Annotated in this window: 406 protein-coding genes, 6 tRNA genes, 2 other RNA genes, 3 pseudogenes, 1 CRISPR repeat array and 3 riboswitches (2 of these 421 cut by a window edge); of the genes and pseudogenes, 191 read left to right on the top strand and 226 right to left on the bottom strand. The window is 54.8% G+C overall.

All coding sequences use genetic code 11. From position 1 onward, the window contains the following. Positions 1-1,086 carry the 3' portion of a cysteine desulfurase NifS gene (gene nifS, locus F1E05_RS07165; RefSeq protein WP_150047645.1) on the top strand. 129 nt of this gene lie to the left of the window's left edge, so 1,086 of the gene's 1,215 nt are visible here — the last part of the coding sequence; its start codon lies beyond the left edge, outside the window; it ends in the stop codon at positions 1,084-1,086. 179 nt (positions 1,087-1,265) lie between these two features. Here nifS and F1E05_RS07160 read toward each other — a convergent pair whose 3' ends face one another. The 9 genes from F1E05_RS07160 to F1E05_RS20220 all read right to left on the bottom strand — a co-directional run bounded on the left by F1E05_RS07160 (position 1,266) and on the right by F1E05_RS20220 (position 21,684). Then, positions 1,266-1,889 (bottom strand): hypothetical protein, encoded by a 624-nt coding sequence (locus F1E05_RS07160; protein ID WP_150047644.1) that lies wholly within the window; start codon positions 1,887-1,889, stop codon positions 1,266-1,268. 8 nt (positions 1,890-1,897) lie between these two features. Further along, positions 1,898-3,604 (bottom strand): putative porin, encoded by a 1,707-nt coding sequence (locus tag F1E05_RS07155; RefSeq protein ID WP_150047643.1) that lies wholly within the window; start codon positions 3,602-3,604, stop codon positions 1,898-1,900. Between the two features lie 18 nt (positions 3,605-3,622). Beyond that, positions 3,623-4,279 carry a TonB C-terminal domain-containing protein gene (locus F1E05_RS07150; RefSeq protein ID WP_150047642.1) on the bottom strand — a complete coding sequence of 219 codons (657 nt, stop codon included), beginning with the start codon at positions 4,277-4,279 and terminating at the stop codon, positions 3,623-3,625. A gap of 4 nt (positions 4,280-4,283) precedes the next feature. Continuing rightward, positions 4,284-4,688, bottom strand: a complete 405-nt coding sequence (locus F1E05_RS07145; RefSeq protein ID WP_150047641.1) for an ExbD/TolR family protein — start codon at positions 4,686-4,688, stop codon at positions 4,284-4,286. A gap of 14 nt (positions 4,689-4,702) precedes the next feature. Next, positions 4,703-6,490 carry a DUF2341 domain-containing protein gene (locus F1E05_RS07140; RefSeq protein WP_150047640.1) on the bottom strand — a complete coding sequence of 596 codons (1,788 nt, stop codon included), beginning with the start codon at positions 6,488-6,490 and terminating at the stop codon, positions 4,703-4,705. A 107-nt stretch (positions 6,491-6,597) separates the two neighbouring features. Further along, entirely contained in the window at positions 6,598-17,151 is a 10,554-nt protein-coding gene (locus F1E05_RS07135) for a filamentous haemagglutinin family protein (RefSeq protein ID WP_150047639.1), read from the bottom strand. Between the two features lie 61 nt (positions 17,152-17,212). Then, entirely contained in the window at positions 17,213-19,009 is a 1,797-nt protein-coding gene (locus F1E05_RS07130) for a ShlB/FhaC/HecB family hemolysin secretion/activation protein (RefSeq protein WP_232056807.1), read from the bottom strand. Positions 19,010-19,260: 251 nt separating this feature from the next. Continuing rightward, positions 19,261-20,844, bottom strand: coding sequence for a type 2 periplasmic-binding domain-containing protein (locus F1E05_RS07125; protein ID WP_150047637.1), 1,584 nt, complete (start codon positions 20,842-20,844; stop codon positions 19,261-19,263). 75 nt (positions 20,845-20,919) lie between these two features. Then, positions 20,920-21,684, bottom strand: a complete 765-nt coding sequence (locus F1E05_RS20220) for a PEP-CTERM sorting domain-containing protein (protein WP_190303272.1) — start codon at positions 21,682-21,684, stop codon at positions 20,920-20,922. Positions 21,685-21,721: 37 nt separating this feature from the next. Further along, positions 21,722-21,800, bottom strand: a riboswitch (cyclic di-GMP riboswitch). Between the two features lie 402 nt (positions 21,801-22,202). Between F1E05_RS20220 and F1E05_RS07115 the strand changes: the two genes are divergently transcribed. From F1E05_RS07115 to F1E05_RS07075, 9 genes are all read left to right on the top strand, one after another. Beyond that, positions 22,203-23,498 carry an ammonium transporter gene (locus F1E05_RS07115; RefSeq protein WP_150047636.1) on the top strand — a complete coding sequence of 432 codons (1,296 nt, stop codon included), beginning with the start codon at positions 22,203-22,205 and terminating at the stop codon, positions 23,496-23,498. Between the two features lie 113 nt (positions 23,499-23,611). Beyond that, entirely contained in the window at positions 23,612-23,950 is a 339-nt protein-coding gene (locus F1E05_RS07110; protein ID WP_150047635.1) for a P-II family nitrogen regulator, read from the top strand. 79 nt (positions 23,951-24,029) lie between these two features. Next, positions 24,030-24,353 (top strand): hypothetical protein, encoded by a 324-nt coding sequence (locus tag F1E05_RS07105; protein WP_150047634.1) that lies wholly within the window; start codon positions 24,030-24,032, stop codon positions 24,351-24,353. Between the two features lie 71 nt (positions 24,354-24,424). Beyond that, positions 24,425-28,531, top strand: a complete 4,107-nt coding sequence (locus tag F1E05_RS07100) for a hypothetical protein (RefSeq protein WP_150047633.1) — start codon at positions 24,425-24,427, stop codon at positions 28,529-28,531. A 59-nt stretch (positions 28,532-28,590) separates the two neighbouring features. Then, the gene (locus F1E05_RS07095; protein ID WP_150047632.1) at positions 28,591-31,035 is read left to right on the top strand and encodes a HEAT repeat domain-containing protein; all 2,445 of its coding nucleotides are present in this window, start codon (positions 28,591-28,593) and stop codon (positions 31,033-31,035) included. After that, a complete protein-coding gene (locus F1E05_RS07090) occupies positions 31,016-32,581 on the top strand; it encodes an efflux transporter outer membrane subunit (RefSeq protein ID WP_150047631.1) in 1,566 nt (521 codons plus the stop codon). Before F1E05_RS07095 ends, F1E05_RS07090 begins: the two co-directional genes overlap by 20 nt. A 248-nt stretch (positions 32,582-32,829) precedes the next feature. Further along, the gene (locus F1E05_RS07085) at positions 32,830-33,255 is read left to right on the top strand and encodes a host attachment protein (RefSeq protein ID WP_150047630.1); all 426 of its coding nucleotides are present in this window, start codon (positions 32,830-32,832) and stop codon (positions 33,253-33,255) included. 278 nt (positions 33,256-33,533) lie between these two features. Further along, positions 33,534-34,718, top strand: a complete 1,185-nt coding sequence (locus tag F1E05_RS07080) for a WD40/YVTN/BNR-like repeat-containing protein (RefSeq protein ID WP_150047629.1) — start codon at positions 33,534-33,536, stop codon at positions 34,716-34,718. A gap of 5 nt (positions 34,719-34,723) precedes the next feature. Next, positions 34,724-35,002 (top strand): ubiquitin family protein, encoded by a 279-nt coding sequence (locus F1E05_RS07075; protein WP_150047628.1) that lies wholly within the window; start codon positions 34,724-34,726, stop codon positions 35,000-35,002. Between the two features lie 80 nt (positions 35,003-35,082). Here F1E05_RS07075 and F1E05_RS07070 read toward each other — a convergent pair whose 3' ends face one another. The 6 genes from F1E05_RS07070 to F1E05_RS07045 form a co-directional block, all read right to left on the bottom strand. Beyond that, the gene (locus F1E05_RS07070; protein WP_150047627.1) at positions 35,083-35,697 is read right to left on the bottom strand and encodes a hypothetical protein; all 615 of its coding nucleotides are present in this window, start codon (positions 35,695-35,697) and stop codon (positions 35,083-35,085) included. Positions 35,698-35,881: 184 nt separating this feature from the next. Then, on the bottom strand, positions 35,882-37,096 hold the full coding sequence (locus F1E05_RS07065) for a S8 family peptidase (protein ID WP_150047626.1): 1,215 nt from the start codon (positions 37,094-37,096) through the stop codon (positions 35,882-35,884). 8 nt (positions 37,097-37,104) lie between these two features. After that, positions 37,105-37,788, bottom strand: a complete 684-nt coding sequence (locus F1E05_RS07060) for a zf-HC2 domain-containing protein (protein ID WP_190303271.1) — start codon at positions 37,786-37,788, stop codon at positions 37,105-37,107. Between the two features lies 1 nt (position 37,789). After that, entirely contained in the window at positions 37,790-38,413 is a 624-nt protein-coding gene (locus F1E05_RS07055; protein WP_150047624.1) for an RNA polymerase sigma factor, read from the bottom strand. 288 nt (positions 38,414-38,701) lie between these two features. Next, complete coding sequence (locus F1E05_RS07050; RefSeq protein ID WP_150047623.1) at positions 38,702-39,571, bottom strand: PilZ domain-containing protein; 870 nt, start codon at positions 39,569-39,571, stop codon at positions 38,702-38,704. Positions 39,572-39,710: 139 nt separating this feature from the next. Further along, on the bottom strand, positions 39,711-40,748 hold the full coding sequence (locus F1E05_RS07045; protein ID WP_150047622.1) for a coproporphyrinogen III oxidase: 1,038 nt from the start codon (positions 40,746-40,748) through the stop codon (positions 39,711-39,713). Positions 40,749-41,095: 347 nt separating this feature from the next. On the opposite strand from F1E05_RS07045, the pseudogene F1E05_RS20865 reads away from it, so the two are divergent. From F1E05_RS20865 to rfbC, 15 genes and pseudogenes are all read left to right on the top strand, one after another. Further along, positions 41,096-41,188: pseudogene (locus F1E05_RS20865) on the top strand (toxin-antitoxin system HicB family antitoxin); the annotation flags it as partial. Positions 41,189-41,371: 183 nt separating this feature from the next. After that, positions 41,372-42,214 (top strand): IS5 family transposase, encoded by an 843-nt coding sequence (locus F1E05_RS07035; protein WP_150047621.1) that lies wholly within the window; start codon positions 41,372-41,374, stop codon positions 42,212-42,214. A 431-nt stretch (positions 42,215-42,645) separates the two neighbouring features. Further along, the gene (locus tag F1E05_RS07030; RefSeq protein ID WP_150047620.1) at positions 42,646-44,175 is read left to right on the top strand and encodes a hypothetical protein; all 1,530 of its coding nucleotides are present in this window, start codon (positions 42,646-42,648) and stop codon (positions 44,173-44,175) included. Positions 44,176-44,518: 343 nt separating this feature from the next. Then, positions 44,519-45,814, top strand: coding sequence for a TolB family protein (locus F1E05_RS07025; protein ID WP_190303270.1), 1,296 nt, complete (start codon positions 44,519-44,521; stop codon positions 45,812-45,814). A 302-nt stretch (positions 45,815-46,116) separates the two neighbouring features. Next, complete coding sequence (locus tag F1E05_RS07020; protein WP_150047618.1) at positions 46,117-46,383, top strand: hypothetical protein; 267 nt, start codon at positions 46,117-46,119, stop codon at positions 46,381-46,383. 367 nt (positions 46,384-46,750) lie between these two features. Continuing rightward, a complete protein-coding gene (locus tag F1E05_RS07015) occupies positions 46,751-47,689 on the top strand; it encodes a Gfo/Idh/MocA family protein (protein WP_150047617.1) in 939 nt (312 codons plus the stop codon). Positions 47,690-47,700: 11 nt separating this feature from the next. Continuing rightward, on the top strand, positions 47,701-48,795 hold the full coding sequence (locus F1E05_RS07010) for a DegT/DnrJ/EryC1/StrS family aminotransferase (RefSeq protein ID WP_150047616.1): 1,095 nt from the start codon (positions 47,701-47,703) through the stop codon (positions 48,793-48,795). Positions 48,796-48,858: 63 nt separating this feature from the next. Beyond that, entirely contained in the window at positions 48,859-49,590 is a 732-nt protein-coding gene (locus F1E05_RS07005; protein ID WP_190303269.1) for a Calx-beta domain-containing protein, read from the top strand. 24 nt (positions 49,591-49,614) lie between these two features. Beyond that, entirely contained in the window at positions 49,615-50,769 is a 1,155-nt protein-coding gene (gene lpxB, locus F1E05_RS07000) for a lipid-A-disaccharide synthase (RefSeq protein WP_150047614.1), read from the top strand. Between the two features lie 61 nt (positions 50,770-50,830). Further along, positions 50,831-52,465 (top strand): tetratricopeptide repeat-containing response regulator, encoded by a 1,635-nt coding sequence (locus F1E05_RS06995; protein WP_150047613.1) that lies wholly within the window; start codon positions 50,831-50,833, stop codon positions 52,463-52,465. Beyond that, positions 52,462-53,148: a sensor histidine kinase gene (locus tag F1E05_RS06990; protein ID WP_150047612.1), complete on the top strand. Its 687-nt coding sequence runs from the start codon at positions 52,462-52,464 to the stop codon at positions 53,146-53,148. Before F1E05_RS06995 ends, F1E05_RS06990 begins: the two co-directional genes overlap by 4 nt. Positions 53,149-53,178: 30 nt before the next feature. Then, positions 53,179-54,246 (top strand): dTDP-glucose 4,6-dehydratase, encoded by a 1,068-nt coding sequence (gene rfbB, locus F1E05_RS06985; RefSeq protein ID WP_150047611.1) that lies wholly within the window; start codon positions 53,179-53,181, stop codon positions 54,244-54,246. A 4-nt stretch (positions 54,247-54,250) separates the two neighbouring features. Beyond that, positions 54,251-55,147: a dTDP-4-dehydrorhamnose reductase gene (gene rfbD, locus F1E05_RS06980; protein WP_150047610.1), complete on the top strand. Its 897-nt coding sequence runs from the start codon at positions 54,251-54,253 to the stop codon at positions 55,145-55,147. A gap of 2 nt (positions 55,148-55,149) precedes the next feature. Beyond that, a complete protein-coding gene (rfbA, locus tag F1E05_RS06975; protein WP_150047609.1) occupies positions 55,150-56,034 on the top strand; it encodes a glucose-1-phosphate thymidylyltransferase RfbA in 885 nt (294 codons plus the stop codon). Next, positions 56,034-56,582, top strand: a complete 549-nt coding sequence (gene rfbC, locus F1E05_RS06970) for a dTDP-4-dehydrorhamnose 3,5-epimerase (RefSeq protein WP_150047608.1) — start codon at positions 56,034-56,036, stop codon at positions 56,580-56,582. Before rfbA ends, rfbC begins: the two co-directional genes overlap by 1 nt. A gap of 120 nt (positions 56,583-56,702) precedes the next feature. Continuing rightward, a CRISPR array of direct repeats spans positions 56,703-62,078; the repeat unit is 28 nt; unit sequence TTTCTAAGCCGCCTGTGCGGCGGCGGAC. A 131-nt stretch (positions 62,079-62,209) separates the two neighbouring features. On the opposite strand, the gene cas6f is transcribed toward rfbC, so the two are convergent. From cas6f to csy1, 4 genes are read right to left on the bottom strand one after another with little or no spacing between them, the layout of a single operon-like run. Next, entirely contained in the window at positions 62,210-62,848 is a 639-nt protein-coding gene (gene cas6f / locus F1E05_RS06965) for a type I-F CRISPR-associated endoribonuclease Cas6/Csy4 (protein ID WP_150047607.1), read from the bottom strand. Between the two features lie 3 nt (positions 62,849-62,851). Beyond that, on the bottom strand, positions 62,852-63,979 hold the full coding sequence (gene csy3, locus F1E05_RS06960) for a type I-F CRISPR-associated protein Csy3 (protein ID WP_150047606.1): 1,128 nt from the start codon (positions 63,977-63,979) through the stop codon (positions 62,852-62,854). Between the two features lie 16 nt (positions 63,980-63,995). Then, on the bottom strand, positions 63,996-64,874 hold the full coding sequence (csy2, locus tag F1E05_RS06955; protein WP_150047605.1) for a type I-F CRISPR-associated protein Csy2: 879 nt from the start codon (positions 64,872-64,874) through the stop codon (positions 63,996-63,998). Next, positions 64,871-66,109, bottom strand: a complete 1,239-nt coding sequence (gene csy1 / locus F1E05_RS06950; RefSeq protein WP_150047604.1) for a type I-F CRISPR-associated protein Csy1 — start codon at positions 66,107-66,109, stop codon at positions 64,871-64,873. The genes csy2 and csy1 overlap by 4 nt, the downstream gene beginning before the upstream one ends. A 308-nt stretch (positions 66,110-66,417) precedes the next feature. On the opposite strand from csy1, the gene F1E05_RS06945 reads away from it, so the two are divergent. The 4 genes from F1E05_RS06945 (at position 66,418) to F1E05_RS06930 (ending at position 67,926) form a co-directional block, all read left to right on the top strand. Continuing rightward, entirely contained in the window at positions 66,418-66,705 is a 288-nt protein-coding gene (locus F1E05_RS06945; protein WP_150047603.1) for a type II toxin-antitoxin system TacA family antitoxin, read from the top strand. Next, positions 66,695-67,186 (top strand): GNAT family N-acetyltransferase, encoded by a 492-nt coding sequence (locus F1E05_RS06940; protein ID WP_150047602.1) that lies wholly within the window; start codon positions 66,695-66,697, stop codon positions 67,184-67,186. Before F1E05_RS06945 ends, F1E05_RS06940 begins: the two co-directional genes overlap by 11 nt. A 76-nt stretch (positions 67,187-67,262) precedes the next feature. After that, positions 67,263-67,517 carry an AbrB/MazE/SpoVT family DNA-binding domain-containing protein gene (locus F1E05_RS06935; protein ID WP_150047601.1) on the top strand — a complete coding sequence of 85 codons (255 nt, stop codon included), beginning with the start codon at positions 67,263-67,265 and terminating at the stop codon, positions 67,515-67,517. Beyond that, the gene (locus tag F1E05_RS06930) at positions 67,504-67,926 is read left to right on the top strand and encodes a PIN domain-containing protein (protein ID WP_150047600.1); all 423 of its coding nucleotides are present in this window, start codon (positions 67,504-67,506) and stop codon (positions 67,924-67,926) included. The genes F1E05_RS06935 and F1E05_RS06930 overlap by 14 nt, the downstream gene beginning before the upstream one ends. Before the next feature lie 16 nt (positions 67,927-67,942). Here the strand turns inward: F1E05_RS06930 and cas3f are convergent, their stop codons facing one another. The 9 genes from cas3f to pip form a co-directional block, all read right to left on the bottom strand. After that, entirely contained in the window at positions 67,943-71,257 is a 3,315-nt protein-coding gene (gene cas3f, locus F1E05_RS06925; protein ID WP_150047599.1) for a type I-F CRISPR-associated helicase Cas3f, read from the bottom strand. Between the two features lie 112 nt (positions 71,258-71,369). Then, the gene (gene cas1f / locus F1E05_RS06920) at positions 71,370-72,314 is read right to left on the bottom strand and encodes a type I-F CRISPR-associated endonuclease Cas1f (protein WP_150047598.1); all 945 of its coding nucleotides are present in this window, start codon (positions 72,312-72,314) and stop codon (positions 71,370-71,372) included. A gap of 270 nt (positions 72,315-72,584) precedes the next feature. Further along, positions 72,585-72,899, bottom strand: coding sequence for a DUF2782 domain-containing protein (locus tag F1E05_RS06915; protein ID WP_232056806.1), 315 nt, complete (start codon positions 72,897-72,899; stop codon positions 72,585-72,587). A gap of 183 nt (positions 72,900-73,082) precedes the next feature. Continuing rightward, positions 73,083-74,420, bottom strand: a complete 1,338-nt coding sequence (locus tag F1E05_RS06910; protein WP_150047596.1) for a hypothetical protein — start codon at positions 74,418-74,420, stop codon at positions 73,083-73,085. 121 nt (positions 74,421-74,541) lie between these two features. Next, positions 74,542-74,817, bottom strand: coding sequence for a hypothetical protein (locus F1E05_RS06905; RefSeq protein ID WP_232056805.1), 276 nt, complete (start codon positions 74,815-74,817; stop codon positions 74,542-74,544). Positions 74,818-74,904: 87 nt separating this feature from the next. Further along, positions 74,905-76,914, bottom strand: a complete 2,010-nt coding sequence (tkt, locus tag F1E05_RS06900; RefSeq protein ID WP_150047595.1) for a transketolase — start codon at positions 76,912-76,914, stop codon at positions 74,905-74,907. Between the two features lie 138 nt (positions 76,915-77,052). After that, positions 77,053-77,700, bottom strand: coding sequence for a 3-hexulose-6-phosphate synthase (gene hxlA / locus F1E05_RS06895; RefSeq protein WP_150047594.1), 648 nt, complete (start codon positions 77,698-77,700; stop codon positions 77,053-77,055). Between the two features lie 199 nt (positions 77,701-77,899). Then, a complete protein-coding gene (locus F1E05_RS06890; RefSeq protein WP_150047593.1) occupies positions 77,900-78,481 on the bottom strand; it encodes a UbiX family flavin prenyltransferase in 582 nt (193 codons plus the stop codon). 7 nt (positions 78,482-78,488) lie between these two features. Next, positions 78,489-79,442, bottom strand: coding sequence for a prolyl aminopeptidase (gene pip / locus F1E05_RS06885; protein WP_150047592.1), 954 nt, complete (start codon positions 79,440-79,442; stop codon positions 78,489-78,491). Here pip and F1E05_RS20215 point away from each other — a divergent pair. Beyond that, entirely contained in the window at positions 79,441-79,599 is a 159-nt protein-coding gene (locus F1E05_RS20215; RefSeq protein ID WP_190303268.1) for a hypothetical protein, read from the top strand. The genes pip and F1E05_RS20215 overlap by 2 nt on opposite strands. A gap of 509 nt (positions 79,600-80,108) precedes the next feature. On the opposite strand, the gene F1E05_RS06880 is transcribed toward F1E05_RS20215, so the two are convergent. The 18 genes from F1E05_RS06880 to F1E05_RS06790 all read right to left on the bottom strand — a co-directional run bounded on the left by F1E05_RS06880 (position 80,109) and on the right by F1E05_RS06790 (position 96,195). Beyond that, the gene (locus F1E05_RS06880; protein ID WP_150047591.1) at positions 80,109-81,404 is read right to left on the bottom strand and encodes a cobyrinate a,c-diamide synthase; all 1,296 of its coding nucleotides are present in this window, start codon (positions 81,402-81,404) and stop codon (positions 80,109-80,111) included. Then, positions 81,397-81,750: a (2Fe-2S) ferredoxin domain-containing protein gene (locus F1E05_RS06875; RefSeq protein ID WP_150047590.1), complete on the bottom strand. Its 354-nt coding sequence runs from the start codon at positions 81,748-81,750 to the stop codon at positions 81,397-81,399. The genes F1E05_RS06880 and F1E05_RS06875 overlap by 8 nt, the downstream gene beginning before the upstream one ends. Further along, complete coding sequence (gene cobJ / locus F1E05_RS06870; RefSeq protein WP_150047589.1) at positions 81,740-83,512, bottom strand: precorrin-3B C(17)-methyltransferase; 1,773 nt, start codon at positions 83,510-83,512, stop codon at positions 81,740-81,742. Before cobJ ends, F1E05_RS06875 begins: the two co-directional genes overlap by 11 nt. Further along, positions 83,512-84,261, bottom strand: coding sequence for a cobalamin biosynthesis central domain-containing protein (locus F1E05_RS06865; protein ID WP_150047588.1), 750 nt, complete (start codon positions 84,259-84,261; stop codon positions 83,512-83,514). Before F1E05_RS06865 ends, cobJ begins: the two co-directional genes overlap by 1 nt. After that, the gene (gene cobI / locus F1E05_RS06860; protein ID WP_150047587.1) at positions 84,258-85,043 is read right to left on the bottom strand and encodes a precorrin-2 C(20)-methyltransferase; all 786 of its coding nucleotides are present in this window, start codon (positions 85,041-85,043) and stop codon (positions 84,258-84,260) included. The genes F1E05_RS06865 and cobI overlap by 4 nt, the downstream gene beginning before the upstream one ends. Then, the gene (gene cbiE, locus F1E05_RS06855; protein ID WP_150047586.1) at positions 85,033-86,337 is read right to left on the bottom strand and encodes a precorrin-6y C5,15-methyltransferase (decarboxylating) subunit CbiE; all 1,305 of its coding nucleotides are present in this window, start codon (positions 86,335-86,337) and stop codon (positions 85,033-85,035) included. The genes cobI and cbiE overlap by 11 nt, the downstream gene beginning before the upstream one ends. Position 86,338: 1 nt before the next feature. Beyond that, positions 86,339-87,439: a cobalt-precorrin-5B (C(1))-methyltransferase gene (locus tag F1E05_RS06850; RefSeq protein ID WP_150047585.1), complete on the bottom strand. Its 1,101-nt coding sequence runs from the start codon at positions 87,437-87,439 to the stop codon at positions 86,339-86,341. Between the two features lie 2 nt (positions 87,440-87,441). Further along, positions 87,442-88,107 (bottom strand): precorrin-8X methylmutase, encoded by a 666-nt coding sequence (locus F1E05_RS06845; protein WP_150047584.1) that lies wholly within the window; start codon positions 88,105-88,107, stop codon positions 87,442-87,444. Positions 88,108-88,111: 4 nt separating this feature from the next. Further along, complete coding sequence (locus F1E05_RS06840; RefSeq protein ID WP_150047583.1) at positions 88,112-88,960, bottom strand: sirohydrochlorin chelatase; 849 nt, start codon at positions 88,958-88,960, stop codon at positions 88,112-88,114. Beyond that, positions 88,957-89,739, bottom strand: a complete 783-nt coding sequence (cobM, locus tag F1E05_RS06835; protein ID WP_150047582.1) for a precorrin-4 C(11)-methyltransferase — start codon at positions 89,737-89,739, stop codon at positions 88,957-88,959. Before cobM ends, F1E05_RS06840 begins: the two co-directional genes overlap by 4 nt. After that, a complete protein-coding gene (locus F1E05_RS06830; RefSeq protein WP_150047581.1) occupies positions 89,732-90,412 on the bottom strand; it encodes a CbtA family protein in 681 nt (226 codons plus the stop codon). The genes cobM and F1E05_RS06830 overlap by 8 nt, the downstream gene beginning before the upstream one ends. Before the next feature lie 9 nt (positions 90,413-90,421). After that, positions 90,422-90,589, bottom strand: a complete 168-nt coding sequence (locus F1E05_RS06825) for a CbtB domain-containing protein (protein WP_150047580.1) — start codon at positions 90,587-90,589, stop codon at positions 90,422-90,424. Between the two features lie 116 nt (positions 90,590-90,705). Continuing rightward, a riboswitch (cobalamin riboswitch) is annotated at positions 90,706-90,920 on the bottom strand. A gap of 104 nt (positions 90,921-91,024) precedes the next feature. After that, entirely contained in the window at positions 91,025-91,528 is a 504-nt protein-coding gene (locus F1E05_RS06820) for a YkgJ family cysteine cluster protein (RefSeq protein ID WP_150047579.1), read from the bottom strand. Positions 91,529-91,546: 18 nt separating this feature from the next. Continuing rightward, entirely contained in the window at positions 91,547-91,867 is a 321-nt protein-coding gene (locus F1E05_RS06815; protein WP_150047578.1) for a hypothetical protein, read from the bottom strand. Positions 91,868-92,373: 506 nt separating this feature from the next. Beyond that, positions 92,374-93,660 (bottom strand): D-alanyl-D-alanine carboxypeptidase family protein, encoded by a 1,287-nt coding sequence (locus F1E05_RS06805; RefSeq protein ID WP_150047577.1) that lies wholly within the window; start codon positions 93,658-93,660, stop codon positions 92,374-92,376. Positions 93,661-93,687: 27 nt separating this feature from the next. Continuing rightward, positions 93,688-94,590, bottom strand: coding sequence for a cation diffusion facilitator family transporter (locus tag F1E05_RS06800; RefSeq protein ID WP_150047576.1), 903 nt, complete (start codon positions 94,588-94,590; stop codon positions 93,688-93,690). Between the two features lie 116 nt (positions 94,591-94,706). Further along, entirely contained in the window at positions 94,707-95,552 is an 846-nt protein-coding gene (locus tag F1E05_RS06795) for a cupin domain-containing protein (protein ID WP_150047575.1), read from the bottom strand. A 13-nt stretch (positions 95,553-95,565) separates the two neighbouring features. Continuing rightward, positions 95,566-96,195: an RNA polymerase sigma factor gene (locus F1E05_RS06790; protein WP_150047574.1), complete on the bottom strand. Its 630-nt coding sequence runs from the start codon at positions 96,193-96,195 to the stop codon at positions 95,566-95,568. Between the two features lie 337 nt (positions 96,196-96,532). Here F1E05_RS06790 and ppgK point away from each other — a divergent pair, with 337 nt between their 5' ends. From ppgK to F1E05_RS20725, 3 genes are all read left to right on the top strand, one after another. Next, a complete protein-coding gene (gene ppgK, locus F1E05_RS06785) occupies positions 96,533-97,276 on the top strand; it encodes a polyphosphate--glucose phosphotransferase (protein WP_150047573.1) in 744 nt (247 codons plus the stop codon). 469 nt (positions 97,277-97,745) lie between these two features. After that, positions 97,746-101,201, top strand: a complete 3,456-nt coding sequence (locus tag F1E05_RS06780) for a hypothetical protein (protein WP_150047572.1) — start codon at positions 97,746-97,748, stop codon at positions 101,199-101,201. A 166-nt stretch (positions 101,202-101,367) separates the two neighbouring features. Continuing rightward, positions 101,368-101,490, top strand: coding sequence for a hypothetical protein (locus F1E05_RS20725; protein WP_269473499.1), 123 nt, complete (start codon positions 101,368-101,370; stop codon positions 101,488-101,490). A gap of 36 nt (positions 101,491-101,526) precedes the next feature. Here the strand turns inward: F1E05_RS20725 and F1E05_RS06775 are convergent, their stop codons facing one another. Genes F1E05_RS06775 through cutA form a run of 3 tightly spaced genes read right to left on the bottom strand, consistent with a single transcriptional unit; the run spans position 101,527 to position 104,575 of the window. Continuing rightward, positions 101,527-102,051, bottom strand: a complete 525-nt coding sequence (locus tag F1E05_RS06775) for a TlpA family protein disulfide reductase (protein ID WP_150047571.1) — start codon at positions 102,049-102,051, stop codon at positions 101,527-101,529. Next, positions 102,048-104,288, bottom strand: coding sequence for a protein-disulfide reductase DsbD (dsbD, locus tag F1E05_RS06770; protein ID WP_150047570.1), 2,241 nt, complete (start codon positions 104,286-104,288; stop codon positions 102,048-102,050). Before dsbD ends, F1E05_RS06775 begins: the two co-directional genes overlap by 4 nt. Then, the gene (gene cutA / locus F1E05_RS06765) at positions 104,258-104,575 is read right to left on the bottom strand and encodes a divalent-cation tolerance protein CutA (protein WP_150047569.1); all 318 of its coding nucleotides are present in this window, start codon (positions 104,573-104,575) and stop codon (positions 104,258-104,260) included. Before cutA ends, dsbD begins: the two co-directional genes overlap by 31 nt. A 238-nt stretch (positions 104,576-104,813) precedes the next feature. Between cutA and F1E05_RS06760 the strand changes: the two genes are divergently transcribed. The 3 genes from F1E05_RS06760 to F1E05_RS06750 all read left to right on the top strand — a co-directional run bounded on the left by F1E05_RS06760 (position 104,814) and on the right by F1E05_RS06750 (position 108,989). Beyond that, positions 104,814-105,251: an FxsA family protein gene (locus F1E05_RS06760; RefSeq protein WP_150047568.1), complete on the top strand. Its 438-nt coding sequence runs from the start codon at positions 104,814-104,816 to the stop codon at positions 105,249-105,251. A 446-nt stretch (positions 105,252-105,697) separates the two neighbouring features. Continuing rightward, positions 105,698-107,176 (top strand): NarK family nitrate/nitrite MFS transporter, encoded by a 1,479-nt coding sequence (locus F1E05_RS06755; RefSeq protein WP_150047567.1) that lies wholly within the window; start codon positions 105,698-105,700, stop codon positions 107,174-107,176. Between the two features lie 76 nt (positions 107,177-107,252). Then, entirely contained in the window at positions 107,253-108,989 is a 1,737-nt protein-coding gene (locus F1E05_RS06750; protein WP_150047566.1) for a bifunctional protein-serine/threonine kinase/phosphatase, read from the top strand. 13 nt (positions 108,990-109,002) lie between these two features. Here the strand turns inward: F1E05_RS06750 and F1E05_RS06745 are convergent, their stop codons facing one another. Next, positions 109,003-109,266, bottom strand: a complete 264-nt coding sequence (locus F1E05_RS06745) for a DUF6316 family protein (protein ID WP_150047565.1) — start codon at positions 109,264-109,266, stop codon at positions 109,003-109,005. A gap of 417 nt (positions 109,267-109,683) precedes the next feature. Here F1E05_RS06745 and F1E05_RS06740 point away from each other — a divergent pair, with 417 nt between their 5' ends. The 5 genes from F1E05_RS06740 (at position 109,684) to F1E05_RS06720 (ending at position 115,256) form a co-directional block, all read left to right on the top strand. Further along, positions 109,684-110,472, top strand: coding sequence for an ATP-binding protein (locus tag F1E05_RS06740; protein WP_150047564.1), 789 nt, complete (start codon positions 109,684-109,686; stop codon positions 110,470-110,472). Positions 110,473-110,748: 276 nt separating this feature from the next. After that, on the top strand, positions 110,749-111,813 hold the full coding sequence (gene glnL, locus F1E05_RS06735) for a nitrogen regulation protein NR(II) (protein ID WP_150047563.1): 1,065 nt from the start codon (positions 110,749-110,751) through the stop codon (positions 111,811-111,813). 49 nt (positions 111,814-111,862) lie between these two features. Further along, positions 111,863-113,284: a nitrogen regulation protein NR(I) gene (ntrC, locus tag F1E05_RS06730; protein WP_150047562.1), complete on the top strand. Its 1,422-nt coding sequence runs from the start codon at positions 111,863-111,865 to the stop codon at positions 113,282-113,284. 90 nt (positions 113,285-113,374) lie between these two features. Further along, the gene (locus tag F1E05_RS06725) at positions 113,375-114,733 is read left to right on the top strand and encodes a P-loop NTPase family protein (protein ID WP_150047561.1); all 1,359 of its coding nucleotides are present in this window, start codon (positions 113,375-113,377) and stop codon (positions 114,731-114,733) included. A 22-nt stretch (positions 114,734-114,755) separates the two neighbouring features. Next, positions 114,756-115,256 (top strand): hypothetical protein, encoded by a 501-nt coding sequence (locus tag F1E05_RS06720; protein ID WP_150047560.1) that lies wholly within the window; start codon positions 114,756-114,758, stop codon positions 115,254-115,256. Positions 115,257-115,288: 32 nt separating this feature from the next. Here F1E05_RS06720 and F1E05_RS06715 read toward each other — a convergent pair whose 3' ends face one another. Then, the gene (locus tag F1E05_RS06715) at positions 115,289-116,089 is read right to left on the bottom strand and encodes a DUF2066 domain-containing protein (protein WP_232056804.1); all 801 of its coding nucleotides are present in this window, start codon (positions 116,087-116,089) and stop codon (positions 115,289-115,291) included. 93 nt (positions 116,090-116,182) lie between these two features. Between F1E05_RS06715 and purM the strand changes: the two genes are divergently transcribed. After that, a complete protein-coding gene (gene purM / locus F1E05_RS06710; protein WP_150047559.1) occupies positions 116,183-117,226 on the top strand; it encodes a phosphoribosylformylglycinamidine cyclo-ligase in 1,044 nt (347 codons plus the stop codon). Positions 117,227-117,250: 24 nt separating this feature from the next. On the opposite strand, the gene F1E05_RS06705 is transcribed toward purM, so the two are convergent. From F1E05_RS06705 to F1E05_RS06660, 10 genes are all read right to left on the bottom strand, one after another. Then, entirely contained in the window at positions 117,251-118,996 is a 1,746-nt protein-coding gene (locus F1E05_RS06705; RefSeq protein ID WP_150047558.1) for a sigma-54-dependent Fis family transcriptional regulator, read from the bottom strand. A gap of 221 nt (positions 118,997-119,217) precedes the next feature. Then, positions 119,218-120,900, bottom strand: coding sequence for a chaperonin GroEL (groEL, locus tag F1E05_RS06700; RefSeq protein ID WP_150047557.1), 1,683 nt, complete (start codon positions 120,898-120,900; stop codon positions 119,218-119,220). A 99-nt stretch (positions 120,901-120,999) separates the two neighbouring features. Further along, entirely contained in the window at positions 121,000-121,287 is a 288-nt protein-coding gene (locus F1E05_RS06695) for a hypothetical protein (RefSeq protein ID WP_150047556.1), read from the bottom strand. Between the two features lie 5 nt (positions 121,288-121,292). Further along, entirely contained in the window at positions 121,293-122,330 is a 1,038-nt protein-coding gene (mmoC, locus tag F1E05_RS06690; protein WP_408631328.1) for an aromatic/alkene monooxygenase hydroxylase FAD-binding subunit MmoC, read from the bottom strand. 4 nt (positions 122,331-122,334) lie between these two features. Next, entirely contained in the window at positions 122,335-122,586 is a 252-nt protein-coding gene (gene mmoD / locus F1E05_RS06685) for a soluble methane monooxygenase-binding protein MmoD (RefSeq protein WP_150047554.1), read from the bottom strand. Between the two features lie 132 nt (positions 122,587-122,718). Beyond that, on the bottom strand, positions 122,719-123,222 hold the full coding sequence (gene mmoZ / locus F1E05_RS06680) for an aromatic/alkene monooxygenase hydroxylase subunit gamma (protein WP_150047553.1): 504 nt from the start codon (positions 123,220-123,222) through the stop codon (positions 122,719-122,721). Positions 123,223-123,232: 10 nt separating this feature from the next. After that, positions 123,233-123,655, bottom strand: a complete 423-nt coding sequence (gene mmoB, locus F1E05_RS06675) for a methane monooxygenase regulator MmoB (RefSeq protein ID WP_150047552.1) — start codon at positions 123,653-123,655, stop codon at positions 123,233-123,235. An 11-nt stretch (positions 123,656-123,666) separates the two neighbouring features. Beyond that, on the bottom strand, positions 123,667-124,845 hold the full coding sequence (gene mmoY / locus F1E05_RS06670; protein WP_150047551.1) for an aromatic/alkene monooxygenase hydroxylase subunit beta: 1,179 nt from the start codon (positions 124,843-124,845) through the stop codon (positions 123,667-123,669). A gap of 32 nt (positions 124,846-124,877) precedes the next feature. After that, a complete protein-coding gene (gene mmoX / locus F1E05_RS06665) occupies positions 124,878-126,461 on the bottom strand; it encodes an aromatic/alkene monooxygenase hydroxylase subunit alpha (RefSeq protein WP_150047550.1) in 1,584 nt (527 codons plus the stop codon). Between the two features lie 276 nt (positions 126,462-126,737). Then, positions 126,738-126,947 carry a hypothetical protein gene (locus F1E05_RS06660; protein WP_150047549.1) on the bottom strand — a complete coding sequence of 70 codons (210 nt, stop codon included), beginning with the start codon at positions 126,945-126,947 and terminating at the stop codon, positions 126,738-126,740. Positions 126,948-127,051: 104 nt separating this feature from the next. On the opposite strand from F1E05_RS06660, the gene F1E05_RS06655 reads away from it, so the two are divergent. The 6 genes from F1E05_RS06655 (at position 127,052) to rimK (ending at position 130,915) form a co-directional block, all read left to right on the top strand. Beyond that, positions 127,052-127,642, top strand: coding sequence for a globin family protein (locus tag F1E05_RS06655; protein ID WP_150047548.1), 591 nt, complete (start codon positions 127,052-127,054; stop codon positions 127,640-127,642). A 145-nt stretch (positions 127,643-127,787) separates the two neighbouring features. Continuing rightward, an RNA gene (gene rnpB, locus F1E05_RS06650) (RNase P RNA component class A) lies at positions 127,788-128,139 on the top strand. Between the two features lie 26 nt (positions 128,140-128,165). After that, on the top strand, positions 128,166-128,789 hold the full coding sequence (locus F1E05_RS06645; protein WP_150047547.1) for a methylthioribulose 1-phosphate dehydratase: 624 nt from the start codon (positions 128,166-128,168) through the stop codon (positions 128,787-128,789). Continuing rightward, on the top strand, positions 128,786-129,343 hold the full coding sequence (locus tag F1E05_RS06640; RefSeq protein WP_150047546.1) for a 1,2-dihydroxy-3-keto-5-methylthiopentene dioxygenase: 558 nt from the start codon (positions 128,786-128,788) through the stop codon (positions 129,341-129,343). The genes F1E05_RS06645 and F1E05_RS06640 overlap by 4 nt, the downstream gene beginning before the upstream one ends. After that, positions 129,340-130,017, top strand: coding sequence for an acireductone synthase (mtnC, locus tag F1E05_RS06635; RefSeq protein ID WP_150047545.1), 678 nt, complete (start codon positions 129,340-129,342; stop codon positions 130,015-130,017). Before F1E05_RS06640 ends, mtnC begins: the two co-directional genes overlap by 4 nt. Positions 130,018-130,027: 10 nt before the next feature. Beyond that, positions 130,028-130,915: a 30S ribosomal protein S6--L-glutamate ligase gene (rimK, locus tag F1E05_RS06630; RefSeq protein WP_150047544.1), complete on the top strand. Its 888-nt coding sequence runs from the start codon at positions 130,028-130,030 to the stop codon at positions 130,913-130,915. A gap of 27 nt (positions 130,916-130,942) precedes the next feature. Here rimK and F1E05_RS06625 read toward each other — a convergent pair whose 3' ends face one another. Further along, the gene (locus F1E05_RS06625) at positions 130,943-131,749 is read right to left on the bottom strand and encodes a ParB/RepB/Spo0J family partition protein (RefSeq protein ID WP_150047543.1); all 807 of its coding nucleotides are present in this window, start codon (positions 131,747-131,749) and stop codon (positions 130,943-130,945) included. 175 nt (positions 131,750-131,924) lie between these two features. Between F1E05_RS06625 and F1E05_RS06620 the strand changes: the two genes are divergently transcribed. Beyond that, complete coding sequence (locus F1E05_RS06620) at positions 131,925-133,241, top strand: hypothetical protein (protein ID WP_150047542.1); 1,317 nt, start codon at positions 131,925-131,927, stop codon at positions 133,239-133,241. A 76-nt stretch (positions 133,242-133,317) separates the two neighbouring features. Here F1E05_RS06620 and F1E05_RS06615 read toward each other — a convergent pair whose 3' ends face one another. Further along, complete coding sequence (locus tag F1E05_RS06615; RefSeq protein WP_150047541.1) at positions 133,318-134,832, bottom strand: sensor domain-containing diguanylate cyclase; 1,515 nt, start codon at positions 134,830-134,832, stop codon at positions 133,318-133,320. Between the two features lie 329 nt (positions 134,833-135,161). Between F1E05_RS06615 and F1E05_RS06610 the strand changes: the two genes are divergently transcribed. The 3 genes from F1E05_RS06610 to F1E05_RS06600 all read left to right on the top strand — a co-directional run bounded on the left by F1E05_RS06610 (position 135,162) and on the right by F1E05_RS06600 (position 146,928). Next, on the top strand, positions 135,162-140,525 hold the full coding sequence (locus tag F1E05_RS06610) for a PAS domain S-box protein (RefSeq protein ID WP_150047540.1): 5,364 nt from the start codon (positions 135,162-135,164) through the stop codon (positions 140,523-140,525). 190 nt (positions 140,526-140,715) lie between these two features. After that, the gene (locus tag F1E05_RS06605; RefSeq protein ID WP_150047539.1) at positions 140,716-141,891 is read left to right on the top strand and encodes a phosphoglycerate kinase; all 1,176 of its coding nucleotides are present in this window, start codon (positions 140,716-140,718) and stop codon (positions 141,889-141,891) included. Between the two features lie 498 nt (positions 141,892-142,389). Beyond that, the gene (locus F1E05_RS06600) at positions 142,390-146,928 is read left to right on the top strand and encodes a PAS domain S-box protein (RefSeq protein WP_190303267.1); all 4,539 of its coding nucleotides are present in this window, start codon (positions 142,390-142,392) and stop codon (positions 146,926-146,928) included. 181 nt (positions 146,929-147,109) lie between these two features. On the opposite strand, the gene F1E05_RS06595 is transcribed toward F1E05_RS06600, so the two are convergent. From F1E05_RS06595 to F1E05_RS06470, 25 genes are all read right to left on the bottom strand, one after another. Beyond that, positions 147,110-148,321 carry a glycerophosphodiester phosphodiesterase gene (locus F1E05_RS06595; protein ID WP_150047537.1) on the bottom strand — a complete coding sequence of 404 codons (1,212 nt, stop codon included), beginning with the start codon at positions 148,319-148,321 and terminating at the stop codon, positions 147,110-147,112. 83 nt (positions 148,322-148,404) lie between these two features. After that, positions 148,405-149,964, bottom strand: a complete 1,560-nt coding sequence (locus F1E05_RS06590; protein ID WP_197737419.1) for an alkaline phosphatase D family protein — start codon at positions 149,962-149,964, stop codon at positions 148,405-148,407. Between the two features lie 164 nt (positions 149,965-150,128). Then, positions 150,129-152,795: a fused MFS/spermidine synthase gene (locus F1E05_RS06585; protein WP_150047535.1), complete on the bottom strand. Its 2,667-nt coding sequence runs from the start codon at positions 152,793-152,795 to the stop codon at positions 150,129-150,131. 176 nt (positions 152,796-152,971) lie between these two features. Beyond that, positions 152,972-153,595: a putative 2OG-Fe(II) oxygenase gene (locus F1E05_RS06580; protein ID WP_150047534.1), complete on the bottom strand. Its 624-nt coding sequence runs from the start codon at positions 153,593-153,595 to the stop codon at positions 152,972-152,974. Positions 153,596-153,788: 193 nt separating this feature from the next. Continuing rightward, positions 153,789-154,739, bottom strand: coding sequence for a HupE/UreJ family protein (locus F1E05_RS06575; protein WP_150047533.1), 951 nt, complete (start codon positions 154,737-154,739; stop codon positions 153,789-153,791). After that, entirely contained in the window at positions 154,736-155,614 is an 879-nt protein-coding gene (locus tag F1E05_RS06570; RefSeq protein ID WP_150047532.1) for a peptidyl-prolyl cis-trans isomerase, read from the bottom strand. The genes F1E05_RS06575 and F1E05_RS06570 overlap by 4 nt, the downstream gene beginning before the upstream one ends. A 197-nt stretch (positions 155,615-155,811) precedes the next feature. Continuing rightward, complete coding sequence (locus F1E05_RS20400) at positions 155,812-156,429, bottom strand: VPLPA-CTERM sorting domain-containing protein (protein WP_197737418.1); 618 nt, start codon at positions 156,427-156,429, stop codon at positions 155,812-155,814. Between the two features lie 30 nt (positions 156,430-156,459). Continuing rightward, the gene (locus F1E05_RS06560) at positions 156,460-158,736 is read right to left on the bottom strand and encodes a CehA/McbA family metallohydrolase domain-containing protein (protein ID WP_150047531.1); all 2,277 of its coding nucleotides are present in this window, start codon (positions 158,734-158,736) and stop codon (positions 156,460-156,462) included. A 702-nt stretch (positions 158,737-159,438) separates the two neighbouring features. Then, a complete protein-coding gene (locus tag F1E05_RS06555) occupies positions 159,439-160,128 on the bottom strand; it encodes a helix-turn-helix transcriptional regulator (protein WP_150047530.1) in 690 nt (229 codons plus the stop codon). Between the two features lie 40 nt (positions 160,129-160,168). Then, entirely contained in the window at positions 160,169-160,543 is a 375-nt protein-coding gene (locus F1E05_RS06550; RefSeq protein ID WP_150047529.1) for a VOC family protein, read from the bottom strand. Positions 160,544-161,614: 1,071 nt separating this feature from the next. Next, positions 161,615-161,914 (bottom strand): WecB/TagA/CpsF family glycosyltransferase, encoded by a 300-nt coding sequence (locus F1E05_RS06540; RefSeq protein WP_150047527.1) that lies wholly within the window; start codon positions 161,912-161,914, stop codon positions 161,615-161,617. 62 nt (positions 161,915-161,976) lie between these two features. Further along, positions 161,977-163,983, bottom strand: coding sequence for an acyltransferase family protein (locus F1E05_RS06535; RefSeq protein WP_150047526.1), 2,007 nt, complete (start codon positions 163,981-163,983; stop codon positions 161,977-161,979). A 235-nt stretch (positions 163,984-164,218) separates the two neighbouring features. Further along, the gene (locus F1E05_RS06530) at positions 164,219-165,001 is read right to left on the bottom strand and encodes a WecB/TagA/CpsF family glycosyltransferase (protein ID WP_150047525.1); all 783 of its coding nucleotides are present in this window, start codon (positions 164,999-165,001) and stop codon (positions 164,219-164,221) included. A gap of 23 nt (positions 165,002-165,024) precedes the next feature. Continuing rightward, positions 165,025-166,188, bottom strand: coding sequence for a glycosyltransferase (locus tag F1E05_RS06525; RefSeq protein WP_150047524.1), 1,164 nt, complete (start codon positions 166,186-166,188; stop codon positions 165,025-165,027). Continuing rightward, positions 166,185-167,324 carry a glycosyltransferase family 4 protein gene (locus tag F1E05_RS06520; protein ID WP_150047523.1) on the bottom strand — a complete coding sequence of 380 codons (1,140 nt, stop codon included), beginning with the start codon at positions 167,322-167,324 and terminating at the stop codon, positions 166,185-166,187. Before F1E05_RS06520 ends, F1E05_RS06525 begins: the two co-directional genes overlap by 4 nt. 17 nt (positions 167,325-167,341) lie before the next feature. After that, complete coding sequence (locus F1E05_RS06515) at positions 167,342-168,769, bottom strand: lipopolysaccharide biosynthesis protein (protein WP_150047522.1); 1,428 nt, start codon at positions 168,767-168,769, stop codon at positions 167,342-167,344. A gap of 3 nt (positions 168,770-168,772) precedes the next feature. Next, positions 168,773-169,873, bottom strand: coding sequence for a polysaccharide pyruvyl transferase family protein (locus tag F1E05_RS06510; RefSeq protein ID WP_150047521.1), 1,101 nt, complete (start codon positions 169,871-169,873; stop codon positions 168,773-168,775). A 46-nt stretch (positions 169,874-169,919) separates the two neighbouring features. Further along, positions 169,920-171,632: a glycosyl hydrolase gene (locus tag F1E05_RS06505; RefSeq protein ID WP_232056803.1), complete on the bottom strand. Its 1,713-nt coding sequence runs from the start codon at positions 171,630-171,632 to the stop codon at positions 169,920-169,922. Between the two features lie 71 nt (positions 171,633-171,703). Continuing rightward, positions 171,704-172,792 (bottom strand): hypothetical protein, encoded by a 1,089-nt coding sequence (locus tag F1E05_RS06500; protein WP_150047519.1) that lies wholly within the window; start codon positions 172,790-172,792, stop codon positions 171,704-171,706. A 172-nt stretch (positions 172,793-172,964) separates the two neighbouring features. After that, the gene (locus tag F1E05_RS06495) at positions 172,965-173,972 is read right to left on the bottom strand and encodes an NAD(P)H-dependent glycerol-3-phosphate dehydrogenase (protein ID WP_150047518.1); all 1,008 of its coding nucleotides are present in this window, start codon (positions 173,970-173,972) and stop codon (positions 172,965-172,967) included. A 5-nt stretch (positions 173,973-173,977) separates the two neighbouring features. Further along, positions 173,978-174,454: a protein-export chaperone SecB gene (gene secB / locus F1E05_RS06490; protein ID WP_150047517.1), complete on the bottom strand. Its 477-nt coding sequence runs from the start codon at positions 174,452-174,454 to the stop codon at positions 173,978-173,980. A gap of 585 nt (positions 174,455-175,039) precedes the next feature. After that, positions 175,040-175,477: a rhodanese-like domain-containing protein gene (locus tag F1E05_RS06485; protein ID WP_150047516.1), complete on the bottom strand. Its 438-nt coding sequence runs from the start codon at positions 175,475-175,477 to the stop codon at positions 175,040-175,042. 122 nt (positions 175,478-175,599) lie between these two features. Further along, entirely contained in the window at positions 175,600-175,911 is a 312-nt protein-coding gene (locus tag F1E05_RS06480) for an ArsR/SmtB family transcription factor (protein ID WP_150051834.1), read from the bottom strand. Between the two features lie 496 nt (positions 175,912-176,407). Then, a complete protein-coding gene (locus F1E05_RS06475; protein WP_150047515.1) occupies positions 176,408-176,602 on the bottom strand; it encodes a type II toxin-antitoxin system HicA family toxin in 195 nt (64 codons plus the stop codon). After that, complete coding sequence (locus tag F1E05_RS06470) at positions 176,602-176,832, bottom strand: DUF1902 domain-containing protein (RefSeq protein ID WP_150047514.1); 231 nt, start codon at positions 176,830-176,832, stop codon at positions 176,602-176,604. Before F1E05_RS06470 ends, F1E05_RS06475 begins: the two co-directional genes overlap by 1 nt. Positions 176,833-177,146: 314 nt before the next feature. Between F1E05_RS06470 and F1E05_RS06465 the strand changes: the two genes are divergently transcribed. Beyond that, complete coding sequence (locus tag F1E05_RS06465; RefSeq protein WP_150047513.1) at positions 177,147-177,404, top strand: hypothetical protein; 258 nt, start codon at positions 177,147-177,149, stop codon at positions 177,402-177,404. Beyond that, complete coding sequence (locus tag F1E05_RS06460) at positions 177,401-177,817, top strand: type II toxin-antitoxin system VapC family toxin (RefSeq protein ID WP_150047512.1); 417 nt, start codon at positions 177,401-177,403, stop codon at positions 177,815-177,817. The genes F1E05_RS06465 and F1E05_RS06460 overlap by 4 nt, the downstream gene beginning before the upstream one ends. A 111-nt stretch (positions 177,818-177,928) precedes the next feature. Here the strand turns inward: F1E05_RS06460 and F1E05_RS06455 are convergent, their stop codons facing one another. The 3 genes from F1E05_RS06455 to F1E05_RS06445 all read right to left on the bottom strand — a co-directional run bounded on the left by F1E05_RS06455 (position 177,929) and on the right by F1E05_RS06445 (position 179,658). Then, positions 177,929-178,234, bottom strand: coding sequence for a hypothetical protein (locus tag F1E05_RS06455; RefSeq protein ID WP_150047511.1), 306 nt, complete (start codon positions 178,232-178,234; stop codon positions 177,929-177,931). Between the two features lie 263 nt (positions 178,235-178,497). After that, positions 178,498-178,574: transfer RNA gene (locus tag F1E05_RS06450), tRNA-Pro, on the bottom strand. 61 nt (positions 178,575-178,635) lie between these two features. Next, positions 178,636-179,658, bottom strand: coding sequence for an asparaginase domain-containing protein (locus F1E05_RS06445; protein WP_150047510.1), 1,023 nt, complete (start codon positions 179,656-179,658; stop codon positions 178,636-178,638). A 48-nt stretch (positions 179,659-179,706) separates the two neighbouring features. Between F1E05_RS06445 and F1E05_RS06440 the strand changes: the two genes are divergently transcribed. The 14 genes from F1E05_RS06440 (at position 179,707) to trpC (ending at position 192,626) form a co-directional block, all read left to right on the top strand. Continuing rightward, positions 179,707-180,195 (top strand): dihydrofolate reductase, encoded by a 489-nt coding sequence (locus F1E05_RS06440; RefSeq protein ID WP_150047509.1) that lies wholly within the window; start codon positions 179,707-179,709, stop codon positions 180,193-180,195. Positions 180,196-180,381: 186 nt separating this feature from the next. Further along, complete coding sequence (locus tag F1E05_RS06435; RefSeq protein ID WP_150047508.1) at positions 180,382-181,371, top strand: PstS family phosphate ABC transporter substrate-binding protein; 990 nt, start codon at positions 180,382-180,384, stop codon at positions 181,369-181,371. 448 nt (positions 181,372-181,819) lie between these two features. Beyond that, complete coding sequence (locus F1E05_RS06430; protein ID WP_150047507.1) at positions 181,820-184,102, top strand: ABC transporter permease subunit; 2,283 nt, start codon at positions 181,820-181,822, stop codon at positions 184,100-184,102. Beyond that, positions 184,099-185,754 carry a phosphate ABC transporter permease PstA gene (pstA, locus tag F1E05_RS06425; RefSeq protein WP_190303266.1) on the top strand — a complete coding sequence of 552 codons (1,656 nt, stop codon included), beginning with the start codon at positions 184,099-184,101 and terminating at the stop codon, positions 185,752-185,754. The genes F1E05_RS06430 and pstA overlap by 4 nt, the downstream gene beginning before the upstream one ends. 35 nt (positions 185,755-185,789) lie before the next feature. After that, positions 185,790-186,623: a phosphate ABC transporter ATP-binding protein PstB gene (gene pstB, locus F1E05_RS06420; RefSeq protein ID WP_150047506.1), complete on the top strand. Its 834-nt coding sequence runs from the start codon at positions 185,790-185,792 to the stop codon at positions 186,621-186,623. 12 nt (positions 186,624-186,635) lie between these two features. Then, positions 186,636-187,358 carry a phosphate signaling complex protein PhoU gene (gene phoU / locus F1E05_RS06415; protein ID WP_150047505.1) on the top strand — a complete coding sequence of 241 codons (723 nt, stop codon included), beginning with the start codon at positions 186,636-186,638 and terminating at the stop codon, positions 187,356-187,358. A gap of 13 nt (positions 187,359-187,371) precedes the next feature. Then, the gene (locus F1E05_RS06410; protein WP_232056802.1) at positions 187,372-187,911 is read left to right on the top strand and encodes a GNAT family N-acetyltransferase; all 540 of its coding nucleotides are present in this window, start codon (positions 187,372-187,374) and stop codon (positions 187,909-187,911) included. A 65-nt stretch (positions 187,912-187,976) separates the two neighbouring features. Then, the gene (locus tag F1E05_RS06405) at positions 187,977-188,990 is read left to right on the top strand and encodes an IS630 family transposase (protein WP_150047504.1); all 1,014 of its coding nucleotides are present in this window, start codon (positions 187,977-187,979) and stop codon (positions 188,988-188,990) included. Between the two features lie 275 nt (positions 188,991-189,265). Further along, positions 189,266-189,685: a secondary thiamine-phosphate synthase enzyme YjbQ gene (locus F1E05_RS06400; protein ID WP_150047503.1), complete on the top strand. Its 420-nt coding sequence runs from the start codon at positions 189,266-189,268 to the stop codon at positions 189,683-189,685. Positions 189,686-189,751: 66 nt separating this feature from the next. Further along, on the top strand, positions 189,752-190,210 hold the full coding sequence (locus tag F1E05_RS06395) for a DUF411 domain-containing protein (protein ID WP_150047502.1): 459 nt from the start codon (positions 189,752-189,754) through the stop codon (positions 190,208-190,210). 31 nt (positions 190,211-190,241) lie between these two features. Further along, a complete protein-coding gene (gene trpD, locus F1E05_RS06390; RefSeq protein ID WP_150047501.1) occupies positions 190,242-191,249 on the top strand; it encodes an anthranilate phosphoribosyltransferase in 1,008 nt (335 codons plus the stop codon). Positions 191,250-191,312: 63 nt separating this feature from the next. Further along, positions 191,313-191,576: a BrnT family toxin gene (locus tag F1E05_RS06385; protein WP_150047500.1), complete on the top strand. Its 264-nt coding sequence runs from the start codon at positions 191,313-191,315 to the stop codon at positions 191,574-191,576. Continuing rightward, the gene (gene brnA, locus F1E05_RS06380) at positions 191,566-191,796 is read left to right on the top strand and encodes a type II toxin-antitoxin system BrnA family antitoxin (protein WP_150047499.1); all 231 of its coding nucleotides are present in this window, start codon (positions 191,566-191,568) and stop codon (positions 191,794-191,796) included. Before F1E05_RS06385 ends, brnA begins: the two co-directional genes overlap by 11 nt. A gap of 32 nt (positions 191,797-191,828) precedes the next feature. After that, complete coding sequence (trpC, locus tag F1E05_RS06375; RefSeq protein WP_150047498.1) at positions 191,829-192,626, top strand: indole-3-glycerol phosphate synthase TrpC; 798 nt, start codon at positions 191,829-191,831, stop codon at positions 192,624-192,626. A gap of 145 nt (positions 192,627-192,771) precedes the next feature. On the opposite strand, the gene F1E05_RS06370 is transcribed toward trpC, so the two are convergent. From F1E05_RS06370 to F1E05_RS06360, 3 genes are all read right to left on the bottom strand, one after another. Then, positions 192,772-196,077: a bifunctional diguanylate cyclase/phosphodiesterase gene (locus tag F1E05_RS06370; RefSeq protein WP_232056801.1), complete on the bottom strand. Its 3,306-nt coding sequence runs from the start codon at positions 196,075-196,077 to the stop codon at positions 192,772-192,774. 176 nt (positions 196,078-196,253) lie between these two features. After that, positions 196,254-196,793 carry a C40 family peptidase gene (locus F1E05_RS06365; protein WP_150047496.1) on the bottom strand — a complete coding sequence of 180 codons (540 nt, stop codon included), beginning with the start codon at positions 196,791-196,793 and terminating at the stop codon, positions 196,254-196,256. Positions 196,794-196,841: 48 nt separating this feature from the next. Continuing rightward, positions 196,842-197,810 carry a PDC sensor domain-containing protein gene (locus tag F1E05_RS06360; protein ID WP_232056800.1) on the bottom strand — a complete coding sequence of 323 codons (969 nt, stop codon included), beginning with the start codon at positions 197,808-197,810 and terminating at the stop codon, positions 196,842-196,844. Positions 197,811-197,982: 172 nt separating this feature from the next. On the opposite strand from F1E05_RS06360, the gene ylqF reads away from it, so the two are divergent. Continuing rightward, a complete protein-coding gene (ylqF, locus tag F1E05_RS06355; RefSeq protein ID WP_150047495.1) occupies positions 197,983-198,897 on the top strand; it encodes a ribosome biogenesis GTPase YlqF in 915 nt (304 codons plus the stop codon). A 14-nt stretch (positions 198,898-198,911) separates the two neighbouring features. On the opposite strand, the gene F1E05_RS06350 is transcribed toward ylqF, so the two are convergent. From F1E05_RS06350 to F1E05_RS06320, 8 genes are all read right to left on the bottom strand, one after another. Continuing rightward, positions 198,912-200,267, bottom strand: coding sequence for a DUF3999 family protein (locus F1E05_RS06350; protein WP_150047494.1), 1,356 nt, complete (start codon positions 200,265-200,267; stop codon positions 198,912-198,914). After that, positions 200,264-202,765 (bottom strand): DUF2339 domain-containing protein, encoded by a 2,502-nt coding sequence (locus tag F1E05_RS06345; protein WP_150047493.1) that lies wholly within the window; start codon positions 202,763-202,765, stop codon positions 200,264-200,266. The genes F1E05_RS06350 and F1E05_RS06345 overlap by 4 nt, the downstream gene beginning before the upstream one ends. A 272-nt stretch (positions 202,766-203,037) precedes the next feature. Further along, the gene (locus F1E05_RS06340; RefSeq protein WP_150047492.1) at positions 203,038-203,688 is read right to left on the bottom strand and encodes a phage tail protein; all 651 of its coding nucleotides are present in this window, start codon (positions 203,686-203,688) and stop codon (positions 203,038-203,040) included. After that, complete coding sequence (locus tag F1E05_RS20535) at positions 203,681-203,836, bottom strand: hypothetical protein (protein WP_232056799.1); 156 nt, start codon at positions 203,834-203,836, stop codon at positions 203,681-203,683. The genes F1E05_RS06340 and F1E05_RS20535 overlap by 8 nt, the downstream gene beginning before the upstream one ends. A gap of 173 nt (positions 203,837-204,009) precedes the next feature. Beyond that, complete coding sequence (locus tag F1E05_RS20210) at positions 204,010-204,225, bottom strand: hypothetical protein (protein ID WP_190303265.1); 216 nt, start codon at positions 204,223-204,225, stop codon at positions 204,010-204,012. Positions 204,226-204,367: 142 nt separating this feature from the next. Further along, entirely contained in the window at positions 204,368-204,769 is a 402-nt protein-coding gene (gene cueR / locus F1E05_RS06330) for a Cu(I)-responsive transcriptional regulator (RefSeq protein ID WP_150047491.1), read from the bottom strand. A gap of 69 nt (positions 204,770-204,838) precedes the next feature. Continuing rightward, the gene (locus F1E05_RS06325) at positions 204,839-207,052 is read right to left on the bottom strand and encodes a heavy metal translocating P-type ATPase (RefSeq protein ID WP_197737417.1); all 2,214 of its coding nucleotides are present in this window, start codon (positions 207,050-207,052) and stop codon (positions 204,839-204,841) included. Positions 207,053-207,186: 134 nt separating this feature from the next. Continuing rightward, positions 207,187-208,047 (bottom strand): methyltransferase domain-containing protein, encoded by an 861-nt coding sequence (locus F1E05_RS06320; protein ID WP_232056798.1) that lies wholly within the window; start codon positions 208,045-208,047, stop codon positions 207,187-207,189. Between the two features lie 169 nt (positions 208,048-208,216). On the opposite strand from F1E05_RS06320, the gene F1E05_RS06315 reads away from it, so the two are divergent. Next, positions 208,217-208,798 carry a hypothetical protein gene (locus F1E05_RS06315; RefSeq protein ID WP_150047490.1) on the top strand — a complete coding sequence of 194 codons (582 nt, stop codon included), beginning with the start codon at positions 208,217-208,219 and terminating at the stop codon, positions 208,796-208,798. Between the two features lie 95 nt (positions 208,799-208,893). Here the strand turns inward: F1E05_RS06315 and F1E05_RS06310 are convergent, their stop codons facing one another. Further along, positions 208,894-209,754 (bottom strand): HDOD domain-containing protein, encoded by an 861-nt coding sequence (locus F1E05_RS06310; protein WP_150047489.1) that lies wholly within the window; start codon positions 209,752-209,754, stop codon positions 208,894-208,896. Positions 209,755-209,851: 97 nt separating this feature from the next. Further along, positions 209,852-211,459, bottom strand: coding sequence for a methyl-accepting chemotaxis protein (locus F1E05_RS06305; protein ID WP_150047488.1), 1,608 nt, complete (start codon positions 211,457-211,459; stop codon positions 209,852-209,854). 393 nt (positions 211,460-211,852) lie between these two features. Here F1E05_RS06305 and F1E05_RS06300 point away from each other — a divergent pair, with 393 nt between their 5' ends. From F1E05_RS06300 to F1E05_RS06240, 13 genes are all read left to right on the top strand, one after another. Further along, positions 211,853-212,041 carry a Flp family type IVb pilin gene (locus tag F1E05_RS06300; protein ID WP_150047487.1) on the top strand — a complete coding sequence of 63 codons (189 nt, stop codon included), beginning with the start codon at positions 211,853-211,855 and terminating at the stop codon, positions 212,039-212,041. 13 nt (positions 212,042-212,054) lie between these two features. Beyond that, positions 212,055-212,555: a prepilin peptidase gene (locus tag F1E05_RS06295; RefSeq protein WP_150047486.1), complete on the top strand. Its 501-nt coding sequence runs from the start codon at positions 212,055-212,057 to the stop codon at positions 212,553-212,555. After that, the gene (locus F1E05_RS06290) at positions 212,533-213,048 is read left to right on the top strand and encodes a TadE/TadG family type IV pilus assembly protein (RefSeq protein ID WP_150047485.1); all 516 of its coding nucleotides are present in this window, start codon (positions 212,533-212,535) and stop codon (positions 213,046-213,048) included. The genes F1E05_RS06295 and F1E05_RS06290 overlap by 23 nt, the downstream gene beginning before the upstream one ends. Positions 213,049-213,118: 70 nt before the next feature. After that, complete coding sequence (gene cpaB, locus F1E05_RS06285; RefSeq protein ID WP_150047484.1) at positions 213,119-213,946, top strand: Flp pilus assembly protein CpaB; 828 nt, start codon at positions 213,119-213,121, stop codon at positions 213,944-213,946. Further along, positions 213,943-215,271: a type II and III secretion system protein family protein gene (locus F1E05_RS06280; protein WP_150047483.1), complete on the top strand. Its 1,329-nt coding sequence runs from the start codon at positions 213,943-213,945 to the stop codon at positions 215,269-215,271. Before cpaB ends, F1E05_RS06280 begins: the two co-directional genes overlap by 4 nt. Further along, positions 215,268-216,470 (top strand): AAA family ATPase, encoded by a 1,203-nt coding sequence (locus F1E05_RS06275; RefSeq protein WP_150047482.1) that lies wholly within the window; start codon positions 215,268-215,270, stop codon positions 216,468-216,470. The genes F1E05_RS06280 and F1E05_RS06275 overlap by 4 nt, the downstream gene beginning before the upstream one ends. Positions 216,471-216,837: 367 nt before the next feature. Continuing rightward, entirely contained in the window at positions 216,838-218,076 is a 1,239-nt protein-coding gene (locus F1E05_RS06270; RefSeq protein ID WP_150047481.1) for a CpaF family protein, read from the top strand. Next, positions 218,069-218,974: a type II secretion system F family protein gene (locus F1E05_RS06265; RefSeq protein ID WP_150047480.1), complete on the top strand. Its 906-nt coding sequence runs from the start codon at positions 218,069-218,071 to the stop codon at positions 218,972-218,974. The genes F1E05_RS06270 and F1E05_RS06265 overlap by 8 nt, the downstream gene beginning before the upstream one ends. Positions 218,975-218,978: 4 nt before the next feature. Beyond that, the gene (locus F1E05_RS06260; RefSeq protein WP_150047479.1) at positions 218,979-219,890 is read left to right on the top strand and encodes a type II secretion system F family protein; all 912 of its coding nucleotides are present in this window, start codon (positions 218,979-218,981) and stop codon (positions 219,888-219,890) included. A gap of 98 nt (positions 219,891-219,988) precedes the next feature. Beyond that, on the top strand, positions 219,989-220,768 hold the full coding sequence (locus F1E05_RS06255) for a tetratricopeptide repeat protein (protein ID WP_150047478.1): 780 nt from the start codon (positions 219,989-219,991) through the stop codon (positions 220,766-220,768). Between the two features lie 5 nt (positions 220,769-220,773). Further along, positions 220,774-221,115 (top strand): DUF3613 domain-containing protein, encoded by a 342-nt coding sequence (locus tag F1E05_RS06250; RefSeq protein ID WP_190303264.1) that lies wholly within the window; start codon positions 220,774-220,776, stop codon positions 221,113-221,115. 3 nt (positions 221,116-221,118) lie between these two features. Continuing rightward, complete coding sequence (locus F1E05_RS06245) at positions 221,119-222,870, top strand: TadG family pilus assembly protein (RefSeq protein WP_150047476.1); 1,752 nt, start codon at positions 221,119-221,121, stop codon at positions 222,868-222,870. After that, entirely contained in the window at positions 222,867-226,166 is a 3,300-nt protein-coding gene (locus tag F1E05_RS06240; RefSeq protein WP_150047475.1) for a diguanylate cyclase, read from the top strand. Before F1E05_RS06245 ends, F1E05_RS06240 begins: the two co-directional genes overlap by 4 nt. Before the next feature lie 98 nt (positions 226,167-226,264). Here F1E05_RS06240 and F1E05_RS06235 read toward each other — a convergent pair whose 3' ends face one another. Beyond that, positions 226,265-227,410, bottom strand: a complete 1,146-nt coding sequence (locus F1E05_RS06235) for a GlxA family transcriptional regulator (RefSeq protein ID WP_150047474.1) — start codon at positions 227,408-227,410, stop codon at positions 226,265-226,267. Between the two features lie 3 nt (positions 227,411-227,413). On the opposite strand from F1E05_RS06235, the gene F1E05_RS06230 reads away from it, so the two are divergent. Then, positions 227,414-228,202, top strand: coding sequence for a sterol desaturase family protein (locus F1E05_RS06230; protein ID WP_150047473.1), 789 nt, complete (start codon positions 227,414-227,416; stop codon positions 228,200-228,202). A 48-nt stretch (positions 228,203-228,250) separates the two neighbouring features. Further along, positions 228,251-228,982: a class I SAM-dependent methyltransferase gene (locus F1E05_RS06225; RefSeq protein ID WP_150047472.1), complete on the top strand. Its 732-nt coding sequence runs from the start codon at positions 228,251-228,253 to the stop codon at positions 228,980-228,982. A gap of 177 nt (positions 228,983-229,159) precedes the next feature. On the opposite strand, the gene F1E05_RS06220 is transcribed toward F1E05_RS06225, so the two are convergent. The 3 genes from F1E05_RS06220 to F1E05_RS06210 all read right to left on the bottom strand — a co-directional run bounded on the left by F1E05_RS06220 (position 229,160) and on the right by F1E05_RS06210 (position 231,222). Further along, on the bottom strand, positions 229,160-229,570 hold the full coding sequence (locus tag F1E05_RS06220) for an ExbD/TolR family protein (RefSeq protein ID WP_150047471.1): 411 nt from the start codon (positions 229,568-229,570) through the stop codon (positions 229,160-229,162). Between the two features lie 9 nt (positions 229,571-229,579). Then, positions 229,580-230,245, bottom strand: a complete 666-nt coding sequence (locus F1E05_RS06215) for a MotA/TolQ/ExbB proton channel family protein (RefSeq protein WP_150047470.1) — start codon at positions 230,243-230,245, stop codon at positions 229,580-229,582. 170 nt (positions 230,246-230,415) lie between these two features. After that, positions 230,416-231,222, bottom strand: a complete 807-nt coding sequence (locus F1E05_RS06210) for an energy transducer TonB (protein ID WP_150047469.1) — start codon at positions 231,220-231,222, stop codon at positions 230,416-230,418. Positions 231,223-231,428: 206 nt separating this feature from the next. On the opposite strand from F1E05_RS06210, the gene F1E05_RS06205 reads away from it, so the two are divergent. Then, positions 231,429-233,318 carry a potassium transporter Kup gene (locus F1E05_RS06205; RefSeq protein ID WP_150047468.1) on the top strand — a complete coding sequence of 630 codons (1,890 nt, stop codon included), beginning with the start codon at positions 231,429-231,431 and terminating at the stop codon, positions 233,316-233,318. Positions 233,319-233,369: 51 nt separating this feature from the next. Here the strand turns inward: F1E05_RS06205 and F1E05_RS06200 are convergent, their stop codons facing one another. Together F1E05_RS06200 and F1E05_RS06195 are read right to left on the bottom strand one after the other, a co-directional pair. Then, complete coding sequence (locus tag F1E05_RS06200) at positions 233,370-233,867, bottom strand: hypothetical protein (RefSeq protein WP_150047467.1); 498 nt, start codon at positions 233,865-233,867, stop codon at positions 233,370-233,372. A gap of 100 nt (positions 233,868-233,967) precedes the next feature. Beyond that, positions 233,968-234,840 (bottom strand): fumarylacetoacetate hydrolase family protein, encoded by an 873-nt coding sequence (locus F1E05_RS06195; RefSeq protein ID WP_150047466.1) that lies wholly within the window; start codon positions 234,838-234,840, stop codon positions 233,968-233,970. 138 nt (positions 234,841-234,978) lie between these two features. Between F1E05_RS06195 and fae the strand changes: the two genes are divergently transcribed. After that, on the top strand, positions 234,979-235,530 hold the full coding sequence (gene fae / locus F1E05_RS06190; RefSeq protein ID WP_150047465.1) for a formaldehyde-activating enzyme: 552 nt from the start codon (positions 234,979-234,981) through the stop codon (positions 235,528-235,530). A 60-nt stretch (positions 235,531-235,590) separates the two neighbouring features. On the opposite strand, the gene F1E05_RS06185 is transcribed toward fae, so the two are convergent. The 8 genes from F1E05_RS06185 to F1E05_RS06150 form a co-directional block, all read right to left on the bottom strand. Further along, complete coding sequence (locus F1E05_RS06185) at positions 235,591-237,276, bottom strand: BatD family protein (protein ID WP_150047464.1); 1,686 nt, start codon at positions 237,274-237,276, stop codon at positions 235,591-235,593. A gap of 99 nt (positions 237,277-237,375) precedes the next feature. Then, entirely contained in the window at positions 237,376-238,815 is a 1,440-nt protein-coding gene (locus F1E05_RS06180) for an efflux transporter outer membrane subunit (RefSeq protein WP_150047463.1), read from the bottom strand. 5 nt (positions 238,816-238,820) lie between these two features. After that, positions 238,821-241,979, bottom strand: coding sequence for an efflux RND transporter permease subunit (locus tag F1E05_RS06175; RefSeq protein ID WP_150047462.1), 3,159 nt, complete (start codon positions 241,977-241,979; stop codon positions 238,821-238,823). Positions 241,980-241,993: 14 nt separating this feature from the next. Continuing rightward, positions 241,994-243,109 carry an efflux RND transporter periplasmic adaptor subunit gene (locus tag F1E05_RS06170; RefSeq protein WP_150047461.1) on the bottom strand — a complete coding sequence of 372 codons (1,116 nt, stop codon included), beginning with the start codon at positions 243,107-243,109 and terminating at the stop codon, positions 241,994-241,996. Between the two features lie 266 nt (positions 243,110-243,375). Continuing rightward, a complete protein-coding gene (locus tag F1E05_RS06165; RefSeq protein ID WP_332095531.1) occupies positions 243,376-245,283 on the bottom strand; it encodes a VWA domain-containing protein in 1,908 nt (635 codons plus the stop codon). Continuing rightward, complete coding sequence (locus F1E05_RS06160) at positions 245,259-246,245, bottom strand: vWA domain-containing protein (protein ID WP_150047460.1); 987 nt, start codon at positions 246,243-246,245, stop codon at positions 245,259-245,261. The genes F1E05_RS06165 and F1E05_RS06160 overlap by 25 nt, the downstream gene beginning before the upstream one ends. Further along, entirely contained in the window at positions 246,242-246,703 is a 462-nt protein-coding gene (locus F1E05_RS06155; protein ID WP_150047459.1) for a DUF4381 domain-containing protein, read from the bottom strand. Before F1E05_RS06155 ends, F1E05_RS06160 begins: the two co-directional genes overlap by 4 nt. A gap of 322 nt (positions 246,704-247,025) precedes the next feature. Continuing rightward, positions 247,026-247,331 carry a DEAD/DEAH box helicase family protein gene (locus tag F1E05_RS06150; protein WP_232056797.1) on the bottom strand — a complete coding sequence of 102 codons (306 nt, stop codon included), beginning with the start codon at positions 247,329-247,331 and terminating at the stop codon, positions 247,026-247,028. A 600-nt stretch (positions 247,332-247,931) separates the two neighbouring features. Between F1E05_RS06150 and F1E05_RS06145 the strand changes: the two genes are divergently transcribed. The 3 genes from F1E05_RS06145 to F1E05_RS06135 all read left to right on the top strand — a co-directional run bounded on the left by F1E05_RS06145 (position 247,932) and on the right by F1E05_RS06135 (position 251,485). Then, the gene (locus tag F1E05_RS06145) at positions 247,932-249,311 is read left to right on the top strand and encodes an L-serine ammonia-lyase (RefSeq protein ID WP_150047458.1); all 1,380 of its coding nucleotides are present in this window, start codon (positions 247,932-247,934) and stop codon (positions 249,309-249,311) included. 118 nt (positions 249,312-249,429) lie between these two features. Further along, positions 249,430-250,104 carry a response regulator gene (locus tag F1E05_RS06140; RefSeq protein WP_150047457.1) on the top strand — a complete coding sequence of 225 codons (675 nt, stop codon included), beginning with the start codon at positions 249,430-249,432 and terminating at the stop codon, positions 250,102-250,104. Then, the gene (locus F1E05_RS06135) at positions 250,097-251,485 is read left to right on the top strand and encodes a sensor histidine kinase (protein ID WP_150047456.1); all 1,389 of its coding nucleotides are present in this window, start codon (positions 250,097-250,099) and stop codon (positions 251,483-251,485) included. Before F1E05_RS06140 ends, F1E05_RS06135 begins: the two co-directional genes overlap by 8 nt. Positions 251,486-251,535: 50 nt before the next feature. Here the strand turns inward: F1E05_RS06135 and F1E05_RS06130 are convergent, their stop codons facing one another. From F1E05_RS06130 to F1E05_RS06100, 7 genes and pseudogenes are all read right to left on the bottom strand, one after another. Next, positions 251,536-252,261: a hypothetical protein gene (locus F1E05_RS06130; RefSeq protein WP_150047455.1), complete on the bottom strand. Its 726-nt coding sequence runs from the start codon at positions 252,259-252,261 to the stop codon at positions 251,536-251,538. A gap of 99 nt (positions 252,262-252,360) precedes the next feature. After that, entirely contained in the window at positions 252,361-252,981 is a 621-nt protein-coding gene (locus F1E05_RS06125; RefSeq protein WP_150047454.1) for a hypothetical protein, read from the bottom strand. 80 nt (positions 252,982-253,061) lie between these two features. Then, positions 253,062-256,499 (bottom strand): dockerin type I repeat-containing protein, encoded by a 3,438-nt coding sequence (locus tag F1E05_RS06120; protein WP_150047453.1) that lies wholly within the window; start codon positions 256,497-256,499, stop codon positions 253,062-253,064. A 783-nt stretch (positions 256,500-257,282) separates the two neighbouring features. Further along, entirely contained in the window at positions 257,283-257,903 is a 621-nt protein-coding gene (gene ureG, locus F1E05_RS06115; protein ID WP_150047452.1) for an urease accessory protein UreG, read from the bottom strand. 90 nt (positions 257,904-257,993) lie between these two features. Beyond that, on the bottom strand, positions 257,994-258,668 hold the full coding sequence (locus F1E05_RS06110) for an urease accessory protein UreF (RefSeq protein WP_150047451.1): 675 nt from the start codon (positions 258,666-258,668) through the stop codon (positions 257,994-257,996). Beyond that, a complete protein-coding gene (gene ureE, locus F1E05_RS06105) occupies positions 258,658-259,089 on the bottom strand; it encodes an urease accessory protein UreE (protein WP_150047450.1) in 432 nt (143 codons plus the stop codon). The genes F1E05_RS06110 and ureE overlap by 11 nt, the downstream gene beginning before the upstream one ends. 60 nt (positions 259,090-259,149) lie before the next feature. After that, a pseudogene (locus F1E05_RS06100) lies at positions 259,150-259,822 on the bottom strand (IS3 family transposase); the annotation flags it as partial. 328 nt (positions 259,823-260,150) lie between these two features. Between F1E05_RS06100 and trhP the strand changes: the two are divergent. The 14 genes from trhP to queA all read left to right on the top strand — a co-directional run bounded on the left by trhP (position 260,151) and on the right by queA (position 276,338). Continuing rightward, positions 260,151-261,509 carry a prephenate-dependent tRNA uridine(34) hydroxylase TrhP gene (gene trhP, locus F1E05_RS06095; RefSeq protein ID WP_150047449.1) on the top strand — a complete coding sequence of 453 codons (1,359 nt, stop codon included), beginning with the start codon at positions 260,151-260,153 and terminating at the stop codon, positions 261,507-261,509. 12 nt (positions 261,510-261,521) lie between these two features. Next, positions 261,522-262,007, top strand: coding sequence for a ribonuclease E activity regulator RraA (gene rraA / locus F1E05_RS06090; protein ID WP_150047448.1), 486 nt, complete (start codon positions 261,522-261,524; stop codon positions 262,005-262,007). Between the two features lie 37 nt (positions 262,008-262,044). Then, a complete protein-coding gene (gene ispH / locus F1E05_RS06085) occupies positions 262,045-263,001 on the top strand; it encodes a 4-hydroxy-3-methylbut-2-enyl diphosphate reductase (RefSeq protein WP_150047447.1) in 957 nt (318 codons plus the stop codon). Between the two features lie 43 nt (positions 263,002-263,044). Beyond that, the gene (locus tag F1E05_RS06080; RefSeq protein ID WP_150047446.1) at positions 263,045-263,404 is read left to right on the top strand and encodes a rhodanese-like domain-containing protein; all 360 of its coding nucleotides are present in this window, start codon (positions 263,045-263,047) and stop codon (positions 263,402-263,404) included. Continuing rightward, positions 263,397-263,795, top strand: a complete 399-nt coding sequence (locus F1E05_RS06075) for an RNA-binding S4 domain-containing protein (RefSeq protein ID WP_150047445.1) — start codon at positions 263,397-263,399, stop codon at positions 263,793-263,795. The genes F1E05_RS06080 and F1E05_RS06075 overlap by 8 nt, the downstream gene beginning before the upstream one ends. 205 nt (positions 263,796-264,000) lie before the next feature. Then, the gene (locus F1E05_RS06070) at positions 264,001-265,773 is read left to right on the top strand and encodes a hypothetical protein (RefSeq protein WP_150047444.1); all 1,773 of its coding nucleotides are present in this window, start codon (positions 264,001-264,003) and stop codon (positions 265,771-265,773) included. Positions 265,774-265,781: 8 nt separating this feature from the next. Then, entirely contained in the window at positions 265,782-268,754 is a 2,973-nt protein-coding gene (locus tag F1E05_RS06065; RefSeq protein WP_150047443.1) for a DUF748 domain-containing protein, read from the top strand. A 79-nt stretch (positions 268,755-268,833) separates the two neighbouring features. Beyond that, complete coding sequence (locus tag F1E05_RS06060; protein ID WP_232056796.1) at positions 268,834-269,277, top strand: hypothetical protein; 444 nt, start codon at positions 268,834-268,836, stop codon at positions 269,275-269,277. 322 nt (positions 269,278-269,599) lie between these two features. Then, on the top strand, positions 269,600-271,192 hold the full coding sequence (locus F1E05_RS06055) for a hypothetical protein (RefSeq protein WP_150047442.1): 1,593 nt from the start codon (positions 269,600-269,602) through the stop codon (positions 271,190-271,192). Between the two features lie 63 nt (positions 271,193-271,255). Then, positions 271,256-273,523 carry a ribonuclease R gene (gene rnr, locus F1E05_RS06050; RefSeq protein WP_150047441.1) on the top strand — a complete coding sequence of 756 codons (2,268 nt, stop codon included), beginning with the start codon at positions 271,256-271,258 and terminating at the stop codon, positions 273,521-273,523. A 364-nt stretch (positions 273,524-273,887) separates the two neighbouring features. Then, positions 273,888-274,097, top strand: a complete 210-nt coding sequence (locus F1E05_RS06045; protein WP_150047440.1) for a hypothetical protein — start codon at positions 273,888-273,890, stop codon at positions 274,095-274,097. 14 nt (positions 274,098-274,111) lie between these two features. Then, positions 274,112-274,768, top strand: coding sequence for a thiopurine S-methyltransferase (locus F1E05_RS06040; protein ID WP_150047439.1), 657 nt, complete (start codon positions 274,112-274,114; stop codon positions 274,766-274,768). Positions 274,769-274,827: 59 nt separating this feature from the next. After that, positions 274,828-275,169 (top strand): zinc ribbon domain-containing protein YjdM, encoded by a 342-nt coding sequence (locus tag F1E05_RS06035; RefSeq protein WP_150047438.1) that lies wholly within the window; start codon positions 274,828-274,830, stop codon positions 275,167-275,169. 149 nt (positions 275,170-275,318) lie between these two features. Further along, the gene (queA, locus tag F1E05_RS06030) at positions 275,319-276,338 is read left to right on the top strand and encodes a tRNA preQ1(34) S-adenosylmethionine ribosyltransferase-isomerase QueA (RefSeq protein WP_150047437.1); all 1,020 of its coding nucleotides are present in this window, start codon (positions 275,319-275,321) and stop codon (positions 276,336-276,338) included. A 23-nt stretch (positions 276,339-276,361) separates the two neighbouring features. Here queA and F1E05_RS06025 read toward each other — a convergent pair whose 3' ends face one another. From F1E05_RS06025 to F1E05_RS06015, 3 genes are all read right to left on the bottom strand, one after another. Next, positions 276,362-277,180 carry a hypothetical protein gene (locus tag F1E05_RS06025; RefSeq protein ID WP_150047436.1) on the bottom strand — a complete coding sequence of 273 codons (819 nt, stop codon included), beginning with the start codon at positions 277,178-277,180 and terminating at the stop codon, positions 276,362-276,364. 8 nt (positions 277,181-277,188) lie between these two features. Then, complete coding sequence (locus F1E05_RS06020; protein WP_150047435.1) at positions 277,189-277,548, bottom strand: hypothetical protein; 360 nt, start codon at positions 277,546-277,548, stop codon at positions 277,189-277,191. Positions 277,549-278,132: 584 nt separating this feature from the next. Then, the gene (locus F1E05_RS06015) at positions 278,133-278,936 is read right to left on the bottom strand and encodes a VPLPA-CTERM sorting domain-containing protein (protein WP_150047434.1); all 804 of its coding nucleotides are present in this window, start codon (positions 278,934-278,936) and stop codon (positions 278,133-278,135) included. 422 nt (positions 278,937-279,358) lie between these two features. Between F1E05_RS06015 and F1E05_RS06010 the strand changes: the two genes are divergently transcribed. From F1E05_RS06010 to F1E05_RS06000, 3 genes are all read left to right on the top strand, one after another. After that, a complete protein-coding gene (locus F1E05_RS06010) occupies positions 279,359-280,999 on the top strand; it encodes a DUF4331 domain-containing protein (protein ID WP_150047433.1) in 1,641 nt (546 codons plus the stop codon). Between the two features lie 151 nt (positions 281,000-281,150). Next, entirely contained in the window at positions 281,151-282,320 is a 1,170-nt protein-coding gene (locus F1E05_RS06005) for a tetratricopeptide repeat protein (RefSeq protein WP_150047432.1), read from the top strand. Then, a complete protein-coding gene (locus F1E05_RS06000; protein ID WP_150047431.1) occupies positions 282,317-283,450 on the top strand; it encodes a HupE/UreJ family protein in 1,134 nt (377 codons plus the stop codon). Before F1E05_RS06005 ends, F1E05_RS06000 begins: the two co-directional genes overlap by 4 nt. Here F1E05_RS06000 and F1E05_RS05995 read toward each other — a convergent pair. Together F1E05_RS05995 and F1E05_RS05990 are read right to left on the bottom strand one after the other, a co-directional pair. Further along, positions 283,440-284,012 (bottom strand): cohesin domain-containing protein, encoded by a 573-nt coding sequence (locus F1E05_RS05995; RefSeq protein ID WP_150047430.1) that lies wholly within the window; start codon positions 284,010-284,012, stop codon positions 283,440-283,442. The two genes, F1E05_RS06000 and F1E05_RS05995, sit on opposite strands and share 11 nt — an antisense overlap. A 292-nt stretch (positions 284,013-284,304) precedes the next feature. Beyond that, positions 284,305-287,340, bottom strand: a complete 3,036-nt coding sequence (locus F1E05_RS05990; protein ID WP_150047429.1) for a PKD domain-containing protein — start codon at positions 287,338-287,340, stop codon at positions 284,305-284,307. Positions 287,341-287,513: 173 nt separating this feature from the next. Here F1E05_RS05990 and F1E05_RS05985 point away from each other — a divergent pair, with 173 nt between their 5' ends. The 3 genes from F1E05_RS05985 (at position 287,514) to F1E05_RS05975 (ending at position 289,823) form a co-directional block, all read left to right on the top strand. Beyond that, a complete protein-coding gene (locus F1E05_RS05985; RefSeq protein ID WP_150047428.1) occupies positions 287,514-288,476 on the top strand; it encodes a helix-turn-helix domain-containing protein in 963 nt (320 codons plus the stop codon). Between the two features lie 61 nt (positions 288,477-288,537). Continuing rightward, complete coding sequence (locus F1E05_RS05980) at positions 288,538-288,996, top strand: SRPBCC family protein (protein ID WP_150047427.1); 459 nt, start codon at positions 288,538-288,540, stop codon at positions 288,994-288,996. A gap of 212 nt (positions 288,997-289,208) precedes the next feature. Next, positions 289,209-289,823 (top strand): HAD-IA family hydrolase, encoded by a 615-nt coding sequence (locus tag F1E05_RS05975; RefSeq protein WP_150047426.1) that lies wholly within the window; start codon positions 289,209-289,211, stop codon positions 289,821-289,823. A gap of 3 nt (positions 289,824-289,826) precedes the next feature. Here F1E05_RS05975 and F1E05_RS05970 read toward each other — a convergent pair whose 3' ends face one another. Beyond that, positions 289,827-290,081 carry an Arm DNA-binding domain-containing protein gene (locus tag F1E05_RS05970; protein ID WP_150047425.1) on the bottom strand — a complete coding sequence of 85 codons (255 nt, stop codon included), beginning with the start codon at positions 290,079-290,081 and terminating at the stop codon, positions 289,827-289,829. A gap of 463 nt (positions 290,082-290,544) precedes the next feature. On the opposite strand from F1E05_RS05970, the gene F1E05_RS20720 reads away from it, so the two are divergent. Beyond that, positions 290,545-290,676, top strand: a complete 132-nt coding sequence (locus F1E05_RS20720) for a hypothetical protein (RefSeq protein WP_269473498.1) — start codon at positions 290,545-290,547, stop codon at positions 290,674-290,676. A gap of 61 nt (positions 290,677-290,737) precedes the next feature. Here F1E05_RS20720 and F1E05_RS05965 read toward each other — a convergent pair whose 3' ends face one another. The 20 genes from F1E05_RS05965 to rlmE all read right to left on the bottom strand — a co-directional run bounded on the left by F1E05_RS05965 (position 290,738) and on the right by rlmE (position 307,746). Next, positions 290,738-291,706, bottom strand: a complete 969-nt coding sequence (locus F1E05_RS05965) for a S49 family peptidase (RefSeq protein WP_150047424.1) — start codon at positions 291,704-291,706, stop codon at positions 290,738-290,740. A gap of 3 nt (positions 291,707-291,709) precedes the next feature. Beyond that, entirely contained in the window at positions 291,710-292,291 is a 582-nt protein-coding gene (locus F1E05_RS05960; RefSeq protein WP_150047423.1) for a hypothetical protein, read from the bottom strand. An 8-nt stretch (positions 292,292-292,299) separates the two neighbouring features. Beyond that, positions 292,300-292,818, bottom strand: a complete 519-nt coding sequence (locus F1E05_RS05955) for a hypothetical protein (protein ID WP_150047422.1) — start codon at positions 292,816-292,818, stop codon at positions 292,300-292,302. Positions 292,819-292,913: 95 nt separating this feature from the next. After that, complete coding sequence (locus tag F1E05_RS05950) at positions 292,914-293,270, bottom strand: hypothetical protein (RefSeq protein ID WP_150047421.1); 357 nt, start codon at positions 293,268-293,270, stop codon at positions 292,914-292,916. A gap of 616 nt (positions 293,271-293,886) precedes the next feature. Next, on the bottom strand, positions 293,887-295,857 hold the full coding sequence (locus F1E05_RS05945) for a cell wall-binding protein (protein ID WP_150047420.1): 1,971 nt from the start codon (positions 295,855-295,857) through the stop codon (positions 293,887-293,889). Continuing rightward, positions 295,847-296,776, bottom strand: a complete 930-nt coding sequence (locus F1E05_RS05940) for a toprim domain-containing protein (protein ID WP_150047419.1) — start codon at positions 296,774-296,776, stop codon at positions 295,847-295,849. Before F1E05_RS05940 ends, F1E05_RS05945 begins: the two co-directional genes overlap by 11 nt. A gap of 100 nt (positions 296,777-296,876) precedes the next feature. Then, on the bottom strand, positions 296,877-297,203 hold the full coding sequence (locus tag F1E05_RS05935) for a hypothetical protein (RefSeq protein ID WP_150047418.1): 327 nt from the start codon (positions 297,201-297,203) through the stop codon (positions 296,877-296,879). Continuing rightward, positions 297,200-297,586, bottom strand: a complete 387-nt coding sequence (locus F1E05_RS05930) for a DUF7673 family protein (protein WP_197737416.1) — start codon at positions 297,584-297,586, stop codon at positions 297,200-297,202. The genes F1E05_RS05935 and F1E05_RS05930 overlap by 4 nt, the downstream gene beginning before the upstream one ends. A gap of 14 nt (positions 297,587-297,600) precedes the next feature. Then, a complete protein-coding gene (locus F1E05_RS05925; RefSeq protein ID WP_150047417.1) occupies positions 297,601-297,969 on the bottom strand; it encodes a hypothetical protein in 369 nt (122 codons plus the stop codon). Continuing rightward, positions 297,966-298,625: a KilA-N domain-containing protein gene (locus F1E05_RS05920; RefSeq protein WP_150047416.1), complete on the bottom strand. Its 660-nt coding sequence runs from the start codon at positions 298,623-298,625 to the stop codon at positions 297,966-297,968. Before F1E05_RS05920 ends, F1E05_RS05925 begins: the two co-directional genes overlap by 4 nt. After that, positions 298,622-298,858: a helix-turn-helix transcriptional regulator gene (locus F1E05_RS05915; protein WP_150047415.1), complete on the bottom strand. Its 237-nt coding sequence runs from the start codon at positions 298,856-298,858 to the stop codon at positions 298,622-298,624. Before F1E05_RS05915 ends, F1E05_RS05920 begins: the two co-directional genes overlap by 4 nt. Positions 298,859-298,965: 107 nt before the next feature. Further along, positions 298,966-299,550, bottom strand: a complete 585-nt coding sequence (locus F1E05_RS05910; protein ID WP_150047414.1) for a hypothetical protein — start codon at positions 299,548-299,550, stop codon at positions 298,966-298,968. 146 nt (positions 299,551-299,696) lie between these two features. Then, positions 299,697-300,755 (bottom strand): ParA family protein, encoded by a 1,059-nt coding sequence (locus F1E05_RS05905; RefSeq protein WP_150047413.1) that lies wholly within the window; start codon positions 300,753-300,755, stop codon positions 299,697-299,699. A gap of 154 nt (positions 300,756-300,909) precedes the next feature. Then, positions 300,910-302,169, bottom strand: a complete 1,260-nt coding sequence (locus F1E05_RS05900; protein WP_150047412.1) for a tyrosine-type recombinase/integrase — start codon at positions 302,167-302,169, stop codon at positions 300,910-300,912. Positions 302,170-302,355: 186 nt separating this feature from the next. Beyond that, positions 302,356-302,440, bottom strand: a tRNA-Leu gene (locus F1E05_RS05895). A gap of 6 nt (positions 302,441-302,446) precedes the next feature. Beyond that, positions 302,447-302,836 (bottom strand): preprotein translocase subunit SecG, encoded by a 390-nt coding sequence (secG, locus tag F1E05_RS05890; protein ID WP_150051818.1) that lies wholly within the window; start codon positions 302,834-302,836, stop codon positions 302,447-302,449. A gap of 23 nt (positions 302,837-302,859) precedes the next feature. Then, positions 302,860-303,606: a triose-phosphate isomerase gene (tpiA, locus tag F1E05_RS05885; protein WP_150047411.1), complete on the bottom strand. Its 747-nt coding sequence runs from the start codon at positions 303,604-303,606 to the stop codon at positions 302,860-302,862. Between the two features lie 54 nt (positions 303,607-303,660). Next, the gene (gene glmM / locus F1E05_RS05880) at positions 303,661-305,001 is read right to left on the bottom strand and encodes a phosphoglucosamine mutase (RefSeq protein WP_150047410.1); all 1,341 of its coding nucleotides are present in this window, start codon (positions 304,999-305,001) and stop codon (positions 303,661-303,663) included. A 78-nt stretch (positions 305,002-305,079) separates the two neighbouring features. Next, positions 305,080-307,002 carry an ATP-dependent zinc metalloprotease FtsH gene (gene ftsH / locus F1E05_RS05875; RefSeq protein ID WP_150047409.1) on the bottom strand — a complete coding sequence of 641 codons (1,923 nt, stop codon included), beginning with the start codon at positions 307,000-307,002 and terminating at the stop codon, positions 305,080-305,082. A gap of 126 nt (positions 307,003-307,128) precedes the next feature. Further along, a complete protein-coding gene (gene rlmE / locus F1E05_RS05870; RefSeq protein ID WP_150047408.1) occupies positions 307,129-307,746 on the bottom strand; it encodes a 23S rRNA (uridine(2552)-2'-O)-methyltransferase RlmE in 618 nt (205 codons plus the stop codon). A 48-nt stretch (positions 307,747-307,794) separates the two neighbouring features. Here rlmE and yhbY point away from each other — a divergent pair, with 48 nt between their 5' ends. Then, positions 307,795-308,064 carry a ribosome assembly RNA-binding protein YhbY gene (yhbY, locus tag F1E05_RS05865; RefSeq protein ID WP_190303262.1) on the top strand — a complete coding sequence of 90 codons (270 nt, stop codon included), beginning with the start codon at positions 307,795-307,797 and terminating at the stop codon, positions 308,062-308,064. A gap of 33 nt (positions 308,065-308,097) precedes the next feature. On the opposite strand, the gene greA is transcribed toward yhbY, so the two are convergent. The 8 genes from greA to hrcA form a co-directional block, all read right to left on the bottom strand. Further along, the gene (greA, locus tag F1E05_RS05860; protein ID WP_150047406.1) at positions 308,098-308,574 is read right to left on the bottom strand and encodes a transcription elongation factor GreA; all 477 of its coding nucleotides are present in this window, start codon (positions 308,572-308,574) and stop codon (positions 308,098-308,100) included. Positions 308,575-308,600: 26 nt separating this feature from the next. Then, entirely contained in the window at positions 308,601-311,822 is a 3,222-nt protein-coding gene (carB, locus tag F1E05_RS05855) for a carbamoyl-phosphate synthase large subunit (protein WP_150047405.1), read from the bottom strand. Positions 311,823-311,852: 30 nt separating this feature from the next. Continuing rightward, complete coding sequence (gene carA, locus F1E05_RS05850; protein WP_150047404.1) at positions 311,853-312,971, bottom strand: glutamine-hydrolyzing carbamoyl-phosphate synthase small subunit; 1,119 nt, start codon at positions 312,969-312,971, stop codon at positions 311,853-311,855. Between the two features lie 104 nt (positions 312,972-313,075). Further along, positions 313,076-313,885: a 4-hydroxy-tetrahydrodipicolinate reductase gene (dapB, locus tag F1E05_RS05845; RefSeq protein WP_150047403.1), complete on the bottom strand. Its 810-nt coding sequence runs from the start codon at positions 313,883-313,885 to the stop codon at positions 313,076-313,078. A gap of 4 nt (positions 313,886-313,889) precedes the next feature. Then, a complete protein-coding gene (gene dnaJ / locus F1E05_RS05840) occupies positions 313,890-315,023 on the bottom strand; it encodes a molecular chaperone DnaJ (RefSeq protein ID WP_150047402.1) in 1,134 nt (377 codons plus the stop codon). Positions 315,024-315,140: 117 nt separating this feature from the next. Then, on the bottom strand, positions 315,141-317,075 hold the full coding sequence (dnaK, locus tag F1E05_RS05835; protein ID WP_150047401.1) for a molecular chaperone DnaK: 1,935 nt from the start codon (positions 317,073-317,075) through the stop codon (positions 315,141-315,143). A gap of 68 nt (positions 317,076-317,143) precedes the next feature. Then, positions 317,144-317,788 (bottom strand): nucleotide exchange factor GrpE, encoded by a 645-nt coding sequence (gene grpE, locus F1E05_RS05830; protein WP_150047400.1) that lies wholly within the window; start codon positions 317,786-317,788, stop codon positions 317,144-317,146. A 49-nt stretch (positions 317,789-317,837) separates the two neighbouring features. Further along, entirely contained in the window at positions 317,838-318,878 is a 1,041-nt protein-coding gene (hrcA, locus tag F1E05_RS05825; RefSeq protein ID WP_150047399.1) for a heat-inducible transcriptional repressor HrcA, read from the bottom strand. A gap of 372 nt (positions 318,879-319,250) precedes the next feature. On the opposite strand from hrcA, the gene F1E05_RS05820 reads away from it, so the two are divergent. Further along, a complete protein-coding gene (locus F1E05_RS05820; RefSeq protein ID WP_232056795.1) occupies positions 319,251-319,994 on the top strand; it encodes an MlaA family lipoprotein in 744 nt (247 codons plus the stop codon). Between the two features lie 168 nt (positions 319,995-320,162). Further along, positions 320,163-320,468, top strand: coding sequence for a hypothetical protein (locus tag F1E05_RS05815; protein WP_150047397.1), 306 nt, complete (start codon positions 320,163-320,165; stop codon positions 320,466-320,468). Between the two features lie 126 nt (positions 320,469-320,594). Here F1E05_RS05815 and F1E05_RS05810 read toward each other — a convergent pair whose 3' ends face one another. Next, on the bottom strand, positions 320,595-321,071 hold the full coding sequence (locus tag F1E05_RS05810; RefSeq protein WP_150047396.1) for a NifB/NifX family molybdenum-iron cluster-binding protein: 477 nt from the start codon (positions 321,069-321,071) through the stop codon (positions 320,595-320,597). A 322-nt stretch (positions 321,072-321,393) separates the two neighbouring features. On the opposite strand from F1E05_RS05810, the gene F1E05_RS05805 reads away from it, so the two are divergent. The 12 genes from F1E05_RS05805 to F1E05_RS05750 all read left to right on the top strand — a co-directional run bounded on the left by F1E05_RS05805 (position 321,394) and on the right by F1E05_RS05750 (position 334,209). Further along, positions 321,394-321,729, top strand: coding sequence for an ArsR/SmtB family transcription factor (locus F1E05_RS05805; protein ID WP_150047395.1), 336 nt, complete (start codon positions 321,394-321,396; stop codon positions 321,727-321,729). A gap of 23 nt (positions 321,730-321,752) precedes the next feature. After that, entirely contained in the window at positions 321,753-322,232 is a 480-nt protein-coding gene (locus tag F1E05_RS05800; RefSeq protein ID WP_150047394.1) for an arsenate reductase ArsC, read from the top strand. A gap of 20 nt (positions 322,233-322,252) precedes the next feature. Beyond that, on the top strand, positions 322,253-322,696 hold the full coding sequence (locus tag F1E05_RS05795) for an ArsI/CadI family heavy metal resistance metalloenzyme (RefSeq protein ID WP_150047393.1): 444 nt from the start codon (positions 322,253-322,255) through the stop codon (positions 322,694-322,696). Between the two features lie 24 nt (positions 322,697-322,720). After that, positions 322,721-323,779 carry an ACR3 family arsenite efflux transporter gene (gene arsB, locus F1E05_RS05790; protein ID WP_150047392.1) on the top strand — a complete coding sequence of 353 codons (1,059 nt, stop codon included), beginning with the start codon at positions 322,721-322,723 and terminating at the stop codon, positions 323,777-323,779. Between the two features lie 258 nt (positions 323,780-324,037). Beyond that, positions 324,038-327,208 (top strand): HD domain-containing phosphohydrolase, encoded by a 3,171-nt coding sequence (locus F1E05_RS05785; RefSeq protein WP_150047391.1) that lies wholly within the window; start codon positions 324,038-324,040, stop codon positions 327,206-327,208. Between the two features lie 84 nt (positions 327,209-327,292). Continuing rightward, on the top strand, positions 327,293-327,673 hold the full coding sequence (locus F1E05_RS05780) for a NifB/NifX family molybdenum-iron cluster-binding protein (protein ID WP_150047390.1): 381 nt from the start codon (positions 327,293-327,295) through the stop codon (positions 327,671-327,673). 528 nt (positions 327,674-328,201) lie between these two features. Then, positions 328,202-329,293 (top strand): DUF1972 domain-containing protein, encoded by a 1,092-nt coding sequence (locus tag F1E05_RS05775; RefSeq protein WP_150047389.1) that lies wholly within the window; start codon positions 328,202-328,204, stop codon positions 329,291-329,293. Positions 329,294-329,342: 49 nt separating this feature from the next. Continuing rightward, positions 329,343-330,044, top strand: coding sequence for a class I SAM-dependent methyltransferase (locus tag F1E05_RS05770; protein WP_150047388.1), 702 nt, complete (start codon positions 329,343-329,345; stop codon positions 330,042-330,044). Positions 330,045-330,051: 7 nt separating this feature from the next. Next, positions 330,052-330,969 (top strand): methyltransferase domain-containing protein, encoded by a 918-nt coding sequence (locus F1E05_RS05765; protein WP_150047387.1) that lies wholly within the window; start codon positions 330,052-330,054, stop codon positions 330,967-330,969. A gap of 1 nt (position 330,970) precedes the next feature. Continuing rightward, positions 330,971-331,957 carry a class I SAM-dependent methyltransferase gene (locus F1E05_RS05760; protein WP_150047386.1) on the top strand — a complete coding sequence of 329 codons (987 nt, stop codon included), beginning with the start codon at positions 330,971-330,973 and terminating at the stop codon, positions 331,955-331,957. Beyond that, on the top strand, positions 331,957-333,066 hold the full coding sequence (locus tag F1E05_RS05755; RefSeq protein WP_150047385.1) for a glycosyltransferase family 9 protein: 1,110 nt from the start codon (positions 331,957-331,959) through the stop codon (positions 333,064-333,066). Before F1E05_RS05760 ends, F1E05_RS05755 begins: the two co-directional genes overlap by 1 nt. Positions 333,067-333,105: 39 nt before the next feature. Further along, a complete protein-coding gene (locus F1E05_RS05750) occupies positions 333,106-334,209 on the top strand; it encodes a glycosyltransferase (RefSeq protein WP_150047384.1) in 1,104 nt (367 codons plus the stop codon). A 2-nt stretch (positions 334,210-334,211) separates the two neighbouring features. Here F1E05_RS05750 and F1E05_RS05745 read toward each other — a convergent pair whose 3' ends face one another. The 8 genes from F1E05_RS05745 to F1E05_RS05710 form a co-directional block, all read right to left on the bottom strand. Further along, positions 334,212-334,874 (bottom strand): PEP-CTERM sorting domain-containing protein, encoded by a 663-nt coding sequence (locus tag F1E05_RS05745; protein ID WP_190303261.1) that lies wholly within the window; start codon positions 334,872-334,874, stop codon positions 334,212-334,214. A 117-nt stretch (positions 334,875-334,991) separates the two neighbouring features. Further along, positions 334,992-336,476, bottom strand: a complete 1,485-nt coding sequence (locus F1E05_RS05740; RefSeq protein WP_150047382.1) for an O-antigen ligase family protein — start codon at positions 336,474-336,476, stop codon at positions 334,992-334,994. Continuing rightward, on the bottom strand, positions 336,469-337,182 hold the full coding sequence (locus F1E05_RS05735) for a P-loop NTPase family protein (RefSeq protein ID WP_190303260.1): 714 nt from the start codon (positions 337,180-337,182) through the stop codon (positions 336,469-336,471). The genes F1E05_RS05740 and F1E05_RS05735 overlap by 8 nt, the downstream gene beginning before the upstream one ends. After that, positions 337,183-338,442 carry a GumC family protein gene (locus F1E05_RS05730; protein ID WP_150047380.1) on the bottom strand — a complete coding sequence of 420 codons (1,260 nt, stop codon included), beginning with the start codon at positions 338,440-338,442 and terminating at the stop codon, positions 337,183-337,185. Further along, a complete protein-coding gene (locus F1E05_RS05725; protein WP_150047379.1) occupies positions 338,439-339,611 on the bottom strand; it encodes a polysaccharide biosynthesis/export family protein in 1,173 nt (390 codons plus the stop codon). Before F1E05_RS05725 ends, F1E05_RS05730 begins: the two co-directional genes overlap by 4 nt. Positions 339,612-339,736: 125 nt before the next feature. Next, complete coding sequence (locus tag F1E05_RS05720; protein ID WP_150047378.1) at positions 339,737-340,309, bottom strand: serine O-acetyltransferase; 573 nt, start codon at positions 340,307-340,309, stop codon at positions 339,737-339,739. 176 nt (positions 340,310-340,485) lie between these two features. After that, entirely contained in the window at positions 340,486-340,851 is a 366-nt protein-coding gene (locus tag F1E05_RS05715) for a hypothetical protein (protein WP_150047377.1), read from the bottom strand. 440 nt (positions 340,852-341,291) lie between these two features. After that, entirely contained in the window at positions 341,292-342,029 is a 738-nt protein-coding gene (locus F1E05_RS05710) for a hypothetical protein (RefSeq protein WP_150047376.1), read from the bottom strand. 257 nt (positions 342,030-342,286) lie between these two features. On the opposite strand from F1E05_RS05710, the gene F1E05_RS05705 reads away from it, so the two are divergent. Beyond that, the gene (locus F1E05_RS05705) at positions 342,287-343,201 is read left to right on the top strand and encodes a helix-turn-helix transcriptional regulator (protein ID WP_150047375.1); all 915 of its coding nucleotides are present in this window, start codon (positions 342,287-342,289) and stop codon (positions 343,199-343,201) included. A 451-nt stretch (positions 343,202-343,652) separates the two neighbouring features. After that, the gene (locus tag F1E05_RS05700; RefSeq protein ID WP_150047374.1) at positions 343,653-344,054 is read left to right on the top strand and encodes a hypothetical protein; all 402 of its coding nucleotides are present in this window, start codon (positions 343,653-343,655) and stop codon (positions 344,052-344,054) included. A gap of 195 nt (positions 344,055-344,249) precedes the next feature. Here F1E05_RS05700 and F1E05_RS05695 read toward each other — a convergent pair whose 3' ends face one another. Continuing rightward, on the bottom strand, positions 344,250-344,441 hold the full coding sequence (locus tag F1E05_RS05695; RefSeq protein WP_150047373.1) for a hypothetical protein: 192 nt from the start codon (positions 344,439-344,441) through the stop codon (positions 344,250-344,252). A 681-nt stretch (positions 344,442-345,122) separates the two neighbouring features. On the opposite strand from F1E05_RS05695, the gene F1E05_RS20860 reads away from it, so the two are divergent. Continuing rightward, positions 345,123-345,452: a Fic/DOC family N-terminal domain-containing protein gene (locus tag F1E05_RS20860; protein ID WP_197737414.1), complete on the top strand. Its 330-nt coding sequence runs from the start codon at positions 345,123-345,125 to the stop codon at positions 345,450-345,452. Here the strand turns inward: F1E05_RS20860 and guaA are convergent. From guaA to F1E05_RS05670, 4 genes are all read right to left on the bottom strand, one after another. Beyond that, positions 345,376-346,956 (bottom strand): glutamine-hydrolyzing GMP synthase, encoded by a 1,581-nt coding sequence (gene guaA / locus F1E05_RS05685; RefSeq protein WP_150047372.1) that lies wholly within the window; start codon positions 346,954-346,956, stop codon positions 345,376-345,378. The genes F1E05_RS20860 and guaA overlap by 77 nt on opposite strands. A 116-nt stretch (positions 346,957-347,072) precedes the next feature. Further along, positions 347,073-348,536 carry an IMP dehydrogenase gene (guaB, locus tag F1E05_RS05680; protein WP_150047371.1) on the bottom strand — a complete coding sequence of 488 codons (1,464 nt, stop codon included), beginning with the start codon at positions 348,534-348,536 and terminating at the stop codon, positions 347,073-347,075. Between the two features lie 179 nt (positions 348,537-348,715). After that, the gene (locus F1E05_RS05675; RefSeq protein WP_150047370.1) at positions 348,716-349,180 is read right to left on the bottom strand and encodes a hypothetical protein; all 465 of its coding nucleotides are present in this window, start codon (positions 349,178-349,180) and stop codon (positions 348,716-348,718) included. Positions 349,181-349,189: 9 nt separating this feature from the next. Beyond that, positions 349,190-349,771 (bottom strand): CPBP family intramembrane glutamic endopeptidase, encoded by a 582-nt coding sequence (locus tag F1E05_RS05670; protein WP_150047369.1) that lies wholly within the window; start codon positions 349,769-349,771, stop codon positions 349,190-349,192. Between the two features lie 85 nt (positions 349,772-349,856). On the opposite strand from F1E05_RS05670, the gene F1E05_RS05665 reads away from it, so the two are divergent. From F1E05_RS05665 to dinB, 4 genes are all read left to right on the top strand, one after another. Beyond that, positions 349,857-350,126, top strand: coding sequence for a YcgL domain-containing protein (locus F1E05_RS05665; RefSeq protein ID WP_190303259.1), 270 nt, complete (start codon positions 349,857-349,859; stop codon positions 350,124-350,126). 96 nt (positions 350,127-350,222) lie between these two features. Continuing rightward, entirely contained in the window at positions 350,223-351,242 is a 1,020-nt protein-coding gene (locus tag F1E05_RS05660; protein WP_150047367.1) for a DUF2333 family protein, read from the top strand. 4 nt (positions 351,243-351,246) lie between these two features. Further along, positions 351,247-351,549, top strand: a complete 303-nt coding sequence (locus F1E05_RS05655) for a DUF4389 domain-containing protein (protein WP_150047366.1) — start codon at positions 351,247-351,249, stop codon at positions 351,547-351,549. A 4-nt stretch (positions 351,550-351,553) separates the two neighbouring features. Further along, positions 351,554-352,639: a DNA polymerase IV gene (dinB, locus tag F1E05_RS05650; RefSeq protein ID WP_150047365.1), complete on the top strand. Its 1,086-nt coding sequence runs from the start codon at positions 351,554-351,556 to the stop codon at positions 352,637-352,639. A gap of 52 nt (positions 352,640-352,691) precedes the next feature. Here dinB and F1E05_RS05645 read toward each other — a convergent pair whose 3' ends face one another. Further along, a complete protein-coding gene (locus tag F1E05_RS05645) occupies positions 352,692-353,426 on the bottom strand; it encodes a YkgJ family cysteine cluster protein (protein WP_232056794.1) in 735 nt (244 codons plus the stop codon). A 516-nt stretch (positions 353,427-353,942) separates the two neighbouring features. On the opposite strand from F1E05_RS05645, the gene F1E05_RS05640 reads away from it, so the two are divergent. The 11 genes from F1E05_RS05640 (at position 353,943) to F1E05_RS05590 (ending at position 365,353) form a co-directional block, all read left to right on the top strand. Next, entirely contained in the window at positions 353,943-354,488 is a 546-nt protein-coding gene (locus tag F1E05_RS05640) for a shikimate kinase (RefSeq protein ID WP_150051816.1), read from the top strand. Then, the gene (gene aroB, locus F1E05_RS05635) at positions 354,469-355,578 is read left to right on the top strand and encodes a 3-dehydroquinate synthase (RefSeq protein WP_150047363.1); all 1,110 of its coding nucleotides are present in this window, start codon (positions 354,469-354,471) and stop codon (positions 355,576-355,578) included. The genes F1E05_RS05640 and aroB overlap by 20 nt, the downstream gene beginning before the upstream one ends. Then, a complete protein-coding gene (locus F1E05_RS05630) occupies positions 355,544-357,073 on the top strand; it encodes an SPOR domain-containing protein (protein WP_150047362.1) in 1,530 nt (509 codons plus the stop codon). The genes aroB and F1E05_RS05630 overlap by 35 nt, the downstream gene beginning before the upstream one ends. A 58-nt stretch (positions 357,074-357,131) precedes the next feature. Then, on the top strand, positions 357,132-358,196 hold the full coding sequence (gene hemE / locus F1E05_RS05625) for a uroporphyrinogen decarboxylase (RefSeq protein WP_150047361.1): 1,065 nt from the start codon (positions 357,132-357,134) through the stop codon (positions 358,194-358,196). A gap of 15 nt (positions 358,197-358,211) precedes the next feature. Next, positions 358,212-358,646 carry a hypothetical protein gene (locus tag F1E05_RS05620; RefSeq protein ID WP_150047360.1) on the top strand — a complete coding sequence of 145 codons (435 nt, stop codon included), beginning with the start codon at positions 358,212-358,214 and terminating at the stop codon, positions 358,644-358,646. 47 nt (positions 358,647-358,693) lie between these two features. Next, positions 358,694-359,072, top strand: a transfer-messenger RNA (tmRNA) gene (ssrA, locus tag F1E05_RS05615). A 598-nt stretch (positions 359,073-359,670) separates the two neighbouring features. Continuing rightward, the gene (locus tag F1E05_RS05610) at positions 359,671-359,946 is read left to right on the top strand and encodes a type II toxin-antitoxin system Phd/YefM family antitoxin (RefSeq protein WP_150047359.1); all 276 of its coding nucleotides are present in this window, start codon (positions 359,671-359,673) and stop codon (positions 359,944-359,946) included. Beyond that, positions 359,946-360,281: a type II toxin-antitoxin system RelE/ParE family toxin gene (locus F1E05_RS05605; protein WP_150047358.1), complete on the top strand. Its 336-nt coding sequence runs from the start codon at positions 359,946-359,948 to the stop codon at positions 360,279-360,281. The genes F1E05_RS05610 and F1E05_RS05605 overlap by 1 nt, the downstream gene beginning before the upstream one ends. A 547-nt stretch (positions 360,282-360,828) precedes the next feature. Then, entirely contained in the window at positions 360,829-361,602 is a 774-nt protein-coding gene (locus F1E05_RS05600) for an oxygen-binding di-iron domain-containing protein (protein ID WP_150047357.1), read from the top strand. Further along, positions 361,599-363,788, top strand: coding sequence for a putative bifunctional diguanylate cyclase/phosphodiesterase (locus tag F1E05_RS05595; protein WP_150047356.1), 2,190 nt, complete (start codon positions 361,599-361,601; stop codon positions 363,786-363,788). The genes F1E05_RS05600 and F1E05_RS05595 overlap by 4 nt, the downstream gene beginning before the upstream one ends. A gap of 116 nt (positions 363,789-363,904) precedes the next feature. Further along, a complete protein-coding gene (locus F1E05_RS05590; RefSeq protein ID WP_150047355.1) occupies positions 363,905-365,353 on the top strand; it encodes a phosphomannomutase in 1,449 nt (482 codons plus the stop codon). A 103-nt stretch (positions 365,354-365,456) separates the two neighbouring features. On the opposite strand, the gene F1E05_RS05585 is transcribed toward F1E05_RS05590, so the two are convergent. Further along, on the bottom strand, positions 365,457-366,536 hold the full coding sequence (locus F1E05_RS05585) for a phosphotransferase (RefSeq protein WP_150047354.1): 1,080 nt from the start codon (positions 366,534-366,536) through the stop codon (positions 365,457-365,459). Positions 366,537-366,632: 96 nt separating this feature from the next. On the opposite strand from F1E05_RS05585, the gene F1E05_RS20715 reads away from it, so the two are divergent. Beyond that, positions 366,633-366,764 (top strand): hypothetical protein, encoded by a 132-nt coding sequence (locus F1E05_RS20715; RefSeq protein ID WP_269473497.1) that lies wholly within the window; start codon positions 366,633-366,635, stop codon positions 366,762-366,764. Between the two features lie 43 nt (positions 366,765-366,807). On the opposite strand, the gene pmbA is transcribed toward F1E05_RS20715, so the two are convergent. The 6 genes from pmbA to F1E05_RS05555 all read right to left on the bottom strand — a co-directional run bounded on the left by pmbA (position 366,808) and on the right by F1E05_RS05555 (position 372,931). Beyond that, positions 366,808-368,139 carry a metalloprotease PmbA gene (gene pmbA / locus F1E05_RS05580; RefSeq protein ID WP_150047353.1) on the bottom strand — a complete coding sequence of 444 codons (1,332 nt, stop codon included), beginning with the start codon at positions 368,137-368,139 and terminating at the stop codon, positions 366,808-366,810. A gap of 31 nt (positions 368,140-368,170) precedes the next feature. Next, positions 368,171-369,610 (bottom strand): metalloprotease TldD, encoded by a 1,440-nt coding sequence (gene tldD / locus F1E05_RS05575; protein WP_150047352.1) that lies wholly within the window; start codon positions 369,608-369,610, stop codon positions 368,171-368,173. Between the two features lie 325 nt (positions 369,611-369,935). After that, entirely contained in the window at positions 369,936-370,358 is a 423-nt protein-coding gene (locus F1E05_RS05570) for a hypothetical protein (protein ID WP_232056793.1), read from the bottom strand. Between the two features lie 4 nt (positions 370,359-370,362). Beyond that, positions 370,363-371,211, bottom strand: coding sequence for a 23S rRNA (adenine(2030)-N(6))-methyltransferase RlmJ (locus F1E05_RS05565; RefSeq protein ID WP_150047351.1), 849 nt, complete (start codon positions 371,209-371,211; stop codon positions 370,363-370,365). Positions 371,212-371,333: 122 nt separating this feature from the next. After that, a complete protein-coding gene (locus F1E05_RS05560) occupies positions 371,334-371,684 on the bottom strand; it encodes a DMT family protein (RefSeq protein WP_150047350.1) in 351 nt (116 codons plus the stop codon). Beyond that, entirely contained in the window at positions 371,681-372,931 is a 1,251-nt protein-coding gene (locus F1E05_RS05555) for a multifunctional CCA addition/repair protein (RefSeq protein ID WP_150047349.1), read from the bottom strand. The genes F1E05_RS05560 and F1E05_RS05555 overlap by 4 nt, the downstream gene beginning before the upstream one ends. Before the next feature lie 46 nt (positions 372,932-372,977). On the opposite strand from F1E05_RS05555, the gene F1E05_RS05550 reads away from it, so the two are divergent. Then, positions 372,978-373,814, top strand: a complete 837-nt coding sequence (locus tag F1E05_RS05550) for a sulfite exporter TauE/SafE family protein (protein ID WP_150047348.1) — start codon at positions 372,978-372,980, stop codon at positions 373,812-373,814. Between the two features lie 55 nt (positions 373,815-373,869). Here F1E05_RS05550 and F1E05_RS05545 read toward each other — a convergent pair whose 3' ends face one another. Together F1E05_RS05545 and F1E05_RS05540 are read right to left on the bottom strand one after the other, a co-directional pair. Continuing rightward, positions 373,870-374,661, bottom strand: coding sequence for a flagellin (locus tag F1E05_RS05545; protein WP_150047347.1), 792 nt, complete (start codon positions 374,659-374,661; stop codon positions 373,870-373,872). Between the two features lie 82 nt (positions 374,662-374,743). Further along, positions 374,744-375,121, bottom strand: a complete 378-nt coding sequence (locus F1E05_RS05540; RefSeq protein WP_150047346.1) for a hypothetical protein — start codon at positions 375,119-375,121, stop codon at positions 374,744-374,746. A 415-nt stretch (positions 375,122-375,536) separates the two neighbouring features. Here F1E05_RS05540 and F1E05_RS05535 point away from each other — a divergent pair, with 415 nt between their 5' ends. Continuing rightward, a complete protein-coding gene (locus F1E05_RS05535) occupies positions 375,537-376,622 on the top strand; it encodes an AI-2E family transporter (protein WP_150047345.1) in 1,086 nt (361 codons plus the stop codon). On the opposite strand, the gene cobD is transcribed toward F1E05_RS05535, so the two are convergent. The 4 genes from cobD to F1E05_RS05515 all read right to left on the bottom strand — a co-directional run bounded on the left by cobD (position 376,619) and on the right by F1E05_RS05515 (position 381,044). Continuing rightward, positions 376,619-377,638 carry a threonine-phosphate decarboxylase CobD gene (gene cobD / locus F1E05_RS05530; protein ID WP_232056792.1) on the bottom strand — a complete coding sequence of 340 codons (1,020 nt, stop codon included), beginning with the start codon at positions 377,636-377,638 and terminating at the stop codon, positions 376,619-376,621. The two genes, F1E05_RS05535 and cobD, sit on opposite strands and share 4 nt — an antisense overlap. After that, entirely contained in the window at positions 377,622-378,515 is an 894-nt protein-coding gene (gene cbiB / locus F1E05_RS05525; RefSeq protein ID WP_232056791.1) for an adenosylcobinamide-phosphate synthase CbiB, read from the bottom strand. The genes cobD and cbiB overlap by 17 nt, the downstream gene beginning before the upstream one ends. 71 nt (positions 378,516-378,586) lie before the next feature. Then, positions 378,587-379,159, bottom strand: coding sequence for a hypothetical protein (locus F1E05_RS05520; RefSeq protein WP_150047343.1), 573 nt, complete (start codon positions 379,157-379,159; stop codon positions 378,587-378,589). A gap of 16 nt (positions 379,160-379,175) precedes the next feature. Continuing rightward, positions 379,176-381,044, bottom strand: a complete 1,869-nt coding sequence (locus F1E05_RS05515; protein WP_150047342.1) for a TonB-dependent receptor domain-containing protein — start codon at positions 381,042-381,044, stop codon at positions 379,176-379,178. Positions 381,045-381,155: 111 nt separating this feature from the next. Then, a riboswitch (cobalamin riboswitch) is annotated at positions 381,156-381,375 on the bottom strand. A 143-nt stretch (positions 381,376-381,518) separates the two neighbouring features. Here F1E05_RS05515 and fliW point away from each other — a divergent pair. Next, positions 381,519-381,974 (top strand): flagellar assembly protein FliW, encoded by a 456-nt coding sequence (gene fliW / locus F1E05_RS05510; RefSeq protein WP_150047341.1) that lies wholly within the window; start codon positions 381,519-381,521, stop codon positions 381,972-381,974. Between the two features lie 142 nt (positions 381,975-382,116). Here the strand turns inward: fliW and panD are convergent, their stop codons facing one another. From panD to pcnB, 5 genes are all read right to left on the bottom strand, one after another. Next, positions 382,117-382,497 (bottom strand): aspartate 1-decarboxylase, encoded by a 381-nt coding sequence (gene panD, locus F1E05_RS05505; RefSeq protein WP_150047340.1) that lies wholly within the window; start codon positions 382,495-382,497, stop codon positions 382,117-382,119. A gap of 176 nt (positions 382,498-382,673) precedes the next feature. Continuing rightward, positions 382,674-383,516 carry a pantoate--beta-alanine ligase gene (gene panC, locus F1E05_RS05500; protein WP_150047339.1) on the bottom strand — a complete coding sequence of 281 codons (843 nt, stop codon included), beginning with the start codon at positions 383,514-383,516 and terminating at the stop codon, positions 382,674-382,676. A 4-nt stretch (positions 383,517-383,520) separates the two neighbouring features. After that, positions 383,521-384,330, bottom strand: coding sequence for a 3-methyl-2-oxobutanoate hydroxymethyltransferase (panB, locus tag F1E05_RS05495; RefSeq protein ID WP_150047338.1), 810 nt, complete (start codon positions 384,328-384,330; stop codon positions 383,521-383,523). Next, on the bottom strand, positions 384,327-384,830 hold the full coding sequence (folK, locus tag F1E05_RS05490; RefSeq protein ID WP_150047337.1) for a 2-amino-4-hydroxy-6-hydroxymethyldihydropteridine diphosphokinase: 504 nt from the start codon (positions 384,828-384,830) through the stop codon (positions 384,327-384,329). Before folK ends, panB begins: the two co-directional genes overlap by 4 nt. Then, the gene (gene pcnB / locus F1E05_RS05485; protein WP_408631327.1) at positions 384,827-386,239 is read right to left on the bottom strand and encodes a polynucleotide adenylyltransferase PcnB; all 1,413 of its coding nucleotides are present in this window, start codon (positions 386,237-386,239) and stop codon (positions 384,827-384,829) included. The genes folK and pcnB overlap by 4 nt, the downstream gene beginning before the upstream one ends. A gap of 398 nt (positions 386,240-386,637) precedes the next feature. Here pcnB and moaB point away from each other — a divergent pair, with 398 nt between their 5' ends. The 10 genes from moaB (at position 386,638) to F1E05_RS05435 (ending at position 394,086) form a co-directional block, all read left to right on the top strand. Beyond that, positions 386,638-387,159: a molybdenum cofactor biosynthesis protein B gene (moaB, locus tag F1E05_RS05480; protein ID WP_150047336.1), complete on the top strand. Its 522-nt coding sequence runs from the start codon at positions 386,638-386,640 to the stop codon at positions 387,157-387,159. Next, a complete protein-coding gene (locus F1E05_RS05475; RefSeq protein WP_150047335.1) occupies positions 387,159-387,527 on the top strand; it encodes a DUF423 domain-containing protein in 369 nt (122 codons plus the stop codon). Before moaB ends, F1E05_RS05475 begins: the two co-directional genes overlap by 1 nt. A gap of 3 nt (positions 387,528-387,530) precedes the next feature. Beyond that, the gene (locus F1E05_RS05470; RefSeq protein ID WP_190303258.1) at positions 387,531-388,067 is read left to right on the top strand and encodes a phosphate-starvation-inducible PsiE family protein; all 537 of its coding nucleotides are present in this window, start codon (positions 387,531-387,533) and stop codon (positions 388,065-388,067) included. Positions 388,068-388,070: 3 nt separating this feature from the next. Next, entirely contained in the window at positions 388,071-390,713 is a 2,643-nt protein-coding gene (pepN, locus tag F1E05_RS05465; RefSeq protein ID WP_150047334.1) for an aminopeptidase N, read from the top strand. Positions 390,714-390,763: 50 nt separating this feature from the next. Then, entirely contained in the window at positions 390,764-391,357 is a 594-nt protein-coding gene (gene hisB / locus F1E05_RS05460) for an imidazoleglycerol-phosphate dehydratase HisB (RefSeq protein ID WP_150047333.1), read from the top strand. 40 nt (positions 391,358-391,397) lie between these two features. After that, positions 391,398-392,039, top strand: a complete 642-nt coding sequence (gene hisH / locus F1E05_RS05455; RefSeq protein WP_150047332.1) for an imidazole glycerol phosphate synthase subunit HisH — start codon at positions 391,398-391,400, stop codon at positions 392,037-392,039. 65 nt (positions 392,040-392,104) lie between these two features. Further along, entirely contained in the window at positions 392,105-392,839 is a 735-nt protein-coding gene (hisA, locus tag F1E05_RS05450; RefSeq protein ID WP_150047331.1) for a 1-(5-phosphoribosyl)-5-[(5-phosphoribosylamino)methylideneamino]imidazole-4-carboxamide isomerase, read from the top strand. A 3-nt stretch (positions 392,840-392,842) separates the two neighbouring features. Continuing rightward, complete coding sequence (hisF, locus tag F1E05_RS05445) at positions 392,843-393,616, top strand: imidazole glycerol phosphate synthase subunit HisF (protein WP_150047330.1); 774 nt, start codon at positions 392,843-392,845, stop codon at positions 393,614-393,616. Then, complete coding sequence (gene hisI / locus F1E05_RS05440; RefSeq protein WP_150047329.1) at positions 393,613-393,999, top strand: phosphoribosyl-AMP cyclohydrolase; 387 nt, start codon at positions 393,613-393,615, stop codon at positions 393,997-393,999. Before hisF ends, hisI begins: the two co-directional genes overlap by 4 nt. An 11-nt stretch (positions 394,000-394,010) precedes the next feature. Further along, positions 394,011-394,086 (top strand) — tRNA-Thr (locus F1E05_RS05435). Between the two features lie 186 nt (positions 394,087-394,272). Here the strand turns inward: F1E05_RS05435 and F1E05_RS05430 are convergent. The 12 genes from F1E05_RS05430 to F1E05_RS05375 all read right to left on the bottom strand — a co-directional run bounded on the left by F1E05_RS05430 (position 394,273) and on the right by F1E05_RS05375 (position 404,006). Then, positions 394,273-394,830 carry a hypothetical protein gene (locus tag F1E05_RS05430; protein WP_150047328.1) on the bottom strand — a complete coding sequence of 186 codons (558 nt, stop codon included), beginning with the start codon at positions 394,828-394,830 and terminating at the stop codon, positions 394,273-394,275. Positions 394,831-394,833: 3 nt separating this feature from the next. Then, positions 394,834-395,268, bottom strand: coding sequence for a hypothetical protein (locus F1E05_RS05425; RefSeq protein WP_150047327.1), 435 nt, complete (start codon positions 395,266-395,268; stop codon positions 394,834-394,836). A 400-nt stretch (positions 395,269-395,668) separates the two neighbouring features. Further along, a complete protein-coding gene (gene radC, locus F1E05_RS05420) occupies positions 395,669-396,214 on the bottom strand; it encodes a RadC family protein (protein ID WP_150047326.1) in 546 nt (181 codons plus the stop codon). Positions 396,215-396,557: 343 nt separating this feature from the next. Then, on the bottom strand, positions 396,558-397,160 hold the full coding sequence (locus F1E05_RS05415) for an SET domain-containing protein (protein ID WP_150047325.1): 603 nt from the start codon (positions 397,158-397,160) through the stop codon (positions 396,558-396,560). 234 nt (positions 397,161-397,394) lie between these two features. Continuing rightward, positions 397,395-397,778 carry a hypothetical protein gene (locus tag F1E05_RS05410; RefSeq protein WP_150047324.1) on the bottom strand — a complete coding sequence of 128 codons (384 nt, stop codon included), beginning with the start codon at positions 397,776-397,778 and terminating at the stop codon, positions 397,395-397,397. A 436-nt stretch (positions 397,779-398,214) separates the two neighbouring features. Further along, positions 398,215-400,209, bottom strand: a complete 1,995-nt coding sequence (locus F1E05_RS05405; protein WP_150047323.1) for a cell wall-binding protein — start codon at positions 400,207-400,209, stop codon at positions 398,215-398,217. Continuing rightward, positions 400,199-401,146: a toprim domain-containing protein gene (locus tag F1E05_RS05400; RefSeq protein WP_150047322.1), complete on the bottom strand. Its 948-nt coding sequence runs from the start codon at positions 401,144-401,146 to the stop codon at positions 400,199-400,201. Before F1E05_RS05400 ends, F1E05_RS05405 begins: the two co-directional genes overlap by 11 nt. After that, entirely contained in the window at positions 401,146-401,388 is a 243-nt protein-coding gene (locus tag F1E05_RS05395; RefSeq protein WP_150047321.1) for a hypothetical protein, read from the bottom strand. The genes F1E05_RS05400 and F1E05_RS05395 overlap by 1 nt, the downstream gene beginning before the upstream one ends. A gap of 140 nt (positions 401,389-401,528) precedes the next feature. Further along, positions 401,529-402,290: a hypothetical protein gene (locus F1E05_RS05390; protein ID WP_150047320.1), complete on the bottom strand. Its 762-nt coding sequence runs from the start codon at positions 402,288-402,290 to the stop codon at positions 401,529-401,531. 16 nt (positions 402,291-402,306) lie between these two features. Further along, on the bottom strand, positions 402,307-402,492 hold the full coding sequence (locus F1E05_RS05385) for a ribbon-helix-helix domain-containing protein (RefSeq protein ID WP_150047319.1): 186 nt from the start codon (positions 402,490-402,492) through the stop codon (positions 402,307-402,309). A gap of 18 nt (positions 402,493-402,510) precedes the next feature. Beyond that, on the bottom strand, positions 402,511-402,873 hold the full coding sequence (locus F1E05_RS05380) for a CCDC90 family protein (RefSeq protein ID WP_150047318.1): 363 nt from the start codon (positions 402,871-402,873) through the stop codon (positions 402,511-402,513). Positions 402,874-402,887: 14 nt separating this feature from the next. Beyond that, positions 402,888-404,006, bottom strand: a complete 1,119-nt coding sequence (locus F1E05_RS05375; protein ID WP_150047317.1) for a tyrosine-type recombinase/integrase — start codon at positions 404,004-404,006, stop codon at positions 402,888-402,890. A gap of 668 nt (positions 404,007-404,674) precedes the next feature. On the opposite strand from F1E05_RS05375, the gene F1E05_RS05370 reads away from it, so the two are divergent. From F1E05_RS05370 to F1E05_RS05360, 3 genes are all read left to right on the top strand, one after another. Further along, positions 404,675-405,807, top strand: a protein-coding gene (locus F1E05_RS05370) for an IS3 family transposase (protein WP_232056670.1) whose coding sequence is annotated in 2 segments (ribosomal slippage) — positions 404,675-404,936 and positions 404,936-405,807 — 1,134 coding nt in all. Because the reading frame shifts where the segments join, the coding sequence is not laid out codon by codon here. A gap of 345 nt (positions 405,808-406,152) precedes the next feature. Further along, positions 406,153-408,834: a C1 family peptidase gene (locus F1E05_RS05365; protein WP_150047316.1), complete on the top strand. Its 2,682-nt coding sequence runs from the start codon at positions 406,153-406,155 to the stop codon at positions 408,832-408,834. Beyond that, entirely contained in the window at positions 408,831-409,133 is a 303-nt protein-coding gene (locus F1E05_RS05360) for a hypothetical protein (protein WP_150047315.1), read from the top strand. Before F1E05_RS05365 ends, F1E05_RS05360 begins: the two co-directional genes overlap by 4 nt. 185 nt (positions 409,134-409,318) lie before the next feature. On the opposite strand, the gene F1E05_RS05355 is transcribed toward F1E05_RS05360, so the two are convergent. From F1E05_RS05355 to F1E05_RS05325, 7 genes are all read right to left on the bottom strand, one after another. Next, positions 409,319-409,756, bottom strand: a complete 438-nt coding sequence (locus F1E05_RS05355) for a hypothetical protein (protein WP_150047314.1) — start codon at positions 409,754-409,756, stop codon at positions 409,319-409,321. Positions 409,757-410,090: 334 nt separating this feature from the next. Further along, positions 410,091-410,570, bottom strand: coding sequence for a DUF2589 domain-containing protein (locus F1E05_RS05350; protein WP_150047313.1), 480 nt, complete (start codon positions 410,568-410,570; stop codon positions 410,091-410,093). A 28-nt stretch (positions 410,571-410,598) separates the two neighbouring features. Continuing rightward, positions 410,599-410,862: a hypothetical protein gene (locus F1E05_RS05345; RefSeq protein ID WP_150047312.1), complete on the bottom strand. Its 264-nt coding sequence runs from the start codon at positions 410,860-410,862 to the stop codon at positions 410,599-410,601. A gap of 113 nt (positions 410,863-410,975) precedes the next feature. Next, on the bottom strand, positions 410,976-411,659 hold the full coding sequence (locus tag F1E05_RS05340) for a DUF2589 domain-containing protein (protein WP_150047311.1): 684 nt from the start codon (positions 411,657-411,659) through the stop codon (positions 410,976-410,978). 28 nt (positions 411,660-411,687) lie between these two features. After that, positions 411,688-412,179, bottom strand: coding sequence for a DUF2589 domain-containing protein (locus F1E05_RS05335; RefSeq protein WP_150047310.1), 492 nt, complete (start codon positions 412,177-412,179; stop codon positions 411,688-411,690). A 296-nt stretch (positions 412,180-412,475) separates the two neighbouring features. Further along, positions 412,476-412,682 (bottom strand): DUF1289 domain-containing protein, encoded by a 207-nt coding sequence (locus F1E05_RS05330; protein ID WP_150047309.1) that lies wholly within the window; start codon positions 412,680-412,682, stop codon positions 412,476-412,478. 34 nt (positions 412,683-412,716) lie between these two features. Continuing rightward, positions 412,717-413,193, bottom strand: a complete 477-nt coding sequence (locus F1E05_RS05325; protein WP_150047308.1) for an FKBP-type peptidyl-prolyl cis-trans isomerase — start codon at positions 413,191-413,193, stop codon at positions 412,717-412,719. Positions 413,194-413,245: 52 nt separating this feature from the next. Here F1E05_RS05325 and greB point away from each other — a divergent pair, with 52 nt between their 5' ends. The 6 genes from greB (at position 413,246) to F1E05_RS05295 (ending at position 415,109) form a co-directional block, all read left to right on the top strand. Beyond that, the gene (gene greB / locus F1E05_RS05320; protein WP_150047307.1) at positions 413,246-413,737 is read left to right on the top strand and encodes a transcription elongation factor GreB; all 492 of its coding nucleotides are present in this window, start codon (positions 413,246-413,248) and stop codon (positions 413,735-413,737) included. A 121-nt stretch (positions 413,738-413,858) separates the two neighbouring features. Next, entirely contained in the window at positions 413,859-414,275 is a 417-nt protein-coding gene (locus F1E05_RS05315) for a gamma-glutamylcyclotransferase family protein (protein ID WP_150047306.1), read from the top strand. Positions 414,276-414,320: 45 nt separating this feature from the next. Then, positions 414,321-414,761 carry a D-aminoacyl-tRNA deacylase gene (gene dtd, locus F1E05_RS05310; protein WP_150047305.1) on the top strand — a complete coding sequence of 147 codons (441 nt, stop codon included), beginning with the start codon at positions 414,321-414,323 and terminating at the stop codon, positions 414,759-414,761. Positions 414,762-414,812: 51 nt separating this feature from the next. Beyond that, positions 414,813-414,888 (top strand) — tRNA-Ala (locus F1E05_RS05305). A 28-nt stretch (positions 414,889-414,916) separates the two neighbouring features. Then, positions 414,917-414,992: transfer RNA gene (locus tag F1E05_RS05300), tRNA-Glu, on the top strand. A 41-nt stretch (positions 414,993-415,033) separates the two neighbouring features. Then, positions 415,034-415,109, top strand: a tRNA-Glu gene (locus tag F1E05_RS05295). 247 nt (positions 415,110-415,356) lie between these two features. Here the strand turns inward: F1E05_RS05295 and F1E05_RS05290 are convergent. From F1E05_RS05290 to F1E05_RS20205, 3 genes are all read right to left on the bottom strand, one after another. Then, on the bottom strand, positions 415,357-416,562 hold the full coding sequence (locus tag F1E05_RS05290; protein ID WP_190303257.1) for a GH39 family glycosyl hydrolase: 1,206 nt from the start codon (positions 416,560-416,562) through the stop codon (positions 415,357-415,359). Between the two features lie 207 nt (positions 416,563-416,769). Continuing rightward, entirely contained in the window at positions 416,770-417,921 is a 1,152-nt protein-coding gene (locus tag F1E05_RS05285; protein WP_269473496.1) for a glycosyltransferase family 4 protein, read from the bottom strand. Positions 417,922-418,246: 325 nt separating this feature from the next. Beyond that, the gene (locus F1E05_RS20205; RefSeq protein WP_190303255.1) at positions 418,247-418,411 is read right to left on the bottom strand and encodes a hypothetical protein; all 165 of its coding nucleotides are present in this window, start codon (positions 418,409-418,411) and stop codon (positions 418,247-418,249) included. 444 nt (positions 418,412-418,855) lie between these two features. Between F1E05_RS20205 and aroQ the strand changes: the two genes are divergently transcribed. The 7 genes from aroQ to F1E05_RS05245 all read left to right on the top strand — a co-directional run bounded on the left by aroQ (position 418,856) and on the right by F1E05_RS05245 (position 424,626). Then, positions 418,856-419,317, top strand: a complete 462-nt coding sequence (gene aroQ / locus F1E05_RS05280; RefSeq protein WP_150047302.1) for a type II 3-dehydroquinate dehydratase — start codon at positions 418,856-418,858, stop codon at positions 419,315-419,317. After that, complete coding sequence (gene accB / locus F1E05_RS05275) at positions 419,307-419,756, top strand: acetyl-CoA carboxylase biotin carboxyl carrier protein (protein ID WP_150047301.1); 450 nt, start codon at positions 419,307-419,309, stop codon at positions 419,754-419,756. The genes aroQ and accB overlap by 11 nt, the downstream gene beginning before the upstream one ends. Positions 419,757-419,776: 20 nt before the next feature. After that, the gene (gene accC, locus F1E05_RS05270) at positions 419,777-421,120 is read left to right on the top strand and encodes an acetyl-CoA carboxylase biotin carboxylase subunit (protein ID WP_150047300.1); all 1,344 of its coding nucleotides are present in this window, start codon (positions 419,777-419,779) and stop codon (positions 421,118-421,120) included. 61 nt (positions 421,121-421,181) lie between these two features. Then, positions 421,182-422,066, top strand: a complete 885-nt coding sequence (prmA, locus tag F1E05_RS05265) for a 50S ribosomal protein L11 methyltransferase (RefSeq protein ID WP_150047299.1) — start codon at positions 421,182-421,184, stop codon at positions 422,064-422,066. Between the two features lies 1 nt (position 422,067). Continuing rightward, positions 422,068-422,709 (top strand): zinc-ribbon and DUF3426 domain-containing protein, encoded by a 642-nt coding sequence (locus tag F1E05_RS05260; protein ID WP_150047298.1) that lies wholly within the window; start codon positions 422,068-422,070, stop codon positions 422,707-422,709. A gap of 5 nt (positions 422,710-422,714) precedes the next feature. Continuing rightward, positions 422,715-423,911 carry a class I SAM-dependent rRNA methyltransferase gene (locus F1E05_RS05255; RefSeq protein ID WP_150047297.1) on the top strand — a complete coding sequence of 399 codons (1,197 nt, stop codon included), beginning with the start codon at positions 422,715-422,717 and terminating at the stop codon, positions 423,909-423,911. 184 nt (positions 423,912-424,095) lie between these two features. Further along, on the top strand, positions 424,096-424,626 hold the full coding sequence (locus F1E05_RS05245) for a hypothetical protein (RefSeq protein WP_150047295.1): 531 nt from the start codon (positions 424,096-424,098) through the stop codon (positions 424,624-424,626). 46 nt (positions 424,627-424,672) lie between these two features. Here F1E05_RS05245 and F1E05_RS05240 read toward each other — a convergent pair whose 3' ends face one another. Beyond that, positions 424,673-426,247 (bottom strand): peptide chain release factor 3, encoded by a 1,575-nt coding sequence (locus tag F1E05_RS05240; RefSeq protein WP_150051806.1) that lies wholly within the window; start codon positions 426,245-426,247, stop codon positions 424,673-424,675. Positions 426,248-426,707: 460 nt separating this feature from the next. Next, on the bottom strand, positions 426,708-427,025 hold the full coding sequence (locus F1E05_RS05235; RefSeq protein ID WP_150047294.1) for a transposase: 318 nt from the start codon (positions 427,023-427,025) through the stop codon (positions 426,708-426,710). Between the two features lie 290 nt (positions 427,026-427,315). Here F1E05_RS05235 and F1E05_RS05230 point away from each other — a divergent pair, with 290 nt between their 5' ends. Both F1E05_RS05230 and F1E05_RS05225 read left to right on the top strand, forming a co-directional pair. Continuing rightward, a complete protein-coding gene (locus tag F1E05_RS05230) occupies positions 427,316-429,448 on the top strand; it encodes a hybrid sensor histidine kinase/response regulator (protein WP_190303254.1) in 2,133 nt (710 codons plus the stop codon). A gap of 125 nt (positions 429,449-429,573) precedes the next feature. Continuing rightward, entirely contained in the window at positions 429,574-431,172 is a 1,599-nt protein-coding gene (locus F1E05_RS05225) for a flavin monoamine oxidase family protein (RefSeq protein ID WP_269473494.1), read from the top strand. A 30-nt stretch (positions 431,173-431,202) separates the two neighbouring features. On the opposite strand, the gene F1E05_RS05220 is transcribed toward F1E05_RS05225, so the two are convergent. The 3 genes from F1E05_RS05220 to grrM are packed head-to-tail and all read right to left on the bottom strand — an operon-like array spanning position 431,203 to position 438,305. Next, positions 431,203-435,447: an nSTAND1 domain-containing NTPase gene (locus F1E05_RS05220; RefSeq protein WP_150047291.1), complete on the bottom strand. Its 4,245-nt coding sequence runs from the start codon at positions 435,445-435,447 to the stop codon at positions 431,203-431,205. A gap of 13 nt (positions 435,448-435,460) precedes the next feature. Continuing rightward, the gene (locus F1E05_RS05215) at positions 435,461-437,035 is read right to left on the bottom strand and encodes a DUF4062 domain-containing protein (protein WP_150047290.1); all 1,575 of its coding nucleotides are present in this window, start codon (positions 437,033-437,035) and stop codon (positions 435,461-435,463) included. Between the two features lie 16 nt (positions 437,036-437,051). After that, positions 437,052-438,305: a cyclophane-forming radical SAM/SPASM peptide maturase GrrM/OscB gene (grrM, locus tag F1E05_RS05210; RefSeq protein ID WP_150047289.1), complete on the bottom strand. Its 1,254-nt coding sequence runs from the start codon at positions 438,303-438,305 to the stop codon at positions 437,052-437,054. 516 nt (positions 438,306-438,821) lie between these two features. Here grrM and F1E05_RS05205 point away from each other — a divergent pair. From F1E05_RS05205 to F1E05_RS05195, 3 genes are all read left to right on the top strand, one after another. Beyond that, positions 438,822-439,850 carry a GlxA family transcriptional regulator gene (locus tag F1E05_RS05205; protein ID WP_150047288.1) on the top strand — a complete coding sequence of 343 codons (1,029 nt, stop codon included), beginning with the start codon at positions 438,822-438,824 and terminating at the stop codon, positions 439,848-439,850. A 167-nt stretch (positions 439,851-440,017) separates the two neighbouring features. Next, positions 440,018-442,180: a hemerythrin domain-containing protein gene (locus F1E05_RS05200; protein WP_150047287.1), complete on the top strand. Its 2,163-nt coding sequence runs from the start codon at positions 440,018-440,020 to the stop codon at positions 442,178-442,180. Between the two features lie 158 nt (positions 442,181-442,338). Continuing rightward, positions 442,339-443,007: an HAD-IA family hydrolase gene (locus F1E05_RS05195; RefSeq protein WP_150047286.1), complete on the top strand. Its 669-nt coding sequence runs from the start codon at positions 442,339-442,341 to the stop codon at positions 443,005-443,007. A gap of 174 nt (positions 443,008-443,181) precedes the next feature. Here F1E05_RS05195 and F1E05_RS05190 read toward each other — a convergent pair whose 3' ends face one another. After that, positions 443,182-443,805: a TetR/AcrR family transcriptional regulator gene (locus F1E05_RS05190; protein ID WP_150047285.1), complete on the bottom strand. Its 624-nt coding sequence runs from the start codon at positions 443,803-443,805 to the stop codon at positions 443,182-443,184. A 99-nt stretch (positions 443,806-443,904) separates the two neighbouring features. On the opposite strand from F1E05_RS05190, the gene F1E05_RS05185 reads away from it, so the two are divergent. From F1E05_RS05185 to F1E05_RS05170, 4 genes are all read left to right on the top strand, one after another. Next, positions 443,905-445,140 carry an efflux RND transporter periplasmic adaptor subunit gene (locus F1E05_RS05185; protein ID WP_150047284.1) on the top strand — a complete coding sequence of 412 codons (1,236 nt, stop codon included), beginning with the start codon at positions 443,905-443,907 and terminating at the stop codon, positions 445,138-445,140. A gap of 3 nt (positions 445,141-445,143) precedes the next feature. Continuing rightward, the gene (locus F1E05_RS05180) at positions 445,144-448,341 is read left to right on the top strand and encodes an efflux RND transporter permease subunit (protein ID WP_150047283.1); all 3,198 of its coding nucleotides are present in this window, start codon (positions 445,144-445,146) and stop codon (positions 448,339-448,341) included. Continuing rightward, entirely contained in the window at positions 448,338-449,813 is a 1,476-nt protein-coding gene (locus F1E05_RS05175) for an efflux transporter outer membrane subunit (protein WP_150047282.1), read from the top strand. Before F1E05_RS05180 ends, F1E05_RS05175 begins: the two co-directional genes overlap by 4 nt. Positions 449,814-449,959: 146 nt before the next feature. After that, complete coding sequence (locus tag F1E05_RS05170; protein WP_232056790.1) at positions 449,960-450,169, top strand: hypothetical protein; 210 nt, start codon at positions 449,960-449,962, stop codon at positions 450,167-450,169. On the opposite strand, the pseudogene F1E05_RS05165 reads toward F1E05_RS05170, so the two are convergent. Beyond that, positions 450,146-450,592 (bottom strand): annotated as a pseudogene (locus F1E05_RS05165) (DDE-type integrase/transposase/recombinase); the annotation flags it as partial. The gene F1E05_RS05170 and the pseudogene F1E05_RS05165 overlap by 24 nt on opposite strands. A 13-nt stretch (positions 450,593-450,605) precedes the next feature. Here F1E05_RS05165 and F1E05_RS05160 point away from each other — a divergent pair. The 4 genes from F1E05_RS05160 (at position 450,606) to F1E05_RS05140 (ending at position 452,490) form a co-directional block, all read left to right on the top strand. Next, on the top strand, positions 450,606-450,761 hold the full coding sequence (locus F1E05_RS05160; protein ID WP_232056789.1) for a type II toxin-antitoxin system TacA family antitoxin: 156 nt from the start codon (positions 450,606-450,608) through the stop codon (positions 450,759-450,761). Between the two features lie 200 nt (positions 450,762-450,961). Further along, positions 450,962-451,189 carry a hypothetical protein gene (locus F1E05_RS05150; protein ID WP_150047280.1) on the top strand — a complete coding sequence of 76 codons (228 nt, stop codon included), beginning with the start codon at positions 450,962-450,964 and terminating at the stop codon, positions 451,187-451,189. Between the two features lie 85 nt (positions 451,190-451,274). Further along, entirely contained in the window at positions 451,275-451,643 is a 369-nt protein-coding gene (locus F1E05_RS05145) for an REP-associated tyrosine transposase (RefSeq protein ID WP_150047279.1), read from the top strand. Positions 451,644-451,767: 124 nt separating this feature from the next. Next, entirely contained in the window at positions 451,768-452,490 is a 723-nt protein-coding gene (locus tag F1E05_RS05140) for a glutathione S-transferase family protein (RefSeq protein WP_150047278.1), read from the top strand. Here the strand turns inward: F1E05_RS05140 and F1E05_RS05135 are convergent. Next, on the bottom strand, positions 452,487-453,407 hold the full coding sequence (locus F1E05_RS05135) for a LysR family transcriptional regulator (protein ID WP_150047277.1): 921 nt from the start codon (positions 453,405-453,407) through the stop codon (positions 452,487-452,489). The two genes, F1E05_RS05140 and F1E05_RS05135, sit on opposite strands and share 4 nt — an antisense overlap. 303 nt (positions 453,408-453,710) lie before the next feature. Here F1E05_RS05135 and F1E05_RS05130 point away from each other — a divergent pair, with 303 nt between their 5' ends. Together F1E05_RS05130 and F1E05_RS05125 are read left to right on the top strand one after the other, a co-directional pair. Continuing rightward, positions 453,711-454,190, top strand: a complete 480-nt coding sequence (locus F1E05_RS05130) for a tautomerase family protein (protein ID WP_150047276.1) — start codon at positions 453,711-453,713, stop codon at positions 454,188-454,190. A gap of 121 nt (positions 454,191-454,311) precedes the next feature. Beyond that, positions 454,312-455,718 carry an NAD-dependent succinate-semialdehyde dehydrogenase gene (locus F1E05_RS05125; RefSeq protein WP_150047275.1) on the top strand — a complete coding sequence of 469 codons (1,407 nt, stop codon included), beginning with the start codon at positions 454,312-454,314 and terminating at the stop codon, positions 455,716-455,718. A 120-nt stretch (positions 455,719-455,838) separates the two neighbouring features. Here F1E05_RS05125 and F1E05_RS05120 read toward each other — a convergent pair whose 3' ends face one another. Beyond that, a complete protein-coding gene (locus F1E05_RS05120; protein ID WP_232056788.1) occupies positions 455,839-456,795 on the bottom strand; it encodes a hypothetical protein in 957 nt (318 codons plus the stop codon). A 294-nt stretch (positions 456,796-457,089) separates the two neighbouring features. On the opposite strand from F1E05_RS05120, the gene thiO reads away from it, so the two are divergent. Next, the gene (thiO, locus tag F1E05_RS05115; protein WP_150047274.1) at positions 457,090-458,181 is read left to right on the top strand and encodes a glycine oxidase ThiO; all 1,092 of its coding nucleotides are present in this window, start codon (positions 457,090-457,092) and stop codon (positions 458,179-458,181) included. A gap of 4 nt (positions 458,182-458,185) precedes the next feature. Next, the gene (locus tag F1E05_RS05110; protein ID WP_150047273.1) at positions 458,186-459,199 is read left to right on the top strand and encodes a quinone-dependent dihydroorotate dehydrogenase; all 1,014 of its coding nucleotides are present in this window, start codon (positions 458,186-458,188) and stop codon (positions 459,197-459,199) included. Between the two features lie 29 nt (positions 459,200-459,228). Here the strand turns inward: F1E05_RS05110 and F1E05_RS05105 are convergent, their stop codons facing one another. The 3 genes in view from F1E05_RS05105 to F1E05_RS05095 are tightly spaced (each overlapping or abutting the next) and all read right to left on the bottom strand, a layout consistent with a single transcriptional unit that may run on beyond the window. Then, positions 459,229-460,131, bottom strand: coding sequence for a CPBP family intramembrane glutamic endopeptidase (locus tag F1E05_RS05105; RefSeq protein ID WP_190303252.1), 903 nt, complete (start codon positions 460,129-460,131; stop codon positions 459,229-459,231). Next, positions 460,113-460,841 (bottom strand): 16S rRNA (uracil(1498)-N(3))-methyltransferase, encoded by a 729-nt coding sequence (locus F1E05_RS05100; RefSeq protein ID WP_150047271.1) that lies wholly within the window; start codon positions 460,839-460,841, stop codon positions 460,113-460,115. The genes F1E05_RS05105 and F1E05_RS05100 overlap by 19 nt, the downstream gene beginning before the upstream one ends. Continuing rightward, positions 460,841-461,373, bottom strand: partial view of an adenosylmethionine--8-amino-7-oxononanoate transaminase gene (locus F1E05_RS05095; RefSeq protein WP_150047270.1) — the final stretch only. The gene runs 817 nt beyond the window's last position; only the last 533 of its 1,350 coding nucleotides appear in the window; its start codon lies off the right edge, out of view; it ends in the stop codon at positions 460,841-460,843. Before F1E05_RS05095 ends, F1E05_RS05100 begins: the two co-directional genes overlap by 1 nt.

The following is a 461,373-nucleotide window of genomic DNA, read 5'->3' as shown; positions in this document are numbered from 1 at the left end:
GCCAAGGCGATCAAGAAAGCCCGTTCGCAAGTACAGGAATTGCTAGGCGCCGAGCACGATTCGGAAATCATTTTTACCTCATGCGGCACCGAGTCCGACTCGACCGCCATTCTGTCCGCCATCAAAGCCCAACCCAACCGCAAAGAAATCATTACCACTGCGGTCGAGCATCCGGCGATTTTGAATTTGGTCGAGCATTTGGAAAAAGAAGGCTACATCATTCACCGCATGCCGGTGGACAAACAAGGCCGCTTGAACCTGGAAACCTACCAAAATCTGCTGTCCGATCAAGTGGCTATCGTCTCGGTGATGTGGGCCAACAACGAAACCGGCACCATTTTCCCGGTCGAACAAATGGCGGAAATGGCGCACGCAGCCGGCGTGATGTTTCATACCGACGCGGTACAAGCGGTCGGCAAGATTCCAATGATGCTGCAAGACACCAAAATCGACATGCTCAGCTTGTCGGGCCACAAATTGCACGCCCCTAAAGGCATAGGCGTGTTGTATTTGCGCCGCGGTACCCGTTATCGGCCGTTGTTGCGCGGCGGCCACCAAGAGCGCGGCCGCCGGGCCGGTACCGAAAACACCGCGTCCATCGTCGGCTTGGGCAAGGCCTGCGAACTAGCCATGCAGCATATGGAATTCGAGAACAACCAGGTGAAAGCCATGCGCGACCGCCTGGAGCGCGGCATCGTCGAACAAATCCCCAATTGTTTCATTACCGGCGACATCCACAACCGCTTGCCTAACACCACCGACATTGCCTTCGAATACATCGAAGGCGAAGCGATTTTGATGCTGCTGAATAAAGCCGGCATCGCGGCTTCCAGCGGCTCCGCCTGTACTTCGGGTTCCTTGGAACCGTCGCACGTGATGCGGGCCATGGACATTCCGTACACCGCCGCGCACGGCACTATCCGCTTCTCGTTTTCGCGTTACAACAGCATGCGCGAAGTCGACGAAGTGTTGAAAGTCATGCCTGACATCGTCGCCGCCTTGCGTAAACTGTCGCCTTACTGGGACAGCATCAACAACGCCCCGGTCGCCGATCCGGAGCAAGCGTTCCAGCCGACTTACGCATAAGCTCAACCCAGCTAATGCTAAGGCACAACAGCCCCTGCCGCCTCAAGGTGGCAGGGGCTTTGTTATTGGTTTGAGTAAAACGGCTTCAATGCGCCGTGCCGTTGCTTATGCTGATAGTTTTTCAGAACGAACATGGCCGAATAGTTAACAGGCGGCTTGTCCGCCGTAGCCCGCCGCAATCAAGGCTCAGCCTGGGATTGCTGCGACAAGCGCCCTTCACGCAAGCGGTCCTCGTATTCCTGCCGGATATTCTCCATGTCGACTTGCTGAAATTGCAGCAACGGTTCGTCCTGCAACAAACCGCTGAAAGTGCCTTTGTTTTGATAGCGCTGCAACAACTCTTCAGCCGCTTGGTAAAGCTTGACGTTATGCTGGCCGCATTCGTCCAAACGATGCGCGGTTTCTTGCTGTTTCGCCATGAATTCCGCCAACTCCTGTTCCCTTGCGGATTTGGTTTTGGAAAGCTTTTCGTAATCGTCCGCTAAAGATTTGTAGCGACCTTCGCTGGATTGCCAGCGATTACGATACTCGCTTGCCGCACCGCGTTGCGCATCCAATTCCACGCCTAACCCGGTTTTCGACTTTTTAAGCTCGGCCAACTCCCTATCGGTTTGCTGGAGCCGGGCGTCCAAGCTATCCGCTGCGGCAAGCGCCGCGTCGCGCTCGGCAGTCAGTTTTTTCACCATGCTTTGCAATTTCGACACGACCGCATCCTGATGACCGGCCTCGCGCGGCACAGCCTGAGCCAAACCGGGCGCTAAGCCCGCACCGCCTAATAACATACACGCAATGATCGCTTTCATGCTCATACTCAAAACTGGGTATTCAGATCCAGCTGCAGCACGTCCAATCCGTACTGCGGACCGCTGATCACATCGGCACTCAACCAGCGGCCGGTCAACCAGACGTTTTTCAACAAGGCATAGTTGCCGCCGATAAACCAGCCTTTGACGTTGGTGCCGCCCAAATGGAAATCGGAATCGGTGAAGGCGTCCAGCACCGCGTCGCGCTGCACGTATTTGTATGCGGCAAACACGTTCCAGTTTCCGGGCACCGTGTGGCGACTCCAGCCGAAATCGACCCTGGCTTGCCAGGCGGAGGTTTGCTCGTCGCGCGGCGCGCCGAAAAGGCTAGCCACCTCGCCGGCCTTATAGCCCACGTTTTTAGCGTAATCGCCGCTAAAGCGCAGATGGTAGGGGGAAAACAGCGCCAGCTCATAAGAGGCATTGATGTTGACGATATTGAAATCGGAGGCCAAGCCCACCATGCCCGGCGTGGCTTGCGGGCTGGTTTTGCTGCCTTCCCGGCAGATGGTGGCCAAGCTGTTGCCGCTTTGCATATATTCCGGACGCGACGCATTGTTGGCCACGTTATTCAAATCGCACGTGCCGACGGAAGTCGTATTGGGTTTGGCTTGTACATTGACATAATCGTAATAGGCCAGCCCGACTTTTAATTGGTCTTGATTTTCGAATCCCCAATCCACCCCGGCCTGACCGCCGAACAACCATTTGTCGCTGCTGCGGGCGCTCTCTTGCAACGGAAAGGCCCCGGCGGTTAAATACAGCGAGCGAGAAGGATCGCTGGCCGAAACCAGACCGTCCTCCTGCAAGTTGTAGCGATAAGTACCGGCAAAGCCTTCGAACGACAAGTCCACGTCCCAAACCAGCTCGCTGGCGCCGGTAAATTCGCCGCCACCGGTATACCAAGGGTTTTTGATCCGGCCGCCGCTCAGGGTTAACCATTTAAATTTATGCTCGTCCGTCCTGTCGTATTGCAAATAGGCGCGATCCAGATCGAATGCGTAACGCTGCCCGGTGTTGCCCAAACTCTGATTGGTCGAAATCGCATCGCGTTGATTGCCGGTCGCCAGCCGCACGCCTGCCTTTAAACCCTCGGTGATGTCGGCATCGATCGCCAAGCGCAGACGCTCGCGAAAGCGTTGCCTGTCTTCCCGCGTGTTCAAATAGGCATCCAGTCCTGCCGCACTCACGCCGCCGGCGTCGTTGACCGCCATCGGATCCAGATAAGTCGGATTCAAGGCATTATCGATATTGTCCTGCGCTAAATATTCGTGCTGAGAGCGCAAGCGCAAGTCGCCGGAAAGTTTGAAACGCCGCACCCATTCCGGTAGCGCATTGGGGATGCCCCATTGTTCGTTCTTGGCTTTGGCCATCACGTCGCCGACCACATCCTCGCGCAGTTCGGCGCGCACCTGCTGGCGAATTTGATCTTTCACGAAATCGGGCACGTAAGCCACCCTCACTTCATCCTCCGGCACCACTTCCTTAGCGGCGGCCTTGCTGCCGGCGGCGGCGACTTGCTGTTCGGCGTCGGACTCGGCCTGCTTGATCATCTGTTGCGCCATTTGTTCGGTCAGCACGCCTTGTTTGACCAATTGCTGGATCAAATTAGCGGTGGTATTGCGCAATTTCAAAAGTTCTTCTTTTTCGCCTGCTTGCGCGGTGCCGATTAGCCCCCAGACCGCCAGTGCCAGCAGCCGTGATTGATTCGCCATTGTGTTACTCGATGAAAGTTAAATACGTGAAGAAATTTTTAGCCTGACCGGCTGCGGCATGCCCGGCGGCGGCGACTCGGCGACCTTGTCCAGTTTGGCCAACTGGCGTTGCAACAGATCGTCGATGTCCGCGTCATTGCTGCCCCGACTTAATTCCACCCGCTCCACCGAGCCGTCCTGTCTCAGCCACAGTTTCACGACCGCGCTATAGCCTTTGCGGCGCAGTTCGTCTTTACCGCTTAACAAGTTGACGATTTGGGTTTTGAGCATGTTGCCGTACCAGGCATAAGGATTGCCGCCGCCGAACAGCCCGGTTCCGCCTTTGCGCGCCACCAGCCCGAAGCCGTCCGAGCCGGCGCTGGCATCGGCATCCAGGCCCAAATCGCGGGCAGGTGCTTCGTCCGGCGGCGTCTCCGGCTCCGGTTCCTGCTCGGGTTCCGGCTCCTCGATTTTTTCTTTGACCTCCGGCTCGGGCGGCTTTTCCACTTTAGGCGGCGGCGGTGGAGGCGGCGGCGGTTTCAACAAGGTAATCGGCTGAATCTTGCGCTCGGCCTTTTCCGGCTGCTGCTCGAGAAAATGTCTAACGACTAAAACGACGGCCAGGATAAACGCCAACACCAAACCGGCAATAATGATCCTGGGCAGATACACCCGAAAATGTGTGCCGGAACTCATCGCCTTACTTGACCAGTTTTTGCGTGACCAAGCCGACTTGGGTGATTTCCAAGCGCCCCAACAAGGCCAAGATATCGACCACGTATTGATATTCGACGCTGGCTTCGCCCTTCACGACCACCGGAAACTCCGGATTGGCGGCCTTGTATTGCATCAATGTCGCTTCCAGTTGCTCCATGGTGACCGGAAAGGTATCCAGATAAATCGTGCCGTCCGCCGTCACCGTGATCGCCTTGGTTTGCGGCTTGGACAGACTGGGCGCGTCGCTGGCCTTGGGTAAATTGACCTGGATACCCTGTACCGCCGCCGTGGTCATGATGATGAACACAATCAGCAGCACATAGGCCAAATCCAACATCGAAGTGACGTTGATCTCGTCGTAGTTATCCAATTCTTCTTGGTAACGCATCGCCGGCATTCCCCTTAGCTGTATCGTTCGGACAACTTGGCGGAAAACTCGTCGACGAAAATGTACATGTCGGCGGTAATCAACTTGATTTGGCTAGCCAGCCAGTTGTAGCCGAACAAGGCCGGAATCGCGACCAGCAACCCCGCGACCGTGGTCGCCAGCGCGGCGGCAATCCCCGGGGCTATCGCGTTGACGTTGACTTCGCCGCTGGCGGCAATGTCGCCGAAAGTGATCATCACCCCCAACACCGTACCCAGCAAGCCCAGAAACGGGCCACCGCTAATCGCAATGGTCAACAACACCATTTGACTGTTGAGTTTTTGAATTTCCCGCACCAACACCGATTCCATGGCGGCGCGGATAGAGGTGATGGCCTTATCGGACAGCGACTGTTCGGCTACGTCGGCGCCGGACGCTTTCAACAAGCGCTTGTTCAACTCTTCCACCCCGACGTGGTACAGGTTGTAGATGGACGAGCCGGCAAACCGGCCGTGACTGCCCATCAGCGACAACAACGGGGAGGCTTCGATGTCGGCATCGTCTTCCGTGGCGCTACGGTTCAAATCGCCGATGTCCGTGGCTTGCAACTGCAGGAACGCATCCTCGAACCGTTTGTTTTCCCTGGAATTTTTGTTCAGCACCAAGGCTTTGGTAATCATCACTAGCCAGCTGACCAACAGCATGACGGCCAACATGCCGATAATGACCCAACCGTCCAGCGTCACGTCGCCCAAGGTCGCCATAATGCGCGACTCGCTGCCGCCCTGCTCCGCGTCCGGCGAACTGTCTTCGCCATAGATCAACAGCTCTGCGGATTGCCCCTGCAACGCGGCGGCAAATTGCAAGGCGTTTTGCTCGCGGGCGGCTTTGGCTATGCCGAATTCGTCGATGGCGCCCACCCAGCCGCGGCTGCCGTCCAAGGCGCTACCGATGGCAATGTCGCCCTGCAAGGCCGAAACCGTATCCGGCAGCGTGCCGGCCGGCTTGCCGTCTACAAACAAGGTAAAACCGTCGTTAGTGCCGGTAATCGCCAAAAAATGCCAGGTCGCCAGATTCAAGTCGAACGGACTGACGATTTCCTTGCGGTTCAAATTCAACACCGGGGTTTGCCCTCTGACGGACAACACCAGCCCGTCGCGCTCGAACATCACCCCGTCGGTTTGCGCTTGCTCGATTTTGACCCATGCCGATACCGTCCAACCGAAATCCAGCATCATTTGGATCGAGGGACTGGCGGCGATGCGTATGTCTTGATTGCCGTCGAACCCGGCGGCGCTGCCGGCCACGCCGTTATCGACCGTACTATTAGTTGCCGACGACGGTTGATTGCCGTAAGCGGTAGCATCCTTAACCGCGCTGCCGTCGAAGTGATAAGCGACCAACTGAGCCACGTCGAAAATGCCGGGAGCATCCTGAGCGTCCACCGCCTTGGGATTTTTGTAATACATCCAAAACGCCGGCTCGGCGCTGCTCGCCAAGTCTTTAGGCAGACGCACCCAAATCAAGGCCATTTCGTTGAGTGCATCGAATTTTTCGATTGCGTATTTCAACGGGGTTTTGTCGTCGTTAGCGATAAACCGCAAGTCTTTACCCGCTTCCGCCACATCGGCGAAATAGGCGAAGTTGCCGGTATGCAATCTGACCAGCACCAAGCCCTCATTGGCTATCTTGATGCCGGTTTGCTGCAATTGCTGTGCATCCAAGCTGATTTTCTTCCTATATGCCCAATCCTCGTTCCACCAAGCTTGCGCCAAACTCGGCAGCGTCGCCAGAATAAAAACCAGGGTTACCAATGTTTTCATGCCGTCACTCTAAAAATTTCAACTTTGTGAATTATGTCAGCACAATTTGACATTTTTATGACGTTTTAACTGATTTTAATAAACATTAGTAAATACTAATAATTCAATTAAAGCGCCCCTTTCGGTTTGTTGGAACCCGAATTTCCCGCAGCGCCGCCGGCGGACTCTACGCCCGGTTCGCCGAAACCCAGCACCTCGACGCTCAACAGGCCTAAGGCCGCTTGATTGCTGCTGTCGGCCGAGCCGCCGCCGGCCTTGGTCGCGGAACTTTCCGCCATCTGCCCGACCGCGGCGTTCAAATTGCTTACCCCGGCCGGCAACGCCGGCGCTGCGGCATTCTGGTTGGGCACGCCAATGCCGCCGCCCTTGCCCACGTCGATGTTGCTGGCATTGGCCAAGGTCGCGGAACCGAGCACGCAACCCGCCGCACAGCCGATACCGGCTTCGCCGGCATCGATCTTGCCGACCGGGGCGAACAAGAACGGTTTACCGCGGCCGCTGGGCCGAATGCCGCTGCCGGACACGGAAGGCGGAAACTGGATCTGCACGTCGCCGTTTTCGTCATAGGTGATAATGGCGCTGGGCACATCCAAGGCCGACTTGGCGCCGCGACCGGCGTCGATGTCGCCGTCCGAACTCCAGGCCAGAATATTGCCGTCACCCAAGGTAAAGATGCGCGACTGGTTAACGAACAAACTGCCTTTGGCGGCATCCGGCTTTTTACCGTCGGACTGATAGCTGAGGCCGCGCAGCTCGGGGCGGAAACCGGCGATGACCAGATTCACGTCGCCTTTGCCCTGGGCGATGATGCCGAGCTCGGAATCCTTTTTAGCCTCTACGGCGGCGGCCAGGCCGACGTTAACGCTGCCGCCCGGCACGAACAAGTTGATGTTGCCGTCGTCCAAGGTCTGGATGGTGCTGAACACCATGCTCAAATCGCCGTTCCAGTCGGCCGCCGGGAATAAGGACTGAATCGCTTGGTAACCCGGCTGGTAATCGGCCAACTGGCGGGAAATCGCCCCTTGGGTACCGGCTTCTTTGATCACCGCCAACACGCCCGGCAGCAACAGGTCGTTCAGCAAGGGCTGCAAACCGGCGTATTCGTCTGCCGGCAGCGCGGCGAATTGCTGCAATGCTTCGCCTTCGCTCATGTCGGCATCGCCGCTGCTGTTGCGCACGAAGTTGACGATCAAATTCCGCGCCGTTTGCAGGCCGGCATCGTCCACCAGTGTCTGCTCGCCCGCCTTGGTATGCGCCGCCACCGCCGCCGCATAGTCCGGCAAAGCGTTGAGCGCCAATTGCAATTCCAACGTGTAAACGGACGGCAAAGCCTGAAAAGCCGCCACTTTCAAATCGCCGCGCTCGTCGAACAATTTAAGCACTTGCTCGTCGCTCAATGCGTAAGTGTCGGCATGCAATTCGCCGGCTAACTTGTCGCGCAAATAGGCGACTACCGCCTGTTTGGCCTCGGGATTGTTAGCCACCAGCGCGTTCATGTATTCGACTATGCGGGTTTTGGCCGGCGCCAGCTCGTCGCCGTAGGACGCCAAGCCGACCGTGCGGCTCACAATCTTCGCGTAATCCGGTTGGCCGCCGTTCAGCCCCACCATCACGGTGATCGAGGCGCCGGAGTCAGCCAAGCCGGTGTTGATCAAATCGCCGTCGCTGTACAGGCCTTTGGCTGCGCCTAAATCGAAATGCCGACCGGTTTGGATAAATAAATCGCCCGGCCCGGAGACATTGATTTTGGAGTTGTTGCCGTTCAGGGCCCCGTTCAGGTCGCGGCTGCTGGTAAATTTCAAATCCCGTCCGACCGCCAAGATCGATACGTCGTCGGCATTGGCGTGCTGAATTTGCAAAATCACGTCCTTGAAATCCCTGCCGGTACGTATCACAGCCTTCTTGGCCAAACTGAATTGCACGTTTTCGATGCTGCCATTTTGTGCAACCAAGTAAACCGGCGTTTCGTCACCGCTATGCACGGGAACAGCAGCATGAACCAAAGTATTTAAACCGAACGGCTGCAATCGCGCCTCTACGCTTTGTAACTCGGATCCGGCAGCAATCGGCGTCAGCGCGTCCGGCAACAATGCACGATCGGCATCGGACATACCCAGTTGAATTAATCCATCCGATTTAATATCTTGATCGGCAAAAACAACCAATTGCGCATCGGGCGAAGGGAATAAAGCAATAGCGTCGTCCAGCACCACGCTACCCGATAGCGCCCTTACATCCAGACTGGCTGGATACACTACCGCCAAATTCTTTTGAGTAGTATTTAGGTCAGCTTCAATAGCTTGGATATTCCCGCCTAAGTGTACGTCACCTCCCAACGAGAACACTGAAAGCGAACTACCGTCACTGTAACTAAAGAAGTTGGTTGACCCCTGCGCTTCTGGCTGCATGATCATCGGATCGGAAACACCAGCCAACACCACCTCGCGGTTAGCTTGCAGGGTCATTTGGGTATCACCCAACAATAGTTGTGCTCCGTTGGAATATTGCCCCCCGCCAACAATCGATCCGCCGGCTTGCAAATTGCCGCTACCAGCGCCCAGATAATACAAGCCGCCGGCAATGTCGTTTCCGGCGGTCACCTGCAGCGTACCACCGCCGTTGACCTCGACCTGGTTGGTAATAAAACCCAAGGTGCTCGGGTTGTTGGGGTCGTAGGCCGGATCGCCGGTTTGTTTACCGGTAGTCGGCATCATTACCGATAAGTCGTTGATGTCGCCCCCGGCTGAAATTTGGACCGAGCCGCCGCCGAACGAGCCTACGTTTTGTTGAAATACTCCGTTGCCGAGACTCAAACCCCAAGTCGTTGCAGCGCTATAGGCCAGACTATCCAGCTTGTATCCGTCGTAGATATGCTTCTGCAAATTATCCGGCAAGCTATCGATATAGGCTTGCAGACCGGCGGCATCGTCTTTTAGCGATGCCAGATCCGCCGCAACTGAAGCCAAATAAGCATCTTCCAGTCTATCGCTGCTGCCTTGCCGTCCCATCCAGGCATCAATGAACTGGCTGCTCTGCGCGCCTTGAATATTGCCGCCGGCGCTAATCGTCAAGTCGCCGCCGTCTACCGGGTAATACAAATAAGGCAACGCGCCAATTGCCATCAGCAGATCCATACTGCCGTAGGGATTGGTTTCGCTGATGCGCCCGGCGTTATAAACTACCGAGGTCTGATCGCTGAATACCACGTCGCCGCCGGCGCTCAAGGCGATGTCGCCGCTGCCGGTACGTATGGCAACGTTGGGACCTATCAATAGATCGCCGGCGTTCCCGCTAGCCTGCCAATCAGCACTGGCCAAATCGGCGCCGGCCACCACCCGCAGGTTCCAGGACTCGCCGCCTTGCAACATATCGGTAAACGGAATGTCGCCGAACGGCGAAGGCAGAACCCCGTCTTTGAAACCATCGGAAAGCGAGGCGTAAACGCTTACATCGCCGGCAGCGCGTAGCGTTAAACTACCCGGCATCGCCACCCAGTCGTCGCGCTCGCTGTAACGCCAGTCCGCCAAATCCCATTTGTCGACCACCATCAAGTCGCCGGCGTAAACCACTTCCACCCCGGCCAGCAAGCGGGCGCCGAAGGTATCGGTCACCGCTTGCATGTTGGCGACGCTCATATAAGCGGCGGTATCGGCTTGAATCGCCGCGTAATCGTCCGCGGTTAAAAAGCCGTTGTCGTCCTGATAGCGCTTGACCGCTTCGATGAAAAATTGCCGGTAACCGTACTCGGTCAATTGGCCGTCGGCATCGTAAACCGCGGCTTTTTCCGCGTAGCCTTTGACCGTGGCGCCGTTATCGGTCAACAGCACGCCGTTGCCGTCGCGCAAGGTGCGCAAGGTGACTTCGCCGCCTTGCAATTTAGTGGTGCCGGTAGCCGTAGCCGTGCCGTTTCCGACGTCTATCGTGGCCCCGGCCGCCAACACGATGCCGCTATTGCCGTCGCCGTCGCTGTCGGTGGCCGACAACAACACGCTGCCGCCTTTGATACCGGTCGCGCTGAGGGTTGCGCCGTTCAAGCGAATGAGGTCGCCGGCATACAGCCGGATAGCCCCGCCCGTCTCGGTGCCGTCGGCGTTCAGCGTACCGGCCGAATCGATGCTACCGTTGTCCGAGATCAAGGTAATGTTGGCGGCCTTTAGCGTGGAACCGGCCCCTTGCACTAGGTCGTCATTCCGGCTGCGCAGGTAAACCGTGTCGGTTACCCCGGCTTCCGCCAGCGTATTGACCAAACCGTCGAAACCGCCGGCGGCGAATTGGCCGACATCGACAAACGCCCGGCCTTGTTGGTTTTGAATTTGCCCGTCTATCCGCACGCTGCTTTCCACCGCGCTCAGATGCAATTGTCCGCCTTTGGCGCTGCCGCCACCGCCGTTCAGATTCAGCGTGGCTTGCTCCGCGATGCCGATCCCGCCGTGTTGCGCTGTGGCGTATAAATTGCCGCCGCCGGTATAGCCTTTGCTATCGGCTATCGCATAACTGCGGCCGGCCAAATCGATTTGCGCGTTATCGCCCAAGCTAATGTCGCCTTGCAAGGCATCGAGACGAAGCTCCCCGGTCGGCAGCGATAACCGGGTATTGAACGCGATACTGTCCGCCGTCAAGCCAATGCGGGCACCGAAGCCGCTGGCATCGGCCACTGTCTCCGCGGCGGCAGTCTGTATGTTCAAGGCATGACCGCTGGCATCGACGTCTAACTGCGCGCCGTTGGCGGCGGTGATGGCCGGCGTGGTTAGCGTCAAGTCGGCGGCGACGTTTAGGCCGCCGTCGCCGTCGGCGCGCAGCTGTTTATGCGCAGCGATAGCCACCTCGGCAAAACCTTGCAAACCGACTTTGCCGTCGCCTATCTCCACCGTATCGGCACTTAAGCGCAAATTGCCGCTGCCGCCGGCGCCGGCCGAGGTGGTGGTAAAACTGTTTTGCAAGCGCAAGCTGTCGGCTTGTATGCCTGCCAGATCGCCGTCGGCGCCGTAGCCGTTGATGATGGGACTATCTATCACCAAGCGGCCGAAACTGATCGGCTGCGCCTGACCGTTCTCATCCAATACCGCTTGACCGGCGCTATCGACCCATTGCACGTTGCCGTACAGGTTGAGGCCGTTACGTACCGACAACACCAATTCGTCGACTTGCAGGTCCAACAATTTGCGGTTGGACAAATTCAGTGCGTTAGCGTCCAAATCGTCCACTTCGCCCAGATTCATGCTGTTGGCGCTCAAATTCAACGAGCCGTGCTGCATGGCAATATCGCCCTGCAGCAAGGTGGATTGGCTGGCGTCCAACAGCATGGAGCCGGACGCCGTCAGGCTCGCCCCTTCCTGTATGCTCAATCGGCCGCCGGCTCCGGGCGCGTCTTGGCGTTGCAGCACGACTTGCTCGTCGCCGGAAACCCGCAGCAATGCGCCGTCGCCGACCACGTTCAACACGCTGTCGCCGGTATTGACTTCACCCTGCGCGCTGAGCACGGCTCCGCTTTCCACCGCCAGCGTATCGCTGGCCGCCGCGCTCAAATCCTTGACCGCCAACTGCGCGCCGGCGGCAAACACCACTTGCCGGGCAAAGACCTCGACGTTGGTGGCGCCGCTGGCTTTATCGCGTTGTCGGGCACCGCCCAGCAACAAGCTATCGACTTTGAGCGCATTCAATTGCTCGGCGGACACCTCCAGCACGCCTTGCTCCGGCGTTTCGCTCAAGGCATTGACGACGCGGATGGCGCCGGAGGCTATGTCCATCCGGGCACCGCGCCCGCCGTTAAACGCCTCCGCCAGAAACTCGCTTTGCAATACCAGCCGGGTACCGGCCAGCAATGCGATTTGTCCGCTATCCTGCGGCAGCAACGGCACGGCGGTTTCGTTCTTCGCGGCTTTGTCGGCGTAAAAATCGTTCGCGCCGGATTCGGCGTACTCCGAATGCAAGCGCAGCTGCTCGCCGGTTTCCAGCAAGAAACCGCTCCACCGTGCGTCGCGCGCATTGGTACCCGCATCGGTAAAATAACCCGTGACTACCGACAAACCCGACACGGTAGCTATGTTTTGCGTTTGGTCCAGGCTGCCGGCTTGCGGCGTCACCAAAAACGCGCCGGGCAACAAGGCGTAATGCGCGGGCAGAATCACGTATTCACCGGCCGGCAGGCCGTTGGAACCGCTTAAATACACTTTGCTGCCTATCGCGTAATCCCAGCCGACCGTGGTATTTTCGTAGTGATCGAACGGTGCCAACTCCGAACCCAAACTCGGCAGGATGGCAAAACCGCCGCTGTAGCCGGCACTGTTAGGATCCAGATAATCGTAAGTTCCGCCGGCCCCGGTCAAAAATTCGTAAGCGTATAGGTCGCCGCCGCCGCTCAAATCCACCGTGCTGCCCGCCGCCAATTCCACGTCCGGCGCTTGCAACAGCAAGGATTTTTCCGGCGGCGTATCGAATACCAGATTGCGCACGCTATCCAGGACATACAACCAATCCAGCTCGGCCTGGGTCACCCCAAAAGGAATCACCGTGCCGGCCGCCGACACCGAAGTCAAACTGCCGTCGGCTAGAACCAGCGATTCGCCGGCTTGCAGTTGCAAACTGCCCAGCGGCGCCCTTAGGGTACCGCCCTGGACGATGTTGGCCGCCTGCAAGGTCAATTTGCCGGCCGCCGACAACGGCGTCACCGAGCTGTTGCCGCTGCCGACGATAGTCAACTTACCCTGGGGGTTGTTTTCGATACGGATCAGGTACTGGCTTAAGGTCGTCGGATAGATCTGACTGGCGGTCAGGGTCAAATCGGCGGCGGTGCGCAGTTCCCCGAAATAGCCGCGGTCCGTGATGTTCAAATTGCCCACCGTCCGCATGTCGTAAGCGCTGCTCAATTTAACGCTACCGAATCCGTCGAACACGGCCGCACCCTGCAATTCCAGCCATTGCGCTTGCGCCGAAAACGCGCCGCTCCCCCATTGCGGCGCCGTCGCCGCATGGTCGGTCAACGAGGAACCCAAGCGCACCAAGGCCGCTGCTAGGGAAATATCGGCGTCGACGCCGTTCAGCGCTTCGCCGGCAATGACCGGTGCGTTCAAATCGATGCGCGCGGCGGCCGTTAAATCCACCCTCCCTTGGAACACGATGCTATCCGGCGACTGCAACCGAATGTCGCTGAAACCGCCTTGTTCCAGCATTTGCGCCGATAGCAGCGCTTGGCCGATGCGCGACTCCGGAATGTCGTCGCCGAAACCGAATTCGTCCCGGTAGTCGCCTTGTTGTTCGTCGCGGACCAATAACAACAAGGGGCCGTCCGGAAACGGAATCTGCGCAAACGGGTCCGGCAACCGTCTATCCCGGTCGAAGGTGAAACTGAAACGGCCGCCGCGCGCACCGTCGGAGCTGACCAGTCCGACGATTTTGCCGTCGAATATCGCCGCTTCGGCCACGCTAATATCCACGCTGCCGGCATCGCCGAACACCTCGGTCGGTTTGGTGACCGTCGCCGGCTTGCCTTGCACCGGCACATCCAACACCGAATGGGTACCCGATACGTCAATCAAAGAGCCCTGCTCGAACACCAAGCCGCCGCGCTGCACGTCGAAGCTGACCTCGCCACCGTCGAGCACCTCGCCGTTTTGCTTGCCGAAGGCATCGACCGGGTCGCGTATCACCGTGCCTTGGGCCAATATCTGCGCATGCTCGCCCAGCCACACCGACTGGCTGGCGACGTAGGGGTCCAGCGCGATGCTTTCTATCGCTGCCCGAATCGAGCCGCCCGGTGCGTTGATCGTGCCGTCTATGTAAATGCCGCCCCGATTGGTCACCAGCTCCACGCTGCCGCGCTTATCGACGCTGATCGAGCTGCCGGTACCTAGTACGACATCCAGCAAACCGCTCAGCGACAAATGCGTGGCGGCGCGCAAATGCTCCGGCAGCATCACCAAATCGCTGAAACCGCGAATGTCGCTATCGCTGGGTTTTTGCAAAAAGCCGTCGCGCAATACCAGGTTGGCGGTTTTCAAATTCAACACCGTACCCTCTTCTATCGAGACTCCGCCGACGTTACCGATTAATTCAACGCTGCCGAAGCCGCCCTTGGGATCGAATGCGAAACGCCCCGCGCCGGTCACCTTTAAGCGCATCGCTTCGTCGCCCGTGCCGTCGCCATTGCCGACCACGATGGCGTCGCTACTTAAAGTCAGGCTGCCGGCCTTGCCCATCGCCGCGGCGGATACGCTTCCGTCCAGACTCAAGCGGCCGGGACGGCTCGAATTGCCGGCGATCAAGGCGATACTGCCGCCGTCGCCTGCCGTCACCGTGCCGGTTTGACTGAGCCAGGCGCCGCCGTCGGCGCGGATTTGCGCGCCGGCCTGCACGGTTAAATCGCCTAGCGAGCTTATGATCACGCTGCCGCCGTTGACGGCCAACACGCCGAGCGGATCGGCGCCGAGACCGGCCGAATAGTCGTTGACCCAACGGCCGGACACATTCAAACGGCCTCGCGGGCCTATCAGCACGCCGCCGCTGCCTATATTGCTTAAGGCGATAGTGCCGCCGGCCACTTGCACTTGTCCCTGCACGTCTATGCTCGGCGCCTCTACCTTAAAATCGCCGCCGGCGGCCAACTTGATATTGGCGCTTTCGGCGACATCGACGTTACCGTAGGTTTTGACCTCGACGTGTTCGACGCCCGACTGACTCAGCATCCGGCTGGATAGGACCGTCGTCTGCGACCGGCCGAGGTCGTCTAACGGAAAATCCTGTCCGAGTGCTATGTCTTCGTTGCTGTTGCCGGCGCGAAAACTGACGTTTTGCGCGACATTGGCGTCTATGCTCGAATCGAAGCTAAACCGGCCGCCGTCCGGTTGAGCGCCGGCCGCGCGCTGGAATACCCCGGCTTGCGCCCCGGCCGCCAACGTACCGTTCCAGGCCAAATGCCGGGAGGTAATGTTGACGCTGCCGGCATCTTTGCCTTCCTTGTAGCCGGCCTGATAAATCGCATTACCCGGCAAGGGGTTTTTTTCGACCTTGTCGCCGTTCACGCTCTTGACCGTATCGAACACTTTGACGTAGGTTTCGTTCGGGTCGGCGTCGCTAATGTCGACGATACGCCCGGCTTGGTCCATCAACTTGGTGGTCGAGAGGGTGCCGGCCAAATAACGTACCGAACCGCCGGCAATATCGATTTTGGCGCCTTTGTTGATGACGGCGTCGCCGGCCGCGGTGATGTTGACCTCACCGCCCTCGGCCAAACGCTCCTCTATTCCTCGCTTTATCCTGTCCCGGGCGCCGCTGGTGTCGACGATTTCGGTCTGTTTGCGTAAATCGACCTTGACGGTTTCGCCTTTCAGCGGGCCATCTTTTTGCAACGGCGCGTCGCGCAGGTCGTAGCTTTGCACCGAGATTTCCCCGATGTTGCGCTCCATCGCCACGGTCGCTTGCGTGCTGCCGGATACGTCTATCGTGGCGCCGTTTTCCATCCAAAACCGGCCGCTGTTGCCGGCGGCCGGCGCCACTACCGAATCGCTGGCCTCGATCTCTACCTGCGCGGAAGGCCCTTGTATGGTGGAGCCGGACATCATGGCCACGTCGTGGCCGTTAACCTCGATGTAGGACTTGCGCTGTTCCTGCTCGTCCACCGCGCTGCCGCCGTCCTGATCGGCTTGCACTTCGGTGACGCTGTCTTTTTTAAAAGTGACTGTGGAAACGTCTTTTTCGCCGCGCACGGTGGAAGCGGCCGATAATTTATCGCCGATAGCGGTATGCTGTTCGCGCGCCAGCAGGCGTATCGAGCCGTTCACGTCCACCGACGTGGTGGCGGTCAGCCTACCGGATTGGTTGACCGCATAGCCGGCCAGGGTGATGTTGCCTTCTTTGGCCAATACCGAGCCGACGTTTTCCACCTTGCCGCCGGTATCGACCTCTACCAACAACCCGGAAAACGGACTAGCGCTATCCGCCGCCTGCAAATACACCTTGTCTTCGCTGGCCGCCATGATGATCTGGCCGTTGGCGTCCGCCGCCAACGAACCGTTGTTCTCGATAGTCGGCGCCGCCAAGATGATACGGCCGCCGGCATCCACATGGATCTTGGCACCGGCATCGATCAATATCTTGCTGGTTGCGGCGTTGAAGCCGCTGCCCGGTTCTATCGCCAGCGCGGCCCGCCCGTCTTCGTCGAACACGCGGGTGATCCCGCGTTGAAACACGTCATCGCTGATATTCAAGGCGGTTGCAACCAAGCTATTGGTGTTGACCACCGCGTCCTTGCCGAATAGAAAACCGTTTTGATTGAACAAATAGACTTGGCCGTTAGCGACGACTTTGCCCAGGATGCTGCTGGGGTTTTGATCGTAAATGCGGTTCAAGGCAATCGAGCTGCTGCCGGGCTGCACGAATTTGACGGTATTGTCCTTGCCGACGTCGAAGCTTTTCCAGTTCAGAATCAACTTATCGGTGTGCTGGTCGATTTGCAGCGTCTGCCCCTGGTCGACCAAGGTCTGGTCCGCCCGGCCGGACGCAACCCAGCCTCGGGCCGGATCGGGCACCGGCAATTCGGCTCTGCTCAGCGGGGCGCCCAGCATCATGCTGCCGGCCAGCACCCATTTAATCCCGGCGGCCAACGGTTTCAGATCGACGGTCGGTTGCGTAACGGCCGTCAGCCCGATGGATTTGCGATTAGCCATGATATTGCCTACTGTTCGAAGGTTGCGTATTACTCGTCCGGACCGATTGCGGTTAAGCCCGTCAGAATTCGGTTGCCACTCTAAAATCCACCCGCGGATCGCCGCTGTGCACCACGGTACCGCCGGTTAAGTCCGCATCCGGCGATTCCTTGAACGTGGTTAAGGGTATCCCCAGCGCCAGCACACCGTTGAAATGCTTGAGCATTTGAAACTGCATGCCCAAGCCTGCACTGGTTAGCACGTAGTCCTTGAACTGGCCGGACGACGGTTTTTCCACCCAACCTTTGCCGAAATCGAAAAAAGCCAGTAACTTGAGTTCGTTTAGATAATCCCATTCCTCGGCCCCCAAATGCGGGCTGCGCAGCTCCAGCGAACCGACGGCCGCGCTATCGGTCAGGGCTTGGGTCTCGTTATAGCCGCGCACGCTTTGCATACCGCCCAGCGAAAATTGTTCGTTGCTGATTAGGGGTTCGCTGGCCGCCTGGCCGGCAAAGCGGCCTACCCATTGCATACCGTAAGGCAGGTCGTAACTCCAGTCGAAATTACCGGTGACGTACATAAAATTGGAGTTGGAACCGATGCGTTTTTTATTGAATTCGGCTTCGTCGCTACCCAAGCCGCGAAACGCCCAATGCAGGCCCAAGTCCATGCCGAACGTGGCGGACTCGCCGCGATAGTGACCGCCGTATTGAGCGACAAAGGGCACATAGCTGATGGGCGTGGCCTGATCGTCGGCACCGAGCAATTTCAGATTCTGGCTGAAGTGCTTGTAATCGCCCCCGAAGCCGCCGTTATGAAGGTAGCGGCCCAGCGCTTTAAACGGCTTGATCCAACGCATACCGTAGATTTGCCCGTTACCGATCACCGACAAATCCCCGGCGCTGGCCACCTGCGCGCTGGAAGACGAGTTGACCGCGTACAACACCAGCCGCGAGTCGCCGTCGAACAACGGCATGGCGTAAGTGCCGGCCCAAACGTCCACTTCCTGGCTTTGTTCCGGCGAAACCTGATACATCAACGATGCGCTATGCATGCGTTGCCACAAATTGTCGTAACGCAACGACGCCACCAAGCGGGTCCGCGAGGTGTTGGCGGTGTTGCGACCGTTCATTTCCAGTTTGCCGTGCAAGGGCATGTCGTCTTTGACTTTCAAATCGACTTCCAAGGTACCGGGGGTTTCCCCGGCCCGTAAAATCGGCACGATTTGCCGGTCCGGGCTTTCGGTAGCCAAGTGGGCCAGCTGTTGCTGCATTTTCGGGAAGTTGGGCACCGTGCCTTCGGCCAGTTCCGGTAGCGCGGCCTTGATGTTGCCCAAGGAAAAATAGCGGGCGTCTTTAACCCGTAAGCGCGCCACCTTGCCTTCCACCACTTGCAGATAGACCACGCCGTTTTTGACGTTTTGCTCCGGAATGTCCACGCCTACAGTCTGGTAACCGTTGGTCTGATAGAGTTTTTCCAATGCGGCTCGGGCCGATTCCACGTCGTCTATGGATTTTTGCGGACCTAGGAACGGATACAGGGTGCGTTCCAGCTGGTTTTTGTCCAGAGTGCTGTTGCCTTTGACCCGCAGTTCCAGCAGATCGAAACGCGGGGCTGCCGCCGGCTGAGGATCGTTTTGCGCTGGGCCCGTTCCGGTTTCGGCATCATTAGCATTTTCGCCGTTCGCCTCTTCCGCCTGTGCCCAGGTAGGAGCACTCGGCAACCATAAGGCCGCAAGTAAGAGCAGACTGACGCATTGCCCGGATACCGCCTTCCAATGCGGTAACGATCCAGCCCCCCTATGCCATGGGTTGCTGGTGGAAATTGAGCCGATGGATACTCGCCCGATTCGGCGTTGAAGAATAAATCTATCTATCACGATGTTGCTTTCGCTAAATTCAAGGCGGTACGTCGATTTTGCTCGACGCCCTAATTTGACGACCGGCATTGGCCGATGACGAGCCAATCCCCCGCGCCCAAAATCCTTGCTCGGTAAAAATCGTAAAAGCCAATCACTTATGGAAAGCGATTGACTTGGTTGACTTCTCGAATCAGCCGCAGCGCCTAGTTGTTTCTACGGCATTCGAGAAGCGGGTTGCAGCCATCCCTGGCTGCCAGTAAGCGGGGGGCTTACTGCAATTGAATACCGCGTGAAGTACCCAAGTCGTAAACGGCAGGGATACGGCAGTTGTTGACGCTTTGCGAAGTGGTTGCGTGGCTGTAAGGGTTTACCGGATAACTGGCTGCGAACACGCCGTTGGTTTCCGGGGTGTAGTTTTTCGGCGACGCCAAGTAACCGCTTTGACCGAACGAGTGGTTGTTGGTAGCGTTCAAGGTGACGATCACGGCCGGGTTGCTGGCCGCTTTGATGAACTCGTCGACGATGGCTTTTTCGCCGGCGTCGAAGACGTGGGTTTTGCTGTATTGGAAGGTCAATTCCGCCCAATCGTGGTATTTGCCTTTGGCTACGTTTTCCAGGGTAGGGGTGATACCGTCGATTTTTACGAAACGCCAGTCTTCGGAGCGGCTGGCATTTTTCTCCAAGCCTTGAATGCCGATAGCCCAACGGGTACCGTAGGTGTTGTTGAATGCGCTGCCGATGGTGTTGGACCCTGAGTCCAGTTCGCCCATGCATTCGGACACGGTACCCGAGGATGACATTTGGTGAACTTTAGTTTCGGCTACCACTTCCGGAACGCTCGTGTTACCGGCTTTAGGCGCGGTCGCGGCGGAGGCGCAAGGATAATTCAAGAAATTGATGCCCATTTGCGCTTTGGTACCGGAACCGTCGGTACGGGTGCAAACGTGCACGCGATGGCCGGTGAAACCGGTCGGTTTATACGCGGCGCTGGCATTGGCGAAGACGTTGGAGGTGCCGATTTTCAGGTCTTGCCAGCTATCGATTTTGCCGGTCAGGATGCTGGCGATTTGATCGCGGGTCAGGCTGGGCATACAGGCCTCTGTTTCCGAACCCACGCAGGCGTTGCCGACGCCGAACTGGGCTTCTTGCAGCGCGTTGCGGAATTTCAAGGTAGCGCCTATGCCGAATACTTGGCCGCCGGCGGATTCGACGTTCAGGAAGTTCACGTCGCTTGCGCTGATTGCCTCGAATCCGCTGGGGGTGTTAACACCGCGGAATTGTTCCGGGTCGACGTCGGAGATACCGAAATCCGGCACCTTGGATTGATACTGGCCGACGGTAGTTTCGGAATAAGTACAGGTAGAGGTACTCAACACGCCGGCAGCCGGCGCCGGAGACGGTACGCTACAAATGCTGGGGTCTACGTTCAAAAATTGGATGCTCGCACTGGCGCCTTTGGCTTCGGCGATGATGGGCGATACGCCGAACGCAGAACCGCCTTTGCTGCGTTTGTAAATCATCAAATTGGTTTTGCCGCCGGCCAGACCGACCAATTGCGGGTTCAGCGGGTTCAAACTACACAGGTAAGCGTCCTGGTCTTTACCCGAACCGTTGTCTTTGAATTTAAACACCGGTTTGGTGCTGTCGCACAAGCGCTCGGCAGCGGTTACCGTGGTGCTGGTAGACAAATGCTCGATGTACTCCAAGGCCGCGGAGGCGCCGGACAAATAAATTTCGTAGGTGTTGGCCGGAGTGACAACCACTTTGCCGTTGCCATCCAGAGTAACGTCGGCTTGCGCCGCACCGCCAAACAAGGCAGCTGCAACCGCAGCGCCCAATACTACGTTTTTCATGACTTTTCTCACTATGAAAGTTTTGAAGGTAGGAAAGCGGCCATTCCCCGCTGTTTGGGGAATGGCTTCAGGCAATTACGCGTTGGCTTTGCGGCGAGCGCCCAGCAGGCCCAGCAGGCCGGTACCGAACAACCAGACCGCGCCTGGGACCGGCACGGCGGCAGGTGCTTCGAAGGTCAGGCTGTTGCCGGCCAAAGTCCATCTTTGCACAAAGGTGCTGGTGAGGTTGTCGCCCGGATTGACTACGATGTCCATCACACCCAATTGAAAGGCCACAGATTCGCCATAAGCCACTTGCGGATCTTGGATCCAGCTACCCCAAATGGAGTCGGCATAGCCGTGCTGACCGGTCATCGGCGAATCGGTGTCCAACGACAATTTGGTATCGTTCAAGTTGCGGTCTTGTACTAAACCGGCATTCACATCGATCGCGTGCCCTTCGATGGCGGATGCAACACTAGAACCCCAGAAAATGCCGTAGTCTTCGCCGGCGGTCGGGTACAGCGGTCCGTCCATGGTGATGGCTGCGCCCAAACCTACCGAGTTACCGACCGCAACCACGTATTTGATTACACTGGTGTTGGCGCCGGTAATGAAATTTTGCCAATTCGGATCGTTGCTAAGATCGTAATTCAACGCGTAAGACGTATTGAACTGGTTAGCCACCAATTCGTCGTAAGTAATACCGGTATCCAACGTGAAGGTTTTACCGGTGGTCCAGTCGTAAGCTGACAAATACGCTTCGTTGTTACCGCCGTCGTAGTACATGACGCTAGCGTTCGCTGCGCCGGCACCTGCCAGCATCGCCATCGCTACCGCCAATTTTGTAAATTTGAACATTGCTATTTCCTCATGTTTGAAAAAGTCGTAGACACGAGGTGACAGTTCAGCCGTCTTGCCGGGCAAGACCTGTAACTTTCCGTCCCCGCCTCGCGGCGGGTTTGGCTTTTACACACTCCTTAAATCGCGGGCCGAATTATCTAACAGATAAACAACGCGGCCTTTCCCCGCTACCATAAAACGAACCGCATCCAACCTACTCCCTACCTCTTCCCTCGCCCTACCCCGGACGTGCCATCCCTATTCCCTTGCCGACTCTCCCTGCACTCGGCAAATGCCTTACATCCAGCGCTGCAACAGCGCTTGGTGTTTGCGCATATTTTTCCAGAGCAAATGAGAGCTTTCAGTTACAAGTGGATTAACGTTGTGTAAAACGTAATACATTGCCGACGCCGATGGTAAGAATGGAACCGAACAGCACGAGATCGAATCGAAATTAGTTTGCCATTTGCCCCAAAGTAGATCATCATACCGGGCATTCGCACCATTACTGTGCGCTTACGCCGCTTGGAGACCGTATGACTACTCGCACCGCTTATGTCGCAATCGCGCTTGCCACTGCCGCCGGCTGGCCGCTGTCCGCCGCCGCAGATGAATTGAACGGTGCTGATACCGCGTGGATTTTAACGGCCTCCGGCTTGGTGTTGTTTATGACGGTGCCGGGACTGGCCCTGTTTTACGGCGGCCTAGTTCGCACCAAAAACGTGCTTTCGGTGTTGATGCACTGTTTTGCCGTGACCGCATTGGTCTCGGTAATCTGGCTGTTCGCCGGTTACAGCTTGGCGCTCAGCGACGGCGGTAGCTGGAATTCGCTGATAGGCGGCTTATCGCGCCTGACCCTGTTGAACATGAACGCCGACACGCTAAAAGATAATCTGCCGGAAACCGTATTTTGCATGTATCACCTGACCTTCGCGATTTTCGCGCCGGCACTGATCGTCGGCGGCATTGCCGAAAGGATGAGGTTTTCCAGCCTGTTATGGTTCGTCGGCCTGTGGGAGCTGTTGATCTACGTGCCGGTCTGTCATTGGATTTGGGGCGGCGGCTGGCTGGCCAAATTGGGCGTGATGGACTTTGCCGGCGGCATCGTGGTGCACGTGGCCGGCGGTACCGGCGCGTTGATTGGCGCGATGATGCTGGGCGCTCGCCGCGGCTTTCCGCGTGTGCCGATGCCGCCGCACAACCTGACCATGACCGCTACCGGTGCCGGCATCCTTTGGGTAGGCTGGCACGGCTTCAGCGCCGGCAGCGCCTTGATGGCCAACGGCGCCGCCGGTGTAGCGATGCTGTCCACCCATATGAGCGCGGCGGCCGGCTCGCTGGCCTGGATGGCCAGCGAATGGCTGCGGTTCGGCAAACCCAGCGGCCTGGGCTTGATTACCGGCATGGTCGCCGGGCTGGGCATGATCGCTCCCTCCGCCGGCTTCATCTCGCCTTTGGGCGGCTTGCTGGTCGGCGCCTTGGCCGGCGGTTTGTGTTTTCTGACGCTTCATATGATCAAACGCCGCTTCGCGATAGACGACACCCTGGACGTATTCGCGATTCACGGCGTCGGCGGCATCGTCGGTTCTTTATTGACCGCCGTGCTGACCCACGAGGCCTTAGGCGGCATCGGCATACTCAGCGAAAACGGCATCGCCGGCCAACTGACCGTGCAAGCGATTGCGGTCGCTAGCGTGCTGATCTGGAGCGCCGGCATCAGTTTTTTGATTTTGAAAGGGCTGGACATGACTCTGGGGCTGCGGGTATCCGCCAACGAGGAGACTGAAGGTTTGGACATTTCCCAGCACAACGAACAAGGCTACAACTTTTAGTCTCCGTTCCGACCCGCCGAAATCGCACTATCGACCGAATGGCGCCAGCCTGCTCGCTTCCGCGCGGGGATGGCCGACTGTCAACGCTTTTCGCCATAGCTAATGGAGTCCGCATGAAATTAATCACCGCCATTATTAAACCGTTTAAAACCGAGGAAGTCCGGGATGCCTTGTCGCAAATCGGCGTATTAGGCCTGACCTTGAGCGACGTGCGCGGATTCGGACGGCAAAAAGGCCACACCGAACTATACCGCGGCGCCGAGTACCGCGTGGATTTCGTCCCCAAAACCAAGCTTGAACTGGCCGTACCCGACGATATGGTGGAACGCGCGGTCGAAGCCATCCTCAAATCGGCCCGAACCGGCAAAATCGGCGACGGCAAAATTTTCGTGACCACCATCGAGCAAAGCGTGCGCATTCGCACCGGCGAAACCGGCGAAGACGCCATTTAGCCAGGCATTCGGCAAGCACATTGATATTGATTCGATATTACTATTAAGTTACAGTGAACGCCGAATTCGGAGACGACTCATGAAATACCGCTTGAAAGTATTGTTATCCGCCGCCCTCAGCCTAGCGCTAGGCCATACGGCCGCCGCCGATGACGACGCCGCCGGCAATCTGGTTAGGGCGCAGCCTTGTGTCAACGGGGAAAACATCGACGACTTGTTGAAACAAAAAGCCCGCCACAGCCAACGGGACTTGGGCTGGCATGTGTATTCGTCCGACGACGGGCTGGAAGTCGAACGCGCATACATGGTCAGTAAAGCCATGGAAATTCGCTATCGGTGGCGCGTCACCGCCGACGGCCAAGTGTTTCCGGCCAACAAACGCGCCGAGGAGCTGTGTTCCTGATGTAAGCACTGCAAGTGCCGCCAAGGAACGCACTCATCGGCAAAACCGTTATCTCGCATGTGGGGTCGCAAATGAAAGCCAAAATCCCGCCGATCGGCATCCGCCGTTGCAACCGCCGCGCCCGGGTAGTAAATGCTGCCCTAAGCGCACCCATGATTGCCTTGGAGCTATTGCTTTGGCCTTGGCGACTATTCAAGCTGCTGAATTTGCTGGTACACGGGCTGGGCCATGCGTTTGCACTGTCGCTCGCCACCCGTTCGTCGCGCTACTTGAGCCGCACGGTCATCCTGGAAAACATTCCCGCCGACAAACTTATTCTCGGCCTACTGCCCGGCGGCAACCTTACGCAGGGCGTATCGCAAACGCCGCACATCGAACTGGACAAGCTGACGGCATGGCAATGCAGACTGGGCGCTGCCGGCGGCATCGCCGCGAACTTGAGCGGGTTGACGGCTGCGGTTCTGCGACAGCCGGAGATATTGGACGTCTCGCCGTTGCCACTCGTTGCCGACCTGTATGTGCTGACCTGTTTTTACGCTACCGCACTGTTGGCGATGTGTTCGTGGCCGGACATCCGGGCCATGCTCTACGGCCGGGCCGCCGCACTGGCTTGTGGTCCGGCCTTCGCCGTGCGTTACGGATTGGATCCCGAAGATAAATCGTCACCGCAGCTGGTTTCCGACCGGCTACGGGAACTGGTGGGAATTCTGGCCCGGGAAGCCTCGACCCGCGGCGGCCAATCCGGCGGCTTTTCCATCATCGTCAAGCGTTTGGATGCCTTGTCCGTCATTTTCGACAAAGCGGTCAAGGGCAAACGCGAAGACATCGTCAAAGTGGTTTGCCGAAAAATGTCGGCGCTGCTGACCAAAGCCCGCCGCGAAGGCTACGGCAAAGCCGGCGATTTCGAAGCAATCCTGCTGCATTTGCGCTATGCCACCGGCGGCGCAACCCATTGGCACAACGCCCAACCGCATTGGTACGAACATTTCGCGCAAATGACTCAGCACAAGGTTGTGAATGGCTGCTTGCACAACGTCAACGGCGAGGTGTTCAACATGATTGCCCACAACGGCGACATGGACGGCGTGCATTTGGATTTGACCCTGAACGCCAAACCGTTCCGGCACTATTTCAGCCAGATGGAAGCGCGCGCGATATTTATGGCGGCGATGCCGGTCACCACCTCCCAAGGCAACTCCGACTCGCGCAGCGTAGCTGAATGGCTAGACTTTCATTTCACTCAAGGCCTGGCGTACAAAGCCCTGCGCTATGCCTATTTCACGGCCGGCCTGGATTACAACCGCGACATCGTCGCCGGTAAATTCAACCTAAACCCGTTACTGCACTGGGCCGAAGAGATCGACATCGAATTGAACAAACTGGGCAGCCAAAACCCTGAGCGCTGTCTGAAACCCGCCGCCCAATCGCTTGCCGACCTGAAAGATTGCCACAAGCAACGCCTACGCGAGATATTGCGGACACGCGCCCACGGCGTGGTTGCCGCCGACCTGCTCGACCAGTTCATCGCCCGCTTCGAAACCGCGTTTTATCATCACGACCTGACCTATGTGATGCGTCTGGCGTCGCGCGACCTGGTCGGCGAATTCGCCTTGATGGTGTGCAGCACCTTGGAACCGCGCTTGGGCGTGTTCTCGCTGACGCAAGCGTTTTCGATCGGTTACAACCGCAGCCGCAACGAAATCTTCGGCAGCGCTGAACCGCAGGGCGTCACCAGCGCGCTCCAGCACGGCCACGCCGACGACGATGCGCTGCAAATTTATTTGCAAGACGGTCAGTTCGCCACTGTGGAATACCGGCCGCAACCCGGCCAAGATCCGATCCGCATTTACGACCGGGCCCAAGCCGACGCCGATTTGGAGCTGTCCCCGGTCATTGCGGCCGGCACCGTCCTGAATGCACCGGCTCACGCCGAGTTCTGCCATTGGTTCGCCGTCAACGGCAACCCGAAAATCGACCGTCACACCCGGCACGAGGTCAACCCGACCGAAGACGTCGGCAAAGACATCAAAGACATCCCCTACGTGTTGCGGCGAATCAGGGAATCCTTCACCCCGCAAGGGGAAAACTGGGACACCATGCAACATTTTGCCGACTTGCTGCTCGAACGCCTGCAAGACGAAACGCGCGAACCGGACAAGCACGATCTGGTGTTGTTCGGCGTCGACTTCAATCAGGATTTGGTGCAGGAATTCAGTCTGGCCCTCCATTCCATATTGCCGGGTCTACGCATTCGGGCGGAAAACTCCGGCAATGTGTTGAAGGAAATGAAACGCACCCGCCGCGAAGGTATCGGCCGCTACAGCCCGCAAACCCTGTTTTTGGGGGTCAGCAATTCGGCGCAAACCCAATCGACCTTGGCCGCTATTCGTAAGGCACGCGAATGGGCCGGCGCGGAACGCTGCTTCGTGCTGAGTCAATGTTTTTTAAACTCCATGACCCAAGCGCTGGGCCAAGGCTTCCACCCCGAAGACCCCTTATTGCCCAACACCTTCGTCAATTTGAGCCATTGGGCGCCGGACGGCAGTTGCGGCCGACGTCGTTCGGAAGCGGCCACCTTGATTCCGGTCGCCACTCACGCGGTCCTGACCGAAATCTTGCTGCATTTGGCGCAAAGGGTACTGGAAACCCGGCAGGCGCTGCAGCAACAAGGCGATAGGGTAGGACTGAAAAAACCGGAAATACGCCACGACTTGCAACTGGCCGATTTGGAAGCCTTCCGCAATTTTCAAATCGTGGTCTATGAGGTGGAAATCGCCAACCGGGTGGGCCGCAATGCCGCCGGACAGCCGATAGACTCGCCGGACCGCGCAGCACTGGAGCACGAAGCCAAGGCCCGCGCCGAAAACACCATCGAGTTCGTGCGCGCCTATGCCCTGTTCGCCGCCTATATCGCTATCGCCACGGTATTCGGTATTCCGGTGTTCGCGCTGCTCAGCGCGCCGTTGCAAACCGTACCCGGCATCGCCACCGTCGCCCACGTCCTGGACGCCGTGCTGTTCTTGTTCGCGTTGTGGTTGATCCATTGCGGCATCCGCTATTGGCAAGGCCGGCCGCTGTGGGAACGCATCGGCGCCCGCGCCGAGCTGTATATCGACCGACGTTACATCGCCCGGATGATAGAACGCTACAACGCCACCTTGTTTGCCAACGCCCCGGCCTTCATCACGCCGTTTTTTTATTGGGCGGATACGGTACAGGACGCGCTGCATCGTTTCGGCATCCGCGCTCATCGCGGCGTGGTGACGATACACCGCACTCCGGACGAACGCATGGGCGTGGAAGAAGCCAACAACGCCTCGGAAGAAAATATGGTATTCGCCCAGATCGGCGGCATCCGCTTCAACGGCGGCCAACCGCAATCGCGCGATAAAGTGCGTTCCGGCTCGTATTACATGAACAAGGACGCCCGCGATTGGGAAGCCCGGCCTTACCAACTGGTGCTGTCGGACAATTTAGAGTCCTTGCGCCGCCAATACGACGGGCGGTTGTCGCCGGAAGTACTGCGACTGGTCAACCGGCGTCTGATCGATTTGTGCGACGGCCTGATCGTGGAATTCGTGTTGGGCGAACGGCGCAAGGCCTTGGTAAACCGCGCCATTTGGGACGTCATTCGCTGGATACCCGGCGCCATGCTGCTGTATCAAGCCTTGCTGGGCATGGGCATCGACTTGATGAATCTGACCGGCGAAGCCGATACCGCCAATCAGGCACAAATCCAATCGACCAAACACCCGGTATCGCCCATGGATTTTCACGTGCAAACCATGGCGCCGCGCCAGGCCTTGCTGTCGTTCAACCAGGAAATGCCATGCCGGGCCCACCAAGCGCTCGGCGTGGTCACGCTGGGCGGCAACGATACTTTGACCATCGCCCTCAGCCCCTTGTCCGGCGGCGTGCACGACTTGCCGGCTAAATTGCATTTACACCCCGGCGCGGGCCGCGACAAGGGCACGCTAGTCGACCTGCCCAAATTCCGCAAAGGCGGCAAATTCGTGGCAGTGTTGGGCCATGTGGCCGGCGAGGAACATTTGCTGATCCGCAATCAGCAAACGGCTTGCCGCCTGGCCATACCCACCGCCCTGCTGGACGGCGCGCAACGCCGGTTTTTGCACGATCACTTGACCCACCACAACGATGCCTGGGCCAACGTGGCATAAGACCCGGGCGCAGCAAGCCGGCGCCCGCACACTGACTTAACCGTAGGGAGAACAGCATCGTGTTGCCTATCGTCGTGACTATCGCCGTGATTCTGGCTGTTTTATTGCTGAATGCCGAACAAAGACCGAAAAATCATCGGGAAAAACTGGTTGTCCGGCTGATTTTATTCAGCGTACTGTTTTTATCCACATTGTGTTTGCTGGCTGAAAGCATCATTCCCGCCGGCGTTCAGGTCGGCGCAGCAGCTTTCGTCGCAGCATTCCTGGTTTTCAGAACCCTGCTGGCCTCGTTCTGGGGCAAGGTGTTCTTTCAATCACTGCTGATCTTGCTACTGTTTTGGTGCGGATACCTTTATACCGTCACGCAACTACCGTACGGCGAGCTACCGTTCGCGACCCTCGCAGTCAACCGGCCCAAACCTCTCGAAATCGACAAACTCAAACAACAATGGCTGCTGGGTTTGCCGCTGCAATCCGAAGCCGTTGTTCCGGCCACTGCCCAAACCGCCGCACTGCCGACACCCGGCAAGCCGGAGCGCAGTGCCCTGAGCTGGCAAGCCTTGTGGCCGTTGATGGAAAAAGACGCCCGAATTCGCGAAGTGCTGCAAAACCTTAGGGAAAAACAACAACAGGATTTGACCGCGTTCGACAATCAATTGAACGCCACCTCTGTCGCCAGCACCGCGATGCGCCGCCACGCGCTGGACAAGGAAAACGTGGACGATTTGTTGAAGGAAAACGCCATCTCCAAGGCCCGTTACAAAACCCTGCTGGAAACCTGGAGCCTTTTGGACCGCGACGAACAGGCGTTTAGCGAACGCCAGGACGAAGAACGCTTTCACGTCCTGTTGCAACTGGTCACCGATACCGAAGTTGACGAATCGCACAAAGTGGAATTCATCGACTACATGGTCAAACATTTCGCCGGCGACATTCGCCTTTTCAAACCGTTGATCAGCGTTTACGACCGTCTGGATGAAGAATATCCGCGCCATAAGCGCTTGAACCAAGCTTTCCTGGATTTATATCTGGCCAAGCGGGAAGCGGTCTTGCGCGGCATAAGGGCGATGGGCAAGCCGGCATTGCAACCTTTGCTGGATTACCGCAACAAAACCTTGCCGACCATCGGCTATTCCCAAGCCCGACTGGACGATTTCATCGAACGGCAATTCGGCGTCAAAGTACGCACGCTGTACCAAACGGCGCCGGCGCAAGCAGTGGCGGATTTTTTGAACCGGAAAAAGTATCCGGACATCGACCTGTTTTCCGGGCCGTCCTTCGAACAAGACTACATACGCCGAACCTTACGCCAGTTGCAAGCCGAAAACCGCCCGCCCGAAGCCGGCGAGGTGTTGTTGGGACTGGATCCAGTGCAATGGCAAAATCTGCGCACCGCTCTGACCGGCCGCTATTCCGAGCAATTGGATAAGCTGCTGATAGCGCCCGATCCCGCCGTGCGAGCCAATCTGGCCTGGCAATTGGCCTATTTGAAAAACCCTTACCATATGCCGTTGGTGCTGGAGCTAATGCGCGACCAAAACCCGGAAGTCCGCCGCCTGGCCGCCATTGCCGCCGGCAATTTCGCCATACGCGACACCCAGGGTTCCAGCGATCCCAAATTCACCGAAATTATCCGCATGCTGCAAAACTACCGCAGCAATTCCGATGCATTCGGCCGTGCTTGGGCCGTCACGGCGCTGGCCAATATCGGCGACAAACAAAAAGCCTTGTACGTCATCGATTTGATTTTGAACGACGGCACCGCCAGCCAATCCGTGGTCGGCGACTCGGCACCGACCTGGCACGCAGAAGACAAACAAGCCTTGGCCGGGTTGGTCGACACCTTGAAACACACCCCGGAAGAACTACTGGTCAAAACCCAGGCGCTCAACACCTTGCTGGCCTTGGAATCCCCGGAAGCCCTGGACGTATTGTTGCACTATCTGATGCACGTCTACCAAGCCCACGACAGCCGACCGAGCATCTGGCGCTATCTGGCGCCGCATCTGAGCTTGCCGCAAGCGGCGGAAAACGTCGAGGACGTCGTCTCCTACCTGGCACAAACCCAAGGGCAAGGCCATAGCCAATTCCACAAACGGCAATTGAAAGCGCTCAACGGCTATTTACAACAGGCTTACGAACAGCACCGCAGCGGCGAATTCTTTCAGCTGCTGAATTTTCTGCGCGCTTTCGATCACGACGAATATCAACTTTACTTGCGACAAACCGGCGAACACATCCGCATCATGCGCGCCATCGAATACCTAACCGCCAGCGTGCCGTTCTGGCTGGTCTGTTGGCCGCTGAATCTATTAATCGCGTTGTTCGTCAGTTACCTGATTTTGCCCTGGCTGAAACTGGAACCGGTCCGGGTCGGCCACAGCGGTAACAACCGCGCCAATCCGGCCGCCTTCGGCAGCGCGGCCACCGCCAAGGCGCCGGCAATCGTGCCGATCAAAATTGCTTCCGGCTCGGGAGACGAACATGAAGCCAAACACGCTTAACCATCCCGGAAGGATTTGCTGGCCGGCTCTGCTTGCGGTCGTTGCGCTGGCGGGGCCCATCGCCGCCCTGCTCCCGGCTTGCGCGAAATTGGGCCCGGATTTCGAGCCGCCTATTGCCGAGGTTTCGCAAAACTGGCTGGACGGCAACCATCCGGCCCTGAAGCGCGGCGAATTTCGCAACTGGTGGCAGCTGTTTCAAGATCCGGTGCTGGACGGCTTGATCGAAACCGCCTACGGCCAAAACCTGGACTTACGGGCCGCGGCCATTAGAATTTTGGAGTCGCGCGCCAAACTGGGCATCGCCAAAGGCCAACTGTTTCCGCAAAAACAAGAACTCAACCTGGGTTTGTTCCATAACCAACACAGCGGCAACGAACCCAATTTCACCACTTTCGACCGCTATTACACCTCGTTCGGCTTCGGCCTGGACGCACTATGGGAAGTGGATCTGTGGGGCAAATTCCGCCGCGGCATCGAATCGTCCGAGGCCATGCTGGCGGTATCCGAACTGGACTACGACGACATCCTGGTCAGCTTGACAGCCGAGGTCGCGGCTCGGTACACGCAAATTCGCACCTTCGAACAACGCTTGCGGTTGGCGCAAAACAACGTGGACTTGCAACAAGGCAGTCTGCGCATTGCCGAAGCCCAATACCGTAACGGCATCGCTACCGAGCTGGACGTGCAGCAGGCCAAATCGCTGCTGCATGCCACCAAGTCGTTATTGACCTCCTTGCACAGCGGCTTGCGGCAAGCGCAAAACGCGCTGGCGGTATTGTTGGGCTTGCCGCCGGATCGACTGTCCGAGCGACTCAACGCCCCCGGCGAGATTCCGCGCGCGCCGGCCGAAGTCGTGGTTGGCATTCCGGCCGACATGGTACGGCGCCGTCCGGACATTCGCCGCGAGGAAATGCGGGCGGCCGCGCAAAGCGCGATGATAGGGGTGACCAAAGCCGACCTGTTCCCACGTCTGTCGCTGCAAGGCAGCATAGGCGCGCTGGCCGGCTCCACCCAGGGCGTAGACGCTTTCGACGTGTTGGGCTCGCAAGCCATGGCCGCCAAAATCGGCCCGACCATCACCTGGCCAATACTGCAATACGGCAGGCTGAAAAACAATGTACGGGTACAGGATGCCAAATTTCAGGAACAATTGGCCAAATACCGGCAAACCGTGTTGACCGCCTTGCAAGAAGCCGAAGACGCCATGGTCGGTTACCTGAAATCCAGCGAACAGATCGGCGATCTGTCTGCCAGCGTGGACGCGTCGCAACGCGCGGTGACAATCGCTCTCAGCCAATATCAGGAAGGTATCGAAGACTACATCAAAGTGCTTAACGCCCAACAATTTCTGGTCCAGCAGCAAGACAAACTGACCCATGCCCAGGGCGATGTCGCCGGCTATCTGATCGCCTTGTACAAAGCCTTGGGCGGAGGTTGGGAAATCCGCGAAGGCCGCCCAGTATTGCCCGGAGAACTCCTGGAGCAGATGGCGCAACGCAGCGACTGGGGAGAATTGCTGGAAACCGGCAGCGCAGCCGAGCAATGATCTGTAGCGCTGCCGCTAACCGCACCCGGCCCGGCAGTGACTAAGGCAACCTAGCCGGCTCGATCGGACAGGCGTCAGATAACCGATAATAAAATTTCTTAGCCATCATTGACCCGGATCATGATGCATGCAAATTGATGCTTAGACAGGGTTGCCGGTACAGCATACAATCGGTAACAAGATAGATTGCGACACCGTACGACGGTATCTGTTTTTAGAAAATACCGATGATTTATCGAGGAGGTTTTATGAATACCCAAGTGATTGTTGCGGACAGCAGCAGAGCGCGCTTCTTCACATTGACCGGCCGGAACCAGCCCATGACCGAACTGGATGGCATGATCCACGAGGAGGGACGGATGCGGGCGCAAGACGAAACCAGCGACCGACAAGGCGGCATCGCCGGCGGCCACGGCGAAGGAGACCACACCTTCGAAGCGCCGACCGACTTCAAACACCACGAAGGCGAAGTCTTCGCCAGACAAATCGCAGCCCGTTTGGAGCAGGGCCGCGTCAACCACGAGTTCAATCAATTGATCCTGGTAGCCTCGCCGGCATTTCTAGGCACCCTACGCCAAGTACTCGGCAGCCATTTGCTGGAAATGGTCAGCCATTCGCTGGATAAAAATTTGGTTGCCGCCGACGAAGCGGCAATCCGAGAGCATATTCTATAACCCGCCGGGCGCGGCCCTCATTGCTGGGCAGGGCCGTGCCAACTCAGGTGCCGCAAGCGAGCGGGCACGTTTTAGTCCTCATTCCCTTGTGAATTTGACCTTACCATCGAGCAAACAAATCGGCCGGCCGCTTTTCTAAAGGCACAGCCGATTCAAAGCTGATTGATCTTTCCCCAAGTATCTGATTAGAATGGCCGAACGCATCCAGGCAACTTTGCTTGCACGCTAGTTTCAATTTCTAACCCGTTTGGCTCATCCAGCCACAAGAGGCATCCCCCATGTCCGACCTTATCATTCTCGGTACCCGCAAGGGTACGGTACTGATCGACCGCGCCGATTCGGCCTGGCGCGTCCGCCCGATACAACATGCCGGCATTCCGGTATGCTACGCGGCCCGCGACCCGCGCGACGGCACCTTATGGGCCTCGTTGGATCACGGCCATTGGGGGCCCAAGTTATCGCGCTCGCGCGACGGCGGTGCGAGCTGGGAAGACGTGCTGAGCTTAAAATATCCGCAAGGCGCGCGTTACATCGTCAACTATCTGCCTACGCCGGATTTCGATCCCGCCGCACCGCAGGGCGATCCCGAATACCAAGACGCCACCGTCTACAAAATTTGGAGTCTGGCCTTCGGCAATCGCGATCAGCCCGGCCGTCTGTATGCCGGCACCATCCCTGGCGGCTTGTTTGTCAGCGATGACGGCGGCGATAGCTGGGAACTCAACCGGCCGCTGTGGAATCACGAAACCCGCGGCGGCGACCTGTTTTCGGGCGGGGCCACCAGCCCGAACTGCTGGGGCGGTACCCCGGCCAGCATCGATTACGGGGTATTCGAGCCCGGCATTCATTCCATCGTGGTCGACCCGAACGATTCTAAGCATCTCTACGTTGCGGTATCCTCGGCCGGCGTGCTGGAAAGCACGGATGGCGGACTCACCTGGGGCGGCCGCAACCGCGGCATGCGCATGGACTACCTACCCGATCCGGAAGCGGAATGGGGCCACGACCCGCATTTCGTGACGCATTGCCCGGCCCAACCCGATCATCTTTGGCAACAAAATCACTGCGGGGTGTTTTACAGCAACGACGGTGCCCGCAGCTGGAGAAAAGTCAGCGCAAGCGATAGCGGGGTACATTTCGGCTTTCCGATCGCCGTGGACGCGCGCGACGGCCAAACCGCCTGGGTGGTGCCGGCTCGGGCGGACTCCGAACGTATGGCCATAGACGGCGGACTATACCTGGCACGCACCTCGGACGGCGGACAAAGCTGGCAAACCCTGCGCAAAGGCTTACCGCAACAACATGCTTACGACATCGTATTGCGGCACGGCCTGGATATCAACGGCGATTGCCTGTGTTTCGGCAGTACCACCGGTAACGTTTATTTGTCGGAGGACCGCGGCGAATCCTGGCAATGCCTAGGCAACCATTTTCCGCCGGTCTATTCGGTTCGCTTCGGCTGAGCGGCATGACGACGGTCAGACTGACTTCGCATCTCTACCGGTTTTTTCCGGCGCTGAAAGACCGTCCTATCGAGGTAGCCGCCGGTTCGGTTGCCGAGGTGTTGCGTGCGGTCGACGCCATCGCGCCGGGCTTTACCGACTACGTTTTAGACGAACGCGGCGCGCTACGCCGCCACGTTTATCTCAGCATAGACAACCGGATCGTCATCGATAGAACCACGCTATCCGACCGGGTAGCCGACGGCGCAACCGTCTATTTATTTCAAGCCTTGAGCGGCGGCTGAGCCCCACTTTGTATTAGAACGCCGGCTGATGAGGGCGGCAGCGCACCAGCGCCGCCGCCCGCGCTCGAAAGGATAACCGGCTAAGGTTCCAATTCCAGCAAAGGACCTTCCTCGTCCGGAAAAGTCGCCGTATTCAACACTTGAATGCCAGCGTTATGCTCGCCGTTGAACGGCGTGGTAATGCCCTGACAGCCGGCTTTGACCGCATCTTCCGGCGAATTGAACCAAATGCCGACATGATAGGTATGGATGGGCCCGGTTTGCGGGTTTTCGTCGGCGTCGCTATCGTGTACTTGCGGCGCAACCGTAGAACCCGGGGCTACGATAAACGTTTCCTTATTGAAGCGGCCGATGAAGCGCGCGTGGCCGACGCCGTTGCGTTTGGTCTGCAAATCGCCTTGATACCAAGACATGCCGAACGGCGGATTCGGTACTTGGATGATAAACAAATCGTATTCGGTGTTGGGGCTTAAGCCTGCGACTCTGACATCCATGATTTCCGCGTTACCGATGGAACGAACCTTGACCGTACCGCTGGCTTTCGGCAAACAGCCTTCGTTCAATAAAGGCTGCCGGGTTAACGGAAAGCGGATTTGCTGTTCGTCGTAACCGCCGGCTTGCGCCGGCATCCAGGCTGTTAAGCCTAGCAATCCCAAAATAGTGGCGGGCAACAGATAAGTTTTACTAGCTTTCATAATAATTCTCCGACGTGAAACGAAAAGTTGGTTTCAATCAGGATGCCGTATCGCATCCTGCCCTTTATTTCCAACGACGGCGAGAAAGGTTCAGATTTTTTTTAAAAATTATTCCGATTAGTTTAGCTATCGGCCATCCGGCCGGCCGTACCGCGCAACCGAGGTGGCGCACTAATAGATTGATTCAGCAGCCGCCGTTAGCGTCCAGCGCTTCCAACACTCGGCAGGCGTCGATAGATTGCGGTTGGCCCGCTTGGTGGGATGCTGCCGCCAAAATCCGCTGTATGGTTGCCGGCAGCAAGGCCCGGTCTCTCTCCAACAGCAAGGCGATGACTCCGGTCACGTGGGCGGCGGCCAGCGACGACCCGGAAACTACGTCGTAACCGGAACCCGGCGCGGTGGTGACGATTTCCACTCCGGGGGCGGCAACCGCCGCCGGCACTTGCGGCAACCAGCCGGGGCGGCTGACTGTGCCGTCCCGTTTGGCGGAAATCACCGGAACGACGAAATCCAATTGCGCTGGAAAACCGGGCTGCGGCGACTTTTCCAGCGTGGCGGCGACCAGGTTGATAGAGCGCCGGTTCGCTTCCTGCAACAGCTTCTCCAACAGCGGATCGTAAGGTCCGGCCAAGCTGAGATTGGCAATCTGCACACCTTGAGCGATGGCGGCGTCCAATGCTTTGGCTAAGGACCAACTACTGCACTTGGCGCCTGCGCTGCCCGATTCGTCATACCAACAGCTTTTCAGTACGATAATTTCCGCATCGGGAGCGATACCGTCTATACCGATGCCGTTGCCGGCGCTGGCCCCTATCACGCCGGACACCGCGGTACCGTGTTTGTCGCGGCCGAAACTTTTGTCGCCGCCGTCGACAAAATTCAGCTTTTCGGCGATGGTCGTGCTGAGCTCCGGATGCCGGTAATCGGCACCGGTATCGATCACGGCGATTTTAACGCCCTTACCGGTGGCCAGCTTATGGGCGCGATCCGCGTGCATCAACGCCGGTGCGTAACTCAAGTCGGCAAACGCCTGCGCAAAATCGCTTTGCTGACTGTCGAACACTTGGTTTTGCTGGGCCAAAACCACCCGTTCATCCTCCTGCAGGGATTTCAGCAAAGCGGGCATGGACCAGTAGTTGGGCACCTTAAACACCAAACAATCCAAACCTATGGACGCCAGCGGAAACTCGCCGGCCATTTCCAGCTGATAGTCCTCGGCAATCGCCTTGGCTATTTGCGGCCAATAACGCTGGTCCCGCTCCGGCAAGGTCACCAGAATTTGATGTTGCGACAGCTGTTTAGGCGTTTGCAGCGCAACCGGCAAACGAAACGAGCAAGCGCTCAGGCTGGCGATTAAACCGATACGCCAAGCGATTGTCAAAATCCGCAGTGTGTTCATCTACCGACTCAATCGGCCGTTTGCGCGATGCGGATATGCGGATTGCCTTGAAAGCTCGCCAATACCGCGTCCGCTTGCCCGGCCGGTACACTCAAGGTGAAAAAACCCAAGTCGCTGGGACCTTCGATAATTTGAGCTTGCGCCGAACGCAACAAGCCGATCAGCTCGACCGTATCTATGCCGTCGGCGGCGAACAAGACCCGGATGGTCTTGGTCCCGGCCGCTGCACTCGGTTTAGGATCGGACAAGGTTTGGTAAGCGCTTGGATCGACAGCCGGCTGCGGCCCCAGCCACAGCGCCAACAGGGCCAGCAACGCAACGCTTTGCGCGGCCATGGCCCAGCATACAGGGCTTGGCGTTTGCTGCAGCCAACGTTTCAGGTTGCGCAACAGGCCGGGTTTTACCGTAGCCCGTAGCGGGACGGTTTGGGCGGCCGCTTCCAGCCGTTCGACTTCGGCCAGGATGCCGGCAAAGTGGCCGGCCGACGCCTGCCACCCCTGACCGGCTTCCCGATTGACCGTCTCCTCCAGGCTACGCAAAAATTGCAATTGCACTTGGCAGGCCGGGCAGTGTTGCAGATGGCGTTCGGCCCTGGCGATTTCGGCCCGCTGCAATCCCCCGCTCACCAACCAGGGCAACAGCTCGGCGATTTCGCCATGTTCATTGTTATCGGTTCCGAGACGATCGACCATGTTAACCTCCTGTGAGCTCGGAAAGGTTGTAGCCCCGACTTTCGAGCAATTCCGCCAACCGCTTGCGGGCATGAAACATCCGGGTTTTCACGGTGTTTTCGGGGCAATTCATCACAGCGGCGATATCCTGATACGACAAACCGCTTTTAAAACAGAGTTCTATCGCGCAGCGGTGTTCCGCGGATAAGACCGACAGCGCCCAGGCCAAGGCCTCGCCCATTTGCCGGCCGGCCAACTCCCGCTCCGGGGTGGCATGGCTGGCGGCGGCCGGCAAACCCTCGTTAGTTTCCTCGTCGGCAAACGCTTCCACGTCGAGCTCGGCCACCTCGCGTTGGAAATGCCGACCGTTACGCTCCAAAATCTTCAAGCCTTTATTGTGCGCAATGCCGAACAGCCAAGTGGTGATTTTTGCCCGTTCGGCGTCGAAGCGCTCCGCCGATTGCCAAACCGTCAGCATGACGTCGTTCACCGCTTCGTCCACCCAATCGTGGCGACCGAGCATTTTCAGCAAATATCCGCCTACCGGATTGGCAAACAGAAAATAAAACTCTTCGAACGCCTTGCGGTCTTTGGCCGCCACCGCTGCTATCAATGTTAGGCCGCGTTGTTCTTCGAGCGGACTCAAGTTTTATACCCTCCCTACCGGATAGCCGGACGTTTTCTTCAGCCCGACAGCCGGCCCGCAAAACACAAACCGGTGTGTTTGAAACCCGCCGGCAATCGGCCGGCTACCCATCATAGAAGTAAGCCGACCCACCCGCAAGTTTGGGCCGGGATATTGCCGGTCCATTCGTTAACGCCGCGCCAATCCGGGTTTTAGCGTTGGCCTGACGAGCCAACTCGCTTACTTATTTCCGCCTTGCGGCATAAAGGTTCAAACCCGCCCAGGGAAATTGATAAAAAACCGGCAGCGCTAAAACGCCAAATAGAAGTAAGCCAGTAGCGTCGCGCCGGTAATGCCGATCAATTTATATTTGCCGGCAACGCTTTGTTGCTGCCAAAAATACAGGATACTGGATTTTTTACGCGAGGCGAACAGCATCAGCCAGGATAGACAGGTCCGAAACCAAGCGGGAACTCGCCGCAGGATTAGAAACACCAGACCGCCGATGATAACTACCAAAATGTAGAAAACGATCACCTGTGTCTGGTGGGTATCGGTGTGAAAAGCGTGTTCGACCAGATGATCCAAGCCGACTTCCGCATATTCGAAGGCCAGATGCAGCACGTGCAGGATAATTTCAAACAAATGGTGAATTAAACCGACCAATAGATGCCAGGCCAACTCGGGCGCTAACAACATCCAAAGCAACAAACCGCCTGCAAGCGCCGTTAACAGCCAACGCTGGCGATTTCGGCTGTCGATGTACCGGCTTATCAACGCCCTATCCGCGTCCGTGAGATTGACGAATCGGGCGCCCACGGTAAACGGAAAGCGATCGTTTTCGTAAGGATTGCTGGGTTTGCAATAAACCACTTTGGCGTGGGTGGAAATCGTGGTCAGGCTGGCCAGCAACAGAATGCGCAACTGCAAATAGTCGCCGGGCAATAGCTCTTCCCGGCAAGTAAAGGCAATGCCGCCGGCGCTGATGTTGGCTTGTAAGGTATCGTTTTCGGTCGATTCCGACAACGACAAGCTCATTTCGTCCGCGGCCGTACGCGGGCGGTAAGCATCGGCAGCGGGCGCTACGGGGAGCCTGCGATAAAACAGATTGATCCTTTCATAAATGCGCCTGGCGTCTCTACGATTCGCTTGGCTCCCGCCTGTCGTTGTCGCTTCCATCAACGCTCTCGCTGAATAATTGCAGTGCTAACAGCATAGCCAAAACCGGCCAATTCTCAACGCCAACCTGGCGAATAAAACCCGGCGGGCTTAGACAACCCGCCGCGCCGGCTCGAACAAAACACTGCCTTGTTTTTGCTCAACGATGATTGCTCACCGTCGGCGGGATGACATTGCCGCTGGCTTGCATGTCGATTGCCTCCGGATGGGACGAATAATGCGCTCTTAGACAATTCGCCAACGCCTGTTTGCTGTCGTCTTCAATCGGACAGACAACCGATTCGGGCAGGCAAGCCAGCAGGTTATGCAGCAACCGGTCTTGGGGCGGCGGCATTTTGTCCAGCCAGGATGCCAGCAAACGGCGGTCGATATGGGACGGTAGCGACGCCAAAATGCCCACGTCGTTTTGATTGTGTACCAGCAAACCCGACGTGGTGCCCCGATCCAGCGTCAACACCTGGAAAAAATACAGGGTGTGATATTCGAGCTGCCGCCTGCGGTTTTCCTCGCTCGGCGCGATGCGCGTTTCGAGCGCCGCGGCCAGTATCTCGCAGTAGGTATCTATCGCGGCTGCCCCTACCCTCTCGGCCATCTGCAAATCGCTATCGAAATCGCCGCTGGCGTAGTTTTCCAGATAAAAATGCGTGACGCCCCTATGCCGCCCCAACACCGGTATGTAGAAGTAGCGATCGCCCTGGGTTGCCGCGGCCTGATACTGTGCCGGCGCAGCCAGTCTGAGACAAGCGGCAAACCGTTCTTTGTCCGCTACGTCCTCGTGCGACGGATTCAGGTCGGCCATCACCCGCCAGTAACCGCCGCCGTCCTTCATTTCCGTCCAGCTGACATGAATATGCACCGACGGCGCCAGCGGATTGCGCGGATGGATGATGCTGGAAATCGCCGAAGCGGACGCCAATTTTTTACCGGCATCGTCGTCGTATTGCACCTGAGAGGTATTGACCGAAGCCCGGTTGAATACCGCCTCGTCCGTTGCCATATAGCGCACGCCGCCGCCGTGCATACCCCCATCCCGCAACCATTCGGTGGGTACAAAGGGCTGGCCGGCGCCAAAACGAATGGCGATTTCATCCAAACGCCTCACGAAACGCTGTTGCAAACCGCAAACCATAGTATGGGCACGTTCGGCACGCGGGGATTTTGCTTTGATTCTATTCATTGACTCTTTGCTTGTTGATGGATTGACGCTTATCCAGCGGTAACGACACTACGGCAACCGCCCAGCACATGAAGGCAGCCACCGGGAGCGGCAGTTGCGCCGCTCCCGCAATCACTTGCTGCTGCACCCGGCCCTTACATGTTCGGACCGTTCGTCAGGCTCACGGCGCGGTTATTAAACCTTTACAGGGCCGAATCAATAGTTAAATTGATGCTACGTTCAGGACGGAACTGATACCCGTTCCGCTCGAAATGACCGATTTTATCCTGTATCGACACTGAAGCGTGCTCACGCTAGCCGTCAGGCCGGAATTTCGCCGGGGATGTTTATGAGATGCTTGTCGCGACGCCGGTAAAAAACCGGTCGAATCGTTTTCCGGTAAAATCAACCTGCGCATTCCGGCCGATTTGCATGCCCGCATCGTCGGCGTTGTTGAATAAATCGGTTTTTCAGCGCTCAAGTCTACTTTCCGGCATTATCTAGGGTTTACGACTGCCATTTCATCACGACCCCATGCCCTATAAGCATCACGAAAGCCGTCGGCACAAGATCAAAAAGGCGCGTTATCAAGTGACGAACTGGCATGACTATAACCATGCGCTACGGCAAAGGGGTGATTTTCGATCTGGTTTACGGAAGAGGCTATCGCGGCTTGGCATCCTGCCAAAACGGGCGCCAGAGGTCGGCCTCAGGTGTATTCCGATCTGGCGATTGAGACGGCGTTATTGATCCGCCAAGTCTTCCATCAGCCATTGCGCCAAGCCGAAGGTTTCATGAAATCGCTAGCTCGCGTCATGAAAGCAGATATCGCCATTCCTAATTTCAGCAGCCTTTCCAAGCGAAGTATCGCTTTGCCTCGGCAAGCCTTAGTCAAAGCCAGGGAACCGGGTAGTGTCGTCATCGTCGATTCGACCGGACTAAAGGTTTACGGCAAAGACAAATGGCACCAGGAAAAACACGAAGTCGCCGCCCGGCGCACTTGGCGCAAACTGCATTTAGCCATCGATGAAAACCATCAGGTCATCGCCCTTGAGCTGACCACGCCGCAAACCGGCGATCCCACCGCGGTAGCGGATTTGCTAGCGCAAATCGATACGCCCTTTGACACCTTCATGGCCGATGGTGCCTATGATGGCGAACCGGTGGCACAAGCGGTTTTCAACAAACAACCCACGGCAAACGTGGTGGTTCCGCCGCACAAAACCGGCGTTTGCTCACTGGCTGGCAACACGCAACGCGACCCGCACATTCGCGATATTGAACAGCACGGCCGCATGGCTTGGCAGAAGAAAACCGGGTACGGTTTACGCAATCATGTGGAGCTGGCCATGCAACGCTACAAGCGAATTTTCGGCGCCGCCATGAAAGCGCGTCAACTGCCGCAACAAAAAGCAGAAACTTGGGCGAGTGCCGTTGCGCTTAATCGAATGACCGGCCTAGGGATGCCTGCGTCTGTAAAAATCTGAATGAGAGTGGCTAACGGCTAAACTCGCGTATCTTTTGATTTATTCAACAACGCCGGTAGAAACCGAAACATAACTAGGTGCCTGCACCATGCGATCTTTGCATGATTCGCAAAACCGTTCATTGGTGGGACCACCGGGTTAAGACAGGTAAAATTTCGACGGAACACGTTAGGACGCGAGAAATAAATCGCAACAGACTGCGACGGCAATCATATAATTCGGCAACGCATGCTTTTTTCGGCCAAACTACCGCGACAGCATCGACTCCAGCCATGCGAATCGTATGCGCCCAGCCCGTTCGACGAACAGGTTCGGTGTCGCCCGATGCGACATGAAGGGCTTGTGCCTGGACAACACGATGCGTCTCCATCCAACCCAACAATGCCGAGCTATCCGTAACCACTGAGGTCTCACTTCCATACCGACTCACGATGACGCCAGAACTACTCACCTATCTCACCGCCCAAGGTTTAGGCACAGGCATTGCCCTGTATTTTGCCTATCAATCGTTTCAGAAACGCCGCATACAATTAGGCGATGCGCCGACACTTCCGCAATATTTCAGCCGCAGCGCCACTTACTGGTCGGGTCTGCTGCTGTATTGCGCATTAATCGCCTGTTTGTATTGGTTGCTGACCTGGCAATGGCTGTCTTTACAACCCTTGTTCACCGTCATCGTCCGCACGCTCCGGGCCGGAGAGTGGCTGAATTTACTCAACGGCCTGGACGGCAGTACGTTGATACCGTTAATTCTGGCCGGATTGTTTTTGTTTCTGGTCGTTTGGGAAAACCGCTTTAATCCTTTGCTGATACTCAGGGACAGCGTGCACGACGCCTTTGCGATTCCGACCAAGGCCGCAAAAGTGTACAACGCGCTGATGACCTCGCGGCTGTCGGCAATAGACGACTACATCAAAACCCAAATCTCCGACCGGTTGTTGGTGCAAAGCATAGACCCCGGCGACTTCGACAAATCCAACGCGACGGTCGAGTACAAATGGGCGCATAACTGCTTGTTATTCGATCAGATTCAGCATTATGCCGACCAATCCTCTTACCGCCGGTTCTTCAACGAACCTTCTTTGAAATGGGGGGAAATTTGCATTTCTTACAACACGATGTCGGAAAAAGTGGCGGTGTGGAAAGACGCCGAGCCGCATTACACCAAAACGGTCAAGCTGATTAAAGAATTGGACGAGCTGACCGGCTTGTTGTGCCGCTTGTTAGCCTGTCTGGTGGTGTTCGGCAGTGCCAACGAAACGGAAATGTGGGAAACGGTCAAGCAACTGGGCGGCAAGGTCAACGAAGTGCGCTTGCAAAATACCTTTAAATACGTGTTGATCTTCACTGCCCTCACCACGGTCGGCGTCATGCTGGGCCGGGAAGTCGCGGTTTCCTTGCACAACGAATGGCTGTTTCCCGACAAACCGTTAAAACATTTCAGTTACACCACATTGCGCTGGATTGCTTATGCAATACCCATGTACGTATTGCCGATTACCCTGGTATTCGTTGCCAGGGCCTTGACCTTGGAACAAGAACATTCGGAACGCAATTACGGCTTTTACATGGCCATGATGCTGCTGGGCTTTTTGGTCAGCACCTCGGTAGCCGTACTGGTGTTGGAAATCACCTTTTACCACCGCGAGAACATAGAGTTTTTCGAAAGCTTTCTGCAGCACATGCGTTGGGGCATCTTACCGGCTATCGTGTGCGGCTCGGTCGCCTACCGCATGGACACACCGATTAAAGACAAGCAGACGCCGCTGCACCTCGTGACTTTCGGCACATTGCGCTTTCTCGCTTGGGGCTCAGTCGCCGTCGTCATCATGCTGTACGCCACCGACGATTTGAGCCTGGAAGTGTCCAACCTGCGGTTCACTCTGGTCGGCACGGCGTTTTTCGTCATCGGTTTGATCGGGGCTTTCGCCAACTTCAAAACGCCGGAAGGCTCGGTCTAGCCTGATCCGCATAGTCGGTTGCGTCGTTTGCCCTGCAAGGTCGCAACCGATTCTGTAGGCGCTTTTCACCAACACGCTAACGGGTCGCCTGTTGCCTTATAAATAAAAATGCTGAACCGCTAACGAAGTCGTCGTTAGCCGCTTGTTCGCCGCAACGCTACGCCATTACAGTCCGCATCGGTGCTCCAACATTCCGGTACGTCTATTCAAGCCCTCACAATTCCAGGGCTTATGAGTACGTAAGCATGGAGCGAGATGAATAGGCATATACGCGGCACATCAGTTTATGGCGAATACAACTTTTCGACTCTTACCGGGCCTGAGCCTGTCAACGGCCTGTTCCTTGGCTCGGCTTATACTGCTGCTGGCACTAGCGACCGGCGAAACTTGTTACGCCGATCTCGTCCGCATCGCCCGCAGCAACCAAATCGTACAAGGCAATGCCGGCAGTTCCAATCCGTCCATCAATGCTACGGGCAGCCTGGTGGCATTCGAATCGAACGCCGACAATTGGGTAGCGGCAGACACCAACGGCGTGACGGATATTTTCGTCAAAAACCTGAATACCGATAAGGTCGTCAGGATTTCCACCGACTCCAGCGGAACACAAGCCAACGGCGCAAGTTTCGGCCCGGCACTGAGCGCCAACGGTCGCTATGTAGTTTTCAGCTCCGCAGCCACCAATCTGGTCATAGGCGACAACAACGACGCCGTCGACGTGTTTCGAAAAGATCTCCAAACCGGAGCGACAATCCGCGTTTCCACCGACTCGCGCGGCATCCAAGCCGACGGCGCCAGCGATTCGGCCACAATCAGCGCCAACGGACGGTTCGTTGCCTTCGCCTCGGACGCCGGCCATTTGGTCGCCGACGACACTAACGCCGCTCGCGACGTTTTTGTCAAAGACCTTAAAACCGACAAGCTGGCCTGCGTTTCCTGCAACGCCGACGGACTGTTGGGTAATCGCCACAGCTTAAGCCCGTCCATTAACTCGAGCGGCCGCTTAGTCGCTTTCGCTTCGTTGGCCGATAATTTAGTGACGGGCGATAGTAACTCCGCGAGCGACATCTTCGTAAAAAACGTCGCCACCGGTGCTTTATTCCGAGTAACGACCAACGCATTAGGCGAAGAAGCCGGCGGTTACAGTCTAGCTCCTGTAATTAGCGGCAACGGCCGTTATCTGGTGTTTTATTCGACGGCCAACAACCTGATCGCAAACGGCGGCAACTTCAGAAGCGATATATACATCAAAGACTTAAAAACCGGCGCCTTAGCCAATTTATCGACCAACGCCCAAGGCGAACTCGCCGACGCGTTTAGTTTCAATCCGGCCATCAGCGCGAACGGCCGCTACGTCGCGTTTTATTCCTACGCCAGCAATCTGGCCGCCGGCGATAGCAACAGTTCAGCGGATATTTTCGTCAAAAATCTCAAATCCGGCGCGGTTACCCGCCTCTTCGACGGCTCGCTCAGCGAGCGAGTAGCCGATAAATTCACCAAGCCGGCCGTCAACGGCAACGGCCGCTTCGTAGCATTCGAATCGGAAGTGAGCACGCTGGTGGCCAACGATACCAACCACGCCGGCGACGTGTTTCGTTTCGATGCCCGCAGTGCCCCAACCAAGGGCAATACTCGCTGAAGGCCGACAGGCACGGCTGAATGGAAATCGATGTGCTCGGATCTTGTTCGCCGCAAATTTCGAAATCCGAGCCGATTTTCAGCCGCTATTTAAAGACGCAAAAGCAGATTGTAAAGGCGTGGGCCGACTCGGAACTTTAGACTAGAATGAACATGGCGGACACTGCCGCGAGCGGCAAGTTTTCGATCGGCAAAAGCATGGCCGAATCCGACCGGAACCTTCGGACACTAAGACCTATTCCGATCCGCGAATTACAAACGCTCGCTTCGCTCTATCACACTCAATCTCACCAGGAGAAACTCATGGAATTCAATGCTGACTTTGCCGCGCTGGTCGAAAACTTGAAAACGGAGCGGGACGAAATCTTAGTAAAACTGCATTTGGCTTCCATGGAAGTCAAAGACGAATTCGAGGCTTTGGAGCCCAAATGGGATGCCATCTTGCAAAATTGCGCCGAACTTAGCGACGATACATTGCAATCCTCGGACGAAGTGCTCGCCAAAGCCAAATTGATTGGCGAAGAAATCAAACAATCCTACCAACGTATCCGTTCGATACTATCCGATTAACACAGTGAACGGAACGGCTGTCATTCTCGATTGGCGCACGGAAGACGCCAATCGTTTTGCACACAGTTCATAGCGCCAGACCGGCGAATGCAGTCCTCCTTGTTTCATGCCGAACGAAAAACGATGGGGTGTCCGTGAACTCTTGCCACTCACTAAATCAAAAAAAATCATAAGCTTAAATAAGCCGGCCCGGGCTCTTAAGCGTTTCAACTCGAATACTAAAAAAGCCTCAATATTTCGGCGGCAAGGGCGCGGCGCGGCGCGGCGTTTTAATTTGTCACAGACAGTAATGATATAATCACGCGCTTTATGCCTGTCTCGCTACGAGTCGAAATGGGATGTGTAGCGGATCTACATTAGAGTGTCTATGAGTAAACTTAAATGCGCTGTAATTGGCGCCGGGTATTTGGGTAAGTTTCACGCGGAAAAATACGCCTCTTTAAGGGATTGCGAATTGGTGGCGGTAGTAGACATCAATATTGAAGCCGCCCGCACCGTAGCGGAAAAACACGGTACTCAAGCCATGGACGATTATCATGCCTTGTTAGGGAACATCGATGCAGTCAGCGTGGTAGTTCCTACCAGTTCCCACCACAAAGTAGCTCGCGACTTTTTGAACGCCGGCTGTCACGTACTAGTGGAAAAACCGATTACCGTGACGGTCGAAGAAGCGGACGAACTAATCGCCTTAGCTAAAGAACGCAACGTCATCTTGCAAGTCGGTCATTTGGAACGCTTCAATCCGGCGGTACGCGGATTGGAGGGGTTGGAGGAAAAACCGTTATTCATAGAATCGCACCGGCTATCCCCTTTCAACCCGCGCGCCAATGACGTCAGCGTAGTATTGGACTTGATGATCCACGACATCGACATCATTCTGGCTTTGGTGGATTCCGAAGTGGAAAAAATCGACGCCAGCGGCACCGCGGTACTCACTCAGGGCACGGACATCGCCAATGCCCGCATCACCTTCAAAAACGGCTGCGTCGCCAATGTCACAGCCAGCCGCATCAGCATGAAGATGGAACGCAAAATGCGGATGTTCCGCCCGTCTTCGTACATCTCGGTCGATTTTCAGAACCGGGTTCTGGTCAAGCACAAGACCGGAGAAAAAGAAATGTTTCCCGGCATACCGGAAATCGTAACCGAAGAATCGGTATATGAAAGCGGCGACGCCTTGTTGGAAGAAATAAAACATTTTATCCATTGCATCAAAACCGGCGCCAATCCGCTGGTACCCGGCGAAGCCGGGCGCAAAGCGCTAGAGACCGCAATTGCGATTACCCGATTTTTGAAACACGGCTAGAGACAGTAGTTATGATTCCCATGGTTAACCTGAAGGCGCAATACGCCGAAATCCAAGACGAAATCGTTAAAGGATTTACCGAAACTTTAGATAATTGCGCCTTTATTTTAGGCCCCAACGTGCAAGCCTTCGAACGCGAAGCCGCCGATTATTTAGGCGTCAAACACGCGATAGGTTGCGCGTCCGGCACCGACGCGCTGCATTTAGCCTTGTTGGCGTTAGACATAGGCCCGGGCGACGAAGTCATCACCAGCGCATTCACCTTTATCGCTACCGCCGAAGCCATAAAATACGTGGGCGCTACCCCGGTCTTCGTCGATATAGATCCCGCCAGCTTCAACATCACGCCGGAAAACATCGTCAAAGCCATAGGGCCGAAAACCAAGGCCGTCATGCCGGTACATTTGTTCGGCCAACCGGCGGACTTGCAGGCCATACGGGCTATTTGCGACAAGCACGGCCTGAAACTGATCGAAGATTGCGCGCAATCGTTCGGCGCCACGGTTGATAACAAACAAACCGGCAGTTTCGGCGATGCAGCCGGCTTCAGCTTCTTCCCCAGCAAAAACCTGGGCTGCTTCGGCGACGGCGGTCTGGTGGTAACCGATTCGGACGACGCGGCAGCCAAAATCAAGCGCTTTCGCAATCACGGTTCCGACGTGCGTTATTACCACGATGCGATTGGCTACAACAGCCGCTTGGACGAATTGCAAGCCGTGGTGCTGCGAACCAAACTGAAACGCATAGACCGCTACAACGCCGCCCGCCGCCACGCCGCTCATTTATATTCCGAATTGTTGGCGGAATTGCCGCTAACCACCCCCTACGAAAGCGGGGTTGGCGTACACGTTTATCATCAATACACTTTGTTGAGCGACAGGCGCGACGCCATCATGCAAGCGCTGAACGACCGGCAAATCGCCTGCGCGATCTACTACCCGGTACCCTTGCACAAGCAAAACGTATTTTTGCAGGAATGCGCCGGCCTCTCGCTACCGGAAACCGAAGCCGTTGCCGCTCGCTGCCTGTCGTTGCCGATTTGCGCCAATATCGACGATTCGACGGTCCGACACATCGCCTCGACCATACGCCAGGCGTTGGCCTAAGCCTCGTCACTGCCGGGCGCGACGGGTAAACTTAACCGAATGAAACTTCCAGGTATAAACGCGATGAGAACTCAGCGATTTTTTATTGGGCTAGCGATGTTGAGCGTTGCGCTCGGTTTACCGCTAGAGGCATTTGCGAAATACAAGCACAAAGAAATTTCCGTGGTTTACCGTTACCAGGACCTGGGAGACGGCTTATCTTACAAACAAACCCTCGGCGTACTGTATTGCAAGGACGGTTTCATCGCCAGCGCCGAAAACGAAATACTTTATTCGGACCAAGCCGGACCTACTCAGGCCGAAGTGCAAGCGATAACCGGAAAATACGTCATTCTGCTGAACATCTACAAGGCCTATGCCACGCAAAACGTCAGCTGTTTTCCGCGTAGCGAAGCAAGCTACAGCATAGACGGCGGCGAATACGTCATTGTCAACGCCCGCGACGCCAAACCGACCGCCAACATCAGCGTCGACCAAACCTCGATATCGGAAGACCCTGGCTCGCCGGCCACGGTTACCGTCAGCCTGGAACAACCGGTCGGCAAAAAGACCAAACTCCATTATCGAATTAGCGGTACCGCGAAAAACCGTAAGGACTATAAAAAATTATCCAACAAAATCGTGATTCCTGCCGGCGACACCAGCGCCAGCTTTGCAATCATCCCCAAAAGCGATACTAAAACCGAAGGCGACGAAACCATCGATTTACAGCTGAAACCAAGTCGAAGATACAACATAGGCAGCGAAGACCGCATCCAGGTCAACATCGTCGATAACGATTCCACAGCCGACTGAGGCTACATTCCGAGGATTTGAATCATGCCTGAAGCCAATCGTGCGCCCGTCGTTATGTTCAGCGCCGGAGAGTCCTCCGGCGATCAGCACGCCGCGCACATGTTTCAGGAAATACAGACGCAGCGTCCGGATATCCGCGGCATAGGCATGGGCGCCAACAAAATGCGTCAGGCCGGCATAGACATTCGCGTCGATTCATCCGGGATAGGCGTGATCGGTTTGGTGGAAATTCTCAATCACTACGGCGAAATTCGCAAAGCCTTGCAAGCCATGAAAGCGCTTCTCGCCGACGAAAGACCGGACCTTCTGGTTTGCGTGGATTACAAGGAATTCAACCTCAAACTGGCCCAATACGCCAAGTCGCTAGGGATAAAAGTCTTGTTTTACGTCAGCCCGCAAGTCTGGGCTTCCCGCCCCGGACGGGTAAAAACTTACGGCCGGGCCATAGACATGATGGCGGTGATCTTTCCGTTCGAAACCGCCTATTATGAAGCGGAAAACGTGCCGGTGCGCTATGTCGGCCACCCGTCTGTGGACAAAGTCCATCCGCAACGCGACAAGCAGCAGGATTTCGCGCTGTTCGACTTAGATCCGACAAGGCCGGTAATCGGCATTTTACCCGGCAGCCGCAGCAACGAACTGAAACGCATGCTCCCCGTCATGCTGCAAGCCGCCGGGCAATTGGCTGAGCGCCGGCCACAGCTGCAATTTGTGTTGCCGCAAGCCGATACCGTATCGGACGCCGATCTGCAGGCCTATTTGCAAAACTGTGCGCTGCCGATTCGCGTGGTGAAACAGCAAACCTACGATGCCATCCAATGCTGCGACGCCATCATGACCACCTCGGGCACCGCCTCGCTGGAGATTGCTTTATTGGGCGTGCCGATGTTGATCGCGTATCGGCTGTCGCCTCTCACCTATTATTTGGGCAGGCTGTTGATAAGAATCCCGTTCATCGGCTTGCCCAATATCATCGCCGGCCGAGCTATCGTCAAGGAATTGATTCAAACCGAAGCCAGCGCAAGCAATATGGCGACCGAAATCGAGCGTTTCTTGAGCGACCCGGCTTACCGTAGCCGTTGCGTCGAAGGCCTACAACAAGTAAAACAACGCCTGGGTTCCGGCGGCGGCTCGAAAAACATGGCTAATCTGGCATTAGAGATGATAGGCAGCGGCTGAAAGACAGTTCCGCGCAGGCCGACTAAAATTGCCCTATCGGTACCAATACATCCCCAAAAGAATGAGCTCGATACTGGCAGACAAGTCGGTCTTGATCGTCGAAGATTATTCGACGATGCGCAAAGCGATACGAGACATGCTGTATACGTTGGACGCCGAACAAGTATCGGAAGCCGACAATGGCGCCAACGCGCTGGCCGCCATGAGCAAAACTCAGTTCGACGTCATATTGTGCGACTATAATTTGGGGCCGGGCCGCAATGGTCAGCAAGTGCTGGAAGAAGCCCGCCACCGCAAACTGATAGCTTATCACTGCTTGTTTTTCATTATCGCGGCGGAGCAAAGCGCCGCGATGGTCCTGGGGGCGATGGACGCCAAACCGGACGAATACATCGCCAAACCTTTCAACGCACAGCAACTTTTCGTTCGACTGGAGCGCAATTTGCTGCGTAAAGCCGCGTTGCGCAACGTGGAAAAGGAAATCGAACGCGGCGACCTGTCGCAAGCCATACTGAATTGCGATCAGCTACTCACGGAAGACAACCCGCGCGTGCGCAGTCATCTCTATAAACTCCGCGCGGAACTGGCGCTACAAGTAGAGGACTACGACAAAGCCGCCGAAATCTATCAGCATCAGCTATTACAACGCGACCTGCCTTGGGCCCGCCTGGGCATGGGCATCGTCGCCTACCAGCGCGGCCACGTGGCCGATGCCGCCGAAATCTTTCAACACCTGCTGCAAGACAATCCGCTGTTTATGGAAGGTTACGACTGGCTATCCAAGGCACTGGAAGCGGAACGCGATTTAAGCGCCGTGCAATCGGTGTTGAGCAAAGCCGTCGAATTGTCGCCCCAATCCATTCTCAGGCAAAAAAAACTGGCCGGTACCGCCGACAAAAACGGCGATTTTTCCATAGCGGAATCGGCCTACAAAGCGGCATTGAGCTTAAGCAAATACTCGGTACATAAATCCAGCGCCGATTTCAGCAACTTAGCCAAGTTGTACTGCAAAACCCAGGCTACCGATCAAGCTCAGCACATACTGTCGCAGATGCGGCACGAATTCCCCAACGATAGCGAAGCCGAACTACGGGCGGCGGTGCTGGAAGTTGAACTCAACAAAAGCAGCGGCAACGACGAAGCCGCAGCCGCCAGTTTGCAACAGGTATTGCAGCTGAGCCGGCAATTGGGCAACAAGCTACCTCAAGAACTGCAACTGGAAGTGGTGCGCAGCTGCTACCAATTCGGCGAAGCGCAACAAGCGGATTGCTTGGTCGGCGAGCTGATCAAAACCCATATCGACGACGACGCGTTTATCGACGACATTCGTACCCTGCAAAACCAAGTCGGTGTCGGCGGCAATTCGGAAGATTTAATTCAAAAAACCAAACGGGCGCTGGTCAGAGCCAACAACAAAGGCGTGTCCTTGTACCGGCAAGGCAAATTCGACGATGCTTTGGCCTTATTCGAACAGGCGATGACCAGCATGCCGGACAATAAAACCATCGTCCTGAACATGCTGAAAATCGTGATACACGATTTGAAAGCCAACGGCCCCGATCACGACAAGCTGGTCCGCGCCAAGAGCTTGCTGCGTAAAGCCAAACAAATTCGCATCGATGAGGGCAAATTGAAAGTAATGCGCAACGAATTCGCCGGTTTGCTGAGACAACAGTCGCAAACGCGTAAGCCATGAGCAACCCGACCCGACCGGCGGAACTGTTTCCGCTCATCCTAGGCTCCACGGTACACGACATTAAAAACTCGCTGAGCAACGTAACCCGTTTGCTGCAGCACTTGGCCGAACGTTCGGCGCTGGCACAAACCGGCGACTTCAAACAATTGCAGTTCGAAACCAGCCGTATCAACCATAGCTTGATGCAGCTGTTGGTCATGTACAAAATCGACTGTCAGGCCTTCGGACTGCAGATCGATGAATACCCCGCCATCGACATTTTAAAAGAAGCCGCGGCCCAACAAGGTACACTGGAGCAACTTAACGGACAGCGTATCGAAATCGACTGCGACCGGAATTTGCTATGCTATTGCGATTTTCAGCATGTCGGCAGCGCGCTGGGAGCCGTATTGAACAACGCGCAACGCTATTCCCGGCGGCGCATCCTGTTATCGGCCGGCGAACACGCCGGATTTTGCCGGTTTTGTATCGAAGACGACGGTAACGGCTACCCGGAACACTGGCTGAAAGCCGATTTGCGTAACCCGGGCGGCAACGATTGGTTGCACGGCAATACCGGTTTGGGAATGTATTTCGCCGCCGAGATTGCCGCGTTTCACCAGAACCGCAGCCTGCGCGGCTATGCCAGTATCGATAACGCAAGCCGCTTCGGCGGGGCGCGATTTTGTTTATTTTTGCCGTGACCTAAACGGCCCGACCCAAACACAGCACTTATGACCATCTTAGTCACCGGCGGAGCCGGCTTCATCGGTAGCAACTTCGTCTTGGATTGGCTGGCCGCCAACGACGAAGCGCTAGTCAACGTCGACAAACTGACTTATGCCGGCAATCCGGAAAACCTGACCTCGCTGCAAGGCGATCCGCGGCATTTATTCGTGCAAGCCGACATCGGCGATTTTGCGCGGTTGTCGGCCTTATTGCGCGATCACGCCATTCGTGCAGTCGTCAATTTCGCCGCCGAATCGCACGTAGACCGCTCCATCCACGGCCCGGAAGACTTTATTCAAACCAATATCGTCGGCAGTTTTCGATTGCTGGAAGCGGTGCGCGGCTATTGGCACGAACTGCCGCAAGACGCCAAACTGGCCTTCCGTTTTTTGCACGTTTCCACCGACGAGGTATACGGATCGCTGGAAAAAACCGATCCGCCGTTCACGGAGCGCAATCAATACCAACCCAACAGCCCTTATTCCGCCAGCAAAGCCGCCAGCGACCACCTGGTACGGGCCTACCACCATACCTACGGTCTACCGGTGCTGACCACCAATTGCTCCAATAACTACGGCCCTTACCATTTTCCGGAAAAATTGATTCCGCTATGTATCCAAAACGCGCTAGCGGGCAAGCCCTTGCCGATATACGGCGACGGCCGGCAAATCCGCGACTGGTTGTACGTGAAAGACCATTGCAGCGCCATTCGCACCGTACTGGCAAAAGGCAAAGTCGGCGAGATCTACAACATCGGCGGCTGGAACGAAAAAGCCAACCTGGATGTGGTGCATACCCTGTGCCGCATCCTGGACGAACTGCAACCGCGTCCGGACGGACTATCCTACGCCGAGCAAATCACCTTCGTCACCGATAGGCCCGGCCACGACCGCCGTTACGCCATCGATGCCGGCAAATTGCAGCGGGAATTGGGCTGGCAGCCGGCTGAAACCTTCGAAACCGGCATTCGAAAAACGGTCGGCTGGTACCTCGAACATCAAGACTGGGTGCAAAACGTACTGTCCGGCGATTACCAATCCTGGCTGGAAAAAAATTATGCCGGCCGCGGATAAGCCGATGAAAATCCTATTGCTGGGAAAAAACGGCCAAGTCGGCTGGGAGTTACAACGCAGCTTGGCGCCACTGGGCGAATTGATCGCGCTGGACCGCGCTTCCAATCCCTACTGCGGCGACTTGAGCCGACCGGCCGCCGTTGCCCAATCGGTACTCGAGATAAAACCCGACGTCGTCGTCAACGCCGCGGCTTATACCGCGGTCGACAAAGCGGAATCCGAAGCCGATTCGGCCCGGACCGTGAATGCCGACGCACCGGCGGAACTGGCCCGCGCCGCCAAACTTTGCGGCGCTTGGTTGCTGCACTACTCCACCGATTACGTGTTCGACGGCAGCGGCAGCGTACCTTGGCGCGAACAAGATCCCGTCGCACCGTTAAACGTTTACGGCCGCAGCAAATTAGCCGGCGAGCAAGCCATCCGGGCCTCCGGCTGCCGACATCTGATTTTTCGTACCAGCTGGGTTTATGCGGCACGCGGACAAAACTTCGCCAAAACCATGTTGCGTCTGGCGGCGGAACGCGAGGAACTGAGCGTCATCGCCGACCAATTCGGTGCGCCCACCGGCGCGGAGCTGCTGGCCGATGTCAGCGCGCATGCGCTGCGACATGCCGTCTGCCACAACGACGTCAGTGGCGTCTATCACCTGACCGCCGGCGGCGCGACCAGCTGGTTTGACTATGCAGCGCACGTCTTTGCCTACGCCCGGCAGTGCGGCATACCGCTAAAGCTTACGGAAACCGGGTTGCGTCCGATTTCGACCGAGCAATACCCTACCCCAGCCCGAAGACCGCTCAATTCCCGGCTGGATACCAACAAACTCCGTACCGCGTTCGGCTTGGCATTACCGGATTGGCAATCCGGCGTCGATCGCATGCTGACGGAACTCTACGGGCGTTAACCATGAACACACGCAAAGGCATCATCTTGGCCGGCGGCTCCGGCACCCGGCTTTATCCGGTCACCAAAGCGGTTTCCAAACAATTATTGCCGATTTACGATAAACCGATGATTTACTACCCGCTCAGCACCTTGATGTTGGCCGGAATCCGGGAGATTTTGATTATCTCGACGCCGCAAGACACCCCGCTGTTCCAACAGTTGCTCGGAGACGGCAGCGACTGGGGAATCGCCTTGCAATACGCGGTACAGCCCAGTCCGGACGGATTGGCCCAAGCGTTCGTCATAGGCCGCGATTTTATCGGCAACTCTCCCAGCGCCTTGGTATTGGGCGACAATATTTTTTACGGACAGGATCTGCACCGGCTACTGCAAAATGCCAATCTGCGCAGCGAGGGCGCCACGGTATTCGCCTATCACGTACAAGACCCCGAACGCTACGGCGTGGTCAGTTTCGATGCCGAAGGCAAAGCCGTATCCCTGGAAGAGAAGCCGGCCCAACCCAAAAGCAATTACGCGGTCACCGGCCTGTATTTTTACGACCGGCAAGTCGTCGACATCGCCGCCGAATTAAAGCCCTCGGCCCGCGGCGAACTGGAAATCACCGACGTCAACAAAACCTATCTGCAACGGCAGCAGCTTGCTGTTGAGATCATGGGCCGCGGCTACGCCTGGCTGGATACCGGCACCCACGGCAGCCTGATCGAAGCCGGCAACTTCATCGAAACCATAGAGACCAGGCAAGGCTTGAAGATCGCCTGTCCGGAAGAAATCGCCTGGCGCAACGGCTGGATAGACGACGCCAAAATCGAACAACTAGCCCTGCCCCTGGCGAAAAACGGCTACGGCCAATATTTGTTGAATCTACTCAAACAACAGGTGTTTTAATGCAAGCCCAGCCATTGAATATCCCTGAAGTCGTATTGCTGACCCCAGCGGTGTTCGGAGACGACCGCGGCTTTTTTTTCGAAAGCTTTAACCGCCAACGCTTCGCCGAGCTGACCGGCGTCGCATGCGAATTCGTGCAAGACAACCATTCCAAATCGCAACGCGGCGTATTGCGCGGCCTGCATTATCAACTGCCGCCCAAGGCCCAAGGCAAACTGGTCAGGGTGGTAGCCGGCCAAGTATTCGACGTGGCGGTCGACATACGCAAAAGTTCGCCCACATTCGGCCAATGGGTGGGTGCACTGCTATCGGCGGACAACAAAAATCAACTGTGGATTCCACCCGGTTTCGCCCACGGATTCGTCACTCTATCCGACAGCGCGGAGTTTTTGTACAAGACCACCGATTATTACAGCCCGGAAAATGAACGGGCCATAGCCTGGAACGATCCCGTCATCGGCATCGAATGGCCGATCGATTATGCACCGGCCTTATCCGGCAAGGATCAAGCAGCCTCAAGCTTCCTAGCCGCGGACTATTTCCCGTAACGCGCAAACAGCGCCAGGCATAGCTTTGGTGCGGATAGGCCGACCAACAAAAACGCTCGGCTGGCACATAGCTTGGTGTGTGCCACAGACAAGCGTCGATAAACGCTTCTGCAACTCGCTTTTCTAAGCCGCCTGTGCGGCGGCGGACGAGTATTTTGCCCCATTTGTCGTGCCGAGATTTTTCTAAGCCGCCTGTGCGGCGGCGGACGCAGACGGCTCGGTATCTTACCGGGCGCAGGTTTTCTAAGCCGCCTGTGCGGCGGCGGACCATCTTGGACCGTTGTAGTATTGTGGAAACCATTTCTAAGCCGCCTGTGCGGCGGCGGACTTCGACACTTCGTCCGGATGCACGTCGGCCTTTTTCTAAGCCGCCTGTGCGGCGGCGGACAATGCTTTGGCTGCCGACATTCGTACACTACTTTTCTAAGCCGCCTGTGCGGCGGCGGACCGAATCCGCCCGGCGTGTTGTGCTGCTCTATATTTCTAAGCCGCCTGTGCGGCGGCGGACTATAACGCCCGCACGGTAGAGGTGCGGCAGGATTTCTAAGCCGCCTGTGCGGCGGCGGACCCGGTACGGCCACAAACGCCATGGGTTCATTTTTTCTAAGCCGCCTGTGCGGCGGCGGACTAATCTATGAGCCAATCGACTAGCGTTAGCCTTTTCTAAGCCGCCTGTGCGGCGGCGGACTAGCGCTAGAAATTCTAGCGGCGGAAGAAAAATTTCTAAGCCGCCTGTGCGGCGGCGGACAATTAATCATGACTTTTTTGAATGAGCCGCTTTTTCTAAGCCGCCTGTGCGGCGGCGGACTAATCTATGAGCCAATCGACTAGCGTTAGCCTTTTCTAAGCCGCCTGTGCGGCGGCGGACTAGCGCTAGAAATTCTAGCGGCGGAAGAAAAATTTCTAAGCCGCCTGTGCGGCGGCGGACAATTAATCATGACTTTTTTGAATGAGCCGCTTTTTCTAAGCCGCCTGTGCGGCGGCGGACTATCTGGCCTGCGACGTGTACGACGACATCCATTTCTAAGCCGCCTGTGCGGCGGCGGACGGTTGCAGCTCTGGCACCACACACCGGCTTAATTTCTAAGCCGCCTGTGCGGCGGCGGACCGAGCCGTGCCGTCGTTCCAATAGATCACCAATTTCTAAGCCGCCTGTGCGGCGGCGGACGTTATGACATTGCGGGTAGTGTGTTCGCTCACTTTCTAAGCCGCCTGTGCGGCGGCGGACCAACGCCGGATTCCACAAGCTCATCGGGTAATTTTCTAAGCCGCCTGTGCGGCGGCGGACATTGAGCCGGCCGTAAAAACTTTCCAGTAAGTTTTCTAAGCCGCCTGTGCGGCGGCGGACGAAATCGCCTATCGCTGCCGAATGCGTTTATCTTTCTAAGCCGCCTGTGCGGCGGCGGACGAGCTGTCCGACGTGGTTGAGCACACGGTTAATTTCTAAGCCGCCTGTGCGGCGGCGGACAAATTACTATACGCGCTACCGTCGCCACCAATTTTCTAAGCCGCCTGTGCGGCGGCGGACTATCTGAGCGCCGGTGATTCGCTCAATTATTTTTTCTAAGCCGCCTGTGCGGCGGCGGACGAACTGATGACGCCTGGATTCGCCTTGGTAATTTTCTAAGCCGCCTGTGCGGCGGCGGACCATCGCCGATCAGTAACTCGGTCGATTGCATCTTTCTAAGCCGCCTGTGCGGCGGCGGACGGATGCGCCTTACTGCGCGGCACGCTCTCTTTTTTCTAAGCCGCCTGTGCGGCGGCGGACCTTCACTTGAGAAAGCCCTAAGTCAAACTTTTTTTCTAAGCCGCCTGTGCGGCGGCGGACTTGAGGACAATATTCCGATGCCGGCTGTTAAATTTCTAAGCCGCCTGTGCGGCGGCGGACACGATTCAATAATGACGGTGTGCCGACCTGCTTTTCTAAGCCGCCTGTGCGGCGGCGGACCAATTTTAATGCTTCAAAAAGTTGCGCGCGACTTTCTAAGCCGCCTGTGCGGCGGCGGACTGTTATCTGAAAAAATAGCTAGATTGGTCACATTTCTAAGCCGCCTGTGCGGCGGCGGACCAATTTGGTTTGCCTTGGCTGGATTTGACAATTTTCTAAGCCGCCTGTGCGGCGGCGGACAAAGGACGACATACGCATGGCTGTGGCCGGAATTTCTAAGCCGCCTGTGCGGCGGCGGACCGCCTGTTTTCTCTTCTCTGTAGCCAAAAAATTTTCTAAGCCGCCTGTGCGGCGGCGGACACTCCCTTCTGCCGGTCTTGGTCCGATCAACTTTTCTAAGCCGCCTGTGCGGCGGCGGACATTTTTGGCTAAGTAATCTAATCTGTGGGGTTTTTCTAAGCCGCCTGTGCGGCGGCGGACTTGGATGATTTTTATGAGTTGGTTTGTAAAATTTTCTAAGCCGCCTGTGCGGCGGCGGACGCTTATCGCAATGATATTTTGCGCACGTGGTTTTTCTAAGCCGCCTGTGCGGCGGCGGACCATCGTGCGTGCCGACAGTTAGCGGACACGTCTTTCTAAGCCGCCTGTGCGGCGGCGGACTAGATCAGCACCTGCTAGATCAGCACTTGTTATTTCTAAGCCGCCTGTGCGGCGGCGGACTATGGCTGAATTATTAGCGGCTCCTAATTATATTTCTAAGCCGCCTGTGCGGCGGCGGACTAGCCGGCGTTGCCGGTATTACGATCAATACGTTTCTAAGCCGCCTGTGCGGCGGCGGACGGCGGATCCAATCGAGCCGGCGCCGCCGGCGGTTTTCTAAGCCGCCTGTGCGGCGGCGGACAGATAATCTATATCTTTATATGTGATTCTATGCTTTCTAAGCCGCCTGTGCGGCGGCGGACGAATCAATTGTCTAATAGCTTATTTCATGATATTTCTAAGCCGCCTGTGCGGCGGCGGACGGTTTAGCTAATCCATTAAAATTGCATTTTAATTTCTAAGCCGCCTGTGCGGCGGCGGACCTATGAGAAATACTGTTGAGCAGGCAGTTATCTTTCTAAGCCGCCTGTGCGGCGGCGGACGGGGTAATTATGGCTGAAGCACAAATGGCGGCTGTTTCTAAGCCGCCTGTGCGGCGGCGGACGCCTGCTCCATGCCGGTGTTCTGGCCGATGGCTTTCTAAGCCGCCTGTGCGGCGGCGGACGGCCACCACGGCCGTGGCTGATAACTCGCAACTTTCTAAGCCGCCTGTGCGGCGGCGGACAAGCGTGTATACCATATTTTGCGCGCCGGCTATTTCTAAGCCGCCTGTGCGGCGGCGGACCGAGCGATGCTGCTGTAGCCGGTCGAGGTACCTTTCTAAGCCGCCTGTGCGGCGGCGGACTCGCCGACCGGTGTGGCATAGTCGACGGCAAATTTCTAAGCCGCCTGTGCGGCGGCGGACAGCGGGATTATGGGCATCGCGCTTATCGGTTTTTTCTAAGCCGCCTGTGCGGCGGCGGACCGCACGCTATGCAATATCCGGTTATATTAGCCTTTCTAAGCCGCCTGTGCGGCGGCGGACAGACTTGAGTTCACCCGACGCGTTAGATAACTTTTCTAAGCCGCCTGTGCGGCGGCGGACTGGTAAAAGCCGGTACTATTTTAATTTCGGACTTTCTAAGCCGCCTGTGCGGCGGCGGACTTGATTCGACGAATTAGTTGCTTGAGTCAATCTTTCTAAGCCGCCTGTGCGGCGGCGGACGGTGTCATCAAACCTTTGCGGCCGCGTGTGCCTTTCTAAGCCGCCTGTGCGGCGGCGGACTTCGACATTGGCGCCAAACCGGCTAACAATTTTTTCTAAGCCGCCTGTGCGGCGGCGGACGACTAAATAAAAAACAGGAAAAAACCATGGACTTTCTAAGCCGCCTGTGCGGCGGCGGACCATGTTGATTCGTGGGCGCAATTCGGGCTGGCTTTCTAAGCCGCCTGTGCGGCGGCGGACCATTGCCGGCAGCGACATTGAAAACAACATGTTTTCTAAGCCGCCTGTGCGGCGGCGGACTCGCAGCGTTGTTGACAATAATATTACCGGTCTTTCTAAGCCGCCTGTGCGGCGGCGGACAATTTAATCAATTTTTCCTATTCAATTTTGCATTTCTAAGCCGCCTGTGCGGCGGCGGACAATGAAGTCATTAGTAACTTCAGCAATATGTGTTTCTAAGCCGCCTGTGCGGCGGCGGACGGCCCTGGATTATCGCTTTCCGGCACCACATATTTCTAAGCCGCCTGTGCGGCGGCGGACACATGATTGAACGAAGCCGTTTCTGTTGGTAATTTCTAAGCCGCCTGTGCGGCGGCGGACGATAACGCGTCTTTTATGGTGGCTTTGCCGTCTTTCTAAGCCGCCTGTGCGGCGGCGGACCGAATCCGCCCGGCGTGTTGTGCTGCTCTGTATTTCTAAGCCGCCTGTGCGGCGGCGGACAATCGCTAATTATCAAACGGCAATATCGTTGTTTTCTAAGCCGCCTGTGCGGCGGCGGACACCACGGATTTTGGTAACTCTGTGGAGTTTGTCTTTCTAAGCCGCCTGTGCGGCGGCGGACTCCGACTATACCGCTGATAAAATCGGCTTCTTTTTCTAAGCCGCCTGTGCGGCGGCGGACTTAAATAACCCTGTAATTATAGGCGGCGGTTTTTTCTAAGCCGCCTGTGCGGCGGCGGACCGGAGATAGCCATCTGTAATTGATCTCGTATATTTCTAAGCCGCCTGTGCGGCGGCGGACGGACATATTCCAAACTATATTGCCGCGGACATTTTCTAAGCCGCCTGTGCGGCGGCGGACATTCGGCTGTTAAGCGCGCTGTCGCTCGAAATTTTCTAAGCCGCCTGTGCGGCGGCGGACTAAATGCGAGCTAAACCGCACATCGCTATTGTTTTCTAAGCCGCCTGTGCGGCGGCGGACGACAACTGTGCGAACATCTTTAGAACCATCTTGTTTCTAAGCCGCCTGTGCGGCGGCGGACAAAGAACCATTGCGACGCCGAAGGCGTGGCACTTTCTAAGCCGCCTGTGCGGCGGCGGACTAGAATCGCCGACTTGCGGCATTGGCATAATCTTTCTAAGCCGCCTGTGCGGCGGCGGACTGGGAATGATTGTTCCCATAGCGGCGTCATGCTTTCTAAGCCGCCTGTGCGGCGGCGGACGGTGTCGGTAAAAAAGCCCAAGCCTACGCCGACTTTCTAAGCCGCCTGTGCGGCGGCGGACGCCGCGGCATTCAGCGCGTCGTACAAGGCATTTTTCTAAGCCGCCTGTGCGGCGGCGGACACGTGGACGCTAGCTTGCAAGGCGATATCAACTTTCTAAGCCGCCTGTGCGGCGGCGGACGGCGAACACTTTAGAACCAGCGCCCGCGGCATTTTCTAAGCCGCCTGTGCGGCGGCGGACATTCGTTCAGGACGATATCGTGTCCGGCTTGTTTTCTAAGCCGCCTGTGCGGCGGCGGACATTGGTTGCGAGCGTTTTTGGCGCATTTTCACGTTTCTAAGCCGCCTGTGCGGCGGCGGACTGATTATAAATAAACGGGAAGCCGGTTGCGACAAGGGTTGCGGGCGATTTGACCTATTTTCACCATCCGCAAAACCCTTAGCCGTAACCGGCTGATTTAGTTCACATTGTTAAAGAGCGCAAAAAATTTGGTCAAAATTCCGGTACGGTCGCAACACTGCTCAGGCCGTAGGCGCTGAAACCGCCGGCCACCGGCGCGACGACCTCGGTTTTGGCGATCCACAAACAAAACGTCTGGCCGCCGCTCAAGCTTTGCAAGCGAATGAACGGCCACGGCACGGAGGGCTTGAGCATGTCGCAATAGCGAAATGACAGCGGGTACGCGGGGTTCTCGCCCGCCTCTCGCAGTTCCACCGTCATGTTCAGCGCGGTCGCCAAATCCAGGCCGTGGCGCTTGGCGTAGCGCCGTGCCAGCCGCTCGGGATTGGTCTTGGGCTGCACCCGCCGGTAAACCGCATACCCGAGCAGCTTGTCCGGCACCGCCCGGATGCCGGTGCAATGCACATAGTCGCTAAGACGCGCCAAGCGCTGCTGCGCGGAGAAGCGTTCCAGAGTAGCTTCATCCTCGGCAAACAGGCGGCATTTGTCGCCCAGGCCAAGTCGCTTGCCATCCGCGCGGTATTTGGGAAATCCGACACCAATGGCGCCGCGTTTATCCGCATCCAACATTTCGACAAAACCCAAGTGCAACTGCTGGAATACTTTGGACCACAAAAAATTCAGCCCGACTTCGGGATCGGGCAGCAAGGTGATTTCCAAATAAAAGCGCATGGCTCAATCCTTGCCGCTTTCGCCGAACACGCCGCCGCGCACCAGAACCGCCATCACGTAATGCTGCTCGGTTTGGCTTAGTTCGCCGCCGCGCGCGAAGCGGTCGAACAGCGTATAAAAATCGGCCTTGGCTTTAGGCGTGCGGAAGGCTTTACCCAAATTAGTCACCGCGCCATAGGGTTCGACGGCAATCGGGCCGATGTACGGGCTGTCTTCATCCACCGGATACCAGGTGTCGATGCTGCGTAGCGCGTTGCCGATTTTTTGCGAGTGCATGCCGGCCACGCCGTCGATGTGATAGAGGATTTTGCTTTTTTTGGATTTGCTGTTGCCTTTGTCCAGCACCAATTCTTCGCTGGGGTAGACATCCTGCGCTTGACCGACTTGGGCATAGGCATCGACGGTCAATAGCAAAAATTCGGTCTGGCCGCTGAGGGCGGCGGCGATTTTGTCGGCCAACGCGGCGACATCGGAGTGGTTGTGGTCGAAGTCTTTCAAATTAAAGGCTTTAGAGTCGAAGGTCCACGCAGTTTGTTGTCCTTCGTTACGGACGCTGACCACCACTTCGATGCGCTCGGCACCCACGCGATTGCGCCACAGGAAACGGGCGTTGGCCAGGTTGGTGGCGTAGCGTTTGGCCAGTTCCTTAAAGCCTTCGGCCTGGATATAGGCGTCGGCGGCCTGTTGATAACTGGCGGCAAATTCGGCGCTGTTGCAGGCTGATGGTTTTTCGACGCCGCTCAGCACTTTTAGGGTGAAGCTGAGTTTCAAGGTGTCGTGCTCGCTACCCAACGCGCAACTGTCCACGGTTTGCAGGTTGGGCTTTTCGACTTCGGCGTCCAATTTAGCCGGGTCGTCTTGCAGGGCTTTTTTCAGGCGGTTGGAGATGGTGCCGCGCACCGATTTTTCTTGCAGTTTCAACGGCAAGGATTGAAATAGCGGCACCTTTTCTTCTTCAGGCTTTCTCGCTTGTTCATCAAAATACTTTTTTAACAACTCGGGGTTTCTACGAAGAGCATCGGTGGTACGCCCCTCTTCCCAGCGGGTGCCGTAAAGCCGGCCATCGGACGGCACCAGTTTTTTTTCGAAAGCCAGTACGGTTGCAGCGGCGATTTTGTCTGTTTTTGCCATGATGTTGTCCTTGCCGTTAAGCGTTGCGGGGGTGTTGTTCGATTAGATAGAAATTGTTGTCGGCGTCGTAGCGGCCGCGCCAAAGCAGGTCATCCAACCGTTTAAGCCGGTAAGGCATGACGAATTCGCCCAAGGTGACCAGACTTTCTGCGAAACGGTGCGGGGTATGCGGATCGCGCTGCTGCTCGGCAAGACCCAGTTCGCCGACACCGTGAAAGCCGGTGGCAATCGGTACCAGCCAACCTTTGGTTTTACGCTCGGCGCTCCACATCACTTGCCCGTCTGCATCGATTTGACTGCGGTGGTGGACGGTTAAATAGTCCAGCATGGCATCGATGGCGTCCTGACCTTCTCGCATGGCCTCGGCCATTAATTCGCGGCGTTCCAGCAACACGTAGCCGGGCATCAGTTTGCGAGTCAGTTTGCCGAATTCGATGTCGCCGTCGATTTTCAGCAATTCGGGGTTGCCGAAAGACAGGATGTCGCCGCCGGCCAGTTTCATCGTGGTTAAGTGATGCCGCACGGCGGCTAAAAAGGCATCGGTATCGCCCATACCGACGCCTTGGTATTCGATCGCCAAGGTGACATTGAGATGGCAGCGGGCTTCTTCGATGAAAGACGGCCGTTCGCCGGTTTTGTCCAACGGATTGCCGGTGCCGACGATAGACTGCACGTAATCGCCGCGGCCTTGGTAGGTTTGCAGATCGATTTGATGGCAAGACACGGCGCAAGCGCTAAAGCGCAGTTCGGTGAACGACGCGGCATTAAGCTTGCGCTGCAAAGCATGCACGCCGCCCAGCCAGGCCGTCATCGCCGGAAAGCCGATGGTGTAAGGGCTGGATAGCGCATTGGCATTGTGGACTTTCAGGCGCGGGACGATTAAAAAGCGGTTCATCGCAGCACCTCCCGGTGTTCGGCAAGCAACTGTCGAAACGCCCTGGATTCCGGATCGCCGATGGGGATGGCTTTTTGCTCGCCGACAGCTTTTTTATAGGCGATTCCCAGCCACGACACCACGGCAACGATGATTTCGTCCAGCCAATCGTCTTCGCTGTCGCGCCGCTGAGCGTTTGCCGCGTCCAGCCAGATTTTTTGCACCGGCGGTAATGCACTGGTTTCCGACCAGCCGCCGGGCAGTTCCCGAATCGCCCAGACTTTCTCCATGACTTGTTCGACGATCTGCAAAATCCAGTAATCCCGACCCTCACGCACGTCGATGTTGTTAGGCACAGTGTCGAGAAACAATTTATGTAGGGCTTTGAATTTGTCCTGATAATCCTTGAGATACAGACTTTGCAGGAAGAAATTAGTCTTCAGCGCCTGCGTGGCACGCAGTTCCAAAGTCGGCGGCAGCGACGCCAGTAGATAGGCGGTGCCGCCGTTTTGATTGTTCAACACGCTGATGTTTTGCGGTTTGGTGCCGCCGAAGCCGATCACGGTCAGGTTGTAGAGTTCATCGAAGCCTTGTTCGTGATGGATTTGATTGCGGCGGTCGCTGCGGGCTTGTTTGGCGGCCTCGGAAAAACGCAATACGTTGATGCGTTCCTTGAGCTTGAACATCAGCCCGGACGGCGTCAGCACGGATAGCAAATGGTAGCCGTCGTCGACCGGGAAATAGACTTGTTTGATTTTTTCCGAGGTTTTGACCGTTTCCGCAGCGCCGGATTTGATGCTCAGCAAGCCTTGCCGCAGGTCCTGGAAGGCTGTCGGTATATTGAATTGTTGTCTGATCAGTGGGGTATCCTGTTCGAGATGCCCCAACACCGTTTGTCCGTCGCTCAGCGGCAAGGATAGAAATTTGTGGACGTCCAGCGCCGCGGCGTTGCCGAACACGTCGAATTCGGCGGCAACGTTACCGGTGCGCAGATAGCCGTCCGCTTTACGCTCGGCGTCGGCTATGACCGAACTGGTTTTGGCTCCGGGATGGCTGAATTTTCCGGGATGTGTGACCATCGCCAATTGTCCTGCCCGCTTGGCGGCGTCCGGCAACCAATTCGCCAAGTCGAATTTATCGGCAGCGGTGCGTTCGATGTCTTGTTGCTCGGCTTCGGTTTTGGATATTTTGAGCTTTTCCTTAAGCCAAGTGACTTTGCGTTCAGACAAGTAGGCTTGTATAGCGGGGTCCAACATATAACCTCTCCTTTCAGAATACGTGACGATGCAATTGTAGCCGAACCTAATTTATAAACAACCTGTATAGTTGAAAACTTTTTAATTAAAAATTTCTTGCTCGATTCGCAAAGTCATGATTAAAATAGCCCCACTGCTGAACAAGCAGCTTAGAAATGTATTGTTGAAACTTTTTAATTTGCTTTTGACGCCGAACAGGCGGCTTATAGGTTTTCACCTCGCTTTGTATGCTTTAAGGCCTACAAAGTAAGCGAATTTACCGCGCAATGTGGGTACAATATTCCCATTATATTGCGCGGTGGTGACGTATGAAAACCGAAATTAATAAGCAAGACATGCTGAAAATCCGCATGGATGCCAGCACATTACAGCTGCTCGAGCAGGCCCGAAGCTATGTCGGCTTGGACAAAAGCAAGTTCATCCGCCAAAGCATTCGGGAAAAAGCCCAAGCCGTCATCGCCGAGCATGAACAAACCCGGTTCAGCGCGGAGGACTGGCGGCTGTTTTTTGAGTTGCTGGATAACCCGCCGGAGCCGACCGAACGCATGAAAAAAGCTTTGCAGACCTACAACAACATCGTTGCCGATGAAGTTTGAGCGGTTACAACCCGAGCTGCATGACCGAAAAGCTTTCGATTGCGGCAATGCGTCGCTCAATCTGTATCTGCGGCAATTTGCCAATCAGGACCAAAATCGCGGCTTGTCCCGCGTGTACGTGCTGGCCGAACAGCGGCGAATCGTCGGGTATTACTCGCTCAGCGCGTATTCGGTGGCGACCGACGCGTTAGCGGACCAAACCCGAACCGGCGCTTATCGCGAATTGCCATTTTTGTTGTTGGGCCGTCTGGCCGTCGATCAAGCGTTTCAAGGCCAAGGCTTGGGCGACGCGTTGATTATTCACGCCTTCAAAACCACCGTGGAAGCCGCCGAAAAAATCGGTATCTTCGGCATGATCGTCGATGCCAAGGACGAACGCGCCGCCGGTTTTTACGAACACTTTGGCTTTAAACGCCTGAACGCCAGCAAAAACCGTTTGGTACTGCCGTTTTCGGCCATCAAAAAAGCGATTCAAGTTTAGTTTAGTGCCTGAGTTCTGATTGACTGGCGAATCTGGCGGTATTACTATTTATGGATAGTAATACCGGAGATTTTTTATGCACAAATTAACCAGCAAAAGACAGGTGACCTTGCCGCAGAGCGTTTGCAATGCCATTGCCTTGCAGCCCGGCGATTATGTGGAAGTGTTTGCTCGCGACGGCATTGCGCACATCGTCAAAATGAATTCCGATAGTTTGGCCGGTAAGTTTCGCGATTTGCTCAAAGACAAAACCTTCCCTTCCGCGGAAGAAATCGAAGATGCGTTGAAAAAACGTGCCACGGAAAAATTTCTAGCCGATGATCGCGGTTGATACCAACGTCCTACTGCGGTATTTGTTCCAACCGGTCGACGCCAGAAATCCGCAATGGCAGGTCAAACAAGCTGTGGCGGTGATCGAGCAGGCCGACAAGGTGTTCGTCTCGGCCATTGTGCTTGCCGAAATGGAATGGGTGCTGGAAAGCGTATTCCAATGTAGCCGCAAGGAAATTCACACCGTCATCCGCGAGTTGGCCTGCAACACAAAATTCCAATTCGAAGATTGGTCGGTGTTGCACTGCGCATTGCTGGATTATCTGGAGTTTCCAGCGGTTGATTTGTCGGATTGCTTGATTGCCAGAACCGCGCAAAAAGCCGGTGCGACCACGTTATATACCTTCGAAAACAATAAGAAATTGGGGGCCTTGCCGGTAGCGACCAGCTTGCGGCCAGAAGGATCGTAGACAGGCATTCCCGGCGCTAATCTTTACCAAGCTTCCAAAAGCCCAATTGCTCGCAATAAGCAAACACAAAACGCTCGCCAGTCAGCAGGTCATTGTCGTCGATCCGCACATTGATTTCGCCGTAACGCAACGCCGCCTCGGTTGACGACCAACCCTTTTCCTCGGCCTGTTTTTCGAGCAGCTCGGCATAATCCCGATACAGCCACCATCTCTCCTTTTCTAAGTCGGTTAATTCCGCTCGCTGGATTTTGTAAGTATTTTCAACGGTATTGGTGCCGCCTTGCGGTAGTTTTTCGACGAACTGCCAATCGGCTTGTTCGTCCGGCAGGTCGAATAAAATCCGCTGCTTATCGGATTGGCGAAATGGCGTCAGATGTTGCGGCAAGGCCGTCAACCACCAGCATCCGCTAAGCCAGCCTTGCAAGCTTTCCGGGCCTTGTTTACCGTAGCGGGTCAGCAAATTCTGAATGCAGTGGTGTTCCAGATCGGCCAGATTCTCGGCCGGACGGAGTTCGGCGTTGCTTCGAATACGCGGCGCGGCGGTGATAGCCTGCAATTGTTCAGAGGGGATCAACCGTTTCAGGTCATGCGTTGCCAGCCGCTGGCGCGGGCTTTCGAAGCCCGGTCGGCAAAAGGCCGGCAGATCGTCGCCTTGCAACAGCGCTTTCAAATTGTATTGCAGCAAACCGATATTCGGCGCTTTCGGCGTGTGTGGTCGATGCCGCAACACCCGCCCGGCCAACTGGATGATGGAGCGATAAGACGACGGCTCGACCACCGCCCAATCGAAATCGTGGTCGCGGCCGACTTCCTCGACTGGCGTCGCTACCAGGATGAAAATCAAGTTGTCGGCTTGGCAGCAGTCGATATGCCGGCGGATTACAGAGTCGTCGAACACGGCGGTGGGCTGGTCGCGTTTTAACACCGCATCCAGATGCCGTTCCTGTTCGTGTCGCAGTAACAAGACCTGCTGACTATGGTAGGCCATGATGCGGATCTCGACGTCGTGCGGCCAATCCTGCGCTTGCGCCAGATAACGGGTCAATGCGATGCAGGGCGGAATGTTCGCCAGCCGCACCACGCCGAACGAAATCCGTTTTCCTCTGTACGGGTCCGGTTCGGCATGGCGGCGATGCTGATCGACGACGGCTTGTTGCATCGTCTTAAAATAAGCCTGTTCGAGTGTTTGGTCGTTATCCTCCGACGGAGAAAAATCGACGATCTCGGCGATGCGTTTGGCGGGGTTTTGCCGGACGTTTTGCAGCCTGGCGCTACGTTTTTCGACGAAACCCCAATGCGTTTGCCGATATGCTTGAATGTCGGCATTTTGCAGTGTAGCAATTTCGCAGTCCGATTCGTCAAGCCAGGCACAGCCGATTTGGCTGTTCAAGCCGCGAGCCTGGGCAAACAAACGCCAACCTTCGCGGTAGGCGTTGAAATAACCTTCGGCCAAGGCCGGCGGTATCGTCGCCGAGGAAATCATCACCTTGCAGCCGGACATGCCGGCCAGATGAATCAAGCGACCGATGGCAATCAAATCGTCGCCGTCAAAGTCGTCGATTTCGTCGATGACCAAATCCGACGACATCAGCCGTAAGCTCGGCAAGATGTAACGCCCGCCGCGCCGGGTCTCGGTAGCCGCCATCAAATGATCGATGGTGCAGGCCAGCACCGGGGCATAGAGGAATTTTTGCTTGCGCTGATCGATCTGGCCGGCCCTATCCGTCCATAGGGTGCTTAAGGCGCTGAGAGCTTGGTCGGGAATGTCGAAATCGACCTCGTTGTCGTCCCACCATTCTTCGGCCGATTCCGAGCCGCTTGCCTCGTCAACCCCGCTGGCTTCTGTCTGTTGCCGGGCATGATTATGCAGTTCCAGCACCGCGCGCGAACCGATCAGTACCGCCAATTCGCTGTTATCCAGGCCGATACGCTTGCGGTATTCGTCGCCGGTTTGCAGCGTCAAAGTCCGCAAACCCAGGGCTAAAGCGTAACGCAAACTTTCGCCGTCCTTGGACAAGACTTGCATGATTTTGGCGTTGGCCAGGGTTTTGCCGCAACCGGTGCTAGCCATGTTGACCGCGAAGAAACCGAAACGGGTTTCCGCCAAATTCCGGGTGGTTTTCCAGGCCTTGATGGCCATCACGGCTTGGTCCTGCCAACGAAAACGGGCATCGGCGCTTTTTTGTTTCAGTCGTTTTACGTCGTAAACCGGCGGCGGCTCGGATTCGAACAAAGGCAAGCGGCGAGCGACGGTCGCGGCCTGTTTCGCCACTCGCACCAAGTGTTCGTCCAACAGTTGCTTGGGCTCTCCGTGTTTGTCGGTATTGGCGTAAAGCGGCACGACTTTTTGCCAGTTTTGGTCGGCGTCTTGCGAAGAATAGTTGTGGTCGCCCAGCATCAGGCTCAAACGGCAATAATGCAGCACCAACCGGTAGCTGCCGTCGGCCATCGCTTGTGCCAACATCGGCAGGCAAGCCTGCAATTTGGTCGCCGCGATTTGCAATTGTGTCAGCCAGGGCGCGGACTGGCTGAGCAGACCGTGGGGAAATTCGAAACATTGCTTCAGGCGGTCGGTGTCGGCTTCGTTTTGATAGCCCCAGTCGGCTGTGATGTAGGCGAGGGTTTTGCGTAGATTCGGCGCCGACTCGTCCTGCCATTCTTTGACTTCATCCTTAGTTCTGAAATCAGGCAGTTTGTGGTGCGTGACTACCAGCCAAGCTATCAAACCCGCTGCATCAGGCAGGTTGGCCATCGGTTTATTACCAGTTTGGCGGATGGCTTGCAGGAGTGCGCTTTCATCAATGGCACCGTCCGTCAGAACCCTCAGCCATTGGTCATCTTCGGTCACGCCGTTGATCAAAGCTTTTAGCAGTAATAACGATAGCCACTCGTGCCGCAACGGATCGGGCGGTTGCTTGGACAACAATTTGTTTTGGAAACACAGCGAGGCCTTGCCCCAATCGTGAAACAGCGCAGCAATAGTAGCCAGCGCTTTGATCAAAGGTAAATAGTGCCAATCGCTTTCCCATTGATTGTTTACGACCGATTTTTGCGTGCTGTTGACCGGCACGATACCTGCCGAGTTAAAGCGGCGGCGATTGCCGACTATCCAGACCAATTCGCTCCGGCTCCTTGATCTGATCCAGTGACAGGACACTGCTGTACTTTTCGTCGCCGTCTTCCGTAGTAATTTTTTCACCGCTTGCAAGCCTTCCTCGGTGATCACGGTTTGCCAGGTGTTGTCGCCGATGCGGTTGGCGAAGGCGTCGAGGACGCGGCGGGTGCGGGCCAGGGCTTTCTTCTGGCATTGGCTGACAAAGGTGACCATCATAGGCAATCGTCCAATTTGCGGTTGCGATTCGACGAGCTCATCGCGAACGGCCTTTGAGCTCGGCATTTACGCCCTGAGATACGAACGGCGCTGTAATTTTCATTCATGCCGGTTATTCGTTTTCCCGTAACGCCTGCCGCTTGACCTGCTCGAACATGAAATCCAGCGCTTTGTGCTCGGTGAATTTTTGCAGGATTTGTTGGCGGAACTCCTGCTCGCTCATTTTTTCCTTGGCGCAGACGAAGGCCCAGGGCAGGACGATGGCGTCTTTGACCAGGTCGGCGACGTCGAACACCAGCGCGCCGCGCCGGGTTTTGCCGTGCATCACCGCGAAGCCGTGCGGGATACCCAGCACCCACAGCGTCGTGGCCGCCAGGCCATAAGCCAGGTAGTTGCCGTGGTTCAAAAAGCCGTTGGCGAGATCGCTGGCGGCGTGGTCGCGGCTGAAGTCGACATGTTGGGTGGCTTTGGCGGCATAGCGGTAGAGTTGCTTGGTCAGCAAGGCTTCGCGTTGCAGCAGGTCTCCGGTTTTGCCGGCTTGTTCGACTTGCCCGGCGTAGCCGTCCAGCGCGGCGGCGATGGCGCTGTCGTCGGCGAAAATGTTTTCGGCTTGCAGTTCGCGGTCTTTACCCCAGACCTTGCGGATATAATCGACACGGGCTTGTTGAAAGGCTTTGGCAACGGCCAAGCGTGGCGCGTCGTCAAACCAGAATTGCAGCCAGCCTTGCACGTATTCTGTGGGGCGGTATTCGCTTTGCGGGGTCAGCCATTCGATTTCGCAGCCGCTGAACAAGGGCGTGCCTCCGCCGCCGCAAAAGCCGACCAACACGCCGGCGCCGGCCAGCATGCGCATCGCCGCCTGGGTGATCGAGGTGCCGGTGCCGAGCAGGATCACGGTGGTATTGGCAATCGGGATGTTCCAATACAGGTTTTCGTCCTTGGCTTCGGTCAGGTAGAGTACACGGCCGTCTTTTTGCATCACCCGGCATTTTTCCAGGTAGTAGATGTTGGCGCGCTTGGAGTGCAGGATGGCTTTCAGGTCGGTGAGTTGTTCCATAATCCACTCTTTATTATGCCATGAAAGCATGGCAATCAGTCCGGACAATCAAAAGCGGGGGCAACACCAGCCCGGCTCGAAGGTTAATTCGCGACAAGAGGAGGTCGCTCCCAGCATGATTTAAAGTAATAAACAGCATTGCCACCCATACCCGGTGCACCAACGGCAACACTGTCGCCTAGGCCGACAACGCTATAAGATGACGATCTGCACTGTCATGAGCTAGGCTGGAAAACCCATCTGGCTAACGCGACTGCACCAACCGCCCGTTCAATCCCATTCGAACAGGATCCATTGGTTGATGTTGGTGTTTTTGTCCAAATCGTTTTTCTTGACGTCCATCTGGCCGTCGCCGTTGGTATCCAACAAATAGTAGGGAGGCCCGACTTCCGGCTGCACCTTAATCATGTAAAGACGGCCGTTGCGGCGAAACTCCTGAATGGTGTCTTTGCCTTTACGAATGATCGTAATATCCGGCTCCATTTCCTCCCCGGATTGTACCCGCGGCGGTAGTTCGGGCGGTTCCGGTACGGCCGGCGGCTCTTCCAACGCGTCGTCTGCGTGCGCCGCGGCTAAACTAGCCACGGCAAATCCTAGAGCAAATAGTTGACGAATCATATGCAGTCTTTGTCCGTATTGTCGTGATTGCAATTAACCAGCGAATCCACACTGTAGCAATTTATCGTCGCGCTAGGTTAGTGCAAGCATAAAAAAGGCCGATACTCCCTAACACCAGGAGTATCGGCCCAAAAGATTTAAACGGTTACGCTAACCCCGGCCGCGCAGATATTTTTCCACGCCGGTAGATCTGGCGAATTCGCCGTCTGCCGAAGCAGCCAAGCGATTGACGTAGCGATCGACACCGGATTGATGACCATGCTCGCCAATCTGTAAGCTTTGTTTGGAAACGTATTTGGCCACCCCGGTCGGTTCGCCGGCGTTGCGTTCGCGTACTTCTTGTTCGCGCACATATTTCGCTACCGAACTCAGGCTAACGGCAGGTTTTGCCGCCAACATCTGTTTGGCCAGATAACGGCTCACTCCGGTCATCGCAGGCTGTTGTTTAGCCAACGAAGCTTGCTTGGCCAGGTATTTGGCCACGCCGCTCAACGGCTCTTGCTGGCTTTGCAGTTGCGCTTGTTTGGCCAGATAGCGTGCCACTCCGGTCGGACGGTATAAATCAGCTTTTGCTTGTCTGGCCAGATATTTATCGACGCTAGACCCGTCTACTAGTTCGGCGGCGTCATCGTCGCCAACCACGTCTTGTTCGAGGTCGTTCGCCACTTGCAGGGCTTTTTCTTCCTGCAATCTGGCTTCTTGCTCGAGGTAACGCGCCACGATAGCTGCTGCTGCGGCTTTTTTCGCCGCTAATTCTTGCTCGGCGACAAACTTGGCAACGCCTGTTGCGGGAACGGTTTGCTGCTCGGTTTTTTCCATAGCTTTAAGGTAAGCCGCCACGCCGGTGGTTTTCGGCTGATCTTTTGCGATCACGGTTTGCCGGCTGACGTATTTCGCTACGCCGGTGGTAGCCGGGGCCTCTTTCGCCTGCAATTCGCTTTTCAGCAAATATTTGGCAACTCCGGTCACGCCGGGCGCATCCCCGTCCAGCAAGTGCTGCCGCGTAATGTATTTGGCTACTCCCGTCACCGTATGCACTTCGTGGTCGTGGCGAGTCACATATTTGGCCACTCCGGTTACCGGTGCCTCTTTAGACAGGATGGATTGTTTGATTAGATAACGAGCAACCCGTGAAATAGGATTTTCGTTTTGCTTGGACAAATACTTGTCCACACCGCTGGGTTGAGGTTCCGGTTCCGGCTCGGGTAGCTCGGCAACCGGCTCCTCCTGGATTTCAACAACCGGTTCCGGCCTATTCGCGGCTTCTATCGCCGCCTGCTGAGCTAAATATTTAGCCACGCCGGTCAGCTGGTCCTCGGGAACTTCCACCGGAACCGGCTCCAACTTTTGCAGGTAACGGGCTACGCCTGTCAATTCGGCCGGCTCGGCTGCGGAATCTCTGTCCACCGAACCGCCGCCGCTAGGTTTGTCGAAAAACAAGGGCGGCAGGAAGCCAAACAAGCTATTCATCAAACTGCTTTGTTTCATTTGAGAATACTCCATTCAATAGTAGTGATGCGCAAACGCCCTTAAGCGATAACGCATTTCGTCAACGTACCGCGCCCATGTTTTCTGACTAACTGGCCACAATCGTTCGCGTGTTATGGAATTAATTGGTATCGCTGTATAAAACTTTCGGCTGGAAATTCGCAGCCGGATATTTCGGGTCAACTTCGGCGACTACTCCGCCGGACGCTGCGGCTTGGCTAGCGCAGGGCGCAGCGGCAACAGGAGCCGATTCGGCAGCGGCTTGTTTAACTATCGATTCGTCTTGATATACCACTTTCGGTTGAAAATCGGCAGCCGGGTAATCTTGTGCATTTGCAGCAACGGTTACCAGTAACAAGCCGGCGAACAGTCCTTGGTTCAGAATTGTTTTCATCATGTTGCACACCTCACTCAGTTTAATTATTGCCGGTTTTACCGGAAGTTATCCGGTAAAACCGGCTCCAGCGATTTCGCTTAAGCCTTATTAGAGCACAGCCTCGACGTTGGCGACGACGTTATCGACAGTGAAGCCGAACTCTTTGAAGAGCTGGCCGGCTGGCGCCGATTCGCCGAAACGATCCAGCCCGACGATTTTGCCATGGCTGCCCGCGTATTTCCACCAGCCGTCGCTGACCCCCGCTTCCACGACCACCCGCGCGCTGACGCTAGGCGGCAATACGCTGTCTTTGTAAGCCTGATCTTGGGCTTCGAATACGTTGGTGGACGGCATGGACACCACGCGGATGTTTTTACCTTTCGCCGCCAACGCTTCGGCGGCTTTGACCGCCAATTCGACTTCGGAGCCCATGGCGATGATGATCGCGTCCGGCCTGCCTTCCCCGCGCAACACGTAACCGCCTTTGGCGATGTCGGCGATTTGCCCGGCGTTGCGTGTCATGTGCGGCAGGTTTTGACGCGAGAAGATCAAGATGCTAGGGCCGTCTTTACGTTCGATAGCCGCTTTCCAGCTGACTGCCGACTCGACCGCATCGCAAGGCCGCCAGACCTGCATGTTGGGTATCATGCGTAAGGTGGCGGTTTGCTCGACCGGCTGGTGGGTAGGGCCGTCTTCGCCCAGACCGATGGAGTCGTGGGTGTAAACGAAGATGCTCGGCGCTTTCATCAGGGCCGACATGCGCAGGGCGTTGCGGGCGTATTCCGAGAACATCAGGAAGGTGGCGCCGTACGGTTTGAAGCCACCGTGCAAGGTCAGGCCGTTCATGATGGCGCTCATGCCGAATTCACGCACGCCGTAGTAGACGTAGTTGCCGTTGTAGCCTTCGGCGCAGACGTCTTTGCAGCCGGACCACAGGGTCAGGTTGGAGCCGGCCAGGTCGGCGGAACCGCCCAACAGTTCCGGCAGCAACGGGCCAAAGCCGTTCAGGGTGTTTTGCGAGGCTTTGCGGCTGGCGATGGTTTCGGCTTTGGCGTCGACCGCCGCCACGAATTCCGCCGATTTTTCCGCCCAGTCGGCCGGCAGGTCGCCCGCCATGCGGCGTTGGAATTCGGCGGCCAAGTCCGGATGCGCGGCTTGGTAAGCGGCGAATTTGTCGTTCCAGGCGCTTTCCAGACGGTCGCCTTTGGCTTTGGCGTCCCATCCGGCGTAGATGTCGGCCGGGATTTCAAACGCCGGATGCGGCCAACCCAGTTGTTCGCGGGTAGCGGCGACTTCGGCTTCGCCTAAGGCGGCGCCGTGGCATTCTTCTTTGCCTTGTTTGTTGGGCGAACCAAAGCCGATGATGGTTTGGCAGCAGATGATGGACGGTTTGTCCTTGACGCTGCGCGCCTCTTCGATGGCTTTTTTCACCGCATCCGGATCGTGGCCGTCGACTTTGGGGATGACGTGCCAGCCGTAGGCTTCGAAGCGTTTTGGGGTGTCGTCGTGGAACCAGCCGGCTACGTTGCCGTGGCCGCGCACTTCGCCGTCGATGGAGATGTTGTTGTCGTCGTAGAAGGCGATCAGTTTGCCCAGTTTCATCGAGCCGGCCAAAGAGCAGGCTTCGTGCGAGATGCCTTCCATCAAGCAGCCGTCGCCCAGGAACACGTAGGTGTAATGGTCGACGATGTCGTGGCCCGGACGGTTGAATTGGCCGGCCAGGGTACGCTCGGCCAGAGCAAAGCCCACGGCGTTGGTGATGCCTTGTCCCAAAGGACCGGTGGTGGTTTCGACGCCGTCGGTGTAGCCGTACTCCGGATGTCCCGGGGTTTTGGAGTGCAGTTGGCGGAATTTTTGCAGTTCTTCGATCGGCAGATTGTAGCCGGCCAAGTGCAGCAAGGAGTAGATCAGCATGGAGCCGTGGCCGTTCGACAGGATGAAGCGGTCGCGGTCGGCCCATTTCGGGTTAGTCGGGTTGTGTTTTAAATAGTCGTTCCATAGGACTTCTGCGATGTCCGCCATCCCCATCGGGGCTCCAGGGTGTCCGGAGTTGGCTTTTTGCACGGCGTCCATGCTGAGTGCGCGGATGGCGTTCGCTAATTCTCGGCGCGAAGGCATGTGGGTCTCCTTATTGTTTTAGTATCTCTGATGATAGTGCGGCGAAACGCCACTCTATAAAACGAACAAAGGACGGATGGCTTATGCCACCCGTCCTTCACTTTTTACTCAGTAAAAGCGAACTTTTACCAAGCAATATTATGCTGCAGCAGCTTCGACCAATTCGCGGATTTCGCGAGCGGCGGTAGCCGGGCATGGTGCGCCGTAGATGGCAGCGCCGACAACGATGATGTTGGCACCGGCTTTAACGGTTTGATCGATAGTGGCAGGTTTGATACCGCCGGCGACGGATACGCGAACGTTCAAGCCCAATGAAGCGACGTCGTTCAGGTCGGCAAACGGGGTTTGGCCGGCGGCTTGCGCGTCCAGACCGGTATGTACGCCCATGATTTGCGCGCCCATTTTTGCGGATTCGCGTGCGCACTCGGCTTTGTTCGGTACGTTGATCAAGTCAACTTGTACTTCAGCGGCGTGTTTTTTCGCCGCTTTGATGACGCCGCCGATGGTAGCCAAGCCGGAAACGCCCAATACGGTGCAGATGTCCGCACCTGCTGCATAAAACGCACCGGCTTCGTATTCGCCGGCATCCATGGTTTTTAAGTCAACCAACAGCAGTTGGTTTGGAAAACGTTGTCTCAATTCTTTAACCAGGTTGATTCCGTTGTATTTTATGCAAGGCGTGCCAATTTCGAAAATATCGACATATGGCGCTACTTTATCGGCCAAAGCTACGGTTTGGTCGAAATCTAAAGAATCCAACGCCATTTGAATTAATGGTCTTGCCATGAGATGTGCTCCGATTGTTACAGTTATAGTTATAAGGACCGCTCACCAACACCCGATCGCCTTTAGCAATTGCTCAACCGTGGTCAATGGGCAATAAAAAAACTGGCCGCAACTCTAATCCAGAACGATGCGCCCTGTCAATTCAAAGCCGGCTATTTATCTAGGAAAAGCTCTTCAGTCCCGCCTGTTTTTCCGACGTTCATTCGTTAAGCCCTTGCCAAGGAGTAACCAGGCCATCTACGTCGACGCCGAACATCGCTAGTATACGCCCTACTCCTTCGTCCACCATAGCTTTGATAGAGTCGCTACGATTATAAAACGCCGGCATGGGCGGAAAAATGATTCCCCCCATTTCGGTGACGGCCGCCATGTTGCGGATATGCGCTAAATTTAACGGGGTTTCCCTGGGCACCAAGACTGTCTTGCGCCGCTCTTTTAACGCCACGTCAGCCGCCCGGGAAATCAAGTTATCGCCGAAGCCGTGCGCAACTGCGGCCAAGGTTTTCATAGAACACGGCGCGATGACCATGCCTTCGGTGTGAAACGATCCGCTGGCGATACTGGACGCAATGTCGTTGATTCCATGTGTAACATCGGCCAATCGATACAACGCGGCTCGGTCCATACCCAGCTCGTATTTCAAATTGACCAACCCGGCCGACGATATGACCAAATGGGCTTCCCAATCCCGCTGTTTGAGGATTTCCAACATCCGAACGCCGTAAATCGCTCCGGTCGCCCCGGTCATCCCGATGACCAAACGTTTTTTCCGTCCGCTCATTGGAAACTCAAACGCATCGCCAAACCATGCGGTCGGCGGCCGTGACCAGTGCGTCTATCATCTCCTCGCCTTTAGCCACATGCCCGGAATTAGGCAGCACGACATATTCCGCCTGCGGCAACGCCCGATACAAGCTGTATCCCGCTTCCATCGGGCAGGTCAAATCGTTTTGTCCGTGGAGGATGACCGTCGGAATCCCGGCCAATACGCCGCAATTTCGCAAAATCCGGTCTTCCTCGACGAAATAGTGGTTGCGCGCATAATGTAGCTCCATTTTTGCCTGCATCACGGCGCGCTCGTCCACCATGGCGTCGCTAACGTCATTGTCCTGAAACTCCGCCCCTAAAGCCAACAAACCGCCCCAGGAATTCCACAGCCGGACGGCGCCGCGGCAGGCGTCAACATCGTCGCCGAATACCGCCGCACACAGTTTAGGTAAAATATCGGCACCGTCAGCCGCGCCAAGATGATCGACTAGCGCACGCCACTGTTGCGGATAAATCTTGTTGGCACCGTTCAGTAAAAACCAGTCCATGTCTGCGGCTCGCGCCAAAAACACCCCCCTGAGTATCATGCCGGCAACCCGCTCGGTAAATTGCTGAGCGTACAACAGCGCCAACGTCGCCCCCCACGAACCGCCGAACAGCAGCCATTTCTCGATGCGCAGCAAGTCTCTGATACGCTCCAAATCTCGCAACAGGTGTTGGGTCGTATTGTCTGCCAATTCGCCGAATGGCAACGAACGCCCGCAGCCGCGTTGGTCCATCAAAATAACGTGGTAACGCTCAGGGTCGAAAAAACGCCGGTGATCGGGTTTAGTGCCGGAACAAGGCCCGCCGTGCAAAAAAACCACCGGCCTGCCGGCCGGGTTACCGCATTGCTCGACATACACCTTGTGAACACTTTCGGTTTCCAGCATAAAGCTGTGAAAAGGCGAGATTTCAGGATAAAGGGATTTCATGGATTTACACAAAGCGCCAATCAAATCGGCTATTTTCGGCGATAAAAAGCTAATCAGCCAAATCATATACGGCCAAGCCGCTCGTTGGGCGACCGCGCGGATTGGCCTGACGCCTATTTCAACTACCGAATCTGCGGCCAGTATAGCATTGCACTAGTTGAGCCGCTTACTCACCTCCAGTCGCGGCATAGGCGATTGCCGCGACTAAATACACCGCATAGCGGTGCTTTCACGCCCCCCTTACACAAAACCTGAATGCGTGACTTAAAAAGCCAAGCATGCCTATATCCTAATGATTTAAAACAATTGTTTCTGGACAATACGCGCATTCCATTTTTCACCCAGCAAGTAATTCATGAAGCGGTTTATCCCGGAACGATCTGAAACTGAAGTTTATACCAGCCATTCAGGATTAGCCTTGGTCGGTTTGTGTTTGAATCGGTATGGTCAACTGAATCAGGCCGACGCAGAGGGCTATTTGGGGTTCCTCAGCCCTGCAGAACAGGGGGAAACTTTATCCCAACATGCAGTTTGAAATTAGGTATCGTCGGCCGAGGGAAAATTACTCAAATTCTTGAACTTGAAGTGTCGGCAAATCGTGCGAAGAAAACAAATGCATAACCCTTACGCTCCCAAACACCTTGATTTAACCGCGCCGGAAATTCGCTAGGATAATAAGAAACAAGCGGCTAGCCACTCCGGCGCGGACGGGAAGTAAAAATGCAGATAGGAGGCTGTCAGCGCACCGTGCCGGTATACGGCTTCGCCCGCCCGGCCGTCCGGCGTTAGCGCAATCGTCCAGGGCTTAATGCCCACCTCGGCGGTGGAGTAATGGAAACTGTGGCCGCGAATCTCGACGCCTTGGCAAATCGCGGCCTGCGAACCTATCGCCGCCACGCGCGCTCCCATGCGGGCCGTGCCGGGCAGCAAGCCCAGCATCGGCCAGGTGCGGCCGTCGCAATCGATCAAGCTTTCCAAGGCGTACAACATGCCGCCGCACTCCGCCAGTACCGGCTTGCCTTGCCCGGCGTGACGCTGCAAATCGGCTTTCAGACTAAGGTTGGCGGCCAGCTGCGCGCCGTACAACTCGGGATAGCCGCCCGGTAGATACACCGCGTCGGCCGCCGCTAAATGCCTGTCTGCCAAGGGAGAAAAAAACGTCAGGTGCGCACCCAAGCGCTCAAGACAATCCAAATTTTGTGGGTATAAAAAGCAAAACGCCCGGTCGCGAGCCACCGCAATCGTTTTGCCGGCCAACAATTCGGCCGGTGCCGGCTGCGCGGCCGGTTTGGAAAAATACACGGGTGGCGGCAACTCGGCCAGCCAGCTACCTGCCAGACTGTCGGCCCAGACATCCAAATGCCGGTCGATGTCGGCAATCTCCTCGGCCAGTTGCAAGCCGAGATGCCGGCCCGGCAAGACGGCTTCGGCCAAGCGCGGCAGGCAAGCCAAGGCTAGGTTTTTCGGCACGGCCGCCCGCAACAATTCGCCGTGGTAAGCGGAGCCTACCCGGTTAGCCACCGCGCCGGCCAGCCGCAAAGACGGCCTAAACGTGGCCAAGCCGTGCAGCACCGCCGCAAAGGTTTGTGCCATGGCCGAGGCATCGATCACCGGCGCTATCGGCAAGCCGAAGGCCTCGGCCAAATCCGCGCTGCTGGGCTCGCCGTCGAACAAGCCCATGACGCCCTCCACGATCAACAGGTCGGCGCTGCCGGCTGCCTGGTACAACAGGCCTCGGCAGTGTTCTACCCCCATGATCCAGGTATCCAAATTGCAGACCGGCCGGCCGCTGGCTTTGGCCAGAATGGTCGGGTCGATAAAATCCGGGCCGGTTTTGAAGCAGCGCACTCGCAAGCCGTTACGGCTATGCAAGCGGGCTAACGCCGCCGCCACCGAGGTTTTACCTTGACCGGAGGCCGGCGCGCACACCAGCAGCGCCGGGCAGGCTACGCGGTCAGTCATGTTGCCCGTCCGGTCCGCGGTGAAAAATCAAGGCTTCCACCGGTTCGCCACCAAGCAGATGCCGCTCGATGATGCGTTCCAGATTCGACTCGGTGACTTGGTAATACCAGACACCATCCGGCTGTACACAAACGATGGGCCCGGCTTTGCAAGCGGCGAAACACGCCACCCGGGTCCGCTTGACCCGCAGCGCGCCCTGATCGAGGCCGGCCCGTTTCAGCCGCTCGCCCAAACCGTCGAACAAGGCCTGCGACTCGCCGTTTTGGGTACAGCGCGGTCCGGTACAGACCAATACATGCCGTTTGTAAGCCGATAGTTTCGGTTTGCCGGCGGGTTCATGATTCATTGAATTCCTCCTCGGGATAGCCGGCGTCCGGCTCAAATGGGGTAACAGGATGGGCCAAGGCCTCGGCCGCATGCCGAAAATGCCGTAACACTCGTTCGTCCCAGCCCGACGCCCCGCGGATCAACAACAGGCTCAAAACGACTTGGCCGTAGCGATCGGTAACATAGACACCGTACTGCCGCTCCGCATGGCTGAAAAACCACAGATCGGCGACGCTTTCGCTGTCCAGGTGCAGATGCTGACGTTCCGCGATCAAATTCAGCCAGCGGCCTTTGCGGCTCAGTTGCGCCGCGTTCAGCAACAACTCGGCGACCGCACCGGCGCTACGCAACACCGCTCGCAGCTCGCCCCAATCATGGGCCGCGGCCAGCACGGCGTCCAATTGTCCGGCATCCGCCCGGCGCGCGCCTATCGCCTCGTTTGCTTCCGGCCCGGCCAAGGCAGCCAGGATTTGGGCCGGCGGCGCATCGAAATGCTCGGCGGCGTCCCGCAACCCGCAATCCGGGTATCGTTGCAAAAAATCGCGCACGCCGGCGTGCCAACCGTTCAAACCCATGCTCAACGAGCGGCCGGCCTGCTCGCCGGGCTTGGTCGCCCCGGTCGCGCTATCGTATTTGTTGGCATAGCCGCGCGGCGTAACCAATAAGCCGTGCCGCACGAAGGTGCTGCTGTTGCCGATCAGCACCGTGCACAACATGCCGATTTCGCAATCGGCCATCTGCGCTAACGTGCTGATCTGAATCTGTTGGCGGCGCCGATAGCCCGATTTGACCACGGCGACCGGCGTATCCGGCTTGCGGTGTAACAATAAAAGCCGTTGCGCTTCGACGATTTGCCGGGTGCGGCGGCCGCTTTTCGGATTGTACAGCGCCACGACGAAATCGGCCCGGGCGGCCGCCTCCAGGCGCCGGGCGATCACCGGCCACGGCGTCAACAAATCCGACAGCGAAATCGAGCAAAAATCGTGGGTCAGCGGCGCGCCTACCAAGGCCGCGCAAGCGGTCAGCGCGGTCGCGCCGGGCACGACTTCGACCGCTACTCCGCTATCCGGCGTCCAACCGGCCTGAAACAACAGTTCATAAGTCGGTCCGGCCATGCCGTACACGCCTATGTCGCCGGACGAAATCAAGGCCACGGTTTTACCCGCGCTGGCATGCCGGTAGGCCTCGATGCTGCGGTCCAGTTCCTCGGTCATGCCTTTGCGTATCACCTGTTTGCCGGCCAGCAACTCTTCGACCAACTTGATGTAAGTGGAGTAACCGATCACCACGTCCGCTTCGGCGATGGCGGCGCGGGCCCTAAAACTCATGTGTTCCGGCGCGCCGGGGCCGAAACCGACCAGCAAGATTTTCCCCGCCCGTTGTGGCTGCGTTTGACAGCGGGCAATGGATACCGTGGCATGCTTGCCGTCCGAGCCGCGAAATTTATGTTTTTCCAAAATCAAGCCGGACACATCCGCTTGCGCCGCCAGCAACGCAGCGGCTTCGGCCACGGCCGGCGTACCCATGTAATGGCGCACGGTTTCCGACGGATTGGGCACTTGCACCTGCGCCAATTGCTCGGCACCGTAATAATGCAAGGGCCAGGCATGCGCGGCGGCGAGTTGCAGAATGGCCGTTTCGTCGCGCTTTTGTTCTATGGTGGCCACAGCGGCCACGCTATCGTAATCCAAGCCGGCCAAAGCCAGCGCCTGTTCGACCGCGGTGGCTAGGGTAGCCGGTGCCGTATCGCGGTCGCAGCCCAATCCTAAAATATACGCCATCACAGCTGCTCCAGCGGCGGCCGGTAAACCACCAACCGTTCCGGCAAGGCTTGCCAGTGCGCGGCTTCGACTGGGCGGCGCGTCACCCACAACACCGCGCGGTAGGCGGTTAAATCCACGTCCTCGAAACGCGCGAACAAATGAATGTTGGCCGGCAAGGGGCTGGGCCTGGTCCACCAGCGTTTGCTGCCGGCTTCCTGCACGAATGCGATGAGTTCTTGGTTGACCACGTGCGCCGATACCCGGGTGACGTTGATTTTAGGGGCCAGCAATTCCCAGCCCAGTTCCCGGCCCAGTATATCGACCGGAATGGTCCGGCCGACGTCTGAGGCAGTGGTCAGTACCGCCTGAGCATCCAGCAAGCCGGCCAAGCGCTCGGCAAAGGCGTTGGCGCCGCCGACGTGGCCGGACAGCACCGGGATGACGTAACGGCCGGCGTCGTCAACCACCAACACGCCCGGGTCGCTTTCCTTGGACTGCAAATGCGGCGCAATCAAGCGCACCACCGCACCCAGCGACACGAAGAACACCAATTGCTCGAAGCCGCCGAACCAGCGGCCGATATGCCCGCTCAACGGCCCGGCCACAATTTCGAGCGGATGCGGCGGGTTTGCAAGGTTGGCGGCAAATTTTTCCGACACGGCCAGCTGCGCGCCCGGCAATAACTCGGCCAAGCGCAGGGCATGGGTCAAACCGTGTTTGGTAATCGCCACCAACAGGATGCGCGGCGCGGGAGTTGGACTATTCATAGGCTTTCAGGGGTTGAGGATTTGTTGCGGCAACCGCGCATCATGGGCCCGCGTCGGCGTTGCGGATTGCGGATCAGCAGCAAGGACAGGTAATTGACTGTTTCACCGCGTAAGTCCGCCACCTCGCGTACCACCCGCTCCTGCGGGGTGCCGGCTTTTTCGACGAAAGCGCTGTGCGCCAATAAATCGCGGCGCTGCAGCCAAGCAACGATGTCGTCCAGCAAGGGTTTGACCTTGAGCAGCACCAGGGTATCGAAATCGTCCAACAGCTTGTCCAGGGCCTCTATGCCGTAAGCGGCCGGCACAATGGCGACGGTATCGTCGGTGTCGGCTAAAGGCAGCGCCAGTCTTGCCGCGGCCGCATTGAAGGACGGCACCCCCGGCACGGTTTCTATGTCGACTTGCGGCGCCAGCGCCGCGACGGTACGGGCCAAATGGCCGAACGTGGAATACGTCGAGGCGTCGCCTTCCACCAAAAACAACACCGTTTCCCCGGTGCGCAACCGCGCCAACACGGTTTGCGCGGCTTGCAGCCAATAGCCGGCCAGGACGGCCGTATCGTGACTCATAGGAAACACCAGCGGACTGTGCGCGGCCGGCAACGCCAAGCCGGCCTGCAAGGCGATGCTTAGCGCGTAGCTGTCGGCGTTTTTACGCCGTACCGGGTAGCTCCAGTGGCAGTCGCCGCGCTGCAAGCAACCCCAGGCCCGGCGGGTAATCAAGCCCGGATCGCCCGGCCCCAGCGACACGCCGATCAAACGGCCTAACGGCTTAGCGTTCATCGCCAGCCTCCCCGGCCTGACCGTTTTGGGCGCAGACCAGCCACACCGGGTTTTCGGCCTGCAAGCGGTGCATGTCCAGGATGGCTTTGCTGCGCGAAGCTTGCAGCTGGCTCGCATCCCAAACCGCGTTCAAGCGTTTCAAGACCGCTATCGCGCCCGCCAGGTTTTCCAGGGTCGCAAAGCTCATCACCAGCCAGGCGCCCGGCCGCAAGCGGGCCAGACACAGGCCGATCAATTCCGGCAATTCGCCGCCGGAACCGCCGATAAACACCGCGTCCGGGTCCGGCCAAGCCGCCAAACCGTCCGGCGCCTTAGCCTGCAACAAACTGTAATTGCTGACCCTAAGCGCGATTTTATTGGCCCAGGCATTGGCCGCGTCTTCCGGATTTTTCTCGACCGCGTAGACGTGGCCGGCAGGACACAAACGGGCGGCCTCCAAACCGACCGAGCCGGAACCGGCTCCTATGTCCCAGACTATGCTATCGGCTTTAAGCGCCAGGCGGGCCAAGGCTACGGCCCTGACCTCCCGTTTGGTAATCAAGCCTTTATCCGGCTTGCGTTGTTGGAAGCAGTGGTCCGCCAAGCCGAATAGTGCCTCCGAACGGCACGGCTGCCGGCGGAGCAACAACACGTTAGGTTCGGCGAAAGTACGACCGGCCGCCTCGTCTACACTCAGCCAACCGCTGACCGATTCGTCCGGCCGGCTCAGGCGGGAGGCTACAGCCATGCGATAAGCGCCGACCAAATTCTCTTGCCGCAACATGCGGGCTATCCTGTCCGGGCTATTGGCCGGGCTGGTCAATACCAGCGTCAGGGCAGCCTGCCGCAGCTGTTGCAGCAGCGGGTATAAACCGTGACTCGGATCGGCACCCGGCCGCCATTCGCCGGCGTCGCGGCCGTGCGCCGAGGCGATGCGCGCGTCCTGCCAGGCCACGCCTAGCCGGGCGCAGGCCAATTGCAGCATGGACACATTCGGCAACACCTGCACGCTGCCGGCCGGCAGCCGGTCGTACAACATGCCGCCGATGCCGTGGCACAAAGGGTCTCCCGTCGCCAAAACCACCACATTGCGCCCTGCCGCTTGGGCACGGGCGATGGTCGGCGCCACCTCCGGCAAGCGGCCGGTTAAATCCCAACGCTCGGCGGCGGCGGCCGGACTGTCCGCCAGGCTCTGCAACAGCCTACCGCCGGCAATGACCAAATCGGCGCAGGCCAGATGCGCCAAGGCTTCGGCGCTCAAACCGCGGCAACCGTCGTCCAACACGCCGATGATGCGGCAGATTCCCGCACTCACCTCATACCGCCCCGGCCACTTCGGCCAATTTGTTGCCGTCGAAGTCGCACATCAACACGGTCAAATGGAAACAGCCGCGATAACGCCGGCGCAAGGCGTCGATGACGCGCCGGCCCAAGGCCAGGTAAAAGGGCTGCAGCAAACCGAGCTCTTCCATGCATTCGCTGGCGTAGCGGGCCATTTCCGACGCACGTATCGCCGCGCACACCGAGACCGGTGCGCCGATGCCGGCGGCAATGTCGGCCAGCAGCTCGGTGTCCACCGCGTTGCGGTTGGCGTGAGTGACGGTTTCGCCTTGTGCGATTTTGGTCAACTTGCCGACCATACCGCCGATCACGACGTGCGGTATCCGGCACTTGACCACGGTGTCCAGCGCGTATTTCAAGAAATCCCCCATTTGAACAAAGCAAGCCGGCGGCAAATCCGGCAATTCGCGCATCGTGAATTTTTCGGTGCGCCCGCCGGTGGTCAGTACCACAACCGTTCGGCCTTGGTTGGCGGCGACTTCTATCCCTTGAATCACGCTGGCCCGAAAGGCCGCGGTCGAATAGGGATGCACGATGCCGCTGGTACCCAGGATGGAAATACCGCCGACGATGCCCAAGCGGTAGTTCAGGGTTTTCTTGGCAATCTCCGCCCCGCCCGGTACCGAAATCGTCACTTGCAAACCGCGACGACGCAACCAGTCGCCGGCCGCCGCCCGCACGTTGGCTTCGATGTTGCGGCGCGGTACCGGGTTGATGGCCGGGCCGCCGACTTCCAGTCCCAAGCCCGGCATGGTCACGGTACCGACTCCCGGGCCGCCTTTTAACACGACCGCCCCCGGCGTGTCGGCCAGCAGGCTGACGTCGGCGGTCAGCGACGCTTTGTCGGTCACGTCCGGGTCGTCGCCGGCGTCTTTGATTACCACCGCATGGGCCGAGCCGTCCGCCAGATACGCCTCGCTCACCGCAAAGCTGACCATTTGCCCGTTCGGCAACTCGCATTCCACCCTATCCGGAATTTCGCCGGTCACCAGCCCCAACACCGCCGCCCGGGCCGCGGCGGCCGAACAAGCGCCGGTGGTATAACCCGTGCGCGTGCCCTTGGCTTTGCGCTCCATGTTCAGGCTGACGCTTGCCGGGCCTCGGCCAAGGCTAGCAGCGCGTGCAATGCCGCCACCACCAGCGTGGAACCGCCTTTACGACCTTCGATCAACAGCCAAGGCACCTGTTGTACCCGGCTCAAGGTGAGTTTGGATTCCGCCGCCGACACAAAGCCGACCGGCATGCCGATCACCAAGGCCGGTTGCAGGTGGTCGTGCTCTATCATCCGCACTACTTCCAGCAACGCGGTCGGCGCATTGCCGACGGCAACGATGCCGCCATCCAGCAATCCCAGGCTCCGCGCCTTGCGCATGGCTTGCAGCGCACGGGTGGAACCGGCTTGCCGGGCTTGGTCGATGACGTCCGAGTCGGCGATGAATTGCCGCGCCACCACCCCGAAATGCTGCAAACGCGGTCCGGACAAACCGACGCAAATCATCTCGACGTCGGCAACGATAGGCGCGCCACGCAACAATGCCTGCACCCCGGCCGAGACCGCCTGCTCGGAAAAGCGGGTCAGACCGTTGAATTCGAAATCGGCGCTGGCGTGGATGATGCGCCGCACCACCTGCCATTGCTCGGCGGTATAGTGGTGCGGGCCCGCCTCCGCATCGACGATGGCGAACGAATCGTGCTCGATTTGCCGGCCGGCGGCGGTCAATTGTTCGGTGATGACGTTATTCATAGCGTCAGACGTGATGATGCTGGCCGTGGCCGTGATCGTGGGCGAATTCACGGTATTTGCAGCCGTCGCATTCCATCATGCGCGGCCCGTCGGCCGCCAGCGTTTCGGCGATGCGCTGATCCAGCAACCGATAAATCTCCCGCTCGAACCCCAAATACGGCCCTAACGCGAAACCGACGCGCGGATATTGACCCTGTAAGCGCGCGACCTGACGACGAATACGCTCGATCAGCGTGCCGGTGAACAGGTAATAAGGCAGTATCACGATCTGCCGCATGCCGGCATGCACCTGGCGCTGCACCACCGATTCCAAGCGCGGATGGGTAATGCCGGTAAAGGCGATGTCGATCAATTCGTGCTCGCCGTCTTCGTATAACCAGCGCGCCATTTTGGCGACTTCGCCGTTGGCCACCCGGTCGGACGAACCGCGCCCCAGCAGCACAACCCCGGTATTGCGCGGGTCCGGCACGTCCAGACTATGCATGGCTTGCCGCAAGTTGCGCCGCAAAATCTGCAAAATATCCTCGTCGGCCCCCAAGTGCCGGCAATACACGAACTCGACGCCGGGATGACGCAAGCGCGCCTGTTCGATGTGCTCCGGTATTTCCATTTTCACGTGACCGGCGGCGTTTAAAATCAACGGCAACACGACTACCCGCGCACCCAGGCCGGCCGCACGGTCCAAACCGGCGTCCAGCAACACCTCGGCGAATTCGATGTAACACACTTCTATGCGCCGCTGCGGCTGTAATTGCCGCCATTGCGCGGCGAAACTTTCCACTTCCCGGTTGCCTTGCTCGTCGCGCGAGCCGTGCCCCACCAGCAATACGGTTTCGGAATCGGCGTTTATCATGAGGATTTTTCCGCTTTGCGAAAACGGTGCGAAAACATCGCATCGTAGAGTTTGGAATGATTGATGTCTTGCCAATGCCGGGCTCCCAGGGCCGGGCTGGCGATGATCATGGCTTGGCTATTGATGCCTTGCGCGCGGCACAGCTCGCGAATGTCGCGCAAACAACCGCGCACGATGCGTTCCTCGCCGGGCCAGCCGGCCTTGTGTACTACCAGCATCGGCGCGTCGTCCGGCCAGCCGGCCGATCGCAAGGCATGCTGCACCTCGGCCAGCAAGGTGGCGGACAAGAAAATGCACAAGCTGCAGCGGTGTTTGGCCAAGGCCTCCAAGTCTTCGCCGGGCGGCATCGGGGTACGGCCGGCCACCCGGGTAAAAATCACGGTTTGGGTGACTTCCGGCAAGGTTAAGGACTCGCCGGCCGCGGCGGCGCTAGCAAAAGCCGACGACACGCCCGGCACTACGCCCCAAGCGATACCGGCCGCGTCCAGCGGCCTTACCATCTCGGTCAACGCGCCGTACAGGCCGGGATCGCCGGTTTGCAGACGAATCACGCTGGCGTGGCGACCAGCCCGCGTAATCAACCAGTCGCTGATTTGCTCCAACGTCATGCCTTTGGAATCGCAAATCTCGCAGCCGGCCGGCACGTAGGCCGTCGCCGCCGGATGCACCAGCGAGCCGGCGTACAGCACCGCACCGGCCTGTTCCAGCAAGCGTCGGGCTTTAACGGTCAAAAGTTCCGGATCGCCCGGCCCGGCGCCGACGAACCACACCTTAACCATTGGGCCGGCCTCCCTCATCCACGGCCGACGCGCGAAACAGCGCCGCGGACAAACTGCCGAGCAACAGCCAAAACGCCAAATTGGTTAGCGCCGCCGCCGTGACAAAGCGCGTCTGCAACCCGTCCGGCGCGCTACCGGCTTGGACGGCCGCGATTTCAGGAGCGCCTATGGCATGCGGCAACACGATTAACAGCCAGCCGACCGGTCCGGCAATCCGATGAGGAGACCAACACAGCAACGCCAAACCGCTCGCGGTGCCGACAACCGTAGCCACCCACCAGACTTGCCGCGCCGTTAAATCGGCGGCTTCATTGCCAGGCAGCTCCGGCGGCAGACCGACGGCCGGCGCGGCAAAAAACGCCGCGTAACCGGCCAAGCCCCACAAAGCACCGCCGAAGGTTGCGCTCGGCGGCTTCAACCGATAAGCAGCACTCAGCATCAAAGCCAAACCGAAGGCCAGCAACAAATTGGCGCCGGCCGTCGCCGCCGTGCGTTGCCAAACGTTTTCCGGCTGCCAGGCTTGATCCTGGCGACTCGCTTCGTGTTCGGCATGCACTTCGTAACGTTCCGCTTCCAGAATCAATGGCGTTACCCAAATCGCCTGTATAAGCGACAGCAACAACGCGGCGGCCAGGCCGGTCAAGCCGGCCGGCAATAGCAGACCTTTCGCCATGACGGCGGCCTAATGGCAGGGAAAACCGCCGGCGTGGCGGGTATCGTGGGCGGCGTTATGAATTGGCGCAAGCGGCGCGAAACCGACGATCAGCACCAAAAGCAAACCGGCCGCAAACGCGGCGTAGGCCTTAACCAGGCGCACATCGAAGACGGTGGAAATGGATTGAACCAGCATGTCGAACTCCCCGAAAAAATGTAACGAACGGAGCTGACTGGATAGGAAAGGAAATCGGGCAGCGAAGACCGCCCGGCGGACGATCGCACAGCCTGCGCTCTCCCTCCGAGAGTCGGCACCCTACAATCGATCAGGCCGGTATTCTGGCTCACCTTCTTACCAATCGGCGCCTTCCCACACCCAATAATGGTGCAGTGGCAAAATGCCGATTCGTCCGGTTTACAGCAGCGGGGGCTGCGCCGGAATCGATGCACTGAGCTGCATCTCACCGGGCTTCCCGTTTAACCTGAAAGCAAAAAAACCTTCAGGCACCTTATCGAGGTTGCGAGTATATCCGAGCCGGCGGGCTTAAGCAGCAAAAATTTGAACCGGTTAACAGGGAACGATGACGTCGCACCGGAATCGGTGGACGGGGAATCGCCGAAAATCGGCGCATCAATCGATAGCGGGTGCGGCTAGCGAAAACCACTGCGGCAAACCGCGCAGCTCGCCAAGCTCGCGCAACCGCCGGTCGATAGCGTCGTGATTGCCCCACACCACGTCCGCCAAACCGCCGCCCTCAACCCGCGCGTCGATCTCTTTACAGTACAAACCCCGGTCGCGTTGCCGATAAAAACCGTAAGTCCGGCAAGCCAGCGGGCGGTAAGCATAGACGGAACACAGGCCTGCGGCCTGATCCAACATGGGGCAAATTAAAGGCCGGGCGGACTGGCCGGCCAGCGCGGCGATGCCGCGACCGATTTCCTGCAACCTGTCTTTGGGCAGGGACGCCAACCCTTGGCGCAACAATAGCCATTCCCGCTCGGTAAGTTCGGGCACCTCGGCCAGGCGCCGGCAACAACTGTCGCAACCTTGCCGGCACGGCCAATCGTGGCGGCCGGCGCGAACCGCCGCTACCCGCTCGTCGATTTCGGCATGCAGTTGCTTCAGGCTATACACGGCTAGCAGCGCGGCGGATCAGGCTTGAAAACCGGTCTCGGACGCCGACAGGTCGCTATCGTCGCCGTACAGCAAATATAAAGCCGACCTGTCCGGGCTCTCGGTCTGAAACGCCGAATACGCGTGTAACAAGGGCGAGATGTAGCGTGCCGAACTCGGACTGGTGAAAACCAGATAACTGGCGCCGTCTTCGGCCCAGCCGCCGTACATCGCCATGCCTTTAGGGCCGTTTCCGGCCACGTAGGCGGCTCTGAACGCGCCGAACAACACGGCCAATTCGCCGGATTCGTATTCGTTACGCGAGAACTTAATGCGGTGCCAAGCCGTGTTTTTTAGCATCTCTTGCCTACCGTTGAACGAAAATTCGCAGCCTGCCTGCAGGCCCCCACCACTGTTACGACACTGTAGGCGCGCAGGCGGGACGATCTTAACATCCGCAAAATTTTCCGCCAATCTCGGCTCCGGCGTCGCAAGACGAAGGAATAGGCGCAAGTCCGGAACCGACGAAAAGTTGCCCGGTATTTAACTGACCGCATTGAATTGCGCATACACTCGGGCATTCCGCTCCGGGTAACTCTCATAAACATGCGCAAATACCGCCGAGCATTTATGTTGATAGCGCTATGGCGTGCAGGCGCACGGCAGACCGGAATCCAGGGGGGACATTCGCTGCTGAGCTTGAGTTGAGAGCGGGCCGCGGCTTTCTGCCGCCAGCTTAGTACCAGTAATTCGCGGGCCATTTTTTTGACCTCGCTACGCTCCTCAGTCTCAGTTCCGGCGCCGGACGGGTAAGAATGTCGAAGATGACCGGTTCTTCCTCGCTCATATGCTCCTGTCTAACGCCCTCAACTGACGCCTGGCAGTAATTTGCACTCGCGGCCTTTGGCATGCAGTTTCTTGCAAAATTGCCTTGCCTGACTCTGTTCCAAACCGGTCCATTCGGTGCGCCACAATGCCTTGCCCTGACGCTTGATTTGCACGATGTGCGGATTGCCGCGCTTTGCTTCGCTGCCTAAAGCGTAGCGGGCCTGTTTTAGATTGACGTTGGCTTCGACTTTTCGGGCGTGATCGCCCAGCATGACCACCCAATTGGAGTGACTGTTTGCCCGCTTTTGCGGCTTAACCACGGCTTTAGCGCTAATGACGGATGATTTGCCCGGTTTGATGCGAATGGGTTCCGGCCGGCCGTAAGCGGTATCCGCGCCCATTTGCGCCGCGCTACCCGCGCAATGGTTGGACGACAGCTGAAACGGCGGCGGCGCGCTGCCGGCGTCGGCCAACTGCACGACCGGCAACCCGACCATGCCCGCCCCGGATTTTTCAAATCCCAAATCCAGTAGATTCGCCATTTGTTGAAACCTTTCCGCACTGCTGCGCGCGCCTAACAACACCCCGATCAAGCGATGTCCGTCGCGTTTGGCGGAAGCGATCAAGTTATAGCCCGAACCACAAGTAAATCCTGTCTTCAATCCGTCCGCGTCCGGATAGATTTTCAGAATCTTATTGGTATTCGGCAACAACCGGCCTTTATAGGCGAACTCGGTGGCGGAAAAATAACGGTAAAAATGCGGATAGCGGCGTATCAATTCGGACGACAACAGGGCCAAATCGCGGGCGCTGCTGATTTGACCTTCGTTCGGCAAGCCGCTGGCATTTTGGAACGAGGTGTTGTACATGCCCAGGCGACGGGCCTGACCTGTCATCATCGCGGCGAAATTGCTTTCACTGCCGCCTAATGCCTCAGCCAACACCACCGCGGCGTCGTTAGCGGAACGGGTGGTCACTGCCATAATCGCATGTTCCACGGTTATGCTCTGGCCTTGCCGCAATCCCAGCTTGGAACTGGGTTGGATCGCGGCATGCGCGGAAACCGTCAGCTTGTCGTCCAAATGCAAACGGCCATTATCCAGTGCCGCAAACGTCATGAAGATCGTCATAACCTTGGTCAACGATGCCGGATACCAACGCTGGGTGGCTTCCACCTCATGAATGACGCGACCGCTATCGGCATCGATGACGATAGCCGCATATCGGGCGTGAGCTGGAACGCCTGCGAATAAAACGCACGCCAACAAGAGGGTGAATACATGCCGCAAAGCGGACTTGGATAAGATTCGATGAGTTTGCAACATAGCGGCCTAAGCTTTTGATCGCAGTATTTAATCAGAATTATCGATTTCGAAAAAGACCCAAGCCACCCGGGGATGCTCGACTTTGATCGTTTTTTCCAACGCATTGATTAATTCGACCGCCTCGGACACCCGCATGTCGGCCCGCAATTCGGCCTTGAGCGCTACCATCACTTGACTGCCGTGGTGTATAGCCCATACGTTCAACACCCGAACGACGTCGGGTTGCCGCGCCAAGCTATCGGCTACCGCGTCGCGTATCCCGCTATCGGCTTCGCCCAGCATTAGCGCGTGCACCTCTTTTCCCACCAACACGGCCACAACCACCAACAACACGCCGATCAAGATCGAGCCCGCAGCATCGTAAGCCGTGTTTCCGGTTACCAGCGTCAATCCCAGCATCAGCGCGGCTATCACCAGACCCAACAGCGCCGCCAAGTCTTCGCCGACCACCACCATCAATTCGCTGGAGTGAGTCTCCTTAAACCATTGCCACAAGCCGCGCCCGGCTTTCTCGTCTTGCATGGCCGCCAAAGCGCCTTTTAAAGACAAGGCTTCCAACACCACCGCAACCGCTAGAATACCGAGCGCCAAACCGGCATTTTCGACCTCGTGCCGTTCCCCTAGCCGCAGCCACCCCTCGTAGATCGAAAACAGCCCGCCGACCGAAAACAAGGTGATCGCCACCATCATCGACCAAATGTAGGATTCGCGCCCGAAGCCCATGGGATGTTTGGCGGTGGCTAGCCGCGAGGAACGCTTCATGCCGACGAACAACAAAATTTGGTTACCGCAATCGGCAAACGAATGAATCGCTTCCGCCAATAACGAGCCGGAACCGGTCCAGGCCGCCGCTCCGGCTTTACTGACGGCTATGCCCAAATTGGCGGCGAATGCATAAGCGATAGCTTTTGTGGAGTTGGCGTGCGACATAAACAAGGCTAAATAAAGTGGGCCGGATATGGCGGCAATCTTACCAATTGAATTGGCAGCTGTAGACAAGCTTAGACCAATCGGAGCCTCAAGCCGAAAATTCGATGCCCCCCGACTCAGCCCGGCAAATCGACGATAGCCCCACGCACGAACAGCAACGCGGAACTGTCGCAACTCCAGTCACCGCGCTTGCGGCCTGCCGGAGCCAATTGAAAATCGCCGGCTTGCAACAACATGTCGCCGAAAAAAACCTCGCCCGCCAACACCATGCATTCCTCGTCGACTGAATGGGAATAGTCCGGCAGCTGCGCACCGGCAAACAAGCGATAAAAACAGGATTGATAATCCCGGTCGCCATAAAGGACTTTTTTTTGCACCCCCGGCGCCAAGTCCTGCCAATCTTCGCTGCTCTCCATAAACACGCTATCGGACGAGTCCTCACCGCCGGGCAGTAAACCGCCCAATACCTCGCGCAATACCCCGGCCTGATCGCCCAGAGAAGTTCCGCGCAAATAAGCCAAAGCCCCTTGCCGGGATTTGATCGTCGCGTGCCGGCTGCCGGGCGGCGATACGTGATAGTCCAGAGGCCCCAGCTCCAAAGCCTCCATCTGCAAGCCGCCGCGTAATACTATGCCCTCTTCCAGCCAATGATGCCGGTGCGGAATCAGGCCTGCACCGGCGGCGAATTCGATCAACACCGAACTGCCCTGCGGCCCGTCCCACAAGGTTTTGAACTTGACGCCGGCGGTCAGGCAACGCCAACTGCCGTGCTTGCCGCGCACCGTCAGCAACCCGGCATGCCTCGCCGCACTGTGCGCGACGTGGGCCAGCAAACCTTGCCTTAACCCGGTTTTACGCGCTTGCGGCATGGGAATGGGAGACAAATGATCCAGCAGCAACCGGTTGAGCCGGTCTTGGGAAGTGTCGTCGTCCGAAGCTAGCGAATCGGTTTCGTCATTCATAAACGTGCATCCTTTATTGCGCCAATTGCGCCAACATCGGCTGTAAACTCGCCAAGGAGCGGCGTATGTGCGATTTCACCGTCCCCAACGGTAAACCGGTGCATTGGGCGATTTCGTCGTGGCTCAGGCCGCGGAAAAATGCCAAAGCCAATAGTTGCCGCGGCAAGGGCTCCAGCGCCGCCAACGCTTGATGCAACACGCCTTCTTGTTGCACGGCTTGCAACAAATTGTGCGGCGTTTCGGAGTCCGGCCCCGCTATTGCTTCCATGTGCTCCTGCTCCAACTCGTCTTCCGCAACGTTCAATTGGCGCAACCCGTCCAAAGCCCGGCTGCGGGCCATGGTCATCACCCAGGCCTTGACACTGCCGCGGGCCGGATCGAAACGCGGCGCTTGCCGCCAAATTTGCCAAAAGGTATCTTGCACCACTTCCTCCGCCAACTCGGCTTGTCGGGTTATTCTTAAAGCCACACCGTAAACCTGATGGACCAAGGCATCGTACAAACTAGCTAAAGCCGCTTGATCTTGATCCACTATCGCGTCTATCCATTGCCGCAGTTGCGTTTCCTCCGGCGCAGCAGCACCCGCGTCCGCCGATTGGGCGGATTGGTTCAACTCGTCGGATTCCGGACCTAGTTGCGACATACGAAGTTCAGTGTGTTTAAATCCTAATACGTAACCCGCGGCGGTTTGGATGCAATGCATTGCCGGACCGGCTGGCAATTTTATAGGCCGACCGAAACTCCGCCGCTGGCCGGTTATTGTATTGACGGACGCCTATCCGGAGCAAATCGGCCGACGCAAGTACCCGCGTCGTTTTTTCGACAATGCCGAATTTGAGCTAACTTTGTTAACCGGATTAGTTGCCGGCCGCACAAATGTCCGCCAAACGGCATAGCATCCAACTTATCCGGCGTCGCCAACCCTGGCGAATGCTTGACCGCGTCGCCATAGCCACTTTCAATCTCATGCGAGCAAAACTATGAAAATTCTAGGTGTAGATATAGGCGGCTCCGGCATCAAAGGCGCCATCGTCGAAACCGATACCGGGGAGTTACTCAGCGAACGCCGGCGCATCGAAACCCCTAAACCAGCCACCCCGGAAGCCATAGCCTACACCCTGGCACAATTAGCCGGGCATTTCGCCTGGCAAGGCCCGATAGGTTGCGGATTCCCAGCCGCCATACAGCACGGCGTAGCCCGCACCGCATCGAATATCGACGCCTCCTTTATCGGCACCGACATTGACCGGTTATTTTCCGAAACCGTGCATTGCCCTTGCTACAACCTAAACGACGCCGACGCCGCCGGCATCGCCGAAATGCGCTTCGGCGCCGGTGCCGGCATATCGGGGGTAGTGCTGATCGTAACGATAGGCACGGGTCTGGGCACCGCGCTGTTTACCGACGGCGTACTGCTGCCCAATACCGAGCTGGGCCACATTTACATGCCTGACAGCATCAAGGGCGAACATTACGCCTCCGACGCCGTGCGCAAAAGCGAAGACCTAAGCTGGAAACGCTGGGGCAAACGCTTCGATAAATACTTGAACTTGATGGAAAGCCTGTTCTGGCCGGATTTGATCATCCTGGGCGGCGGCGCCAGCCAAAAATTCGACAAATTCAGCCACCACCTCAGCGTAGCCGCGCAAGTCCAACCGGCGGCATTTTTAAATCAAGCCGGCATCGTCGGCGCCGCGTTATATGCGCGGGCACGCTACGGCTGAATCCGTGCTAACCGATATGCTGTGTTGAATACTCAACAAAGCACCCGAGTAGGCTGCTGCCTTCAGATAGCGAACGTTTTAGCTGCGCACAAACATTGTGAAAAGCTGACGTGTAATGGATTATTTTTCTTCCCCCTCTGGCTCTGTTACTGTCGTCTTTACCAACGTTTACTATGAAAGTCATGATGGGAGCGACACATAGCCGCGATTCGCAAGGCCCTCATCGCGACTATGCGTCGCTCCTACCAAACTACCTTTCATTTGCCGGAGCGATTGCCAGACTTTCATGATCGTTAGGCAAGAACTCGAGAAGCGCGCGTTCCGTCAAGCCGTGTTACAAACACCTAAGCAAGCAGCCCGCCGGACTCGCTCCGCGCTTACCGGAGACTGCTCGGAATAATGCCAGAGATATCGGTTTGCTATATCATGAGGCAACAATAACTAAAAACACCGACCGGGGGATCTTTCTATGGACATGTTACGGGCGCTGGGACTTGGTCCCGAGCACGCAATCAGCAAGCAGCAATTACATCTATACATCAATTTGAAATTGGCATCCTGCGGCCAACCCACCTGTATCGATGCCGAATCCGCTGCGTTCATGGAGACCGCGCAAGACTTGTTGGACAGCTACCTGGAAAAAAACCGCCTGTTGGCCAATTCCACCCTCTACCCGGCCGATCGCCGCATTCAAGATTTTCTGGACCGCTATTTGTCTGATCTCGGCTTGGAACAGCTGCCTACCCTGCCGACCATGACTTTCGAGCTGGACAGGCACGGCGTAGCCCGCGAATTGTCGCTCCCCTTGGGAGCCGATCACTTCGTGTCGGACATCGTTTCCAGCTACCGCGTCAAACAAGGAGTGTTGCACAATCCGGCCAGCGACCGGCGCACAACGGAAGGTTCCTTCCACATCGCCGAAGGGGGTTTGCCGGTACCGGGCGACAAAAAACAAGTACCCAAGCTGACCTTTGCCAGAATGCTGGAGCAGGCGCTGAATCCACCGGCCGACATGCTCATCGTCCCCTTTACGGCCAATCAGCCCCAACCGGCCCGCATGTTCGCCTCACTGCTGTTGCGTCCGGTGATTTGCCCGGAACTTCCCGGCCTGGAAGCGGAAAAATCCATGGAAGTCCGCTTTTTCGCACCCGGCAATTTGGTCAGCAACCTGGATTTCGTGGAAAGCATCTTCGGCAACGGCGGCAATCCGGCCCTGCCGGAATGCGACGCGGCTTTGGACATCGAGCATTGGAGCGGGCATAGCGGCTGCGTGATTCTGGCCCCGCATTTGGCCAAACTGACCAAAAAACAGCTGGGCTTGCCGCATTGGGACGACGCCAGCGAACGGCAACGCGCCGACGGCATGTGCTGGCAGCAGGAAGACGAGTTGTATAACAACGGCCAGGCCTTCAAGCTGACCGCCCGCGACAAGTCCGGCGTGATCGTGACCTTGTTGGCCGACAATTATTACGGCTACTGCAAGAAAGAAGTCAAAACTCAAATCAGCTACGCCGCCAATTTATTCGGCAGCGCCGAAGAAGAGCACGCCGGCGGCGCCCTGGCCTTCCGCCGCTTTAACCACGGCGACGAATTCGGCGTCGGCAGCCTGACCCGCGAACCCGGCTACGATTTCGACGAAATGGCCTACCGCTACGGGCAAATCATGACCGTACAGCCCGAAGGCTATGCGATCGACAACCGGTTTCCCGACATAGTCTACGTGCCGCAAGATTTGCGGATGAATCTGACCAGCCAAAAAATTAGCTGGGTCAAAAACGGCCAAAGCCACAGCATTCGTTTGCAACCGAGCAAAATTTACGTACAACCCAACGGTTACAAGATAGAGATGTGCAAACACCCCGGCGCGCCGTCCTGGCGGCTGGTCGGCACGGTTGCGGAGGGCACCTTCTGTCACAAACCCTGCACGGTATCCGGCGGCGGCAAGTCGGAAATTTCCAAATCGATAGAAGACGCCGTGATCTACGGCCCACTGTTCGTCGACGATTTGCAGCACGATTTGGACAAAGTCCAGGCCATCTTCGACAAAGACTACACCGGCCGCTTTTTACCCGGCCACGAACACGAAGACCGCGCCACTACCCGGCCGATATTGAGCGAGGAACGCAGCTTGGGTTCGGTGATCAAGCTACTGACTCCTTCGCCTTACCACACCCCGGAATTCAACGCCTGGCTGGCTACTATCCCGCCCGGCATTCTGGCCTTGGTGTTTTTGATCAAACGTTTTTACCGTAGCGAATGGGGCGAACGTTGGCGAGACCACTTGTCGGTCGACGTGATCAACGGCGCGCCGGGACATGAATTGAAACTGGAACAACGCAAGATCGTCGCCACGTATTTACGGGTCGGCTTCGACCAGGAAGGCGGCTGGCGCACCTTTAAGGTTCGCCAGGACTACATCGCTTGCGAAAAAGTGCAAATGGAAGACGACATCAGTGCATCGGGGGTCGTCGCTACCGCCGCGGTCAAACCGTGGCTGGCTAAAAACGGTCACTATCAAACCAGCGTCAAACTGGTCAAAAACTGCGAATACCGGTTGTTTCAACGCCCGGACGACGCCATCATCCCCGGTTACGACAAACAAACCGAAACCAACATGGCTGCTCCCGGCAATTTCATGGCCAATTTCGAACCGCTGGATCCGGAAAAACTGGCCGAAGTAGTGGAAGACGTCACCCGTTTTTCCCAGTTCACCCCGCCGATGCGGCAATTGCTGGAGCAAGCCTACACCGAAAAAGTGCCGTTCGTGGTGTCGTCCGCCTACCCGCGTTTGGTTAACGGTAAGCCGTCCAAAAATCCGCGCTATCTGGAAACCCGGCTGGATTTGATCAAACCGATGCGCAAATACGTTGCGGAAATCGGCGCCCGCTTACACCGCAAGATTCCGTTGAATCAGCCGTTATGCCACCCGGTCGACGCGGTATTGACCGGCCGCCGCAACAATCCGCCTGACGGTGCTATCCGCCCGCTGGCGGTCTACAACCCCATTCATTACCAAGAGCTGCCGGAATTGTTCATGGACTTCGTCTGCTCACTAACCGGCAAATCGCCGTCGACCACCGGGGCCGGCAGCGAAGGCGCGCTGACCAAGGGTCCGTTCAACGCCTTGCGCCCTACCGCCGACCTCAACAACGCGCTGGTCTCGTTCATACTGACCGGCTACCCAGGTTTTTCCAGCTCCGCCGGCTACATCGGCCCGGACATACGGGTCGACCACGACATTAGTTTATTGATCCCGGAAATCTGGGCGCGCTTGTCGCCGCAAGAACGCCAGCCGGATTATTTGCTGAAGCACGGCTATTTGGAAGCGGTGGCCGATTTCGAACACAACGGCAAGCCGGTATTGGCCAGCCGCTTGGGCTACCGGATTACCAGCCAATTCGTGCACGGCCTGATGGGCAAGATTTTCGACAATCCCTATGCCGTATTCACCGACGAAATCCTGCAGCCGGAGCGGCAAAACCTGGACGTATTCGTCGACGGAGTCAACAATATCGTAGAAACCCAGCAGCGCGTCGCCCAGCTATACCTAGAGGACGGCAGCATTGCAGACGCCTGCCCGCCGTTGTACGCCCTGCTGCACATCATGGCCCATGGCCAATACCAAGGTATGGACGCACATTCCCCGGAACTTCGAGCAATGTTCACCCGCGAGTATTTGTTGGAATCGGCTTGGTACCGCAAACGCCTCGAAACCAAACAGCAACGCGATGTAGCGCTGTGGCAACGGCATTTGGCCTACCTGGAGCAAACCCTCAAATCCGGCAGCCAAAATCCGCGCATTGCCGGCCTGAATTTACAGCAACGCCGCCAACACACCGAAACCAAACTGGCTTACCTGCAATCGGCCGATTATTTGCAAGCCTTGGTCGGCACCATAGGCGCGGATCCACTGGAACCCTATTAATCCGGGACACGGGCAATGCTGTCGAGTGAAGAAGCGTAGGGGGCGAATCCATTGACGCGACCGGCGGCGGCAAGAGGCTGAATAAATTCGGCCCTATAGTCCGCCCCACGGACAACGCAACTTTTACGCAAGCGCTTTACAGCGAACAGACCCAAGCACGCCCGCCATGAAGCGGCCACTCTCTATACGCATCTACGCCTTGGCGGCCGGGTTTATCGCATGGCCGCTCGGGGCGACCCTATTCGCATGGATAGCTTACCGACTGGATTCGCATCACCCCGCCGGCTAGCCGGGTTGGGATGCACTGTACTGTCGCAAACGCCGATCAATTTGTCGCCGTCAATAACGGCTCGACGATTTCCTGAAACTTGTCTTTGGTCAACTCCCCCGGCTGCCGGTGCACGATTTGCCCTTGCGCATTCACCACCACGGTAAACGGTACGGCGTTGATGATGTTGCCCCATTGCCGGGCCAATAGCGTGCCGGCGTCGCCGGTAACCAGCATCGGGTAATTGACCTTGGCTCGCTGCAGGTATTCGGCCACGGCATCGCGCTCCTCTATGGCCAATCCCACGAATTGCAGGTTTCGAGAGCCGTATTCGTCCTGCCATTTGACGAACTCCGGAATTTCTTTCAAACACGGACCGCACCAACTGGCCCAAAAATTCAACACCAATACCTTGCCTTGCCACTGCGCCGCGGAATGTTGAATGCCGTCCACATCCGGGAAGCTGAAATCCAGCTTGGCCGGCGTTTGCGCGGGCCGGGTCGAGCCGGTGTGTTGTTGCAGGTAAAAGCCTAACGCCAAGGCCAGCGCAGCCACGACGACAATAATCAATTTGGTTTTCATAACTGTTTCAAGGATTGTAAAAAGGTGGCCGCGTCCTGATAGCCGATGACCCGCAGTTCAGCTTGCTCCCGGCCTTCGGCGTCGAAGAACATAATGCCGGGCGGACCGAACAGCTTGAAGCGCTGCAGCAAGGCTTTATCGTCCGTGTTGTTTTCGGTGACGTCGGCTTGCAACAACACAAAGCTGGCCAACTGCTGTTGTACGGCGGTATCGGTAAAGGTGTAGGCTTCCATCTCTTTGCACGATACGCACCAATCGGCATAGAAATCCAACATCACCGGCTGGCCGGCGGCTTTGGCTTCCGTCAATTTTTGCTCCAGCTCGGCTAAACTGTGCACCCGCTGAAACGCCAGTCCCTTTTCTGCGGCCGCCGCGTCGGCACCGCTAGCCAGTGCCAAGCCGGACAAGGGTTTAAGCGGATTGGTGTTGCCGGCACTCAAACCTATCAGTTGCGCTACCCCGAATACCAGCATCATCAAGCCGACGCCTTTCCATAGTCGCTTCCAGCCGGTCACAGGATGCGGCAAGGGCTCTAAAGCGTTCAAATAAATCGACGGAATGATCAGCAGCATCGCCGTCAAAAACATGGTGACGGCGGGCGGTATGATCCTGGATAACATCCACACCGCTACTGCCAACATGATTACGCCGAATACCGCTTTGGTCGCATTCATCCATAGGCCAGCCTTAGGCAGCAATTTGCCGGCCGAAGCGCCTATCAGCAATAACGGCAGGCCCATGCCCAAACCCATCGCAAACAGTGCAAAAGCGCCTAATACCACGTCACCGGTTTGACCGATGTAAATCAAGGCCGCCGCCAGAGGCGCGGCGACGCACGGCCCGACAATCAACGACGACAAAGCGCCCATGATGCCGGCTCCCCAATAGGAACCGTCGCGATGCTTATCGCCGGACTGCGACAACTTGGTTTGCAAAGCCGCCGGAAGCTGCAAGTCGAAAAAACCGAACATGGACAACGACAACAGGACGAACATGCCGGAAAACGTGGCGATAACCCAAGGTTCCTGAAATACTGCTTGCAAATTGCTGCCGAATAAAGCCGCCAAAATACCAAACGCGGTGTACATCAAGGCCGAAGCAAGGACGAAGCTGGCGGACAGTAAAAACGCTTTGCGGGTACTGACGCGGTGGCCGTGACCAACCAGGATGCCGGACAAAATCGGTATCATCGGAAACACGCACGGGGTATGGGCCAACAAAACGCCGAATCCGAAAAAGCTCAACAAGGTCAGTAAGAAACTATCCTGCTTTAACGCGGCTACAATTTTGTCTTGTTCCGAAATCGGCTGAGCCGCCGGCGCCGGGAAATCGGCGGCAACCGCGCTTGGTGCGGCCGGTAGCGCCAACTCGACACGACTGTTCATCGGCGGGTAACACACGCCGCGATCGGCGCAACCCTGAAACTTAGCGGTTAGCGTGACGGTTTCCGCCTGCAAACGGTTACGGCCAAGCGGTATGTCAAGACTCAGCTCCTGCCGGTAAACTTCGACTTGGCCGAATTCTTCGTCCAAGTGCGCTTCGCCGACCGGTAACGGCCATTCGCCTAACACAGCGCCGGAATCGGGCTCGAAACTCAATCCCAATTTGTCTTTGTACAAGTAGTAGCCGTCGGCAATCAGCCAGCTCACCCGAATGTGATGAGCGTCTTTGACCGTGGCGAAAAATTGAAACGCTTGCTCGGGCGGCAATAATTCGCTGCCGAACAAACTCGGCGTCAGTTTTTTCAAACCCGAGAAGAAGCCGCCTCCCGACGCCCCCGCGTTCGCGGTGACTACCGGCAGATTGACGTCTAACAGCCGGGTCTGCGGCGGATAACAGACGCCTTGATCAGCACAACCTTGATACTTAACCGAGAGCTGGACTTTGGTCTGTGCCGACGCGTTTTGCAGCGGCAACGGGATGGACAGATTGTTACGGTACACGCTGACCATGCCGAACATAGGGTCGTGTTCGGTCGCACCCGCCGGCATTTCAAAGCTACCGACCGGTACTTGCGGCGTTTTGGATTCGATTTTGACCTTGTCCCGGTAAACGTGATAGCCGTCGGCAATGCGCCAGTTCAGTTGCACTTGCCGGTCCGACAAGGCGTTTGCGCTTAATTGAAACACCTGCTCCGGAGGTAACACATCGTCCGGATTCAATGCAAACGCCTGACTCCAATACAGAAATAACCAACTGAACCGGATCAGGCGCCGGACGCACACGAGTCTATCCATTTCAAGTAATCTTCCGAACCGCGCTGTATCGCCACGGCTACAATTTCAGGGATTTGGTAAGGATGCAGCCCTTTAATCGCCGCTTCGACGGCCGCATATCGGGCTGATGGACTTTTAATCAACAACAAATGTTCCTCAGCACTCTCGATTGCACCTTGCCATTGGTAAATTGAGCGCACGCCCGGCAGAATGTTCACGCAGGCCGCCAATTTCCCGGCAACCAAATGCCCGGCAATGCGCTCGGCCGTTTCCATGTTCGGGCAGGTACAATAAATCATTTGATACATCGCACTATTATCCTGTAAAACGTCGCAAAATTGGACTGTTTGAATAGGGAGCGCGGGCAATGCCGTTTCATATTCGCTCGCGCTTGTTCTATCCGGAACATCAGCCTAACCATTCGAATTTCTAATTCCACAAAATAAAGACTGCGGCGACCACAACGCTAAGCGCATTGAGACGAAAGCCAATGTTTAGGCCCGCTATCGACCCAGTCGCTCCATAACCACCAGCCGGCACGCCATTATGCGGATAATATTTTTAGGTTTTTTAATCATTCCTTTCATCGAGATCTATTTACTGCTGCAAGTAGGCGGTTTAATAGGTGCATTGCCGACGATAGCTTTGGTCGTATTCACCGCCGTATTAGGCGCTTGGCTGCTGCGCCGTCAAGGCCTGGAAACTTGGCAACGCTTTCAACGCAACTTAGCTCAAGGCACGATTCCGGCGTACGAAATGATCGAGGGCCCGATACTGTTGGTTGGCGGCGCATTGCTTTTGACGCCCGGTTTTTTTACCGACGCCCTTGGCTTTGCCTGCCTGATACCGACCTTACGTCGCCGAATTGCACAATACCTCATAGACCATCATCTGCTTAATAAAGTATCGACGCAGTTTTACGCAGGCAGCCCTTCGAAAAACCCGGACGTTATCGAAGGCGAATTCAGCAAAAAACAGGACTAGGCCCCGATGCCCCAGACTGTTGTAAATGTCGATGGCAGGGCCGAGGATCCCGCGCTTCCAAATCACCCGCCTGCCGCGAAAGGAAACACAGTGCCGCTCACAATTGGCCTCCACCTCCGTTCACTAAAAGCTTACCCTATGCCAGCCTTGCCCTGTCATATGCACTATGTTAGCGCACCTATCCGCCAAACCAAATTGCGCAGACGCCCCAAAACAGCCTAATAACTCACCCTTCGGAATCTAGGCATGCCGGGACCTTTTAAGACACTTGCACCAATTTAATCTGTATTTCACAAAATCGCACCAAATTAACACAAGCGCTTGCCATATTTTTGTCCCGGCAAAACTCACCAAGTTGGCGTCAATCCTGTCGAATGAACGCTGTTAGAAGCCATGGCATATAAACTGCTTTTCAATTGACTCGTGTCCTAACTCCAAAAACCGATATGTCTGCGAGCAAACTCAATCTACTCAGCTTTACCGGCAAAATGAAAATTTTGCACATGACCTGGTTAGCTTTCTTTATTTCCTTCGTGGTCTGGTTCAACCATGCGCCGTTAATGCTGGTCATCGGCGAAAGCCTGAAACTTAGCGAGGCCGAAGTTAAGACCATACTGATTTTGAACGTGGCGTTAACCATTCCGGCTCGCATACTGATCGGCATTCTGGTTGACAAATTCGGTCCTAAGCGCACGTATTCCACGCTACTGGCAGTCGGCAGTTTGCCCTGTTTTTTATTTGCGATGGCCGAAAACTTCGAACAGTTGGCACTGGCTCGATTTCTGATGGGCTTTGTCGGTGCCGGTTTCGTGATCGGCATTCGCATGGTGGGAGAATGGTTTCCGGCCAAACAAGTGGGTATTGCCGAAGGCATTTACGGCGGCTGGGGAAATTTCGGTTCCGCCGCCGCAGCCATGACGCTACCGACCTTGGCATTACTGCTCGGCGGCGAAAACGGCTGGCGCTATTCCATCGGCGCGACCGGCCTCATCGCCTTGCTGTATTCGGTTATATATTTCTTCAGCGTCAGCGACACCCCGAAAGGCTCGACTTACTTCAAACCGAAAAAGTCAGGTGCCATGGAAGTCACCAGCATTTGGGATTTGTTCTTTTACATACTGATGACCATTCCGCTGTATGCCGCATTAACCTTGCTAACCTGGAAGCTGTCGCCGGCCGGCATGAAATTATTGTCCGACCCGGCGGCCCTCATCGCCTACGTGCTGATTTGGGTCTTATTCTTTTTTAACGTATACAAGATCGTCCACGTTAACGAAGAACATTTAACCCACCCTATCGAAGAAATTCACAAATACAAATTCAAACAAGTCGCTATTTTGGATTTGGCTTATTTAGTGACTTTCGGCTCGGAATTAGCCGTGGTATCCATGTTGCCGATGTTTTTCTTCCAAACCTTCAACGAATCGCAAGGCATCACGATGGTCGAAGCCGGCCTGTTGGCCTCCGGTTTCGCCTTTATGAACTTGATAGCCCGCCCCGGAGGCGGCTGGATCAGCGACAAGTTCGGACGCAAACTTTCGTTAAGCATTTTCATCGGCGGTTTGGCGTTGGGCTATTTCGCCATGTCGCAAATTACCCCGCAGTGGCCGGTGTTGATTGCTACCGTAGTTACCATGGCCTGCTCGTTCTTCGTACAAGGCGGAGAAGGCGCGGTGTTTGCGATGGTACCGTTAATCAAACGCCGCATGACCGGCCAAATTGCCGGCATGGTAGGCGCCTACGGCAATGTCGGCGGGGTAATCTTTTTAACGGTGTTGTCGTTCGTATCGCCGAGTGCATTTTTTCTAACGATAGCCGCAACCGCGCTGGTAGTCGCCATCGCAATTCAGTTTATCGAAGAACCCAAAGGCCATATGGCGGAAGTCATGGAAGACGGCAGCGTCGCGATGATAGAAGTGGAATAATAGGCAACCGACAAGTCCCTTCCGGTAACGGGTTAAGGGTAAACTTAACCCGTTCGACAGCCTATCCCATACCATCATGGTCAAATCGTTAACCGTCAGCACTAGCGCCTGCAGCGACAAAGGCGTCAAAGCAAACAACGAAGATTGCTGGGGCGTCTTAATCCCTAAAGAACCACAATTAACCTTGAAGGGCATAACCGCAGCCGTGGCCGACGGGATGAGCGGCAGCGACGCCGGCAAAGAAGCTAGCCATTGTTGCATAACGGCTTTTTTGGAAGATTATTACAGCACCCCGGACACTTGGTCCGTCGCCAAAGCCGGCCAAAAGATTCTGTCGGCTACCAACTCGTGGCTGCATAGCCAAGGCCAGAGCCGCTACGCGTCGGCCAAAGGCATGGTCAGCACCTTAAGCGTGTTGGTACTGAAATCCAATACCGCCCATCTTTTTCACATCGGCGATTCGCGCATTTATTTGCTCAGACAAAACGTACTGGAACAACTCACGCGCGACCACAGGCTTTGGCTTTCCGACGACAAAAACTATTTGAGCCGCGCCATGGGCATAGAGCCGCATTTGGAAGTGGACTATAAAAATATCGCGCTGGAGCCGGGCGACTTGTTTGTATTGACTACCGACGGCGTCCACGACTTCCTGGACGCCAAAGCGCTGAAAAACCTGCTCAGCCAAACGGACGATCTGGACGACATTGCCACCGCCTTGATTAAAACGGCAATAGAAAACGGCAGTGATGATAACGCCACCTGTCAACTGCTGCGGGTAGAATCCTTGCCGAGATTGAAAGAAGACGAAGTCCTAAGGCAACATGCTTATCTGCCGTTCCCGCCGCCGCTGGAAACCGGCATGATCCTGGACGGCTACCGGATAGACGCCGAACTGCACGCCAGCAAGCGCACACAAATTTACAAAGCGTACGACACGCTTCAGCAGCGCGACGTCATTTTAAAAACGCCGTCAGTGCTATACAGCGACGATACCCATTACATCGAACACTTCTTGCACGAAGAATGGGCCGGCAAACGCCTGGAACACGAAAACGTCTTGAAAATATTGGAAACCGATCGCAGCAAAAGTTGCCTTTATTACGTAACGGAATATATCGACGGACAAACCTTAGCCGAGTGGATGACGCAAAATCCGCTGCCGGACATCAAACCGGTCCGCAAAATCATCGAACAAGTCGCCAAGGGTTTACGGGCTTTTCATCGCATGGAGATGCTGCACCAAGACTTGAAGCCCGAAAACATCATGATTGCCAAAGACGGCAGGGTAAAAATTATTGATTTCGGCTCGGTCAAAATCGCCGGCATTGCCGAAATAACACCGCTGGATCACGCGGTTCAGGAGAATATACTGGGCACCTTGAATTACACTGCCCCTGAATACCACCTCGGCCAACGCGGCTCGGTAAAATCCGATTTATATTCCTTGGGCGTCATCTGTTATCAAATGTTGAACGGTGAGTTACCGTTCGGCTCCCTGCCGGAAAAACCCAATCGGGCGAATTTAGCCCGTTTGAAATACAAACCCAGCTTTCAGTTCAACAATATGGTGCCTGTATGGATAGACGGCGCACTCAAAAAAGCCACTTGCTTGACCCCGGAAATACGCTACGACGAACTTTCGGAATTTTTGCACGATCTATCGACCCCAAATCCGCAATTCTTGAAAGGGGAACAAAAATTACCGCTACTAGAGCGCAACCCTATAGCCTTTTGGCGGGGAACCGCACTGCTGTTTTTTTTATGCAGCCTGGGACTATTGATCATGCTGAGTAAAAAAATGGCCTGTTAGCCGACGAACCAAGCTAACCGTACCAGCGTTTACGCCCCGTATATCTGAATTTCGGCTGCTGCCCGGATGCATCGAACGGCTTACCGGTCTTATCTCCCGGCTTGCGGCCGCCGGTCATCCCCATTTCAATGCATTCCTGAATATACTCTTTCAACATCGCCTGAGCCTCGGCCCGGGTCTCGTATGGCCCGGAATCGCCTTCCCGCGCTTGGAAATACCACCCGCATTTGCCCGTGCGAGGGTCTATCGATGAATATACTCTGTCGACTTCGAACATAAACACATTTTCCGCAAAACTCAATATGCTGACGCTTGATAATGCGCGAGCGACAGGAAAACCTAAAATGGCGTTTTGCATCATAACAGTAGCGGCCGAGGCTTACAGCTTCTATGCCGATTTCGGACGCATCCTACTCGGATTTGTGACGAGTACGCTGCTTTGATGCAATAATCGACCAGCATCCAAACGCTGCTCGTTCTAAGCCCGATAAAGCTAAACGGGGAATGGAACGCGCTAGGGAGCAAGCGAACCGCTCATGCTTAACCGGGGAGCTCGGCACGAACGGTTTTCAGCTGCTTCCAGACCGTTCATTCGGGGTAACAAGACGCCTTCACGACCGTTAGAATAAAAAAGAAACCGGATATAGCGCTCCTCGAAGACTGCTTGCATACAACACAAACCCATGGCACTTATATGATTGATTGGAATACCACGTTCGCCGCAATCTGGCGCCAACAACGAAAATACCTTAGGCCGGTCAAACATCTGGATTCGATCCAACTGAAAGACTTGCTGGGAATAGACTCTCAAAAGCAACAGTTAGTTGCCAACACCGAAAGATTTTTAGCCGGCAAGCCCGCTAACAACGCACTGTTGTGGGGCGCTCGCGGCACCGGAAAGTCGTCTTTAATCAAAGCCCTACTGAACGCTTATAAAGACCGCGGCTTACGCATCATTGAAGTCGATAAACACGATTTGGTATTTTTGCCGGACATCGTCGACGACATTCGCGACCTGACCCAACGCTTCGTGATTTATAGCGACGACTTGTCTTTCGAACACGGCGATACCCTGTACAAGCCATTGAAAAGCGTCTTAGAGGGTTCTATCGAACTACCGCCGGAAAATGTCTTGTTCTACGCCACGTCCAACCGCCGCCATTTGCTGCCCGAGCATATGCGCGATAATTTGGAAACCCAACTCGTCGACGGCGAGGTGCATTATTCGGATACGATTGAAGAAAAGATTTCATTATCGGATCGCTTCGGCCTCAGGTTAGCGTTTTATCCCGCACATACCGATGCTTATTTAGCCATAGTGGATAGCTTGTTCAGCGATTTCAGCGGAGATCGTAACGCGCTTTACCAAGCCGCATTGGATTTCGCCCATTTGAACGCTGCGAAAAACGGCCGCACCGCCAAGCAATTTTACAACGCCTACTGTCAATCCTCAGGCCATTCGACCAGCCTGAAACCGGATTAAACCGGCCGCCTCCAATTGCATCCTCCTAAACGGCACTCATCCGCTATCCAAAGTTTTCCCAACAACCAACCTCCAGTACCACGAATCCGCCCGAAAACGCCAATTCGGCCAGACACCTCCGCTAAATCGCACCAAAATAATACAAACCCAAAATATTTTGCACCATAATAAACCGCAATCGGCCACCCAAAGCACTTAACTGCTTCCCGGACGGACAATTTACATATGGCTCGTTACTTGCTTAACGGGTGTAGTTCTCCTTAAACCTTATTCACTGTGCATAAAAAAATACTCGATCATTTGAACGAAGCAATTTTGCTGTTCGATACCGATCTGGCGCTAACCTACATCAATCCGGCCGGAGAGATGCTGTTTGCCGATAGTGCCAAGCATTTGCTCGGCAATCCCGCGCAGCGTTTATTCAAATCCGCACATCCCGGTTTATTTAGCGATTTATTGTCACGAATGCACCAACACGAGCCTTTGGTTGACAGAGAATTGATACTGGAATCGATGAATCAATCATCGACCGTCAGCCTCAGTGCCACCCCGATAATGGCAGGCGGCGAATTGCAGGAAATTCTGATCGAGTTGCAACAAGTCGACCGGCACTTGCGCATCACCAAAGAAGAGCAATTGCTGGCACAACAAAATACCAGCCGCATGTTAGTCCGCGGTTTGGCCCACGAAATCAAAAACCCTTTAGGCGGCTTACGCGGCGCGGCTCAGCTGTTGGATCAGGAACTACGCGACCCGGAACTGAAGGAATACACCCAGATCATTATTGCCGAATCGGACCGCTTGCAGGAATTGATGGATAAAATGCTCGGCCCCAACAAACCCGCGCATAAAAGCCTGATGAACATCCACGAGGTGCTGGAACGGGTACGGCAACTGGCTGCGGTAGAAGCCGGCAGCAGTACAAGCTTGAAAACCGATTACGACCCCAGCATCCCCGAACTATTCGCCGACAAAAACCAGCTGATTCAAGCCTTTTTGAACATAGTCCGCAACGCCATTCAAGCGATCCAAACCATGGGCCGAATCGTTTTGAAAACTAGAATCCAACGTCATATGACCATAGGCCGCAAGCTGTATAAATTGGTGATCAAAGTAGACGTGATCGACAACGGCCCCGGAATTCCGCCCGGGTTGATGGGGCAAATCTTTTACCCGATGATCACCGGCCGCCCGGAAGGTACCGGTTTAGGTTTATCCATCGCACAATCGCTGATCAATCAACACCGCGGCATGATCGAATGCGACAGCGAGCCGGGCAACACCGTTTTTTCGGTGTATTTGCCCATCGTAGATCACCAAGGCAACACCGCGCTTAATTAATCCAAGGATTGCGTAACGATGACAACCCTTTCAACTTACGGAGAATTTCATGTCATTGCCGGATAAAGTCTGGATTGTCGACGACGACAAATCCATACGCTGGGTACTGGAAAAAGCCCTGCAGAAAGCCCGCCTCGATACTCGATGCTTTGCCAACGCCGCCGAGCTGCTCAAAGAAATCAATAAAAGCCGCCCGCAAGTGTTGATAACCGATATACGCATGCCCGGCATGGACGGTTTCGAGTTATTGAAAAAAATTCATAAGGACTACCCGGCGCTGCCGGTCATCATCATGACTGCGCATTCCGACTTGGAAAGCGCGGTGTCGGCGTTTCACGGCGGGGCGTTCGAGTATCTGCCCAAGCCCTTCGACGTGAACGTCGTCGTCGAAACCGTACAACGCGCCTGCTTGCACGCCAGACAGCAAGAAAGCGCGCAAATGCCACCGGTGCAGTTGAAAGACTCCACCCCGGAAATCATCGGCGAAGCCCCGGCCATGCAAGAGGTGTTTCGGGCAATAGGCCGCTTGGCGCGTTCGCACATCACCGTGCTGATCAACGGCGAATCGGGCACCGGCAAAGAGCTGGTGGCCAAGGCGTTGCACCGCCACAGTCCGCGCTCGGATCAACCGTTTATTGCGCTGAATATGGCGGCGATTCCCAAGGATTTGATGGAATCGGAGCTGTTCGGCCACGAGAAAGGCGCGTTTACCGGCGCGCAATCGCGCCGCATAGGCCGCTTCGAGCAGGCCAATAACGGCACGCTGTTTTTGGACGAAATCGGCGACATGCCGGCCGAACTGCAAACCCGCCTCCTGCGGGTACTGGCCGACAACGAGTTTTACCCGATCGGAGCACACGCGCCGGTCAAGGTCAACGTGCGCATTATCGCCGCGACCCACCAGAACCTGGAAAACCTGGTAGCCGAAGGCCGGTTTCGAGAAGACTTATTCCACCGTTTGAACGTCATACGCATTCATATTCCACCGCTTAGGGAACGCCGGCAAGACATCGGCTTACTGATGCGCCACTTTTTATATCAAAGCGCCAAAGAGCTAGGTACCGAAGTCAAAACTTTGAAGGCGGAGACCGAGACGTTCTTAAGCGGGCTCAAATGGCCGGGCAACGTGCGGCAGTTGGAAAACACCTGCCGCTGGCTGACGGTTATGGCTTCGGGACGGGAAATTCACATCGAGGACTTGCCGCCGGAATTAAGCCATAGCCCCACCGAAACCTCCGCCCACGCTTTAGTCAAACAAGACTGGGAAAGCTTGCTGCAAAATTGGATCAAACAACAGCTGGTTACCGGAAAACACGATATCGCCAAACAAGCGATTGCCAGCGTGGAAACCTTGCTGATCCAAACCGCCTTGATTCATACCCACGGCAGAAAACACGAAGCCGCACTGTTGTTGGGATACGGCAGAAACACGCTTACCCGTAAGCTCAAGGAATTGGATATTCACGAATAGTGGCTTCACCCGAGAATTTTCATCTGCCGTAAACATCGGTGTATACTCCGCCGCATTTAAACAGACTTTCAATCGGCGGGTGCAGGGCTTATGGCAGAAAAATCGGTCAGTAAATATCTCAGCAGCTTGGAAAAACAGTTCGCCGCAACCGACCCGGTCTTGCAAAAAGCGGCAAAAGTCTTTCACGATTTGGACAATCTCGAATTCGAGATGGGCTTGCTGGACAACGATGAAACCACTGCCAGAAAAAGCTCGTGGTGGCCGACGATCAGCACCTTAGGCGGCTATTCCCCGGCCAAATCGGAATTTCTGAATCGTTTTCTGGGCAGCCAATTACACACGTCCAGACACAAATTCACGGTACTGCAATACACCCCTCAAACCAACAGCGCCATACTGCCCGGCACCGCGCTGGACGCCGACCACAGGCTGCCGTTTTACCAAATCGGTCAAACCATAGAACAAGCCTCGGCCGGCGAAAGCGGCAAGGTCAACAGTTATTTGGAACTCGTCACGGTCAATAGCGGCAAACTCAAAAACAAACTGATCATAGACACCCCGGTGCTCAACCCTGCGGCCGAAAACGCCGCCAATCGCTTGCTACGCCAACACGTCATAGCAATCTCCGATCTGGTACTGGTTTTCAGCGATTTGTTCGAAGCCGATCCTAATTTCAACAAGGAAACCATAGAAGCCATCGTTAAATACCAAGATACCAACAAGTTTTTGTTCGTCGTCGATCATTCGGAACTTTCTTTAGACACCAATAAAATCAACGACATAATAAACTCATGGCAGCGACGCCTCGCCGAATTCGGCATATTTACCGGGCAATTCGTAGTACTGGCGCAAAATGCCGACACGAGCGCAATCGAATCGCGGGTTAATCAGCTGAACAACGACCGCTCTTATCGAGTGTTGGACAATCTGGAGACCAGCATACGCGCTGTCGATGACGTGGTATTTCCGGAAGTCGAAGCCGCTCTAGCCACTTGGAAAGAGCGCAGCAACGCAACCACCCTGATCATTTTAGCCTTCATCATCATGCTGATCTTGTTCGCGGAAATCGCTGTCGGCATTTTAGATTTTTTCTTCGACCCTATTATCGGCCCCATAATCGTACTAGGTTTGGCGGCGATACTGACGCCGATGCACATGATAGTCAGCCGGGTACACGCCAAATTCATTATCAATCAATTACAAAAGCGCCAGAAACAACTGAATATCAGCGAGGATTTATCCGCCTTGTTCGAAAAAAGCCTGGGCTTTTGGCGCACCTTGCTCCCCATGACCCAACCGGTCGGCAAAACCAAAAAAAATCGCAAGAAATTGGCACTGTTACTGGAGCAAACCAAAGATTTGGTTCAGGCCCTGAACGACCAATTCAGCCGCAATCAATTCCAAGAATTCCCAACCTCATACGACGCTCAACTCAGCGAAGACTTTTAACTGAACGCCGGGGCAACTGCGTATGGACATTGTCAAACAATATTTGGCACTGTGCTGGTTTGATAGCTCGCCCTATGAGCTACCAAAATCCATACCCTTTTTCAAACGCAACCTGATCTTCAACTTTCTGGTGTTCTTTTTCATCCATTTTAATATGACGGATGAATTCGAATCGGTCACCGAAGTATTTTTCGAGACACTATTGAGCCTGGGTTTCATAGGCTTAACCCTATGGCTCAACGACACCTTATCCGGCTACGTCCAAGTCAGTTCAGCCATCTTGTTCAGCGAAAATCTGGTATCGCTCTTTCTGGTGCCTATCATGTTTTGGGTGACGGTAGCGGAAGATTGGTACAGCTACGGCGTATTGGCGTTCTTTCTGTTATGGGCGGGAGCGATGATCGCCGCTATTTTCAAAAAAGCCTTGGCGATTAATTTAGTCGCCGGCCTGGTCATGTCGTTGTTTTATGTCTTGTTCAGTTTCGGCGGCGGCTTTGCGATCAACAGTCTGGTTACCGGCTGAGAAATCCCGGTTATCGTCAATTCACCTACAATTTACGGTTTAACGCCGTAGTAACCGGCTAAAATCGTGTATGCGCCTTGCAAGCCTTCCAACATGGCGCCTTTTAACGGCAAGCAAGGATTATCCCACTGCTTGATTTTACCGTCGAAATAAAACGCCCATTCGCCTTGCCAACACTGACCTTTCCGGACGAGCCGCCCCGTCATGACACCAGGCACTTCGTAACGCGCCGAAACGGCCAACAGATTGCGCGAATCGACACCCAACACTTCATTGACCGAAATTTTCTGTTGTTCCTCCAAATCCAGAATCGGCACAATAATAGGCACCCCTTTAACCTTTTCGGCCAGCGTCAGGGCGTTCTCGACTTCCGGCATGCTATCGGCGTTATAAAACTGCCGGCCGTCGCCGTCTTCGACCACTAACCAAAGCAAGGTTTCCGGGCGAATTTCGCTCCAAATGCCCACACGGTTTTGCCGGATGACTTCCAATAATTGTTCTTGATCGAATTCGACCCGCATTAACCGCGCGTCGCCGGACGCATATTCGTCGGCCGCGATCAACGAATATTGAAACTGTTTGACGTAATGCTGCGCGCCGTTCAACAACTGTTGCACCACGGCCAATTTGGCAATGTCGTCCGCGACCAAAATCCGATTCAATACCCCGAACAACGCTTGTTTGATGGCGACCTCCCTATCCTGTGCCGATTGGCTATTGGCGATCAACTCGATTTCGAACAAACCCTTAACTTCTACCGCTCCAGGTTGTCCGCATAAGAGTGCGAGCGCAAAAGTCGTCAGACAAAACGCCCGGCGCGTTTTCTTTTTCAAAATCATCACTTAGAAATTACCCCAGCCAAGAACGAGACGGAACTATAGTACAATATCGGATAGTTCAAGCTTAACTTTAACAAGAGGCACCCTTTGAGCGTACCACCATCAGACCGCCTGAATTACAAAAGCGCCGGCGTCGATATTGAAGCCGGCAACGCCCTGGTTGACCGAATTAAACCGATAGCCGCCAAAACCCGTATTCCGGGCGTCCTGGCCGGATTGGGCGGTTTCGGATCGTTATTCGAACTGCCGCTGGAGCGCTACAAACAGCCCGTGCTGGTATCCGGCACCGACGGTGTCGGTACCAAATTAAAACTGGCCTTCGACACGAACATCCACAACACGGTGGGAATCGATTTGGTCGCCATGTGCGTCAACGACATCGTCGTGCAAGGCGCCGAGCCGCTATTTTTTCTGGATTACTTCGCGACCGGCAAGCTGGACGTGGCTTCGGCCGCCGCCGTCATCGAAGGGATAGGCGCAGGCTGCGAACGGGCCGGCGCGGCCTTGGTCGGCGGCGAAACCGCGGAAATGCCCGGCATGTATCCGGACGGCGAATACGACTTGGCCGGCTTTTGCGTCGGCATCGTGGAAAAACAACGCATCATCGACGGCAGCAAGGTCAAAACCGGCGACAAATTGATCGGCCTCGCATCGTCCGGCCCGCATTCCAACGGTTACTCGCTAATCCGCAAGATTCTGGCGCGCAGCAATGCGGATTTACAGACCCCGCTGAACGGCAAACCCTTGTCGGAACTGCTGCTGGAACCCACCCGAATTTACGTTAAGCCGCTGCTGAATTTACTTAAGTCGGTGGACGTCCACGCCATGGCGCACATTACCGGCGGCGGCATTACCGAAAATCTGCCCAGAGTGCTACCGGAAGGCCTCGGCGCCGCCATCGACTTATCCGGTTGGCAACTGCCGGACATTTTCGTTTGGTTGCAACAGCAAGGCAACGTCGAGTTAGCCGACATGCTGGTAACCTTCAATTGCGGCATCGGCATGATCGTTTGCGTCGATCCGGCCGACGAACAGGCCACGCTGGACGGCTTAACACAACAGGGTGAAACCGCATTTACGATAGGCGAAATCGTCCCGCAGCAAACGGACGCACGCGTTGTTTACCGTTAATCCATTTATTTCGACTCAAGGCCATTAACCCGCCGCCCTATCCACCTCCAAACCGAAACGACCGATTTTTTTGTACAGCGTGGTACGGGTTATGCCTAAAGTTTTGGCGGCTAGCGAAATATTGCCGGAACAGGCTTGCAAGGTTGCCTTGATGCCGTGCCGCTCCCAGTCCTCCAAGGTCATGACCGCCTGACCGGGGCGCTCGGCAGACTCGCCGCACTTGTCGGCCGGGCCTGCATACCGCTTGCCTTCCGCAACGAAGTCGGCGGGCAAATCCTGCTGAGTAATCAAATCGTCCTTAGCGGTACACAAGGTTGCCCTGACCACGTTGATTAACTGACGGATATTGCCCGGCCACGGGTGTTGTTCGATCAACCGCAGCACGCTGGGACAAATGCGCACGGTTTGCGCATTCGGCAATCCGGCCAATTCGCGCTGCACTATCTGCTGAATAATCGCATGCTTGTCCGCCCGCTGCCGCAACGCCGGTAAATGGATTTGCGCACCGTTCAAGCGGTAATACAAATCGCGCCGAAACCGCCCCGCCTCTACAGCTTCCAGTAACGGCACATTCGTAGCGGCCACGATTTGCACGTCGACCCGAATCGGCTTGGAACCGCCGACCGGCGTGAATTCCGAGGTTTCCAAAACCCTGAGCAGCGTAGCCTGCAAATCCAAACTCATGTCGCCGATTTCGTCCAAGAACAACATCCCGCCGTTAGCCAATAAAAATTTACCCGGTTTGCCGCCGCTACGCGCGCCGGTAAAACTACCGGCTTCGTAGCCGAACAATTCGCTCTCGATCAAGTCGTGCGGGATAGAGGCACAGTTGATGGCCACCAGCGCTTGTTCCCGGCGCGAGCCGGCTTGCTTCAACAGATTGACGAAATGATCCTTGCCCACTCCCGATTCGCCGGTAATCAAAATCGGAATTTTATGCTGCTGCAATTTCACCGCTTTTTCGAGCAGGGAAGACAATGGCTGCGACAACGCGGGGCTTGAGGTATCAGCGGTTTTTTTCGCCAGTTTGAACGGAATTTGCTCCAATATCCTCACTTGGGCAGCCGGGCTACGCGTCAACGGCAAGTTGGTATTCAGCACCACGCAGAGCAAATGCAAAAAGGCAAACAGCGAATTCATACTTTCCTGCCTATCCGCAACCAAACCGACGACCGCCAACAACTCGCCGCTCTCGTCGGCCAAGGGATAGCCGACCGTGCTGTAAGGATGCAACAGGCTGAAAAAATGCTCCATACCCTGAAAAGCAACCGGTTGTTTCAGCAGCGCCGCGCTACCGATGCCGTTATTGCCCAGCACGCTCTCGGTCCACCCGCTCTGCCGCTCGGACAATTTGCGCATCGCCGGACTGGAAAACAGGTTTTCCCCTAGTGTCTGAAGTACGCCACCATCGGGCGCCGCGACCACCATCATGACTCCGGCCTCCTGCAAGAACACTCTAAATTGCCGCCCCAATTCGGCCACGGCATCGGCGACCTGCTGCGTCCGTGGACCCGGGGAAGCCGCGGCCGTGCGCAGGCGCTGCCAGCCGGCATGATGGCCTAACGGTAATTGGTAATCTTCCAAGCAACGCCGCCAAGCGTCCGCAACCGCCGGGCGCACCCAGTCGCGTTGTTCGGGCAGCGTGCGAGTTTGAGTCATCCAGCGCCAGGCCTGTACCGGGCGATCGATTTCGAAGTCCGGCGTCCTGTGCTGCCAAAATGCTTCCTGCACGATTTTGCCGGTATCCGGTAGGCGCAATGCAATATCCATTTCAAGTCTCTCGATCCGGGCGCCAAATTGGTTTTGACGCGAAACTAAATAAAAAACAGGAGCTTAGCCTGCTTTTTGTTCATAGAGCTATAGTTTGCGCACCATATCAAAATCAAAAAAAGAGGCAATGCGGCATAACGTCACATTGCCTTATCTCGGAGGCGAACGATTCCCAGGACGGGAACCCTCTAGTCGAGAGGAGGTTATCTCACGCTAGGAAATTAAACACGAGGGTCTTCGCGGGTCGCGGCGGCCCATTCCGCTGAATAACCGGCCATAAAATCGGGATCCGCCAACGGCATCACCACGGATTCGCAGGTCATCAAGGTTCCGACTACGCTAACCGCATTGCGCAAAGCCAAACGCAGCACTTTGACCGCATCCACAATCCCGATCTCCAAACACGGGCCCAAGCGCCTCGTTTGCAAATCGTAAGCAAAGGCCTCTCGGGTTTGCCGACGTATGGCCGAAATAATCGGTTCGCTTTCCAAACCGGCGTTAGCCAGCAACCGGCGAATCGGTGCCGCCAAGGCTTGCTGCAAAATCGCAACGCCGCGTTGCTGCTCGGCGTTTTCGGCGATGATGCCGTCCAAAACCGCTTGAGCAGCCAGCAATCCCGCTCCGCCGCCTGCTATCACGCCTTGTTCCAGCGCCGCTCGCGCCGACTTGTAAGCGTTTTCTATCCGCACCCAACGTTCCTTGATTTCCAGGTCCGTCGTGCCGCCGACGCTAATGACCCCGGTTTTGGCGGACAACAGGGCAATACGCTGTGCCAATTCTTCCGCTTCGTGCAGGTTTCCGGTCGGCGAACCTTGGCCGGGTTTCCTGGCCAGCACTTGCCCCAGTTGCCAACGTAACGCCTCCAGCCGAATGCCGGCTGCTTGCGCATCGGCGTCAACCGCCACGAGCGTGGTCGTGTCGCTGCCGATGAATGCACGTTGCGCCTGCCCCAAGCACGACAAACTCAGGTCTTGCAAACGTGCGCCTTGGCTGCGCAGTACCGGCGCGGCACCGGTCAGCACCGCCAAATCGGCCAGACGCTCCGCTCTGTGGTCGCCGTATCCCGGCGGTTTAACCGCCACCGCTTTGAACACGCCGCGAATATGATTCAGCAACATGCCGGTTAAGGCGCCGTCGCGCACGTCTTCGGCGATAAGCAATAGCGAACGCTGTTGCTGTGTGACTTGCTCCAATATGGGCACCAAGTCCATCAGGTCAGTGATTTCGTAATCGCACAGCAGTACGAACGGCCGTTCCAACACGGCAATTTGCCTATCCCGGTCGGTCACGAAATACGGCGACAGATAACCTTGTTCGTAGCGGACGCCGTCGACAATCTCCAATTCGTCGTAACGGCCGTTACCGAGTTGAAAAGTCAACGGGCCGTCACAGCCTAATGCCGCGAACGCCCGGTTCAGCAACTCACCGACGCCAGGCTCGTGCTTGCTGGCCAGTTCGGCCACCCTGGCTGTCCAGGCCGGGGTCACACCCGTCAAGGCCCGGCGCTGCATATCGGTATCAACCAGCGCCAAAGCCAATTCCAAACCTTTTTGCAGTTGTAAAGGGTGGTAACCCGCCGCGACGCTTTTCATACATTCGCTAGCGATGTCGCGGGCCAGTACGATGGCGGTGGTTGTACCGTCACCGGCTTGCCGCGCTACCGAACCGGCCACCTCGCGCAACATGCGCCCGCCCAAATCCGCGACACGGTCTTCCAGCACGATGGCGTTGGCCACTGTGGCGCCGTCCCGGGTAAAAAGCGGCGGCATGCCGTCGGTTCGGTGCTGGATTAACACTGCCGGCCCGTCGCAGCCGAAGGTTGCGGCGGCGGCGCGCGCTACGGTTTCGATGCCGTGCATGATGCGCCGTCTGGCTTCCGGGTTATAGATGATTTGTTTGGCCATAAACTGATTCCGTAACAAGGCGGGGGCTTGTCCGTTCCCGCCGATTGAATGATGGTTGCCGGCGCCTTTTCAAATAGGCCGCTTAGCTTACGCCTGCGCTCAAGTGCCGCCGCGCATTAAGGCCTGCCCGGCTTGTGCTCTCGATTGTCTGGCCCGCCGCAAGCGAAACCAGATCCAGGTGAGTTTTTTGTCGTCGTGGTCCAAAGTCAGTTTGAAAGCTTCTTCCTCGTCCGCCGGCAGGCGTTTCTGCCAATATCCCAGTAACTCGGCAACCCGCGCTTCGCCGAGTTTGGCGACCAATCTTTGCTCTTCGGCCGCCAAATTACGTATGCTTTGTTCCAATTCCCTGACCATCTGGTTGATAAATGCCCGGTCTTCCCGTTTCATCCGAATCAAGCGGCGCTAGGCAAAAACTTTTCCAAATAGATTCTGTCGCGCGGAATGCCGATCTGGGCGCATACTTGATACGTCGCATCGACCATGCCCGGCGGCCCGCACAGATATAGGTCCGGCTTGATGCCTTGGTCGAGCAAGTCGCGCCGCAGTATCTCGACGACACTACCCTTTTCGCCGCTCCAGCCGTCACCGGCTTTCCACACGCAGATACGTACCGTCAACGTGGGCATTGCCCGTTCCAAGGCGTTGAGTTGCTCGGTGTAAAAGACTTCTTGCTCGGTGTTGACCCCGAAATAAATCACGCAAGGTTGCGGTTCCTCCCACTCCTGCATGCGCCTCACCATGGATAAGATAGGCGCCAGGCCGGTACCGCCGGCTACAAAGTAACGCGGGGTAAATCCGTTCTCGCGTATACCGAAGATTCCGAGCGGACCTTTGGCTCTGACCACATGGCCTACTTTGGCGTCGCGCTGCAGATAGGTGGAAAATTTGCCGTTGTCGACGATACGGATCAAAAATTCCAATTCGCCGTTGTGGTTGGCGGTATTGGCCGGCGAATACGAACGGCTGATGCCGGTGCCCGGAATTTCCAAGTCGTAATATTGACCGGATTCCAAACGCACGGTTTGCTCCGCGCCCAGCTTTTGCAAACGCAGTTTCACTACGTTACTGGATACCGGCGTCAGCTCGGCGATTTCTGCGTCAAAACACAAGTCGTCCGCCGAGAACGAAATTCTGTCGTAGGTGTAAGGCACTTCGATTTCGACGTCGCCGGCCGGATAACAACGGCACAACAGCACGTAGCCTTCCTCTTCCTCCTCCGGCGGCAACGCTTGCACGCTGAATTTGCCCATTTCGTACTCGCCTTCGGTACAAAGGCCTTTACACGTGGCGCAGCCGCCTTCCCGGCAAGACGTCATCAAATAAATATCCTGGCGCAAGGCCGCGCTGACGATATCTTCGTCCGGCCCGCAATCGAAATACACCGCTTCGCCGTCTTCGGTAACGATTTTGACGTTATACATGGCGGGCAACTCCTCAGCCTATTGCCGGCCACGACGATTGAAACACCGCCATTACGTGCGCCACCGCCCGGCGCGACGCATCCAAGGTCAGAGAACAACCTTCCTGCACCAAGCGGTTGTCCCGGTATATCGTCCAGCGCCACATGAAATCCAAATCTTCGCCATAGGCGGTATAAGGGTCGGCTTGGTAGAGCGGGGTTAAGCCGTTTGCGGCGTCCAACGCTAACGGTGCGGCTTGAACACCGCGTTCTATCTCTAATTCCATCGTCTTGCATCCTTCTAAAGTGATTGAATCGCACCGATGCGCAATTCCGGCACATCGATTCGTAGCGGAAAAAACTCCGCCGTCCTTGGCGGAATTTGCAAACCAACAAGCGAGCGGACTATCCGTTTATGCCTATTGCAGGGTGATGACCTTGACGCCGCGCTCCGCGCGCAGTTGTTCCAGCGGCAAGTCGTAGTAACCGATATTGCGCAGCTCCATCAACTTGTTGCCGAGGATGCGGTCGGTGTCCATGAACACGTTGACCGGCATCATCGGCGGTTTGAAGGCTTGCCGGAATCCGATATGGATTTTCTCGGCCTGGTATTTGTCGGTACAGGCCGCCATATCGGCCAACACCGCATTGGCTTCCTGCTGGGCGTCGTTGCCGTTGGCGCAGCGGTTCAGCAATTGCTGGTCGTTGAATTCCTTGTGTTTGAGTAAGGCAACCTTTTCTTCCAGCTTGCACTCTATCCAGCCCCAATCCAGCTCCAGCTCGTAGTTTTCCCGCAGCGGCGTGGTGTATTTGCTGCGAAACTCGTTCAACAGCGCCACGCCTTTGACCAAGGTGTTCAACGCACCGATTTTTTGCACCCACAGATCGCGGACCGGATTGTCGTGAATTTGATAATTTGCCATGCCCGTCTCCCTAGGATTTCAAGTCTTCCAATTTGCGGTCCAAGCCCATCAATTCGGAGGTGATGGTGAATTTCTCGCCCAAGGTGAATGCCCGGCCTATGGTCGACGAAACGTCAACCAGAAAGTCGTAGACGCTGAAGTTGCGGCCCAGCAATTCGGAGACTTCTTCGCAATCGACTTCGATTTTGCCGGTGGCTTTCAACCACCAATAGCCGGCGCGGTCTTCCACCACCAGAGTGGGGTTGTCGCTGCGGCGGTCGCCGAGTAGGATTTCGTCGACGATGATGTTGATTTCGTCGGATTTTTTCAGCACCAGCACCACTTCGTTGCTTTCGTGCAGCACTTGATTTTCTTCGGCAAAATATTCGTCGGCGAAATCCTTGCCTTTTTTGGCCATGATGCCGGCGCCGTAAGCGTTTGAACTGAGTGACATATCGTTGCTCCTTATTTATAACCTTTCATGACGGTGGCGATCAGCGTGTCCGGATCGGCCTTATAACTGACCCGGTCGGCGAAATCGGTGAGCCAATCGTCGACGACTCTGCCCAGCGCCGCTTCTACCGCGGCCCGGTCGGTCACCCCGGCGATCTTGCTGATCTTGGCAAATATGCCCATAAAATCCTGTAATGCCTGCACCGTTCTGGGCAGCCATTTATCGGTCCAGGCCCGCATCATGCGACGGTTGTAATCGCCGAATTCGGCGTCGTCGCCCAGACATTCGAAGAACATGTCGCCGGTGATGCCTTTGGCTTGCGAGAAATACAGCTGCATTTGGTTGATGAAGAACGGCGTTAAGGTGTCGCCGTAATACGAAGACAAACGCTGGAAGAACTCGCGTCGGACGAACTGGCCGAACAAGGGGTCGTACACCATGTGGCAGGCCCACAGGATTTCGTTCCAGTCGTAAGTGGCTTGCCAGATGTCCTGCACCGTCTCGCGGGCGCCTTTGTAGATAGCGCCTTCGGTCCACTCCCGTTTCGGCTCGTCGGTCGACTCCGGAAAACCCGGTACCAATTTGGCCAGAAACGTGCGTTCCAGCTGGATCATTTGCGCGTTGTCAACCTTGTCGAAGCCTATCATGGCGATACTTTGTCTGAGCGTGTCGCCCAGACAATCGCGCGAGGCCGAGGAATGGGCGTTGAACAAGCCGTACTCGTTGAAGCAATACGCGCCCAGATAGTCGTTCAACACCTCGTCGCGCCACACCGGATCGATGGAGCGCACCTGGCCTTCCGCCGAATAAGCCAGCAAGAAGCGGTCGGTGTAACGCCACTCTTCAGCCTTGTCTTTCACGTAAGGTGCGTGCCAACGTTTGGCCGGGTCGCGGTGCTTGTGCCAGTCGGTAGCGTGCAATTCGGTGGTTTCGTTACCCCAGGAAGGCCGGCCGCCATGGAATTTCTGGGTCCAGTCGCCCCAATCCAGGCCGCCGGGAATCCAATCCGGGGTCGGCTGCGCGTAACAGCTCAATACTTCGTATTCGGTCAAGCGGCGCCAGCGCGGTTTGACGAAGTAATTCATCTTGCGTTGAGTATCCAACGGTTGATCCGGAATTTCCGCCAGAATGGCGCGCACCATGTCCGGATCGGTCAAGCCGCGTTTTCCTTGTTGTACTTCGATAGACATATCGGATGTCTCCTTGCATGTTTGGGTAGGGATTACAGGTCTTGCAGCGGGTCTTTGAATACGCAGTTCAGTTTTTTCAGATCGTCCAAGCTCCACAGCTTGCCGTTTTTATTGGTATGCGGTTGCGCGATCAGGGTTTTGCCGTCGCTACGCACGCCGTGCAATTCGGCGATCACTTCCGACAATTCGCGGCCGGCGTATTGCTCGAACATGTTTTGGCACTCGTAACGCTCCGGCTCGGTCAGCCACATGCGTTCGCCCCAGTCGTCGGAGAACGAATGCTTTTTGCCGTTCCATTCGTGTACACGCAATGTGCTGGCGCCTTTGCACAAGGAGGGGCAAAACGGCACTTGCGAGACGCGGTCGATGTAAATCGGATGGTTGTTTTCGATGAACCACATCAACGGAATGAAGCCGCTGCTCGGGTCTTCGCAGCCGCGGGCGCGCCATTCGTCATAAATTTTGCCGTAGTGGTCGTACCAGCCCGGATAGTTTTCTTCGAACCAATCCATTTCTTCCCGGCTGGGCAGGCTCAAACGGAAGAACCCGGTAGGCCACATGGCGTAGGCCAACAGGAACAGATCGTGGTGAGCCCAGTAAGCGTCTTTTTTTGCATCGCGCAGGCTGCGCGGCGATTCCACGCCGTACTTGCCCAAACGGCCGATCCAGATGCCGCCCCAGTCTTCGTACACCCAGCGGTTCCAGGTTTTCACCCAGGGCTCGACTTTGAACTTGGAGCCGTATTCGAACAACATGCCCAATACCGGCGTGAAATATTTTTGCTGGGTCCAGAAGGCGTTGTTCAGGTCGGTGTTCAGGTATTTGGAGGCCGCTTCGTCGTTGGCGATGGACACCACGGTTTGGTAACCGTTGGCCATGTGCCGTAATTCGTCGGTTTCGATGGACAAGAACACGGTCGGGGTAATTTCGTCGCCGTTGGCGGCCGCCCATTCGGTAATCGCCACGATCAAGGGATTGGTAAAGCAGGCTTCGCCGACCAATTGCAGGTTGATGGAACATTCGACCGCATCACCGGAGATGAAACCGTCGGAAAACACCCGTTTCATGCCTTTCCACAGCGGTCCTATCGTCCGGGTGCGCCGCGCGTCATTATGGCCGGCCGGGTCGTGATAATGCTTGCTGTAGTAGTAATTGACGTAGCCGCACTGGTGGGTATGCCGAATTTCGTCCAACACTTGCGCCAAGTAGCCGTTTTTTTGCTCCGGCGCGGTGGCCGAATCCCACAACATGCCGGTCGCGGCGATGGCGTTGTATTCGCCGACTTCCAAAAAATTGGACGCCACTTTCATGGTTTCGCCCCATTTGGGATGCACCCGGTTGCCGGCGTCCAGGCGGGTCAGCACGTCTTGCAAACTGCCGAATTGGCGCTCGTCCTTGACCGATTCCATCCGCGCGTATTCTTTGGCGATCAGCTTGAACTGCTCCTTGGTCTGGTTAGCCATTTTGTACTTGGTCGGATACTTGGTCCGGTTTTTCTCGAAATCCCAAGTAAAACTTTGTAACCACCTATGCACTTCCTGCGCATTGACGCTGGTAGGCGCACGGTTAACCGCTAACGCGTCGGTTGCGGCTTTGGTTGCTGCACTTATTGCCATGATTTCTCCTCGTTGTTGGATCTTGCTATCGAAGAGATCGGCGACGCTTGAAGCACGGTACGCATTCCGTCGTCTCGAATGGCTGCCATGTCTCGAAAGGCCGCCGACCCCAGCCCTTTAATGCAGCGGCTGTGCCAACATTCGGAAAGAAATCATTTATGTTTGATTAACAATAATCTAGCGCCGAATCGCCAGTCGGCTTGCAGGCAAACGGTTTGCCGAGCGCTGTCTAAAAACTGAACAATGTCCAGAAAGCAAACGTCCAGCTTTTGCCGCCTACTTCGATTGCGGCAGCCTGAAAGCAGGCGTGGCGATTCCGAACGTTTTACCGAACTGCGCTGATTGTTTTGTCGCATTGCCATTTTTATAAGCATGCCGGAAACGCGCAAACAATTTCGCATTGACAAAAACAGAAACTTGGGAATACTCCGATAAATTTACGGCATCTTTTAAATCCAAAGACTTAGCGACGCTTTTATCACGCAAGCAGCGCTAATTTCCGGCTTGACTCCCGGTTAGACCGGCCGATTTGTCTCGAAAACAAGCTCGAATCGAATAACTATTACAACAACACGCGCGGAGAATAAACAATGAGCGAATACACCCAGCCGCAACTAGCGGAAAACTACACTGAATTAGCGGACGCGAATTTGATTGCCACGGTTGTCGATGCGTTTTACCGGAACCTGTTGGACGACTATCGCGTCAACCGATACTTCTACACCCGGCCGATCGCCGAGCAAACCAAGCCGTTGAAATTGCTCGTCGCCGCGCTGTTAAACAGAAGCCGATATACGGACAAGCAAGTCTGGGAATTAGCCAACGACTTTTTTACCGCCGCGTTCGCCAGAGGCAATGCCAAGCCCAGTCTGGTAAACAACCGGGATTTCGCGTTCCTGGAAGCTTTTGTAACGGGTGATATCGTCAATACCGGCAAACCCTCCGAATTGATTCTATTGTGTCCGGCGCATTCGCATTTGATTCGTTTGCAACCCAACGACGACAACTTCGATACCGCCATGGCAATCCTGGCCGATACCTTGCGGCAACTCAACATAGCTAACACTACGGCGTCGAAAATATTGGCTTTTGCCGAAAGCGGCAGAGCTGGCATCATGGGACGCGGTAAAGAAATCTATAACGAAGGCGACATGGACACCCACTACCGTAGCCATGGCTAATCACCGCAACAACATGAGTACCGCTTACCGGCTGCAAGCGCTGACAGCATTAAGATCGATCTTCTACCTCGTTTAAATACGCTAGCCCTGCCCGGCGCGCAGATAATTGCGCGCCGGTTAGCGTAAGTTGGGTATAATCGCGCCCCGAGTCGGCCGAACAGCCGCCGTTTCGCTCAGGTGAAAGGGAGGAAAGTCCGGGCTCCATAGGGCAGGATGCCAGGTAATACCTGGGAGGCGCGAGCCTACGGAAAGTGCCGCAGAAAATATACCGCCGGAATTTTATCGAATTTCGGTAAGGGTGAAATGGTGCGGTAAGAGCGCACCGCGCGGCTGGTAACAGGCGTGGCATGGCAAACCCCATCCGGAGCAAGATCAAATAGAGGCGCATACGCGCGGCCCGCGCGGCGCCTGGGTAGATTGCTTGAGCGCCAAGGTGACTTGGTGCCTAGATGAATGGCTGTTCTCGACAGAACCCGGCTTACAGGCCGACTCGTTTTCTCTCCGCTGCCGCAGCGCAATTCCGATGACGCAAAAATCCGACGAATTTTATTGCAAAGCCGACGAACTGATCGCGGCCGGCCGCCTGATCGACAGCAAGGGCTGGGTACCGGCAACCAGCGGCAACTTCTCCGCCCGCTTGGCCGACGGCACGATCGCGATTACCGTATCCGGCAGGCATAAAGGCCAATTGCAACGCGACGACATCATGCTGATCGACGCCGACGGCAATGCGCTGGACGGCAAAAAACCGTCTGCGGAAACCTTGTTGCATACCGCGCTCTATCAGCGTTACCCCGACGTCCACGCGGTGCTGCATCCGCATTCCATTAACGCCACGCTGGCGGCAAAACTGTTCGCTTCCGAAATTGTCTTGGAAGATTATGAGTTGTTGAAAGCCTTAGCCGGCATCGATAGCCACGAAACCCGGATTACCATCCCGATTTTCGCCAACGACCAAGACATTCCCCGTTTGTCGGCGGCGGTAAACCGCTATCTGGACAAACACGGCGACATCCACGCCTACGTAATCGCCGGCCACGGGTTTTATACCTGGGGCCGCTCGGTAGCGGAAACTTTACGTCACCTGGAAGCGCTGGACTTTTTGTTCGATTGTGAAATTCGCTTATACGGAGTCAAACAACCATGAGCGCGTTAACCGTTTTCCCGGCCGACCGTCCGCAAGACGGGGTGACCACCCAGGAATTTTCCGCCATTGCCGAACAATTGAGCGCGATAGGCGTGCAATTCGAGCGTTGGCTGGCGGAATGCGAATCCGTCGCCCACGCCGGCGTACAAACCGTGATGGACGCCTACCAAGGCCCGATTGAACGGCTGAAACAGCAATACGGTTTTCAATCGGTAGATGTGGTCAGCCTGACCGCGGATCATCCGGACAAGCACGGCATGAGGCAGAAATTCCTGTCCGAACACATCCACAGCGATTTCGAAGTACGCTTTTTCGTCGAGGGTTGCGGACTGTTCTTTTTGCATATCGCCGATCGGGTTTACGCCATTCTGTGCGAACAAGGCGACCTGATCAGCGTACCCGCCGACACCAAGCACTGGTTCGACATGGGCGAAAATCCGGATTTCAAGTGTATTCGCTTCTTCACCACCGAAGACGGCTGGGTCGCGCAATTTACCGGCGATCAAATTGCCGGGCGCTTTCCAACCCTGGAGCAATACCTCGAAACCTTATGATTAAAGCCATCGTCACGGATATTGAAGGCACGACGTCGTCGCTGTCCTTCGTTAAAGACGTGTTATTTCCCTATGCTAGAGCGAAAATTCCCGCTTATCTGCAGCAGCACGCCGGCGAACCGGAAGTACGACAGATTTTGGCCGAGGTTGACGACCTCGCCGGCGGCGGCCTGAGCCTGAGCCAACAAACTCAGCAATTCATCGCCTGGATAGACCAAGATCAAAAAATCACCCCGCTCAAGTCGCTACAAGGCATGGTGTGGCGCGACGGCTACCGGCAAGGCGCTTTCAAAGGCCATATTTATCCGGACGCCGCCAAATACCTGCAAAACTGGAAGGAAGCCGGCCTTGGGCTTTACGTCTACTCCTCCGGCTCGGTGGAAGCGCAGCAGCTGCTGTTCGGCTACAGCGAATTCGGCGATTTGACCCCGCTGTTCTCCGGCTATTTCGACACCCGCATCGGCGGCAAACGCGAAGCCGCATCGTATAAGGCCATTGCCGAGCGGATCGGCTTACCCGCCGAGCGCATTTTGTTCTTGTCCGACATAGAAGCAGAACTGGACGCCGCCCGCGCCGCCCACCTGCGCACCTATTGGCTGGTCAGGGGACAAAGCGTCGATACCGCCGCCGCACACCCGCAAGCGGCCGATTTCGCCGGCATCCATCTCCAATAAACCGCGGTCGATGAAAATCGCGATTTTATCCCGCGATGCCACGCTGTATTCCAGCGTGCGCCTAATGGAAGCGGCGGCAGCGCGCGGTCACGAGGCTAGGGTGCTAGACCCCACCCATTGCTACATGAACATCACCTCGATGAAGCCGTCCATCCATTACCAAGGCGAAAATTTGCTCGGCTACGACGCGGTGATTCCGCGCATCGGCGCATCCATCACCTTCTACGGCACCGCGGTGCTGCGCCAGTTCGAAGTCATGAACATCTTTTGCTTGAACGATTCCGCGGCTATCAGCCGCTCGCGCGACAAAATGGCTTCCAGCCAATTGCTGGCCCGTAAAGGCATAGACCTGCCGATCACCGCCTTCGCCCACAATCCGGACAACATCGACGATTTGATTGCCGAAGTCGGCGGCGCACCGCTAGTCATCAAACTGGTGGAAGGTTCGCAAGGCATAGGCGTGGTCCTGGCCGAAACCGACAATGCCGCTCGCAGCGTGATTCAAGCCTTTATGTGTCTGAACGCCAACATCATGGTGCAGGAATTCGTGCAGGAAGCCACGGGCAGCGACATCCGCTGTTTCGTGATCGGCGATAAAGTCGTGGCGGCCATCAAGCGGCAGGGCCGAGAGGGCGAATTCCGCTCCAACCTGCATCGCGGCGGTAGCGCCAGCTTGGTCAAGCTAACCCCGCAAGAACGCGCGACCGCGGTGCGCGCCGCCAAAATCATGGGCTTGAACGTGTGCGGGGTGGACTTGCTGCGCTCCAACCGCGGCCCATTGGTCATGGAAGTCAACTCGTCTCCCGGCTTGGAAGGCATCGAAAAATCCTCGGGACGCGACATCGCCGGCATGATGATCGCGTATATCGAAAAGGTCATCGCGCAAAAACCGCGCTGATTTTCGACAAAGATCTGCGACCGGGCGTTAGGTATCCTGTTCGTCGTCCCACAACATCGGAAAGGCCTGGCGCGCTCTTGCCAAGCTATCCGCATCCACCGATTTACTTCTTAACGTAACCAATAAGGCATAAAGATCCGCCGCACTAATCTTGTAGGTGCGCTTGGGCTGTTTTTTAATGGTATCGCTGAGCCGCTTGAGGGAGTCTTTGTAGCGCAACGGCCTAGCCGCCGCTGCCGGCATCGGCTGGCTCAGCTCGGATTCGATAATCGCCTTTTCGTTGCCCGGCGGCGCTTTCAAGGCTTTGCGCAATATGTCCTTGGCCCGGCTCCAAGAAACTTCGCCGCTGGCCAGCTTCTCCCGCAACGGCTCGGTGGTCAAAGGCGCGTAGCGAATAATTTCGTCTATCCAACCGACGCTTTTGTCGAAAAACTCGGCAATCCGCTCCTTCGGCCAATTGGCGTTGTTCAGATAAAGCACCGTTTGAAAATAATCGGTGATCCGGGTATCCACCCGGTCGGAATTCAATTTCAAATTCAAGGCCTTGATCTCGTCGGGATCGCCGGTAACCACCCGCACGTCCACTCGGTCGAAATAACCGGGATTGGCGCGCCGAATGCCTTGTATCGCTTCCATGCGGTGAAAACCACCCACCAGATAATACTCCTTGCTCTGCCGCTCCCAAACGACCAAAGGCTCGAACAAGCCGTTAGCGATGATGTCCCGCTCAAGATGTGCCACTTTAGCCATATCCAAATCCCTATGGTTGGTCAACGTATGGTGATATTGAATCAAGTCGATCGGCAAATATTCGTAGCGTTTAGTCGCAAGCATGGCTAACCTCAGAGAATGCGGTGGGGATGCGGCGATTGTAGCCGGCCGGCAAAACGGCGCGCAAATACTTGGCGATTTAACCCTGAACATTGCTTTTGATCTTAATCGGATATTAATTGCGAACTTCTAGCAAACAAGTTAAGTTTTTAAGCATATGCAAAGCGTGGAGGCCGACATGAAGATTTTTAAGCGGGCGAATCGCCGGCTGCAGTTCCTGCTACTTGGCACGCTAGTCGGACTGATGGGTCCACTACCAGTACAAGCGGAGCCGGATTACGGTTTTACCGGCGTTGCTAGCTGCGGCGGTAAAGTAGACAAAAAAAATCGTAAACTCAAACTTAGTCTCGGCCTTGGCAATCAAGGCGATGTCAGAAAACCCGGAGTCAAATTAGCGGTTACGGCCAGCCAAAACGGTCATGAGTATCCGTTGAGAATCCGCAAAATCAGCGTCAAACCCGGTAAAACCGCGACAATCAACTTTGCTTGGCGTACCAAGGGAGCCGGCGACGTCGGTTTTAAAGCCGCTCTATTGGCGGCGGATTCCGCTACCCAGATAGATACTCTAAGTTGCGACGTGCTGGCGCAAGACGACGGACAAACGCCGAACGTCGACTTAAGCGGCAAACTATGGCACAACAATTATGCGCTGGATTACCGCGACGGCTCCCAAATCGCCTCGCTAAACGGCGCGGCGCCGCAACAAGTCACCGGCAAATTACCGGCTTATCCGTGGTTGGACGGCAACCAATACCTAACCACCGACTCGTCGGATCTGGATTACACCGATGCACGGGTATATTCGCTGCAAACCGGCGAACAACTGTATCAATACACGTTTAGCGAATATTTGCGCGGCGAACGCCCTTCGCCGGTCAGTCAATCGGTGATTTTGGCGACTTGGAGCGAAGATAGCATTTCGACGCCATATGCGCTGTTTTTCGATTTCGCCACCGAACAAATACTGGATGTGTTCGAATACGCCGGCAGCGTGATCGATTGGTTGCCGGACGGCCGCTATTTGCGGGTTAGCACGGACGGCACCATTCGTACCGGCATTGTCGGCGGCGCGGAAACCGCAACCGGCTCGCTGAGCATACCGGACGGGCGGCATATTGGGGATGTATCGGTCAGTCCGGACGGCAAGCAAATGCTGCTGGCCCTGGCAGTGTTGGCCATAGACGGCAGCATAGACGAAAGCGATTTATGGCTGGCTAATATCGACGGCAGCGCGCTAAAGCGCTTTACCAAAACCAAGATGAGCAATTACGGCGTCTGGTCGCCGGATTCCGGCCGGATAGCTTTCGACATCGATACCGGCTTGGTTTGCTCGGGCTATTACTGCGCCGGCAGTTGCGAACTCTGGTACGGCAAAACTAGCGCTGCCGATTTGGACGGCTTGAGCGAGACAGCCGATCAACGCTATTTCCGCGTCAAAGACCGTTCGGGCAAGACCCGGCGCTTGGGGTGCGAACTGCAAGCTTGGACACGCTAACCTTTCTGAGAACATCTCAAGCGCCCCGATCAAGTAAAACCGGGAATGGAGGAACAACTTTCAGCATGGCAACCGCTTAACTTTTTCCATTGGCAAGTTGCCCCAGCTTGGCCGGCTCCAAGTCCGGTAACTGAGTCTGGGCCACCACGGTCCGATCGCGCCCCTCGCGTTTGGCCCGGTACAGAGCGGTATCGGCCGAGGTAATCAGTTCTTCGCATTTATGGCCGTGAAACGGAAACATGGCCAGACCGATGGAAATGGAGATAGCTCCGAGCTTTTGACCGCGTAATTCGACCCGCAACAATTTGGTCTTCTGCCGCAAATCTTCGCAGCGCTGAACCGCATCTTCCAAATTGGCGTCCAGCAACACCATGACGAATTCTTCCCCGCCGTAACGGCAGGCGATGTCTTCGCGACGGGTATGTTGTTTTAACAACTTGCCGAATTCGCACAACAAGGCGTCGCCGGCATCGTGACCGAACGTGTCGTTAAACCGCTTGAAGTGGTCGATATCCAGCACGATCACCGCAAAATGCGTATGGTTGCGCTTGGCACGGGCCAATTCGCGTTCCAGCGAATCGATCAAATAGCGGCGATTGTAAAGTTGAGTTAAAGGATCGCGCACCGATTGGTCTTGCAAGGCCTCTTTCAAGCGAATGTTGCTGAGGGCTAGCGCAACCTGTGCGGTAAACAGCGTCGCGGTATTGACAATCGCCTCTATCGCCGCGGCGCGTTCGGCTTCGCTGCCTTGCAGGTCGGGTAGTTGCAAATGCAGGATGCCGCGGGTTTCGCCGTAGGAGCTCATAGGCAGACACACGTAACCGTGATCGGCACCGGGCTGCATATGCCAACAAACCAAGCCGTTGCCAGGGTCCGGAACCTTGTGGGTCTTGCCTTGCCGTAAAGACCAGCAGTCTTCGATCGCGAACACGTTTTGACTCTCGTGGCTGTCCCCCCACTCGACGATGGATTCGAGCAACGAGCGCGAGTCGTTGATCACGCAGATCAAACCGGAAGTATTGGCGAACAAGCGGCGGGTAAACAAGCCGATCACCGGATAGGTTTCCGGCAAAGTACGGCAGACTTGCAGGCAACTGTTCATCTCGCCGAGCAAGGTGTTTTCCCAATCGTGCCGATTCAACTCCGCATAGGAGCGTTGCAAGGACTTTTCCGCCAACTTGCGCTCGGTAATGTCTTGGCTGGAACCGATGAAGCCGGCAAACAGGCCTGCATTGTCGTAATACGGCTCGCCGTTATCCAATATCCAGCGATACTCGCCGTCGTGCCGCCGCAATTGATATTCCATTTTGAACGGCTGTTGCGCCTTAAATGCCGCTTGAAACGCTTTAAGACAATCTTTGCGTTCGTCGGGGTGCAATGCCTCGTACCAAATCGCCCCGGGATCGGACGTGCCTTGAAAACCGGTAAACTTCATCCATTTCCGATTAAAAAACAAGCTCTTACCATCCTGATCCGTCATCCACAACATGACCGGAGCCAATTCGGCAATTTTACGAAAATGCGCTTCGCGCTGACTGAGTACCTCAAATTCCTTGCACAATTCGCGCTTGGTGTATTGGCTGATTTTCATGGTTAACCAGAGCTGATTGCTTAAACCGCCTATGCGGCTGTGCGACCCAAAAGCGAAAGTATAGTGGGTTTATTCTTACACCGGAAAGATCGAACGGCGTTTAGGCGCATGAGCTCGCAGATATTCTTTGCAAGCTCGCCGGACGGACGCCGGCTGAAGGCGTGAGCTAAAATCCTAAGCTACAGGCTACGGTGAAAATTGCAATACCGCCGACTACAATAGATTAAAAAACGGCTCAATAAAATCGGATAGTTGATTCGAATGAATAATAAACTGCTTCGTTACGCACCCGTGCATACGGATGCAATTCGGCAAGGCCAAGGATAATCATGGCGGCCGGCAATAACAGCACACAAGCGCAGACCGGGGACACCGCAAGCGCGCCCGATTATTTAGTCGCAATCGGCGCATCGGCCGGCGGATTGGAGGCGTTACGGGAATTAGTCGAGTCTTTACCGGATAGTAAAAGTTTGTGTTATATCATTGCACAACACGTATCGCCGAATCATTCCAGCATCTTGCCCCATTTATTGTCGCCTTTGACTACGTTGGAAGTGCGGGAACTGAACGATAAACAACGCCCCGAACCGGGGTGCATCTTCATCACGCCGTCTAACAAAGACGTAGCGTTCAGCGCGGGCTTGTTACATATCACCGAACCGGAACGAGCGTCCGGCCCCAAACCTTCCATCAATCATTTATTTCATTCGCTGGCCGACGGCGCAGGCCAGCGGACGGTCGGCATCGTGTTGTCGGGCACCGGCACCGACGGCGCATCCGGGTTAAGGGCTATCAAGACCGCCGGCGGCGTGACCATGGTGCAGGAGCCGGACTCCGCCAAATACGACGCCATGCCGAAAGCCGCCATTCATACCGGCAGCATCGATTTGGTGTTGCGCCCGGCGCAAATGGGCACCGCGCTGCAGCGCCTGATCGCCAATCCGCAAGGCTTGAATCAAATTTTCGGCAACGACGACGAAGCCGACGAATTCCAACAAATCGGCACCTTGGTTAGAGTAAATACCGCGTTCCGGCTTAGCGATTACAAGATAGGCACGATCAAACGCCGGATCGCGCGGCGCATGGGGATACTAGGCATCGCGACGCTGGTGGAATACCTGGAATATTTGAAGTCGCATAAAACCGAAGCCCACGCCTTGGTCCGCGATACCTTCATCGGCGTCACGGCATTTTTTCGCGATTCGGAAACCTTTCCGGTACTGGGCCGGGCCATTGCGGAGATCGTCAGAAATCAAGCGGAACAAGGGGTAATACGCTGCTGGGTACCCGGTTGCGCTACCGGCGAGGAAGCCTACAGCATCGCCATGTTGTTCGAAGAAGCCCTACTCGAACAAAATCGTAACGATCTGCAATACGTGATTTTCGCCTCGGATTTGGACGACGAGGCCTTGGAACACGCCAGAACCGCCAGCTACCCCGCCTCCTCGCTAGACAACGTACCGGAAACGCTGCGCCTGCGTTACACGGAAACCGTGAACGGCTATTGCCGAATCTTAAAAAACATCCGCAACCGCTTGGTGTTCGCCCGGCAAAACTTGATCGAAGACCCGCCGTTTGCTCGCCTGGATTTGATCAGCTGCCGTAATTTATTGATTTATCTGAATCCGCCGGTGCAAAAACGGATTTTCGAGATATTTCATTACTCGCTGAATCGAGGCGGTTACTTGTTTTTAGGCAAATCCGAAAGCCCGGAAAGCTATAAACACTTGTTCGAGGACGTGGATAACCGGGCAAGACTGTATCTGCGCCAAGACAGCGTGGCCCGCTACAGTTTGCCGCTCAGCCAAGGCCTGAACAACGCGCGTAACAACCCACGCAACGCTACCCGAAACCCGGCCGTCGGAGCGGATTCGATCAACATCCGCACCTTGGAATGCTTGGCCGAACACTACGCACCACCGTCTTTGCTGATCAACGAATCGGACAACATCGTCTATTTTCACGGCAACCTAAAGCCGTTTTTATGTTTTCCTAAAGGCCCGGCCGACATGCATTTATTCGATTTGTTGGATAAATCGGTTCGCGCCGAACTTCGGGCATTGGTGTACCGCTGCCGACGCGAACTGCGCCCGATATCGGGCGGCTCCTGGCATTTTACCGTAGCCGGGCAAGCGCATACCGTCACGCCTATCGTGTCGCCGTTGGAGCCGGAACAAGGCCGGTATTTGCTGATTTCGTTTAAGGCCGTGCCGGTAGAAGCCGAACAAAGCCCGGAAGTCGACCCGGGCGACAGAGACCATAACATCATCAGCGAGCTGGAACAGGAGTTGTCCAACACTCGCGCCCATTTGAACATCATTGCCGAAGAGCTGGAAACCGCCAACGAGGAATTGCAATCTTTGAACGAAGAACTGCAGTCCGCCAACGAGGAGATGCAGTCCACCAACGAAGAATTGCAAACCTCTAACGAAGAATTGCAGTCCGCCAACGAAGAACTGTTAATGGTTAACGAAGAAATGTTGATCAAATCGGCGGAGCTGGAAGCGGTGGTCAACGATCTGACCAACGTCAAACAAAGCTTGGCGTTTCCTTTAATCGTGGTCGACAAACAATTGCGCATTACCCAAGCCAATTCGGCCTGCCGGCATATCGCGGCGTTCGATACCCCGCTGGAACGCAGCTCCCTAACGACTGTGCAATGGCAATTGGAAGTGCCGGGATTGGTCGAACAGGTGCGCCGGGTGGTGTCCGACGCCCAAAGTTACGAAGCGACGCTAAAAGGCACCGGCGCGGCGATGTTTCGCCTATTCGTGATGCCCTACCGTAAACCGGCGGGCGATGTCGATGGCGCCGTGCTGGTGTTCCAGGACATCACCCGGCAACACCATACCGAGGAAGCGTTAAGAGTTAGCAACGAGCGTTTCGAATTGGCCGTACGCGGCAGCAACGACGGCTTGTGGGATTGGGATATCGCCAATAACCGGATTTACTTCTCCCCACGCTATGCCGAGATACTGGGATACACGGACCGGGAATGGGAACCGTCTTTAGCGGTTTGGGAATCGCATTTGCATCCGGACGATTGCCAAGCCACGCTTGCCGCCTTGGAAGCGCACCTAAAACAAAGTCTGCCGTACCATAGAGAATATCGCTTGCGGCATAAATCCGGCCATTACATTTGGGTGCTGGCCCGCGGCCAAGCTATCCGCGACGATGCGGGGGCGCCCATCCGTATGTCCGGCTCGATCTCGGACATCAGCTTGCGTAAGCGAGTGGAATTGGCATTACGGGAAATCGACGCCCGTAACCGGGCGTTAATCGAAAACGCGCCGGATGCCGTTATCGTCATCGATGAACTCGGCAGCATAGAACTGTGCAATCCTGCTTGCGAAACCATTTTCGGCTACGCCCCCGACGAGCTGATCAACCGTAATATCAGTATTTTAATGGGTGGCGAAGACGGCAAAATGCACAACGAATACCTCGCGCACTATCTGCGCACCGGCAAGTCGCGGGTCATGGGAATGGGACGGGACGTCACCGCGTATTGCAAAGACGGCAAGGGCAAAGACGTACACATCAGCTTGGGCGAATTTCGTCTGGAAAACGGCCAGCATCGTTTCGTCGGTTTCATCCGCGATCTGTCCGAACGAGTCCGCGCCGAAAAGGCCCTGCGCGAAAGCGAGGAGAAATTTCATTTGGCCATGCATTTTGCGCCGACCGGTAAAGCCTTGATAGCCGAGGACGGCCGGTTTTTGGAAGTGAATCCGGCCTTGTGCACGATATTGGGATACGACAGCGAGGCCTTGTTGCGCCGCGACGAACAGTCGGTCACGCATCCGGACGATCTGGCCGATGGGCAACACCACCTGCAACGTCTGCAGCGCGGCGAAATCCCGACCTTTCAAATAGAAAAGCGCTACTTGCGCAAAGACGGCGGCGTGGTTTGGGCACAACTCAACGTCGCCCAGGTAGCCGACCCGCTTGGTACCCCGCTGTACAACATTGCCCAGATTCAAGACATCACCCAGCGCAAACAGGCGGATGACGAGTTGCGCTTGGCGGCTAGCGTATTTTCCAATACTCAGGACGGCATTGTGATTGCCTCCAGCGATTTTACCATTTTGAAAGTCAATCAGGCGTTCGAGCGTCTGTTGGGCTATGCCGAACGCGAGGCACTGGGCAAACCTATCGGCTTTGCGGCGACGGAACAATACCTGCAAGACTACTACCGGCCGGTCATTAAAGCCGTGCGCAAAACCGGCAGCTGGCAGGGCGAGGTGTGGTGCAAGCATCGGCAAGGCCGCGATTTGCCGGTATGGTTGAGCATCGCCGGGGTGCGCAATCAAGCCGGCGATATAGACCGCTACACAGCGGTGGTTTACGACATCAGCGATCAAAAAATGTCGCAAGAGCGCATCAACTATTTGGCGCATTACGATGCGATGACCGATTTGCCCAACCGCACCTTGTTCATGGACAGATTGGAGCACGCCTTGAACCAGGCCAGACGTCAAGCCCGTTCCCTGGCCCTGATGTTCATCGATCTGGACAACTTCAAACAGGTAAACGATACCTACGGTCATTCGGCCGGCAACGAACTGCTGCGCCAAGTTGCCGAGCGTCTGAAACGCACGGTGCGCGAAAGCGATACCTTAGCCCGCTTGAGCGGCGACGAATTCATGTTAATGGTGGAAGACGCCGAAAGATGGAGCGGCTTGGACGTAACCGGCCGCAAAATTTTGACCGCATTGGCGCAACCCGTGGAGCTGGCGGAAGGACGGGTATTCATTTCGGCCAGCATCGGCATTGCGGTGTTCCCGAACGACGGCGACGATATCGATACCTTGGTTAAGCACGCCGACTTAGCCATGTACCGTTCCAAAGAAGCCGGGCGCAACCAACTCCACTTCTTCACCCAAGACCTGTCGTTGAAAGTGCAGGAACGCATGATGCTGCACAATGATTTGCGCCATGCCTTGGAGCACGAACAATTCGAATTACATTATCAACCGGTCATCGACGTGACCAGCCGCCGTTGCGTGGGCGCCGAGGCATTGATTCGTTGGCAGCATCCCAGCAAAGGCTGGATTCCGCCCAGCAAATTCATCACGGTCGCCGAAGAGAACAGCTTGATACATTCATTGGGACAGTGGGTACTGCTGACCGCCTGCCGGCAGATGAAAACTTGGCTGGACGCCGGCATTCATTTGGATTTTTTGTCGGTTAACGTCTCCGGCAAGCAAATCGCCCAGGGCGATTTCGTCGGTATTGCGAGCCAAGTGCTACGGGATACCCAGTGTCCCGCCGACCGTATCGTATTGGAACTCACCGAAAGTTACATCATGCGGGAAAGCGAAGGCGCGATAGAGTTATTGACCCAATTGCGCGACTTCGGCTTCGGCATCGCCATCGACGATTTCGGCACCGGGTATTCGTCCTTGTCCTATCTGAAACGTTTGCCGGTGACCAAGCTGAAACTGGATCAATCCTTTGTCAACGACATTCCCAGCGACGGCAACGACGCCGCTATCGCCCGGGCCATCTTGAAGTTGGGCGAAACGTTGGGCTTACAAGTAGTCGCCGAAGGGGTGGAATCCGAAGCCCAGCACCACTTCCTGTTCGAAGAGGCTTGTTTGCTCGGCCAAGGCTTTTGGTACGCCCGGCCTATGCCGGCCAAAGATTTCAGCGACTTTTGGGATGCAATCGAACCACCCGGCCTTAACGGTTGACGAGACGCCAAACTTCAATCCGCCGTTTTTGAACGGAATAGTCTTTCATTTCATTAACTTGCCTGCTAGCTGCCCGCACGGCGCGGATAGCGTCCAGCCCCGGCCGCTCGTAGCATTGCCGCGCTGAATTGTCGAATCGGCCGGCCGATTCACTTTATAATGCCCGAGTTTTTTACCTTGAGGAGAGCTTATGTCTATTAAAAGAATGGTCGATCTGGATTTGTCCGGCAAGCGCGTATTGATACGGCAAGACTTGAACGTGCCGGTCAAAGACGGCAAAGTCAGCAGCGATCTGCGCATTCAAGCCAGCGTGCCCACGGTAGAGGCGGCATTGGCGGGCGGAGCGGCGGTCATTTTGATGTCGCATCTCGGCCGGCCCACCGAAGGCGAGTACGACGAAGCTTCCAGCTTGAAACCGGTCGCCGAGCGCTTTTCGCAACTGCTAGGCCAACCGGTCAAATTGGTAAAGGATTGGCTGGACGGCGTCGAGGTGAAACGCGGTGAAGTCGTGTTATGCGAAAACGTGCGTTTCAATAAAGGCGAAAAGAAAAACGACGCCGAGTTAGGCAAAAAAATGGCGGCGTTGTGCGACATTTTCGTAATGGACGCCTTCGGTACCGCGCACCGGGCGGAAGCTTCCACTTATGCGGTCGCGGAACACGCCGCCGTCGCTTGCGCCGGTCCGCTGTTGGCGGCGGAACTGGACGCATTGGGAAAAGCCCTGGAAACCCCGCAAAAGCCGCTGGTCGCCATAGTCGGCGGTTCCAAGGTCTCCACCAAATTGACGGTGCTGGAGTCGCTTTCTGCCAAAGTGGATCAACTGATCGTCGGCGGCGGTATCGCCAACACCTTTATCGCGGCGGCGGGTTATACCGTCGGCAAATCCCTGTACGAAGCAGACTTGCTTCCGGAAGCCAAACGTTTGATGGCGGCAGCCAAAGAACGCGGCGGCGAAATCCCGGTGCCGGTCGACGTCGTTTGCGCCAAGGAATTCTCGGAAAGCGCGGCAGCCACCGTTAAAAACGTAGCCGACGTGGCCGAGGACGACATGATCATGGACATCGGTCCGGAAACCGCCAAGCTGTACGCGGAAATCCTGGCTAAAGCCGGAACCATAGTCTGGAACGGCCCCGTCGGCGTATTCGAATTCGATCAATTCGGCGAAGGCACTAAAGCCATGTCGGTAGCGATTGCCGACAGCCCCGCATTCTCGATAGCCGGCGGGGGCGACACGTTAGCGGCAATCGACAAATACGGCATAGCCGAGCAAGTGTCCTACACCTCTACCGGCGGCGGCGCTTTCTTGGAATTTTTAGAAGGCAAGGAACTACCGGCCGTTGCCGTCTTGCTGGCTCGGGCACAATAAACCCGCCTTTTTCGGAGTGAAGGCTTACAGGGAAGTAGCCTTACGCTGTTAACAGCCGCATGCTAAACCGGCACGCCCGGAAACAATCAGTTGCCCCCGCGAAACCGTAGCGCCCGGGTCCTACAGCGGATGAGCCCCCTCCCTACCCTATCACCCGATGCCGAAATGTTGGACTGTGCGTGCCAAACCGGTCGAATTTATTCGGCCTGAAGCCGCCAACCGGTGGCCAATAAATTCGCACCTACGCTTGTTAAGGCGATTGCCACGAATAAGGATGCTCGAACGGCACTGAATCTTTGTTCAGTGATAAAGCTAGAAAAAACAGCTTGGTGACGCTCTGAGCACGGGACTAAGTGACTGTTTTAAAAGCCAAGCGCTTGTGCAGCGCAGCAACACTGGCTTTTCTGCGGGTAGAGGCCGTTTTTGGCGATATTACCTGCACGATTTTGACGGCTGGCGTTAAGATTGTCTTTACATTTACCGTGAATGGCTCCGCCCATGGGTTCCAATTTTCTGAAAGCGCATAAGCCTTTAATAGCAGCCTTGCTATTTTTTGCTTTTGCTTGCTTGCTGGCGGTCGGCCTGGGCGTGCAATTGCAAGCCCGGCAACAGGCGGAAAAGGTGCAAAAGTTTTCCCAAGTCGCCAACCGGGTGGCGACACAATTGCAAATGCGCATCGGCAGATACGAACTCGGTTTGCGCGGCGCTAGAGGCGCCGTGATAGCCGGCGGATACGAAAACATTCCGAGAGAGGTGTTCCGGCAATACATGGCTTCGCGCGACATCGCAAAAGAGTTTCCCGGTTCGCGCGGTTTCGGTTTCATCCGCCGGGTGCTGCCGGAGCAGGAAACCGAATTCGTCGCCGCAGCTCGACAAGACGGTATGCCGGACTTCAACATCTCGCAACTCACAGCGCATGCCGGCGAGCGCTTGGTCATTGTATTTATCGAGCCGGAATCCGACAATCGCGCGGCAATCGGCTTGGATATCGCCTCCGAACGCAATAGACGGGAGGCCGCGGTCGAGGCAATCGAACAGGGCGAAGCCGTCCTCACTCGGCCGATAACTCTGGTACAAGCCAGCGGCCAGCCTAGCCGGGGTTTTTTATTATCGTTAGCGGTTTACCGATCCGGGGCTACGCCCGGCAATCCGGCGCAACGCATGGCTTCGGCTATCGGCCTGGTCTATACCCCGCTATTGATAGACGAGGTGCTGGCGGAATTCGACTATCAAGACGGCGAGTTTGCACTAGCCATCGACGAGGCTGATCAGTATGGCAATTGGTCCCGGTTTTTCACCTATACCAATAATTCGGCGCCTATCGAAAACTTGGCCGTCACCGTGCCGTTATCGATCTACGGCCGTCACTGGCGCCTGGAAGTCAAACCCTTGCCTAAATTCGTCGAGGCGCTTAATCTTACCAATCCCAAACAAGTCATTGTCGCGCTGATAGGTTTGAGCGGCTTAATCGCGCTGCTGCTATACGGTTTTTTATTGAATAGACTGCGGCAACGCCAGGGTTTGTTTTATCAAGCGCATTTGGCGGTCATCGTAGAAAGCTCCAGAGATGCCATCATCAGCGTAAATTTGGACGGCATGGTCACCAGCTGGAATACGGCGGCGGAACAGATCTTCGGCTATCGGGCCGCACAAGCGGTTGGTTGGGACTTGGCCGGTTTGATCATTCCGGACGGCTATCTCCATCAAGAGCGGCAAACCAGAGCCAAAATTTTACGGGAAGAACCGGTCGCCGATTTCATCACGCTACGCCGCAAGCAAGACGGCGGCATGATCGATGCGGCAATTACCATGTTTCCGATCCGCTCCGTAAGCGGACGCACGGTGGGCATTGCGGAAATTATCCGGGACGTTACCCGGCAGAAAATGGCCGAAGCCCAAATTTTGGAATTCAACAACAACTTGGAACGGGAAGTACGACAACGCACCGCCGAGTTGGAAGCGGCCCGGCGTCATTTGCAAAACGTGTTGGATAGCGTACCGTCCGTCATCGGCTATTGGGACAGCCGCTTGCTGAACCGGGTAGCTAACCATGCGTATCAAGACTGGTTCGGAATCGACGCAAGTAAAATCTCCGGCATGCATATCCGCGAAGCTTTGGGGGAAAAGTTTTATCAATTAAACAAGTCTTACATTCAAAGCGCCCTGGAGGGAAAAACTCAGCAGTATGAACGGACCCTGCCTATTCCCGGTAGCTCTGCCATGCGTTATTGCCTGGTGCATTACGTGCCCGACAAAGTGGGTGGGCAAGTTAAGGGCTTTTATTCCATTTTGCACGACGTCAGCGAAATCGCGGAAAACCGGCGGCAACTGACGGAAGCCTTACAAGAAAACGAATTGTTGACGCGGGCCGTCAACGAACATTTGTTGTATTCGGTTACCGACAAGGATGGGCGTATACGGCAGATCAACGACAATTTTTGCAGCTTCAGCGGCTACAGTGCGGACGAATTGATTGGCCATAACCATAATCTGCTCAGTTCCGGCTTACATTCGCACGATTTCTGGAAACAGATGTGGGATACCGTTAAATCCGGCAGAGCGTGGCGTGCCGAGGTTTGCAACCGCGCCAAAGACGAGCGCTTGTACTGGGTGGATATCGTCATCGCTCCGGTCATGGGCGAACGCGGCGCTATCGACCGTTACATTTCCATGAGCATCGATATTACCTCTAAGAAAATGGCCGTCGCCGAATTGAACCGGGTCAACGAGGTTTTGGAAAACGTATTGCGGGCCGCAACCCGCGTGGCGATCATCGCCACCGATGCCGACGGCATCATCCAGTTGTTCAATTCCGGCGCCGAGAACATGCTGGGTTACAGTGCGCAAGAGACGATAGGAAAATACAGTCCGCTGGCGTTCCACGCCCCGGCCGAAATCGCGAATCGAGCCACCGAACTCAGCCGCGAGTATGGATGCAATATCGCCGGTTTCGATGTATTGGCCTATAAAGCAGCAAAAGAAGGGTCGGAACATCGCGAATGGACCTACCTAAACAAAGACGGTGTGCCCGTGCCGGTGACCTTGGTAGTGACGCCCATGCTCGACACGCAAGGCCGAATCAACGGCTACCTGGGTATCGCACAGAACGTCACCGAGCTCAAAAAGCAGCAAGCTACCATCCGCAGCATGTTGGAATCGTCCCCGGTTGCGGTCAGGGTTGCGGTCGACGGCGGGCGTAAAGTGGTATTCGCCAATCAACGGTTCGCAGATTTATTGCATGTCGAGCGCTCTCAGGTAACCGGGATAGACGTGCAAAAGTATTACGTCGACAAGCAAGTGTTTAACGAGCTTTTCCAACAATTGAGCGCCGGAACAGCCGTCATCGATCACATGGTGCAATTGCATAACCCCGACTTTCCGGAGAAAGGCGCCGTGTGGACCTTAGCCTCGTTCATGCCTATCGAGTATGAAGGACAACCTGCGGTGTTGGCTTGGTTTTACGACGTTACCGAGCTGCGCAATGCCAAAGTCGCCGCCGAGCAAGCCAACCAGGCTAAAAGCAGTTTCCTGGCGAACATGAGCCACGAAATCCGCACGCCGATGAACGCCGTTTTAGCCTTGGTCCAGCTACTGGAACAAGAGCGCTTATTGCCGTCTCAGCGGGAAATGGTGATACGGATACGCCAAGCCGGCAATTCGTTGCTGGCCATCATCAACGACATTCTGGATTTCTCTAAAATCGATGCCGGCGAATTGCGCATAGACGAACAAGCCTTCAATCTGGATGCCAAACTCCAGCATATAGACAACTTGATGAGTAGTTTGGCCGCCAACAAAAATGTGCTGTGGCAGGTCAACCGGCAAGCGGAGGTTCCGGTCGAGCTTATAGGCGATTGCTTGCGTTTGGAGCAAATTTTGATCAACTTTGTCGGCAATGCCATCAAATTTACCGAACGTGGCGAGGTTAGCCTGAGCGTCAGCGTGGTCGATCGAGCCGCCGATTGTGCCGTGCTGCGCTTCGAAGTGCGCGACACCGGCATCGGCATAGCGGAACACGATCTGCACGCCTTATTCAGCCCATTCACCCAAGCCGATGCCTCTTACACCCGTAAATTCGGCGGTACCGGATTAGGTTTATCCATCTGTAAACGTTTGGTCGAACTGATGAACGGCCGGATCGGCGTCAATAGCCGGTTGGGATTCGGCAGCTTGTTCTGGTTCGAAGTACCTTTCAAAGTCACGCTAGCGAAAATCGCATCGCTTCCCGACCTTTTGGCCGCAAAACCGGCCAAGAGTCTGGCAGGCAAGCGCATCTTGGTCGTGGACGACAGCGAAATGAACCTGGAAGTCGTTAAACGCATACTGCACAAGGAAAACGCGCACACGGTGTTTGCCAGCGACGGTTTACAAGCCGTCAATGCCTTAAAAGCCGAACCCGAAGGCTTCGACGCCGTACTGATGGATGTGCAAATGCCGATCATGGACGGCATCGCGGCTACCCGCGCCATTCGCAATGAGCTGAATCTGAAGAATTTACCGGTGCTGGCCTTTAGTGCCGGCGTCATGAGTCAGGAGCGCAAAGCGATTTTCGATGCCGGTGTCACCGATTTCATTCCCAAGCCGGTGGACATCAATCAACTTAAAGAAGCGCTACTGCACTGCATAGGCGAAACCGGGCCGGAATGCGTCGAAGCGCCGGTTCAGTCAGAAAACAAGGACTTTCCATCCATCGACGGGATAGATAAACAGCGCGCCGAATCGCAAATGGACGGCGACTTGGAGTTTTTCGCCACCCTACTCGGCGTGTTTATCGACAATCACCGTCACTTCGCCGAGCTGATCAAAATGGATATGGCCAACGGCGAGATTGAAGCCGCCGCCGCTAAATTGCACAAGCTACGCGGTGCAGCCGGAAGCGTCAGCGCCATGCAAGTGGTCGAACGGTCGAGCGCGGCGGAAAAGGCTTTACGCTCGGGCGCCCCCAACGCGGACGCTTTGCTGGACCAGTTTTACCGGCATTTCGAAGAACTGCTTAATGCGGCGAATGCCTGGCTAAAACGGCAAGCCGCAAGTTGACGCCTTCCTTCGCCATTCAAAACCCGGCGGCGAAGAGGCGAAAACTCATACTCCAGGCAGCGTTTTCATATTCCGGGCATACGGCCTTAACGCGCGGCAATTGGCGATAGAGGAGCGTCCCTAAACGAGTCCCCACGCCACGCGTGGGGACCGTAAGCCCAAGCGCTTTGCAGCGCAATCCTTATCGGCGGGGATGGGAAGACGGCCGGCAGCGCCCGCCGTGCAGGGCCTCGCCGGCGTTGACGGCAGCCTCGCGGGCGGCCACCCCGGTATCGGCGAAATCGGTAAACAAGCCGTCTACGCCCAAATCGAAGTAATAGGTCATTTCCGCTTGCGGATCGCTGAAGCCGTATCCGCTGGAATCGTTGCGGAAGGTCCAGGTATGCACTTTCAATCCCACGGCGTGCGCGTTTTCGATCACCCCGGTACTGCCTTCCACCCGCCGGTCGTTGATGGTCAACTTACCGTCACCGTTTCGGTCGACGCCGTCGTCCACGGTTTTCAGCAAATAGGGTTTCCACGGGCCTATCGCATCCGCATAGCGTTTGACGAAACGCAAGCCTTGCGGGCTGAGCAAATCGGCAAAGCTGCGGCTATCGCCGGCCACCACGAAATCGTAAGGCTGGCGATACGGCGCCACCAGCGACATCGAGCCGTCCGGATTGACGTCGTCGGCATCGATCAGCTGCACCAACGGAATCCGGGTCAATTTGCTCAAATACTGCAAATTGGAGACTTCGAAGGATTGAATATAAACCGGCGCACAAGCGCTGTTGCCATATTCCCGGTGCAGTTTGCGCAGTAGTTTGTTCTCGAACACATGTTGGCCGAACAAGCCGGCGTGAAAAGTCGAATGTTTGATTTCCGGATAAATACCGACGATACGTCCGGATTCCCGGCTTTTTTGCTTGGCCAGCGCAATCACTTCGTCCAGGGTGGGAATTTGGTACAAGCCGTCGTAGGCCGTGTTGGCCGGACGCAACTGCGGCAAGCGTTCCTTGGCGCGCAAGGTTTTGATTTCCGCCAAAGTAAAGTCCGAGGCGAACCAATCGTCGTAAGCCACGCCATCCACCATCCGGGTGGTTTTGCGCTCGGCAAACTCCGGATGATCGGCCACGTCGGTGGTGGAACCTATCATGGGCTCGTGGCGGGCAATCATCTCGCCGTCCTTGGTCAACACCAAATCGGGCTCGATAAAATCCACCCCCATCTCTATCGCCAGCGTATAGCCGGCTATCGTGTGTTCCGGCCGATACCCGGCCGCCCCGCGGTGGCCGATAACGACGGGTTGATGGCCATGGCTATGCCGTTCGTGCGCTTGTGCGGGAGTTTGCATGATCAGACTCGCTGCTATACCGGTCAATAACAGCGTGTTGGACAAATCGCATTTCATAACGTTTTCCTCAAGATTGAATTTTTTGCCGCTGCCCTTCCCCACCGGACACAAACCGACAAGGAACGGCGGTTGTCATTCCGTTATCGGTACCCGCCGCGCTCCCGATGCTCAAAGCGATGTGCGCCGCCTTTAGCGTTCAAGGTTTTGCTGAACACGGTGGCACCGTTGATGTCTTTCAGCGCTACCGTCATCGCCTTGCTGCGGCGCTCTATCAGCACGTCGCCGAAAAACTGCAAACCGGCGTAGGGCGACAAGTTGACCTGGCCGGCCGGCGGGGCTTTGCTGAATACGACTTGCGGTCCGAAGGTTGCGTCGGTACTGTTGGGGCCAAAACTACCCGCGTTCAACGGCCCGGATACGAATTCCCAGAATGGGGCGAAATCGGTCGAGGCGGCCTTAGCCGGATCGTAATAATGCGCAGCCGCATAATGCACGTCGGCGGTTAACCAAACGACGTTGTCGATATGTCGGTGTTTGATGAAACTCAATAGGCGGGCAATCTCCAACTCGCGTCCGGCGGCAGAGCCGTCGTTGCCGTTGGCGATGGCTTCCCAGCGCGGATTACCCTCGGCGTCTTTTCCGTCGCCGATATTCAGGCCGATCGGCATGTCGGCGGAAATCACTTTCCACACCGCGTTCGAATCGTCCAATTCGCGCTCCAGCCAAGCCAATTGCCGCTCGCCTAAAAATGCCGTGACAGCACTTTGTTCGCTTTGCAAATTGGCAGTGTTAGGACCGCGGTAGCTACGCATATCCAAAACGAATACGTCCAGCAGCGGCCCGTAAGACAGTTTGCGGTAAATGCGTTCCGGTTCGTCCGCGCCGTGCGGGCGTAGCGGCGCGTATTCGTGGAAGGCTTGCGCGGCACGGGCCACCAGCAGCGGCACGTCTTTGACGCTATAGCGCGGATCGGCGCTCAAATCTTTGGCATCCGACCAATTGTTCACCACTTCGTGATCGTCCCATTGCCAGATCTGCGGCACCTCGGCGTTGAAACGCCGTACATTGTCGTCCAGCAAGTTATATTTGTAGCGGCCGCGAAACTCGGCCAAGGTTTCCGCGACTTTACTGACTTCAGGCGTCACCAGGTTATTCCAAATCCGCCCGTTTTCGGCAACTACCGAAGCCTGGATAGGACCGTCCGAATACACGCTGTCGCCGCTTTCGATGAAAAATTGCGGATGCACTTGCCGCATCGCTTCGTATATTTTCATGCCACCGAAATCCGGATTGATACCCCAACCCTGGCCACCGATGTCGCCGCCCCAAACGAAACGGATATCGTCGCGCGCGCCGATGCTGTGAAAATGTCCGGCAACCGGCTGGCTGAGGTTGCGCTGATTGGTTAAATCCTCGAACCAAACCTCCACGAATACGTCCGAACCCTCCGGCAACTCGGTCAAATCTTGGCGCGCGGTATAATCGGTTTCCGGCAACGCGTAGGGACCGCGTAGCGTTACCGCATCGCTAAACTGCTCGTCGAACGCATATTTGACCATCATCCGTGCCGGCCTATCGGTACGGCTCCAGATCACCGCCCGGCCCGGCGCCAGATCGCCGATTTGAATGCCCTGCTCCATTTGCGGAACGTCGTCGGCACCGGCCGCCAACGGCGCGGCCAGCGAAGCGGCTGCCAGCATCAGTGCCGCCCTCGTCGAAGCCTTAATCCTCTTCTTGCTACTGCATAACACCTTGCTGCGCATGTCGCCTCCCCCTCAATGTCAATGGAAGGCCGATTTTAGGCAGGCAGCCGTGACAACAGCGTGACCCGGCAATGACAGTTTGTAGACGGTGAACCGCCGACTTAGCGCGATTCAAACGCCCCGGATTCCAAACGGCGCAAGGCCTCCGCCGCTTCCGGCCGTGCCGGTTGCAGCCGGGCGAGCTCGCGCAAAAGAGTAATTGCGGCGCTTGAATCCCGGCTCGCCAACGCCATGGCCATATTCAGCAAAGGTGCGTAGGCCGGACGAAAGTCCGCGCTGGTGCGTAACACGGCCAGCAACGGTTCGCGCACTTGGGTCAGCATCGCCCCCGGATCGGCTAACGGCCTGACGTTGCGGCCGACTTGCAGGTAACGCTTTCCGGCCGACCAATACGCCGCCAACCGCAGCCGGTCGGAAGACTCGCTATCCTCCGTTTGGAGCAGCTCGCCGGGCTGCAACGACCATTCCTGCAGCAGCGTCAGCAGGCGGTCGCCGGGTTGCGAATCGGGTAAATAGGTAATGCGCGGCGCCCGATAGGCAACCACCGGCCGGTCGTCGGTATTGAGCGGGGCATTCCCGCTAAACCGGGCCAAGGCCGCAGGGCCCGCCTGGAAGCTGCCCAGCAAGGCCCATTCGTCTTCGAAGCCGTAATCCGCCGGCTCGACCCCGAAATCGTTAGCCGCCAAGCGTTGCCGGATCGCCGCTAAATCGAATCGGCGGCCGTCGTTGCGCGCCAGCAAACCCACAACCGGGGTTTGTAAACTATTGCTGGCCAACATTGCCCAACCGTGCGGATAAACCGCCAGAAACGTCGCCACGATGCTGCGCAAGGTATCGGCATCCAGCTGGTGTAGAGGCAACCATTGGCAGAACAGGCCGCCGGGCGCCAAGCGCTCCCGCACCGCCCGAAAATGCTCCAGGGTGTAAAGCGCGCCGGAACCGCTACGGGCCGGGTGAAAATTATCGGCAACCACCACATCGTACTGCCGGCGGCTGGTGCGGACAAACCGCCTGGCGTCGGCAATTTGCAGATGCAGCCGCGCCGGCGCGCCGCCGGCCGCTACATCCTGGAAAAACCGCGAGGCTTGAGCCACCTCGGGCAACAACTCCACCGCATCCACCTGCAGCGCGCGGTCCTCGGCGGCGGTCGCGGCGGTGACGCCGGTACCCAAGCCGAGAAACAGCGCGCGCTGCGGCGCAGGGTGCAACAGCAGCGGCAGCATGCCTTGCCGACCGTCCACCAACCCGGTCGCGCTGCTGCCTTCTTGCTGGCGGTTGTTGATTCTGAGCGTGACCACCCCGTCGGCATCTTCGACCACGCTGACCGCCGCCATCGCCCCTTCCCGGTAGCTGGCCAGCCGGCCGCCCGGCGCCAGCTCGACAAACCGCAACGGCGGCGCCCATAGCGCAACGGCCAAGATCAGCGCCAGCGGCCAGCACGCTAAGCGAGGCAACCGGCGCGCGCTAATGGCCGCCAGCACGGCGTAGCCTGCGGCGACGGCCAGCAGCGCGGCTTTGGCCCCGAAGGCCGGCGTCAGCCAGACTCCGAACACTGCCGGGGCGAACGCAGCCCCCAAAGTATTGGCGCCGATAGCCCGGCCGAAACCGGCCCCGCGTGCAGCCGCCCATCGGCTCAAATGGCTGAAAGCCGCCCCCATGCAAACGGTAGGCAAGCCGAAAGCGACCAACCCCAGCAAGGCTTCGGCGCCGATCGCGCCGGCCAAACTGCCCGCCATATTCCGCGCCGCCCAGACCTTGAGCGCATCCCCTGCGAACAAACCGGCCGTGCCGATCAAACACGCGCAGGCCAAGCCGGACAGTAATAGGCCGGCAACCCTGGCGAAAGCGGTCTCGCGCGGACGCATGCGCTGGTACACCGCCGCCCCGGCGGCGCTGCCGAGCAGATACACCGCCAACAACACGGCGAAGGTGTACACGGTGTCTTCGGCCAACTGGCTCACTACCCGCACCACCATGACTTCGTAACCGATGCCTAAAAAACCGCTCGCCGCCAATCCGAACAAAACCAAACCGAGCTCGTAGCGTTTATCCTGCGCCGGCAGGCCGTGACCAGCCAACGGCGCCGACAGCCAGCGCCATGCCGCCCAGGCACACACTGCGTTCAGCGCCACGCATAGCGCGGTCGTCGCCGTCAGTCCTAACTCCGGAACCAAGCAAAACGCGGCCGCCAGCACCCCGCACACCGCACCCAAGGTATTGGCCGCATACAGCCGCGCGATACAACGTTGACTGTGCTGCCAACCGGCAAGCACCCGTTCCATCGCCGGCAGCGTGGCCCCCATTGCCGCAGTGGCGGGCAACAGCAATAAAAAAGTGCCGCAAAACGCCACCGTCCATTGCCGGACCGCCGACGGTTGCCCGCCTGTCAAGCTCAGCATCCATTCGCTGTATGGCTGCATCGCTATGATCAACATTACCCCCCAAACGGCGATCACGGCTTCGCAAGCGGCATAGCAGCGCAACGGCTTGCGGCTGCGCTCTATGCCGGGCCCCAGCGCCAAAGCGCCCAAGGCCAAACCGCCGAAAAACGCCGCCAACACGGCCAGCACCGCCGCCGATTCGTGCCCCAGCCATAATGCGCATTGCTGGGTCCAGACGATTTGATAACCCAAACCGGCAAAGCCGGAGGCGAGCATCAGGATCAGCGAAATTCGCCGCGCCCCGGTTACCGAAGCCGAACCGACATCCGCATTCAGGCCGGATGCGCCGCCGGGCGCCGGATCGGTTGTCCGGACCGGCGCTAACATACCGCGGCGTCTTAACGGCCTAACGCGCATAACAACATGGCAATCAGCCCCGACAATGTAAAGTTTTGAAAGTTGGATCGACACCCCGTCGCGATTCCAACGCCTGTTCGCCGCGAGGCCGCCGCTCCCACCATGACTTCCATGGTAATTTTCACAATCATCTAAAGACCTCGGCATCAGCCGGCGAAGCGGATCGCGTAACCCCAGGAATCCAAACCGGCCGGAATTGCGTTCAAGGCCAGCGTGATACGCCGGGCTCCGGCATTGGGCGGCACCGCGTGCATCAAATAACTCGGAAACAGCACCAGATCGCCGGGAGACGGCGCGGGGCTGATCCACTTTTCGGCGTTGTACGGGCCGGTCGCCACGCCCGCGTGATCGTTTTTAAAACTGAAATCGACCCCGCCCGGCGACTTCATGAACACCGTGCGCGACGATGGATCGGCCGGGGTCAAATACACCACGCCGGAAATAAAGCTGTTGGCATGGTTGTGCATGGCTTGGTGGCCGCCGTTATCCAACACGTTGACCCACATTTCCTTGATGGACCAGCCCAAGCGCTCGCCGAACAACAGCGCGCCGAACTCGACCAGCTTAGGCGTTATCAACCCGGCCGCCTCCACGAGTAAAGGGCTGTCGCCCGGCTGCAACATGCGGGTATGCACCAAATTGGCGGAAGAATTGTTTTCCTCGGTGGCCAATGCGCTGAAATGCGCCGCCAAACCCTGCACTATCGCCTCCGGCACGCAGGCCGGAGCGCGCATCAACGGGGTCGGAAACAAACCGATCACTTCATCCATTTCGATTGCCTTAAAATCCGGTAACAAATAGGTTTCTTAATTTTTATGGCCGGGGCGATTAATTAGCCTGGAAAAATTGCCAATGATTCAGCCTTGCTCATGTTGCGGGACGCCGACAGAGGACTTGAATCGCGACTCGCGTCGCTCCTACAAAAGTTGCGGAGCGATGATCTTGATCTCGCCGGCATCAGTCTCAAGCAAAAATCGCCAAGGCCCGCTCCCAGGACCAATAAGCCGCCAGCGAGCCGATACCGTATAGCGCCGGCGTTCTGGCTAGCGCCCATTGCGGATGCGCGCGCGCAAACCGCCACAGTGTCCAAGCCAATGCCAGCACCGCCAGCTGGCCGATTTCCACGCCCAGATTAAAGGTCAGCAAGGCCGGCAATAAATGATGCTCGGGCAAGCCGATGTCCTGCAAGGCGCCGGCAAACCCCAGCCCGTGCACCAAGCCGAACAAAAACGCCAACACCCCCGGATAGCGGCGAGCCAAGGTCGGCCGGGTATGCAAGGCTTCGCCGGCTACCAACACGATGGACAAGGCGATACAGGCTTCCACCGGTGCCGAGCGCAACGTCAGCCACCCCAATGCGCTCAAGGCCAAGGTGGCGCTATGCGCCGCGGTGAAGGCGGTAACCGTCCAAATCAGCCGGCGTTCGAAGCCGACCAAAAACAGCAAACCGGCCACGAACAGCAAATGATCGACGCCGCTCAAGATGTGCTCGACACCCAGGCCGGTATAGACGGCGACAATCTCCGCCGCCCCGCGCGTGTCGTCCGCCCCGCCGAACAACTGCACGCCGGGCCGGCTCGCCGTCAGCGTATATACCCGGTCGCGGCCGTCCAGCCAATATACCTTGAGCAACGCGGCCGAATAACGCTCGCCTACGCCGTTGACCGTCAATTCGCCTTTCAAGCCCTCCGCGCCGCAATGCAGATTGTTTTCCGCGACATGACAACGGGCCGGCCATTGCACGCTGAGATCCTCGCTGACCGGGCGCTTTTCGCCCGAGCCCCATTGCCACAGAAATTCGCCGGGAGCCAACTCGCGCAATTGCAATTCCGCCATGCTCATTTCGTGCGCCGCTGCCGTGACGCTGAAAGCCGCGCACCAGCAAACCGCCCAAATTACTATCAAGCGCCTCATTCGCTGACCACCTCGAATTTGATCCGGTATTTCTTGGCCAACGCCCGTACCGCCGCGGTACGCTGTTCCGCCATGGTGGCGTCGGTCCAGTCTTGCAGCACGATTCCGCGCAAGGCTTGGAAATCCGCCGGTTTGGGCGGCGAGAGCCCTTCCAGCCTGATCGCCCGCCAGCCTTTGCCGGCGGGCAAGGCTTGCCAGGCGCCTGTCGGCGATTGCGCCAAAGCCGCGACGAAGTCGCTGCCGTAACTTTGCTCCAGGTTTGCCTGCGGCCGGCCTTTGAACACCCGCAAGCCGGCGTTGGCTTCGCCGGTTTCAGCCGAATTCAAGCGGGCCGCGAACGCCCGCACCGCGGCCTCCGAGTTGTCCCCGGACAACACCGCTTCCTGAAAATCGTAACGCGCCGGCTCGTCGTACTTGTTGCGATGGCTTTCGAACCAAGCGCGCAGCACCTCGTCGTCGTAAGCCGGCAATTTGGTGTTGGCGTCTATCACGCTCAAGGCCTTGAAAATCACGCGCTCCCTAATCGCATCGTCGCCCTTGTCCAACTGCATCGCCAAACCTTCCCGGTACAGCACTTCGTTATCCAGCCAGATTTGCTGCAAAGACGTCATTTCCTGCGGGCTGGGCTCGCGGCCGCTGGCGGTTTCGAACACGCCTTCGATTTCGTCGTCGACTTCGGTGGTAATCACTATGGTGTCGGGGTCGTCGCGCAAACCGACCACATAATGATCGATGCCGAACAAAGCGCCACCCAACAACAAAAAATGCAACAACGGTTCGCGCAGCCAACCGGGCGTGCGTAGCGTAGCCTCCGGCCGGGCGGAATCGGTGGCGGGTTTAGAATCGGCAATCGCCGAAATAGGTAAACTGGACATAGGACACATCGTAAAAATTAAATCCAAACAAGCAACCGAAAGCGCCGCAGGCCATAAACGTGCGGCGCTTCGAACTAACGTTCATGAAAAAGCGGCATCACCCCAGCAAATAAAAGTTTTTCTGTGGGAGCGACGCCCTCGTCGCTCCCACCATGACTTTCAGAGTAACGATTAACCGGATTTAAGCCGGTTCAAACTCAAACCGCCGCTTTGCGCCGGCCGGCAACACCCAACATCGCCAAGCCGGAGCCCAACAGCCAGGCCGCCGCCGGAACAGGTACCGCACTGACGTTATCCAACGCCACATAATTCACGCCGGCTTCGGTGAAGTCGAACGACAGCGCGGTGCCGCTGAAGTTAAACGTCGCCATGCTCCAGCTGTCGTAAGCGCTTGAGCTATTCGCCGCCAAATCGAAACTACCCAACAGCTCGCCGCTGCCGTTCAACCCCGAGTAGGCCTTGACCGCGCCGCTGACGTCGGACGGACTCGCGTAGTAAAAAGACAATGCAGCATCCACGCCGGCCGCGACGTTCATATAGGCGGTATCGTGCGCGTAAGCCGTGCCTTGCATGGACGGCGCATTGCTGTAATAAGTGAAATCGGCGTCGTTGGACAGGCCGGAGATATTGACGAAGGACACGCCCAGATCGGCACCGCCGCCGGAGCCGTCCGCCGCCGTACCGCCGTTGTAATAGTCGTCGACGTCGCCCGTGGCGTAGTCCCAGTCTTTTTCGAAATCCACCAGAAACGTGGTGGACGCGAACGCAGGCGACGCGGTAAACAGCGCCGCCGCAAGCAAACGTTTGCTAAACATATTCGATTCCTAATCAGTCGAGTTAATTGATTACTTCACGCCGGCCACGACGGTGGAACCGGCCACTTGCACGTAGATCGGGTTGCTGTAGAACCACAAATCCGCCCAGGCTGCCACGTCGTAAGCCAGCATTTTCCGGCCGTTGACCGTCGGCAAATGCGCCGGACAGCCGTCGATAGGCGCCGAACCTTCGGTATACGTGGCGCCGTTGTCCGGAACGTTGCTACCGGTGGTGGTGCACGGAATTTTCAGATTGGCGTTTTCGGCGATGGCATCGTTACCGCCGGATACGCTTGGATTAACCGCGGTGGCATTGGTGTGAATATCCGCCAAGGGGTTGCCGTCGGCATCGGTTTCGTAAGGTACCGACGGCGGCAAGTTGCTGCCGCGCAAGCGCACATATTGCGAAGCGCTTACCGCCGGAATCCGGTAAGTCATTTTCAAAAACTCGTTGCCGGCATCGGCCCAGCTGGCGTCGTTAAAGCTCATGATCACCGCAGCCGAAGTATTTTTCGCAGCCGCCGGTACCAAGCTCATATCCGGATTACTGACCCAGTTGTTCGGCCAAGCGCCGGCGTAATCTTCTGCGCCCGGCGTGCGGTAGCCCGTGACCATGCCGCGGATCAAATCGATATGATCCAGCTCAGGCGCATTCAAGGCTTGATCTATACCGACCTGCAACAAAGACGGGTTGGGGAAGGAATAAGGCGAGTAGTTGTGCCCGTCAGGATCGCGCACCACGACGGAGACGACGATTTCCGCACCTTTACGCACCACCAGTTTCTCGCCCATGGTGGCACAACCGGATTTGTCGACGTCGGTGTTTTGTTTAGCCGCGGCAATCGCCAACGCTTCCACGGCCGCATTAGGCCGGTAGCCCGGGCCGGGATAAGAGGCGCAAGCGATGAAACCCAAGCGGTCGATCAATTGGCCGCTGGTGGCGAAGCTGTTACCGCTGCGCAGACCGTCTACGATGCTTTGCGGACGCAGCTTGTCGTTGCCGTTGCGCACCATCACGTAATCGCGTTGGTATTCGCCGGGGTAAAAGTCTTGGGTGGTACGGCGGTCGTCGGGGCCGAAGCTGCCGCGGTTATGCCAGTCCGAGCTGGCGAAAAACCAGAAATTGCGTCCCTCGCCCAATAAAGCGTCCCACACGCCGCCGACTTGCGCGCCGTACACCCCGGTGCCGCCCCAGGTGGTGCCGCCGGCCGAATCGACGTTGGTACCGCCGATATTGTTGCGGCGGATGGTGTATTCGCCGCGCGCGTCCGATGCGCCGTGGCCGGGTTGGGTTTCCATGCCGAAGACGATGTTAGGCGCAATGTTGTTGAAGTTACGCAAATGTTCGACGTTGAAACCGTTGTTGCCGTTCGGATTGAACGGACCGGCGCGCTCCAAGTGGGCGGGCGCGTAGTAACTGGTGTTCGGGTGGAAGGCCGCCATCCATTTCAAGGCTTCCAGCGTTTTGGCGTGCCCCCGCTCGCCGGCACCGCTGCCGCTGGCGGGCATCAGTTTTTGCGCGGTGCTGTTCCAGTTGGGATCGGCCTCGTTCAAGCTGCCCGGAACCGAGCAATTCCAGTTGTTGCCCTCGCTGGAACCCACCGTAGTATTGCCGCGCCCGGTATCGGTATCGTTACGGTCGAAGCAATATTCCCATTGAGCCAAGGCATTGGCGTCGCCCAACGCCACATAACCGGCAGAACCCGGCAATTGCGCGTTATCCAGCTCGGCCGGAATTTGTCCGGTAATCACCGACATGGAGGTATGCTCGTGGCCTGGAACCACTGTTTCCACACCTATGAACAACGGCAAATCCTTTTGGGCGTTCAGGTACTCCACGATCGGGTACTGAAATTCCTGAAGCGACTGCCAGCGCCACATTCTTTGATTGGGGGCCGAACCGGACACCAAACCTTTAGGCTGAACCGCAGGATTGCTGCTCTGCCAGGTGGTGGTCGGGCCTTGCAGCTCGCCGCTGCCGGAATACACCAAAGGATAAGCCGGAGTTTCCAGACTGGCGTCTTCCGCCAGGGTACAGTTGCGGTTGCCGCTGCCGCCGTGGCCGGCTTGTACGAACCAATCCAGGCCCCAAGGCGTATCGATTTTATCGGTAGACTTCTTGACCAGCTTCTGCATCGAAATCGAACCGTCCGAGCAAGTGGTATGGTTGTGGAAGTCACCGGAGACGTATTGGCCCTGCGCCTTACCTGCTGCCGTGGCGGCGACCGGAGTTGCCGCCAACGTACCGCCGCCGATGGCGGCGGCGACGGCCAAGGCAACCTGGTTCTTTCTGAACGCGGTTTGCATATCACGATTCCTCTGAGTAATTGTTAGGATAGTTTTTAGTCGCATGATTCCTTTGCGGGCGACACTCAATCCGTTACGCAATTACTATCAAGGCAGTGTTACAAGGTCTTTACTATAAAAAAATTTAGCGGTGCTTCACAAATTGAATTCATAAGCGCCGGGCCTAAACGCGAGATTCAAGCCATTTGCCGGCAGCGTAAAATTCGGTCAGAAATTCGTCCGGAGAGAAAAAGCGCGAGCGAAACCGACCAAGCCGAACCGCATTTAACTAGCTTTCATTCTGCGCGGCAGCGACCTGCCGGTTGAGCAACTCCGTAGTAGAAATTGCTGCCATATATTCGGCCTCTGTTATACCTCATACGCTAAGCGTTTTTGTGCTCGGTAAAGCCGACAAAATAGCCCTTAGAGCTTTATTTACCGATTCAGAGTGGGTGAAAATGGCCGCCACATCTAAGGTCAACCCGATGCTTTCGATGCTTTCGTCTCGAACCGCCTAACCATCATGAAACTGGTGCATCGCCCCGGCAAATGAAAGCCAGTTTGGTAGAAGCGACGCATAGTCGCGATGAGAGGCCTTGCAAATCGCGACTATGCGTCGGTCCTACCAAGACGTTCTGAGGATTGAAGTTTTTCGGTGGGAGCGACGCTCCCACCATGACTTTCAGAGTAAGAGTATATGCACCAATTTTATGTACAGCCCGTTTAACAAGCATGCAACCTATGCATGATGTCGATGAAATCTTGCAGGCTTTGCCCTTGCGCATCCTCGAAACTGTCCGGCAGGGTTTGCAGCGCTTGAATTCTATCGACCCGGAAATTGCGGAAATCGCCGCGCAGCTCGCACCAACCGACCAGCGTCCACACGCTGCCCCAAAAATACAAGCCCAACGGTTTGATCACGCGCCGGCTGACCTGATTGTCGGCCCGGCAATAATCCATCCGCAACAAGCGCTTTTGATCGATGGCCTTACGGCAGGCATCCAGGTAAACGTCCAAATCGGCGCGCGTGCCGAAACGCAAGGCAAACAGCTTGCTGCTATCGATGTTGTGCTGCAGATCGCCGGGGATCACCGCGCTGATCTTATCCAGCGCGGACTGCACCGCATGTCCCAATTCCTGCCCTGCCCAGCTTTTAGCCAAACGCGCCGCTACGGCCAAGGCCTGAATCTCGTCGGCATTGAACATAATCGGCGGAATGTCCAGACTGTGCCGCAAGCGGTAACCCACGCCCGCCTCGCCTTCTACCGGTACGCCGGACAGGCTGAGGTCTTGGATGTCGCGGTAAATGGTACGCTCGGAAACTTCCAGCCGTTCGGCCAAGGCCTTGGCGGTAATCTGCCGTTTGTTACGCAGGATTTGGACGATTTGAAACAAGCGGTCGGCGCGGCGCATGGGTAAAAAGGCGGCCGGTTAAGGCCGCCTGCAGAGTCGGTCAAGCGGGAGAATATAAACCGACCCGGTTTCCTTCGCTATCTAAAAACAGCGCGAAATAACCGCAATCGCCGTCGTGTATCGGCGTTTTCGGCACCAACACACTGCCGCCTTGGCTAACAGCCCTGTCCAACGGTGCGCTCAAATCCGCGCCGCCGTTGAAATAAACCACGGCGCCGGTTTGACTGGGCTGGTAACCATCGCCCAAGACCAACATGCCGCTGACCGCGCCGTCCTCGGCACTGAAGATCGCCATCTGAAAATGGTCCATGGCCTCGTCTTTGAATTCCGCCGCCAACACTTCGCGGTAAAACGCTTTGGCGCGCGCTATGTCGGTGACCGGAAGTTCAAACCAAGTGGCTATATTGTTATTCATCGGATACTCCGTTGCGTGTTAAGGAACGGCTATGTTAAGCGGCGCCTCCTGACAGCGTGATGTCAGTAGCCTGAATCCGGTTGAAATTTTTTCTGACGATTCAGCCATTCCGGTAGGAGCGGTGCGCGTCGCAAATTGCAGCATCGAATCGCGACTTGCATCGCTCCCACTATCAATATCCGCATGCGGCATCAACCCCGTCATCAATTACCGGAGTTGTTATCGCCGAACAGACGCAGCCAAAACCAAACTTCAAATGCGGCGCCGAACGCAAAACCTAAATTACCGGCCGCGCTATAACCAGCCGCATAGCAGGCCAGAGCAAGCAAGAAAATAATCGCTGTAAAAAAATGCCGTTTCAACGCTGCGTAGTTCCAATTTGTCCACGGACAGGGCTGGAGCCACTTGAGATCCAGCACTTTGATTAAACCGGGTTTCAATGCAAGCCACTCCAGACTCAATTAGGGTTTCGCTAAAAATAACGTCCCGAAATGACTCTTCCTGCCTAACCGTTCGTGCTGAGCTCAGTCGAAGCACAAACGGTTAGGCTTGGCGTATGTTCGTATTTTCCCGTCCATTCTTCGACAAGCTCAGAATGAACGGGAAAATCCTTGTAACCTGAAACAGGGAATTATTTTTAACCATATCCTTTGCTGCGTAATCGGCCATTTCGATGCCAGCATCCCTTCGGTTACGCTTCCGGTAGTCTCCGGAAGGGCTTTCCCAACTTCGGGTGCGAGTCATCCGGATAGGCTTTATACGGGATTACAGCACATTTTGACTCATGCGCCGTTATAGAAACACTAACCTTCTGAAACAAGGCCAAGCAAAAGCATTGATAGTGGCAGCGACGCGAGTCGCGAATAATTTGCCGAATCGCGACTCGCGTCGCTCCTACGAGGATTTTCTAGTAGTGCGTTGGAACAAGGCAAACAGTGGACGAACGGAATCTACGCGTGCTGAGCGGCCTTAACGTTTGGGCAATTGGACACTAGGGCTTAACTTTTCCGGCTCCGGAACAACGGCGAATACCCGTTAAGCCCATTACATAACGGACAGGCCAATCGCTTGTTAGCCAAACTTAACGGCGCGCTTCAATAGCCGGATCAATACAAAATCGCGCAGCAGTATCGCAAGGAATATCGGATTGGTAGTGAGGTAACGTTTGACTAAGCGCTTATCGTTCCACATGCGAAACAGCCACTCCAAGCCGTGTCTTTGCATCCACAGCGGCGCGCGCGGAACCCGCTCGGAATGAAAATCGAATGCCGCCCCGACACCGACTTGCACCGGCACCTGAACTTGCGACAGATGCGCGCCTAACCCAAAGAAAATCAACTCCGAATGACTTGACGGCGTATCGCTATGCATTAGAGAGTTTCTGGACACTCCAAAACCAGCCCGACGCTACACCTATTGAGGATTAAAAATTTTCAATTCGCGCTCACTTCGTTTCCGCGATCTTCAACAAACGCTAAACCTTTCCTCAACATACTACCAGATATCAATTTATCGGCACCGGCAACACTCAGATGATCATCGTCAAAATAAAGCACCTTACCATCGCTTATAGCTGGACAGTACCCTGAGTTACATAATACTTCAAATGGCTTTATCGCTTGCAATAAATCCCCATAGGGGAGTGAATCCAACTTATCAATAATAAAATGATTTCTAGCAAAATAATAACTTGAACTGGTAGTCTTACTCAAATCTATCATTCCATCCCCACCAAATATCGAAAATGGATAAATAGCTTTTATGATATCGACAGGGAGCTCAGGAATAGGATACATAATAAACACCCTCTTTCCAGACGCATTTAAACGTTCAATTATTTTAAACAAACTTTTCCAATAAGCCTCTCGCGCGTTATCCGCCGTGTACGAAATAGAAGAATCTAACAGCTTAATATTAGGAGTTTCGTCAGGCAAATTTGGATACAATGAAAGCTGATTACCGTACAAGAACTCACTATATCTAAAACCTATTAATACGTTTTTAATAGAATTGTTATGCTCTAAATATGAAAGAACATCATTTATCCAATTCGAACAGCCAGGTAACTTTAGATCAAAGAGTAGTGCAGGTGGACAAGCGCTAAAGCTGAAATGCATCAGCCCCTCATCATAGGGCTCCAATAATTTGGCAAGCGCATAAGTAGGTTCAACAATATGACTATCGCCAAAGCTCGCCCATGTTACATTTTTTCCAAAATATCTGCACGCTTTATCTGGCTTTATATAATTATCTCCCTTAGTGTGGCACTCATTCCTTTTTGGACTATACGAAACAGTATTTGAATATACATTTGGATCAAACCGATTTTCTAATCCTCCAAACACACTTCCAGATACACCAATGACAAAAAACAACGATAGTGAAACTAAAGACATCGAGAATATAGACCCTCTTGAAAAACATTCTTTTCTTCTAAAAGGTATTTCAATGTATTTATAACTTAACAGCGATAAAATAAAAGCCAAAGCTATTGCATAACCAAACATATATGGAGATGGCTCCCCTACAGTCTTCATTCGCAAAAATGCGAATAATGGCTGATGCCATAGATATAATGAATAAGAGATTAATCCAATAAAGACAAATAACTTATTAGCTAAAAACCTTCCAACCAACGTGCGATCATCACAAAACAATATGATTAGCATAGCACCTAATATCGGTGCAATAGCATAAAAACTAGGGATAGGTGTATTTTTATCAAAAATAAATATAGATAAAATTACAAGGAAAAAACCAAACACACTTACCACATTTCTAACAATCAAATTAATTGAGCTATAATATTTAAAACAAAGAGCAACTAGTGAACCAGCAAACAACTCCCAAGCTCTACTAAAAATCAGATAAAAATTAGCGTCGTTCTCTTGCTTTATAACTAGGTACTGAGATAACAACAACGATGAAACACAAAGAACAAAAATAAACACAACCAACTTTCTTTTACTTATTAATCTTAATAAATAGAGAAATATTGGAAAAAATATATAATATTGCTCCTCAACTGATAGACTCCAAGTGTGCAACAACGGCTTTTCATCTGAATTAGTCGAAAAATACCCACTTGTCCGGTAGAAAAATATATTAGAACAAAACAACACAACTGAAATCATGCTTTTAGAGTATGATTTCAAATAATCTGGAGGCATTAAAATAAATGCTGCAATTGTGGTAGAAAATAAAACCACAACAAGAGCTGGCAAAATTCGCCGTGCTCGCCTCTCATAAAAACTTACGATCGAAAATTTATTTTTATTTATTTCTTCTTGAATAATGGAGGTAATCAAATACCCGCTAATAACAAAAAAAATATCAACCCCTACATATCCTCCATCCATACCCAGTAGGCCACTATGAAAAAAAATCACTGGTAGTATTGCGACAGCCCTAAGCCCATCAATTTCTTTTCTATGCAGCATCTCTATTCTCTATAGACATAAACACCGAGGATCAATAATATAACCAAACAACCAAACCAACGGGCTACCAATAGAAAAATCAGAAATTCCGTACTGCAAATTAGTTCTATTGAAGTAGTTAGCAAATCTGATTAAATCAACCATAAAATCAGAATATCCATATTCTTAACTTTTACTCAAATATTTTCCAAGCGCTTTATTGCAGAATATTATAAACAATTCGTAAGCCGAATATTTATCGTTCACGATACTTTAACAACCGAACTAAAAACAAATCACGAAACAACAGCACCAAAAAAATCGGATTGGTAGTCAAATAACGCTTGAACAGACGTTTATCGTTCCACATGCGAAACAGCCACTCCAAACCGTTTTTTTGCATCCACAGCGGCGCGCGCGGAACCCGCTCGGAATGAAAATCGAATGCCGCCCCGACACCGACTTGCACCGGCACCTGAACTTGCGACAGATGCGCATCTATCCATTTTTCCTGCTTGGGCGCACCTAGTCCTACCCAAAGAAAATCCGCTTTAGCGTCATTAATCAGCGACACCAATTGCGCGTCTTCTTCCGCACTCAACGGCCGGAAAGGCGGCGAATGCCAGCCGACTATCTCCACGCCGGGATATTTCGCGCGCATTTTACTGACCAAATCCTCCAGTACGTCCGGCTTGCCGCCCAGGAAAAAATGCCGCCAACCCTTGCTCCGGCCTTGATCCAGACACTTCAGCATCAGGTCCGGCCCGCAAACGCGGGTAGCCGCCGCACCCAACACCCAATTGGCGTACCAGACCAAAGGCAAACCATCCAAAGATACGAGCGAACGATTGTTAATGTCGCGAAAATCTTGATCGTGCAGGCAGGTGATTACAGTATGAACGTTGGCGATACACACTTGATGAGAAATACCTTCAACTATCCATGACTCAAATTGCTGAAGGACCTCTTGATAATTGCGAATCGAAAATCCGACTCCCAAAATATCAATGCTTTTTTCTCCCATCATTTGAATTTTCATAACATTGTTAAAAATAAATACTATTAAGTGTGTAAAACATCATTATAAATAGACATTAGCAACTGATAATTCTTTTCCGCCGTATATTTTTCCATATAAGTAGTATAGGCATTACGCCCGAATTGTCTGCAGCACTGTTCGTTATCAAATATCCAACGGACTTTATCGGCAAGTTCTTGCGAATTACCTGACTCAAAATGCCAACCTGTCACCCCGTCTTCTACGATTTCCGCCATGCCGCCCAAACGACTACACAATACCGGTAGCCCATTAGCGAACGCTTCCACCAATACCATCGGGAATCCTTCATACCATTCGGACGGCATGACCAGGAAAGACGCTCGTCTCATGTACATCGAAACAGCCTCTGCCGGTAGTTGTCCCAAATATTCAATGCCCGGTCTATCAACCGCGATTTCATTTAAAGGCCCGCTGCCGATAATTTTCAGAGGATATTTCTCACCCAACGATTCCCAAGCACGAACCAAAGTAGACAAACCCTTTTCAGAACTCAAGCGTCCAACAAACAAAGCGAAATTTTCCCGATGATCTAAGTTAACATCCTTATTATTCGCTGTCACAAAATTGGGCTTTACGGAAATTTTGTTATCAGAAAATCCTGCTTCTACAAATTTTGATTTGGCAAACTGTGTTAATGCGATAAATCTATCCACTTTGGATAGCCAAGTTTTTTTTCGCCGGTGTACAGCCACCATATTCCCTACAACTAAACTACCTAGTATAGAGCCTCGATAACAGCGATATAAAGCTGCTTGAAAAGGGCTGCCGGAAATACACTTTTCACAAATCTTGCCGTCCCGCATTAACAAAGCGCCGGGACAAATCAAACGATAGTTGTGTAAAGTCTGAACAACGGGAACGCCTGCCAGTTGACACGCATCGTAAATGGAAGGCGAAATTTGTGGGAAAAAGTTGTGAACATGAACCAAATCAGGACGGAACGAATTTATTTTTGCCAATGCCAGATTACGGCTATTTACAGAATAATGCGTCGCTAATGCCAGTTGCACTTTGCCGGCAAAATTGGTCTTTAACAGATTATTATTATTAACACAAAATTTTTCGACAATATGCCCATGATCAGATAACAATTTGGATTCTGAAGAAAAAACCGCGTCTTCTCCACCGGCTTGTTGATAATAATTATGCGCCAATAATATCTTCATTTATAATCCACAAAGCCTAGAATACCGTACTCAAAATTAGATGCCATTTTTTCTATCGAATAATCTATCGAGGTGTTAGTGGCATTCGTACGTAAATCACTTAACCTTCTCCTGTCGGCAAATATATCAACAACCATATCTGCATATGAATCAATATCAAAAACTGACATTAAGCCATTAAAATCATGCTTTAAATACTCTATTTCTGGGCTGTGATAGGGAAAATTTGTGGTTATCAACGGCAAACCCGCAACAAATGCATCTAAAATAGCTAACCCAACTAGACCAGGACATAAAAATACTTCAGCTGATTTAAATGCGATAGCTTTATCAATACCAAAGCTTGAACCAACGTATATAATAAAACTGTGTTGGTCTGCAAACGATTCAACTAGTGATTTATCGTCACCACCTCCGATTATTAACAAATAAAATAACGGATCTCTTTTATGTATTTTTATTGCTGCAGAAAGCAAAAAATCCAGTTTTTTATCTGAGTACAAACTTCCGCAGAATAATCCTATACGTGCGTTTTCAGGTATCCTGTGGGCAATCTTAAATTTATAGACATCTAAAATAGAGACACAATCGAGATCATGCCTGAAATCAGTTGTATCAATACTATTATTGAGGACTGTGATTTTATCTGATGGAAAACCATGAAAAACCACTAACTCAGCCACCCCTTTAGTATAAGCAAACCACCAGTCGCAGCTGCATATAAGTAATCTTTTAATTCTCTCAGAAATACTTCCAGGGTTACCTTGCCTATTTTGCCCATGTCCCCAATAAGCAAATCGCTTGAGCCTAAGAAAACGCAAAACCAAAAGAATAATATTATGAAAATGCTTGTTTGCTTGTTCCGTTATAAAAATATTAGATGAAACAATATACTTCAAAGCAATTGGCAAAAAGTGCACACGCTCGTTACAGAGCCAATAACTTTTACCAACGACCCAATATTTACCGTTTGATAGGACATTATCATTCTTTTCGATTTGATAGCGTGGAGGACTTCCGCAGACAACTGTAAGCTTATATCCTTTCTTTTCTAACGCATCCCCTAATCTAATAAACAAAGGAACTCTATATTTTTTTAAAACAGGCTGAAATATAACTATTTCTATTAATCTCATAATGGATTCAAATTAACTTATCTAATACCAATTCTAACAAAAAAATAAAACATTTCCTTTTGCACGACAAATGAAAATAACAAGTACACAAATCCACCGAGAAAAACTTTTACTAGTAATTCATAATAAATAGGCAGCGAGTAAACCCAAGTCAAATGTCCCAAATAAAGTACAACAGCCATAAAAACAGCCGACCCTAGAGGCGCACTAATTGCTGAAACAATATCTATAGGGAGAACATAAGAGTTCTTTTTTACAAGATAAATGAGAATTGGCATGCTAGTTATCGATTGGATAACAAACGCACAAGCCACACCAATTGCACCATACGACACAAAAAAATACAAATACCCAACGAGAATAAGTATACTAATAGCGTTAAAATAAAATAACCCACTTCCTTTATTCAGCGAAATCAACAAATTATTACAAAGGAGCTGCACCGTTTGAATTAATCCTAAAACACTTAACACTTGTATTACTGGAACAGCATCAATCCACTGAGGGCCAAATACTAAAGGCACCAATTCGACTGCGGTCATTGAAATGCCGATAAAACAAGGGTAAGCAACAAACGAAATTGCTTTCAGCTGTTTCACAAACATATCTTTTTTTTGAATATGATCAGGTCCAGAAGCTGAAAACACAGAAAGAGAGACACTTAGAGCCCCACTTGTAATCATGTCTGTGATAGTTCTAAGAACTCTTTTAGATAAGTTGTATAAGCCAGTTGCTCCTGATCCGGAATACATAGCAAGAGTCATTACATCTAAGCGATTCGCAAACACAAATAAGAAAGCATTCCCAATCATTGGCAGTGCAAATTTGATAATTTGATACGCCTCGCTATTTGAATACCTAAATTTTGGTTTCCAAGAGGAACAATACCATATAGTTAACATTGCCCCGAATGAGGATGCTAATTGTTGATAAACCAATGCCCATACGCCAGCTCCTGTGTATGCGAAATAAACGCCGACAACACCACTCAATATATTAGAAAAGATAGTGCGAATAGCTAATGCTTTATAGCGGAGCCCCCTCCTTAATACACCTACTTGAACAATTCCAAGCCCTTCAAGGAGAGGCAGAACTGAAAGGGATTTTAAAATAGGCGCCAACTCATCTTGTTTTAATAAACTAGCAATTGAATTAGCTGTCAAGTAGACAACCGCGCTGAGCGATATACTTAAAACTAAAGCAAACCAAAAAGATGTAACTAAATATAATTCACTATATTGCAAGTCGTCCTTTTGAACAATTCCAAATGCCACCCCTTCCAACAAAATGCGCTGACACAATAATATTATTAGCATGGCTACCGCTATTAAACCAAAAGCTTCCGGTGTAACTAGACGAGCAACTACTAGGACCGTTATAAAGCTAAACAGCTGCTGCCCCCAATTTCCAACTGTCGCCCAGAGGCCATTTTTAATCAAACTCATACTTTAAGAGGACAGAATACCTTCAAATGTAGAGACTGCGCTAACCGAGTTTCGGTTAAAAATTGTTTTAACAATATCGTAATATCCAGGCGAAACATTAGGAATACCGTCAAATGGCTTATTAATATCTATAATCATATCGGACAATCCAATATCTTTAAATATCCCAACAATCTTTTTATTTTTATATATATCGACTACTGGAAAAACCTTCGCTCCCTGCCTCATTGCAAATAACAACACATGCAATCGATTGCTAAATACTGCAAGCGCCCCACTATAAACACCCATTAACTCATCTTCTGAGCAATTTTCATAACAAGCTTCAATATTATTTCGTTTAACCAGCTCCACCAGCTGTATATTCCACTCTACATCAAACAATACTTGACTAGTAAAAACACATTTGCCGAAATTCTCGCTATAGGCAGCGCTAGATATTTTAGCTACTACTTCCTTTAGATTAAGATTATAACTTTCAGACTCTTCACAACGAAAACTCATCAGAAAATATTCTTTTGATATATATGAGTCGCCACTCGCCACCGGCTTTGTCAAAAACGCTAAATCCGGGAAAAAATGCATATTTACCAATCCATTTTCAATCCCGTAACTTACAGAGTCGCTATCCCTAGCACTATTCCAATAAATAAACTTATTCTTCAACCTTTCTATATAAGCACGCCCCTTGGAAAAAGGTCCAAAGGAGGCTCCCAGCCTTATTATTCTCACGCCAAGAATATAAAGGACGCTGTACTGCAAAATAATAACCAGTTGTTTAATCCAAGATTTAAAACTTAAGCCTCCTGAAAATCCACCTGGATTTAGCAGAAAATATACTTTCCTGTTCGATTTAGATACTTTACACATAAAAGCAGTTATTAAAATATCCCACACAAAAATATAAAAATTATTGTGTATTTTTTCACTGCCAACACAAACTGCGTCTATGTATTTTTTTGGCATCCCCCCTCTAAATAAATTTATTTTCCCGTATGACTGTGCTAAAAGCAATAACTCTCTATTAATAACCAAGTCCCCGTAATTTTGGTGCTGCGTATTCGCGTTAAAATAAAATATATTATCTCGCCCCACATTCGTCACAATGAACCCCTTATTGATATAAAATATAATTTCACTATCGCTTTCACTAAAAACCGTCAGGATAAAGTAAAACTGGAATATCAGTTAGACTAATAACAGATGAATTTAATAGCTCACCGTTTTTTTCACTTGAAATCCATTTATTTTTCACGTTTATAAAATCATTTAGCTCCAAACTCACAGAACTTTGAGTTGCCCATGTAATATATCCTCTATTCCCATTCTTATCGACTTGGATTAGAACAAATCCTTTTTCTCCAGATTGAATAACTTTTAAATATGAATTTAGCATCCATTTTTTTAGTGTGTCGTACACCACACCGGTTGTGGTTAAGCTTGAAAAATCGCTTTCGACTAAAGGTGGATTATTTGTTGTTGTTTTCGACCCCTCATAGGTATAATAAGAATAATTCTTCACCCCCATGGCAGCGTTCAACACCAGCCCTTGCGCCAATGCACTTTCGCTAGACAAAATATTGCATGTTGCCCCTCCAGAACAGCCGGAATTGGTTTCGGTATTCCAGATATCTTTTTGACTTAGCCCAGCTTCATTTAACATTTCTCTCAGGTTTTTTAACTGCCAGTATGAAACTAGTGGATTTCTTCCCGTATATGAATGAATGCTAAATCCATCTACAAAATCGCCTCCGCCGGCAGCAATAAATGCTGAAAGAAAGCGATACCCATAGGTAGTGACATTTGGTCCGATAATTTGATTCTCTGGATCGATTGCTTTTAATTCTTGGTAAGCAATCTTAACTAGCTCAAGCATGTTAGCTGAACTACTTTCCCAATGTTTTTTTACATCTGCTTCGTTCCATACTTCCCAGACTTTAATAATACCTTTATATCTATTACCTACTGTCTGAATATAGTTACGCCAATAATCCGGGTCTATAGGCATTGTGCAAGAGCTTGTTCCATAGGGCGATGAATTGCATCGGGTGGGGCTAATTGCACCAGCCCAGATAGGTGTCATCCCTAAAGTGTAAACGAATTGCACGTTATAATTATTATTTTTACCATACTTAATATAATAGTCTAAACGCCTTGCATTTGAGTTTTCTGTCCAGTTTATGGGAGCTTGTTGCGGCTGCATCAATGCCCAAGTCGTACCGGTATCCCATAATCTTAAAGTTCCAGGGTTAAAACTGGGCCAAATGTTGTGGGTACCCAGCTTGTTAATATGCAAACCGAAAAAATCATTTTCAATTTTATAAATACTAGATTGATTTATCTGATCTATTCCTATTTGCGCCAATGGAATTTCTTTAACGCTTGCGGAATTCATGCATATAGACACATTTATATCTTTCAGAGCTAGCCTAACTGAACCATTGTCTCCGGTTGTATTTATTCCATTCAATTCTAGTATTTGCCAATTAGATATAGAAATTATTCGGCTAGCAAATGCCTCATATGGTGCCGAATCTTTTCTAAACAATAACTCTATCTGTGTAGGCGAACTACTTTTGATCCATGCGCGAAAGTTATACCCTTTATTTGCTTTCAGCACTGAAGGTATAACCAATTCTGCATCACCATTTCCTCGTGATAACAGCTTGAATGATGTTAGTCCAACTGTGCTTGTACTGTCATCGGATAACAGCGAGCAAGCAGGATCAATTGGGTTATAATCGTATTCTGGAGCTACAGCTCCCCATGAGTTGACTTTCCATTCTTGTGCATTAACTACCCTAATTCCTTGCACAATAATTAATACCATAACAATCATAAATTGTTTCTCGAGATATATCATAACTCCTCCGAATATCAAAACAGCATCTATTCGCCCTCCCCCTAGACGAGATAAACTACAATTACACACCTTTAGGAGGTCGGACTTAGTGACTTACTTGCCCTCTCCAATTGCGCCATTATTAAAAAGTAAAAGACCATTACATGTTGATAAATTAATGCATTATCTGTCATAAATATAATAGTCATAAATAAAGACACCCCTCGCTGCTCCAAAGAACGCCTATTGTTAAGCGTAAAAACGAAGGCAATTAAAATTAACATTCCATACTGCAAAGTAATTAACAACAAATCATTATGCAGCCTCACATCCTGCACTTTAAAACCAGTTCTGAATAGATGATCTATAGTATAAATAACCTTACCTTCACCCGCCCCCCAAAATAAATAATCTAGGTAGTTGAATTTTAATGCTTCTAAGGTACTACCCCATAATACCTGCCGCCCCATTGCGAGTTGGTTTGCGGACTGATTTAGTACATCTCGTATTAATTTATCGAAAGTTCCACTAGCGAATTCAATACAAACTACAAGTCCGATAGTAGTACAAACAGTAACTACATATGGATTCAATATAGACTTTTGGATTGATCTATTACATAGACGCAGACAAATGAACGCAATAATCGCCAACAATACAATTCTTTTTAGCATTAATACGCACAAAATGCTCGCCACAACAAACCACAAATACCTTTTAACTGTAAAAAAATATATTACTACCAGCCCAACTGGAAATGCCAGCGTACTTTCAAATGAAGATTCCGAATCCATTATTGAAAATGAAAACCCCCCCGCCCTCAGAATATCTCGAACATTTAATATAAAAATAACCAATAAAAATAACAGCAGCCAGCGAAAGTCTATTTCTAATTTAGAAAAATCAAAAATAGAAAAAATAAACGAATATACAAAAATAAAATAAAACATCTTGAAGCCATTGAAATCTAAATCGTATACCGACGGTAAACTAGCTAACAATAGCAATAAAAATGGTGTAGCCTTTTTATAGAACTTAAACCCGCCAAAAGCAACCCATATAAAAAAACAGAACAACGGTGACAGATAAAACGCATATCTAAACACATGTATGCCGGACATAGAAAGTCCTAGCAGAGCAATTATTATTCCAAATGCATATTTCTCTGCTTTGTTTTCCATTATTCAAATCTCATCAAAATCTAAAAAGCTTCAACTAATGTCACACTAGACAATATTTTTTTCATTTTTAGTTACTCTTGCTAATTTTGTTCGATTTTTACAAATATTTGCAAACGCAGCTGTTCGATACATCTAATCCTCGAAAAGTACCATTATGATCCTGCAACCAAGCTCAACACTCAGACTTCTGATCCCGCCCCAATAAATTATGAACCGCTTTTTTAGGGTCTAATTTTTCAAATAAGACAAGGTAAACCTGTTCGGTAATCGGCATTTCCACGTCCAGCGTCTGCGCGAGAAGGTAGGCTTCTTTCGCCGCCGAAATACCTTCTACCGACTGGCCTATTTCGCCCAGTGCTTGGGCCTGTTCCGTGCCTTGACCTAGTGCCAGTCCGAACCGCCGGTTTCTGGACTGGTTGTCGGTGCAGGTCAAGATTAAATCGCCAAGGCCGGCCAAACCCATAAAGGTATCGGCTTTGCCGCCCAGTTTTATCCCCAGGCGCATGATTTCGGTGAGCCCGCGGGTAATCAAGGCCGCGCGGGTGTTGGCGCCAAAGCCCAGGCCGTCGGCTATGCCGGCGGCGATGGCCAGTACGTTTTTGCAGGCGCCGCCCACCTGCACCCCGATCATATCGGTACTGGTGTATACCCGAAAGCAGTGATTGTGAAATACACCCGCTACTTGTTCGGCTATTTCCGGGTATTCCGACGCGACGGTCACCGCGGTCGGCAAGCCTTCCGCCACTTCTTGGGCAAAGGTGGGGCCGGATAACACGGCGGTTGGCGTTTGCGCGCCCAATACTTCAACGGCAACTTGACTGAGTAAGGCGCCGGTTTCGCTATCGAAGCCTTTGGTTGCCCAAACGATGCAGGGGATGCTCTCTAATTCTTGTAGTTGCTCTCGCAGCTTATAAAGCGTGGCTTTGAAGGCGTGGCTGGGCACGGCCAGCAAAATCAGGTCGGTGCCTTTAAGGCATGCGGCCAAGTCGGCGGTTGGCTGGAGATTGGGCGGAAATGCGACGCCCGGCAGATAGCGCAGGTTTTGCGCGGTCTGCCGCAGGCTTTGGATGTGGCCGGGATTATGCCCCCAAAGCCTGGTGTCGCAGCCGTTTCTGGCGGCCTGTATCGCCAGTGCCGTCCCCCAGGAGCCCGCTCCGAGGACGCTGAGTTTTGGGGGCATAGGGTTTAGTTGATGGTTTTATTTTCGGCAGCGGCTTGATTTTGCTGATTTTGTTGCAAGTGCTGCATGTATAAGGCGTCGAAATTGACCGGCGCCAGGTTGAGTTGCGGGAAACCGCCTTTATTGACGATGTCGGCAATGGCTTCGCGCGCATACGGAAACAAGATGTTCGGGCAGAAGCTGGCCAGCATGTGGCCCATTTCTTGTTCGGTAAAACCGCTGATGGCAAAAATGCCGGACTGTTTTATCTCTATCAAATATGCGGTGGTTTCGCCGACTTTTACCGTGACGGTGATGCTCAAGGTAATTTCGTACATGGAATTTTCCAAGGGCTGTACGTTGGTACCCAGGTTAAGGTCCAGGCCGGGTTCCCATTTTAAGGTGAAGATTTTGGGGGAGTTCGGGGTCTCGAAGGATACGTCTTTTAGATAGATTTTTTGGATGGCGAATTGTTTTTCGCCGGTTTGGGTGGTTTCAGCCATTTTTCCTGTTCCGTTAGTTAAGATTTAATCTGAAAGTCCGCGTAGGGGCGACACCTAGTCGCGATTTCCATGCCATGCCGTTCCAATGAGCCTTTCGGCCGCGCTCGACAACGCTTTGCGAAGCTTGAACGGCTTTACCGTTCGACCTCCATCCAGCTCAGGGCGAACGGTTAAATGACATGGGTCGTGATTCTAGGCTATTTTCGCGTCTTCGCGTCGTTCCTTTGTTTCCGGCTTTTATCGACCGGGGGTATTGCCGTGTTTTTATGGATTTTACTCTGAAAGTCATGGTGGGAACGACACATAACCACGATTCGCAAGGCCATCATCGCGACTATGCGTCGCTCCTACCAAACTACCTTTCATTTGCCGGGGCGATTGCCAGGCCTTCATGATCGTTAGTTTGTAACTATTCAGCCAGTTTGGTATTCAGTAGGAGCGACGCGAGTCGCGAATTGGCTGCGGCGTAGAATCGCGGCTTGCGTTGTTCTTACGTCTTTTTCGCGACTCGCGTCGCTCCTACGTATTCATGCGTTCGGACTATCGCCGCTCCGAGATAAACCGAGCACCCGCTGAATCGTTAGCTTAGTCTTTGCTTTTGCCTAGTTTGATCGGCAGTTTGTTGTCTTCCCAAGATTGCATGCCGCCGGTCATGTTGATGACCTGAGCAAAGCCGGCTTTGCTGAGCGTTTTACAAGCCGGTACCGAACGCGCGCCGGTTTGGCAGGTAACAATGAGGGGATTAGACTTGTACTTTTCCAGCGTCGGCAGTTTTTCTTCCAATTTACCTAGCGGTACGTTAATCGCATTTTCGATGTGGCTTTTGGTAAATTCCGCTGTCTCCCTGACGTCAAGTATCACTGTGCGCTCGTCGTTCATTTTAGTTACTGCGATCAACGCCGATACGCTTTCGAACCCGTTGAAGGAGTTGGCTATCAAGTCTTGAACCAACAGGAAAAAAACGCATATCCAGGAAAACGAAAGCAGGTAATGATTGGTTAGAAATTCTATGTATTGTTCCATTGTAGTGGCGGAAAGTTTCGGTTGAATGAAATTACTATGAAAGTGATGGCAAGACAGCCTTTAAATCGCGGCGCAGCGCCGTTTTTATATCCATGGGTGCGCTTGCCATGCTTTCATCAGCGTTAGGTTTCGCAAAATACCGTGCGCATCATTTCGATCAGGTTGATCACGCGCTTGTCGTCGATGTAGTAATAGACGCGATTGGCGTCTTTTTTAAAATCCAGGATGCCTTTATCCCGCAGTATCGCCAGATGCTGGGAAATGTTGCTTTGGCTGGTGCCTACCTGGTCAACGATGTCTTGCACGCTGACCGATCTATCGCCCAACACGCACAGAATTTTAAGTCGCAAAGGGTGAGACATGGCCTTAAGGCAGCGCGCCGCGCGGCTGATGTCTCCGTCGTCGTAGGGTATGTGTTCGTCGTTGTCTTCCATCGAGTCTTCGCTGTGGGAACGCTTTAGCATGGGTATAGTGCGGCAACCGCCATTACAAGGCAGCGCGGCCTATCGTTTTGCTATCGCAAGGATTGTCGTATTTTCGCTTGTGGCGTCACAAAAGGCCAGAGAATCTAACAGACTAGCGATTTAGGCTCAACCCTGCAATCCGTCATGCTATTCCCGTTTGCGCTCAGCCGGGGATGCTGTCGGACGATTTCAAGCCGATCTCCGCCTCGCGGTAAGTCCTCATGCGGCTATTGTTTTGGTCATGGTTACCAGGAAAATCATGGTGGGAGCGCCGCCCTCGTCACGACGAAGGCGGCGCTCCCACGGCAAGACTTTTATTTGCTGGGGTGATGCCGCATGTTCTTCTAGGGTGTCAAGCGATGACATTTGAAAATAATCTTTTATTTTCAACAAACTGAACTGGTCGGAGTGAGAGGATTCGAACCTCCGGCCCCTGTCTCCCGAAGGCCGCTCCGAGCAGATCAGGTCAAAACTGCTTTTCTAACCCTGCTTGTTGCAGGGCAGCATTGGCGGTATGGCGGGATTTGATCTTGCCGTCGACGACAAAGTTTTTATGCGAAATAGGGCTAAACCAAATTTCGTGGTCTCCTTTACCTTGGCGGACAAAATAACAACCCTGAGCTGTGAGTGCCTTTTTAAGTAAGGGCGTAAAGTCGCCCATTAGTGCGAGTGGGTGCGGCTCGCCATGAAACCATCCAGCACAAACGGTAAGTCTTCGTCTGCCAACTCTTTATGATTCAGTTCCATCAATTCCGGAATGACGATTTTAAGCCGCTCAATCAACGCATCCATCGTACTGGCTTCAATCGCCAAGCCCTCAACGTCATTGCTGGTTGCCACCCAGACGCCGGCTTCCGAATCCCATGCGGCATTCACTTTTAGCGGTTGCATGTTTAAACCTCACTGTTGTTCCCCAAGCATTGTAAAGTAGTCGCTCAATAGATGTTAAACATCTGCATGGCTTACGATCCCAGGTTAAAGGGCTACTGCCCAGACAATTCGTTCGACTTGTCCGACGACAGCTATACGGTTGGGAAATTGTTGAGTCGATTGCCCGAGACTTGCAGCGTGAGATGGTCTGGGATTGGGAAAATAAACTTGGTGAAATCGAGAATGCATCCGAGGATGTATGACCCGCGCTCGATGGTGGGGTAATTCATCTTAGTGATTTTAGCGTATAACAATTTTAATGAAGGGTAAAAGTCATGCAAATTACCGCCGAACTGGATAACCAACATCTCGAAAAGCTGCATGAGCTGGAAAAGGCTTTGCAGAAAAACACATCCGAATTGATTTCGCTGGCTATCGATGAAATTTACCAGCGCCAAGTCAGCCCACCGCTCAGCGAAGGTCAAAAAGCTTATCAAATCATGCTGCAAACCGGCTTTATCGGCAGCATGGCGGGCGACGGCAATCTGTCGGAAAACTACAAGGACATGCTGGACTGGAGCGACAAAACATGATCATCGCCGATTCCGGGTTTTGGATTGCCTTGGCCGATAAAAACGACAAACATCATGCCAAAGCCGATGCCGCCGCCAAGTCCCTGGATGAAAGTTTGATAACCACTTTTCCGGTAATGACGGAAGTTTGCCACATTCTGTTAAAACGCCGGGGCGTGGCGGCGCAGTTGAGTTTCATGCAAATGTACCAGTTGGGCGCTTTCGAGGTGTTTGAAATCCAGGATAAGCATAAGGCGCGTATCGTGGAGCTGATGCACCAATACGCCGATTTACCGATGGATTTGGCCGACGCTTCGCTGGTGCTACTGGCCGAAGACTTGGGGCATGGCCGAATTTTCAGCACCGACCTGCGCGATTTTCATGCCTATCGCTGGAAAAATACCCGGCCATTTCAAAATCTGTTGTTACCTTGAAAACGGAAAATTGCCCACACGTTTTATATATCCATGAAGTCGCTGTATCAGACTATTGGGGGCCGTAGTTAGCATCGCGCCAATTTTCTGTAGATAGCTGATCCGCTTTGATCACGAATGAATTACGCAATTTATCTTTGCTTTCTGAACGGTATTACTTGCGCCGACCTTTAAGCCGTCCAGATAGCCGGCCCAGGTTTGCATCATTTCGAAAAATTCCAAAGCGACTTCGCCGAAACTGCCAACAACAGGCAGGCCGGCTTCAATGCGTTTTTGGTTTTCGTTATCGATTTGTTGGGTTTGTTTTTTCTCTTTGCGTACGTCGCTGGGATCGATGTCGTTGGCTACATTGTTCTCGCTTCGGTTGCCTTGCGGCGTGCATCGGAGAGGGTGGTTTGTGGGTAAAACAAAGGTCATGCCTGCGCCGGATAGGCCCAGCGCTTCCTTTTTTCCGTGTCTGCCTCGATACGCTTGGCCCAGATTTCGGCGTCGCCTTTGCGCTGAAAGGTCTTGCTTTTTAAATGTTCGCCGAGCTGATTTTTGATGATCGCCGAAAAGACGACGCCGGATTTACGTTGTATTTTTCGAATGGTGTACGTTTTAGTGTACGCGCCGCATTTTCTTCTAGGGTGTCAAGCGATGACATTTGAAAATAATCTTTTATTTTCAACAAACTGAACTGGTCGGAGTGAGAGGATTCGAACCTCCGGCCCCTGCCTCCCGAAGGCAGTGCTCTACCAAGCTGAGCTACACTCCGCAATCATGGCGGGAAAAAACGCAGAGATTGTAACAAATATTTCCGGCGATTTTCAGCAATTCTAAACAGTAGGTTTCACGTGCTCCCATGCCAGGTTGCATTGTAGAAATTCCGCGATGTCCGGCGCGGCGCTAAAGTTGCCGTAGGCCAAGACAAGCTTTGCGTAGGCGGCTTCCAACCCGGTATTCCAGAGCATCCGGGCACCGTGTTGCAAGATGGCGCGGGTGGAACTGTAGGCGCTATCGCTCTGCAGGGCCGGGGCCAGATAGAGCGGAAGGCCTTGCTCGGCGCAGCGGCGGCTGAAGGCTATCAAGGAATGCCGCAACCCCCAGGCGTCGCTGGCGCAGGCGGTGCCGGAGTGATACAGCTCGTGCAATACCGCATCGAACCCGTTCAGGTCGAACGAAAGATAGTCGAGACCGGGATATGGTCTGATTAGCAAAATTTTGCCGAATTGGTTTTGCAAGGTGCCGGCGAACCTCCCCTTTTCGGGTAGTTCGTAGCAAGCCTGAAATTCGCCGTCTTGGTAACTTAAAAAAGCCTTGTCTTGCACGCTGATAAAGTCGCTACCCAACGGCAGACAATTGCTCAAGCGGGTACCTATGTGGATTTGCATGGTCCGCCCCGGATTTCGGTAAGGGACGAAGACGCCGGCCGCGCGGCCTTGGCGAATATAGTCGGCGGCGCAGATGAAGTTGGGCAGGCCGTTTGCCGACGGATGTTGCAGCGGCAAGTCGCTGGAAACCAGCAACAGAGGGATGTTCAGGCGGTGAAAGTAAATACCTAGCAGCGCGGCGCTATACGCCAAGGTGTCGGTACCGTGGGTCACGATAATACCGTCGTAAACGCCGAGATCTTGTTGCGCCAACGCGGCGACGATGTGCCGCCAAGCATCGGGATGCAGGTTTTCGCTGAGCATCTGCAGCGGCTTCAACAACGTGAAGCGAAACTGTTCCGCCTGCGGGTAAGCCTGCGCAAACAAGTCCAATAATAAATGGCCGGCGTTCGGGTCGGTATCGACGGTATCGCCTTTGAGCTGCGAGCCGATAGTACCGCCGGTAAAAACCAGTAAAACGTGTTTCATAGTATGATGCCCAGCCTTTTTCGTAGGCCGGCATGTTAAACAGAATTCATGAAAATATCACTGATCGCGGCGATGGCCGCTAACCGGGTGATCGGCGCCAACGGACAAATGCCTTGGCATTTGCCGGCCGATTTACGGCGTTTCAAACAAATCACTTGGGGAGCGCCTATTTTAATGGGGCGCAAAACCTATCAGGCGATAGGTAAACCGCTGCCGGGTCGTGACAATTTGATCATCAGCCGCAATTCCGGTTTTTCCGCACCGGGCTGCCGGGTGTTCACCCGTATCGACGAGGCTTTGAACTATGCCGCGGATGCGCCGGAGTTGTTCGTCATCGGCGGGGCCACCTTGTACCAGGCCTTGCTGCCGGTTGCGGATTGCCTGTATCTGACCTTGATCGACAAAGCATTCGACGGCGACACGCTGTTTCCGGATGTCGACCGCCGTGAATGGCGGCAAACAAATTGCGAGCGGGTGGACAACGCTCCCGGCGTCGATTTCGCTTATCGCTTCGTCACCCTGCAGCGGATGCGTTAACGGCTCTGCTCATCGGAAGCGAAGGCCGATTAACGGCCGGCCGGGAAATTTCAGCTGAAAGTAGCACAAACTTCGGTAGCGGCTTACAATTTACCGCTGTCACAAAACTGTCATATTCGGTTCATACTATTGTCACCCGCAAAGGGCAGTATTGATACTGGTTTTAAACATTGATTGAGAAAGAATATGAAAAAAACGTTTCAGCTCAGGTCATTGATCTTGGGTTTCGGCTTTGCCACCACCACTTTTCTGGCTAACGGCGTAGCCGCAGCACCGGCAAGCGTCGATCCGTCGCTCCCCGACTATGCGCCGGCCAGCGGCGTAGCAGGCAATATTTCCAGTGTCGGTTCCGACACCCTGGCCAACTTGATGACTTTATGGGCGGAAGAATTCGGAAAACTGTATCCGAACGTTAACATTCAAATTCAAGCAGCCGGCTCTTCCACCGCGCCACCGGCCTTGACCGAGGGTACCGCCAATTTGGGGCCTATGAGCCGCAAAATGAAAGACAACGAAATCGACGATTTCGAAAGCGCGCACGGCTATAAGCCAACCGCGATTCCGGTCGCTATCGACGCCTTGGCGGTGTTCGTGAACAAAGACAATCCGGTAAAGGGTTTAAGCCTGGCGCAAGTCGATGCAATTTTCTCCTCCACCCGTAAATGCGGCCACGAAGCCGACGTCAGCACCTGGGGACAAGTCGGCTTGACCGGCGGCTGGAGCAGCAAACCCATTCAATTGTACGGCCGCAACTCGGTTTCCGGCACCTATGGCTTCTTTAAAGACGAAGCCTTGTGTAAAGGCGACTTCAAAAGCAACGTAAACGAACAACCCGGTTCGGCGTCGGTGGTGCAAGCGGTGACCACCTCCAATAACGGTGTCGGCTATTCCGGCATCGGCTATACCACCTCGGGCGTTAAAGCCGTGGCCTTGGCCGCCAAAGACGGCGCCCCATTCGTAGAGCCGACCTCGGAAAACGCCACCTCCGGCGCTTATCCGCTGTCGCGCTTTTTGTACGTTTACGTCAACAAAAAGCCTAACGAACCTTTAGCGCCGTTGGAAAAAGAGTTTTTGAAAATGGTGCTGTCCAAAACCGGCCAACAAGTGGTGGTGAAAGACGGTTACATTCCGCTGCCCGCCAAAGCGGTTGAAAAAGCCTTGACGCTGATCGAATAGGTTCATCCGCCACGGACGAAGCATACAAGGAATTCGCCGGCAAGGACGCTTACAGGATATTCGGGATTATTCGGCAATGAACATTACGCTGATGATCCGTCAACTTCAAAGCCGATAAATTACCGCGGTGATTTGTCGGCTTTTTTATAGTCAAGGACGCGTTGAATGTTGCGACAAGCAAGGTTTGGCGTAAAAGGTCAACAATACCGGCGTTGACGTTAACCATGCTCTGCACTTTGGAGATGCGCGCTTAAGACCGCGTTTCCTTAACCTCCTGGCTTAAAGGAGGCCGTTGTAATAGGCAAACACCCGCCAAGCGCTTGTCAGAGCAGAGGGCGGCTTGGTCGATCAAGTCTCTAACGGAGAGTCTGATTTAGCCGAGATCGGTTTTTTTACGACAGCTTCTAACGCGCTAAGGGATGCCACAAATCACTACCTCGAATCAGTTATGCCCGAACCTCAATTTACACCTGCTAAAGCGACCTTGTTACAGTTGTCGTCTAACGATGCTTATCAACGCTGGCGGCTATTGAAGGACAAGATTGTGGCCCAAGCCGTGGTTTTCGGCGGCTTGAGCATTATCTTCGCTATCGTGTTGATCTTTTTTTACTTGCTGTACGTGGTATTTCCGCTGTTGCTGCCGGCCCATGCCCAGGCGGTAAGCGAATACGGCGTACCCGAGCCAGCGGCCGGATCGACGGCATTGCTGGCGATGGAGGAGCAAAACGAAATCGCGGTACGCTTTACCGATACCGGCAAAGCGGTGTTCTTTAGAGTCGATGACGGTTCCCCTCTCCGGGTGGAGGATCTACCGATACCGCAAGGCGTCACGATCAGCAGCTGGGCCTTCGGGGACTTACCGAAAGGCGTTCTGGCTTACGGGCTTTCCGACGGCCGGGCCGTGGTCGCCAAAGTGGACTACAAATTGACCTATCCCGACAACAAACGGGTGATTACCCCGCAAATCAGTTACCCCTTGGGCAAAGACGCGATCGTGCTGGACAAACAAGGGCAAGCCGTTCAACAAGTCGCCGTTAAATTGGGCGACGCGGCCAGTAGCTTGCTGGCCAAAACCGCCGACGGCCGTTTGATCCTGACCAGCTTGGAAAAAAAGGAGTCCATGTTCGACGACGAGGTGGAACTGGAGCGTAGCGAAGCCGTATTGGATACCGCAAGCATAGGCGACGTGGATTTCATGTTGTTGGATAAAGAACTGCGCACACTCTATTTATCCAACCACAACGGCGATCTAACCGTGCTCGACGTCAGCAATAAAACCGAACCGGTGATCCGGCACAAGCTGAACGTGATGCGACAAGGCGCGCAAATCACCAACATGACGTTTTTGAACGGCGATATTTCCCTGTTGATCGGTGACAGCAGCGGCACCTTCGGACAATGGTCGCTGGTGCGCGACAAACAAAATCACTTCAGCGTGCAGCAACTCAGGGCTTTCAAGCTGGCGGATGCGCCGGTGTTGTTGCTTAATGCGGAACAACGCCGCAAAGGCATGTTGGCGGTGGACGCCAACGGCGAATTAGGGGTGTACAACGCCACGGCGGAACGCAAATTGATTCGGGAGAAAGTCTCGAACGGCAAACCCTTGGCTTTGGCCCTGTCGCCCCGGGCTAACGCGCTGCTGTTGCAGGACGCCGCCGGTAAATTGCATCACTGGCGCATCGAAAACGAACATCCGGAAGTATCCTGGACCTCTTTGTGGGGCAAGGTTTGGTACGAAAGTTATCCGGAACCGGCCTACGTATGGCAGTCTTCGGCCGCCAGCAACGATTTCGAGCCGAAAATGAGCTTGACCCCGTTGGTGTTCGGCACCCTCAAAGCCTCGTTTTACGCCATGCTGGTGGCTATTCCCCTAGCCTTGTTCGGCGCGATTTACACCGGCTATTTCATGGCCCCGGAAATTCGCCAATACGTCAAGCCGGGCGTGGAAATCATGGGGGCGCTGCCGACCGTGATTTTGGGCTTTCTAGCCGGCCTGTGGTTGGCGCCGTTCGTGGAAATGCATTTGACCGGCATTTTTGCGATGTTGCTGATCGTGCCTACCGGGGTCATGGCGTTCGCGTTCGTCTGGCAATTCGCGCCTAAACCTGTACGTGATCTGGTGCCGGACGGTTGGGACGCTTTTCTGTTGATGCCGGTGATTTTGATCTGCGGCTGGCTGGCGTTTGCCGTCAGTCCCGGCATCGAGGCCTTGTTCTTCAACGGCGATTTGCGCACCTGGCTGCGCGAAGCCTGGGGCATAGGCTACGACCAGCGCAATACCTTGGTAGTCGGTTTGGCGATGGGTTTTGCGGTAATCCCTATGGTATTTTCGATTGCCGAGGACGCCATTTTCAGCGTTCCCAAGCATTTGACCACAGGCTCTCTCGCCCTGGGCGCCACGCCTTGGCAAACCCTGGCCAAAGTGGTGATACTGACCGCCAGCCCCGGTATTTTTTCCGCGGTAATGATAGGCCTGGGCCGGGCGGTCGGGGAAACCATGATCGTGTTAATGGCCACCGGCAACACCCCGGTAATGGATTTCAGCATATTTCAAGGTTTACGCACCTTGTCGGCCAACATTGCGGTGGAAATGCCGGAATCGGAAGTCAACAGTACCCACTACCGGGTATTGTTCCTGGCCGCGCTGGTGTTGTTCATGTTTACCTTCATCGTCAACTCGTTGGCTGAGTTGATCCGGCAAAATCTGAGACAAAAATATAGTTCGTTATGATTAAGGCATGGTTTAAAAGCGGTTCGCCGTGGATTTGGATGACGGCCGGCGCGGTAAGTATCAACCTGATCCTGGTAATCGGTTTGCTGTTGTTGATTGCGCTACGCGGCTTGGGCCATTTTTGGCCGTCCGACATCGTCGAATACCGTTACCAAGATCGACAGGCCCAAGAAACGGTGATCATCGGCGAAGAAGTCGAGCAATCCCTGTTGCCGGAAGCGCAAGCGCGAGCGGCCGGCCACGAGGTGCTTAACGGCGCCGAGTATCTAAAGCAATTTTTGGTCAAGACCGGCAATCGCGATATTTTAGGTAGCGACTTTCGCTGGATTCAAGATCAATACATTGTGCAAAAAACCACCCCGGAAGATTTGATTACCGTCGAGCGCCGCGAATGGGGCAATTTTTACGGGCGGTTGATCGCGGTCAAGCAAAACCGGGCAGTCATCGCCGAAGGCGAACACGCTTGGCCAGTCGCGCAAGAAAAGTTGGCCCAGGTGCTGAAGCTATTTGCCAAAATCGACAAATTGCAGGACAAGGACATCGGCGCCATCAACTACAACCTGGAACGCTTGCGCCTGAAACAGCGGGGACTGGAATTGAAAGGCCAATGGAACGAGGCCAAGCGCGCCGAGTTTGCCGCCCGCAAAGTGGCATACGAGCAAGAATACAAAACCTTGCAACAAAACATTTCTCAGCTCAACCAAGAGATGAAGTGCTGCATCTTGGTGGTCGCCGAGGCCGGCGGTCGGCAAATCAACATTCCGTTGGAGCGGGTCGTCAAGCTGACCCGGCCCAACGCGATGAACGTGTGGGACAAGGCAGTCGAATACATTGCCAATTTCGGCACCTTCGTCAGCGACGAACCGCGCGAAGCCAACACCGAAGGCGGCATTTTCCCGGCCATATTCGGTACCGTGTTGATGGTGATGTTGATGGCCGTCGTGGTCACACCGTTCGGGGTGATCGCGGCCGTGTACATGCGCGAATACGCCAAACAAGGTTTTATCACCCGCATCATTCGCATCGCCGTCAACAATTTGGCCGGCGTACCGTCCATCGTGTACGGGGTGTTCGGTTTGGGATTTTTCGTATACATCATCGGCGGCAGCATAGACAAAGTGTTTTTTCCGGAAGCCGCGCCGGCTCCGGTGTTCGGCACGCCGGGCTTGCTGTGGGCCTCTTTGACCCTGGCATTGTTGACTTTGCCGGTCGTGATCGTGGCCACCGAAGAAGGCTTGTCGCGCATTCCCAAATCCATCAGGGAAGGCAGTTTGGCGTTGGGGGCGACCAAAGCGGAAACCTTATGGCGCACCGTGTTGCCCATGGCCAGCCCTGCGATTATGACCGGTCTGATTTTGGCAGTGGCCCGCGCGGCCGGCGAAGTAGCGCCGCTGATGCTGGTCGGCGTCGTGAAACTGGCCCCCACCCTGCCGTTGGACGGCAACTTCCCGTATTTGCATTTGGACAGAAAATTCATGCACCTCGGATTTCACATTTACGACGTGGGCTTTCAAAGTCCCAACGTCGAAGCCGCCAGACCCTTGGTATACGCCACGTCCTTGTTGTTGGTGATGGTGATCGTCGGCTTGAACATGTTCGCCATCGCCATCCGCAACAACCTTCGCGAGAAATACCGCGCATTGGAAAACTAAGTTCGTAATCAACACGATAGGTTCGGATTAATCACATGACAACTGAAGTAAGAAAAACCCACGCCATCGATATCAGTGCGCTGAACCGGGCGGATAAAGACAGCAAAGATTCGTTCGACCCTTGCATCAGCGTGGAGAACCTGAATCTGTTTTACGGCAGCAAACAAGCCTTGCACAAGGTCACCATGACCATGCCGCGCAAGAAAGTGACCGCCTACATCGGTCCCAGCGGTTGCGGTAAATCCACCTTGTTGCGCTGCATCAATCGCATGAACGACCTGGTCGACGGCGTGCGGATAGAAGGCAAGATCCTGCTGGACGGCGAAGACATTTACGATAAAAACATCAACGTCGCCGCCCTGCGGCGCCGAGTGGGCATGGTGTTTCAAAAGCCTAACCCCTTCCCCAAGACCATTTACGAAAACGTCGCCTACGGCTTGCGTATCCAAGGCGTCAACGACCGGCGGGTGTTGGATGAAATCGTCGAAAAATCCCTGCGCGGCGCGGCGTTGTGGGACGAGGTGAAAAACCGCTTGAACGACAACGCCTTGGGCATGTCCGGCGGTCAGCAGCAACGTCTGGTCATCGCCCGGGCGATAGCGATAGAACCGGAAGTGATTTTGCTGGACGAGCCGGCTTCGGCTTTGGACCCGATTTCGACCTTGAAAATCGAGGAGTTGATCGACGAATTAAAAGAAAAATACACTATCGTCATCGTCACCCATAACATGCAACAAGCGGCGCGGGTGTCCGACTACACCGCCTTCATGTATATGGGAGAGTTGATCGAATTCGGCGAAACCAGCGAATTGTTCACCAATCCGGCTAAAAAACAAACAGAAGACTACATCACCGGCCGTTACGGCTAGGAGCACGCCAACATGGATAACACCATCATCAACCAACACATTTCCCGTCAGTTCAACAAGGAAATGGAAGACATCCGCAACAAAGTGTTGACCATGGGCGGCTTGGTCGAACAACAAGTGGATTTGGCGACCAACGCCTTCATGAGTTACGACATGGAAAGCGCCGAGAAAGTCATACAGCAAGACCAATTGGTCAATGCGCTGGAAAAAGACATCGATCACGAATGCACCGAAATCATGGCCAAACGCCAGCCGGCCGCATTCGACCTGCGCATGCTGATCGCCACGATCAAGATCATTACCGATCTGGAGCGGATAGGCGACGAAGCGGCCCGTATCGCCAAAATGACCATGCGTCTGGAAAGCGGCGATTATTATCAGGATAAATATTACGAAATCGAACATTTGCTGGAATTGGTCAAGGAAATGCTGAACGGCGCCCTGGACGCCTATGCCCGTACCGATACCGAGGAAGTGATCGCCATCACCGCGCAAGACAGCAAGGTGGACCGGGAATATACCAGCATCACCCGCCAGCTCATCACCCAGATGATGGAAGACCCGCGCAACATCACGCGCGCGCTAGACATGCTGTGGACAGCCCGTGCGCTGGAGCGTATCGGCGACCATTCCTGCAACGTGTGCGAGCACGTGATCTACATGGTGAAGGGCAAAGACGTTCGCCACCTGAGCCGCGAAGAGTTGGAACATACCATCAAGTCGTCCGACCGTTAAAGCCGTCGGCTTCGTGGATTTCGATTTGCAGTTCGCGCCGGCTTGCCTCGACGACGTGCCGGCTTTGGTGGAATTGATTAATTCGGCTTATCGCGGCGAATCCAGCCGCGCGGGTTGGACTACCGAAGCCGATCTGTTGGACGGGAAGCGCACCGACGCCGCGGAATTGTCCGGTCTGCTGAAGCGAACCGACTCCTTGCTGATAGCCTGTAAAGCCGGCGCCGTCGCGGTCGGTTCCGTGCATTTGCAAAGGGTCGATGCCGACGTGCATATCGGCATGCTGGCCGTCAGTCCGCCGTTACAGGGCGGCGGCATCGGCAAACGGCTGCTGCATGCCGCCGAAACGCAAGCCCAAAACCTTTGGCCGCTGCAACGCTTTTTAATGTTCGTCATTCCGTGTCGTAGCGAATTGATCGATTACTACCGTCGGCGCGGTTACAGGGCCACCGGAACCTTCAAACCCTTTCCCGTGCAACCGCAATTGTGGCGCGCAAAAGTCGAAGGACTAAGCCTGGAAATGCTGGAGAAAACCGTGGCCGATAGGCCCGGTTAATCATTTAGTCCTTTTGTTATTAACCGTCCCATAAGTTCTCGCATGCAGCATGTTAAAATGGCGGCATGGAGAGAGCAGAAAAACGAAGCCAAAAGCGCAAAGAAGTCGTCGAAGCCGTAGTAGTGCGGAAAGAGCCCATCACACTTGTGGCGCGTGTCTTCAATATCCCGAAACGAACGGTATTTGAGTGGTTGGCCCGCTACCGTCAGGGCGGCTGGTCGGCATTGGCCGAAAAAAGTCGGCAGGGTCGCCCCAAGAAAGTTACAGCGGATGACCTGAAATGGCTTTATGACGCGGTGACCATGGGCAACCCCTTAAATTACAAGTTGCCATTTTGCTTGTGGACAGCCAACACGATCCGTGCGCTGCTGGAGACAGAACGGGGACTACGGCTGTCGAAAAGTGGGGTTTGCCGCCTGCTGGGGCACTTAGGCCTAAGCCCTCAACGTCCGCTGTACAAAGCTTACAAGCAAGACCCCGATAAAGTGAAGGCTTACCTTGCTAAAACCTACCCTGAAGCTGTGTCGGAAGCGAAAAGATATGGAGCACGCCTTTATTTCGTCGATGAAGCGAGTTTTCGCAGCGATGCCCATCGAGGTACGACCTGGGGCAAGATCGGTGAAACACCGGTTGTCAGGAATAGTGGTGGGCGATTTGGCTTCAAGCTAATCAGTGCTGTTTCTGCTCGCGGCGACCTCCATTTTGACGTCATTGAGGGCACCATGAACGCCGACACCTTCATTGCCTTCCTGCAGAAACTACGTCACGACGCGGGTTGCCCGGTATTTATCATTGCCGACAACGCAAAATATCACCACAGCAAAAAAGTCAGCGCCTTTTTGGAGACACAAGCGGGCCAAATCATGATGGCCTTTCTGCCGCCCTATTCGCCTGAGTTGAATCCTGATGAACAAGTCTGGAACCATGCCAAGGCTGAAGCAGGCAAACGAAGCATTAGAAACAAACAAGAAATGGAAGCCGTCATCTTCGCGACAATGCAAGCCATTCAACAAAAAATCGATCTGGTCAGAAGCTTTTTCCGGTTAACGGATACTGCCTATGCCATGGATTTTAGGTAAGTGCTGCGCGAAAACTTTTGAGACGATTAATATTGTAGTGGCGGCAAAACACCAACAACCCTAGAGGTTGCTGCCTGTTGCCGGCGGTCAAGTACGGCATGCGGATCAGGCCAAGACCCACTTCGCGCGAATGGGGCAGCATGCCTGCTTGGTTCCAAGTGGTTTTAGGCCGCCCTTAAGCCATCCGGCTAGGCAGCAGCCGGGTTTTCCATCCCCAGCGAATAAGCTACAGTGGCGCATCCTTTACGATTGCCCCACTCCTTTTACCTATTACCATGTGGATACAGAAACAAATACGCCTAAACCCCAGAAACCGCGGCTTTCATCTGGTCACCGAGGAGATTCTGTCCCATCTACCCGAGCTTAAATCGCTTAACGTCGGTTTGTTGCATGTGTTTATTCAACACACTTCGGCCGGATTGACCATCAACGAAAACGCTGACCCCAGCGTACGTCAAGACTTCGAAAGTTATTTCAACCAAGCGGTGCCGGAAAACCAGCCCTATTATTTGCACGATGACGAGGGTTCGGACGACATGCCGGCACACCTGAAAAGCAGCCTGCTCGGCTGCAGCCTCAGTCTGCCCATCAGTAACGGCCGTTTGAATGTGGGAATCTGGCAAGGCATTTATTTATGCGAATACCGCAACCGAGGCGGCAGCCGCTCGCTGGTATTGACCTTGAGCGGCGAATAGCTGCCGTGCAAACGCTGAACCTGCGGCGTACAATACGCGGCTAAACCAACCACGGGGGAAGCAACTATGAAGCGGCTAAGCCAATTAATCGTCTTACTGGGCGCTGCCGGTCTCGCCCAAACGGCCTACAGCGACGAAACCGTCACGGAAATGACGGTATACCGCAGCCCCACCTGCGGCTGCTGCGGTAAATGGATAGAGCACGTCAGCAAAAACGGCTTCAAAGTCAAAGACATCGTCAGCGACGACATGCAAGCAATCAAACAAAAACTCGGCCTGCCCGAACAATTGGCTTCCTGCCATACCGCGGTAGTAGACGGTTACCTCGTCGAAGGCCACGTTCCGGCCGCCGACATCCGCAAAATGCTGAACGAAAAAACCAAAATCGCCGGTATCAGCGCGCCCGGCATGCCCATGGGCAGCCCCGGCATGGAAATGGGCGGCAAACAAGACGACTATGAAGTCGTTTCTTACGACAGCGCCGGCAACACCCAAGTGTTTGCCGACCACAAAGCCGGCCAATAAAAACCCATCCGCAACACCACGTTCGATCGACATGCTCATCCAACCTATTTTGCAACAACTGCTGGAACGCCGCGATTTAAGCGACGCACAAATGCAAACCGCGATGCGGGCCATGATGAACGGCGAACTCAGCGATGCACAAATCGCCGCTTTCTTGATCGCCTTGCGCTGCAAGGGCGAAACGGTGGAAGAAATCGCCGCGGCGGTCGGCGTGTTGCGCGAATTGGTGCATAAAGTGCCGATCAGCGGCGAGCACGTCATCGATACCTGCGGCACCGGCGGCGACGGCGCCAACACTTTCAACATCTCGACGACCGCGGCTTTCGTGGTCGCGGCGGCCGGCGGCAAAGTCGCCAAGCACGGCAACCGTTCGGTATCCAGTTGTTGCGGCAGCGCCGACTTGCTGGAGCTGGCCGGGGTCAATCTGGACCTGCCGGCCGAACAAGTGGCGCAATGCGTAGCCGACATCGGCGTCGGTTTTTTATTCGCCGCCAAACACCACAGCGCGGTGCGCCACACCGTTAAGGCCCGCAAGGAAATGGGGGTGCGCACGCTGTTCAACCTGATCGGCCCGCTGTCCAATCCGGCCAATGCCCCGCACCAGCTCATCGGCGTGTTCGACAAACAATGGCTGCTGCCGGTGGCCGAAGTGTTGAAACGCCTGGGCAGTCGCCACGTGCTGGTCGTGCACGCCCAGGACGGCCTGGACGAAATCAGCATCGCCGCGCCGACCGACGTGGCCGAACTCAAAGACGGCGTGATCGACAGCTACACGCTGACGCCGGAGCAATTCGGCTTGCGCCGCGCCCACCTGAAAACCCTGGCGATTACCTGCCCGGCGGATAGCCTGAGCATAGTCCGCGCCGTGCTGAACAACCAGCCCGGCCCGGCCCGCGACATCGTCGCTCTGAACGCCGGCGCGGCAATCTACGCCGCCGACCTGACCGATTCGCTGGAAGCCGGCATTCGCCTGGCGCATCAGGTTTTGGCGGATGGGAGTGCGTTGGGTAAGTTTGAGGCGTTGGTGGGTTATGGTTGAGCTTTAGGTCGGCAAGCCATCGACAATTTGCCTTTAGCTGTTTAACGGTATATTTTTTATACCATGATAACTTTCGAGTTCGATGAAACGAAAAACCGGACCAATCTTCTAAAACACGGCATTGACTTTGTAGATGCTCAGGCTTTATGGAAAGACCCAAGATTACTGGAAATTCCTGCCAAAACGGAAGACGAGCCACGGTACTTGGTCATGGGCAAGATTAAGGGCAAACATTGGTCTGCAGTAATTACCTATCGATCAAAAAATATCCGACTGATTTCCGTTCGCCGCTCGCGCACTGAGGAGATTGCACTGTATGAAAGCTAAAGATTTCGAGCAACAGTTTGATGACGATGTCGATATTACCGCCGCTATAGACGTTTCAAAAGCGAAGCGGATACTGCAAGAGCAAAAACGGGTCAATGTCGATTTTCCAACCTGGATGATCGAATCCCTGGACCGCGAAGCCGGGAAACTTGGCGTGACTCGGCAATCGATTATCAAAGTCTGGCTCGCTGAGCGACTGGAAAAGATTGCCCAGGATTAGGCATCGAACACAAAACACACAAGACAAGCACAATGACCGATACACCAGACATCCTAAAAACCATACTCGCCAAAAAAACCGAAGAAGTCGCCCGCCGCAAGAGCAATACGCCGATTGCGTTGCTGCAGGAAATCGCCGGCAGCGTGCAAGGCCCGCGCGGCTTTTACCAAGCCTTGCGCAGCAAGGCCGACCAGCAAAAACCGGCGATCATCGCCGAAATCAAAAAGGCCTCGCCCAGTCAGGGCGTGATCCGGGAGGATTTCAAGCCGGTCGAAATCGCGGTCGATTACGCTTTCAACGGCGCGACCTGTTTGTCTGTGCTGACCGACAAGGAATTCTTCCAGGGTTCGGAAGCCAATCTGCAGATGGTGCGCGACAAATGCCCGCTGCCGGCAATTCGCAAGGATTTCATGATCGATCCTTACCAGATCCACGAATCGCGGGCGCTGGGCGCCGATTGCGTGCTGCTGATCGTTGCGGCATTGGATGACGCGATGCTGAAGGAATTGGCCGACACCGCCACCGGCTTAGGGCTGGATGTGTTGGTCGAAGTACACGATGCCGCAGAACTCGAGCGGGCATTGAAGCTGAACACCCACATGATCGGCATCAATAACCGCAATCTGCGCAGCTTCGAGGTCTCGCTGCAAACCACGCTGGATCTGAAAAACACCATACCGGCCGATAAATTGATCGTCACCGAAAGCGGCATCCATACCCCGGCCGACGTCAAATTGATGCAGGACAACGGCATCTACACCTTTCTGGTCGGCGAAGCCTTCATGCGCGCGCCGTCGCCGGGGCAAAAAATGCGCGAGCTGTTTTTTTAAGCGGGACCGGGTATCTGCGAGCGCCGACCGCATCGCTAGCCCCCTAAGCAGGATGGAATCGAACCGGCGTGCGGCTGCGGTTCCGCCCAGCCAACGGCAGGGGGCAGGCACGATTAGCGTCCCTTCCGTTCGAGACCGCCCTAATCTAGTCTTGACTCAAGCAAGCACCGTTGCCGAGCAGCGCCGCAAATGCCTCGGCCGGTACGGGCTTGCTGAACACATATCCTTGGATCTCGTCGCAACCGTTTTGCCGCAAAAACCGGCAATGTTGTTCGGTTTCCACGCCCTCGGCGATAACCTTGTATTCCAGATTATGCGCCAACGCGATGACGGCCAAAACAATGGTGGCGTCTTCCGGATCGGTCAGCATGTCACGCACGAAAGACTGGTCTATTTTCAGGGTGTGGGCCCGCAGCCGTTTCAGATAACCGAGACTGGAGTAACCGGTACCGAAATCGTCTATGGACAATTTCACCCCGGCCGCCCGCAGCCGGCTGAAACTCTCTATCACTTTATTAACGTCTTGGGCAACCAGGCTTTCGGTCAGCTCCAATTCCAGCTGAGCCGGCGGCAAGCCGGTTTCCGCCAGTGTCCGCAACACCCAAGCAACGACATCTTGCTGCAGAAATTGCCGAGTGGACACGTTCACCGCTACGCACACCGGCGGCAAGCCGGCTTCGGTCCAGGTCTTGACTTGCGAGCACGCCTGCCTGAGCACCCAATCGCCGATAGGCACGATCAAACCGGAGTCTTCGGCTATCGGAATGAAATCGGACGGCGAAACCATGCCTAGCTCGGGATGCCGCCAACGCAGCAAAGCCTCGCAGCCGGTAATCCGCCCTGATTGCAAACACACCTTGGGCTGGTAGAACAACTGCAGTTGGCCGGCCGCTTGCGCGCCACGCAGCCGGGTTTCCAAATCCACCCTGCGCAAGGTTTCCTCGCTCATTTCCCGGGTAAAGATTTTACAGGTGTTTCGGCCTAATTCCTTGGCGCGATACATGGCCACATCGGCGTTGTCAATCAATTGCTCGGCGGTTTCGCCATCTTCGGGAAAGACGCTGACGCCTATGCTGGCCGACAGATGGATCTGCCGACTTTGCAAATCGAGCGGGCAATCCAGGCTGCGCACGATCTTTTGCGCAACCCGGTAAGCGTCGCCGGCACTGCCTATATTCGCCAACAAAACCAGAAATTCGTCGCCGCCCTGGCGGGAAACCGTATCGCCCTCCCGCACCAGCGAACTCAGCCTTGCGGCTACGGCCTGCAACACCGCATCGCCGAAAGGATGCCCGTAACCGTCGTTAACCACTTTGAACCTATCCAAGTCGATGTACAACAAGGCCAACTGCTGTCCGGATCGGCGCGCCTGGGCGACGGATTGAGCCATGCGGTCTTGCAGCAATTCCCGGTTCGGCAGTCCGGTCAGACCATCGTGGGTCGCCAGATAATGAATGCGTTGTTCCGCACGCTTACGCTCGGTAATATCCTGGATGGCGCCTATCATGCGGATACCGCGCCCGCCAGCGTCACGCAATACGTGGCCTCTATCGTACACATCCGCCCAACTGCCGTCTTTACGCTGAAAGCGGTATTCCTCCAGCCAATTTTCCTCGTCCGCGGCGAGTACCGCGTAGATATGTTCGACTACCCGCTCGCGGTCTTCCGGGTGTATACGAGTCGTCCAGAATTCGATGTCGCATCCAATCTCTTCGGCGCTATAGCCGAACAGCAGTTGAAAATTCTCGTTCCACCATATCCGGTTTGCGAGCAGATCCCAATCCCAGATGACGTCGCCGGTGGCACGGGCCGCCGCGTGAAAGCGGTTTAAGCTTTCTTGTAAGGCTGCGTTGGCGCGCTTGCGCTCCGACACGTCGTTCAAAAACAGCGTGCAAATTTCCCGGCCGTCTTGCTTGAAGGCCAACAAGCGCAGCTCGGCGTCGAACGCTCCCGATACGCCGACAAAACGAAACGCCGCACTGCCGTCGCTCGCCAAAATGGCCGGCCAATCGGCCGTCCCCTCGGGGGCCATGACGATTTCGGTAACCGAACGGCCTAACACGCCGTTGCGCGCCCGGCCGAACAAACGCTCCGCGGCGGCGTTCCATTCGACGATGGCTAACTCCGAATCGACACTGATAATCGCGGTATTGGTCGAGTCGAAGACGGCGCCTTTCAGTGCCAGGGAGGTTGCGGCCTGTTCTTGCGCTTCAAGCAATTGGCTGACCGCCAGCGCCATCCGGTCCAAGGCTTCGCCGAGAAGCTGGGTTTCCCGAAAATCGTTGGCGGAAAAGGTAGCCGCCGCGACGGGCGCCTGCAACTCTCGTCTGCCTATCCCCGCAACGCGCAGTTCCAGTTCCGCAAGCGGCTTGCCGAAGCGGCGGGTGATGCGAATCGACACCATCACCAAACCGACTACCATGACCACGCCTATCGCCGCCACCTGATACAGCTGTCGGCGCATCGCACTTTCGATAAACGGGATTTGCCGCGATGCCACCACCAGCCAAGAAGAGCCGCCCTTGAGCGCCAGCCGCCTGGCTGCAACCCAACGCGTTTCCGCCTCTATCTGCATTCTGTCCACAAACACCTCGCCGGAAAACGCCAACAGCGGCGCCAGCTCCGGCGGCACGGGCAGTGGTGTGCGCCCGACGTGTTTCCCGCCTATCAAACGCGGCGTCTCCCCCAATTCCACGATTTGAAAATGCGACCGGTATTCCGCCGATAAAGGCGATAAAAACCGGTTGAGTGCCGGCAAGTCCAAATCCGCATCCAAGACGCAAATCAACTTGCCGGCAGGATCGCGCAGCGCTTTTGCATAGGTGATGCCCCACAGGGGCTCCAAGCTGCCGGCATGGATAATCCACCGATACGCCGGCAGCCAGGTTTCTCCACTAGGACTATTCAATGCCGCTTGGTAAAACGGTTGATTGCGCGGATCGTAATCATGCGTGGCTAGCTGCTCGCTCAGCTCGAAGCCGCGCGCGGCCAAGCGATAAACTTGAGTGAGCCGGCCGCTGTCACGGCTCGGAAACCACCAAAGCAGCAAGTCGCCGCTTTCGATACGCTGCAATGTGCCGTATTCTCCGTTAGCGGGCAAAACCGCCCCCAGGTAGCTCAGTTCCGGACGTTGTTCGAACGCGGCCAACGAATGCTCCAGCATGGCACGCATGGATGAAGCCGTCAGCTCCGGATAACGAGCGGCACGTTCGGCCGATTCCGCGGTCATTTCCGCGGCGCGCACCAAAATTCGCAATCGCTCGGTCGCTCGATCCAGGGTTTCTTCCAGCTCCCGCCGGCTCGCCTGCTCGGTTCCGGCCGCCCCCTGAAACATCATGGCGAGCAACAGCCCCAAACCTAACACCGCTACTACCGCCACCACATTGACGACCAAGGTTTGGGTGAACGAAGGGGCTTGGGGTAAGGCTTTTTTTTGAGGACTGGTTAGCACGGTGGTTCGTTTTGCAAGCATGGAACGCATCGGCTCGATTCGACGGCTAAGGGCGGACCGTCAAACAGCGCAAAACAGCCGGCGCTTAGCCCAACGCCGGCACGCCTGCAATTGAACGCATTGCAATCGGCCGGGCGTTAGGCGACAACGCTTCATCCAACGGCTCAGACGGCAAATCAATTCAGCAGACAAACGTCCGCCTGCCGACTATTCAACGACAATGGTTGCGTCGCGCCGGGGCGGCGAACGCCGATGAACCTCTCCCGCCAATAAGGCTGATGCAGGTTGGAAAGCATGACCCGGCCGGTACGTTCGCTGGGCGCATGCACGAAGTTGTCGCCGCCGACATAAATACCGACGTGGGAAAACGGTTTACCGGTATTGAAAAACAGCAAGTCTCCGGGCAAGCGCTGATCGGGGGGGACGGCAGGCAGAAAGTAGGCCAAGGATTCGGTGGTGCGCGGCAGTTTCAACCCCTGCCGCCGATAAACGTAAGCGACCAAACCGCTGCAATCGAAACCTACCTCCGGCGATTGACCGCCGTAAACGTAGGGACGGCCTTGCAACTGCAAAGCATCGCGGGCGGCCTGAGTATTGCCCGGACCGCTAGGCTGATAATCGGAAACAGGCGGCTTTTTGTCGGTACCGGAACAACCGGACAACAGCAGCAAAACCAGCGAGGCTAATCCGAACCAACGGCAGAATGACGACTGCATGAACCCTGAACGATGAAAGCAAACGCTTCAAGTATAACGCGATTTACCTTATTGACGCTTACGCTGCTTCTGATTGATCAGCATCACTTCCGCCTTGGCGCCTAAGAACACGTAGACGCCCAAGCTCAATAGCAACAAAGCCGCTGCCAATACCACCCAGACCGCCTCGACGATATATTGACCGGCACTACCTTGTAGCGCCGCTTTGAAAATCATCAACAGGGCTTCGATCGACAAGGCGATGATGATGGCCCCGATAAAACGGGTAATGGTCCGCCGCGTGGAGCTGTGTTTCATGATGTCCTTGTACAGCAAGACTTCTTCTTCGAAGGTGGTTTTGCCCAAATCGAAGATGGCCAAGGCCAAGGTCAAGTAAATCACCACGCTGAACGGAATCAGCTTGGCTTCTTGTTTGAGAGCCGCGGTTTGCAACACCTCAATACATTCTTGTCCCGCCGCAAACAACAAGATCAGCGACACGGTGAACAAACCCAGGACTATCAAGGTATAGATCAGCTTAAAACCCGGCTCGAAGTGGCGCCTTTTGCGCTCGCCGGTCAGAAAACTCAGCATCGCAGGCAGATCGATGTCCAAGACGACATAGCCGCGCACGGCACCGTCTTTGTTGCAAACCGGACCACAAACCGACACGCACAGTTCGTTCTTGATGCTGGACAAATAAGGCTCGGTGATTACGGCCGTCCGGCTTTTTTGCACGGCGGCAAAATAAGGCCGCTGACTGCGGTCCGCCCCCATGCCCAAGCCGGCGTGCTGCGGGTAGTTGTGTCCGGCAATGTTGCCGTTGATTTGCACCCCGTCCGGGTCCAGCAAATACAACAAGCTCACGCACGGATAGTATTCGCACAGGGAATTCAGCGTTTCTCGCAGTTGCTCCGGCGTTTGTTCGAATAATCGTTCATCGGCGAAACACGTCAAGATCGACAACAATAACCGTTGAATGGCCAGGCGATGTTCCTCGTACAACTCGATAACGACGATGGGGCTCATTTGCAGCATCAGGGATTTCCAATTTCCGATAGAAGAGTTGAAATTCAAGCAGTAATTATGCCGCAACGCCGGCAAACCTACGATTTTCCGATAAGCCCGGAGTTTTTGCACCGGAGTGGCGCAAGAGACCAACGCATTCCCGGTAAAATGGCGCAATCACGACCCGCTTGCGAGAAACACAATGATTCAGTGGTATCCCGGTCACATGCACAAGGCCAGCAAGGAAATCAAACAAACCCTACCGGACATCGATTTGCTGATCGAAGTATTGGACGCCCGCATCCCCTACAGCAGTCAAAACCCGATGCTGGACCAACTGCGCGGCGACAAGCCGACCATACGCGTATTGAACAAAGCCGACTTGGCCGATGCCGCCGTCACCCGGCAATGGCAAGCCTTCATGGAAAAGGAAATGGCGGTCAAGACCCTGGCCCTATCCGGCCAGCAGGCCGATAAAGTCAAACAGATTCTGGACTTGTGCAGCAAAATGCTGCCGGAAAAAACCGCCGCCGGCAAAGTGGTGCGCAGCATGATCATGGGCATTCCCAACGTCGGCAAATCCACCATCATCAATAGCCTGGCCGGACGCGCAATCGCCAAAACCGGCAACGAACCGGCCGTTACTAAGCAACAACAACGCATCCAGCTGAAGAACAACATCGTGTTGTCGGACACGCCGGGCGTGCTGTGGCCCAACCTGGAAAACCGTTACAGCGGTTACCGCTTGGCGGTGACCGGCGCCATTAAAGATACGGCGTTTCAGCATGAAGACATCGCCATATTCGGGCTGGACTATCTGTTGCGCGCCTACCCGGATCTGCTGATAGCCCGATACCGGCTGGATGCGTTACCGGCAGACGCGATGCAGGCGCTGGCGCTCATCGGCAAAAAGCGCGGCTGCCTGCGCGCCGGCGGCGTGGTGGAGCTGGACAAGGCGGCGAAACTGTTTCTGACCGAACTGAGAGCCGGCACACTCGGCCAAATCAGCCTGGAAACGCCGGACATGCTGGCAAGCGAATTACAGGAATTGGCGGCCATGCGCGCCGCAAAAGCCGCGAAGAAAGCGGCCGGGACCCACGGCGGTAAAGCGCAGTGACAAGGCCGACACTGCTAAGGCATCTCGTTAGTGCGCTTGCCGACTTGGTACAAACTCCAGCCCAACACCAAGACCATCAGCACAATCACCAGGCCTAGAAACCCATTGCTATTCAACAAGCCAACCATATCCAAACCGGTATCGGCCGCTCTGATTTCGGTTTCCGCCCCCAAACCGGCCGGCTCGGCCCGGTAACCTTGGCGCTGCAGCTGCACTATCGGCTCTATGTCGTAACGCGGCGCGGCCTCTAATTTGGCGCCGTACAGCAAACGATAGCGTTTGTCCGGCTGATAGATGAACACCAGCTGATAGCCCGGCCCGGTCCCGGTTACCCCGGCTATCTGCAAAGGCGGGTTATCCCGGTCTTCGATGACGATGCGATAAACGCTGCGGCGCTGTTCGGCAAAAGCCAAATGCGTATTGACTTGCTCGATGTCCTGAAAACGGATGGCTTCCAAGCGGCCGCTGGCGATTTCCCGGAACCCGGCGTCCACCCCTTGCGGCACGTTTACCAGCACTCGGGCGCTACGGCTGAAATTCGGCGTCGAGATCGCCGGCTCCAAGCCGGCCAAAGGTTGCCGACCGCTGACCACGTCCACCAAGGTCAATTTGTTGTCGGCGTCGTGCCGGATAGTGATCGCGTCGCTCTGATAGTCGAAAGTTTGCAATTGATCCGGCACGCTTACCGTTTGCTCGCGCCACAATTCCACCCCGTCGATATGCAAAGCGTGTTCGATCAGGCTGACTTTTTCGTCGCGTTGCAATTCTTGGTCCCCGCGCAAGGTGCGGGTTAATTCGCTCAGCGCGGCCGTCCGGGCTTGGCTGGCCCTATCTACCCCTATGCGCAGAAACTTATAGCGGTTGGCCGGCAATGCAACGTCGCGCTTGGCGACAGCCATGTAGCGCGCGTAATCGAAAATCCTGGCATCGGCCAGCAAAGGCTGCCATTGCCGGCCGTCGTCCGAGCCTTCCACCCGTATGGCGTATTCGAAATCGTGCTGCGCGGTTTTCAGGGTCAAACCGTCGGCGAAAAGGTTCTCGGTTTTTAATTCCACCGTCACGGCAATGCCGCCGGCGGCATCGGTCTGTAAACTCGGCGGCCCGCTTTCCAGCGCATAGCGTTGGGTTTGGGTTTTATGGCTGGCGATTTTTTGCAAGGCAAACGGCGTCTCTGCATTTTGCTCATCGAGCAACACCAAGTCGCGAAAGTCGTCGGCACTGGCTTTATACACCGCCGGGTCCAGGGGCACAGCCATCAGGGCTTGCTTTTGGCCCGGCGGGACGACGACCTCGCGGCTAAAGCGCTGCCCGCCGGCGTCGGCAAGCTGCATCCATCCCATCAATACCCACCATAGCCACTGAAATTTCATTGCTGACGCCCTTCGTCCCGATGCCCGGTAAAACTTTGCTGATAGCGCATATAGAAAAAGGCGCCGCCCAAAGCCAGCAAACCCAACAGAATGAACGCGACGATTCTATACAGTTGTTCGAGTCTGGCCAGATCGATAAAAAATACTTTCCAGGCCACCAAGGCGAACAAGGCCAGCCCGGTCCAACGCAACGCGGCCACCCTGAGCTTGATGCCGCTAAACACCGAGGCCAGTGCGAAGGCGGACCATAGTATCGATACCCCGCCGGAACGCAGTCCCGGCACGAAGTGATACAACAGGGAATTGACTTCCAAACTGCTGCTGACGAACAGCAACAGCAACGCGCTCCAGGCCAACCACTTGCGTAGTTCGCCTTGTTCCGCGGCGCCCTGCAAACGTTTGCAGGCCAAACCCAGAAAAGCGATAACGGCGGTAAAATCCAGCAAACGCATCAAGAACAGTTGAAACGAATACGCCCCGGCGTAGCGTAAGGTCCAAACCCCGTCGCCGACCGCGATCGGCGCCAAGGTCAACTGCCAGGAAGGCAAATCGACAAACAGCAATTTCAACGCCAATCCGCCCAGCAACCAAGCCAGTACCGTCAACAAACCGGCAAAAGCGCTACGCTGGTAAAACAGCAACAACAGCCAAGCCGCTGCTAACCAAACCAAGGTCAGCATCGGCAATTGCAGCGGCGGATACAAATACCCGAAGCTGCGGTGTAATTCCAATTGCAACGCCACAAACACAATGCCGCACCCCAGCACGACAATCGCCCGCATCAAGCCGTTCCGCTGCAGATACATCGCCACGTCGGTATTCGGCGGACAGGCCATGTCGCCGGCTTGTGCCGGCCGTTCGGTCAGACGATAGGCGACAGCCAACGCGGCAATCGGAATGCCCAAACTGATCGCCCGTTGCAGCAAGCCCCAAACGAAGCCAGCCAGCGATTGTTGGCGATCGAAAGCCTGGGCGTATTGCGCCGGCAAATCGAGGAAACAATAGCGAAGCACGACCAGCGCATACACGGCATAAGCCAGCTGTTGTAAAAAGGCGCTACGCAGTTTTCCGGACAACCACAGCATCAGCGCCGCTTGCAGCGCCCAACAGGCGGTCAGCCATTGTGCGGACAATAGCAAAGGCAAGGTTACGGTCAGAAAGAAGGCCGCCAAGCCGATAAAACTGAGTAACAGGGCTTTGTCTGCGATACGCCGCACCAAACAATAGTAAGCGTGGGCCAGGTAAAATCCGGCCAGCGTTGCGCTTAGCAACGCCAACCAAATCTGCGGAAAATCCCGGCTAATCAAGCCCGCCGCCGTCGCGAAAAATATCGCGGCATTTAACAGCAACGCCAATAGATCCAACAGGCTGGACGGGCTGCGGTTGACCAGGCAGAACAAAATCACCATGGTCGAATACAGCGCGAAAAATCCGAGCAGGAACGGAAAAACCTGCCAAAAATAGCCGGATTGATAAGCCTGCAAGCTGCCGAAAAACAGCAAATAGTGGCAAACGAAACTGAGGAAATTCAGCAAATGCCAATGCTTGTAAGCATTGATGGCCAAAATGCCGCAGCCTAACAACAGCATATAGCTATAGAGGCCGATGAAATTGACTTGGCCGGTAGACAGCAAAATAGGGGTAGCGTAGCCGCCGAGGATGGCGAATACGGCGACCAACATCGCATCCAACCGCACCGCCAAGGTCGCGGCGCAGCCGGTTACCGCTATCATCAGCGCGAATGTCGGATAGACGGGCAACAAGTGATAAAACGCGTAAGCGGCAAACACCGCAAAATACAATACGGCAATCCCGCCGCCCAATAGGCCCAAGGCGAACAAATGGTATTGGCCGCCCAGAACTCTAACCCCGGCCACTATCATGCCCACGCCGGTCAACACCGACAAGGCGACTCGAGCTTGTTCGCCCAGCAAGCCGTTATCGATTGAATACTTCAAGAAAAAACCGATACCGGTTACCAGAATCAACACGCCTATCCGCAGTAACCAATTGCTGGCGATGGCATATTCCATGGACACGCCTGCCGGCCTGTGGCCTTCGCCGACCACGATCCAGTTCCAAACTTCCTGCAGAATCCGTTTGGCGGCCAATTCGAAATCGCTGGGCGGAGCGGGCTCGCCGACCGAGTCCCAGGCGTCCACGCTTGCTTGTTTTTCCGGTTCGGCTTCGGTTTGCCGTTCAGGCTCGGGCAGCGCGTCAACCGTAACCGTGGCAACTTCCGAGGCCGCTAGCGTCTCCATATCGGACGCCGTCGCGGTTGAGCGAGCAGTTTTGTCGCTCGTCGCTTGACCAATGCCAAGCGGCGGGTCGGCCTGGTTCAGCGCCGCTACAGCGTGTTGTAGATTTTGCAAGGCACGGCTGAGGTCTTGTTGATAACGGGCCTGCCGCGATAACAGTACGAACAGCAGAGCGATGACGATTAAAGGGCCTACAACCAAGCAAAACACCCCGAAACCGATCAAGTCGTCCACAGCCATCCTCATACTAAATAAAATTATGCATACCCGCCATGCAAGCCAGCGCGTGCATTGCACGGAAAAACCGCAGTTCGGCCAACCGCGAAGCCCCGCTGGACCGAATTCGGTTCAAACCGGTTAAGAGCCTGTTTCTCCGGAGTAAAGCCCGTCCGTAGCGCGAGTGCGCATCGGCACAACGCATGACCGTCGTGAACAGCCCGCCGGCAGACGCCGATGAAAGCGGCATCTGCCACGAATCAAGTCTTTACGGACGGCCCCCTCCCGATAGCAGCCTAGGGCCGGGAAGGATATAGGCCTTGCACAGCAATACAGTATCTCAACGCCAGGTAAGGCGACTGGGTTGCAACCGGCTGGCTGCTGCCCGCCGCACCGACGGTGGTGTTTGCGTTCGCAGTCGTTGTCACCGCACCCGCCGCCATTTTATCGGTGGGCGCGGCGTCGGAATATTGATTATCGCGGCTGGATGAAGACGCGATCACTTTGCCGACCGGGGTAGAGGCATTCCCGGCCGCGCTGACGACATTAACCGACGAGGTCGCGTCCACGGTGGTCGTCGCAGTATGCTGGTGCGTCGGCATTTGCGCCTGCGTCAAGGTAACCGACTGCACCCCGCCCGCTTGCCCGATGACTAACGGCGCAAGCCCGTTACCGGTACCGAATCCTACCGGCGCGCGTCCGCGCAAATCAGGTACCCCGAAATTCGTTCTGCCGTCGCCGCCGAATGTGGTGCCTACCAAAGAAAACAGCGCGCTATTGGCGTTGATAGGCAACAATTGCCCGTTTGCCTCCGTATAGCCGGTGGGGCAGTATTGATAAGGGAAGAGACAAATCTCTCCGATGAAAGGCTCCGATCCGCAAGCAAAGGCCTGAGCCGGAAGCGCTGCTGCGAGTGCGAATAGTAAACGGGCAGAACGTTTATTCATTTTTGTTTTCCTCGTCTGGCAAAAATTGGAATACACCGTATCGCAGGATGACCGAAGTTTTTCCGGCCTTGATTTGCAGTGATACGATTCGGCGGCGTGAGTAAGGACGAGCAGGCTGGGCCGGCACCGTCATTACTGTGATCAGCATAGAAGATTTTGAAGGAAATGCTCGCAGGTCAGCCGCTGAACCCACACCGGCCGAATAAACCTATCGGGTACAACGTTCCTAGCCCTGCATGTGTGTCAACCGGACAAGTGAGGCGGCCATCATGGACAGAGATAGTACACCCCCCATTTACTGAAAAATCTCACCGAACGCTTTCAGTCGCTGACGGAACGGAAACTAGCCAAATTGCGGATCGTCGAATCTCTGACTGCGCTGCCCAACAGGCCGTCAGTAATCGGCGGAACGGCCAATGCCTCTTTGCGGTGCGCATTGTTCCCCGGCACCCAAGGCAAGGAACGCATTGTCTGCAAAAAACCACACTGCCAGCTGCGGTCGACGGCATCGAAGCGCGCTACCTCGGCATACAACACAATCCATCGGACCTGGATGCCGGATGCAGATCGAGCATGTGTCTCGGCAACGGTGACCGGTACGTCTTTTTTTTCACCCGAGTAAATATGATTGACCCGATTGTTTTACCGGACAAAACCAGATGCTAGGGATTGATTAGCTTTAAACCAGCTGCTGGCCGAGTACCAAGGTCTCGATAATCGGACAATCCGGTTTATTGTCGCCGCTACACGTTTGCGCCAGCCGGGCCAGAATGTCGCGCATTTCAGTCAATTCGGCGATGCGTTGGTTTAAATCGTCGACATGGGATTGGGCCAGCGCTTTGACGTCGGCGCTGGCCCGTGCCGGGTCTTGCCACAGCGAGACCAGATCGCGGATTTGCTCCAGCGAAAATCCCAGGCCCCGCGCTCGTTTGATCATCCGCAACACCTGCAAATCGGTGTCGTTGTAGGTCCGGTAGCCCGATACCGTGCGCACGCTTTTTTTGATCAATCCGATACTTTCGTAGTGACGAATCATTTTGGCGGATACGCCGGTCATTTTCGCGGCTTGGCTGATATTCATCGATCGTTCTCCAACACAGATGGACACCGTGTTGCGGGCGGCAAGTACGCTGCCCGCACACAGGTTGGGTTAATGCCTGACGGATGGCAATAAGCCGGCAGGTTTCCAAGTCCTCAGCAACAAGGCGTTGCCGATCACGCTCAGCGAACTGAAGGCCATCGCCGCTCCGGCCAGTTGCGGATTGAGCAAACCCAATGCCGCCAATGGAATGGCCGCGAGGTTGTAACTGAACGCCCAAAACAAATTTTGCCGGATTTTGCGGTAGGTGCGCCGGGCAATATCGAGCGCGGCACCTACCAGGATCGGGTCGCCGTGCATCAGCGTAATGCCGGCGGACTGCATGGCGATATCGGTGCCGGTCGCCATGGCAATGCCGACGTCGGCGGCCGCCAGTGCCGGCGCGTCGTTGATGCCGTCGCCGACCATTGCCACATGCTGGTTTTGCTGTTTCAGCGATTCCACTTGATAGGCCTTATCCGCCGGCAATACCTCGGCGATAATGTCGCTGATGCCTAACGCCTGGCCGACTGCGTTGACGCTGCCGCGATTGTCCCCGCTCAACAATACGGTTTGGATATTCAATGCCTGTAATTGCTTGATGGCGGGATAAGCAGACGATTTGAGTCGGTCGCCAAAGGCCAGCATGCCGAGCAAGCGTTTTTGCGGCGCGGCCATTGCCAGCCAGGACACCGTATTGCCGGCAAGCTCCAAGGCCTGGGCACGTTCCGCCAGCTCACCTAGATCAATGCCCAATTCAGACATCAAGCGGCTATTGCCCAAACGCAAATCGAAATTATCCACTCGCCCGGATAGCCCGCGTCCAGGCAAGGCCGTGACCGCATCTGCCGGCATAGTTTCGATCTGTAACTCATGTGCGGCTTCAAGCACTGGCTTTGCCAAAGGGTGCTCGCTGCCGGTTTGTAGCGCAGCGGCTAGTTGCAACAAGCGTTTGCGGTCGATGCCGTAGGGCGCGGCTTCGACCAGATAAGCTTTCCCTTGGGTCAAGGTTCCGGTTTTGTCGAAGATGACCGTGGTAATGCGATGGGCAACTTCCAGCACTTCCGGGTTTTTGATCAGGATGCCGTGGCGGGCGGCCATGCCGGTGCCGGCCATCAGCGCAGCGGGCGTTGCCAAGCCCAACGCACACGGACAGGCAATCACCAAAACCGACACGGCATTGATAATCGCGGTTTCCATGGCGGCACCCTGCAACCACCAACCCAGCCAGGTCATCAAGGCAATAGCTAGTACCGCCGGCACGAACCATGCACTGACCTTATCCACCAAATGTTGAATCGGCGCCTTGGCCAATTGTGCGTCCTCGATCAAGCGAATCATTTTTGCCAAGGAAGTCTCCGCGCCGACCGCATCGGTATGCACCAGCAACAAGCCTTCGCCATTGATGGCACCGCCGGTCACCTTATCGCCGGGCTGTTTGGCGATAGGCATGCTTTCGCCGGTAACCATCGATTCGTCGATATGGCTGCGGCCATCGGCGATGGTGCCGTCGACCGCGATACGTTCGCCGGGGCGGACCACGACCAGATCCCCGACCTTGACGCTGTCAATTGCAATGTCCAACTCTCGATGGTTGCGTTTGACCCGCGCGACTTGCGGCTGTAAGGCTTGCAGCGCCGTAATCGCTGAAACCGTTTGCCGTTTCGCCCAAGCCTCCAACCATTTGCCGGTCAACACCAAGCTGATCACCACCGCCGATGCCTCAAAATACAGATGCGGCGCCATGCCGCCAGTCGAGCCCATCAATTGGTAAACGCTCAAGCCGTACGCCGCGCTGGTACCCAGGGCCACCAGCAAATCCATATTGCCGGCACCGGCTTTCAGCGCTTTCCAGCCTGCCCGGTAAAAACGCGCTCCCAATCCAAACTGGACCGGCGTTGCCAAACTCAATTGCAACCAGGCCGGTAGTGCAATATGGATACCGAAAGGCTCCAGTAGCATCGGCGCCAGTAGTGGCAGCGACAATAGCGCCGCCATCACCACCGTCAGTCCGTCTCGCGACCTTGGTTTGTTTGCCGGCCGATCCTGCTTGAGATAAGCACGGTAACCTGTGGCCGCAACCGCGCTTATCAGTGCGTCGGAAGCTACCGAGCCGTCGCTGCGGACAACGGCACTTTCGGTGGCTAAATTTACCCTGGCTTGCTCTACGCCGGGAATATTGTTCAGCGCTTTCTCGACACGTCCGGCGCAGGACACGCAGGTCATGCCCTCTATCGACAAGTAAACCGAATGGTCCGCCAACTGGTTGGAATTTAAAGTTTTCATGATCAAGTCTCCTGATGTAATTGACTGTGATCAAAGTGTTCGGCTTACCACGATGAGAAGGTCAACAGTTTTTTTCGCTTTTTCGGGTTACAGGCACTTATTGAAAAAATCGATACTGGAGACGAGGCAAGTCTTCAAATAAGTGGTTTCTCAACAACGGCATAAAGCACATTGGCTGAAATTTCGGTAACCGATTGACTGGCCAAGTGATGGAGATTGCTTTGTTTCACCCTCCGGAGCTGTTCCTCATTGAGCTGATCCAAGGTGCCCCGATAGCCGCTACCCATCGCCAAGGTCCACCAATCCTCGGGGTCGGACAGACTATGAGTCGCGTCTTCAGCGAAAATGTGCACGTCGGTTAAACCGGCTTCGGCCAACATCGCCAAAAACCCTTCCGGCGTGGAAATGCGATCCCACGGGTTGAAGTCTTTGTGCAGATCGGGGCGTTCATCGCATATGGCTTGCCAAAGCGAGGTGTTGGCAGGCTCGAATAAATCGGACCCCCAGGTGGTAACCGCTAACCGCCCGCCCGGCCGGACTTGCCGCCATAACTCCCTGACCGCTGCAGCCATATCAGGCACGAAAAATATCCCAAACACGCAAACGACGGCATCAAAATAACCATCGGGATACGCTAACGCGAGCATATCGTCGACCCGAAACTCCATGTTCTCAAGACCATCAGCTTTGGCTTTTTCTGCCGCCCTGGCCAATAATTTTTCCGCCAAATCGACAGCAACCACTCGGCCATCCGGGCCAACCTGACGAGCAGCCGGTAAGGCTGAAGCGCCGGTTCCGGAACAAACATCCAAGACCTTGTCTCCTTTACTTAGCCCTAGTCGGTTAACGGTGCTGGTGCCAAAACGATTCCAAAACGTGTTGGCCGGGTGATCGAATAAATCCGCGGCGGTGTTATAAGCATGTGCGGTTTTTTTATTGGCTATCGAATGGGATTCCATTTCAACCTCCTGAAAAATCGTTCTAATTTTAATCATGGATAGTCACCTTACATAAGAGACCATCTGCCTGCATCAATCTAAAGGTTTACATAATTGGAAGGTCAAGCAGAATTAAGAATTCGTAATGACCGTCAGACGATCGATCGGATGCAGTGAAAGGTTTCTTACGCTATTACCGTGACGAACTGACGCAACGGGCTACGTGGTGGAATTGACCGAATCCATGCGGCGCCTGGAGGTCGCTAATTTATTTAATCAATATACAGGGATTGGTAGTTGCAAGGCTTTCGTTGCTGAAACGAATGTTAGCGGGGCGACGTTTGTCACTAGACTTACATGGAATTGCCTTGATCCTCTTGTGACAACTCGCTGCTGTCGAGTAAGCTTAAATTTGCGGCAACAGGAAAACGCAAATAAGCGGCCGAAATTTATTATTTTGCCGAAAGACAACGCGACTGGTTTTGTGCGCGAGCTTGCCGATCCTCACTTTTTGTCGGCGAGTGTACAGTGGCGATCGACACATGTGGCCTTGCTGTGGAGCGGTTCGGTTGCGCTCGACCTGTCCAACGCCTCGTTCACCCCAGGCATTTCGGATGCTTTTTTCAGCGTATATGCAATCAAATCACCCCGTTCAATGAGGAGCTTTGGGCAAGCGCGGCACTCTGTCACGATACGAAAAGCTATATTGCCGACATGGCCTTCTTCCAGCGAAACGTTTAAAGCGCAACGCAAGCTACCGCTATACCGTAAAACTGAGTTGTTGGTGCAGACCGTGGACTCGAATTGACCCGACCTGAAAACCTTGGCTCTGCGAACGAATTAATAGCATTCTTGTGTTATGCACGAGTCATCCCCAGGCAATTTTGCGGAAAAATGGCGTAACTAGACTACTAACATTTCCCGCACCGAAGCCTGGATGTCCTCTAAATCGTATTCGCCTATCCCAAGATAAATCAGCAGATCTTTTTTGATTCGTTTGAATTCGAAATGGTCGCCGGCATCGCCGATGCTTTTGTGAGAAGTACAAGTATTTTCGGCAAGCTTCAGTACTGCGAGCAAATTCTTCCCTTGCGGATCGTAGGAAACTTCCTCTCGGAAAATCGGCTCGGTCTTGTGGTGATCGGCTATCGCCTGACAAATGTGCTTGGGCAAGTTCCAAGCTTTAGCGGTGAAATACCCTACCACCGAATGGTTGGTGTGAAATTCGGCGTTTTCTACGTCAGTGATGCGCCGCTTGGGTTCCGCGTATGCTCGCTTGATCACTTCCGGATAATTTTCGAACTTATCCATCATCAACGTAATGCCGCTATCGTGAAACAAGCCCAGCGTATAGGATTCGTCGACGGACCCTACTCCCAGCATTTTGGAGATCGCCATACACGCCATCGCAACATCGGAAGAATTGTCCCAAACTTGCGTCATTCTCGCCAAATGCTCGAAATCGAAGGCGTTGCGTAACGTCAAACATCGAATGATGTTTAATACATTTTTGAGACCCAATAAATTTAAGGCCTGCTTGATCGAGGATACCTTACCCCGCATACCGAAACACGGCGAGTTGATGATTTTCAGCACCGCGCCGGATATGCCAATGTCTTTAACGATTATGGAGGTAATTTTGTCCAATGAAACGGTTTCGAAGGCACTCTCCATTTGCAAATCCACCAAAATTTGCGGTTGCGGTGGAATCGTGATGCCCTTCAGTATCTTCTTGGTCTTCTCTTCGTCTAAATTGTTAACCATATCGTCGTAGGGGAGGCGGTCTGCGAGTCGGACTTAGCGTCCGGATAAAGATTAGCAAATTTACGTCCAACCCATCGCCGTCTGTGCAATCATTTTTTCAGCGTTTAAATTGTTCTACGGATTGATTTAGCTGCCTGACCAAATCGACCAGCTCCCCGCTGGAAAGATCGGTTCTTTCCGCATTCCGGGCCGTAGCGTCGGTCAACCGGCTGATGTTGGCTATGTTTTGGCTAACGCCTTGCGCCACCTGGTTTTGATTGCCCGAGGCCTCGGTTACCTTGGCATTAAGCTTTTTGATGCGCGCGACGCGCTCGGCGATCAAGGCTAAACCCTGATCGGCGCTTTCCACTTGCGAACGTCTTTGTTCGGCGCTGCTTTTCGCATTGTCCATCACCGAAACCGCATCGACTGCTTCGCGCTGCAACTGGGCAATAATTTTTTCAATTTCCTCGGTAGCCTGGTGCGAGCGCGTCGCCAAGGTTCTCACCTCGTCGGCAACCACCGCAAACCCACGCCCTTGCTCGCCCGCCCTGGCCGCTTCGATGGCCGCATTCAAGGCCAGTAGATTGGTTTGTTCGGCCAAACCCTTGATGACGTCCAACACCGAACCCACGCCTTTGCTCTTTTCGGCCAAACGTTTGATCACTTCCGAGGCGCGATCGATTTCGCTAACCAAACCGAAAATACCGTCGATGGCGTTCTTGGTAGTAACGGCGCCGTTACCGGCCTGCTGGTCCGCTTCTATGGAGGCCTTGGCCGCGCCTTCCGCGCATTCGCGCACTTCGTTGACGGAACTTTCCAAACGTTTTATCGCATGCACCACCGACTCGGTTTCCTGGCGTTGCTGTGTGGCCGCTTGCGCGGTTTGACCAGCCACTTGGGAAATTTGCGCCGCCGCGCTGTTCAGCTGCAACCCCACGTCCGACACGCGCGACAAACTGCCGGCAAAGGTAGACAGCATCGTATTAATCGCGGAACAGAGCTGGCCGATTTCATCCATCGAATCATGCGTCAAGCGTTGGCGTAAATCCGCGTCTTGACTGATCAGATTCATTCGATTGCGCATTTCGCTCAGCGGATTTACCACGATGTTGCGCATTAAAATGGCAACGAGCAGCACGGCGATCACGAACAAACCGAAGGCAATACCGCCGGCAGCCAGCAAGTCACGGCCGATGATCTCGTGCAAACCGTCCAGCAGATACTCCAAGCGCACTGCACCCAATACAGTCCCTTCCGCGACCCTATGGCAATTCAAACAGTCGGTACCTTTAAAATTGCTGCTGGCGACCACCGGCTTGACGACAATGATGCGTTCGCCTTGCGCATCGCTGACCCGTTTTATCACCGTTTTGCCGCTTAAAGCAGTCCGGTCTAAATCGTCCTCCGGGGCTTGTTCAGCCCCCCCGGGGCCAAAGGCATCGGTTATCGCTGGGCCGCGAATCATGCGAATGTCGAAAATATCGTCGCGCGCTTTAACCTTTTCTTCAAGCAAACGGCTTTTCGCGATGGAGCCGGCTATCATCATCGAATTCAAGCCGTCGAAATAACTATTGGCCACCTCCAAGGCTTTTTCGGACGCGAGTGTTTGCACCAATTCTTTTTGTCGCTCCACCATAAACCACATGCTAATGGCGGTAACCAAAAAGAAGACGCTAGCGATACTGAGCAAAATTTTGCCCTGAATTGAAACTGAGTCTTTCATTGGGCTCCTCGGTAATCAACAAATTCAAGCTAATATAGCGGCAAACGGAGAAATTACATGACCATTTATCGCGCTATCTAAAGCAAATGCTACAAAAATGCGCAACATACCGCTAAACCCTCCCGGCAAAAAATGCCGAGCACCCAACAAACCTAGCAGAATAGTCAAGCTCTACTAGCTTTTGATTTAACGCGGTACTATATTGTTGCCGCTTCGTTACAACACTGTTTCCCCTTTGTTTATTGATATTTTTAAAGCTGTTTTAGACCGGAATGTCAAATAAACATAGTAAACCGTTGTAACCGCTCGTTATCCGGCGAAGACATTCATCGCTGTGTTTGTTCAAGCCATTTCATTAATTTAACTGTCCGTTTAAATTGAGAGGTAATTGCCATGTCCAAAATCAAAGCATTTTTCACCGAGTTATCGCGCCGAGAAGACGGAGCCAGCGCACTGGAGTACGCCTTGCTGGCCGCCATGGTAGCGGTCGTTATCGCTGCGTTTGTCACGCCCGTAAGTACTCAGATTAAAAGTATTTTAAATACGATTCTGACCGCGCTGGGCGGAACGGCTGTAAGCTAGAACCCTAACGGCCATGACTGCCTGCTCGGCCTCCCATTTATACTTTCCGCCCGCTATATGGGCGGTTTTTATTTGGATAGGCTGTCTGGCCGCGTTCGATTTGCGCCAACGCCGTTTACCGAATTATTTAACCCTGGGCGGCGGTTTTGCCGGCCTGGTTTATCTGGCGGTTTTCGGGCATAGCGTCTCCGGCGCGTCGGCAACGTCGGTGTTCGTTTCGGTGCTAACCGCGACACTGGCATTGGGCCCCTTGTTTTGGCTAGGCTGGCTGGGCGCCGGAGACGTGAAGCTTTTTGCCGCCATAGGCTGTCTCGGCGGCTTGGAACTGCTGCTGAATACCTTTGTATTATGCAGCTTTCTGAGCCTACCCGCGGCTATGGCCGTCCATTGGCGCAAACACCGCACAGAGGGTCTCAAAGCACCCAATGCTTCGATCCGCCTCCCGCAAGGCGTATTTATCGGTCTGGGTTTAATATTTTCCCTAATCCTGAATGATGGCAGCCGACTACTTTAACCGCCGCTTCGCCGCTCACAGTGCACCGGAGCGAATGGCGTGCAAACGCCAACGCGGCGGCGCTGCCATCGAATTTGTGTTTACCTTTCCGATTTTTTTCACGCTTTTTTACGCCATCTCATCTTATGCGCTGGTTTTCACCCTGGAACAAGCGTTGACTTTAGCTACCAAGGAAGGCGCACGCGCCGCGATCAAAGTCGATCCGACCGGTTTTGCCGACAATGACGCTTACTTGGCGCAAGTGACCGGCGTATCGCGTGCCGCGGTAGTGCAAAGCTTGAGCTGGCTGACGAGTTCGCAACAAGCGGCGACATTAGGCAGCTCGCCGAATTACGATAAAATCGCGGTAACCCTGAATGGGGCCTGGATCAACATTAGCGTCTCCTACCCTTATTCGACGGTACCTTTGATGCCTGTATTGACTTTTCCCGGTATCGGAAAAGTCCCAAACGTGCCGGATCCCTTAACGGTAACCGCGCAAGCACAGATTTAGCTAAAGCCGGCTTATCGTTAACAAGCCGCTTTCGATTCGACCCTCTTTCAGAACAGCATTTAGCCTATCCATGAATAACCAGATCCTGAAAATTTTCGCCTTGGTGATGTTGCTGGGTGCTTTGATATTGGCCGTTATCGCCTACAAACTCGGCAACGCGCCTCCCGCGCCGGCTTCGGCCGGCAACGGGCAGCCCGTCGTTGCCGAACCGAAGTTTTCCATGGTGGTCGCTGCGCGCAATCTTGCCCCCGGCGAACCCATTCCTAACGACGCACTGCGCATCGTCAAAACCGACACCCCGCCGGATAAGGTCTACAACAACCTCAACGAAGTGGCCGGCAAGCGCCCTTGGGCGGCTATTGCCAAAGAACAACCGATACTGCGCAATTATTTCAGCGGAGACAATCCTTTAGGCCGCGCCTTGCGGCAAAACGAACGCGCCATCGCCGTCAAAGTCGATGAAATCATCGGCGTGGGCGGTTTCGTCGAATCCGGGGACTTAGTGGATTTGGTCGCCTTTGTGCGCGGAGATCACCAGGCCGTCAAAGACAACCAAGCCGTGATGATTTTGCGCGCGGTCAGAGTCATCAGCTACGGCAGCGAATTTTCCGCCCCTAGCGCCGAAAAATCCGAAGAACGGGAAGCCGGGCAAAAAGGCAAAACCGGTAGAAATACCGCCGTGCTTGCAGTAGACTCGGCCGATTTACCGCGCATCGCCTTGATTGAAAATGCGGCGACGCTCAGAATGGCACTACGCCCTTCCAACGCCGTGGACACGGATAGCAGTCCGGGAGGCATCACGCTGAAAGACGTCATTTCGCAAGCCGAATTCAATCAAAAAGGCCCGCTGGTCGAGATTTACCATGGTACACAATTAGAACAAATACAATACCCATGAGCTTAAACCCAACCCCTAGTAAACTGACCCTGAACGCCAGACGGTTTACCCTACTTTTATTACTGGCCCTGGCGTCGGCCACGGTATTTGCCAAAAACAAGCACCGCCATAAACCCGATTACCAAGACTACGTCATCGTAGAAAGCCAACACGAAGTCTTGCACTTAAGCGCGGACCCCACCCGGATTGCCATCGGCGACCCGGAAATCGCCGACGTCACCTTGACCAACACGCCGCGCGAATTGCTGATCGTCGGCAAAAAACCCGGCACTACCAATTTGCATGTCTGGCTTTCCGGTCACTCCAAGCCGCAACGCTATCGCTTGCGCATCGACCCCGCCACCACCGAAGGCGAATTTTCATCCTTGCTCGAGCACGCCGGCAAAATCCAAGAGCCCAAGCCCGATCCGCGCGATTTATCAAGCGTCGATGTTAGCGGCACGCAAATTCAAGCCGACATAAAAATCGTCGAGATCAGCCGTAGCGCGTTAAAAGAAGCCGGCTTTTTCTTCCATAAAAACTTCAAAAATACTGTCGTTTCGGTGGCGCCTCCGGGCACCTTGTCCGGCGTCGAGTCCTCGGACACCGGCAGTCTGCTGCTGGAAAGCGCTTCCGGTTTCTTTCCTTATGCGCAGGCCTTCCAAATGGTGTTCGGCGACTCTCAAGAAGGCTGGCTGAGCACGGTCAGCTTGCTGGAACAAGGCGGCTACGCCTACGTCCTCGCGGAGCCGAGTTTGGTCGTCATGGCCGGACAAACCGCCAACTTTTTAGCCGGCGGCGAATTTCCCATCCCGGTAGCGCAAGGTAGCGGCGCTTCCGGTGCGATTACCGTCAAATATCGGGAATTCGGGATACGCCTTGCCTTGACCCCCACTATTCTGGACGCCGAACGCATCGTCATGAAAGTGGCGCCGGAAGTCAGCGACCTGGATTTTTCGGTAGGCGTGCAAAGTGCAGGCACCCAAGTGCCCGCGTTAAAAGTGCGCCGCACCGATACCACGATAGAACTCGGCGACGGCGAAAGTTTCGTCATCAGCGGCTTAATCAGCCAAAACACGGTAGCCAACGAAGACAAACTACCGTGGTTAGGCGATCTGCCTTACATAGGTGCGTTTTTCCGCTCGAAAAGTTTCGAAAAACAAGACAAAGAACTATTGATGGTGGTCACCCCGCACATCGTCCACCCGCTCGGCAAACACACCCCGCTACCGCAACTGCCCGGCGAAAATTATCGAACCGAAAATCCCACGTTCAATCGTTTCCTGTTCCACAACCAGCAACCCAAACGCGGCTTGCCCGGCAGCATGGAGGGATTTTCACGATGAGCCCGAACGACAACGGCCCCCAACGGAATGTGCTGCTGATTGCGGACAACGAATTCATCGCCCGCCGCCTGAGCGAAATTTTAGGCAACGAAGGCCAATTATTGATTTCCGAAGCCTCGGCGCTCGAACGAGTACTGCAAGTCGTCGACTCGGCTCACATTTTGATGGTGGTCGTGCACGTTGCAAGCGACACGGCCTATCAACGCTTGACGCTGATCGAGGAACTGCACGAAGCCAAACCCTTACTGCCTATCCTGGTGTTCGCCGAGGATAACGAGCCCAATTTTCTGCTCAACGCCATGCGCGCGGGTGCCAACGATTTGGTCACCCTGGACACCCCGAAGCGGGAAACCTTGGAACGCCTGCAAGTCTTGATGAAAAAAGGCGCGCAGTATGCGCCGACCCGCGACCGTCCCAACGGCAAATTGCTCGCGGTAGTCAGTGCCCGCCCGGATGCCGATTCGGCCATGCTGTCGCTGCACCTTGGCCTGGCCTTGGTGAAATTCGCACCTCAAAGCAAGGTGTTATTGCTGGACCTGGGCATCCCGGAAGCCGATTCCCTATCGTTTTTGGATTTGCAAGTCTCTTATACCTTCGACGACGCCATCCGCAGCATCCGGCGCTTCGACGAAACCTTGATCGAGACGGCGTTCGCCAAACATCCCAGCGGCTTGATGCTGCTGGCCATGGCGGAAGATTCGGAAGTCGGCCGCATCTTGGCGGCCGACATCATCGTGTTGCTGAACATATTGTGTACGCATTTTCAGTACGTGGTGGTTAATCTCAGCGGCCTACCGAAATCGGAGTTTCTACAATTGGTCACCTCACGCGCCGATCAAGCATTCTTGTTGTGCGAGCAAACCGTGCCCAGTTGCCGCAGCAATAAAAAACTCCGGGACTTTCTCGAACATTATCATTCCGCGGACAAGCTGGAGTTGATTGTCGACCGCTATTTGGCCAGCCAACAGCCGAACGCCGAAGAAATTGCCGAACGTTTACACCTTTCGCTAAAGACCACTCTGCCCCCGTCCGGCATGGCGCGGCTATTTATGAAAAACAGCGGGCAAAGCCTATTCGAATTTGCCCCTAACGATAAATACACGCTTTCGGTCGAACAGTTAGCCAAAAGCTTGTTGGGTATCACCGCTGTACGCTCTCGAAATACCTTGGCAAAAGTCACCCGTTGGTTTCGGCCGTAACTGTTTAAGGTTGGGGAAAACATAGCGATACCCGGCTAACGAAAGCGGAAAACGGCACGGCTCATAGCCTCGATGCGGGCCTTGCGTCGCGACTGGAAGCTGCTCCAACGGCGCCACAATAAAGAGTTGTCAAATTTCAAATTGGGTTTAATCTGAAAGCCATGCCGGTAGCAACCGCTGGTTGGGACATTCGCCTGCAAATCGCGACGAAACGCCGCTGCCACGATCAAAACTTTTCATTAGCCGAAGCGGCAAGAGGACTTCATGGTTGTTAAACACAAAAAACATCGACTCAAACTACCGCCCGCCCAGGCCAATCCGAACCGGGCTAAGACCGCACGGCGCTGCCTTTGACGTGTAGACGCAGATGAAATTTCGTAAACACATAGGCGCCGAATTGGCCTCCGAACTGAGGGCCATCAAAAACCGTTTGCACCGGCACATTCTGGACGAAATCGAAACCCTGCCCAGCGGTAACGACGAACAGCTGATGCAGTTCGTCAAAGACAAAACCGTACACTACATCCGCGAGCAGCGCATCGCGATTAATCAAATGGAAACCGAAATCGTCGTCAAGGACTTGGTGGACGAACTGCTCGGGTACGGCCCGATAGATCCCTTGCTGAGAGACGACAAAACCAACGACATCCTGGTCAACGGCCCGCATCAAATTTATATCGAACGCAACGGCAAACTCGAACTGACCGGCCTGCAATTTATCGACAACCAACATTTGCTGCGGGTAATCCGCCGCATCCTGGCGCCCTTGGGCCGGCGCATAGACGAAACCAGCCCGATGGTAGACACCCGCCTGCCCGACGGCAGCCGGGTCAATGCCATCATCCCACCGCTGGCGATAGACGGCGCTTGCCTGTCTATCCGTAAATTTCGCGCCGACCCGTTAACGGCGGCCGACTTATTGGTTTATCAAACCTTCGACGAAGAAACTCTGGCTTTATTGCGGCTGGCCGTCGAATGCCGCTGCAACGTTCTGGTGGCCGGCTCCACCGGTGCCGGCAAAACCACCTTGTTAAACGTGCTCAGCAGCTATATCGCCCATGGCGAACGCCTGATTACCATCGAAGACGCCGCGGAACTCAACTTGCGCCACCCCCACGTGGTGCGTCTGGAAACCCGTCCGGCCAACGCCGAAGGCACCCATGCCGTCACGGCGCGGGAACTGGTGCGCAACGCCTTGCGCATGCGGCCGGACCGCATTGTTTTGGGCGAAATTCGCGGCGCCGAAGTATTGGATATGCTGCAAGCCATGAACACCGGCCACGACGGCTCCATGGCCACTCTGCACGCCAATAGCCCGCGCGACGCCCTCAACCGCCTGGAATTGCTGTCCGGTTTTGCCGGCTACAACGGCAGCGAGGAAACCCTGCGCCAACAAATCGCCAGCTCGGTCGACCTGATCGTGCATATCGGCCGCATGCGCGACGGCCGCCGTCGGGTATTGACCGTCGAAGAAATCCTGCAAGTGGCGGACGGCCATTACGTAACCCAAAGCCTGTACAACTTCGAGCCCTTAACCCGCTTGAGGCCCAAACTCAGTAAAATGGCCGGCCGCGACGCCGGCTCCGGCGGCCGGCGTTATGTCTAGCGAAATCCTGCTGATGATCACGGCCGCCGTGATGTTGGCCGCCAGCGCCTTGGCTATTTTTTTGCTGGACAACCGCAATCGTTACCAATCGACCCTGGACCGACGGCTCAACCAAATCGAAGAACGCCGCCATCCGCCCGCCCCAACCGTCACCAGAGCACCGATCAACTGGGCCAAAGCCACCTTGCAACGTTCCGGTCTGGAACGCTCCAAGGCCTATGTGTTCGCAGCCGGGGTACTTTCGGTCATCGTCGGCGCATGCGGTTACTTGTTTAACGGCAGCGACGGCCTGTTAGTTACCGGCTTGTCGGCGACGCTAGCCGTTTACTTGGCATTGCTGTGGAAAATCGGCGCCAACCAGCGCAAATTGTTGGAACAAATACCGGGGTTTATCGACCATATCGTCCGCATCATGGCGGTTGGCCGCAGTTTCGACAGCGCTTTGCTACAAGCCATAGAAGACTGCCCGGCCCCCTTATCCGACGCCCTGGCCAACGTGGTTGCCGAACAGGCGCTGGGCGGCGACATCGTCGAAGCCCTGTCCGAATCCGCCGAAGTCTACCGGCTTAAAGAATTGCACCTGATCACCCTGGCCTTGCGCATCAACCAACGTTACGGCGGCAGTATCCGAGAAATGCTGGAAAACATCATTGCTTTAATCCGCCGGCAAGAAGAAGCGGAACGCGAACTCAGTGCAATTACCGGCGAAACCCGGCTTAGCGCCTGGATTCTCGGTCTGATGCCCAGCACGTTGGCGGGCTACATGATGATAACCAACCCTTCTTACATAGGCTTTCTGTTGGAAAGCCCCGGCGGGATGAACATCATCTACACCTCGTTGGGCCTGCAGGTGTTCGGCGGCTTCGTCATTTGGCGCATGATGCGCAGCTTGAGGTAACAGCATGCCGCAGTTTTGGTCAGTCATGTTCGCACTAGCCATACTCTTAATCGCCACGGCTATACTTGCCATCCTGACGCTTCAGCGTAGCGCCGACGCCGATAGGCTGAACCGCCGCTTCAAGCAAGCGTTCGGCCAAGCCGTACAACCGCAAGCCCCCCGGAGTTGGCTGGAACAACTCGGCAATAAAGTCATCCCTGACAAAGAAAATAAAGACAGCGGCGAAATCAGACTGTTTATGGTCAGAGCCGGCTGGAAACGCAAAAGCGATTTTGCTCTGTTCTACGCCGTGCAGTGGCTGCTACCCCTATGCGCGGTCATCTTCTCAGGCCCTTTTATTCTGGTCGGCGGTTCCAAGGAAAACGATTGGGCCGCGATGTTTTTAGTCGCCAGCGCCGCTTATTTATTGCCCAAACGCCTGCTCGCGTTCAAAGCTTCGTCCAGACAGCGGCGCATCGCCGAGCAAGTACCCGTTTTAGTACACTTGCTGCGCGTGCTGTTGAGCACGGGGCTCAGCGTCGAACAAGCCTTGCGCGCCTTGGCGCAGGACATCCGCACCTTGTTGCCGGACATGGCGCACGAGCTGGATTACATTCTACGCATGGTCACCGCCGGTGAAGATCTGGCGCTGGCGATGCGTAGAAACGCCGAACAACTGGACGTGCCGGCCCTGACCGATTTAACGATGATCTTGGAACAAACCTGGCGCTTGGGCGGTAGCGTGCTCAATTCGCTGCGGGAATTGTCGGACTTGTTGGAAAGCCGCATGCAAACGGATCTTAAAGAACGCGTATCCAAACTATCCGGAAAAATGACCATAGTAATGATGTTGTTCCTGTTCCCTGCGCTGCTGATCTTATTGGCAGCGCCCGGCTTCATGGCCGTAGCCGCGGGTTTAAAAAATGCAGCCGGTTAAGTTTTACGCTGAAAATCCTTCTAGGAGCGTCCCCTTCATTGCGACAAGGGTGTCGCTCGCACTATCAATTCCTTTGGCTACGGCGGAGAGGTGCCTTGATGATCGTTAGCTTCAAGTTCCACTCCGGTCGGTCGTTTAAATTGGTCTGGCTAAGCCTCAGTTTGATATGCACGGGATGCGGCGACTATCTGGCCGCTTTGGCCAAACCCGCCGTAACGCCGTCTCCCGAACCGGCGCCGACCGCGGTCAATAACTTTATGCCGCCGCCCGACTGCGGCGGCCGGCTGGAAGCCGGCGACCGCATGTATTTGGAGCTAATCCACAAGATGGTCGAACGCGGCAATTACCACGCCGCGCTGGCCAACCTGGCACAGTTACAAAAACAAACCGGTAAAGTGCCGCAACTCGATTATCTGCGCGCCGAAGCCTTGCGCGGCGCAGCGCAAACCGACGCCGCCGAGGCGGCGTACCGTGCCTTGCTGAATACCTGCATGGCCGGCCAGGGCTGGCACGGCCTGGGCCTATTAAGCGCCGACGCCGGGCAACTGGACAAAGCGGAAGAATTCATCGGCAACGCCCTGGCGGAACGGCCGGTAGCAGCGGACTACCACAACGATTTCGGCATGGTGTCACTGTTGCGCGGCAAGTTCGAACCCGCCCGGCAAGCCTTTCTCACCGCCATCGAATTGGACCGCAACAATTCACTGCCGATAGAAAACATGGTGGTTTTGGCCCTGCTCGAGCATAGAGAAGCCGAGGCCCAAGGTTACATCGATTTTTACAAATTGACCGGCGAACAGGCGGATAAACTCCGCCGACGCGCGCGCGAATTAAGCGAACGGCAAACCGCTTCCGACTCTACCTCCACGAGCGAATGACAAGCATGCGTTACTTCCCATTACTGGCCTTGATCGGCTTAACCGTCAGCCGCGCCGGCGTCGCCGACGAAGCGGCATATCCGGAACCGCCTTTAGGCGTGGAACAGCCGGTCCCGGCCGTCGACCCGCCTCAATTCGCGGACAACCAAACCCGGTTATGGCTGCAGCGGCAAAGCTCCGGCGCCGTGGCCGGCAATCGATACGCCATTCCCGGTCAAGCGGCCACCGCCAGCTTTCAGCGCTACCTGCAAAGCTTCAGCCATCCCATACCTTTACATTTCGAAACCACTGGCTCCGGCTCTTCCGGCGGTGGTTCCGGATCGGGCGGTAGCAGCGGCGGGCGCTGAGGCGTGGGTTTTGCGCTCAACGCCAAGCGCGACGGGCGCTTCGGCTTTCGCAGCCAACGCGGCAACATCGGCTTTTACGGCACGCTGGCGTTGATGTCGGCATTGCTGTTCATGGTGTTGGCAGTCGATACCGGCCGCATTGCTTGGGAAAAACAACGCCTGCAAAGAATCGCCGACTTGAGCGCGTTGCATGCCGCCAGCGTCGCGGTCTGCGGCGGCACCGAACAGCCTTCGCAAGCCTTGGTGGCAGCCGCCGCGCAAACGGTCGCCGCCGCCAACGGCTACGGCGGCAATTTGACGAATACCGCAGGCGCGGTCACCCTGGGCAGCACGCAAACCGTCAGCGGCAATCGCCAGTTCAACACTGTGGCCAATGCCGCCGACGCCGACGCGGTGCAGGTCGTCGCCACCAGCCAATTTCCCGGCTCGCTGATCCTCGGCGGCTTCGGCAATACCCAGCTTAGCGCCACTGCGGTGGCTACCAAGCAAGTGCTGGCCGGCTTCCGCCTGGGCAGTTTTCTGGCCCGGGTAGATACCGGCGACTCCATTTTGAACCCCTTGCTGGGCGGCATGCTGGGCAGCGCGCTTGCGCTGGACTTGGTCGGCTATAAAGGCATAGCCGCAGCGCAAGTCAGTCTTTTGGACTTGATCAACGCCACAGCCGGGGTCGGCACGGTCAACGAGCTGTTGGCCGCCGACTTGGGCGTCGGCGAATTCATAGACATCGTCGCGCAAGCAGTCGGCCCCAACACCACGGCCGGGCTGGCCTTGAATCAGATGAGTCTGGCCGCGATAGCCGGTTTGCCGACCATACGACTAGGCGACATTCTGGCCGTGACCGGCGACAATCCGGAAGCGGCGCTGGACGCGCAGCTCAATGCGCTGGACATCGTGACCGCCGCAGTCCAATTGGCCAACAAAGAGCATGCGATCAGCGTGCCGGCCTTCGGCGTGGATTTGGCGCCAATCGCTACCGTGGCGCTAAATCTTTACATTGTAGAAGCGCCCAAAATCGCCATCGGCCCGCCGGGCAAAAACAGCGACGGCAGCTGGCGCACCGAAGTATCTACGGCACAGCTTCGCCTGCAGTTGGACGTCTCGCTGTTGAACTTATCCGTGCTCGGAATACTGAATACCAGCATCAACCTAAACCTGTATTTGGACGTTGCAAAAGCCAAGGCTCATTTAACGTCGGTCAAATGCGCCACCTCGAACAACCGCAAACATGAAGTCGTTGTCGGCGTAACGCCCAGTGTCATAACACTGGGCATCGGCCAGTATTCCAACATCGCTGGCGGTAGCGCTACCACCGCCAGCCCGACCATCATGGTCAAATTAGGCTCGCTAGATGCGGTAAAGTTAACAATCTCCGCCGCCGCAGCCGTCGCCAATCCCAACGCCACCGATTTGACCTTCGAAGTTAGTTCGACGCCAATTTCAGTGCCGCCTCCCGAGTCTCTAACCCAAACCGCACATAGCGACGCAGCTGCCGGCCTAGCAAACGCGATTTCCGATCTTGTTGCATCTCTTCAACTGACACCCACACTCTTAGGTCTCTCACTATTAGACTTGCTGCTTGTTCAGCCCCTGCTTTCTCTAATAGCTCCGGCGATTGAGGCTATATTAACTCCCGTGCTCTCCACGATTGGCACCGCTATCCTAGACCCCCTGCTCACTGCCCTTGGCATTCAACTCGGCGGCGCCGACGTGACTTTACTATGGCTGGACGCCACTAACACCACTTTAGCGATATGACTTTCAATGCTTTTTCGCCTAACCGTTGGCGCACCTTAAACCTGCAACTCTTCGGCGCGGCCGTATTGCTGCTGGCGACCTGGGGCGTTTGGGTGTTATACGACTGCCGGGCGTTATCCGAGCGCAACGCGACCGAATTGCATGACCTGGCAGTCAAAAGCCTGAGCCAACAGCACGGCGATTACAAAGCCGCCGCCGCCGCTTTGGCCCGCGCACCCGCCGCAGAAAGCTATCTCAAAATCGAATTTGTCGATAAAGCCGGCCGGGTGCTGGCCGTCGCCCGCTCCCAGCCCGCTCCGCCATCCGCTCTGCCGGTCTGGTTGCGCCTGGGCGCATTCGAGTTGCCGCTGCCCGGCAAAGGCGCGCCTAGCTTGCGACTGACCCCGGTCGGCGACGCTGCGTTGGCGCGTTGGCAGACCCAATGGCCCTACGTAACGGCCTTACTCGGCATGGGCATGCTAAGTATCAATCTGGCCGCATTGTTGATTTGGCGCCGCTCCGGCTGGCAACCCGAACTTCCCCGCCGCTGGCAACTGCCAAACGAATCCGCCCCCCCCAAGCCGGCAACGCCGCAGGAAGCCGGCGATCCGGCTGCACTGCTCAACGAATTGCCGATTGCGCTATTGACGGTGGAACGTAACGGCCGCATTCACTATTTCAACCGACTGGCCGGCAATTGGTTCGCCTTGCACAAAGAGGACGCCCCCAACAATCTGTTGGACTTGGTAGCACCATGGGTACGGGAAAAATTGGCCGGCATTCTGGCTAAAAACCCCCAGGAAACCGCACCGATACCCTTGGAAGCCTTGACGGCACGCGGTACGCAAGGCGCCGTGGCCGTATCGATAGATTGCCACTCGGCCGGCGATTCCGATGAGCTGTGGTTGGTGACGGTACGCAACAACGCCGAACAGCAGGCGGTTAAACAAGCCTTGACCCTGCGCGACAACCTGCTGGACGCAATAGAAACCGGTCTGGCCTTGACCGCGCCGCAGCATGGCAACGAACTGCAATACGCCAATCGGGCTTTTCAACAGCTGCTGCAGGCCGACCGCAGCTTTGAGGACACTAAAAACTCCCTACTCCCCCTGCTTCAACAGCTGCCGGAGCCGGCTGTGCAGCAATGGCGGCAGGCGGTTGCGCAACGTTGTACCGCCGCTATCGACTGGATCTGTACCGGTCCTAGCGGACAACTGCGTTCATTCACACTAGGGTTGACGCCGCTCGACAGCGCCCCCGCCGGGCCGGCCTTTGCCTTGACTTTGCAAGACCGCACCGAACAATACCATGCCGCCGCTCACGCCGCGGAGGAGCGCGCATTAGCTTGGTCGCTGCTGAGCGCGTTACCGGCCGGCCTATGTTTGGTGGACGCGCACAACCGCATCGTGCGCAGCAATCCGAAGTTCGCTGACATTCTGCAAACCGGCGAGAACAGCTTGCGCGACACGCCGATAAACCACTGGCTGCCCAATTTGCCCGCAAGCGCCAATTACGGTTACCAAGGCGAGTTCAGCTTGCGCTCCGGAACCAGCGAATTGCGTTTGCGCCTGCACAAATTACGGTTCACCGAACTCGGCGACGCTAAAGCAGCTTATCTCGTGGAAGACGTCAGCCAAAGTTACCGGCAAACCAGCCGCACGGCTTACGAACTGGAGCGTTTTCACAGTATCTTGGAAAGCATAGGCGAAGGCATCGTCATCACCGATCAGGACGGCTTCATCCAAACCTTAAACCAAAGCGCGCAACGCCTGACCGGTTTGACCGAACAACAGTACCGCGGCTTGCCGTTCGGCCAAATCGTGCGTTTGATCGACGAACGCAAGCGTCAGGCACTGGCCGACCCCGCCATTCGCGCCATTCGCGTCGGCAAAACCGTCAAATTTCGCCAAGACGTGTTGTTCGTCGGCGACAATCAACAAGAGCTGGCGGTGGAGGTATCGGCCACGCCGATTTTTACCGGCGACCACAAAGTGTCCGGGGCGGCTATCGTCATCCGCGACGTTTCCGAGCAGCGTTCCACCAGCCAAAAAATGCATCAGCGCGCCAGCTGCGACCCTTTAACCGGCCTGATCAACCGGCGCGAGTTATTGACCCAATTGGAGAGCCTGCAATACGAAGTCGACGAACAAGCCAAGCAACACATCCTGTGCTATATGGATTTGGATAAATTCAAAATCGTCAACGACACCTGCGGCCACAACGCCGGCGACGAGTTGCTGCGTCAAGTCTCCCACCTGATGAAAAATTGTCTGCGCACGACCGACATGCTGGCGCGCATCGGCGGCGACGAATTCTGCGCGGTGCTGCGCGACAGCAACGCGGAAAACGCCATCAACGTGGCGGAGAAATTGCGCGAGTCGGTACAACGCTTCCGCTTCACCTGGGAAGGCAAAGTGTTCGAAATCGGCGTCAGTATCGGTTTGTTCGCGTTATTGCCCGGTTTATCCGTGGAGGAAACCATAGCCGCGGCCGACAACGCATGCTACAAAGCCAAGGAGGGCGGCCGCAACCGGGTGCATGTCGCCAGCGGGGGCGAAAAGTCGGGCGATAAGCCCTTGCTGCCTTGGAACCAAAGGTTGTCGGAAGCGTTGGATCACGACTACTTTCAACTGCAGGTCAACACCAGCCCGGTTCATGCCGACGGCTTGCCGGATTATATGGACGTGATTTTGCAATTGCACGAACCCGGACATACGCCGTTGATACCGTCGGCCTTTATGCCCAACGCCCACCGTTTGAAAATGGATTCGGCAATCGAGCGTTGGGCGATAGGCAAATTGTTCGGCTTGCTCAGCGTGCCGTCCAGGCAGTTGGCCAACCAACGGATTTACGCACTGCCGGTGTCGGTTGCCACCCTGAGCGACGCCGACTTTATGCCGTTTTTATCCGAACAAAGCGCACGCAACGGGGTAAACCCGCAATGCATTTGCTTCGAAATCGCCGAGGAGGATTTCCTGCAAAACTTCAGTGCGTTACGCGACGTGGTCAGCGACGCCCGCGATGCCGGCTATCGCATCTGCCTGACCCGTTTCAGCGGCGGCGCCTCGTCTTTTGTATATTTACGCAGCCTGAAAGTCGATTTTTTGAAGATAGACAAAGCCTTAACCGGCCGCATAGCCGAAGAGCCCATCGACGCCTACTTAGTGCAAGCGATACAATCGATTGCCCGGTACTTGGGCATTGCGACCCTAGCCACCAACCCGGCCGGACCGGAATTGGAGGCGTTTTTGCTTCAATTAGGCGTCGATTACCGCCAATCCGCTCAGACGACACTGATCCCCTTGGAGCAAATTTAGCCTCGGCGGAGTCGACCGACGTGCAAACTGAGCCGGGAGCGCCGCTCCGCCGCGTTTGCACGGGAAATCCGGCGGTTGCCGGACGCGCTCGACTATCCTCAGGGCATGACTCCCGGGTCCGCTTGGCCGCGCAACGACAGACGCAGACTTCGAAACCGCTTGCGGTATTGGGCCGGCGTCAACATCACCCGGCGCTGGAACAAGCGATTAAAAAATCCGGCGTCTTCGTAGCCCACGTCGAAAGCGATGGTTTCTACCGGCAAATCGCCGGCTTCCAACATTTGTTTGGCTTCCTCCAAACGGAGCGTGTGTACGTATTCCAGCGGCGATAATCCTGTGGCGGCTTTGAAGCGCCGATTGAAGCTACGCTCGCTCAAACCGCTTAACTTGGCCATCGCGGCTACCGGTGCAGCGGTACGGTAATGTTCGGCAATCCAGGTTTGACAACGGGCAATCAGCGCGTCGTCGACCTGGCGGGTACGCGCCAATCTGGCATAGGGTTGCTGGCCGACGTGGTGCCAATCGATTAAGTTGAGCTTGGCAACCTGCATCGCCGCTTCCACCGATACCAGTCTGGCAATCAAAAACAATGCCAAATCCAGCCAGGAGGTGCCGCCGCCGGCCATGACCAGACGCTGGCCGTCGCCGGAACACACCAGGGAACGGCGGCTATGCACCTTGACCTGCGGAAAACGTTGACTCAGGACCGGACAATAAGCCCAATGCGTGGTGGCATCGTGTCCGTCCAGCAGCCCGCCTTCCGCCAGCAGCATTGTGCCGGAACAAGCGGTGGCCAAAGTGGCGCCTGCCGCATAGCGCCGTTTTAACCAGTCCACTTCCCGATCGAATAACCCGGTCAGAGGCTCTCCGGGCGGAATGTTGACTTCCGGAACGCAGATTACCGCCGCGTCCGGGCAGTCCGCCAGAGCATAGTCCACCGGTATCGGAATGTCGTTGCAGACTTCCACCGGCCCAGGATCCGCGGAAACGATCAGCGGTTGCAGCAGTTGCGGGCCGGGCCGGCCGCTGACGATGAGCGGCCAATCCCGCCCGACCGACATGAATAAATCGTACATGCCGAAAATGACCGAGGCGCTGCTGGCCGGAAACGCCAGTATGGCTACCGGCAACGGCGAAGCATCCGGGCCCGTGGCCGAATCGTCCGGTTTGGCGCCGAAACGCCGTTGGTCCGTTTTGCCGCAAAGAGCTATGTTAACGCCCGTCCGTAATTCTTTAGGATTCATGCCATGCCCACTCCGCTCGAATTGTTGCTAGACCCTGTCTCGCTTACCCTGTTTGTCATGTACGGCCTACTGATGCTGGCCGAAGCCTTGCGTCCGGCCAAAGCGCTGCCGGCGGTACGCGGCTGGCACTGGCGCGGCCTATGCGCGTTCTTTTGTTTTTGGTTATTATCGTCTTACTTGCCGCTGATCTGGAACGATAGTTTGCAAGCTCATACGCTGGCGGATCTGCGCGGCTTGGGCGACTGGCCGGGCGCCTTGCTGGGCCTACTGCTGTATCAATTGGGAGTATACCTGTGGCATCGGGCGATGCACGCCAGCCCTTTGCTGTGGCGCAGTTTCCACCAATGGCACCATAGTGCGGAACGCCTGGATTGTTACGGAGCCTTTTGGTTCAGCCCGCTGGATATGCTGGGCTGGACTGCGTTGAACAGTCTTACCTTGATCTGGCTGATAGGCATCACCCCGCAAGCGGCCGTTTGGGTACTGTACGCCACTACCTTTTTCAGTATCTTTCAGCATACCAACATCCGCACCCCGCGCTGGCTGGGGTATTTCGTACAACGTCCCGAAAGCCATTCCCTGCATCATCAACAGGGCATCCATGCCGGCAACTACGCCGACCTGCCGTTGTTGGACATTGTGTTCGGTACGTTTAAAAATCCGCGCGGCTTCGCCGATCGAACCGGTTTTTATCCGGGTGCCTCGGCACGTCTATGGGATATGTTGCTGATGCGCGACGTCTCCGGTCAACAAATCCGGCCACGCGCTCAGGGCCGGATCAATGTGGGCTAATCCCCCCTTCCACTACCGCAACGATTACCGTTTAACCCGAGAAACAGCATGTCCACCGTTAACGATCATTATGCCCTGCACCTAGCCCCGATATATGTTTGGATGGCCGGCGGCGCCCAAGCCGCGCTACAAGCGGGTAGCGACGACATCGCCTCGCTGTCCGCCCTGTTGCCGCGCACCGGCCGCGTCGTCGATCTGGGAGCGGGATTCGGCATGCACAGCATTCCTTTGGCCCAAGCCGGCTTTCGGGTTACTGCGCTGGATACCTCGAAGTTACTGCTGGAAACGCTGAGCCAACTGCGCGGCGATTTGCCGATTTTAACCGTCAACGACGATTTATTGAATTTTCGAAATTACATAGCCGAGCCGCCGGCGGCGGTATTTTGCCTGGGCGACACGCTCACCCATCTGCCGTCGACGACCGCCGTACAAACGTTGTGCGAACAGCTTGCCGTAGCACTAGCGGAAAACGGGGTTTTCGTGGCTAGCTTTAGAGACTATTCCCTGCCGTTAACGGGCGAGCGGCGTTTCATTCCGGTTCGTAGCGACGCCGATCGCATCCTGACCTGTTTTTTGGAATATCAGCCGGAAACGGTATGGGTGCACGATATTCTGCACGAACGCCGGGATGATCACTGGCATACCCGGGTCAGCCATTATCCTAAACTAAGGCTGGCACCCGGGCAATTGGGCAAGTGGCTGAAAGCCAAGGGTTTTGCGGTAACCTTCGCCCCAGGCCCGCGCGGCATGCAACAGCTAACGGCTAAACGCCTGCCATAGCCCGCGGATCAAGCACGCATTCGGCTTGCGCCGCTACCGGCGGCGAGACTCGCCGAGCCGGTCCAGCCAAGCAATCCGCCCGCAGACTAATCGCAGCATTTGCTTTGCCTGAACGTTAAGAATTCGTTGCGTGTGTATGTCGGGCCCGAATGACCAGGCCTACGGCCCGTTCAAAAATTATTGCTCTAGCGTAACAAAGGCCAGTTTGGAGATGCCCGCGTGCTGAGCGGCTGCCATGACTTCGGCCACCTTGCCGTAGGTTACCGCTTGGTCGGCGTAAATATGCACAGTTAACTCGGAATTGGCTGCCAATTCTTTCTGCAACGCTGCTTCCAGTTCGGGCAAGTTGGCTACAACCGCCTTGTTGAGGGTGATGCCGCCTTGAGCATCTATACCGAGCTGCATAGGTTGCTTGTCGATATCCGGCGTGGTGGATTCGGTCTTGGGCAGCGCCACGTTCACCGATTGCGTCAATAACGGAGCGGTAACCAGTAAAATAATCACCAACACCAACATCACGTCAACCAGTGGCGTAACGTTAATCTCGCTTACCGCTTCGTCGTCATCCGATTGTGTTTTGAATCCCATAAACGTTGCTTACTCCTTGTTGTTCCCGTTGCCGAAAGCGATATGCAAGAAACCGTCGACGAAATGTTCGAGCGAAGCCCGATGATGTTTGGCGCGGCGGATGAAAAAGTTATAGGCCAATACTGCCGGAACTGCAACTGCGATACCGATAGCGGTTGCCACCAAGGCATCGCCGATAGGGCCGGCCACCACGTCAAGACTGGCCGAACCGCTAGCACTGATGTCGTGCAAAGCATGCATGATACCCAACACGGTGCCGAATAAACCGACGAACGGCGCCGTGCTGCCAATGCTGGCCAACATGGTCAAGCCGCTTTCCATCTGCCTTTGTTCTTGCTCGGTTTGCTTACGCAGGGCTTGTTCCAGCAAATCCTGCGGCGCGCCGCGGAATTTTAACGCGGCAGCGGCAACCGGATCGCGCCATTCACTCAGCCAGGAAAAACCGCAAGACGCTATCCTCGCTTTGGGGCCGCGCTGAGTTTCGGCAGGCAATTGTTCGGCTGCTTTCAGGTCTACCGCATCCCAAAACGCGCTGCTGAAGCGCTTGTTGTATTGAGTATTCCTGGCGAATTGCCAAGTCTTAAAGAATATCAAGGTCCAAGTGATCAACGAGAACACCAGCAATGTGTACAGAGTGCCATCGATGATGAAGGCAGGTGCAACATGAAAAGGCATTAAAACTCTCTCCTAAGTAATTTCTATAAAAAAATGCCGGCTAATTCTGTCTGATTCGGCCGCACAAGCTTGCAAATACGGTTCTTTGCAAGCTTAACAAAATCAAAATTTCCAAATGCTGATTTTGGCCGCGCCTCCCTGCCGGCGGAAACGATTGCGCCGACATAACCTCAGTCGCGCAACGTAAAGCTGATAGGCACGATGACCGAACTTGCTACCGGGGTTTCGCCGCGTTTTGCCGGGATAAACCGCCATTTTTTTACAGCTTCCACGGCAGATTCGTCCAATATCTCGTGCCCGCTGGAGGTCTCTACGCTCACAGCATCGCTGGTTCCGTCCGCCGAAACCTGCACTCTGAGCAACACTTTGCCTTGCCAGCCGCGGCTTTTAGCTATCGGCGGATAGTATGGTTTGGGATTGTGGGCATAGTTGGCCCGGTAGTTCGCCTCGGTAAAAGTCGGCTGACTACTCGATGGCGCACTAGTGTTGGTGCTACTAGTCGCCGGACTATTACTGGCGCTACTAGTGGTTGCAGGCTCCGCCGGGGCGGCAACCGGTTCGGCCGCGGGTTGCGGTGCAAAATCGGCCGGCTTTTGTACAACAGGCGGCGGTTTTTTTACCGGCGGCTTAGGCAGCGTTTTTTTCGGCGGGGTAGGCTGCTTTGCTGCAGGCGGTGGCGGCGCAGGCTTTGGCGGAGCCACTTGGGGTTGGGGGGCCGGGATGACGACCATGGATACTTCCATGACTAACGGCTTGGCTTCCGTCAGCGTTTCGACGGGTTTATACAGCCAGGTCAATAACAATACATGCACCAGCCCCACCAACAAGGTCAGCAGAACCCACATATTCCTGGGACGTTCCTCGCCGCGCAAAAACGCGTGAAAACGGGATTTCCCGACAATCTCGGAAGGACTGCCGCCCAATGTCAACGTGGCGGGGCCGGACAAGCCGTCGTCCCTGCCATTGAGAAAAAACATATCAATCATGTAAGAAACGGATGGAAACGATTCTCATTTTACGGGATAAACCCATCGACTGTCAGGTTTAAAAAACATCTCTTTACAATTTCCTAATTCGAACAAAATGCCGCGGCATTTTTTATCCATAGCCGCCGATAAATTCGCGGTAAAAATTGCTGCCTGTGGCATAATTTCCACAACTGTCTCATTTTTGCAGATACCGTATGCCCGCAAGTTTTCCTGACTCGGCCAAATTGCCGCTAACCGGCTTGGCCTATAGCGCAATCGGTGTGGTATTTGCCGATATTGGCACCAGCCCTCTTTACGCGCTGAAAGAGGTATTCGCCGATAGCAATTTACCGGCAGACCCTCAACACATATTGGGGGTGCTCTCGTTGATCTTTTGGGCCTTGGTGCTGGTGGTCACCAGCAAATACACGATTTTCATCATGCGGGCCAACAACAAAGGCGAAGGTGGCATTATGGCCTTGATGGCCTTGGCCTCGCAAGCTTGCAAAACCAACCCGGAACGCAAGAAGCTGGTCGTCACGCTGGGGCTGCTGGGCGCGTCCTTATTTTACGGCGACAGCATCATCACCCCGGCGATATCCGTACTCGGTGCGATGGAAGGCATTAGCGTCATTTCACCGAAACGGGAGAATTTGATTGTCCCCCTATCCCTGTTGCTTATTGCCGGTTTGTTTATTCTGCAACTCAAGGCCAACCGGCAAATCAGCCGTTATTTCCCTCCCGTCATGCTAGTCTGGTTTTCGACCCTGGCATTTCTAGGCGTCGCCAATATCGTTCATCACCCCGAAGTCTTAGCCGCCTTGAATCCCAGCTATGCGGTACGTTTAATCCTGGAAACCGGCTGGACCAGCTTTGTGATTATGAGCGCTATTGTGCTGGTGATTACCGGCGCGGAGACCTTGTATGCGGACATGGGGCAATTCGGCTTGAAGCCGATACGGCTGGCTTGGTTCGGCCTGGTTTTTCCGGCGTTATTACTGAACTATTTCGGCCAGGGCGCATTGCTACTGGACAATCCCGGCGCGGCAAGCCACCCCTTTTATCTGCTAGCCCCGGCTTGGGCGCGCTATCCCTTGCTCGGCTTGGCGGCATGCGCCGCGTTAATCACCTCGCAAGCCGTCATTTCCGGCGCTTTTTACGTGACCCGACAAGCCGTGCAGCTGGGCTATTGCCCGCGCATGGAAATTTTCCATCCGTCCCGCAACAATGCCGGGCAGATCTACATTCCATCGGTCAATTGGTTATTGATGGCCTCGGTCGTCATCGTCATTCTAAGCTTCAAAACCTCGTCGGCTCTGGCATCGGCTTACGGCATCGCCGTAACCGGAACGATGATAGTCGACACGGTACTGGCTTATACGGTTTTTCAGATCTTATGGCAGTGGGGCAAATTCAGCAGCATCGGCTTTATGTCGATCTTTTTACTGATAGACATGATCTTCCTGCTGTCCAACAGCTTGAAAATTCCGACCGGCGGCTGGTTATCGCTGGTAGTGGCTGCCGCACTGTACGCTTGCATGACCACTTGGATCATGGGCAAAGAAATGTTGGCCAAATATTTGGAAGAACGCCGGGTGTTATTCGAAGAATTGCAGCAGCAACTCAGCGAACACCCGCTGGCCAAAGTTCCGGGAACCGCAATCTACATGGCTCGCAGCTTGCACGGCGTACCGCAAGTCTTGTTGCACAATCTGGAACATAACCACGTGATGCACGCCAAAATGGTGGTATTAACCATAGTGACCAAAGAGGAACCCTACGTAGACGAAGCGCACCGCGTTAAAATTCGCGAATTCGGCGACAGCGGCCACTTTTACAGAGTGAAATTATATTTCGGTTTTCAGGAAGAACAGGATGTGCGGCGCGCCTTGCAACTCTGCTGCAACGAGGGGCTGGAAATCGACTCTAAAACCGTCTCGTTTTTCGTCGGTAGCGAACGGCTGTCTTTCCGGCGAAACAACCCAATGCCGGGCTGGCGCAGGTCGTTGTTCAAATTTTTAACCCACAATTCGGCCAGCCCTATCGCATTCTTCAGAATTCCGGTCGACAAGGTGATAGAACTGGGGATTCGCATCGAACTTTAGCCGTCGGCAAAACGGCTAAAGCCTTGCGCCCGCACGGGGTAGCGGGCTATCTCAATCTTTACGGTGGCGATGTTGCTGATTGCCGCCGTGATTTCCGAAACCTTCGCCGCCTCGTCTACGCCCGGCTCCGGCCCTATCGCCGCCGTTAGCCTGCCAGTCGCGCTCTAAGCCCGAACGGTCTTGCCGCCAGGAACGATTGCTGTTGCGCATGTTTTCCAAGGCATCCGCCGAGCCGAAATTTCCGGACCACTGCTTGCCGCCGCGGCCGCCTCCACCATTATGCTGATGACCATCGTGGCGATCCCTATCGCGTCCGCCGCCACGGTGCCCGTGCCAATCGTGATGCCCATGCCCCCCGCCGCCATAGCCGGGCACCACATAGGTTTCCCGGTATTGAATGACTCCACCGGGTTGGTAATAAGACGGGGAGTCATAATAACCGCCCCCACCGTAGCCGTAACTCGAATATCCCCGGTGATAGCCCGCAGGCGCACAGCCAACCACAGCTGAAGCCGCCAAAGTAAGCATCAATAGTGTTGTGGTTTTCATAACGACCTCTAGGCCCTGCCTGTTTTATCGAAACCGGATATTAGGATAGCGAATGCTCACTTAATCGACACTTAACTGGAAAGCGATGTGCAAAAACGTTTCAGGCCACGAAAAAATCTTGCGGTTCGGCGACCACCGGATTGACCAACGCACCTATGCCTTCGATTTCCACCCGCACGGTTTGCCCCGGCTTTAAATAACCGCGCGGTTTCATTTTTACCCCGACTCCGGCCGGCGTCCCGGTCGTTATCACGTCGCCCGGTTCCAGTGTCATCGCCTGGCTCAGATAGGCGATCAATTCGTAACCGTTGAAAATCATCTCGCCGGTATTGGCGTTTTGCCGCAACTCGCCGTCCACCCAGGTTTTCAAGTTTAATTGATGCGGATCGGCAATCTGGTCGCAGGTGACTATCCAGGGCCCCATCGGTCCATGAGTATCGAACGACTTACCCAGCGTCCAAGTCGGCGAACGGTGTTGCCAATCGCGGACGGTTACGTCGTTGCAGATCGTAAAACCGGCGATAACGCTAGGCGCGTCGCCGGCCGAAACGTTGCGGCAACGCCTGCCGATGACGATGCCTAATTCACCCTCGTAATCGACCTTATCGGAAACCGCCGGGCAATGAATCGCTGCCCCGGTACCGATCACGCAAGTACTTTGTTTGGTAAAAAAGGTCGGGTATTCCGGCTTTTCCAGCCCGGTTTCGCCCACGTGATCCGGGTAATTCAACCCTACTCCCAAAAACTTGCCCGGACGCAACACCGGCGCCAACAATTGCACCTCGGCTAACGGGTGCCTATTCTCCCCGGAATCGATCAGGGCCTGCAATGCCGTCAACGCCGGCCGGCCGGCTTGTAACAACTCCGGCATGGATCCTGCGCCGTCGACCGCCCCAGTCGCCGCAACCACGCTGTCGCCGACCACGGCACCGACCCAAATTCTAGCGCCGTAGGAATATGTCGCCAATTTCATCGTTTGCCTTTTCACCTATATTTAAATCGCCATTGTATCGTACCGGCGGCGCGCATCGCCGAAGCCGCAAGCCTATCCATGCCGCCGCCGACACTCAGCTAAAAATCGTTATTCGTAACCATCATCCAGGAGATAAAAATGTCAGATTCGTATTGGTTCAGAACAGGGGAAGCAACGGTATTTTCCAGCGAAGGGCAAGGTACCGACGCGATGCCGGAAATTTTAATCGGCGACGTAAAAGGCCCGGCCGGGCATGCCTTCGCCAACTTGATGGGACAAACCGCCGGACATACCCGCATGTTTGCGATTCGCGCCTGCAATCAACAGGTGCGTCCCGCAACCATTATGGTGCCTAAAGTGACCATCAAATCGTCGGACTACGTCAACCTACTCGGCGGCCCGGTCCAGTCGGCCGTGGCCGATGCGGTGATCGACAGCGTGGCCGAGGGCGTCATCCCTCGGCTGCAAGCCAACGAACTCTGCATCATCGCGATGCTCTGGATAGACCCTTCCTGCGCCGGCAATCCCGACTTGGACCGCAAAGACTTATACCGCACCAATTACGAAGCGATGAAACTGGCGATTCAACGCGCCATGAGCAATTCGCCCAGCATAGACGAGCTCATCGCCAACCGGCACAAAATTTTCCACGAAATGTACGACCCGGAGACCGGCGAATCCCAGTGGTAAATGCCTGATAAAGCGTGCAAAGCGCCTGACATTCTATTGCCAGGCGCCGGCCCGTTTCGCTCACAACCGGTATAAAGGCTCCAAGGTTTGCGGCGGCGGCGCGCGATCCGGCTGTTTGCCGTGCTGGGCAAAGGCCCGCTCCAAGGCGTGCGCGTCCCAATCGCCGGAATCGCCGGCGTACAAACACCGGTTTAGCTGCTTGATTTCGAGTTGGAGCGGTTGCGCGCAACAGCCGGCCAGCGCCGCCAAATTATCCACCCCGTACTGTTGCGCCCCCCACGCTAGCAACACATTTTTCGCCGCTTGGGGATCGTGTCGGCGGCAGGCATCGCGCAACGGTTTGGAAAAATCGAACAGCGGCGCCACCGGCCGCGCGCTTTCGACCACGGCTTTTGCCTGCCGCGATTTAACCACTATCCGGACCAGGGTAAGCAGCCAGCCCAAGCCTAAAAACCCGGACAACCAAGGCCAGTAACCGGCATCATTAGGAATTGCGGCTGTATTCGCAGCGGCAATCGGACTATCGGGCCGGGTCGAAGCGTCTTGGGCCAAGACTTCGGCCGGCCGGGTTTGACCGCCGTCCGCGGCAACCGCCTGTATCGTCACAGCCGGCAAGCTGGCGGTCTCGGCTTTTTGCGTACGGGTATTGAACCAAACCAGTTGTAGCGGCGGCAACGTGTAACTGCCGGGCTTGCCGGGAATGTATGCGATTTTTTCCTGCCGCACAGCCGTCAAACCGCCGCTGAGTTTATCTTCTTTCAACAAGGGTTGATCCGGATAGGTTTTGATCCCGTCAATACCGTTGGATTCCACCAATTCCGGTAACTGCCCGACCGTCGTCCCGTGCGCACTCAAGGTGATGGTACGGGTTAAAGGCTCGCCGACGTTAACGCTCAGACTTTGGTCCGACCAGACTTGGCTGAGGGTTAAACTGTCCGCCGTCAGCCAGGCCGAACCTTGGTAGGTTTGCGGCACGGGTTGTACGTCCAGGACGATAGCATCGGAGCTCACTCTCCGGGTTTCGGTTGGCGCTCTATTAAAAAAGCCGTTAAAACGCGGTTGCCTGCCGCCCAATACTTCCGCGTTCAAGACTAAAGCCGGTATGGTTAATTTACCGGACTGTTGCGGAAAAATCGCATATTGCCGCTCGGTGACCGTGTAGTCCACGCCGTTTATCGGCGTCGAATAAGTACTGTCGTCTCCGAGCTTTTCCACCAAGGCGTCGTTCAAATCCGGCTCGGTTAAACTGGCCTGCGCAACTTGTACCCTGCGAAAAAATTTTACGCTAACCAGCACTTGCGATTGAACGTAAGGTGCCTGCGGAGTGGCTTGAACTTGTAAAAACAGATCCTCGCCGGCATTGTCGGCAGCCTGCGCTTGCGGGGAATCCGTCACGCTTACGCTTACGGTTTGGCTCAGATCGGCCCCAAAGGCTATCGGCGGTATCGTCAAGTCTCCGGCCCGCTTGGCCATCACGTCGAGTATCCATTGCTCTTCCCGGCTACTCTTGCCGTTGATCCACGACATATTGCTGCTGCGTTGCTGATTCAATATATCGAAATCCCGCTCCAACGGGGAGAAGTCCGGACTACCGTCCACCTGCGCCACAGCCTTGAACACGATGCGAAACGATTCGTTCAGACTGACCGGATTGCGATCCACATTCACGCGGATTTCCGCCGCAAACACCCCATTACCGATCAAGACAAACGCGCCTGCCAACCAGAAAAAACGCCATTTTTTCATCTTAGAAGCCACCGATGCTTTTATGGAAACCGTTACCCTAAACCTTCCGCCGCACCTGACCGTTGCGGCGCAAAAGCTATCCCTAGCGTGCAAACGGCGCTACTGCCATCCCCCGCCCAGCGCTTTGTACAAATTGATCCCGGCAACGTGCCGTTGCTTGGTCGCGTTGATTAACTCCAAGTTGGAGCGCAACGCGCTTTGTTGCGCGTAAAGCACCTCCAGATAGGTCGCTTTGGCGGCTTTATACAATTCGTTGGATACCTCGACCGAATGCCTTAAGGCATCGCTTTGCTGCCGTTTCAGTGCGCTGACTTGTTGCAGGTTTTTTAAGTTGGACAACTGATTCGCCACTTCGACGTAAGCGTTCAGTATGGTCTTCTGGTAATTGTACATCGCAGTCAACTGCGTCGCTTTGGCGGTGTTGAAGCGTGCTTCCAAGGCATTTTTGTTGACCAAGGGGGTGATCAATTGGCCGAATACCGAATAAGCCAAAGAAGCCGGGGATTGAAACAAAAATTCCGGATCGAAGGCTTGAAAACCGAAAGTGGCGGTAATGTTGACGTTGGGATAAAACGCGGCCTTAGCGGCTTGCAGATCGAACTGGCTAGCCTGTATGTCGAATTCCGCCGCCCGGATGTCCGGCCGGTTTTCCAGCAATTGCGACGGCACCCCGGCCGCAAGTCTGTGGTTGGGTTCGACGAAGAACACCTCTTTGCTACGCGGGATAGGTTGAGGATAACGGCCCAACAGAAAATTGATTTTGTTTTCTATTTCGGTGATGTGCTGCAAGGCGTTTTTTTCCGACACCTGGGTATTCAACACTTCCGCTTGAAATTGCTGTACCGCCAGTTCATTGGCGCGCCCGGCTTCTTTTTGCCATTTGATGACGTCTAAGGCTTCCTGTTCTTTACGTATCGTCGCCCGGATAATATCCAACTCGTGATCCAACGCCAGCAACTCGTTGTAATAGATCGCCACGTCCGCAACCAGATTGGAGATGACGAAATTTGCCGCGTCTATGCTGGACAAATAGCTGGAAGCCGCGGCGCTGCGTTGATTGCGCAGCTTTCCCCACACGTCGATTTCCCAAGACGATTGCAAGCCGACGAAAATGTCCGGCAACACCTCCGGCACGGTATTGCCGGGAGTTATATCGGTGGTAGCATTACCGGCCCCGTCCATGGTGTATTGGCCGAATTTACGCATACCGCCGCCGATAGCCAAATCGACTTTCGGCAACAAGGCCGCATTGGCCAATTTGACGCTGGAGCGCGAGGCTTCGATGCGCTGCAACGCCATTTGCAGATCCGGATTATTGGAGACTGCGGCATCGATCAAGACTATCAATTGCGGATCGGAAAAATAATCGCGCCAATCGATTTCCGCCGGGCGAACGCTGCTGCCGGCATCTTTATACCCGCTGAATTCGGCCGGCAATTCCGGTTTTTGAATGGACAATTCTGTGTCCAACTGGCTGCATGCACCGGCGGTTAACGCCAGGCAGGCCGCCGCTATAAAACGTTTTGGTTTCTGCAACATGGAAATTAAATCGTTTCGGTAAAGGGGGCTTCTTCTTTCTTGCCCTGAGGGTAGCGTCTGTCCGCGATACTCGCGAATGTCACGTACAGGCCGGGAATCACGACGACGCCGAAAATGGTGCCGAAAATCATGCCGCCGGCCGCAGCCGAACCTATGGTGTTGTTGCCGATTTCGCCGGCTCCCGATGCGAACATCAGCGGAATCAAACCGGCGACGAAGGCAAACGAAGTCATCAGAATCGGCCTTAAGCGTAAAACCCCAGCCTCTATGGCCGCTTCATACGGGTTTTTGCCTTGTTTATGCTTCAGGGCGGCGAACTCGATAATCAAAATCGCGTTTTTACCCAAAATGCCGATCAGCATGATCATGGCGATTTGCGCGTAGATATTGTTTTCCAGACCCATCAGCAGTAAAAAAAACAACGCGCCGAACACGCCTATCGGCAACGACAACAGCACCGCGAAAGGCAGCAAAAAACTTTCGTATTGCGCAGCCAGCAACAAATAAACAAACAACAAACAAATCATAAAGATGTATATCGCTTGGTGGCCGGCGTTGGCCTGATCGCGCGACGAACCGGCCCAATCGTAGCCGTAACCCTTGGGCAATTTTTGCGCCGCGACAGCCTTGATCGCCGCCAATGCCTGGCCGCTGCTATATCCCAAAGCCGGTTGGCCGTTGACCAAGGCCGAGGTGTACATGTTGTAGCGGGTGATTTGCTCGGGGCCGTAAACTTTTTCCACGCTTAAAAACGAGGAAAACGGCACCATGTGGCCGGCATCGTTTTTGATGTACAACTCCATCAAATCTTCCGGTTGAGCGCGGTATTCCGGCAAGGCTTGCACCATTACTTTATACAATTGGCCGAAGCGAATGAAATTGGTGGCGTATTCGCTGCCTATCAAGGTTTGCAGCGTGCTCATGGCATTGTCCGCCGTCACGCCGATTTTGGCGGCCTTGTCGCCGTCGATATGTAAAACGAATTGCGGAAAAGCGGCATTGAAAGTAGTAAATGCATTGCTGATTTCCGGCCTTTTATTCAACTCTTCCACAAAGGCGTCGGCGACTTTCTGCAGCTTGCCCAGATCGTCGGAACCGGTTTTGTCCAACAAGCGCATTTCGAAACCGCTGGAATTACCGTAGCCCGGCACCGGCGGCGGCGTGAAAAACTCCACACTGGCGTCTTTGATGTAACGGGTTTTTTCTTCCAACGACTTGATGATGTCTTTATCGGATGCTTGCCGCTCCTCCCAATTTTTAAGGCTGATCAGATTCATGCCGTACACGGCACCTGTGCCTTCCGACAAAATGCTATAGCCCGCCAAACTGGAAACCGACTCGACTTCGGTCAACTCCGCCGCCACTTTGCGCACCTCGTTGGATACTTTCTCGGTCCGCTCTAACGTCGCACCGGACGGGGTAGTGATATTGGCGTAAATCGTACCCTGGTCTTCTTCCGGAATAAAACCCGACGGCACCGTGGAGCCAATCAAGCCGGCACCTAGCGAAAACACCAGCAAAAATGCGAAGGTCACCAGAGTCCGGTTGCCGATCCAGGAAATAATGCGTTTGTACCGCGCCGACAAGCCGTCGTACCAACGGTTGAAACCGCCGAAAAACGTTTGCATCCGCGAGGCTTCCCGGCTGTTATGGTCGTGCAAGTTTTGCAAAAACATCGCGCACAAAGCCGGTGTCAAGGTCAAAGCGGTGACCCCCGACAGCACAATTGAAATTGCCATGGTCAACGAAAATTGCCGGTAAAACACCCCTTCCGGCCCCTCCATGAACGAAACCGGTATAAACACCGCCGACATGACCAGGGTAATAGCCACAATCGCACCGCTGATTTCCCGCATCGCGGCTTCCGTAGCGCGTTTGGGCCCCATGTGCGCGTGCTCCATTTTGGCGTGTACCGCCTCCACCACCACGATGGCGTTATCCACCACGATGCCGATCGCCAGCACCAGGGCGAACAAGGTGATCAGATTCAGCGAAAAACCCAGTAATTGCATGAAGAAAAAGGTACCTATCAAGGAAACCGGCACGGCGATAATCGGAATCACGGTGGAACGCAAGTCCTGCAAAAAGATGAACACTACCAGCGCAACCAACACGAACGCTTCGAACAAGGTTTTCAGTACTTCGTGTATCGACGCGTCTAAAAATTTGGACACGTCGTAGCTGACGTTGTAATCCATACCCGGCGGAAACGAGTTGGCTTTAATGGTCGCCATGGTGTTCTTGATGTTCTCGATCACCTCTTTGGCATTGCTGCCGGGCCGCTGTTTCAGCAAAATTGCGGCGGACGGCCTGCCGTTTTCTTTGGACAACACGTTGTAATCCTTGGAATCGAATTCAATGTCGGCAACGTCTTTCAAGCGGACGATTTCGCCGCTATCGCTGCCGGACAACACGATGTTTTCGTAACCTTCCTGGGTATTGTATTTGCCGGTATAACGCAACACGTATTGCAGGGCCTGCGCCTCTTTGCCGGAGCTTTCGCCTATCTTGCCCGGTGCCGCCTCGACGTTTTGCTCTTTCAATTTGTCGACGATTTCGTTGGCCGAAATGTTGTACATCACCAATTTGTCCGGCTTCAGCCATACCCGCATCGCATATTCGCGGGAGCCCAAAATTTCCGCGAAACCCACGCCTTCTATGCGCTTCAGCTCCTTGAGCACGTTGATATCGGTGAAATTGAACAGAAATTTTTCGTCTATGCCGGGATCGGTGCTGAGGATATTGATGTATAGCAGCATGGCGTTTTGCACCTTCTCGACGATCACCCCGGCCTTGATCGCCTCGGCCGGAAGTTCGTCCATGGCCGACGATACCCGGTTCTGTACGTTAACCGCCGCCACGTCCGGATTGGTCCCCGGTTTAAATACGATGCTAATCAAACCACTGCCATCGTTGCCGGCCACGGACGACATGTAACTCATGCCGGGTACGCCGTTGATCACCCGTTCTAACGGGGTAATCACCGCTTTGACCACCACTTCCGCATTCGCACCGGTAAACTTGGTAGTCACCGTGACTTCCGGCGGCGCAATATCCGGAAATTGGGTGATCGGCATTTGTAGCAATGAGAGTAGTCCGATCAAGGTTATCAACACCGAAATGACGATGGACAGGACCGGACGATGGATGAATTTAGAGGTCATGGGCTTGACTCCGTTTATTCGGCTTTGCCGTCCATAGGCATAACCGCCGCCAGATCGACATAAACCGGTTCGATTGCGGCCCCGTCTTTGGCGGTTTCTACACCTTCGAAAATTAATTTTTCGTCTTTGCTTAAACCGGACTCCACCGCATAAAAATCGGTAAACCGCATTTTAGGCACGATATTGCGCTGTTTTAACACGTTATTTTTATCTACCGTGAATACATAGGTTTTATCCTGAATTTCGAATGTAGATTTTTGCGGAATAATCAGCGCATTTTCCAGCTGCTTTTCTACGATAATTTTTCCGTTTGCCCCGTGTTTCAATATGGCGTCCGGATTGGGAAATCGAGCCCGAAATGCAATGTTTCCTGTTTCTTTATCGAACTCGCTTTCTATTACCTCGATTTTACCTTTGTAAGGATAAACTTCGTTATTAACAAGCCTTAAACTCACCGTTTTTATTTCCTTCTCACCACTGGAAATATAATTGAGATAATCGATTTCCGATAAATTAAAGTAGGCAAAAATCTCGTGATTATCGGAAATCGAGGTCAACATATCGCCTTCTTCAACTAGACTGCCCATTTTGTGTGGTATGCGGTTGATAATGCCATCGTAAGGCGCCTTGATCTGCGCATACGACAAATGCAAAGCCACTTGCTCTTTATGCGCCACGGCTTCTTCCACCTTGGCCTTCAAGGCATTTACCCTGGCCTGCAATACATCCAATTCCGCCTTGGAGACGATGTTTTTTTCCTGCAAATGCCTGACGTTACCGAATTCGACTTCCGCCGCCTTCAGGTCGGCTAACGCCGCTTTGTAATCGGCTTCGGCTTTTTGCAGTTCCTTTTCGAACTCCAAGTAATTCAGCGTGAATAATAATTGGCCTTTTTTGACGATCTGGCCTTCGTCCACGTAATTCTTTTCGATGAAACCTTTGATCTTGCTGCGAACTTCCACATAGCGCACCGATTGTATTTCGGCGACATATTCGCTGATATAAACCGTATCCTTCACCAACGGAGTAATCACCTGATAAGTTTCTAGTTTAAGCTTATGCTCTTGCTGCTGGCCGCAGGCCTGAACCAAAATAGCGCTAGAAATAAACAATATTTGCTGATAGTTCATATTAAATCGCGATCTGTACGAATTATATTTCGGCAGGTGCAATAGCCGGATACGGCGCTAAAACAAAACCGTAACTAATTCTATCGTTAAATAAAGGCATACCCGGTCATTAATCGGATACTAATAAATGACAGAGTGCAGTAAATCGCTCAAAAGCATGCGAACTTTACGGGCTTGCAGAGCCGTTGCAAGCGCGAGAAACCGCTTCGCTTCCGGCTTCGGCCTAAGCCGCCATGCACTCGATCGAACTGGCTCCCCATCCGGGTTCACCAATCCGGGCCGGAATACCCGGGCGGGTCGCGCTGTCCGTATTGAAACTTGAATTTTCGCCTTAACAATCCGGTCGGATCGTCCGGAATGCGTTTTAACAGCTGTTGATTGGCACGAGTCGCTTCGTCTTCGTCGCTGGCTAACGCCTGTTTTTGTCCCGAATGCCGGACTTGGTCGGGCTTAGGATTATTGGTAGGCCGCCGCGCGTCGTCCGGCAAATCCGACGACTCTTCCCGCTCAGGCTTTTTGTCCTCATCGAATTTCGCTGGATTTTCATCCGAACTCGAATTAGCAGCTTGGGCATTTAGTTCCGAGACTGCGGATTGGGGGGACGCCTGTTGGGCCTCGGCCGGTTTCGGCAGCGCGTCGGACTCTTGCCGAGAATTTTCAGCCGAAGCGCCCTCTTGTTGCCTGGAATGCGAGTCCGACGACGGCTGATCTTTCTGATCTTTCTGATCTTTCTGATCTTTCTGATCTTGCTGATCTTGCTGATCTTGCTGATTTTGTTGGTTTTGCGCTTGTTGCTGCTGCAACTGCCGTTCGACCAGTTGCTTGTTGTATTTTGCGTCGGCGTGATTGGGGTCGTGCTGCAAGGCCTGCTCGTAGGCTGTTAGCGCATCCTGCAACCGCCCGGCTTTTGCCAATGCATTAGCGCGATTGTATAGACCGTCGGCAGTTTGGACATCCTTCAGGGTATCGGCAGCCGCTTGGTACTGCCCTGCCCGATAGTGGGCCGCCGCGCGCCATTCGGGATCGGTGAAGGTCTCGGCCGCTTGCGCATACGCTTGCCGGTCGAAGGCCTGTTGCGCTTGCTGGTCCGACGTCCGCCAAAAATCCGGCCAATCCCAAGCCATCGCCGGTTTAGGCAAGGGCAGCAGAACGGCAAACGCCAAAAGCAACACACCTTTTCTGAACTGTACAGCCGCCCACGCCAAAACCGGCAGCAATAACCAAGGGCCTTTGTCGTCCCATTGCTGCAACTGCAAATCGGCTTGCGGCCCCCGCCCATCTTCGAGCGGACGATTAAACAAACGACTTAGCCGTTCCACGTCGGCGTCGTCGGCGGTGGCGGCCTGAAACACTCCGCCGCCTGCCGCCGCCAGTACCGCCAACTGATCGGTATCGGTTTTTGCGATCACGATATTGCCGCCGGCGTCTTTCAAAAAACCTCCACCGGATAACGGGATAGGTGCACCTTCCGGGCTGCCCAACGCCAGAACCGATACCGGGTAGGTGGCGGCTAACTCACGCGCTGCGGCAACGCTGTCGGCTTCCACGCCGTCGGTGGCCAATAAAATATTGCCTTGCGTCAAACCGGCTTGGCGCAACAAATCCGCACTACGCTGCAAGGCTATCCGGGTATTGCTGCCGGGACTGGGCATAATCCCGGTCGTCAACGCTTCCAGTTGACTGTTGATAGTCGCCGTATCGGTCGTCAGCGGCGTCACGGTAAAAGCGTCGCCGCTATAAACTAATAGCGCGGTTTGCCCGTCTTTACGTTGTTGCAATATATCCGCTATTTTGTATCGGGCCCTGCTCAGACGGCTGGGCTTTAAGTCGCCGGCGTCCATGGATTTGGATAAATCCAGCGCAATCACCAATGCGGAATCGTTACGAAACGCCGGCCCGGCTAAACGCTGCCAAGTCGGCCCGGCCAAGGCCAATACCGTCAACAACACCGCTACGCCATGCGGCAGCCAAGCCGCCGCATGGCGTAGCTGCGGTTGTTGCCGCAAAATGTAAGGCAAGAGTTCCGGGTCGCAAACCTGTAACCAGTCGCCGCGCCGCAACGGCCGAATACACAAGGCAAACAGCAACGCGGCCGCCGGCACTAAAGCCAGCAACCACCAGGGACGCAGAAAATGAAACTCGCTCGCCATCAAGCCGTCCTCAAGCGCAGCCACACCAAGCCCGCGACCAAACAGGCTGCGGCGGCCAACGGCCAATAGAACAAATCGGTGCGAGGCCGAAAAAATTGTTTGTCTTTTTCCACCGGCTCCAATTGATCCAATAAGCTGTATATCTGCTCCAATTCCTCGGTATTTCTAGCCCGAAAATAGCGTCCGCCGGTGGTGTTGGCGATAGCTTGCAAGGTCTTTTCGTCCAAATCGGCGGACGGGTTGACCCGCCGGGTCCCGAACAGACTGCGGACCAGCATTTCGTCGGCGCCTATGCCGACGGTATAAATTTTCAGATGGTGCCGGGCGGCAATTTCCGCGGCTTTCAGCGGCGTCAATTCGCCGGCGGTGTTGGCGCCGTCGGTCAGCAATATCAACACGCGGCTTTCGCTTTTTTCGTTTTCCAGCCGCTTGACCGCCAAACCGATCGCGTCGCCTATGGAGGTTTGCGGATCGTCTTCGGTAATGCCGATGAACGCTTCGTTCAACAAGGTTTCCACGGTTTTGCGGTCGAAGGTCAACGGCACGTGCAAATAGGCCCTGGTGCCGAACAAGACCAAGCCTATCCTATCGCCTACCCGGCGCTGCACGAAATCGCTGACGACGTATTTGGTCGCCGTCAATCTATCGTAGCGCTTATCGTTGATGACAAAATCCTTTTCTTCCATGCTGCCGGACACGTCGACTGCCAGCATCAAATCCCGTCCGCTGACGGCCAGCTCCAGCGGCTCGCCCAGCCATTGCGGCCGGGTAGCGGCTACCACCAAGCATATCCAGGCCATAACCGCCAAGCGCCAAGGCCAGGTTTGCACATTAACCACGTAACGCGGCACCCGGCTAGGCAAATCATCCAAAAACGGTACGATCAGGGCTGCCTGCTCGGCTTGCGGTTTCGGCGGCAACCACCAGCGCAGCAGCAACGGCAACGGCATCACGGCAAGTAACCACGGCCATTGAAAATTGATCATCCTTGTTTTCCCTGCTGCTTCAGCCAGCGTTCACACAAATCGAACAAAGCCGCCACGTCCACGTCCGCTAATTCCGGCCGGTAATGGGCGTCGGCCAGGCAGCGCCCCAATCCACGACTGAAAGGTGCATCCGGCAAAGAGCGGTCCAAATAGTTCAGCCATGCTTCCCCGCGCAAGCTGGCGACTTGTTCTCTTGCCCGGCCGGAAATAGCCACCCGGCGCAACAATTCGGATAAGGCGGAGACGATCGTTCGGCTATCTCCGCCTTGTGCGCGCAAGTCGTTTAATACGCGTTGAGCTTCCTTATAAACGGGCAGCCGGCGTAAACGTCTAAACCAACGCACGCCGGCCCACACAGCCAGCCCAAGCGCCAATGCGACTAACCACCAGCCGGGAGCCGGCGGCCACCAGCCGATGGTTTGCGGTAAATGAATGTCTTTTAAAGGTAGCTGATCCATGTTTTCGACGATACCCGAACAGAGTCAATCCGCCGTCCGCAACCACAGGCGGCGACCCATTGAGGACAGGATATTGATTCGACAGTTCCCTATATGCGGTCGGCACTTCATCAGGCCATTATACCTATGTCTGTTCCGCCGGATAGCCCAAGCCTTGTCCAATGACACATGAGCCTGAGCGAGGTGCTGTATTTCCAGCGTGAGATGAGCCCGGAAGCGCAAAAGTTGGGATCATGGAGGCATGATCGTGACCATACAAACTCAAGGATTAAAAACACCGGACCAAGTGCAAGCCTTTGTTTCCGCAACCAAGCCATCGCGTTTACGCTGACGCAGGAGGCTCTTGATACCATTGCTTGCGCAAGTTGGCGGGAACGGTCATTAAAATCTGCCAACGGCGTTCCGCCCAGTGCCGGGAAATCACCAAGCCGACTTCATCGGCCAGAATTACACCGCGAGAAAGCGGATTCTTGCAAGCAAACGGTGCCGCCTCGACCTGGTGCGGATTAAGGTCTACTTGGGCATCGACCAAGGTGGACGCCAACGACTCCACGCTGTCGCCCGCCGAGCGACGAGTCAACAGCCATGCGTAGTATTGGGTTTGATAGCGGGTCAAACAGTGGATCACTTTCGGTTAAGCCCTTATGCTTGATTGGCGAATTAATGTCTTTACTATGAAAGTCATAGTGGGAGCGACGCCCTCGTCGCGACGAGGGCGTCGCTCCCACAGAAAAACTTTTATTTGCTGGGGTGAATGCCGCTTTTTCATGAACGTTAGGATCATTCAATGGCTTAAAACTATTCCGTCAACGATCGCCTTAATAGCAAGACAGACAAAGTAACCCGATAATTTTGCGATAACCCGGGTCAACTATCCGTAACCGTTGTTCGCCAACACTTCGTTTCCGCATCCAGCGCATGAAATTGAACAGTGTTTAGTAATAAGCAAAGATGATCCGCACTTTAGCTGCGAATAATCAGCTGCCTCCGGCTCTAAAATACTCTCCGCCCGGAATCCGTCGCACGGCACGCCAACCCGGACTTTGACAAGTGCAAATGGCATGTTAATTTCAGAATACACACTAAGACTTGGTAAGGGATAGTTACGGCGTTCGACATTAAGCCGCATACGCCAGCCGGATATGCTACGGTGGCGGAGCGGCACAGCAATTGCTGGATTTCAGCGTTAACCGTTTCCTGCCCACTTTACGCACCAATCGGGTGAATCATGGCCATCAGCGTATTCGACATCTTCAAAATCGGCATAGGCCCGTCCAGCTCGCACACCGTCGGGCCGATGCGGGCCGCCATGACCTTTGCCGGCAAATTGGCCGAGCAAGGCCAGCTAGAGCAAGTTGCCCGCTTGAAAGTGGAATTGTTCGGCTCCCTGGGCGCCACCGGCAAAGGCCACGGCACCGATAAAGCCGTCCTGTTGGGGTTGGAAGGCGAAACGCCGGATTTGATCGATCCGGAAATCATTCCGGCCCGGCTGGCGGCGATCCGAGAATCCGGCCATCTGCGCCTGCTGCAGCGCCGGCCCGTGCCGTTCAACGAAAAAACCGATTTGCTGTTTCAGCGTAAAGTCCTGCCGTTTCATTCCAACGGCATGCGCTTCACCGTGTACGATGTCGGCGGCGCCGAATTGCTGCAAAGCGATTACTACTCGGTCGGCGGCGGCTTCGTAGTCACAGGCGCGGCGGCAGCGCAGGACAAGCTGGACAACGACGACACCTGCCTACCCTACCCGTTCAAAACCGGCGACGCCTTGCTGAAACTGTGTAAAACTCACCGCCAGCCGATCAGCGAACTGATGCTGCGCAACGAAAAGGCCTGGCTGCCGGAAGCCGAAATCCGCGCCAAGTTGCTGCACATCTGGCAAGTGATGCAAGCCTGCGTCGAACGCGGCTTGCGCCAAGAAGGGGTGATGCCGGGCGGCATGAAGGTCAAACGCCGCGCCGCCAATCTGTATCGCCAGCTCAGCGGCGAAATTCCGCGGCAAACGCCCAATCTGCCGGTCGGCACCATGGAATGGGTCAACCTGTTCGCCTTGGCGGTCAGCGAAGAAAACGCCGCCGGCGGCCGGGTGGTGACCGCGCCGACCAACGGCGCCGCCGGCATCATCCCGGCGGTGTTGCATTATTACTGGCGCTTCTGTCCGGATGCCGACGCAGACGGCGTGATCCGCTTTTTGTTGACCGCCGCGGCGATTGCGATTTTGTACAAAGAAAACGCCTCGCTGTCCGGGGCCGAAGTCGGCTGCCAGGGCGAAGTCGGCGTGGCTTGCTCCATGGCCGCCGGCGCGCTGGCGGAAGTACTGGGCGGCAGCCCGGCGCAAGTGGAAAACGCCGCCGAAATCGGTATGGAACACAATTTGGGCCTGACCTGCGACCCGGTCGGCGGCCTGGTGCAGGTACCGTGCATAGAGCGCAACGCGATGGGCGCGGTAAAAGCCATCAATGCCGCCCGCATCGCCTTGCGCGGCGACGGCAGCCATTTCGTGTCGCTGGATAAAGTCATCAAGACCATGCGCGACACCGGCGCCGACATGAAAACCAAATATAAGGAGACTTCACGGGGTGGTTTGGCGGTGAATTTGATTGAATGTTGATCGGCCGGAGTGATTGCCATGCGTTAATCTTGACAGGAGCAGTTGCTTCAGTATGTTTAGCAAACCGAACCGGCACAGCCGTGCAAGCTTTCTCCAACCTTTCAATCCTGATCTTTCCATGCGAATTTTATTAGTCGAAGACGATGCGGCATTGGGCGACGGCCTTTCCCGCAGTCTTAGCGATTGGGGGTTCGACGTTACGCTGGCCGTGACCGGCACTTATGCGGGTAGTGCATTGTGTACCCAGCCTTACGACATGCTTATACTCGATTTGGGACTGCCGGACCTAGACGGACGCGAACTGTTGCGGCAGCTAAGAGCCCGCAAGTCGGCCATTCCGGTATTGATACTCACCGCCCGCGACGGCCTGAGCGACCGCATCGGCGGTTTGGAGCTGGGCGCCGACGATTATATGACCAAGCCCTTCGAATTGCGGGAGCTGGAGGCCAGAATCCGAGCCTTGCTGCGGCGCAGTCTCGGCGGCTACGGCCACGACATCGGCTACGGCCGCTTGCGCCTGGACACCCGTAATCTACAACTTAGCGTGGATGGCCTGCCTATGCTATTGCCGCCGCGGGAATACGGCGTGCTGGAAGCCTTGTTGTTAAACGCCGGGCACGTGGTGAGCAAGGATAGCATTGCCCAACGCCTTGCCGATCGTGCGGAAGAACTGGCGGACAACGCCATTGAAGTTTACGTGCATAGGCTACGCAAACGCCTTGTACCGCTGGGGATAGGCATAAGAACGGTGCGCGGACTCGGCTACCTTCTGGAGCAAAGCAAGGATGCGTAAACCGCAAAGCTTACGGGCCCAGCTGTTATTGCGCCTGACGGTGCCGTTGACTGTCGTCGTCATGCTGGATGCCGCGGTGTCATACTTCATCGCCCTGCATTATGCAGACCTGGTCTACGACCGCTGGTTATTGGATTCGGCCAAATCATTGGCTCAACAAGTCGAGGAGCAAAAAGACAAAACCAGTTTCGAATTGCCGCCCGATGCCGTCGAAGTCTTTCGCTGGGATGCCATGGATAAAACCTTTTTCAAAATCGAATCGGCGACGGGAGAGTTCGTATCCGGCGACAAGGGATTTCCCAGCTCGGCGCCGACCCTATTCACCAAGCAGGAACCTTTTTACTATGACGGGGAAATCCAGGGCCAAAGGGTTCGCATCGTTTCTGTACAGCCCCGCCGCGCCGCTGACGAATCAGGCGACGTGCTGGTCTCGGTCGCGGAAACGCTCAACAAACGCCGCAGCATGATGAATGAAATTCTATTTGCAGTGGTGTTGCCGCAAATTTTGTTGGTATTGATTACCGGTTTGCACATCTGGACCGGCATCAACCGCGGACTCCGGCCTTTAAACGACTTGGCCAAACTCATCGCCCAACGTTCCGCGAGAGACTTAAATCCCATTCCGGATGCCGGCGTGCCGCTGGAAGTCCGTTCGCTGACGCACACCATCAATGCTTTGCTGCACAGACTGAGCGCCAATCTGCAGAGCCAGCAGCGATTCATTGAAAATGCCGCCCATCAATTACGCACCCCGTTGGCCGGTTTGAAGGTGCACGCGGAACGGGCATTATTGACGGATAACATCGAAAGCATGAAGCCGGCCCTGACGCATATCAAGCACTCGGCGGACCGCGTCACTCATTTGAGCACGCAATTATTGGTGTTGGCCCGCTCCGAATCGATATTGCAAAGCGCGCGGGAATTTAAAGCGACGGACTTGGCCGAACTCGCTCGCAACTGTGCGATGGACTGGGTACCCAAGGCTTTAGAACGCACTATCGAATTGGGCTTTGACGCGCCGGCACAAATCGTCCGGGTAGCCGGCGATGCAACGCTGTTGCGAGAATTACTCAGCAATCTCTTGGATAACGCCATTGATTACGGCAAGCCGGGCGGGTATATCGGGGTAAAAATCCAGGCAACGCCGAAACCAAGCTTGATTGTCGAAGACGATGGCCCCGGTATTCAAGCAAACGAGCTGGACAAAATTTTCGAGCGCTTTTATCGCATCCCTGGCAGTCCCGGCGAAGGTTGCGGGCTGGGCTTGGCCATCGTCAAGGAAATCGCCGAACTGCACGCCGCGCGGATACAGATAGGCGCCGGCCACGGCGGCCGCGGCACCCGCATTGAAATCGGGTTTGAATCGCTAACCGAGACTTAAAATCGTCTCCGTCTTAGAGCCGCTACTGTGCCAAATTGCGCAGAGGCTGGTTATGAAGACTTGGCGATTAACAACATGCCCGACAGCCCGAGAAAAACCGAAAACAGGTGCTGATATTTGCTTTGGTCAATATTCAAATACAGCATGTCATCGGTCATGACGAAGACCAGCGAGGCGATCACGGCATAAATCGCTTCGTCGTATAAAGTAATTTCGATTTGCTGCCCGCTAAATAAAAACAAGGTCAGCAACTGCACAAGCGCAAAAGTGGCATAGGCGGAAGCTACTGTAACCCGTGCAGTATCTTTCGGGTAAGCTTTGTGGTGAACCAGTGCCGTCAACAACGAGCCGCCGAGATTACTCGCCCCATGGATGACCCCCATCATCACAAAGTAAGGCTTTTCGTATCTCATCAGCACATCTATCGCGCGAGCCGCACCGGCCGAAAAATCCTTTAGCGCGATAAACAGCAAAAACGCACCGATGAACAAACCGATGTTGATTCGGGCATGCGTGACGATGAACAGAAATAGCGCAATTGGCGGCAGGCTCAGCCAGAGGATGCGGCGATAAAAGCCAACATCAATATTGGCATGATGTTTGGCAATTTGCAGGCCGTTAATGACCAAGGAAATCGGCAGCAAGACCACCAAAGCATCGACAAAATCGTAGCCGAGCAACAGCAAAATCGGCGTACCGAACAATAAAACCCCCGCACCGAAAATCGATTGCACGATAGCCGTTGCCATCAGCGTGAGCAAGATGTCTGCTGACATTGAAATAATCTCCTCGCGTTAGACTTTGCTAACGATAGCGTAATCCTGAAGCAGGCATTGACCGGCAGCTGATAGCCCATTTCGCTTACAACCCATCTATCAACGGTTTACATCATACCTTCGCAGTCTTGGCTCGGATCGCAGCATTGCTGCTACGCCAATGCCGATGAGTATGCCCAGAGGCGGCTCCGGAATTGTATTGTTTGCGGTAACAGTGATACTCGCGTCGGTAACGGGGGGAAGAAAATTGACAAGCCCGGGGTCTTCAGGAATAAGTCCTTCCGTGAAAAAGAAATTTAGGTCATCGGCCAACAGGCTAACAACGCCCGTCCCCAGACCGACAGCTTTTAGGTGTAGGGTGCCCAGCAGAATATCACTTCCATAAATGGCGGGGCCGGTAAACAAATCACCGTTTGACGCACCGCGAATACCGTCGCTGTCACTTAATGGGGCAAGATATAAAGGATCATCTGCGAACAGCGCTCCGGGCGTAAACCCAACAAAATCAAACAGCCCGCCGGGATTTAGCGAGAGATCGAACCCGAAGCCTATGATGGCTTCCGCCGCATCAATATCCGCCGAAATTGCCACCTGTACCGTATTGCCGAGTAATATCGACGTGCTGGAGGGGGTTAAGTTGATGAACGCCGCACTTGCGGGTTGCATCAATACAAATCCGACCGGAAATAAAATTCCATAAATAATTGATTTTATTGACATGAAATGCTCCGTAGCTTGGTTGTAATGCGTTTAGCCGACTGAAGGGAGCGGCCAATACAGCGCCGCTCCGTGTCTATAAGTCACAGCTTGGATTTTTTGATCAGATCGCGAAGTATGCGCAAGTCATTGACGGTAACCCGTCCGTCGCCATCCAGATCAGCGTCCGGATTGTAGTTCGGGTCGCCGATCACACTACCCAGGCTTTGTTGGAACAGCGTTACATCCGCTTGATCCACTTTGCCGTCGCCGTTGATATCCCCCGCTATTTTGGCTACGTAACCTTCAAACTCACCGGCCTTATAATCCGAGGTCGCCGCCACGTCGGTAGCTACCAAATTGGTGCTAGTCCCGTACATCAACAGGCTCTTGACGAAATAAGGCCCGTCTCTACCGTTCTTGCCGATTCGGCTGCCGTCGAAGACAAAATCGATTTGGCTGTTGCCGGCATTCAAGAAAGCTCTCTTGGTGTAAAAACCTATCTCCGTACCGCGTGAATCGACCAACCGCGCACTCCATTCATAAGTACCGCTGTTTATCAGTTTCACGGCCACGCCGACTTGCAGTTGATTAAACAAACCGTTTCCGTCGGTATCGATACCCTGGTCGTCTGCAGCGCCGGTTAACGTAATGGCGGACACGTTCCGAGACGAATCGAAGTCGGTATACAGATACCCCTTGGTTTCTTGCGGCAGCGCCAGCCGGTCAATGACTGCCTGAGTCGATGGATCGCGGAGCGAAACCTCTATCCGATAAGGACCGTCTATTTGCTGGCCATAGATGTCGGGACCGGCAAAATTGAGGGTCAGCTGCCGGGTACCGGGTACGACGCTGATCAGTTGTTCGCCGAACACGGTTTTGCTTCCGGCCGCGTTACTAAGGGCGCCGGTCAACAGGAAGGTTCCTCCGCGGGAGAACGACGCCCCAAAGCTGACGGAGAGAGTGTCGTGCAGGCCATTGCCGTTGCTGTCTATGCCTTGGTCCGATTGAGCCCCGACCGGCTCGATCACCGACTCGAAAGCACCGGCTTGGTAGGCTTGCGTCGGAAAATCGAAGCTGGAAACGGTATGACCGTTGCCGTCCTGCAAGTACACCACGCCTTCGTACGGACCATCCTGCCCGGATCGTTTCAGTGGCAGACCGGGAAATACCAAGGATACGGTCTGCCGGTCGGCCGAGAGCGTAATCTCGGCACCGGCGTTGACCAAGGTTGCGCCGTTTTTGATCAGACTGCCTATCATGCGATAGTTGCCGGCGGCGCGGCCGGTTAAATCCACATTGGCGCGGATGCCTTCCAGCGTGCCGTCACTGTTCTCGTCAATTCCCTCGTCGCCTACCCCGGTGATGGTGGTCAGTAGCTCGCCAAAGGAACGATGGTCGTAAGCCGGGGTCTGCAGCGAAAGATGGATGTTGTTACCTCTCAACACCAGATCGTAAGGGCCGTCTTGCCCGGATTGATAAATCAGCTCCCCGGAAAAGATGATAGTTACCTTTTGGCTACCCGGAGCGTTTACCTGAAAAGTAACGCGGCTGGATAACTGCGATTCATAAGCCGGCCTGTTTGCCACCAAAATGCCGTTCTTCTCAAGCCGCCCGACTATCGTGTAACTACCTGCAGTCAGCACCTCTACGTCAACATCGGCAGCAATGCCTTCATAAATGCCGTCGCCATTGCTATCGAGCGTTCGGAAACTTGCCGTACCCGGAAGTTGCAGATCCGTGCTTGCCATCGCCAGGGTAGCCGGTGCCATCAACTTGGGAGCGGGAGAAGCCGGCAACGTGTATTCGTAGTCGCCCCAACCGTCATAATGGCCGCTGTAAAGGTCGTAGACCTTGGCTCCTTCCGTCGTGACATAGTACTCCCGCCCTCCGGCATCGTTCGCGGTTGCGCCGGTTAGGTTGAATGCGATGAATTGGGTTTTGTTGCCGTAGATTCCATCAAACGTGGCGTCGTAGTAATCCGGAAAAAACCATCCGCGCTTGACCAGGCTATGGCTGGAAAAGTAGTAGCGATCAAATGCTCCTCCACCGAGTGGTTTGGCGCTCCCTCGAAACGCCGGATCAAGCGAGGGCGAGCCGGTGGTTATGAAATGATTGTTGCCGGGTGCCGTTACTGGCGGCACAGGAGACATTCCGCTTATGCCGAGAGTGGCCGTCATGCCGGTCAGTACGTCGCTAAAAACATAGCAGTCCGAGTAGTTGCAGCTAATCGGATTAGCTACCAAGTTTTCCCAGCTGCATTTTGGTACGGCCCCGAAGTCATAGCCGTAACGCCAGTTAGCACCGCCAAAAGCGTAAACGCCATCCAGTACCGCCTTGATAATCGCCTCTTCGTCCGACTGGCCAGAAGCCCAATCGGTAGCCTTCTCGTACCAGCTCAAACGGGGCGGGTTGACACTCCCTAGCGGCGTTGCCTTAGTAACAAACAGTTTGCGGCTTGCGGTAAGGTTTTGTGTACCGTTGACGGTATAAGTGAAATCCACGGTGTAGCTTCCAACGTTGTCCGGCATTTTGACCGTGACATCTCCCTCGAAACCATTCCAGGCAGTAGAAGCGCTTGGCCCGCCTCCGCTGACGGTCCATTCGGCTTCGATTTCGGGTGGGTCGATACTGTTTTCGGGACAAGTTTTGAGTTTGGCCCGCAGTTTGGATTCGCCGCTAAACCAGCCGAACAGTCCGGAAGTCGCCGGCCCTGAAAACGGATAGTCGTCGATTGGCCCTATGGTCGTGTTTACGTTACAGGCCGCATCGAAATCCTGCTGGTAGATCGTATCGATAGTCGCAGCGCCGGTATTCCGCCGAATTTTGTTGCCGTCTATAACCTTGAGTTCCAGCGCTAGTTTAGGCCGTACCGGTATAACCAAGGCTACCCAGTCAATCGCAGCGCACCAGCGACCGCTACTCAAGGTGTCTACATGGATTTGGACTGTATTGATGACCGGCACCACATTGCCGCCACTAGCGGGCCGGGAAGGAAATTTCACTTTCCGAATGTCGATACTAAAACTATTCAGCTTCCAGATCCCATCATCGCCGGTCAGAAATCCCAAGCTTTGACCATTGAATAAGGCTTCATCCCGTTCCGGTGGAGGCGAACCGTTAACATCAATGTCGTACGCGGGCATGATGATGTCGACCGTCGCCGGAATAATGCCGGCGGAAACGAGCGGCGCGGGATTGACCAAATAACCGTTCGCGTCGACATCCCCCACAAATTTGTCTATGGCTATGTTGATAACTAGTGGGTGATTCGGGTCATTGTTGAAGGTACAGCCAGTGTCCAATCCTGCCCCGCCATCAGTAAAAAAAACATCTTGAGAAGGCGGGTCGAAAGGCGAAGTTCTTGGTCCCAGAACGCTACGCGACAAAACTCGAGGGGCTTTAGGCAGCGAAAGTCTGTCGTCTCCGTCCTGCCCGGCCGCGAATGCCGCCGGCACCAGCAACAACACCAAAAGTGTGCCTAACGGCATCAATATTCTCGCCACAAGATATGGCCTGCGATAATCTCGACGGATTTGCATAACTACTCCGTAGGTAAAAAAGTTTTCAGTACATTTGCACTTCGGATCAATGAAATTATTAGCAACCCTAGTTGATGAGTAAGTATTTAGAAACAAAGATTAGTTACCGAATTCATTCCCCCGAGACCAATCAAACACTCACCTTTAGTTGCCCGGAACCGAAAGATTCGGCTTGTTCTGCGATTAAAACACTGGGTTAATTCATTACCGACCATTGGTCTTGCAGCTTCGCGGGGGATACAAAGCCAGTTTTCAATCAACTTCAAACCCCAAAACCAAGCTGCCAAAACAGAAATACGTTGGCTGTCACGGGAGTAATCCTACTCTCCCCTAAGAATCCGCGACTTTCCACCGCCACCGCTCGATGAGTTTAGCTGATTTTTTTGTGATTACTAACGCAAAAAATCAGGCCATGCAACTGCGTATTTCAATCGCCTTTAATGCACAAGTTGTATCGGCCGCAGTTAATCAAGAGTCGCCTTATCGGGAAAGGCATACCAAGCGATCAGCGAAAATCCGCCGCACTCAAAGGCCGGCGCCACTGACGAATTCGTACCGGAAGCGCTAGCCTGATTTGTAGCCGAACCGGTTGCCGGACAGGCCGATCGGCTTATTCGGAACGGCAAAATTTTGCGGGGGATTCGCCGGCTGTGGCTCCGCTCTGCCGGCGGGACTGGACTGTAACAACATTCAAACAACGGCATAGGCTGAACACGCGGCGGCCTTGGGCGAAAGGCCTTACATGGCATCCGCTATCCACTGCAGTTTGATTGATGTCCGCTGTTAGGCAACGGCTTGCAGCATGCCTTGTTTGACGATGAAGGCCACAACCTGATCCAAACCCTCACCGGTTTTGATGTTGGTAAACACGAACGGCCTGTCAGCGCGCATTTTTCGGGCGTCACGGTCCATGACCTCCAGCGACGCGCCGACGTAAGGTGCCAGATCGATTTTGTTGATGACCAGCAAATCCGAACGGGTGATGCCCGGGCCGCCCTTGCGCGGTATCTTGTCGCCGGCCGACACGTCGATCACGTAAATGGTCAGATCCGCCAGTTCCGGACTAAAGGTGGCGCTGAGATTGTCGCCGCCGCTTTCCACCAATACGAAATCCAGCTCGGGAAAACGCTCGCATAACTCGTCCACGGCGGCTAGATTCATGGACGCGTCTTCGCGAATCGCGGTATGCGGACAACCGCCGGTTTCCACGCCGAATATGCGCTCTTCCGGCAAGGCTTGGCTGCGTATCAAAAACTGCTGGTCCTCGCGGGTATAAATGTCGTTGGTCACCACGCCGATCTGAAAATCGTCGCGCATGGCTTTGCATAAAGCATCCACCAATGCCGTCTTGCCGGAACCGACCGGACCGCCGATGCCGATTCTTAATACCTGTTTAGCGTTCATAGCGATATTCCCCGTTGCGAATCTATGTTGAATTAACCGGATAAACAATGCTTTCCCCAATACCCGCCATCCGCCTGAAATTGGGAAAAATCAAGAGCGAAACAAGCGCGAGTATTGCGTCTCGTGCCGGCTGCTCGCCAAGGCCAACCCAAAACTGCCGGCACCGATTTGCGCATCGCTCAGCCTTAACGCTTGTTCCGCCAAGCGCGGTATGTCCGTCGCCAAACCGTGCAACAACTGCTGGCCGGCAACCTGCCCCAACGGCACTAATTTAACCGCGCACAGCACCTGGTTTTCCAACCAAGCCCACAAGTAGCCGTTGACGGCTGCGGCTTTGTCTATGCGCCAGCGCACCGCAGCCAAGGCGAATAAAGCCGCCAAGGTGGTATCCGGCCGCTTCTGCCAGTCAGCGGCTTCCGGCATGTCCAGCTGCGCCAACAAGCGCGCCAAGGCCTGGCCGGTTTGCTTGTCTTCGGCGCGCAGTTCGGCGGTTTCTCGATAGGCTAGCAAAGTTTGCGACCAGACCGTTACCCGATCGAGGTCTACCGCGAACCAGGCGTCGTAAAGCCGCGCCAACAACGGCGCGTCGGTGCGGGCCAAATTGTTGTGCAATATGCCCCGCAACCACTCGTCCGCTTGTTCGGCATTACCAATCCAAGCGTCGTGCACCGCCCGCTCCAAACCCTGCGAATAGCAGAACATGCCGATCGGCAGGCCGGGACTAACCAGTTGCAATAACCGCAGCAAAGGCAGGTCAATGACCATGCTGATGATAGGCGCCGGCTTCCGGCTCGAATGGCAATGTGTGGTGTTCCACGTTCAGGCCCAAACCGACCAACATTTGGTCCAGCACGTGATCGGTCAAAAAGCGCAATTCGCCCGGCAAGATTTGCAGCGCCACGTGGCGATTGCCCAGATGGTAGCACGCGCGGGCAAACTGCAAGGCATCGGCGCATTTGACTACGGATACCTCCTCCGCGGCAGCGTTAACCCGCACCCTGAATCCCTGCTCGTTGCTCAACACCATGCCGTGCCGCAAGGTTTGCCCGCGCGGCAGGAACACGCCGACTTCCAAACCGCCGGCGGTCACGGCCGGTTGCCTGGATTTTTGCCTGGCATCGTAAGGCAGGGTCAGGATATCGTCGGTGGAGGCTTCGGGGTGAGCGGTTTCGGTGAGTTTAAGCATAGTTATCATGGCTATTTACATTGAATCGCCCCGGGAATCTCGGCGGCTGATTGTTGTGAGTCATGCTGCCTTAGCCGACTCGGAAAAATGTTGATAATACCCGGCCTCGGCTTCGGCTGGTAGCGTCGATGATTAAACCGGTAGACCCACAAGCTCGACGGCTTAGCGATGCTTCCAGGATGGTTTATGAATCAGCTCGGCCATATACAAGCCATTGATGGTTTCAGCCAGGGGCATTGTCATACGAGTCGCCGACGCTACCCACGGATGCCTCAACGCCGGCGTCTGACAGACGTTCGGTATAGCGGATCGACACGTACTGTACACCGCGGACGCTGTGGTGAATCAGGCCGTCGTCGCGCTGGGGTTGCCGGTCATGTAACGCCTGCTCCGGCGCATCCGGTACAAAGTCGGCATGCGGGAAGACGAGACTTTCCAACCGACGATGTAGCGAGCAAATACGTCGATTACAAAAGCCACATAGACAAAATAGACAAAGCCTTGCCAGGTTTTGACATAGGTGAAATCCGCCACCCGCAAAGCATTCGGCCGCTCGGCGCTGAATTGGCGGTTCACCCGATCCAAGGGGGCATGCCGCATCGGCGTCGCTGATCGTAGTCTTGATGGTTTTGCCACGCCTGGTGCCTTTAAGACCCAGGTTTTTCATCAGGCGCTCCACGGTGCAGCGGGCCACCGTCAAGCCTTCTCGCTTCAATGGGTTCCGGACTTTACGAGTCCGTGGATGCGGTGAGGCACGAACCGCATCATTCGCGTAACCGACTTGAAGCTGTTCGCCATGACCGATTACCGACCTGTTTATCTTCCCGGAGCCACCTGGTTTTTTACCGTCAACCCGGCCGAACGCTATGGCAACAGATTATTGATAGAGCATGTTGACGCCTTACGGCAAGCGTTTGTTAAAGTCCCGTACAACGAACTCAATTTAGAACGGTATCGTACCGTTCAGCCCCACCGTTCGCGGGGTTTTATAGCAAAAGATGCGACGATACGGCCGGAACTTTGCTAGAATTCTGCCCCCTCCCGTTAGCCGTACTCCGCACATGAAACAGGTAGAACTCCTCTCCCCCGCCGGCACGATACGCAATATGCGTTACGCGTTCGCATTCGGCGCTGACGCCGTCTACGCCGGTCAACCCCGTTACAGCCTCAGGGTAAGAAACAACGACTTTTTAGCCGATAACCTGGCTAAAGGCATCGCCGAGGCCCACCAGCTCGGCAAAAAATTCTATCTAGCCGCCAACGTCATCCCGCATAACAGCAAGGTCAAAACCTTTATCAAAGACATAGCGCCCATCATCGCCATGCAGCCGGACGCGTTGATAATGGCCGACCCCGGCTTAATCATGCTGACCCGCGAAAAATGGCCGGACATGCCGGTTCACCTGTCGGTTCAAGCCAATACGGTCAATTACGCCAGCGTCAAATTCTGGCAAAGCCTGGGCGTGGAACGCATCATTCTGTCCCGCGAACTCTCGTTGGACGAAATCGCCGAAATCCGTCAGGAATGCCCGGACATGGAGTTAGAAGTGTTCGTGCACGGCGCCTTATGCATCGCTTATTCCGGCCGCTGCCTGCTATCCGGCTATTTCAATCACCGCGACCCCAACCAAGGCACCTGCACCAATTCCTGCCGCTGGAAATACGATACCGTACCGGCGGTGGAAAACGCCGAAGGCGACTATCTACCCTCTCCGGCCGCCACGCTGTCGATGGCCGACCTGACAACCGGCATGACCGGCGCCGGTTGCGGCGGCGGCGAACGCCATCCCTTGGCGGACCAGATTTACTTTCTGGAAGAAGAAGGCCGTAAAGGCGAATTGATGCCTATCATGGAAGACGAAAACGGCACCTACATCATGAACTCCAAAGACTTGCGTGCCATCGAGCATGTGCAACGTTTGGTGGAAATCGGCATCGACAGTCTGAAAATCGAAGGCCGTACCAAATCGCATTTTTACGTCGCCCGCACCGCGCAAGCCTACCGGCAAGCGATAGACGACGCGACGAACGGCCGGCCGTTTCAGCCGGAACTGATAGGCGTCCTGGATAATCTGGCCAATCGCGGCTACACCGACGGCTTTTACCAGCGCCATCACACCCACGAACATCAAAACTACATTTCCGGCTACTCTCGCAGCCACCAGCAGCAATTTTGCGGCGAAATCACCGGTTACGACCCGGCCAGCGGTCTGGCCGACGTCAGCGTCAAAAATAAATTTTCGGTCGGCGACCGCCTGGAAATCATATTGCCGGACGGCAACCGCGATATTACCGTGCAGCAAATGAGCGATAAATTCGGCAATCCGATGCAAGAAGCGCCGGGCGGCGGCTACGAAGTTCGCATCCCCCTGCCCGACGCCGACTGCCAGTACGGTCTGTTAGCCCGTTATTACGCGTAAAGGAGTTTAACGATGTCATTCTTAACCGCAGACTTGTGTGACCGGTTCGCCGAGCGGGAATCGTTTCAAATCGCCGAACCTTTATTCCGGCCCTTCGGCAAGCTCAAACAATTTTGCGGGCAAATTACCACGCTAAGAGTCTTCGAAGACAATTCCCTGGTCCGGCAAGTACTGGAAGAAGACGGCACCGGTCGGGTGCTGGTGGTCGACGGCGGCGGCTCCCGGCGTTGCGCACTCTTCGGCGATACCTTGGCCGGTATCGCGCTGAATAACGGCTGGCAAGGCATCATCATCTACGGCTGCCTGCGTGGCTCGGAAATCGTCAACGAGATGCCTATCGGCGTCAGGGCGTTGGACACTCATCCCTTGCGCAGCCGCAAACACGGCCACGGCGAGCGGGACATCATGATTACTTTTGCCGGCGTCAACTTTAAAAAAGATCAGTATTTATATGCGGATAGCGACGGTATTATCGTCGTCGACGCAAAATTGGATTAGAATTCCGTTGTCGTAACCTAGTAAATTAGTCAAGAATATGCAAATCGTACTCGCAAACCCCCGCGGATTCTGTGCCGGCGTCGATCGAGCCATCGAAATCGTCGACCAAGCCATCGATACTTTCGGCGCACCGATCTACGTCAGACACGAAGTCGTGCACAACCGCACCGTGGTAGACGGTTTAAAGCAAAAAGGCGCCGTTTTCATCGAAGATTTAAGCGACGTTCCGGTCGGTTCGTACCTGATATTCAGCGCCCACGGCGTTTCCAAACAAGTACAAAGAGAAGCGCAAGAGCGCCAGCTCACGGTATTCGACGCTACCTGCCCGTTGGTTACCAAAGTCCACATGCAAGTGGCCAAACACGCCAAACAAGACCGGGAAGTGATCTTGATCGGCCATGCCGGTCACCCGGAAGTGGAAGGCACCATGGGCCAGTACGAAAAATGTACCGAAAACGGCAATATCTATCTGGTGGAAACCCCGGAAGACGTCAAAAACTTGCGGGTCCACAATCCGGACAATCTGGCTTACGTCACCCAAACCACGCTGTCCATGACCGATACCAAAGTCATGGTCGACGCGTTGCGCGAACAATTCCCGTCCATCAAAGAACAAAAAAAAGACGACATCTGCTACGCCACCCAAAACCGTCAGGATGCGGTACACGACTTATCCAAAATCTCGGACCTGATACTCGTGGTCGGCTCGCCTAACAGCTCCAATTCCAACCGTTTGCGTGAAATTGCCGAGCAACTGGGCAAACCCGCTTACTTGATCGATACCTACCGCAATTTGCAACAAGAATGGTTGGACGGCATCGAAGTCGTCGGCGTCACCGCAGGCGCTTCCGCGCCGGAAGTGTTGGTGCAGGAAGTCATAGAACAGTTGAAAGCCTGGGGTGGGGCTGACACCACGGTGCGGGAAAATACCGGCATCGAAGAAAAAGTGGTATTTTCCATCCCGAAAGAATTGAAAAAATCCATGGAAGCCTGAGATTGCGTCAGGCCTGTTCCCGATTTGGTTTTTAGGAGTGTATATGGGCATCACTGCGCAAGAATGGGTGGCTGCGGCCAAGCAACAGATCACTGAAATCGATACGGCCGGCGCTCACGGCAAATTGGCCGGCTGCATCGTGTTGGACGTGCGCGAACCGGAAGAATTCGCCGCCGGACACTTGCCGGGCGCCATCAATATTCCGCGCGGAGTGCTGGAATTCAAAATCGACGCCCATCCGGCGGTACAAGGACGGCACGAGGCATCTATCCTGGTGTATTGTCAAACCGGCGGCCGCTCGGCACTCGCCACGCAGGTGCTGAATCAAATGGGTTACGCGCACGCGGTCAGCATGGCCGGCGGTTTTAAAGCCTGGTCGGACAACGGGTTGCCGCTTGGCTGACCTGGAGGAAATCCGCATCGACAAATGGCTGTGGGCTGCGCGTTTTTTCAAAACCCGCAGCTTGGCCGCCGAAGCCGTCAGCGGCGGCAAGGTTCACGTCAACGGCCAGCGTTGCAAGCCGGGAAAAGACGTCAAGGTCGGCGACATCATCACCGTCAGCAAAGACCAATTGACCTGGGAGCTGGCAGTCACCGACCTTAACAAACAGCGCCGTCCGGCTAAAGAAGCCGCTCAGCTGTACCACGAAGACGAAGCCAGCCACAGCAAACGCCAGCAACAACTAACCCTGCAAAAGCAACAGCAGGCATTACAGCGCCCCAGCGAGCGGGAACGCAAACCCAACAAAAAACAGCGTCGGCAAATTCACCGCTTCAAACAAGACATTTCTTGATGTCCGGACTGATCCGGTAAAAACAATAGCCACGCTTCCAACTTCAATTTATCATGCTGCGCTTGCGTTTCTCGGACGCAAAGTGCGGATTATTCAACGCCCGCAAGGCAACTCCGATAAGTTTGTCGCAGCGTTGATCCACCAATCCGTTCTGTTTCGATCACACGCTTATGAATCAAACCGCAGAAGACAAACCGGATACTGCATGTCACTCACCAAAACTTTCTTGATTCCGCTAGCGGCCTTGTGGCTGTCAGGCTGTGCCTCTAACCGGCAAATTACGGTCGATTTTCCCAAAACCGACGCTCAATCGCTCAGCCCGTTACCGGGGCAAGCGGCGGTCAGCGCCGACGATTATTACGTGCAACTCGTTTCAGAATTCGAGTTCAAGGGCGACAACTCCCTCAAAGGCGGCTGCAGCACTCTGGGCGGCGCCTATGAAAGCAGCGATTTGTCCGCCGCCTTGGTTTTCAACATCAACAACGAATCGCTAAAATTCAAACGCGAAGCCAGCGGTTTTTTGTATCAAGCCACCAGCGGCAAATGCAATTACAAACTGGAAACCAAGCGGGCTTATTTAACCCCGTGGCTGCGTCTGGATTCCGCCAAAGACACCCAGTTGGAATATAGTTTTCTGACCAGCCACAGCAGCGAAACCAATTTGTCGCAACTGGTCAACGACATCAACACCACCAGCAATCTGATGATGCTGACCGGCGTCGGCACCGGAATCGCGGTCATGGGCAAATTGGCCGGCAGTTGGCTTGACGCTACGGCCGCCAATCAGAGCGTACAGAACAAACCTAGCGCTAACGCCCAATACAGCACCGAAACCCATACCCTGCCGCCGGCGGTCAGCCTAGGTGCGGACGGCGCTAAATTGCATGCCAGTCGTTTGCCGGTTTACGAAATAGAGGAAGGCGGCATAAGCCTATGGAGTGCGGAGCCCAAATTGCTGGGAAACCTGAAAATTTATCCCGAGTTGAGTGCCTCGCTGTTATTGAAAACAGACAGTGCCGGCCTGCCGGATGCTCACGATCTATCGCTGGACGAATTGATGCGCACGCCGATTCAAACCAGTGCCGGACAATTACCGCTGCAACAGGTGATCGATCAAAGCCCGGAAGCGGAAAAACCGCTGCTAAACCCGGACTGGCGCGATGCCGATCAAGTCGATGCGCAATGCCGGCGCTTGAAGTTAGTGCTTAAAGGTCTAGGCTTCAACAAGTTCGACCGCAATGCGGTGCTGTACTATTTTTTAGCCCAGTCCGCCGATTGGCGTAATTACAACATTACGGCGCAACGGGCGATGACCGACGCCTTACGTCCGCAATTATTGGAAAAGTACCGTGCTAAAAACTTTTCCGCCTGTCTGGCGGCGGAAGATTATGCGGTGATGAAATCCCTGCGTTTACCGGTCAATACTGCCGAAGATTGGGATTTGCTGACAAATAACCGACAAAAAAAAGAGGGCGTGATCGGTATGGTGCAATCGGCGGGCCGACAACTGTTGGCCGCATTGAACCACCCGGACAAAGACGAAATGACCCGACAACTCTATCCGCTATTATTTTCAGGCACGGCCGGTAACGGTAACGTACTGTTGCAAAACCATTTAAGCAATTTCGGCTTGGAAGGCCTATTGCAAGTACCCGCCATCTCCGACGAAGGATTAGTCGTCAGCGCGGCGCAGTTGGCCAACGTCATGCTGGGCTTGAGCATCGACAGTTATAGCTGCGTGCGGCCGGCGCAAGAACTGGGACACCCCCTGCCCAATATCGGTATCGTATTGTTTTTGACTAAACCGGGCAGTCCGCGCGAAAAAGGCGGCGCTTTGGAATTCGAACTGAGCGCCAACAAAATCACCCGCTTGACCTTCCAGCATTCTACATTCCGAGATTTCGAACAAAACCTCGCCGACTACCCCGATTTGGCCGGCTGCCGGATCGAAACCGATTTTCTGAATAAATTGCATTGAGCCAACCGATGCGTCAGCGGAAAACCTTATTGTTACTCGGTGGCGTACCGCTAGCCCTACTCGCGCTTTACGCGGCGGCCGGATACTATCTGGTGCCCTATTGGGCCGTAAATAAATTGCCCGCCCTACTCAGCGAACTGACCGGACACAGCGTACAAATCCAGGCAGCGCATTTCGATCCCTTCGACTTGAAAACCGACATCCAGGGTGTTGCCCTGACCCTGAGCGACCATCGGACCTTGCTGAATTGGGAAGAGTTGGCCTTGGATATCGACGTCGTCGATTCCATCAAACAGCGCGGTCTGACGCTGGCTTACCTTCAATTGAAATCCCCGTCCGTCAACCTCGAACGCCTGGAAAACGGCCGCTTCAATTTCAGCGACTTGGTCGACCAATTCGCACAAACCGATCCACCCTCCGCAACGGAACCGGTCACCGCCGAACCCACCACAGATCCGCTTCCGCTGTTCATACGCCAAGCCGGCATAGAAAACGCGCGCATCGCATGGCTGGACCATCAAGCCGGACAACCACTGGCGGAAACCCTGGCCCCGGTGGATATCCGCGTGAACGCACTGTCCCTGCAGCCGAACTCGCCTACCGAGATTTTAATCAGTGCACAACCGGCCTCCGGCGGCAAGATCGAGTTGCAAAGCAGTCTGGACATTGCCTCTTTGATCGGCAAAGGTCGCCTCAGTTTGCAAGACATAGAATTGCCGGCAATTTGGAGTTTGTTTCTGCAACCGTTGACCCCTATGCAAATCGCGCAAGGCCGCCTGGCTTTACAAGTCGATTTCAGCCTCGACGCGCACGCCCCCACCGGGCTGCAAGCCACCTTAGCCGAAGGCAAGCTGAACATCGCCGAGCTGAATCTACACGAAAAAGCCAAGCCGGATTCCTTGGTTTCCATTGCCGATTTCTCCGTCGACCACATAGGCTTAGATCTGCAACGTCAACTGGTCGAAATCGGCCAAATCCACTCGCGCGGAGCGCTGATCAACGCTTGGCTGCAAGCGGACGGCAAGCTGAACTACCAAAGTCTGTTCGACGCCGACGCCGCCCCCGCCGCCTCACAGCCACCGCCCACCGCCGCGCAAACCGGCGGCAAAGCCTGGCAAATTGCCGTGGACTCATTGGATTTAAACGGTTATCGAATTCGTTTTACCGATTACACCCAAGCCAAACCGGTGGCCATGGAACTCGGCGACCTGCATATCGGCTTGCAGGATTATAAAAACAAAGACGGGCTGCACTTGCCGCTGCAGTTCGATACCCGCTTCAACCACGACGGGAGCATCAAATTACAAGGAGATTTAGTGCTGTCTCCGTTTAGCGCCAACTGGCAGGTCGCCATACAAAATATCAAGCTGAAAACCTTTCAAAGCTATATCGATCCCTTCATAAAGCTGGAACTGGTGGACGGCAACTTCAATACCCAAGGCCACTTGCAAATGGCCGCCGCCGAACCCTTGCAAATTGTGTATCAAGGCGACGCCGATATCGCCCACTTGATTACCCGCGACAAACGCAAGAACCAGGATTTCGTCAAATGGACCCATCTGAATCTGAAACAAATGACGATAGACGTACCCAAACAAGACTACACCTTGGGCGCGGTCAATTTTGAGCAACCCTACGTCCGTTTCATCATCAATAAAGACCGTAGCAACAACGTCGACGATTTGCTGGTGAGTCGCGCCGAACCAAAACCGCACGCTAAAGCCAAGCTTAAGCCGGACAAGCCAACATCAACCCCAATCGAGCAAGCGCGGGGGCCGGTCGTGACGATAGGCAAAATCGAATTGACGCAAGGTAAATCGGATTTTGCCGATTATTCATTGATATTGCCGTTCGTCGTCAAAATGAACGATTTAAACGGCGAAGTGGATGGCTTCAGTTCCAATACCGACGTTTCCACCAAACTGAAACTGCGCGGCAAAGTGCACGATCTTGCGCCGGTCAAAATACAAGGCGATTACAACTTACAAAATGGCGACGCCAATATCGTACTGAATTTCAGTCATTTACCCCTGCCGCTGATTACTCCCTACATGGCCGAATTCGCCGGATACAAAATCGAAAAAGGCCAAATGGATTTGGATTTGCAATACAGCGTTAAAAAAGGCCAATTAGCCGCGGAAAATAAAATTTTCATCGACCAACTGACGTTGGGCGAGAAGGTGGAAAACCCCAAAGCGGTGTCCCTGCCCCTGGAGCTAGGCATAGCCTTGCTGAAAGACGCAGACGGTAAAATCAATTTGGACTTTCCGATTACCGGCAGCTTGGAAGACCCGAGCTTCAGCGTAGGCTCCTTGGTCACCGATGTATTCGTCAACCTTATTACCAAAACTGTATCGGCACCGTTCAAAGCCTTATCGTCCTTGTTCGACGACGACGCGGATTTGAGCGTAGTCCGTTTCGCCGCCGGAGACAGCGATTTGGACGTCGAGCAAACTCAAAAACTGGATGAAATTGCCAAAGCGCTGGCGCAAAAAACCGAGTTGGTTTTAGAAATCAAAGGTATCGCCTATGAAACCGCCGATTGGCCGAAGCTTCGCTCCGCTGTAGTAACCGATATTCTGAAAAAAATGAAGTCCGGCGAACTGCGCGACAAAGGCGAAAAAATCCGCGCCGAATATATCGAGCTTTCAGACGGCGAATACAAACGCCTGCTGGCAAAATTTTACGCGGAAGTATTCCCCAACAGCATTGATTATTCGCTGTTAGGTTCTCCCCGCATCAAAAACAAACCCGATGCAGACTTTTACAGCAGCGCGCAACAGGAGCTGGAAAGCGTGATGCAACCCGAGCCGGAACGCTTAAACGAGTTAGCGATGGCCAGAGCCAACCGCATCGCCAAATATTTGGTGGAAACCGCCGGCGTCGACAGCAGCCGCTTATATATTTTGGCAACGGAACTGAATAAGGCGGAGAACCCCGAAGGCATCGACGCCCAACTGTCCCTGAACGTGTCTTCCTGACAGCCGGTAGGGGCTTTGTACTATAATCGGCTGCCGAAACTTATTTTCCGGCCTCGGCAGCGAAAATAACGGAGAACTTATGAAAAACCGATCCACCCAGATGTTACTCGCCTGCGCGCTGGCGGCATCGCTTTCCAGCGCGCCGGTCTATTCGGCAAGCAATATGACCTCCTGCACCATGACCTACAAACTCAGCGGCTGGTCCTTGGTATACAAACAATACGACGGAGTCGGCCACATCAGCTGCAGCAACGGTCAACGCGCCCAGGTAGGCTTGTCCTCCAAAAGCATAGGCTTCACTATCGGCAAATCGGAGATAGAGGGCACCGGCGTGTTTTCCGAAGTCCGCAACATCAACGAGATTTACGGCCACTACGTAGCGCTGGGAGGACACGCGGGGATGACCAATTCCTTCGACGGGCAAATTCTGACCGCCGGGGAAATTTCCTTGGTCCTGTCCGGTAACGGTCGCGGAGTAGACATTGGGGTAACCTTGGGCGCGTTAACGATTTCGCCGCGTTAGCTTTCGTCGTCACAGCTAAGCGTTAAAACCGACTCAATGGTTAACCGGCAAGACGCAGCCTTAACCCGGCCATTTGTAGCGACAGTTTTCGACTCTAACTCCAAGTGATATTACGGAACCTACTAACCTACATAGAAATTGCCTGCAAACCAACCCGCCTTGCGCCGTCGGTTCAAGTTTGCCGGCGATTTGCCGTTAACCTGCTGCACCCTCCGGAGCTCTTAAACGATCTGGCTAATCCGATGCTGATTTCTCACAACTTCAGTATCGAAACTCTCCAACCCAAAACGAAGCTGAATCCCATCATCTATTCGGACTGTGCGTGAAAAACTCTTTTTTTCTGGTCATTCCCGAGCAACGAAAAGACCCGCATTTGGCCGCCACCTTCGCCGAACCGGCGTTAAAACAATGGCTGGCCGAATTGCCGGCGGCCAATCCGGGCTTAGCCACCCGACTGTTTCAGGATTTGGTCAACGATTTGATCAGCTTGGAACTCAGCGCCAACAACCGTTTAACTGCATTGGAGCTACTGCGGCAACAATTCTTAACCATCGAAGACTACCTGCGCTCGCGCTTGATCAAGTACGGATTTCCGAAGGGCGAAATCGAAAAGAAAATTTTCGCGCTGACCATGACCCTGGAAAAGCAATTCACGATTGGTTACTGGATAATCGCACGCGAACTCACGCGCAGAGAAGTAGGCTGGCTGCAGAGCAAAAACATACCACTGGCCATACACCGCTGCATCACCGGCTTGAGCAGCATAGTCATCACCCACTATACGATGTGCTATCCGGTCCCGGACTGGATTTGGTACGATCTGCATTCTTTATATAAATTGGCGGTTAAACTCGGCAAGGAAAAGAACCGGGTCGGCGAACAAACAAGCCTGTTCGGCAGAGCGAGTTGCGTAGAAGATGCTTACAAACAAATTCTGTTGCTTAGCTTGACGTTTCCGTCAGGCTTGATGCAAAAGGAATTTCAGCTGGTTTACGACTTCATCGAAAGAATCGGCGACTTGGTCTCGTTTGAAAAAAAGCCCGTGGCCGAGCAATTCGTGCAATGCGTGATTCTAATGGACGAAGACCTGCCGCCGCATTTCGTCGATCCGGAACGGATGCAGCAGGATAGCCGCTCCGAATCCGCCAGGATGTACTTGAACTTGCAAAAACTGCATAAAATCGCGCGCCAGCAGGATAAATACTGCAGCAAGGACGAAGTCAGATTCAGTTCTTTGGATACTCGCAAAAGCGATCAATATAAACTGTCCGCAGAATTATTCGACTATCTGATGCAACGCTGGCAAGGCCGGGAGCCGCAGGGTACGGTGTTGTTTTCCGACCGCTTGAGCCGCTATGTCGCCATCGGTTTGGACGCCACCCACGAACTGCAAGACCCCGGCAAATCGCCGTCAGCCGAGCTGGAGGTATCGGCCGAGACCTATTCCGACCGCGCGCTATTTTGCCGATTCGAAAAAGAAGGGGTATTGTCTATAGGCAGTCTGGTCAGCTTCCGGAAAACCAACATTCCGCCGCAACAGCGAGCATTAGGGGTGGTCTGCAAAATTCAACTACCCAAACAAGACGACAAACTGATTTTCGAAATCAGCATCATAGCCGCCCAGTCTTTCCCGGTCACTTATTTGGAACCGGGCGCTACGGCCGGCAGCGACCCGCGCCGAGCGCTCATTTATTGGGCCAAATTCGCCGATGAGGAGAAAAGCTTTATCATTTTAGAATCCTTTATGATCAAAGATGGCGATATACTGCGCATGAATTTAGGACAAGAAAGCTTTCCTATCATCCTTATGGGGCGTAAAAATATCGGATTGGGTTACTGGCAGTTCGAATGCCGTCGCGTTATGGAAAATCCGGCTCAACAGCAAGAGAACAAAAAAGGTTATGACTTCATTTAACAGTTTTCCCAAACACCGTTATCCCCGGTTTGCCGCCCCGGCAAATCCGCAATCGACACGGCAATGAGCACTTCAAGCGATCAGGACCCCGAAGCACACGGCTTCGAAGACCCCTTTGCGCAACGCGAAGCCGAAAAATACGAACACCCGATTCCCAGCCGCGAAGCCATATTGCAGTTGCTCGAAAGCGCAGGCAAACCGCTTAGGCGCCAACAAATCGCCCAACAATTCGCCCTGGAATCGCCTGACGCCTTGGAAGCGCTGCGTAGACGGCTTAGAGCCATGGAACGCGACGGCCAACTGACCTTTAATAGCCGGCAAAAATACAGCCCCGGCAACGGTCAAAATACCATCGCCGGCCGAGTGTTAGGCCACCCGGACGGCTTCGGTTTTTTAAAGCCAGACGACGGCAGCGACGATTTATTTTTGTCTCCGCGTGAAATGAAACCGTTGATGCCCAACGACCGCGTTGTGGCCAGAGTCACCGGCATCGATAGAAAAGGTCGGCGCGAGGCGGCGGTGGTACAAATCACCGAGCGCAATACCCATTCGGTCGTCGGCCGGTTTTTCGTCGAGGGCCGAGCCAGCTTTGTCGTTCCGGACAACAAAAAAATCGCCCACGAAATTTTAATCGCCAAAGAAGACAGCGGCGGCGCCCGCAAAGGCCAAATCGTGGTGGCCGAAATCGTGCAACAGCCCGGCGCCCATTGCCAACCCATCGGCAGAGTCACGGAAGTGCTGGGTATGCACATGGCGCCGGGCATGGAAATCGAAATGGCCATTCGATCCTACGAACTGCCCAATCATTGGCCGGACAGTGTACTGGCGGAAATAGCCGAGCTACAACCGGAAGTCCCCGAACTCGCCAAGCAGGGCCGCGAAGACCTCCGTGATCTGCCGTTGGTCACGATAGACGGCGAAGACGCCCGCGACTTCGACGATGCGGTGTACGCGCAAAAAACCGCAAAGGGCTGGAAGCTGCTGGTGGCAATAGCGGACGTGTCGCATTACGTGCGCGTGGGTACAGCCTTGGACGCGGAAGCGCAAAACCGCAGCACCTCGGTTTATTTTCCGGAAAAAGTCATTCCTATGTTACCGGAGATCCTGTCGAACGGCTTATGTTCGCTGAATCCTAACGTCGATCGTCTTTGCATGGCCTGCGAAATGCTGATAAGCAGCGACGGTAAATTGCTGCGCTCGCGCTTTTTCGAAGCTGTGATGCGTTCGCACGCCCGCTTGACGTATAGCGAAGTCGCAAAGATATTGGTCGAAAACGATCGTAAACTCGCTAAAAAACACACCGAACTGCTGCCGACCTTGCACACGCTTTACGATTTGTTCAAAGCGATGCAAACTCAACGGGAACTGCGCGGAGCGATGGATTTCGATACTCAGGAAACCCGCATAGTATTCGGGCCTAACCGCAAAATTGCCGAAATCGTGCCGCTGGTCCGCAACGATGCCCATAAATTGATCGAGGAATTCATGATAGCCGCCAACACCGCCGCGGCGAAATTCTTGAATCGCAAAAAAATCCCGCGCTTGCTGCGAATACACGACGGGCCCGGCAACGAAAAACTGTTGGCCTTGCGCACCTTCCTGAGCGAACTGGGTTTACGGTTAGGCGGCGCCGCCCAACCGACACCGCAGGATTATATGCATTTGCTGGATTCAGTCAGGGAACGTAAAGACGCCCACCTGATTCAAACCCTGTTACTGCGTTCCATGTCTCAAGCCGTATACAGCCCGGAGACCAAAGGTCACTTCGGTTTGGCACTGGAGGCCTATACCCATTTCACCTCCCCCATCCGCCGCTATCCGGATTTATTGGTACACAGAGCCATACGTCACTGCCTGTCGAGTAAGAAACCGAGCGAATTTCATTACGCCCATTCCGACATGACCTTGCTCGGCGAACACTGTTCCGCAAACGAACGCCGGGCCGACGACGCCACGCGGGATGTGGTCAGCTGGCTTAAATGCGAATATATGATGGATAAAATCGGCGAGGAATTCGACGGCGTAATCTCCGCCGTCACCAGCTTCGGCATGTTTGTCGAACTGCAAGCCATTTACGTGGAAGGCTTGGTGCATGTTGCTTCTTTACACGGCGATTATTATGCATACGACGCTAGCCGCCACCAGCTATACGGCAGCCGCACCGGACAACGCTACCGTTTGGGCGATTCGGTGCGGGTGACGGTGGTCCGGGTCGACTTGGACGACAAGAAAATCGACTTCGAGTTGGTACAACGCAAAAAAAACCAGAAACCGGCAAAAACCGCCGGCAAAACCAAAGCAAAAAATAAATCCAAATCGCGCAAACAATAATCATACTCGTCCCTGAACGACCGCTATAGCGATTCATGCACTACGGAATCTGATATTACCTTTACAACCCGCGGCCTACGAAACCCCGGCCACACTGACAAAGTCGCGGGCTGCTGCGCAACGCTTGACGCCCCGGCAACTGAAGCATCGACACATGCGATTTTTTACTTTCGACCGTAAAACACTTGCCAGGCTTTTCCGACAATTTTGTCAAAGTGTATGACAAATTTGACACTTTGTCCCTGCCAGAAAACCACTTTTATCGCAACAGATTTTTATGTGATTGATTTCAATTAAATTGCACTAATTGGCGCTAGAAATGCAGATTAGTTCACGAAGACAATCAGATACCAGGGTGAACGCCATGAATACCAACAATAAAGTTAGCGACAACTACATCGATCGTTTCACGTTCATTGAAACATTAAGCCGGGAATTTATCGCCGCAACCGGACACGGTATATACGTGCATCTGGACCCGATAGACATCGAACAGCTATACGCCAGCTTCCAAGGCATGGATCTACCGATTTTGCAATTTGCCCGGCAATGCATCCGTAAACTGCGTTCGTAACTATCTCCAACCTCATGGAAAAACACTTCTGGCTGGAGCGTTGGCAGCAAAATCAGATCGGCTTTCATAACCCGGACATCAATCCGCACCTGACCGCCTGCTGGCCCGGATTGAATTGTCCGGCAGGCGCTACGGTATTCGTACCCTTTTGCGGTAAAAGCAATGATATGTTGTGGCTAACTGCGCAAGGATACCGGGTAATAGGGGTAGAAATCAGCGAGTTGGCCGTTAAAGCGTTTTTTTCCGAAAACGGCCTTTGCCCTGCAGTTAAAACCACCGATGCGCTCAGTGAATACCGCTACGGCGATCTCGTAATTTTTTGCGGGGATTTTTTCCAGCTCGATCCCAAGCAGCTGGCAAACATCGATGCAGTCTACGATAGGGCTTCGTTAGTGGCATTACCGACCAAAATGCGTCCCGCCTACGTCGAAAAATTGACGCAACTGCTGCAAACCGGCACTCGCATCTTGTTGGTTAGCTTCGATTATCCGCAACATGAAATGCAAGGGCCGCCGTTTTCGGTGCCGGCCGAAGAAATCCATGGTTTATACGCCGAATGGTGCAATATCGAATTTGTATATTCCAGCGATCTTCTTGCAGCCGACGCCCGTTTTCGCGAACGCGGCTTAAGCTATATGCACGAACAAATTTATCGCATATCCGTTTTGTAATTTGTTCGATAACTTAAGATAATGTCAGGTTTGCTTACCAAACCTAAAGGTGAAATCTTATGTCGGCCTTGCCTAACTGCCCAAAATGCCAATCCGAATACAGTTACGAAGACCATGGCATGTTGGTTTGCCCGGAATGCGGGCACGAATGGCCGACCGAAACGCACAACGCAGCGAGCGAAGAACAACGCACCATCAAAGATGCCTACGGCAACCCGTTACAAGACGGGGATAGCGTCACGGTCATCAAAGACCTCAAAGTCAAAGGCAGTTCGTTGGTCGTCAAAGTCGGCACCAAAGTCAAAAACATTCGCCTGGTCGAAGGAGACCACGATATAGACTGCAAAATAGACGGTATAGGCGCCATGCAGTTGAAATCGGAATTCGTCAAAAAAGCCTGATCGTTTTGAATATGCCCGACACAACACCGCGAATTCGAGTAAGTCCTAACTGCCGTTAAATCGTTTGTTTCGAATGCCATATAACGCCACTTAACCAGTCTGCCGTTGATCGACTGCGTTTCGCGCTCGCCGATAGCAAGTGCTCAGTCATGAAAAAAAGCGATTTCAACTACTCACTACCGCCCGAACTCATCGCCCAAAAGCCCTTGGCCGAAAGGAGCGCCAGTAGACTATTGCACCTGGAGCGGCATAACGGAAGGATAAAAGACTGCCAATTCTCCGACTTCTTATCGCTGTTACAGCCTAACGATCTGTTAGTTTTCAACGATACCAAAGTCATTCCGGCTCGCCTATTCGGCCACAAAACCAGCGGCGGCAAGGTCGAGATTTTGATCGAACGCATCGAATCCGAAAACCAAGTCATTGCCCATCTGCGCGCCAGCAAGTCGCCTAAACCCGATGCCATGATCCGCCTGACCGACGACATCGAATGCCGAGTCCTGGAGCGGGTCGACGACTTGTTTCGCCTGCAATTTCAAGCGCCCTGCCCGCTATTGGAACTATTGGAGCAAATCGGCCACATGCCTCTACCCCCCTATATCGACCGGGCCGACGACCAAAACGATGCGGAACGCTATCAAACCGTCTTCGCCAACCGCGCCGGAGCAGTGGCGGCACCAACCGCCGGCTTACATTTCGATCAGGCCACTATGCAGCGTATACAGCAACTCGGAATTCGCCATTGTTTCGTGACGCTACACGTCGGCAGCGGCACATTTCAGCCGGTACGCGTGGACGATCTGCAGCAACACGTCATGCACAAAGAATATTTTCAGGTTTCAGAAGCCTGCGTAGCCGCGATAAAACAAACCCAGGCCCGCGCGGGCCGAGTCATAGCCATCGGCACCACCGCGGTCCGGGCCTTGGAATCAGCCTCGACCACCGGCGAATTGCAGCCGGGTAGCGGCGATACCCAACTGTTTATAACCCCCGGCTATCGCTTTAACACCGTTAACGGCATGCTTACCAACTTCCATTTACCGGAGTCCACATTGCTGATGCTGGTTTCCGCTTTTGCCGGCTACGACAACGTCATGCAGGCCTACCGACATGCCGTGCAACACCGCTATCGCTTCTTCAGCTACGGCGACGCGATGGTCATCTTGTAAGCGGTTTTCACCCGATGAAATGACTATTCCGCATCGATGGCAAATGTCTTATGCAAATCGTTTCTTATCACCGAATCGCACGCAATTTTTGTCGCCGCCGTACCGACGGCAAAAGTCTGTATCCAGGCCAGTTTGGAGCGTCTGATCGACGACAGGTTGGTATCGGATATTAACGATGCAATAAAGGAAGGACTGGAAACCTTATAAGGCTCCCCTTTTTTCTTCTCCCCCATCACCGGAGCCAAAGCCAATTCTTCTCGATTAAAGCCTATCAATACCTTATCCGGAATTCCGGAAGCGGCACTGCTGGCAGACCAGGATACTTTCAAGCCCAAGCTGGAATCGGTCGAAAATATAAACGGCTTGACGTCTCCCGGACCCGGTAGATAGGTATATTCCTCATCGTCTCCGCGCATCCAGTCGAAAAACCTGCGAAACATGCCCTTTTTGAATTTCGGTTTTTGTTGCAATGAAATCGCACTTGAGCCTTCATTGGTGTTTTGGTCGCAGGCAACATTCTCTTTTTGCCAGTGACTTGAAAACGCTTCAGCCGCGTCTCCACCCGCGAACAAGGTAGAAACGCCGAACCCCGCCAGAAAACGGTTTTCGTTGGTAAAGCCGGCAACCAACGGCACGTGTTTTCCGCCCTCAAAAGTGGGCCCGATAGCCGCTTCCTCGCGATCGATATTGATTTGTGCCGTCAGCCTGTCGGCATCAATATCTACCCCGACATTGGTCTTAGAGACAAATAGAAGTTTCTTCTGGCCTATGCCGCAACCTGATACGCCAACAACAAGCAATGCCGATAGAATGAAATTAATTGCCTTATTTTTATAAATCATATCTCCCCCTACTTATGCTCGGCCGACAACGGATCCGGCCAACTGCCCACTTTGATATTCAGCCAATCGGCATTAGGCCAGAGCAGATTAAAACTCGCATCATGCTGCAAAACGTGGATGCTTTGATGATACGCCCAGCCGCCGTTGAACGAATAACCGTCCAGCGTCGAACCGGCTGCTACGCCAATGCTGCTTAAGCCGCTATAGACCGCAATCGGTTGCGATTCGCCTTGTTCGATTTTCATCACCATGTGGCCGATTCCGAATAAGTGTTGTGCCCCGGTATCCGCATCGTAATAGTTAATTGCGCAGCCGGATAAACAGATAGAAGCGGTGAATAATAAAAATACGAATTTCAGAAAACACATGGCATTACTCGCGCGCAAAAGCTCTAAATTCCGGCTGAATGGCTATTGCGTCCTGTGCCGGCAAAATCCGTCCAAATAACCAAGGCGAAACTTATTTGATAACTAACAAACATAGCTTGTTTTCTGAAATACGAGCGGTTAAAAAAGCAGGCCTATTGTGTCGCCGGACGCTGAGCGCCGTAACGAACCGGACGATCTCCTGCCAACGCAAATACACCGCTTACCCGTCGCCATTGCAAAGCGCATAGGCGTGCGGCATGAACGTTTACCTGATAGACGACTTTTTTGCGGATGAGAAGGGCTGGCTTGTTGCCGCCAAGCCCTGCCGTTTGCGAATGTTTCGGCTTTACGCCTGGGCGCGATGGGGCTCGATACCACTCCATGTCCGGACAGACGCGTTTGTTAACGCATGGCGGGCAAATTGGCCCTGTAGTTTCGGCCACGCCAGCACGCTTTGCCGTTAATATCGACTGGATTTGGAGACTGGGAAGATAAAAAACTTTAGAGCGAGCCAGGTCGGTTTCGCCACGCGCATAGTCAATGGCGAAGTATCGGAAATCCGCCATTGACCATCTATCCATCTGTTATCGTTTACGGCGTGACGCAGCCATTAAGCCGAACAGGGAAGTTGAAAACAACCAAACAGCAGCCGGAACCGGCACGCTGGAAATTTGACCAGGAGTGACCGCCCAAGCATATCCTGAAAACGGTTTATCATCAATCCATTGGAAGCCATGTGCTGGGTCGAATTGATATGCGCGTGCTACATCTTCAGTAGCCATCCAATAAAAATTAATTTGAATGTCGCTAAATGGCTCGATATTTGTCTCGCTTGAGCCATCCAATTGCCCGTTGCCAAAAATACCACCATTCACATCATTTTCAGTTGCTAAACGAGTTAGCCCCAATTCGGTGTAATAAAGCTGGCCCCATTGGCTGTCGGTAATATCGAATCCCCAAGTCGGATTATCCCCCGCACTTGGCAACGACCACTGATTGCTACCAGCATAATTAATGCTGTTCAAATAATTGACAAAACCCATGGCACCAAACCAGTTTGTTTGCCCCAAAAATCCGTAATTAAAGTCCTCAGCGCTTAGCGTGTAATTGCCATCATAGTGCCAATGGTCGTAATAACTACCGTCATATTGATTGGGTGTATCGTGAATAACCGGGCTGGCGGCTAGGATAGCGTTGACGACAGTATCGAAACCTTGGCTTTCCATCATGGAGCCTAACAAATTGCCGTCTGCCGTCCAGGTAATGTCGCTGACGCTGCTGTAAACCAAATCAATCCCGCCGGAACTGTAAGTGGTCAAAGTAGCATTAGCATTGAAGGCGGCAGCAGAAAACAAAACGCTTGCAACCAACGATTTGGTATGAATCATCAATAATCTCCTTGAATCCAATTAAACGTAAACGAAGTAATCTGTGGAAAAACAACAATCCAAACGCTATAAAGCAATAAAAGAGCCAAAAAACAAAAACAAAAACAAAAACAAAAATAAAAACAATCAAAATTTTGCTAGCGGCCGACCGAACCAGTTGTAAAAATTAACGACACATTTAGCCTAGCTTCACATTCGACAGCCACCATCGTCGGCAATCTTTCCCCTTGATTACCACGCACCGCATGGAAACAAACCGGGCTGCACCTTACTGCGACGCACCAACCGCATCCGCCCTTTTGATTGCCGCTAAACCGCCCCGCTAAAAAAATTTCAGAATTTTTGCATCCGGCCGGCTATTGCCCACGTATTGAGAAATGTAGCGATCTTCGCTGCCTTACCCAACTACGAGGACTGATCCCATGACCAAAACAACTAAAACCAAACTCTGGCCGCTGGCTCTGTTAGCCGGCGCGGTTGCCGCGTTGCTGAACGTACCGCACGCCGACGCCGCCAACCACCGCGAAGCGCCGTTGACCGCGCTGGACACCAAAGCCGACATCACCGATTGGTACGCTTTCGTTTCCTACGACGATCCCGGCAAAGTGACCATGATCTTAAACGTGGACCCGCTACTGGAACCCAGCAACGGCCCCAACTACTTTCCGTTCGACCCGGACATCGTGTACGAAATGAAAGTAGACAACAATTTCGACGCCGAAGAAGACATCATTTTTCAATTCCGCTTTAACACCGAACAGCGTCTGCCCAGCGTATTCACCGGCTTCGTCGGCGTCGGCAACGGCGTGGCGGCGCCGGACAATTCGCCCAGTCCCATCGTCGCCGGCACTCCGCTGATTCCGCCGGCGATCACGGCGCTGGACGGACCCGGCTCGGAAGGCTTGGGCTTGCGGCAAAGCTATTCGGTGAAAATGATCAAGCGCAAAGGCAAACACCGCAAAATCGTGGACTTGACCAAAAACATGAACCTGTACGCGGTACCGTCCAACGTCGGCCCGCGCACCATGCCCGATTACACCAATCTGGCCAAACAAGGCATTTATGAGTTGGGCAACGGCATCAGCGTATTCGCCGGCACGGTGGACGATCCGTTTTACATTGATCTGGGCGCCACCTTCGACAGTTTCAATTTCCGTTCCGGCGCCTCCGGGGCCGGAATCGCCGGGGTATTCTCCGATGCACAATACGCCAACGAAACCGCCAATTTCGCTTCCGACGACGTGGCCGGCTTCAACGTCAACACCATCGCCATTCAAGTTCCCATCACGCTGTTGACCCAAGACGGCAAACCCCATGCGGCCGACGAAGCCTTGGCCGTGATCGGCACCTATGCCACCACCTCGCGGCCGCGCATCAAAATTTACCGCGGCAACCCGGCAATCAACCCCAAAACCTCCAAAACCTTCGCGCAAATTCAACGCATGGGCAACCCTTTGGTTAACGAGTTGCTGATAGGCACCGGCGACAAGAACAAATTCAGCATGAGCGAACCTAAAAACGACGCCGCATTCGCCGGCTACGTGGCCGATCCGCTCCTGGCTAGAGTCGTCAACGCCGCATACGGCGGCGCGGTCAGCATCCCGACACCGCCGCGGGTGGACGCCAACAACCCCAGTTTCGACTTAGGTCCGCTGGTGTTTTACGCCGCGCCGATTTGCCCCGGCTGCACGCCGGCGCAAAAAGGCCCGGTCGCCGACTTGCTGCGCTTGAATACCGGCATCCCCGCCACGGCGCCGGCCAATCGTAAACGCATGGGTTTCCTGGCCGGCGATACGGCCGGCTTTCCGAACGGCCGGCGGGTGTCCGACGATGTGACCGACATCGCCGCGCAAGCCGTGGTCGGGGTACTACACCCGGATTTCAACATCTTTCCTAACAACCGCATTGCCGACGGCGTCAACGCCAACGATCAAAGCTACCAGGAAACCTTCCCCTACGTGGCCTTCGCCCATAGCGGCCGGCAAAGCCGCCACGTCGATCCGGGCGAAGCCGGTTGCCAAGACCCAAGCAATCTGACAGCCGTCAACTGTCCGGCGCAATAACGAAAAAAACCGAACGACAGGCTTTCGGACCGGCAGGGATGCCGGTAAATCCTGATAAGCAATCAGGCGATAGCGAATTCGATACTAACGGCAAAAACCAAACTGCAGGTTTGTCGTTTTCGATGTTTGAAAATACCGGCGGGACAACACCATGAAATGCGTACTCTTCATCAGCTGCTATTTACTCGTTAGCCCGGGCTTCGTCGACGCAAGTCCTTATCTGCCCCAGTCAGACGCCGAACTATTGGAAACCTTGCCGGCCCGCGACGAAACCGACCGACGCATGCGCGACTTGCAAAGCCAAATTCGCAACCGACCGAACGACTGGCAAGCCGTGCAACGCTTGACGACTTTATTGATCGAACGTGGCCGTGCCACTTCCGACCCGCGCTATTTCGGCTATGCCGAAGCCAACTTGCAACCCTGGCTGAACGCGGCCACTCCGCATCCGCAAGCCTTGATTCTGCACGCCACGCTATTACAAAACCGGCACGCATTCGCCCCGGCTTTGCAAGCCTTGGACCAAGCCCTGGCCTTGCAACCGCGTTCCGGATTGGCCTGGCTAAGCAAAGCCGCCATCCAGCAAGTGCAAGGCAATTTCACCGGGGCTTGGCAGAGCTGCTTGGCCGCACGACGCGGCACCCCGACCCTGACCGCCAACGCTTGCCTGGCCGCGCCGCTAAGCATGACCGGCCGACTGAAGGAAGCCCAAGGTTTGTTGCAACAAACCCTGGCCGGCGAAGCTGAGGCCCCGGTAGCCGATAGACAATGGGCCTGGACCATGTTGGCGGAGATCGACGAGCGGCTAGGCGACCCGGCGGCGGCTGAGGTCGCTTACCGCCAAGCCTTGGCCTTCCCGCAAGCCAGCGCTTATTTGCTGTCGACCTATGCCGACTTTTTGTTACAGCAGCAACGTTACCCGGAAGTAATCGACTTGCTAAAAGGAGAAACCCGCGCCGACGGTTTGTTACTGCGACTGGCGCTGGCCGAACGCCGTTTGCAGCGCGCGGAGGCCAGCGAGCATGTGCAAGCCCTGCAAGCCCGCTTCGCCGCCGGCCGGCTGCGTGGCGAAACCAGCCACCAAGCCGAGGAAGCGCGCTTTTACCTGGAACTGGCCGGCAATCCCGCCGAAGCCTTGCGCTTGGCCGAAGCGAATTGGGCGGTGCAGCGCGAGCCGCGCGACGCCTTAATTTTTCTGCAAGCGGCTAAGGCCGCCGCGGCTCCGGCCAGAGCCGCGCCGGTTTTACGCTTTATCGCCGAATCGGGTGTGCAGGACACCCGCTTGCAAGCGTTGGCTAACACATTGGGAGCGCGCTCATGATCCGCATATTGTTATTGGTTATGTTAGTGACCGGCCAAGCAGCCCATGCGCATAAATCCAGCGACAGCTATTTACAACTGCATGCGCAGGACGATTCGCTACGCGGCCGATGGGATATCGCCTTGCGCGATTTGGACTACGCGCTCGGCCTGGACCGAAACGGCGACGGCCGTTTGACCTGGGGCGAAGTGCGCGCCGCGGCCGAGACCATCAAAGCCTATGCGCTTGCCCATCTAGCGCTGGCAGCGAATGACACGGCCTGTCCGTTACAAGCCGGCGACTTACTGATAGACCAACACAGCGACGGCCGCTACGCGGTAGTGCCGCTGTCCGCACGGTGCCCCAAGCCAGTGCACAGTCTGAGCCTGGACTACAGCCTGTTTTTCGACCTGGACCGGCAGCACCGCGGCTTGCTGACGTTACAGTCGGGCGACGCCCAACAAACCGCGATATTCAGTCCGGAAGTCCGTCAGCAACACTGGAACGGGATAAGCGGCGAACCGGCGGCCGGCGCTTGGACGCGCTTGCAAGACTTCGCCCGCGAAGGGGTTTGGCACATTTGGATAGGCTACGATCATCTGTTGTTTTTACTGAGTTTATTGCTGCCGGCCGCGTTGATTCGCGAATCCGAAGGCTGGCAGCCCAAAACCGGATTCAAAACCACGCTGGGCGAAGTGGTGGCGGTCGTCAGCGCCTTCACGCTGGCCCATTCCTTGACCCTTAGCCTGGCGGTACTGCAAATCGTCAGCCTGCCCAGCCGCTGGGTGGAAGCCGCGATAGCCGCCTCGGTGCTACTGGCCGCGCTGAACAATATCGTGCCGTGCGTCACCCACCGCAAGTATTGGGTCGCGTTCGGCTTCGGCCTGATTCACGGCTTGGGGATAGCCAGCGTGCTGCTGGACATGCAACTGTCGCCGCAAAACATCGTCTGGGCTTTGTTCAGTTTCAACTTGGGCGTGGAACTCGGCCAATTGGCGGTAGTGGCGGCGGTACTGCCGCTGATCGGCTATTTCAGCCGCTATCGCTACTACCCTGCCGTGGCCATGCACGCCGGTTCGGCCGCCATCGCCGGGCTGGCCTTGATCTGGCTGGCCGAACGCAGCCTGGACATTAACCTGATTAGCGGCTAAGCCGACGACGGCGGCCGGCAAGCGGCAAGCCGGCCAGCGCCAAGGCCAGACTGTAACCGAAGGCCGGCAACGGCACGGCACTGACCGTCACCCCCGCTTCGCCGAGTTGCGCCGGCAAGCCGTTGCCGTCGGCGTCGGCCAAGGCGTTCAACGATAAGGTCAATGCGCTGAAACCTTCGCCTACCGCCTGGAAGCTCAGGGTAGCCAAGGTAAACGCGTCGGCTTGGCCGCCCAACAAGTCGGCTGCACCATCCAGAGAAATTTCCCACACATTCAGCACCCCGTACTCGCTTTCAACGCCGCGCACGTCGCCCAAGCCGAACAAGTCCAGTTGATCGCCGAATGCGCTATGGTCGTAAGCCAGCACCGTCGGGTCGAATACGATTTGCACGTCGAAGGCCGACAAGGCCGTGGCTTCGTCCAGACCGCTGATCCGTAGCTCGATGCTGGCCGTCGAACCCAAAGTCACGCTTTGCTGCAGCGGGCTGAGTTCCAGCAGCGGGATGGCTTGAGCGGACGCGCAGAGCGTACAAAACAGCGCGCCGGTTAAAAAACGTTGCATAACTGCCTCCTAAAGAGTCTGTAAAGGTTTTTGGCTGAATAGGCCAGAGTAGCTGCGCCAGGCACCGAGAATAAGGTTATCAATACGTTCCCCGTTTCGGGTTGCAAGGATTTTCCCATTCGTCCTGAACTTGTCGAGGGATGAACGGGAAAATCCGAGCATCCGCCGCGCCCAACCCTTCATGCGTCGACCGAGTTCAACACGAACGGTTTGCCGGGAAAAATCATTTCGGGACATGATTTTTAGCGAAATCCTTACCTGACGAGAATCCATCATAACCAACGCCCACGGCTCACTGCGGCGCACAATTGCTGCGGGTACACAGCAAGCTCAACTTCCGGCCGTCGTTGACGGTGATTTTGCCGTCACCGTCCAAGTCGCAACGGCTGCCGCATACGCTGGCGGCCACCGTTTTATTGCGTTCGCCGAGCAACAGATTCAAGTCGTTGCGGTCCACGTCGCGGTCGCTGTCTAAATCGCCTTTCGGCACGTTGATAGTCACCGTCTTGCTGCCGCTGTCCACGCCGTCCGACAGAGTAACCACAACCTGATATGCCGCTTTGCCGAAACCCTGTGCGGCCGGCCGATAGCTATGCTTGACCTCGAACTCGCGGTTGCCGACCGGTATAGCCTGCGTGCTAAGCGCGGTTTGATCGCCCCAATCGACGCTGGCCGTATGCCGATCGCTCAGTCCGGGATCGGTAAAACGCAGGAACAAACCTTGGGCGTTGATGCCTACGTTGGTAATCGCAGGCGCCGCGTTGCCGACCCTGACTGTGCCGCTTTGACTGATCACGTCCACCCCGTCGTCGAAGCTGATCGTCACCGTGTACTCGCCGTTGTCCGCATAAACGTGGTCGGCAACGACTTGATTATTCGCCGATTGGCCGATGCGCGGATCTTGCGCCGCACTGCCGTCGCCCCAGTCTATGGACGCCTCCGCCGGTTGGCTGAGGGCAAAGCCGACCGTCAGCCGCGCGCTGTCGCCTTCCTGAATTTGCTCGGTCAGCGAAAACGCCTGGATGCGCGGCGCCGGGTCCGTCACCGTCACCACGTGCGTTTGGCTGGTGCTATTGCGGTTTTGATCGCTGATGCTGATCGCTACTTGGTAATTGCCGGCCTCGGCATAACTATGACTGCGGCTGACGAAACGCTCGGAGACCGGCAGGGTTTCGTTTACTCCGGTGCCGTCGCCCCACAGGATTTTCAAGCTGTGCTGCGCGGCGGGGTCCGGGTTGCTGAAGGAAATGTCCAGCGTCAACGCGTGATTTTTGCGCACTTCGGCCGGACCGTTCACTTTCTCCAGCAAAGGCCCTATTTGCGTCACTTGAATTTGTTGCGAACCGGTATTGCACAGATTGGTCGCGGTACACACCGTCAGTTTGACGGTCGCCTTGCCCGGCACGTTGCCGGCGACAAATTTAGTCTGCACCCCATTGGCGTCGGCGATGCTGCCGACCGAACCGCTGCCCAGCGACCAGGTGTATTTGGTTAATGGCTGGTCGCAGCCGGCGGTTGTCAAGGTCAAGGAACTGGTTTTATCGTTGGCGCCGGTGGAATTGCCGCCGGAATCGCGCATGGCCAGATTCTTCAGATCCGAAACAACCCAGATCCTGTCCGCCGCGTAACCCGATTCCACTCGCAAATTCAACACCTTGCCGCCGTAATTGTCTTGTTCGTATAGATTCGGCCCGCAGCCCGGCGGCGCCCAATAACGCACCGAACTGGCGGTGTCGTGGAAACCTTTCGGGGTAATGATGCCGTCAGTCTGATCCAGATCACCGAAGTTGTTGTAATCGTCTTTGCCGATGTCGGCCGCATCGATCACCAGGCTGCGGTCTCTATCCGAGGACGGCGAAAAAGTCCAGGTCGCAACCGCGGTTTGCTCCACGCTGGCGGTTTGATTTTGCCAGCCTGAGGCGTCGGCATAAAGCTCTACCCAAGGCTTGGCTTTCGGCGGCTTGCTGCCGGCCGCGCTCAAGGCCACGCTGTTACCCACCGTGACGCTGCCGGCCGCGTTGATTTTGGCGGTCGGATAATAATTCGGGCTGCCGGCTCTATAGACGTCGCGATGGCGAAATTCGGCGACCTGTACCGACCCGCTAGGGCCTTGCGCATAATGCTCGGTCGCATACAGCAACAGCTCCTGGCTCGGACTGACATAAGCGCCGACGCTGGCGCTGAAATTAATAATTTTGAAGCCCAGCGGCGGATCGACTGACCCGGGCGAACGCGAATAAAAACGCTGGCCGACGACCGAGGTCAAGGTAGCGGTTTCGCCGTCGCCGGTACCGCCGACTTGATACAACACGCCGACGTCTTTACCCAAATAGTCGCTGGGCGCGGTGGGTGCGGTATTGTGCGTGCCCAGCAAGTACAGTTTGCCGTCGTCTTGCTTGATGAAATTCAAGGTCTGATGCGAATACGACAACGGAATATCCTTACCGCCCACGGTAAATGCAAATTGCCAAGGCCAATCCTGGTCTCCCAGCAAATCGTAATAATTCCACTCGCTGTGCAAACTGAAGGCGAAGTTGGGATCGTGCCAGTCGCTGCCGTTGGATTTATAAAACTCAATCTTGTCACCGTAGCCCCAACTCAACGCCAACAAATAACGGCCGTCCGGCAAATCGGTGATACCGACCACGCCGGCCTTGTGGCCTTCGATATCCAAATGGTAGGACAGCAAGGTCGGATTGGGTAGCGTGGACAAATCGTAAAAATAAATGCGTCCGTCCGGAATGTCGGCGGATTCGTCGACCTTTTCCTCGGCCGGCACCGCCAGAATGTTGCCGACCGTCTGGGTGCCGCCGATGTGCTGGTAATCGCTAAAACTGATCAAGTTAACGATTTTGTCTTGACTAGGCGGCGAGGTGTCTTCGGTTTTTTCGCCTTTAAGCAGCCGGTTGGAGCGCAATCGCTCGCCGTCCTTGTCGCGCGAGGCCAGCTGCACCACGGCCAGATGTCCGGCCGACGAACTAGCGTTGCTGCTGCGCGACACCAACCAATAAGGCGTGCCGTTGGCGGCGTCGAACCGCTGTATGCCTTGCCAGTGGCTGCTGGTATTGGTGAAAATCGAATCGGTTTGCTCGTGAAAATCGTCGAAGCTGTAAAGCCCCGTGTTAAAACCCAACCATTCGCCATGGTGTTTCAAGTTTTGAAACTGGCTGACCACGTTGGGCAAGCTACGCGCGCGTTCCTGCGCCGCGGCGGACGACGCCAGAACCAGCAATGCGGCCATGGCAAACGATAATGCCGCCCAAGAGCGTAGCGGCGGCAGATGCCACACGCCGTAAAGGCAAACATAGCGGAATGCGGAACTCATCATAATCAGACCTCTACTATCTGAATGCGCCGTCCTGCTGAACCGGCGGGATCGATGGAAAATAAAATTGGAACGGCGATTCTAACGATCTAAACTGTGACGAATTTGGCAAAGTTAAACCAATAGGCTAAAACCAGCCGCTGCCGTTAACGGATAGCAAGCACTGACAACTCCAGATGAACTACGACATCCATTCCGATTTTTGCCTAAACCGGGCACCCTGGTTTAGAAATTGCCCCAACCTGTGGAACGAGCAAACCCTGGATCGTCAGGCGCTTAGAGGCTACGCAGACACGCTCAAGCGGCATCCGCAGTTCGACATGGCCAAACGCCGCTTCGCCGACAACATGCTGGCCGCCTTCAGGAATCACCAACCGCTGGCCCGCTTGCTGCGCGGCGAACACGATCTGGCCTTTTTGGCATTCGTACTGTCCTTGCACCACCAACGCGACGACGGCGATCCGTTATCCGGCGCCAGTTATTCGCGCGTCATAGAATTGTTCGGCTTGCTAAACATGGGCAGCCCTACCTTGGTAAAAGCCTTGCTAGGCTTGGCGAGGATACGCGGTTATTTGCGCGTGCATCACGTTGCCGGTAGCCGCACCAAACTGCTGGCGCCGACCGACAGCCTGCTGGAAACCTTGGCGGTTTGGTTTACCGCCAATCTGACCGCGGTCGAATTGATCCACCCTTTCCCGGAACCCGCCGCCAACCTCGGCAAACAGCCGGCCATGCTGTACCGGGTTTTCGCTTACGGCGTCAGCGCCTACGTGCACAACGGCTTTTTTCTATCCGAAGAGTTTCCGATGGTGCGGGCCTTTATGGGCCGCAGCAACGGTTATCTGGTCTTGATGGCATTGATAGCCAGCGCCGAAACCGACGGGCAAGGCAATTTGCTGGCAGCGGCACCGACTCAGGAATTGGCGCAAAGCTTGTCGGTATCGCGCGGCACGGTGCGCAACATGCTGAAACAAGCGCAAGCCGCCGGCTGGCTGCACGAAATCTCGCGCGGCTCGTATCAAGTCAAGCTCAGTGCGGAATTTGCGCAAATCTGCGACGATTGGATGGCCATGGAATTGGCCTGGATGAGCGGAGTCGCCGCCGAAGCCTGGCTAAGTTTGGCCGCCGGCGCCGATTGATCGCACAGTCCGCACAAGCGTTAAGGTAATCCCCCCCGCTCGTTCAACTCAGGAGATTGATATGACCAACCCAACCGGAACCGTTCGGCTGCATCGCGTGCTGCGGGCGCCGGCAGAGCGTATTTACCAAGCATTTACCGATAAAGCCGCTTTAGAGCGTTGGTTACCACCGTACGGCTTTCTCGGCACGGTTCACACGATGGATGTGCGGGTAGGCGGCGGCTACCGTATGTCGTTTACCAACTTCGGTACCGGCGGTAGCCATTCGTTCACGGTCGAATACCTCGAATTGGTGCCTAACCAACGCATCCGTCACATTGACCGTTTCGACCACGCCGATTCCGCCGCTGCCATGCAGGTATCGATCGACTTGGAAGCGGTGTCCTGCGGAACCTCCGTCAGCATTGTTCAAGCAGGCATACCCTCGATGATACCGGTGGAAATGTGCTATTTGGGCTGGCAGGAATCGCTGGAGCAACTGGCCAAGCTGGTCGAGCCTGAAATCCCCGACCATCAATGAAACCAATCCTTGCAGGTTTTCAATCGGGTCGTGATGACTATCCTAAAGCTCAGGATAGTGGCGCATCGCCTCGGAGAATGCCCTGCGGCGCGCCCGTAATGACTTTCAGAGTAACGAACATGCAGGGCTGGCAATCGTCCTCGCTGATGAAAAGCATTGATAGCGGGCGACCTCCATGGTTTCAAACTTCACCTTAACTCAACTTCCCAACCATGCTTACAACACCTCGCGCCCTATTGTTCGACCTCGGCGGCGTCCTGCTAGACATCGACTTCGGCTTGGCGATCAACGCCTGGGCCGCCTACTCGGCCTTGCCGGAGACCGAGCTAGCGCGCTTGTTTCATTTCGACCGCGAATATCGGCAACACGAGCGCGGCGAACTGGATTCGGCGGCCTACTTCGCCCATCTGGCGGCTCGATTGCAGTTGTCGGCTAGCCCCGCGCAAATCGAGGCGGGCTGGAACGCGATATTCGTCGGCGAAATCGCCGAAACCGCGCAACTGCTGCAATCGGCCCGCAGCCGCTTGCCCTGCTACTTGCTGACCAACACCAACGAAAGCCATATGCGGTTTTGGTCCGCACGCTATCCCGACCTCCTCCCCGGTTTCGACGCCGTGTTCGCTTCTCACCAACTGGGCCTGCGCAAACCCGAGCCCACAATCTTCCGGCACGTCTTGCAAACGACCGGCGTAGCCGCAGCCGACATACTGTTTTTCGACGACACCGCCGAAAACATCGAGGCCGCCAAACGGGCCGGCCTGCAAGCGGTGCTGGTAAGATCGAGTGTGGACGTTGCCGAGGGGTTGGAGGCAGTTGGGGTGATTTGACAGCTAGCCATGCGGGTTGAAAACCGGAACGAATGTGATCGCTTCCGCTTGGCGACGAGCATTTTCCAAAGTCACAGCCGGATATTCGCCAAACCCCAAGCGATTTCCCTTCCCCTGAAACCGATAGTCAAACACCCAACGTTTCAAACCGGTTGACTTAACCAGCAATGCCAACCCGCCGCCGTCGCTAATCCGACAATCTTTTTCTTTGGGCTTAGCTACCCTGTAGACCGCGTCTTTATTGAGATTCAGAGCCATTTTGTTGTAGCGGTGTTGTACTGAAGCCCTACAATTTACCTGATACAACGCTCGGTACAACAACTTTTGTTGTATTCCCTTAAGTTTATTGAGCGGTAATAAGGCATAAAAAAACCCGCAAACCTAGAAGATTCGCGGGTTTCTGGACTTCTTTGCATCTCTTAAGATGCGCGATTGGTACGACGGCCGGACTTGAAAAAATTAATAAGCCATTGTAATAAATTGACTTAATACAACGCGACAAACAAGATATCACTAATCGTGTCACTTTTTTGATTTTTGCCCAAATTTATTACAGTTCGGCGACACACTTTCAATCGCGAGTATGCCGCCTAGCTTATATCGGTTAACAATGTTTCATAAACCTCCGGGGAAAGGCGCCCGTAACACAGCACTGTTAACCGAATAAGGCTCTTTACGCTCCCGGATTCTTGATCAAGCCAATCCAATCGATAGGCGCGGCTTGAAAATCCAGGCGGCATTTCACTTTCAAAGCATCCGAGTCAAAGTGTTGTTCCTGGTCGATAAACGCGCCGCGTTGGCCTTGCAGGTAGGCAATTTCGACCGTATCGACTTGATTAAAGTCTGCCGCTAATTACCATGTCGCGTTAAGCACCTCTGTTTCGGCGTCGGCTTGTTGGCACCTCAGAAATGAGTTAGCGTTTTAACCGAGCAAAAGCCGCTTTCCAGCCGAAATCAGCGCCCGGATCGACCGGTACCGGTTGAACAACGACGGTTTGGCCGACCTTCCGGTCCGGTACCACAGCCGGTGGTATTGTTTCCGTCACAACTTGCCCCCTCGCTCCGGTCATTCCCAGTGCTCGTGCAATCGCTATATTCCAATCGCCATGCAATTGAGCTCTGCTTTGCTTGCTATCCGGTTTTACTATCGGCTGGCCGTTCAGTACGCCTTGCAGGCTGCCAAGCCCATCGGCCAAGCCTGCGAGAACGCCTTTAGCGCCGATCTCGACGCCGCCGCGCAAGGCTTTAATCTGGCTTGCGCTTAGGCTTGGGCGTAAGCCGGTCAGCGAATGGATGAACACGGTTTCCAGGTCGTCGATTTGCGCTTGCAATACCCGCTTGCCGTCCGGCGTGGTGGCGTCCGGGCGCTTGTCCGGCGCGTTGCTGCTGACGATTTCGATAGCGTTTTTGTCGCCGGCACGGAAAATGCCGACAATGCCGATACTGCCCAGTTCAGCCGTTGCATCGGTAACGAGTTCATCGCAAGCAGCCGCCAGCCAGTAAGCCGCGCTGGCGGCCATGCCAGACACGTAAGCCACAGTGGGCTTTTTCACGGTTTTGATGGTATTAGCTAATTCGTGTATACCAGTGACACTGCCGCCGGGCGAATTGAAATTAAACACGATCTTGGCAACCGCCGTACTGCTGGCCGCTTGTTCCAGCTGCATGCGGATGTCGGTCAACGGCGTGCCGAAACCGAACAAAGTCAAGATGTTCGGTTTCGGAAATAACACGCCGTCGATTGCAATCACCGCCGTTTTGCCTTGAGTTTTAAACGGTACTGGCGAAGGCGCCGGCGCGTCCATGGCCGCCAGTTTGGCTTCGGTGCGGAACAGCGTTTCCAGGTGAATGCGCGGCATCGCGTACAGAGTGTCGGTCAGCATGGTTTAAGCCTCCATCATGAGTACGATTTCGGGATTGCAATCCTGCCGACGGTAAAAGCCGTCCATACCCAAGGCTTCGGCTGAGCAAATTAATTGCTCTTCTTCCGCTTCGAGCGCGAACTTGCGTTTTTCCAGGGTCGCTTTTAGCGTTGGACGTTCGACCAAGGGCGGACCGGGTTCGATGCTATCGGCGATGCATTTTGCCATGTCGGATAAAAGCCGTCGGATGGTGGAAGGGCCTAGTAACGGTACCAGTATATCGGCCAGCTCAGCCGTGCCGCTGGCGATGACGGTATGGCCTGCCACTATGGCCGTATCCCGATCCAACGTCACTTTGGCTTCCAAGGGGCTGGGGCCGTTCAGGCCTTTGGGATAAAAGAACTGCTTTACGGTTTCGGTGGGCCCGGCATGCGCTTCGATAAAGCGGTCTATGGCGGCTTGGGCATCCTCCAACCCCAAGGGGGCATGATCTAGCCAATACAGTTCATCGTTGATGCGTTCGATTTCGGCGCGTAGGTCTGCTAAATGATTCAGCGCTTGCGTTTGGGTTTTTTCCAAACCAGCTTTGATTTTATCAACGTCCATGAAATCTCCTACACCGCGATGGTGTGTGAATAAAGGTCCGAGACGTTGTAGCCTTTATCCGGAGCAGCGTTAAATACCGTCGCGTTATCTTTACCGTATTTGGCCGCGAATTCGTTGAGCACATTGAAGCAAGCGCCGAAACTTTTACAGCCTTCCGAGGCTTTTTCATAGTCTGCTTGTAGCCGCTTTTTCTCACGCATTAATCGATACAGATTGACTAGTGCGTCTTTGCTAACAGTGCCTTCCTTTAAGCCGAATTCGTCGCGTAACGTCGGCCATTCGTTGGCTAAGCACTTGAGTTTGGCTTCAACCTGATTGACCGATAGCGTACGGTCATCTCGTTCGACGATTTCGCAAACTTTTCTAAGGCAATAAGCCGATTGGAAGCTTTGGACATGGCTAAGAGCTTTGCCAAAGTTAGCGCTGGCTTCGTTCCGTTCTGCGGAAAGGTTACGCAAGACTTGAAAACGGTCTTCCCTGTGCCGCTGAATGGCGTCCCATTTCGAGTGGTTAAAAACTTTCATCATGATACCTGTCGGTCATTGAACACATGAACTGTCACGGTGACATGATGCATCGTTGCGTGCGGCAAAAATAGGCAAGACTCGAAGTCAATTTTTCACTAATTCGCACAACAGATATTGTGTAATTGCCGTATCGACTGCGGCATCTTGCAGCGTGTGTCTACCGCTTCTTTCAGGTATTGGCCGGCTTCGTCATCACCGTAACGCTGAAAAGCGATACGACGGGCTAGTTCGTTGCAGCGGCTCCAGGCCTTGCCGGACAACGCTTCGAAAGCAGCTGTCAGTAAGGCGTTGCGTTTGACCAAGGCATCCGTATACGACAAACTCTTTTTGCCTGACATACCGCCAGCCAATTCCAATTCCACCAACACCCGCTGAGCCAAAGCAGGTGGTAAGGCTTCACCTTCCGTTAAATGCCGGCGAATGCAGATCCGGTCATAAGAATCTAAACCCATTGTTCAACCTCTTGCATGTCAAGAAAAGCAATCAATTAACTTCTACAAGCCTTTCGGCGTTACCGGAATATTGAGGTCAAAATTGCTTGTGCGGCTTAGTGCGCCTAAGGACTCGTTATCTACCCTGAAATACGTTAACCATTTAATCCCCTGTTAATTGAGTTGTTAACACACCGAATCGCCACCCCCTAGAGAATTCGCGGGGTCCGAATTACCCGTGACGGACCTTGCCGAGAAGGACCCGCTAGCAATTGCCGGCAATTCGCCACAGAACTCAACACAAACCTTTGATTTCATTTTGTTACTTCCTGAAAACATCGAATAAACAAAAAATATGTATGTATATACCCTGTGGAGTGGGGCAAATGGGGCGCAGCGCTCTAGCCCAGATATATCAAGGCCTACAGCGCGCCCCAATTTATCGTGCGCCCCAAATTAAATGGGGCACAAACCTGATACCCGCTTTAATGCCTTAACTTGATGCGCCCCATTTTTGGGGCGCTGCGCCCCGCCTAAAAATAAAATGGGGCGCACTGAAAGCCGCGTCAGCTCTATGCTTTTCTATACTTTTATTTATTTGTGCCCCATTTGCCCCAAAAAATAATCATATATAGGGCTAAGTTTCTGACTCCACCATCTTGGCGTCCAGAATCAGAACCCGAACATCCCGGCCGCCAACACGTTGTTTTACCGATATACGCACCCTCCCTTGCTCTTCGCTGACCTGCTTTATCAACCCCCGTTCGGCCATTCTTCGCCACAAGGTGGCAGGCTTAAGCAAAATGACGTCGCCCTGGATGCGTCCGAAGTGCTGCACGGCCTTATAAGCCGTTGCCGGTTCCAACCACACTTCATCGGCACCGCCGTCCTTGCTGGCGTAATACCAGCCCAGGCAATCACCCATGGGTTCGTATTGCTGGCCAACATCGTTCGGCGATTTCCGCCAGCCCCAGCCGAAAGGCCGGATTGAAGGCGGCCCCTGTTCCAAACGGTCGGCAATATGGCCGTTGCCGGAACTCAACACGGCCCGCAATAGCTGCATGAAGCGTTCGGTTTCGTCCTCTTCGGCCTGATAAGCCCCTTGTTCGCTGAAAGCCTGCTTCAAGGCTGTTTCCATGTCTCCCAGCAAGGCGTTGGCGCGTTCGCCGGTCAAAGCGCCGGCATCGGTCAGGAAATCTAAAAACAGCTCGGCTGCCCCTACCAAATTGGCGTAAATCTCAGGGGCGCGGGGGTGGGAAGAACAAAAGCCGCCCCGAATCGCTCCGTCGCGCAACTGCTCCACGATTCGGGGGAAATCCCGCTTCAAATCGTCCAGGCGGCCCGCCAACCATTGCACATAGCCAGCCATTAAGCCGGCCAAGCGTTCCGCCGATGCGGCGTCCTGCATTTTGCTTAGTACGGCGTTGTCTACATCGTCCCGCGTCAATTCCAGTACCAGCAAACGCCCCAGCAACGACTGGCCGCGCGGCAAATCCTCAGCGGTGGAAATCAGCATCGACCGATTAAAACGCACAGGCTTGGCGCTGTGGTCGATATTGCGGCGGCCGGCGCCGGCTTGGTTGCCGGTATTGCGCACCACGCGCTCGGCTTTGGCGTGCAGCTCATTAGCCAAGCCGGGGCTGACGCTGGGCTTGAAGTCGTCCAGCACGAACACGGCATCCTTGGCTTGATGGGTTTTGATGTCGATGTCCAGCGGCGAATCGTTCCAATTGGCCGGAAAGCTGCGCCCGTGGAACTCGCCGAAAAACGCCAAGGCCACGGCAGCCAAGGCTGACTTGCGGGAACCGGTCAGGCCGTGCAGCCATATTGCAGAGTCGGTGGGATGGCACTCGCCCAACGGGGCACGGGCGACCGCGGCCAACAGCACCGCGCCGACATGCCGTTTATTCGGACATACTTCTAACAGCAAAAGCGCCTCGTCTAGCGCTTGTTTTAACATATCGGCTGAAAGCGGCGGCGGCAGCCGGTAGCGCTGCATGTGGCCGGCGTCCAGTTCGACTTGCACCGAATCCCCCAAACCCGCCGCCGCGACCGATCCGGAACCCGTCAGATAATGCCAGGCGTCGTCGATCTTCTTCCAGCCGGTAAACCGGTAAACCGTGCGGCGCGGAATGTCGCCTTGCAGCCGGGAATACAACTGAATGGCCGCCTTCAGATTGTCCTTTTTGGCGGCGCCGGGATAGACGAACGGCAGCATACCCCAGGCATCGTGCACCCAGTTGCCGGCGGTAAAAGTCTTAATGGGCACGTCCACCGCCGACAACGGCACCCCGTCGGCCCGGACTCCCTCGATTCTGAGGAGGCTGGCTTCGATCAAACCGTCGTCGGCGATTAACTCTTCCACAATCCGGCAGGTGAAATCGCACAACGGGAAATATTGCGGCTTGCCGGTTTTCTCATCCATCTTGCCGCTACGTTGGTAAAACCCGCCATTGATGATGGCGTAAACGCCGAACTCGACCGCCGCCGCACCGCCTTTACCGCCGCCGCTGCCGCCGGACTCAGCTTTCTTCTTGCCGGCGGCCTGCTTGGCGTCTTTCACCAGCGTCAACGTCGGCTTGTTGTTGCCGTCCTGCTTATTCGCCATTGCCGGCGCTCCTTAGAAAAATACTGTAGTCGTTGAAATCGCCCGGAATCGGCGGCACGGCCAACCCGCCGCCAACGGCCCTAGCTGCTTCTTTGGCTTTGGTCAGACCGGGATTTCCCGGAGTGTGCGTATCGTTGTCGGCGCAAAATACAATGCCGGCATTCGGCAGCCGCTCCCGCACGATGCGCCCGACCGCCAGCAGGTTGTTGGCGGTAAAGGCCATATACACCCGCCAGCCGGTGTCTTGGTGAACGCTGGCAGCCGTGGCAAAGCCTTCGCAAACCACGACATCATCGGTGCGCGGCCCGATCCACCAGAACAAACCGGCCAAGCCGCCGCCGGGCAGAAAATCGCGGTCGCGGCCCAAGACCGGATGATTTTCCGCAAAGATGGCCTGCAAGCTCCGGATGCGTCCGTCGGCACCGTACAGCGGCAACAGCAAGGCATTGTCGATCGCAACGCTTTTGCGCTTACCATTGTTCAGCGTGACGGTGCGCTGCCAACGGCAAAGCCGCGTGGCGTGCGGCTCAATCTGTTTGCGGACTAAATAAGGATGGTCGGGTGCGGCCGGCTGAGCTGATTGCCAAATGGCTTGCGCACGTCGAACGGCCCATTCTCGCTGGGCGGCCTCGTCGGCTTGGCGCTGGCGTTGCTCGGCCTCGATACGTTGGCGCTGTTCGGGTTTTAGTTCGGCGGCGCTACCGTTGAGGAAAAAGGCTTTCCGCTCGCCGGTCTTATGATTCCAAACGATACCGCCTTGCCGATCCGGAAAGAGTTTGATGCGGCCGTCGTTGCGTCCGCGCGGATCGTCGGCAATGTTGGCGGTATGAAAGCGGCCGTCAGCCGGCACCGACTTGAATTCGACGCCAAGCACCAGGCAAGCCGAGCGGCAAGCGTCGTCAATAGTTTGAAATTGCATGCAAGTTTCACCTTGCCGGTATGCAATCCGCTTGACGTTGGGCTAAAATAGCCCTGCATTGTGGCAAGCGGATTGCTGAAACCGGCTTCAATCTTTTGGGTTAAGCCGGTTTTTTATGGCCGTTGGTTTTCTGATTGCACTCGCCGGCGATAAATTCGGCTTCGGAACCGATATAAGCCAGCGCCGAAACGGTTTCGGCCTGCAACGCTAAGCTGAACAGGATATTGACCAACTGATCGTCATCCGGTGCACTTGGGCCACTACCGGAAATGGCCATCGCTAACGCGTTCAGCGTGTCGGCCACATTGTCCGCTTGCATAATGGCCACTTCGGTCAAGCCGCTAAACCAATCCAACTCGTCCCGGTCCATATCGCGCTTTGTAGCGTCGAACAGCCGGCGTAAAGCGTTTGCAGGACTGCGAATCATGCGGCACCTCCCAGCGCCCAGCGTTCGAACAGCTCGCCGCCGTTGGCGATGTACAGGTGAATTTCTTGAGTAGTGGCGCGGGCGTCCAGCGTCAACACCGCCATGCAGTCGTCGAACAAGGCTTTATCCAAGCCCCGTAACGTGACTAAGTTGAACGGAAAACGGTAGCCGTTATACAAACCAAGCAAGAAACGGCGCACGGTCTCGGCTTGGCCGGTATCGCGCTCGGCAATCTTGGCTAGGCGCAGCAAAGCCGGAATGCCGGCGTCGATAACGGCTTGGCGCTCGGCGTCCAATGCGGTGATTTCATCCAGGAACGCACTTAAGGCGTCGGGTACTTTAGTAGATTCCGGGCGGATTTTGCCCGTAGTAGGGGTGTTCATAGCGGTGCTCCTTGTCAGAGGAATAAACCGCCGCTGATGCTTCTCACGGCATTGGGCGACGGGCTGTAATGGGGTGAGAAACTGCGACAAGGTGCAGCCATGGACGAACCATGCCCAAAACAGCCCGCCATAACAGAATGCACACGGCATGATGCCGCGCTGAATGATGGGCACAAAAAAGCCGCTAAAAGTTGCGGCGATTTTTCGCCTTGTCTACCAACCAGGTTCTCACGCCCGGTGCTGGATGTGCCAGCGGTGAACAGCATAGCCACGCGCAAACAGTCCGTCAAGCCGGCTTCGATCAAATCGGCGATTTTCCAGCGTTTTTTCCGGCGGCGTTTCAGGCGTGAAGGTTTGGTGTAGTCATCTGTCTGGCGGCTCATGGAGTCACCTCCAGCTTTTCAGGTTGCCTAACACTGGCGGCAAACCGTTCCAGCGCAATTTTCCGCTCGTCGTAGGTCAACCCGCAGCCAATCAAGACGGTATTGCGCTCTTCCAGTTTGGCTAACAAATCGAGTTCCTGAGCCGGCAGTTTGTCCCGATCCAGCGGCTTGAACTCTCCCGTCAAAGCCCAATTAATCAACCGCACTTCGTTCGAAAAATGATGCGCGTCGGTAGTCTTGCCCTGCTGCTGGCGTTGCAACAGCAAAACCGCATTCATCACCTTTTGGCTTGCTGCGGCTTCATGGCGTAGCTGTTTCCAATCGTCTTTACCGCGCAAAAGCGCGTCTATCTGTTCGTCGCACCAAACCGCAAAATCAATATCCAGCCATTGGGCGAATCTGACCGCTAGTTTTGGATGCAGCCAAGTGCCTTGCGTAAACCGGGATGAATTGCCCTTGCAGGTCTTAATGAAGTGAGATTTTCTCACTTCACTTATTCGGCACAGGGCTTCCAAATAGCGCGTAGTTTCCGGCAATCGAAGCCAGTCGATAGGTCGTTTGCCGTATTGGGCCGCTGCGCTTGTGGCGTTAAACCAGCCGTTTTGATCCAGTTCGACCGGGCTGCCGTTGTACTCCAAGCTAACCAAGGCGTTCATTGTGCGCAGCCAAAGCTATCCAGCAATGCCAGAATATCGGCCTTGCGCCAAGCCGTGGTCTTTTCACCTAACTTGATGGGTTTGGGATACTCGCCGCTACGGACTTTGGCGAGAAAGGTTGAACGGCCAATGGGCAATAGCGGTTCTATGCCTTTCTTACGGTCTCCCGTTATTTGCCAGATGCGGAGATATGCGATTGGCACAGTTTCTTGATGTGGGGTTTTGGTGGACATTATCTAACCTCTATCAGTGAATGACAGCGCTAGGTTATGTAATGCCGTTTGCTATTTGAATTACTTGTAGGGCTACAGGCTAGCCGATGCCGCTAGCGGCCAGATGTTCATCTTTTTGGGTCCGGCGTTTTTTTCAAAGCTTTGCGTGCCGATGAAAACGACATACCAAGAGCGCCACATTCCTCTTCGGCGCATCGATCGCGCGAAGTGTATTTTCCTGTCGCCCAAATGTCCTGAATTTGCTTCTGTTTGTCTCGGCTTCCACCGGGTGCATTGTGACGTTTTTCGGCTCCGCTCTTGCCGATTATCGATAGTACATCTGATTCACTGGAAATAACCGTGGCTTGTTTAGATTTGGCCGAGACGGGTTTTATCCAGTGGGTAACTAAGGGGCTGTCGTCTGGTGGCTGAAATGCAGACTTTTCTAAAAATTCGCTGTAATCCGAAGCTTTGAAGTATTTTGCGGTTTCATATCTTGTAGGGGCGTCCGGAATATACAAGCTCTCTACTGTTTTTTCGGCACAATGTCTAAGCTGGCCTGACTTAACCGCTTCTTCAAGGCATTCCTGCACTAGGCGACGATCATCCCAATAGCGGCGCTTAGCAGCCACGGTTTCTTCTTTCGGTTCGTACCGGAACCAGTAGTGAATGATTTGTTTAATCGTTAGCTCATCAGTCGGGGATAGTGCCACCAGTCAACGCCATTCACGTTTCAACATTGCCAAGGGTTAACCGGAAGCGGGGCAATGACTCCCGCTTCTCACCCCGTCGGGCTATCCGGTTGGACTGAGTTTATCAGTTATCTGGTATTTCTATGGAGCAGAGTTTGTCAAAATTGCTACTCAATATTTCTCACAAGGTTGTTGATATTTGGAACTTGCTTATCCAGCTGGGACTGATTAACCATAATTGTTCGGCCAGCAATAGTCTTATTACCTGCCGTTAAGGAAGCAATTGGTATTCCTAACGAACCAGATACAACAGACGCCGTATTCGCATCATTAACTTCGTACTGAAACATTGATTTGAATGTTTTCTTAGACGTGGGTGTTGGCGCGCCTGTTGGATGAATGCAAAATGCTTGCGGGAGCGTCTGCCATACTCCCCAAATTTCGTCACCAATCTCATTTACTACTGTCTTAAAGGCAGAAGCAGACGAACTGTTCATTTGCGTTAGCCTATTCCCGATATACATATATATCTCGGGGGAACTCATCCTATATCTCATTGATTCAAGATAAAAATCAGATTGCGGATCACCTTGATGACGCCGAACACCATAAACCAGAGACAAGAGCGCCTTCACAGCCCGTTTGGATGAACCATCAGCAGAAAAAGGAATTAAAAGCCTTTCAGCCGCAGTAAGTGCCAACTCTGTATAAATAGAAAAACTAGGATTACAGTCAATAAACACACATGCATTTTCATCGTTCCATGATTCAAAAATGTCCGTAATCAAATCACGAACCCAAAGGTGGACAATTCGCCATGCATCCTGGGGGCCGGGAAATGTCGCACTAGTAACACGAGATGATTGAATCTCCAATTGTTCATCGCCGACCACCAAATATAGATTATTTGGAATTCTGCCGTTATATCTCGAAACTTGCGTTACGTAATTAGCCCCCGAACGCGGTGTAACATATGGGCTTCGAATTCTATCCTCAATGTAACCAGAAATAGTTCTTCGTGGTTGAGCAGTGTGAATTTGCGTAAGCTGATGTTCACCATTTTCCATTCCACCCAATAACATAGAGGACGAATTTGCTTGCGGGCACATATCAACCACTAATACCTTTTTCTGTGGATGTTGTCTCGCATATTCAGCAGCTAACTGAAACGTCAAATAGCTCTTGCCTACGCCACCCTTGTTGTTCCAAATTGCATAAATTGCCATTTAGGGACCGTCCTATCGTATTGAATGAATGTGATGTTGATATTCTAACGAGATCACTTTTATTAATGTTAATAAAATAGACCTAATTCGTTACCAGTCCAAAAATGGACCCTATTGATTTTATTCAGAATCCAATTTTGGATTAGCCACAATTTCAAGTCGTACCGGCCCGCTTAAACGGTATCACTTCGGCACCGGCCCGCAAGCCGTCCAAATAATCCGCCCAAGCCTGCATCATGCGCCGGCGTTCTTCCAGGTACTGAGCGCGATTGTAAGCCGCTCTAACTTGATCCCTTGGAGAGTGTGCCAATTGCCGTTCTATCGCGTCCGGACTCCAGCCCTGCTCATTGAGCAAAGTGCTGGCAATGGTTCTGAAGCCATGCGCGGTTTGAATACTGGAATCGTAACCCAAGCTTAGCAACGCCGACCGGATTGTGTTATCGGACATAGGCCGGCCATCTCCCCGGCTAGACGGGAATACATATTGCCCGGCAGCGGTTAAAGGTTGGATTGCTTCCAGGATAGAAACAGCCTGATTGCTGAGCGGTACAATATGGTAGAAATCGGTTTTGCTGATGTAAGGCCGCCATTCTCGGGCGATCAAATCCACGTCGCCCCAATACATTTGCCGGATCTCGCCCGGCCTTTGGAACAGCAACGGCGACAGCCTTAAGGCCATTTGCACGGTAAAAGTGCCTTGGTAAGCGTATAGATCGCGCAATAGTTGCCCGACCTGCTTGGGATCGATGATCGCGGCCCGGTGTTTAACCTTTTGCGCCGGTATCTGCCTGGCGACGGGTTGCGCCTGATTGAACTCTACAAAGTTATGGGCAATCGCATAATCCAAAACAGCGACAATTTCCGCATGCAGCCGGTGCGCGGTTTCAAGCTGTTGTTTGTCTATCAAGGGCTTTAAAACGGCAAACACGTCAAACGATTTTACCTCTTTGATGGGCTTATTGCCCAACAGCGGAAACGCTAGGCGCTCGATACGACTAGCTTTCTTTTTGTGCGTGGTCGCGCTGGTGAGGTGTTCGATGGACGCCAGCCATTGGCGGGTAATGTCGGCGACGCTGTCCAAGATAGGCAAACCTTCGCTTTGGCGCTCTTCGTTTTGTCTGGCCAATTGTTTGGCCACTTTTTCTTGCTTGCGAATTTCGCCGGGATCGATGCCTTCGGCAATTCGTTGCCTCGCTTCGTCGGCCTGTCGGCGGGCTTGCCCTAAAGATACATCCGGATAAGCGCCGAAACTAAGGCGGTTTTGCTTGCCATCGAGCCGATAAATGAAACGCCATAGTTTTGAGCCGCTGCTTTTGACCAACAAGGTAAGCCCGCCGCCATCGTTGATGGTGTAATCCCTTTCTTTAGGCTTGGCCCCTCTGTAGACCGCATCTTTGTTGAGATTTAACGCCATAAAGTGACACACCCTTCTTGAAAAAGTGACACGATTTTGAGCCAGTTTAGCCCGTGTCACTAATCGTGTCACTAATTCGGGTGTATGGCCTGGTATTTCTTAAGACGTCTTCGGACAATAAAAAACCCGCAAACCTAGAAGATTAGCGGGTTTCTGTACTTCTTTGCATCTCTTAAGATGCGCGATTGGTACCGACGGCCGGACTTGAACCGGCACGACTTGCGTCACCACCCCCTCAAGATGGCGTGTCTACCAATTTCACCACGTCGGCAATGTCTTATTCTGCTGGGGCTGAGGGATCCACTTCTTTGATCGGTTGTTCGCTCGGCAAGGTCGCGACCGGGACCGATTGCTCAACAGTACTTTGTGTGAGGGGGACGTCTTCTTTTTGTGCGGGTGCAGCCGGTGTGTCCATGATGATGTCGGCTTTTTTGCTTTGATGCCCGCTCAAAAACGCCAAGCCCAGGCTGGTGATAAAAAACAAAGTCGCAAATATCGCGGTACTCCTGGACAGAAAAGACGCGGAACCCTGGGCACCGAATACCGAACCCGACGCGCCGCTGCCGAAAGCCGCACCGGCGTCGGCACCTTTACCCTGCTGCATCAATACCAAGCCTATAATGCCGATACCCAACAGGATATGAAAAACGATGATAATTTGATACAGCATGTTAATCCTAACGATAAATTCTAAACCGAGTGGCAGATTTGTAAGAATCCTTTGGCATCGAGCGACGCCCCACCTACCAGACCGCCATCGATATCCGGCATTGCGAACAAGCCTTTGGCGTTATCCGGTTTAACGCTACCGCCGTACAAAATTTGCACTTTGTCGGCAATTTCCTGGCTTCTAGCTGCGATACGTTGGCGGATGTATTGGTGAACTTCCTGGGCTTGTTCATCGGTCGCGGTTTTACCGGTACCGATTGCCCAAACCGGCTCATAGGCGATAACGGCCTTGGCAAACGCTTCGATTCCGGCTGCGTCTATGACGGCATCCAATTGTTCGTCGACGACTTGAAAGGTTTTGTTGTCGTCGCGCTCTTGCAAAGTCTCGCCGACACACAAAACCGGAATGATGTTTTGTTTTTGTGACTGACAAAAGCGTTGCGCCACACTTCGGTTGCTATCGCCGTAATAGCTGCGGCGTTCGGAGTGGCCGACCAATGCATATTTGCAGCCGCAGTCCGCCAACATAGCTGCAGACACCTCGCCGGTGTAGGCACCCACAGCTTGGTCCGCGACATTTTGCGCGCCAACGGCAATCGGCGAGCCGGCCAGTGCATTGCGAATATCAGACAGGTAAACAAACGGAACGCATACCGCCACTTCCTGACTGACGCCGCCCAAGCCTTCCGCTAACGCTTTGGCCAGCTGCACGCCCTCGTCCCGTGAGGTATTCATTTTCCAGTTTCCCATGATCAATGATTGCCGCATCACAAACTCCGAAGCAAATAAAGCCGGCAATGATAAACCTTAGACGCATTCAGTTCAAGCTGCGATTGCCTGCTTGACATCGTCGGCCAATTGTCTGGCGTATTGACTAACATCGTCCTGGTCTACGCCTTCCACCATGACTCTAACCAGAGGCTCGGTGCCGGAAGCGCGCAGCAGCACCCGGCCTTTATCGCCAAGCTTTTGCTCGACCGCCGCCACGGCTTTTTTGACCCCATCCATCTCGTTTAAATTGACTTTTTTATCGACCCGGACGTTGATCAGCACTTGTGGATATTTTTTCATACCGGATTTCAACTCGTGCAGATTTTTGCCGGTAAATTGCATTTCCGCCAATACTTGCAACGCGGCAACAATACCGTCGCCGGTGGTGGTTTTGTCCAAACAAATGATATGTCCGGATCCTTCCCCGCCCAAACAACCGCCGCGCGCTTTTAGTAATTCCATCACGTAACGGTCGCCGACATTCGCTCTGAGTAGCGGCACGCCCATTGCTTTTAACGCATGCTCCATGCCTAAATTCGACATCAGAGTACCGACTACCGGGCCGTACAATTTACCCTTCTCCTGAAACGATTTGGCAATGATGTATATCAATTCGTCGCCGTCGACAATTTCGCCTTTGTGGTCGACCATGATTACTCTGTCGCCGTCGCCGTCCAACGCAATACCCAAATCAGCGTGACATTCCAACACTTTTGCCGCCAATATTTCGGGCTTGGTAGCACCGCATTCGTCATTAATATTCAGCCCGTCCGGTTCCGAGCCTATCGTGACTACCTCCGCGCCGACTTCGCTGAATACGTGCGGCGCGATATGGTAGGTCGCCCCGTTTGCACAATCGATGACAATGCGAAGGCCTTTGAAGGCCAGCGAAGCCGGAACCGTAGATTTACAAAATTCGATATAGCGCCCGGCGGCATCGGTGATGCGCTTCACTTTACCGAGTTTTGACGATTCGACCGTCGTCATCGGTGCGTCGATGTAATGCTCGATTTCCTGTTCCAATTCGTCCGGCAATTTGGTGCCGTCGACCGAAAAAAATTTGATGCCGTTATCGTAGTAAGGATTGTGAGAAGCACTGATCACGATGCCGGCTTTTGCGCGCAAGGTGCGGGTTAAATAAGCGATCCCCGGCGTCGGCATAGGCCCTATCATTCTGGTATCCACTCCGGCCGCTGATAAGCCGGCTTCCAGCGCGGATTCGAACATATAGCCCGAGATACGCGTATCCTTACCCACCAGCACGAAACCGCTACCTTCTTTCGCAAACACCCTCCCCGTCGCCCAGCCCAGCTTTAGCATAAAATCCGGCGTAATCGGATATTGACCTACCTTTCCCCGAATACCGTCGGTACCAAAATATTTTTTCGCCATCTATGATCCTGTATATCTACTTGCAAAAAAAAGAGAGACCGAAGTCTCTCTCCCTTCAATTCCAACTGCCCAAGCGTTTTAACCTTGCTCGGCAGTCCCTCCTATCGAAGGCTGATCGGCACCTTTACCCCAAGGTTCCGCCTCGGCATTCTTGTTGAACGGCGGCGTCGGAGTGTCGTCCCAGCCTTTGGGTTCGCGCACCGGACGCCGATTCATCAAGTCGTCGATTTGATCTTTGTCTATGGTTTCGTACTTGATCAGCGCTTCGGACATTGCGTGCAATATATCTTCGTTTTCTTTCAGGATATTTTCAGCACGCTCGTAATTCCGATCAATAATAGACCGAATTTCTTCGTCTATTGTGTGCGCGGTTTCCTCCGCGACCGATTTATGTTGGGTAACGGAACGACCTAAAAAGATTTCACCTTCTTCTTCGCTGTACGCCAAAGGTCCTAACCGTTGCGACAAGCCCCATTTCGTTACCATGTTGCGGGCAAGCTCGGTCGCACGCTCGATATCGTTGGAAGCGCCGGTGGAGACTTGTTCCCAGCCGAAAATCAGTTCTTCGGCAATCCGTCCGCCGTACAAACTGGAAATCATGCTGTCCAGCTTGCATTTGCTGGCGCTGTATTGGTCGCGTTCCGGCAAGAACATGGTAATACCCAGTGCTCGGCCACGCGGCATGATGCTGACTTTGTACACCGGATCGTGTTCGGGGACGATACGACCGACGATGGCGTGGCCGGCTTCGTGATAAGCGGTCATGCGCTTTTCTTTTTCGTCCATCACCATCGAACGGCGTTCGGCACCCATGATCAATTTGTCTTTGGCTTTTTCCAAATCGGCCATGCTGACTAAGCGCTTGTTGAAGCGTGCCGCAAACAAAGCCGCCTCGTTAACCAGGTTGGCTAAATCGGCGCCGGAAAAACCGGGTGTACCTTGTGCGATATATTTGACTTTCACATCGTCCGCGACCGGCACTTTTTTCAAGTGCACGTTCAGAATTTGTTCGCGACCTCTGACATCCGGCAAACCGACCACGACTTGACGGTCGAAGCGTCCGGGGCGCAATAAGGCTTTATCCAGCACGTCGGCACGGTTGGTCGCCGCGATCACGATGATGCCCTCGTGACCTTCGAAACCGTCCATTTCCACCAACAATTGGTTGAGGGTTTGTTCGCGTTCGTCGTTACCGCCACCCAAGCCCGCACCGCGCGAGCGGCCGACGGCGTCAATCTCGTCGATAAAAATGATGCAAGGTGCGTGCTTTTTGGCTTGTTCGAACATGTCACGCACCCTGGAAGCACCGACCCCGACGAACATTTCCACAAAATCCGAACCCGAAATGGTAAAAAACGGCACTTTCGCTTCGCCGGCGATAGCCCGCGCCAGCAAGGTTTTGCCGGTACCCGGAGGACCGACCATCAATGCTCCGCGCGGTACTTTGCCACCCAGCTTTTGGTATTTGGACGGATCTTTCAAAAAGTCGACCATTTCTTCGACTTCTTCCTTGGCTTCGTCGCAACCGGCAACATCGGCAAAGGTCACCTTGTTCTGATCCTGATCCAACATGCGAGCCTTGCTCTTGCCGAAACCCATCGCCCCGCCGCGCCCGCCAACGCCGCCGCCTTGCATCTGCCGCATGAAAAACACCCACACCGCAATCAACAGCAAAATCGGTCCGAAAGACACGAAAATCTGCATCAGCATCGACGGCTCTTCGGGCGGCTGCACGACGATTTCAACGTTGTTGGCCAGCAAGTCGTCAATCAAATGCGGATCGTTCGGCATGTAGGTTTTAAACTTCTCGCCGGACTGCATTCTGCCGCGCACGGTGTTGTCGTTAATCGCTACTTGCTGCACTTGACCGGCCTTAACTGCGTCTATCAGTTGCGAATACGATAAAGTCGCGTCGCTACGCATCGACCTGGCGCCGAAATTGTTGAAAATCGCCATCAACACTACTGCGATGACAACCCACAGCACTAAATTTTTTAACATATCGCTCAATTTACGCGCTCCGGACCGACTTCGGTCCCAAAATTGAAAACACTTTAATTTTTGTTCAAATGCCTTTCGAAACTAAATTACAGCTTCCGACAGACCTTAATAACACAGTTTACCAGCCTATTTAAAACCTTTCGCCAAAATGTAGACTTCGTTGCTTCTGGGACGCGAGGCTTTCGGCTTGCGAATAACTGTAGATTTAAAATTGCGTTTCACTTCCTGCATATAGGCATCGAATCCTTCCCCTTGAAACATTTTGATTAGTAAGGTGCCGCCGGGAGCCAATAGTTGTTGGGCGGCATCGAGTGCAAGTTCCCCCAGATAAATGCTGCGCGGCTGATCGGTTTCCTTGTTACCGCTCATATTGGGGGCCATGTCCGACAATAACAAGTGCACGGGCTGATCGGCAAGAATTTCGTAAAGTTTTTGCAGCACGTCGTCGTCGCGAAAATCGCCGCGGATGAAGTCGACTCCGGCGATAGGTTCTATCTCCAATAAATCCAGCGCGACAATCTTGTCGTTTTTTCCTAAAAGTTTTCTAACATATTCGGACCAGCCGCCGGGCGCGGCCCCCAAATCGACCACATTGATACCCGGCCGGATAATTTTATCCTTTTCCTGAATTTCGCTGAGTTTGAATACCGCTCGCGAACGGTAACCCATTGCTTGGGCTTTTTTGACGTATTCGTCGTGAAAATGTTCCTGCATCCATTGCTGGCTACTTTTGCTACGTGCCATGAATTCGATTCGTGTAAAATTGCGCGGCTAAATTTTAAAGGACTCGCAGTGGACCCTATCCAAAGAAAAAAATTGAAAGCGCAAGCTCATACGCTCAAACCGGTAGTGATCGTCGGCCAAGCCGGCTTGACGCCTGCAGTCGTCAAAGAAATCAATGCAGCTTTAGACGCCCACGAATTGATCAAAATCAGGATTCGGGCTGAACGCGACGAGCGGGCCGAAATCGCAGAGCAGGCTATCGCCGACACAGGCGCTGACTGGGTGCAATCGATTGGCCAAATCGTGGTTCTGTATAGAAAAAATCCCAAGAAAAAATAATTCGAGGAGGCGATTCGCCTCCTCTATTTCCGCTTATAGATATTCTACCGAGATAATTTCGTATTCGATGTCGCCACCGGGGGCTTTGACGATTACCGTATCACCCTCTTCTTTACCGATCAGGGCTCTGGCGATAGGCGATCCGACAGAAATACGGCCTTCCTTGATATTGGCTTCATCCTCGCCGACGATCTGGTAGCTTACTTGTTTACCGGAATCCAAATCTTCTATTTTGACGGTCGCGCCGAATACGACTTTGCCGCCGGCGTCGGTCTTGGTAACGTCAATGATGTTGGCGTTCGACAATTTGCTTTCGATTTCGGCGATTCGGCCTTCCGCAAAGCTTTGTTGTTCACGCGCAGCGTGGTATTCGGCATTTTCTTTCAAATCCCCGTGCTCGCGGGCGTCCGCGATGGCTTGAATGATACGGGGTCTAGTCACCGTTTTAAGCTCTTCCAACTCGGCGCGTAATTTGTTTGCGCCTGCCACGGTTAGCGGCACTTTATTCATGTACAACTCCTAAACATTTGTTATTTTTATCCCTCGAAGGTTTTGTGTAAATCCTGCAAACAATTGACATTGCCCGCAGACAGCTCTCCCAATGCAAAACAGGCCGCCCTGGCCCCCGCCATGGTGGTGTAATAGGTTACTTTGCGCTGCAACGCTTCCCTACGCATGGTAAAGGAGTCGGCTACGGCTTTGACGCCTTCCGTCGTGTTGACGATCAATTGAATTTCGCCGTTTTTGATCATATCGACGGTATTCGGCCGGCCTTCGTTGACCTTGAAAATTTCCTGGCAAGGAATTCCGGCCTCTTTCAACACTCTTGCCGTTCCACGGGTCGCGACGATTTCGTAATTTTTCTCGATCAAGCGTTTGGCCAAATCCGGCAATTTCGGCTTATCCGCATCCCGAATACTGATCAACACCTTACCGCTTTGACTCAAATCCACCCCGCCGGCCCGTTGTGATTTGGCGAAAGCCTCGCCGAATGTTCTGCCAACCCCCATCACTTCTCCGGTCGATTTCATTTCCGGACCTAGCAAGGGATCGACGCCGGGAAACTTGATGAACGGAAACACCGCCTCTTTAACCGAAAAATACTCGGGTATGCGCTCTTCGGTAACGCCCTGTTCCTTCAACGATTTACCAACCATGCAACGCGCGGCGATTTTAGCGAGCGGATAACCGGTCGCTTTGGATACGAACGGCGCGGTACGCGAGGCACGCGGATTCACTTCCAACACGAAAATAGTCTCACCCTGAATGGCGAACTGGGTATTCATCAAACCACAAACACCCAAAGCTTCGGCCATTTTCGCTACTTGTGCGCGCAACTGGTCTTGAATGTGCGCCGGCAAATCGTAGGGAGGGATAGAACAAGCGGAATCGCCCGAATGCACCCCGGCTTGTTCGATATGCTCCATCAAACCGCCAATCAAACAGGTTTCGCCGTCGTAAATCGCGTCCACATCCATTTCCACCGCGTCGTCCAAAAAGCGGTCCAGCAATACCGGCGAATCGTTGGACACGCTGACCGCCTCTTTCATGTAGCGGCGCAAACCTTCCTCGTTGAATACGATTTCCATTGCCCGGCCACCCAGCACGTAAGAGGGGCGCACCACCAAGGGATAGCCGATTTCTTTGGCCAAACTCACCGCTTGCTCCACCGAGCGCGCAGTCGCATTCGGCGGCTGTTTCAAGTTCAAGCGCTCCAACAACTGCTGAAAGCGCTCTCTATCTTCGGCCAAATCGATCGAATCCGGGGAAGTCCCGATGATAGGCGCGCCGGCCGCTTCCAACGCCCGCGCCAATTTCAGCGGGGTTTGCCCGCCGTATTGCACGATTACGCCCTTGGGTTTCTCCAAATCGATGATTTCCAGCACATCTTCCAAGGTCAAGGGCTCGAAGTACAAGCGATCCGACGTATCGAAATCGGTAGAAACAGTCTCCGGATTACAGTTAACCATAATGGTCTCGTAGCCGTCTTCACGCAAGGCCAATGCCGCGTGTACGCAACAGTAGTCGAATTCTATACCCTGCCCGATCCGGTTGGGGCCACCGCCCAAAATGACGATTTTGTCGCGCGCGGACGGAGCGGCTTCGCACTCTTGTTCGTAAGTGGAATAAAGATATGCGGTATCGGAAGCAAATTCAGCCGCGCACGAGTCGATGCGCTTGTAAACCGGCCGCACGCCTTGTTTATGCCTGACGTTGCGCACTTCGGATTCTTTAGTGGCCAACAGTTTGGCCAGACGCGCATCGGAGAAACCTTTGCGTTTCAACCTGAGCAATTCGCCTTTTTCCAAGGTCGCCAAGGTTTTGGTAGCCAAGGTTTTTTCGGTGACTATCAAATCTTCAACTTGCGCCAAGAACCAAGGATCGATTTTGCAGGCTTGATGGATTTCGTCGAAGCTCAAACCGCTACGAAACGCATCGGCTAAAAACCATAAGCGGCGAGGGCCAGGGTAGCGCAATTCCCGCAGTATGATGTCTTGGCTGCCGGAGTCGCTTAAATCAACGGTTTCGTCCAAACCGTCCACACCGACTTCCAGGCCGCGCAAGGCTTTTTGCAACGATTCTTGGAAAGTCCGGCCTATCGCCATCACCTCGCCGACCGATTTCATCTGCGTCGTCAACCGGTCGTTGGCTTGCGGAAACTTTTCGAAGGCAAAGCGCGGCACTTTGGTGACGACGTAGTCGATCGTCGGTTCAAACGAAGCCGGCGTTTTACCCCCGGTTATTTCGTTACGCAGTTCGTCCAGGGTATAGCCGACCGCCAATTTGGCGGCGACTTTCGCAATGGGAAAGCCGGTAGCCTTGGACGCTAAAGCCGAGGAACGCGACACCCGCGGGTTCATTTCGATCACGATCAGACGGCCGTCTTGCGGATTGATCGCAAACTGCACGTTAGAGCCGCCGGTATCGACGCCGATTTCACGCAATACCGCCAACGAAGCGTTGCGCAGAATCTGGTATTCCTTGTCGGTCAGGGTCTGCGCCGGCGCGACGGTAATCGAATCGCCGGTATGCACGCCCATCGGATCGAAGTTTTCGATGGAGCATATGATGATGCAGTTGTCTTTAGAGTCGCGCACCACTTCCATTTCGAACTCTTTCCAACCCAAAACCGACTCTTCGATCAAAAGTTCGTTAGTCGGAGACAGCGACAAACCGCGCTCGCAAATTTCGATGAATTCCTCGCGGTTGTAAGCAATACCGCCGCCGCTACCGCCCATGGTAAACGACGGCCGAATGATGGTCGGATAACCCACTTCCTCTTGTGCGGCGAACGCTTCCTCCATGCTGTGCGCCACGCGGGATTTAGCCACTTCTAAACCGATTTTGCGCATGGCCTTATTGAACAAATCCCGATCTTCGGCTTTGTTGATGGCGTCTTTGCTGGCCCCTATCATTTCCACGCCGTATTTCGCCAATACCCCGTGTTTGTCCAATGCCAACGCGCAATTCAGTGCAGTTTGCCCGCCCATGGTTGGCAAAATCGCATCCGGACGTTCTTTTTCGATAATTTTTTCGACGGTCTGCCAATCGATAGGCTCGATGTAAATGGCATCCGCCATATCCGGGTCGGTCATGATGGTGGCCGGATTGGAATTCACTAAGACGACTCTGTAGCCTTCTTCGCGCAAGGCTTTACACGCTTGGGTGCCGGAATAATCGAATTCGCAAGCCTGGCCGATCACGATAGGGCCGGCCCCCAGTAATAAAATCGATTTTATGTCAGTTCTTTTGGGCATGATACTCAGTGAAAATTGGGCAAAAGACGCTTAGTTCATCAATGCGACGAATTGGTCGAACAAAGCTTCGACGTCATGTGGGCCGGGGCTGGCCTCTGGATGACCTTGAAAACTGAATGCCGGTACGTCGGTACGGGCTATACCTTGCAAGCTGCCGTCGAATAGCGATACGTAAGTTGCTTTCAGATTGACCGGTAGATTCTCGGCGCTGACCGCAAAACCGTGATTCTGACTGCTGATCATCACTTTGCCGCTTGCCAGTTCTTGTACCGGATGATTGGCCCCGTGATGGCCGAATTTCATTTTTTCTGTTTTAGCGCCGCTCGCCAATGCCAGCAATTGATGGCCTAAACAAATACCGAATACCGGTACTTTGCGTTCCAAAATCGTCTTGATCGCATCGATCGCATAATCGCAAGGCTCGGGATCCCCCGGTCCGTTAGATAAAAACACGCCGTCGGGATTCATCGCCAACACCTGGTCCGCAGGGGTAGTAGCCGGCACCACGGTAACCCGGCAGCCACGATTGACCAGCAGACGCAGAATATTGCGTTTGACGCCGAAATCGTAAGCCACCACGTGTTTGGTCAAATGAGTCGCCGCCGGATGACCTTTACCTAGCTGCCACGTGTTTTCGCTCCATTCGTAAACGCCGGCGGTAGTCACTTCCTTAGCCAAATCCATGCCCTGCAAACCGGGAAAACCGTCGATCGCTTGTTTGGCGGCTTCTATATCCAGGTCTGCACCGGCCATTAAACAACCGCGCTGCGCGCCTTTATCGCGCAACAAGCGGGTCAATTGGCGGGTATCGATGTCGGCGATGGCCACTACACCACGCGCGCGCAAGTAATCGGGCAAGTTCTGTTGCATGCGCCAGTTGCTGGCAAGCTGCGGTAAATCGCGGATAACCAATCCGCTGGCAAAAACCTGTCCGGCTTCGTCGTCTTCGGCATTGACGCCGACGTTGCCGACATGCGGGTAGGTCAAGGTAACGATCTGCCGGGCATACGAGGGGTCGCTTAAAATTTCTTGGTATCCTGTTAATGCCGTATTGAAAACCACCTCGCCCACTGAACAACCGTCTGCCCCGATCGATGTGCCTTGAAACACAGCTCCGTCTTCCAATACCAGTATTGCGGGATTATTCAAATTAGGCCACCTTAGATGTAGAAAACGGGATGAGTCTGACGACTAATCCCGTTCTGGAGTGAGAAAAACTGATGTAATTTTACGAAATTATGCCGTGCCGGTCATTAACAATTTTTTAGACCTAACACATCTTGCATGTCGTACAGCCCGGCCGGCTTGCCCTCTAGCCAAATTGCCGCCCTAACGGCGCCGTTGGCAAACGTCATCCGGCTGGTGGCTTTGTGGGTAATTTCCACTCGCTCGCCCTCATCCGCAAACATTACCGTGTGCTCGCCCACAATGTCTCCCGCCCTGATCGTCGAAAAGCCAATCGTTTTCCGATCGCGGGTCCCGGTTTCGCCCTCCCGGCCATAAACTGCACATTGTTTGAGATCACGCCCCAATGTTGCCGCAACCACTTCGCCCATCCGTAAGGCAGTACCGGACGGTGCGTCGACTTTATGTCTGTGATGGGCTTCTATAACTTCAATGTCTGTGTATTCCCCCATCACTTTGGCAGCGGTTTCCAGCAACTTCAACGACAAATTAACGCCTACGCTGAAATTCGGCGCCAGCACGATAGGTATTTGTTGCGCTGCAACGGCTATCGCTTGTTTTTGCGCATCGGAATAACCGGTAGTGCCGATGACTACCCTCTTGCCGGCAAGCCGGCAAATGTCGAGATAGTCCATCGAGCTGTCCGGCCGGGTAAAATCGATCAACACATCGAAATAGTCCAAGACAGCGGGCAAATCATCGCTCACGGTTATCCCGAGGGTGGAGATCCCTGCCAGCTCGCCGGCATCTTTGCCTATGGCCAGACTTTCCGGACGCGATACCGCGACGGTAAATTCGGCATGCTCCGTCAAGGCTGCCGCCTTGATCAAGCACAAGCCCATACGACCGGAAACTCCGACCAATCCAATACGCACCATGAAACTATCCTGTCAATTTATCGAAAAAGCTTTTCACGCCATCCATCCAGCTATGCTCTTGCGGACTGTGCTGCTTACCGCCGCCGGTTAGCGATTCTTGCAGCTTTTCCAGCAAGACTTGTTGCTCTTTGGTCAAACGTACCGGCGTTTCGATTTGCACCCGGCACAATAAATCCCCGATCGAGCCGCCGCGTACCGGTTTAACGCCTTTGCCGCGCAAGCGAAACAATTTGCCGGTTTGCGTTTCCGCAGGAATTTTCAGTTTGACTTTACCATCCAAAGTCGGCACCTCCATTTCACCGCCCAGACAAGCGGTCGGAAAGCTGATCGGCACCTCGCAATATAGATTCGCTCCATCGCGGGTAAAGATGGGATGTTCTTTAACTTGCACTTGCACGTACAAATCGCCCGCCGGACCGCCGTTCATCCCGGCTTCGCCTTCGCCGGCCAAACGAATCCGGTCGCCGGTATCCACCCCGGCCGGCACTTTGACGTTGAGGGTTTTAGTCTCTTGCACCCGCCCTTGACCGTAACACTTGGGACACGGATCTTTGATCTGCTTGCCGGTACCGCGGCAATTCGGACAAGTTTGCTGAACCGAAAAAAAGCCTTGCTGCATTCTGACTTGACCGTGGCCGTGACAAGTCGTACAGGTAACGGGACTGCTGCCCTTCTTGGCGCCGGAACCGTTACATTCGCCACAGGCAACCAACACAGGCACCTTGACGACCGCTTCGGTACCGCCTACCGCTTCCTCCAAGGTCAATTCCAGGTTGTAACGCAAATCCGCACCGCGTTGTACGCTGCTGCGTTGCTGGCGGCCACCGCCGAAAATATCGCCGAATACGTCGCCGAAGATGTCGCTAAAGCTTTCCGCGCCGCTGAAACCGCCGCGTCCGCCCATGGACGGATCCACGCCGGCGTGGCCAAATTGATCGTATGCCGAACGCTTCTTCGGATCGGACAACACTTCGTAAGCTTCCTTGATCACCTTGAATTTTTGCTCGGCCTCTTCAGGATTGTCTTTGTTTCGATCCGGATGAAACTTCATCGCCATCTTGCGATAGCTTTTCTTGATCTCCGCCTCGCTGGCGTTGCGATCGACTTCCAGCAGTTTGTAAAAATCTTCTTTTGCCATGACGTGGAAAACCGCCAACGTAAATTGGCGGTTATATAGAGTGATTCAGCACTAAGAAGCCGGGGTTATCCAACCCCCCGCTTCTTACCCTACTTCGATTAAACCGCCGGTGACGATTTATTTGTGGTCGTCTTTAACTTCCTCGAACTCGGCGTCGACCACATCGTTGTCCGGCGCCGCTTGCTGATGCGCGCCTCCGGCGGTATGTTCACCGGACTGCGCTTCCGCGCCGCCTTTTTGCGCATAAACCCGCTCGGCCAGCTTGCCAGACAACTCGGTCAAGGCATTGGTTTTGGCTTCGATGGCGTCTTTGTCGTCGCCTTTCAACACGGCATGCAGATCTTTGATAGCCGACTCGATAGCCGATTTTTCGTCGCTGCTGACTTGATCGCCCAGTTCTTTCAGCGATTTCTCGGTGGCGTGGATCATGCCTTCCGCGCTGTTGCGGGCCGAAACCAATTCCTTCAGTTTGCGGTCTTCGTCGGCGTGGGCTTCGGCGTCTTTAATCATGCGCTGCACTTCGTCTTCCGACAAACCGCTGGACGCTTTAATGATGATCGATTGTTTCTTGCCGGTGGCTTTGTCCTTAGCCGACACGTTCAAAATACCGTTGGCGTCGATGTCGAAGGATACTTCAATCTGCGGAATGCCGCGCGGTGCCGGCGGAATGTCCTGCAAGTCGAAACGGCCCAGCGACTTGTTGGCCGACGCCATTTCCCGTTCGCCTTGCAGCACGTGCACGGTCACGGCGGTTTGATTATCTTCGGCGGTCGAGAACACTTGCGAGGCGTTGGTCGGAATCGTGGTGTTTTTTTCGATCAATTTGGTCATCACGCCGCCCAAAGTTTCGATACCTAGCGACAGCGGGGTCACGTCCAGCAACAAGACGTCTCTGACGTCGCCGCCCAATACGCCGGCCTGGATCGCAGCACCCAACGCCACCGCTTCGTCCGGATTAACGTCTTTACGCGGCTCTTTGCCGAACAATTCTTTGACGAATGCTTGGACCTTAGGCATCCGGGTTTGACCGCCGACCAGAATCACGTCGTTGATTTTGGCATTGGATATGCCGGCATCTTTGATCGCCTGCAAGCACGGACCCTTGGTTTTTTCGATCAAATCTTCGACCAATGACTCCAATTTGGCGCGGGTCAGCTTGATGTTCAAGTGTTTCGGGCCCGACGCATCCGCCGTAATGTAAGGCAGATTGATGTCGGTTTGTTCGGACGACGACAGTTCGATTTTGGCTTTTTCCGCCGCTTCTTTCAGCCGTTGCAAAGCCAGAGGGTCGTTGTGTAAATCGATACCGTTGTCTTTTTTGAATTCGTTCGCCAAAAAATCGATGATGCGCAAGTCGAAATCTTCACCGCCCAGGAAGGTGTCGCCGTTGGTGGCCAATACTTCGAACTGGTGTTCGCCTTCGATTTCGGCGATTTCGATGATGGAAATATCGAAAGTACCGCCGCCCAGATCGTACACGGCAATCGTGGTGTCGCCTTTCGGCTTGTCCATGCCGAAGGCCAACGCCGCCGCAGTCGGCTCGTTGATGATACGTTTCACATCCAGGCCGGCGATACGACCGGCATCTTTGGTGGCTTGACGTTGCGAATCGTTGAAATAGGCCGGCACGGTGATGACCGCTTCGGTAACCTCTTCGCCCAAAAAGGCTTCGGCGTCTTTTTTCAGTTTCATCAATACACGGGAAGACACTTCCGGCGGCGCCATTTTCTTACCGTGACACTCCACCCAAGCGTCGCCGTTGTTGGCTTCGATGATTTTGTAAGGCACCATTTTGATGTCTTTTTGCACCGCGTCTTCTTTAAAGCGGCGGCCGATCAAACGCTTGATCGCAAACAAGGTGTTTTCCGGATTAGTGACCGCCTGACGTTTGGCGGACTGACCGACCAACACCTCGTTGTCGCCGGTAAAGGCGATGATGGAAGGCGTGGTACGCGCGCCTTCGCTGTTTTCGATGACGCGCGCGGTGCCGTTGTCCAGCACCGCCACGCAAGAATTGGTGGTTCCCAAATCGATACCGATCATTTTACCCATTGATGTTCTCCGGACTTGAATTTAGTTGTAAATAAGTTGTTAGCGATATGCGGTTGATGATTTAAATTTCAAGCCTGCTCATCGATTTTTGCACTATCGGCGGGTTTGTCTTCCGCTTTTGCCACGACCACCATAGCCGGGCGCAACAAGCGGCCGTTCAGCACATAACCTTTTTGGAATACGGTAATAACGTGACCCGGCTCAACGCTGGTACTCGGCTGCATGACCATCGCCTGATGCAACTCCGGATTAAACGGTTGACCGGTGGGATCGATTGCTTCGATGTTGAATTTTGCAAATACGGATTCGAACTGCTTAATCGTCAGCTCGCTGCCCTCGCGTAATTTAGCCATCTCCGGGCTGTCGCCGGTAGCGGCTTGTATACCTAATTCCAGGCTATCCAGGACCGAAAGCAATTCTTTTGCGAACTTGGCCAATCCGTATTTGCGCTCGTCGTCCAATTCTTTTTGTATGCGCTTTTTCAGATTGTCCATCTCCGCCGCAGCACGCATGGCTTTATCCAAATTGGCCGCCGCCTGTTGCTGCGCTTCTTCCAACTGGGCACGTAAAGCATCCAGTTCCGCGCTTTGCTCGGCAGACTGCGGCGCCTCTTCTCCAACCGGCTCGTTAAACGCGTGTTTGGTTTGCTCAAGCACTTCGGCAATTAATTCACTGTCTGTCTGCTGCTCGTGGCTTGATTGCTGATGACTCATGTTCTACTCCACAGTATTAATTTTTTCAGTCCGTAAACGATAGGGACGATTATTTACTATTCAAGGCCGCTCCCAATAATTTTGCGGTAACGTCGACGTAGGGAATGATTTTCTCGTAAGCCATCCGGGTAGGGCCGATCACTCCGAGTACCCCGACCACTTCATCGTTGACCGAATAGGACGAAGTCACCAAACTGCAATGATCGAAGGCCCGGTACCCGGACTCCTCGCCGATGAAAATCTGCACGCCTTCCGAGTTAAGACATTGATCCAACAGGTGAATCACTCCTTGCTTCTGACTGAATGCCTCGAACAACTGTTTCAATCTATCCATATGCGACAATTCCGAAAACCCCATCAGATTGGTCTCGCCGCTTAGCACATAATCTTCCTTCGGCTGCTGCTCGAACGCCAATTTAGCCATATTCACCGCATCTATCATGCCCTGATTGACCTGGTTCTTATCCTGTTCCATGTCGGATAAAATCAGTTCCCGGATGCGAGCCAGACTTTGACCGCTATAGACCGAATTCAGGTAATTGGCGGCCTGCTGCAATTCCGATGCGGCGAAAACCCGCTCGGTATGGATAATCTTGTTATGCACTTCGTCGCCGTCGGTCACGAATATCACCAGAACCCGGCCACTCGACATCGGCAGGAATTCGATGTGCCGCAGCGTGACCGACTCCCGGCGCGGCAAAGTCACCACACCTGCCATTTTGCTGACTTCAGACAACAACTTGGAAGCCTTGGACAATAACTCGGCCGGCGCGTCGGCTTCCGACAACATGTGGCTATGCAACTGATCCAATTCCTGCAATTGCAAAGGCTTAACCGTCAGCAAACTGTTGACGAACAAACGGTAGCCGCTGACGGTGGGTACTCTGCCGGCGGAGGTGTGCGGCGAATGAATCAATCCCAGATCTTCCAAATCGGCCATCACGTTGCGAATGGTTGCCGGACTCAGTTTGAGATTCGCATCCTTGGATAACACGCGCGATCCAACGGGCTGTCCGTCTTGGATATAACGCTCAACCAAGGTTTTTAATAGGTACAAAGACCTGTCGTTTAAATCTGGATTACTGGCCACAACCACTCCACCCGAAAAACCACTATTAGCACTCTAAGCCCAAGAGTGCCAGGAAAGCTAACAGCAAGCCGAAACCTTGTCAACCGCCCTGCCGGCCGGTTTCTCCAAATACGACTTACACGGGCTAACGCTTTATGAGCCGATTTTACGTATGCTGCTTGCGAAGAACTGGCAAACGAGCCCTGTTGCGATAGCGAAATTTAACTTTAATCGGTAGCTAAGCCGGCAGGTCCTATTTGTTCCGCCACCGCCTATAATTCCTTGCCGACTAGCCGGCATTGTGTGCTATGTTGCGCCACCCCTTGTGCCGGCCTACAACTAACGAGGTATAAAAGCATGCGTTTGGGACCATCCCGTTTATTAGCGCCCGCAATGGCCATCATCATATTAGCGACCGGATGCGCCTCAAGCGCTGCGAAAAACCCGGACGACCCGTTCGAGGGGTGGAACCGCAGCATGCAGGGATTCAACGATAGCCTGGACGATTACGTGATGAAACCGGTCGCCAGAGGTTACCGCTGGATAACGCCCGACATCGTAGACAGCGGCGTGACCAATTTCTTCAGCAACTTGGACGACATCCGTGTCGTCATCAATAACACCCTGCAAGGTAAGCTGGACGAAGCCGGCCAGGATACCGCGCGCTTGCTGCTCAATACCACGGCGGGTATAGGCGGATTAATCGACGTTGCCAGCGGCTTGGACTTCCCCAAGCATAAGGAAGATTTCGATCAAACCTTGGGCGTCTGGGGAGTCCCCGCCGGCCCGTATTTAGTCTTGCCGTTATTAGGACCGAGTTCGCCGCGTGGAATATTCGGTTTGCTGGGCGACACAGCCACCAATCCGATTAGCTATACGGGCTTATATTTTTCCTCGGCCACGGTCTCCCGGGCCGTATCCATCGGCCTAGGCGCGCTAAATACGACCGATTTACGGGCGGATAATTTGGAAAACGAAAAAATCGCCACTGAAGCCGCTTTAGATCGCTACGCTTTTTTCCGCGGTGCCTACCTGTCGCAAAGAAATTATTTGGTTCATGACGGCAACGTACCGCCGCAAGACTTGCTGGACATCGAGGAACTGGATGACAAACTGTCCCCGGTAAATCCTTATTGAGGCGGATGCCGCCAAGGCAAATCGCTCCGAATAAAAATGCCGGCTGGAGCACGCGTTAGTATTTGGCGACTTGGGATCGAATCAGGATTCGATCCCGGAAAATTTGGCATAAATTTTGTTGCCCAATGACTCCGGATAAACCGTCTTGGCCTTAATTCGAGCTTCATGATGACTAATAACAACGTTCTAAGCCCCTCACAAATCGAGCATTTATCGTCGTTACGATACATCAACAACATCGACGAGCATATGCGCATCGTATCCAGCGTAAAGGTGTTGGATAACGCACATCAGCACGACAACCTTGTGCTATTGCTACTCGATATTTTTATAGACGACAAACAAATCGACCAAATGAGCTTCAATCTGCACAATTATGCTTATGAAGAAATCGTCGATCTTGCGCGCAACATTCGCGGCAACGATTACATTTTGCGGGCGGTGGACACCGCTTTAGCGGGCGATATCGAATAAAGCGCTAGATTTAAGCCGTTCAAACGCCTGGCACAAGTTGTTTGCGCCTAACGTCATGGCGAGAGCATCGCTCCCACGATCAATGTCCGGGGAGCGAGCCATTTTAATGATGGGTGGAAGGCGCGCTTATTCCTCCCACTCTTCATCTGCGATTTCGTCAAACCGCCCCTCATCTTTACGGACTTTTTGTTTAAAAATCCGGTCCAGCATAGGCGACATGCTGCCGGTTATTTCCTTTTGCAAGTCGCCAATGATCTCAGCAATTTCAGGGCCGTCTTTAACGACGACGGGATATACCCCCAGCTTAATCAATTGATTGGTGGCCGAGCCGCCGGCAGAGCCGCAATACACCAAATCGCAACCGGTTAACCAGGCAAGCTTAGGCACCAGTTTGTCTTCATTGCCGTCACGTTTTTCTTTATCGAACGATTTAACTGCCAACGGTGTGGCGGTGGTGCCGTCGATACCGTATACGTGAAACCCCAAAGCCGAACCGAAATGCTGATTGACAATTTCACCGTCTGAAGTGGCAAACGCGACTTTCAGGGTTTTCTCATCGACTTCTATTTCCGCAACACTATTTACTTCAGCAAGTTGACTCATTTAAAACTCCTCAATAAACGACTGGGCCAAAACTTGAGCGCAGCAAGTCTTGGGCCGAATTGAATGACGGGTATGTTACCGACTCGCAGCAGCCGATAAGCAAACATCGGCGGCCATTCGGCCGGCCGACCCCAACCCGGTTTAGCATACCGCTATTTAATCGCTTAGAAGACGTTTATTTTTAGGGCAAACCCTTGTAGGACACGACGCGCAAGCCAATATCAAGTTACCCGGCAGGCCGGTCCGCTTACAGCGAACAGCCGACTATCGAGACCCGGCAATAAATATTTCATTATTTCAATAATTATTGTATAGTGGATTTATGGATAAAGAACTTGCCACCACCTTATTCGAGTCTTTGGCCTCCGGCGTACGTCTGGACGTCTTTCGCTTACTGGTTAAGCATGCGCCGGACGGCTTGGTTGCCGGGGAAATTGCTAGCGCTTTGGCGCTACCCGCGACCAATTTGTCTTTTCACCTGAAAGCCATGACTTATGCAGGCTTGGTGACGGTCACCCAGGAAGGCCGGTTTCTACGTTACCGAGCCAATCTGAGCGTGATGCAAGCATTGATCGATTACCTGACGGCCGAATGCTGCGCAGGACAGCCGGATTGCTGCTTCGATACCTCGCCATCGTCTTGCCGTCCGACCGATTGATTTTTTTACTGGATGATTCCGCTATGTATGTTTTGTTTCTCTGTACCGGCAATTCTTGCCGTTCGTTGATGGGTGAAGCGATTTTCAATCATTTGGCGCCTGACGGTTGGCATGCCATCAGCGCCGGCAGCAATCCCATCGGCAAACTAAATAGCAGGGCGGTGGCTTTGCTGCAGGAAAAAGGCATTTCGACGGCAGGCTACTACAGCAAATCCTGGAACGATTTACCGGTTGTGCCGGACATCGTGATCAGCGTGTGCGACAACGCCGCCAAAGAAACCTGCCCGGCCTATCTCGGTCCGGTTTTGCGCAGTCATTGGGGCGTCGAAGATCCCGCGCACTTCGAAGGAAACGAGCAAGAAATCAAGGCGGCATTCGAAACTGCATACGACATTCTCCGTTTCCGCATCGAACAGTTTCTGGCTCTTCCTCTACAGTCCTTACAAACTGATCCGCAAAGCCTGAAAGCGGAACTCGATCGTATCGGCAGCTTGCTGTCTTAACCACACAAAGGGGTATCCCTATGAAACGTTTTCATATCCATCTCGCCGTGGACAATTTGCAACAAAACATCGCCTTCTACAGCGCCTTATTCCAAACCGAGCCGAGCGTGCTGCATGACGATTACGCCAAATGGATGCTGGACGACCCGCGCATCAATTTCGCGATTTCCAGCCGCGGCCGCCAAACCGGATTGGATCATTTAGGCATTCAGGTCGAATCGGCGTCGGACTTGGAACAAGTGCAACAGATTCTGCACGGTGCGGCTTTGCCGGTGATTGAACAAAAACAAGCAGCCTGCTGTTACGCCGAATCCGATAAGTATTGGACGATAGACCCGCAGGGCATCCCCTGGGAAGCCTTCCACTCGCTCAAAAATATTCCGACGTTCGGTAACGACTCCGATTTGCCGACCGACCGGAGTACGTCTTGTTGCGGTCCCTCGTCAAATTGCCGCCCAAGCTGATTTTTCATCCCGCAGGCAACCATCATGAATCAGCCAATTTGCCCGAGTCCGCGACTGTCGTTTCCCGATCGATATTTGACGCTTTGGATTTTTATCGCGATGGCGATCGGAGTGGCCGCAGGCTTCGCGTTACCCGATCAGGTCAATCGAATCAATACGTTGGTATCGGTCGGCACGACCAATATACCCATCGCAATCGGTTTAATCCTGATGATGTATCCTCCTCTGGCCAAGGTTCATTACGAAGAACTGGGGGACGTGTTTCGCAACTGGCGCGTTTTAGGCTTGTCCCTGATTCAGAATTGGCTGATCGGCCCGCTGCTAATGTTTGGGTTGGCGATTGGGTTTTTACGCGACTATCCCGATTACATGACCGGATTGATCCTGATCGGCCTGGCACGCTGCATTGCCATGGTCATCGTTTGGAACGAGCTGGCGCACGGCGACAAGCAATACTGCGCCGCTTTAGTCGCCTTCAACAGCGTTTTTCAAGTGTTGTTCTTCAGTGTCTATGCGTGGCTGTTTGTGACGGTACTGCCGCCGCTGTTCGGCTTGCAAGGCAGTTTGGTTGCCGTCTCTATGGTCGATATAGCCCAAAGCGTATTGATTTATCTGGGCATACCTTTTATAGCCGGGTTCAGCACGCGCTGGATACTAGTGAAAACCAAGGGCAATCAATGGTATCAGCAACAATTTATCCCTAAGATTAGTCCGCTGACGTTGATTGCCTTGTTATTCACCATCGTGGTGATGTTTTCGCTGAAAGGCGAGTTGATTGTGCAATTGCCGTTGCACGTATTGCGTATCGCTATACCGCTACTGCTTTATTTTGTCGTGATGTTCTTGATCAGCTTTGCCATGGGCAAAATGGTTGGCGCCGATTACTCGCAAACCACCACGTTGGCCTTTACCGCCGCCAGCAATAACTTCGAATTGGCTATCGCCGTGGCGGTGGCGGTGTTCGGCATTAATAGCGGAGCCGCTTTTGCCGCGGTCATCGGGCCGTTGATTGAAGTACCGGTAATGATCGCCTTGGTCAATGTGGCCTTTTTATTTCAGAAACGCTGGTTTGTTGTCCGCTAACGTCTAAGGATGCGGACCTTGCGGCAAAGGCTCCGTCTGACAATAATCCAGCCAACCGTCAGGTGGCGTGCGTTAAGGGTTAAACCGACTGAATAGCCCGAGATTCCTGTAACTTGACATCCCCCCGTTCAAGGTTCGTTAACGCCGTCAACCCAAGCTTTACCACGTCTGCAACTCTCATCGGTAGTTAGTCGCCAAATGTTCTATAGTTGCCGCAAGCCGTAACCATTCTCAGCGCCATTTAATCCAGCCGCCCCCGTGCAAAGACTGCGCTTTTCCATCCGCCTGACGGTAGTCAGCATTTTCGTGATCGCGACGCTGCTTACCGCCGCCGCGGCGATAGGCTTGCAATACCATTTCAGCCGGCAGATGGCGGTCGACGCCGCACTGGCGCAATACCGGCTCAGCGCCGCCAGAACGCGGGATTACCTGAGCGCAATCGACACGCGTGCCAGCGAAAGCGCGGCCCTGTTGGCGCGCTTTCCGAATTTGCTGCTCGGCCCGCGGATCAATCCGGAGGCGCGAGGTTTGTTCGCGGAAGTCATGCAACGCAACCCGCTGTTTTACGCCATATACGTGGCCTTCCCGGACGGCAGTTTGTATCAATTGGTCAATCTGGAGGCCGACCCTGCAGTTCGCATGCTGCTGAAAGCAATGCCGGCGGACCGCTGGGCCGTGATACAGCTATCCAGCGATGCGGAAGGACGCTTTCGTAGCGTGGACTATTACGATGCGGCGTTCGAAAAGCGCAGCACGCAGCGCGAACGGAGCGCATACGATCCGCGCGAACGCACGTGGTTTAAACAAGCCGGCGCAGACAAGGTGGAAAAATCGCCGCCTTATTTGTTTCAGCATTTACAAGCGCCCGGCCAAACGTATTCGACCGTGGTCGCCGGCAGCGGCGCGGTATTGGCGGTCGATATCGCTTTGTCGTCTTTATCCGCTTATCTGAACCGCTTGCCGGTCAGCCACGACGGCGAACTTTTTATCTATAGCGCCACAGGCGACATTGTCGCCGGCAATCGACTGTCGCTGGACGTCCCGCCTTTAGCCGGCGTCTCTCCCCTGCCATTGACCGAGGCACAGCGACGTTCGGTGGCCGATTCGGGAAGGCTACGGGTTTCCAACGAAATGGATTGGCCGCCCATCGACTACGCGGTCTCGGGACAACCGAAAGGTTATGCCATCGATTTGATCAATTTGCTGGCGCAAATGACCGGACTGCAGGTGGAATTCGTTAACGGCTACAGTTGGCCGCAATTGGTGGAGCTGTTTAAAAAAGGTGAATTGGACATTTTGCAACCTTTGGTTCCGACCTCCGCCAATCGGGATTTAGGCCTGTTCAGCGCCCCCATCATCAGCTTGCCGCCGGCGGTAGCGACTCGCGACGATGTCGAACCCGTGACCAGTCTGACGCAATTGAACGGTAAAGTGTTGGCCATTCCGGCCGGCTGGTCCAGCATTCAAGCCGTCCGGGCCGCCTACCCGCAAATCACGGTACTGGAGACCGGCTCGGTGCGCGAGTCGTTAGTCGCCGTATTGAACGGCACGGCACACGCGACCTTGGATTCGGCCGCTATTTTGCGTTTCACTGCCAATCAATATTTTCTGGAACATTTGCGCTTCAACGAAAACCTGAACAAACAGGATTTGGACTTTCCGGACCAGTTGAACTTGTTGGTGCACAAACACCACGCCGAATTGCTGGACATTTTGAATCAAGCCTTGGCGGCACTCTCGCCCGAACAGCTAAAGCGCTTGGAAAGCAAATGGTTCGGCAACGGCGATGCACAAAACGCCGTTGCAGACTTAGCCGTAGTACCTTATCCGCAAATATTGCCTCAACCCGACCTTGCGCCCGGTGGCGACCGGTTTTTCCAAACCGACATCGCCGGGCAAGAGCATTTCATTTACCTGACCCGGCTACACGGCAGCGATAACCCGGATGAATATTTCGCCGTCCTGGTCCCTATCGACGTCGTCCTGACACCCAGCTTGCAGAAAGTGGCGATTTCCGCAGTGGCTTCCGCCTTCGGCTTGCTGTTGCTGCTCCCGGTATCCTGGCTATTCGCTTCGCCTATCGTCAGGCCGATCAAAAGTCTGGCCCAGGAAAACCAAAAAATCCAACATCGCGACTACCAGGCGGTACGGGTCCGCGATAGCGCGATCATCGAAATCGACGAGTTGTCGCATTCGATAGGCGAAATGGCCGCGGCGATGCAGCAACACGAGCGGGAACAAAAAGAACTGATGGAGTCCATCATCCGCTTGATTGCCCAAGCGATCGACGACAAATCGCCTTATACCGCAGGGCATTGCGCCCGGGTACCGCAGTTGGCCTTGATGATAGCCCAAGCCGCCGAACGGGCGACGGCGGGTGCGTTTAAAGACTTTCGTTTCCAATCGGAAGACGAGAGGACCGAGTTTCGCATCGCGGCCTGGTTACACGATTGCGGCAAAATCACCACCCCGGAACACATCGTCGATAAAGCCAGCAAACTGGAAACCATATACAACCGCATCCACGAGGTCCGCATGCGTTTCGAAGTGCTGTGGCGCGACGCACAGATCGACTATTTGACCGCACCCAGTGCCGCAGCGGCATTGCGTAGAGACGAAATCCAAGCCCGCTTGCAAGAGGACTTTGCCTTCGTCGCCCGAACCAACCTCGGTGGCGAACATTTGGATGCATCGGATATCGCTCGCTTGCAAACATTAGCCAACACCACCTGGCTACGCCATTTCGACGACCGGCTGGGCTTATCCGCCGTCGAACTGCAACGTTACCCCACCGCACCAGCGTCGTTGCCGACCCAGGAACCCCTGTTGGCCGACAAACCCGAACATTGGCATCCGCGCTTGCACCATAACGGATACGAAGCCAAATTCGGCATCCGCATGCCCATCCCCGAACTGCTGTATAACCAAGGCGAACTGTACAATTTGAGCGTGTCGCGCGGCACGTTAACCGCGGAAGACCGTTTCAAAATCAACGAACACATGATCAGCACGATCAAAATGCTGGAAAGCCTCCCCTTCCCCAAGGAACTGGCCAAGGTCGCGCGTTACGCATCCACGCACCACGAGACCTTAATCGGCACCGGTTACCCCAGATGTTTAACGGCCGAAGACTTGTCCATACCGGAACGGATGCTGGCCGTCGCCGACATTTTCGAAGCGTTAACGGCCGCCGACCGGCCTTATAAAACACCCAAACGACTCAGCGAAGCCTTGGCGATTATGCGGAACATGGTGCTGGATCGGCACATCGATGCTGAAGTATTCCGTTTTTTTCTGACCAGCGGCGTTTATTTGGAATACGGCCGGCAGTTTTTACACCCGGATCAGCTGGATTGCGCCGATATTTCCGGTTTTTTAGACTTCAGCGCACTCGCAGGTCACGGCGATCGGCGCGGGTTCGACTGTTAAGCCGGACAAACTCTGTAACGGTTGGCATTTGCAAGTAATTCCCATACAATTTATGCAGAATTTATATTGCTAAGGGGGAGAATTGTGGCGGAAGTCCTGGTTGCGGTCGCGCTTGACGATAGCGGAAACATTGCAGCTCACGCCGGCAGGGCTGCGGATTGGCAAATATTTGCGGTCGACCTAACCAACGGAACCGCCGATCCGGTTTGGAAATTGGCCTTATCGAAAACCGGCAGCCTGCACGAATGGCACATTCGCGGCGACGGAAACCGCCACCCTCTGCATTACGTGGACGTTGCGATTGCCGGTTCGGCCGGGGAAGGCGTCATCCGCAATCTCGGCCTGCGTAATACCGCATTGTTGACAACCGCGGAAACCAACCCGTTAAGCGCCATCGAGGCTTACATGCGCGGCAATTTGGCCGCAGGCTTGCCGCATGATGAGCACGCCTGCCACAAGCAATAAGATCGCCCTTCATTCAGCCCTCCCCCATAAACCAATGCAATGCCGTTGTTAAAAAATCATGCGGATTGATTTATACGCGGCCGGCGGTATCGGGTCGAATACATTCGACTCTACCGCTCGACGGCTACGTTTCATGTCTTAACCGCTTAAAAACCTTTCCAAACTCCACCTTGCGAGTTGCCGCCGATACATCGGCGATTCTGCCACTCCAACTGCTTGGCCGCATTCGCACAAATTCCGTCTTTAAATCGTTCCGAATGCGTAACCTAAATTTACGCTGAAATTTATCTGTGTTAAGTTGCGTAAACACGTTCATCGCCCCCTGTATGACTCCTGTATGACTACGGTTGGAAAACTTCGCCCTAAACTTAAATTCTCGTCTGCCAGACTACAAAAAATGCCGTTTAAACAAGCTGATTGTCAAAACCGGGACAATATCGTTTGGTTTTCACTCAAGCCCGTAGGCAATCCGACGGCTGACTTGGCTAACTACCTGCTTATTCTTTCAATATTCCAACTAAAGTTATCGTGACGAATAAAAAACTCCGTATTCTGGGTACACGGGGGGTACCCGCGGCCCATGGCGGTTTCGAGACTTTCGCCGAACATCTGGCTGTTTATTTACAGCAACAGGGCTGGCAAGTAACGGTGTATTGTCAAGCCTGTAGCGGAAACGCCATTTCCGAAGACACATGGCGCGGCATCAGACGGGTTCATGTTCCCGTAACCGTTCAAGGCGCGATTAGTACCGTTCTGTTCGATTGGAAATCCACCTGGCATGCCTGCCGGGAAAGCGGACTGGTTTTGACCTTGGGCTACAACACCGCTGTTTTCGGCTTGATTTACCGACTTACCGGAACCCGTAACATCATCAACATGGACGGCATAGAATGGCGCCGGCAAAAATGGCCGGCTTGGGCTAGATTTTGGCTATGGTTGAACGACTGGCTAGGCTGTTTTATCGGGAATCATTTAATCGCGGACCATCCGGAAATCAAGGCGCTATTGTCGGGCAGGGTGAGTCCGAACAAGATCGCGATGATTCCCTACGGGGCGGATTGCATAAAGATGCATGCGCCGGAACCCTACGGCTTGCGCCGGGAAACGTATGCGGTAGTCATTGCCCGCGCGGAACCGGAGAACCTTATTTTGGACATGGTGCGGGCTTGGTCGCGTAAAACTCGCAAACTAACGCTGGTAGTATTGGGCGATTATCAGCTCGGTTTGCCTTATCAGTTAGCCGTTAAAGCCGCGGCGTCCGACGAGGTGTTGTTCACCGGTGCCATTTACGATAAAGAGATTGTGCAGGCCTTAAGAGTCAACGCGCTGTTTTATCTGCACGGACATACGGTTGGCGGCACCAATCCGTCCTTGGTGGAAGCCTTGGGTGCCGGTAACGCCATCGTCGCGCACGACAACAAATTCAACCGCTGGGTTGCCGGCGATGCGGCGCTGTATTTTTCCGATGAAGACGGCTGCGCGGCCATCATCGATACCTTGTTGACGGACGATAAACAGTTGGCGAAATTAAAATCGCAAGCGCTACGCAGGCACCAGGAGGCTTTCACTTGGGAAAAAATTCTGGCCGAGTATCAGGCTTTATTCGAGCAATGGATCTAAACCGCTTTCACTTCGCTACTTTAAAACCTGACCCCCCAAAAGCTGCAATATGATAGCCGAATGCAACCGTTATCTTGCCGAACGTTATGCCGGGAATACCGCCTGGGAAGGCTTTGTGCTGGAGGCGGGAGGCGGCAGTTTCAGCCATTTTAACTTGCCGGGCGCCAGTCAATTTCTGAGCATCGATATCGACTACGGCCAACTGGCGCGCAACCGGCAAATCGAAGCCAGGGTGCAAGCCGATCTACACCGCTTGCCTATTCGCGCCGACTGCATCCGTGCAGTGATTTGTTTCAACGTGATCGAACACTTGCAACAACCCGATATCGCCTTGACCCAATTGATCCAAAGCCTGGTTCCGGGCGGCATCATGATTTTGGGTTTTCCCAACCGCGGCAGTTTGAAAGGGCTGATTACCCGTTTGACGCCGTATGGCTTTCATCGCTGGTACTACCGCTGGATAGTCGGTAAAAAAGACCGAGGCGACGGCCATTACGATGTGTTTCCGACGCCTTTCCATCCTTTGGTCGACGACAAACGCATATCGGCCTGGCTGGACCAGCACGGCATGAAGGTGATGTTTTACCGCCGATACGACGGCGCCAAAGCCTACGGAATTACCTCGGGCAGTTTAAAACGTAAATTGGCGGCCTTGCCCTACTATTTCATCGCCGGAATCGGCGAAAAATTAGGCCTTGCCGATTGGCCCGGTCCGGATTCCGACATTTTACTCGTCGCCGAAAAAAATTAAGGTGCTTATGCTATCGTCCAGACTCGCCGAATACGCCGCCGATTTTTGCTGTCCGCATTGTCAAACCTATCCGCTACAGGCCAGCGCCGCAACCCTGGTCTGTAGCGGCTGCGGCGCGCAGTATCCCGTACAAAACGGCATTCCGATCTTGTTGACCGGCAGCTCCGCGCAAAACCACGCAGGAGAACTCTCGACCGAGCACGGACTAGCCATGGTCGCCGAATACGAACACAGCAAACCGACCCGCGCCACGCTCTTACAACGCGTGTACCGTTTTTTGCGTCCGCCCGAGATGATGTTGCACTTTAATCCCGATTTGCGCCGCACCCCGGACACCCGAGCACTGTTCGATTATCAAGGCGAGGCTACCCGCATCCTGAACGTCGGCGGCGGTCCTCACCGTTATTCCGACAGGGAAATCACCTTGAACTTGGCCGCGTTTCACAACGTGGATTGCGTCGGCGACGCGCACCACATTCCGTTTCGCGACAACTGCTTCGACTCGGTGATCTGCAACGCGGTATTGGAGCATGTTTACCAGCCGGAATGGGTAGTGGCGGAAATGCTCAGAGTGCTAAAGCCGAACGGCCGCTTATACGCCGAACTGCCTTTCATTTTTTTCTTTCACGGTTATCCCAACGATTTTCACCGCTTTACCTTGGAAGGGATGAAAAAATTGTTCGCCGGCCTGGAGCAACCGCAATTCGGCATCACGCTGGGGCCGGTTTCGGCCATTTTGCAATCGGCCAATATTTTGTGCGGCATGCTGATCCCGGATAACTATCCAAAGCTGCGCAAATTGGTTAACGGCGCGTTTCGCTGGCTGTTTTTCCCATGGAAATATTTGGACAAATTAATGAGAAACCACCCGGACGCCCATAAATTGGCCGGAGGCTTTTACGTACTCGGCAGGAAAAAGGCCTAAAATGGATACGACCCTTCCGGACGGCTATAGCCCGGTCTGTTGCGATTACTGCGGCCATTGCGACGGCCAGCCGCGCTACCGCCTGCACCACTCTTGGCTGGTAAGCTGCCCGCAGTGTGGAATGACCTACGTCAATCCCAGAGTAAAAACCGCCTTATTAAGGGAAAAACTGCAAGCCTGGGCGGAAAACGACGTCGTGGACGCCGAACGGATCAGAATTGCTTTCGAGGAAAATACCTTAAGCCTGTACCGCAGTTATCTGGCCGAATTGCAGCGCTTGCACCGTCTACCCGGCACGAGGCTGTTGGATATCGGTTGTTCCACCGGCGCTTTTTTAAGCGTGGCTCGCGAAAATCATTGGCTGGTCGAAGGTTTGGAATACGGAAACGCCTCCGCCGAATATGCCCGAACTGCGCTGGGGCTTAAGGTTCATAACGCCGCCGTCGAAGAATTCCGCCCGGACCAAGCATTCGACGTCGTCAGTTTGCTGGAAGTGATAGAACACTTGGAGTCGCCGCGCGCTTGCTTGACCCGCATTCGCGATTGGCTGCACCCGGACGGGCTGTTGCTGATTTCCACCCCCAACTTCGACAGCCTGTATAGGCGCTGTTTCGGTGCCCAATGGTGGGTCGTCAACTGCGAAGACGAACATATTCAGTTATTCAATAAAGCGACTTTATGCGCAATGCTGGAAGCGACCGGCTACCAAGTCGAACACGTGGTGATCCGCAGCATAGACATCGCCGGATTGATACGGCAAACCCTGGGATCGTTCAAAAGCAGACAGCCGGACGGCGACGCGGAAATGGCCGATTACTATCAAACCCGTGGCCGCAAGGAGAAGATTAAAACGCTATTGGCAAAAACCGGCCTGTTGAAACTGGTCAGAACCCTGCTACGCGGTTTGGATTATTTATTCTCCCAACCCTGGTCGCCGTTATTCGGCTGGGGCGAGCAGCTGATTGTGATTGCCCGGCGGAGGACTTAGTGACGACCCCGCCCCTACCGACACCGGAGGAAATTCGGCGCATCGCCTGTCTGATGCTGGCCGACCTGGGCGATGCCTTGGTAGTTACTCCCGCCTTACACGCACTAAGAGAAAAATATCCGCACGCAGCCATTACGGTGATAGTCCGCGCCAACGTCGCACCGCTACTGAGTCATAATCCGCATATAGACGCCTTGCTGATTTATCGAAACGACAAGGCTTGGGGCAAATACCTATTGCTTTGGCGCTTACTTGGCCGGCGTTACGATCTGTGGGTGGATTTACACACCCCCACATTCAACACCTTTTGCTCCAACGCCGAAGTTTTCAAACGCAACGCTTTCTTGATGCGGCTGGCGATGCCTAGATACCGGGCCGGGTTTGCGCTGGCCGAGCTGGCGCCTTTTTTGACTCACCCCGTGCCCATGCCGACGGATACCGAATTGGCCGGCGAGAACATCGTCGATACCACCTTGCGTTTGTTAAACCAAGCCGGTAACCGTCATTATAAAAAAGCCTTTTATTTGAGCGACGCCAGCCGGCGCCGGGCAGCCGAGGTCATCGAGCACGAGGGCCTCAAGCCGCCGCTGATCGGCTTTTTTTTCGGCTCCAAACAGCCCGCCGAAGTATGGCGCGAAGATTTGGCCAAAGCGTTTCTGGAAAACTTGCTGGAACGGCACACCGATATTTCCGTCTTGATATTCGGTGGAGAAATCGAACGACCGGCGGCGGAGCGCATGTGTGCCAGCCTGCCAGACCACAAACAAGCCAGGGTCAGAAATTTTGCCGGACGAGCCCATTTGCAACATACCGGCGCATTGATGGAACGCTGTAGCACTATCGTCACCAGCAACAGCGGCCCCATGCACATGGCCGACGGCCTGAACCTACCGATGGTCGCACTATTCAGCAGCCGAAACTACTTGCCTATCTGGTTGCCCATCAATAAACAAGCTATCGTGTTGAATCATCCGGTAGAATGCAGCCCTTGTTTAGCCATGGCTTGTCCGTTGGCTCACCCTTGCGTCGACTTGATCAGCCCCGCCGAAGTCTTGGTGGCGTTTGAAACATTACGCGACAGGATTAAAGCCAATTCGAACTATCCCTAGCCACCAATCCTCCCAGCCCCATTCAGCGGCAATCAAGCAATGACAACCCAGCCCGAGCTTTGCGTGTTGTGTGTAAGCGTTTACCCTGCCGAAGCACCCTCCGTCTACCACCGCGTCACGGCTTATCAAGCCGATTTGCAGGCGCGCGGCATTCGGCTGGAAGTAGAAGGCCTGATTACCTCGAACTTATTTCGCGACCGCCGCCACCGCGGTTCGTGGGCGAGCTTGCGCAAAGCCGCAATGTTCGCTTATTGCTGTTTAGTACGGTTACCGGCGTTGCTGACCAAGGTTAGGCGTTACGACGCAATCATCATCCAGCGCGAGGTTTTCCCGCTGGGAAAACCTTGGGTCGAACGCTTGATTTGCAGCTTGAATCCCAACGTCGTGTACGATTTGGACGACGCCATCTGGTTTGCGCCGTCTAATTCGGTCAACCAACGTAAACGGTTTTGGTATGCGGATAGAGTGGGCGAACTCATAGCCATGAGTCGGCGCATCGTGGTCGGCAACCGATTTTTAGCCGATTACGCCCTGCAATTTCATCGCGAGGTGCATATTTTGCCGACCGGTTACGACGATTTGGGCGGTTGGCGGCCTAAGTCGAACGACGTACCTATCATCGTTTGGATAGGCAATTTAGGTAACGCCTGCTATTTGCAGGAGCTGATTCCGGTATTTCGAAAACTGGCCGAACGCTATCCGTTCAAACTGCGCTTAATAGGCGGCGACGATATATTCGATTTGCCCATGCAAGGCATTCCTGTCGAATACCTGCGCTGGCAAAGAGATGCTGAAGCCGAATGGCTGTCGACCTCGGATATCGGCATCATGCCCTTGTGGGACATGCCTTACGAGAAGGGTAAGTGCGCATTCAAATTAATTCAGTATTTTTCCGCCGGCTTGCCGGTGGTCGCGTCGCCGGTCGGCATCAATCGGGAATTGATCCTGGCGGAAAACGGCTATTTAACGCAGAGCGGCGCGGACTGGGAAAACGCCCTGTCCCAACTTGTCGAGTCCGGCGAACTTAGAGCAACCCTGGGAAAAAACAATTATCGACTTTACCAAACTCGCTATGCCCGCGAGGTAATCGGGCAAGCTTGGTACGGCCACTTGATAGCGGCTGCGTCGGGCAAAGATCGGTAGATTTACGATTTGACGCCGGCCTTAGACCTGGAAACGTTGAACAACAAGCCCGCCAAGCCGATTAAGGCCAACACGCCAGGCTCCGGAATGGCATTGAGATTAGCGGCCAGTTCGAAGGCTAGTGGAAACGAGCCGCCATTTCCGTCAGGAACCGCCACTTCCACCAACCAGACGGTAGGATCGGCAATCAATGGGAAAAAGCCGAACGCGTCCAACCCGCCGCTATTCAAGGATGACTGGCTATACAAAACCATATCCCCCAACAAAGGCAGCTCGTAGTAGAAACCGATTACACTACCCGCCGCCGCAAAGCTGCCCGCAACCGAGGCCGTGTTTAAGTCGAATACGATACCGGCGGTCAAATCGACCAAAAACGCCTGTGCCGTGTTATGGTTGCCGGGGCCGAATAATTCGATACGGTTAGAGGGATCCGTGGGATCCGTCCCTTTCACATAAAAGCCGAAAATGGTATCGGTCACAGACGATCCGAGGTCGGCCAACTCTAAGGTAAAAAACTGATTACCGGAGGTCGGGCTAAACAGTTCCGAACCGCTATCGTCTTGAAAGGTAGCAGGATCGGGATTCGAGAATGCCGCATTGGCAAACTTGAAAGGCAAAGCCAACGAAACGGTTAAAAGCGTAGCTAACAGAATGTTTTTTCTCATCATTGTTCTCCGTTATCGAATAAACCGAACAGGAGAACCCACTCTGACCTGCCGCGCTTACTGTAAGAAAATGATTACTTAAAGTAAGCATTCGTGTCAACAAAAACTTTAACTGGGTCACAGTTTAGCCGGCGATTGTGCGATTATTTGCGGCAAGCGGGAAATGATCGCCAGCGAAAACCCGAACAAAATCATGTAGCGTACTTCCGCATAGACCGGGTTGAAGATTCCGCTGAACAACAGCATCACCAATGCCAGGAAAATGCAGATCACTAAGGCGTGGTATTCCGCGTAGCGCCGATTTTTCAATTTTCTCAAAATTTCCGAAATCGTCAGTCCCAATATCACCAGCAAGCACAGCGCCCCGAGCAGACCAAGTCTTAACAGTATCCAAAAATACAGGCTGTGAATGTTCTCCAAATTGGTCGAGAAATATCCCAACCTAGCCTGAATATCCCACAGCGGCCGAAACCCGACTCCCATTAACGGTAGATCGGCAAGATTTTGATGAAACCAGATGAACAGCGTCATGCGGTATAAGGTCGAGGGATCGCTAACGCTGGTTTCGTTGATGCGGTTCATGATGGCGGCCAAAAGCCCCGGACTGAACAACAAAGCCGCGCCCATCCCGGCAATCCCGACCATGATCAACAAAAAATAACGGTGGCGCTGCTGCGGCGGAATCAGAAACGCCAAGACGACTGCGGCCAAGATAATCGCTCCCCACATGGTCCGGCGAAACGAGGCGAAAATAAACCCGCTCAAAATGATGCACAGTATGCCTAGCCAGAGCAATTGCCGAGGCGTGGTTTTACGATAAATCCAAAGACATAACACGTAAAAAATAACCAAGCCGAAAATCCAAGTAGTCGGCGAGTGATAGAACAGCGGTTTGTTCTCCGCCATCAAGCGGGGATGCAAAGCGAAACGAATAACCCCTATCGGCACCATAATGACGGCCGCTGCCAGAAAGGTATGGACGAAATTGTCCAAATCCCGCCGCCGGCGAAAAAAAAACAAGCCGAGTAAATAAGCGAATACCAGTAGCGAAAAGTTTTTAAACTGAAACAACGCTATCAGCTTGGCCGCGCGTTCGTTAACCGCCGGCATGGTGGTGGATACGTTCGCCACGGCCGCATCGAAAGGACTGCCGAACAAGACCGATAACCCGGTAGAGGTCAACAGTACCGCGCAGAGCAAGGCTATGCCTAAGGAGATGCGATCTAAAGGCAGGGCAAACGACTGTTTCAGCAACAACAAGCGTATCGTGAACCCCGCCAAAGTTGCCGCCAACAACGCATCGGGCGCATAAAAGCCGGGAATTCCCAGCGAAACGGAATAAAACGCGGTCCGCGTAGAGCGTTCCAGAGTTTCTCCCTCCCCGCTGGGAAACTCTTCCAATACCAATATCGCGAGTAAAAATAGCAGGGTTAACCGCCGTGGTTGCACCGACAACAGCAACGCCACGGGCAGACCGCAAGCTACCCCCACTGCCAGCAGATTGTGTTTTTCCGCGCCTGCCACCAACACGGCGGCGCCTAGCATACCCAGCGTTACGGCGAAAATGGTGCGCGGCGCATTTTCGCCGTAAACGCTAAACATGGCGGTATAAAAACGCCGGTAAATTATAGATACGCTGATTAATCACCACGCCCAGTTGTTTACATTCGGCGCGTTCCAATTCGCTAATCAGTACCTGTACCTGCTCGCGAATCGGTCCGCGGTATTTGACGACGGTTAAGCTGTGTTTGACGATAGCCGCCAAGGCGAACACGTCTCGGTTACGATGAGCCGCCGAACTATCCACCACTACTCGGTTTGCCCGCTGCAGCAGCAGGTCTAACAGTTTGCTGAGGCGATGGTGCGGCAGTTTCTTGGCGACATTGCCAGAGCCGTACAACGAGACGATCTGTAAATTGGCAAGCAAGGTAGGACACAACGCTTGCTCAAGCTGTTCCGACTCCAGATTGACCAACGCCACGCGCGGCGCTTCGCCCACTAAAACCCGAAACAAACGCTGGTCGTCGCTCGCGTCGATCAATACTACTTTGGCTTCTCTGTCTAACAGGGCGCTAAAAACCCCCAGCAACAACACCAGACTGGTTTTTCCTTCCGCATCGGCCGCACTGGTCATCAGCACCGCATGCGCTCGATCGCGAAAAACGGTGTACAACTCGTTGTCCAAGGCCCGAAACAACTCCATTGCTTCGGGATGACGCAGTATTTTGGCGTAGTCTTTATCGATACGAGCGCTTAGCTCGTCCAAGGTGAGCCCCGGCGGGGCCAAGCTTGCAGGGGAATTCATCATTTAAATTTTACGTAGCGAGCCTATGGTTCTGAGGCCTAAGTGAGTACTGACGTCCTTGACGGAACCGATAGAATGATCGAAGTAAGCCAATACCAAAACCAGCATTAGCCCCAAGCCGGTACCTAAAAACACGGACAAGATCATAGTCAGCTTACGCTTCGGCGACACCGGGTCTTCGTTTGCTTCGGCTTTTTCCAACACGGTGACCAAGCGCATTTGATCGGTTTGGCCTTCTGCGATCAAGGTGGCCTTCTCCAAATTTTTCTTCATGTACAGATAGCTTTCCTGGTCCAGTTCGAACTGGCGTTTTAACCGGTGCAATTCCAATTCGCGTTCGGGAATGGCGTTAATCAAGGCGACATAGCTTTGCAGCTTGGCTTTCAAGCCGACGATGCGCGGATCACTCGCAGCAAACAAACTGGATAACTGGCGCAATTCGTCTTCCATTTTCAAAATGTAGATTTTGATTTCGTCCTGAGCGCCGGTGCTGTCGGTAATACCGACTATGCTTTGCACCCGCCCCTCCCGCTCGCTCAACACCGCTCTGTCGTTTTTTCTGAAGTGCTCCAACTCTTTCTCGGAATGCTCCAGACGTGTCGTAACGTCGTTCAGTTGGTTTTGCAAATAATCGATAATACCGTTGGCTTGCGCCCGTATGGTTTGGTTGTAAAAGTTTTGAAATTCGTTGACCAGTGCATTCAAGGTATCGGCCGACTCTTGGGCATTTTTTGCCCGGTAACTTAATTTCAAGACCTTGCTTTCCGGCGCCGTTTCCACCATCAGATTGTCCAACACCGCAGCGATGGCTGCCGCCTCCGGATCATGGGGCTTAGCCCAAGAGTCGATGCCCAAACTTTTTCCTAAGGTGCGCTTGATATCGCCCACCCACATACTCAATTTTTCCATGCGCCCTATCGTACGCGTGTCTTTTAGATTCAGCTGTTTGACTACGGCAGCCGCCAGAGTGGCGCTCGCCATTACATCCTTTTGGGTATTGAAGTCGATGACTTTTTCGAAATCGCTTTGCGGAGCGGAATCGGCCAAAGGCTGCATCAATTGACTGTTATTGATGATGATCTTGGCTTTCGCTTCGTAACTCGGCGACAACAAGTAATAGACCAAGAACGCGCTGACTGCGATCGTGGTACATAAAACCACCAACACGCTGCGCTTGTATTCGAAAAACAAGCCTAACAATTCTCGGCGAGTCGGCAACTCGTGTTCTACGTCGATTCCGTTGCGTGTCTGCATCGCTGTCATGGGGACGGTGGTGATGGCAAAGTGGGGTTAACGGTGCTTTGGTTATAAGCGCGAATGGCGGCCTTGGTGGCCTCGGTGCTTAACCGGAGAATGTCGTTGATGTAAAACGTTTGCTGACTGGCAATATACCATTCCAATATCGGTTTGGTGCTGGTAAAGAAATCGTTAACGAATTGGCCGACTTCCGCAATTTTGGTTTTAGGCAAAATGATGACGTCATTCTCATGCAAAAAAATGTTTTGTTCCGGTGCCGTGCCTTCCATGTATTCGCTTAACTTTAGCCGCCGATATTGCGGGTGCTTGGAATCGATGTTGCGAATAATCACCACGCTGTCCATATCGCCGGTGACTTTGATCTGCGAAGCAGCTAAAGCGTCCATGACCCGGGTACCGCTAGCAATCGGTTTTTGCCCTTGCACCATCACTTCGCCGATCACCGCAACTTGCCGCGGTTTGAGGTCTTGCGGCAAAATCGACACCAAAGGGTTGCTGACGATATTGCGCCGCGTCAGCTTGGGTACAATGGAAACGCGCGGGTCGTAGATGTACTGCTTCAAGCGATTACGCACATCGGACTCGATCTCGTCTATGCTGCGCCCCACCACCTGTATTTTGCCGGCCAAAGGAAAGGTGACGGTGCCGTCCGGTTTGACGACGTCGGTAATTTTCAAATCGTCGTGCTGCCACACGAACAAGGTCAAGCTGTCCTCGTATTGAAAATTATCGTATTGCTTACGCGACAACTCGTCTATCAGCTGTGTGGCGTCGTTGCGGATATCTTCGACCGTGCGGCCTTTGGCGGCAACTTCTCCGACGAGCGGTAGCGTCACGCCGCCGTTGGCTTGTACCTCCGCGACGTGCGCCAGTTCCGGATAACCCCAAACCATGAATTTGACCGAATCGCCGACGCGCAAACGCAATTGCCCCTGGTAACGGTTGTCTTCCAAAGGAAATTCGCTCAATTCGACCGGTTCGGATGCCGGCAAATTTTCCGGAACGGGCGACTGCCCCGCTTGACCGGAGATTATGCCTTCGGCTTGTTCGGCTTGAGCGCCCAAGGCCTGAGCGTCCGGTTCCGGCACGGTTTGTTGAAAAACGGGAATATTGTCGTATTGAGAGCATGCGCTCGTTATCAACAGTAACGGCAGCAGCTTTGTTGGTTTGCGCATCGCTTTTTTTGCAAGTTAACGTGGAACAGTGAAATCACGTCCTACTCTCTTTGCTGAAGAGGCCGCGACGATACCTGACACCAATCGGCTTAGGTTACGGACATAGATTAGGAAGATAGTAAAAATTATTCAATCGGATTCGCCGGCGTTGCTTGTGGCGCGGTAACTATCTTAGTCGGCACGCAACTGACCACACAATTCGAAATTGTCAGGGAATGGTCGATCAAGCTATAAGGACCTATGGTTAGCTGATCCTTTAATTCAATATCGCCCAATACCAAGGCCTTTAAACAAATCGTCACATCGTCGCCTATCGTCGGAGTCGAACTCCATTGGCCGTTGCTGTACGCCGGCCCCACGACATTATGGCCTAATAACGTACAATTTCGGCCGATTTGCGCGTCGACAACCAAGCCGATTGCATGTGCAATCAGGCAACCTGGACCTATCTTGCTTCTAGGATGAATATCCGCAGCAGTCAACAACAAATTGGTGCGATAAAGAAAGCCGGCTAAGCATTTGTTTCCCCGGCAATAACAAAGATGGGAAATGCGGTAAAGCAATAAACAACACAACTCCTGACGCGAAATCAAGCGCAATGCCCGGAAAAACGTCAATTTAACCGGGACGGGTGCGGTATCGTTTAAGCGTTTGAGGTCGGCTTTAAAATCCGAATAGGTTTGATTGATGGTCGCCATGCAATTAATCTTAGCGATTAATCCGAAAGCCGTCGTCAATCAATAGCGGCGTCTACTGATTCAAACAGCCAACGCCGGAACTTGATCGAGCTTTCGCACGGCCTTTTATAGGCCTGTTTATGACTTCAAACCGCACATGCTTTCAGTTCACCGGGCAGCCGAATAGCCCGGCCCGTTCAGCGAACCGAAATTCTACAGATGGCCGCCTTGCCGGTTTCGCATTTTTCGCCCTTCGGCCCATAGTCCGAGTCGCCCAGCATTTCCTCCCCTTCCTTGCACTTGCCGTTACAGAACGGTGCGGTTCCCCTGATGATGACATCCGACGATTTGCAGCAATAGGCCTTGATGCCGGTCACACACTTTTTACCGTCGCCTTCCTTGTTCCGTTTGACCAAGGTATAACCCGGCCGGCATTCGCCGTTACAGGCCGGCGCCTTTCCTTCCCAAAGACAGGTTTCAGCCAAGGCAGGCGCTGAAATGGCCGTCAGCCAAATAATGCTCAGCGCCGGCAAAACGGCGCGTATCGTATTGATTTTTCGCATACACTCTCCTCATTTTCAAGCTAGCCCCTCATTGTTAACGACAAGACGGAGGGGGCATTCTCTCGCCGTTGTCTTTACAACTAACACGCACGAAAACGGCAATCACCCTGGCCACTGAAAAGCACTGAGGATTTTCACCGCATCCATCAAGGGAGGCTGGTAGCCTGTTACGCCTCTACTACGGCCAAGCTAGGCAGACTGGGAGTATCCCCCGCTCACTGCCTGTAGCGGAGTCAGCGAGCCGCAGGTTCGCTTCCAACCGGATTGTGCGTAGCTACCTCCTCACTCTATGCCGGATTCGATTGCATCAAGCCATAGACTGCGGCCGACTCGATCCGATTGCTGATCGGATAATGCGCTTTGTTTTATTTGCGCTTAACCACCCGCCTGCGCGGGTAGTGCCTGCTCCCGTCACATCGGTTTTGCAAGCTAACCGGTAATCAACCGGTTTTCTTCCGACTGATGCCCCAAAATCCCAAAACAGCGGCGAACAACCAAGCGGCCGGAGGTAGCGGCACAAAAGTCAGTTGTAAATTCCAGACGGATTCAGCGGCAGGCACCAATAGTCCGGCCGTCGCCGCAGCGGTGGCGATGATGCGGTACTGTCCCGGAGCTAACTCCCCTGTTTGGTAAAAACTTGGGGTATCGGCGAATAATTCGATTGGAACCCAGGTAACGGTAAAACGCTGAAGCTGAACGCCGGCCGTGGTATTACGCGTATTGCTGTCGCCGACGCTGCCCTGCAACGTGTAAGGGGTAGGGCCAGTCACGTCGAACTCCAGCGCCCAACTGTTTCCCGGGGCGCGAACGTTCACACCGATACTGGTGCCGCCGGTGAAGGTTGCCGAGGCATTCGAACTGCCGCTGCTGGTAATCGCGGCCAGATTCTGCGGTGAACCGAAAACCGCAAATTCGTGTGCCGCCGAATACGTCAGTGCGCCGCTCCAGGGCTGGCCTAATAAAACGCCGGATGCGGCATCGCTGCCGGCGATAGCCATAGCAAATCGATCCGTCATTGAATCCGAAGTATCAATGACGTTATCGGAATGCATCACCGGTCCCGCTCCCACCAAGTAACTCGCGTTCAACGTCGATTCGCGACCTTTCCACACTACCGCTGCGTTGGCCGTAGTCAAACCGCTCGCTAAAAGAAAAATTACTATTGCACGTGATGCCATCGCTAATCCTCTAACCTTACAAGATCGCGGCTTCCACTTAGGCCGCCGTCCGCGAGTGTAGGTGCAACCTGACCGGAAGAACATGCCCGAAACACGATAATTCATGCTCAAAAAACGCGTTTAGCTTGATCCGCCAGCCCCCCATCTCAATTGGGTCAGCAGGCAGCTATGATCGATATTCGCGGCAAGGCCGTTTTGCTAGACTGGCCAATACGCTAACCACTGACTGCATACAAGCTCACCCTGCTGGACAAACGATGGACACGATCACCTCTCTGCTGCAAGGCCTCAATCTACGCGCCAAGCTGATTTATGCCGGCGGGGTATGCGGGCGCTGGGCGATAGACCATAATTCGGACAGCGACGTCTGGTTTCATCTATTGACCAAAGGCAACGGCTGGATCCATTCGCCGGTTTGGCGCCAACCCTTGGCTTTGGCAGAAGGCGATTTAATCTTGTTTCTACCGCACGCCGAAAAGCATTATCTATCCTACAGCGCCGATGAATTGAGCTTCGGCGCCGATGATGCCCGGCCGGTTAGCTGGGCGCAAGGCAGTACCGCTTTTGTGTGCGGCCTGATCGAACTGGGCTTGCCGAAAGCGGCGTTGTGGCAATCCTTGCCTGCGGAAATCGTGATCCGTCGCGAGCAAGCCGGAAAGCATCTGGCCGAGTTGACCCGGATGATGATCGCCGAAAGCCAAACCGAACGCCTCGGCCGCTTCGCGCTGATCGAGCGCCTGTGCGACGGCTTGTTCATTTTGGTTGTCCGTCACTGTATCGAACAGCAACTGGTCAGCCACGGACTATTCGCCGCGCTGCACGATGCTCGTCTGGGAGCCGTGTTGACCGCAATCCATCGAGAGCCTTGGAAGCCATGGAACATGCAGGAACTGTCCCAACAGGCCCACCTGTCCAAAGCCGCGCTGACCAAAAAATTCGCCGCTCTGCTGGGCTGTCCGCCGATGGAATATTTACTGTCATGGCGCATGCAGATTGCGGCGTGCTGGCTAAAAGAATCCGGCATGACCATAGAACGGGTCGCGGAACGTTGCAGTTACGATTCGGTATCGGCCTTCAGCCGGGCTTTCAAACGCTGTGTCGGCGAATCGCCGGGTGCATACCGGCGCAGGGCCTCGGGGATTGTGCATCCGCTCATAGAAGCCCTCCCCTGATCATGCGGACCAGCCGTTTGCGGATGCCCCTAAGCCCGGTAACGGAAATTGTTTCGGCCTTATTCTTGTTCAGGTTTTAAGGCAACAAACGAACTCTACAAACCGGCCTCGGCTAATCGATCAACGTCTTGAAATGGGTGCTCCACGCAACGTGATAAAATGCTGCGAGCCTGGTAAGACGAGCGGAGCCTTTGTAACGGTTTGTTTTAAAAATGCACGATAGCCGACGCTGTTGCGGACCCAAGACTGTACCGGGCAAAGCGGCAAAGAGGCTGAAATGCCTACGGCTTGCGTTCAGAGACTCATCGGCGGGACAATTGTTTAACAATCAACCGGCTGGAGTAGCGTTTTGCTGCCAGCAAAGCCCTCGGATTTCGGTGTTTTTCGGCTACGAATTGAGCGACTCAGCTCAAGCAGTGGCGATTTCTAATAATAACCATGGGAAGAAAGTATGAAAAAAATCCTGTTCTTGGCGTCGATGTTGTTATCCGGTTCGGCGTTTGCGTTGACCGATCACTATGTGCTGACCGACGGCAAGCACGTTCAACACTTAAAAATCAATACAGTCGGTAAACAAACTACGGTCTACGCTGACGTCGATTTCGAGCCGACCGACAGCAGCGGCGACCAACACGCTTGCACTGCCGATATTTCCGGCGAAGCAAAATATGTCGGCGAAAACGAGTTGGTTTTGAAAAAACAAATCCCCAGCGAGCGCCACTTTTGCACCTTGACGATTAAATTGTCTCCCACAGGAGCCAAAATCGAACAATCGGAAGAATGCAATTACTTTGCCGCCGGACTTTGCCATTTCAACACCGAAGACAAGGAACTGCCGAAAGTCAAACAATAGCGCCGCTGCGCTTTACGATTAACCTCGCGCTTTTAGTGCGTGCGAGGTTAATCGCCCTCCTCCCGCTTGGCTTTTACCCCAGGACACCAGCCCGAGAGACCGTCCAGCCTTACGTCCGTATTCGTCGAAGGCATTACGCCGCGCTTGCCGCCAACGGCAAAAGTCGTGGGTCCCCCGGACTAACCCGTTTGCGAATTACTGCCTATCGGCTTCCTTAGCCTGAGCCGCGCTGTCGATCGCTTTTTCGATTAACAACAGACTGCCGCGCATCAATGCCGCAAACAATAAGAGCGGCACGGCAAATTCCAACGGGATAATTCCGGCCAGACCGGCGACGGCAAATACCGATAGTCCGATTCCTACAGCAGCTAATTTAGCGATTTTCATCCGTCCTCCCAAACCGTTTACCGGCAGCAACGAAAACACGCCTTCACTATATCCACCGAGCAAAAATACACAACACGCAATACAGTCAATTTATTGTTTTAATTGAAAAAACAATAGTATTGCCATGTGTATTATTCCTGATGAATTTACCGGTTTATCTGCATCTGAACGCGAAGCCTACACCTCCAACAGCGCCAATATAAAGCATGACCGCAAGCATGCTACTCACCACGTTAGGCAACGGACCAACGCAAAGAAGAGAACAGCAGAAATTAAGCATTTCATATAAAACAATGCTGAGAAACGGGCTAAACGCTACTATTTATCGCTTCCACGCTCCGGCGGTGCCTACCGGATGCTGGAGCGTCCGTCACTGCAGTTACCGTGCGAAGCGTGGGCGCGATGAAACTGTTATGTTTCAGCGTAAAACTATCGTTTCTAGACGAACCTAAAATAGCCGCTGGCGCTATTTTAGTTTTTCCATAAAATAAAGAATAAGCGGCGGGGCTGTTTTAATTTTCTACAGAAATGACTAGATGAAAAATTTTCTGCCGGACAACTGACGCAACAATCACACTATAAAAGCTTCCAGCTCTCTAAGATCAATCGCCTCTGGGTTTTGGACGACATGGAATTGATCCAGCTACTGGGTCAGCGGATCGTGCACTCGGTCGCTTGGACATGTACTCCGACTACATTCCTAATATCGAATTGTTCATCCGCATGTACGTGCTAAAAGAGTCTACCCAATCCAGTCGAATCGAAGGTACGCAGACCAATATGGAAGATGCGTTGCTGGAACAGGAGAATGTTGCGCCGGATAAACGCGATGACTGGGAAGAAGTGCAAAATTACGTTAAGGCGATGAATCAAGCCATCGAAAATTTGCAAACATTGCCATTTTCGGCGCGATTGATACGCCTTTTACCTATTTTCACTCCCACTCTATCGTCGCCGGCGGCTTACCTGAAATATCATAAGTTACCCTGGAAATCCCCGGCACTTCGTTGATGATGCGCCTTGAGACCAGGTCCAAAAAGTCGTATGGCAGGTGCGCCCAGCGGGCGGTCATGAAATCTATGGTTTCCACCGCGCGCAGCGCGACGACGTAGTCGTACTTGCGGCCGTCGCCCATCACGCCGACCGACTTGACCGGCAGGAACACCGCGAAGGCTTGGCTGACTTGGTTGTACAAATCGTGGCGGTACAGTTCTTCGATGAAGATGGCGTCGGCCTTGCGCAGCAAGTCGGCATAGGACTTTTTGACTTCGCCGAGGATGCGCACACCCAGGCCGGGACCGGGGAAGGGGTGGCGATAGATCATGTCGGCCGGCAGGCCCAGTTCCAGGCCGAGCTTGCGCACTTCATCCTTAAACAATTCGCGCAGCGGTTCGACCAGTTTCAGCTTCATGTTTTCCGGCAGGCCGCCAACGTTGTGGTGGGATTTGATCAAATGCGCCTTGCCGCTTTTGGCGCCGGCCGATTCGATCACGTCGGGATAGATAGTGCCTTGCGCCAGCCATTTGGCGTCGGTGAGTTTGCCGGCTTCCTCGTCGAAAATTTCCACGAACAGGCCACCGATGATTTTGCGTTTTTGCTCCGGGTCGTTGACGCCGGACAGCGCGGCCATGTAGCGGGCTTCGGCATCGACCCGGATCACTTTAATACCCATGTGTTCGGCGAACATCGCCATCACCTGGTCGCCCTCGTGCAGGCGTAGCAAGCCGGTATCGACGAACACGCAGGTTAGTTGCGAGGCTATGGCGCGGTGCAACAGGGCCGCGACCACCGAGGAATCGACGCCGCCGGACAAGCCCAGTATCACCTGATCGCCGCCGACTTTTTCCCGTACCGCGCTGATGCTGTCTTCGATGATGTTGCTGGCGTTCCACAGCGCCGCGCAGCCGCAAATATCCAACGCGAAACGGCCGAGGATGCGCCCGCCTTGCTTGGTGTGAGTCACTTCCGGGTGGAATTGCAGCGCGTAGAAATCGCGGTCTTCGTCGGCGATGCCGGCAATTGGCGCGCCGTCCGAGCTGGCGATCAGTTTAAAGCCTGCCGGCAGTTCGACGACGCGGTCGCCGTGGCTCATCCACACGTCCAATAGCCCAAAGCCTTCCGGCGAGACGTGGTCTTCGATGTCCTTCAACAGTTTGGAGTGGCCGCGGGCGCGGATTTGGGCGTAGCCGAATTCGCGGTGGTCGGAGGATTCGACCTTGCCGCCCAACTGTTCGGCCATGGTCTGCATGCCGTAGCAAATCCCCAATACCGGCACGCCCAGTTCGAACACGGCTTGCGGCGCGCGCGGGGTGTCGCTGCTGGTCACGGTTTCCGGGCCACCGGACAGAATGATGCCCTTGGCGCCGAAGTTTTTGACCTCTTCGTCGCTGCTGTCGCAGGAATAGATTTCGCAGTACACGCCGATCTCGCGGATGCGGCGGGCAATCAGTTGCGTGTACTGCGAACCGAAGTCGAGGATCAGGATTTTGTCGGAATGAATATTGGTTTGTGTCACGGCGGCGGGTCTATTGTGTATGGGCGGATTTAGCCTTAGTGCATAAAAGCGAAGCGTAATTCGCCGGGGGGCTTGATAGGGTGGATTACGCTTGGCTAACCCACCCTATATTCGAGTTAATTCAGTTGGTAATTCGGTGCTTCTTTGGTGATGGTTACGTCGTGCACGTGGCTTTCGCGCATGCCGGCACTGGTGACTCGCACGAACTGAGCGTTGTCGTGCATTTGGGCAATGGTGCGGTTGCCGGTGTAGCCCATGCTGGAGCGCACGCCGCCCAGCAGCTGGTGAATGATCGCCAACACGCTGCCTTTGTAAGGCACGCGGCCTTCGATGCCCTCCGGCACCAATTTTTCCACGATTTCGGCTTCCTGGAAATAACGATCGCTGGAACCTTGTTGCTGCGCCATCGCGCCCAAGGAGCCCATGCCGCGGTAGGATTTGTAGGAGCGGCCTTGGAACAGTTCCACTTCGCCGGGCGCTTCCTCGGTACCGGCAAACAGGCCGCCCAACATCACCGAATAAGCGCCGGCCGCCAAGGCTTTGGCCACGTCGCCGGAGTAACGAATGCCGCCGTCGGCAATTAAAGGAATGCCCGAGCCTTTCAAGGCGGCGGCGACTTCGCTGACGGCGGTAATTTGCGGTACGCCGACCCCGGCGACGATGCGGGTGGTGCAGATGGAACCCGGACCTATGCCGACCTTGACCCCGTCGGCGCCGGCCTCCACCAAGGCGAGCGCTGCGGCGGCCGTGGCGATGTTGCCGCCGATGACTTGTACGTTGGGGAAGGTTTGTTTAACCCAGCGTACTTTGTCCAATACCCCTTGTGAGTGGCCGTGCGCGGTATCGACGATGATCACGTCCACGCCGGCGTTGACCAAGGCTTCCACCCGTTCTTCGGTGCCGGTTCCGGTACCGACCGCGGCGCCGACCCGCAAACGTTCCTGTTCGTCCTTGCAAGCGTGCGGATTATCTTTGGCTTTTTGAATATCTTTGACGGTAATCATGCCGCGCAATTGAAAGTCGTTGTTAACCACCAAGACTTTTTCGATGCGGTGTTTGTGCAGTTTGGCGATGGCTTCTTGCTGACCGGCGGCTTCGTTGACCGTGACCAAGCGCTCCTTGGGCGTCATCACCGAACGGATGGCTTCGTCCAGACGAGTTTCAAAGCGCAGGTCGCGGCTGGTAACGATGCCGACCAGCTCTTCGCCGTCGACCACCGGTACGCCGGAGATGTTTTTGGCGTGAGTCAATTCCAACACTTCCCGCACGGTGGTATTCGGCGAGACGGTAATCGGATCTTTTATGACGCCGCTTTCGTATTTTTTGACCCTCAGCACCTCGCGTGCTTGCTGTTCTATGGTCATGTTTTTGTGGATGATGCCGATGCCGCCTTCCTGGGCAATAGCGATGGCCAACCGGGCTTCGGTGACGGTATCCATGGCGGCGGAAATCAAAGGGATGTTGAGCGTGATGTTACGGGTGAGCTGGGTTTTCAGTTCCACTTCGCGCGGTAAAACCGTCGAATGGGCGGGAACCAGTAACACGTCATCGAACGTGAGCGCTTCCTGTATGATCTTCATGTAACACCTGAGCTAATTTTTTGAAAAGCAGCGTATTGTACAACCTAAGTGGCCGTATAAAAACCATGGGACAGGATAGGCTTACGCCGCGACGAAGCAGGAAAGCGCCGCTGTCCGGTCGGTTGCGGCGAGTAAATTAAGCCACAGATGCCGAAAGCCGTGCCTTCCTTGCGGCCGGATTAGCCGGCGCGATGGGATAGTGCGTCTTGGATGCTTGCCAATTCTTCGATTTTGGGCTTGTGTAAATAAATGCCGACTACACCCAGCAGAGTAAAAATATACAGTGTGTTGAAATCGTCGCCCAATACGAACATCACCAAACCGAAGGTACTAACGATTTCTATCATCGCCTGGGTGACGACGATGGTGGTGAAATAGCGTTGCCGTGCGTCGGTCGGGCCGGGCATGGTTTGATTGAGGCGCAGCAGAACGTGGCGAATCAGATTAGTGAGCGGAAACAACACAATAGCCGACACGTACAATACGGTGCGGATCAAAACCCGGTCCGCTTCCGGTAAGTTGCCGACGCGGATTTGCTCTGCAAACAAGTGGCAGAGTAGGTTGTAAAGGGCCAGCGAGGTCAGCATCATGGCACATACCAGCCAGTGCGGCGTCATGGACTGCGGGGCGGAGTAGGACGGCATATGGAAATCTCACAAGCTGCGGCGATAGTCGCGGATAATGATCAAAAAAGCGAAAAAATCGTAAAAAGTATGTATCGCGATGGGCGTCAGCAGCTGGCGTTCGCCGCTGTAATCCAGGCTCATGCCCAGATAAATCCCCATCAGCATAGCCAATACCGCATAAAGCGGAGTGATCGCGTGCGCTAGCGCAAACATGGCGTTGCTCAGTAGCAAGCCGGTAGCCGGGCTGGTTTTGTATTCCAGCCAAGGTTGCAGTGTGCCGCGAAACAGCAGCTCTTCGGAAAAACCGGCGATACAGGCCAGGATGAATAAGTCGGTCCAATGCCGCTGGTGTAATTTGGAGCCCAAGGTTTCCAGCAGCAATTCGCGAATATGTCGTAGCGATGGGAAGGGCAATTGTTGCAACAGGCAAAACAACAGCAACAAGGGCAGGGTCAACAGTGCGCCGTTAAACAAAGCCAATTCTGCGAAATTCAGTTCGGCGAAGGGATCTATGTCGGTAATCCGACCGACCAGCACGGCAACCGCTATTAGTGCGCCTTCGAACCAACAGGCTAAGCGAAAAAAGCTATCGGGTGCGGCAGGTTGCATGGCTTACAGAATTAGAGGATGAGCGGAGCAAAATTCTAGCTAAAAACCGGTAAAATTGGCAGCAATTATGACAAGGAGAACGGTAATGCATTGTTTTATATATAAGAGCGCTAAAAAAGACGAGCTGTATTTATATTTGCGCGACAAAGACGACTTTTCGGTGCTGCCTGCGCAATTATTAGCCGATTTCGGTCGGCTGAGTTTCGTAATGGAGCTTGAGCTGAATGCCGAGCGCAAATTGGCCCGGGAAGATGTACAAAAAGTAATGGCCGGTTTGCTGAATAACGGCTTTTTCATTCAAATGCCGCCGATGTCTGCGGCGGGTTGGGAGCAATCCGGCCGTAATCTGCATTGAATGGGGATGTCTTCGCGGTAAACCGTGCTACCATACCCGGCGATAAAAGCGGTAATAAGCTCACAATTTTAATAGTACATTTAGGATACGCAATACATGTCAGAGAATCCGCATGCTTACGAGGACGCCAAGTCTAAAGGCATACTCTGGGGGTTTGGTACGTTGGTGGGCGTTGTCGCTATCGTGATGCTGGTTTTGGGCGAGTGGTGGAGCCGCGAGCCGAATATCTTCAACGTGCAAGACGAAGCGATCGAGCGTATGAACGTGACTCACACGGATCAAATGCCTATCGGCTACGTGTATGCCAACACGCTGGCGCACATCGCCGACGTGATTTTATTCAAGCCCGGCGGTTATCTGACCAACGACGTCGCTCCTCCCGGTTTGTTTTGCGACAACATCCAAAACTGGGAGTACGGTGCTCTGGTGATGTTGCGCGATGCGACCACGGCTTTGCGCAACCATTTTGCCCGCGACCAATCGCAGTCGGCGGAGGACCCCGATCTGGCTCAAGCCGAGCCGTATTTTTATTACGAACACAATTCGTGGGCATTGCCGTCTACCGAAGCCGAATACGTCAAAGGCGTGGATGCTTTGCATCACTATATGTCACGCCTGCAAAATCCGTCTTCCACCTCGCGTCCGGCTCAGTTTCACTCCCGCGCCGACAATTTGTGGCAGTACACCGAAGTGGTGATCAAACGCTTGGGCGGTTTGTCCACTCGTTTGGCGGCCAGTACCGACAAATTTTCCGGTGCCGCGCACGGCGATCCGTCCAATCCGGTCGACTTTAACATGCCGACGATAGGGCAAACCCCCTGGATGGAAATCGATAACGTGTTCTACGAAGCCCGCGGCGCTTGCTGGGCCTTGCTGCACATTCTCAAAGCGATCAAGCACGATTTTTCCGACATTTTGTTGGACAAACGGGCGATGAACACCTTGGACAATATGATCCAAGCCTTGGAAAACGCCTTGACGCCTACGCTGAGTCCGGTCGTGCTGAACGGCGACGGTTTCGGTTTGTTCGCCAATTATTCCTTGGCGATGGCTAATTATATTGCCCGGGCCAATGCGGCGGCCCTGGATTTGCGCGACGTGATGAATAGAGGTTAAAACCGTGCAAGAAATGCTGAACGACAATTTGAAGAAAATCGAAACCTGGAAGCGCATTATTTTCATGCTGATCTACGCGGTGATAGACAGCATGGTCAAGCTATTGATTTGGTTGGTGGTGTTGTTACAAGTCGGTTCGGTTTTGCTGACCGGAGCCGTGAATCCCAACATCCTGGGTTTCGGCCGCAATTTATCGACTTATCACTACCATATCCTGTTGTTTTTGACCTTCAATACCGACAAACTGCCGTTTCCGTTCTCCGACTGGAATCTGACCGCCGAGCTGGAGTCGTCCGACCCCTCCTAAAACCATGTCCGAGCCACTGCGCAAAATCATCCACGTCGACATGGATGCATTTTTCGCAGCGGTCGAACAACGCGATTACCCGCAATACCGCAACAAACCGCTTATCGTCGGCGGTAGGCCGGATTCGCGCGGGGTGGTAGCCACCTGCAGTTACGAAGCCCGCAAATTCGGCGTGCATTCGGCCATGCCCTCCGCGCACGCGTACCGGCTATGCCCGCAAGCCATTTTCGTCAAGCCTCGTTTCGAGGTTTACCGTCAGGTTTCGGAACAGATACGCCGTATTTTCATCCGTTATTGCGATTGCGTAGAGCCCTTGTCGCTGGACGAAGCTTATTTGGACGTTAGCGATAGCCGGCGTTTTCAGGGCTCGGCCACCTGGTTGGCCAAGCAAATCAAGCTCGACATCCAGCGCGAGACCGAATTAACCGCATCCGCCGGCGTGTCGTACAACAAGTTTTTAGCCAAGTTGGCATCGGATTTGGACAAGCCGGACGGCCTGCACGTGATCATGCCCGAGCAAGCCCAGAATTTTATCGACCGGCTGCCGATAGGCAAATTTCACGGTATAGGTCCCGCCACCGAAAAGAAGATGCAAGCTTTGGGTATAACCAACGGCCTGACGTTGAAACAAACCCCTCTGCACGTGTTGCAACAGCATTTCGGCAAAGCCGCGTTGCATTATTACCGGATCGCCCGCGGCATCGACGAGCGCATCGTCAACTCGCACCGGGAGCGCAAATCGGTGGGTGTGGAAATGACTTACCAAGAAGACATAGACGATGCGGAGGTGATACTGGAGCAATTGAAACTGTTGCTGCAGCAGGCCTTGCAAAAACTGGCGGACAATCGGTTGTCGGCGCACACCTTGACCGTCAAAATCAAATATCAGAATTTTGTACAAATCACCCGCGGGCGTACCTTAAGCGAGCCCGTGACCGACTGTAACGCCACCTACGAGCTGATGGCCAATTTATTGTCGTCCACCGATTTCGTAGGTAAGAAGGTGCGCTTGTTAGGCGTTATTTTGTCCGGCCTTAATAACGAACCTACTGTGCAAGCTTATCGGCAGCTGGATTTGTTTAACCTGTAAGACTGATCCATGAGGAGACGCCTGAAGACGCAAAATGCGTATCATCCTGCCATTAAGCTTGATAGCGCTTTAGCGTATCGAAGGTGCGGGCCATTTCTTCGCGGCCGATGTCGTTCACCACAGCTTCGGCGAATGGATCCATTCCGGCTTGCCAAGCCGATTCGCTGTTTTCCTGTTGCAAGGCCAAGCTCACAGCCCTGTTTAGTTCGTATAAATCCCAGACATAGCCGGCATCACGCAAAGCGGATTGCAAAGCGTTTTGGATCAAGCTACGGAAATTGCGGTGAGGGTAAGATAACGGAATTTCGGCGATGCGGCCGGCCGCGGCTTCGTTGCACGCACGCTTGTCGTAACAGGCATGGCCGCGGCAGGCCAACGGCCGTACCGGATAAATGCCGCAAGCGCCGCGGCGGATAAATGGGCAGGTTTTGCGCAATTTGACTCTGGCGGCTTCGTCGAGGCCGACGGTAGTTTGATTGGCCTTGATGACCCGCTTGCCAAGGTTGGAAGCAGGGTCGCGTTGATCTTGCCAACGGATGAAGCGGGCTACCAGCAACACTTCCGGAGCGGAAGCGGTAACCCGCAATGTGCAACAGGTGGCACAGCCTTTATGGCAAGCGATGGGCGGGTGGTTTGCGCTTTCAGCTTCCACGTTGCCGTCGAAACTGCTGAAAGCCAGGGATAATAAGCCGTCAATCAAGTCCGCTTGTCCGCGCCGGACAGCAAGAGTGTCGGCAAATGCCTGATGTTGAGCGGCAAAAAATCCAAGATAGTCTGATTCGTTCATAAGCATGTTCGGGTTTTAGCCGGTTGCCGCGCACTATGGTGCCGAGCGTTCCGTCGAGCGGAAAAACAGGCAAAAATCACATTTTCGCGTTTCGGATCATTCTGCTATTTGATCCTGATCAATATTTTGTCATTTTGTTTAGCCAGTTTCTGTCCGATGCAAAGCGACTGCCAACGTCCGCCAACCGCAGGCAAAGATGCGCTAGGGATGCGAAACCCACAACCTTAGCCCATCTTTAACAAGCGTTAAGGCTAAAAAACCAAGCGGCAAAGCGTGCTTAGACGACGCCGGCCACCGTTTCTCCCGGGCAGCCTCCTGCCGCTCTAAACGGTTTAAGATGTCGAGCGATATTCAATTGTTTACTTAATGCTGTGCAGGCGCTATATACCGCGAGATTAGTGCGTAAGAGCCTGCCCGACTCGACGTTGGCATATCCGTCGCTTCTGCCGCCGCACTATCGGCCAATTCGAAAAAAGGCATATAATGCCGAGCTTTAAACGCTCAGCACTGCACGACATGAAGCATCCGGCGAACATTTATTTGATCGGTTTGATGGGGGTGGGCAAAACCACTATCGGCAAGCAGGTAGCGAAAGCGTTGCAGCGTCCGTTTTTCGATAGCGACAAAGTCATCGAAGAATGCATGGGCGTCGACATCCCGACCATCTTTTCGTACGAAGGCGAAGAAGGCTTCCGCATGCGCGAACAAGCCGTAATCAAGGATTTGACCAGCCTCAGCGGCATCGTGATGGCGACCGGCGGCGGCTCGGTGATCAAGCCGGAGAACCGGGAAGCCCTGAAAAACAGCGGATTCGTCGTATATTTGCACTGTTCTATCGATAAAATTCTGTACCGTACCCGGCACGACACGCAACGGCCGCTATTGCGTACCGATAATCCGCGCCAACGCTTGCAAACCCTTTTGGCGCAACGCGAACCGTTATATATGGAATGCGCGGACTTTAAAATCGACTCCGGCGCACTGCCGGGTAAAACCATAGTCAAAACCATTTTGCAGCAATACCAAGCTGCGTTGGAACAATATGAACGTATTGCAAGTTGAGCTGAACGACGCCCGCAGCTATCCGATTTACATCGGCTCCGGGCTGCTGGACAACTCGGAACTATTAGCCCGCCACATCCGCTCCAAACAAGTCGTCATCGTCAGCAACGAAACCGTCGCTCCGCTGTACGCCGGCAAAATCGCCGCTACGTTGGCCGACGGCCATCAAGTGGAAACGGTGATATTGCCCGACGGCGAGCAATTCAAAACCCTTGCGTATCTGGAAAAAATCTTCGATGCCCTGCTGGCAAAGAAATTCAGCCGCAACGCAACCTTGATTGCGCTGGGCGGCGGCGTGATAGGCGACATGGGCGGTTTTGCCGCCGCCTGCTATCAACGCGGTATCGCCTTCATCCAAATCCCCACCACCCTATTAGCCCAAGTGGATTCGTCGGTGGGCGGCAAAACCGGCGTCAATCATCCATTGGGCAAAAACATGATAGGCGCGTTCTACCAGCCGCAATGCGTGATCGCCGATGCCGATGTGCTGGACAGCTTGGACGACAGGCAACTGTCGGCCGGATTGGCCGAGGTCATCAAATACGGCTTGATTCGCGACCCGGAATTTCTAAGCTGGTTGGAAGCCAACATGCCATTATTATTGGCGCGAGATAAGCCTACCCTCGCCTACGCCATAGAGCGCTCATGCGCTAACAAAGCCGAAGTGGTCGGCGAAGACGAATTCGAGACCGGGGTGCGCGCCACGCTAAACCTGGGTCATACCTTCGGCCACGCCATCGAAACCGGCAGCGGCTACGGCAATTACCTGCACGGCGAAGCGGTAGCAATAGGCACTTGTTTCGCCGCGGATTTGTCTCGCCGCCTGGGCTGGCTGAACGACGCCGAAGTTGCGCGGATAATCGCGATTTTGCAAGCCGCACGCCTACCCGTTGATCCGCCTAGCGATATGACGACCGAGCAATACATCGATTTGATGTCGGTCGACAAAAAAAATGTCGACGGCAAAATACGGGTGATTTTGTTGGAAACGCCGGGTAGAGCCACTTTGCCGGTCAATGTCGACCTGACGCCGCTTAAAGCCACGCTGGAAGAGTATGCTGGATCACGACCATCTAACTTACAGCGTTAAAAAGCCGATCCGGGACAAACAGGCGTCCGAACACGCCTTGATTTCTATCGACAGATCGCAAAAGCTGGACTTGTTGATTCACTTACTCACGAATTTGCACAAGTCCTTGGTGGTTTGCGGCCCCCAAGGCATAGGCAAATCCACATTGCTAAAAACCTTGCAAGACAGCTGCAAGGGAATTTGGCCCATTTGCCTGTTGCAAGGCTCGGAGCGCCTGAGCTTCGAAGCCATCGCCACGCAACTGGACGCCAGTCTAATACCCGGCAGCGCCGACGACCGCTTCGACTTGTCACGCCTTAAAGCCTATTGTTCCAAGCACAAAGCCGTCTTAATCGTCGACAATGCCGGCACGCTGGTTCCCGGACTGATAGGCGAATTACTTCGTTTTGCCGATTCACTGGCCGGCCTGCGCTTGGTATTGGCCATGCGCCACGACGAATTTGACGCGAAAACCGCGACGGAGCCGAGCTTGGACGCCTGCCACGTCATCGAACTGCCGCCGCTAAACCATCGCCAATGCCTAACTTATCTGCAAAATTTATCGGCGCAAGGGCAATATGCCCTTTCATACGCGGATGTCACCGACGAGCTGGTCGAGAAACTGCTGAACAAAACCCACGGCATTCCGGGGCGGATAGTCGCGGAATTACCGAAAATGCGGCGTTTGCAAAAACAGCGCAAAGGAAAAATGCTGCTGATTGCAGGCCTTAGCATGGCGTTAGCCGCGCTAGGCTATCAATGGCGGGGTCAATTCATTCGCGACGCTAACAAACCGGTTAGTCCGCAAACCGCACAGCAAGCGGCGCTCCCCATCACGGCCAATCAATCGCTCTCGCCGCCGCCATTACCCGGCGACCGACCCGAAGCGATTCCCGTACCCGCAGCCACTATAGCGCTTGACCCGCTTCCCGTCCCGGCCGTAGTCAAACCGCAAATTACCGACGCTACCCCGGACAATCCGCCAGCCGCTGCCAGCGAACAACCCCCAACCCCCACCGCCATTGAGCCGACAAGCGCCATTGACGCGGCTTTGCCGACGAGCAACCAACAAACCGCGACCCCGCCGGTCACCCCGGCACCGATAAAACCGGCCGCCGCAAAAACCGGCACGGACAAATCCAAACCGGAAAAACCGGCCGAACCGAAATCGGTCGAAGCAGAAAGCTCGAGTCAAGTACCCGGTTCCGCCGAATCGGCGGAAATCGGCGACGTCGCTTGGATACACGAACAGCCGGGCGATTTCTACACCGTGCAAATCATGGTGCTATCCAGCCGCAACGCCGTAGACCGCTTCTTGCGCAAATACGCCAACTATGCCAACGATTTGAAATATTACCCCATCGGTAAGGCCGGTCAGGAAAAATACGTGCTGCTCTACGGTGCATTTGCTACCGCCGGCGAGGCCATGACCGCCAAAGCCGAGATGCCGGCCGAATTCGGAGCCGGCGTCATCAAGCGCATGAAAGCCATACAAAAAGACAGCCGGCGCAAATGACCGCATTTTCCTAACCGGCGAGACGGACCTCTCGCAGCACCAACCTTCCAGCAAACTCATGACTAGCTTACAAAACGACTTATTCCTTCGCGCCCTGTTAAAACAACCCGTCGAACGTACGCCGCTATGGATGATGCGCCAAGCCGGACGCTATTTGCCCGAATATCGCGCCACCCGCGCCAAAGCCGGCAGTTTTATGCAACTTTGCACCAACCCGGAATTGGCCTGCGAAGTAACCCTGCAACCGCTAGACCGCTATCGGTTCGACGCCGCCATCTTGTTTTCCGACATTCTGACCGTACCGGATGCCATGGGTTTAGGCTTATCCTTCGCCGAAGGCGAAGGCCCGCAATTCGCCCGCCCGGTACGGAGTGCGGCCGATGTGGCACGCTTACCGATACCTGATCCGGAAACCGAGCTTCGTTACGTAATGGACGCCGTTCGCTTGATCAAAACCAACCTACACGGCAGAGTGCCGCTCATCGGTTTTTCCGGTAGTCCGTGGACCTTGGCAACCTATATGGTGGAAGGCGGCGGCAGCAAAAACTTTCAAAAAGTCAAAGGTTTGATGTTCGAGCAGCCTGCCTTGATGCACCAATTGCTGGATAAAACCGCTCAAGCGGTCGCCGCCTACCTGAATGCGCAAATTGCGGCCGGCGCGGATGCCGTCATGGTATTCGACACCTGGGGCGGCGCATTGAGCCACGCCGATTATCTGGAATTTTCGTTAAGTTACGCGCAACGGGTCAGACAAGCCTTGAACACGCAATACGACGGCCGCACTATTCCCACCATCTTGTTCACCAAAGGCGGCGGCCTATGGCTGGAAGCCATGGCGGATACGGGTTACGACGCGCTGGGCTTGGATTGGCAAACCGACATCGGCCAAGCAAGAATACGGGTAGGCGATAAAGTCGCTTTGCAAGGCAATATGGACCCATTGACGCTGTATGCGCCACCGGCCGTCATCCGAGAGAAAGTCGGCAAAGTTTTGCAAGGCTACGGCCAAGGTTCCGGCCACGTGTTCAATTTAGGTCACGGCATACTGCCCGACATCGACCCGGCCCACGTAGCCGCCATGGTCGACGCCGTGCATGAGCTAAGCCCGCACTATCACCGTTAACATGTCAAAGAGCGGATGAAGCGTTTCCACGGTTTGCAAGACTTCGCCGCTCAAACAGCCGGTCCTTTGGGTTACCGAGCGTTAGCCGACTGGCTGCTACCCCGGTTGGCCAAGGCCTATTGCGATATTTTCGGCAGTTTGAACGACACACCTATCCTATTGGCCCACTTGGCGTTAATACCTGAAACCCTGGATTACGATGCATTCGACCAACGAGCAGACTTCATAGTCGGCGGAGCAATATTGCGAAACGACTGCGTGCCGCTCACCTATCGATTGGCCGCCGGTGAATTCGGCATCAGCGGACGCTGCTCCATGATAGGCAAAGTATGTGGAGTGGACTTATACCTGCAGCGAAGCTACACCGGGACGGTAGGCGACATCGCCCGGCAAAAATTCTCGGTCGACTTGAAAACCCTGCTAGCGCAGACCAAACAATTGCAACGCTAAAAAATGTCGCCCCACTTCATATCGAAATTGGATACAATAGCGACACCGGGGGCGACATGGCTTCGACGTGGGTAGCAAAACCTCAGGTGCATGCCGAGCACAGTACCGCTCGTAAAACCTACTGAAAAAAAGTATTCGCAAACGACGAAAACTACTCAGTGGCTTTAGCAGCTTAAAACCTGCACCACTTCTCTGACCAAGTGTCCTTATGCGCTTGGAGTCCTCTCGGGGGCGCTCAGGGATCATATTACATAAGATCGCGCCAAGGCTTTGTTCGGAGCTAAAAGCGTTAAATCCAATCGAAATCGCGGTTGATCCTCTTGGCCCGACGGGTAGTCAACCGTTAAATTAAAAGCGCGGGATAAGCATGTAGAGCTTGTGGCGGAGTGCTTGCGGACGCGGGTTCAATCCCCGCCGCCTCCACCAATTTACCATCCAAGATAGTCCACGAAAATCCACTAAGCCCGCATTACGCGGGCTTTTTCGTTTATACTTCGTCCAACAACATCCGAGAAAATTCCCCCCACATCCAGGCAATTTTGGGTGCATATCCGGGGGCATACGCTCAAGACATTAAATCAGATGCCCCCAGCAACTGCAGCATAAGGAAACGTGCTTGGCTCGCTATTACGTAAGCGCTTGAAAACTGCATGTAGAAACCGCTGCGTAAAACCGCCGAGAATGTCATATACATTAATTGTGTCCGGCCGTCTCAAACCAGCTTTTAATTCAGCCTCACAATGGGGTAGTAGATGTCTGGTAACTAACAGTGACCGGACGTCTAAAGAGGTTATATTTTCACTGCCTGAATGTCTCAAATTGGCCGACTGTTGCCGGTGACCGCTATCAGCCAAGATTATTGATAGAATTTGGCAAAATTTGTTGTCATTAAGCATCCAACCCCTGCGCGTACTCTAACCGCCGGTAAGACTCCGTACTCTCGCAAGGCCAATTATGTGCAAATGAATTGCATGTAGATCAAAAAAGGACTAAATTAAGTCCACAATACGCTTAGGACTTAATTATGCGCTTTTCTTCTCAAGTAAAACCTATCAGTTACTTAAAAGCTAATGCTGCTGAGGTACTAGCTCTGCTAACAGAGCAACGCGAACCGTTGGTTATTACTCAAAACGGTGAGGCGAAAGCGGTGCTTCAGGATGTTGCATCCTATGAAGAAACGCAAGAAACTCTAGCACTATTGAAAATTCTGGCATTAGGTAATCAGGAAATCGAACAAGGCCAGGTTATACCGGTTGCCGATGTAGCGGCTCGACTTCGCGCCAAACATGTAACCGACTGATGGTAGAGCCTGATTACGCGGTGCTACTGACCAAAGGCGCAGAACAGGATTTAGAAGCAATTTACAACTATATCGCCGAGTTTGATTCGAAAACAAGTGCCGACAATGTGCTGGATCGTTTGATGGAGGCCGTTGAAAACCTTGTCCAGTTTCCTGAGCGCGGCTCATTTCCCAAAGAGCTAATCTCGCTAGGTATTACGGAATATCGGCAAGTATTTTTTAAGCCCTATCGGGTGATTTATCGAGTGAAAGGGCAAAGCGTTTATATTATGCTGATCGCGGATGGTAGAAGAGACATGCAAGCCTTGTTGGCTCGCAGACTACTGAGCCATTAACCAAGAGATTTGGCACAAAAAAGACAAAGGTAAGCAATAAATGGTTGATTCGCAAGGAACGACCACGGGTTCAATCCCCGCCGCCACCAAATAACAGATTGATTTAAAAAAATTTATTCTTAAATCATGATTCTGAATGGCGGCAATTTGGCGGTTAACAATGCCAATTTGCCCGCCGCTTACCTTCAACCTGTTTGCTCCCCACTTGACCACCCGGGGACTGTAACTTAGTTCTGTAAAGCGCTCACACCCGCCGTTTTAAAGCCTGATCGACACGACAAGAACCGATAAGGATATTAGGCAAATTCACCCAACCTCGCACCCGGGCTTGAGCGGAACATCCGAGCATCTATCGCCCACCTTGTTCCGACGCTTCTGATGTAAATTCAATAACTTCCTACGCAACGCGCAATTCTTGCGATGACACGGCAATTTTTGTTTTCCATGGACAATTTCTATAGGGCGGAAAAGGTTTTTCCGATACACTTCCCAGCCCATTGCCTTATCCCGGCATTCCGTTCAATCGAATTTGTTTACCTTCAGTTCCATGCGCAACATTCATTTATTCAATTCCGACCGGCACCGTTTCTTATTGTTGAACGAGAGCGATTCCAGTGAAGAAAACGGCATCCGTTCCAATCAATATTTGGTGATGCAAGGCGACGACGGCGTATTGCTCGATCCCGGCGGATTCGGCGTCATGCCCAGGGTGTTGGCGGAAATGCTGCGCTACGTCGGCCCCGATGGAATTCGCGCCATCATTCTGTCGCACCAGGACCCCGACATCGTCGGCGGTCTGGCCACTTGGCTGGAGATTTGCCGAGCCAACGTCTACGTGTCGCGGATTTGGATGCGTTTTCTGCCGCACTACGGCCTGAAGGACATGAGCCGCTTTGTCGGCATCCCCGACGTCGGCCAAATCTGCGAAATCGCGCCGGGGTTCGAATTGCAATTGCTGCCGGCCCATTTCCTGCATTCCGAGGGCCAAATCAATGTTTACGATCCTGTCGCCAAGGTGTTGTTCACCGGCGACATCGGTGCGGCGATGATGCCGGCCGACGACGACCGGCCCTTCGTCGATGATTTTGCCGCGCACATTCCTTACATCCGCGGTTTTCACCAACGTTATATGTGTTCCAACAAAGCGATACGCTGTTGGCTCGACACCATCGCCGAGCTGGACATAGCCATGCTGGCGCCGCAGCACGGTCCTATTTACCGCGGCGCGGCGGTCGGAGATTTTCTGGCCTGGCTCAAAGATTTACCCTGCGGTATCGATCTGATGCAAAGCGGCGGACGCTTCCCCGAGGAATGGTCATGACCTTGCCGCAAACCAACCATTTGGAACAACTGCGTCTTGAGATCGCCAACCATTTGGCCTCGCTGCTGGAAAGCCAAACCCGTACCCAGCAATACGGCAATCGGGTTTGGGAACTGACCCTAAACATCCATCACGAAATCATGTCCGGCCTGCGGCAAGCGATGGGCAGCCGCGATTTCGATAAATTAAGCAGCGTGATGGCGGATACCGGCGAATTCTGCGGCAGGCTGGACGACGCGTTGGCACTATTGCTGAACGAACGCAGCCGGCAATGGCAGGCCGGTTCGGATCACCTGCGCTCGCTGATGAGCCGCGCCAACCACGCAATCAATCAACTATCGACCACCCTGATCGAAAAAGACCTGCTGGAACGGCAAAGCCAGGTATTGGAACGGATTATTCTGTCACACGAGCGGGTCGCTCAGTGGAAGGACTTCGTCCAGGAAATCCTGGTCGATTTTCACGCCATATTCCCGTTCAATTTTTTCTTCATCGCTTTCGCCGAGGAACACGGCCTGTCGCTGTATTTGTATTATTTGGGCGACTATACCGACGAGGTGCGCCGCGAAGCGGCAAAAATGCTGGGTGGCCGCATGCTGACCGACTTGGGTTTGCCGCAGGACACGCCGCTGGATTTCGAGGAATTCATGCTTCCGTCCGCATCGACGGTCAGTTCCATTTCCCAGGTTCATCTACTGACCGTGTCGGTACCGGATTACGCGCCTAAACTGGCCGGCCTACTCGGGGTCGCCTATGCCTCGGACAAGAATCTGACCCCGCAGGAAGAAAGCGTGATTCGTTCGATACTGGCCGTGATGGTGATGGTGGTCGGCTCCAGCAAAGTACTGTCGCGCACCTTGAGTGAGCTGGAATACTATTCGATGCACGACCCGTTGACCGGCCTGTACAACCGCCGGCATTTCAACGCGATGCTGGAATACGAGATCGGCCGCTCGGAGCGGCACAATCACGCGTTTTCGCTATTGCTGCTGGACCTGGACAATTTCAAGGACGTCAACGACTCCTACGGCCATCCGACCGGCGACCAAGCTTTGTGCGCGATTGCCGAGGTACTGCGCTCGCATCTGCGCAAGGGCGATTTGCCGACCCGGATCGGCGGTGACGAATTCGCGGTTATTTTGATCGAGACCGATCGGCCCGGCGCCATGGTGGTAGCCGACAACATCGGCCGCAGCCTGCGCGAATTGACGCTGAGCTCGGAAGACGGCAAGCGCTATCACGTCACGGTATCGATAGGGGTGGTCAGCTATCCGGTCGACGCGGTCAGCATCAACGATTTGCTGTCCGGCGCGGATATTGCGATGTACCACGCCAAGGAAATGGGCAAGGACGGGGTCAGCACCGTAGACGCATTGCCGGCCAAATTGTCCAGCAGCCGCAACAGCCGCGACCATGCCGAACATTTGCGCGAAGCCTTGCGCGCCAGCCGCATTTCCCCCTATTTCCAAGCCATCATCAATTGCAAATCCGGTAATGTGTATGCCTACGAAACCGTGGCCAGATTGCAAGAAACCGACGGCAGCACCGTCGCGGCCGCTATGTTTATCGAGACGATCGAAAAATACGGTCTGAGCCGGGATTTGGACCACGCCATCATCAGCAAGGCCTTCGCCGCGAAAAGCCAATTTCTCGCCGACCCGAGCCAACGCGACAGCAAATTGTTCATCAACATCTCGGCCCAGCAGATCCAAGGCCGGGGCATACTCGGCTACGCGGAAGAACTCTGCCACCAACTGAATATTCCGCCGAAATGCATCGTGTTCGAGATTCTGGAGCGGGAAGCGATCAGCGACATGACCAATATGCGCCAGTTTTTGACCAATCTACGCCGTAAAGGCTTCGCCTTCGCGCTGGACGACTTCGGCAGCGGCTACAATTCCTTCCACTACCTGCGCGAACTACGCTTCGAATACGTCAAAATCGACGGCGCTTTCGTCCGCAACATATTGACGACCAAGGTCGACTACGCCTTGGTACGCAACTTGTCCAATCTGTGCCAGGACATCGGCATCCGCACCATCGCCGAATTCGTGGAAAATCAGGCGATCTTCGACGCGCTGTGCGACATGGGCATAGACTACGCCCAGGGCTATCACATCGCATTGCCTCGCCCTAATATGGTTTACACGCCTTCACCCGATTTTAAACTGCACCGTCGCGGCTAAAACCTAACGCCGACAACCACCGCAGCGGGTTGTCTGCAGCGACTTAGCCGACGCATGCGCTTTGTTTTCAGGGTAAACTGCAGTTTTTACCACATACGGCAAGCACACTCGATCACATGACCAGCGTAGACATTCAACAACTGATGGCCGATAGCGGCGTAGCCTTCGGCACCAGCGGTGCCCGCGGCTTGGTAACGCAAATGACCGCGCCGGTTTGCGCCGCCTACACATTAGCGTTTTTGCAAGGCTTGGATTTGGCCGCTCCGGGTCGAAAGATTGCGTTGGGTATGGACCTGCGCCCGTCCAGTCCGGCGATAGCCCAAGCCTGTGCGGCCGGCATCCTAAAGGCCGGCTGCGAAGTCGATTTTTGCGGCGCCCTACCGACCCCGGCCTTGGCCTATTACGCACTCGCCCACAACATGCCGGCCGTCATGGTCACCGGCAGCCACATCCCTTTCGACCGTAACGGCATTAAGTTTTACCGTCCGGAAGGCGAGATCAGCAAAGCGGACGAAGCGGCAATCAGCCGCGCCCGCGTGCAATTGCCCGAGCCGGACCTCCTCCCCCAACTAACCGCCAATCCGCAAGCTTTGGCCTTATTCAGGCAACGCTATCTCGATGTATTCGGGTGCGAATTGTTGCAAGGCTGGCGGATAGGCGTTTACGAACACTCCAGCGTCGCGCGCGATTGCTTGAAAGACATCTTGAGTTCGCTGGGCGCCGAAGTGTTGGGCTTAGCCCGTACCGAGGTCTTCGTCCCTATCGATACCGAAGCGGTTAGCGAGGACGACAAGCAACGCGGCCGGCAATGGGCGCGCGAACATGGACTGGATGCGATTATTTCCACCGACGGCGACGGCGACCGGCCGCTCATCGCCGACGAAACCGGCGCTTGGCTGCGCGGCGATATCGTCGGCTTGTTATGTGCGCATTATTTATCCGCGGATTGCGTGGTAACTCCGGTCAGTTGCAACACGGCGATAGAAACCAGCGCATTGTTTGACCAGGTTATCCGCACCCGCATCGGCTCGCCGTATGTGATTGCCGGCATGGCACAAGCGCAAGCTGAGGGCTATGCCGGCATCGCCGGCTTCGAAGCCAACGGCGGCTTTTTGGCCGGCCCCGGCTTGAAGGTCAACGGCCGAGCGCTGGCGGCCTTGCCGACCCGAGATTCGCTATTGCCGGCCTTGGCATTATTGGCCATGGCCAAATCGCAAAACCTGCCGCTATCCGCCTTGAGCGCAACCCTGCCCAAGCGTTTTACCGCCAGCGACAGAATACAAAACCTGCCCACCGCCAGCAGCCAAGCGCTTTTGGCGACCCTGCAAAGCGATAGCGAGGCCTACCGGGGAATTTGGGGCGACGCGATGGGACAGGTCATGCTGCGCGACACTACGGACGGGCTGCGCCTGACCTTCGAAAACGGGGAAATCGTGCATTTACGCCCATCCGGTAACGCGCCGGAATTGCGCTGTTACGCGGAAGCGGACGAGGTCGAAAGGGCTCAAGCGCTGGTGGTGTCCAGCTTGCAACGCATCGCAACCAAAATTCAAACGCCTGCGTAACGCACATGAAAAAGCGGCATCACCCCAGCAAATGAAAGTTTTTCGGTGGGAGCGACGCCCTCGTCGCTCCCACAATGACTTTCATAGTAATCGAGACTTGAGATCAGGGCTCCAGGATTGCGAAACTGTCGTGGTCGGCGGCGGCTATCGCCGTGCGGCGAACGAGCTCCAGATTGGCTTCGGCTTGCATCATGCCGCCTATCGCCAAGGTAACCGTCATCGCCTCGAACGGGTAGACCAAATGCGCTTGATAGCGACGAAACAAGGCATTATCGTTGACTGCACCCACGCCGGCACTTTCCAGCTCGGCAGCGTAATGCTGTAAAAGGCTGCGCTCGTGCGCTCGCCTTAGCTCGGGTTGTAAACCGGTAGCGAGGAAATACGCAATATCGCCTACCCCCTCTCCCCAACGCACCAACTGCCAATCCAAAAAGCCCGGTTCGCGGTCTGTCCAAAAAATATTGCCGGGATGGCAATCGTAATGCACCAGCGTCATCGGTTCGTTTGCCAGTAGGCGTTTATAGCGGCGCCGATTGGCGGCATAGCGTATGGCCGGCTTATGCAAGCCGGTAACCACATGCCCGCCCGCCCGGGCCAAGCCGCGTTTCATCAACGGTACCGCCAGCAAAGCGCCCATGGAATGTTCGACTTGCTGGGAAAAACCGTTCAACCAACGATGCTGATGCAACACTGCCGGCCGGTTCCAATAGCGTCCGTGCAATTTCGCCAAATGCCCGACCACCAAGCGGGCTTGTTCGACGGACAAGGCATCCGCGGCACGCCCTGGCCGGAAGTCATGCTCGGCCAAATCGCTCATCACCAAGATGGATCCTCTGCCAAACCGGCTTTCGGCCGCGAGTATGCGCGGCATTTTCAGCGGGATGTGCCCAGACAATCGCTGATAAAAGCGAACTTCTTTATGCAGAAAGCGCGGCAATGCGGTGATCGCGCGCGACTTCCAGGCTAGAGACGGGGTTTTGACGAACCATCGCTGCGGCAGCAGTTCCGGCGCGTCGTGGTCGACTTCTATCCGTAACCGGGTCGAAGTGCCCACGTCTACGGATGCCAGATTGACGGCTTTGACCTTAGCTTGGCCGGCATAGCGGCTGACAATGCGTTGCGCCCAAGGCAGCGATACGTCGCCGGGGCCACTTAACAGAATCGGCGTATTCAGGTCTTTCATGCAATCGCTATCAATCTTTTTAAACCGAACCCCAGGCGGTAGTTCTATGATGAATAAAATGAAACCCGCCGATCCTGTATCGTTCCAAACGTACTTGTGGCAGTATCGTCGCAGCGAATGGAAGGGATTAGGCAGACCAAGCCGTCCGCCGACAACGCCCATCCGCAAGGCGGACAGGCATTTTACGTGATTTTACACGGGGAAGTTTTCGCGATTTCCGGCAACTGACGCGCAAGGGGCAAAGGCGCCCCCGTCGGCGGGTGGATGAGCGCTATTCGCCTGCGACAGCCATTTGCTCCAACAAGATAGAACCGACCCGGATGTTGCCGCGCATGTCTACGTCGTTGCCGATCGCGACCAAATTACGCAACATGGTCTTCAAGTTTCCGGCAATCGTGATTTCCTGCACCGGAAATTGAATTTCGCCGTTTTCCACCCAAAACCCGGAGGCACCGCGCGAATAGTCGCCGGTCACCCGGTTTACTCCCTGGCCCATCAGCTCGGTCACCAACAAGCCGCTATCCAACAATTTCAACATCGCGGCAAAATCGTTGCCGCCGGGCTCGACAATCAAATTATGTACCCCGCCGGCATTGCCCGTCGTTTGCATACCCAGCTTGCGCGCGGAATACGTACTTAAAATATAAGAACGTACGATACCGTCGGAGACAATATCGCGGGCTCGCGTCGCTACACCCTCAGCGTCGTAGCTAGCGCTGCCCATGCCACCAACCAGCAAGGGCTGTTCGTGGATGCGGACGAAGTCGGGCAGGACTTGAGTATCCAGGCTATTCAACAGGAAGGAGGATTTACGGTACAAACTGCCGCCGCTAATCGCGCCTAACAGCGAACCGATCAAGCCGGAGGCCATTTCCGGAGCAAACAGCACCGGACATTGCCGGGTGCTGAGACTGCGAGCTTTCATGCGCGCCACCGTGCGTTTGGCCGCTTTTTCGCCGACCAGCTTCGGGGATTCCAGCAGTGCCGGATTGCGGGCCACGCTGTACCAATAATCGCGTTGCATCGCATCGCCGCTGCCGGCCAATACGGCGCAACTGATGGAATGGCGACTGGATTGATAACCCTGTAAAAAACCCAGCGAGTTGCCGAATACCCGGGTGCCTTGATGGCTATTGACCGTCGCGCCTTCCGAATTGCTGATGGCCGTGTCGTATTGTCTGGCGGCGTCTTCGCATTCGATCGCCAACGCGATTGCTTTTTCGGCATCCAATGTCCAGGGATGGTATAAATTCAGATCCGGAAACTCGGTCGCCAACAACTGCGAATCCGGCAAGCCGGCATATTCGTCGGGACTGGCGTAGCGGGCTATGCTGCAAGCCGCTTTGACCGTTTCCTTTAACGAAGCCGGGGACACGTCGTTAGTGCTGGCCGAGCCTTTTTGCTGACCGAAATACACCGTCACCCCTATGCCTTGATCGCAGTGGTATTCAATGGTTTCGACGTCGCCTAAGCGGGCCGTCACCGATAAGCCGTTGTCTACGCTGAATGCCGCTTCCGCCGAACTGGCGCCTTGTTGTTGCGCTTCGTCCAACAACTGTTGAACCACCCATTTCAAACGCTCTATCTCATCCCGATTTTGCAATGTCTTATCTCTTGTGATGCGTTGCCATCGGCTACAGGCTGGTACCGCCAACCGTCAAGCCGTCAATTTTCAAGGTAGGTTGGCCGACGCCGACCGGCACGCTTTGCCCGTCTTTACCGCAGGTGCCAACGCCGCTGTCCAGCTGCATGTCCTTACCTACCATGGATACCTTGGTTAATACGTCGGGGCCGTTGCCGATTAGCGTCGCGCCTTTGACCGGCCGGGTAATTTTACCGTCTTCGATCAAATACGCTTCGCTGGCGGAAAACACGAATTTGCCCGAGGTGATGTCCACCTGACCGCCGCCGAAATTACGGGCGTACAAACCTTTTTTGACCGAACGGATGATTTCTTCCGGATCGCTTTGGCCGGGCAACATATAGGTGTTGGTCATGCGCGGCATGGGCAAATTGGCGTACGACTCGCGGCGGCCGTTGCCGGTCGGCCTGACGCCCATCAACCTGGCGTTTAACTTGTCCTGCATGTAGCCTTTCAGGATGCCTTTTTCGATCAGCACGGTATTTTCGGTGGGCGTACCTTCGTCGTCTATGCTCAAGGAACCGCGTCGGCCCGGAATAGTACCGTCGTCTACCACGGTGCATAAATCGGACGCGACGCGCTCTCCCACCCTGCCGCTGAACGCCGAGGTACCTTTGCGGTTGAAATCGCCTTCCAAGCCGTGGCCTATGGCTTCGTGCAGCAAAATACCCGGCCATCCCGGGCCGAGTACCACGGTCATGTTGCCGGCGGGCGCATCGCCGGCTTGCAAGTTAATCTGAGCTTGACGCACGGCCTCTTTGCCGTATTCAAAAGCTTTATCGCCGTCTAAAAAATAACGGTAATCGCAACGCCCGCCGCCGCCCATGCTGCCCTGCTCGCGCCGGCCGTTTTCGACCATGATGACGCTGACGTTCATCCTAACCAACGGGCGGATATCGGCCGCCAGCGAGCCGTCCTGGTTGGCCACCAGAATATGATCGTAAGCCGCTACCAGACTAACCATCACTTCTTCAATGCGCTCGTCCAGTTTGCGGGTCTCGGCGTCGACGCGCTTCAGCAAATCGATTTTCGCTTGATCGTCTAAAGACTGCAACGGATTGAACGGTTGATAAAGCTGCGGCCAGCCGGCGGGAGTCTGAATATGCTGTCTGGCCGTTTGGCCTTGCCGCACGATCGCTTTGACATTGTTAGCCGCTTCCAACAGGATGGGCAGTTCTATGAGGTCGCTGTAAGCGAAGCCGGTTTTATCGCCGCTGACGACCCGGACTCCGGCACCGCGTTCGATAGAATGCGTACCTTCTTTGACTATTCCGCCTTCCAGAGACCACGATTCGAAATGGCTGGATTGAAAATAAATATCCGCCGCATCGACCGGCGCGCTGAGCAATGCATTCATGACCCGCTCTACGTCCCGGGTATCGAGGCCGCTAACCCCCAGGATGGACTGTTTGACTTGTTCTGATAAAGGCATGTTCGATTAATTCGGTAAATATTGGCATAAGCCACGGGATGACGCTTGGTTGGGCTGCATTCCGGCCGGTCTAGGGCTCCCCCAGGCAAGCAACGACTTTTGCGCGTTAATCCCTAAGCATTTGTCATAAACGCTAACCAAAATTGCGTCGGCAATGGTTGAAATAGACAAATGCCAAGGGTTGATTTCAGCCGTCATCCTAACCCGAATCGGCGGATTGCGGAAATATTGACGGGAGATTTTTTAAAGCGTTAATAGCCGGCCGCGCCAAGCGCGCTCGAATAAAGCAGAAAAGCTCCGGTTCGCCGCTACGCTTATCCACTGGTTACATGACGAAGAACGACGCTAAGTAAGCAACGCCTAATGCCGTACAAATCAAGGTGATTTTGTACCTTAAAGTTAGAGACAACCAATAGATTTCCATTTCGATTTTTCGCCTTATCCATGTCTGACGGACCACCCGCAGCATACCGCGATACCAATGCGGCACTACCCGCCATAACCAGCGGAGCAAAACAATGCCCAATACAACCAGAATGTAAAACGTGATGATCTGGCTGGTATGGTGCTCGGTGTGAAACGCATGCTCTATCGTATGTTCTATCGCCAATTCGAGGAATTCGAACATATTGTGCAGAGTCTCCAGCAACAAGTGCAGCAATTCGGCGATCAATTCCAGACTGACGTCGTAAAACACCACCGCCAGCGCAACCATCCCTGCTACTAATAGATCGACGTATTTCTTCACCTAGCTATCCCACCTTTTCGGGAACCCACCATTCTATCGTCCAAGTTCCTTGACCGTCCGTCAATACCCGGTTCAACCACGGCAACAGCATTTCCGCCTGCTGCAGCAACAACCAAGGCGGGTTGATGAACAGCATGCCTGAACCCGTCATCCCGGACCAAGCGCCGTCCGGGGCCACGCAATGCTCGATGCGCAATTGCTTGGGTATGCCGCTAAGTTGCATGCGCTTCAGCATGGCCTCGGTAACGTCGCGGTCTATCACCGGATACCATAAGACGAATATCCCGGTGGCGAAGCGCCGGTAGGCTTGCTCCAGCGTTTCGATGACCCGGGAATATTCGCTTTTGATTTCGTAACTCGGATCGATAAACACCAAGCCGCGCTTTTGAATGGGTGGCAATTTTTTTGCCAATTTTTCCAAACCGTCTTCTTTCGAGACGCTGACTTGCTTATCGGCAACGAACAATTCGTGTAAGGCCTGAAAATCGTTGGTATGCAATTCGGATAATTGCAACCGGTCTTGATTTCTGATCAAACGGCGTACCAATTGCGGCGATCCCGGGTAACGCAGCAGACGACGCCCGGTATTTTCCGCCCGTATCGCCGCTAAATAAGCCGCCAACTCCGCCGGCGGCTGCGCCTCGTCCCAGACCTTTTGGATTCCTTGTTGGTATTCGCCGGTTTTTTGGGAAAACTCGGACTTAAAAGCGTATTTACCCGCCCCGGCATGCGTATCTATGTACACAAAAGGTTTGTCTTTACGTTTCAACGCGCTAATCGCTAAAGCGAGCAGGCTGTGCTTGAGCACGTCCGCAAAATTTCCGGCGTGAAAACCGTGTCTATAACTAAGCATGGGGGTGTACGGCGTTTAGGTGGATGGTGCGATTTTCGGCGAAAAATACCCCGAATGACAGGTCTTTTTTGTCCGACTACACAGACCGGTCAGCCGGGCGTCATTAGTGAAAGACAATCGCCTTAAAGCGGCTTGGCGCGAAATATGAAATAAACCGCCCCCAGCAAACACAAGCCTGACCAGAGATAATCCCTATTGAACGGTTCTTTCAGATAGAACATGGCAAACGGCACGAACACGGTCAAAGCGATCACTTCCTGGATGATTTTCAATTGACCGACGTTCATCGCCGTATAGCCGATTCTATTCGCCGGCACCTGCAACAAATATTCGAACAAAGCCAATCCCCAACTGATCAGCGCCGCCCAAAGCCAATGCTGGTGCTGTAGAGCTTTTAAATGTCCGTACCAAGCGAAAGTCATGAAAATGTTGCTGCAGGTCAATAAGCCGACGGTAATAAAAAACGGATTCATGCGTGGCGGATGGATAGGTTCCGGGAATAATGTTGTTTGAAATTGTTGATCGCCTGTCTCCGCATGCTTTTGATGGCCTGACCGATTTGCGGTCCTTTCAAACCGGGTTGCATCACGGTACGCGTATCTTCGGCCAGCGCCGCTTCGACGGCGGCCCGGATGTATGCGGCTTGCGGATAAGGCGCTTGTTCGAAGCCGGTCCGACCGGTCGCATCAGCCTCGCAGGCCAGCAGAAAGTCCTGTAACTGCGTTGCCGGCTTGAAAGCGCCAAGTGCCTGCAACATGTCGGTCAAGGTATCGGCCCGCAGTTCGAAAGCCCGATGACACAGGGTATGGTATTCCATCACTTGCGCGCATAAGCCCTTGATGGCCTTGGGTACTCTCAAGCGCTCGCAAAACCGCTCCAATACCGGCAAACCCAGGCGTTCGTGACCGTGGTGGCTAGGCCATTTGTCCGGATCGGTAACCGCTTTGCCTAAATCGTGCAGCAAGGCGGCCAGACGCACTTCGGGTTTATCGGATAACAATGCGGCTTGCGAGACCGCCATCAGACTATGCACGCCGGTATCGATTTCCGGATGATATTTGGCCGGCTGCGGTACGCCGAACAAAGCGTGTATTTCCGGAAAAATGGTCGGTAGCGCATGACAATCTTGCAGGGTCCGGATAAAAGCGGCCGGCGACCTTTCGCTCAAGGCCTTGTACAATTCCGCCCAAACCCGTTCGGGCACCAAGTGGTTGGCTTCGCCGCCGGTCACCATGTCTTGCATGAGCTGCCGGGTTTCCTCCGCGACAACGAAACCTAGATGGGCATAGCGCGCGGCAAAGCGCGCCACCCGTAAAATCCGCACCGGATCCTCGCCGAAAGCCGGCGATACGTGGCGCAATACCCGCTGTTGCAAATCCGAACGGCCGTTAAACGGATCGATCAACTCACCGTCGTCGCCTATCGCCATCGCATTGATGGTCAAATCGCGCCTGAGCAAGTCTTCTTCCAAGCTCACGTCCGAATCCGCGTTGATGCTGAATCCCCGGTAGCCGGGCGCAGTTTTGCGTTCCGTACGGGCTAATGCGTATTCTTCCTGCGTTTCCGGGTGCAAAAAAACCGGAAAGTCTTTCCCCACTTGACGGTAACCTCGCTCCAGCATTTCGCCAACCGTGGCCCCGACCACCAACCAATCCTGCTCGCTAACCGGATAATCCAACAAACGATCGCGTACCGCACCGCCGACTAGATAAATTTTCATGAAGCCAGACCCACTAATTGGTGGATTTAAAGAGTGCACAGTATAAATGACTCGCTATCATATCGCTGTGCTTATTCGGATAACGGTTTATCGAGTGGAAGTCTTTTTTGCCTGTATGTTGCTAGGCGTATTAGCGGGCGTTACCGCCGGTCTATTCGGCTTGGGCGGCGGAGTAGTGATCGTGCCGCTGCTGAATTGGTTGTTGATCGCGCAGGGATTCGCCGTCGAGCACACCTTGCTGATCTCCGTAGCCACTTCGCTGGCCAGCGCAACCCTGACCTCGCTCTCTTCGGTGGCCACTCACCATAAGCTGGGCAATATTCTACAGCCGCGGGTCGCCGCGCTTGCCCCGGCATTGTTTGTCGGCGCATCGTTAGGCGCATTAATCGCCCACTATCTGAGCGCTACGCTATTACGCTGGTTGTTTGTCTGCTATTTGATAGTCACCGGCAAACGCTTGCTGAGCGCACCGCCGGCAAACACCCAGCCTATTCGCACGACTCGACTTTTGGACATTCTGGCCGGGACGTCGATAGGCGCGGTTTCCGCCCTTCTCGGCATCGGCGGAGGCACCATGACCGTCCCTTATTTAGCCGCTTGCGGCACCACGATGAAACAAGCAGTCGGCACTTCGTCCGCCTGCACGCTGCCTATCGCGTATTCGGCGGCTTTCAGTTATGTGCTGTTGGGTTGGGGAAACGAAAACGCCGCAAACGGACGTTTTTGGGGCTACGTTTATATCCCGGCATTGTTCGGAATCGCATCCACCAGCATTTTTTCGGCCCCTGTCGGCGCAAAATGGGCACATCGATTACCTGCCGATACGCTAAAGCGCTATTTCGGAGTAACTCTGCTGCTTATTGCAGTAAAAATGGCATGGTAGGCCATTCTGAGCCTCCCTATCAAACACCTATCCTACCTAACGAACGCGTCCGAGCTTATTGGGAAATTAACGCACCGGCTTTTTGATTATCCTGATAAAGTTTCACGGCGTAAACCGCCAGCTGATTATTAACCCTAGCCTTACTCAAATCGGAACTTGCCTGAGCATAATCGGTATCTTGGCTACGGCTACGCGCTTGCGCCAAACTTTGATAACTACTTTGCAGGTTGGCTAAATTCGAACTCAAGCCGGCCGAAGTTCCCGCTAGCGTACTTTGTAGATCGCTAACGCGACCGATTGCGGAATCTATGCTATCCAACGCCGTGCCGACACTACCGGCATTGCTTACGTCCAAGCCCGAAATGCCCAAGCCGGAACCGGTCAAATCACCGAGATTCAACTCCAAGGTATCGCCGGAATCCGGACCGATCTGGACTTGTCCGGAAAAGCTGCCGTCCAGCAACTGCCGGCCGTTAAATTGGGTATTGTTGGCAATACTGTCTATGCCTTGACTAAGGTTGTCGATTTCGTCTTGAATGCTCTGCCGGTCGGTGGCGGACAACGCGGCACTACCGGCTTGCACGGTCAGCTCGCGAATTCTTTGCAGATTATCGGTGATTTGGCCGGCCCCGCCGCCCGCAATTTCAGTCAACGACAAGCCCGAGGCAATGTTGCCGATCGCTTGTTGCTGCCCGCCGAGTTGACTGGTAAACGCATTGGCAATGGCTAGTCCGGCGGGATTGTCCGCGGCTGAATTGATAGCCTTTCCGGAACTTAGGCGCTGCATATTGGTATAAAGCAAATTTTGCGCTTTATCCAGGGAATTGTGACTAATAGGCGACAACATGACAACCTCTCCTACAAGAAACGGTAACAGCCAAATACCGCGGAATACAACGAGACAAACAGTTCAAACCCGCACCGCAATCTCAAGCGGTAGTATCGATAGTACCGCCGATAATAGTTTGCTGCTGCGATACCAGAGCGCTTTCGGACGCAGCATAAACATCCGGCTTGACTACCGCTTGATTGACCGTTTGCACCAACTGCTGCCCTGCATTCTTAAATGCGCCCGATAGCGTCAAACGCAACCGGGCTTCGTCGGAATTGACTTCAGCCTTGTTGGCTTGATTATCCAGACTCCTCGCCTTGGCATCGTATCGATCCGCCAACGCTTGAGCAGCGTCGGCTTGCTCGCGTAACGCGTCGGCTTTCTGCGCGGCTTGTTCGGCACTACGCTTGGCAAGCGTCGAGCTCAATTGGTCGTATGCAAAACTATTGATACTGGATGTCGCACTGGAAATCATATCTGGGCCACCTCCACCCAAAGCAGCGGCTCGACAAAAACGGTAGCATAACACCCTTTACTCTTTTACCTTAACAAAGTCAATCGCCTCGGCAACAAAATATCAATCAGCGCCCTTCACATCCACTGCTCTGCGCATGATTAACTGATTGAAAAACATGCTGTAAAACGTACCCGCCCAGGACGTAGCATCCCCTTCGGCCAAATCCGCTAGCTGATTTTGGACAACTTATCGCCAAGCATTTTTAGACGATTGGCTTTATCATCGGCCCACAAACGCAGCCGCGTCCACTTCAAAAACTTTTATAATCCGGCCCATCTAAGCACAGCCCTTCCGGCTACAGAGCGCCGGCTCACAGCGGCTCTTGCCGAAAAAACTGTGCGGTAGCGTTGTATTCGCTTTGAGGAATCCTTATATGCCCACCGCCACGTCACGCTACGAAAAAACCGCAAGTCTGTTTGCATTGGGCTTGCTGCTGTTCGGCTGCTATCAAGTATTAAAACCGTTTGTTGTCGACATGCTCTGGGCCGCGATTTTGTCGTTCGTTACCTGGCCGATGTATCACAAACTCAGAGCCTACAAGTTGACGGCAACCCAAGCGGCGACTTGCATGGTTCTGCCCATCGGTTTGTTCATGCTCACGCCGTTCGTTGCCGCGGCCTCGGCCATCCCGGACGACGTCAACCGGCTACTGCAATGGCTGTCCGGCCAGCCTCACGCATGGCCGCCGGCCCCGGCCTGGTTGCGCGAGCTGCCCTTGGTCGGTGACGACGCAAGCGAAACTTGGCAAAGTTTTGCGGAAGATTCCAATCGTGTCCTGGATCTGGCCAGAAAATACGCACTTCCCGCCAGTAGCTGGGCGTTGGAACAAGGCATACGTCTAGCCGGGGAATTGGTACATATGGGTTTTAGCTTGTTGGCGCTGTTCTTTTTTTACCGCGACGGCGAACAGGCTGCCCAACATTTCGTTAACCTCATGCAGCGTCTGGCCGGCGAAAACACCCAACGCATATTGGCCATAGTCCGCTCCAGCTTGAGGGCGGTGGTATACGGCATTTTAGGTACCGCCTTGGCTCAAGCCCTGGCGTCCATTTTGGGATTTATCATCGCCGGCGTGCCCTACGCGTTCGCGTTGGGTTTCGCAGCATTTTTTTTGATGATTATTCCGGCGGCCGGCACGCTAGTCTGGTTGCCGATTTCGGCATGGTTACTGATGGAGGGTGAAGCCGGCTGGGCTTTGTTTCTGGCCGCGTGGTTTTTATTGCTGGTCGGAACCATCGACAACTGGTTACGTCCGCTGTTAATCAGCCGAGAAGTCGAACTACCTTTCGTTTTAATACTGTTCGGTATTTTGGGCGGTTTGTTGGCTTTCGGCTTTATAGGGGTATTCATCGGCCCCACGCTACTGGCGACCTGCTACGCGCTCATGTCGGATTGGCTAATGCGCAAAGAACACGAGGTGTTGACGAATCCCAACGCCAACGGGCAAGACACCGACTAACCCGATTTGACGGCTTGCAGAGCTAAAACCCCGGGATGCGCCAGCGCATGTTGCAAGCGCCGCCACGCCGGTTCGTCTTTGGGCAAGCCCAACCGCACGCTGGCCGGCCGGCTGAACAAACGGGTCAGAATCGCTTGTTCGGCCAGTATCCGATGCAATTGGCCGGCGTATTCGGTCTCTATCCACTGAAACAAATCGCAGCCACCGCTAGGCGGCCAGCCATTTTCGCTTAGTAGATCGGTCAAGCGCCGGCTTTGCAATTTGAGACGGATAGCCGTCTCGCGTTGCCATTGCGTATCCTTTAGTGCGCGCGCCGCCGCATAGCGAGCCGGATGACTGATGGCCCACGGCCCGAGTTCTGCCGCCAATCGCTGTAGTATTGCCGTTTCGGCGATCACGAATCCACAGCGTATCCCGGCCAAACCAAAGAATTTGCCAAGCGAACGCAACACGATCAAACCCGGCTTTACCGGCAATGGCGACAAACTGAGCTCGGGCGTCGTATCAATAAAGGCCTCGTCGACGATCAACCAACCGCCCCGCTGTTGCAAGCGGCCGTGCCAGTCCGACAATTGCGCTATGGGCCAACGGCAACCGGTCGGATTGTTCGGATTGATCAAAATCAATACATCCAAAGCCGGCAACGCCGATTCGAGCGCATGCACTTGCAGCGCCGTAACCTGATGTCCGGCCCGCTGCCAGGCACCGGCGTGTTCGGCATAAGCCGGATGCAAGAACCCTACCCTGGACTGTGGACGCAAACGCGGCAAGGTTTGAATCGCCGCTTGCGACCCGGCTACCGCCAATAGAGAGGAATTGCCGTAGTAAGCCCTGGCCGCCGGCAATAATTCGTCCTGCTCTTCCGGCAAACGCAACCAGCATTCGGCCGGCACCGGCGGTACCGGCCAGCCATTAGGATTAATACCGGTGGATAAATCCAGCCAATCCGCAGCCGGAATGCCGAATTGCCGGGCGGCCAGCTGCAGACATCCGCCGTGTTCAAGCAACATAGTCATACATGCCGATTGCCGCAACCCATAAGACCAACGCCCGAAAAACCAAGGTTACGGCGCGATCGATGTCGGCATTTTCCGGGTGACAAACACCACCGAACCAAATTTTTTGCTTGACGACGCCGTGGTAGCTAGCCGGACCACCCAACTCAAGATTCAATGCGCCGGCACCGGCAGCCATCACCGGGCCGGCGTTGGGACTTTCCAACAGGGCTGCTTGGGTGCGCCAAGCCTGCAATGCCGCTGGAGCATTTCCTAGAACCGCATAAGTCAATGCCGTCAGCCGCGCCGGCACAAAGTTCAACAGGTCGTCGAATCGTGCCGCCGCCCAACCGAAATATCGATAGCGCTGATTTTTATAACCCCACATCGCGTCCAGGGTATTCGCCAAACGATACAGCACAGCCCCGGACGGGCCTAATACCGCGAACCAGAACAGCGGCGCGAACACCGCATCGGCACCATTTTCCAACACGGATTCTATCGCGGCTCGCCGCACGGCCGGCGCATCCATGCCCCCGGTCTGGCGGCTAACCATATCCCCGACCCGTTGCCGGGCTAACGGCAACTCATCGGCGATCAGCGCCGTCCGGACCCGCTGCGCGTGTTGCTGCAAACTACGGGCAGCGATACAAAAATACAGCAGCAAGCCGTCCAGCAGCCAGTTGCGTTCGAGCAGTACCATAGGCAAAGCCGGCGATAGCGCAACCGTTAACGCCACCATTCCGAACAACCGTTGCAGCCTGGGGGCTTTACTCGAAGCCGAGCAATAATGCTCCACCCGCGCGGCCCAGCGCCCGAAAAACACTAAAGGGTGGTAACGATTGGGTAACTCGCCCAGGCCAAAATCCAGAGCAATGGCCAAAAGCACGGCCATCATCAGCGTCACAGGGTTAAGCGGGATTTATTAGAAACGGGCCGCCGGCCCCCGGCGACCCAACCAGCGCAGGCTTAATGGGTATGCTGGGTTGCACGTTGCCCCAGCACGTTTTTGCCGAGAGCCACCAATGCAAACACAGTGACCGCGTAAATCGCGGTGTATTGCAGATAAGACGGATAATACTTGGCGAAACTTTCCAGGAATCCTGTCCAGTTGCCGCCGGCAAACTTACCGGATAACCAATAAAAACTGCCGTTGGAAATCAGATAGGCCAGCGAAGTGGCACTCACCAGCGCCACCGCCTGCTGCGCCAGCGTATTGAAGTTCACGGCCGCGAACCGGCGGCACCATTTGCCGCCCCACCACATCGCCGCATAGGTCGGTACTAAAAACAGATATGCCGCGGATATGCAATAATCGCTGACGCCCAGCTGGGCGATGGCCAGATAATCGATAAGCCCCGCTTCCGCCAGCAACAGGGCGAACAGGTAGCGTCCGCCCAGCCATAAACCGGCCAGGAAAAATACCGCCAACGAGGCGTCCGGCAAGGCAAACGGCGACCCGAAGTGGTGAAATCGCGTGGCGGCCATTAACGCCATCAAGGCGACGGCGCCGGGTTTGACGGTCAATTGAGCTGAATTCATACAAGTATCTCCCGGATCAGTTTTGATAATGAATGGAAAAAAAGAAGTTTCTATCGGCCGTGTAATAAGTATTCACGGTTTGATAACGTTTATCCAGCACGTTATTCAACTTGGCGCTCAGCGTCCAGTGTTTATCGATATGGTAGGCGGTCCGCAAGTCCAAAGTCACGAAACCGTCAACCACTATGGTATTCGCCCTGTCGTCGAAACGGTTACCTTGCGCCAATACGTGGGCACCAACGTCGACAGCGCCGAATCCGCGCGATAAATCGTAAGACAAGCTCTGTTCCGCGCGGCGCGCCAACCTTAAATCGGTTTTGCGGTCGCGCGGACTGAGAATACTGCCTGAAAGCGCATGCCGCCAGCCCCAAGTTTCGGTACTGACCTCGGCTTCCATGCCGTCAATTTGCGCTTTATCCAAATTAACCGGCTGATACAAATACGTCGTCGGATTGACCACCAAGCCGCTCCAATCGATTAAATTGTCGATATCGGTATGATAAGCGCGTACTTGCCATTGCGCCCAGGCATGTTGCCCTCCGATGCCGGCCTCCACCGTCGTCGACTCTTCCGCCCGCAAACTGCGGTTCCCCTCGGTAATATAAGTGGTACCGAAGAAAGTAGACTGTTGGTGCGGCCAATACAAGCTGTTGAAGGTCGGCGCCTTGAAAGCGTTACCGAAGCGGGCGAAGGTACTCAAGCCGTAATCCCAATTGAAGCGCCAACCGATGCTGCCGGTCACATAATCGCCGCTGGCCTGATTTTCGTCCCAGCGTATCGAGGCATCGATGAAGTGACGCTCCAACAACCGACTATGAATATTGCCGAACACGCCGACGTCGTAACGCGACGTCTCGCTGTAATTGACGTTGCTCTGTACCTCGTCGACCCGATAGTCGCTGCCCAGAGTCAGGCGGTGGTCGTCGTTAAGGCGTACTTCGTTCAACCAGCTGGCGTTCCAGCGGGTGGTATTGATACGGCCGTAAAAACTGCCGTCCGGGTTGAAATTATCGTTTTCGTCCAGCGTTTGTCCGAAACGCAGACTGGAGAGCCAATTGTCCAACACGTCTAGGCTACCGGACAAACCCACCATCTGATTGACGAATTCGGTGCGATTCGGAATGCCGTCGTATTCGGTTTTACCTTGCGCGCGCATGAAGCTGGCTTCGATTTCGCCATTATTATCGAAACGATGTCCGGCACGCGCATTGATCCCGGTGTTGTAATAGCCGTCCCTATCGTTCTCGCCGCTGTTGCGGAGATTGAAACCTTGACTGTTGAAATGCGAGGCGCCCAAAGCGTACCAACTATTACCGACTTTACCGCTGACGTTACCCGCACCGTTGAAGGTATCGTAAGAACCTGCTCCGGCATCCAAACTGATGCTGGGCTGCTCCGAACGACTGCCTTTACGGGTAAAAATTTGAATGACGCCGCCGAGCGCTTCCGAACCGTACAAACTGGAATCCGGCCCACGGCTGATTTCCACCCGCTCGATTTGATCCAGCGGCAGGAACTGGAACGAGGCAGAACCCAATGTCACCGAACCCGCCTTGATTCCGTCGATCAGCACCAGCACGTGGTCGGAATTGGTGCCGCGCATGAATGCGCTAGTATATTGCCCGTAGTCGCCGTTTTGGGTAATGTCCAAACCCGGCGCAGTCTTGAGCAAATCCGGTAAGGTTCGGACCTGTAAGCGCTCTATGTCTTCCCGGGTAAACACCGTGGTCGCGGTGGCCAGCTCCGCAGTGACCGTTTCGCTGCGGGTCGCGGTCACTACCGTTTCGGGTAAAAAGCCGGTTTGATCGTTCGCGCCAGCCGGCGAATGGGTAACGATGGCACCGATGCCGAACAGCATTGATGACGCAATTTTAATTTGTCGCATGAATTCCTCTGCGCCCGCCGCGCATCAAGGGTTATTAAACGACAGAGGATAAGCGGGTGCGCGAAACGGACCGAAGCAGGCAACGATCATTTCGTCGACAGCCCTCCGCTGTCTCGAACGATCCTTCAGGCCAGTCTCCGGGCTTGTAAGCGGCTATACAGCCGGAACTGCAGCCTTCCCATGCCTTGGCACAGTGGCGTGATTGCAGACCGTTAACTTACCTACCGTTGCGGGGGCAGCGCCGGAATGAGTGAAAATTCACCGCACCGGCTTCCTGTTTAAGCGGGATCGCTTGTCGACCGATCCAAACACCTGAAAGAGGGTCGCAAATTCTACCAGCTATTGGATGCCGATCAAGCAAATAAGCGCCGTTAGCTATTTTAGCGCGTCACCGGCATTGAAAATTACGCTTGACGTGCTATAACTTGGCCACTGAGTCAAATCGGTTTTCACGCGAACAAAACAGGCACATTTATGGAAATTCAATCGAAGTTGCTCGGCAATCAACAGGTCAACCCTGATACCGTCATTACTTTTCCGCATGGGATTCCCGGCTTCGAAGACCAAACCCGCTTCAATTTGTTTCATCAGGAAGGCAGCGATATTGTCTATTGGTTGCAATCGCTGGATAACGAAGATTTAACGTTATCCGTCGCCCACCCTGTCCACTTCAACATCAACTACAGTTTTGTCTTGACCGACGCCGAAGAGCAGTTATTGCAGATTAGCGACGGCGACGAAATTTTAATCCTAATCGTGTTGCACAAAGACGAGAGCGGTAACGACAAGCCAACGATCAAGGGCTCGATCAAATCGCCTATGGTAATTAACAGCAACAAACGCTTAGGTCTGCAAAAAGTGCTGGTCAACATCGAACAAAGCATCACGCTAACGGAAAAAATCAGCGAAATCGATGTCGCCGAAGCCTAACCGAAATTCACAGGTCGCATAAAACCATCGTTTGCAACTTGATTTTTTAAGCAATAGCCGGGCTTTTTTAGAATTTGCGGGCGCAACACGATGTGTGCGCCCGATTGAGAAGCGTTGCGTGAGTGTGTGAGTCGGACTCAATTCAAGCGGCTTGCACCGGAATCGAATGACTGCAATGGCTGACTTTATTACCGGCCTCGAAATACACCAATACCGGTTGATAATTTTTCAACTCCGCCTCATCCAAACTAGCGAAGGCGCAAACGATGATCAAATCGCCGGGACAGGCTAAGCGCGCCGCCGCCCCGTTAATCGAAAACACACCGGAGCCGTTTTCGGCACGAATCGCGTAGGTGGTAAAACGCTGGCCGTTGTTGATGTTGTAAATATGTATTTGCTCGTATTCCAAAATTCCTGACAAATCCAAGATATCGCCATCAATGGCGCACGAACCCTCGTAGTCGAGTTCGGAATGTGTCACACGAGCCCTGTGCAACTTAGCTTTCAGCATATTGATGTGCATAATCGACGTTTTCAAAAACGAGTGAACCGGCGATTATGCCTGAAATGCCGATAGCTATCAAACACGCCACTCGTCAGCGCCTGCCTGCGCCACGGGCAATCGCGGGGACCAACCCTAACGATCGATTGGCGGCCAGCGAAAGGCATTCGCCGTCGCGCCGATTGAAAAACGCCGAATCACTTGCGACTGAAATGGATGTTATCGATAAGCCGGGTTTTGCCTAACCTAGCAGCCGCCATGACCACCAAATCCGTATCGTCCGCGTCGGGGGGCAATAAATCCGCGCTACGGCATAGGCTGAAATAATCCAATACAAACCCCGCGTCGCTGAGTATTTGTTGCTGGCGCTGCAGCATGGCCTGCTCGGGCTCGCCGGCCAAGACAGCCTCCCGGGCACCGCATAAACATTGGAAAAGCAAGGGGGCCACCGTCCGCTCTTCGTCGGATAAATAGCTGTTGCGCGAACTCATTGCCAGGCCGCTGTCCTCCCTAACCGTCGCCACGCCCTGAACCCGCACCGGCAGATTTAAATCCAACACCATACGCCTGAGCACTACCAGTTGTTGGAAGTCTTTTTCGCCTAATAGCAATACATCCGGCTGCACGATGTTCAACAATTTGCATACCACCAAGGCCACGCCGTCGAAATGTCCCGGCCGGTTAACACCGCAATGCAAGGCGGACAAATCGGGTACGGACACTTTGGTTTGCGAGGCCTGGGGATACATTTCCGCCACGCCGGGCAAAAACAGTAAATCGGCACCTTGCCCGACCAATTTGTCCTTGTCTTCTTTTTCGGTTCTGGGATAGCTATCGAAATCTTCGTTAGGAGCAAATTGCGCCGGATTGACAAAGATACTGACCACGACCCGATCCGCCTGCTGATGCGCTATTTCCACCAAACGCATGTGTCCGTCGTGCAAATTGCCCATGGTAGGCACGAACGCCACGGTTTGCTCGGACTGCCGCCATGTGCGGATTAGGGCTCTGACGGCATCGACGGTCGTTAAGGTTTGCATAAATTCAATAACTCTGCTCTAAACTCGGAAACTGCCCGGACTTGACCGCTTGGATAAAACCACGCACGGCGTCTTCTATGTCCGCCGCCCCGGACAGAAAGTCTTTAGAAAAACGCGGGCGCTTGCCCACGCTAATATTCAGCATATCGTATAACACCAGTACCTGGCCGTCGCAATCGCCCCCCGCACCGATGCCTATCACCGGAATCGTCAACTGCCTGCTGATTTCCGCCGCCAATAATGCAGGCACGCATTCCAAAACCAGCATGCCCGCGCCCGCCTGCTCGATAGCCACCGCATCGGCCAATATTTGTTGGGCTTGCCCGGCATCCCGGCCTTGCAGCTTGTATCCGCCGATCAGGTTCACCGATTGCGGCAGCAAGCCCAAATGTCCGCACACCGGTATCCCTTGCGCCGCTAAAAACGCGATGATTTCCGGCTTAGCGCCTTCCAATTTGACCATTTGCGCCTGGCCTTCCTGCATCAAGCGCGTGGCGGTGCGCAATGCTTGTTGCGGATCGGCGTAACTGGCGAACGGCATGTCGGCAATGACGAAGGCCCGTTTGCGGGCCCGCGTCACACAACGGGTGTGATACACCATGTCGTCGACCGTCACCGGCACGGTACTGACCTGTCCTTGCACCACCATACCTAAGGAATCGCCAACCATCAGCATCTCGACGCCGCATCGATCCAATAAGGCGCTGAAACTGGCATCGTACGCCGTCAAACAACTGATTTTCTCGCCCGCGCGCTTTAATGCGCCGATATCGGCAATGCTAAGCGTTTTGGGGGCTTCGGCATAAAGTGTCATAACTCGATCCTATGCAAACCTTGAAAAGGACAAGCGGCCAATAAATCCGCCAGCACCCCTAACCCGGGTATCGGTAAATCGGCCGGCGCCACGTCGGCTAACGGATACAATACAAACGCGCGACGAATTAGTTCCGGATGCGGCACCTGTAAGTCGGCGGTATCGATTATTTCTTCAGCGTACAACAATAGATCCAGATCCAATGTCCTGGCGCCCCAGCGCTGATTTCGGACCCGGCCATGCTGATTCTCGATCTGCTGCAAAACCGCAAGCAACTCGTGCGGCGTACACAGCGTAGCCACCCGCATCACCGCGTTGACGTAATCGGGTTGATCTTGCGGCCCTACCGGTGCGCTGCCATAAAGCGCAGACAAGCCCAGTTTGCGGATTTGTGCCTGCTGCGCAATTTCGTCCGCCGCGCTCAGCACTTGACGTAACGGCTCGTCCAAATTGCTGCCCAAACCTATGTACGCCTCGCCCCACACACTTACAGCCGTCATGTCGGCGCACCGCCGGTTTTGGGCTTGCCGCGGTAACGCCGATTTTTAGTGCGCGGTTTGGGCGCGCCATTTTTAGGCGGAGCCGTCATTTTACGCTGCTCTTCGTCATCCGCACTCTGGAAGCGGGTCCACCAATCGACCAAGCCCGGATCGGCTCCGCCGGTTTCGGCCCGCAGCTGCAGAAAATCGTAAGCCGCCCGAAATTTCGGCTGTTCCAACAATCGGTAAGGCCGGCTGCCGACGGTCCGAGTCAACTTGGCTTGCATGAACCAAACGTCTCGCATCGCTTGGGTAATGTGTCGCGGCATGGCAATGATTTTGACTTGCTTAGCCAACACCTCGTTCGCCGCGCTTTGGTAGGCGATGGTTTCGTTTTCGCCCCTTTGCAGCAAACGCTGCACCGCGCACTGCAAAGGCTCCCACAACAAAGCCGCCAACAGAAAATAAGGTGTCAGCGTTTTACCTGCCGCAAAGCGCGTATCGGAATTTTCCAGCGCCCGAATCAGGAACAAACGCGGGAATTCGTGTTCCTGAGTTTCCAGGCAAGCGTCGGTTTCCGGAAACAAAATCGCAAACAAGCCGTAGTGCCGCAACAGCTCGAAAGTTTGCACGCCGTATCCGGCCAAAAATAACTTCAAAACCTCGTCATACAAACGAGCGGCCGGAATGCTGCCGAGCGAATCGGCCAATGCGAATATCGGCCGTTCAGTCTCCGGATGCAGTTTAAAACCCAGTTTTACCGCAAAGCGAACGGCCCGCAGCATCCTAACCGGATCTTCCCGGTAACGCCGCTCCGGATCGCCTAACAAGCGCAATACCGCATCCGCGTGATCTTGCATGCCGCCGGTATAATCCACCACCGAAAAGTCGCGAATGTTGTAATACAGCGCGTTGACGGTAAAGTCGCGGCGCCAGACGTCTTCTTCCAACGTTCCGAATACGTTGTCGCGCAACACTCGCCCGTCCTCGTGCACTAGTTGCCGATCGGCGTCGTCCTCGGCGGAACCTCGAAATGTGGCGACTTCGATGATTTCCTTGCCGAAAAACACGTGAGCCAAGCGGAAGCGCCGTCCGATGATCCTGCAATTTCTAAACACTTGCTTGACCTGTTCCGGACTCGCATTGGTCGCGACGTCGAAATCCTTCGGTTCGCGCCCCAGCAACAAATCCCGAACGCAGCCACCTACCAGATAAGCCTCGAAACCGGCTTTCTTCAGACGTTGCAGTACTTTCAGCGCGTTATCGCTGATTTGCGAACGCGAAATGCAATGCTCCGATCTTGAGTAGATTCTCAGCGAACGCTGTGTAACCGGCCGCTCGGTGACGGTTATGGAATGCCGCTTGGGCGAAAAAATCTTTTTGAAAAACTTAAAAATGACAATAACCCTATGTTGTTTTTGTTCCGTCAAGTATCGCGAGAGGAAGCAACTACCGTCTAAAATTCCCGATGCCTATTCACAATTCGGCTTGATCCCCCCCAATAAACAGGCCATCCTAATCCCAGTTGCAACAAATTATCGGCGCAGTCCGACAATTCGCATACCCAACGGGGATGGCTCGAGCCATTGGCTAAATTGTTGCATCGGGCCCCTTATAAGCCGGTAATCATATCACCGCACAGATACAGCGCCAATTACAGCCGGAACAGCCTTCCGATACGAGTCCGCCCACGAGGTGGCAAAACCAACCTTCCCTGTCTATCGTCTACACTTGAAGGCTTTAGTCAACAGGCAGTTTCACGGACAGGAATCACTTGCTAGCCCTGTAGCGGTTCCTTAGAATTCAGCAGATAAACCGGAGGTAGCGCTTGTCAAATCATCGAGAATTCATCCCGCTAAACATTGCCGTACTAACGGTATCCGACAGCCGAACCGAAGCGGACGACACATCCGGTCAAACCTTGGTGGCGGGCTTAACCGAAGCCGGCCATCGCTTGATCGACAAGAAAATCGTAGCCGACGACATCTACCAGATTCGCGCCGCCGTCAGCTTATGGATTGCTGACCCCAGCGTACACGCCGTCATCAGCACCGGCGGCACCGGCGTGACCGGCCGCGACGGCACGCCGGAAGCGGTATTGCCACTATTGGACAAAGTTCTGGACGGGTTCGGAGAAGTCTTTCGAATGCTGTCGTATCACACCATTAAAAGTTCGACCATACAGTCGCGCGCCGTCGCCGGGGTCGCGAACGCCACTTATATTTTCTGCATACCTGGCTCGTCCGGCGCTTGCCGGGACGCCTGGCAGCAGTTGATCAAGGAGCAGTTGGACTACCGTACCCGGCCTTGCAACTTGGTTCAGCTAATGCCACGGCTATTGGAAAAATAATGCAAACGCGCTTTTTGTTTTGGGCGGCAATCGCAGGCGGTTCGGGCGTCGGGTTGGGTGCGTTCGGCGCCCACGGTTTGAAATCGGCATTGTCCGCTTACGAATTGGAAATTTACAAAACCGCTGTCGATTATCAAATGTGGCATGCGTTACTGCTCGGTTTAATCGGCAGCTTGCCACCCCGACGGCAATTACTTTGGGCCGGCTGGGCATTACTGGCCGGCATTGTCCTGTTTTCAGGTAGTCTGTACTTATTGGCAATCCTGAAAATCCGCTGGCTGGGGGTGATCACCCCGTTCGGCGGTACGGCATTTCTCGCCGCTTGGGGCTTACTGGCATACGCCGCCTATCGGCGTTCGGAGGAATAAACCATGGCTACGCCGCCACGCCCGCCAAGTTCCGCACCCGTGCGCCAGCCCAATCGGAGCGGCATGCGCGATCCGGACATTCATGAAGAAAAACTACCGCCGGTGCCGGAAGACGCGATGCTCAAGGTCTTGCAATCCGTCATCCATATTGCGGTGCGGACCTTAGCCGTATTAACGACTTTGGTGATTTTATGGGGTGTAGCGGACGTAGTTTACGTGTTATACCAACGCTTGGTTGCGCCGCCGCTGTTGTTACTCACCGTTTCCGACTTATTGGCCGTGTTCGGCTCGATATTGTCGGTGTTGATTGCGGTCGAAATCTTCATCAGCATCACTTTTTATATCAGGCACGACGTGTTGCCGATTAAACTGGTGCTGGCTACCGCGCTGATGGCTATTTCCCGTAAAGTCATCATGCTCGATGTCGCGGACTTGGATTGGCCTTACATCGTTGCGATTGCAGCGGTTATCATAGCCTTGGGCCTGGCATACTGGCTGATCTCCTACAAACCCAAACCCATACCACAAGAAGAGCGATAATCGATGCGCGACGCAGCCCCTCAAACCATCTATCTAAAAGATTACACGCCTCCGGAATATTTAATCGATCGGATCGACCTGGAGTTCGAGCTGGACGAACAATGCACGCTAGTCCGTTCACGGCTATCGGTGCGGCGCAATCCGGACAGCGCGCACCTCGATACCTCGTTAACCTTGCAAGGCGAAGAGCTGGAACTTTTGAGCATTGACCTGGACGGCACCGCGCTGTCGAGCGACGCTTATCTGCTCACTCCCGAATTTCTAACCCTGCATAACGTTCCACAAGACGGCACCTTTACCGTCGCTATCGAAAACCGCATCAATCCCAAAGCCAATACCGCACTGGAAGGCCTTTACCTGTCCGGCAGCATGCTGTGCACCCAATGCGAAGCGCAAGGTTTTCGCAAGATTACCTGGTTCTTGGACCGACCGGACGTCATGAGCCGCTTCAGCGCCAAACTAACGGCCGATTGCGCTCGCTTTCCGGTTCTGTTGTCCAACGGCAATAAAACCGGCCAAGGCGAAAACGCAGACGGCCGGCACTGGGTTAGCTGGGAAGACCCTTTCGCCAAACCGTGCTACTTGTTCGCCCTGGTTGCCGGCCAGTTGGAATGCGTGCGAGACAGCTTCGTCACGATGAGCGGGCGCCGGATTGACTTGGAAATTTTCGTAGAACCCCACAATCTGGACAAGTGCGGACACGCCATGCGATCTCTGCAAAATGCTATGCGCTGGGACGAAGAGCAATACGGGCGCGAATACGATCTGGATTTGTACATGATCGTCGCGGTAGATCATTTCAATATGGGTGCGATGGAAAACAAAGGCCTGAACGTTTTCAACACCAAATTCGTGCTGGCCCGTCCCGACACCGCCACGGACAGCGACTACGAACACATCGAAGGCGTCATCGGCCACGAATACTTTCACAACTGGTCCGGCAACCGGGTTACCTGCCGCGACTGGTTTCAATTGAGCTTGAAAGAAGGCTTCACCGTATTCCGCGACCAGCAATTCAGCGGCGACCGCAGCTCGCCGGCTGTCAAACGCATCGAAGACGTCAACATGCTGCGCACCCGCCAATTTGCGGAAGACGCCGGTCCGCTGGCCCATCCCATCCGGCCGGAAGCCTATATCGAAATCAACAATTTTTATACCTTGACGGTTTACGAAAAAGGCGCTGAGGTGGTCCGTATGCTGCACACGTTGCTCGGCGCCAAAGGCTTTCGTAAAGGCTGCGATTTATATTTCCAACGCCACGACGGCCAAGCCGTAACCTGCGACGATTTCGTCAACGCCATGGAGAGCGCGAACGGCGTCGATTTAAGCCAATTCCGCCGCTGGTATTCCCAAGCCGGCACGCCGGTGCTGACGGTATCGCAACACTATGACCCGGATAAAAGGCAGTTGCGGCTGGATATTCGGCAAAGCTGCCCGCCTACTCCAAGTCAACCCGAAAAACTGCCGCTGCACATTCCGGTCAAATTGGGCCTGCTGAATCCGGACGGTTCGCCGGCGCCTATTGTCATACACGGCGAAAGCTCGGAAGAAATCACGCTCAATGTAACCGAAGCCGCCCAAATCTTCGTTTTCGAACAACTCGATGCGTGCCCCGTGGTATCGTTGCTCCGCGGCTTTTCCGCGCCGGTCAATCTGGAAATGCCGCGCGAGTTGGACGAGCTGGCCTTTTTGCTGCGCCACGACAACGACACCTTCAATCGCTGGGAAGCCGGCCAACAACTGGCCAAACAAATCATTTTCGGCTTGATAGAAGACATCCGCCGCCAGCGTCCGCTCCATCTGAACGCACTGTTGATCGACGCGTTCCATAGCCTGCTGCAGGAAGAAGCCGACGACTTATCCTACCAAGCCTTGTTGCTGGCCCTGCCGGAAGAAAATTATCTGGCCGGGCAAATGGCGGTGGTCGACGTAGACGCCATCCACCATGCCCGGGAATTCGTCAAAGACACCTTGGCACAGGCCCTGCAGGACGATTTCAAGCGTGTTTACCTGATACACCACCGCGACGAATCCGGCAAATTCGACGCCATGGCGATAGGCCGACGCCGCTTGAAAAACGCCTGTTTAGGCTATCTGAGTCAACTGGAATCGTCGGAAAGTTACCAGCTAAGCCAACAGCAATTCGACAGCACCCAAAACATGACCGATCAAATGGCGGCCTTATCCGGCATCGTCAACAGCCATCACCCGGCAAAAGCCGATTGTCTGGATAGCTTTTATCGGCAATGGCAACACGAAGCCCTGGTCATCGACAAATGGTTTGCCTTGCAAGCCTCCAGCGCCATGCCTGATACCTTCGCCACCGTACTGGCATTGATGCAACATCCGGCCTTCGACATCAAAACCCCTAACCGGGTCAGAGCGCTGATAGGTGCTTTCAGCCAAGCCAATCCGGTGCATTTTCACGCGAAAAACGGCGACGGGTATCGTTTCCTGGCCGACCAAGTTGTCGCCCTAAACGACATAAACCCGCAAATCGCCTCCCGCATGGTCACCGGCTTCGCCCAATGGCGCCGCTACGATCACGCCCGGCAAAATCTAATGAAAGAACAGCTGCAACGCATCGTGAACACTCCCCATCTGTCGAAAGACGTGTACGAAATAGCCAGCAAGAGTTTGGCGTAGCTGTCACAATCACGTAAACTATTTGAGTAATTTCCCCACTTGCCGCCAGCATGACTGTCCGTACCGCTCAGGTAGAGCGCAATACCCTAGAAACCCAAATCAAAGTTGCGGTCAACCTGGACGGCAACGGCGTCACCTCGTTCCAAACAGGCCTGCCCTTTTTAGAACACATGCTGGATCAAATCGCCCGGCACGGCTCTATCGATCTATCGATTGAATCTCACGGCGACCTGCACATAGACGCTCACCACAGCGTAGAAGACATCGGCATTACCTTGGGACAAGCCGTCGCCAAAGCGCTGGGAGATAAAAAAGGCATCTACCGCTACGGTCATGCGTATTGCCCGTTGGACGAATCGCTCTCGCGCGTAGTAGTGGATTTTTCCGGCCGACCCGGACTGTTTTACGAGGTCGAGTTCAAGCGCGCCTGGATCGGCAACTTCGACGTCGATTTATTCAAGGAATTTTTCCAAGGTTTCGTCAATCACGCCGGCGTCACGCTGCATATAGACAACTTGAAAGGCGGCAACGCCCATCATATTGCCGAAACCGTCTTCAAAGCGTTCGGCCGCGCCGTGCGCATGGCGATTAGCCCCGACCCCCGTATGGCAGGTATCATGCCGTCAACCAAAGGTAGTTTATAATCCCCCCACACGCCGTATCCTTTTTAACAACGCTATCTTTATGTCTTCAGTTGCCGTTATCGATTACGGGATGGGTAATCTGCATTCCATTGCCAAAGCACTTCAACACGCGGCACCCGGCGCATCCGTCCGCATCAGCGCACAGGTACAAACCATACAACAAGCCGATCGCGTCGTATTTCCCGGAGTCGGCGCCATACGCGATTGTATGGACGCCCTGGAGCGCTTAAATTTAATCGACGCCATCAAACAAGCCGCGCACAACAAACCTTTTTTGGGCATCTGCTTGGGCATGCAAGCGCTGTTGACCGATAGCGAAGAAAACCAGGGTACCCAATGCCTGAACATCATTCCCGGTCACGTCCGCCGTTTTCCAGATCCCTGCCGCGACGAAACCGGACAACGGCTGAAAATTCCGCATATGGGCTGGAACCAAGTGGAGCAAACCCCCCACCCGTTATGGCAAGGCATACCGCAGTCGAGCCGGTTTTATTTCGTACACAGCTATTATGCCCAGCCGGATTCGCCAAGCGACGCTATCGCACACAGCACATACGGCCAAGCGTTTGCTTGCGCACTGGCGAAAGACAATGTATTTGCCGTGCAATTTCATCCGGAAAAAAGCCAAGCAGTAGGACTTAAGCTATTACAAAATTTTTTGCGCTGGGATGGCGCAAATTAACCTCCGCCGACCCCGTTCGGCTTTTTAACATTATTCATCGAGTGGTTTAACGTTGAGATAAAGCTATGTTGCTGATACCTGCAATTGATTTGAAAGAAGGAAAGTGTGTGCGGCTGCGTCAAGGTCGAATGGAAGACGATACGGTGTTTTCCGACGATCCGATTGCCGTCGCAGGACGCTGGGTGGCAGCAGGCGCAAAGCGGTTGCATTTAGTCGATTTGGACGGCGCGTTCGCGGGCAAGCCCAAAAACGCCGAAGTCATACATGCCATCGTAGAAGCCTATCCCGACGTACCGGTACAAATCGGCGGCGGCATTCGCGACGAAGACACCATACAGGCTTATCTGGAAGCCGGGGTGGAATACGTCATCATCGGCACCAAAGCCGTCAGCGAACCGCACTTCGTCCGCGACATCGCCATCGAATTTCCCGGCCACATCATCATCGGCCTGGACGCCAGAGACGGCAAAGTAGCGATCGACGGCTGGTCCAAGCTGTCGCGTCACGACGTCATCGACTTAGCGAAAAAATTCGAAGCGCAAGGCGTTTCAGCCATTGTTTACACCGACATCTCCCGCGACGGTATGATGCAAGGCGTCAACGTGGAAGCGACGGCGAAATTGGCGCGGTCGGTCAACATCCCCATCATCGCCTCCGGCGGCATCACCAATTTGCAGGACATCCGCGCCTTGGGCGCCGTCTCGCACGAAGGCATTATGGGCGCGATTACCGGCCGGGCCATCTACGAAGGCACCATGGACTTCGCCGAAGCCGAAAAACTGGCCGAATCGTTCGGATAACTTATGGGCTTGGCAAAACGCATCATTCCGTGCCTGGACGTCGATAACGGCCGCGTCGTCAAAGGCGTGCAATTCGTCGACATCCGCGACGCCGGCGACCCGGTGGAAATCGCCCGGCGTTACGATCAGGAAGGTGCGGACGAACTCACCTTTTTGGACATTACCGCCACCCACGACAACCGAACGACCATGGTTCACGTCGTGGAACAAGTCGCCGGCCAAGTGTTTATCCCGTTAACGGTCGGCGGCGGCATCCGCAGCTTGGACGACATTCGCCGCATGCTGAATGCCGGCGCCGACAAAGTCGGCATCAACAGCGCCGCGGTTTTTCGCCCGGAATTCGTCCGGGAAGCGGCGGATAAATTCGGTGCGCAATGCATCGTCGTCGCGATAGACGCGAAAAAGGTCAGTCAGGACGGCGAAGCGGACCGATGGGAGATTTTCACCCACGGCGGCCGTAAACCCACCGGCATCGACGCCGTGGAATGGGCGGTCAAAATGACAGCCTTCGGCGCCGGCGAAATTTTGCTGACCAGCATGGATCGAGACGGCACCAAATGCGGCTTCGACCTAGCCCTAACCCGGACAGTCAGCAACGCGGTAGGCGTACCGGTAATCGCCTCCGGCGGCGTTGGCAACCTGGACCACTTGGCGGACGGCATCCTGCAAGGTAAAGCCGACGCGGTGCTGGCCGCCAGCATTTTTCATTTCGGCGAATATAGCGTGGAACAAGCCAAACGCCACATGCAAGCAAAAGGCATAGAGGTAAGATTATGACGCCGAATTGGCTTGACGAAGTCCAATGGACGAACGACGGCTTGGTGCCGGTCATCGCGCAACAACACGATACCGGCCGAGTCGTCATGTTTGCCTGGATGAATAAAGAATCCCTGCAACTGACGGCCAGCGAGGGATACGCCGTTTATTGGTCTCGCTCGCGCCAACGACTATGGCGTAAAGGCGAAGAATCCGGCCACCGGCAAAGAATCGTGGATATACAACTCGATTGCGATAACGACGTCATATTGATTAAAATAGACCAGGAAGGCGGCATCGCCTGTCACACCGGCCGTGAAAGCTGCTTTTACCGCAGCTTGGAGAACGGCCAATGGCTAGCCAAGGACCCGGTTTTAAAAGACCCCAAAGCCATCTACAAATAAATCCCATCCAAGCCGGCATAGCTCAGCAGGTAGAGCAGCGCACTCGTAACGCGAAGGTCGTAGGTTCGATTCCTATTGCCGGCACCAATAAAATCAGATACTTAGAAAAATTATACTGGCATCAGTTTTGACAATGATCCACTAATGATCCACTGAAAAATAAAAGACACCGCATTAGCCGATTTCTTAGCTATTTTTCCGCTTGTTCGCAGAACAAAAAAAGCCGGAATTCCTTTTGGGAAACCGGCTTTTTTTGGAGCTTGATATAAGCGACTATGCTACTACCGTTTGATTACCAAGATCATAGATTGTCGTGTCCAACGGTTTAAGTCCCTTTTTTGCTTTTTTAAGCATCCTACGCTCATTAAGCAAGTGAAAATTAAATGCCATTTTAATGAGAAATGCGAAAGGAAATAGAAGTGGGGATGTAAGCCCGAGATGAGCAAGCATCACAAAATGCATCTCATCATGTAACGCAGAAATCTTTTTTTTCTGATTAAAATTAAGGCTTTTCATACATTTTAAAAAATGTGTCTCGTATTGAATATGCGCGCTTTTATCGTGTTTTTTATGAACCCATGCTGCCACTAACAAATCGGTCAACGTAAGGCGGTGCGCAAACCGCAGAGAACCGTTAATAATGGTTCTAGTCAATATGTAAGCTGGATCATCAAAAGAAATTTTGCCGTCTTCTGCATAGGCAAATAACTTATCCCGTATTAGAAATAATCGATAACGCAAAACATCTAGCCGATAGTCATGGTGTAGCCAGACAAAAAAACACCAAATTGCAGCCAGCAATGAATAAAAGATTACTGTATGTGTAATCATAGTTCACCTATCTTTTGGGTGTGTCGATCCGTCAGTTAGTAGTCCACTAGAGGATCGATTGGGATCTATCATCCTTTCGTACTTTTCTTTATAACCGGCTAAATTTTCAATCGTATTTTTCCGCAATGCTCGTTGATTCAATCCATAGCTTATCGATACCGAACACAAAACAGCCGATAAAGCAGCAATCCAATACGGCCAACTAGCGCACGCATCATCTGGGTTAAGAATAGCGCTAGCTTTTAAGTCGATAGTTGCGTCAGTAGATTTTCCGCTTAGATAGCCAATAGCAGTTGCCGCTTGATTTGCGATAAACGCTAAAACGCCCCACTTTATAGAATAGGAGACAATTTTACTTACATTGTCCCAAAAACAATTTGCTTTAACTCTACTCAGTTCAGCTTCTAAGCGTTCAATTTTCCGACTTTGGTTCGTCATGCTAAGGGATATATTAGTCTAATGCTAGATCTAGGTTGGTAATTTGCTAAATGCGTCATGCAAACATACTCTAACGACAGTACATAAAAAGTGTATGCATTAATATCAAATTGTCGCCTTGCTCGTCTGCTAGCGTCAATAGTGATTCGTTTGAAAAATCATAGTAATCGATGCGTTGTACAAACTAAGAGCTCATTTTTTAACTTTACAACACCGAACGCCAACAGGCGAACGTGGTGCTTGTCGCTGGTTTACCAACAAGGTGTGCGGCAAGGATGTTAACCGACCGGAGTTGGCATCAGCCGGCCGACCTTATACAAACTACTCGCCGCCTAAGCTTCCAACAAAACAAAAGCCGGCCAGCCACCAAGGCCGCCGGCTTTTTAATTGCCCGCTGGCGTCAAATCAACCCATACGCGGTAAAGGAAAACGGTTCCCCGTCGCCGATCACCAAATGATCGAAAACCTTAACATCGATTAGGTCTAGCGCCTGTTTAAGCGTATCCGTCACCCGTTTATCGCTTAGGCTTGGGTTGCTGTATCCGCTCGGGTGATTGTGGGCGAAGATCACCCCCGTCGCGTTTAGTTGCAGGCAACATTTGACCACTTCGCGCGGATACACCACAGCTTGGTCAATGGTGCCTTCAAACAACTCTTGGTATGCAATGACGCGGTTTTGAGAATCTAAAAACAGGCAGGCAAACACTTCCCGCACTCGCCCGCGCAACTGGGTTTTTAGATAGGTGGCCACCATGTGCGGATCGGTCAGCATTTCCCCGCGCTCGATGCGCTGGTTTAACAGCAAGGCCGCCGCCTTGATAATTTGCTCTTCGGTCAAGGCTTGGCGGGCGCGGTATTTGCCCGTAGTTTCGGTCACGAAGTAAGGCAGTTTGATAGCTGGGGATTGCGGTTGCTCGCTTCGAGCGGGGCGGGATGCGCTGGGCATGGTGGTTACTCCAATTCATAGAATTTAAACCGCCGCCTTGCTTCTCACGGCATCGGGCGACGGGTTTGCTTGGGGTGAGAAATACCGCGAATTGGAGCGGCCAGCTCGAAAGCTGCCCAAACAAGCCCGCCATAACGAAACACACGGTTTAGCCGTGCTGAACGTCGAGCATAAAAAAGCCACTGGCTAAAGTGGCGATTGTCGCCAATTCAAAAACGGGTTTCTCACGCCCGGCCAGCCTGCGGACTGGCAAACACATTGTGCGCGGACGCGCGGACGGCTGTCAACTGGTTTCAGGCTAGGCTAGGCATTCGGGAATTGAAGCGGACAAGCGCCCGTGTTTTTATTGAGTAGCTTCCTGCTTAATCGCTTCGTTAATCATCCACAAATCCAAAAAATCCGGTATGGACGGCAAGTAGCCGAATATTGCCAATCCTGCATCCAAAAACGCTTCATGCTCCTTATCGGTTTGCTCCGGCAATCCAAGATATTGAAAGCGGCGCTTCACAGTTTTAAGCATTTCCGCCCGATTGAGCGGGTGGTTATTTCCGTTGACCGATGCGGCTTGCCGGTAATCGATGGTTAGTTCTTCCCCCGCTGTTACGCGGCGTTTTGCCACTAACACCAAGTCGCCGCCGGACGCTTGAAAAAAGTAGGCGTTTGGCGTCGGTGAATGATTGGTATAGCGGCCCGCTGGTGTTCGCATCACCCCCACGCGTCCCGGTGCTAATACCTCGTTAGTATCCGCCGCGCACGTCGCGAACATTCCTAGGCCGTTAATCGGCGACGGTTGCAGTTTTACCTTATCGAAGCCCGCCGGCATGGGGATTTGATCTGCCGTGTTCTCGGTGATAGCGCGGACAGCCGCCGCTGTAAAATTGTATTCGGCCAGCCAGCGTTCAAAATCGTCATGGGCTTCCGTGATTGGGTTGTATGGAATGTTCATTGTTCGGCACTCTGTTCGGGTAGTAAACTCATTAGCGATATTTTGATTATGTCCCCGTACCCCGGATGCTTACGCCATAGTAGGCGCCTTCGCATGACGGGCTAAGGGATGCAATCCAATAAGTGGGGTTTTTGTCGAAAATGCAGCCCAAACAGCCGCATTTTGTTGAAAAATGTTTACATCCGATTGAAAAGTAAATAGAAAATGTAAACAAAAAGACACGTAGCCGCGTTTTTAGATCCCCATGGCTTCACGTGTAAGTGGGCAATTCTTGGGAGGCGTCAGCACTACAGCGCCGTGACGAGACAGGAAATAACTCACTTTTATCGGCTCGGCGTTTTTGGTTCGCCAGTAGAACACGAAATTTGTTTTTCCCTGGCTGTACCGATGTCCGTTTTTGCGGTAATCACGGCCAGCGGCGGCGGCCATTTGAGAAAGCCGCCAAAAACAGTTTGAATTTACAGGGCTACCCGTTCGATGCGCATGTTCGGTGTCGTCCCATTCCTGCCGGATTTCTCGCTTAATGTCTTGGGTTTTGCGTTTTCGCTGTTCTTGGCTTTCAGGCGATAGGCTTCGACCGGGCTGTTTACTTAAAACCTTACTTTGTTTCGTCTGCATAAAAAAATTTATCCTGCCTTGTGTGTTATTAGGTTTTTATAATCAATCTGTTTGCCGTTCCCCCAAAATTTGGGGGAACTTCCCCCAATTTTTTATGAGTTGGGGGAAGCCTCAAAGCTAGAGCTGACAAGGCTTATAGACAGACTTCCCCCAATTCCCCCAAAAAAAATACATAGTGGTTATATGTTTTTAGGCGCTATACGTGCCGAGTGGAACTTTCACCTCAGAAATCGATTTGAAAATTAGCTCCAAAATAATCTCTGTCTCTCTAGGGTGCAAAATTTTGGGGGAATTGGGGGAAGTAATCCGCAAAGCCGCGCCGCGCGTGGCCTAGAGCCTTCCCCCAACTTGCAAAAAACTGGGGGAGTTCCCCCAATATATCCGCCAAATTTGGGGGAAGTGACCGTTTTAAGGTCAGATTTTGCCTTATCCATAATCAACCGCCGGATTCGATCAGAGCAGCATCTAGCACTAACACCCGAACGGAGCGACCCGCTACCAGATGCTTAACGGCTGGCCGAGGCTTGCCGCGCGCGGCATCCTGTTCGAGTTTCAGCAACAAACCACGCTCTATCATTCGACGCCACAAAGTTCCGGGCGACATTAAGAATGCGTCGCCTTGGCGCTTTGCAAATTCATTGACGGTTTTAAAGGCACTGTTTGGTTCAAGCCAAACTTGGGGCGGTGCACCATCGGTCGGCGGTGAGTACCAGCCGATGCAGTCGCCCATCAATTTGTATTGCTTATCACCCACCAAATCCGCCCCCGCTTCACGCCAGCCCCAAGCAAAAGGCCGGGATTGTGGCGGGCCTTGGTCGATTCGGCTGGCAATGTGCGCATTGCCGGAGCTGAAGCAAGATCGCAGTAATTGCAAAAAACGTTCAACTTCGTCTTGCTCGGCTTGATACGCAGTCTGTTCGCTAAAGGCTTGTTTTAAATGGCGCTCAATTTCAATCAGTAGCCTGTTCGATTTTTCGCCATCGATAGCGCCGATTTCTTCCAAAAACATTAAAAACGGCTCAAGCCCGGCTACCAAATTGGCGAAAATTTCCGGGGAACGGGGGTGCGCTGAGGCTATCCCCTCCCGAACAGCACCATTTCGAAGTTGCTCAATTATGGTTGGAAAGTCCTTTTTGTGTTGATCCATGCACGAGGCTAACCATTGTAGATAGTTCGACATTAGACCGGACAAAGCGCCTGAATTAGCCGAATGCTGTAGCTTTGAAAGTGTTGCATTGTTTACGTCATCTCGGCTTATTTCCTGCACCAGCATTCGACCCAATAACGATTGACCGCGCGGCAAATCCTCAGCCGTCACGATCATCATGGAACGATTAAAGGGCGCTGCTTGTGCTTGCATATTGGCCGATCTGCGGCCCCGGCCTGCTTGATTACCGGTATTCCTGATTAACCGCTCAGCCATGCTGTGCTGCTTGTCGGCTTCGTGTCGATTGACCGAAGGCTTGAAATCGTCAATAACATAAATAGCGTCTTTAGCCTGATAGCTCTTGGCTTCAGCATCGTTGGCGCTGTCTGTCCAGTTAGCCGGAAAACTGCGGGCGGTAAAGTTGCCAAAGAAGGCTTGAGGAATCGCGGCAATGGCAGACTTTCGGGAGCCGGTTAAGCCATGCAGCCAGATTGCAAAATCAATACAATGCGCTTCCCCCAAAGGCGCACGGACAGCCGCCGCCAATAAAACCGCGCCGATGTGTGGCCTATGTGGGCAAACCTCAAGCAACAATAAGGCGTCGGTGGCGGCCTGTTTGAGGGTGTCGCCGGATAATGGCGCTGGCAGTCTATAGCGACTCATATTCCCAAGGCCAAGATCAACTTGAACATCATCAACCAAGCCAGCGGCAGCAATGGCCCCTGATCCGGTTAAATACCGCCATTCATTATCAAATTTCTTCCAGCCCGTAAAACGGTAGATGGTGCGGCGCGGTATGTCGACCTCAAGCCTTGAATACAGTTGAATGCAGGCCCGAAGATTGTCTTTTTTGGCCGCGCCGGGGTAAATAAAGGGCAGTGTCCCCCAATATTCATTGGCCCAGTTGCCTTGTGTGGCATAGAACGACTTGGCCGGAATATCCACGAGCGGCAGCGCCACACCATCAGCCCGGCGGCCTTCAAGCCTTAAAAAACTGGTATCGGTCAAGCCATCATCGGCTATGACCTCCTCAACCACACGGCAAGTAAAATCACAAAGCGGGAAAGAGTTTTCGGCGCGGTCGCTACTGCCTTCAATCCGCATCATTTTGAACTGCACGAACGCGCCGTTTTCTATGCCGTATTCACCAAATCTAAGCGCCTTTTTTGAGCCGCTGCCAGTACCGCCGCCACTGCTCCCGGTGGGCTTGGTTTGGGTGGCTTTGGGGCTTTTGGCCCCCTTGACGACTTCCAAAACCGGCGGCTTTTTGTTTTCATTCGACATGGCCGCCCCCATTCAGAAATAACTGATAGTCGTTAAAATCGCCGTGAATCGGCGGCACCGCCACACTACCGCCCACAGCGGCGGCGGCTTCGGTGGCTTTGGTCAGGCCCGGATTCCCGGCGGTTTTTGTATCATTGTCCGCTGTGAATACAATATTGGCTGACGGCAAGCGCTCCCGCACGATTCGCCCAACCGCCAACAGATTACCCGCAGTAAAGGCCATATAAACCCGGTAGCCGGTTTGCTCGTGCAAAGTGGCCGCCGTGGCGAAGCCTTCAGCAATCAATACTGTTTCCCCGGGTTGGTTACGGCGTTGACCTACCCACCAGAACAACCCAGCCAAGCCGCCAGCCGGTAAGAAATCTTTGTCGCGCTCAAGTACCGGATGCTTAGCGGGAAAAATCGCCTGCAAACTGCGAAGGGTTCCAGAGGGGTCGAACAACGGCAACAGCAAAGCATTTTCAATGGTCAAAGTCGCACGATTGCCGCCCTGGGAGTCGATCACCCGTCGCCAGCGTCCCAGCCGTGCCCCGTGTGGCTTGATTTGCTTGCGGACTAGATACGGGTGATCTTCGTGCGCTGGTTTGGCGTCTTGCCAGATGGATAGTGCACGTTTGGCGGCCTGATTTTGTTTAGCGGCGGCTTCGGCTTGACGTTTGCGCCGGGCGTGTTCTATTCGGGCGCCTTCTCGCTTTGTAAGCGGTTTAGCATTGCTGTCATTGTCCAGGAAGAAAGACCGGCGTTCGCCGGTTTTCCAATTTTGGCAATAACCGCCCTTGCCATCAGCAAAAACCTTGATACGGCCCGCACCGTTGCCGCGCTTGCCGTCCTCAGCATCCACCACATGGAATCTATCCGGCTCAAACGATTTAGGGCAACAAAGGCCCAACTCGACCAGCGCCGCGCGGGCGGCGTCCTCGATACGCAAAAACGCCATTACTTGCCGCCTTGGTTTTGCGCCTCAAGCCAAGCAAAATATTTATCTTCCCGGATCAAAACCCGCCGACCATTGCGAATAATCGCCCCGGATTTTTTTAGGCCGTTGGTTGCTTCGTGAAAAATTTGGTGGCGCAGAGTACCGAGCGGAAAGGCGGGGTGTTTGGATGCAAATTGCTGGACAGTGAGAAATAGCCAAGCGGTTTGCGTGACAGTCTGGCTTTGTTCGGTTTGTTGGTTCATGGTTTCCCCTGATTCTAGGACTTTCGAGAATCGCCGGGGATTGCTTACCCGGCTTGGGGTGGATTATTGAGAGAGGGCTTTACCGTCAAACTTACCCGGTAAGAAAATTGCTTAGCGGTAAATTTAGCGGTAAATATTTTTTAAAAAGGTGGGTTTTTCTTCAGGTTTGAAAGCGTTTTATCAAACGATCCGCGGTTTAAGATTGACTCATTTCCATAACAAGAACGCCATTCAATAACATCCGCTGTTACCTCTTGAATAATATTATCTACATCGTGTTCAGAATGGCGAAAACGTATCTCATTCCAAATGTCTTGGGCTGTTGGCTTACCTCCCTTGGATTTAAGTGCCAAGAACACTCGCCAAATCAAGACATGCAGTTGATTCGTTTTAGTGGTTTTACCGTTAGTTTCCAGCGGTGTTTTTGCTTCGTGGGCTGAATAGTTTAAATCATGCTCAGCATCAAACCGCCTAAATTCTTCCGGCAATTCCCAACCCAACCGCCCGGCAAACGCCAGAAACTCAGCCACGTTTACAAAGGTTGCTTCACCTTGGGGGATTCCGCTAATAGAGTTTAATGACCCTGCTGGCGCAAGATTGCCTACGGCGATATGAATGCGTTTAAGAAACAGCCCTAACGCCTCGGCCTTGGCGCTGTCTTGCTCGGTAACTGCCTCATCAAAATCAGGATCGCGTTTGCCGTCGAAATAAGGCTTCGCACAGCGAAAAACCCAATCAGGCCGGGTAAACCAAGGACTAAGCCCAACCGACAGGCCGACCAAGCTACACAATGAAAGTGCCGGGAAAGACTGTAGATAGTCCCAGTCAGGTTTGAAAATATCCCAACCATGGGCGCGGGCATCGATAGTGATTTCTTCACGGCTGTATTCGTATCCGGCCATCACACACCCTTAATATTTATCGATAAACCTTGCCGCCGTCCAAATAGGCTTGATAAGCGGCTTCGGCGCGCTTGCTGTCTTGGCAGTCTTCCAGATACGCCAGTAAGGCGGACTTGACCAATTGCGCCGGGCTTAGGTGTTGTTCGGTCGCTAACTGGTTAAGTACGTCGGCGGTTTCGTCGTCTAGTTCCAAAGTCATCATGGCGGCTTCTCCGTAGCGTTAAATCAGGTGGGCTATTTTCAGCAATACGCCAATAATCAAGGTCGTTTGCAGAAAACCTGCGCCGATAATCCAGCGGGTTAAGTCGGCCTTGGTTTCTGCTATTTGCCTGCCGGTTTCCGCGATTTGTTTGCCGGTTTCGGCTCTGAGCATTTCAATATCATGGCGTAACGCAGTTTCAATCTCTTTCAAATCTCGCTTGGTGGCTACGTCGTCCAAATGGTAATCATGCCGTGCCTGCTCAAGAGTGCTGTCGGTGGCGCTACGCTGTAGCTCGGTTAACACTTGGGCTTGGTCGTCGCTAAAGCCCGCGGCTTTTAGGCGGTTGGCAAATTCCAGGGTGTCGAATGGAATGGAATTCATGTTGTACCTGTTGTTCATGGGGTTGTACCGAATATCCGGCTGTTCATCCGTTCAATCACGTTGGCAATGTGACCGTCTGAAAGGTGGCTATAACGCTTCACCATGTCTAGGGTTTTATGCCCCAGTACCGCCGCGATTTCGACCATGGACGCGCCGCCCATCGCCAGATAAGACGCGGTGCAATGCCGCAAATCATGCCAGCGAAAATTATTTACCTCGGCCCGCTTCAGGGCATTTAGCCAGGCTTTTTTGAGTTCAACCGGTTTGTTTGGGTGGGTAGGACTTGGAAACACTAACGCCGAATCCAGGCGCCTAACTTTGTTGAGTTTTTGCAGCTCGGCCAGGGCTTGACTAGCCAACGGTACCCGCCGCCGGTCGCCGTTTTTGGTTTCGTGCAGGATGATGCAGGATTCCGCCAGATTGACCACGCCCCAAGCGGTTTCGGTCGGCGGCGTTTCTGGCTCCCGCCAAAACAGGTTCATCGTTTCGCTTTGCCGCATCCCGGTTGAAATGGCCAGAACAAAGGCCGGATAAAGCAAAGGGTTTGGTGATTCCTTGCAAGCGATGGTCAGCCGGTTGAGTTCGGCATCGTCTAAAAAGCGCACGATACCGCGCGGCAGTTCGGGCAATTTAACGCCGCCATCTTTCAGCGGGGATTGTTCCAGCCAGTGCCATTCATTAACGCACCGCTTTAAAACATCCGTGACCACAACAAAATGCTTTTTGATGGTGGCCGCCGCCAATGGTCGCCCCTTACGCCCGCCTGTGGTTGCTAAAGTGTTGCGACAGTCGGCAAAGGTGGCGGTCGATAAGTCCGCCATCACACAATGGCCGATCTGTGAAGCCCACCATTCCAGAATTGGCCGCCGATTGCGTTGTTCGACGCTGGTAAATTCGGTCGGTAGAATTTCGCGAATATAGCGTTCGATTGCGTCCGCGAAGGTGTGTTTTTTAGCTGCGGTGCTTTTGAAGTGGCGGCCTTCCCGAATGGCGCTTTCGGTCGAAGCGGCCCATTTTTTGGCGTCGGTCAGGCGTTTGAAGGTGGCCGTTTGTAGCGGGTAGCCCTTAAGCCGCACCCGGACAAAATACGAAACGTCGCCGTCGTCGCTGGTACGTTTAGTGATGCTCGCCAACGCTTCCCCCTTGGGACAGCAATCGGCATTTTGATATGATACTTTTAGCCATTGCTTAACTTGCAGTGTTAAGTGAATCGGTCAGGGCTTGGTAAGTGTTGGTAGCACTTCCAGGCCCGTTTTATTTGTGGCTTAGATTATATTTCAATGATCCACTGATGATCCACTAGCTGATAAAAAACGTCGTTTTTACTCGGTAACGCTCGATAGCAAAACAGAAATAAGTAATTGAACTTATTTAACTAGTTTAGTCGGTGATTACCGAGATTTTTTATTAAAGTCGCACTCGTAACGCGAAGGTCGTAGGTTCGATTCCTATTGCCGGCACCATTAAAATCAAAGGGTTATAGCTAGTAAATAGTCTAAAACCAGCGCATAGCAGCTTTTCGTTCACAAATCATTCACAGTGAACAGGATAAAACGGCTATGGCAACCATCAGAAAGCTACCAAGTGGTTCTTGGCAAGTACAAGTTAGACGCAAGGGTGAAAGCCCAATAAGCAAATCATTTTCTAGTAAGTCTCTTGCTGAACAATGGGCAAGATCAATCGAATCTCAAATTGACCATGGCTGTTTTGTAGAGAGGTGGTGCCGAAAAATTGAACAACCGATTAAGTGAAAGACCTGCTACTTTTGAACGTCCGTAAGGACAAAGCAATGGAGCAGAAGATGTCTAAAAAACCGCGAAGAAAACATTCACCGGCCTTCAAAGCCAAAGTCGCCCTGGCGGCCTTGGCGGGCGATAAAACCTTGGGGCAGTTGACCCAGGAATTCGAGGTTCATCAAAATCAGATTGTCGATTGGAAGAAGCAGCTGAGCGAGCGGGCCGCCGAGGTGTTTGGGAAGCCCGCGGAGCCGGAATCGCCCCCCGTCGATCTGCAAGCCCTACACGCGAAAATCGGTCAACTGACATTGGAGAACGATTTTTTAGAAGGCGCGCTCACCCAGGCGGGATTGCTGAGCGCAAAGCGATGATCGACCGTCAATCCAAATTGCCGATTGGTCGGCAGGCCAAGCTATTAGGCATCAGTCGCGGCAGTGTGTACTACCTGCCCAAGCCGGTTCCGGAGCGCGAAGTTGACATCATGCGCCGACTCGACGCACTGCACCTGAAACACCCATTCATGGGCGCTCGCCAGTTACGGGATCAGCTGAATCGGCAAGGCATCCCGATTGGCCGCAAGCATGTGAAAACCTTGATGGCGAAAATGGGCATCGAAGCCGTGTACTGCAAACCCAATACCAGCAAGAAGACGCCGGGGCATGAAATCTATCCCTACTTGCTGCGGGGCATGACCATCAACCGTGCCAATCAGGTCTGGGCGCTGGATACCACCTACATCCCGCTGGCCAAAGGATTCGCGTATTTAACGGCGGTCGTCGACTGGGCCACTCGCAAAGTCCTGGCCGCCAAGGTGGCGATTACGCTGGAAGCCTGTCATGCGGTGGACGTGCTGGAACAGGCTTTCAAGCGCTACGGCAAGCCGGATATCGTCAACACTGACCAAGGCAGCCAGTTTACCGCCAAGGCGTTTGTCGATGCCGTGAAAGGTCAGGGCTGTCTGCTCAGTATGGACGGTCGGGGTGCTTGGCGGGATAATGTCTTTGTTGAGCGCCTATGGCGATCGGTCAAATACGAGCGGGTTTACCTGCATGCCTACGATTCCGTCGGCCAAGCCCGCGCTTCAATCCTGGATTATTTCGAGTGGTACAACCACGAACGACCGCATTCCAGTTTGAAACGAAAAACGCCTCATCAGGCGTATAACGATGGGGTGCCAACCCTCAAGTTGGCCGCCTAAACCATGGCAGGGATTTCACTTTAAATCATCGATTTACTGTTCAAACCAATGGGGCCACTTCTGTAGATCGTAGCGAAGCAGAAAGAACGACATCAGGCGAATTAATCGACCGCTATCTAGTTGAAGTTACACCCACTAAAAAAGGTAGCAAGCAAGAGGCTTATCGGTTAAGTAACTGTCAACAGTGATTCATGTGAAAAATCATCGTAATCGACGCGTTGTACAAACTAAGAGATTTCGATTTGCAATCGCCTGTTTGCAGATTAGACTAACGCATAAAATTATTCGTATAACATTCGGTTATCGCAACCTATCGCTCGCACTTCTCTCGCAGTGGAGGCACCCATGAAAGCAAGCTCAATACTGTTTCTAGGCTTACTGTCAATTGCCCATCAGTCCGCGTTGGCACTTGGCACCGATTTAAAACTAACAGTAATCGCCAGTCCGAGCGTGGTTAGCCAAGCCGATACGATAAATTTGTCGGTCAATGTGGACAACATTGGCAGCAAAGTGGCTAGGACCATAGTCGTTACCCAACAATTGCCGGATAACACGACCTTTCAATCCGCCTCGAAAGGCTGTCGTTTCGCCAGTAAAAGAGCCAAACGATTGAAAAAATTAACCTGCAGAACCAATCGCCTACGTCCGGGCGAAAGTAAAAACTGGACAGTCGCTTTGACCGGCAGCTCCCTAGGCGAATTCAGCAGCGTTTCGTCGGTCAAGTTTCATAAAAAGGATGCGGATACCAGCAACAACAGTGTAGAAACACAAATAGGAGTAGGGCCGGCCGGCAACAAAATACCTAGGGCGCATTCCTTAAGCTTTAACGCCGACCCAGCAGTTCCGTATTTACAGCCCCAACTGATCGGTGATGACGCGGACAACGATACGTTAAATTATGACTTAAGCGCCGACATCTCCGGGGTCGGTTACGACTTTGCTTATTTAAATCCGCAATCCGGGGTACTTTACGTCAGCATAGCCCCTAACTTTACCGGCCAAATCACTTTGCCTTATCGAGTCACCGACGGCAAAGTCTACAGCGCCACAGCCGATGTGCTGATAAACGTAGAACAAGGCAGCGACGACAAAGGCACCGGCGCTCAAGAGGTCGACGCTAAAACCTATTCGACCTTCGACCGCTCGCATTTGGCTTCTAACTTGTTAGGTGCCCCCGGCGCTCCGCCGACCGAGCCGGAAGCGGTGGATCTTAGCGGCGATTTCCCCACACCCGGCGACCAAGGCCAGCAAGGCAGTTGCGTCGCCTGGGCTACCGGTTACGCATTGAAAAGTTACCAAGAACAAGCCGAGATGAATTGGTCACTAAATACCAATACCCACTTGTTCAGCCCGGCTTTTATTTATAACCAAATCAACGGTGGTCAGGACAACGGTTCACAAATCTACGATGCGCTGGACTTGATCATCGAAAAAGGTGCGGCAACCCTGGACCGGATGCCGTATACCGACCAAGATTTTACCGCGACACCCAGCCAAGCCGCCTTCGAGCAAGCCTCCAAATTTAAAGCCTTAAAACGCAGTACCTTAAGCAATTTAAGCGATTTGAAGGGTGCACTGGCACAACGCAAGCCCGTCGTGTTGGGCATAGAGGTTTACGATCAATTTTATAACTTGAAAGGGGAAAACTCGGTCTACAACTCTACCAACGGCAATAATAACGGACCGCACGGCCGTCACGCCGTCACTGCGGTGGGTTACGACAACAACAAAGTCGGCGGAGCCGTGAAAGTGATCAATTCCTGGGGGACCGGCTGGGGCGATGGCGGCTTTTTCTGGATGCCTTACGATTTTTTCCCGCAAGTCACGTTCCAAATGTGGATTTTGGAAGACGGTCCGAACGGCGACGTCACACCCACGCCTGATCCCGTGCCTCCCGATAACGGCGATTTGCCGGATTTGCAAATCAAGAACTGGAGCGCCGACTTAGACTATAACATCGGCGGCCACGGTGAACTGGAATGGGAGGTTCTGAACGGCGGAACCGGCGAAGCACCCAGTGGGATCACCGTCAGCTTGCTGCTTTCAACCGATTCAATCATCAACGCCAACGACACTTACGTAGTCTACGAGGCGATACCGTTTAGCATGGACACGGGCGGCAGCGCATACCGCAGTATCGATGAAGGCAACGGTATCGAATTTCAGATTCCGCAAACTTTGGAGCCCGGGGATTATTACATGGCTCTACTGGTTGACGACCAAAACGATGTGCGCGAATCCGACGAAAACAATAATGTTTCGCCCGCAAGCGCAATTGTCAGCTTATCCAACAATTCGGCCGACCTGAGTATAGACACGTGGTATGCATCTTGGGACGACTACAGCGGCCTGGGCGAATTGACTTACGAAGTCAGCAACAACGGCGGCGCTACCGCCACAGCCGGCTGGAACATTAATCTGGTCCTAACCGATTCCGAATTCTTACCCGATAGCTCAGCCAACACTTACAAACTGGTAAGCGACCGCACCTCCTCTACTTTGGAGGCCGGCTACCTGTTTTATCGCGACGATAGCAACCCCTACCTCTTCGATCTCTACTTGGATGCGAACGGCAATTTTATTCCCAACGGCTATTACTACATGGCGCTGTGGATAGACGACGAAAATGTAGTGGCGGAATCCGACGAGCTAAACAACACGTCGTATTCCTGGGGTTATGTGTCGGTAAATTCGCTATTCGGTGCAGCGCAAAGCGGCGCAAGCAAAACCGCGAACGCAATCGCCGCAAAATCGACGGCAGCAGCTACCGCTAGCTCGGGCAGTCATAGCGCCTACAACGGTAAAAAACTGCCCGATAAATTCGCTAAAGCACGAAAAGTACGCATCGCCCAAACTGCCGACGGCAATCGCACCTTAACCTTTTTGGACACTAACAAAACCCAAAGCACCGAAGCGCCTAAAATGCAACGCACCGCGCAACACTTGTTTAAAAAGCATGTCGATTCCGCCGACAAAGCCGTGTTCCCGGCAGCACAGCGTCAAGCGATGCCGGGAGCGGCGCAATGATCGCACTCACGTTGCCGCGGCCCTGTTCGATTGCGGCAGGATGTGTGTTATTGCTGTTATCGGCATGCTCGGCACCACCTTACGCTGCGCAGCCCGCGGCTGCGCAGCGCATGCCTAACCCGGCCGTCCAAAAATGTCTGGCAGACGGTTGGAAAACCGAAGCCGTGATGCGTAACGGCGTCCCTATCGATACTTGGTGCCTAAACCCCGATACCGGACAGCGTTGCTTGGCATGGGATTATTTTCGCGGACAGTGCAAACTGGACATTGCTCCGGCTAGCGGAGGCAAAGGGGAATAACACAAGTCCCCCGCTCGGTGAATGATTAAAGCCGCTGCCAAGAATGCACACCCTCGAAGACGCCATTTGGGTGCGGCGACCAGCTCAAAAAGAGCTTCATAGTAGTGGCATTAAGTAGGTGTTTTCGAGCGTTGTAACCGGACAAAAGACCCGTCGGTTGACTATAGTTTTTCGCTGGAAATCGCCTATGGACGGCGGGTTAGTGTAGTTTTGTCTTTGACGTCGTTGTAGCGGGTTACGACTAGGGTTGATAAAGTCCCCGAGTCCGTTGTTAAAACGGATACAAAACCGCCGATCAAGACTTGGCAGTGCGGCCCCGGCGCGGCCGCGATGAGCGGAATGGACAAAGAGAACACCTTCGCGCCGTTACTTTCGCGTTCGCCGTCGTATTGCAAATTCAAGCTGCATTGCCAAGGCAAGCCATACTCAATGCTACCCGCAGCCTGACCCAAGCTGTCGTCTTGCTCTATGTTCAACGTGACAGAGACCGGTCTGTTCGTCTTGCCGGCTACCTGACCGGACCAAACTCCTACCATCGAATCCTTGCCGTAGGCCACCACAGCCGTCATTGCGCAGACTATGCCAATGGCGGCTATTTTGGGTTGACACTTGAATGTCGTCATCGCTTTCTCCTGTCGATGGTACCGTTTTATTGATGCTTATGGTTCGCAAAGCCAATTAGGAAGACTCGCACTACCCCAAGCATTGCGTATTGACGCCGCGAAGTCGCCGGCCCAGCTTGTCAACCAGACACTGTCTTTCAAGAAAAAAAGTCCGCAGGCCAACGCTACCGCTAACAAGCTATAGCCTAGCAAATCGAGATTTAAAGGCCGAGACGGCGTAATCTTGTTGTCAGCCATAATCGCACGTAGGCATTGCTCGTCTTGCTCCGACAACTGAAAAGCAAACTCATCGTTTTTAGCCATTTAGAGGGCCCGTTTGCAACATCCCATCCGCTTAACCTTCCAATTCCGACGCAATTCGCGCCCCATCGACGGTTTTAAACAAAACCCCGTCCAAATACACTTCTACCCGGCCGGGCTGATCGCCGATTAACATCACTTTAATTTTGCGTTGCCCGCCTTTACTCCAAAATCGGCGCCTTTTTATCACCACCATTAACGCTCCCCGACCGCTGTTGGATTTAGTGCGGTTTTCGACGATGTCGGCCGCAAACTCCAAACTAACTTCGGTCACTTTATGCCGGGTAAGCGGCAGCAAAGACAGCAGGGGCAGTTCCATAGCCTCGCCGTCCGCGGCATTAGCATCGGCTATTTCAACCTTCCAATTAATCGCTTTTAATTGGCCGTCCGCTTGCAAGTCGAAATAGCGCCTGACCAAACTCTCGTGTTTTTTTTGCAAAGCCGCTTGCGCCAAGCTAACTTCACGTTGCAAGCCGCGCAAAAAATCGTCGAAGGTCGCGATCGCTTGTTTCAAGACCCGTTATCCTCGGCAACCGATTGCATTACTGAGTGTCCTCCAACCAATAAGGTTTACGCGAGAAACCGACGTGATAGATCAAACATTGCAGTACCACCTGATGTTCGCCGATATTCAGAATGCTGAAGGTTTTCTCTATGCCGATGATGCGCCCCTTGGGCGGCTCGCTTAAACAGCGGTTTAACAAGGCAGCCGCCTGTTGAATTTCAGCTTCGGATTGCATACGCTCCGGATCGTTGTTACCGACAACGATACGTTTTACGAAACTGACATCAGTTAGATCGAACATGAACGCTAACGTTAAACCTATTGATCGCAAAACTTGTAACCGCAGGCCCCGGAAACCGAGCGAGGCCGGCGATAGGCTGGCCTCCAAAGAACCGTCAACCCGTCGTCCGAACCTTATCCATTCGGAGTCGCCGGTTGTTGGACATTGCGGTTAGCCTGATTATTAGCGGGCGTACCATTGTTTGCCGGTGCCGGCAATACCGACTTAGGCGCTATCGACGCATTCATCATGTCCAATACTCTGGATAATCCTTCCGGCATGCCGCTGTCTTTCGCGTGAACTTCCACATGGTATTTCGCGGAACTATCCGTGGAACGGGCTTGTTCTTTCGCGGAAGAAATCGAACCGCTGATTTTTACCGAGGCTTTAAACGGCCCCCAGCCTACCGACGCCTCGGCTTCCAACGTTCCGGACCTGGAATCGGTCTCTTTAGAGCTTTCCGAGCTTTTTACTTCCATGTCGAAAGTAATGTCGACGCTGGTAATACTCAATGACGGAATTTTAACTATCGCCAGCAAAGGCACTTCCAATTCCACCGTTTCGGTCGGTACCAAGCCGTTGTCACCCGGCGTCGCCGCTCCCACCGGACGGTTGTATTTGAATTTCGCCGTGCGAATGTCGCCGTAAGGGTCGTTCTGGTCTAACTGACCGTTCGTGTATTTGGGTAAAAAACCGACGGTTTTAATAAACGACGCTGTCGCGTTGGCCAAGGTGACCTGTGCGTCGCTCGCGGCAATCAGCGGACCGCCTATCAAATCCGCCATTGGTAAACCTCTAAACTGATCTGCTACTGCCATGACTACACCTCTTGTGTGATTTCCGGGACTAAATTAATTTGTTGAGCCGCTGAATCAGCCTTGCCATGCCTTCGGTAGGCTCCTGCGCTTCGACTTTGAGCGACAAACGCGCCATTTTTTTACTGCCAGCCGCTCGCCAGTCCACACCTATCGATTTGGAAGGTTTCAAATTGTGCCAAGTCTGATTTTCACCTTCCTGAGCGGAAGGCGGATGTTGGACATCTTCCGGATCGCCCACATCGGATAAATCCACGTCGAACTCCACGTCCATCGCTTTGATTGACAGCGTGGAACAGCCCACCAAAGCCAATAACGGTATGCTGATGTCGACTTCGTCTTCTTCATCCGCACCGACGGACAAATCCGGCAGCTTTATATTGACGGAAATCGGCCGATTGGATTTCGCATCGAAATATTGAGCCAACTTGGCTATCTGATGCTGTTCTATACGATCTTGCGCGGAAATTACCGAACCGGCCAATGCTTCGATTAAATCCTTGAGCGAAACCGCGTCGGCCATAGAGGTTTACCTAAAGAATTGACTGTGAAATTAGACTTGGGCAAGCCACTCGCCGGCATGGGATAATGTGAAGCGCTTATCATCCTTGCATCGGGACAGAGCATAGACCTAGAGTCACGGAATTACAAACTAACAGCCATTATGCGGTTCATAGCCATGAAATCCGCTTAATAAAAAAACCGGGCAGCGCGAGCCGTCGCGCCGCCGAATCGCAGGGTGCTGTAACTTAATGTTAAGAACAAAAGCTAGGCCGAGAAAATTGCAACAGGCAGTTCACGTCTATCCGGATTCGCAACTCACACCGGCTTTTGCAATTTTTTTAAAATGCTTTTAGCGATGGCGGCAACGAATTCGTCGGGATTTTCGTAATCCTGCTGGCGGATGAACTGCACGGCAGCTTGCACGATTTGCTTGGTTCCGGCAATTTCCTGATGCGAGCGCCCGCAACCTTCGCAATGGCTACCTTCTTTCGTGCACTGGTCTATGCAAGGATGAAATTTCATATCTCAATGGCGTTAAAATGCTGCTCTAGGCTAATTAATGCTGGCATCCGCCGCTATGAATGTGGCCATGCGCCCACTCTTCAGCCGTTGCCGGCCGAACGTCGATCACTTCTACGGCAAAATTCAGCGTCTCGCCGGCCAAAGGATGATTACCGTCAATCGTTACGTCGTCGCCGTTAATTTCGGTTACGGTAATCACGCCGCTTCCGTAATTGACGTCCGCATGAAACTGCATGCCTACTTCCACGTCCATGCCTTCGAACATTTTGATGGAGACCACTTGGGTCATTTCCGGTACCACTTCGCCGTACGCTTCCGCAGGTGGAATGCTGACATCGAAAACATCGCCTATGGTTTTACCGGTCAAGGCATTTTCCAATCCGGCAATGATATTGCCCGCGCCGTGCAAATACACTAGCGGCTCGGCACCTCTCGAACTATCCAGCGCCTCGCCGTCGACGTTTGTTAGAGTATAATGGATGGAAACAGCCGTTTTATCAGTAATTTGCATGAGCTTTGTCCGCTAGATTCAAAACCCCATTATAACCGCATCACGGAACCGCATGTCACGTTGGAGACCGCCCAAACCGAAATCCTCGCCTTACATCACCGCTGAAGGCTATAAAAAGCTGGAAACCGAATTGCAAGCCCTGTGGGAACGGCGCAAGCACGTGACCGCCGCACTCGCCGCAGCCGCTGCGGAAGGCGACCGTTCGGAAAATGCCGAGTACATTTACCGCAAAAAAGAGCTCCGAGAAATCGACCGCCGCATTCATTATTTGCAAAAACGCCTACCTTCGCTAACCGTCGTTGCCGAGAAACCCGGCAATCAACAGCAGGTGTTTTTCGGTGCCTGGGTCACGTTAGAAACCATGGATGGCGAAGAAATCACCTATCGCATCGTAGGTGCCGACGAAATCGACACATCCGGAGGCTTGATCAGCTTAGATTCGCCATTGGCGCGTGCATTATTGAAGAAAACCTTGGACGACGAAATCGTAATAGGTGTTGGAGCACAACAAACCCGGTATTATTTGATAGATATACGCTATTAATTTTCCAGCAAGGCACAGCCGCGCCAAACCCGCTTTAGCCGGATGCCCTGTAATGCAAAATCTTGGTGCTGCAACCTAAGTGAATTGCAAGCGTTTTTCAACATTGCATTGCTCTCCGATCATGCTGAATCACCTTTTCGTATACGGCACGTTACGCCGCGCAAACGACGGCAGCTTACATCCTTACCTGCGCCGGGATAGCGAATTCATGGCAGAAGCAACCGTACCCGGCAACCTCTACGATTTAGGCGCTTACCCGGGTTGGGTTTGCGCTATTAATAAGCATGACCAAGCCAAAGTCCGTGGTGAAGTCTACCGTTTGTTGCATCCTCAACCCACTTTTGCGTTATTGGACACATACGAAGAATGCACGCCGCGCCATCCGCAACCGCATGAATATGAACGCTGTCGAAAAATAGCCCGCTTAGCCGACGGGACTGATCTGGAAGTTTGGATTTACCGATATTGCTTGAAAACCGACAACCTTAAACGCATCGTAAGCGGAGATTATGCTTCAATGTTACCGGCCAGCCATTGAACTTACCCTTCTAGCGCATTTCGATAACCACCCGCAAAGTCTGCAATGATTACCATCATCCAACGCGTAACCGAAGCCAAAGTGACCGTAGACGGTATCGATATCGGCGTCATAGGCCGCGGCATTATGGGTTTGGTCGCAGTGGAAAAGTTCGACGACAAGACACAAGCGGACAGACTATTGGAACGAATACTCAACTACCGCATTTTTCCCGATAACGCCGGAAAAATGAACTTGAGCTTGCGTGACATCCAAGGCGCTTTACTGTTGGTTCCCCAATTTACGTTAGCCGCCGATACGCAAAAAGGTAATCGTCCCAGCTTTGCCTCAGCTGCACCGCCCGAGAAAGGGCAGCAATTGTTTGCTTACTTGCAACAGCGCGCTGCAGTGGTCCATCCATCAACGCAATTCGGACGTTTCGGAGCGGATATGCAAGTTTCGCTGATCAACGACGGACCGGTAACCTTCACATTACGTCACAGTTAAAAATCTCTGGACAAAAAAATCAAGCTCTGTATAATGACCAGTCTCAACTACGGGGCCATAGCTCAGCTGGGAGAGCGCTTGCATGGCATGCAAGAGGTCAGCGGTTCGATCCCGCTTGGCTCCACCAAGTAGTTAATTTGATAACTTATAGTCCTGTCCCCATCGTCTAGTGGCCTAGGACACCGCCCTTTCACGGCGGTAACCGGGGTTCGAACCCCCGTGGGGACGCCAACATTGGCTAGAAATTATCCACTGCACTTCAAACATCACTAGTCCCCATCGTCTAGTGGCCTAGGACACCGCCCTTTCACGGCGGTAACCGGGGTTCGAACCCCCGTGGGGACGCCAACATTCCGCCATCGCTTTGCAGCACAATCGCCAAAGCGCTGTCATCTATGCCCTCATCCATCGCATGAGTACGGCGTTATGGTAAGCATCCTGCAAGCCTTTTTCTAACGCGCTTGACTGCTCGTCCAAGTTTCAGCAGAGCGGCTGGATGACTTCTCTCCGATTCCAACAAAAATCCCCGCTTTTGCAATGCGCCCCGACAAAAATGTAGAAGCGCGATCTAAGCACCACCTCTGCAGAAACCTCCTTATTGAACGGCTTTCAAAGATAATAAATAAGCATCACCGTCCTGAAATGCCGGCAAACTCAGGGTTACGGTGGAATTAGTGACCGGCAAGTTTTCGTTACTAACGGGTATTGGGGCCACCAATTCCTGGGTAGGTTGCAAGGTTCTCGGGATACGCTTTACCGTATAACTTACCGAATTCAAATGGTAAGGAAAGTTTTCTATCACCAAAGTAACATTCTCCGCGGCACCGAATACCTGCTTGCCGGAAAACCTGCCAACCAACACACTCAACTCTTGCTTGGCGTCGTTTTTACCTGCCATTGCTACAACGCTTGGCGTATCGGTGACGCTACGCAAGCGCATTGACGGTAAATTTGCATAGCTTTGATGCACCCAGTATAAGGGGGTGGTGGCAGTGTTCTTGGTAAACAACCAATCCAATCCCGCTTGGCAGCCCTGCCCCCAACAGGCGCGAGTTGCCCAATTCAGATTAGCCGCTTCCAAATAATACAACCAGCCTACCGCCCAACCGGCTATCGGCGCATCCAACGGCCCTGAATACTCGTTAACGTGCATTTCCGGCATACCTAGACTTGGATGCTTGGCGAAAAACTGCCTGATCACCTCGGCCTGGGCCGGCAATTGTTCCGGATGATTGAATTCATGCCAGGATATTGCATCGAATTTCAGGTTTTGTTCGGCAACGTAGTTCAAAAAGTGGCCGAAAAATGAATCACCACACGCCCCTTTGCTATTAATGTCGCTGACACTAGGACCGACGATTTTGGCCGATGAATCCACCGAGCGTATCGCTTCAAACGTCCGCTTGAAGGTTTCCATAGCCTGAGCACAAGAACCCGACCACATCGCAGTGGTATCGGGCTCGCTCCAAACGTCCCAATAATCGATGTTCAGATTGTGCTGTTTATACAGCGATACCAGATCGCGCACCAATTGTTGGTAAGCATTCCAATTCTCCCAGGGTTTTAACGCTTGGTAGCTGCCTTTTATCACCGCCAATTGATCGCTAACCACCAAAGTAATCTTTTGATTCGGATTTACTTTTTTGGCGAGGATATGGTTCAACCCGGCTTTGTCGGTCATACCGATTCGCCAAAACTTGGGGCGTAACTCATTCATCATGACCATGTTGACCCGCTTTTCGTCGTAACTTACATCGTCGAAACCATGCAAGAACCCCTGCACATTGGGCAAATGCGTCATGGCTTGGTCACCTTTTATCGTAATATTGGCCGCTACAACCGATGAGCCATACAGTGAAATCAAGACTGCTAAAGCTGAAACAAGCACGCGACCCTTAAGCCCGACTATCCCGTTGCCACAATCATTACGGCGTAACTGATTTCCGAAAGGTATTTTTATTGTTTTCATCTCAATTTCTCGCCTAGAAATAACTTAGAAATGCAGCAATCACGCAGTTAACTGCCGATAGACAGCTTCGTATTGCTGCGCCATGTGGGACAAAGAAAAATGCTCGACGACTCGGCGGTGCCCGTTATTGCCTAATTGCGCGGCCCAGTCGGGAGAATTCAATATTTTTAGCAACGCCAGAGAGATTGCCGCCGGATCTCGGGACGGAATCAAAATACCGGTCTCACCGTCAGCCACCACTTCGGGTATCCCTTGCACTGCAGACGCCACCACCGGCTTGTAATGCACCATCGCTTCCAACAAAACCAATCCGAAAGGTTCGGAAAGTGCCGGATGACATAACACATCGAACGAATCGATCAATTGCTTGGCATCGTCTCGCCAACCCAAAAATAAGACCGACTCCGTTACGCCTAAACTTTCGCTCAAGGCTCGCAGCGAATCCAACAGCGGCCCGGCACCTATGATCAAAAACCGACAATCCGGTAACTGCCGTACCACTTCGGGAACCGCTTGCAACAAATATTCGATACCTTTGCGCTCTTCCAGCAACCCTATCGTGCCTATCAATTTGACGTTGCCTGCCAAACCCAATTCTTTTCTTAAGTCCTTGACCTCGCCTTGCGGCTCTTCACTGTATATCGGGATTCCGTGATGAATCACAGTCATGCGCCCCCGCCCGATGCCTTTATCCAAGTAACGCTGTGCTATATGCCGGGAGACCGCTATATAGCGATCCGTCACTCTATCCAACACAAGATCGAATCCCCGAATGACCGCGCGAATCGGTAAAGCCAGACGGTCTACGGTAGGCGTGCCGTGCAACGAATAAATCAGATGGGCCCGACTAAATAAAGCGGCGGCAATACGTCCCAATATGCCTACCTCATTACCACCATGCACGTGGATAATATCGAAGCGCTCTTTACGCAAAAACCGACATAAATCGAAAAACCCCAAAACGTTTTTGGCTTTTAACCAACGCTCGAAACGCAACACCACCACTCTATAGCCGGTTTTCTGAAACTCTTGGTCTAACGGGTAACCGGGACCGAAGGCGATAACCAGTTCGTAACGGCTGGCATCCAACTGCTCCAGCAAAGTTAACACCGACTGGCCGAGCCCACCCGCCGTAGAGGTTAAAAGATGAAGGATACGAATCTTTCGAGTTGAATTATTGGAGGAATGCACGGTAGTGACGAAGGACTGTTGTTGAATGGGCCCGGCAAATTATCTCCGGCTTAAAACCGCAGATTTGCAGAACTGTTGGCAAAAAGACGATGAACGCACGGCGCTTATATCCAAATCAGAAGTTACGGGTTTGATCCGAACACGTGCGCTTAGTTTAAACGGAGCGAAAATTCAGCCGGATATTCTATCCCGAAATTAACGCCGGACTCGCGCTACGAAACCGGCTTTCCCGTAGTCCGAATGCACATTGAGAATAACGATGGTGTCGAATACCAGGCTATCCGATCAAATACGGATTGGTTTGACGTTAGCTCCGCAGCCTGATTCACTCATATAAGCGCTCGACAAATGCCTTAAACCATAAAGGCTTGAATAGAAAAATATACAAAAACAGCAATGCCGAGACTGGAAAAGGACTAAAGTCCAACGTCATCATGACCAGAATGACGCACAACCATTTAAGCTTCCACAACACGGACAGGCGTCTCATCAGCCGTCACCTTCAGATAACAACTTAGCGATAATGGCAGTACCGATCGTTGAGATAACGGCATCTGATCGATCTCCGGTTTTTCCAATCTAAGCCAACACACGTTGCCAACGGTTTATTTGCACGAGCAGGCATCCCGGCAATGGTTTTCATAAAGCATGTCCCCTCGCTCCACAAATTCCATTCGATCCTGCGAACGCGCAGGACCGACCGCACAATAAACCGCGCTCACAGCAAAGTATAAAAATCCCATCATTTCGCCCACCTATGCCGGTTATGCAAAATTACACAATAAATGCGTCGGCAAGCGCAAGTTACATTACCTACCTTAGGCAAATCACTACTTTCCGGATAATTAATCGTCAATTTGGGGAAGTTCTGGACAAAATTCCACAATTTAGGCAGAATTCCCGTTTTAAAAATCCTCCATTGTTCGGCATTTCCATGGCAACGATTTCCGTTTTGAACGGCCCTAATTTGAATATGTTAGGCGTACGCGAACCCGGACTTTACGGTCATAAAACCCTTACAGACATTGCCGCCGGTTTGGAGAAAATGGCAAACGATTTAGGCCATGTTTTACAATTTTTTCAGAGTAACGCCGAACACGAAATCGTCGGCCGGATACATCAAGCGTACCACGACCAGGTCGATTTCATCATTATTAATCCGGCCGCGTTTACTCACACCAGCGTAGCGATACGCGACGCTTTGCTGGCCACCAAGATTGCATTCATTGAAGTACATTTGTCCAATGTGCATGCCCGCGAGCCTTTCAGGCAACACTCATACTTTTCGGATATCGCCTTAGGCGTTATTTGCGGCTTGGGTGCACGCGGTTACGAACTGGCTTTTCAAGCCGCTCATCAGATCTTACACGAGAGAACTCAGAACAATGGATATTAGAAAAATAAAAAAACTCATCGATCTTATCGAGGAATCCGATATTGCTGAGATAGAAATTTCAGAAGGCGAAGAATCCGTTCGCATTAGCCGGTATTCCGCTACGGCCCCGGTTGTACACGCCGCACCGCTTGCCACAGCCGCTCCGACCGGCGCACCTGCGGCAGCCGCCGCTCCGATTGCCGCTCCGGCGGAAGAAAAAATCAGTGGTCACGTGGTCAAATCGCCGATGGTCGGCACCTTCTACCGCTCGGCGTCGCCCGGCTCGGCCGCATTTGTCGAAATCGGCCAATCGGTTTCCGCCGGTCAGACCCTGTGCATCATCGAAGCGATGAAAATCCTTAATCAAATCGAAGCCGATAAAAGCGGCAAAATCAAACAAATTTTGGTCGAGAATGCCCATCCCGTGGAATACGGTCAGCCATTATTCGTGATCGAATAAACGCTAACAGGGGGATAGTCATGTTCGAAAAAATAGTCATAGCCAATCGCGGCGAAATTGCTCTGCGCGTATTACGCGCATGCCGCGAACTGGGCATTAAAACCGTCGCCGTATTTTCCGAAGCGGACAGGGATTTGAAGCACGTACGTCTGGCCGACGAAGCCGTCTGTATCGGCCCCGCGCCGTCGGCGCAAAGCTATCTGAACATCCCGGCCATCATCAGTGCCGCGGAAGTCACCGACGCCGAAGCCATCCATCCCGGCTACGGCTTTTTATCGGAAAACGCCGACTTTTCCGAAAAAGTCAGCCAAAGCGGCTTTGTGTTCATCGGGCCCAAACCCGAAACCATCCGCATGATGGGCGACAAAATCTCCGCCAAAAAAGCCATGCTCGCGGCCGGCATACCCTGCGTCCCCGGCAACGGCGAGCCTTTGAGCGATAACGACGACGCCAATTTGCAACTCGCGCGCGAAGTGGGTTATCCCGTCATCATCAAAGCCGCCGGCGGCGGCGGCGGCCGCGGCATGCGGGTGGTACACACGGAAGCAGCCTTGATCGGCGCAATTTCCCTGACCAAAAGCGAAGCCATGGCCGCGTTCGGCAACGGCACCGTGTACATGGAAAAGTTTTTGGAAGACCCGCGCCACATCGAGTTTCAAGTGTTGGCCGATTCGCACGGCAACGCGATCCACTTGGGCGAACGCGATTGCTCCATGCAGCGCCGTCACCAAAAAGTGGTGGAAGAAGCGCCCGCGCCCGGTATCACCGCAGAACAACGAGCGAAGATGGGTGAACGTTGCGCCCAAGCCTGCCGTGAAATCGGCTATTTGGGCGCCGGCACCTTCGAATTTTTGTACGAAAAAGGCCAGTTTTATTTCATCGAGATGAATACTCGGGTGCAAGTGGAGCATCCGGTGACCGAGATGATCACCGGTTTCGACATCGTCAAAGAGCAATTACGCATCGCCGCCGGCCTACCGCTGTCCATCAGCCAAGAACAAGTGCGTTTTACCGGCCATGCCATCGAATGCCGGCTGAACGCCGAAGATCCGAAAACGTTCATACCCTGCCCCGGCACCATAGAACAATTCCATATGCCCGGCGGCCCCGGCATCCGCTGCGAAACCCATATCTACAACGGCTACCGAGTTCCGCCCTACTACGATTCGATGATAGGCAAATTAATCGCACACGGCGACGACCGCAACAGCGCCATCGCCAGAATGCGCACCGCTCTGAGCGAAATGGTCATAGACGGCATCAAAACCAACATTCCGTTGCAGCAAAGCATCATGAACGATTCCGCCTTCGTCGAAGGCGGCCAAAACATCCATTACCTGGAAAAGAAACTGGGCATCCACTAATAACCGGCTGGAGCGGAGTAGGATACTTCGCTCCAGCCGACCTATCTCCATCTCCCGCACTATGGCCTGGCACCAGCTTTCCATCGTCACGGACGAGCAAACCGCTCCGGAACTGTCGGATTTTTTCAGCGAATTAGGCGCGGTTTCGGTCACTTACAGCGACGCCGAAGACGAGCCGGTTTACGAACCCGCTATCGACCAAACCCAAATCTGGAGCCACACCCGGGTGACTGCATTGTTCGAATTGGATACCGACCCGGACGTCGTACAAACCTTGCTGTTCAATCAATTTATCGGCCGCCCTCTAGCGTATTGGCAAGCGGAAGTCATTCAAGACCAGGCCTGGGAACGGGCCTGGATGGACTATTTTCAACCCATGCAATTTGCCGGCAAATTTTGGGTCTGCCCCAGCGGCCAAGAAATCAATCAACCGGGGCAAATTTGCATGACCTTGGACCCGGGCTTAGCCTTCGGTACCGGCACCCACCCCACTACCGCGATGTGCTTGGAATGGCTGGCCGCCCATCCGCTTGCCGGCAAAACCCTGATCGATTACGGCTGCGGCTCGGGCATCCTGGCCGTAGCCGCAATATTGCTAGGCGCCGAGCGGGCCGACGGTGTGGATATCGATCCGCAAGCCCTCACCGCAACCCAATACAACGCCGATAAAAACCGAGTAGCCGACAAAATCGCCTACTACCTGCCGGAGCAGTTTCACGGCGTACCCGCCGACGTAGTGGTCGCCAATATTCTCGCCAATCCGTTGATAAAACTAGCCCCCACCATAGCCGCCCTGGTCAAACCCGGCGGCGATCTGGTGCTATCCGGCATCTTGCACGACCAGGCCGACATGGTGGCCGCAGCCTATCGCGCCCAAGGCCTAACGGTTTCCGAACCGGTACGGCTGGAGGATTGGTGCCGCCTGGACGCCCGAAAACCCGCTTGACATGTTTAGCCGCTGTCCGCATTGCGACCGGCAGCAACCGGTCAGTACCCAACAATTGCGAGAAACGCGGGGCTTGTTAACCTGCGTCGCTTGCCGGCGTGCGTTCGACGCGTTACCGAGTTTGAGCGACGAAGCCGGCGAACGGATAAACCCGATAGCCGCCGCCCCGATCGACCTGCCGGAGCACGACCGGCCCAACGCACAGTGGCCGTGGCTGGCCGGTAATGCCTGGTTGTTGCTAGTGCTGATTTTACAATTCGTCTATTTCAAGGCCGGCCCATCATGGCAGCAATCCTACCTATACGCCGATCTTGTAGCACTATCCGCCCGATTCGGCCTTAACCTGCCGGCGTATCGCAATCCCTCGGCCTGGTCGGTATCGCACACCGAACTCAAACCTTATTTGGCCTCCGGCTATAAGCTGAGTGCGGTACTCACCAACCAAGCCGCGGTCAACCAAGCCTTGCCCGATTTGAAACTGGCCGTGACCGATTTGACCGGCCGCACCGTCGCCGAACGTATATTTCCCGCCGGGCAATTCGGCGGTAACGCGCTGTGGACCCCGCAACAATCACTACACATACAACTGGCTTTGGTCATTCCCGCCATCGAACCCGCCGGTTTTAGCCTAACGCCGATATAATTCCGATGACTTACCCCGCTCTGTTTTTAAAAAAACACGAAGATAAACGCTTACGACAAGGCCATTTATGGGTATTTAGCAACGAAATCGACAGCAAACGCAGCCCGCTGGAACAATTCGAACCCGGCAGTTTAGCGGTATTGCACGACAGCAGCGCCCAGCCGATGGGCGTGGTTTACGTCAATCCGCACGCCTTGATCTGCGCCCGGCTGTTGACACGCAAACCCAACAGCAGCATAGGCGAAAAATTTTTCCGTTCCCGGCTGCAACAAGCCATGAAATTGCGCCGGCGCTGGTTCGACAAACCGTTTTACCGCCTGGTTTACGGCGAAAGCGACGGTTTGCCGGGCTTGGTGATCGATCGCTACGACAGCGTACTGTCGGTGCAGATCACCACGGCCGGCATGGAAAACCTGAAGCCGGTGCTACTCAAAGTCCTGATCGAGCTGATAGCACCGCAAGCGATTTTGCTGAAAAACGACAACAGCCAGCGGCAAGTGGAAAATCTAAGCCTGGAGACGGCACTGGCCCACGGCACCTTGCCCGAGCGCGTACTGATCGAAGAAAACGGCATCCGCTACCTAACCGATATTGCCGCCGGCCAAAAGACCGGCTGGTTTTACGACCACAGAGTCAGCCGGGCGCAATTAGCGGGCTGGAGCAAAGGACTCAAGGTCCTGGATTTATTCAGTTACGCCGGCGCTTGGGGTATAGCCGCGGCCGCGGCAGGAGCCGACGAAGTGACTTGCGTCGACAGCTCGGAACACGCCTTAAGTCTGGCCAAGGAATCCTCGGCCTTGAACGGAGTCGGCGACCGGTTGCAATGCGTGCGTAGCGACGTGTTCGAGTTTTTGAAACAAGCCCGCGATCAGCATTTACATTTCGACGCCATCGTGCTGGACCCGCCGGCGCTGATCAAACGCAAGAAAGATTATCAAGCCGGCTACGAAGCCTACCGGCGCCTGAATCAATTGGCGCTGCAAGTGCTGGCCAACGACGGCTTGCTGGTATCGGCGTCGTGTTCTCATCATTTACATCGGGCGGATTTGCAGGAAATCCTGCGCGGCTCGGCCAAACACATCGATAGACATCTGACTTTCGTCGCCGCCTGCGGCCAGGGCCCCGACCACCCTATATTGCCGGCCATGCCGGAGACCGAATACCTGAAAACCTTTTTTTGTGCGGTCTCGGCCAGGATGTAAGGACAACAATGGCGAAAACCTATCCGCCTTGCCTGCTGTGCGGTCAACCGGTCAAACTCGCCGGCTTCAGCTTGCCGTGCCCGCAAAGCGGCGAGACGCGGCACTTCTGCTGCGAAGGTTGTTTAAGAATTTACCAACTGCTCGAACCCGAGCGCGACACAACCCACCCAAGGAGATAATAAAAATGAAAGCCTGCGAATCCTGCGCCGAGCGCGTCAACATCGGTTGCCATCACAAACAGAAATCGGTCCTCTCGCGCGCCATCGGCCTGGTGTTTATCTATTTGCCGATTTTGACGCTGCCGTTCGTGTTCCTCAGCGCTTATTTGACTTATTTCAGCCTGAAATTGGTCGGCGCGGAAAACGTCAAAACCTACCGCGACTTTTTGCCCGACCGCGCCAGTCACCGCTACACCTTGAAAAACCAAATCGTCATGGACGGTTCGTTTAAATTGAGCATGGCGCAATCCAAATTGTTCTGGATCCTGAACTGCACCTGGTATTGCCCGTTCAGCGTAGGCCTGTTCGAATGGCACGCTTATTTGGTCAAAGTGGTGGAAAACTGGTGGTGCCCGTTCGGCCACAGCCGCAAAAACAGCTACAGCGACGGCGCCATCGACCAATCGTTCTGGCACATCTATCCGGAAGAACGCGCCAAACTGACAGAAGAAGACTTGAATAATCCTATTTTTACCAACGAGGCGGACCCTAAATAAGCCCGGCGCGCCGCCGCCGATGCCGCAGCGGCGCGCCCTACCCACCTTACAATTCGCGGGTAGCGCTGAACACGATGTCCGGCCAGCGCTCTTCGGTCAGCTGCAAATTGACCCGGCTGGTGGCCAAATACACCAAATAGCCGCCGCCGTCTTCCGCTAGATTTTCGAAGGCCTTGTTTTTGAATTCTTCCAACTTGAGCGGATTCGCCGAGCTGACCCAGCGCACGGTGCTGATCGGCGAGGCGTCGTAAGAACACTCCACGTTGTACTCGTGCTTCAAACGGTGCGCGGTCACGTCAAACTGCAAAATCCCAACCGCGCCTAATATCAAATCGTTATTCTTCAAGGGCTTGAACAACTGCGTGGCCCCCTCTTCGGTCAGTTGCACCAAACCTTTTTGCAAAGCCTTGGCCCGTAACGGATCTTTCAACACCACGCGGCGAAACAGCTCCGGCGCAAAATACGGGATGCCGCCGAACTTGAGCGTCTCACCTTGGGTAAAGGTGTCGCCCACCTGTATGGTGCCGTGGTTGTGCAATCCGATGATATCGCCGGGATAAGCTTCCTCGACGTTCTTACGGCTGTCGGCCTGAAAGGTAATCGCGTTGGCGACTTGAATGCCTTTGCCTGTCCTGACGTGGTGCATTTTCATGCCCCGGTCGAACTTGCCGGAACAAATACGCATGAACGCCACCCTATCGCGGTGGGCCGGGTCCATATTGGCCTGAATTTTGAACACGAAACCGCTGAACTTGTCTTCCTCGGGCTGCACCAAACGCTGTTCGGATTGGCGCGGCCGCGGCGGCGGCGCAAACTCGGCGAAGGCATCCAGCAATTCGACAATGCCGAAATTGTTGATTGCCGAGCCGAAAAACACGGGCGTTTGTTCGCCGCGCAAATATTTTTCCAGATCGAATTCGTGACTGGCACCCTTTACCAATTCGATTTCTTCGCGCAATTCGTCGGCCTGCAAACCCAGCAACTCGTCCAGATGCGGATTGTTTAGCCCTTTGACGGTCTCGGACTGGGCAATCTTGCCGCCGTGATGCGGACTGAACAAAATCGTCTCGTCCTTGTACATTTGGTATACGCCTTTAAAGCGCTTGCCCATGCCGATAGGCCAGGTCATCGGCGCGCATTCGATTTTCAGCACGCTTTCGACCTCATCCAACAGCTCTATCGGCTCGCGGCCTTCCCGGTCCAATTTGTTGATAAAGGTCAGAATGGGCGTATCGCGCAAACGGCATACTTCCATCAGCTTGATGGTCCGGTCCTCGACCCCTTTGGCCACGTCGATCACCATCAAGGCCGAATCCACCGCGGTCAAGGTACGGTAGGTATCTTCCGAGAAATCCTCGTGGCCCGGAGTATCCAGCAAGTTGATGATGGCGTCTTTGTGCTCAAACTGCATCACCGACGTGGTTACCGAAATACCCCGCTCCTTTTCCATCTCCATCCAGTCGGAAGTCGCGTGCCTGGCCGCTTTACGGCCTTTGACCGAACCGGCCAGCTGAATCGCCCCGCCGAACAACAGCAGTTTTTCGGTGATGGTGGTTTTACCGGCATCCGGGTGGGAAATGATGGCAAAAGTGCGGCGACGCTTGAATTCAGTAGCTTGCATGGAGGTTCGAATCTGATTGGGGAGTTTTCGCAGCCTAACAGCGGCCACGAAATCATTGCGTTGGTTAGCCGGCATTATATCGCAGCCGGACCGCAATGCCGCTAACTGCGGCTTAGTAGGACGCTCGGCCACGACAAAACCGCCCGTCAAGGCTATCCGCCCGCTATACGTAGCCATACCGTTTAATTTGGCCGGCATGCCGGATAGCAAGCGGGCGCGCCGAATAAGCAATGTCCGATCTAGCTTCCATGCCGACTTCACGCCGTACCAGCCAATGCCAGCAACGCGGGTTTTCTTCTTGACCATCCCATACCCAAACCAGGGCATGCAGATAATCGGCGATCAAAAAGCCTTTTTCGCTCTCACGCGGTCAGTCGCTGCCAGGCTTCCGGGTGCTTGCGCGGCCGCCCACTGGTCTACGCGTCGGACTGTGCATTGCGGCTGGCGGTGGCTTGGCTTTCTACCCCGCCCGAACCATTCGGGTACGGCTCAGGGTCTTGCAGATAAATCGTTTGACCACACTGCACATCCGCAACAAAACGGCAGCCTTATGCTCAACACCCCGCAGGAAAGCCGGTTCCTTGCCGTAGCCGCCGTCAATGCCGACGTAGCCGAATTGAATCCCGCGTTGCCGGGCGATTTCCAGCATCGCCAGTGTCAGTTGAAATTTACTTAGAAACTCGCGCGCCTCCTTGAGAATCGCCGCCTTCTTGCAGCGCGCCTCATCAAGACACCAGTCCTCGGACAAATACAGGCGGGCGTCGATTAAGGTGGTCATGTTGCCTCGGCACTCATGCCCTGGGGGTACAAGGTTGCGAAGATGCCCACCTGACAGTTATCCACTTGGCCCAAGCGTCAGTTCGACTGCCGGGCAACACCGGCGGACGCCTCGCCTTTCTTGGCGCTTGTGCCCTTGAGGGTAAAGCCGCTTTCATCAAAAATCTATACCGTACCGGCGGCCCAACCTGAGTGGGTTTAACGCGCACTTTAGCCGGGAAAATGCTAAATTTGCTCAATTGCCAATTCCCATCAACACGCACTTCAGCCCATCGGGCAAGGATTCCGCCTATGAACGCCACAAATCCTGCGGCGCCGGACGCCGCACTCGCGCGTCTTAGCCTGGAAACCCGCACCCACAACCTTTACAGCGGCATCGCCATGGAATTGCTGTCCAATGCCATGATAGCGATCGTCATGGCTTCGGTGCTGCTGCAAGTGGCCAATGCCATGCATATTGCCGCCTGGCTGTTGCTGCAAATTCCGGCGCTTTTGTTACGCATCGCGATTACCAGCGCCTACCGCAGCCAACGCGCAGCCGGCAGCCTATCGGATTATGGCAAGTGGTTACAGCTATACCGTTTGCACATGGCCGTATTCGGTTTGATTTGGGGCGCGGCCGCCGTGTTGTTTTTGCCGACCATTGATGCGCCTTATGTATTCTTCGTGTTGTTTTGCTTGTTCGGCTTGTTTGCCGGCGGTATTACCTTTTTATCGGCCGACAAAATTTCCTACCAATTGTATTGTTCGCCCGCGCTGTTGGCCGGTTTCGCAATCAGTCTAAGCCGCAGCGATTCGCTGCATTTGTCCGCGGCACTGTCGATAGGCCTGATCACCTTGTACTTGTGCGTCAACGGCAAACGCATCAGCGACAACTTCAACGACGTGCTCAAGCAACAATACGCCTTGTCGCAGCGTCAGGCCGAGCTAAGCCGCTACGAATTCATCGTCAACAGCGTGCCGGATGCCATGAGCGTGCTCAATCGCCAACATTGCTACGAAGCGGTCAGCGACGGCTGGTGCGCGCGTATGGGCGTCAAGCGTTCCGAGGCAATCGGCCGCTCCGCGGGCGAAGTTTGGGGTGAGTACCGTTATTCGCAGTTTATCGCCCCGCAATTGGAGCACGTGTTTACCAAAGGCGTACCGCAATCGCATCAGGCCGAAATCGATTTCCCGGCCATCGGGACGCGCGAATGCGCGATCAGCTATTACCCCTACGTTGCCCCAAGCGGAGAAGTCAGCCATACGGTGGTGGTGACCCGCGACATTTCGGAACTGGAAAACGCCAAAAATCAAGCCGAATCAGCCAACCGGGCCAAAAGCGAATTTTTGGCCAGCATGAGCCACGAATTACGCACGCCGCTAAACGCGGTGCTCGGCTTCTCGCAATTGATGGCAATGGACAAGCACAATCCGGCGGAAACCCGCGAAGTTGCCGCAGAAATCGAAAACGCCGGCAAGCACCTGTTGTCCATCATCAACGACCTGATAGACCTGTCCCGCATCGAGGCCGGCAAGCTGGATTACATGATGCAACCCGTCAACGTCCAAGCGGTCATTGCCGACAGTCTGGCCCTGATTGCTCCCAGCGCGCGGGAAAGCAATATAGACATCAACGTCGACTGCGACGGTAGCAAACAGCTTACGGTTTACGCGGACCGCAAGCGTTTGCGGCAAATCGTCATTAATTTTTTATCCAACGGCATCAAATATAACCGGGATGGCGGTCAAGTCCGCTTACACACGCAGAGCACAGACCGGCAAGTACGCATCAGTGTCAGCGATACCGGCATCGGCATTCCCGCAGACAAACAAAACAGGGTGTTCGAATCGTTCGACCGTCTCGGCGCCGAAAAAAGCCATATCGAAGGTACCGGCATCGGCTTGGTCATCACCAAACGTTTGACGGAAGCCATGGGCGGCGAAATCGGCTTCGACAGCAAGCCGGGACAAGGCAGTACTTTTTGGGTAGGCTTCCCTATTTGCGAAGAATTCGACGCTCAAGTCAACGAATCGGCACCGCCAACGGCCGGCACCGCCAAAACCGCCGGCCACCGGCGTTACAACGTGCTGTACATCGAAGATAACCCGCAAAACGTCAAATTGATTCGCAGCATTTTCGAGAAGCGCCCCAATATCACCTTATTGGTCGCCGGCAACGCCGAACAAGGCATAGGTCTGGCGTTGGCTAACCCGCCGTCGCTGATCCTGATGGACATCAATTTACCCGGGATGAGCGGTTACCAAGCCTTGGAAACCTTGAAAGCCCATCCGCCGACGGTCAATATCCCGGTCATCGCGGTAACCGCAAACATACCGAAAGAACCGAGTCTCAAAGAAAAAGCGGCCGGTTTTGCCGGTTTTTTGACCAAGCCTATTGAAGTCAGCAAGTTATTCGCTGAAATCGATAAGTTTTTATCGTGATAGACATGCTGGCAGCCGTCCGGCACCTGATTTCCCGGTTGCATCGTCGCCAAGCAAACTAGTTCCCTAATAAGGGATTCCGACGCAAAATATGCTCTTCTCTCCATTTGCTCAGGAGCTTCGTCGTGGCGCACAGCATTTTATTTCGCAAACTCGTCCTAGCTTTACAAGCCGCTAGACGCGACTATCTTGAATCCCGGCAGCGGCCTGCCCCGCTTCCGCATACCGTTCTCGGTTGGGATAGACGCCGCTTCGTCAAAACCTCGGTTGCAGCGGGAATAGGCGGCGTGCTGGAATTGAGCGGCATCGCTCCGGCATTCGCCGGCAAGCCGCAGCCGGCGGCGCGCGTCGCCATTATCGGCGCCGGCATCGCCGGTTTGAACGCCGCATACCGGCTGCGCAAAGCCGGGATTATCGCCACGGTGTACGAAGCCCGCAGCCGACCCGGCGGGCGCATGCTGTCCGTCACTATCGACGACGGCTTGACCGTCGACCTCGGCGCCGAACTGATCAATACCGACCATTTGGAGATGCGCGCGCTAGCCAAAGCCTTCGACATTGCGCTGTTCGACAGACTCAAAGACGCCGCCCGCACCGACATTCCCGAAGAAGCCTATTTTTTCGACGGCCTAAGCTACGACGCCGAGCACTTAGCCGCCGACATATTCGCGCTAGCCGCACAGATTAGCGAAGACGCCGCCCTGATCGACCGGGATTGGGAGCGCTATGCCCCGTTTTTCGATCAGCTTTCGGTTGCCGACTACCTGAATTTGCATGCAGACAAAATCCGGGCAGGCTATGTCCGGGTCTTGTTCGAAAACGCCATTCGTACCGAATACGGCGCGGAACCCGCCGATTCCTCCGCCTTGCAGTTGCTGTTTTTATTACCGCAAGTCGACGGCCGCTCGGTGGAAATACTCGGTTACAGCGACGAGGCGTTTGCGGTCACCGGCGGTTCGGCCCGACTCACCGACGCGCTGGCGGCAGCCTTGCCGGGACAAATCCGCTACGGTAAGGCTTTGCACAGTCTCACGCACTTCGGCGACGGCTATCAATTGACTTTTGCCGACCGCAGCTCGGAATCGGCCGACATCGTGATCGTCGCCATGCCGTTTCCGGCCCTCCGTCAAGTCGCGCTGAATGTGCGGCTGCCCGATTTATTCCGCCGTTTCGTCAACGAAACCGGCTTAGGCGCCAATGAAAAACTGATCGCCGGATTCGCCGAACGATTCTGGCGCAACCCGGCCGGCTTCAGCTTGGCGGCATGGACCGATATGGGGTTTGCCGCCGTATGGGACGAATCGCAACGTCAACCCAAGCGACCGAACGGCGCGCTGAATTTTTTCTTGGGCGGCAAGCAAGTCGAACGGTTAAACCGAAGCCGCGATTTCAAAGCGCTGGGCCGACAATTCATTGCCGAGTTGGAGCGCGTCTTACCCGGCGCCGGCGATTCGGCAACCGGAACCCTGCTGAAAAGCGCATGGGGACGAAGCCGCTTTACCGGCGGCGGATACGCGAACTTTAAGCCCGGACAACTAACCGAATTCGCCGAATTTTTTTGGGTGGAAGCCGGCCGGGCCGATGCACAACAAGTGGTATTCGACAACCTGATTTTTGCCGGCGAGCAACTCAGCGATGCTTATTACGGCTTTATGGAGGGCGGTGCGCAAACCGGGCGTCTAGCCGCCGCCTGCGCCTTGCAGATAGCCCGGAACCACGCATAGTCGGCGCGCAACGCTATCGTTTTCGACGGCTCACGGCGCCGCCGCCTTCAATTCGATACCGAATTCGCGCATATCCCCTTTCTCTTCCGCGCCGTTACGCATCGCCTCAGCCATCAAACGTTGCAGCACGGCGTCGGCCGATTCCGCCGGTGCGGCGCAACCTCGGCAGGGTCTGAGCTCCACCGTATCGGCAAATACCACAGGCAAGTGCAAACCGCCGTCCTGCTCGTGCAAACGGCCGATAGCCAGCACGTCGCGGTTGGGGATGCAATAATTGGATACTAGCGGGGTGCCGGCCGCGGCGTCCAAACTCCAAATGCGTACCGACTGCCCCGACAAGCCGCTGGCCGTGCAGTTGCCGCTTTGCTTGTCGAACAAAGCCGCCAAATAACCGCGGGCGAGATCCAGACTCAGGGTGTGCACGGACTCGGTGACCTGAATCGCGGCATGCAAGGGCAACACAAACGGTTTAGCAGCGCTATCGGCCGGAAATACCTCTATGGCGCCGGTTTCGTAGCCGCCCACCAACAAACCACTGTTGTCCACCGCGCAAGCCGCCACGTTGGCGCGCATATACGGGTATTTCTGCTCGGTGTTCAGCAAGTTGCCGGGAACCACCGCAGCAGCCACCAACATCCCGCCCTTGGTGCCTATCACCAGACGCTTGCCGTCTTCCGACAAGTTCAAACAATTGATATTCGGATCGACGGTAAATTCGGCATTACCGTTCAAACGGCTCAGCATCACCGCTTCTTCTTTAACGCCATCGGCGCTGTATAAATGCAGCTTGTCCAGGACTCCCAAGATGGCCATGCCGTCGTCGGTGACCACCAAATCCACCGCGTCGATATTTTTCCTGTCCAATTCCGGCGGCTTGGGCAGTTCCACCAGCTGCCGGGACTCCACGTTATAAATATGCAAATCGATTTTGGTGGTGTCGATGTGTCCGTCCAACCAAGCGATGTAGTGACCGTGCGGCGACACTGCGGCCCACAGAATTTCCACGTCGGTGCCGGCTATTGCCTTGAAGGTAGTCGTCGAGCCATGCATCGCTTGCCATCGGGTGGCGCTGCCGGCCGTCGTCCCTTGGCCCACCGCTTTGGGCCAAACCACGCCGGCCTCGCCGGCAACCCTGGCTTCGGCTTGATTGCTAAACTGCGGCTGACGTTGACGGATACGCCGCAGCACTGCTCCCGGCTCGACGGCCACCGCGTATTGAGGGTTCACCATGACGAACTGGGTAACGGCGTCGCCCAAGCCGCAATCCATGGGGCGCCAGCGCTCGGCCCGCAATTCCCAACATTGCGGCCGCTTGTCGGCCACGTAACTTACCACGGGCCGGACGCCGCCGTCGGCACCGAAATCAATGTCGCGCAGCGACAAGCCGGCGGTAGCCTCCTGCTTGTCCAAGGTCAGGCGCAACGGTTCCGCGCTGCCGTTGCATTGCCGCACCACGGTTTGCCCGGATAAGTGCCGGTCCACCAGCCAGTTGTCGGATTTACCGGCGCTACGCAACCGGCTGACCGAAATCTGCTGGACTTGGCTGGCGTCCAACGTAGGCTGGATTTTGCCGCCGCAATAGACCGCCCCGTTCAAACGGCCGGTAATCAGCTCCGGCACGCCGTCGCGTAGCTCGCCGCTGAAGGCTAGGGCCGAAACCACGTCTTGGTGATCGTCCGCATCTTTGCCGACCGAAGCCGGCGAGGCGTCCTGCCAGCGCTGGCTAGCGGCGTCGAACAACCAAACGGCGCTTTGTATCTTGGGTTTATAGCTCACCACGCTGAACGCGGCGTAACGGCCGTCCGCCGAAAAAGCCAGGTCCGAAAAGTCGCTGGCATCGGGAAAGCTTTGCCGGGCGGAGTCGATAGCCTCGGCGTGACCGCTGTCCGGCTTGTCCTGGACGGCGCAGGCCGGAGCCGGCCATTGCAAACGATGGATCGCCACCTCCCAGCCGCGCATGGAACCCGCCACCTTGAACGGCAATATCAACCACCGGGTATCGCTGCCGTTTGCCAACACAGGCGGGGACACGTTGGCTTGCGCCGCCAACTGGCCTTGCCCGTAACGAATCTCGATAGGCGCCTGGTCCAAACGACCGTCTTCGCATAGCCGATAGACGCGCAAGGCTTTGTCCTGCGGAACGGCGTTATCGAACTGCAACACCGCACTGCCTTGCCCGACGATCAGCGCATTGCTGCTGCCGCGCGGGGTAAACTGAAATTTGTCGTCCATATTGTCCAAGGCCAGTGCCAGTACGTAGCGAAAATCGCTACCGCCGTATTTGCCGCTGGAATAGGTTAAATCCAGGTCGATAGGCGCCTGGGTTTTGGAGGCCAAAATCCACGGCAATACGTTTAAAGCAGCGCTTTTACGTTCCTGCTCCACCAAATGGATCATGTTTTGCTGGGTATTCAGTCTTGCCTGAGCCCACAGCGCGTAAAACACCGCACTCACCAGTATCAGGACCAACACCGCCAAGCTGGTGTAATACTTGTATTTGGTTTTGGTTTTGGCGATTTCCGCTTGCTGAGCCGCTTCCTTGGCCTGTTCGGCCAGGCGTTTTTCGGCCGCCTTGCGTTGTTCCTCGGCAATACAGGCCGCCACGTAATCGGTCACTTCGCCTTCGACCAGCCAACTGTCGTCCACATAGCGCTGCGCGGCTTGCAGCGGTGCGCCGGCCAGCTTCAAATAATCGGCGGAGCGTTGATGGTTGTGCCAGTCCAGCGCTTCGCGGGTAATCAATTTAATCGCATGCAAGCGGGCTTTGGCTTCCGGACCGGCTATCCAGTCGCGAAACGTAGCCCAGTTGCGAAACATGGCTTCGTGCGCCACTTCGAACAGCAAGCCGTCGTCGCCGGTTTGCCGCAACAGGCCGGGCTCGACGAAAGCCGCGATGACCCGTTCCACTTCGTGTTCCGGCCACTGTTTACTCAGTACCGCCATCAATTCCGCTTTGCCCCGCCGCCGGCGCAAGGGCTGCTCGAAGTTTTCGTCCAACAGCACCAATTCCAGCATCAGGCGCGTGCATAACGCCCGTTGCCTGTCGTCCAAGTTCCGATAAACCTGTTCGGCGACTTTGCCCAAAGCGCCTTGAACGTCCGGTAGCGCGTCGAACATGGCTTGATTGATAAAATCCAAGGGTTTGCCCGGCTCGACGACGCTGCCCTGTTCGTCCAGCACCGGCTCGCTGCGCGGGCGCTGCTCCCACAAACGCCGCAAAGCGTATTGCAACAGCGGCAAGCCGTCGACCAAACTGGCTGCCTGGCTGGCCAAGGCATCGATCAAGCTGGGCGGAATAAAACGCAAGCCGACTTTGCGGGCCGGCTTTTCGATGGCTTGGCGTATATGCTCGAAACCGATAGGCGCCAGCTGCAGAATGCCTTCGCTTTGATCGATGCTGCTGACCAAACCGTATAGGTGTTTCAGCGGCTCGCTGGCTTCCAAACGGGCCAGATGGTCGGTGCGCAAGGTCAGCAATACCCGGCAATCCAAACCGGCGGCGCCGACCGCCGGGCTGGACAGCAGGCACAACAGTTCGGCGAAGGCGGCTTGTTCCAAGGCATCCTGACATAAGGTCAGCAGCTCTTCGAACTGGTCTATCACCAACAGGATTCCGGCGCCCGGCCCGGTCAGCTCGGCCAATACCGCAGCGGCTTGCGCGGGTTGCGCTTTTAATCGACCGGCTAATTCGGCCGCATCGCCCTCCGAACCCGCTACAGCCAACAACGCGGCGGCCAGAAATTCGAACGGACGTACACCGGGCGTGAACGGGCTGGGAAACAGCCATTGCGGATATTTGTCGCGCAAAGCCGGCAACACGCCGGCCAGAGCCAATGAGGATTTGCCGGAACCCGACCCGCCGACGATGACCAGAATGTGATTACGCTCCAAACGCGCAATGCAATCGGCGGTTTCGTGGTCGCGTCCGTAAAAATCCCGCTGCTGGGCTTCGTCGTAGGCTTTCAGGCCCGGGAAGGGGCTATCGATGTCCAGCACTACGCCGGCGCTGGGATCGAACGCGGCCAGCTGGTCGATCGGCAAACCGACGCCGTGCATACCCAAGCGTGAGGTCCAATAATCCACCCGCCCTTGCAAGGCGCGCCGCTCCGGGCTGCCGTTGTCCAAAAACCGTCCGTAATCCACACAGCGCATCAACCAATCCTGCAATTCCCGCAACCATTCCTCGAACTCGGGGCTGCCTGGTTGCAAGCCGTCGAAACGGGGCTCCAGTTCGTTACCGGCTTTGATCAAATCGCGTAAATCTAGCAAGGCCATCTAAGCTCTCCTGTTACTGCGGGTTGGCGCCAAGGCGCCGGTTGGCCAATTGCCATTGCGCGCTGACGCTGTCGGCATATTGGCGGGCGCAGCCGGCCGCCCTCTCCACTTTTTTCAACGTATCTTTGTCCACGTCGAAAAACAAGTCGTCGAAGGCTTTGCGCATCCGCTCGTAAGTCGCTTCGCTGCGGTCGATTTGCAAATCGGCGAAATGCCGTTCGAGCGCCGCGATTTTACTGGACCAATCGGTCCGGTAGTCGCACTGTTCGGAAACCGCTTTAGCGTGTTGCAGCAACCCGGCAACCCGCTCCGGATTATCCAAAAAACCTTCCAAATCGTAGACGAACAGACTGGAGCCCTTGGTTTGGTCTATGCGCTCCAATTGATCGTGCATGCCCTGCCAGTCGTTATGCTTGTTGAACAAACGCTGCACTTTGACGTGACCGTCGTTCAACGCCTGTACCACCTCTTTCAAAAATCCTTTATCGTCGGCTTTCAAAGTCGACTCGGCGGATGCCGCCGCATTGAATAAGCAGGTGGACATATTGTTAGCTTTCAGCAACATGGTGCCGTTGGCATTGACGAAGGCGGACTGCACCCGGGCGGCGTACAGATGGGTGATGTGATCGAAGGCTTGCTTGTCCTTCGGTTGATCTTGAAACTCGGTCTCCAACACTTTGCCGATCACCAGCTGCAAATTGGCCAGATCCGCCTGTTCGGGCAGATTGTGAGCGTAACCGGACAGTTCGCCGCGCGCTTCTTTGATCTTCAACAAGCCCAGCAAATATGTGACCTTGGTGGTGTCGCTCATCGGACCGTCCTGCCATTGCATGCTGACTTCCTCGCGCCAGCGGCGAATACCGAATTGGCGGATCTGGTGCAAGCGGTCGTGGATTTGTTTCAAGCCGGCCAATTGCTCCACCTGCTGCAAACAGTTTTGGATTTGATCTTTCAGCTTCATCAGCTCGACCAGATACTGGGTATCTTGGCGTTGAGCGTTGGCCGCTTCCGGCTGTTGCTTGAGCTCCAATTCGATGCGCTTTTTGAAGGCCTCTTCCAACTGCTGCAGAAAATGCTGGATGTTGGCGAAGATGCGAAAATCCTTTTCCCGCAACTTGGTTTTAAAGCTAGCCAAGGCCTGGGCATGTTCCGGCGACACCAAATCGGTGGACTTCCAATCGGCCAGATTTTCCTTTTCCACATCCGAACCCAAGGCCCGGTATTTTTTTTCGCCGTCGCCGACTTCGCCGGCCAAAAACACGAAACAGGGCTTACCGCTTTCCACCCCTTCCCAATATTCCCATTCGGTGACGCTACGGCTTTCCCCTGCCGGCACGTAGCCGTAGTTCCAGGCAATGATGGATACCAGCCAATCGCACTCTTCCCTGACCCATTTGCGCGAGCGGTCCAGGGCCGGAATCCGCTCGCCGTCCAAGGCCTCGGTGTCCATGGTCACTTCGATCAATTGAAACTTGTTCTGATAAGCCTGATTGAGCTTTTTGATCAGTTGGCCGGCTTCGGCCCGGTATTGCCAAAGGTCTTTGGTGGTGCTGCTCAGAAATACTTTTTTGGCAGGTATCATGCCCATGCCATGCTCCTATCCTCTATAGTTGCTCTCCGCTTCCGGCCTGTCCCGCCGCCTCGCGTTCCAAGGCCTGCAATACGGTTTCGAACGGCCGAATCAACATACTGCGGCAATACAAGGTTTCGCCGCTGTCCAAGCCGCCGTTTTCGAACCATTTGTTGGCCGGCGCGCCGCCGCCGCAATAATTGAAATATCCGCAAGACCGTCGGCAAACGGCAGTCCCCGCCAGGATGCCTTCCCATAAACGTGCAAACGCCGGCCGCTCGGCGGCTTGCAAAAATCCACCGCAATGCACATTGCCCAGCACGAAGTTATCGAATTCCGCCGCCGGCTGACCCAGCAGTTCCGGAGAAAACGTCGAAAAATCGCCGTTCCAGGCCACGGTGACGATAGCGAACGGCAAAGTCTGCGCGTTCATCGGCCAATCCCGGCCTCGCCAGCAATAGCGCGGCAAGCCGTGTTGAATCAAGCTCAAGGCATTGGCCAATTCGCGAACCCGGTATCGATCCGCGGATTGCAATTGCAAGGCTAGCAGTTGTTCGAAAAAACGCCTATGTTCCGCCTCCCGTCCGCGCAAACTGGAATCGGCGTGCGTGCCTTCGGCTTCGTCGAAATTGAAACCGATCTCGCCTATGCCCTGTTCGAGGACGAAATCATGCAATAATCGAGCGTGCGGCAGGCTGTCGGCGGTCACCACGGCAATCACGTGAAACGGAACGCCGTGGTGGCGCAACGCTGCCATTCCGCGCTGCACCTGAGCGAAACTGCCTTTGCCCTGCCGGGTCTTGCGGTGGCTATCGTTAATCGCTGCCGGACCGTCGACGCTGACCCCGACCCTGACCCGATGTTGACTAAACAGCTCGCACCAGTGCGCGTCGATTAACGTGGCGTTGGTTTGTATCGAATGCGATACCCGGCAACGGCCGCTCAACAACTGGTCGAAAATGCCGAACGCTTGCCGGTAGAAGTCGACCGGCACCGCCAAAGGCTCCCCGGCATGCCAAACCACGGTCAGTTCAGGTCCCAGCAGGCCGTCCTCCAACACGCGTTGCGCCGCCAGTTTCACCGTGTCGAGCGACATTCGGGCGCGCGAATCGCGCTGCGGCAAATAACAATAGTCGCAATCCAGATTGCAAAACGGCGTGGGTTGCAGTATCAGCAACTGGGTAGCCGGGCGCGGCGTAAAGTCCGCCAATACAAACGGTCCGGCCGGCATCGCCCGGTTTTCCCGCTCCGCCGTACCTGCCATCCAGTGATTAAGCCACGTTTTCATTTAGGATTATGTCGATTTTTCTGCTTGGCGATGGAAGACGAAACATTTTATCCACACGAACGCCAACCGAAGTACGGGAGCGCCGGAACCGAGCGCACAAACGCCCGTTCCGGCTTATCCGCGTCCGCTCGGGAATAATGATGCAGATCATTGTATAGCGATTGGCGCGGCAGGTTTCCGGCAATCGACTTAAATCGGAACTATCCGGTCACGCGCCCAAACCGTTAAACCGATAGATCGAAGACCGCTCCGATTAGCAAATTCCTATTGGCAGCGACGAAATCAACAGCCGCGTCCGAGTCGGTTTTCGCCAATCGCAGCTGACAGCCTATGGCGATCGGCTCGATTGATAGGGAGTTCTAAACTGGGCTCAACCCCGAGCCGTCCCGAAGCTCGGCTCGACCCGGCCGTTCCTGCCGCAATGCGTCTTGGCGGAAAACGAGGGAAAGTTGTCATTGAATCCTTCGCCAGAGCGAGTAGGCTTGTCAACGAGATCAGCTAACGGGGGAAGATGTCATGACGGCATTTAGCTTTGCTCATCCGGAGAACTTCAAATACCAATCGCGCACCATCGGCATCGTCGTGTTTCCCGGCGTGGAATCGCTGGACATCACCGGGCCGTTCGAAGTGTTCAACTTCGCCAATCTCGGCTTGGGCCAACACGGTATCGACTGCGAGCCGATTTACACGATCAAGCTGTTGGGTAGCAGCCCCGGGCCGGTAGCGACCATGTCCGGCCTGCAAGTCGTCGCCGAAGACATTTACGGCGATAGTTCGGCCCAATACGACACCTTGCTGATTCCGGGCGGGGACATTTCGCGGGAAGTGCACAACCGGGAACTGTTGGACTGGATCGCCGCTATGGCGCCTAAGGTCCGACGCATCGCCTCGGTGTGTACCGGCGCCTTTTTGTTAGCCGAGGCCGGCCTGCTGGACGGCCGGATTGCCACCACCCACTGGCATTACAGCCAGCAATTGGCGCAATGCTATCCGAACATCCAGGTCGAAGCCGACCGGATTTTCATCAAACACGGCCATATTTTCACCTCCGGCGGCATCACCTCCGGCATCGATCTGGCGCTGGCCATGCTCGAGGAAGACTGGGGCCGCGATTTGGCGCTATATGTCGCCCGCTTCCTGGTCGTGTTTCTGAAACGGCCGGGCGGCCAATCCCAGTTCAGCAGTTATTTATCCAACGAAGCGTTCCAACGCACCGACTTGCGCGAATTGCAATCCTGGATTGTCGCCAATTTGCATACCGATCTGAAAGTGGAAGCGATGGCGGAACGTTTGGCGATGAGTCCGCGCAATTTCGCCCGGGTGTTTCTGAACGAAACCGGCATGACCCCGGCCAAGTTCGTCGAAACCGCCCGCATCGACCAAGCCCGGCATTTTCTGGAAACTACCGAACTCTCCATCGAAAGCGTCGCCGATAAGACCGGCTTCAAGGACCCGGAGCGGATGCGGCGCACCTTCCTCCGCCAGTTAGGCGTCAATCCGCAAAACTATCGACAGCGATTCAGTCAAGCCACATCCCTGCATTGACCAAGCCCGGATAAGGCCCGGCAACAGGGCGGACGTTAGCCGTCCGATTCCGTTCGCGCCCGGTGCGCTATCGGCCGGTGCGAAGTTCCCCCCAATAACCGCGGCGATACCGCCGGCCGGGCAGGCCGCCGCTTTGTCCGGCAGTAACGACAGCAAGGAGAACCGTTATGCGCATTTTATTGATCTCAACTGCCTTTTCGGGATTGACTCAACGCTTTTACACCGAACTGGACGACGCCGGTTACGACGTTTCGGTGGAATTGCATCTCGGCAACGAGGCGCAACTGATCGAAGGCGTGGAATTGTTCAAACCGGATCTGATTCTGTGTCCCTATCTGACCCGGCGCCTGCCGGAAGCGCTTTACCGAAACTATCTGTGCCTGATCGTGCATCCCGGCATCAAAGGCGACCGCGGCCCGTCGTCGCTGGACTGGGCGATTCAGGAACGGCTAGCGGAATGGGGGGTAACGCTGCTGGCCGCCGACCGGGAAATGGATGCCGGCGCGATTTGGGCGGCGAAACGTTTCCCGCTACGCCGGGCCAGCAAGAGCAGCATATTCAATCGGGAGGTAGCGCAGTGCGCGGTGGATTGCCTGTGGGAAGCCATGACCTATCTGGATTCGCCGCATTTTCGGCCGGAGCCGCTGGACTACAATCGGGCCGACGTCAAAGGCCGGCTGCGGCCGGCCATGAAACAAGCCGATCGCCGCATTGACTGGTGCCGGCACACGACCGCCGAAATCCTGGCCAGAATCCACGCCGCCGACGGCAGTCCCGGCGTGCTGGACGATCTGTACGGCCGGCCGTTTTATTTATACAACGCCGCGGCCGGCGAGCGCTTCGGCGGCAAACCCGGCGAGATCGTCGCCGTTGCCGACGGCGCTATTTGCCGCGCCACGCTGGACGGCTCGATCTGGATCGGCCACCTGAAACCCAAAACCGGCGATGCCAGTGCGATCAAGCTGCCGGCGGCAACCGCATTGGCCGATTTGCTGCCGAAACCGCAATCCGGTCTGTCCGGCTGGTTCGGCAAATCCGTCAAGCGCATCGAACTCGATTACACCCGGCCAGGCCGACACTATCCCTGGCAGGAAGTCTGGTACGAAATCGCCGGCCAGGCCGCGTACTTACATTTTCAGTTTCACAACGGCGGCATGTCCACCGAACAATGCCGCTTGCTGTTGCGGGTTTATCAACACGTGGCGACGCTGGATGTGAAAGCCATCGTCCTGACCGGCGGCGGCGAATTCTGGTCCAACGGCATTCATTTAAACCGGATCGAGGCTGCGGCCAATCCGGCCGACGAATCCTGGGACAACATCAACGCCATCGACGACCTGATCCTGCAAATCATCACCACCATGGACAAGCTCACCGTCGCCGCAGTGGCCGGCAACGCCGGCGCCGGCGGCGCGATATTGGCGCTGGCGCCGGACAAGGTGTTCGTTCGCGACGGCGTGGTTTTCAACCCGCACTACAAAAACATGGGCGAGTTGTACGGCTCCGAATATTGGACCTATTTATTACCGAAGCGGGTGGGGCACGCCACCGCGGCCGAATTGACCGAACAGCGCCTGCCGCTCAGCGCACGCCGGGCCTGGCACCTGGGCATGGTCGACAAGGTGCTCGACCGGCAGCATGCGATCTTCGACGCGCAAATCCGCCATTCAGTCAACACCTTGATCGCCGACCCGGCCAATCTGCAAAAAATGTTGGCCGAAAAGGCCGCAATCCGTTGCCGAAACGAGGCCGTCAAACCGTTGGCGGCGTACCGGAAATTCGAACTGGCGCAGATGCACGCCAACTTTTACGGCAGCGACGCCTATCACCAGGCCCGTAAAGCATTCGTATTTAAAAAAAGCTGCGACAAGACCGCGGACTACCTCGCCAAACATCGGCAGCTCACGGAAATGTCCAAAGCCTTGCCCGGCAGCATGGCGCATTGCGTGTGGCAGGATTGTTATGCCATGGGCGATCCACGGGTGGACAATCAGCACCAGGACTTCTTCAAGATTGCCGAAAAACTGTGCGTAGCCCGCAACAAGGACGAACGGCTTGACTTGATGTTCGAGCTTTACCAGCACGTCAAGGAACATTTCGGCGAAGAAGAAGCGCTGATGAAAAAGTCAGGTTTCACGCATTATTCGAACCACGCCAAGGAACATAATCTGATGTTGGAGAAGCTAATGGAATTAGACAAAAAAATCCAACACGATCAATTGGGCCAACGCGATGTGCCGGAATTCATCGAGCGCTGGAGCAAGCATATCGTCAACTCGGACATGGTATTCAGCCAGCATTGGAAGGAGATGAACGTATTCAGTGTTTAACCGCGCCTGCGCTGGCCGGAGTAACAGGCAAGCCAGGGGTGTTGATTTTGGCGCATTAGGCGACCTTTATTGATTCCGCGGTGGTAAACTTGGGGCAAGACCCCGGTAAGCCATCCCCCAACAGACTTTGCACCCCCTAGCCGGAGTACCCCCCGTAAATGACCGGCATCTGTGTAATCTTTGATTTGGACGGTACCCTTGTAGACAGCGAGGGGCTTTGCAATCAAGCGTTTCTCGATCTGCTTCCGCAACTGGATGATACGGTGGACGCTTTGACCCTGCGTTATCGCGGCAAGAAGCTGGCGTCTATCCTTACCGACCTTGAAGGCCGTCTTTGCCGGAAGTTGCCGGATGGGTTCGAACTGAATTATCGCCAGCACGTGGCGGAACTGTTCTGTCGCGAATTGAAACCTATGCCCGGCGTTCTTGAAATGCTCAAAACCGCTGACTTTCCCAAATGCATTGCATCGAGCGGGCCTCTTTTGAAAATCCGTCAGGCGCTGCAGGTTAGCGGCCTCTCCCGCTACTTCGATGACAACCTTTTCAGCGCTTATGACGTTGGCTGTTGGAAGCCCGAGCCCGGTTTATTCCGATATGCGGCAAATGCGATGGGTTTTATGCCCAGCCAATGCGTGGTGGTAGAAGACAGTAATGTTGGGATTGAGGCAGCCGTAGCGGCAGGCATGAAAGCCTTCCGGTATGTGCGAAACGCTGAGACAGCGTCATGCCGAATCGCGGATGAAGTACTATTCGACGATATGCTGCAGCTTCCCCGCTTGTTAACTCAATTGGTTAACCGTGCCCGCCCACCGTTCAACTCGAACTGACGCGAAAGCCAGGCAGGCGGCTACGCTCGTTTGCATTGCTAATGAGCACATGCAAGCCAAACTTGCCGAATTCATCGCCACGCATCCGCTTTGCCGAAAATGCAGAATTGTGCAAATCTCTTGAAGTTAGCGGCAGCATCCGCTGAACCCGCCGCCAAGCGACCGAATCGGCGCTTAGTGCGCGCGACAGCCATTTAAAAACAAATGGGTGGCTAGCTTGACCCAACTCTCGATTTCCGCTTGGTCTGGAGCATCTTCCAAACCCAACTGCTGGCGCTGCATTCTTTCGCCGCGCAATGCGCTGATGTATTGATCGGCCAGAATTTGCGCGGAAAAATCGGCAACAATCCGCCCCGCCCGTTGTTGAGCGGAGAAGAATTCCGCCAAGTGCGCCAGCGTGCGGCTGGGGCCTTCTTGATAAAACTGCACGGCCAGATCGGGAAAGCGTTGACATTCGGCAATCAGAATCGCCCGCATCCGCATCACTTCCGGCCTGGATATTTGAAACAGAAACTTGACCCCGAATGCGACCAGGGCTTGCTCGAGATCGCCGTCCTGCCCGTCTTTCAAACTACCGATGAACCGGTCGCTGCAACGCCGAATCAGCGCGCCGAACACCCCGGCTTTACCGCCGAATTGGTTGTAAATCGTGCGCAAGGACACTCTGGCCTCGCGCGCCAGGCTCTCCATGCTCAGATCGCCGTAACCGTTTTCTAAAAAAAGCTGTAAGGCCGTATCCAATAGGCGGTCGCTACTTTCTTGCTCGCAACCCTTGGCCGGCCGGCCGCATTTAACCATGTTCAACCATTCGAAAATACATTTGACACGGTAAAACAGGGTACCATAAACTAAACGGTAAGGTACATTACCTTTTTATTTATGCCGGAGCATCCAGCCATGCCACACTCGCCCCACCCTGCGTCGACGCCGCTCATATACCGGCTCAACCCGCCTCTACTCCGCCTCGTCGACAAGCAGCGGGCGAGCGTAATACCGGCAATCATCAGGGCCGGCTTAATAACCGTCACCCTTGCCGCTACCGGCTGCGGCGACGCCGTAAACAACGATGCGCCCATGCCGCCGCCCGGCGTTAAAGCAGCCAAAGCAATCGCCCAAGAGGTCAGCGAATGGGACGAATTTACCGGTCGAGTGGCAGCGGTCAATACGGTCGAAGTACGGGCCAGAGTATCCGGCTTTCTGGAAAAGCAGAACTTTACCGCCGGCAGCACGGTAAAGCGCGGCGACTTATTGTTCGTGATCGATCAAAAACCTTTCAAAGCCCAACTAAATTTCGCCAAAGCGGAACTGGAACGGGCCAAGGTCAAAGCGGATTTGGCCAAAACCGACATGAAACGGGCGGAAAACCTGAGCCGCGCCAATGCCATATCCCGCGAAGAATACGACACCCGGCGGGAAACGCTACGCGAGGCCGGCGCCGCAGTCGCTTCCGCCGAGGCCAACGTTTACACGGCACAATTGAACTTGGATTACAGCGAAATCCGCGCGCCGATTGCCGGCCGCATCAGCCGGGAAATGGTCACTGTCGGCAACTTGGTCAATGCCGGCGGCGATGCCGCGGTGTTAGCGACCATCGTCGCCACCGACCCGGTTTATGTCTATGTCGATGCCGACGAGCAATCGGTGTTGAAGTACCGGCGCAAGCGGCTCGGCAGCGCGGACGCTGGCGATTTGACCGGTATCCCCGTGCAGTTGGCCCTGGCCGACGAAGCGGATTTTCCGCACGCCGGCCGGTTGGATTACGTCGCGCCGCAAGAGAACCCCAACACCGGCACCATCAGCTTGCGCGGCGTGTTCGCCAATCCGGACGGTTTGTTGAGCCCCGGCTTGTTCGCCCGGATGCGGGTGCAAGGCAGCCGGCCTTACCCGGCTTTGTTACTGCCTGAACGGGCTATCTCCGCCGACCAGGCGCAAAATTTCGTGTGGGTGGTAAAACCGGACAATCAGCTCGAATACCGCACGGTTACGCTGGGTGCGCGCGTCGGCCCGCTCCGCGCGGTAACAAGCGGCTTGAACGTCGACGATTGGGTCGTCGTCGAAGGCGGGCAAAAACTCAAGGCCGGCCTCTCGGTCGACCCCGAGCGCATCGAGCTGAGCGCGCAAGGAGCGCCATAACTCATGGGTAAATTCAGCCACTTTTTTATAGACCGGCCGATTTTCGCGGCGGTACTGTCCATCGTCATCGTGCTGGTCGGCGCATTGGCCTTGATCGACCTGCCGATCGCCCAATATCCGCAAATCGCCCCGCCCACCGTGGTGGTCAGCGCCAGTTATCCGGGCGCCAACGCCCAGGTCGTGGCCGACACGGTGGCCACGCCGATCGAACAGGAAGTCAACGGTGTCGAGGATATGCTGTATATGTCCTCGCAATCCACCAACAGCGGCAACATGAGTTTGACCATCGCCTTCAAACCGGGCGCCGATCTGGACAAAGCCCAGGTTTTGGTGCAAAACCGGGTGGCACTGGCCGAACCCAAGCTGCCGGAAGAAGTGCGCCGGCAAGGCATCAGCGTCAAAAAGCGCAGTCCGGATTTAAGCCTGGTAGTCAATCTGATCTCGCCGGATCACCGTTACGACAGCGTCTACCTGAGCAATTACGCCTTGTTGCAAATCAAGGATACCTTGGCCCGCTTACCCGGCGTGGGCGAAATCATCGTGTTCGGTGCCCGCGATTACAGTATGCGACTGTGGTTGAATCCCGAACAAATCGCGGCCAGAAATCTAACCGCCGGCGAAGTGGTCGCGGCGGTGCGCGAACAAAACGTACAAGTCGCCGCGGGCGTGGTCGGTCAGCAACCGTCGCCGGAAAATGCCGAATTCCAATACACGGTCAGTACCTTGGGCCGTTTGCAAACCGCTGAACAGTTCGGCGACATCATTATCAAACAGGACAAAAACGGCGAAATCACCCGTTTGCAAGACGTGGCCCGCATCGAGCTGGGCGCCAAGGATTACAACTCCGGCCTGTTTTTGGACGGCGAAGAATCCGTCGGCCTGGCGATTTTCCAACTGCCCGGTTCCAATGCCTTGGATACCAAAGCGGCAGTGCTGGCGGCCATGGAAAAATTGAAACCGCGCTTCCCGGAAGGCCTGGATTATTTGTTGGTGTACGACACCGTGGTGTTCGTGCAGCAATCGATAGCGGCCGTGGTGGAAACCTTGTTCGAAGCCTTGCTGCTGGTGGTGCTGGTCGTCATCGTGTTTTTGCAAAACTGGCGGGCCAGCTTGATTCCCTTGCTGGCCGTGCCGGTGTCCTTGATCGGCACCTTCGCCGTCATGGCCGGCCTGGGGCTGTCGCTAAACACCCTGTCGCTGTTCGGCTTGGTATTGGCCATCGGCATCGTGGTCGACGATGCCATCGTGGTAGTAGAAAATGTGGAAAGACACATGGCGGAAGGCATGACTGCCCGCGCCGCTGCGCGCACCGCAATGAGCGAGGTCATCAGCCCTATCATCGCCACGGCCTTGGTATTGGTGGCAGTGTTCGTGCCGACCGCATTCATCACCGGGGTATCGGGGGCGTTTTATCAGCAATTCGCTTTTACCATTGCGGTATCGACCGTGATTTCCGCCTTCAATTCGCTAACCTTGAGTCCGGCCTTATGCGCGCTGCTGCTGGATAGGGCTCACCACGACAAAGATGCGGTAACCCGTTTCGTGGAACGCTGGTTCGGCTGGTTTTTCAACGCTTTCAACCGATTTTTCGCCGCGTTCGGCGCCGGCTATGCGCGCCTGGTCGCCCGTTTGATTCGGATGAGCGCCGTCGTACTGATGCTGTACGTCGGCTTGAATGCCCTGAATCTGCTCGCCTTCGAAAAAGTCCCTACCGGTTTCATTCCGCAGCAGGATCAGGGTTATTTAGTTTTGTACGCGCAACTGCCGGACGCCGCGTCGCTGTCGCGCAGCCAAGCGGTAGTCAAGGAAGCCAGCCGCATCATTTTAGAAACCGAGGGCGTCTCCCACGTCAACGCATACGCCGGCTGGTCGGTACTGACCGGCTCGGCGCAATCCAACGTCGCCACCTTGTTCGCCCGCCTGGACAATTTCGACAACCGGGCGGGCAAACCGGAGCTCAGCGCGGACGCCTTGGTCAAAACCTTGGGTCAGCGTTTGGCAAGCATAGACGACGCCTATATCGCCGTGTTCGCCCCGCCGCCGATACGCGGCATGAGCTCGGTCGGCGGTTTCAAGCTGCAAGTGCAAGACCGCAATAACGCCGGCACCGACGCCCTGCAGCAAGTGGTATCGGACATGATCGGCAAAGGCAACCAACAGCCCGGCATGAGCCGCTTGTTTACCACCTTCCGCGCCAACGTGCCGCAACTGTTCGTAGACGTGGACCGCAGTCGCGCCAAGGCTATGGACATTCCGTTGAGCGACATTTTCGAAACCTTGCAGATTTATTTGGGCTCGTTGTACGTCAACGACTTCAATCTATTCGGCCGCACCTACCAAGTAGTGGCGCAAGCCGACGCGAACTATCGGATGAACGGCGACGACATCGCGCAATTGAAAACCAAAAACGCCCAAGGCGGCATGGTGCCTTTGGGCGCCATCGCCAAAGTCGAAAACATCTTGGGGCCGGATAAAATCACCCGTTACAACATGTATCCCGCCGCGGAAATTAATGGCAATACCTTGCCGGGCATCAGCTCCGGCCAGGCGATAGCAACCATGAATCAATTACTGGACGCCGAATTGCCGCCCGGATTCGATTTCGAATGGACCGAGCTCAGCCTGCAACAGGTATTGGCCGGCAACGTCGCGCTGCTGGTATTCCCGCTCAGCGTGGTGTTCGTGTTCTTGGCGCTGGCGGCCCAATACGAAAGTTGGTCACTGCCGTTCGCGGTCATCCTGATCGTGCCCATGTGTATATTGTCGTCGATGACCGGGGTTTGGCTGGCACAGATGGACAACAACATCTTTACCCAAGTCGGCTTCATCGTTTTGGTCGGCTTGGCCAGCAAGAACGCGATTTTGATCGTGGAATTCGCCAAACACCGGCAAGAGGCAGGTTTGAGCGCCGTCGAGGCGGCTACCGAGGCGGCCCGAATCCGCTTGCGGCCTATCTTGATGACCTCGTTCGCTTTTATCATGGGGGTATTTCCCTTGGTCGTGGCCAGCGGCGCCGGCGCCGAAGCCAGACGCTTGCTGGGCACCGCGGTGTTCAGCGGCATGATAGGCGTGACCTTATTCGGCTTACTGCTCACCCCGGTGTTTTACGTGGTAGTGCAAGCCGTTGCGAAACGCTTGGGCGGCAAGCGTCAAACCGCTACGCTCACTCAACATCTTGACTCCGAACAGGGCCGGCCATGAACGCAAAACCCAGCGCTTTTGTTACCCACGCATTATTGGCCGCTGCCAGCCTGGCGCTGACCGGCTGCGCAGTCGGTCCGGATTTTCAAACCCCGGACAGCCATCCGCCGGCCGGCTTTGCCAACGGCGAAACAAGTCCTTATTCCGACAATCCGGTCGACTTGCTCTGGTGGCGCGGGTTTAACGACCCGCAACTGACCGACTTGGTCGAGCTCGCGCTGGCGCACAACCGCGAGCTGAAAGCCGCGCAAGCCAATTTGCGCGAAGCCCGTGCCTTGTATCTGCAAGCCGGGTTGCAATTGGCCCCGGTCATTAGCGCGCACGCCAATTACACCGAACAAAAACGCAGCAGCGGCGCATTGAACAACCGCAACTTCGTCCCGCGCGAACTGAAGCTGTACAACACCGGCTTCGACGCCAGCTGGGAGTTGGACTTTTTCGGCCGGGTGCGGCGCAATGTGGAAGCCAGCAACGACGAGGTCGACGCGCAATTGGCCAGCTTGCACGACATCGGCATCAGCCTGATTGCCGAAGTGGCGCGCAACTATTTCGAATTGCGCGGCTTGCAATTGCAGCGGCAAGTGGCGGAGCAAAACGTAGCCAATCAACAGCAAACCTTGACCATCACCCAGGCGAAATTCACTAACGGCCGCGGAACCCCATTGGATGTGGCGCGAGCCGATGCCCAATTGAACGCCACTCGGGCCGGCTTGCCTGACTTGGACGCCAGCCTCAAACAAGCCATACATCGTTTAAGCGTACTATGCGGCGAAATGCCGTATGCCTTGGCCGCACGTTTGACACCACACGCCGCGCTGCCGAAGGCGCCGGAACTGATCGGCATCGGCAATCCGGCCGATTTGCTCCGCCGCCGGCCGGACATTCGCAGCGCCGAACGCACCTTGGCGGCAGCCACCGCTCGTATCGGCGTGGCGACAGCCGATCTGTTTCCCCGGGTCAGCTTCGTCGGCAGCATTTCCTTGGAAGCGACGACCTTATCGGGTTTGGTCGCGCCGGGCTCGGAATCGTATTCGATAGGCCCGAAAATCAGTTGGGCGGCCTTGGACCTGGGCCGAGTGTACGCGCAAATCAAAGCAGCCGACGCGCGTGCGGAGGCCAGTCTGGCAAATTATGAACAAACCGTATTGACCGCACTGGAAGACACCGAAAACGCCCTAGTCAATTACGGCGAACAACGCCGGCGGCGCGATTTGCTGGCCCAAGCCGAGGCTTCAAGCCGGCAAGCCCGCGAACTGGCGCAACTGCAATACCGCGAAGGCTTGACCGACTTTCTGACCGTGCTGGACGCCGAGTCTCGGTTACTGCAAGATCAAACCCGACTGGCTCAAAGTGAAACCGCAACCGCCAGCGCATTGACCGCCGTCTACAAAGCCCTGGGCGGCGGCTGGCAAGCCGTACCGGACGGCGACCAGCAAGAAGCCCTGGCAGTATCGAACGAGCAACTCCGCTAGAGTGAAGTAGTCCACGCAAAATATCCCGGTATTTCAGTCAATCCGATGTCGTTAGCCGCGCGTTATATCGGTTACCAGGACGCGGATAAATGTTGGCAGTGGCTGCAACAGCACGCGTCTTGAAAATGGGTCTCGATGAGACCTCTGTGTTTAATGGTCCGGTACTGGACGTTACCTTCGATGAAGATCGTAATCGCACCCGAAAAGGCCACAGCGCCGCCAATCTGGCTACCATCCGCCACATTGCCCTGAATCTGATCAAAAACGAAAAATCCCGCAAGCTCGGCGTCAAAGTCAAGCGACTCAAGGCCGGATGGGATAACGATTACCTGCTACCGGTGATCGGTGGAATTTAAGCGCGATTGCCCTGCGGCTTCGCGGTTTTTCCACGACTGTTTGTGAATCCGCTCGGCTTTATACAAACCATTGATGGTTTCGGCCAAGGCGTTGTCATAAGAGTCGCCCACGCTGCCCACCGAAGCTTCAACGCCGGCCTCGGCCAATCGCTCGGTATAGCGGATCGACACGTACCGTACACCGCGGTCGCTGTGGTGAATCAGGCCGCCGTCGCGCTGGGGTTGCCGGTCATGTAGCGCCTGCTCCGGCACATCCGGTACAAAGTCGGTGTGCGCGCAAGACGAGACTTTCCAACCGACGATGTAGCGAGCAAATACGTCGATTACAAAAGCCACATAGACAAAGCCTTGCCAGGTTTTGCCGTAGGTGAAATCCGCCACCCACAAGGCATTCGGCCGCTCGGCGCTGAATCCGGTTCGCACCGAGATTCGCGCCTTGATTGACCAAGCCGCCAAAGCTCGGGGCAAAACCCGCTCGGAATTCATGATCGATGCCGCCCGCCGCGCCGCCGAAGAATCCCTTCCGGATCAACCGCCCAGCGGTGAAGGGTTTGAGCGCCTGATGGCCGCTCCCAAACCCTGGCAGAATTAATACTGTCCGAGCCGGTTCTGCTGTCGGCACCGCATCAGCTAGGTAATTTTAGCTGCGGGGTTGGGCGATTGGCTCAAACGCCGCGCTAGACCCAACCAAGTCAGCGGCGCATCCCGTACCTATGTCGTGGCGGAAGGTGAGATTGTGCTGGCCGCCGAGCTGCATGAACGGCTGGTGACTTCACCCGTTTGTGAATGGCAATGGCCGCACCGCCCGCCCGCTTGGTGATGAATCTGGCTTTGCTGCAACACGGCTACCCCATTGCCATTATTCACGGCGATGCCGAATTCCAGCTGGCGTATTACGACGCCTTGGAGCAATGTAACTTGGCTCAGGATAAACAACTTTTTCATGATTCGATTGCCGAGAAGGTCATCGAAGCCTTGCAACGCCGATTGACTTTACTCCAACCCGATAGGCCGGAATAAGCGAAGGCTGTATTGGATATGGCAAGGATTTTGGCCCACATGCTGTGAATGCCTTGCCGTTTCATCTGATTTCTAAGGTTGTTTTATGAGTAATTATCGACGTTTGTACATTCCAGGCGGCACGTATTTCTTTACGTCGGTTTGTGACCGTAGACAGGCTATTTTTGCCGATAAACAACGTGTGATATTGCTCCGCCAGGCATTCCGAGAAGTAAAAAACAAACGGCCTTTCAAGCTTTTGGCTGCGGCGATACTGCCCGACCATTTGCATTGTTTGTGGAGTTTACCTTGTGGCGATGCCGATTTTTCTACCCGCTGGCAAATGGTGAAAACCGCTTTTTCTAGGCGTGTTCCCGCCGAGGTCAAATCCAATGGTGCGAAAACGCTGTGGCAACCGAGGTTTTACGAACATTGCCTGCGCGACAAAACCAACTTTCATAATCATCTGAATTAGGTTCATTACAATCCGGTTAAATTTTTGAATAGGAAAGTGGGCAAAAATATCGGTCAGTCGGGTATATTTTTCGCGGGAAATCGGCTAAATGCCTCACATTCAAAAGCCACTGCGAAGAGCATCAATGATCACTTTGTACCAATTCCCCAGAGCCTGGCACATTCCCAACCCCAGCCAGTTTTGCGCCAAGCTGGAAACCTATCTGCGCATGGCGGCAATCGAGTACCGGATCGTGGAAGCGCTACCGGTTGCCGCGCCGCTGGGCAAACTGCCCTACATCGAACACGACGGCCGCAAAATCGCCGATAGCCGGATCATTATCAGCTATCTGCAACAGTGCTTCGGCGACCGGCTGGACCAAACCCTTTCCGAGCGGCAACAAGCCCAAGCCCTGGCTTGGCAACGCCTGCTGGAAGAGCATTTGTACTGGGTCTGCATGTACAGCCGCTGGCAAACCGGGCCGGAGAATTGGCGCATCAACAAACAGGCAATTTTTCACGGCCTGCCGCCGCTGCTTACCGATGGCATTGCCAGCCTTTACCGACTGCGGATCAAAAGCCAGATTCGCGGCCACGGCATCGGCCGCTTGCCGGCCGCGCAGGTATTCGAGTTGGGCCGGCAGGACGTGGCAGCATTGGCTGCCGCGCTGGCGGACCAGCCCTACTTGCTCGGCGATCAGCCCGCCAGCGTCGACGCTTCCGCCTACGGCATCTTGATCAACCTACTGGCCTGCCCGGTTGCCTCGCCGGTCAAGGAATACGCGCTGGCGCAACCGGCCTTGACCGAATATTGCCGGCGCATGCAGTTGCGCTATTTTCCGGAACTGGGCGAACCGGAATTCGCTTAGGCGCCCAGCTCGGCGCAAGCGGCGCGGATTTCGCCGCGTAGCCAAGCATTGGCCGGCTCGCGGTCATGCAGCGGATGCCAGACCATCACCGTGGCGTAATCCGGCAAATCCAGCGGCAACGGCACCCATTGCAGCGGCTGGTTTTGCGCAAGCTGCTCGGCGGTACGCTTAGGAAAGGCCATGACCATGTCGGTTTGCGCCACAATCAACGGCGCCGACAAGAAATGCGAAACCGTCAACGCCACCCGCCGCTCCAGGCCGCGCTCGGCCAGCCAGCTATCGACCTGGCCGCTGCCGGCGCCGGTACCGGACAGCATGATGTGCGGTAGGCCAATGTATTCCTCCAGGGTCAATTGCGGATTCACGACCGGATGGCCGAGCCGCGCCACGCAGACCATGCAGTCTTCGAACAAGGTCCGGCAATGCAGATGCTTGGGCGGGTTCAGCATCACTTCGAAACCCAACAGCAAATCGATTTCGCCCTGCTCCAGCGCTTCAAGCGGAAACCGGTTGCTGGTGCGCTTGAAGTGTACGTTCACCCCCGGCGCCTGGCGGGCGATGCGCGGCGCCAGTTTCGGCAATAGCAAGGCCTCGACGTAATCGGTAGCGGCAATCGCGAACGAGCGCCGGCTGCCGGCCGGATCGAACGGGGCCGGTGCCTTGATCAACCCTTCCACCTCCTTCAGCACCGCCGCTACCGGCTCTACCAGCGCCAGGGCCCGCGCGGTCGGTACCATGCCGGCCGGGGTTTTCACCAGCAACGGGTCTTCCAATTGCTGGCGCAAGCGCTGCAGCACGTGGCTCATCGCCGACTGGCTGATGAACATGCGCTCCGCCGCCCGCGACACGCTGCGTTCTCGCATCAGCAAATCGAAAGCGACCAGCAAATTCAAATCGAAGGTTCTCAAATCGGCCATAGCTGGATTCCCGCAAATTTTTAGCGCCGCATGTTAGCGAAAACGCCTCGACAACCGGCATCGAAAAAATTCATCAGCGCATGAATATTCGCCATTTTACCCACGGCTGGCGTCGGCCTAGAGTATGCACCGACGCCGCCGTTGAGCTCGGTTCCTCCCAAGGGTCTCGCAAAAATCCGAGCAAACGGCGCGTCGCCCGAATTCGGATCGCCGCCGGCGCCAGGCGGCCGGATTTCGGCCTTAGCGGCTACCGAACCGGGCCAACTCGAGTTGGCCTAATAACTCACTTTCAGGAGAATCCTCATGCCTTTGTGGAAAGTCTACCATCCGACCGGCGCCTTCAGCGCCGCAGACAAACAACAGTTGGCGGAAAACATTACCAACGTTTATGCCGGCGTACCTATCCCTAGGTTTTATGCCGTGGTCATTTATGAAGAAGTGGAGCCGGGCAATTGCTTCGTCGGCGGCGTACGCAACGACAAGTTTGTTCGCTTCAAGGTTGACCAGATCGCCCGAACCCTACCCGGCCCCATCATACGGGAATGGTGGATGCGGACGCTGGACGAAGTGATTGCGCCATTTGTCAAAGAGCGCGGTTTCGATTGGGAAATTTCCATCGACGAAACCCCGTTCGATCTTTGGTCGTTGCAAGGCGAACTGCCGCCGCCGTTCGAATCGGTCGCGGAAAAACGCTGGGTGGCCGAGAACAAGGCCAGCCCCTACACCTATCAAGAAAAGCTGCCTGCCGGCCACTTTTTATTGACGCCAGGCGTGACGGGTTAGTAACGAACAAGTGACCGGCCCGAAATGAGCCGGTCGCTGCTTCCGCCAGCCGTTCACCTCGTGTTACCCGTGCGCCGGATTGTTCTGGCACGGCGTAATCGACTACACAGGAATTCATACTATGGCCTATCAAACCATCAATCCGGCAAGCGGCGAATTACTCGCCTCCTATGCCGAACTCTCCGATGCTGAGCTGGAACTTGCCATCGCCAACGCCGACCAGGCGTATAAAACCGACTGGCGGCATCGGGCCATCGACGAGCGCGCCAAGATCGTCGCCAAGGCGGCGGCCATCCTGCTGGAAAGAAAAGCGGAGTACGCGCACTATTTGACGCTAGAGATGGGCAAGCTGATCGGGGAAGCCCAAGCCGAAGTCGAGCTTGCCGCCGCGATCCTCGATTACTACGCCGACAATGCCGCGAGCTTTCTACAACCCAAAACCTTGCCGAATGCGCGCAATGCTCAGGTACTGATCGAGCCGATTGGCGCGATTCTGGGCATTGCACCGTGGAATTTTCCGTACTACCAGGTGGCGCGCATCGCCGGGCCGCAATTGATGGCCGGCAACGTACTGGTGCTGAAGCACGCGGAAAACGTGCCGCAAGCGGCGCTGGCCTTGTCGCGGTTGTTCGCGGACGCCGGCGCGCCGAACGGCGTTTACACCAATCTGTTTGCCGGTATCGAGCAAATCGGCCGCGCCATCGCCGACCCGCGCATTCGCGGCGTCACGATCACCGGCAGCGAACGCGCCGGGGCGGCCGTGGCCGAACGCGCCGGCCGGGCATTGAAAAAAGTCGTCGCGGAAATGGGCGGCAGCGATCCGCTGATCGTGCTGGAAGACGCGCCGCTGGCAGCGGCGCTGGACGGCGCGGTATTCGGCAGGATGTTCAACAACGGCCAATGCTGCGTCGGCTCCAAGCGGATTATCGTGGTCGGCCGCCAGCGCGCCGCGACGTTCCTGGACGGATTCACCGCGCGCTTGGCGGCGCTGCGGGCCGGCGATCCGATGAATACGCAGACGACGTTGGCGCCGGTGGCTTCGGAAACGGCCTTGAACCGGCTGCTGGAGCAAATCGGCCAAGCTAAACAGGCCGGCGCGCAGATTGCGCTGGGCGGCAAACGCCTCGCCCGGCCCGGCTATTTTCTGCAACCGACCGTGATTACGGGCATAGACGAACATAATCCGGTGTTTAACCAGGAACTGTTCGGACCGGTCGCGGCGTTCCACGTGGTCGACAACGCCGAACAGGCGATTGCATTAGCCAACGCCACGCCTTACGGCCTCGGCGCCTCGGTATTCACGGCCGACATCGAACGCGGCCGCGCGCTTGCCGCGCAAATCGACTGCGGCATGGTATTCGTCAACCAGCCGGCGTGGACCGCTCCGGAACTGCCGTTCGGCGGCGTCAAAAACTCCGGTTACGGCCGCGAGCTGGCCGAGCGCGGTTTCTACGAGTTCGTCAACGAGAAACTGGTCAACCTGGCGCCGGCCGGCGCCTGTCTTTGGGGGCCGGCGGCGTTGGACTGATACGAGACGGCGACCGATTCCGGCACTTTCCAATCACGGATCGGCCACTGATTTATCCACCAAGCGCGCATAAAAAAAGGAAGGCCGAGGCCTTCCCTTTTTTGCTGAAATGGGCTCAGCTTAGAATTGGAAACCTACGTAACCGCCGGCATTCAGGCCGTCAGTCGGCGTACCATCCAAGTCACCGGTTGAATAGTGATAGCGAGTATCGGCACCCACCACGATGCCTCTCCAGATTTCGTAGTCGACACCGGCACCGAAGTTCATGCCCGCATTCAATACGGAAACTGCGTTAGACGGAACACCCAAGATGTTGATGTCCAAACCTACAGGAATGATCCAAGGACGCAATTTGCTGCCGTGCATGAATTTGATTTTCGGCGAAGCGTTGATTCTTAAACGGGCGTCAGTCGAAGTTGTGTTGTTAGTTGCAACAGCTACGGGAGTACCATCGACTAATGGAGTGAAATAACCTGATGATACAGCGTTCACACCGCTACCATATTGTGCGTATTCAATGCCTAATTCAACGAGGAACGATGTACCGTCCATCAAACCGAAAAGGTCATTATTGACGTTGAAGTCGAACGCGCCGCCAAAGTAAAAGCCATCGTTATTTTCGTTGTTGGACAAGAAAGCGCCTTTGTTTACGGCACCCAACAAACCGGGACTACCTCTGTCTTGATCCAAAGTGGTGAAACCGCCACGAACCATAACCAAGTTGTCTTTAGAGCCGGAAACCGCCGGGGCAGACTTCATGGAAGCCATCCAGTGGTCCAGTTCTTCGATTTTCGCGGTTTCGGTAGACGCTTTAGCCGATGTCGTTTTAACACGGCTCAATTCCGCCTGCATGGCTTGCATTTGCTCGGCCATTTGTTGCATTTGCAGTTCCAGCGCTTCGGTTTTTCTAGCGGCGGCATCGGCAACCCGCTCGGCTTTGGTATCGGCTGCTTGAACCGGCGCCGCCATAGCCATCGTCAAAGAAGCGGCAGCGATTCCTAGCGCCAGTTGAGATTTATTGAAAGTCATTGTCGTCCCCCCAAGGGTTATTGTTGTAAGACAGCCTGCAATTTGCAAAAACGCAACACAGTATTTTTCGACGCTGGCAATAATAGCAGCACTTTCCTACCGACACAAGTTTTATGTTGATTTTTTGCACGAATAAAAACTTTTAATTTTCAATAGGATATTAAAAACAAGTAAAGTTTAACAAGAGAATGTTAAAAAAAAACAACATCTCGTTTAAAATAAACACTCCAATCGCAATCCGCACCGTCAAGGCGCAACTATGTTCGGACTGATAAGCCGCCTACCCGGATTCGGATGCGCTAAAATCGCGGCAACCAGCCGAATTTTCGACGACAAGCCTCAATGACATCTGCAACAGACATCCTCATCATCGGCGGCGGCATCAGCGGCTTTCTAACCGCGCTGGAACTTGCGGCCGCCGGCTGCCAAGTGACGATTTTGGACAAATCGGCGGCAGCGCGCGAAGCCTCCTGGGCCGGCGGCGGGATTTTGCTGCCCATCTATCCTTGGCGCCAATCCACAGCCATTTCCGACCTGGTCGAGAACAGCTTGAAACGCTATCCGCCGCTGTGCGCGAAACTCGATACCGAGACGGGCATAGACCCCGAATGGACGCCGTGCGGCATGCTGATTTGTAAGAATCCGGACATAACGGCTGCGAGAGCCTGGTGCTTAGATCGCGGCATCGCTCACCACCCCGTCACCGAAGCCTTAACCCCCGGGCTTAACACCCAATTGCTAAATCCGTTGTGGCTGCCGGACATTGCCCAAGTCCGCAATCCCAGATTACTCAGAGCTTTGCAAACCTATTTGCTGAAAAACGGGGTCCGCATCCTGGAACATAGCCGCATCGTGGCGGTCGAGCGCCGCAACAATCGTTTGACCGCCATTTTGAGCGAGCACCAGCGCTTTACCCCCCACCACACCGTCGTTTGCGCCGGCGCATGGACCGCCGAATGGCTGACTACTTGGCTGCCGGATAGCGCCTTGCAATTGCCGATTAAGCCGGTGCGCGGGCAAATGCTGCTGTTCGACGCCGAACCGGAAACTTTATGCCGCATGGTGCTGGACGGTGACCACTACTTAATTCCGCGCCGCGACGGCAAAATTCTGGCCGGCAGCACGGTGGAAAGCACCGGCTTCGACAAGACCACCACCGACCAAGCCAAATCGGCCTTGTACCGTTTCGCGACCGAGTTGCTGCCGGCGCTCAAAAAATACCCGATAGCCGCCCATTGGGCCGGCTTGCGTCCCGGTACGCCGGACGGCGTGCCGTTTATCGGCCCGCATCCGGAAATCGAAAACTTAAGCATCAACGCCGGTCATTTCCGCAACGGCCTGGTGATGGGGCCTGCATCGGCCGCTTTGCTTGCCGACTTGATATTGCAACGCCCATCCGCCCTAGACCCCAGCCATTACGCGCTCAAGCGTTAACGCCATGAATCTCTATCCCTTGCTTCGTCCGTTGTTGTTCGCGCTTGACCCGGAGCGCGCGCACCATGCCACCTTACAGCTACTGGAAACAAGCCGCCGGCTCGGCCTAAGCCGGCTGGCATTTCCGAATCTGCCGGACAAACCGGTCGAAGCGATGGGTTTGCAATTTAAAAATCCGCTCGGCCTCGCCGCCGGACTGGATAAAAACGGCGAGTACATAGACGCGCTGTCCGCGGTCGGATTCGGTTTCCTCGAAATCGGCACGGTTACGCCACGTCCGCAACCCGGCAATCCCAAACCGCGTTTGTTCCGCTTACCGGAGCATCAGGCCATCATCAATCGCATGGGCTTTAACAACCTAGGCATCGAGCATTTGCTGCGGCAAGTGGAACAATGCCGCTACCGCGGGATTTTAGGAATCAATATCGGCAAAAACGCCGATACTCCGATAGAGCAAGCCCGCGAAGATTATTTGACCGGATTACGTAAAAGCTATGCGGCCGCCAGCTACGTCACCATCAACATTTCCTCGCCCAACACCCAAAACTTGCGCCAACTGCAACAAGGCGATGAAATCAGACAACTGCTGGATGCCTTGAAACAAGAACAGACGATCTTGCAACGGCAGCACGGTAAATACACGCCAATCGCGGTCAAAATCGCCCCGGACTTGACCCCGGAACAGGTCAGACATATCGCGGATCTGCTGCTTGCATTCGGCATGGACGCGGTGATAGCCACCAACACCACCATCGCCCGCGAGTCCGTCGCCGGCCACCGCCTCGCCGAGCAAGCCGGCGGCCTGAGCGGCGCGCCGCTCAGGCAACGCGCAACCGCCGTGGTGGCACAATTGGCCGACGCCCTGCAAGGCAAACTGCCCATCATTGCCGCAGGCGGCATACTGAGCGCGCAAGACGCGCAAGAAAAACTGGATGCCGGCGCGCGGCTGATCCAAGTTTATAGCGGGCTGATCTATAGAGGCCCGGAGCTGGTGCGCGAGATCGTGTGCGGTTTGTAAACCCGAAAGCACACAATCGCCAAGGCAAGCTAAGACTTGGCCGCGTTGCGCCGGCGGCCGAACCCAAGCCAAGCGATCAACGTTCCGGTCAGCCATACGCTAACCAGGGGACCAATGACGCCGTCGTAGCCGCTGACCAAATACAGGTGGTCCGCCTGATGGTTAAGCTCGAACAAGTCCTTGGTGACCTTGATCTGCCAGACCCAGCCGGCGTGACAACCGATACAAACTCCCAAGTTACCTGCAAAACGCAGCCTTAGCAGCGCCAAAAACACGCCGATCACAAACAGTGAAATAAACGCATCGAGAATTTTGGGATTCGCCAAATTCGCGAATGCCTGCGCCGTCAACACAAAACCGCTGGTCAACGTTTGTTGCGCGACCGCTATCTGCACGTCGCTCTTTAAAAAATGCAGTGCCGCAAAATACAACGAAGTCAGCGCCACAGCCGGGTAAACGCCGATGCTGCGCTTTAAAAAACTCAACAATAAGCCGCGAAACAGCAGTTCTTCGCCGACGCCGATGAATAAAGACGCAAGCAACGCCAAACCGAGTTTGCCGGCCAAGCCCCCTGCCGACCAATGCCGCTTGGCATCCCACACCTGAATATCCAAGGCCACCAACAAGGCAATGAGCGGCGTCAAAGTAAGCAAACTCAACAATAACCCTCGGGCTAGCTGACGAAAAAAGGTTTTTGTGGATGCAAATCCCAAATCCGCCCAACTAAAACCGAGATACGGCCTTAGCGGGAATACGCTAAGCAATAAGAAAGCCAGCGTCAGCTTGCTGATCCACTTGTGTAGCGGTAAAAAATCGCCGCCTAGCTGCATCACTCCGTAAGCCGCCACGCAAGCTAATCCGATTAACAAAAGCAAACACAGCAGCGGCGCCAACCCGGCGCGTAGCCCGGCAATCAACGAAAATCTCCCCATAACGTCTGTACGGCCGCCAACGCCGACAATACCGCGGTTTCCGTACGCAAAATGCGCGCGCCCATCCGCACCGGCACAAAGCCCGCTTGCTTGGCCCATTCGCGCTCCTGCTCGCTAAATCCGCCTTCCGGACCGGACAACAAGGTCAGTTGCTGCGCCTCGGGCTGCACATCCGCCAAACTCCGTTCCGCGTAGGGATCCAGAAATACTTTGCAACCCTGTTGACAATCAAGCCAAGCGGACAATTCGCTGACCTCGGTCAACGCCGGCACACGGGTTCTGCCGCATTGCTCCGCCGCGTGTTGCACAATGCCGCGCCAATGCTGTACCCGCTGCTGCTTTTTGTCGTCGCTGAATTTGATCACGCAACGTTCGGTCAGCAAGGGCGTGATGTGCGCCACCCCCAACTCCACCGCTTTTTGCACGGCAAAATCCATGCGGTCGCCGCGCGAAATGCCCAAACCCAGATGCACCGCCAACGGCGACTCCAGGTCTCGCGCTTCGAAGGCCTGCACCTCCACCCTGACCGCTTTGCGGCTCACCTCGCTGAAGCGTCCCAGGTATTCTCCGCCCGAGCCGTTGAATAACACCACCGGCTGATCCTGACGCAAGCGCAGCACGCTGCGCACATAATGCGCTTGCGCCTCGTCCAGCGTGACCCGCCCCCCTACGTTCAAAGCCATATCCACGAATATTCTCGATACGCGCATCAGTCTTGCACCGCAATCCGTATGCCTTCCCAGGCCGCCTCCGCCATCAACTCGATCTCCTGCTCGCTGATCACGTAAGGCGGCATGAAATAAATCACGTTCCCCAAGGGACGCAACAACACGCCGCGCTGCAAGGCATGGCGATAAACGCCGAGACCGCGCCTTTGCTGCCACGGAAACGGCAGGCGGGCGGCTTTGTCCCGGACGAGTTCTATCGCCACTATCATGCCGGTCTGCCTGACTTCGCCAACGTTGGGATGCTCGGCAAAGCGTTCGACCGCCCGCGCCATCGCCGCCGCCAATTGCCGATTCCGGCCCAAGACGTCGTGGGTTTGAAAAATGTTCAAGGTCGCCAAGGCTGCGCTGCAAGCCAGGGCGTTGCCGGTGTAACTATGCGAATGCAAAAACGCGCTCAAATTTTGGTAATCGTCGTAAAAAGCCTGGTAGACCCGGTCGGAAGTCAATACCGCCGACAACGGCAAATAGCCGCCGGTTAGTCCCTTGGACAGACACATAAAATCCGGACTGATGC

It is taken from the genome of Methylomonas rhizoryzae (assembly GCF_008632455.1).
GTDB classification, from domain to species: Bacteria; Pseudomonadota; Gammaproteobacteria; order Methylococcales; family Methylomonadaceae; genus Methylomonas; species Methylomonas rhizoryzae.
The sequence above is the reverse complement of the archived record's forward strand: the minus strand, read 5'-3'. Positions and strand labels throughout refer to the sequence as shown.

Excerpts from the sequence above, each read along its gene's own strand:
- rraA (WP_150047448.1), top strand. The coding sequence starts at position 261,522 with ATGTCATTCTTAACCGCAGACTTGTGTGACCGGTTCGCCGAGCGGGAA.
- F1E05_RS06020 (WP_150047435.1), bottom strand. The coding sequence starts at position 277,548 with ATGTGTTTTCTGAAATTCGTATTTTTATTATTCACCGCTTCTATCTGT.
- F1E05_RS07080 (WP_150047629.1), top strand. The coding sequence starts at position 33,534 with ATGTCCGACCTTATCATTCTCGGTACCCGCAAGGGTACGGTACTGATC.
- F1E05_RS07020 (WP_150047618.1), top strand. The coding sequence starts at position 46,117 with ATGGAATTCAATGCTGACTTTGCCGCGCTGGTCGAAAACTTGAAAACG.
- F1E05_RS05200 (WP_150047287.1), top strand. The coding sequence starts at position 440,018 with ATGCGCATTTTATTGATCTCAACTGCCTTTTCGGGATTGACTCAACGC.
- greB (WP_150047307.1), top strand. The coding sequence starts at position 413,246 with ATGTCACGTTGGAGACCGCCCAAACCGAAATCCTCGCCTTACATCACC.
- F1E05_RS05475 (WP_150047335.1), top strand. The coding sequence starts at position 387,159 with ATGCAAACGCGCTTTTTGTTTTGGGCGGCAATCGCAGGCGGTTCGGGC.
- F1E05_RS06790 (WP_150047574.1), bottom strand. The coding sequence starts at position 96,195 with ATGTCGCAACTAGGTCCGGAATCCGACGAGTTGAACCAATCCGCCCAA.
- F1E05_RS06935 (WP_150047601.1), top strand. The coding sequence starts at position 67,263 with ATGCACAAATTAACCAGCAAAAGACAGGTGACCTTGCCGCAGAGCGTT.
- F1E05_RS05950 (WP_150047421.1), bottom strand. The coding sequence starts at position 293,270 with ATGGGTTTAGATTCTTATGACCGGATCTGCATTCGCCGGCATTTAACG.
- F1E05_RS05675 (WP_150047370.1), bottom strand. The coding sequence starts at position 349,180 with ATGCCGTCCTACTCCGCCCCGCAGTCCATGACGCCGCACTGGCTGGTA.
- F1E05_RS05520 (WP_150047343.1), bottom strand. The coding sequence starts at position 379,159 with ATGAATTCAGCTCAATTGACCGTCAAACCCGGCGCCGTCGCCTTGATG.
- F1E05_RS06840 (WP_150047583.1), bottom strand. The coding sequence starts at position 88,960 with ATGATAAACGCCGATTCCGAAACCGTATTGCTGGTGGGGCACGGCTCG.
- F1E05_RS07135 (WP_150047639.1), bottom strand. The coding sequence starts at position 17,151 with ATGGCTAATCGCAAATCCATCGGGCTGACGGCCGTTACGCAACCGACC.
- rfbB (WP_150047611.1), top strand. The coding sequence starts at position 53,179 with ATGACCATCTTAGTCACCGGCGGAGCCGGCTTCATCGGTAGCAACTTC.
- glmM (WP_150047410.1), bottom strand. The coding sequence starts at position 305,001 with ATGGCGAAAAAATATTTTGGTACCGACGGTATTCGGGGAAAGGTAGGT.
- F1E05_RS05555 (WP_150047349.1), bottom strand. The coding sequence starts at position 372,931 with ATGAAAATTTATCTAGTCGGCGGTGCGGTACGCGATCGTTTGTTGGAT.
- F1E05_RS07060 (WP_190303271.1), bottom strand. The coding sequence starts at position 37,788 with ATGGTCGATCGTCTCGGAACCGATAACAATGAACATGGCGAAATCGCC.
- F1E05_RS05940 (WP_150047419.1), bottom strand. The coding sequence starts at position 296,776 with ATGCAATTTCAAACTATTGACGACGCTTGCCGCTCGGCTTGCCTGGTG.
- F1E05_RS06615 (WP_150047541.1), bottom strand. The coding sequence starts at position 134,832 with ATGAAAATCAGCCAATACACCAAGCGCGAATTGTGCAAGGAATTTGAG.
- dnaK (WP_150047401.1), bottom strand. The coding sequence starts at position 317,075 with ATGGGTAAAATGATCGGTATCGATTTGGGAACCACCAATTCTTGCGTG.
- F1E05_RS06145 (WP_150047458.1), top strand. The coding sequence starts at position 247,932 with ATGGCCATCAGCGTATTCGACATCTTCAAAATCGGCATAGGCCCGTCC.
- F1E05_RS06815 (WP_150047578.1), bottom strand. The coding sequence starts at position 91,867 with ATGCTAAAAAACACGGCTTGGCACCGCATTAAGTTCTCGCGTAACGAA.
- F1E05_RS06580 (WP_150047534.1), bottom strand. The coding sequence starts at position 153,595 with ATGGATGAAGTGATCGGTTTGTTTCCGACCCCGTTGATGCGCGCTCCG.
- F1E05_RS06540 (WP_150047527.1), bottom strand. The coding sequence starts at position 161,914 with ATGCATAGCGATACGCCGTCAAGTCATTCGGAGTTGATTTTCTTTGGG.
- hisA (WP_150047331.1), top strand. The coding sequence starts at position 392,105 with ATGTTGCTGATACCTGCAATTGATTTGAAAGAAGGAAAGTGTGTGCGG.
- F1E05_RS06325 (WP_197737417.1), bottom strand. The coding sequence starts at position 207,052 with ATGAAAACTTTAAATTCCAACCAGTTGGCGGACCATTCGGTTTACTTG.
- F1E05_RS06995 (WP_150047613.1), top strand. The coding sequence starts at position 50,831 with ATGAGCTCGATACTGGCAGACAAGTCGGTCTTGATCGTCGAAGATTAT.
- F1E05_RS06255 (WP_150047478.1), top strand. The coding sequence starts at position 219,989 with ATGATCGTTAGCTTCAAGTTCCACTCCGGTCGGTCGTTTAAATTGGTC.
- F1E05_RS05750 (WP_150047384.1), top strand. The coding sequence starts at position 333,106 with ATGACAACCCAGCCCGAGCTTTGCGTGTTGTGTGTAAGCGTTTACCCT.
- F1E05_RS05550 (WP_150047348.1), top strand. The coding sequence starts at position 372,978 with ATGACTCGCTATCATATCGCTGTGCTTATTCGGATAACGGTTTATCGA.
- F1E05_RS05920 (WP_150047416.1), bottom strand. The coding sequence starts at position 298,625 with ATGAACGCCTTGGTTAGCTTGGAGTACAACGGCAGCCCGGTCGAACTG.
- F1E05_RS06395 (WP_150047502.1), top strand. The coding sequence starts at position 189,752 with ATGAAGCGGCTAAGCCAATTAATCGTCTTACTGGGCGCTGCCGGTCTC.
- F1E05_RS05935 (WP_150047418.1), bottom strand. The coding sequence starts at position 297,203 with ATGATTCGCAGTCCTGCAAACGCTTTACGCCGGCTGTTCGACGCTACA.
- F1E05_RS06865 (WP_150047588.1), bottom strand. The coding sequence starts at position 84,261 with ATGAATAGTCCAACTCCCGCGCCGCGCATCCTGTTGGTGGCGATTACC.
- mmoD (WP_150047554.1), bottom strand. The coding sequence starts at position 122,586 with ATGGAATTAGAGATAGAACGCGGTGTTCAAGCCGCACCGTTAGCGTTG.
- cobM (WP_150047582.1), bottom strand. The coding sequence starts at position 89,739 with ATGGTTAAGGTGTGGTTCGTCGGCGCCGGGCCGGGCGATCCGGAACTT.
- F1E05_RS06295 (WP_150047486.1), top strand. The coding sequence starts at position 212,055 with ATGACTGCCTGCTCGGCCTCCCATTTATACTTTCCGCCCGCTATATGG.
- cas3f (WP_150047599.1), bottom strand. The coding sequence starts at position 71,257 with ATGATGGTCACCTTTGTCAGCCAATGCCAGAAGAAAGCCCTGGCCCGC.
- F1E05_RS05730 (WP_150047380.1), bottom strand. The coding sequence starts at position 338,442 with ATGACAGCGATGCAGACACGCAACGGAATCGACGTAGAACACGAGTTG.
- cueR (WP_150047491.1), bottom strand. The coding sequence starts at position 204,769 with ATGAATATCAGCCAAGCCGCGAAAATGACCGGCGTATCCGCCAAAATG.
- F1E05_RS05410 (WP_150047324.1), bottom strand. The coding sequence starts at position 397,778 with ATGCAGACGAAACAAAGTAAGGTTTTAAGTAAACAGCCCGGTCGAAGC.
- F1E05_RS07145 (WP_150047641.1), bottom strand. The coding sequence starts at position 4,688 with ATGCGTTACCAAGAAGAATTGGATAACTACGACGAGATCAACGTCACT.
- F1E05_RS05700 (WP_150047374.1), top strand. The coding sequence starts at position 343,653 with ATGAAAAAAATCCTGTTCTTGGCGTCGATGTTGTTATCCGGTTCGGCG.
- F1E05_RS06260 (WP_150047479.1), top strand. The coding sequence starts at position 218,979 with ATGCCGCAGTTTTGGTCAGTCATGTTCGCACTAGCCATACTCTTAATC.
- F1E05_RS05240 (WP_150051806.1), bottom strand. The coding sequence starts at position 426,247 with ATGCAAGCTACTGAATTCAAGCGTCGCCGCACTTTTGCCATCATTTCC.
- F1E05_RS06270 (WP_150047481.1), top strand. The coding sequence starts at position 216,838 with ATGAAATTTCGTAAACACATAGGCGCCGAATTGGCCTCCGAACTGAGG.
- F1E05_RS05565 (WP_150047351.1), bottom strand. The coding sequence starts at position 371,211 with ATGCTTAGTTATAGACACGGTTTTCACGCCGGAAATTTTGCGGACGTG.
- F1E05_RS05800 (WP_150047394.1), top strand. The coding sequence starts at position 321,753 with ATGTATGTTTTGTTTCTCTGTACCGGCAATTCTTGCCGTTCGTTGATG.
- F1E05_RS07100 (WP_150047633.1), top strand. The coding sequence starts at position 24,425 with ATGAAAGCCAAAATCCCGCCGATCGGCATCCGCCGTTGCAACCGCCGC.
- F1E05_RS05105 (WP_190303252.1), bottom strand. The coding sequence starts at position 460,131 with ATGGGGAGATTTTCGTTGATTGCCGGGCTACGCGCCGGGTTGGCGCCG.
- ylqF (WP_150047495.1), top strand. The coding sequence starts at position 197,983 with ATGATTCAGTGGTATCCCGGTCACATGCACAAGGCCAGCAAGGAAATC.
- F1E05_RS06500 (WP_150047519.1), bottom strand. The coding sequence starts at position 172,792 with ATGGAAAACAAAGCAGAGAAATATGCATTTGGAATAATAATTGCTCTG.
- cobD (WP_232056792.1), bottom strand. The coding sequence starts at position 377,638 with ATGACTATGTTGCTTGAACACGGCGGATGTCTGCAGCTGGCCGCCCGG.
- ureE (WP_150047450.1), bottom strand. The coding sequence starts at position 259,089 with ATGCTTAAACTCACCGAAACCGCTCACCCCGAAGCCTCCACCGACGAT.
- cpaB (WP_150047484.1), top strand. The coding sequence starts at position 213,119 with ATGAATAACCAGATCCTGAAAATTTTCGCCTTGGTGATGTTGCTGGGT.
- F1E05_RS06470 (WP_150047514.1), bottom strand. The coding sequence starts at position 176,832 with ATGCAACCGCTAAAAGTGAATGCCGCATGGGATTCGGAAGCCGGCGTC.
- F1E05_RS05760 (WP_150047386.1), top strand. The coding sequence starts at position 330,971 with ATGGATACGACCCTTCCGGACGGCTATAGCCCGGTCTGTTGCGATTAC.
- rfbD (WP_150047610.1), top strand. The coding sequence starts at position 54,251 with ATGAAAATCCTATTGCTGGGAAAAAACGGCCAAGTCGGCTGGGAGTTA.
- F1E05_RS05975 (WP_150047426.1), top strand. The coding sequence starts at position 289,209 with ATGCTTACAACACCTCGCGCCCTATTGTTCGACCTCGGCGGCGTCCTG.
- F1E05_RS06525 (WP_150047524.1), bottom strand. The coding sequence starts at position 166,188 with ATGAAGATATTATTGGCGCATAATTATTATCAACAAGCCGGTGGAGAA.
- F1E05_RS07140 (WP_150047640.1), bottom strand. The coding sequence starts at position 6,490 with ATGAAAACATTGGTAACCCTGGTTTTTATTCTGGCGACGCTGCCGAGT.
- F1E05_RS05960 (WP_150047423.1), bottom strand. The coding sequence starts at position 292,291 with ATGGACGTTGATAAAATCAAAGCTGGTTTGGAAAAAACCCAAACGCAA.
- panC (WP_150047339.1), bottom strand. The coding sequence starts at position 383,516 with ATGCAAACCTTAACGACCGTCGATGCCGTCAGAGCCCTAATCCGCACA.
- dinB (WP_150047365.1), top strand. The coding sequence starts at position 351,554 with ATGTCCGAGCCACTGCGCAAAATCATCCACGTCGACATGGATGCATTT.
- F1E05_RS05605 (WP_150047358.1), top strand. The coding sequence starts at position 359,946 with ATGGTAGAGCCTGATTACGCGGTGCTACTGACCAAAGGCGCAGAACAG.
- F1E05_RS06805 (WP_150047577.1), bottom strand. The coding sequence starts at position 93,660 with ATGTTGCAAACTCATCGAATCTTATCCAAGTCCGCTTTGCGGCATGTA.
- grpE (WP_150047400.1), bottom strand. The coding sequence starts at position 317,788 with ATGAGTCATCAGCAATCAAGCCACGAGCAGCAGACAGACAGTGAATTA.
- F1E05_RS07085 (WP_150047630.1), top strand. The coding sequence starts at position 32,830 with ATGAATACCCAAGTGATTGTTGCGGACAGCAGCAGAGCGCGCTTCTTC.
- F1E05_RS05125 (WP_150047275.1), top strand. The coding sequence starts at position 454,312 with ATGGCCTATCAAACCATCAATCCGGCAAGCGGCGAATTACTCGCCTCC.
- F1E05_RS06430 (WP_150047507.1), top strand. The coding sequence starts at position 181,820 with ATGCCCGAACCTCAATTTACACCTGCTAAAGCGACCTTGTTACAGTTG.
- F1E05_RS05915 (WP_150047415.1), bottom strand. The coding sequence starts at position 298,858 with ATGTCCACCAAAACCCCACATCAAGAAACTGTGCCAATCGCATATCTC.
- F1E05_RS05195 (WP_150047286.1), top strand. The coding sequence starts at position 442,339 with ATGACCGGCATCTGTGTAATCTTTGATTTGGACGGTACCCTTGTAGAC.
- F1E05_RS06940 (WP_150047602.1), top strand. The coding sequence starts at position 66,695 with ATGAAGTTTGAGCGGTTACAACCCGAGCTGCATGACCGAAAAGCTTTC.
- F1E05_RS06620 (WP_150047542.1), top strand. The coding sequence starts at position 131,925 with ATGAAGATTTTTAAGCGGGCGAATCGCCGGCTGCAGTTCCTGCTACTT.
- F1E05_RS06610 (WP_150047540.1), top strand. The coding sequence starts at position 135,162 with ATGGCGGCCGGCAATAACAGCACACAAGCGCAGACCGGGGACACCGCA.
- hisF (WP_150047330.1), top strand. The coding sequence starts at position 392,843 with ATGGGCTTGGCAAAACGCATCATTCCGTGCCTGGACGTCGATAACGGC.
- F1E05_RS06465 (WP_150047513.1), top strand. The coding sequence starts at position 177,147 with ATGCAAATTACCGCCGAACTGGATAACCAACATCTCGAAAAGCTGCAT.
- F1E05_RS06910 (WP_150047596.1), bottom strand. The coding sequence starts at position 74,420 with ATGAAACAAAGCAGTTTGATGAATAGCTTGTTTGGCTTCCTGCCGCCC.
- F1E05_RS05395 (WP_150047321.1), bottom strand. The coding sequence starts at position 401,388 with ATGAACCAACAAACCGAACAAAGCCAGACTGTCACGCAAACCGCTTGG.
- F1E05_RS06015 (WP_150047434.1), bottom strand. The coding sequence starts at position 278,936 with ATGATTCATACCAAATCGTTGGTTGCAAGCGTTTTGTTTTCTGCTGCC.
- F1E05_RS06345 (WP_150047493.1), bottom strand. The coding sequence starts at position 202,765 with ATGGCTGTGGACGACTTGATCGGTTTCGGGGTGTTTTGCTTGGTTGTA.
- F1E05_RS06065 (WP_150047443.1), top strand. The coding sequence starts at position 265,782 with ATGCGTCAGCGGAAAACCTTATTGTTACTCGGTGGCGTACCGCTAGCC.
- F1E05_RS05610 (WP_150047359.1), top strand. The coding sequence starts at position 359,671 with ATGCGCTTTTCTTCTCAAGTAAAACCTATCAGTTACTTAAAAGCTAAT.
- tkt (WP_150047595.1), bottom strand. The coding sequence starts at position 76,914 with ATGCCTTCGCGCCGAGAATTAGCGAACGCCATCCGCGCACTCAGCATG.
- F1E05_RS07090 (WP_150047631.1), top strand. The coding sequence starts at position 31,016 with ATGAAGCCAAACACGCTTAACCATCCCGGAAGGATTTGCTGGCCGGCT.
- F1E05_RS06185 (WP_150047464.1), bottom strand. The coding sequence starts at position 237,276 with ATGAAAAAATGGCGTTTTTTCTGGTTGGCAGGCGCGTTTGTCTTGATC.
- F1E05_RS06400 (WP_150047503.1), top strand. The coding sequence starts at position 189,266 with ATGTGGATACAGAAACAAATACGCCTAAACCCCAGAAACCGCGGCTTT.
- F1E05_RS06505 (WP_232056803.1), bottom strand. The coding sequence starts at position 171,632 with ATGATATATCTCGAGAAACAATTTATGATTGTTATGGTATTAATTATT.
- F1E05_RS05695 (WP_150047373.1), bottom strand. The coding sequence starts at position 344,441 with ATGAAAATCGCTAAATTAGCTGCTGTAGGAATCGGACTATCGGTATTT.
- F1E05_RS05585 (WP_150047354.1), bottom strand. The coding sequence starts at position 366,536 with ATGAAAGACCTGAATACGCCGATTCTGTTAAGTGGCCCCGGCGACGTA.
- tpiA (WP_150047411.1), bottom strand. The coding sequence starts at position 303,606 with ATGCGGCAATCATTGATCATGGGAAACTGGAAAATGAATACCTCACGG.
- F1E05_RS05245 (WP_150047295.1), top strand. The coding sequence starts at position 424,096 with ATGAAAGCCTGCGAATCCTGCGCCGAGCGCGTCAACATCGGTTGCCAT.
- F1E05_RS05670 (WP_150047369.1), bottom strand. The coding sequence starts at position 349,771 with ATGCAACCTGCCGCACCCGATAGCTTTTTTCGCTTAGCCTGTTGGTTC.
- F1E05_RS06750 (WP_150047566.1), top strand. The coding sequence starts at position 107,253 with ATGGTCAAATCGTTAACCGTCAGCACTAGCGCCTGCAGCGACAAAGGC.
- groEL (WP_150047557.1), bottom strand. The coding sequence starts at position 120,900 with ATGGCCAAACAAATCATCTATAACCCGGAAGCCAGACGGCGCATCATG.
- F1E05_RS06930 (WP_150047600.1), top strand. The coding sequence starts at position 67,504 with ATGATCGCGGTTGATACCAACGTCCTACTGCGGTATTTGTTCCAACCG.
- F1E05_RS06435 (WP_150047508.1), top strand. The coding sequence starts at position 180,382 with ATGAAAAAAACGTTTCAGCTCAGGTCATTGATCTTGGGTTTCGGCTTT.
- hisB (WP_150047333.1), top strand. The coding sequence starts at position 390,764 with ATGACTGTCCGTACCGCTCAGGTAGAGCGCAATACCCTAGAAACCCAA.
- F1E05_RS06875 (WP_150047590.1), bottom strand. The coding sequence starts at position 81,750 with ATGAATCATGAACCCGCCGGCAAACCGAAACTATCGGCTTACAAACGG.
- F1E05_RS05405 (WP_150047323.1), bottom strand. The coding sequence starts at position 400,209 with ATGTCGAATGAAAACAAAAAGCCGCCGGTTTTGGAAGTCGTCAAGGGG.
- F1E05_RS06175 (WP_150047462.1), bottom strand. The coding sequence starts at position 241,979 with ATGACCTCTAAATTCATCCATCGTCCGGTCCTGTCCATCGTCATTTCG.
- F1E05_RS06040 (WP_150047439.1), top strand. The coding sequence starts at position 274,112 with ATGGAAAAACACTTCTGGCTGGAGCGTTGGCAGCAAAATCAGATCGGC.
- F1E05_RS06135 (WP_150047456.1), top strand. The coding sequence starts at position 250,097 with ATGCGTAAACCGCAAAGCTTACGGGCCCAGCTGTTATTGCGCCTGACG.
- F1E05_RS05710 (WP_150047376.1), bottom strand. The coding sequence starts at position 342,029 with ATGGCATCACGTGCAATAGTAATTTTTCTTTTAGCGAGCGGTTTGACT.
- secB (WP_150047517.1), bottom strand. The coding sequence starts at position 174,454 with ATGGCTGAAACCACCCAAACCGGCGAAAAACAATTCGCCATCCAAAAA.
- F1E05_RS06520 (WP_150047523.1), bottom strand. The coding sequence starts at position 167,324 with ATGAGATTAATAGAAATAGTTATATTTCAGCCTGTTTTAAAAAAATAT.
- F1E05_RS05795 (WP_150047393.1), top strand. The coding sequence starts at position 322,253 with ATGAAACGTTTTCATATCCATCTCGCCGTGGACAATTTGCAACAAAAC.
- F1E05_RS05150 (WP_150047280.1), top strand. The coding sequence starts at position 450,962 with ATGGCCGCACCGCCCGCCCGCTTGGTGATGAATCTGGCTTTGCTGCAA.
- F1E05_RS06350 (WP_150047494.1), bottom strand. The coding sequence starts at position 200,267 with ATGAAATTTCAGTGGCTATGGTGGGTATTGATGGGATGGATGCAGCTT.
- F1E05_RS06130 (WP_150047455.1), bottom strand. The coding sequence starts at position 252,261 with ATGTCAGCAGACATCTTGCTCACGCTGATGGCAACGGCTATCGTGCAA.
- F1E05_RS06745 (WP_150047565.1), bottom strand. The coding sequence starts at position 109,266 with ATGTTCGAAGTCGACAGAGTATATTCATCGATAGACCCTCGCACGGGC.
- F1E05_RS06585 (WP_150047535.1), bottom strand. The coding sequence starts at position 152,795 with ATGTTAGCGCCGGTCCGGACAACCGATCCGGCGCCCGGCGGCGCATCC.
- F1E05_RS20860 (WP_197737414.1), top strand. The coding sequence starts at position 345,123 with ATGTACTCCGACTACATTCCTAATATCGAATTGTTCATCCGCATGTAC.
- F1E05_RS07070 (WP_150047627.1), bottom strand. The coding sequence starts at position 35,697 with ATGAAAGCTAGTAAAACTTATCTGTTGCCCGCCACTATTTTGGGATTG.
- F1E05_RS06300 (WP_150047487.1), top strand. The coding sequence starts at position 211,853 with ATGTCCAAAATCAAAGCATTTTTCACCGAGTTATCGCGCCGAGAAGAC.
- dtd (WP_150047305.1), top strand. The coding sequence starts at position 414,321 with ATGATTACCATCATCCAACGCGTAACCGAAGCCAAAGTGACCGTAGAC.
- F1E05_RS06170 (WP_150047461.1), bottom strand. The coding sequence starts at position 243,109 with ATGAACTATCAGCAAATATTGTTTATTTCTAGCGCTATTTTGGTTCAG.
- F1E05_RS05810 (WP_150047396.1), bottom strand. The coding sequence starts at position 321,071 with ATGAGTCAACTTGCTGAAGTAAATAGTGTTGCGGAAATAGAAGTCGAT.
- accB (WP_150047301.1), top strand. The coding sequence starts at position 419,307 with ATGGATATTAGAAAAATAAAAAAACTCATCGATCTTATCGAGGAATCC.
- F1E05_RS06825 (WP_150047580.1), bottom strand. The coding sequence starts at position 90,589 with ATGCTGGTTCAATCCATTTCCACCGTCTTCGATGTGCGCCTGGTTAAG.
- mmoB (WP_150047552.1), bottom strand. The coding sequence starts at position 123,655 with ATGTCACTCAGTTCAAACGCTTACGGCGCCGGCATCATGGCCAAAAAA.
- ftsH (WP_150047409.1), bottom strand. The coding sequence starts at position 307,002 with ATGTTAAAAAATTTAGTGCTGTGGGTTGTCATCGCAGTAGTGTTGATG.
- F1E05_RS06000 (WP_150047431.1), top strand. The coding sequence starts at position 282,317 with ATGATCCGCATATTGTTATTGGTTATGTTAGTGACCGGCCAAGCAGCC.
- F1E05_RS05640 (WP_150051816.1), top strand. The coding sequence starts at position 353,943 with ATGAAGCATCCGGCGAACATTTATTTGATCGGTTTGATGGGGGTGGGC.
- F1E05_RS05205 (WP_150047288.1), top strand. The coding sequence starts at position 438,822 with ATGACGGCATTTAGCTTTGCTCATCCGGAGAACTTCAAATACCAATCG.
- mmoY (WP_150047551.1), bottom strand. The coding sequence starts at position 124,845 with ATGTCTATCGAAGTACAACAAGGAAAACGCGGCTTGACCGATCCGGAC.
- F1E05_RS20535 (WP_232056799.1), bottom strand. The coding sequence starts at position 203,836 with ATGCTGATCACAGTAATGACGGTGCCGGCCCAGCCTGCTCGTCCTTAC.
- F1E05_RS07155 (WP_150047643.1), bottom strand. The coding sequence starts at position 3,604 with ATGGCGAATCAATCACGGCTGCTGGCACTGGCGGTCTGGGGGCTAATC.
- greA (WP_150047406.1), bottom strand. The coding sequence starts at position 308,574 with ATGAATAAAGTGCCGCTAACCGTGGCAGGCGCAAACAAATTACGCGCC.
- F1E05_RS05980 (WP_150047427.1), top strand. The coding sequence starts at position 288,538 with ATGACCAACCCAACCGGAACCGTTCGGCTGCATCGCGTGCTGCGGGCG.
- arsB (WP_150047392.1), top strand. The coding sequence starts at position 322,721 with ATGAATCAGCCAATTTGCCCGAGTCCGCGACTGTCGTTTCCCGATCGA.
- cbiB (WP_232056791.1), bottom strand. The coding sequence starts at position 378,515 with ATGATGGCCGTGCTTTTGGCCATTGCTCTGGATTTTGGCCTGGGCGAG.
- F1E05_RS07075 (WP_150047628.1), top strand. The coding sequence starts at position 34,724 with ATGACGACGGTCAGACTGACTTCGCATCTCTACCGGTTTTTTCCGGCG.
- F1E05_RS05970 (WP_150047425.1), bottom strand. The coding sequence starts at position 290,081 with ATGGCTCTGAATCTCAATAAAGACGCGGTCTACAGGGTAGCTAAGCCC.
- F1E05_RS05725 (WP_150047379.1), bottom strand. The coding sequence starts at position 339,611 with ATGCGCAAACCAACAAAGCTGCTGCCGTTACTGTTGATAACGAGCGCA.
- F1E05_RS05545 (WP_150047347.1), bottom strand. The coding sequence starts at position 374,661 with ATGTTGTCGCCTATTAGTCACAATTCCCTGGATAAAGCGCAAAATTTG.
- F1E05_RS06195 (WP_150047466.1), bottom strand. The coding sequence starts at position 234,840 with ATGAAATTGGCGACATATTCCTACGGCGCTAGAATTTGGGTCGGTGCC.
- F1E05_RS06125 (WP_150047454.1), bottom strand. The coding sequence starts at position 252,981 with ATGTCAATAAAATCAATTATTTATGGAATTTTATTTCCGGTCGGATTT.
- F1E05_RS05535 (WP_150047345.1), top strand. The coding sequence starts at position 375,537 with ATGCCCACCGCCACGTCACGCTACGAAAAAACCGCAAGTCTGTTTGCA.
- F1E05_RS05590 (WP_150047355.1), top strand. The coding sequence starts at position 363,905 with ATGACCAGCGTAGACATTCAACAACTGATGGCCGATAGCGGCGTAGCC.
- F1E05_RS05930 (WP_197737416.1), bottom strand. The coding sequence starts at position 297,586 with ATGAACACCCCTACTACGGGCAAAATCCGCCCGGAATCTACTAAAGTA.
- F1E05_RS20400 (WP_197737418.1), bottom strand. The coding sequence starts at position 156,429 with ATGTTTAGCAAACGTTTGCTTGCGGCGGCGCTGTTTACCGCGTCGCCT.
- rlmE (WP_150047408.1), bottom strand. The coding sequence starts at position 307,746 with ATGGCACGTAGCAAAAGTAGCCAGCAATGGATGCAGGAACATTTTCAC.
- F1E05_RS06655 (WP_150047548.1), top strand. The coding sequence starts at position 127,052 with ATGAGCGAATACACCCAGCCGCAACTAGCGGAAAACTACACTGAATTA.
- dapB (WP_150047403.1), bottom strand. The coding sequence starts at position 313,885 with ATGGTGCGTATTGGATTGGTCGGAGTTTCCGGTCGTATGGGCTTGTGC.
- F1E05_RS05360 (WP_150047315.1), top strand. The coding sequence starts at position 408,831 with ATGATCGCACTCACGTTGCCGCGGCCCTGTTCGATTGCGGCAGGATGT.
- pepN (WP_150047334.1), top strand. The coding sequence starts at position 388,071 with ATGCGCGACGCAGCCCCTCAAACCATCTATCTAAAAGATTACACGCCT.
- cas6f (WP_150047607.1), bottom strand. The coding sequence starts at position 62,848 with ATGCGCTTTTATTTGGAAATCACCTTGCTGCCCGATCCCGAAGTCGGG.
- mmoX (WP_150047550.1), bottom strand. The coding sequence starts at position 126,461 with ATGGCAATAAGTGCAGCAACCAAAGCCGCAACCGACGCGTTAGCGGTT.
- F1E05_RS05190 (WP_150047285.1), bottom strand. The coding sequence starts at position 443,805 with ATGGTTAAATGCGGCCGGCCGGCCAAGGGTTGCGAGCAAGAAAGTAGC.
- F1E05_RS06495 (WP_150047518.1), bottom strand. The coding sequence starts at position 173,972 with ATGCCCCCAAAACTCAGCGTCCTCGGAGCGGGCTCCTGGGGGACGGCA.
- F1E05_RS06725 (WP_150047561.1), top strand. The coding sequence starts at position 113,375 with ATGGCAGAAAAATCGGTCAGTAAATATCTCAGCAGCTTGGAAAAACAG.
- aroB (WP_150047363.1), top strand. The coding sequence starts at position 354,469 with ATGAACGTATTGCAAGTTGAGCTGAACGACGCCCGCAGCTATCCGATT.
- F1E05_RS06035 (WP_150047438.1), top strand. The coding sequence starts at position 274,828 with ATGTCGGCCTTGCCTAACTGCCCAAAATGCCAATCCGAATACAGTTAC.
- F1E05_RS07065 (WP_150047626.1), bottom strand. The coding sequence starts at position 37,096 with ATGAACACACTGCGGATTTTGACAATCGCTTGGCGTATCGGTTTAATC.
- mmoZ (WP_150047553.1), bottom strand. The coding sequence starts at position 123,222 with ATGGCAAATTATCAAATTCACGACAATCCGGTCCGCGATCTGTGGGTG.
- prmA (WP_150047299.1), top strand. The coding sequence starts at position 421,182 with ATGGCCTGGCACCAGCTTTCCATCGTCACGGACGAGCAAACCGCTCCG.
- F1E05_RS06550 (WP_150047529.1), bottom strand. The coding sequence starts at position 160,543 with ATGAATAACAATATAGCCACTTGGTTTGAACTTCCGGTCACCGACATA.
- radC (WP_150047326.1), bottom strand. The coding sequence starts at position 396,214 with ATGCCCAGCGCATCCCGCCCCGCTCGAAGCGAGCAACCGCAATCCCCA.
- F1E05_RS05140 (WP_150047278.1), top strand. The coding sequence starts at position 451,768 with ATGATCACTTTGTACCAATTCCCCAGAGCCTGGCACATTCCCAACCCC.
- F1E05_RS06445 (WP_150047510.1), bottom strand. The coding sequence starts at position 179,658 with ATGAAACACGTTTTACTGGTTTTTACCGGCGGTACTATCGGCTCGCAG.
- F1E05_RS05515 (WP_150047342.1), bottom strand. The coding sequence starts at position 381,044 with ATGCGACAAATTAAAATTGCGTCATCAATGCTGTTCGGCATCGGTGCC.
- rfbA (WP_150047609.1), top strand. The coding sequence starts at position 55,150 with ATGAACACACGCAAAGGCATCATCTTGGCCGGCGGCTCCGGCACCCGG.
- hisH (WP_150047332.1), top strand. The coding sequence starts at position 391,398 with ATGTCTTCAGTTGCCGTTATCGATTACGGGATGGGTAATCTGCATTCC.
- F1E05_RS05215 (WP_150047290.1), bottom strand. The coding sequence starts at position 437,035 with ATGGGCATGATACCTGCCAAAAAAGTATTTCTGAGCAGCACCACCAAA.
- F1E05_RS06340 (WP_150047492.1), bottom strand. The coding sequence starts at position 203,688 with ATGAATAAACGTTCTGCCCGTTTACTATTCGCACTCGCAGCAGCGCTT.
- carB (WP_150047405.1), bottom strand. The coding sequence starts at position 311,822 with ATGCCCAAAAGAACTGACATAAAATCGATTTTATTACTGGGGGCCGGC.
- trpC (WP_150047498.1), top strand. The coding sequence starts at position 191,829 with ATGACCGATACACCAGACATCCTAAAAACCATACTCGCCAAAAAAACC.
- F1E05_RS05185 (WP_150047284.1), top strand. The coding sequence starts at position 443,905 with ATGCCACACTCGCCCCACCCTGCGTCGACGCCGCTCATATACCGGCTC.
- F1E05_RS06455 (WP_150047511.1), bottom strand. The coding sequence starts at position 178,234 with ATGACCTTTGTTTTACCCACAAACCACCCTCTCCGATGCACGCCGCAA.
- F1E05_RS06110 (WP_150047451.1), bottom strand. The coding sequence starts at position 258,668 with ATGGTCATTGACCTGCCTTTGCTGCGGTTATTGCAACTGGTTAGTCCC.
- F1E05_RS06605 (WP_150047539.1), top strand. The coding sequence starts at position 140,716 with ATGTCTATTAAAAGAATGGTCGATCTGGATTTGTCCGGCAAGCGCGTA.
- F1E05_RS06755 (WP_150047567.1), top strand. The coding sequence starts at position 105,698 with ATGTCTGCGAGCAAACTCAATCTACTCAGCTTTACCGGCAAAATGAAA.
- F1E05_RS06200 (WP_150047467.1), bottom strand. The coding sequence starts at position 233,867 with ATGAAAACCACAACACTATTGATGCTTACTTTGGCGGCTTCAGCTGTG.
- F1E05_RS06265 (WP_150047480.1), top strand. The coding sequence starts at position 218,069 with ATGTCTAGCGAAATCCTGCTGATGATCACGGCCGCCGTGATGTTGGCC.
- F1E05_RS06210 (WP_150047469.1), bottom strand. The coding sequence starts at position 231,222 with ATGTTTTTTCTCAATGGCAGGGACGACGGCTTGTCCGGCCCCGCCACG.
- phoU (WP_150047505.1), top strand. The coding sequence starts at position 186,636 with ATGGATAACACCATCATCAACCAACACATTTCCCGTCAGTTCAACAAG.
- F1E05_RS05345 (WP_150047312.1), bottom strand. The coding sequence starts at position 410,862 with ATGTTCGATCTAACTGATGTCAGTTTCGTAAAACGTATCGTTGTCGGT.
- F1E05_RS06515 (WP_150047522.1), bottom strand. The coding sequence starts at position 168,769 with ATGAGTTTGATTAAAAATGGCCTCTGGGCGACAGTTGGAAATTGGGGG.
- F1E05_RS06225 (WP_150047472.1), top strand. The coding sequence starts at position 228,251 with ATGTCCACCGTTAACGATCATTATGCCCTGCACCTAGCCCCGATATAT.
- F1E05_RS06155 (WP_150047459.1), bottom strand. The coding sequence starts at position 246,703 with ATGGATCAGCTACCTTTAAAAGACATTCATTTACCGCAAACCATCGGC.
- F1E05_RS06240 (WP_150047475.1), top strand. The coding sequence starts at position 222,867 with ATGACTTTCAATGCTTTTTCGCCTAACCGTTGGCGCACCTTAAACCTG.
- F1E05_RS06570 (WP_150047532.1), bottom strand. The coding sequence starts at position 155,614 with ATGTCCAGTTTACCTATTTCGGCGATTGCCGATTCTAAACCCGCCACC.
- F1E05_RS06460 (WP_150047512.1), top strand. The coding sequence starts at position 177,401 with ATGATCATCGCCGATTCCGGGTTTTGGATTGCCTTGGCCGATAAAAAC.
- F1E05_RS06880 (WP_150047591.1), bottom strand. The coding sequence starts at position 81,404 with ATGACTGACCGCGTAGCCTGCCCGGCGCTGCTGGTGTGCGCGCCGGCC.
- trpD (WP_150047501.1), top strand. The coding sequence starts at position 190,242 with ATGCTCATCCAACCTATTTTGCAACAACTGCTGGAACGCCGCGATTTA.
- F1E05_RS05335 (WP_150047310.1), bottom strand. The coding sequence starts at position 412,179 with ATGGCCGACGCGGTTTCGCTCAAGGATTTAATCGAAGCATTGGCCGGT.
- F1E05_RS05770 (WP_150047388.1), top strand. The coding sequence starts at position 329,343 with ATGATAGCCGAATGCAACCGTTATCTTGCCGAACGTTATGCCGGGAAT.
- F1E05_RS05985 (WP_150047428.1), top strand. The coding sequence starts at position 287,514 with ATGAACTACGACATCCATTCCGATTTTTGCCTAAACCGGGCACCCTGG.
- pstA (WP_190303266.1), top strand. The coding sequence starts at position 184,099 with ATGATTAAGGCATGGTTTAAAAGCGGTTCGCCGTGGATTTGGATGACG.
- F1E05_RS20215 (WP_190303268.1), top strand. The coding sequence starts at position 79,441 with ATGGATTTACACAAAGCGCCAATCAAATCGGCTATTTTCGGCGATAAA.
- F1E05_RS06990 (WP_150047612.1), top strand. The coding sequence starts at position 52,462 with ATGAGCAACCCGACCCGACCGGCGGAACTGTTTCCGCTCATCCTAGGC.
- csy3 (WP_150047606.1), bottom strand. The coding sequence starts at position 63,979 with ATGGCAAAAACAGACAAAATCGCCGCTGCAACCGTACTGGCTTTCGAA.
- F1E05_RS05705 (WP_150047375.1), top strand. The coding sequence starts at position 342,287 with ATGGACACGATCACCTCTCTGCTGCAAGGCCTCAATCTACGCGCCAAG.
- F1E05_RS05630 (WP_150047362.1), top strand. The coding sequence starts at position 355,544 with ATGCTGGATCACGACCATCTAACTTACAGCGTTAAAAAGCCGATCCGG.
- rimK (WP_150047544.1), top strand. The coding sequence starts at position 130,028 with ATGAAAATCGCGATTTTATCCCGCGATGCCACGCTGTATTCCAGCGTG.
- hxlA (WP_150047594.1), bottom strand. The coding sequence starts at position 77,700 with ATGGCAAGACCATTAATTCAAATGGCGTTGGATTCTTTAGATTTCGAC.
- F1E05_RS06775 (WP_150047571.1), bottom strand. The coding sequence starts at position 102,051 with ATGAAAACCAAATTGATTATTGTCGTCGTGGCTGCGCTGGCCTTGGCG.
- F1E05_RS07050 (WP_150047623.1), bottom strand. The coding sequence starts at position 39,571 with ATGGAAGCGACAACGACAGGCGGGAGCCAAGCGAATCGTAGAGACGCC.
- F1E05_RS06310 (WP_150047489.1), bottom strand. The coding sequence starts at position 209,754 with ATGGTTAACAATTTAGACGAAGAGAAGACCAAGAAGATACTGAAGGGC.
- dsbD (WP_150047570.1), bottom strand. The coding sequence starts at position 104,288 with ATGGATAGACTCGTGTGCGTCCGGCGCCTGATCCGGTTCAGTTGGTTA.
- F1E05_RS05740 (WP_150047382.1), bottom strand. The coding sequence starts at position 336,476 with ATGTTTAGCGTTTACGGCGAAAATGCGCCGCGCACCATTTTCGCCGTA.
- F1E05_RS07015 (WP_150047617.1), top strand. The coding sequence starts at position 46,751 with ATGAGTAAACTTAAATGCGCTGTAATTGGCGCCGGGTATTTGGGTAAG.
- F1E05_RS06305 (WP_150047488.1), bottom strand. The coding sequence starts at position 211,459 with ATGAAAGACTCAGTTTCAATTCAGGGCAAAATTTTGCTCAGTATCGCT.
- hemE (WP_150047361.1), top strand. The coding sequence starts at position 357,132 with ATGACTAGCTTACAAAACGACTTATTCCTTCGCGCCCTGTTAAAACAA.
- F1E05_RS06140 (WP_150047457.1), top strand. The coding sequence starts at position 249,430 with ATGCGAATTTTATTAGTCGAAGACGATGCGGCATTGGGCGACGGCCTT.
- fae (WP_150047465.1), top strand. The coding sequence starts at position 234,979 with ATGTCAGATTCGTATTGGTTCAGAACAGGGGAAGCAACGGTATTTTCC.
- F1E05_RS06530 (WP_150047525.1), bottom strand. The coding sequence starts at position 165,001 with ATGAAAATTCAAATGATGGGAGAAAAAAGCATTGATATTTTGGGAGTC.
- F1E05_RS06645 (WP_150047547.1), top strand. The coding sequence starts at position 128,166 with ATGACGCAAAAATCCGACGAATTTTATTGCAAAGCCGACGAACTGATC.
- F1E05_RS05815 (WP_150047397.1), top strand. The coding sequence starts at position 320,163 with ATGACTAATAACAACGTTCTAAGCCCCTCACAAATCGAGCATTTATCG.
- F1E05_RS06220 (WP_150047471.1), bottom strand. The coding sequence starts at position 229,570 with ATGGGATTCAAAACACAATCGGATGACGACGAAGCGGTAAGCGAGATT.
- F1E05_RS06625 (WP_150047543.1), bottom strand. The coding sequence starts at position 131,749 with ATGCTTGCGACTAAACGCTACGAATATTTGCCGATCGACTTGATTCAA.
- F1E05_RS06740 (WP_150047564.1), top strand. The coding sequence starts at position 109,684 with ATGATTGATTGGAATACCACGTTCGCCGCAATCTGGCGCCAACAACGA.
- F1E05_RS06535 (WP_150047526.1), bottom strand. The coding sequence starts at position 163,983 with ATGCTGCATAGAAAAGAAATTGATGGGCTTAGGGCTGTCGCAATACTA.
- F1E05_RS06025 (WP_150047436.1), bottom strand. The coding sequence starts at position 277,180 with ATGATTTATAAAAATAAGGCAATTAATTTCATTCTATCGGCATTGCTT.
- hisI (WP_150047329.1), top strand. The coding sequence starts at position 393,613 with ATGACGCCGAATTGGCTTGACGAAGTCCAATGGACGAACGACGGCTTG.
- F1E05_RS05965 (WP_150047424.1), bottom strand. The coding sequence starts at position 291,706 with ATGCTGACCGACACTCTGTACGCGATGCCGCGCATTCACCTGGAAACG.
- F1E05_RS06365 (WP_150047496.1), bottom strand. The coding sequence starts at position 196,793 with ATGCAGTCGTCATTCTGCCGTTGGTTCGGATTAGCCTCGCTGGTTTTG.
- trhP (WP_150047449.1), top strand. The coding sequence starts at position 260,151 with ATGAAACAGGTAGAACTCCTCTCCCCCGCCGGCACGATACGCAATATG.
- F1E05_RS05290 (WP_190303257.1), bottom strand. The coding sequence starts at position 416,562 with ATGACGCATTTGCCCAATGTGCAGGGGTTCTTGCATGGTTTCGACGAT.
- F1E05_RS05430 (WP_150047328.1), bottom strand. The coding sequence starts at position 394,830 with ATGATTACACATACAGTAATCTTTTATTCATTGCTGGCTGCAATTTGG.
- F1E05_RS06250 (WP_190303264.1), top strand. The coding sequence starts at position 220,774 with ATGCGTTACTTCCCATTACTGGCCTTGATCGGCTTAACCGTCAGCCGC.
- F1E05_RS07005 (WP_190303269.1), top strand. The coding sequence starts at position 48,859 with ATGAGAACTCAGCGATTTTTTATTGGGCTAGCGATGTTGAGCGTTGCG.
- F1E05_RS05990 (WP_150047429.1), bottom strand. The coding sequence starts at position 287,340 with ATGATGAGTTCCGCATTCCGCTATGTTTGCCTTTACGGCGTGTGGCAT.
- F1E05_RS06780 (WP_150047572.1), top strand. The coding sequence starts at position 97,746 with ATGGACATGTTACGGGCGCTGGGACTTGGTCCCGAGCACGCAATCAGC.
- cobI (WP_150047587.1), bottom strand. The coding sequence starts at position 85,043 with ATGAACGCTAAGCCGTTAGGCCGTTTGATCGGCGTGTCGCTGGGGCCG.
- F1E05_RS06290 (WP_150047485.1), top strand. The coding sequence starts at position 212,533 with ATGATGGCAGCCGACTACTTTAACCGCCGCTTCGCCGCTCACAGTGCA.
- F1E05_RS06850 (WP_150047585.1), bottom strand. The coding sequence starts at position 87,439 with ATGGAGCGCAAAGCCAAGGGCACGCGCACGGGTTATACCACCGGCGCT.
- F1E05_RS06360 (WP_232056800.1), bottom strand. The coding sequence starts at position 197,810 with ATGCTGCAAATGAGCCCCATCGTCGTTATCGAGTTGTACGAGGAACAT.
- ispH (WP_150047447.1), top strand. The coding sequence starts at position 262,045 with ATGCAAATCGTACTCGCAAACCCCCGCGGATTCTGTGCCGGCGTCGAT.
- F1E05_RS05905 (WP_150047413.1), bottom strand. The coding sequence starts at position 300,755 with ATGGCAATTTATGCAATTTGGAACAACAAGGGTGGCGTAGGCAAGAGC.
- F1E05_RS05720 (WP_150047378.1), bottom strand. The coding sequence starts at position 340,309 with ATGGCGACCATCAATCAAACCTATTCGGATTTTAAAGCCGACCTCAAA.
- F1E05_RS05600 (WP_150047357.1), top strand. The coding sequence starts at position 360,829 with ATGCGCAACATTCATTTATTCAATTCCGACCGGCACCGTTTCTTATTG.
- folK (WP_150047337.1), bottom strand. The coding sequence starts at position 384,830 with ATGACGGCTGTAAGTGTGTGGGGCGAGGCGTACATAGGTTTGGGCAGC.
- F1E05_RS05355 (WP_150047314.1), bottom strand. The coding sequence starts at position 409,756 with ATGACGACATTCAAGTGTCAACCCAAAATAGCCGCCATTGGCATAGTC.
- F1E05_RS06275 (WP_150047482.1), top strand. The coding sequence starts at position 215,268 with ATGAGCCCGAACGACAACGGCCCCCAACGGAATGTGCTGCTGATTGCG.
- mtnC (WP_150047545.1), top strand. The coding sequence starts at position 129,340 with ATGATTAAAGCCATCGTCACGGATATTGAAGGCACGACGTCGTCGCTG.
- F1E05_RS05175 (WP_150047282.1), top strand. The coding sequence starts at position 448,338 with ATGAACGCAAAACCCAGCGCTTTTGTTACCCACGCATTATTGGCCGCT.
- F1E05_RS06480 (WP_150051834.1), bottom strand. The coding sequence starts at position 175,911 with ATGGAAGACAACGACGAACACATACCCTACGACGACGGAGACATCAGC.
- F1E05_RS06010 (WP_150047433.1), top strand. The coding sequence starts at position 279,359 with ATGACCAAAACAACTAAAACCAAACTCTGGCCGCTGGCTCTGTTAGCC.
- F1E05_RS05735 (WP_190303260.1), bottom strand. The coding sequence starts at position 337,182 with ATGATGAATTCCCCTGCAAGCTTGGCCCCGCCGGGGCTCACCTTGGAC.
- F1E05_RS06485 (WP_150047516.1), bottom strand. The coding sequence starts at position 175,477 with ATGGAACAATACATAGAATTTCTAACCAATCATTACCTGCTTTCGTTT.
- F1E05_RS07150 (WP_150047642.1), bottom strand. The coding sequence starts at position 4,279 with ATGAGTTCCGGCACACATTTTCGGGTGTATCTGCCCAGGATCATTATT.
- brnA (WP_150047499.1), top strand. The coding sequence starts at position 191,566 with ATGAAAGCTAAAGATTTCGAGCAACAGTTTGATGACGATGTCGATATT.
- F1E05_RS06555 (WP_150047530.1), bottom strand. The coding sequence starts at position 160,128 with ATGCGCCGCGCCGACCGCTTGTTTCAAATCGTCCAAATCCTGCGTAAC.
- F1E05_RS05220 (WP_150047291.1), bottom strand. The coding sequence starts at position 435,447 with ATGGCCTTGCTAGATTTACGCGATTTGATCAAAGCCGGTAACGAACTG.
- F1E05_RS05715 (WP_150047377.1), bottom strand. The coding sequence starts at position 340,851 with ATGCGAAAAATCAATACGATACGCGCCGTTTTGCCGGCGCTGAGCATT.
- lpxB (WP_150047614.1), top strand. The coding sequence starts at position 49,615 with ATGCCTGAAGCCAATCGTGCGCCCGTCGTTATGTTCAGCGCCGGAGAG.
- aroQ (WP_150047302.1), top strand. The coding sequence starts at position 418,856 with ATGGCAACGATTTCCGTTTTGAACGGCCCTAATTTGAATATGTTAGGC.
- pip (WP_150047592.1), bottom strand. The coding sequence starts at position 79,442 with ATGAAATCCCTTTATCCTGAAATCTCGCCTTTTCACAGCTTTATGCTG.
- F1E05_RS05330 (WP_150047309.1), bottom strand. The coding sequence starts at position 412,682 with ATGAAATTTCATCCTTGCATAGACCAGTGCACGAAAGAAGGTAGCCAT.
- F1E05_RS06235 (WP_150047474.1), bottom strand. The coding sequence starts at position 227,410 with ATGAATCCTAAAGAATTACGGACGGGCGTTAACATAGCTCTTTGCGGC.
- F1E05_RS06795 (WP_150047575.1), bottom strand. The coding sequence starts at position 95,552 with ATGAATGACGAAACCGATTCGCTAGCTTCGGACGACGACACTTCCCAA.
- ppgK (WP_150047573.1), top strand. The coding sequence starts at position 96,533 with ATGAAAATTCTAGGTGTAGATATAGGCGGCTCCGGCATCAAAGGCGCC.
- F1E05_RS05645 (WP_232056794.1), bottom strand. The coding sequence starts at position 353,426 with ATGAACGAATCAGACTATCTTGGATTTTTTGCCGCTCAACATCAGGCA.
- F1E05_RS05470 (WP_190303258.1), top strand. The coding sequence starts at position 387,531 with ATGGCTACGCCGCCACGCCCGCCAAGTTCCGCACCCGTGCGCCAGCCC.
- F1E05_RS07125 (WP_150047637.1), bottom strand. The coding sequence starts at position 20,844 with ATGAAAAACGTAGTATTGGGCGCTGCGGTTGCAGCTGCCTTGTTTGGC.
- F1E05_RS06230 (WP_150047473.1), top strand. The coding sequence starts at position 227,414 with ATGCCCACTCCGCTCGAATTGTTGCTAGACCCTGTCTCGCTTACCCTG.
- F1E05_RS06945 (WP_150047603.1), top strand. The coding sequence starts at position 66,418 with ATGAAAACCGAAATTAATAAGCAAGACATGCTGAAAATCCGCATGGAT.
- ntrC (WP_150047562.1), top strand. The coding sequence starts at position 111,863 with ATGTCATTGCCGGATAAAGTCTGGATTGTCGACGACGACAAATCCATA.
- csy1 (WP_150047604.1), bottom strand. The coding sequence starts at position 66,109 with ATGTTGGACCCCGCTATACAAGCCTACTTGTCTGAACGCAAAGTCACT.
- F1E05_RS06405 (WP_150047504.1), top strand. The coding sequence starts at position 187,977 with ATGGAGAGAGCAGAAAAACGAAGCCAAAAGCGCAAAGAAGTCGTCGAA.
- queA (WP_150047437.1), top strand. The coding sequence starts at position 275,319 with ATGAAAAAAAGCGATTTCAACTACTCACTACCGCCCGAACTCATCGCC.
- panB (WP_150047338.1), bottom strand. The coding sequence starts at position 384,330 with ATGACACTTTATGCCGAAGCCCCCAAAACGCTTAGCATTGCCGATATC.
- F1E05_RS05385 (WP_150047319.1), bottom strand. The coding sequence starts at position 402,492 with ATGATGACTTTGGAACTAGACGACGAAACCGCCGACGTACTTAACCAG.
- F1E05_RS06695 (WP_150047556.1), bottom strand. The coding sequence starts at position 121,287 with ATGAAACGGGAAGACCGGGCATTTATCAACCAGATGGTCAGGGAATTG.
- F1E05_RS05925 (WP_150047417.1), bottom strand. The coding sequence starts at position 297,969 with ATGAGCCGCCAGACAGATGACTACACCAAACCTTCACGCCTGAAACGC.
- F1E05_RS05660 (WP_150047367.1), top strand. The coding sequence starts at position 350,223 with ATGTCAGAGAATCCGCATGCTTACGAGGACGCCAAGTCTAAAGGCATA.
- F1E05_RS06120 (WP_150047453.1), bottom strand. The coding sequence starts at position 256,499 with ATGCAAATCCGTCGAGATTATCGCAGGCCATATCTTGTGGCGAGAATA.
- F1E05_RS06595 (WP_150047537.1), bottom strand. The coding sequence starts at position 148,321 with ATGAAATGCGATTTGTCCAACACGCTGTTATTGACCGGTATAGCAGCG.
- F1E05_RS07110 (WP_150047635.1), top strand. The coding sequence starts at position 23,612 with ATGAAATTAATCACCGCCATTATTAAACCGTTTAAAACCGAGGAAGTC.
- tldD (WP_150047352.1), bottom strand. The coding sequence starts at position 369,610 with ATGCCTTTATCAGAACAAGTCAAACAGTCCATCCTGGGGGTTAGCGGC.
- F1E05_RS07030 (WP_150047620.1), top strand. The coding sequence starts at position 42,646 with ATGACGCCAGAACTACTCACCTATCTCACCGCCCAAGGTTTAGGCACA.
- F1E05_RS05945 (WP_150047420.1), bottom strand. The coding sequence starts at position 295,857 with ATGGCGAATAAGCAGGACGGCAACAACAAGCCGACGTTGACGCTGGTG.
- F1E05_RS06600 (WP_190303267.1), top strand. The coding sequence starts at position 142,390 with ATGGGTTCCAATTTTCTGAAAGCGCATAAGCCTTTAATAGCAGCCTTG.
- F1E05_RS05230 (WP_190303254.1), top strand. The coding sequence starts at position 427,316 with ATGAACGCCACAAATCCTGCGGCGCCGGACGCCGCACTCGCGCGTCTT.
- grrM (WP_150047289.1), bottom strand. The coding sequence starts at position 438,305 with ATGAAAACGTGGCTTAATCACTGGATGGCAGGTACGGCGGAGCGGGAA.
- rnr (WP_150047441.1), top strand. The coding sequence starts at position 271,256 with ATGAGCACTTCAAGCGATCAGGACCCCGAAGCACACGGCTTCGAAGAC.
- F1E05_RS20220 (WP_190303272.1), bottom strand. The coding sequence starts at position 21,684 with ATGTTCAAATTTACAAAATTGGCGGTAGCGATGGCGATGCTGGCAGGT.
- F1E05_RS20205 (WP_190303255.1), bottom strand. The coding sequence starts at position 418,411 with ATGAGACGCCTGTCCGTGTTGTGGAAGCTTAAATGGTTGTGCGTCATT.
- F1E05_RS05390 (WP_150047320.1), bottom strand. The coding sequence starts at position 402,290 with ATGGCCGGATACGAATACAGCCGTGAAGAAATCACTATCGATGCCCGC.
- F1E05_RS05805 (WP_150047395.1), top strand. The coding sequence starts at position 321,394 with ATGGATAAAGAACTTGCCACCACCTTATTCGAGTCTTTGGCCTCCGGC.
- F1E05_RS06215 (WP_150047470.1), bottom strand. The coding sequence starts at position 230,245 with ATGCCTTTTCATGTTGCACCTGCCTTCATCATCGATGGCACTCTGTAC.
- F1E05_RS05255 (WP_150047297.1), top strand. The coding sequence starts at position 422,715 with ATGACTTACCCCGCTCTGTTTTTAAAAAAACACGAAGATAAACGCTTA.
- F1E05_RS05135 (WP_150047277.1), bottom strand. The coding sequence starts at position 453,407 with ATGGCCGATTTGAGAACCTTCGATTTGAATTTGCTGGTCGCTTTCGAT.
- F1E05_RS05415 (WP_150047325.1), bottom strand. The coding sequence starts at position 397,160 with ATGAACATTCCATACAACCCAATCACGGAAGCCCATGACGATTTTGAA.
- F1E05_RS06640 (WP_150047546.1), top strand. The coding sequence starts at position 128,786 with ATGAGCGCGTTAACCGTTTTCCCGGCCGACCGTCCGCAAGACGGGGTG.
- F1E05_RS06720 (WP_150047560.1), top strand. The coding sequence starts at position 114,756 with ATGGACATTGTCAAACAATATTTGGCACTGTGCTGGTTTGATAGCTCG.
- F1E05_RS06160 (WP_150047460.1), bottom strand. The coding sequence starts at position 246,245 with ATGATCAATTTTCAATGGCCGTGGTTACTTGCCGTGATGCCGTTGCCG.
- F1E05_RS07115 (WP_150047636.1), top strand. The coding sequence starts at position 22,203 with ATGACTACTCGCACCGCTTATGTCGCAATCGCGCTTGCCACTGCCGCC.
- F1E05_RS06070 (WP_150047444.1), top strand. The coding sequence starts at position 264,001 with ATGTCACTCACCAAAACTTTCTTGATTCCGCTAGCGGCCTTGTGGCTG.
- F1E05_RS06080 (WP_150047446.1), top strand. The coding sequence starts at position 263,045 with ATGGGCATCACTGCGCAAGAATGGGTGGCTGCGGCCAAGCAACAGATC.
- F1E05_RS05665 (WP_190303259.1), top strand. The coding sequence starts at position 349,857 with ATGCATTGTTTTATATATAAGAGCGCTAAAAAAGACGAGCTGTATTTA.
- cas1f (WP_150047598.1), bottom strand. The coding sequence starts at position 72,314 with ATGGAACAACTCACCGACCTGAAAGCCATCCTGCACTCCAAGCGCGCC.
- F1E05_RS05180 (WP_150047283.1), top strand. The coding sequence starts at position 445,144 with ATGGGTAAATTCAGCCACTTTTTTATAGACCGGCCGATTTTCGCGGCG.
- F1E05_RS05955 (WP_150047422.1), bottom strand. The coding sequence starts at position 292,818 with ATGATGAAAGTTTTTAACCACTCGAAATGGGACGCCATTCAGCGGCAC.
- F1E05_RS06575 (WP_150047533.1), bottom strand. The coding sequence starts at position 154,739 with ATGAGGCGCTTGATAGTAATTTGGGCGGTTTGCTGGTGCGCGGCTTTC.
- F1E05_RS05995 (WP_150047430.1), bottom strand. The coding sequence starts at position 284,012 with ATGCAACGTTTTTTAACCGGCGCGCTGTTTTGTACGCTCTGCGCGTCC.
- F1E05_RS20725 (WP_269473499.1), top strand. The coding sequence starts at position 101,368 with ATGAAGCGGCCACTCTCTATACGCATCTACGCCTTGGCGGCCGGGTTT.
- F1E05_RS06890 (WP_150047593.1), bottom strand. The coding sequence starts at position 78,481 with ATGAGCGGACGGAAAAAACGTTTGGTCATCGGGATGACCGGGGCGACC.
- F1E05_RS06705 (WP_150047558.1), bottom strand. The coding sequence starts at position 118,996 with ATGGATATTGCATTGCGCCTACCGGATACCGGCAAAATCGTGCAGGAA.
- F1E05_RS05425 (WP_150047327.1), bottom strand. The coding sequence starts at position 395,268 with ATGACGAACCAAAGTCGGAAAATTGAACGCTTAGAAGCTGAACTGAGT.
- F1E05_RS06280 (WP_150047483.1), top strand. The coding sequence starts at position 213,943 with ATGAGCTTAAACCCAACCCCTAGTAAACTGACCCTGAACGCCAGACGG.
- F1E05_RS06760 (WP_150047568.1), top strand. The coding sequence starts at position 104,814 with ATGCGGATAATATTTTTAGGTTTTTTAATCATTCCTTTCATCGAGATC.
- F1E05_RS05110 (WP_150047273.1), top strand. The coding sequence starts at position 458,186 with ATGAATCTCTATCCCTTGCTTCGTCCGTTGTTGTTCGCGCTTGACCCG.
- thiO (WP_150047274.1), top strand. The coding sequence starts at position 457,090 with ATGACATCTGCAACAGACATCCTCATCATCGGCGGCGGCATCAGCGGC.
- panD (WP_150047340.1), bottom strand. The coding sequence starts at position 382,497 with ATGCACATCAATATGCTGAAAGCTAAGTTGCACAGGGCTCGTGTGACA.
- F1E05_RS06320 (WP_232056798.1), bottom strand. The coding sequence starts at position 208,047 with ATGATTAAAATTAGAACGATTTTTCAGGAGGTTGAAATGGAATCCCAT.
- F1E05_RS06180 (WP_150047463.1), bottom strand. The coding sequence starts at position 238,815 with ATGTTGCAGAAACCAAAACGTTTTATAGCGGCGGCCTGCCTGGCGTTA.
- F1E05_RS06845 (WP_150047584.1), bottom strand. The coding sequence starts at position 88,107 with ATGAATAACGTCATCACCGAACAATTGACCGCCGCCGGCCGGCAAATC.
- F1E05_RS06440 (WP_150047509.1), top strand. The coding sequence starts at position 179,707 with ATGAAAATATCACTGATCGCGGCGATGGCCGCTAACCGGGTGATCGGC.
- F1E05_RS05100 (WP_150047271.1), bottom strand. The coding sequence starts at position 460,841 with ATGCGCGTATCGAGAATATTCGTGGATATGGCTTTGAACGTAGGGGGG.
- F1E05_RS06590 (WP_197737419.1), bottom strand. The coding sequence starts at position 149,964 with ATGCTGGCAGCCGCTTCGCTGGCCGCGCCGTTGGCGGCCGGTGCCGAC.
- F1E05_RS06045 (WP_150047440.1), top strand. The coding sequence starts at position 273,888 with ATGAATACCAACAATAAAGTTAGCGACAACTACATCGATCGTTTCACG.
- F1E05_RS05340 (WP_150047311.1), bottom strand. The coding sequence starts at position 411,659 with ATGGCAGTAGCAGATCAGTTTAGAGGTTTACCAATGGCGGATTTGATA.
- F1E05_RS07160 (WP_150047644.1), bottom strand. The coding sequence starts at position 1,889 with ATGAAAGCGATCATTGCGTGTATGTTATTAGGCGGTGCGGGCTTAGCG.
- F1E05_RS05380 (WP_150047318.1), bottom strand. The coding sequence starts at position 402,873 with ATGAATTCCATTCCATTCGACACCCTGGAATTTGCCAACCGCCTAAAA.
- F1E05_RS05900 (WP_150047412.1), bottom strand. The coding sequence starts at position 302,169 with ATGGCGTTAAATCTCAACAAAGATGCGGTCTACAGAGGGGCCAAGCCT.
- dnaJ (WP_150047402.1), bottom strand. The coding sequence starts at position 315,023 with ATGGCAAAAGAAGATTTTTACAAACTGCTGGAAGTCGATCGCAACGCC.
- F1E05_RS06060 (WP_232056796.1), top strand. The coding sequence starts at position 268,834 with ATGAAAAACCGATCCACCCAGATGTTACTCGCCTGCGCGCTGGCGGCA.
- F1E05_RS06385 (WP_150047500.1), top strand. The coding sequence starts at position 191,313 with ATGATAACTTTCGAGTTCGATGAAACGAAAAACCGGACCAATCTTCTA.
- rfbC (WP_150047608.1), top strand. The coding sequence starts at position 56,034 with ATGCAAGCCCAGCCATTGAATATCCCTGAAGTCGTATTGCTGACCCCA.
- F1E05_RS05400 (WP_150047322.1), bottom strand. The coding sequence starts at position 401,146 with ATGGCGTTTTTGCGTATCGAGGACGCCGCCCGCGCGGCGCTGGTCGAG.
- F1E05_RS05620 (WP_150047360.1), top strand. The coding sequence starts at position 358,212 with ATGAAGCGTTTCCACGGTTTGCAAGACTTCGCCGCTCAAACAGCCGGT.
- F1E05_RS06800 (WP_150047576.1), bottom strand. The coding sequence starts at position 94,590 with ATGTCGCACGCCAACTCCACAAAAGCTATCGCTTATGCATTCGCCGCC.
- F1E05_RS06830 (WP_150047581.1), bottom strand. The coding sequence starts at position 90,412 with ATGGCGAAAGGTCTGCTATTGCCGGCCGGCTTGACCGGCCTGGCCGCC.
- csy2 (WP_150047605.1), bottom strand. The coding sequence starts at position 64,874 with ATGAACCGCTTTTTAATCGTCCCGCGCCTGAAAGTCCACAATGCCAAT.
- F1E05_RS05745 (WP_190303261.1), bottom strand. The coding sequence starts at position 334,874 with ATGAGAAAAAACATTCTGTTAGCTACGCTTTTAACCGTTTCGTTGGCT.
- F1E05_RS07010 (WP_150047616.1), top strand. The coding sequence starts at position 47,701 with ATGATTCCCATGGTTAACCTGAAGGCGCAATACGCCGAAATCCAAGAC.
- F1E05_RS05130 (WP_150047276.1), top strand. The coding sequence starts at position 453,711 with ATGCCTTTGTGGAAAGTCTACCATCCGACCGGCGCCTTCAGCGCCGCA.
- F1E05_RS06475 (WP_150047515.1), bottom strand. The coding sequence starts at position 176,602 with ATGGGCGACTTTACGCCCTTACTTAAAAAGGCACTCACAGCTCAGGGT.
- F1E05_RS05560 (WP_150047350.1), bottom strand. The coding sequence starts at position 371,684 with ATGAATCCGTTTTTTATTACCGTCGGCTTATTGACCTGCAGCAACATT.
- F1E05_RS05765 (WP_150047387.1), top strand. The coding sequence starts at position 330,052 with ATGCTATCGTCCAGACTCGCCGAATACGCCGCCGATTTTTGCTGTCCG.
- ureG (WP_150047452.1), bottom strand. The coding sequence starts at position 257,903 with ATGAACGCTAAACAGGTATTAAGAATCGGCATCGGCGGTCCGGTCGGT.
- accC (WP_150047300.1), top strand. The coding sequence starts at position 419,777 with ATGTTCGAAAAAATAGTCATAGCCAATCGCGGCGAAATTGCTCTGCGC.
- cobJ (WP_150047589.1), bottom strand. The coding sequence starts at position 83,512 with ATGGCGTATATTTTAGGATTGGGCTGCGACCGCGATACGGCACCGGCT.
- fliW (WP_150047341.1), top strand. The coding sequence starts at position 381,519 with ATGGAAATTCAATCGAAGTTGCTCGGCAATCAACAGGTCAACCCTGAT.
- guaB (WP_150047371.1), bottom strand. The coding sequence starts at position 348,536 with ATGAAGATCATACAGGAAGCGCTCACGTTCGATGACGTGTTACTGGTT.
- F1E05_RS05145 (WP_150047279.1), top strand. The coding sequence starts at position 451,275 with ATGAGTAATTATCGACGTTTGTACATTCCAGGCGGCACGTATTTCTTT.
- F1E05_RS05315 (WP_150047306.1), top strand. The coding sequence starts at position 413,859 with ATGCTGAATCACCTTTTCGTATACGGCACGTTACGCCGCGCAAACGAC.
- pstB (WP_150047506.1), top strand. The coding sequence starts at position 185,790 with ATGACAACTGAAGTAAGAAAAACCCACGCCATCGATATCAGTGCGCTG.
- cutA (WP_150047569.1), bottom strand. The coding sequence starts at position 104,575 with ATGTATCAAATGATTTATTGTACCTGCCCGAACATGGAAACGGCCGAG.
- F1E05_RS06205 (WP_150047468.1), top strand. The coding sequence starts at position 231,429 with ATGCCCGCAAGTTTTCCTGACTCGGCCAAATTGCCGCTAACCGGCTTG.
- F1E05_RS05260 (WP_150047298.1), top strand. The coding sequence starts at position 422,068 with ATGTTTAGCCGCTGTCCGCATTGCGACCGGCAGCAACCGGTCAGTACC.
- F1E05_RS05595 (WP_150047356.1), top strand. The coding sequence starts at position 361,599 with ATGACCTTGCCGCAAACCAACCATTTGGAACAACTGCGTCTTGAGATC.
- F1E05_RS05365 (WP_150047316.1), top strand. The coding sequence starts at position 406,153 with ATGAAAGCAAGCTCAATACTGTTTCTAGGCTTACTGTCAATTGCCCAT.
- F1E05_RS05325 (WP_150047308.1), bottom strand. The coding sequence starts at position 413,193 with ATGCAAATTACTGATAAAACGGCTGTTTCCATCCATTATACTCTAACA.
- F1E05_RS07045 (WP_150047622.1), bottom strand. The coding sequence starts at position 40,748 with ATGAATAGAATCAAAGCAAAATCCCCGCGTGCCGAACGTGCCCATACT.
- F1E05_RS05235 (WP_150047294.1), bottom strand. The coding sequence starts at position 427,025 with ATGACCACCTTAATCGACGCCCGCCTGTATTTGTCCGAGGACTGGTGT.
- F1E05_RS05820 (WP_232056795.1), top strand. The coding sequence starts at position 319,251 with ATGGCCATCATCATATTAGCGACCGGATGCGCCTCAAGCGCTGCGAAA.
- F1E05_RS05540 (WP_150047346.1), bottom strand. The coding sequence starts at position 375,121 with ATGATTTCCAGTGCGACATCCAGTATCAATAGTTTTGCATACGACCAA.
- F1E05_RS06005 (WP_150047432.1), top strand. The coding sequence starts at position 281,151 with ATGAAATGCGTACTCTTCATCAGCTGCTATTTACTCGTTAGCCCGGGC.
- F1E05_RS06560 (WP_150047531.1), bottom strand. The coding sequence starts at position 158,736 with ATGCAAACCGCGTTCAGAAAGAACCAGGTTGCCTTGGCCGTCGCCGCC.
- F1E05_RS07105 (WP_150047634.1), top strand. The coding sequence starts at position 24,030 with ATGAAATACCGCTTGAAAGTATTGTTATCCGCCGCCCTCAGCCTAGCG.
- F1E05_RS06905 (WP_232056805.1), bottom strand. The coding sequence starts at position 74,817 with ATGATGAAAACAATTCTGAACCAAGGACTGTTCGCCGGCTTGTTACTG.